Here is a 451,003-nt window from a genome sequence, read left to right as displayed (position 1 = left end):
TGTGGGAGCGCATGCGCCGGTTCCCCGTCGGAGCGACCGGTCGGGCCGCGAGCCTGGCCGCCGAGGCGGACCTGCAGGCGCTCTTCTCCGCGATGCTCGACGGTCGCGTCGCCGACGTCCTCCCGGGCCTGGAGGCCATCCACCATCAGGCGGCCGACAGCCCCGACGCGATCAACCGGGGGCTGACCGGCCTGGGTCTCGGGCGGTGCCTGATCCTCGCCGGCCGACCCGAGCAGGCCCGCGCCGTGCTGCTCGACGCAGTCGCCGACTTCGGCGAGGTCGACCTGGCCGACTCGCTCACCTGGGCACAGGTGCTCCTGAGCCAGACCGCCTCGCTCAGCGGCCGGCCCGACAAGGCACGCCAGTGGCTCGACCGGGCCCAGGCGTCGCGCCAGGGCGCGGGGGTCACCCGGCTGACCGTCGACATCGTCTGCGCGCAGGCCTGGCTCACCGCGGCCGACAGGGGCGCCTCCGCCGCCGTGGCCGTGGCCCTGGAGGGCGCCGGTCGGCACCCCGAGCTGGAGCTCGACCGCGCCTGGCTGCTGCACCTGGCCTGTCGCCTGGGGGACCGGAGCAAGGACGTGACCACCTCCCTTCGCCAGATCGCCGCCGGGGCCGAGTGCGAGTACCCGACCCTGCTCGCCGACCACGCCGAGGCCCTGCGCGGCAACGACGGGCCGGCGCTCGAGGACGTCGCCGAGCGCTTCGCGGAGCGCGGGCTGGTCCCGCTGGCGATCGAGGCGGCGCGCGCCTCGGCGCAGGCCCACCGTGACGCGGGCTCGGCCGAGGGCGCCCGCCGGCTGTCGGCCCGCACGGACGGCCTGGCGCTACGGGTCGACGCGGCGCTGCGGCCAGCGGTGATGGTCGACGACCACGGCGTCCGGCTCAGCCGGCGGGAGGAGGAGGTGGCGACCCTGGCCGCGGCCGGCCTGAGCAATGCCGCCATCGCCGACCGGCTGGTGCTGTCCGTACGCACCGTCGAGTCGCACCTCTACCAGGCCTTCGCCAAGCTGGGCATCACCTCCAGGAGCGACCTCGCGCGGTACCTGCCGCGGTCGACGCCCGGACACTCCCGCTCGCGAGCCCAGTAGCCCGCCACTGAGGGACGGCGGTCGCTCGGTACCTACCGTGGGGTCATGAGAGGCGACGAGTGGGACCGGCGGGTCGACGAGATGTCGCCCGCCAACGGGGTCGCGCTGCGTCTGGAGCGCGCCGGCTACGACGATCTCGTGATCGCGGCGGCCCTCGGGGTGCCGCTCGAGTCGGTCCCTGCGCTGCTGGAGGTGGCGCGGGCCAAGCTCGCCTGGGAGGCCGCGACCCCGCCGACCGAGGCCGCGACCCCGCCGACCGAGGCCGCTGTCCCGCCTGCCACCCAGTAGGCCGCGTGCGTAGACCAGTAGCCGACCACTGGGGTGGGACCGGCGCGCAGCGCCTAGCGTCAGCCTCGGTCGCCACACCACACTCCGGGGGGAGAGGGACCGGGGCCTCGTCGAGTCGACGAGGCCCCGTCGCTTGCCCATTGTGGGCACCACGGTGGGACCGGGGTACTGGGCGTCCCGCGCGGGTTGAGACGATCGACCCATGACGCTCCACGAGTCCCTCGACCTCACCCACGGCCCGACCTGGGCCAACCGTCTCGCCCTGGCACCGCTCACCAACACGCAGAGCCACGCTGACGGGACCCTCTCCGACGACGAGTACGACTGGCTCGTCGCCCGGGCCGAGGGCGGCTTCGGTCTGACGATGACCTGCGCGACCTACGTGGCCCGCGAGGGGCAGGCCTGGGCGGGCCAGCTCGGCATCAGCGACGACCGGCACCTGCCGGGGCTGACCCGGCTGGCCGACGGCATCCGCGCCGCCGGCAGCGTCTCGTCGGTGCAGCTGCACCACGCTGGTCGGCGCTCCGACCCGAGCGTGACGGGCGTGCCCAATGTCGCTCCCTTCGACGACCCGGACAACGACGCCCGTGCCCTCACCACGGCCGAGGTGCAGCAGGTCGTGGAGGACTTCGTCCTCGGGGCGCAGCGCGCCGAGCGGGCCGGCTTCGACGGCGTCGAGATCCACGGCGCGCACGGCTACCTGCTCTGCCAGTTCCTCGACGGCCGGCACAACCACCGCACCGACGGCTACGGAGGCTCGCTCGAGGACCGGGCCCGGATCACCTTCGAGGTGCTGCGCGGCATCCGCGAGAGCACCGGCGCCGACTTCCAGGTCGGCATCCGCCTGACGCCGCAGGGCAACGGCATCGTCCTCGACGAGGGCGTCACCGTCGCGGGGTGGGTCCTCGAGTCCGGGCTCGCCGACTACGTCGACATGTCGCTCTGGGACGCCTTCATGACCGTCGACGAGGAGGGCGACCTGCTCATCGACGCCTTCACCTCGCTGCCGCGCGGCCTGACGCGGCTCGGCGTCGCGGGCAAGATCCGCTCGGCGCAGCAGGCGCGGTGGTGCCTGTCGAAGGGAGCGGACTTCGTCGACCTCGGACGCGCGGCGATCGTGCACCACGACTTCCCCCGGCAGGCCGAGAGCGACCATGCCTTCGCGATGGCGCCGCTGCCGGTGAGCCGCGAGCACCTGCACGCCGAGCGGGTCAGCGAGACCTTCGTGGAGTACCTCGACGCCGGGTGGCCGGACTTCGTCGGCGCGTCGGCCGGGGCCTGACTGGTAGGCGGGAGCGGTGAGGCTCGCGGGCTCCTGCCTGTCGTGACGATCCGGTCAGTGCGGTCGCTGCTTGACCCGGGTGTCGGTCATGAAGGTCTCCTCGACCCAGGCCATGACAAAGGGGAGCGAGGCGACCGAGACCATCCCGGCCACCGTGAGGATGGCACCAGTGAGGTTCATGTCTCCACGGTGGCACCGAGCTCGCGGCCGTGCTGCCTGAACCGCGACCGTTCGCAGGTTGTCATCGGATGGTGACCTCTGAGGTGTCGATCCGACGACGCGGGGCTGCAGCGCTTGCGTCGGTCCTGCGGATCGGGTGTGCTTGAGACAGGTCGTGGCAGGGGGTCACGGCACAAGGGGGTAGGCATGCGACGCAGCATCATCTCGTGGATGGCCGTCCCGGTCCTGGCTGTCGGCGTGTCCGCCTGCAGTGCGGACGGGGCAGAGGACGCGAGCGTGACGGTGACGACGACCCAGTCGTCGCAGACCACGTCGAGCAGCGAGGTCACGGTGACCACGTCACCGTCCTCCACGTCGTCGTCCACGACCACCACGTCGTCCTCGACCCGGCCGACCACGTCCACCCGCACAGCGGCATCGAGCACCACGAGCGCGCCGAGCAGCACGCCGAGCGGCACCGGTTCCTCCACCGCGGGGAGCGGTGGCCCCGCGACGGCGCCGACGACGATCGCGAAGTTGTGGATCGACGACACCTGGAGCGTCGAGCAGGTCGCCGAGGACGTGTGCGCGCCGGGCGGGCTCACGACGACGGCCTACTCCTACCAGGTCGAGCTCTTCACCTGCGGGCCCACCGCCGCGGGCATCAAGGCGTGCACCTTCGCTGACGGCGGCGTGACGACGTGCATCACGGACCCGCTGGGGCACAAGGCGGTCCGCTTCACCTCACCGACCGTGGACAACTGGGACGGGGAGATGTACCCGCGCGACGCCGGCCCGATCCCGATGTACGTCGACCTCAAGGACGGCACCCGCTGCTCAGTCGTCTCGCACGACCACGATCAGCACTGGGGTGGGAAGTTCAGCTGGTACAGCTGCTCAGACGGCTCCGAGTTGCTGACCGACCAGTCGATCGCGGGCACCTTCGCCAACCGCACCCAGGCGTGGACCGTGCAGCGCTCCGTCAACAAGGGCGCGCCCACCACGACCTGGGTCAAGACGGCGGTGTTTGCCGGGACGAGGTGACCCGCCTGGCTCAGTGCCCGACGCCGAACCGCTGTCGCGGGTGCTTGCGCTGCTCGATCTCGTCGACGTAGGCCTTGGCGAAGTCGGTGCCGGAGATCTCCGAGTTGCCGTCCTCCTTGACGATCAGCTCGTCGTCGCTGACGCGGTAGGCGCCGGTGGTCTCGCCCGGTGCCCACGCGCCGAAGAGTGCGGCGGGGGAGACGTAGAACCAGTCGAGGTCCTGCGTGCCGGAGCGCAAGGCGTCCAGCACCTTGGCGTGGGAGAGGGCCTCGGGCTTCCACTCGTCGTTGAACTCGGGGGTGTCGACGAGGCGGGGACCCCCCTTCGCCACGTCGAGCGTGCCGGCGCCACCGACGAAGGACAGGCGAGCGCCGTGCTCGATCGCGGCCGAGGTGAGCCGGGCGACGTGGTCGACGAGCGGCGAGCCGCCGACGTCCGCGCCGTGGGTGGCGACGACGAGGTCGTCGGCCTCCGTCGCGGCCTGCGCGAGCACGGCGTCGTCGGTGAGCGAGCCGGTGCGGTACTCGACGCCCTCGGCGGTCTCGGTGGGAGCGGTGCGGCTGTAGGAGATGACCTGGTGGCCGCGGGTGACCGCCTCGCGCGCGATGTTGCCGCCGGCGTAGCCGGTTCCGCCGAAGATGACGATGGTGCTCATGTGGGTTCCTTTGTGTGGGGTGGGGGATCAGGCAGGAAGGGGGGCGACGGGACCGTCGCTGTTGCGGCGCCACCCGAGGGCGGGGGCGACGTGCTGGGCGAAGCTGTCGAGGATGTGCAGGTTGTAGTCGACGCCGAGCTGGCTGGGGATGGTGAGCATGACCGTGTCGGCGGCCGCGATGGCCGGGTCGGCCAGCAGCTGCTCGACGAGCACGTCGGGCTCGGCGGCGTAGGTCTTGCCGAAGGTCGAGCGGAGGCCGTCGATGACGCCGACCTGGTCGCTGCTGCCCTGGCCCTGCAGCCCGAAGAAGTGGCGGTCGAGGTCGCTGACGATCGGGAAGATGCTGCGGGAGACCGACACCCGTGGCGCCCAGTCGTGCCCGGCCTCGCGCCAGGTCGCCCGGTAGCGCTCGATCTGCTCGGCTTGCAGCTCGCCGAAGGAGGCCCCGGTGGCCTCGGTGAGCAGGGTCGAGCTCATCAGGTTGACCCCCTGCCGGGCGGTCCACTCCGCGGTCTCGCGGGAGCCGGCGCCCCACCAGATGCGGCGGTCGAGACCGGGGGAGTGCGGCTCCAGGCGCAGCCGCCCGGCCGGTCCGCTCGTGGGGTCGGCGTCGACGACCTGCTCCCCGCGGATCGCGGACATGAAGGAGTCGAAGTGCTCGTAGGCGAGGTCGACGCCACGGGGGTCGCTGGACCCGGTGTGACCGAAGGCCTCCCACCCACGCTTCGCCGGCTCCGGTGACCCGCGGCTGACCCCGAGGGCGACGCGGCCGTCGGAGATCAGGTCGAGTGCGGCGGCCTCCTCGGCGAGCTGCAGGGGCGTCTCGTAGCGCATGTCGATGACGCCGGTGCCGACCTCGATGTGCCGGGTCCGGGCGGCGATGGCCGCGAGCACCGGCATCGGTGCGGCGCCCTGCCGCGCGAAGTGGTGGACGCGGAAGTAGGCGCCGTTGACCCCGATCTGGTCCGCGCCGACACCGATCTCGACGGCGTCGTGCAGCGCCTGGCGGGCGTCGGGGTCACCCGGACCGCTGCCGTGGCCGTAGTGCCCGAAGCTCAAGAATCCGAAAGCCTGCATGGTGCGTCCAACAGGTTGTCGCGGCAATCAATTCCCGTGGTGCCGGACGAGGGGGGCCTCAGGAGCAGCCGTCGCACTGCCCCGATGACGGCAGCGCGATGAAGCAGGTCGGGCACAGGACCGGCTCCGGCGGAGGAGTCGCCCGGCTGCGGATGCGCTCGCGGCGCTGGGCCAGTTGCGGGGACAGGGCAGGGGTGCCGCCGCCGGCCGGCAGGTCGGCGGCCTCGAAGTGCCGGTGGCAGGCCAGTCGCTCGGCGGCGGCGTGGTCGTCGAGGTCCGCGGGCTCCTCCCCGCCGCTGGTGCGGACGGCTGCCGCGTAGCCGGCGCCGACGCTCCCGGAGCTGTTGACGACGAGGGAGCTCAGGTTGGGCTCCTCCTGGTCGTGGCAGTCGATGGCGATCCGCTCGAGGACCTTGCCGATCCAGTGCTGCAGTCCCTGCTTGGTGCGGATGCCGGTCTGTCGCTGGATCTCGGCCGACAGCTCGCTGTAGGTGATGACCGCCTGGTACCGGCGGGCGATGTCGAGCAGCACGGGGCGCGCGGCGGCGCTCCACGCCTCGCGGGCCGCGTCGGAGCCCATGTCCGAGACGTCGCGCCAGGCGCCGGTGGCGGGGACGACCTCGGGTGAGGAGGCAGCGGGCTCGGTGACGTCGAAGCCCAGGTCCCGCAGCACCTTGGCCGCCCCGAACCTGCCGCCGCTGAACTCGCTGCTGGTGGCGAGGGTCCCGCTCGCGTACCGGTGGGCCACCCCGAGCACGGCCTTGGAGTCGTAGGCCTTGCCGTCGAGCAGCAGCTCGTACCCGCGGCTGCGGCCGAAGCCGTGCCCGCTCAGGAACTCGTCCTGACCGAGACGGTCGTACTCGGAGACCGCCTCCTGGACGTCCTGGGGGGTGACCTGCGCGAAGTTGACCATGTGGCGACCATAAGCCCGTTGGCCAGCCCCGGACGACCACCCCGACCCAGACCCCTGCCGAAGGGGGCCGCAGGCACCGCGGTCACCTTGACTCCCCGGCGGGCCGGGTGTCATCTGGAGAGGACAGGAGAAGGGAGAGTCCGATGCAGGACTTCGAGATCACCCCGCAGGGCGATGGGGAGTACGTGGTGCGGGTGGCCACCGACGAGGGCACCACGACGATGCGGCTCTCGCTCGTCGAGGCCGAGTCGAGCAGCGACGGCAGGCTCGGTGACGACGAGGCCACCGCCCGGGCGACGATCACCTACCTCCTGGAGCACCAGGGAGCCGAGGACCTGCCGCAGCTCGTCGACATCGAGGAGGTCGTCGCCGCCTATCCCGCTGCGGTCGAGCGCATCTTGTCCCTGAGCGCCTGACGGAACGACGACGACGACCGTGAAGCTTGCGTGGTTGGATGTGGCGATCGACGCGGCGACAGCTGCGCCCGGCGGATGAAGGCGTGGTTCACATGTCGGATGGCACCAACCAGTCGGCCGTCACCCGGATCGCGCGGCGACGCGCACGGCCCGGGCACGCGGCGCAGTACGAGGAGCTGGTCCGGGAGATGTTCGGCCTGATGCGAGCGCATCACGGATTCCTCGGGGCCGAGCTGATCCCGCCCGAGGCCGAGGGCGGTCAGCACCAGGTCGTGGTCAACTTCGCCTCGCAGGACGACCTCGCGCGGTGGGACGGGTCGGCGCAGCGCCGGGAGATCTTCGCCCGGATGCGTCCGCACGCCGAGGGCGAGCCGGAGCACCGGCGGCTGAGCGCGATCGACGAGTGGTTCCTCGGTCCGGACGTGCCGCGCGGCGTCGTGGTCCCGCGGTGGAAGACGGCGGTCGTCACGTGGATGGGCATCTGGCCCCTCGCCTCGCTCGTGCTGTGGCTCGTCGCGCCGGTGTGGAAGGACCTGGGTCTGCCCTTCCTGCTGTCGACGGCGATCAATGTCGTCCTCATCGTCGCCGGGATGGTCTTCCTCGTCTCACCCGTGCTGACCAAGGCCATGCGCTGGTTCCTCGTGCCGAGGGGGCGGTGAGCATGCCGGCCATAGGTTCCTCCGTGGTTCCCGCCCGGGTGCTGCCCGCTGGGCTGAGCGCCTTCCCCCTGACCCCGCTCGTGGACGACGTCGTGGACGAGCGGGCCTTCGCCGGGCTCGTCGAGCGCCTCGCCGGGGCAGGGGTGGACTCGATCACCGCACTCGGCTCGACCGGCTCCTACGCCTACCTCACCGCGGGGGAGCGGGCCCGGGTCGCCCGGCTCGCCGTCGAGCACGCCGGGTCCACTCCCGTCATCGTCGGGGTCGGGGCGCTGCGCACCTCGCACGTGCTCGAGCACGTCGCCGGTGCCGAGGAGGCGGGGGCGAAGGGAGTGCTGCTCGCCCCGATGACCTACCAGCCGCTCACCGACGACGACGTCCACGCGCTCTTCCGCACCGTCACCGAGAGCACCGACCTGCCGGTCGTCGTCTACGACAACCCGGGGACGACGCACTTCCGCTTCTCCACCGAGCTCTACGGCCGCATCGCCGAGCTGCCCGGCATCGCGTCGATCAAGATCCCGGGGGTGCCCGCCGACCCGGCGGCGGCCCGTGAGCACGTCGCGGCGATCCGGGCCGTGGTCCCCGAGCACGTGACCATCGGGGTCTCGGGCGACGGTATGGCCGCGGCCGGCCTCGCCGCGGGCTGCGAGGCCTGGTACTCCGTCATCGGCGGCACCCTCCCGCAGCCGGCTCTCGAGATCACCCGTGCCGTGGGCGAAGGGAGGATCGCCGACGCCCTCGCAGCGTCGGACCGGTTGACGCCGTTGTGGGATCTCTTCGCCGAGTACGGAGGGAGCCTGCGCGTCGTCGCGGCCATCGCCGAGCACCTCGGCCTGGTGGCGCCGCACTGCCTGCCGCTGCCGATCCAGGGGCTTGCCGACGACCAACGCGCGCGGGTCGTCGAGGTGGTGGCTCGGCTCGGTCTGGTGGGCTGAGCGTTCGACCGTCAACTCAGCCCCGGGATGACGACCTCGACCAGATAGGAGCGGAGGGCGGGGACGTCCCGGGTCAGCGTGGTCCACACCCGTCTGGGGTCAAGGTCGTCGTACTGGTGAGCTGCGAAGTTGCGCATCGCCACCATCTTGCGCCAGGGCTGATCCGGGAACCGGAGCAGCACGTCAGCCGGGATGCGATTGATCCCTTCGCCGATGCGGATGAGGCCCATCTCCACGGCCCACTGGGTGCGCTGGTCGGCGGCGAAGATGTCGAAGTCCGAACCGACCATGTCCGCCAGGGCGTCGCAGACGGAGACGACCCCTCTGGCAGCGTCCACTGCCTTCGTGTCCGGTCCTTTCACAGCGGTATCGCCTCGTGGAGGATCCGGTCGCGCACGTCGCCGCGCAGTGAGTCCGACCCGACCACGTCGACCTCGACCTCGAGGAGATCGCGCAGCGCGAGCCGCAGACCGACCTCGTCGAGGAGCGAGGCCTCGTCGGTGAAGTCGACGAGGAGATCCACGTCGGATCCGACGCCGGCATCTCCGCGTGCGATCGACCCGAAGAGGCGCGGGTGCATGGCGTGGTGCTCGGTGACGGCGGCGACTATGGCGTCCCGGTGAGTATCGAGACGGACTGCGAGAGGCACGTCAAGAGCGGTCGCGATGCGCTCGAGCACTTCCGCGGTAGGCCTGCGGCGCCCATTTTCGTAGGCGGAGATGTTGGGCTGTGGCACTCGGGCCGCGCGCGCGAGCGCGGCTTGGCTCATGCCAGCCGCTTGCCGACGTGCTCGGATGTCCATGGACTTAGCGTAGCCCGCCAATATCGACATCGATATACATCGCCGGCCGTGCATGAGCGTTGTGGCAAAGCAGGTGGCTCTTGCGGTCAGCAGGCGATCGGCTTCCACCAGTAGACGCCGTTGATCTTGCCGCCGGGGTAGCCCTGGCGGCAGCCGGTGTAGCCAGGCGTCAGGGCGTCGGTGGTCCATCCAGGGCCGGGTGACACGACGGCCGGAGGTGCCGGCGGGGCAGGCGGAGCGGGCGGGGCCGGCTTGGGGACGGGCTTGGGTTGAGGCGCCGGCTCGGGTGCGGGTGCAGGTGCCGGGGCAGGCGCGGGCGCCGGAGTGGTCGGCGGCGCGGACGTCGGTGCCGGTGCGGTGGACGGAGCGCTCGAGGGCTGCTGCTGCGTGCACTGGCCCCAGACCCCGAGGTCGGACGAGCGAGCCTGTCGCTCGGCCGCGCGGTAGGCAGCCTGGCGCTGGTACGGCGCGGCGTAGGTGTACTCCCGCGCATGACCCTTCTGCAGCATGATCTTGCCGAAGTCACCCTTGTCCGGGATCTCGACGTACGCCAGCAGTCGGTCGTACCGGTCACGGCGGGCCTGGGTGGGGTCGAAGACGAGAGCGACCCGCTTGCCGCTCAGCATCGCGCGTGCCGCCTCGGAGGCCGCGGGGCCTCCGCACTCCACGGGCTTGTCGGGGTGGACGCTCTCGGGTGCGTCGATGCCGATGATCCGGACCGCCTCGCCGCCGTTGAGGTCGACGCGGACGGTGTCCCCGTCGACGACCCGCGTGACGCGGTAGAGGCGACGGGTCGACGCCTGCCCCGATCCTGCGGCAGCGGCCTTTGTCGCTGAACTCTTCGACGAGCTCTTCGACGCGGAGGGGGACTGCTTCGACGTGCTGTCAGCGGTGGGTGTCGCGGTCTCGGCGGCGGCGAGGTCGGACCCGGCCTCGGCCGCGTCGCTGGCGGACGCGGAAGGATCCGAGTCCCCGCCTGACGCGTCCCCGGGGGTGCACCCCGTCAGCACGAGAGCAAGGATGCCGGCGGCCATCACCGTGGCGCGTGGCCCCCTTCGCCCCTGCATCGACCCCGCACGTGTTGACCTGATCATGACTTCCCCTCGCTTGCTGTCCTGGTGAGCCAGAGACTAGGCCGAAGGGAGGGAGCGCCGACTCATCCGATCGGATGGTGTCGGCGCTCCCTTCGGACGAGGCGGTGACCGGACGCGCCCCGCTACTCGACGCAGCTGTAGCTGTCCGACCGGGTCGGGTCGCTGCCGGTGAGCTGGGGGTGGGTCGGGTAGGCGCACACCGGCTTGCTGACCAGAGCGGCGAAGGGAGCCGCCGGGTCGTTGGCGGTCGAGGTAACCGAGGCCGTCATGGGAAGTTGTTGTGGAGGCTGTGGATCAGTCGAGTCGAGTCTGGCGCGGTGCCCGAGCCTTGCGACGCAGAGCGGGCGCGGGGTCCGGCGTCTCCAGGGACTCGACGAGGGCATCGAAGAGGGCCAGGTCCATCAGCGTTACGTCGCCGCGAGCTACCTGCTCGTCGGTCTCGGACGAGACGCGGGTCTCCCATCGGCGGGGCTTGGTGGCCATCTCATCAGCGTACGGCGCATGTAGGTGTGATCGGTGTGTGCCGACCCTGTTCGAGCTCAGCCGAGAGCCGGGATCACGACGTCGACGAGATAGGAGCGAAGGGAGGGGACGTCTCGGGTGAGTGTGGTCCAGACACGGTTTGCTCGTGCACACGACCGAGAACGGGGAAGGGGATCCGGCTGATGCCCTCACCGACTGGCTCAGCCGCTGAGGGCGAACGCCGCCAGGGAGGGATGGAAGGGGATTCACGGCAGGTTGGCGTAGGAGCAGCAGTGCGCGATGTGCGCGACGTGGACGCTGCCGGTCGGTCCGTAGCGGTGCTTGACGACGTGGATGATCGCCTGTGGTGGGTCGGCCTGCTCGAGCATCAGCACCGCGTCGACGAGGTCGACGACGGCGTCGTAATCGCGCAGTTCGGTCAGTTGGGGCGGGCCCCCCTCGCCAGTGGTCGGTTGCAGAGCTCCGGTGACAAGCACGAGCGCGAGATGGTGCTCGCGCGCCCACGCGGCCATGGACGCGACGTCCTCGCGGGCGGATGCACCGATGGTCGCGATGCTGTCGACAATGACGACCCTGACATCGTCCTCGTGCATCACGGCGACGACGGAGTCGACGAGGGTGCCTGCCGGGGGCTTGGCGGCCCTGACGGACAGATGCTTCGAGGTGATGCGCTCCTCCCACTCGCGCAGGCGCTGGGCCTCGCTGTCGTCGAAGTCACCTCTACGCAGCCGCTGTAGCGGGATGTGGGTCTCTGCCGAGATCAGCCGCATGACGACCTCCGACTCGGGGGCGCCGGGCGCGATGACCACCGTCGGTAGTTGGTGGTGGAGGGCCGCCGAGCGTGCGACGCCAAGGGCGAAGGTGGACGCGCCATCCCCGCTGCGGGCAGCGACCACGGTGGTCTGCCCGGTGCGCAGACCCCCGGCGAGTAGCGAGTCGAGGTCATGCAGGCTGGTGGGGATGACCATGTTCCGATCGACCGGCGCGTTGGTCTTGCCGAGCAGGCGTGAGACGACGCGGCCTATGGCTTCAACTCCGAGCTCCATGGCGTCACGATATGAAAGCCCACCGACAAGGTTCGCCCGGTCAGGCCAAGGGGCTCTTTCCCCTGCTGGTCCAGGCGAGGATGTCGAGGAGCCGCAGGTCCGTCAGTTGGGTGGAACCTTGAACGGCGTTCCTCAGGGTGATGATCTCGTCCTGCTGTCTCGTCAGGTCGCTCTTCATGGCCCGCGTGATGAGCACCATGTACTGGTCTGCCGCGTCGATTTCGGACAGTGGAATTGATTGATTCCTATGCTGCCGTGACCGACTGGGTGTAACTGTAGTGCACGTCATTCGGGCACCGGTAATCCAGCGATGAATGCCGCCTGCGGGCGTTGTAGAAGCCCTCGATGTAGGAGATGACATCCCGTCGCGCCTGCTTCTTGGTGGCGTAGACGGTCCGGTAGACACGTTCGTTCTTCAACGCCGCGAAGAACGATTCTGCCATTGCGTTATCCCAACAAATACCGGTTCTACCCATCGACGAGCGCATGCCCAAAGACGTCACGAGCTTGCGGTAATCGGCCGAGGTGTAGACGCTGCCGCGGTCGGAATGAAAGATCGCCTTGGGCTCGATGAATGTCGTTGCAGCCGCATTCTTCAACGCGTCTTCGACGAGCTCGGTGCGCATGTGGTCAGCGATCGACCAGCCCACCACTTTCTTGGAGTAGCAGTCGATGACCGTCGCCAGGTAGACAAAGCCGGCCCACGTGTGGATGTAGGTGATGTCACCGACGAACTTCATCCCGGGACGCTCGGCGGTGAAGTCTCGCTCGAGCAGGTCAGGCATGCTCGCCGCGGCGTGGGCGTCGGCTTCGGTGGTGACCCGGAACGGACGGGGCTGGCAGGCGACCAGGCCTTCGTCGCGCATGATCTGACGCACCAGCTCAGGCGAGCACTCGGTGTGCTCGTCAGCCAGGTCGGCATGGATGCGGCGGTACCCGTAGGTCCCATCCGATGCGGCGAAGAAGTGCTGCACGCGGGCGGTCAGCGCCGCGCGACGGGACGCGGTGGCCGAGGTCGGACGGCTCAACCAGTGGTAGAAGCCTGATGTCGAGACCGCCAGCCACGCGCACATCTTGTAGACGGGGTTGTTCTGGTCGGGGTCATTCTTGCAGGAGTCGATGTACTCGTACTTGCTCACTATCGCTGCTCCCTCGCGAAGTAAGCCGTTGCTTTTTTCAGGAATGCAGTCTCCGCCTTGAGCTCGGAGTTCTCGCGTTCCAGCTCTTTGAGGCGTGCTCGTTCGGAAACTGTCAACTCAGTCTCTGCATCACCGTGCGCGTCCCGATACTTGTTCAGCCAGTTCCGCAGCGTCTCGGGACCGACGCCATAGGAGGTCGCTACCTCCTTGATCGACTTGGAAGTCGCGATGACTTCTTGGCACAACTCGTCCTTGAATTCTTGGCTAAACCGTCTGCGTGAAGCAGTCATGTCCACGATCTCACTTTCCGGTAGAACCCTCATCTTAAGAGGGCCCACTGTCCGACATCACCGAAGCAGTCCATACTCAGCCCACGGGCGAGTCTTGTCAGTAGGAACACCATCGCTTCCGAGGTAGCAGCGCCGGACCCACTTGTCATGGAGCGGGAGTGACTTCGGGTGCTTGCGGTGGAGGATCTTGGACAGGACCGTGCCACTTTGCCCTCGTGCGCCGTGCTTGCTCCGGTCGTCATCGAGTACTTGGTACAACGAGTGGACCTTGGCGGTCAAAATTTCATCGTCGAGAGTGACCAGCGGCGCATCAATATAGGTGCTGAGCACCCCCTGCAATGAGTTCCTCATGGCCTGAAATCGGAGAAGGCACTTACCGACGGAGGGGCGTTGAGCAGGATGGGAGCGAGCAAATCACCATCGTTGAGCTCACTATTACCGCTCCCGGTGTCGAGCGTGTCGTATCCCGGGTAGGCGTATGGCTTCTTGCTCGCCAACTTCTCAGGGGCGGTGTAATCGTGAATCCATTGCTTCGCAACCTCGGTGGAAATGGTGATCTGGCCCACTGCGATGGCTTCCATGGCGTCACGCTAGCGGTTTCGGACTTGAATCAGTTCCCCGAGACGAACTCGATACCGGCCCGCTCGTATTTCTCGTGGCCCCACAGGCCGGACTTCTCCGCCGACATCAGACGGTAGTTCTCGGCGGCGGTCACGCACACAACTTCACGAAGCCTGTCCAGTTCGACGATCCACTGCTCTGGGCTCACGAACTGTTGCAAGGTCTCGGTGTTGATCTCGTGGCAGTGGTCCGCATGCAGGGCGTCAGGAGACCCGTTCTTGGGCGGGCTCTCACCTCGCGACGCATAGTCGTCGATGACTTGTTGGGCGGCCTTGGATCGTCGTTCGATGCGGAGCTTGCTGTTGGTGTTCCTGCGGCGCAACTCGTGGCGCAGCACTCGCAGGGCATCGGCGGCTGCGACGTCTCCGTCGCGGACGCCCTTCGCCAAGTGCGAGGCCAGAGCCGCAGCGCGACGATCACGGTCGGAAACGTCGGGAGTGTTCGACATGAATCCTCTTCTAAGTTGCGCTAGGACCTGTCTGGGGTGGCCGAGCGTTCATGACTCTGGCCCGGGACGGCCAGTTATGCCGACTCGCCTTCTTCGTCGGGTTCGTCAAACCACGACAGCGGTGGTTTGCCGAAGGCCTTGTTTGCTGCGGAGATTACGCCTTGAGACGTGGCTCCATTAGCGGCTGCACCGATGGCTGCGCCGATCCCAAAGGGTGCAACACGGCCGAGCACGATGATGCCCTGTCGTCTGCCATAGAGGGTGACAAAGTTTCGGCCGAGGACTTTGTTGATCTGCTGTAGTTGGCCGCGTGGGACCTGCTTGACGAGGTACTTGCCCCAGTGCTTTCCAGTTCTCTCTGCGACTCGGGGCAATCCGCGGGTCGCGGCGTCCCCGAGCATCACTGCCATCACGAGCGTCCGGCGTCGTTCGACGTCGGCGATGGGGAGTCCCTGCACGTGAGCTCGCGCAAGAACGTAGAGGGCGCTGGCCTGCATGAAGCTGATCGCTTCCAGGCCGGAGATACCGAGGGCAGCAGCGGTGCCGACTCCCGGAGCGGCAGCGGCCGCACCCACACCTGCGCCAGCAGAGACCGTGGCAGCTCGAAACTCTCCATTGAGCCTTTTCACGACGTGCGCGGGCGTTGCGTCGGGGCGGTTCTTGCGAATGCGCTCGATGTGTCGATCGACCAAGGGCGCGCTTGCTTCGAGTGCGCGGTCCAGCATTTTCAGGGGCACCGCGGGTTCAACGGCTGCATCGCTTTCGGCCATGTCTGGAGAATAGGACAGCGATGTGACATCGAGTCCGATTCTCGCGTCATGACTCACCGCTGCCCTCATGAACGGGGCAGACTGCCGCTCGTGGACACCTACAAGCGCACTCCTCTTGAGCTGCTCACCCTGCCGCAGCACTTCGTGATCCCGCTCTTCCAGCGGTCCTACGTCTGGAAGCAAGACGAGCAGTGGGAGCCCCTGTGGAAGGACATCCAGCGCGTCACTGAGCTGCGGATCGCCCAGCCACACCTCGCGCCTCAACACTTCCTCGGTGCAGTGGTTATGCAGGGCCAGCCTCCGCGAGGCAACCGCGTGACAACGTGGACCGTGGTGGACGGACAGCAGCGCCTGACCACGCTGCAGCTGCTCATGGATGCTACGCACTCGCTGATGGCCCAGGCGGGACTCACGCGGCTGGCCAACCAGCTCCAGTCGCTGACGCACAACTCGGCCGACTTCATGCCCGAGGGCTCGAGCCTGCTCAAGCTTCGTCACCTCAACGACGACTGCCCGGCCTTCGACGAAGTGATGACCGCTGAGGCACCCATTGACCACCCCTCGCTCGACCACGCAGAGAGCCGGGTCGCTCAAGCCCACCACTACTTCATCTCGGTGGTCGAGCAGTGGCTCGGCGATGTCGGCACCGAAGACTTCGAGCAGCGGGCCGAGGCCCTTACCCAGGTCCTCATGGATGGCCTGACCTTGGTGACGATCGAGCTGCTCGCGTCAGAGGACTCGCAGGAGATCTTCGAGACGCTCAACGCGCGCGGGACTCCGTTGACGGCCGCCGACCTGGTCCGCAACTTTGTCTTCCAGCGGGTCGAGGCCGAAGGGGGCGACGCCCAGCGGGTCTACAAGGAGGACTGGCCCTTCGAGAAGAAATTCTGGACCAAGGAGGTCAGCGTCGGGCGTTACCTCGTCAGTCGTAGCTCCCTCTTCCTCAACCAGTGGCTCACGGCGCAGGCCGGTGAGGAGATCAGTCCGCAGTCGACGTTCACGAGGTTCAAGTCCTTCGTGGAGCAGTCCTCGGATCAAAATATGGCCGATCTGTTGCCCCTCCTCAAGCAGCAGGCCGACCAATACCAGGCATGGACGGAGGCGGCGGCCAGGCCGAGCGGCTCCCTGAGCGTTGTTGAGTTGTCGATGTATCGCATGCAGGCTGGCGGCATCGAGCTGCTCAAACCGTTGTTGATCTGGTTGCACGCACCCGCGCGCAAGGTGCCTCAGGACGTCATCGACCAGGTGGTCTCGGCTGCGGAGAGCTGGATCGTGCGGCGCCAGTTCCTCCGTATGACGAGCTCCGATCTGGGCCGCATCATCGCGGACATCATCCAGGCCAACGACAGCGCGCCGTCCAATGAGTTGGCGACGCGGGTGATCTCGCACCTCGCCCGCCTCAACGTGTCGAGTACGTACTGGCCCGGAGACGATGAGATCCGACAGGCGCTGTCGACAGAGCCGGCCTACCGGCGTTTCCCGCGAGCACGCCTGCGCACCTTCCTCGAGGCCGTCGAGAACGAATACCGCGCCGAGACCGGGCAGCCGCAGGTCGAGCGAATCGCCTATCCGATCGAGCACGTTCTGCCCCAGAAGTGGCAGGACTCGTGGCCCGTTGGCAGCCCCGAGCAGGAGATGGAACGTCAGGAGCGTGTGCATCGTCTCGGCAACCTGACGCTGCTCACCACGGCATTGAACTCGAAGGTCTCCAATGGCCCATGGGGGAGTAAGCGGACGGCGCTGCTGAAGCACAACACGATGAAGATCACCGCCCGCCTCGTCGATCGTGCCGAGCACTCCGACTGGGACGAGTCGAGCATCGACGCGCGGACGGGTGAGCTGATCGACGTCCTGCTGAGGGTGTGGTCGGTACCCGATGGCCACGTCGGCAAGGTGGTGGATCCGCAAGTGAAGGCGGGCGACTGGGTCCAGCTCAAGCACCTGGTCGAAGGGGGCTTGCTCCACGTCGGCGATACGCTCACCGCGACTCATCGAGACTTCGTCGGCCGGGAAGCCACGTTGGGCGAGGACCGGCGGATCCACCTTGACGGCAAAACCTTCGACAGCCCCTCCGGGGCCGCCAAGCACCTGCGCGGACGAACAACGAACGGTTGGTACTTCTGGTCCATCGCTGACGGCCGCCGCCTACGGGACGTTCGTCAGGAGTTCTTGGGCGGCACGAAGCGCGGAGACAGCGATTCCAAGGCTGCGCTGTACCGCGGGTTCTGGGAGCTGGCCCTGGAGCGGATGCGCTCAGAGCATCCGACCTGGACCCGTGGCACCACGTCGAGCGGCGCGTGGATCGACACGTCGCTGGGTATCCCCGGTGTGGTCGTCTCCACGTGTTGGTACCGAGCGGGCCTAGCGGTCCAGCTGTATTTCAACTCTCCGGAGGCGTCCGAGAACACCGAGCGTTACGAGGCGTTGCTCGCCCGAAGAGAGACCGTCGAGACTGAATTGGACTCAGTGCCAGCGTGGGATCCGATGGACGGGCACAAGGCAGCGAGGGTCGTGTTGACATCGGACTTCGCTTCCGTCGATGACCGAAGCCGATGGGAGGAGGCGGTGGACTGGCTTGTCGCCGCGCAAGCCCAGCTTCGACAGGCATACGCGACGACGGTGGGCTCGGAGTAGGCACTGCGTGCTCGGGCGCTCGATTGGTGCAACGCGTCACGGGCTGGGTGGGCCTTTCGGTGCGGCCGGCCGACCCCCGGAAGCAGTGGACCTCATGACCTCGCGAGCCCGCATGACTGAGAGCTCTTGCTCGTATCGGTAGACCGACTGGCTGGAGAGCTATGCCTCGTCCTTGGGCCGCTCCCGCTGTTGAAGATCGCAGCGATGGCGTTGCGAGCGTCTCGGCATCTCGCTCGATGTCGGCTCGGACTGCCTCGCCCTTCTTGAGCCGGTTGGGATCGCTCTTGGACTTCGCGATCCAGTACTCGATGGCCAGACGGATCTCCTTCGTTGTGCAGCTGAGCGCGCAGATCGTCGCTGATCCTGACGGCCAGAGTCCTGAGGTGCTGGCCGCCGGTGGTGCCCGTGGCTGAGGGTGGCCAGTCATGGCCTACCTCCTCGGTGTGGTGCAGCCGGCCACCGGAATGGTGATCTGTGAGCCGCATGCCATCGACAAGGAGTGAATCCAACTGGGGAGTGAGGCATCAAGCTGTTGATTTCGCCCATCGTTGATGACGGTTGATGAGGAGACTCAACAGCAATCCTGATTTGAGGGGAACGAGCGAATTGAAAGGGCGCATGTAACCGAGGTGAGGTCAATCGATTTAGGATCGTGTGAAATTGACACGCGCACGCGTCGACCGCTGCGACCCATTGGTCGCCTGGCCACTGGACACAGGCGAGGGGCTGGGGCCAGTCCCACTGCCTGTCGGTGTCGACTGACAGGATGAGCCCAGCGCGTCCCGGTGGTTGCGTCGGAGTCAATCGACTGCCTGGTCGCGGACTTGATTTATCGTACACATGTTCGAGACTCTGTTAGAATGAGGGGCAGAATGACCTACAGCCACCACCGACCGATGCAGCGCGACGTTCTCACCGGAGGCTTGGCCTGATGGCGGACCGAGCCCAGGAGGCTCAGCGCGCTGAGCTTCACAAGACGATTTGGCGGATCGCCAATGATCTGCGGGGCAGCGTCGATGGTTGGGACTTCAAGTCTTACGTGCTCGGGATGCTGTTCTACCGCTTCATCTCCGAGAACCTAACTGTGTACCTCAACGGTCTCGAGCGAGCTGCGGGCGACGCTGACTTTGACTACGCCAGGCTGTCCGACTCCGACGCTGAGTTCGGCCGCAAGGACACCGTGGCGGAGAAGGGCTTCTTCATCCTGCCGTCCGAGTTGTTCGAGAACGTGCGCAACCGCGCTGCCAACGACCCCAACCTCAACGAGACTCTTGAGGGCATCTTCAAGGACATCGAGGGGTCGGCCGTTGGCTCCGACAGCGAGGACGACCTGAAGGGCCTCTTCGATGACCTCGATGTGAACAGTTCGAAGCTCGGCAACACCGTGGCCAAGCGCAACGTGAAGCTGGTCAAGCTGCTGGAAGCCATCGGCGACTTGCCGCTGGGCAATTTCGGGGATAGCTCGATCGACCTGTTCGGCGATGCCTACGAGTACCTCATGCAGATGTACGCGTCCCAGGCTGGCAAGTCTGGCGGCGAGTACTACACGCCGCAGGAAGTCTCCGAGCTGCTCGCCCGGATCACCTTGGTGGGCAAGACGCAGGTCAACAAGGTCTATGACCCGGCTGCCGGATCTGGGTCCCTGCTGTTGAAGTTCGCGAAGGTGCTCGGCAAGGAGAACGTCCGTCAGGGCTTCTTCGGTCAGGAGATCAACCTGACCACGTACAACCTCGCGCGGATCAACATGTTCCTGCACGACATCAACTACGAAAAGTTTGACCTCGCCCACGGGGACACGCTCACTGACCCGGCGCACTGGGACGACGAGCCGTTTGAAGCGATCGTCTCCAACCCCCCGTACTCGATCAAGTGGGACGGTGACGCCAACCCGCTACTGATCAACGACCCACGCTTCGCTCCGGCTGGAGTGCTGGCACCGAAGTCGAAGGCCGACCTGGCGTTCACGATGCACATGCTCCACTGGCTCGCGGTCGATGGCACCGCAGCGATCGTCGAGTTCCCTGGGGTGCTGTATCGCGGGGGAGCAGAGCAGAAGATCCGCAAGTACCTGATCGATAACAATTACGTCGACGCCGTCATCCAGCTCCCTCCGGATCTGTTTTTCGGTACCACCATTGGCACCTGCATAATTGTCTTGAAGAAATCCAAGAGTGATAACTCGGTGCTGTTCATCGACGCCTCGGCAAGGTTTAAGCGCGCCGGTAACAAGAATAAGATGCTGCCCGAACATCAAGACGCGATCCTCGACGCGTTCACCCTGCGCGAAGATACGGATCACGTCACCAGACTGGTACCGGCCGAGGATATCGCCAACAACGATTACAACATCGCCGTCTCGTCCTACGTCGAGCTTGAAGACACCCGTGAAGTTGTCGACATCACTGAACTCAACGCGGAGATCGCGAGAATCGTCGCGCAACAATCGGAGCTGCGGACGTCCATTGACTCAATTGTCGCCGATCTGGAGGCTTCGAAGTGAGCAAGTTGGAGGCGTTGCTCGCCAAACCGTCCCCAGGTCGAGTTCCGTTCAGAACCCTTGGCGAAGTTGGCGAGTTCATCCGGGGTAATGGTCTTCAGAAGAAGGACCTCGTAGGTGAGGGTGTCCCGGCTGTCCACTACGGTCAGATCCACACCCACTATGGTGTTTGGGCGACGGAGACGAAATCATTCACGTCTGAGAGCGTCGCAGCCAAGTTGAGATATGCAAAGCCCGGCGATCTTCTCATTGCTACGACGAGCGAAGATGACGAGGCAGTCGCTAAGGCGACCGCGTGGGTGGGTGAGTCGAGCGTCGTGCTGAGCGGTGATGCCTACATATATCGTCACACTTTCGAACCAAAGTATGTTGCGTACTTCTTCCAAAGCGAGCAGTTCCAAAGTCAGAAGCGTCGCTACGTGTCGGGAACCAAGGTTCGGCGCGTATCAGGTGCAAACCTTGCGAAGATCCAAATCCCCGTCCCGCCTCTCGAAGTGCAGCGAGAAATCGTGAGAGTTTTGGATCGGTTCACCCAGCTGGAGGCGGAGCTGGAGGCGGAGCTGGAGGCTCGTCGACGCCAGTACGAGCACTATCGGACCAAGATCCTCTCGGATGCGGCCAGTGGTGCCGCGCAGGTAACACTTGCTGACCTTGGTCGAATCGTGACCGGTAGGACTCCCAAGTCGTCTGACTCCTCTGCCTGGGGTACCGAGTTGGACTTCGTAACGCCTTCAGACATCAAGAATGGTATGAAGCACGTCTCTGGTACGGCGCGCCAGCTGTCGGCGGCGGGCTTCGCCGCAATGGCGAAGGCGCGCGTCCCAGCGGGTTCCTTGCTGGTGACTTGTATTGGCGCCGACATGGGAAAGACGGTGATCAATGCGAACGACTGCATCACGAACCAGCAGATCAACGCCATCATTCCCACCATCGACTTCCATGTCGGCTACATGTTCCATGTCCTGACGGAGATGCGTCAGGCGCTCAGGACGCAGGGGGAGCAAGGCGGCGGGACGATGCCGCTAATCAACAAGACGTCCTTTTCTAGGATCGAGGTGCCCCTTCCGAGTCTCGACCTTCAGCAAGAGGCTGCCGGGGTGCTCGACAACTTCGACATGCTGGTCAACGATCTCAGTGTCGGACTCCCGGCCGAACTGTCCGCTCGCCGTAGGCAGTACGAGCATTACCGTGACCGTCTCCTGACGTTCGAGGAGGCTAAATAGACAATGGAGCATCACGAGACAATCGACAGCCTGTGTGATTACCTGTCGACGGGCGCATCCGGTTCTCTTAGCACTCTAATCTATGCGCCAAACACGATTGGTAAGACGCGGTTGGCTCAACAGATGAAAGACCGTGATCCCGACGGGGTGGTCCTCTACAACTCGTATGTCGAGGATGTTTTCAGCTGGGACAACGAGCGAGTAGTGCTCAAGATGAATCTCGAAGCAGAACTACTGAAGACTATCGAGACCCAGGGTCTCGATGGGGCGATAATCCACAACTTCAAAGGTTTCACCGATGGCAAGATCGAGCCTCTGATCGACTTCGCTCGCGGCGAAGTTGTCTTTGGTGTTTATGCCGGGGATGACAGCACGACCGACGGCATCAAAATATCGCGGGCAGAGGAAAGCATATTTGTATGGTGTGTTTACTACTCCGTGCTGAGCGAGGCGATAGAAACCCTTGCTGATAACGAAGATCTGCGCTCAACGACGGATTACGATGGGCTAACACTCGCCGTGATTGATGATCCAGTGTCGTCCATGGATGACGTGCGTATCGTTTCTGTTGCGCTCGCCTTGGCTGGTCTTATCAAGCGTGCCGCAGATCTAGACCTGAGATTCCTGGTCACGACCCATCACGCACTCTTCTTCAACGTTCTGTTCAATTCCCTCCGTCGGAAAAATGACCACGCGTATGTTCTTGCGCGAGAACCAGTCGCCGGATGGACACTCCGTAAACAGTCGAAGGACACGCCTTTCAGTTATCACCTTGGGGTCATTAACGATATCCAGCAGGCGATTTTGGAGAACTCGGTTCAACGGGGGCACTTCAATCAGTTCCGAGCTCTTCTTGAGAAGACGGCCAACTTTCTCGGGCATACGGGAGGTTGGGGTGATCTGCTAACCGGTCCTGACGCGGCTCTGTTGACGAAGGTTCTCAACCTCTACAGCCATGATCGGTTCGCGGATCTGGATTCTTCCGAGGTGGCAGTGGAATACAAGGATGCTTTGAGGGGTGAGTTTCAGGAGTTCCTGAAGACGTTCAGATGGGCGGTCACGGCATGAGCGACGGCCCTCCAAGCAAGTACGATCCGATCGCCGTCTCGGCCGACAGCACCGTTGTAGCTGAGCACACGCCCGATCCGAATCAGTCGGCCTCGTACCAGTCGGAGGCCGACCTCGAGCGCGAGATGATTCGCCTCCTGGAGTCGCAGGCGTACGAGTACCTCCCGATCACCTCCGAAGGTCAGATCGCTGCCAACCTGCGCACCCAGTTGGAGGCGCTCAACGACATCACGTTCAGTGACGCCGAATGGAAGCAATTCTTCAATGAGAAAATCGCCGGCAAGAGCGACGGCATCGTCGAGAAGACCGTTCGCATCCAGGAAGACCACATCCAGTTGTTGACCCGCGACGACGGGTCGACCAAAAACGTCCGGCTGCTCGACAAGGTCAACATCCACAACAACCGGCTCCAGGTCATCAACCAATACGAGGTCGGTCAGGGCGAGGGTGGCGCGAACTACGCCAACCGCTACGACGTCACCGTGCTGGTCAACGGCCTCCCGATGGTGCACATCGAGCTCAAGCGTCGAGGTGTCGACCTGCGCGAGGCGTTCAACCAGATCAGCCGGTACCAGCGAGACAGCTTCTGGGCCGGCTCGGGCCTCTTCGAATACGTCCAGCTCTTCGTCATCAGCAACGGCACGCTAACCAAGTACTACTCCAACAGCACGCGGAGCGCCGTCGTCAAGGAGAGCAGCGTACGAGGAAGCAAGCGAGGCCGCCAGACCTCGAACAGCTTCGAGTTCACCTCGTGGTGGGCGGACGCGCAGAACAAGCCAATCACCGACCTGACAGCGTTCGTCAAGACCTTCTTCGCCAAGCACTCGTTCCTCAATGTCCTGACCAAGTACTGCGTGCTGACGGCTGACCGGCTACTGCTGGTGATGCGGCCGTACCAGATCGTCGCGACTGAGCGGATCCTGCAGAAGATCGACATCGCCACCAACTACAAGACCCTCGGCTCGGTGGAGGCTGGCGGCCACGTCTGGCACACCACGGGCTCGGGTAAGACACTGACCTCGTTCAAGACGGCCCAGCTGGCGTCGAAGTTGGCGTCGGTCGACAAGGTGCTCTTCGTGGTCGACCGCAAGGATCTGGACTACCAGACCATGCGCGAGTACGACCGCTTCGAGAAGGGGGCAGCCAACTCCAACGCCTCAACTTCGGTGCTCAAGCGCCAGCTCGAAGACCCGAATGCGCGGATCATCATCACCACGATCCAGAAACTCTCGACCTTCACCAAGGCCAACAAGGGCCACGAGGTCTTCTCCGGCCACGCCGTGATCATCTTCGACGAGTGCCACCGCTCGCAGTTCGGGGATATGCACACCGACATCACCCGGGCGTTCAAGCGCTACAACCTGTTCGGGTTCACCGGGACCCCGATCTTCTCGGCCAACGCCAGCAGCGGCGGCAACCCGAAGCTCAAGACCACTGAGCAAGCCTTCGGGGACAAGCTGCACACCTACACGATCGTCGACGCCATCACCGACAAGAACGTCCTACCGTTCCGGATCGACTACATCAACACCGTCAAGGTTGGCGCCCCGGACGACAAGCAGGTCTCGGCCATCGATTCCGAGAAGGCACTGCTTGACCAGCGGCGACTCGCAGAGATCGTCAAGTACATCCTGGAGCACTTCGACCAGAAGACCCGCCGATCATCGAGCTACTCCCACGCCGTGGTCACCAACGTCGGCGATGTCGTCAAGAGCCGACGCAAGGCCGAAGAGCTGAGAGAGCGGCGACGCGTACGCGGCTTCAACGCACTGTTCGCCACTGCCTCCATCGACGCCGCCCAGCGCTACTACCTGGAGTTCAAGAAGCAACAGACCGGACTACCTTCTGACCGCCGCCTCAAGATCGGCATCATCTTCTCCTACGGTGCCAACGAAGCCTCCGACGACGGCATCCTCGACGACGAAGCCTTCGACACCGAGGGCCTCGGAGGCGATGCTCGCTCGTTCCTCGAAGAGGCGATCAAGGACTACAACGGGTACTTCGGCACCAGCTACGACACCAGTGCCGACAAGTTCCAGAACTACTACAAGGACTTGTCCCAGCGGATGAAGAACCGCGAGATCGACATGGTGATCGTAGTCAACATGTTCCTGACCGGCTTCGACGCCACAACCATGAACACCCTGTTCGTGGACAAGAACCTTCGCGCCCACGGCCTGATCCAGGCCTACTCGCGTACGAACCGCATCCTGAACTCGGTCAAGACCTACGGCAACATCGTCTCCTTCCGTGACCTGGAGGAGGAGACCAACGACGCAATGGCGCTGTTCGGCAACAAGGACGCCAAGGGCGTTGTCATCCTCAAGCCATACGGTGACTACTACGCCGAGTACTCGGATCGTGCGAACGAGTTGCTCGTCAAGTTCCCGCTCGGCGAGCCGATCGTGGGGGAGGCCGCGCAGAAGGAGTTCATCGCTCTGTTCGGCGCGATCCTGCGATTACAGAACATCCTCGTCTCCTTCGACGAGTTCGCAGGCAACGAGATCCTCACCGAACGACAGAGTCAAGACTACCGGTCGGTCTACCTCAACCTCTTCGCCGAGTTCCGCAAGGACGACGCCGCCGAGAAGGAGTCGATCAACGATGACGTCGTCTTCGAGATCGAGCTGATCAAGCAGGTCGAGATCAACGTCGACTACATCCTGATGCTGGTCGAGAAGTGGCGAAAAGCCTGGGGCGACGGTTCGGACAAGGAGGTGGACGCTGTCCAAGAGATCCAACGGGCTGTCGACTCGAGCCCGTCACTGCGGAGCAAGAAGGACCTCATCATGGACTTCGTCGATCGGGTCACCTTGAACGGAGAAATCGACGACGAGTGGAGTGCCTACGTCGACGCCCAGCGGGAGGCTGAGCTTGAGGCGATCATCACCGACCAGAAACTCAAGCCCGAGCAGACCCGAGCCTTCATCGACGAGGCCTTCCGCGACGGCCAGCTGCGTACGGGCGGTACTGCGATCACCAAGATTCTGCCGCCGACATCACGGTTCTCAGCTGAAGGCGGGCATGGCGACAAGAAGCAGACGGTGGTTGAGGCGTTGACCACGTTTTTCGAGCGATTCTTCGGGCTGAGCGCCGGGAGCAAGTAATGACGCTGAACGACGACCTGGCGGCTTGGATCTCCGGTCGACCAGACTGGCAGAAGGACGCTGCCGCGAAATTCTGTCGGGGCGAATTGATGTCACCCGAGGAAATCTCGGCCATCGCGGACAAGCTGATTTCAGGTAGTTACCCGGCCACGGTCGACGTTGCTGCCGCCGACATCCCCGGCTCCACCGCGACAGGCGATCCCGTTCGGCTTTTCCAGGTATCCGAAGTCGCAGGCGTTAACGCGCTTCTCTCCGGCCAAACCCTCGGTTTCGACGGCGAAGGTCTCACGATCATCTTCGGCAACAACGCGAGCGGGAAGTCCGGGTACGCCCGGCTCATTCGCGAGGCCGTTACTGCTCGCGTCAAGTCAGACCGGCTTCTTGGAAACGTCTTCGCTGACGGCGACACGCCACAAGCAGCCAAGCTGGACTACGTGGTCGGAGCCACTGAGGTCACCTGGCGCCTCGGAGAGTATCAATGTCATGACTTGTCGCGGATCAGGTTCTACGACGAAGACTGTGGGGATGCCTACGTAACGACGGCGTCAGAGGTCAACTACCGACCCTCGGCGTTGACTATTCTCGACGAACTTTCTGATGCCTGCGAGGCGGTCTCTGCCGAGCTCACCCGCCGAATTGGGTCGAATCAGGCAGCGCGTCCACAACTGCCAGTCCTTCATCAGGGCACTGCCGCCGAGGTGTTTCTATCCGGCCTCTCGGTGACAACGACGCAGGCATCGATCGACGCAGCAACCGCGCTGACCAACGACCACGACGCGAAGTTGGCCGCTGAGCTTGCCGAGAAGAACCGACTCGAAGGCAGCGACCCGAACAGGGAGAAGGCGCGACTCTCTTCGCTCGCCCGCGACTGGAAAGTTGTCCAGCAGCATGCTTACGTGCTTGTCGCCGCACTTGGTGCTGAACCTCTCCAGAAGCTCAAGGAGCAGCGCCAGAAGGCTGCCGAACTGCGAGAGGCCGCCCGGATTGCATCGGCGACAACCTTCGATGCCGAACCGCTGACCAGCGTCGGATCTGAGACTTGGCGCGCGCTCTGGGAGGCCGCCTGCGAATACTCCGTAACCGAGGCGTTTCACGACCACAACTACCCGTACGTCGGCACCTCGGCCGTTTGCGTCCTCTGTCAGCAGCCGCTGGACGATAACGCAGTCGATCGCCTGACTAGGTTCCTGAGCTTCGTCACCGACACGACTTCGCGCGACGCAGATACAGCGGCTTCGCTCCTCGCGGGGAACCGAGACGAGCTCGCCAAGCTGCAGACTCTGCCGATTGCAGTCTCGGCCGCCGCCACCCGCCTGCAAGAGGGCGACGAGCAGGTGCACGCGACTGTCGAATGGCTGAACGCGGCCTCCCAGGCGGCCGCAGATGCCGTCGCTTGGCTCGACGGAGACAACGAGCAGGCGCCGGACATTGTCAAGGACGAAGCCAGCGAACCGGCTGCGAACCGAGTTCAAGCGCTGACAGATCAGGCCGCGACTATCGACGCGTCGACGTTTGCCGGAAAACTCGCTGGCGTCAGCAAGTTGGTTCTGGAACTCCAGGACGCAAAGGCGTTGTCCGAAGCTCGGTCAGCGATCGAAACGGAAGTCGCGCGTCTCGCACAACGCAGGCAGATCGAGGAAGTTCGACGGCTCACCGCCACCAACGCCGTAACGACAAAGAGAGGTGAGCTTACCGAGATGTACGTGACGCAGGAAGTGCGTGACCGTTTCACTCGCGAGACCGAGCGGCTTCAGCTGCGCGGTGTCACGCTCAACAGGACGGGTCGCGGGCGCGATTCGGCACTCGAGCACCAGCCTTCACTGCTAGGTACCCGTCGAGATGCAGACATCGACGAAGTATTGAGCGAGGGCGAGCAAACGGCCCTCGGCCTTGCGGGATTCCTGACTGAAGTTGAACTGGACGAATCGCTTTCAGGCGTGGTCTTCGACGACCCGGTGTCGTCCCTTGACGCCACACGCCGGTCGCATGTCGCGCAGCGGCTGGTCGAGCTGGCAGAGCAACGGCAAGTTGTCGTCTTCACGCACGAGATCACCTTCGTGCACGCCCTCAACAAGGAAGCGAAAAGGAAGTCGATCGGGGTGGCCACTAGGTCAATCCAGCGCATGGGAGGAACTCAGCCGGGCCTAGTGGCTGACGAACTTCCTTGGCAGGTGAAGGACATCCCGCAGCGGATCGCGGGGCTCGAACAGGACTTGGCCCGTATCAACAAGGAGCGCGCCGAACTCACCGATGACCAGTACGCCGAGCGGATTGGCGGCGTTGCCGGACGGCTCTCAGAGACCCTCGAGCGAGCCGTCAATCTTCATATCGTGAACGAGTTGGTCGATCGAGGCACCAACCAAGTGGCCCCGACGATGCTCAAGATCTTGCCGAAGTTTTCGCAGGCAGACCACGACGAGTACCAAGCGGCCTACGCCAAGACCTCAAGCTGGGCTGCTCGCCATGACAATGCCCCGGAGGAGAATTACGTTCCGCCGACAGTCGATGAGGTCCAGGCCGAAGTGACGTGGCTACGTGGATGGCACGATCGCATCAAGCGATATCGGAACTGAGCGAGGTAAGGCATGAACGACGGGTTGCGAACGACGCTGGGTGCGATCGGTGCGGGCTGCCTGGTCGCGGCCGTCGTCGGCGGCGACGTCAAGGTCGCCGGATCTGAACTTCCAGTCATCAACGATCTTTGGATCCGGCTGCTCCTCGCAGGGCTCGGCCTCGTGCTCCTCTGGATGGCTATGAGCCGCTCGAGGCGCCCGAGGATGAGGACGTGGTTGTTGACTGCTCCGACCACCACGATTGCGGCGCCGGGGCAGAAGGCGAAGTCGTTCGGCGGTGGAATCACCGAGATCGAGGCCGCGTCCTACCGGAAGAGCGATGACGGGAGGACCTACCTCTTCTTCGATCGCGATGGTGCGCCAACCAGGCAGATCCCTGCTCATTCGGTGCGCGAGGTGCAGCGAAAACATGGGTAATTTTGGTTCAATCAAAGTGTGTACAATGCACGTATTGGCATCGCGCGGGTCCCGTGCGTGCCATCGAGCAGGGGCGCGTCGTTTGTACCGAGGGTACGGAGCAGGTCGCCCCCGACGCGCTCGTCGCGCACTGCGCCGCCTCCGGGCTGCGGTACCCGCCGCTGGTCCCGATCTGGCAGTCGGAAGTCAGCACCCTGCAACCGATCCGGACCGGCTTCCCGTGCTTCGGCGCGGCGCTGGCGGGATATGCCGAGGCGACGATCTCCAGCGATGCGGAGAAGAACCGGCTGTGCCCCCCTTCGCCCTAATCCGACACCCCGACCGGCTGGCTCGCGATGCAGGTGATCGGCGCTCGCGCTGGCGCTGCCTTCGCCAGAGACCCTGACCTCAAGGCGTGGGCCGACACGGTGCCGCTCAACCCAGCCCGCACACCGCCGGAGCTGGCCCAGTCCGCGGCCATGCAGCAGGTGCTGGGCAGGCTACGGACGAGTGCCGGGCCGGCGCTGACCCGCATGGCACAGCTCGCCGGCATCTCCTGACCTGCGTGTCGTGCACCTAACGGAGCAGAGGATCGTTGTCGGTGCTCCCACCTAGCCTTGCTCAAGGGTCGAGAGAGGGGAGCTGGGCATGTTCGACGAGCAGGTCGAGGCGGCGTGGAGGGACTTCCACGAGCGTCTGGTCGCGGTCATCGAGGAGTGGGAAGGTGACAACATCTTCCGCATCTCGCTCGACGGGACGAGCGAGGACGTCGAGGGGGACACACCCTTCGTCGAGCTGAACTTCGTGCGCCCTCAGGTGCTCGTCGAGGTCGCGAGCAACATGACCCTCGCGCGCGAGTGGCGGATGAACCGCACGCAGCAGGCGGCCATCCGGCGATGGGGGATGGTGTGCCCCACGCGGCAGGAGCCGACCTACGGGAAGTACTACGACGAGTGCCGTCCCGATGAGCCGGCGACGGTGGTCATCGGGGTGCTGCGCGACGTCTTCGGCATCGTCCACCCGGCACTGCTGACGAGCCTGTCCGATGAGTTCACGCCGCCGTCCGTCGAGCCTTGGCAGGCCAGCCCCGTCCACGCCGACGGAGCCCGACCCACCAGCAGGGCGGAAGTCAACGAGCTCGTCCGTATCGCCCTGCGTCCCATGCTTGCGGAGATCGACCGGACCGAGGATGGAGACGTCTACGTCGAGTACCTCGACACCTTCGTGTGGGTCCGGTCATCCTGCAGCGTGCCGCGCATCCGCATCTGCTGTGCCCTCGATCATCACGCCGCAGACCGCGACGACGCGACACGGATGGCCGATCGACTCAACGGCTCCGTCCACGGTGTGAAGTTCACCGTCCTCACGACGAGAGCCTCCTGGCGATGATCGACATGCTGGCCACACCCTTCGTGCCTGAGCATCTGCGCGAGCACGTCCACCTGCTCTTCCAACTCATCGCCGACTGGGACGACGAGATCCTCCCCGAAGCGCGCGACCGACAGGAGACCCCATCAGGTCACCCATCGACGACCAGTCGTCACGAGTCCCCGCGAACAAAAATGTCTAGCCGGGATAGACATTGACTGTCTAGAGGGGGTAACGCATTATGGTGAGACCGATGAGGGATCGCCGAGTGGTGAAGGCGCTCAAGGCCAATGGATGTACTTCCACGAAGGGTGGAATGCCTGCCGAAGGGGTGGCTGCAGTGAAGTACACCGTGACAGCGAAGCGTTGGCGCAAGGGCTGGGAGCTCCACATCGACGGGGTCGGCGTCACCCAGGTGCGCGTGTTGGGCGATGCCGCGCAGCAGGCCGCTGACTACATCGAGACGCTCAAAGACACCGTCGTGGCACCCGAGGACATCGAGATCACGCCTCAGCTCGAGGATGCGGAACTGCTCGAAGACGCTGCGGCCGCTCGCGCGGAAGTGCGCGCTGCTGAGGCCGCCCAGCGCGAGGCCGCTCGGCATCAGCGGGAAGTCGCTCGCCGACTCCGCGACGTGGAGCGTCTCTCGGTGAGCGACACGGCAACCGTCATGAAGGTGACCCGAGGGCGTGTCTCGCAGCTGACGAAGATCTGACGACTCTGCGGCGCCCTTTCGCCTCCGACCAGCCGGGGGCGTGTGCCATGTTGGTCGCATGACCGTCCTGCCGATGTTTCCGCTCGGGTCAGCCCTGCTCCCCGGTAGTCCACTGCCGCTGCAGATCTTCGAACCGCGCTATCTGGCGATGTTGCGCGACATCGCCAGCGGTGACGGACGCTTTGGTGTGGTGCTCATCGAGCGGGGCGTCGAGGTCGGTGGGGGAGACCAACGGTTCGCGATCGGCACCGTGGCCGGGGTCGAGCAGGTCAGCCCGACGGCGGACGGCCGCGTCCGTCTGCTGGCACGCGGCCAGGAGCGCTTCGAGGTCGTGCGGTGGCTGGCCGACGACCCCTACCCGCGTGCCGAGGTCGAGCTCCTGCCCGTTCTGGAGTGGAGCGACGAGCGCACCCCGGACCTGGCGGGCACCGAGCACACGGTCCGGCGAGCCCTGACAGTGATGAGCGAGTACCGCACCCACCTATGGCCGGCGGACGTCGAGCTGTCCGACGACCCCGTCACCAGGAGCTGGCAGCTGGCCGGGATCGCCCCACTGGGCGAACTCGACCAGCTGGCCCTCCTGCGGTCTGCCTCCGTCAGTGAGTTGCTGGAGAGCACCGCGCGGCTGACCACCGAGGCACTGGACCTGCTGCCGATGCAGTTCCCCGACGACCCGGCCTGACCTGAGCGCAGACGACAACCCGCGTCGGGCATCGGGGACACAGTCCGGCGCTTACCTGCCGGCGGCCGCGGTGATGGCAGCGGCCTTGCGAGCAGCGCCGTTCACGACGAAAAGGGCATTGGAGCCATCCTTGAAGGAGACCACGAGGCGCCGTCGCAGACCGCCGCCGAAGAATTGGCTCAGGTCGATCCCCGTGACAACCGCGCGGTCGATGCTCCCCAGCGGTGCCGCCCACGGCTGGCCGGCGAGAGCAGCATCGATCGAGTTCGGCTCGAAGAGCAGCCGGTGGCTGGTGAGGAAGAGGCGCCCACCGACCGCACGTTGGGCGTGCTGGGTGTGGTTGGCAAACCAGGTGTCCTGGACCACCTCGCCGGGCAGGAGTAGGTGCTTCGGAGATTTCATCGCACGAGACCCTACGCGTCGGTGAAGAGCGGTCGCGACACCGTCCCGGAGCCCAGGAGGTCACCCATCGTCATGGCTGTGCTCTGCGAGGCCGCCTCGTCGAAGAGCACGGGGTCGAGCAGGTGACCGGCCGCGAGCCGGCCACCGGCGAACTCGAGCAGCACGTGGTCCGGCAGCGCGTAGTACGGGGCGAAGATCGGGTCGCAGGCCTGCAGCTCGCCCGCGTCGATGTTGAGGATCGCGCGCTCCTCGCCGGTCTGCGCGACCGGCGAGGTGATGAACCAGCCCGAGCGGACCGTGCCGTCCGCGAGCCGCTCCTCACCGTCCGCCGACGGGATGCGCTCCATCAGGCAGAGGACGGGCGTCCCCATCACGAGTGCCTCCATCGCCGCCCGCTGGATCGCGATGGTCGCGCCGGCGCGCGTGCGCTGCGGCTCCAGCTCGGCCTGACGGACCATTGTGGTCTGCGCCGCGTGGGTCCACAGGGCGGCGGTCAGGTCATCGGTCGTCGCATTGCGATAGCTCTCCGGGGAGGAGAAGTCGGGCGTCGTGATCAGGAGGGTCCCCCCTTCGCCCAGCTCGAGCGTGAAGGTCGCGTACGAGGAGGGGATCTGCGCGCCGGCCCGCAGCGGACCCGCTGCGCCCGCGGCGAAGGCAGCGACGATCCCTCCGGCGAGCGGTGCGATCGCGGGATCGATCCTGGCCTGCAGCGTCACCCCGTCCACCGTCTCCGTGACCCGGCGAGCACCGTGCCACACTCGCGACATGACGACGCGCGAAGACCTCGACGACCTCATGACAGCGGTCCGCCAGGGCCGCCTCCGGGTCGGTCCCCGCACACGTGCGATCGCGCTGATCCTGCACGGCGGGCGCTCGGTGACCCCACAGCCGCGCCGCCACCGCGATGTCTCCTACCTGCGGATGCTCCCCTTCGCCCCCGCCGTGGCGCGGGTCTCCCGAGGGAGCATCGCGCCCGTCCTCGTGCACAACCGGCACGGGGGCTGGATCGCCTCGTCGGGCACCGGTCTGGTGCAGACCCGTGAGATCGTGCGACGTCTGGCGGCCGAGCACGACCTGCCCGTCGTGCTGCTCGGTCACTCCAGCGGCGGCTGGGCGGCGCTGCGCGGCGGGGGTCAGGACGAGGTCATCGGCAGCGTCGCTCTCGCCCCGTGGGTGGGGGAGCACGACCCGGTGGATCACTTGCGCGACAAGGTCGTCCGCGTCATCCACGGCGTGGACGACACCGTGTGCAGCCCGACGCGCTCACGTGACCTCGTCGACCGGCTGCGCGCCGTCGGAGGCGACGCCACCCACCAGGAGGTGAGCGGTGGCCACGCCCTGCTCGACCACCCGGGTCGCTGGCACCGGCTCGCGGCCAGCGCGGCGGTCGAGGTGCTGGAGCGGGGCACGAGCCGCTAGCTCGCGGGTCGGCGCTGCGCGCTCCTCGCGACGCCCACGGACCGGGCGAGCGCGGTCACCGCGGCCAGCGCAGCGAGCACGAGCAGCGGGGTCGACGAGCCGATGCTGTCCACGTAGGTGTTGAGCACGAAGCCCAGCGCGAAGCCCGAGTACGACACGACGTAGAAGAGGCCGGTCACCAGTCCGCGCGCGTGCCGCGGCGCGAGCCGCTCGACGTCCTGCAGACCCTGGCCGAGGCACAGCCCGTAGGCGGAGCCGAGGACGAGCGCGCACAGGACGAAGGTCGCCAACCCCATCTGCGCACCGGCCACGGCCGCGATGGCGAACCCGGCAGTCGCGAGCCCCGCACCGATGACGCCGAGGGGGCGCCAGCCGACCACGGTGCGCGTCGAGATCTGGGCGACCATCCCGGTGCCCAGCGACAGGGCGCAGGCCACCGCGATGAGCATCGGCCCGCTGAACCGGTCCCCGATGCGCTCGGTAAGCACGATGACCGCGACGACGACGCACGAGAAGACCCACAACCCCATGGGCAGGGCCGCAGCGAGGGCCGGGCCGATGCGCCGCTCGTCGACGAAGGGAGCGGGCCGTGCGTTGTCGTCCCGGCGGGCCGCCGTGCCGGTGCTCTCGGCGGTGGCGTGCGGCCGCATGATGAGCAGCGCTGCCACGCCGGTGAGCACAACCGGCACCGCGTAGGCCAGCACGATGCCCGGTCGACCCGGTGCGGACACCGCCAGGAGGGCGGAGGCCACGGGGCCGATCGCGAAGCCGCTGGTGAGGACGACGCCGGCGCGGGCGGCTCCCTTCGCCGCGTCCTGGTCGGCTGCCCACGCGGTCCCGGCGCTCGCCACCATGCCCACGCCCAGACCGACGACGAGCCGGCCGAGCACCACCCCGGTGAGCGTCGGCCAGAGGAGCATCACGAGGTTGCCGGTGGCCGCGAGGACGAGCCCGGTGAGGACGACCGGTCTCCGGCCCCGGCGGTCGGAGATGCCGCCGCCGAGCATCAGGCTGGGCAGCAGGCCGAGCGCGTAGAGGCCGAAGGCCGCGTCCAGGCCCGGCTTGGAGATGTGCGAGACGTCCGCGAGGGCGGGCAGGAGCGCGGCGAAATGGTTCGTCGCCCACCCCGCCGACAGCAGGGCGAACAGCGTGATCCAGGCCGTCCGGCGGTGCGCGGACGGCGACTCGACGGGTCGCGTCACGAGTAGCGCCACACCCCGTCGACCTCGCTCTGCCGCACCCGCTGCTGCGCGGCGAGCACCTGCAGGTGCGCGAGCGTCTCGGTGGTGGCGAGCATCTGGTTGAAGGGGTCGAGCTCGTCCAGGTGCCGCTCGTGACGGGTCCAGCGCAGCGCGCGGGCCGCGTCGAACCCGGTGGACGCGCCCGCTCGCACCACCGCCTCGGTCTGCGCCAACCGACGCTCGTGGTGGGCGAGCAGCTCCTCGACCCGCCGGTGCAAGCTACCGCCGGCCGCTCCGTGGGCCGGCAGCAGCACGCGGTCGCGCTCGGTCAGCATCGCGGCCAGCGAGTCGAGGTAGTCCGCGAGCGGGGTCGGCTCCGGCTTGGCCTGGAAGCCGATCGACGGCGTGATGTGCGGCAGGACATGGTCGCCGGCGAAGACGAGGTCGGCGTCGTCGTCGAAGAAGACGACGTGCCCGCTCGTGTGCCCCGGCGTCGCCTTGACCCGCAGCGAGCGGTGCCCCGCCGTCACCGACTCGTCGTCGACGAGCCAGCGGTCGGGGTCGGCCCACAGCGACCGGTCCTGCTCCTCGTGGGGGAGCCGGGACAGGTCCTCGATCACCGAGGTGGCGCCCGCGGCGACCAGCAGGGTGTGGGACCCCTCCAGCCCGTGGGTGCTGCGGATCGCCTCCAGCTGCGGGGCCTCCCCTTCGCCCAGTCCGACGATCAGACCGGCGCGCTGCCGCAGACCCATCGCCATCGTGAAGTGGTCACGGTGGTGGTGCGTGACGAGGCACTGCTCGAAGTCCTGCGTCACCAGCCCGAGCTCGCCCAGCGCGTCGTCGAGCGCCCGCTGCGCAACCTCGATCTCCCAGCCGCCGTCGATGAGGGTGTGCCGCTCCTCGCCGAGGACGGCGTAGACGTTGACCGCCTTGAGCCCGTCCATCGGCAGGGGAAGGGGGATGCGGTGCACCCCGGGAGCGACCTCTTCGGGTCCCGGGGCGGTCCAGTCGGCAGTGGCGCTCGCTGTCATGTGCCTGAGTCAAGCACTGACGAAGGGAGTGGAGGTCACCCCACGCCGACCTGAGCCCGGATTCACCTATGGTGGGCACATGATCAATGTCATCGCCACCATCAGCGTCAAGCCCGAGTGCACCGACGACTTCGAGGCGGCCGTCGCGACAGCTCGCGCAGCCTTCCTCGCCGACGAAGGGTGCCTGCGCTACGACCTGCAGCGGGTCGCCAAGAGCGAGGGCGACTACGTCTTCATCGAGGCCTACGACTCCAAGGACGCGCTGCGCCGGCACGGCTCGATGGACGTGTTCGCAGCCATGGGGGAGGCGACCAAGACCTTCGTGACGGGCCCGCCCCAGGTCACCGTGATGTCGCCTGTCGGAGACCAGGTGGACCTGGCCGGCTGAGCGCGGCTGGGCTCAGCCCCGGCTCAGCTCAGTCCGTGCCGCGCAGCGTCGCGTCGATCGCCCCGATGAGCGAGACCGGCGCCTCGAACATCGCGTAGTGCCCGGCGTTGGGGACGACCGTCAGCTCGCACCCGGCGAGCTGCTCCATCCACGTGGCGCGCATTGTCGCCTCGCCCAGCGCCGGGTCGTGTTCGCCGACGATCGCGTGGATCGGCACATGCACCCCCGGCAGGTCGGCGACGAAGTCCGCGCCCGTCCACGCCACCAGGTAGCCGGCCACGGCCTCTGGTCGCGAGTGCTCGCCGGAGTAGGCGACCATCGCATCGAGCCAGCCGGCTGGCTGTCGGTTGCCCGTGGTGAAGTCGATGATCGCGCGGCGGTTGCCGTGGTCCTGTGCCGCGCCGTCGAAGAGCGCCTGGGAGTCCGGGTCGAGGGGGACGCCAGAGGCCGGGACCGGGCTGATCCCGACGACGGCGGTGATCCGCTCCGGGTCGTCGCTGAAGGTGCGCAGCACCATCGCCCCACCCATCGAGTGACCGAGCAGGGCGAACTCCTTCCAACCCAGCTCGTCGGCCAGGGCGAAGACATCGGTCGCGACCTCGTCGAGCGTGTAGTCGCCCTCGACGTCGATCCGGCGCCCGTACCCGCGCAGGTCGAAGAAGGCGACGGTGTACGCCTCGGTGTCGATGAGCTCGGGGAGCAGGCCCCAGCCGTCCTCCCCGCCGAACCAGCCGTGCACGGTGATCACCTTGGTCGGGCCCGAGCCCACCAGCGTGTGGTCGATCGTCATTGATCTCATCCCTCCACCTGTCGTGCAGCGGGCGAGGTGCACTGCTGCATCCTTGCGCGCCGAGTCTAGGGGGGACGCGTCGCGCCGGACAGGGGCCGCTCGGCGTCAGCTGCCGTGCTGGAGGAAGCGCGGGATGCCGCCGTACTGCTCCCACACGTGGGCGGGCACGGAGCGCAGGGGTTCGACCATCGTCTCGACCTCTTCGATGGCCTTGTCCTCGCCGCCGTAGAAGCTGAAGGGGACCACCCGGGTGACCCAGCCGGGCTGGAAGACCCATGCGTGATCGTCCTCGTCGATGACGGCGCGGACCTGCGGGGTGAGGATCGCGCGGCCGAAGTCGGCGTCGCCGAGCGTCTGCCAGCGGCGGTCGAAGCGCTCGTCGCCGGTGTCGAAGTCGCTCGCACCCGCATGCTGCTGGTCGCTCCTCAGCTGGGTGCCGCGGATCACCGACAGGTGGGGATAGGTGACGTCCGTGCGCAGCGCGACGATGTTGTAGCGGTCGAAGGCATCGGCTCCGTCGTCTCCCGGGCTGCGGTGCTCGCGCTGGCTCCAGCGAAGCGTCATCAGCTGCGCGCCGCGGTGCTCACCGAGGACGATGTCCGTGGCCTTGCCGGCCTCGATGGCGTCCAGGAAGGGCCAGCCGTCCCAGCCCGCCGTGACCTCGGTGCCATCGGGTAGTCGCTGCCACCCCTGCTCCTCGATCGTGGCGGAGCCGGCCCGGTAGCGCCGGACGGACGACCAGATGATCGCGATGGCCCCAATGACCAGGAGGAGGCAGACGGCCCCGAAGACCGCGAGGATGACCCGTTCGCTCATCTGGCGAGGGTAGGTCAGCACAGGACGACGGCCACGACCAGAGCGCGAAGGGGGTGGGGCGAGGCCAGGGGTTGTCAGTGTCCGTACCTATCGTCGAAGCAGTCGTCCCGCTCAAGGAGGTCACGGTGAGGATCCGACCGATGGAGCCAGGAGCGGGTGCGTTGGCCGCCGATCAAGAAGGCGAAGATTGATGGACCGTCGAGAAGAAGGCATGCATCCGGTCGACATCGTGTCCTTCGCGTCTGCCATCGACCGATCCGCGTTCTCTTGCGGTAAGCCAGAGCTGGATGACTGGCTGAAGCACCATGCTGGCCAGCAGGAGAGGTCGGGGAACACGCGGACCTTCCTGGCCATCGATCACGTCCAAGACGGTGTCGCGGGCTATTACGCAACCACCACCTACCGGCTCGAGCTCGGGGACGCAGCAAGGCTGCACGGATCGCAGAAGCGGCGCTACCCGATCTCTGCGGTCCTCTTGGCGAGGCTGGCGGTGGACGAGAAGTGCGCTCGTCGTGGCATCGGCCGCCAACTCCTGCTCCACGCGCTGATGGGGTTCGCTCAAGCGAGTCAACACCTCGGGTTCGAGATGGTTGTCGTCCACGCCTTCGACGTCGACGCGGTCACCTTCTACACCACACACGGCTTCACTCCCTTCGCGGACAACCCCATGCATCTGTACCTGACGACGAAGCAGCTACGCGCGACCATCAACGTGGATATGCCTTGATATGTGCGTACGTCGTGCGTACGCTAGGTGATCTCAAGGAGGCATCATGACGACCAAGACCGGGCGCATCAACGTGCGCTGCAGCGAGGATTCACTCGTACTTCTGCGGGAGGCTGCAGAGCTTCAGGGCCAAGATCTCACCTCCTTCATCATGGGGGCGTCCTTGGAGCGTGCGCGTGCCGTCCTGGCCGAGGAACGTGTGCTGCGGCTCTCGCCAGCAGAGCTGGTGCAGGTCGAAGAGGCGCTGGATGCCGAGGCCGCGGTCAATCCGCAGCTCGCCGCGCTCGTGCATGCTGTCAACGGCGCAAAGCGCGCGACGAGGTAGGTATTGGAGGTGGCGTGGTCATGGATATGAACATCAACAACGAGCGTGTTCCCGCCATGGCACATGAGGCTTCTCGCAGGACCGGGTCGGAGACCAGGTTGCTCAGGGCTCACGAGATCATCGATCAGATGCGTGCCACCATGACCGACGCTGACCGGGCGGCGATGCGTACCGACCTGGCGGAGATGTACGACGAGTACGGCCTGCCAGCATGATCCGTCGGGTGAGTCACGACCGGAGGGTCGTGACTCACCCAAGTGCACAGCCCCGTGGGAGGACCTGCCGCGTCAGCTCGTCCGCAGGAAGTGCAGCACCTGGTCGGTGAACTCCTGGGCGTGCTCGGTCTGCAGCCAGTGGCCGCAGCCGTTGATGAGGTAGAGGCGCGAGTTGGGCACGAGCGAGGTCAGGCGCAGCGAGTGCTCGAAGTGCACGACGCGGTCGTCGCGCCCGTGGAAGAGCAAGGTCGGCACGGCGATCTCGCGCAGGCGGGCGTGGTCGAGCTCGACGACGGGCTTCTTGCCAGTGCCGTCGATGAAGTTCTGCGCGTGCTCGGGGTGGGCGAGCACGGTGTCGGCGCGGCCCTGGATGAGCTCGTCGGTCGCGTTGGCCGAGTCGAAGGTCATGACCTGCACGAGCTCCTTCATCGTCTCGAAGGAGGGCTGGCGGTAGCCCTTCTGCAGGACCTTCAGCCCCTCGGTCAGGCCGGCGGGGCCCATGAGGGTCGGGCCACCCGACGACGAGCCCATCGTGATCAGGCGATGCACCCGCTCGGGGTGCTCGTAGCCGAAGCGCAGCGTCGTGCCGCCGCCCATCGAGTTGCCGATGATGGTGGCCTTGTCGATCTCGAGGGCGTCCATCAGGTCGAGCAGGGCGGTCGAGTGGTCGCGCTCCTGCCAGGTGACGGGGTCGGACTCGCCCCACCCGGGCATGTCGACGGCGATCACGCGGTAGTGCTCGGCGAGGGCGGGGATGTTCTGGGAGAAGTTGCTCCAGCCGGTCGCGCCCGGGCCCGAGCCGTGCAGCAGGATGATCGTCTCGTCGTGACCGACGCCGGCCTCGTTGACGTGGATCGCCCAACGACGGGTCACGACCATGCGGCTCGTGGACTCGTAGGTCAGCTCGGTGCTGTCAGTGGTCGTGGTGCTCATGCGTGCGTCTCCTTGGTGCGTGCGGTCATGACACCGAAGCCGGCGATGAACTCGCGGATCGGTCGGTAGTACTCGTGCTCGACGGCGTAGTCGCCGACGGCGGCCATCGCCGAGAAGGCGGTGACCCAGCTGCGGACCTCGTGCGAGGAGTTGCCCGCGGTGGCAGCCATCTCCTCGGTGACGTAGTCGTCGAAGGCGGCGGTCCTCCCTTCGCGGCAGACGCTCATGAACTGCGCGTCCCACTCCGGGTTGAGGTCCTGGATGGTGGCGGTGCCGGCGGCGAAGTCGCGGGCGGTGTCGACGACGCGCTGCTCGCGGGCGGCGCGCGCCTGCGGCGTCGGGTTGCGCCCGTCGAGCAGGCCGGCGCGCACCTCGGGCGTCGCGGTGGCCCACTGTGGCACGGGCGGGTCATGGCTGAGCCCGCCGGAGGCGATGACGAGGATGCGCTCGGGGCGCCCCGCGGCCCAGCGGCCGATCGACTCGCCGAGCGCGCGGATCCGACGCATCGGGACGAAGGGAGCGGCCACACCGTTGACGAAGAGCGGGATCGTGGGCACCGTGTCGAGACCGCCGAAGATCACCTCGAGCGGCTGCACCGCCCCGTGGTCGACGCCCATCGCGCGGGAGATCGTCAGGTCGATGTCCTCGCCCTGCACGTGGCGCGCGAGGTCCTCGGCGATGCCAGCGGGCACGTCGAGCGCGCCGGTCGCGGTGCCGTAGTCACCCAGGCCGTAGGCGCCCAGCCCGAGGCAGAAGGGCGGCATCGTGTCGTAGAAGAAGCCGTTGTAGTGGTCCGGCCCGATGGTGATGACCAGCTCGGGATCGACCTCGCGCACGAAGGCGCGGACCGCCTCGAAGGCGCCGTCGACCTCGGCCCGCACCTGCGGGTCCACCTCCACCCGGTGCAGCAGCGGGGTGTGCGACATGGCGACGAGCGAGAGGCTCATGCCGACACCCCCTCGAACGCTGGCTGAGGTGCGAGGCCGTCCGCGGCTGAGCCTCGAAGCCCGACCTCGGTCGCGCCCATCGCCACCCGCAGCGCAGCGAGCGCCTTGCCGGACTCCTGCGCCAGGCAGGCCGCGCCGACGAAGCGGTCGGGCCGCAGGAAGACGACACCCATGGCGTGCTTGTCGAACCAACCCTTGATCGACCCGTCGACGTCGCCGACGACAAGCGTCCCGGACCCGGCGTACTCGGCCTGCGCCCACGGACGCTGCGACTCGGACATGAAGGAGACGAAGCGAGCACCCATGTGCTGCAGCTGCGCTCGCTCGTCCTCGGTGAAGAGTCGCGCCGGGTCGTTGCCCCAGGCCGCGACGGTCCACCACTCGCCGGTGACGTCGTCGAGGCGCGCCCCGGTGACGTCGACGGTGTTGACCCGCGGCTGGGGGAACTGGACGCCGACGGGCGTCTTCTTGTCCACGGCGTTCTTGATGGTCATGAAGGAGGAGGTGCGCGTGCGCGGCTGCTCACCGGGCGTCAGCGAGTCCGGGGCGACGACCACTCCCTTCGCGTAGAAGGGCATCGGCTTGAAGCGCATGTCGGTGAAGTAGCTCTTGACCCGCGGGCTGAGGTTGAGCGCTCGGGAGGCGAGGTCGCGCGCACCGCAGACCACGCGGTTGGTCGGCTTGATGACATTGCCGAGGGTCATCGACAGGTCGATCATCGCCTTGGCGTGCTCGTGCCGCTCGGCCTCGAAGCTGTCGAGGATCGAGTCGTCGGCCTGGCCGGCGAGGACGCTGGCGAGCTTCCACGACAGGTTGGTGGCGTCGCGCATGCCGGAGTTCCACCCCTGGCCCATCCAGACGGGCATGAGGTGCGCGGCGTCGCCGGCGATGAGCACGCGGCCCTGGCGGAAGCTGCTCGCGATCCGCCCGTGGTGGGTGAAGACGCGACAGCGGATGACGTCGAGCGTCGACGAGTCGGGCACGTGCTCCTTGAGCAGGGCCGCGACGAAGGTGGGGTCCTCCACCTGCTCGCTCGGCTCGTCGTCGAAGAGCATGAACTCCCAGCGGCGGATGCCGTGCGGCAGGCCGATGGACACGTAGGGACGGGCGGGGTCGGCGCCGAGGTAGACATTGGGCAGACCCAGCGGGTCGTTGTTGACGTCGATGACGACCCAGCGCGTGGAGGGGGAGTGCCCGACGAAGTCGACGCCCATCCGCTTGCGCGTGGGGGAGGACCCCCCTTCGCACCCGACGACGTACTGCGCGGTGATGGTCTCCTCGCGCGTGCTCCCGTCGGCGCCGGTGACGGTCGCGGTGACGGCGACGTGGTCGCCCAGGTCGTCGGCGGCGGTGACCGTGTGGCCGAAGCGCACGTCGATGTCGTCGAAGCGGTGCAGGCCCTCGTAGAGCTGGCGGTCGACGAGCGGCTGGATGAAGCCGAACTTGCGCGGCCAGCCGAGCGGTTCGCCGGTGGGCGCGTTGGTCATCATCGTCTCGCCCTTGCCGTTGACCAGGCGCATGACGTGGTGGGGGATGGTGAAGGGGGTGACCTCCTCGACCAGGTCCATCGTCTGGATCGAGCGCATCGACTCGTCGTCGAGACCGACCCCTCGCGGGTAGTCGATGAGGTCGCTGCGGGACTCGAGCACGATCGCGCTCCGCCCGTAACGGCCCAGCAGGTTGGCCAGGGCCAGGCCGGTCGGGCCGGCTCCGACGATCACAACTTCGGTCTGCATGTCACCACTCCTTCGGGGTTCTGTGCGCTCACCGTCGCAGCGCCCCGCCGCCGGGCCCATCGCCCGTGCCGCGCAGTGGCACGCCCTTCGAGACGCTTGCTAAGCAAGCTCCTCAGGGAGCGGGGCCCTGAGGAGGCCGCCCGCGGCCGTGGCCCGCCGGTCCCTGAGGAGGCCGCCCGCGGCCGTCTCGAAGGGACCCTCAGTCGCGCATCGCCGCACTCGCGCGGGCACACACGTCGAGCAGCAGCTGCTCGTACCCGGCCCTCGCGACGGTGGTGGGGCCGGTGAGGGCGAGCGAGGCGACCGGCCGGCCGGCGGCGTCCATGACGACCCCGGCGACGCTGCTCACCCCTTCGACGTACTCGTTGTCGTCCACGCCGATCCGGGTCCGCGCGACCTTGGCCAGCTCCACCCGCAGAGCCTCGCCGTCGGTGATGGTCCGGTCGGTGAAGGCCACGAGCTCGGAGGCACAGACCCGATCGGCGCTCTCCCGGTCGAAGGCCATCAGCACCTTGCCCAGCGAGGTCGCGTGCGCGGGCGCGCGACCGCCGATGCGTGAGGGGGAGTGCGCCCGGTGCACGCCGTGCAGCTTGTTGAGGAAGAGCAGCTCCCCGTCGCGCAGCACCCCGAGCTGGGAGGTCTCGCGCGTCTGCTCGTAGAGGACGGAGAGGAAGGGGGTCAGTCGCGTCTGCACCTTGGCGACGAGCGGGTCGTCGGGCAGGGCCAGGTGGGTGCCGAAGAGCGGGCCGGTCCGGTAGTGCTCGCCGCGCCGCTCGACGGCGCCGCTGTTCTCGAGGGTGTGCAGCAGGCGGAAGACCGTGGACTTGGGGATGTCCGTGCGCCGAGCCAGCTCGCTGACGCCGAGACCGTCACCGCCGAACTGGTCGACCATCGCGAGCAGCTGGACCGCGCGCTCCACCGAGCTGACCTGGCTTGGGCATGGGACTCCCTTCGAGACGGTTGCTGCGCAACCTCCTCAGGGAGCGTACGTGCCACCACGTGGCACGGGGGCGTGCGACGTGGCGCCGCGACCCCGCCAATGAACCCAGTACCCCTGACCTGGAGGCCCCATGATCAACGACGATCTGACACCCGCTGCGACCCCCGCGGCCATCGTGACGACGACCCGGGCGGAGCGTCGGCGTGCGCAGTCCTCGAGCTTCATCGGCTCGGCCGTCGAGTACTACGACTTCCTGCTGTACGCGGCGGCCGCCGGCCTGGTCTTCCCCGACCTCTTCTTCTCCGGGGTGGACCACAGCACCGGCGTGCTGCTCAGCTACCTCACCCTCTTCACCGGGTACGTCTCCCGGCCCATCGGTGGGCTGCTCTTCGGGCACTTCGGCGACAAGATCGGCCGCAAGAAGATGCTGGTCATCACGCTGCTCGTCATGGGCATCGTGTCCATGGTCATCGGCCTGATGCCGACCGCCGCCTCGATCGGCCTGGCCGCTCCGATCCTGCTCGCCGTGCTGCGCCTCGTGCAGGGCCTGGCCGTCGGTGGCGAGTGGGCCGGCGCGATGCTCATGTCCGGCGAGCACTCCTCGTCCGGGACCAAGGGCTTCGGTGCCTCGCTCGCGATGGCCGGTGCCCCCTTCGGCGCGGTCATGGCCACGCTCGTCCTCGCGGTGACCTCCGGCCTGGCCGGTCCGGCCTTCGTCGAGTGGGCCTGGCGCATCCCCTTCCTGCTGTCGGCCGTCGTCGTCGCCGTGGGTCTGTACATGCGCACCCGCGTCTCGGAGAGCCCCGAGTTCGAGGCCGCCCGCAAGCGCGGCGAGGTCCACACCGGCCTGCCGGTCGCCGTCCTCTTCACCCAGTACCGCTCGACGATCGTGCTCGGCAGCCTCGCGGTCATGGCGCCGCTCTTCATCCAGGGCCTGCTCGCGGTCTTCATGGTCCCGTACGTCGTGGACTCCGGCGCCGTCTCGCGTGAGACAGCGCTGTACATGCTGACGCTGAGCAACTTCGTGCACATCTTCACCATCCCGGCCTTCGCCGCGCTGAGCGACCGCGAAGGGCGCAAGCAGGTGATGGTCGGCGGCGCCGTCTTCTCCGCGATCGCGGTGTGGCCGATGTTCATGCTCTTCGACAGCGGCAACGCCACGCTCATCACGATCGCCTTCCTCGTCGGCAACCCGCTCATCCAGGCGTCGATGTACGGCCCGGTCGGTGCCTACCTGTCCGAGCTCTTCGAGCCGACGGCGCGCTACTCCGGCGTCTCGCTGACCTACCAGCTCGGCTCGCTGCTCGGCGCCGGCCTGGCTCCGCTCGTCGCGCAGAGGCTCGTCAGCGACTCCGCCGGCACGAGCCACCTCGCGTGGTACATCGGCGCGGCCTATGTCATCAGCGCGGTCGCGGTCGTCCTGTCCCGCTCGGCGGCTCGACGCACTGCGCGAAGGGTGGAGGTCGCCGAGAGCGTGCCCGCCACCTGACCTGTGTCGCGCCTCCGGCCGTGACTCGTGAGGTGAACCTGATTCACCTCACGAGTCACGGCCGGAGCCGTGCCGGCACCTCCGCGCCCCGCCGGCGCTGCGCTCGTCACGCCAGTGTCATGACGAGCGCGAGCGAGGTCCCGCCGGCCACGAGCGTCGAGACGGTCGCCAGGGTGAGCGCCTGGACGGGCAGCGGCCACAGGTCACGGGCGCGGATGCCCATCCCCAGCCCGTACATCCCGGCCGCCAGGAGCAGCGTGGTCGCGAGGTTGGTCCCCTCGAGCACGGGGGCCGGCAGCAGGCCGGTGGAGCGCACCGCGACCGCGGCGGCGAAGGCGACGATGAACCACGGGACGAGGGGCGCGGTCGTCCCCTTCGCGCCCTTGGCCAGGAGCGCGGAGATCGGGGCGAGCAGCGCCACCCTGCCGAGCTTGACGGTCATCGCGAGGGCCACGGCCGGTGCGCCGATCAGTGAGCCCGCGGCGGCCACCTGGGCGACCTCGTGGATGCTCGCGCCCGCCCAGATCGCGGCCTGGTGATCGGTCAGGCCGATGACCCCGGCCAGCCACGGGACGAGGACGATCATCGCGGAGCCGAAGATCGTCACCATGGCGACGGCGAGCGCGACGAACTTCTCCTTCGCCCGCACCGAGTCCTGGACACCGGCGATGGCGGCCGCTCCGCAGATCGAGAAGCCGGCCGACAGCAGCACGACGAAGCCCTCGTCCAGGCCCAGCCGGCGGCCGACGGCGAGGGTCGTGCGGAAGGTCACCGCCACCGTCGTCACGATGACCACCAGCCCGACCGGGCCGATCCCGACGATGTCGCCGAAGGGCAGCTGCAGCCCGAGGGCAGCGACGCCGAGCCGCAGGAGCAGCCGGGTCGCCGGGCCGTGGTCGACCACGGCCCGCACGCCCATCAGCGGTGAGTTGGCCACGACCGCTCCGACGACCAGCGCCAGGAGGAGCGGGCTGAGCAGCGGCACGACGGGGGCGAGCGCCATCGCCACACCGGCGGCGGCCAGCGGGGGGACGAAGGGAGTGACGCGCGCGACCACGCCAGCGCGCGGTGGCGCGGTGGCGGCGGTGGACTGCGCGGGAAGCGTGGGGGTGTTCACGTGGTCCACCGTGCCGGGGTTCGGGTCGTTGCGGTAGACCCCGATCCAGCGACACGTCATAGTCTGTCGCTATGGCTGATGCTCCCGACCTCGACATCGAGACGCTGCGACTCGTCGTGGCCGTGGACGACACCGGGAGCCTGAGCGCGGCCGCTCGTGAGCGTGGGCTGAGCCAGCCGTCGGCGAGCGCGCGGGTGCGGGCCTTCGAGGCACGGTGGCAGCTGACGCTGCTCGAGCGGACCCCACGCGGCTCGACCATCACCACCGACGGTCGCGCCGTGATCGCCTGGGCGCGGCAGGTGCTGCGCGAGGCCGACACGATGCGCGCGGGGCTGGCGTCCCTCACCGGCAGCCGTCGCGGCGAGGTGCGGATCGCAGCCAGCCTGACGATCGCCGAGCACATCCTGCCGCGGTGGCTCGGCGCACTGCGCGACCAGATGGAGGTCCACCCTCAGCTGCACGTCGTCAACAGCGACCGGGTCGCCGACATGGTCCGCTCGCAGCTCGCGGACATCGGGTTCATCGAGACCGCCGCGCGGGCGCCGGGGCTGGACCACCGGGTCGTCGGCACCGACCGGCTCGTCGTCGTGGTCCACCCCGACCACGAGTGGGCCCGGCGGCGGACCCCCCTTCGTCCTGAGGTGCTGGCGCGGGCGGAGTGGGTGCTGCGCGAGGAGGGGAGCGGCACCCGCAGCACCTTCGAGCGGGCACTCGGTGAGGTGCCGACGATCGCCCTGCAGGCCGGCTCGACAGCGGCGCTCATGGGAGCGGTGCGCGCGGCACTCGGCCCGGCCGTCGTCTCGGAGCGGGCCGTCGCAACCGAGGTGGAGGCCGGGCACCTGGTCATCGCCCCGACGACCCTCGACCTCGACCGGCCGCTGACAGCGGTGTGGCGCAAGGGTGCCCGGATGAGCGCCGCGACCTCGGCCCTGCTCGCCGTCGCCGCTGGCGGCTGACCCTCGCTGCCGGCCGACCCTCCCGGGTGGAGGTATACCCGCGGACGATTCACCCGCGAGTCGGCATCCATCCGACGAAGGGGGGTTCCTGGGTGGACGTGGGCTCGCCGATGATTCGTCGGCGGGTTTACCTCCACCCGGCTGCCGGAGAAGGGGGTGCCTCCCTTCGCGGATGCGCGCTAGGCTGCACCTAATCAACAAGTTGACCAATGAAGTCGGTGACCATGTCCATGCCCTACCCGCACCTGCTAGAGCCGATCACGGTCGGCACCACCACCCTGCGCAACCGCGTCATCATGGGGTCGATGCACGTCGGCCTCGAGGAGGCGCCGGACGGCTTCGCCCGGATGGCCGCCTTCTACGCCGAGCGGGCCGCCGGGGGAGCCGGCCTCATCGTCACCGGCGGGATCGCGCCCAACCTCGAGGCCCGCCCGGCCGAGGGCGGCGCCACGATGACGACCCAGGCCGACGTCGACAACCACCGGGTCGTCACCACGGCCGTGCACGAGGCAGGCGGCCTGATCGCCATGCAGATCCTGCACTTCGGTCGATATGCGACCCACCCGGACCTCGTCGCGCCGTCGCCCGTCCAGGCCCCGATCAACCCCTTCGTGCCCCGCGAGCTCACCGACGCCGAGGTCGAGCAGACCGTCGAGGACTACGTCCGCTGCGCGCTCCTGGCCCAGCAGGCCGGGTACGACGGCGTCGAGATCATGGGCTCCGAGGGCTACCTCATCAACGAGTTCATCGTCACCCGCACCAACCAGCGCACCGACCGCTGGGGCGGCTCCTACGAGGGCCGGATCCGCTTCCCCCTCGAGATCGTGCGCCGGGTCCGCGAGGCGGTCGGCGACGACTTCGTCCTCGTCTACCGGCTGTCGATGCTCGACCTCGTCCCCGAGGGCTCGACGCTCGAGGAGGTCGTCCAGCTCGCCAAGGCCGTCGAGGCCGCAGGCGCCGACATCATCAACACCGGCATCGGCTGGCACGAGGCGCGCGTCCCCACGATCGCCACGCAGGTGCCGCGCGCCGCATGGGCGGGAGTGACCAAGCGGGTGATGGGCGAGGTCTCGATCCCGCTCGTCGCGACCAACCGGATCAACACCCCCGAGGTCGGTGAGCAGCTCCTCGCCGACGGCTACGCCGACATGATCTCGATGGCCCGGCCCTTCCTCGCCGACCCGCAGCTCGTGGCCAAGGCGGCGAAGGGGGAGCCGGAGACGATCAATACCTGCATCGGGTGCAACCAGGCCTGCCTCGACCACACCTTCAGCGGCAGGATCACCTCCTGCCTGGTCAACCCCCGCGCCTGCCACGAGACCGAGCTGGTCATCGGCCCGACCCGGCTGGCCAAGCGTCTCGCGGTCGTCGGCGCCGGCCCCGCGGGCCTGGCCTTCGCGACGACGGCCGCCGAGCGCGGCCACCACGTGACCCTCTTCGACGGAGCCGACGACATCGGCGGCCAGCTCGACGTGGCCCGTCGGGTGCCGGGCAAGGAGGAGTTCGACGAGACGCTGCGCTACTTCCGCCACAAGCTCGCCGACACCGGCGTCGACGTCAAGCTCGGTGCCCGCGTCGAGGCGGACGACCTCACCGGCTATGACGAGGTCGCCATCGCCACCGGCGTCACCCCGCGCGTCCCCGACCTGCCGGGCACCGACCACCCCACCGTCGTCACCTACCTCGACGTGCTGCGTGGGGGAGTCGAGGTGGGCCGGCGCGTGGCGATCCTCGGCGCCGGCGGCATCGGCTTCGACGTCGCGGCCTTCATCACCGACCCGGGTGACGAGGCGAGCCTGGACATCGCGGCCTTCCAGCGGACCTGGGGCATCGATGGTGACCACACGACACGAGGTGGGCTGGTGCCCCCTTCGCACCGGTCGGCGCCGCGCGAGGTGACCCTGCTGCAGCGCAAGACGACCAAGGTCGGCAAGGGCCTGGGCAAGACCACCGGCTGGATCCACCGCGGCGAGCTCGCGGCCCGCGGCGTGACGATGGTGCCCGGCGTGACCTACGAGCGGATCGATGACGACGGCCTGCACGTCACCATCGACGGGCAGCAGCAGGTCCTCGCCGTCGACACGATCGTGCTGTGCACCGGCCAGGAGCCCAGCCGCGGCCTGCACGACGAGCTCCGCGCGAAGGGAGCGACCGTCCACCTGATCGGTGGGGCCGACGTCGCCGCCGAGCTCGACGCCAAGCGGGCCATCGACCAGGGCACCCGGATCGCGGCGCAGGTCTGATGGCGCTGCGCTACGTGGCCATCGGGGACAGCCTCTCCGAGGGCGTTGGCGACGACCCGTGGCCCGACGGCACTCCCCGTGGGTGGGCGGACCGGCTCGCCGAGCTACTCGCCGCCCACCACGGCGAGGTCGACTACGCCAACCTCGCCGTGCGTGGCATGCGGTCCCGGCAGGTCCTCGACACCCAGGTCGAGGCGGCCCTGGCCCTGGAGCCGGACGTGCTGACCTTCACCGCGGGGATGAACGACCTGCTGCGGCCACGGTTGGACGTCGCGGTCCTGCGCGAGACCCTCGTGCAGGTCGTGGCGCCCTTCACCGCGAAGGGGGTCCGGGTCACCGTCGTGCCGATCCCGGACATCCGTGCGGTCAGTCCCGCCGGGCGGCTGATCGCCCGGCGACGGTTGGGGCTCAACGGCATCTACCAGCACCTGGCCGACGAGCACGGCATGCTGCCACCGGCGCCCACCACAGGGACGATCTTCGAGGACGCGCGCGCGTGGGCCGACGACCGGCTGCACCTGTCACCGCTCGGCCACGAGCGGCTCGCGCTGGGCAGCGCCGCGGCGCTGGGTGTGCCCGTGGCGCAGGGGTGGGATGCCGTGCCCACCGGAGCGGCGCCCCGGCGCAGCGTGCGCACCGAGGTCGAGTGGACCCGCCGGCACGTCGGTCCGTGGCTCGGGCGGCGCCTGACGGGCCGGTCCTCCGGTGACGGGCGCGTGGCCAAGCGGCCGACGCTCAGCCCCTTCGAGACGGTCGCTGAGCGACCTCCTCAGGGAGCGGGGTAGTCCGCCGCTGCCTGCTGGATCTGGGGGAAGCGCTCGGCCATCCGGGCCGCCAGCGCCTGGCTCGCCCTGAGCGGTCGGGTCATCACCATGAAGTCGACGATCTTGCCGTCCTCGTCGAGGGTCAGCAGGTCGACCCCGGTGAGCTCGAGGCCGTCGACCGTCGCCTCGAAGACGTAGGCCTCCTCCCGTCCGTCCTGCAGCTGGCGCACGTAGCGGAAGTCCTCGAAGACCTCGGTCACCGCGCGCAGAATCGCGTTGGTGATCGGCTTGCCCGGGTAGGGCGTGTAGGCGACGGGGCTGTGGAAGACGACGTCGTCGGCGAGCATCGCCTCGACAGCGTCCATGTCATGGCGTTCGATGGCTTCACGGAACATCCGCCCAACCTACTCAACAATGTGACTAGGTGCTAGAGGTAACATCGCGGCATGGCACTCCAGGACGCGATCCTCACCGCTCTCGCCCATGACGAGTCGTCGGGCTACGACCTGGCCAAGGCCTTCGACGTCTCGGTGGCCAACTACTGGACTGCCAGCCCCCAGCAGCTCTACCGCGAGCTGGACAAGCTCGAGGAGGCGGGGCTGGTCACGGCGCGCACGGTGGCCCAGTCCAAGCGCCCGGACAAGCGGGTCTTCCGTCTCACCGCGGCCGGGCGCAAGGCGCTGCGGGCGCACACGCTGCGCTCGCCCAAGCCGCTCGCGGTGCGCGACGAGCTGCTCGTCCAGGTGGCGGCGCTCGAGTCCGGGGACCCCGAGGCGATCCGCGAGCACGTCGTCGAGCGCCTCGAGGCCTTCGAGGCCAAGCTCGCCGTCTACCGGCTCGTGCAGGAGCGCGCCCTCGCCGGGCGTCCCGAGGACGAGTACCTCGTGTCGGAGCCACGCGTCGGGCAGTACCTCACGCTGCTGCGGGGGATCGCCTTCGAGGAGGAAAACATCCGATGGGCCCAGCGGGTCCTCGCGGTGCTCGATGCCCGGGCGGCCGCCGCGGGGTGACCCACGCGGGACGAGGTGACCCACGCGGGACGGCGGGGGACGAGACGACGAAGGGGGACCCTCCCGTGATCGGAAGTGTCCCCCTTCGGCCGTGGCCAAGTGCTCTGCGGGTCAGCCCTGCGTCTGCTCCCGCAGCGCGCGGGCAGCGCGCTCTGCGACCTGGTCGATGTCCCCGGCGGACTGGGCCACCTGACGGGAGCCGCGACGGGGACCGGAGCCACCGGACTGCAGCTGCGGCAGCAGCTGAGCCATGAGCAGCGTCGACAGAGCGGAGCTGTCGCTCGCGCCGGCATCGGTGTGCACGATGACCGGTCGCGGGGCGTCCTCGGCGAGGGTCGCGCCCACGTCGAGACGACGACGGGCGAGCTCGTAGCCGAGCACCGCACGGTTGTCGCGGTAGGCCGTGGCCAGCTGCTCCTGGGCCTTGGCCTCACCCTGGGCCGCGACCAGGTTGGTGCGGGCCCGGGTCTCGATCTCGTAGCGGATCTTCTGCGCCTCGGTCTCGCGCTCCTCGAGCATCTGCGCGACATCCTTGCGGGCCTTGTTGAGCGAGGCCTGGACCTCGACGACCTTGGCGTCACGCACCTTCTTGGACCGCTCGATCTCGAGCAGGAGGGTGTCGATGCGGCGCTTGCGCGTCAGCTCCCACTCCTTCTCGTAGGCCACGAGCTCCTTGGCGACCCGCTCGCGCGTGGCCAGGTGCTCGCGGTACTGGTCGGGCAGCTGCACGTCGGGGATGTTGCAGCCCATGATCTGCACGCCGTAGCGGGTCAGCTGACGGTTGAGGACGTCCTGCATGTCCTTGACGTCGCTGCCGCGCAGGTCGTAGGCCTGCTCGGTGCGCACCTGGCGACTGCGCTGACGGATCGCGTCCTGCACCGAGTTGGACAGCACGAGGTCGAAGTTGCCCGCGCCGATCGTCTGGACGAAGCGGATCGCGTCGATGATGCGGAACCGCAGGAAGAACTCGATCGACTTCAGCGGCACGTTCTCGTGCGTCGGCGAGCTGAGCACCGGTGCGGTGTAAGGGATCTCGGTCGTCACGTCGACGACGTAGGCGACGCGCGCCCAGGGGTGCCACAGGTAGTGGCGACCGGGCGAGAGACCGGGACCGGAGATGGCGCCGAACTTCGTCAGCACACCGACCGTGCCCTCCTCGATCTCGACGATCGAGGAGCGCCACCACCACAGGGCCGACAGCAGGAAGGAGATGATCGCGACGAAGATCGCCAGACCACCCATCGCCCCGTGGTCGGTCGCCGCGAGGAAGACCCCGCTGAAGAGGGCCCACAGGCCGAACCAGATGAGCGAGGCCCACTTCAGGCCGCGCTTGTCCTTGGGGATGACCACCGGGACGAGCGAGCCGGAGTCGCCGCCGCGCAGGTAGCGCGCGACATCGCTCCACCCGGAGACGACCTCCTTGATCGAGCTCATGCCCTGGCCGCGCACCGCGCGGACCGCCTGCTCCATCATCTGATCACTCATTGCGCTCACCCTCGCTCGGGTCGGTCTGGCTCATCGGCTCGGTCATCGGCGGCGGTGGTGGCAGGTCGACCGGAGGTGCTGGCGGCTCCGGTGCTGCTGGGACCTCCGGTGCCTCGGGTGCCTCGGGTGCCTCAGGTGACATTGCCGGCGGCGGCGGGGTGCTCGTGCCGCGGACCTCGCCGAGGGCCTCGGCGACGCTCTCGTCGGTCACGGACTGACGGATCTCGTCGAGGCGCTGCTCGCCCTCGAGGTCCGTCTCCGGCTCGGTGACCGGCAGGATCTCGACATCCGTCTCCTCGGGTGCCTGCAGCAGGTCGACGATGTCGGCCTCGCGGGCCGAGATGCGCTCGGCGATGTCGCCCTGACGCGAGCGGATCGCCTCCATGTCCTCTGCCGTGAAGAGCTTGGCGTCCTGGCCGCCGACGAGCTGGCGGGCGATCTGCAGGTAGTCCACGCCCTCGGACTCCTCGCCGATCCGCACGATCTGCGGGAGGGAGCCGGACACGCCCTGCATCTTGTCCAGCATGTCCTGCTGGTAGCGGTAGTCGAGGATCTCGGGAGCCAGGGCCGCGCTCAGCGCGCGGATGTCCAGGGCCTGGGCCTCGAGGAGGGCCGCGTTGGCGTTGGCGTCCGACTCGGACTCGACGAAGCGCTGACGGGCCACGGCCTCGGCGCGGTTGGTCTCCCGCTCCAGCGCGGTGTCCATCTGCGCCTGGTAGCGCGCGATGTCGGCCTGGATGCCGGAGAGGTTCTCGTTGAGCGAGGCGAGGTCCTTGTTGAGGTCACCCTCGTTCTGCTCCTTCTTCAGCCCCAGCTCGTAGTCGTAGGTATAGGCCTCCTTGGCCACCCGGATCATCTCGGGTGCCGCGAGGTCCATCCGGTACTCCTGCGCCGACGGCTCGGCGTGCGTGATGTTGGCCGTCGTGAGCTCGACCGCGGGCGCGAACTGCGCGTTGAGCTGGTCGAGCAGCCGGGCGGTGCTCTCACCGACGAGGTCGTAGATGCCGGAGGCCTCCTGCTCGTAGATGAGCGAGCGGGTGGTCTCGGAGATCGCGTTGTTGAGCTTGTCCTGGAAGCCCTGCACGGCGCCGAGCACGAAGACGAACTCGCGGGCGCTGACGATGCGGAACTGCAGGAAGAGGTCGACCGACGCCTGGACGCCAGACTTGGTCGGTGCCGAGCGGATCGGTGCGTTGAAGGGGTACTCGCGCGTGGTGTTGACGATGTAGGAGACCCGCTTCCACGGGTTCCACAGGGTGACGCGACCGGGGCCGACCTCGGCCTCGACCTTGCCGAATCGGCTGATCAGCGCGGTGCAGCCCTCGGGCACCATGACCATGCCTTGGCGCCACCACATGAAGGCGGCGACGGCGAGGACGAGGATCCAGTAGTGCGGGCCGAAGACGGCCAGGCTGGTGCCGAAGGGGAGGAGGAAGAGCGACCCGACGAAGCCGATGATGACCAGGAGGATGACCGGCAGCATCGCCTTGAGTCGGCGCCCCTTGGGCATGATCATCGGGGTGATCACGTGGACCGGGCCGTTTTGCCCCATCTCGTAGCGGCTGCGGCTGAGCGCCTCGGCCGCGTCGTCGAGGGAGACGTGCTCGGTGTTGATCCGGGTGCCGGCGGTCCCCCCTTCGCCCCGGGCGGCGGGGAAGTCCCGCGCGTTGAGGTCGAAGCCGGCGCCCTGCGCCTGCCCCATCACCTGGTCGACTGCCTGACCCATGCCGGCCGCTCCCGCGACCTGCCGGGCAGCATTCATGAACTGCTGTGCCCCTGTACTCAAGACCGAATCCCCTTCGTGGTGCTGACGTGGCCCGATCTTCCCATGTCAGCACCCGCGGGCGAAGGGGGAGGACTCCCCAGTTGTCACGCTGGCTGAGGAGGTCGCTCAGCTCCGCGACCACGCTGGCTGAGGAGGTCGCTCAGCGACCGTCCCCCGCTGGCTGAGGAGGTCGCTCAGCGACCGTCCCCCGCTGGCTGAGGAGGTCGCTCAGCGACCGTCTCGAAGCCTCCGACGCACGAGTGCCAGCGGCAGTGTCAGCATCGCGAAGACCGCCGTCACGGCCAGCGCCTTGGGGAAGCCGTGACCGGCGGCGATCGCGCCCACCACGACGGACCCGAGACCGGACCCGAGGTCGAAGCCGACATTCCAGATCGAGCTGGCCAGCCCGATGTGCCGACGCGACACGGAGGCGAAGGAGATGACGAGCGTGAGGTTTTGCAGGCCTCCGTAGGCGCTGCCGAGCAGGACGGCGCCGAGCAGCAGCACGGCGACGGACTGCTCGTGCACGGCCCAGGCCATCCCGCCGACGCCGAGCACGGTCAGCACGACGAAGGGAGCGAGGAAGCGCTCTGCTCCGTGCCGGTCCGCGACGCCGCCGATCCACCAGCGGAAGAGGGCTGCCATCAGCTCCATGAGGGCCAGAGCGGGGATGACGATCGCCGGGTTGCGGACCATCTGCGGTCCGAAGGTGAGCACGGCTCCGCCGGCGATGGTCACGCCGATGAGCAGGATCATCGGGCGCAGCAGGGTGAGGGCGGCGCGCGGGGTGCTGGCGCCGTGGCTGGTCTCCGTGCTCGGGTCGTGCGCGGGGAAGGCGTCGATGACCCTCCCGAGTGCCAGCGCCGCTGGCACGCCGAGAAGGGGGAGTGCGCCGACGACGAAGACGACGCTGAAGTTGACCGTCTCGGCGACCCAGGAGCCGAGGGGGAGCAGCACGACCTGGGGGCCGGCGATCGCCAGCCCGTACGCCCCGACTGCCTTGCCGCGCGTCCTGGGGTCGGACAGCTCCGCGACCGCTGCGCTGCCGGTGACGGTGAGGATGCCGAAGCCGACTCCTCGGACCGCGGACAGCGCGAGGACAGTGACGAGCGAGTCGCTCGCGATGAAGCCGAGCGACGGGGCCCCGAGGAGGAGCAGGCCCACGGCGAGGGTGGGCCCCCAGCCGAAGCGGCGGAGCATGGCCGGGACGGTGAACTGGGTGAGGACCGTGACGATCAGCAGCACGCCGTTGACGAGGCCGGCGCCACCTTCGTCCGCTCCGCCGTGAACCGCCCACAGGGGAGCGACGGGCATGAGGACCGCGAAGCCGCTGAACCCCAGGAAGGTCGCCCACAAGAGCGCAGGCATGCCTCGCGCCGTCCACACACTGCTCACTGGGTGAAGTCTCCCATGTCATGCCGGGCGGCCTCACCCCATGACGAAGAGCGGGGCTCCCGTGGTCGGGAGCCCCGCCCTTCGCCACGGTCCCTGAGGGGTCGTCCCGCGGCCCTCTCGAAGGGACCCCTCGTCAGCGGTCGACGATGGGCAGGACGAGCCGGCTGGGTGATCGGGGCCGTGCAGGACCCTGTTCGTCGCGACCACTGCGTCGTCGATGGATCCGCGAGCGATGAATCCTCCGGTGTTGGTGTTGCGGTCATACCGAGGGAAGTTGCTGCTGGAGACGCCGAGTCGGGGTGTCCTGCGCTCCAAGGCCTGACGGCCGCCCGATGCTCAATGGCTGGCGATCATGCTCCCTGTCTCGAGGAAACGCTGGTGCCAGCTGAGCGCCTCGCCGAGCAGGTGCGGCGTGTGCACGGCGTCGGGTCGTGCGGCCTGTGCCCGCTCGAAGTAGTCCCGTAGCGCCGGTCGGAAGGCAGGATCGGCGCAGTTGTCGATGATCCGCAGCGCGCGGGCACGCGGCGACAGGCCGCGCAGGTCGGCCAGCCCGTGCTCGCTGACGATGATCTGCACGTCGTGCTCGGTGTGGTCGATGTGGCTGGCCATCGGGACGATGGCCGAGACCTTGCCCCCCTTCGCTGTGGAGGGGGTGAGGAAGAAGTTGAGGAAGGCATTGCGGGTGAAGTCACCGCTCCCGCCGATGCCGTTCATGATCGCGCTGCCGGCGATGTGGGTGGAGTTGACGTTGCCGTAGATGTCGGCCTCGATCATGCCGTTCATCGCGATGACGCCGAGTCGCCGCACGAGCTCGGGGTGGTTGGAGATCTCCTCGCTGCGCAGCAGGATCCGGCCCTTGTAGCTGCTGATGTTGTCGATGAAGTGCTCGACGCCGACGTCGGAGAGCCCGAAGGAGGTCGCGGACGCGGCGCGGATCGTGCCGCTGTCGAGCAGGTCGAGCAGCCCGTCCTGGATCACCTCGGTGAAGGCGACGAGGTCGGTGAACTCGCTGTCGTCCAGGCCGGCGAGGACGGCATTGGCGACATTGCCGACGCCTGACTGGAGCGGCAGGAGCGAAGGGGGGATCCGCCCGGCCTCGACCTCGGCACGCAGGAAGTCCACGACGTGGTCGGCGATGGCTCTGGAGGTGTCGTCCGGAGGGCTGAAGGGGGAGTTGCGGTCGGGCCGGTTGGTCTCGACGACGGCGACGACCTTGGCGGGGTCGACCCGCAGGTAGGGGTCGCCGATGCGCTGCATCGGGTCGGTCAGCTGGATCGGCCGCCGGTCGGGCGGGAGCGCAGCGCCGTAGTAGAGGTCGTGGAAGCCTTCGAGCTCTCGAGGCTGCCAGTGGTTGACCTCGAGGATCACACGGTCTGCCTGCTCGAGCCAGGTCTTGTTGTTGCCCACGGAGCTGCTCGGGACGAGCAGGCCGCCCGGCAGGACGGCGGTGACCTCGACGACGGCGACGTCGAGATTGCCGTAGAAGCCGAACCACATGTGTTGCGCGGAGTGACTCAGGTGGGCGTCGACGTAGTCGACCTCGCCGGTGTTGATGAGACGACGCATCGTCGGGTCGGAGTTGTACGGCAGTCGGCTGGACACGCCGTGGGCCCGCGCGAGCACACCATCCGCGTCGGGTGCCGTCGATGCGCCGGTCCACAGACCGACGCGGAAGTCCTCGCCTCGCGCGTGGGCCGCGACCATCAGGTCGTGCAGGGCCGTGGGGATGGCCTTGGGGTAGCCAGCACCGGTGAAGCCACTCATCCCGACGTTGTCCCCGGGGCGGATGTGTGCGACCGCGCTCTCGGCGGTTGTGACACGTGTACTCAGGGTCGGGCAGGTGATGCGGCTCATCCGACCACCCTTGCAGGCAACCGCGTGCGGCTCACGATCCCTTGGGCCAGTTGTCGGCAACCGGCACGCCACCCTCGACGACCGGTTCGTCGGCCGGCGCCTTGTCGCTCCACGAGTCCTGCGGTCGGTAACCGAGGTCGAGCATGGTGTTGGTCATCGCCCAGCGACGGTTGGGGTTGTCGGAGATCGCGTAGTAGATGCCGAAGTCGACCTCTGCCTCGATCGCGCACCGCACGATCTGGGCGAGGTCGGGCTCGCTGAGCCACATGGCGTGCAGGACGTCGACGGGGGTGGAGCCGGGATCCTGGGTCACCCAGCCGATCCGCAGCGCGATGAAGGACAGGTCGTACTCGTCGTAGTAGTAGCGACCGATGGTCTCGCCGAAGATCTTGGACACCCCGTAGAGGGAGTCGGCTCGTGGCAGCGTGCTGGGGTAGACGGGCCAGTCCTCGAGCCGGTCGTACATGCCCATCGCGTGGTTGGAGGAGGCGTAGACGACCCGCCGAACGCCGGCGTCACGTGCGGCCTCGAGGACATTGCGGGTACCGACGATGTTCGCATTGAGCACGGCATCCCAGGATGCCTCGGGCGACGCGGCCCCGGCGAGGTGGACCACCGTGTCGATGCCGTCCATGACCCCGCGGACGGCGTCGTAGTCGGTGAGGTCGGCCCCGAGGATCACCGGGTCCGCGTCGGGCTGGGGCTTCAGGTCGTGGCCCGTGATGTCGTACTCGTCCTTGAGGCATCGGGTGAGGATCGTCCCCACCCCGCCTGCCGCGCCGGTGATCAGGATGCGTCGATTGCTCATGTCCCCACTCTGCACCGCGAGGCTGGGGATTGTCAGGTGCGGCGGGGCGGGCGACCCAGCTGCCGACCTCGAGCAGGCGCTCCCGTTCTGCTCCTCCTGGTGGGTCATGACCCATCAGGAGGAGCAGAACGGGAGGCGCGTGAGCGACCCCCCTGTGGGTCCCGAATCGCCCGCGGGCGCGGGAGACGACGCCGACCAGGTGCACGATCGCCTCTGCAGGGTCGGTCCAGGCAGACCGGTGCCGGATCAGGGCCATACTCACGTCATGAGCAGAAGCGAAGGCCGTCCCACCCTCGTCCGGGCCACCGATGCGGCAGCCGGGCTCAAGTCCGGCACGTGGGAGAGCGTCCATGCCCTGGCCGTCCTGGCGATGGTCAGCCGCGATTCCTCGGTACTGGAGCGGGCCCACACCACTGCCGCGGGCCTCAAGCCCGGCACGTGGGAGAGCGTCGTGGCGCTCGCCCGTCTGGCAGAGGCCGAGCAGGACCTCGGCTCCATCGCCTGATCACACCGGGCCGGGCTGGTGCGGTACCCGCCGACGACGAAGGGCGGAACCCCCGTGATCGGGAGTTCCGCCCTTCGTGTCGGCCTCGAGTCGGTCGCTGCGCGACCTCCTCGGCCAGCGTCGACTCAGATGTCGAAATACATCTCGAACTCGTGCGGGTGCGGGCGCACCTGCAGGGGGAGCACCTCGTTCTCGTACTTCCAGGTGATCCAGGTGTCGATCAGGTCCTGGGTGAAGACGTCGCCCTCGAGCAGGAACTCGTGGTCGGCCTCGAGGGCCTTGAGGACCTCGGGCAGCGAGGTCGGGACCTGCTCGATGGCGTCGTGCTCCTCCGGGGGGAGCTCGTAGAGGTCCTTGTCGACCGGCTCCGGGGGCTCGATGCGGTTCTTGATGCCGTCGAGACCAGCCATCAGCTGCGCAGCGAAGCACAGGTACGGGTTGCTCGACGGGTCCGGGATGCGGAACTCGACGCGCTTGGCCTTGGGGGAGTTGCCCGCGATCGGGATGCGGATGCAGGCGGAGCGGTTGCGCGCGGAGTACACGAGGTTGATCGGGGCCTCGTAGCCCGGGACCAGCCGGTGGTAGCTGTTGGCCGTCGGGTTGGTGAAGGCGAGCAGCGCCGGAGCGTGCTTGAGCAGGCCACCGATGTACCAGCGGGCGATGTCGGACAGGCCGCCGTAACCCTGCTCGTCGTAGAAGAGGGGCTCGCCGTCCTTCCACAGGCTCTGGTGGGTGTGCATGCCGGAGCCGTTGTCACCGAAGACGGGCTTGGGCATGAAGGTCGCGGTGCGACCGGCGGCCCAGGCGGCGCTCTTGACGACGTACTTGAACTTCATCAGGTCGTCGCCCGAGGCGAGCAGCGTGTTGAAGCGGTAGTTGATCTCCTGCTGACCGGCGGAGCCGACCTCGTGGTGGCTGCGCTCGACGTTGAGACCGACCTCCTTCATCTTCAGGCAGATCTGGTCACGCAGGTCGGTGAAGTGGTCGACCGGCGGCACGGGGAAGTAGCCGCCCTTCATGACCGTCTTGTAGCCCTGGTTGCCGCCCTCCTCCTTGCGACCTGTGTTCCACGAGGCCTCGACCGAGTCGATGAAGTAGTACGAGCCCTGCGGCTGGCTGTCGAAGCGGATGTCGTCGAAGATGTGGAACTCGGCCTCGGCGCCGAAGTACGCGGTGTCGGCGATGCCGGTCGACTTCAGGTAGGCCTCGGCCTTGGCCGCGACATTGCGCGGGTCACGGCTGTACTGCTCACCCGTGAAGGGGTCGACGATCGAGAAGTTGACGATGAGGGTCTTCTCGACGCGGAAGGGGTCGATGTACGCGGAGTCGATGTCCGGCACGAGCTTCATGTCGGACTCGTGGATGGCCTGGAAGCCGCGGATCGAGGACCCGTCGAACATCTGGCCCTCGGTGAAGAAGTCCTCGTCGATCGACTCGGCGGGCACGTTGAAGTGCTGCATGACGCCGGGCAGGTCGCAAAAGCGAATGTCGACGAACTTGACGTCTTCGGCCTTGATGTACTCAAGAACCTCGTCAGGGGAGCTGAACAAACCATCCTCCTGGGGTGGGGCGGCGGGCCACTGTGACCTCCCGCTTCAACTGTTGGTGGTGACGCTAGACAGGGACGGTTTCTTGACCATGACTCGCATGTTTCACCCGTGTTACATGGGACCGGGGCCCATTTGCTTCACGGCGATCCTACTCAGCGGGGGGCCCGGGCGGTGGGAAGGTCCGTGACGTGGCGACGTAGGCTTCCGCGCGTGAGCAGCGCAGCCGGTCGACCCGTCCCCACCCCGCACGAAGGGGGGACCCGCGCTCCCTTCGGCCGTCGCGTCATCGCCCTCGTCATCGACTGGGCCGCATGCCTGCTCATCGTCCAAGGGCTCATCGGTTCGGTCGTGGAGCTCAGCCCGTCGGCCTTCTCCTTCGCCCCGCTCGGGCTGCTCTTCCTGCTCAACGTCGTCGGGGTGACCCTCGGGGGCGCCACCTTCGGCCACCGACTCATGGGTCTTCAGGTCGTGCCGTTGCACGGGGAGTGGGTCACCCCCCTTCGCGCTGCTGCCCGCGCCGCTCTGCTGTGCCTCTTCATCCCCGCACTGGTCGTCCTGGGTGACGACGGCCGCGGCCTGCACGACCGCGCGGCCGGCACCCGCATCACGCGACGCTGACTCAGCCGCGGAAGAAGCGCTCCGCCACCCGCGTCAGATCGTAGAGGTCGCTCGTCCCGGCCAGCTCGCGAGCCGAGTGCATCGACAGGATCGGGATGCCCACGTCGACGGTGCGGATGCCCAGACGGGTCGCGGTGATCGGCCCGATCGTCGAGCCGCACGGCACCGTGTTGTTGGACACGAACTCCTGACTCGTCACGCCCGCGGCCTCGCACCAGCCGTGCCACGCAGCGGCCCCGACCCCGTCGGTCGAGTAGCGCTGGTTGGCGTTGATCTTCAGGATCGGGCCGGACCCGAGCACCGGGCGCACCTGCGGGTCGTGCTTGCCGGGGTAGTTGGGGTGCACGGAGTGGCCGACATCGCTCGAGACGCACCACGAGGACGCCAGCGCGCGCATCCGCTCGCCCCGGTCGGCGCCCAGCGCCAGCCCGATGCGCTCGAGCACGTCCTCGAGGAAGGGACCGGCCGCGCCGGAGCGCGTCGCCGACCCGATCTCCTCGTGGTCGAAGACGGCGAGCACCGGGATGTGGTCGGAGTCGAGGTCACTGCCGAGCGCAGACATGGCGACGGTGCCGGCGTGGACGGAGGCGAGGTCGTCCAGACGGCCCGCGGCGAAGAAGGCGTCCTCGCGACCGAAGACAGCGCCCCGCGCGGAGTCGGCGGTGACGAGGTCGTAGCCGCGGATGCGGGCGGCGTCCACACCCGCGGAGCCGGCGAGCTCACCCAGGAGGTCGGCCGACTCGGGGGCGCCGAGGCCCCACACGGGCTGGGTGTGCGCCTGCTTGTCGAGGGCGAAGCGCTCGTTGGCCTCGCGGTCGAGGTGGATCGCCAGCTGCGGCAGTCGAAGCAGTGGGCCGGAGTCGGCGAGCACCTCGGTGCCGTCGTCGAGGACCAACCGGCCGGCCAGCCGCAGCTCGCGGTCGAGCCAGGAGTTCAGCAGCGGGCCGCCGTAGACCTCGACGCCCGCCTGCAGCCAGCCCAGGCGCCCGGTCGTCGGCTGCGGCTTGAGCTTGAAGCCGGGGGAGTCGGTGTGGGCGCCGAAGACCCGCACGGGCGTCGTCGTCGTCGCCGCGCTCGGGACGACCCACGCGATGAGGGCGCCGTCGCGCACGACCAGGTAGCGGCCCGGCTCGTGCGGCCAGGCCTGCGTCTCGTCGAGGGCGACGAAGCCGGCGTCCTGCAGGCGGCGAGCCACCTCGGTCGCAGCGTGGTAGCTCGAGGGAGAGGCGTCGACGAAGGCGGCGAGGTCCTCGGCGTGGGCGATCGGTGCAGCAGGCAGGGCGGCTCTCCTCGACGAGATGTGGCAGGTGGAGCGGGTGCGCTCAGCGGCCCCGCTGCGCGGCGCGGCTGGAGCGGGCGCGATTGGGGTCGACCCCGGCGGGGACGCCCTGGCGCAGACCGGGCAGGGACTTCAGCCGCTTGTTGACGACCGACATCTCCTCCTTGGTCAGCTCCGGCTTGAGCTTGGTCAGCGTCATCCGGATCTTGCGCGGAGCCAGCTCGCCGTCGCCGTTGCCGACGAGGTAGGTGTGCACCGGTACGCCGGGGGCGACCCGGTTGACCTTCTTGGTCTCCTTGGCGAAGAGCTTGTCGACGCGGTGCTTGGGGCCCTCGCCGAGCAGGACGATGCCGGGGCGGCCGAGGGCGCGGAAGACGACGGCCGCGGTGTTGATCTCGCTCGGCTTGGTCGCGTCGGCGGCGATCGGCTCCTGGTCGTAGAACCAACCGCGGCGCAGGGCCGACAGACCACCGATGGAGGCGCCACGCTGGCCCTCCATCTGCTTGAAGGCAGCCGCCTCACCACGACGCGAGAGCACGATCATCGCGGCGAGCGCGGCGAAGGGGATCGAGACGAGCAGCGAGGCGATGACGTGCCCGAAGATCAGCCCGATCACCGTGCCGACGAGCAGCACGACCACGAAGGCGAGCAACATCCACAGGGTCACCTGCGGGTCGATCGCCTTGATCGTCTTGTAGACGCTCGCGATCCGCTTGAAGGGGTTCTCGCGCTTGGGCTTGACGGGCTTGTCGCTCTTGCTGGCCATGAGGGGTGAGTCTAGTTCCTTCTGCGGTGGGGGAGCGTCAGCCGTCGGTGCCGGTGGCCGGCTGGTCGAGCAGTGCCTGCGCGTGGGCCTTGGCGACCAGGGAGGAGGCCTCCTGGCGGGCGGGCTCGTCGATGGCCGCCTCGAGGTGGGAGAGGTGCTCGGGGATCGGGCGACCCCACTTGCGCATCGCGGTCGCGTAGAGGCGACCGGCGCGGTAGCTCGAGCGCACGAGCGGGCCGGACATGACGCCCTTGAAGCCGATGTCCTCGGCGAGGTCGCTCCAGTGGACGAACTCCTCGGGCTTGACCCACCGGTCGATCGGGTGGTGCAGCTTGGAGGGGCGCAGGTACTGGGTGATCGTGAGGATGTCGCAGCCGGCCTCGTGGAGGTCGCGGATGGCCTCCTCGATCTCGTGGTCCTCCTCGCCCATCCCGAGGATGAGGTTGGACTTGGTGACCAGCTCGGCCTCGCGGGCCATGGACAGGACCTTCAGCGACTTCTCGTAGGTGAAGGCGGGACGGATCTTGCGGAAGATCCGCGGGACCGTCTCGAGGTTGTGGGCGAAGACCTCGGGCCGGGCGTCGAAGACCTGACCGACGAGCTCGGGCTTGGCGCCGAAGTCGGGCGGGAGGATCTCGACGCCGGTGTTGGGGTTCAGCGCGTGGATCTGACGGATCGTCTCGGCGTAGAGGCCGGCGGCGCCGTCGGGCTGGTCGTCGCGGGCGACCCCGGTGACGGTGGAGTAGCGCAAGCACATCTCCTGGACCGACTCGGCCACGCGGCGCGGCTCGTCGAGGTCGAGGAAGGTCGGGCGGCCGGTGGCGATGTCGCAGAAGTCGCAGCGACGGGTGCACACGTCACCACCGATGAGGAAGGTCGCCTCGCGGTCCTCCCAGCACTCGAAGATGTTGGGGCAACCGGCCTCCTGGCACACCGTGTGCAGGCCGGCGCCACTGACGCGGCCGCGCATCTGGTTGTACTCGGGGCCCATCTTGGCCGTGGTCCGGATCCACTCCGGCTTGCGCTCGATCGGGGTCTCGGCATTGCGTGCCTCGACACGCAACATGCGACGTCCTTCAGGTGCGACGGTCACGCAACTCTCCTGGCAACTCTCGGTGATCCGGTGGTGTCCGGAATCACTCAAGCGTACGCCGCTCCCCGCGGGGGACGAAGGGGGGCGACGGGCACCCCCTTCGTCACTACAGTCGAGGGACGGACCACCGGGTCCGAATCGGGTCACAGGAGGTCGGGATGTCGCAATCACCAGTCCACGAGCTGAGCCGGGACGAGTGCTGGGAGCTCTTGCGCAGCAACGAGTTCGGCCGCCTCGCCTTCCATCTCATGGGGGAGGTGCACATCGTGCCGATCAACTACGCGAGCGACCACGAGGTCCTGCTGTTTCGCACCTCGCAGGGCAACAAACTGCTGGGGGTCGTCATGCAGTCGGACGTGGCCTTCGAGATCGACGGGTACGTCGAGGACGAGGCGTGGTCGGTGATCGTGCGTGGGGACGCGCGGGTGCTGGAGAAGAGGGACGACCGCGAGCGCGCCGAAAATTCTCGACTGCGCTCCTGGATCCCGACCGACAAGGAGGTCTTCGTCGAGATCGTCCCGGAGGAGATCACCGGTCGGCGCTTCGACCTGGACAAGCCGTGGGAGCACGCCATCCCGGTGCGCTGACCCGCTGGTCAGGCAGTCGCCGCGGCGCCCTTGGTGAGCGGCAGGTCCTCCGTCATGACCTCGAGCAGGTGCGCCTTGGCCGAAGGGAGGATGTCGGCCACGGTGAGGTCGCGCCCGGTCTCGAGGGCCAGGGTCGACACGTCCGCGTCGGGGATGCCGCACGGGACGATCGTCTGCGTCCACGACAGGTCGCAGTTCACGTTGAGGCTGAAGCCGTGCATCGCCACGTCCCGGGAGACGCGGATGCCGATCTGCCCGAGCTTGCGGTCACGCTGCCCGTCGGTGCCGGGCACCCAGATGCCGGATCGGCCGGGGACCCGGGTCGCGGTGACGCCCACGTCGGCGGCGACGCGGATCATCATCTCCTCGAGGCGGCGCACGTGCGCGATGACGTCGCGCCGACCCGGCAGGTGGGCGATCGGGTAGCCGACGAGCTGGCCCGGGCCGTGCCAGGTGATCTTGCCGCCGCGGTCGACGTCGATGACCGGCGTGCCGTCGAAGGGCCGCTCGTGCGGCTCGGTGCGCTTGCCCGCGGTGTAGACCGCGGTGTGCTCCAGCAGGAGCGTGGTGTCCTCGAGCTCGCCCGCGACGACGGCGGCGTGCACCTGCTTCTGGTGCTCCCAGGCGGTCAGGTAGTCGACGGTGTCGGGGGCGAAGCCGAGCTCCTCAAAACGCATGTCGGCAGCCTACGCCGGGCCCCCCTTCGCCCGGGTGGAGGTATACGCGCGGACGAAAGGTCGGCGAGTTCACCTCCACCCAGCAACCCCCCTTCCTCAGTGGACGTCAACGCGCGGATGATTCTCCCGCGCGTATACCTCCACTGACGAAGGGGGGACGAAGGGTGAGCGGGCGTCTCAGCGGGGGAGCCGGCGGGTGTCGAGGGGGGTCTCGACGACCTGGCCGTCAGCCCCCTTCGTCACGATGTAGGCGCTCTTGCCGTCGACCTCGGTGACGGCTTCGACGAGCTCGGTGCCCCGGTAGACCAGGCCGACTCCGTCGTCGGTGCAGTGCGTCTCGCCGAGCGTGCCGTCCGCGACCATGCGGTGCACGGTCGGTCGGCGACGGGCCTCGCTGTCGTAGTGCACGCCGTTGTCGAAGGGGAGCAGCGCGAGGCCGTTGTCCACGGCCTGAAGCTCCGGGCCGAAGGAGTCGGTCGTCCCGCCGCGGTACCAGCAGATCGATCCGGCGCTCACGCCGGCGAGGACGACGCCGGCCTCCCACACCCTGCGGAAGATGGCGTCGAGACCGTGCACCCGCCACACCGCCAGCAGGTTGGCGACGGACCCGCCGTTGACCCAGACGACGTCCTGGGCGAGGAGGTGCGCCTCGAGGTCCTCGACGCTGGGCATCGGGAAGAGGTTGAGGTGGGTGATCTCGTACCCCGCGACCGCGCCGGCCTCGGAGAAGGCGGCGTTGAAGGGCCGCGGGTCGCCCATGGCCGTGCCGAGCTGGCAGATCGTGGGCCGGCTGGACGTGCCCGACAGGTCGACGGCGTGGTGGACGAGCCCGGCGAAGGCGAGGTCCCCCCGCTCGGGCCGGACGTAACCACCCGAGGTGGCGAGGATCGTGGGCTGGTCAGCGGTCATGTGCGCAGGTTAACCACCAACGGACGAAGGGGGCGCTGTGGAAAACTCGACGGCCCTCGCCCGCAGATCCGCCATCGTGGGTCCATGGACGAGATCCCTCCGTCAGTCCCCGGCTACCGGTTGACACGGCTGCTCGGCGCCGGCTCGACGGCGACCGTGTGGCGGGCCCGGAGTGACCTGGACGACGAGCTGGTGGCGGTCAAGCTCGTCGCCGCCCGCGCCGACGACGAAGCGGTCCGGGAGTACGCGATGCTCCAGGCCACGGCCGACGAGCACGTCGTGACCCTGCACGAGACGATCGAGGTCGACACCGACGACGGACCGGCCCTGGCCCTGGTGCTCGAGTACCTCGCAGGTGGGAGCCTCGAGCGCGTCGTCGCGGAGCGGGGGCACCTCACACCGGGGGAGACCGCCACGGTGATCGCCCCCGTCGCGCAGGCGGTGACGGCGCTGCACGACCTCGGGATCGTCCACGGTGACCTCAGCCCGGGCAATGTGCTGCTCGACTCGACCGGACGCCCGGTGCTCGCCGACCTCGGGTACTCGCGCCTGACCGGTGAGGCGCCCGGGGACGTCTACGGGACCGAGGGGCACGTGGCGCCCGAGGTGCTCGAGGGCAGCGACCCGTCGCGGGAGAGCGACGTGCACGCTCTCGGCGCGCTCGCGTGGTTGTGCCTGGTGGGGGCGGCTCCCGGGCACATCGCCGAGCGCCCCGATCTGCGCGACCTCGTGCCCGACGAGCCGGCGCTGACCGAGGTCGTGGAGGCCTGCCTGTCACCCGACCCGGACGAGCGGCCGGAGGCGGACGAGGTGGCGCGGCGGGTCTTCGACGCCGTGACCGCCCAGCCCCTGCGTATGACCGCGCCCGGTGATGTGGGGAGCAGCCTGACCCGCCGGATCCGTGAGGCCGCGAGCGAGGACGGCATCCGCGTGCCCGAGTGGCAGGAGGAGCTGGCTCGCACCCTGCCCGACGAGGTCGCGGGCCGGTGGTGGCGCCGGCGTGCGGGTCGGGTGCCGGTGGAGCGCCAGCCGATGACGAAGGGGGGTCGTCACGCAGCCCCGCGACGCGGCCGTGACGAGCCGATCGACCTGACCCGCGACGTCGACCCGGACCTGGGCGAGGAGAGCGTGCCGCGGGCGATCGCCCGCTCGGCGCTGGCGCCTGCTGCGAGTGGCCGTCGCGTCGGGGTACTTGTCACCGTCGCGCTCGCGATGCTCCTCGCGGTCCTCGTGCCGTGGCAGCAGCTGGCGAGCGCAGGTGGTGCAGACGAGGGCGAGGCCGCACCGGTCAGCACTGCGCGGGAGCTGTCCGAGCCGGCGGCGACGGGGCAGTCTGCGTCGTCGGCGGGAGACGTGCTGCACGAGCGGTCCGCGCCACGGCGCTCGCCGAGGCGGCTGGCACAGGAGCTGACCTCCCTTCGCCAGCAGGTGGTGGTCGACCTGGACCGTGACGCGCTCGCTCGTCTGGACCTGCCCGGATCGTCGGCGGCGACACGTGACCGGGAACTGGTCGACGGGTTGCGGGGGAGCGGTGAGCGTTTCGCAGGGTTCACGATGACCGTGCGGTCGGCTCGGCTCGAGCGCACCCACGGGTCGACCGCGGTGCTGCGGACAGTGGTCGACGAGAGCGCCTACGACGTCGTCGCCGCGGACGGTGGGCGCCGTGCCCGGCCCGCCCGACGGGGTCAGCAGGTCGATCTCGTCCTGACGTGGAACGACGGCGCGTGGCGGGTCCGTGACGTCACCGCCCCCACCCCCTGATCGAACCGCATCTCCTTAAGGTCGTGCGCACCTGGGGCCGCATCTCCTTAAGGTCGTGCGCACCTGGGGTCGCATCTCCTTAAGGTCGTGCGCACCTGGGGCCGCATCTCCTTAAGGTCGTGCGCACCTGGGGCCGCATCTCCTTAAGGTCGTGCGAGGAGGTGGGCGAGCGCGTCGTCGAGACGGGGGTGGGCATGCTCGAAGCCCTCGTCGAGCAACCGCTGGGGGAGCACCCGGGCCGAGGCGAGCGCCTCATCGGCGAACTCCCCGAGCACCAGACGCATCGCCGCTCGCGGAGCGGGGAGGACCGCGGGGCGGTGCAGCGCACGGCCCAGGCCGCGGGCGAGGTCGCACTGGCGCACCGGCTGGGGCGCGGTGAGGTTGACCGGCCCGGTGATCGAGGCGTCCTCGACGAGCCGGGTGTAGGCGGCGATGGTGTCGGCGAGCGTGATCCACGGCATCCACTGCCGCCCGCTCCCCAGTGGTCCGCCGAGGCCGAGTCGGCCCAGCCGAAGCATCGGGGTGAGGGCGCCGCCCTTCGTCGACAGCACGATCCCGGTGCGGGCATGGGCGACGGGGACACCGGCGTCCTTGGCCGGGGTGGTCGCCGCCTCCCAGTCGCGTACGACATTGGCCAGGAAGGTGACGGCCTCAGCGGAGGCCTCGGTGAGCACCTCGTCGCCGCGGTCGCCGTAGATCCCGATCGCGGACGCGCTGACCAGTCGCGTGGGCCCCGCCCCGTCGGCGATCGCGCGGGCGACGAGGTCGGTGCCGTCGACGCGCGAGGAGTGGATGAGCGCCTTGTACTCGGGTGTCCAGCGCTGGTCACCGACCCCGGCGCCGGCCAGGTGCACCACCGTGTCGACGTCCGCGAGAACCTCTGGGCGCAGGCTGCCGCCGCTCGGGTCCCACTGCCGCTCGTGCTCCGCGCTGGGCTCACGGCGCACGAGGTGGACGACGTCGTGGCCGCCCTCGCGCAGGGACGACGACAGCGCGCCGCCGATCAGTCCGGAGGCTCCGGTGATGGCGACGCGCTGTCGGTGTGCGGTCATGTCAGGCCTCGAAGCGGCCTTCCTCGAGGCGAGCCTTGATGGTCCCGAGGAACCGGGCCGCATCGGCGCCGTCGACGACACGGTGGTCGTACGACAGGGCCAGGTACATCATCGACCGGATCGCCAGGGTCTCCCCACCGTCGTCGGTCGTGATGACCACGGGGCGGCGCACGATGGCACCCGTCCCGAGCATCGCGACCTGCGGCTGGTTGAGGATCGGGGTGTCGAAGAGCGCACCCCGGCTGCCGGTGTTGGTGATGGTGAAGGTCCCACCGGACAGGTCGTCCGGAGTGATCTTGTTGTTGCGGGTGCGGTCGGCGACGTCCGCGATGGCGCGGGCGAGGCCGGCGACGTTGAGGTCACCGGCGTTCTTGACCACCGGGGTGAAGAGGCCCTTCTCCGTGTCCACGGCGATGGAGAGGTTTTCCTGACCGTGGTAGACGATCTCCTCACCCTCGACGCTGGCGTTGACGCCCGGGTGCTCCTTGAGCGCCTCGGCCGTGGCCAGGGCGATGAAGGGGAGGAAGGACAGCTTGGTCCCCTCGCGGCTGACGAACTCGGCCTTGGCAGCGTCGCGCACGCGCGCCACCTTGGTCATGTCGACCTCGACGACCGTGGTCAGCTGGGCGCTGACCTGCAGCGACTCGACCATGCGCTGGGCGATGACCTTGCGCAGGCGAGACATCTTCTCGCGGGTGCCACGCTTGGACTTCGGGACATTGGACTCGAAGCCTGCGGGGACGGCCGACGGAGCAGCAGCGGCAGCCGGGGCAGCGGCGGGAGCGGCCGCCGGGGCGGACTCCTGCGGCTGGTTCTTCGCCTTGGCCGCCTCGAGCACGTCCTGCTTGCGGATGCGGCCACCGATGCCGGTGCCCGTGATCTGCGAGAGGTCGATGTCGTTGTCCGAGGCGAGCTTGCGCACGAGCGGCGTCACGTAGGCAGCAGCGTCGCCACCGGAAGCGGCGGGAGCCTCAGCCTTCGGGGCTTCGGCCTTGGGCGCCTCGGCCTTCGGCTCCTGCTTGGGAGCCTCCTGCTTGGGGGCTTCCTGCTTGGGCGCCTCGGCCCTGGGTGCCTCGTCTGCAGGCTCCTCCTGAGCGGCCTCGGGCTCCTGAGCAGCAGCCTCCTGGGCGTCATTGCCTGCGGTCTTGGGGTCCGACTCGTCGGCCTGCGGGACGGGGGACTCCTCGGCGTCCTCGGTGGAGGACTCACCGCCACCCGAGCCACCGATGATGGCCAGGTCGGCGCCGACCTCGACGGTCTCGTCCTCCTGGACGAGGATCTTGGTCAGCGTGCCCGCGACGGGGGAGGGGATCTCGGTGTCGACCTTGTCGGTGGACACCTCGAGGAGGGGCTCGTCGACCTCGACGGTGTCGCCCTCGGCCTTGAGCCAGCGGGAGACGGTGCCCTCGGTGACGGACTCGCCCAGAGCCGGCATGGCGACCTTGGTGCCGTCGCCGCCGCCGGAAGCCGGCTTCGCCTCGGCAGCGGGTGCCTCCTCGGCCTTGGGCTCCTCCTTGGGAGCCTCCTCGGCGGGAGCCTCCTCAGCGGGCGCCTCCTCCTCAGCCGGAGCAGCCTCCTCAGCAGGAGCAGCCTGCTCGTCGTCACCGGAGTCGGAGGACGCCGGGGCGTCTCCGTCACCGATCACGGCGAGGTCGGCTCCGACCTCGACGGTCTCGTCCTCCTCGACGAGGATCTCCTGGATCGTGCCCGCGACTGGCGAAGGGATCTCGGTGTCGACCTTGTCGGTCGAGACCTCGAGCAGCGGCTCGTCGACCTCAACCGTGTCGCCAACATTCTTCAGCCATCGCGTCACGGTGCCCTCGGTCACCGACTCGCCCAGGGCCGGCATTGTCACCCGCTCAGACATGCGCCTCTGCTCCTTCTATCAAGATGGTTTACGTCACAGACTCTCACGAGTCGGTGTGGTCATGTCCACGGGGCCCACGTCCGCTTCGGACTCGGATCGGCATCTGCCGCGACCCCGTGGTGTGGTCGTCACGCGTGGGCGTGCAGCGGCCGTCCGGCAGCAAGCATGGCCGCCTCGCCGAAGGCCTCGCCCTGGCTCGGGTGCGCGTGCACCAGAGGCGCGATGTCCTCGGGATGCGCCTCCCAGCCGACGGCCAGCTGGGCCTCGCTGATCAGCTCGCTGACACCGAGCCCGACCATGTGCACGCCGAGGACGGGGCCGTCCTTCTCCCGGATGAGGGTGACGGATCCCGTGGTGCCCCGGATGATGCTGCGGCCGTTGCCGCCCAAGGGATAGACGACGGTCTCGACGTCCTTGCCGGCTCCCTTCGCCGCCTCGCTCGTCAGTCCGACAGAGGCGATCTCGGGGTCGCAGTAGGTCACCTTGGGGATGATCACGTCGTCGATCGGCGTCGGGTCGAGACCGGCGATGTCCTCGGCGACGAAGATGCCGTGGGCGAAGCCGCGGTGGGCCAGCTGCAGCCCGGGCACGAGGTCGCCGACGGCGCGCACGCCCTCGACGTTGGTGCGCAGGCGGTCGTCGGTCGGGACGAAGCCACGATCGACGGTGACACCCGCGTCCTCGAGACCGAGCCCCTCGCTGCGGGGGCCACGACCTACGGCGACGAGCACGAGGTCGACCTCGAGGGGGTCGCCGCTCTCGAGGTGGACGACGGCACGCTGGTCGTCGGCCTCGACGGATGCGACGCGGGTGGAGGTGAGCGCGGTGATCTTGCGCTTCTTGAACTCACGGGTGAGGTGCTTGGAGATCGACGGCTCCTCGGCCGCGACGATCCGGTCGAGCGCCTCGACGATCGTCACCTCGGCGCCGAAGCTGCGCAGCATCGAGGCGAACTCCACGCCGATGACGCCACCACCCAGCACGGCGACGCGCTGCGGGATCTGGGCGAGGTCCATCGCCTGGTCGCTCGTCATGACCCGCGGTCCGAGCTCGACGCCCGGGATGGTCTTGGCGTACGAACCGGTCGCCAGGACAACGGTCTTCGCGCTCAGGCGAGTGGTCCCCCCTTCGCCGTCGACCTCGACGGTGCTCGCGTCCACGAGTCGGCCACGGCCGGTGACGACCTCGATACCGGCCTGCCCGATGAGCCCGGTGAGCCCCTTGTAGAGCTGCGAGATCACCTTGTCCTTGCGCGCGTGGAGCGCGACGGTGTCGATCCCCTCGAAGGTCGTGAGGATCCCGTGGGAGGCCCCCGCCCTGGCTCCGTCGGCCAGCTCGGCCGCGTGCAGCAGCGCCTTGGTCGGGATGCACCCACGGTGCAGGCAGGTCCCCCCGATCTTGTCCTCCTCGACGAGCGCGACCGTGAGGCCCAGCTGCGAGGCGCGCAGGGCGCAGGCGTACCCGCCGCTGCCGGCTCCCAGGATGACGAGGTCGAAGGGGGACGAGGTCGAGTTCGCGGGGTCGGCCACGAGATGCTCCTTTGCGCAGTGATGTGTCCGGGGTCACGGACCGGCCCCAGCGTAGGGCCTGCGGAGGCAGGGGTCACGACGAGCCCTGGTCCCGCCGGAGGGGGCAACGCGCGAGACCCCCGGGCACCGGAGTGCGCGGGGGTCTCGTGCTCTTGCCGAAGACGGATCAGGCCAGCGACGCGATGTGCTCCAGCATGGTGCCGACGGCGACACCGGTGCCGCCCTTGGGCACGTGACCCCAGGCGCCGCCCTCGTTGAAGGAGGGGCCGGCGATGTCCAGGTGCGCCCACGGGATGGGCTCGCCCTTGGCGTCCTTGGCGAACTCCTGCAGGAAGAGCCCAGCGGTCAGCGCGCCGCCCCAGCGGTCGCCCTTGTGCGCGAGGTCCGCGACGAAGGAGTCGAGACCGGACCGCAGGTCGACGGGCAGCGGCAGGGGCCAGCTGGGCTCGTCGGCACGGTCGGACGCCTCGGTGATCGCGGTGCGCAGCTCGTCGTCGTTGCCCATGACGCCGAAGATCTTCGGGCCGAGCGCGACGACGCAGGCGCCGGTCAGGGTGGCGACGTCGAGGATCTGGTCGGGGCCGGACTCTGCGGCCAGCGCCATGCCGTCGGCGAGGACCATGCGACCCTCGGCGTCGGTGTCGATGATCTCGACGGTCGTCCCGTTGCGCATGGTGACGACGTCACCGGGGCGCTGGGCGTTGTCACCGGGCATGTTCTCCGCGAGGCAGAGGTAGCCGGTGACCGCGACGGGCAGACCGAGCTCGGCGGCGGCGACGACCGTCGCGGCGACCGCGGCGGCGCCCGCCATGTCGGACTTCATCGTCAGCATGCCCGCGGACGGCTTGATGCACACGCCACCGGAGTCGAAGGTGATGCCCTTGCCGACGAGCGCGATGTGCGGGGCCTTCTTGCTGCGCGGCGCGTAGGAGAGGGTGACGATGCGCGGCGGCCGGCTGCTGCCCTGGCCGACGCCGACGATGCCGCCGAAGCCACCCTCGAGCAGCGCCTTGTCGTCGAGGACCTTGACCGTCAGCTTGCCGGCGGACGCCTTGGCCACCTGCTGCACCTGCTCGGCGAAGGACTGCGGGAAGAGCAGGTTGGGCGCGGTGTTGACCAGGTCGCGGGCCCACGCGACATTGCGCGCGACGGTCTCGGCGGTGGCGAGCACGTCCTTGGGGGAGTCCTTGCCCTCGAGCGAGGAGAAGACCGTGATCTCGCGGTCCTCGACCGTGTCCCGCGCCGACTTGTGCGCGCTGAAGGTGTAGTCACCCGACGCAGCGCCCTCGGCGATCGCGGCGAGCTCGGTGGCGTCAGCGTGCGGCAGGGCGATCGCGACCGAGCCCTTGCCCGCGGCGCGGACTGCGGCACCGGCGGCCCGACGCAGGGCGTCGGTCCCCCCTTCGCCCGTGGTGCCCAGCCCGACGAGCACGACCTTGTCCGCCTTCAGACCCGGCACTGCGGGAAGGGTGGTGGTCGCGCCGACCTTGGCGCTCACGTCCAGGACGGGCAGGGCCTGGTCGAGGTGCTTGGCGGTGGGCTTGGGCAGCTCTTCGCCCGCGGTGACGGTGACCGGGTCGGAGCCGGAGACCCCGATGACGAGGGTGCGGCCGGACCATGCGGCGAGGGAGCGGGAACCGAGGATCAACGAGGGCACGTGCGTGGCGCCTTTCGATCGGGAGATGGTGGGTGTACCTCCGGCAGGCTATCCCGGATGGCGAGACGGTAGCGTCTGTCGCATGACCGACAGTGACGACCTGCGCACCTCTCCGATCCATGACCGCCATGTCGCGCTCAACGCCAAGATGGCCGACTTCGGTGGCTGGGAGATGCCCATCGAGTACCCCGGCGGCGGCGTCGTCGCCGAGCACACCGCCGTGCGTGAGCGAGTGGGCCTCTTCGACGTGAGCCACCTGGGCAAGGCGCGTGTCGCCGGCCCCGGCGCCGTCGACCTGGTCAACTCCACGCTGACCAACGACCTCGGTCGCATCGGCACCGGCAAGGCGCAGTACACGTTGTGCTGCAACGAGTCCGGTGGCGTGGTCGATGACCTCATCGCCTACCTGCGCAGCGATGAGGACGTCTTCCTCATCCCCAACGCCGCCAACACCGCGACGGTCGTCACGATGCTGCAGGAGGCCGCCCCCGAGGGCGTCGAGGTGACCGACCTGCACGAGGACTACGTCGTGCTCGCCGTCCAGGGCCCCAAGAGCGACGAGGTCCTGACCGCGCTCGGCCTGCCGGTCGACCACGACTACATGTCCTTCGACGAGGCGCAGTGGCAGGGCCACGACCTCACCGTCTGCCGCACCGGCTACACGGGGGAGCGCGGCTACGAGCTCGTCGCCCCGGCCGCGGCCGGACTGGAGCTGTGGGACGCGATCGTCGAGGCGATGGCCCCCTTCGACGGGCTGCCCTGCGGTCTCGGTGCCCGCGACACCCTGCGCACCGAGATGGGCTACCCGCTGCACGGCAACGACCTCTCGCCGGAGATCACGCCCGTCATGGCGCGCTCCGCCTGGGCGGTCGGCTGGGACAAGGAGACCTTCTGGGGCAAGGACGCGCTCGTCGCCCAGCGCGTCGCCAAGTCCTCGCGCCTGCTGCGCGGCCTGCTCGTCACCGGCCGCGGCATCCCGCGCAGCCACTGCGCGGTGCTCGTCGACGGGGCCGAGGTCGGCGAGGTCACCTCCGGTACCTTCAGCCCGACCCTCAAGCAGGGCATCGCGCTGGCGCTGCTCGACCGGTCCGTCGCCGAGGGCGACGAGGTCGTCATCGACGTGCGTGGTCGTGAGGTCGCCGCCACGGTGACCAAGCCCCCCTTCGTCCAGGTGCAGGTGCGTCAGGCATGAACGAGAGCTACCGCTGGCGTCTCGAGGACTCCTCGGGCGCACCCCTGCCGAGCGGGCACTCGGTGCCCTTCCCGACCCAGGCCGAGGCCGAGGCGTGGTTCGCCGAGTCGTGGGAGGACCTCGCCGGCGCGGGCGTCGCCCAGGTGAGCCTGCTGCGTGAGTCCGAGGTCGTCTACGGTCCGATGTCGTTGTCGGCCGGCTGAGCAGGACCCGTACGAAGGGGGCGCCCCCACCGATCGGTGGAGGCGCCCCCTTCGTGCGTTGCGGGTGGTCAGTCGGGGCTGTCGCCGCGCCCCACCATCGGCTTGGGCATGCGGCTGCGGCGGATCTGGAAGGCGCGCATCACGAGGTACATCGCCAGGCCGCGGGTCTCGGTGTCGGCGCCGAATCGGTCGAGGATCTTGGCCTTGGTGCGGCGCCACAGCAGGTAGGCGTCGAGGATCGCGATGATGATGAGGATGTAGACGCCGAGGAAGACATAGGTCGCCCAGGCGCCGGCGAAGAGGCTCAGCACGAGCACGGCGAGCATGAGCGGCAGCAGCCACTCGCCGAGGTTGAAGCGCGCGTCGACCGTGTCGCGGATGTAGCGGCGGACCGGGCCCTTGTCGCGGGCGGGCAGGTGCTTCTCGTCACCGGTCACCATCGCCTCGCGCATCTTCTGCGCATTCTCGCGGCGGGCGGCGCGGTCGGCGGCCTTCGCCGACTTGCGGTCGGCCTGCACAAGAGGGCGCTTGCGGGCGGCCTCCTGCTCGCGCCGCTTGGGCGTGGGCCGGTTCTTGGCGCCATCACGTGCAGGGCGCTCCGACACGGCGGAGCCCTGGGCGGTGGCTTGGTCATCCTTCTTGCGTCCGAACACGAGGTGCACTCTAGGCGTAGCGCCGGAGGTGCTGGCCGCCGGTCGGTCGCGATAGCGTCGGGCCCGTGACCGACACCACTCTCACCGCAGACCAGATCGAGACCCTGCGCGCCCGCGTGCGCGAGCTGATGCCGCAGGTGCGCACCGACCTCGAGGACCTCACCCGGATCCCGAGCGTCAGCCTCGACTCCTTCGACCAGGCCCACGTCCAGGCCTCCGCCGAGCGCACGGCTGAGTTGTTGCGCGCGGAGGGCCTTGACGTCGAGATCGTGGAGGAACGGGGGCGACCCGCCGTCATCGGTCACATCGACGGACCCGAGGGGGCGCCGACCGTCCTGCTCTACGCGCACCACGACGTGCAGCCTCCCGGCAACCTCGAGGACTGGGACACCGACCCCTTCGAGCCGACCGAGGTCGACGGTCGTCTCTACGGTCGCGGCGCGGCTGACGACAAGGCGGGGGTCATGGCGCACGTCGCCGCCCTGCGCGCACACTCCGGCAACCTGCCGGTCGGCGTGACGATCTTCGTCGAGGGCGAGGAGGAGATCGCCAGCGAGTCGCTGCCGCGCTTGCTGGAGCGCCACGGTGACCGCCTGACGTCCGACGCGATCGTCCTCGCGGACTCGCTCAACTGGGCCATCGGCACCCCCGCACTCACGACGACGCTGCGAGGCTCGATCCGCGCCGTCGTCACCGTGCGCACCCTCGATCACGGGGTGCACTCCGGCATGTTCGGCGGCGCCTGCCCCGACGCGATCACGACCATGTGCCGCCTGCTGGCCACGCTCCACGATGACCAGGGCGATGTCGCGATCGAGGGACTGCTGCACGCCGACGCCCCCGAGATCGACTACGACGAGGCGCGGCTGCGCGAGGAGTCCGGCCTCCTCGAGGGCACCGAGCTCATCGGTACCGGCTCGATCCCGTCGCGGCTGTGGACCAAGCCGGCAGCGATCGTCATCGGCATCGACGCCCCGAGCGTCGACGAGGCCGGCAATGTCCTCAACGCATCGGCGAGCGCCAAGATCAACCTGCGGCTGAACCCGACGCAGGACCCCCAGGAGGCGTGGGAGGCGCTGCAGAAGCACCTGCAGGAGTACGCCCCGTGGGGCGCCAGCGTAGAGGTCGAGCTCGACGAGCAGGGCTGGGGCTTCGCTGCCGACGCGCAGGGGCCGGTCTACGACCAGGCCCGCGCCGCCTTCGCCGACGCGTGGGGCAATGACCCGGTCGACGTCGGGATCGGTGGGTCGATTCCCTTCGTCCAGGCCTTCGCCGAGAAGTTCCCCGACGCAGCCATCCTCGTCACCGGCGTCGAGGACCCCGACACCCGCGCGCACGGCGCCAACGAGTCGCTGCACCTGGGCGAGTTCGAGAAGGTCTGCATCGCCGAGGCGCTGCTCCTCGCCCGACTCGGCGCGATGCCTCGGGGCTGAGCGATGCCGCAGAGCGCAGAGGAGATCCACGCGCTGGCTCAGGCCCGGACGGATCCGCCCGACCTGCGTTTTGTCGAGTGGCCGGCCTTCCCCTGGGTGGCCGATGGCGGACGGATCGTGGCCAAGGAGCTCGACCCGCCCAGCGACGTCGACCGCGTCCGTGATGGCGAAGGGGGCGTGGGCTGCTGGCGGTGCGAGCACCCCGACGAGGGGGTGGTCTGGCGCAACGAGCGCTGGGTCCTCTCGACGAACCGCGAGGGCCGCGGTGGACTCCTGACGCTGTGGCTGCAGACGCGTGAGCACATGGACTTCGGTGACATGGGCGAGGGGCTGGCCGCGGAGTTCGGCCGGCTGACCCTGCGTCTGCACAACGCGATGTTGGCCCTGCCCAACGCCGGGCGGGTGCACCTGGGCAAGTGGGGCGACGGCAGCGCCCACCTGCACGTCCTGGCGATGGTGCGACCCGCGCGCCTGCCGCAGGTCATCGGGTCCTTCGCCGTCGAGTGGGACGACCTCCTGCCGCCCGTGCCCGAGGAGGTCTGGCAGCGAGAGGTCGACGCGGTCGCCGCCACGATGGCCGCGCACGACGGGACCTGAGCCCGGCTCGGTCCAGTCGATGAGTCAGTCGGCGACGGGCAGGCGCACGACGACGCCGCCCACCTTGCGTCCGGTGTCGACGTAGGCGTGGGCGGCGCGGATGTCGGCAAGGTCGTACGTGCGGTCGACCACGGGTCGGTAGGCGCCGCGCGCCATGAGGTCGACGAGGTGCGTCGCGAGGTCGGCGTCGCCCCGGGGGAGTGGGAAGAGCGCGTGACGGCGACGCAGGGCGCGGGCGAGGGGCCCGACCAGCGACAGGGCGATGTTCTGGCCGCCCCGCCCGAGGTCCGAGGAGACGTAGGCACCGCCGGGGCGCAGCAGCCGACGTGCCGTGGCGAAGGGGAGGTGCCCCGTCGCATCGACGACGACGTCGAACCCGTCACCGGCGCGGTCCAGCCGGTCGCCGTTGCCGAGATCGACCACGGTCGTCGCGCCCAGCTCGGTCAGCAGGGACCCACGCCCCGGCGGGAGGCGGTCGCACACCGCGGTGACCGCGACGCCCTCGGCGTGCAGCAGCTGCACGAGGGTGCTCCCGATGGCCCCGGTGGCGCCGTGCACGAGTGCCCGGTCGCCGCGGCCCACGCCCGTGACCCGCAGGCACGCGTGGGCGTAGTGCCCGGCCTCCATCGCCGGAGCCGCGTCCTCGAAGGAGACACCGTCCGGGATGTGCGCGACGAGCCCGTCGACGGGCACCGTCACGAGCTCGGCATGGGCACCGGGTCGGCCGTCGACGAAGCCGACCACCCGGTCCCCTGCGGCGTACCCGTCGACGCCCCGGCCCAGCCCGACGACGACGCCGGCGAGCTCGGAGCCGAGGACGCGTTGTCGCGGGCGCGGCCACCCGTGCACGACGCGGTTGATCCAGGGAGACCCGGAGCGAGCGGCCGTGTCGGAGCGGTTGACCGTCGTGGCCCGGACCCGCACGAGCAGCTCGCCCGGGCCCGGCGTCGGGTCGGGCAGGTCGACGAGCTGGATGACGTCCGGGTCCCCGTAACGGTCCCTCGTGGCTGCGCGCATGCCGCCATCCTTCCCGGGGGAGGTCGGGCCCACCATGGGGTCAACCCCACGTCCCACCCCTTCGGGCCGGGGTCGGTTGTCGAAGGGGTGGATTAAAGTTCAAGGTTCAACTAAAGTGGCGGGCATGACACAGGGCAGCTACGTCGAGAAGGAATTCACCCGCGACACGACCTACATCGAGGACCGGATCACCTCGGACGGGTCGAGCGAGTGGCTGGTCGAGCCGGGGCGATATCGCCTCGTCGTCTCCCGCGCCTGCCCCTGGGCCAACCGCACGATCATCGTGCGCCGCCTGCTCGGCCTCGAGGACGTCATCTCGATGGGCGTCACCGGACCGACGCACGACGCGGACTCGTGGACCTTCGACCTCGACGAGGGGCACCTGGACCCGGTGCTGCAGATCCCGCGCATCAAGGACGCCTACCTCGCGCGTTTCCCCGACTACCCCAAGGGCATCACCGTCCCCGCGATGGTCGACATCCCCAGCGGCCAGGTCGTGACCAACAACTTCCCGCAGATCACGCAGGACTTCTCCACGCAGTGGCGCGAGTTCCACCGCGATGGCGCCCCCGACCTGTGGCCCGAGGAGCTCCTCGAGGAGATGGAGGTCGTCAACAAACGGATCTACACCGAGATCAACAACGGCGTCTACCGCTGCGGCTTCTCCGGCGACCAGGCAGCCTACGAGGCCGCCTACGACCGGCTGTGGACCGCGATGGACTGGCTCGAGGAGCGCCTCGCCACCCGCCGCTACCTGATGGGCGACCACATCACCGAGGCCGACGTCCGGCTCTTCACGACCCTGGCCCGCTTCGACCCCGTCTACCACGGGCACTTCAAGGCCAACCGGTCCAAGCTCTCCGAGATGCCGGTGCTGTGGGCCTACGCCCGGGACCTCTTCACCACGCCGGGCTTCGGTGACACGACGGACTTCGTGCACATCAAGAGCCACTACTACGAGGTGCACACGGACATCAACCCGACCGGCATCGTCCCCGTCGGACCGGACTACTCCAACTGGCTGGAGCCGCACGGCCGCGAGGCCCTCGGCGGATCTCCCTTCGGCAACGGCACCGCACCCGGCGCGCCGAGCGAGGCCGAGCGGGTCCCGGTGGCGCACAACCCGTTGCTCGACGAGACCGGGATGGTCCGCTCCGCCTGAGGCCAGCCTCGTCGCCGGGGCACGTCGTCGGGCTCGGGTGAGCAGTCATTCCACCGGCCTCGGGGCGAGTCAGTCCGCTGGCCTCGGGAGGGCGAGTCATTCCGCCGGAGTTGGGTGGGTGTTCACCGGCGCGGGCCGGGATCGACACCGGCCCGCGGCACCGTGGCGATCACCCGACCCAGGAGATCGCCACCATGACCCGTCATGTCCATCACCGTCCACTCGCCACTGCCGCCGTCGCTGCCGTCGCGCTGATCATGCCCGTCGGTGCGGCCAGCGCCGCACCCGTCGAGCTGGGCACGCCCCTGCCTGCGGCCCATGCCCACAACGACTACGAGCACGACCGGCCGCTGCTCGACGCGCTGGAGCAGGGCTTCACGTCGGTCGAGGCAGATGTGTGGCTCGTCGACGGCGAGCTGCGCGTCGCCCATGACGAGTGGGAGGTCGCCGACGCGCCCACCCTCGAGGAGGCCTATCTCGACCCGCTCTCCGAGATCGCCACCCGCGGGGGGCAGCAGATATATCCCGGGTACACCGGTGACTTCCAGCTGCTCATCGACATCAAGAGCGACGGGCCGACCACGTGGCAGGCCATCGAGGACGAGCTCGAGGAGCACGAGCAGGTCTTCACGCGCGTCCACAAGGGCAAGGTCAAGGACCGCGCGGTCGAGGCGGTCATCAGCGGCAACCGGCCTCGCGCGCAGATGGAGGCGGCGACGACCCGCTACTCCTTCTACGACGGACGCTCGAGCGACCTCGGCTCCGGGACCGACGCTGACCTGATGCCCCTCGTCAGCGAGAACTGGACGAAGCTCTTCACCTGGCAGGGCGTCGGCGAGATGCCCGCGGCGGAGCGGCAGAAGCTGCACTCCTACGTCGAGCAGGCCCACGCGGACGGGTACCGAGTGAGGTTCTGGGCGACCAACGACGTCGCCGGTCCCGCGCGCGAGAACCTCTGGCGCGAGCTGCGCGACGCCGGCGTCGACCACATCAACACCGACGACCTCGCCGGGCTCCAGGAGTTCCTCACCGAGGAGTGAGGGCGGCGCCCGACCCTCCAGCACGACCCTCCCGCGCGACCCTCCCGCCACCGGGTGGAGGTCAACACGCTGACGAATCGTCGGCGGGTTGGCTTCCACCCGGCGGGGTCGGCCCGGCAGGCTGGCGTCATGGACGACGCACGGCTCATCGCCCGGACGGCTGCCAACCGACGACTCTTCGCCGACGTCCTCGACGACCTCGGTGAGGCCCACGCCCACGACGCCACCCTGTGCTCGGACTGGGACGTGCGCACCCTCGCCGGTCACCAGCTGCAGCCGGTCCACGTACCGTCGTGGCGCTTCCTGCTCACGGCCGCCCGGCAACGATCGATGGCTCGCGCGTGCGACGTGCATGCGGTCCGGCTGGGAGACCGGCCGCTCGCCGAGATCGCAGCCGAGCTGCGGCACCGCGCGACGGACGGGTCGAAGCCCTGGTTCATCGGCCGCGCCGGGCCCTTCACCGACTCGTGCATCCACCTGCGTGACCTCGCCGAACCGCAGGGCCTCGACGTTACGGTCCCGCTCGAGGACTGGCGCGCGGCCCTGGACATCATCGTCTCGCCGCGTGGCCGGGAGTCCTTCCTCCCGGCGAAGGGCCTGCTCGACGGCTTGCGCTGGGAGGCCACGGACGTGGCGTGGGCCCATGGCGAAGGGAGCCCCGTCACCGGCAGCGCCGAGGCCCTCGCCATGGTGATGTCGGGCCGCTCCGTCCACCTCGACCGCGTCAGCGGGGAGGGTGTCGCGGCACTTCGTGCCCGGCTGACCTGAGCCACCACCCGGCCGGGTGGAGGTATGCGCGCGGACGAATCGTCGGCGGGTCGGCATCCACCCGCGGCCCGCCTGCGGTCAGGGTCACCCGGCGAGGCGCAGGCTGGACAGACGGGTGTGGGCGGCCACGACCTGGCCCATGAACTGTTCCTCGGCGATGCGCAGCCCGAGCGCGTCGATGCGCAGGACGGTGTCGCCGTGGAGGGCCACGGAGTTCTGCCGGAGGTTGTCGTCCGTGACGGCGAGACCCCACCGGTGGCCGGCGCCGTCGATCTCGACGACGAGCCCGCAGTCCCACCTCACGTCGAGGTACACGCGTCCGCGCGGGCCGTTGCGCACGACCTGACGGGCTGGCTCCGGGAGTCGGTAGCGACGGCACAGCCCGGCGAAGTCCAGCTCGCCCAACGCCTGGACGCCGAGGGCGACGTCGCAGGCCACACCAGCGATCAGTGCTCGACGGGTCCGGCCCCGCACGAGGCGGGTGGCCTCGAGGACCTGCGCGCCGGAGCACAGCCCCTGCTGCACCGGCATGATGAGGACGAGCGCCGCTTGTCGGTCGGAGACGGCCCAGTGGGCCGCACGCACGGCAGCCGGTGCAGGTCTGACGACCGGGAGCTCGCCGGGAGCCAGGAGTGATGACGGGCGAGAGCGCACCTTGTGCACGACGACGCCGTCGACCGGGGTGATGCTGGCGGTGTGGAGGACGGAGACGTGCACCACGTCGTCGCTCCACCGCTCGAGACCGGCATGCTGCAGGGCAGTGGGGCCATCCACTGCCGCGATGCCCGAGCCGACCTCCCACACCGCACGCCATCGCCGGGCCAGATCGCCCAGGTCACCGGTGTGCGTCGCGATGGTCCACCGACCGTGCGCGACCCACCTGCGCTGACGCAGCTGGAGGCGCACCTCGTCACGGTCGATGCCGAGCGCGCGCAGGCGTGCGCGGCTGATGACGCCACCGTACGGTGCGGCGGCCGTCGTTGCTGTGTCGTGGATCCCGAGGATGCGCGCGTCCATGACCCCATCCCAAGGGGGTGGCGCACCGGCAGCGAAGTGCACCTGCCGCCTGTGGATGCATCGGCCGCACGTGTGGGGGGTGGGGATGAACTCTCCAGGGCGACCGGGGGAGGAGCCGCGGGGATCCCCCCTTCGCCCCGGGGTGGATGTCGACTCGCCGACGATTCGCCCGCGTGTTTACCTCCACCCGGGAGTCGGTCGCTGGGGGTGGATGCCGACTCGCCGACGAATCGCCCGCGCGTTTACCTCCACCCGGGTCTGGGGGGCTGGGGATCCCCCCTTCGCCCCGGGGTGGATGTCGACTCGCCGACGAATCGCCCGCGTGTTTACCTCCACCCGGGAGTCGGTCGCTGGGGGTGGATGCCGGCTCGCGGATCTTTCATCCGCGTGTTTACCTCCACTCGGGTCTCGGGCGACCCACCCGGGAGCCGGTCGCCGGGGGTGGATGTCGACTCGCGGGTCATTCCTCCGCGGGTTTACCTCCACCCGGGAGTCGGCCGCCGGGAGTGGATGCCGACTCGCGGATCATTCATCCGCGTGTTTACCTCCACTCGGGCCTCAGGCGACCCACCCAGGCCTCAGGCGACCCAGCCCTGGCCTCCTCAGGCGACCGAGCGAGTCAGCCTCAGTCCTTCGACGTCTCACCCGGCAGCGCGAGCATCTGGTCGAGCGCGACCTTGGCCCAGTGCGCGACCTCGGGGTCGACGACGATCGGGTTGACCACGCGGCCCTCGACGAGCGACTCGAGCGCCCAGACGAGGTGGGGCAGGTCGATGCGGTTCATCGTCGAGCAGTAGCAGACATTCTTCTCCAGGAAGCTGATCTCCTGCTCGGGGAACATCTGCCCGAGGCGCTGCACGAGGTTGAGCTCGGTGCCGACGACCCACTTCGTGCCGGGGGGAGCGGCGGCGACGGTCTTGATGATCTTCTCGGTCGAGCCGACCTCGTCGGCGATCGAGACGACCTCGTTGCGGCACTCCGGGTGCACGATGACGCGCACGCCCGGGATCTCGCGTCGCGCCGTCTCCACTGCGTCGACCGAGAAGCGGCCGTGCACCGAGCAGTGCCCGCGCCACAGGATCATCCGGGCATCACGGATCTGCTGAGGCGTGAGCCCGCCCATCGGCTGGTGCGGGTCCCAGACCACGCAGTCGTCGAGGTCGCGGCCGAGGTCGCGCGCCCAGGTGTTGCGGCCGAGGTGCTGGTCGGGGAGGAAGAGGACCTTGCCCTCGGACTCGACCCCGCCCTTCTCGTCGAAGGCCCAGGTCAGCGCCGTCCTGGCATTGGACGAGGTGCAGATCGTCCCGCCGTGGCGACCGGTGAAGGCCTTGATCGCGGCCGAGGAGTTCATGTAGGTGACGGGCACCGTCACGTCGGCGACGCCTGCCTCGACGAGGTCGTCCCAGCAGTCCTCGACCTGGTGCAGCGCGGCCATGTCGGCCATCGAGCAGCCGGCCGCGAGATCGGGCAGGACGACGGTCTGCTCGTCGTTGGTCAGGATGTCGGCCGACTCGGCCATGAAGTGCACGCCGCAGAAGACGATCCAGGGCGCGTCCGGACGGGCCGCGGCCTCCTTGGCCAGCTTGAAGGAGTCACCGGTGACGTCGGCGAACTCGATGACCTCGTTGCGCTGGTAGTGGTGCCCCAGGACGAAGACCTTGTCCCCGAGGGCTTCCTTGGCGGCGCGCGCCCGCGCGACGAGACCGGGGTCGGACGGTGCCGGCAGGTCGCCGGGACACTCCACCCCGCGTTCGGAGTGGGGGTCGTTGCCCTGTCCGAGGACGAGCAGGGAGAGGGGCTTCGGCGAGGACTGCGTCGTGGCGCTCACGGAAGGCATGTTCCCACAGACCCCCGGAGAGTCTCGGTAGAGTCCACGGGTGCACGTGATCATTGCCCCGGACTGCTTCACCGGCACCCTCACCGCGACGCAGGCCGCTGAGGCGATCGCCGAAGGGTGGCGCCGCAAGGCCCCGGACGACCTGCTGAGCGTCGTCCCGCTCTCCGACGGCGGGCCCGGCTTCCTCGACGTCCTCACCACGAGCGTGCCCGGCGACTCCTCGGTCGTCACCGTCGCCGGCCCGCGTGGCGCGGCCGTCCCGGCGGCCCTGCACATCACTGCTGACGAAGGGGGCCGACGCACCGCCTGGGTGGAGTCGGCCCAGGCCATCGGCCTGCACCTGCTCGAGGTCCCCGAGCGCGACCCCGGCCTGACGAGCACGTGGGGCCTGGGCGAGCTGCTCGAAGCCGCCCTCGCCCTCGACGTCGACCGCATCGTCGTGGGACTCGGCGGGTCCTCCACCAACGACGCGGGCGCGGGGATGCTCGCCGCCCTCGGTGCCGGCCCGCGTGACGTGCTGGCCGGCGGGGGCGCGGGCCTGATCGCCACCCGTGAGGGTGACCTGGCGGGCCTGGCCGCCGCGCGCGAGCGCTTCGCCGGGGTCGAGCTGGTGGCCGCCACCGATGTCGCGTCCCCGTTGCTCGGTCTGCAGGGCGCCAGCGCCATCTTCTCCGAGCAGAAGGGGGCGACCCCCGAGCAGTCGCAGGTCCTCGAGGGGGCGCTCGGGCACTTCGCCGACCAGGTGCGACGGGTCCTGCCGCCCGGGACGGACCTGCTGAGCGGTCGCGAGCGCCGTCTCGACAAGGAGCCGGGCGCCGGCGCCGCCGGCGGGGTCGGCTTCGGCCTGATGCTCCTGGGGGCCCGTCGGGCGAGCGGCGTCGAGATCGTCCTCGAGGCCGTGGGCATGTCGCGTCTCGTCGCCGCCGCGGACCTGGTCATCACGGGCGAGGGCTCGTTGGACTGGCAGAGCCTGCAGGGCAAGGTCGTCGCGGGAGTCGCCGAGCTCGCGGCAGCCCATGCGACCCCGGCGGTCGCGCTGGCCGGTCAGGTCCTCATCGGTCGCCGCGAGTCCATGGCGCTCGGGCTGAGCGGGGCCTATGCGGTGGCTGACCGCGAGGAGGACGTCGAGGCCGCGATGGCCGACCCCGTGGGGACCCTGCGGGCCCGCGCCGAGAGGGTGGCCGTGACGTGGTCACCCCGTCGCTGAGGCTGGCCTGCCTGCCGTATGGTGGATGGACGGGAACAACCCGCGCACCGCGCATGTTGACCCCGTCGTGGCGGGCTCCGTCACGGACTACAACCCCGAGTCGTGAGGACATCGCATGAGCGTCCAGGACACCCAGGCCACCACCACCGACGGCGCTGCAGAGACGGCCACCGAGACCCACGGCATCGTCCTCACCGACGTCGCCGCGGGCAAGGTCAAGTCGCTGCTCGAGCAGGAGGGTCGCGATGACCTGCGCCTGCGCATCGGCGTCCAGCCGGGCGGTTGCTCCGGCCTGATCTACCAGCTGTACTTCGACGAGCGCTCGCTCGACGGTGACCTCGTGCGCGAGTTCAACGGTGTCGAGGTCGTCGTCGACCGCATGAGCGCCCCGTACCTCAGCGAGGCCACGATCGACTTCGCCGACACCATCGAGAAGCAGGGCTTCACCATCGACAACCCCAACGCGGGCAGCTCCTGCGCCTGCGGCGACAGCTTCAGCTGATCGGTCGCACCAGCAAGGCCCCATCCACCCGTGCGGTGGATGGGGCCTTCGTGCGTCGACGGGCGGGCCACCGGCCCGTCGCGGGTGAGCGGCCGGCGCCACGTCGTATGTAGGGTGACCCGGTGCCCATCGCCATCGCCGGATCCATCGCCACCGACCACCTGATGACCTTCTCGGGTCGCTTCGCCGACTCGCTCGTCGTCGATCAGCTCGACAAGATCTCCGTGAGCTTCCTGGCCCACAAGCTCGAGATCCGCCGGGGAGGGGTCGCCGCCAACATCTGCTTCGGCATGGCCAACCTCGGCCAGCGCCCGGTCCTCGTCGGCTCGGTCGGTGAGGACTTCGCCGACTACCGCAGCTGGCTCGAGCGCCACGGCGTCGACTGCGAGTCGGTGCGGGTCTCCGAGACGCAGCACACCGCCCGGTTCGTCTGCACCACCGATGACGACATGGCCCAGATCGCGACTTTCTACGCCGGCGCGATGACCGAGGCCCGCGAGATCGAGCTGGCCCCCATCGCCGCCCGCGTCGGTGGCCTCGACCTCGTGCTCGTCGGCCCCGACGACCCGGAGGCCATGCGCCGCCACACCCGCGAGTGCCGCACCCGGGGCATCCCCTTCGTCGCCGACCCCAGCCAGCAGCTGGCCTTCGGCGACGGCGAGCTGATCCGTGACCTCGTCGACGGCGCCGAGTACCTGATCACCAACGAGTACGAGTCGCACCTGACCGAGCAGAAGACCGGCTGGAGCCAGGACGAGATCAACTCACGGGTGACCCATCGCGTCACCACCCTGGGCAAGGACGGCGTGCGGATCACCGGCAAGGGCCTCGACGAGCCGGTCGTCGTCGGCGTCGCGCGCGAGGTCACCAAGGCCGACCCCACGGGCGTCGGAGACGCCTTCCGCGCCGGGTTCCTCACCGGGGTCACCGAGGGGCTCCCGCTGCGCGAGTCGGCCGAGCTCGGCTCGATGCTCGCGACCTATGTCATCGAGACGGTCGGCACCCAGGAGTACGAGCTGGGCACCGCCCGCTTCTTCGAGCGCCTCGCCGAGGCCTACGGCCAGGAGAGCGCCGACCTGATCGCCGGGCACGTCACCTGCCCGCGACCCTGAGCCAACCCCACGGCTGACGTGAGCCACCCTCCCTTCCCGCCGGTCGAGCCCCCGGGCGCCTCGCCGCTCTGGGCCGGCTACCTGCGGGCCGGTCTCGAGTCGGCCGAGGGCGCACCCCGTGAGGTCGGCGAGGTCGTCGGGGTCGGTGGCCGGCTCGACCCTTCCTCGGTCCTCACCGCCTACCGCCTCGGCGTCTTCCCCATGGGACTGGGCGAAGGGGGGTCCCCACCGATGGGGTGGTGGAGCCCGACCTGGCGTGGGGTGCTGCGGCCGGGCCACGTGCACGTCAGCCGGTCGCTGCGGCGCTCGCTGCCCCGGTTCACCGTGACCGTCGACCAGGACTTCGCGGCGGTCGTCGCCGCGTGCGCCGACCCGCGCCGCGAGGGCTACTGGATCACCGACGACGTCGCCGACGCCTACGGCCAGCTGCACGACCTGGGCTGGGCGCACAGCATCGAGGTGCGCGACGACGCGGGCACGCTCGTCGGGGGCCTCTACGGTCTCGCCGTGGGCGGCCTCTTCGCCGGCGAGTCGATGTTCCACCACGCCACCGACGCCTCCAAGGCGGCGCTGGTCGCCCTCGACCGGCTCGTCGGCGCCGACGGTGACCCGCGCAGGATCATCGACGTCCAGTGGCGCACCCCGCACCTGGAGACGCTCGGCATCGAGGAGATCCACCGGCGGGAGTACCTCGCGCGGCTGGCCGGGGCGCTCCAGGCCCCCGAGCTGGACCTCGGGACCGGGCTCAGGGACCTGCGAGCAGCCGGGCTCGGCACTCCCTGACCACCTCGTCGAGCTGCCCGCACAGGCGCTCGACGGCGTCGGCGCGGTCGGGCGCGACCGCCCGCAGGGGGAGGGTGACGCGCACATTGCCCTGCGTCAGGGCGCCCATCGCAGCCAGCACGTGGCTCGGCTCGAGGGTGTCGGCCGTGCAGGCCGACCCGGAGGCCACCGCCAGGCCCCGGCGCGCCAGCTCGTCGACGATCGTCTCGCCGTCGACGTAGAGCACCGAGAAGGTGCACACGTGCGGCAGCCGGTCCTGCGGGTCGCCGACGACGTCGACCTCGTCGATCGCGACGGCTGCCGCCCGGATGCGGTCGACGAGCGCCCGGGCGTCGCTCCCTTCGTCCTGCTGCTGCGCGGCGGTCTGCTGCCACGCCTCCGCCGCGGCGAGGGCGGTCGGCACGTCGACGGGGTCGAGGGCGTAGCCGCCCTCGTGCGGGCTCGGCGGGTGGTGCGGCGAGACCCGGGTGCCGGTGCGCACGACGAGCACCCCGAGCCGGGGGCCACCCCACGAGGTCGCGTCACCGACCAGCACGTCGAAGTCCGTCGGGACGGCGTCGCGGCCCAGCCCGGCGCGGGCATCGACGAGCAACGGGACCCCGTGCTCGCGCGTCGCCGCTCGCGCCGCCGCCAGGGGCTGCCGGGTCCCGACCTCCTGGTTGGCCGACTGCAGCGCAGCGAAGGGTGTCTGCGCTCCGATCGCGTCCCGCCACGCTGCGAGGTCGACGGCGCCCGTGGGGGAGACCGCCACCAGCGAAGGGGGGACCTCCCCGGCCCGCAACCACCGCAGGAGCGCGGAGTGCTCGACGGCCGACGCCACGACCGGACCCGGCCGGCGACGCCGCCCTCGGGAGAGCAGCGCCATCGCGGATCGTGCCGCCTGGTCCCCGCTGGCGTGGAAGGTGACCTCGTCCGGTCGCACGCCCAGCCCCTGCGCCAGGAACTCGCGAGCCCGGTCGAGCAGCGCCCGGCTGCGACGCCCTGCGGCGTGCCGTGCCGAGGGGTCCGCCCACGCGGTCTCGTGGGCGCCGACGAGGGTGTCGAGGGCCTGGGGGAGCACCGGCCCGGGTGAGGCGTCGAGGAGGCCGGAGGAGCCACCCCCACCCGGCTGCGCAGAGGGTGGGGCCGGGCTGGCTTCGGAAGACGAATCGCACTGTCGCGGCACGACTCGAGGCTAACGCCACCCTTCGTCGGAAGTCCGCTCGTCCTGCGGTAACGTGACCCACGTCTTCTGAAAACTTCGGACCAGTAGTAGGTGCCCCTTGACTGTGTCTTCGAGCCCATCCTCCCGGCGTACGCGTCGTCGAGCTGGTGCCATCGGACTGTCCATCGCCGTCGTGGCTCTCTCGGCCTGCAGCGCGGTCGGTGTCAACACCGACCCCAAGAACGGGTACCTCCCCGAGGGGGTCACGGAAGAGTCCCAGATCGTCGAGAACCTCTGGATCTGGGCCTGGGTCGCGGCACTCGCCGTCGGCGTCCTCGTCTGGGGCCTGATCCTGTGGTGCATGGCCGCCTACCGTCGCCGCAAGGACGACGACGGCTCGCTGCCGGTCCAGCTGCAGTACAACGTCCCGCTGGAGATCCTCTACACCGTGGTCCCCATGCTGATGGTGGGTGCGCTCTTCTACTACACCCAGGACGCCACGACCAAGCTGCAGGACGTCTCCCAGGAGCCGGACCAGACGATCAACATCGTCGGCAAGCAGTGGAGCTGGGACTTCAACTACGTCGACGAGGGCGTCTACGAGGCCGGCCAGATGGCCGACCTCGACGGCAAGGAGGGCGCCGAGAAGGACCTCCCGACGCTCTACCTGCCGAAGGGGGAGCGCGTCGAGTTCGTCCTCACCTCCCGTGACGTCATCCACTCCTTCTGGGTTCCGGCCTTCCTCGAGAAGATGGACGTCAACCCGGGCATCGTCAACCGCTTCCAGGTGACGCCCAACCAGACCGGAACCTTCCAGGGCAAGTGCGCCGAGCTGTGCGGCGCCTACCACTCGCAGATGCTCTTCAACGTCAAGGTCGTCGAGCCGGCTGAGTTCGACAAGCACATGGCCGACCTGAAGGCCAAGGGCCAGACCGGCCTGCTCGACAACGGGCTCAACCGCGAGAAGATCAACCCGCGCGACCAGGATCTCCTGGGCGAGGACGACTCCGCGCGCACCTCCGAGGAGAACTGATGTCGACCGCATCCGGCGCACTCGCCAGGAACACGAACGAGGCCGACGTCTCGGAACGCACGATCGCGAGGCGTGAGAAGGCAGGCTCGCAGTTCTTCCGCTACATCACGACGACCGACCACAAGGTCATCGGCAACCTCTACATGGTCACCAGCTTCGTGTGGTTCCTCCTCGGAGGACTCATGGCCCTGGTCATCCGGCTCGAGCTGTGGGCCCCGGGCCTGCAGGTGGTGGACAACCCCGAGCAGTTCAACGAGATGTTCACGATGCACGGCACGATCATGCTGCTGCTCTTCGCGACGCCGGCCTTCGCGGCCTTCGCCAACGCGTTCATGCCGCTGCAGATCGGTGCCCCGGACGTCGCCTTCCCGCGGCTGAACATGTTCGCCTACTGGCTCTACCTCTTCGGCGGCATCATCGCTGCCGGTGGTCTGCTCACCCCCGGTGGCGCGGCCTCCTTCGGCTGGACCGCCTACACGCCGCTGTCCGACCCGACCTACAGCCCCGGGATCGGTGGTGACTTGTGGGTCTGGGGCCTGGCGCTCAGCGGGTTCGGCACGATCCTCGGTGCCGTCAACTTCATCACCACGATCATCTGCATGCGCGCGCCCGGCATGACGATGTTCCGGATGCCCATCTTCACCTGGGGCATCCTGATCACGTCGGTCCTGGTCCTCATGGCCTTCCCGATCCTGGCCGCCGCGCTCATCGGCCTCGGCGTCGACCGTCGCTTCGGTGGGCAGATCTTCGCTGCGGAGAGCGGTGGAGCACTGCTCTGGCAGCACCTCTTCTGGTTCTTCGGGCACCCAGAGGTCTACATCCTCGCCCTGCCGTTCTTCGGAGTGATCTCCGAGATCCTCCCGGTCTTCTCCCGCAAGCCGATCTTCGGCTACAAGACGCTGGTCTTCGCGACCATCGCCATCGCGGCGCTGTCCGTCTCCGTGTGGGCGCACCACATGTACGGCACGGGTCAGGTCTTCCTGCCCTTCTTCGCGATCATGACGATGGCGATCTCGGTACCGACGGGGGTGAAGTTCTTCAACTGGATCGGCACGATGTGGGGCGGCAAGCTCGTCTTCGCCACCCCGCTGATCTGGGCGATCGGCTTCCTCGTGACCTTCCTCTTCGGTGGTCTGACCGGTGTCATCATGGCCAGCCCCGCGCTGGACTTCCACATCACCGACACCTACTTCATCGTCGCGCACTTCCACTACGTGCTCTTCGGCACGATCGTCTTCTCCTTCTTCGGCGGGCTGTACTTCTGGTGGCCCAAGCTCACCGGCAAGATGCTCGACGAGGGCCTGGGCAAGCTGCACTTCTGGCTGCTGTTCATCGGCTTCCACATGACCTTCCTCATCCAGCACTGGCTGGGCGTCGAGGGCATGCCGCGCCGCTACGCGGACTACATGCCGGAGGACGGCTTCCAGCTCGCCAACCAGATCTCCACGGTCGGCTCGCTCATCCTGGCGGTCAGCTTCCTGCCCTTCTTCTACAACGTGTGGAAGACGGCCGTGAGCGCACCCAAGGTCGAGGTCGACGACCCGTGGGGCTATGGAGGCAGCCTGGAGTGGGCGACCTCCTGCCCGCCGCCACGGCACAACTTCACGTCGATCCCGCCGATCCGCTCCGAGCGTCCGGTCTTCGACATGAACCACCCCGAGTACGCACCGGCCGCGATCCGTTCCCGCTTCGTGCAGGAGCCGGTCGCCGTCACGGCCACGACCGATGGTGAGGGCACCCGATGAAGACCGAGATCAAGTTCTTCGGCATCATCGGCGTCTTCTTCGCCTGCGTCGCCCTGCTCTACGGCTTCTGGACCGGCTGGGTCGAGCCCGTCGGCTGGGTCGCGCTCTCGCTCTGCGCGGGTCTGGGCTTCATGATCGCCTTCTTCCTGTGGAACGTCGGCCGCAAGCTGCCGCTGCGCCCGGACGATGACGAGGACGGCGAGATCGACCAGATCGCCGGCGCCTACGGTGCCTTCTCGCCCTTCTCGTGGTGGCCGCTGTGGCTCGCCCTGTCGGGCGCGCTGATCTTCCTCGGTGTCGCCGCGGGCATGTGGATCTCGGCCTTCGGCCTGATCCTGGGAGTCTGGGCCCTCTGCGGGTGGGTCTTCGAGTACTACTCGGGGGAGCACGCCCACTGATCGGGCGCGTACACTCCTTCTGGAGGGGCCACGGACCACGGTCCGGGCCCCTCCAGTGCGTCCACGGCGGTGACTCTGCCGGGAGCCTCGTCTCGATCTTCTTGGGGGATGTCCCGTGATTGCCGCCCTGCGCAGAGTGCGTTTCCTCGCACTGGCCGTTGTCCTCGCCTTCGTCGTGGCCGCGTGCGGCAGCGGCGACCCCGGGTCCACGACCAGCTCGTCCGCCCAGGTCTCGGCCACCGATCCCCCCACGACGTCGGACCAGCCCGCGGCTGAGATCAAGGTCAGCCCGGCCGCGGACACCACCGACGTGATGCCGGACGCCGTCGTCAACGTGCAGGTCATGCGCGGCGACCTGAGCAAGGTCTCGGTGACCTCGGCGGCAGGCGACGAGCTCGCCGGTGCGGTCTCCGGCCAGGCGTGGTCCTCGACCGCCAGGATGAAGCCGGACACGAGCTACACCGTGGCCGTCACCGCAGCGGGCCCTCAGGGTGGTGTGAGCACGCAGACGTCGACCTTCAGCACGCACAAGCCGGCGATCACTGCGACCTACGGCATCGTCTACAACCAGCAGACCGTGGGTGTGGCCATGCCGGCCAGCATCCAGTTCGACTCCGTCGTGACGGATGCGGCCTACCGCAAGAAGATCGAGCAGGCCGTCTCGGTCACGACCAGCCCCAAGGTCGAGGGCTCGTGGTGCTGGCTCGACAACCGACAGCTGATGTGGCGCCCCAAGGAGTTCTGGTCGCCCGGGACGACGGTGACGATCAAGGCACCGCTGACCGGCTTCCAGACCGGTGAGGACAAGTGGGTGGCCGAGGACCTCTCCGGCTCCATGACCATCGGCCGCCAGCAGCTCAGCCGTGTCGACATCGACAAGCATCAGATGACCGTCACGCGGGACGGTGCCACGGTCAAGACCTTCCCGGTGAGCAGCGGCAAGCCCGGCGAGGAGACCGAGACCCGCTCGGGGATGAAGGTCGTCATCGGCAAGCAGCGAGACATGATCATGGACTCCGCGACCGTCGGCATCGACAAGGGCGAGCCGGGGTACTACAAGGTCGACACCAACTTCAACGTCCGCGTGACCTGGACCGGCGAGTTCGTCCACTCCGCACCGTGGTCGGTCGGCGCGCAGGGCAGCACCAATGTCTCGCACGGCTGCGTCAACATGGCACCGTCCGCGGCGGAGTGGTTCTTCGACAACTCCATCCCGGGTGACCCGGTCGACTTCGAGGGCTCTTCGCGTGAGTTCAAGCCGAGCGAGGGCATCGGCGTGTGGCAGTACGGCTACGCGCAGTGGCAGCAGCAGAGCGCTCTGGTCTGACGCTCGCTGCCGACCGCGCGGCTGAGACGGCGCTGCGACGACGATTCGTGGCCAGGGCCAGGCCCCGGTCGGGTCAACCCCAGCCGAGCTCGTGGAGACGCTCCTCGTCGATCCCGACGTGGTGACCGGCCTCGTGCACGATCGTGATCGCGATCTCCTCCCGCAGCTCCTCGAGGTCCTGGCACATCCTGCTCAGGGGCCCTCTGAAGAGCACGATGCGGTCAGGGAGCGCGCCCGGCCACATGCCGTCGCGCTCGGTCAGTGGGATCCCGAGGTAGATCCCGAGCAGCTCGCTGTTGTCCTCGGGGGACAGGTGCGGGTCGGCGTGCTCGTGGCCGGGCTCGTCCTCGACGAAGAAGGCGACGTTGTCGAGCATCGCGAGCAGCTCCTGGGGGACCTGGTCCAGGGCGTCGCTCACCACCAGCTCGAAGTCCTCCCGGCTGATCTCGACCACGTCAGGTCACCTCCGGGACGAGTGGTTGGACGGGGACCGTGCGCGGGGGTCGCGCGGACCGGCGGTACAGGTGGAACAAGGCGATGCCGAGGGCCAGCAGCCCGAGGCTCGTCGCGGCCAGCCCGGCCAGTGAGGTCGCGGCGATGGGCACGACGACGGCCGTGAGGGTCGCATTGAGCAGCAGCATGACGAAGGTCGACACCGAGGCAGCCGTGCCCCGCGCGTGCGGGACGGCATCGAGCAGGGCGAGCTGGTAGACGGGAAGGGAGATCCCCGTCCCGAAGGCGATGGCGGTGGGACCCACGACGGCCCAGGGCAGCTCCGCTGTGGCCGGCAGGAGGGCCAGCCCCAGCCCCACGATGGCCCCGGTGAGGGCGACGGCCTGACCGCTGACGATCAGACGGTCCCCGGAGACCCTCCCGGCGAGGCGGCTGTTGGTGAAGGAGCCCAGGATCATCCCGCTGACCATGGGGACGAAGAAGACCCAGAAGTCCTGGGCCCCCTTGCCCAGCAGGGAGACGACGAAGATCGGCGCGGCGCCGATGTACAGGAACTGCCCCGCGAAGGAGAAGGCGGACGCGGCCGAGAGCACCTGGAAGCGTCGCATCCGCGCCACCGCCATGACTCCGCCGAGGATGGAGCGGACGTCCACGGGAGTGCGTCGCTCCGGGGGGTGGCTCTCCGGGAGCAGGACGAGCACCGCGATGGCGATGAAGGCGCCGAAGCCGCAGAGGAACCAGAAGACCAGGGGCCAGGGGCCCGACAGGAGCAGCCACCCTCCGATGATCGGCGCGAGTGCGGGGGAGATGCCGAAGATCATCGCGATGGTCGCCATGAGGCGCTGGGCGCGGGCTCCCTCGAAGAGGTCGCGCACGACCGTGCGCGAGACGATCGTCCCCGCGCCGGCCGACATGCCCTGCAGCACTCGGAAGGCGAGGAGCACCGGCAGCGAAGGAGAGAGCGCGCACCCGATCGACGCCAGGGCGTAGACGGCGGCGCCAGTGACCATGACCGGCTTGCGTCCGACGGCGTCGCTGAGGGGCCCGTGGAAGAGGCTCATCACCGCGAAGGCGCCGAGGTAGGCACTGACCACCAGCTGCATCGATGCCTCGGATGCAGCGAAGTCCTCGCCCATCTCCTGGAAGGCCGGGAAGGCAGCGTCGATCGAGAAGGGGCCGAACATGCCGAGCAGCGCGAGCAGGACCGTGGTGAGGGCCAAGGGCGCGGTGACAGGGGTGGCCCGTGGGGGGCGGCGGGTGATCATCGTCGGGGACATCCTCGCACCGGGTGGCACCTCCCTTCGCCTCGGTCCACGACAAGGAAACACGCGTGACGACGACGGGCCCCGGAGGATGTCCTCCGGGGCCCGTCGTCGTGCTGTCTGACCCAGGTCAGTGGGTGGAGACCTTGTCCGCGGACTCGATGGCCTCGTGACCGTGCTCGTGGTGCGCCGCCTCGAGCTCGGCCGGAGTGACCGGCTCGACCGCACCGTCGAAGTAGAAGGAGTGCAGCTTCGCCCGCAGCTTGTTCTTGCGAGCGCCCTTCTTGTTGTCGACGCCGTTGGCGTCCACGGTCGAGGTGAGCTCCAGCGGGGGAGTGTCCTCGTGCTGGACCAAGGTCCACCGGGTGCGCTCGTCGATGGGCTCGTGGACCTCGTGGAAGTCGCCGGCCGCGCCGCGCTCGAGGCGCCCGGTCTCGCGACCGTGGAGCACGAGGTCGCGGTCGTGACGCTGCAGGCTCAGGCAGATCCGCTTGGTCGCCCAGAAGGCGATCACCGGTCCGGCGAAGGTCAGCACCCGCAGCATCCAGGTGATGTCGTTGATCGACATCCCGAACTTGATCGCGATGATGTCGTTGCTCGCGGCGAACATCAGCACGCCGTAGAGCGTCAGGGCAGCCATGCCCAGGGCCGTGCGCGTCGGGGCATTGCGCGGGCGATCGAGCAGGTGGTGCTCGCGCTTGTCACCGGTGACCCAGGCCTCGATGAAGGGATAGGCGATCATCCCGCCGTAGAACGCCGGGATTACCAGGAGGGCGCCGATGATGACCGGGAACGCCCAGGTGAAGCCGAAGGTCTCGAACTCCAGGAAGCCGGGGAGCAGACGCAGCGCGCCGTCCGGGAAGCCCATGTACCAGTCGGGCTGTGCGCCCGCCGTGGTCGCGTTGGGCTCGTAGGGACCGTGCAGCCACACCGCGTTGATCTGCACCAGCGCGGCGATGAGGGCGATGCCACCGAAGACGATGAAGAAGAAGCCACCGGCTTTGGCTGCGTAGACGGGCATCACGGCGAAGCCGACGACGTTGTCGTTGGTCTTGCCCGGGCCGGGGTACTGGGTGTGCTTCTGCAGCGCGACCAGCACGATGTGCACCGTGAAGAGCGCGATGAGCAGGGCGGGCAGCAGCAGGATGTGCACCGAGTACAGGCGCGGGATGATGTCGTCGCCGGGGAAGGTGCCACCGAAGAGGCCATAGCTGAGGTAGCTGCCGATGACCGGAGCCGCGACCATGAAGCCCTGCGCGGCGCGCAGACCCGTACCGGACAGCAGGTCGTCCGGGAGGGAGTAGCCGGCGAAGCCCTCGACGAGCGCCAGGAGCGACAGGACGCAGCCGATGACCCAGTTGAGCTCACGCGGCTTGCGGAAGGCGCCGGTGAAGAACACACGGAGCATGTGCACCGACAGGGCGACGATGAAGAGCAGCGCCGACCAGTGGTGGATCTGCCGGATGAGCAGGCCACCCTTGACGTCGAAGGAGATGTCGAGCGTCGACGCGTAGGCCCGGGACATCTGCACACCCTGCAGGGGTGCGTAGCTGCCCTCGTAGGTGGTGTGGGCCATCGACGGGTCGAACCAGAAGGTCAGGAAGACCCCGGTGAGCATGCACACGATCATCGAGTACATCGCGATCTCACCGAGCATGAAGGACCAGTGGTCGGGGAAGACCTTCTTCATGAGGTATCCGACGCCCTTGGCGGCGCCGGTCCGGTCGTCGATCCAGCCGGCGACGCCGCCGACCTTCTTCAGGCCGGGGGAGACGGGGGCCGCGGCCGGTGCGTCGTCTGCACGCAGGGCGTCAGCTGGACGGGTGTTGGCGGTCACGATCAACCACGCTCCCAGAAGCTCGGGCCGACAGGTTCCTGGAAGGGCTGCTCGGCGATGAGGTAACCCTCGCTGTCGACGGCGATCTTCAGCTGCGGCAGGGGGTGCCCGGCAGGACCGAAGACGACCTCGCAGTCGTTGGTCACGTCGAAGGTGGACTGGTGACAGGGGCAGAGCAGGTGGTGCGTGGTCTGCTCGTAGAGGCCGACGGGGCAGCCGACGTGGGTGCACACCTTGGAGTAGGCGACGATGCCCTGGTAGCCCCACTCGCGAGCCTTGCGGCCCTTGTCGGTCTCCTGGAAGTCCGTCGGGTCCAGACGCATGAGCAGGACGGAGGCCTTGCTCATCTCGTTGAGCAGGTCGTCGCTCAGCTCGAGGAGGCCCTCGGGCTGGATGTGGTAGACGGAGCCGATGGTGACATCGCTGGGCTTGATCGGCGTGTCCTCGGGGTCACGGTGCAGGCGCAGCTTCTTGGGGTGGTACTTGCCGTCCTTGCCCTTCTCGCCGTTCCAGAAGGTCACGGAGAGGTCGTTGCGCGGCAGGGGACCGAGCGAGCCACCGAGCTGGATGAGCAGCGGCAGCGCGAAGAGACCCATCGCGGCCCCGAAGGTCGCCTTGAGCAAGGGGCGTCGCGTCAGCTGCGAGCTCTCGCCGCCGTCGAGCATGGTGTCGACGAAGCCCTGACGGTCCGCGTCGCTCGAGCGCAGCGGGTGACGCATCTCGACGATCTCGGTGTCGGGCATGAGCGTCTTGGCCCAGTGCACGGCACCCAGGCCGATGCCCAGCAGGCTGAAGGCCAGACCCAGCCCGAGGAGCAGGTTGGACAGGCTCATCTCGTTGGTGAAGGGCACCCAGACCTGGGTCTGCACGTCGACCATGAAGTAGGCAACGAGGAAGAGGACGGTGCCGAGGATCGACAGGAGGAAGAGGATCGCCACCTGACGCTCGGCGCGCTTGGCCGCCTTCTCGTCGAGGTCGGCGTTGCGCAGCACGTGGGGGGGCAGCCCGGGGTTGGCGAACCGCTCCGGGATACCGCCGGAGCCCTGCACGTGGCCCTGGTCGAGGCGTACCGGCTCGGAGCCCGTGGGCTCCTGCGGCTGTGCCCCCGTCGGGGTGTGCTCACTCATCTGTCGTCGGTCCTGTCTGTGTGGCGATGGTCAGTGTGGATCAGGCGGACTTCTGGCCGAGCCAGACGGCGATGCCCACGAGGAGGCCCAGGCCGATCGTCCAGATGAAGAGTCCCTCGGGCACCGGGCCGAGGCTGCCGAGCGGGTTGCCGCCGGGGTTGCCGGCCTCGGCCTGGGCGTCGAGATAGGCGATCACGTCGCGCTTGCCCTCGGGGGAGATGTTGGCGTCGTTGAAGACCGGCATGCTCTGCGGGCCCGTCTCCATTGCCTCGTAGATGTACTTGCCCGTCACGCCCTGGACGGACGGGGCGTCCTTGCCACGAGTCAGGGCGCCACCGGCACCGGCGCTGTTGTGGCACATGGCGCAGTTGACGCGGAAGATCTGGCCACCCTTGCCCGGGTCGCCCTTGGATGCGTCGGTGTACTCGGAGTCGGGCACGGCGGGACCGGGGCCGAGCGAGGCGACGTAGGCGGCGATGTCGGAGATCTCGTCCTGCGAGAACTTGACCTGGCCGCCGGCCTTGGCCTGCACGCCGGGCTCGGTCATCGGCATCCTGCCGGTGCCCATCTGGAAGTCGACGGATGCGGCACCCACACCGGCCAGACTGGGCCCGGTCTTGTCGATGCCCAGGCCGTTGGCGCCGTGGCAGGTCGCGCAGTTGGCAATGAAGAGCTTCTTGCCGTTGGCCGCGCTGTTGGCAGCGGTCACCGACGCCTCGGCCTGCTTGGGCGCCATCGCGGCATAGGCAGTGCCGGTCACGAAGAGGCCGAGCATGAGCAGCAGCGCAATCGCCGCAGGGTGACGGCGAGAGAGGGTGGGCATAGCGAGTCCTGTCCTCTTGGGGCGGGGGGAGCGGGGCGAGGGGCGACGCATCAGGATCATCCCAGGAGGTAGATCGCCGCGAAGAGCGCGATCCACACGACGTCGACGAAGTGCCAGTAGTACGAGGTGACGACGGCACCGGTCTGCTGGGCGTGGCTGTAGTCACGGGTGGTGTAGGTACGGCCGATGATCAGCAGGAAGGCGATCAGCCCGCCCGTGACGTGGATGCCGTGCAGTCCCGTGGTCAGGTAGAAGATCGAGGACCAGGAGTCCGTCGAGATCGTCACGCCCTCGCTGACGAGCGTGGCGTACTCGAGGACCTGACCCGAGACGAAGATCGCGCCGAAGATGTAGGTGAGGACGTACCACTCACGCATGCCCCAGCCGGCGACGTTGAGCAGGGAGCCCGTACGCGACTTCTGCCCGTGCTCGGCCTTGAGGACGCCCAGCTGGCACCACACCGACGAGACCACGAGGATCAGGGTGTTGGCGGCCGCGAAGGGCACGTTGAGCATCTCGATGTTGTGCTCCCACAGGTCGGGTCGCATCGACCGGACCGTGAAGAAGATCGCGAAGAGCCCGGCGAAGAACATCAGCTCGCTGGACAGCCAGACGATGGTGCCGACAGACACCATGTTGGGTCGGCTGACCGGACCCATGGAGGGGTCTACGACAGAGTGCCCGGACACGTTTGAAGGCAGGGAGGTTGCAGTGGCCACGGGCCCATTATGTCCATAAGGCGACGCGGTTGTGCGCCACCCCCCTCCGCGAGTCTCGTGAGCCCCCTCACCGCTACGATCTTGGCCATGACCGGTACCCCCCAGCAGACTCCCTCCGCCCCTGCGTCCAACGCGCTCGTCGGGGCCGGGGCACGCGACGTCGTGTCGGTGCAGATCCTCCTGCACAGCGACAACATCACCACGCGGGACGTCGTGCGTGCGGCCATCGGCCGTCGCCCTGCCAAGGACGTCGAGATCGCGGGGTGGCGTGAGTGTGCGACGGCCGACGCGGTCATCGAGGCGGTCGAGGCCGGCGGGATCGACCTCCTGGTGCTCGACGGTGAGGCTGCCAAGCTCGGCGGCATGGGGCTGTGCCGTCAGCTGAAGTCCGAGATCCACGAGTGCCCGCCGGTGCTCGTCCTCACCGGTCGCCCGCAGGACGGCTGGCTGGCGACCTGGTCGATGGCCGACGCCGCGGTCCCGCACCCCCTCGACCCGATCGCCCTCGCTGACGCGGTGGCCGACCTCGCCCGAGGCGTGTCCCACCGATGACCGCGACGGGCACGCACACCTGGCCCGCCGTCCTCACCACGCTCCTCGCCGGCCGCGACCTCTCGTCGGACGAGACGTCGTGGGCCATGCGCGAGATGATGTCCGGCGACGCCGCTCCTGCGCAGATCGCCGGGTTCCTCGTGGCCCTGCGGGCGAAGGGGGAGACCGTCACCGAGCTGAGGGCCCTGGCCGACGTCATGCTCGAGCACGCGCTCCCGATCGAGGTGGCCGGGCCGACCCTGGACATCGTCGGCACCGGCGGCGACATGGCCGGCACGGTCAACATCTCGACGATGGCCTCGATCTGCATCGCTGCGACCGGCGTCAGGGTCGTCAAGCACGGCAACCGCGCCTCGTCGTCGAAGTCCGGCTCCGCTGACGTCCTCGAGGCGCTCGGGGTCGACCTCTCCCTTCCTCCCGAGGCGGTCACGAGCGTCGCCGAGCTCGCGGGCATCACCTTCTGCTTCGCCCAGACCTTCCACCCCTCCTTCCGCCACACGGCGGCGCCCCGGCGCGACCTCGGGGTCGGGACGGCGCTCAACGTCCTGGGACCGATGACCAACCCGAGCCGCCCGACCTACTCGGTCGTGGGGGTCGCCGACGAGCGCGTGGCGCCCCTCATGGCCGGGGTCTTCGCCGACCGGCGGACGGATGCCCTGGTCTTCCGCGGGGACGACGGCCTCGACGAGCTGACGGTCGCGGACTCCTCGCACGTGTGGTGGGTTGCCGGTGGCCGGGTCAGCGAGCTCGACCTGTCGCCGGAGGAGGTGGGTCTGCAGCGCAGCCCGCTGGACTCCCTTCGCGGTGGGGACGCAGCGGTCAACGCCGAGGTCGCCCGGCGGCTGTTCGCCGGTGACACCGGTCCCGTGCGGGACGCCGTGGTGCTCAACGCGGGTGCGGCGGTCGCCCTGGCGCAGTCCGGTGCGCGGCTGCCCGCCGACCCTGTCGCGGCGATCCGCGCCGGGATGGACACGGTCGAGGCGGTCTTGGACTCGGGCCAGGCCGCCCAGCAGCTCGAGCGCTGGGTGCACGCCACCCGGGACGCCACCCCTGCCTGAGGGGCACACGCAGCAAGAGCGCATCTCCCCAAGGTCGCGCGCAGGGGAGAGCGCATTTCCTTAAGGTCGTGCGCACGGGAGAGCGCATTTCCTTAAGGTCGTGCGCAGGGGAGAGCGCATCTCCTTAAGGTCGTGCGCAGGGAGAGCGCATCTCCTTAAGGTCGTGCGCAGGGGAGAGCGCATCTCCTTAAGGTCGTGCGCAGGGGAGAGCGCATCTCCTTAAGGTCGTGCGCAGGTTGAGCGCATCTCCCTGAGGTCGTGCGCTCTACTCCAGGCCGATGCTGAAGGCCGCGTCGAGGTCGTGCTTGCTGTAGGCGCGGAAGGCGATCTGGGTCGAGGTGTCGACGATGCCGTCGACCTTGTTGAGCCGACCGGCGATGACGTCGTCGAGGTCCTCGTGCTGGTGCACGCGCACCATCGCGATCAGGTCGGCGTCCCCGGCGACGGAGTAGACCTCGCTGACGCCGTCGATGCCGGCGACGGTCTCGGCCACCTCGGGGATGCGTGCGGTCTCGGCGTGGATGAGGACGATGGCAGTGATCACGAGGCCCAGCCTAGAGCAGGCGCCAGCTCTTGGTGGGCGGCTGCTGCGCCGCCGACGGGACAGGTCCACTCGCCCTCGATGTCGACGAGCCGGGTCCCCTCGGCCTCGAGCCAGCGCAGGACGAGCTCGGTCTCCTCGGGCAGGGCGCTGGTGCCCGGTCCGGTCGGTGGAGCGACGACCTCGGCGCAGGCGCGCAGCGCGGCCACATAGGGCATCGGGTCGGCGCCGACGGGGGAGTGCGAGCTGCCGGCGAGGCGTCCGTGGCGCACGCAGACCAGGTCCCAGCCCCCTCGCGGCGTACGGCGGGCGGCGATGATCTCGCTCGCCTCGCGCACCGGAGTCGCCCGCTGGCTGCGCGACGTGGCCCGTACGAGGGAGCCGAGCCGGTCACGCAGGGCAGCTGCCTCCTCGTAGCGCTCGCCCTCGGAGAGCGCGTGCAGGCGCTCCCGCACGGCGGCCACGGCCGGACGTGAGTCGCCGACGAGGACGCGCACGGCGTCGGCCACGGTCACGGCGTAGTCCTCGACGGCCACGGCTCCCGTGCACGGAGCCGCGCAGCGGCCCATGTCGGCGAGGGCGCACGCCGAGGTCGGGCGGGTGGGGGACAGGCGGGTGAGGCACTGCCGCAGCGGGACCGCGTCGTACAACGCGGCCGCGGCGTCCTCGGCCGATCGACGGGTGCCGAAGGGGCCCGCGTAGGCCAGGTCGTCGGGGCCGAGGGAGCGGACGATCGACAGCCGGGGGAAGACCTCGTCGGTGAGCTTGAGCCACCACACCTTGTCGGGGTGGCGCGAGCGACGGTTGTAGCGCGGCTGGTGCTGGGCGATCAGCCGCAGCTCGCGCACCTGGGCCTCGAGGGTCGTCGCGCACACGATCGGTGTGATCTCGGTGGCCAGACGCACCATCTCGCCCATGCGGCGGCGTTGCTCGGAGGCCGTGAAGTAGTTGCGGGCCCGCGCGCGGATGTCGACCGAGGTGCCGACGTAGAGCGCCTCGCCGCGCTCGTCCTTGAAGACGTAGACCCCGGGCGCAGACGGCAGACCGTCGGCCAGGTGGCGCTTGCGGCGCAGCTCGTCACTGACCCGCGAGCTGTAGGAGCTCAGCTCCTCGAGCGTGTCGACGCCGACCGAGCCGAGCCGGCCGATCAGGCCGTGCAGGACGTCGACGGTCGCCCGGGCATCGTGCAGGGCCCGGTGATCGGGCGTCGTCGCCGCGCCGAAGTGGCGGGCGAGGGTCCCCAGCTTGTGGTTGGCGACCTCGTCGCGAGAGACGACCTGGCGCGCCAGCCGCACGGTGTCGAGCACGGCGGGACCGGGCCAGCGCAGGTCGTGGGCTGCGCAGGCCGCCTTGAGGAAGCCGATGTCGAAGCCTGCGTTGTGCGCGACGAGGACCGCGCCCTTGGCGAACTCGAGGAAGCTGGCCACCGCCTCGGCGGTGCGAGGCGCGTCGCGGACCATCGAGTCGGTGATGCCGGTGAGCGACTGGATGAAGGCGGGGATCGGCTCGCCCGGGTTGACGAAGGTCTGCAGCTCGCCGAGCTCGACACCCCCGCGCACCTTGACCGCGCCGATCTCGGTGATGCCGCAGTCGCGAGGGGAGCCACCCGTGGTCTCGAGGTCGACCACGACGAAGGTGACCTCGGCCAGTGGTGTGCCGAGATCACCGAGTCTGTCCTGGACGATCTCCATGTCGACGACCGTAGGCGGGGCCACCGACAACGACCGGGAGGCGCGGCGTGGCAGCCTGAGCCCATGCGATCGATGGACGACCTGGCCGACGTGCGCGACTTCTACCGTGACTTCGCCGACCGCGAGGCGAAGGGGGAGTCCCTCACCTTCGAGAGGTGGGCGGCCGGAGTGGCGCAGGACCCGGAGGTCCTGGCGCTCCTGTCCGGGTTGCCGGTGCCCAAGCGCCAGCCCAACCTTGTCTTCGCCGCCGCGCGATGGCACGGGGCGGCGACGCCCTCGGACCCCGACTACGCCGACCTGCGCACCGTCCTGCTCGAGGACTGGCCGGCCGTCCGCGAGACGATCCTCGAGCGCTCCACCCAGACCAACGAGGTCGGACGATGCGCCACGCTGCTCCCGGTGCTGGCCGGCCTCGAGGGCCCGCTCGCGCTCATCGAGGTCGGCGCCAGCGCCGGGCTGTGCCTGCACCCCGACCGCTGGTCCTACCGCTACCTCGACGAGTCGGGCGCCCAGATCTCCCGTCTCGACCCGGCGGCCGGGGCCTCCCGGGTCGTGCTCGACTGCAGCGTGCGAGGACCGGCCCCGCTGCCCACGGCGCTGCCCGAGGTCGTCCACCGCGGCGGGGTGGACCTCAACCCGCTCGACCTGTCGGTCGGTGACACCGCCGACTGGTTGCAGACGCTCGTGTGGCCCGAGCACGAGGACCGTCGGGCGCGTCTGGCGGCCGCCTGCGAGGTCGTTGCCGACGAGCCCGTGGACATCATCCGAGGGGACCTGCTCACCGGCCTCGACGAGGCCGTGGCGCGAGCCCGTGAGGCAGCGCCCGGGGCGACGGTCGTCATCTTCCACTCGGCCGTCATCGCCTACCTGGACGAAGGGGGCCGCGACCGCTGGCCCGGCATCGTCGGGGCAGTGGTGGACCGGGTCCGCGACGACGGTGGCCGGGCCCACTGGATCAGCAACGAGGGCGCCGGGGTCCTGCCGGGCGTGAGCGCGAGCGCCGGGTGCGAGCAGACCGGGTCGGACTTCTGCCTCGCCCTGGACGGTCAGGCACTGGGGTGGACCCACGGGCACGGGCGGCACCTCGGCTGTTGCTGAGCTGCGAGGCGCGAGATCCGCAGGCGTGACCACCCCGGTGCCTGCGGCCGGGTGGGCTGTCGGGGGTGGCTCCTAGCGTTGTGGGTGCCGGGACGGACCCGGCGACGACGAGGAGGTGACGGACATGGCCCGTCGACCCGGAGCACCACTGACGATCGACTGCGGCACCTGCCCGGTCCAGCACGTCGGCTGCGCCGACTGCATGGTGACCGCGCTCGGATCGCAGTCGGCCCTTCCTGACCCGGGGCTGGCGACGCAGCTGCCCCTGGACCGTCGCGAGCGCGAGGTCGTCTCGCGCCTGATCACCGCCGGTCTGGTGAGTGCCGAGACGGCGAACGAGGCCCGTGCGGTGCACGAGCCTCGTTCGGGGTACGACGAGCTGAGGAGGTTCGCGGGCTGAGCCCGCACCCGATCAGCTGCCGTAGAGGGCCTCGACCTCGTCCTCGAAGTCGCGCATGATGATGTTGCGCTTGAGCTTCAGCGAGGGGGTGAGCGTCCCGTTGTCCTCGGTGAAGTCCTCACCCAGGATCGCGAACTTGCGGATCGACTCCGCCTTCGACACGGCCTTGTTGGCGTCGTCGACAGCGCCCTGGACCTCCGCGAGGACGGCCTCGTGGGTGCGAGCCTGCTCGACGGTCAGGGAGCCGAGGCCGTTGTTGGCGGCCCAGCCCGGCAGCATCTCCTCGTCGAGCGTGACGAGCGCCGCGATGAAGGGCTTGCCGTCACCGACGACGAGGCACTGGCTGATGATCGGGTGGGCGCGCAGGCGGTCCTCGAGGACGCCCGGGGCGACGTTCTTTCCGCCCGCGGTCACGAGGATCTCCTTCTTGCGGCCGGTGATCTTCAGGTAGCCGTCCCGGTCGAGCTCACCGAGGTCGCCGGTGCGGAACCAGCCGTCCTGCAGCGCATCGAGGGTGGCCTGCTCGTTGTCGTGGTAGCCCTTGAGGATGTTGACACCCTGGATGAGGATCTCGCCGTCGTCGGCGATCCGGATGGAGACGCCGGGCAGCGGGGGACCGACGGTGCCGATCTTGACCTTCTCCGGGATGTTGACGGTCGCCGGCGCGGTGGTCTCGGTGAGGCCGTAGCCCTCGAGGATCGTGACGCCGATCCCGCGGAAGAAGTGGCCCAGGCGGGTGCCGAGCGGGGCACCGCCGGAGACGGCGTACTCGACCTTGTTGCCCATCTTGGCCCGCAGCGTGCTGTAGACGAGCTTGTCGAAGACGGCGTGCTGGACCTTGAGCTTCAGCGGGAGCTTACCGGTGTCCTGCGCCTCGGACCAGGCGATGGCGACGTCGGAGGCGCGAGCGAAGATCTTGCCCTTGCCGCCGGCGGTGGCGGTCTCGTTGGCCTTGTTGTAGATCTTCTCGAAGACCCGGGGCACCGCGAGGATGAAGGTCGGCTGGAAGGCCTGGAAGTCGTCGAGGATGTTGGCGATGTCCGCGCTGTGGCCCATCCGGCGGTTGGCCGTGATGGCCAGGACCTGGATGAAGCGGGCGAAGACGTGCGCCAGCGGCAGGAAGAGGAGGGTCGAGGCGTCGTCCTTGTTGAGCACGTCGCCGAGCTTGGCGATGGTGTTCTCCGACAGGCCGAGGAAGTTCTCGTGCGTCAGCTCGCAGCCCTTGGGGCGACCCGTGGTGCCGGAGGTGTAGATGATCGTGGCGACCGAGTCGCGGTTCTGGGCGTCGATGCGCTCCTGCAGCTGCTCGTCGGTGACGGCGGCACCGGCGGCAGTGAGCGTGTCGAGGTCACCGTTGTCGATGACGAAGACCTTCTCGAGTGTGCTGACGCTGGCGTTGGCCTCCTCGGCGACGGAGGCGTGCTTGGTGGTCTCGACGACGAGGATGCTGGTCCCGGAGTCCTTGACGATCCACTCGACCTGCTCGGCGGAGCTCGTCTCGTAGATCGGCACCGGGACACCACCGGCGGTCCACGTGGCGAAGTCGAGGACGGTCCACTCGTAGCGGGTGCGGGCCATGATCGCCAGCCGGTCGCCGACCCCCAGACCCTGGGCGATCAGTCCCTTGGCGAGGGCGCGGACGTCCTCGTCGAACTGGGCAGCGGTGATGTCACGCCAGGCGCCCTGCTCCTTCACGGTGAAGGCCACCCGCTGGGGGTCCTTGCCCGCATTACGACCCGGCAGGTCCGCCAGGGAGTCGTTGGGGTCGCCCTCGATGAGTCTGGGCATCACGCTGTCGTTCACGGGATCTCCTTCGTTCGCCGTCCGCTCAGCCTCGGCCGGAGGCTGGCTCGCGCACGAGACTACCTGTGGCCCTTGACGGCTGGCCCCGTCGAGGTCGTGACGGTGACCATAGTCTTGATCGACGTCCCCATCGCCCTCGAGAGGTTCTCGTGCTCCGTCATCGCAGGCCCGTCGTCGACATCGTCGACGAGACCTTCCTTCGCGCCGACCCGCAGACCGTGCGCGCCGAGCTCGACGCCCCCGGGCTGCTCGACCGGCTGTGGCCGGGCCTGCAGCGGGAGCTCGTGCAGGACCGAGGGGCGAAGGGGGTGCGCTGGCGGTGCTCGGGCGACGTCGAGGGCCGCCTGGAGGTCTGGTTGGAGGCGTCGGGCGGGGGGACGATCGTCCACCACTTCGTCCACGGTCACGGTCAGGGCTCGCCGTCCCGGTGGACCAGAGCCCATCGCCGCGCGTGGAAGCAGGGGCTCAACGAGATCAAGGATCGTCTCGAGGGTCGTTCGCGATAGTGTCGCCCGCATGGCCGACAGCACCCGCTCCAGCATCGTCGTCGACGCCTCGCCCGGCGAGGTCCTCGACATCATCGCCGACCTCGAGGCCTACCCGGACTGGGCCAAGGAGATCAAGAAGGTCGAGATCCTCTCCGAGGACGGTGACGGGTGGCCCGACCAAGCGGTCTTCACCCTCGACGCCGGGGCCATCAAGGACACCTACACGCTCGACTACGCGTGGGACGTCGAGGAGGACGGGGTCGGCGTCGCGTCGTGGACCCTCGTCTCCGCGACGATGCTCAAGGCGATGGACGGCTCGTACACCCTGGTGGCGAAGGGGGACGGTACCGAGGTGACCTACGAGCTCACCGTGGACGTCAAGGTCCCGATGCTCGGCATGCTCAAGCGCAAGGCCGAGAAGGTCATCGTCGACACGGCGCTTCGCGACCTCAAGAAGCACGCCGAAGCCTGAGGACCGTGCGAGCCCACCTCGTCGTCGGAGGAGGCGACCAGAGCAGCGCCGTGACCGCCGAGCTCGCGGCCGCGCTGCGGCCCCGTCACCCGATCGCGCGTCCCTCCCTCCTCGACTTCCCCGTCGACCCCGTCGTCCTCGCGATCGAGACCCACCTGGACCGGGTGCTGGCTGCCCTCGACCTGCCTGCTCCGGTGGTGGCCGACCTCATCGCCACCATCCTGCCGAGGGACCTGCCACAGCTGCTGCGCCTGGCGCGCGAGATCGACCAGGTCCACCGGTCCGGTCACGAGCTGGTCGTCGACGTCGACGTCGAGGTCGCTCGGCTGCTCGACGTCCCGCAGCGCGTCGCTCGCGCCTTCGCCGCCTTCGTCCCCGTCGTCGGCCGGTGGGAGGTCCTCGTCGCCCCGGAGGGCATCGGCGCGCTGCCCATGCCCGACCTGCCGCTCCTCGACGCCCTGCGTGAGGGGGCCGAGCTGCTCGAGGGACTCGACCGTGCCCTGGCCGACCCGATGACGACCAGCCTCCACCTGGCCGCCCCCGACGGGCCCGTCGGGGCCGCCCGACGCGCCGACGCCGAGGTGCTGCTGGCCCTCATGGGCCGCACGCTCACCGCGGTCCACCCCCTGGGCGGCGCCGGCGTCGAGTACCTGCCGACGCCCGCACCCGACGCCGGCCCCCGGGTCGAGCGTGAGGAGGGTCGCTGGCTCCTGCGGATCGATGTCCCCGGCGTGCGCGCCCCGGATCTGGAGCTCGTCCGCCACGAGGACGAGCTCGTCCTCGGCTGCGCCGGCCGCACGCGGCGGGTGCTGCTCCCTTCGGCCCTGCGACGCTGCGAGATCGAGCGTGCCGGGGTCGCCGACGGGGTGCTGACCCTGACGATGACGCCCGACCCGGCGGTGTGGCCCCGTGGCTGACCACAGCGAGCCGCCCGGGGGCCCCGAGGAGATCGTCGTCCAGCTGCTGCGGGTGCTCTCCGAGGTCGACCTCGAGTCACTCGGCGACGACCTGCGCGGCCTGGACACGGCCACGACCCAGCGGGCCATGACCGGTGCCAGCCTCCTCGCCGAGGCGCTGACCCGCGCCACCCTGGGGTCGCAGGGCGTGGCCGGCGCCCTCGGGAGCGAGTTCGGCGGACCGCCCAGCCACGTGCCGCTCCGCGAGCGCGGGCAGCGGATCACGATCCACGACGACGAGGTCGCGTCGGCGACCACCGACGCGAGCGAGGCCTGATGGACGAGTACGACGACACCCCCACTGCCATCGGCATCGACATCGGCGGGACCAAGATCGCCGGCGCCCTCGTCGACGGGGCCGGGCGGATCACCCACCGTGAGCAGGTGGCGACCCCGGCGGACGACACCACGGCCATCATCGAGGCCACGGCCACCCTCGTCACCACCCTGACGGAGGCGGCCGAGGGGCCGGTCGAGGGGATCGGCATCGCCTGTGCGGCCTTCGTCGACGCCCGCGCGGGCCATGTCTGGTTCGCACCCAACCTGCCGTGGCGCGACCTCGACCTCGCTGCCGAGGTCGCCTCCCGCGTGGACCGCGAGGTCGTCGTCGAGAACGACGCCAATGCGGCCGCCTGGGGTGAGTACCGGTTCGGCGCCGGCAGCGACTGCGACGACATGCTCCTGGTGACGGTCGGGACCGGCGTCGGCGGCGGCTGCATCAACGACGACCGCCTCGTGCGGGGGGCCTTCGGCATCGGTGGCGAGGTCGGGCACATCGTCCTCGACCCGAGCGGCCCCCGGTGCGGGTGCGGCAACGCCGGCTGCCTCGAGGTCTTCGCCTCCGGGACGGCGCTCGTGCGCAACGCCCGCGAGCTCGTCACCTCGCCCTCGCCCCTCGGTGAGGCCCTGCGCGCACGCTGCGGCGGGGACCCTGACGCCCTGACCGGTCACGACATCACCGAGCTCGCCCGCGAGGGTGACGGCGCCAGCATCGAGCTGCTCGACGAGCTGGGTACCCGTCTCGGACAAGGGATCGCGTCCATCTGCGCCGTGCTCGACCCGGGCCGCATCGCCATCGGCGGCGGGGTCGCCGACGCCGGCGACCTGCTCATCGGTCCGACCCGGACCGCCTTCGCCAAGCACCTCATCGGCCGGGGCCACCGCCCTTCGCCCGAGATCGTCCCCGCCACCCTCGGCAACGACGCAGGCATCGTCGGTGCCGCCACGATCGCCCGGGAGGGCCGCGCATGAGCACGAGCATCGGTATCGACATCGGCGGGACCAAGGTCTCCGGCGGCGTCCTCGACGAGGACGGCCGCATCCTCGTGCGCACGCGCCGCGACACCCCGGACCGGTCCAACGCCCCCCGGGTCGTCGAGGACACCATCGTCGAGGTCATCGAGGAGCTGCTCGTCCAGGCCGACGTCGAGGGCGTCGAGCGTCCGGCGACGGTGGGTGTCGGCGCGGCCGGCTTCGTCGCGGCGGACCGCTCGACCGTCGTCTTCGCCCCGCACCTCTCGTGGCGCAACGAGCCGCTGCGCGAGGCGCTCGGCAAGCGCCTCGACCTGCCGATCTCCATCGACAACGACGCCAATGCGGCACTGTGGGCCGAGCACCGCTTCGGTGCGGCACGCGGCGCCAGCCATGCCGTGATGATCACGCTCGGGACGGGTATCGGGGGAGCGATCCTCGTCGGCGGCCACCTGGTGCGCGGTCGCTACGGCATCGCCGGCGAGTTCGGCCACATGCAGGTCGTGCCCGGCGGCCAGCGCTGCGAGTGCGGCAACCGCGGCTGCTGGGAGCAGTACTCCTCGGGCAATGCCCTCGTGCGCGAGGCCCGCGGCCTGGCCATGGCCAACTCGCCGATGGCGACCGACCTGCTCGCCCACGTCGGTGGCGACCCGGCCTCGCTCACCGGCCCGATGATCACCGAGGCCGCGCGCCACGGTGACGCCACCGCCACCGAGCTGCTCGCCGAGATCGGTCACTGGCTCGGGGTGGGCATCGCCAACCTCGCGGCCGCCATCGACCCCGAGGTCTTCGTCATCGGCGGTGGCGTGAGCGCGGCCGGGGACCTGCTCCTCGGACCGGCCCGCGACACCTTCGCCCGACAGCTGCCCGGTCGTGGCTACCGGCCGGCCGCCACGATCGTCGCGGCGCGCTTCGGCCCGGACGCGGGGCTCATCGGAGCGGCCGCGCTGGGGGCCGAGGAGCAGATGTGACCCTGCGCGTCGCCTCGTACAACCTGCGCGCGCTCCAGGACGACGTCGCGGCGCTGGCGCGGACGGTCCGCGTCATCGACCCCGACGTGCTGTGCCTGCAGGAGGTGCCGTGGATCGGGCCGACCAACCACCGCATCGCCGACTTCGCCCAGCGGTGCGGCCTGGTGTGGTCCGGCCGCAGCCAGCGCGCCGGCCAGACGAGCGTCCTGACCAACCAGCGCACCAATGTCCTGTCGGTGACCCACCACCGGCTGCCCACCCGGTCCTGGCGCGACCGGCGAGGCTTCGCGGTCACCCGGGTCGCTCCCTTCGGCCGTACGTCCGTCTCGATCGCGAGCGTGCACCTGAGTCTCGACGCCGACGAGCGGCTCGCCCACGCCCGGCAGATCATGGAGCGGCTCGCGGCCGTCCCGGGGCCGGCGCTGCTCGCCGGTGACCTCAACGAGCAGTCCGACGGCGCTGCCTGGCAGCTCTTCGGCTCGTCGATGCGGCCGATCAGCCCACTGGTCCCGACCTACCCGTCCGCGTCGCCCGACCGGGTGCTCGACGTCGTCTTCGCCACGCCGGACGTGACGGTGCTGCCGCACCGGGAGGTGCCGTGGGTGTGGGAGGACCTCAAGGCCGCCACCGACCACCGGCCGGTGTGGGTCGACATCGAGACCTCCCCCCTGCCCGACCCGTCGGTGCCGCGCTCCGGGGAGTGAGCGACGGACTCAGACGCGCGCGCCGTTGGTGGGGTCGTCGTCGCGGTCCTGCGGCTGGCGGATGACCAGGCAGACGAAGCCGCCGATGATCGACGCGACGACGAGGAAGGTCACCCAGCTGCCGACATAGGGGCGGGCGATGGCCAGCCAGAGCAGGCCGAGGATCCCCAGACCCAGGCCCAGGAGCGCACCCCAGAAGAGCCGGTCCGTCGAGGGCGGCAGGGGAGCAGGCGGAGGCGGCTGGAAGCCCTCGTCGTCATCGGCCGAGCCGGGGTCGTCGTCGGAGCCCATCAGGGCATCGGCGACCGAGTTGGTCGGGTCCACCCGCCACGGGACGTCGTTGCGCTGCCGGTCGACCGGCCGAGGGGGAGGGAAGGCGCCGTGCACCCCTGCGGTGGTCTGACGAGGTCGACGCGGTGGGGTGTCGAGGGGGGCGGGCAGCCGGTCGTGGTCGGGCAGGTCCTCGTCGGGCGTCGGCTCGTCCCAGTGCGCGACCATGGCCTCGAAGGCCGCGTCGACGTCGCGGTCGTCGGGGTGCTGCCGCTCGGTCATCTGCTCATCCATCCATCCGAGGCCGTCATCGCCTGGTGGACATCCTCGCACGTACCGTGGGCGTCGGCCTTACCGTAGAGTTCGCTGCGATCTGGAGGTGAGGCAAAGGTGCTGTACTGGTTTCTCAAGATGGTCCTCGTCGGGCCACTGCTCAAGGTGCTCTTCCGACCCAAGGTCGAGGGTGTCGAGCACATTCCTGCGGAGGGTGGGGCGATCCTCGCCAGCAACCACCTGTCCTTCTCGGACTCGATCTTCCTGCCGCTGGTGATGGAGCGTCGACTCACCTTCCTGGCCAAGTCCGACTACTTCACCGGGACGGGCGTCAAGGGATGGCTCACGGCCACCTTCTTCCGCGGGGTCGGCCAGCTGCCGATCGACCGCAGCGGCGGCAAGGCGAGCGAGGCGGCCCTGAAGACCGGGCTCAGCGTGCTCGACCGAGGTGAGCTGCTCGGCCTCTACCCCGAGGGCACCCGCTCGCCCGACTCGCGCCTCTACCGGGGTCGCACCGGGGTCGCCCGGATGGCCCTGACCGCGGGCGTCCCGGTCATCCCGGTCGCCATGATCGACACCGACAAGGCACAGCCGACCGGGCAGCTGATCCCCAACATCCGTCGCATCGGCGTCAAGATCGGCAAGCCACTGGACTTCTCCCGGTACGAGGGCATGGAGGGCGATCGCTTCGTCCTGCGCTCGATCACCGACGAGATCATGTACGAGCTGATGCAGCTGTCCGACCAGGAGTACGTCGACATGTACGCCACGTCGATGAAGGAAAAGCTGCTCACCAAGGCCAAGCGTCGGGCTCGCGAGCTGCAGGAGGCCGCGCGTCCGGGCCGGGCGGTCCCCGAGCTCGAGGACATCATCGAGCAGGGTGACAAGCCCCAGGGCAGCCCGTGGTCCGAGGACAAGGACGGGCTCTAGTCGCATGGAGGTCGACCCGGGGGAGAGCTCGCTGCGTCGGCACTACAACCCCTCGCCGCTCATCGACAGTGCCGGCGGCCGTGGGTTGGCCCTCTACCGCTTCCTCTCCCTCGGCTACGCCGCGATCCTCGTCGGCGCCCACCGTGAGCAGGTCGTGCTCTGGTGGCCGATCGTGGTCTTCGGGGTCGTCGTGCTCGCCTGGTCGATCGCCGCGCCCCTGCTGCCCCGCCCGACCAAGACGGCCGTCGCCGTCGAGCTGGTCATCGCCTGCAGCGGCATCCTCCTCACCAGCGTCGTCTACTCGGACGCCGCGGTCAGCGACGGCATCTCGACCCTGCCCGGTGTCTGGTCCGCCGCACCCGTCATGGCGGCCGCGCTGCTCTGCGAGATCCCCGGTGGGGTCGTCGCGGCCACCGTCGTCGCGGCGGCCAACCTGGTCCAGGCCGAGGAGGCCAGCCAGCTGACCTGGCACAACATCTTCCTGCTCTTCCTCCTCGGCATCCTCGTCGGCCTCGCGGTCCAGCTGGCCCGGGAGAGCCAGAAGCGGCTCGAGCGGGCCCTCGCCGTCAGCGAGCGCCTCGCCGAGCGCGAGCGCATCGGCCGCGAGGTGCACGACGGGGTCCTCCAGGCGCTGGCGATGATCAACCGCCGCGGTCGCGAGCTCGGGGGCGAAGGGAGGGTCCTGGCCGACCTCGCTGCCGACCAGGAGCGCTCCCTGCGCACCCTCATCACGCGCTTCGAGCCGGCCGCGAGTCAACCCTCCGCCTCCGGCCGCGACGAGGTCCGCGACCTCACGGCCGGGCTGGCCTCCCTTCGCTCGTCGTCGGTCGAGGTGGTCCTGCCCGCCGGGCCGGTGCGTCTGCCCGACCATGCCGCCCGGGAGGTGGAGGCGGCCGTCGCGGCCGCCCTCGACAACGTCGCCCAGCATGCCGGGCCTGACGCCAGGGCCTGGGTGCTCCTCGACGCCGACGACCGCGGGATCGAGGTCGTCGTCCGCGACAACGGCGTCGGCATCGAGTCCGACCGCCTCGTGCGCGCGGTCGAGGAGGGCCGGCTCGGCGCCAGCAGCTCGATCCGCGGTCGGATGCTCGACCTCGGAGGCGAGGCGAGCTGGCGCTCACCGTCGGGCGGGGGCACGACGGTCACGCTCAGCCTCCCGTCGTCGGACGTGGCAGGCTCCACCCCATGAGCGAGCCCACGATGCCCCTGACGGTCCTCGTCGCCGACGACCACCCGCTGTGGCGGGACGCGCTGGTACGCGATCTCGAGGAGTCCGGATTCGACATCGTCGGCACCGCGGCGGACGGGCCGTCGACCGTGCGTCGCACCAAGGCGACCGTGCCGGACGTCCTCGTCCTCGACCTCAACCTGCCGCACATGCGCGGCGACGAGGTCTGCACCGCGATCAGCGACCTGTCGACCAAGGTGCTCATCCTCTCCGCCAGCGGCGAGGAGACCGACGTGCTCGCCGCCGTCAAGGCCGGAGCGAGCGGCTACCTCGTCAAGTCGGCCTCGCCCGCCGAGATCCGCGACGCGGTGACCGCGACCGGTGCCGGGGAGGCCGTCTTCACCCCCGGGCTGGCCGGTCTGGTGCTCGGGGAGTTCCGCGAGATGAGCACCCGGGCGCGTGCCGAGCCCGAGCCGGAGGCCCAGACGCCACAGGTGCCGGAGCTGACCGAGCGCGAGACCGAGATCCTGCGCTACGTCGCGATGGGGATGACGGCCAAGGAGATCGCGGCCGACCTGGTCATCTCGCACCGGACGGTGCAGAACCACGTGCAGAACATCCTCGGCAAGCTCCACCTGCACAACCGGGTGGAGCTGACCCGCTTCGCCATCAGCCGGGGACTCGACCAGCCGGAGTGATCTCCCTTCGTCCTGTGTAGTGATCTCCCTTCGTCCTGTGAGTGGACGGGTGCAAGGGCGGTCGGGGGCGCGGCCTATCCTTGGCGGGTGACCACCGCAGTGCCCTCCTCCATGTCCCCAGCCACGATCACCAGCGACCTGCCTGCCGCGCAGCAGCCCAACTGGCCCGACCGTGCTGTCCTCGACGACGCCGTCGCGCAGCTGGCGACCTATCCACCGCTCGTCTTCGCGGGGGAGTGCGACAACCTGCGCGACCGGATGGCCGCGGCCTCCATCGGTGAGGCCTTCGTGCTCCAGGGCGGCGACTGCGCCGAGACCTTCGTCCACGCCACCGCCGACAACATCCGCGACCGGATCAAGACCGTGCTGCAGATGGCCGCCGTGCTCACCTACGGCGCGGGCATGCCCGTGATCAAGATGGGCCGGATGGCGGGCCAGTTCGCCAAGCCCCGCAGCAAGGACACCGAGACCCGCGACGGTGTGACCCTGCCGGCCTACCGCGGCGACATGGTCAACGACTTCGCCTTCACCCCCGAGTCGCGCAACCCCGACCCGGGCCGACTGCTGCGCGGATACCACACGAGCGCCGCGACGCTGAACCTCGTGCGCGCCTTCACCCAGGGCGGCTTCGCCGACCTGCGCGGGGTGCACGACTGGAATGTCGGCTTCGTCTCCAACTCCGCCAACCGTCGCTACGAGGGCCTGGCCCACGAGATCGACAAGGCGATGCGCTTCATGGCGGCCTGCGGGGTCGACTTCGAGGCGATGCGCGCGACCGAGTTCTGGTCCGCGCACGAGGCCCTGCTCCTGGACTACGAGCGGCCGATGACGCGGGTCGACTCGCGCACCGGCGACCTCTACGACACCTCGGGCCACTTCCTGTGGATCGGTGAGCGCACCCGCCAGATCGACCACGCGCACCTCGACTTCGTCAGCCGGATCCGCAACCCCATCGGGATGAAGGTCTCGGACAAGGCCGACCCCGACGAGCTGCTGCGGATCATCGACCTGCTCGACCCGCACCGCGAGCCGGGCCGCCTGACCTTCATCACCCGCATGGGCTCGGGCAAGATCCGCGACGCGATGCCCTCCATCGTGGAGAAGGTGCGTGACTCCGGCGCCATCGTCACGTGGATCTGCGACCCGATGCACGGCAACACCTTCGAGTCCGCGTCCGGCTTCAAGACGCGTGACTTCGACGACGTCGTCGACGAGGTGCGCGGCTTCTTCGAGGTGCACCGTTCGCTCGGCACCGTCCCCGGTGGTCTGCACATCGAGCTCACCGGCAACGACGTCACGGAGTGCCTCGGTGGCGCCGAGCGGATCCTCGACGCCGACCTCAACAAGCGCTACGAGAGCGTCTGCGACCCGCGTCTGAACCACCAGCAGAGCCTCGAGCTGGCCTTCCTCACCGCGGAGATGCTCAGCCAGCGCGCGTAGATCGCCGTGGTCAGACGACGAGGATCGTGACCGTCGATCCCTTGGCGGCTGTGCCGCCGCTCGGGCGGGAGGCGCGGACCTCGTCGAGGACACCACCGAGGAAGGTCTGCACCGAGACCTTGAAGCCGGCGTCCTGCAGCTTCTTGGTCGCGGCGTCGCGGCTGAGGCCGTCGACGTCGGGGACCGCGATCATCTCCGGGCCCTTGGAGAGGGTGATCGTCACCGTCTCGCCGGGCAGGAGGGTCCCGGTGGACGGGGTCTGGCTGATGACCGATCCCTTGGGCACGGTCGTCGAGTAGGCATCCTCGGCCATGGTGACCTTGAGTCCGGCGTCCTCGATGGTGCTCGTCGCGGTGTCGGCGGTCTTGCCGGTGACGCTCGGGACGGTGATCGGCTCGGGGCCCTTGGAGATGACCAGGCTGACCGTGGCGTCGCGCTTGAGCTCGGTGCCGGTCGTGGGGGTGGTGGAGATGACCTCGCCCTTGGGGACCTCGTCGTCGTAGGCCTCGGTCGTCGTGCCGACGACCAGATGCTCGGCCTTGAGGGCGGAGGTTGCCTCCGCGGTGGTCTTGCCGTCGAGGTCGGGGACCTCGTAGCGCTCCGGGCCCTTGGAGATGATGATCGTGACCTCGCTGCCCTTGGACAGCTCGGTGCCGGTCGGTGGGTTGGAGGTGATCGCCTGCCCCTTGGGTACCTCCTCGTCGAAGGCGAGCTGCTCGGTGAGCGACAGGTCGTTCTGAGCGAGGGTGGCCTCGGCGTCCTGCTGGGACTGCCCGGCCACGTCGGGGACGAGGACCTTGCTGCCCGGGCCCTCCTGGGTCCACCACCAGCCTCCGCCGGCGGCGACGATCGCGGCGAGCAGCAGTGCCACGAGGACACCTCGGCCACGACGGCGACGGGGCGAAGGGGGAGCCGCGGCCGACGTGGCGATGGCCGTCGTCGTCCGGGGGCGAGGGTGGGCGACCGTCGCCGTCCCGGCGGAGGCGGTGTCGGCGGAGGTGGTGCGACGGTTGGCGACGGGGCGCCGGTCCAGCTGGTCGGTGCTCAGACCCGCTCGGACCCGCTGGAGCTGCGCGAGGTAGTCGCCCGCATCGCGTGGGCGCCCGTCGGGGTCCCGGTGCGTGGCCAGGGCGACGAGGTCGTCGAGCTGCGACGGGAGCCCGTCGACGATGTCTGAGGGGGCCGCCAGGGACCCGTGCACGTGCTGGAAGGCGACGTGGATCGGGGAGTCGCCCTCGACCGCACGTTGACCGGTGAGCAGCTCGAAGAGGATGAGTCCGGCGGCGTAGACGTCGCTGCGGGCATCGGCGATGCCGCGCTCGACCTGCTCGGGGGAGAGGTAGGCCACGGTGCCGAAGAGCACGCCGTCATCAGCAGTGGCGGTCTGGGAGGTGACGGCCCGGGCCAGCCCGAAGTCGGCGACCTTGATCTGGCCACGGTCGGCGATGAGGATGTTTTCGGGCTTGACGTCGCGGTGGATGTAGCCGGCCTCGTGGGCGGCGGCGAGGCCGGTGAGGACGGGCTCGAGGATGTCCAGGGCGGCGCGCGGGGTGAGGGCGCCCTCGGCGTCCATCACGGCCCGCGCGGTGCGCCCCTCGATGTACTCCATCGCGAGGAAGACCTGCCCGTCGTCCTCGCCCTGGTCGAAGACGGGCACCACATTAGGGTGGCTCAGCCGAGCGGCCGATCGTGCCTCGCGACGGAAGCGCGAGACGAAGGTCTCGTCAGCCGCGAGGTCGGGGCGCATGACCTTCAGGGCCACCTCCCGGTCCAGCCGGGTGTCGGTGGCGAGCAGGACCGTGGCCATCCCGCCGTCGGCGAGATGACGCAGCACCCTGTACCGACCGTCGACGAGGTCGCCGACGAGCGGGTGCGTGGATGCGGTGGTCACGCCCAAAGTCTAGGTTCGCCCCCTTCGTCCGTCCGTCACATCCGGCGACGGAGCGCCTTGACGTTCTGCACGTACTGCTTGGTGTCGCCGTACATGCCGTTGGACTCGACGGACGCCAGGCCCTGGTAGTAGCCCGCGATGGCCTCGGAGGTGCTGTCGGCCTGCTCGGTGAGGACCTTGAGCAGCAGGACACCGGCCGTGATGTTGTCGTCGGTGTCGAGCAGGTCGAGCTGGCGACCGGCGAGCTGGGAGGTCCACTCGCCGGTGCTCGGGATGACCTGCATGGCGCCGACGGCGTTGGCGACGGACACCTGGCGCTGGTCCCAGCCGGACTCCTGGTAGGAGATGGCCAGGGCGATCGACGGGTCGAGGCCGTGCTGGCGGGAGATGCGGGTGATCTTGGCCTTGGTCTCCGCGCGGCTCGGGACGGCCCGGCCGGCGAGCGTGCTGCGGTTGCGGTGCGCGGCATCGACGATCGCGTCCGAGTAGGTGCGCCCGGCGAAGGTGTTGTTCTTCTTCTTCGTCGCGGTCGTCTTCTTCTTGGCGTGGGTGGCGGGGGAGGTGCTCGTGGTCGAGCCGGTGACCTTCAGGGTCGTGCCGGCGTGGATGAACTCCTTGCTGGAGATCCCGTTGAGCTTGGCCAGGCGCGCGAGACTCATGTGGTGGCGGGCGGCGATGCCGGTGAGGGTCTCCCCGTCACGCACCGTGTAGCGGGATGTGGTCGCCCGGCTGCTGGAGGTGGCGCGCTTGGCGGGCTTGGCAGTGGTGCCGCTGACGCGCAGCTTCTCGCCGGGGCGGATGAACCTGTCGCTGAGGTCGTTGAGCGAGCGCAGCCGCTCGACGCTCATGCGGTGGCGGGCGGCGATGCCGGTGAGGGTGTCACCGCTGCGCACGACGTACGAGCGGGTGGAGCCGGAGCGCGCCGGCTTCGACGTGGTCTGCGAGGGGGAGGTCGACGCCGTGCGGCCGGGAACCCGCAGCTTCTGCCCCGGCTGGATGAAGGCCTGGGCCGAGAGGTGGTTGCGCGACAGCAGGGCCGCCGGGCTCACGTGGTAGCGGGCGGCGATGTCGTAGATCGTCTCGCCGGCGCGGACGGTGTGGTTGGGCGTGCCTTGGGACGCGTGGGCCGTGGTCTCGGCGGTCTGGTCGATCTCTGCGACCACGGGCATGGCCGGGGCAGTGACAAGAAGCGGAAGGACCATGTGGGGGACTCCGATGTCAGGGGCGCAGGGGAACGCCCGGGGGTGGGAGACGTGGCGCCTGTGGCGCCTGTTGCTGAAGTGACGTATGTGGTTCCTGCGTCGACGGTACCGAAGATGCTCCTGTTTCGCGCGTTGTCCGACGCGTGGCGCGACTCGGGGTGCTGCGCTGGACACGCGCTCTGACACACTGGCGGGCGTGAACAACACCCCTGATCTCGATGTCTGGCTGCCCCTCCCCGACGTGGCCGAGCGCCTCGGCGTGCGCCTGTCCGACGTGCGCCGGATGCTCGACGAGCGTCAGCTCCTCGCCTCGCGCCGCGGTGAGCGCAACACGCTCTGCGTGCCCGCGGCCTTCCTCGGCGAGGACGGCCCGCTGCCCGAGCTGGCCGGGACCTTCACGGTCCTGGGCGATGCCGCCTTCTCCGACGAGGAGATCATCGAGTGGATGTTTGCCCGCGACGAGACGTGGCCCGGAGGGTCGAGCGCGATCGAGGCCGTGCTCGCGGGATTCAAGACCGAGGTGCGCCGCCGGGCGATGGAAGAGGCATAGAGCCGGGCCCTGTTCGGCGCTCCCGTTCTGCTCCTCCTGGTGGGTCAGCGGGTGGCCCGAGTCCGGTGGGCGTGTCCGTGCTGTGTGCTCGCGGGCATGGAGCACGAGATGACCGCGGGGTGACCCACCACGAGGAGCAGGACGGGAGGGGGGCGAGGCCCGCTCGCCCCCCTTCGTCAGGTGGAGCGCCCCCTTCGTCAGGTGGAGCGCCCCTTCGTCAGGTGGAGCGCCCCCTTCGTCAGGTGGAGCGCGCGGTGGTGACGTCGACGAGGTCGGCGAGGACCGAGCGGGCGGGGTCGGCGACCCCGGTCGCCTCGGCGAGGGCGGCGCGGGCCGCCTCGGCGCCATCGGCGATGTCGCACTCGACACCGTCGAGGGCCCCGGTGTCGACGATCAGCTCGCGGAAGGCCTCGACCTCGTCGACGCCCAGGTCGGGCGCCCCGAGCCACTGGTCGATCCTGGTCGTCGTGATGTCGTCGGCGCCGGCGAGTGCCCGGGCGATGAGCACGGTGCGCTTGCCCTCACGCAGGTCGTCCCCAGCGGGCTTGCCGGTGACCTTCGGGTCCCCGAAGACACCGAGCACGTCGTCGCGCAGCTGGAAGGCCTCGCCCAGCGCCAGCCCGTAGCGGGACAGGGCCGCGAGGTCGCTCTCGGACGCGCCACCGGCGGTCGCCCCGATGAGCAGCGGGTGCTCGATCGAGTACTTGGCGCTCTTGTAGCGGATGACGTGCCGTGAGCGCTCGATCCGCTCGGCGTCGTCGAGCCGGTGCCACGGGCGCATCGAGGTGACGATGTCGAGGAACTGGCCGGCCATGAGCTGACCGCGCATCCGCTCGAAGGCCGGTCGGGCCGCGGTGAGCGCCTGCGGGGGCAGGCCCGAGTCGGCGTAGAGGTCGTCGCACCAGCCCAGGCAGAGGTTGCCGGCGAGGATCGCCCCGGCGACACCGAAGCGGTCGGGGTCGCCGTGCCAGAGCCGCTCGCCATGGGCCCGGGCGAGGGCCCGATGCATGGCCGGCTTGCCGCGGCGGGTCTCGCTGTCGTCCATGACGTCGTCGTGGATGAGCGCGGCGGCCTGGAAGAGCTCCATCGAGGCGGCGAGGGAGATCGCACCCTCGTCGTCGTCGCGCCCGGCGGCACGCCAGCCCCAGTAGGCGAACCCGGCCCGCAGTCGCTTGCCGCCCTGCAGGAGGGTGCGCACGGGGCCGGTCAGGTCGGCGACATCGGGCCCGATCTCGGCGAGCTCGACCTCCCAGCGGTCCAGCTCGGTGTCGATGCGGTCCTGGACCCGCGAGCGCAGGTCGGCCAGGTCCAGCGGGTGCGGCACGTGGGCTCCAGTGGCGAGGGTGTCGGTGGTCCGTGGTCGGATCCTTGGGTCGCGACCAGCCTACGTCGAGCGGGGTTGACTCGCTGTCGGCCCCCCGGTCTACTGTTGATCGAACAGGTGTTCGATCAAAGGAGTGGTCATGGTCAGGCTCGTCGAGGAATCCATCGAGGTGCGGGTGGGGGAGGCACGACCGGAGCAGTTCCTCTGGCGAGGGCGGCTCTACCGGGTCACCGAGGTGGTCGACCACTGGCAGGAGAGGCGCGACTGGTGGCGTGCGACAGGCGGGCAGTCGCTCTCGCAGGTCCCGCTCGCTCGGGACGTGTGGCGGGTGTCGGCGAGCCGAGGACTCAGCAGCGCGCCGGGGGTCTACGACCTGGGCGTGGACGGCGATCCGTCGAGCGCGTCCGACTGGCTGCTCCTGCGGACCCAGGACTGAGGGGGCGGTGATGGTTGCCGTTGCCGTCCTCCATCCCGATCGCCTCGACGGGGCGATGGACCTGCTCCTCAGCGCGGGGGAGAGCCTCGCCGGCGCGCACATGGCTCGCAGCGTGCCCGACCGCAGTGCCGCGACCCGGCTCGCCGTCCTGCGGGCCGCTGCCGCCGTGCTGTGCGTGCGTGGTCGTCCGACCTTCCCCGAGGCGCGACGAAGCAGCCTCGAAGGGTCCGGTCCCGTCGACGTGTGGCGACTGCTGCCCCGGGTGGCGCCCGAGCTGACCGAGTGGGCGGACTTCTTCGAGGTCGTCCTGCCCGAAGGGGGGACCCGCCCCGGTCATGGAGCGGCCGGACCGATGAGCGTGCGCGAGGTCGACGACCTGCTGCGCCAGGGGGAGGACTTCGTGCGGATCGTCGCCGGGCTCCTCGGCCTGTCGCCGGTGCCGGTACCCGGTGACCTCGTCGCGATCACCCCGGCGCACGACCCCAAGGAGGTGCGCCCGGTGGCGCACGACCTCAAGGAGATGCGCGCGGGCGGTGGTGCCGGGTGAGCTTTGCCCATCTGCACGTGGCGTCGGGGTTCTCCCTTCGCCATGGCACGACGACACCGGAGGACCTCGTGGCCCGGGCCGCGGAGCTCGGGCAGCCGGCGCTCGCGCTCACCGACCGCGACGGGCTCTACGGAGCGGTGCGCTTCGTCCGGGCAGCGACGGCGGCCGGGATCGTGCCGGTCCTCGGGGTGGACCTGGCCATCGACGGTGGGTCCCGGGCCCCCTCGCGTCGACGCACGCCGGTGCGCGGTGGCGCCGAGGTCGACCCTCGTCACCCACGGGTGACCGTCCTGGCCCGCGGCGTCGGCGCCGGGGTGCCCCACGGGGTCGGCTGGGCCCGGCTGTGCCGGCTCGTCAGCGAGGTGCACCTGACGGGGGAGCGTGGCGAGGCCGTGGCGACGGCGGCGATGGTCGCCCGGCACGCGGCCGCGCCCGACCCGGACGAACCGGGACCGCTGCTCGTCCTGCTCGGCCCGGCCTCCGACGTCGGCGTCGCGCTGCTCACCCGCCGACCCGACCTCGCCCGGCAGCGGCTGCAGGCCTGGCAGCAGGTGCTGCCCACAGGTGCGCTCGCGATCGAGGTCGTCGACCACGGCGGGCCGCCGGGCACGCCGGCCTCGACCGGTCACGCCGCACACCTGCTCGGTCTCGCCGACTCCTGCGGTGTGCCCGCGGTGCTCACCGCCGCCGTGCGCCACCTGCACCCGCAGGACGCGAGCACCGCAGACGTCCTGGACGCGACCCGACGACTCGTCGCCCTCGACACCCGTCACCTCGACCGGGTGACGACCGCCGGGCACCTCGCCGACGACGCGACGATGGCCGCGAGCGCGCACCGGGTGACGACCGCGCTCGGCGGCGGAGCCGGCGGCTGGTCCTGCGCGAGCCCGGCGCAGCGTGCGCGGGCGCTGCTCGACGAGACCGTGCGCACGGCGATGGGGTGCGCGCTGGACGACCGCAAGGACCTGGGTATCGGCCGGGTGCACCTGCCCGAGGCGCACGTGCTCGGGCTGCGGCCCGACGAGGACCCGCAGGCAGTGCTCGCGCAGCGATGCCGGGCGGCGATCGGCGCGCGCTACCCCGACGCGGCACCGTCCGTGCTGCGGCAGGTCGAGGAGCGTCTGGCCGACGAGCTCGACGTCGTCGAGGCGCTCGGGTACCCGACCTACTTCCTCACCGTGGCCGAGGTCGTCGACCTCATCACCGGCGCCGGGGTGCGCGTCGCCGCTCGTGGCTCCGGTGCCGGCAGCCTCGTCAACCACCTGCTCGGCATCAGCGCCATCGACCCGATCCGGCACGACCTGCTCATGGAGCGCTTCTGCTCGCCGCTGCGGGCCGAGCTGCCCGACATCGACATCGACGTGGAGTCGGCCCGCCGGACCGAGATGTACGAGCTGGTCCTGGAGCGCTTCGGCCGGGACCGGGTGACGTGCGTGTCGATGATGGACACCTACAAGGCGCGGCACGCGATCCGTGACGTCGGCGCGGCGCTGGGGGTCCCCCCTTCGGAGGTCGACGAGATCGCCAAGGCCTTCCCGCACATCCGCGCCAAGGACGTGCGCTCGGCGATGGCCGAGCTGCCCGAGCTGCGCACCCGCAGCCTCGACGGACCCCGGCTGGGGGTGCTCTTCGACCTCGTCGAACGGCTCGACGGACTCCCTCGGCACATCGCCCTGCACCCCTGCGGTGTCGTCCTGTCCGACGGCGGGCTGCTCGATCGCACCCCGGTCGAGTCGAGCTGGCTGGGCTTCCCGATGAGCCAGTTCGACAAGGACGACGTCGAGGCGCTCGGGCTGCTCAAGCTCGACATCCTCGGCATCCGGATGCAGTCGGCGATGGCGCACGCGGTCGGCGAGGTCGAGCGGACCGAAGGGGGGCGCATCGACCTCGACGACCGGGCCGACGTCCCGCTCGACGACCCGGCGACCTTCGCGATGATCCGTACGACCCGCACGCTCGGGTGCTTCCAGATCGAGAGCCCGGGGCAGCGTGAGCTCATCGGCAAGCTCGCCCCGACCGTCTTCGACGACCTGATCATCGACATCTCGCTCTTCCGCCCCGGTCCGGTGAAGTCCGACATGATCCGACCCTTCCTCGAGGCCCGGCACGGCTGGTCGCGGCCGCAGTTCCTCCACGACCGGCTCGTCCCGGCGCTCGCCGAGACCGAGGGGGTCGTCGTCTTCCACGAGCAGATGCTGCGGATCATCTCCGAGACGAGCGGCGCGACCCTCGCACAGGCCGACGAGGTGCGGCGCACGATGGGCAGTCCCGACGGGCAGGCGCGCATCGAGGCGTGGTGGCGGCCCGCCGCGGCAGCCCGCGGCTACCCGCAGGCCGACGTCGACCGGATCTGGTCGGTGCTGGCGGCCTTCGCCTCCTTCGGCTTCTGCAAGGCGCACGCTGCGGCCTTCGCGATGCCGACCTACCAGTCCGCGTGGCTCAAGGCCCATCACCCGGCGGCCTTCCTCGCCGGTGTGCTCACCCACGACCCGGGGATGTACCCCAAGCGGTTGCTCCTCGAGGAGGCCCGCTCGCTCGGCATCACGATCCTCGGGGTCGACGTCAATGCGAGCACGGGGGAGTACCGCGTCGAGCGGGCGCCCGTGACGGGGCACCCACCGGACGACCCGGACCTGCCCGACGGGTCCGGATGGGGGATCCGCCTCTCGCTCGCCGACGTCAAGGGCATGAGCGCCGGTGAGATCGCCCGCGTCGTCGCCGGAGCGCCCTACGACTCGCTCGCCGACTTCTGGCAGCGGGCCGCGGTGAGCCGGCCGGTCGTCGAGCGGCTGGTCCTCGTCGGGGCCTTCGACTCGGTGCACGGCACGGGGGCCGGACGGGCGGGACCGGGGCTGGGCAGCCGCGGGCGACTGACCCGTCGCGACCTGCTGCTGCACGTCGCCGAGCTCGACCGCTGGTCGCGAGCCGCGTCGGGGCGCTCCCGGGGGAGGACGCGACGGGCCGACGCGCCGGCCTGGGCCGCGGGCAAGCCGGGTGCGCAGCAGGTGCGCACGAGTGCCGTCACCCCCGTCGCCAGCCAGCTGACCCTCGACCTCGGCGACTCCCCGGAGCTCGGCGACGGCGTCGGCCTGCCCGAGATGAGCGTCCCCGACCAGGTGAGCGCCGAGCTGGAGATCCTCGGCCTGGACGCCTCACGACATGTCATGGACTTCTACGCGCCGATGCTCCAGGCGCTCGGGGTGACCCGCAGCGCCGACCTGCTCTCGGTGCGCAGCGGTGCCCGGATCCTCGCTGCCGGGGTCAAGGTCGCGACCCAGACGCCACCGATCCGCTCCGGGCGTCGGGTCGTCTTCCTCACCGTCGACGACTCGACCGGACCGGTCGACGCGACCTTCTTCGAGGACGTGCAGGGGCCCTATGCCGCGACGATCTTCCACTCCTGGCTGATGCTCGTGCGCGGCACGATCCGGCGGGCCGGGCCGCGCGGGGTCTCGGTGCTCGCCTCCGGGGCCTGGGAGCTGTCGACGCTGTGGGAGGCCTGGGAGCGCGGCGGGATCGACGCCGTGCACGCCGCGCTCGACGAGGCCGACGACCTCGCCCGGGCCCGTGATGCCGCGCACCAGCAGCCCGAGGGGCACCGGGTGCTCGTGCATGCCTCGGGCTTCCGCCAGTCGCCCTGGGCCGACACCCGCCCGGCCGGCACGGGCGTCGAGCCCCCGCGCAAGCTGTGGCACTCCTCCCCGGGCAGCTCGGGGCACTGAGGTTCGCCCCCTCCAGAGGGGGCGAACCTCCCTTCGCGTCGGTCGCCTTGTGTCTGGATCTCTTGGTCCCCGCTGGTGGGGACCAACCGTGCTCGAATGGGCGCATGGACGAGTCAGCGATCACCACGGTCATCGAGCTCGAGCGCCAGCTGCAGTCGCCAGCGGTTCGGGCTGACTCCGACGGACTGCTCGAGCTGCTCGCTCCCGACTTCATCGAGGTGGGAGCCTCGGGACGGCGGTGGGATCGTGACTCGATCCTCGAGCTGCTGGACCAGGAGTCCGACGATGACGACGCCGTCCCCATCGAGATCCACGACCTGCGAGGCCGGGTCATCGCGCCCGGAGTCATCCAAGTCTCGTGGGACTCGGACCAAGGTGGACGACGCGCTCGCCGCACGTCGCTCTGGTGTCAGCGCGGGCGCGGCTGGCAGCAGATCCACCATCAGGGGACCCTGCTTCCGTGAAGCCTCGTCGACTCGCGACTGGGTCGAGGCGCCAGGGACCGGGTAGTCGGACCCGGTACCTGACACTTCTGTGCCTGGATCTCTTGGTCCCCGCTGGTGGGGACCAGCTGTGATGTCGGCAGTTCCGGGCGCTGAGCCTTCGCCCCCTTCACAGGGGGCATACCCCTTCGCCCCCTGTGAAGGGGGCGAACACCCGGCGCGCGAAGGGGGTGTCACCTGCGCCGACTAGGGTTGGAGCCATGACTGATGAGCGAGCGTGGCGCCGTGGAAGCAGCGGTGTCGAGGGCAATGTCCGGACCGCAGCGATCTGGTCGCAGGTGCGTGCGCTCAGCGAGTCCCGCCAGAGCGAGCTCTCCCGGCCACTGCGCGTCCTCGACCTCGGGGGAGGCACCGGCGGGCTGGCCGTCGCGCTCGCCGAGCAGGGCCACACCGTCACCGTCGTCGACCCAAGCCCCGACGCGCTCGCCTCGATGAGCCGTCGGGTCGCCGAGTCCGACGCCGCCGACCGGATCAGCGCCGTCCAGGGGGACGCCGACACCCTGGCCACCATCGCAGCGCCCGGCAGCATCGACCTGCTGTGCTGCCACGGCACCCTCGAGTACGTCGAGGACCCCGAGGCCACCCTCGCTCGCATCGCGGAGGTCCTCGCGCCCGGCGGGCACCTGTCCCTCGTCACCGCTCAGCGGGTCGCCGCGGTCATCGCCCGTGCCCTCGCCGGCCGATTCGACCAGGCCCGGACGGCGCTCACCGCTCCCGACGGACGGTGGGGCGAGGAGGACCCGGTGCCGCGCCGCTTCGACCGCGCGACCCTCGCCGAGATGCTCAACCGCGCCGGCTTCACCACCCTCGAGACCAAGGGGGTGCGGATCTTCAGCGATGTCGTGCCCAGCACCTTCGTCGACACCGAGGCCGACCGTCAGGCCCTTCTCGAGCTCGAGGAGCTGGCCTCCGCCGACGCCGGCCGCATCGGGCTCTCGGCTCTGGGTGGCGCCGTCCACCTCATCGCCCGCCGCGACTGATCGACGATGAGCCGGCGCCAGTACCGGCCCCCACCGCGGGTCGGCCAAGGGCCCCCGGATGACACCGGGTGCACGATCCTGCACGTCGACATGGACGCCTTCTTCGCCTCGGCGTCCCTCATCGCCCACCCCGAGCTCGTCGGGACACCCGTCATCGTCGGCGGCGGCACCCGCGGGGTCGTCCTGTCGGCCACCTACGAGGCGCGGGCCTTCGGCGTCGCCTCGGCCATGCCGATGGGGCGCGCCCGGCGGCTGTGCCCGCAGGCGACGATCCTGGCGCCCGAGCACGAGCTCTACTCGCGCATCTCCGCCGCCGTCATGGCGACCTTCGCCGACATCACGCCCTACGTCGAGCCGCTGAGCAGCGACGAGGCCTTCCTCGACGTCGCCGGCGCGGTGCGCCTCATGGGCTCGCCCGCGACGATCGCCCAGCGGATCCGCGACACCATCGCCGACGAGCAGGGCATCACCTGCTCCGTCGGCGTCGCGAGTAGCAAGTTCGTCGCCAAGATGGCCTCCGGCCTGGCCAAGCCCGACGGGTTGCTCGTCATCCCCGCCGACGAGGTCGTCACCTTCGTCCAGCAGCTGCCCGTCGGTGCGCTGTGGGGCGTGGGGGACAAGACCGAGGAGGCCCTCGCCCGGCTGGGCCTGAAGACCGTGGCCGACATCGCCCACACACCCCGGGCCACCCTCGTGCGCGGGCTCGGTGAGGCCACCGGCAACCACCTGCACGAGCTCTCCTGGGGGCGCGACCCCCGATCCGTGGAGCCGATCCGCCGTGAGCGCAGCATCGGCAACGAGCGCACCTTCGACCACGACGTCGACGACCCCGACATCGTCCACCGCACCCTGCTGGGACTGAGCGACAAGACCGCCTCCCGGCTACGGGCCGCGGGCCTCGTCGGGCGGACCGTGAGCATCAAGGTGCGCTTCGCCGACTTCACGACGATCACCCGCTCCCGCTCCCTTCGCGATGCCACCGACGTCTCGCGGGACATCGCGGCACTGGCCCGAGAGCTCTACGACGCCCTCGGGCTGCAGCGCGCCCGCGTCCGGCTCGTCGGGGTCCGGGTCGAGCAGCTGTCCGAGGCCGCGTCGACACCCGTCCAGGTGGCCCTCGACGAGCCCGAGCACGGCTGGCGCGAGGCCGACCGGGCCATCGACAGGGCGAGCGCACGATTCGGCGCCGGCAGTGTGCGGCCGGCCAGCCTCTTCGCCGACCGTCCCAGGACGGGCCCACCTACCGCAGGCCGCGGACGCGACCTAGACTGAGAGGACCACGGCGGTGCACCCGCCGTGGGGACCCGCGGGCTCGGCCCGCACGAGATCCGGCTGGTAGGGAGGTCACCGTGGCGCTGTCAGAGCGTGAGCGGCAGATGCTCGAGGAGATGGAAGAGGCCATCCGGGCCGAGGACCCCCGTTTTGCCTCGCAGATGAACGGCTCGGACGCACGGCATCCCGACCGCCGTCGAGTGATCTTCGGGGTCATCGGAGCACTCGCCGGGCTGGGACTCGTCCTGCTGGGCATCAACACCAACCTGTGGGTCGGCGTCGCCGGCTTCGCCCTCATCGTCGCGTCCATCGCCCTGGCGATCACGCCGGGCGGTGTCACCCGGCCCCACGGTCTCGGACTCGTCGGTGACGACGGATCGATCCGTCGCCCGCACACGGCTCACAAGCGGAGCCGGGCGAAGAAGCCCGGCAAGGCACCCAAGCAGGGCACCTTCATGCAGCGCATGGAGCAGCGATGGGAAGAGCGTCGCCAGCAGGGTCAGGGCTGGTAGACCCCGGCTGGCAGATCCCGGCGGTACCCGCCGGGCAGACGGACTCAGTGCGCGAGGATGCCGACGGTCCAGGTGATCGCGATGAGCAGCGCCGCGCCGAGCTCGATGCCCATGCTGTGCAGCACCCCGCGCAGCGCTGACTTGGTCGCCTGCCAGGCCCGGTCGAGGTCGTGGAAGCGGACGTACTCTGCGGCGAAGACTCCGAGCACGAAGCCGATCGGCAGACCGACCAGGGGGATGACGAAGAAGCCGATGATGGCTCCGACGACACCCAGCGTCAGGGTCAGGCCGCCGACGCCCTCGCGCTTCATCCGCCGCCCGGGCAGGAGGAACTGCAGGGTCAGGCAGATGGCGTAGATCACCACGACGATGCCGAGGGTGATCCACGCGATCGTGCCGCCGGTCTCGGCCGCCCACAGCAGTACTGCGGCGACGCACAGCAGCAGTCCCGGCAGGACCGGGATGACGATGCCGAGCACGCCGACGACATAGATCGCGACGGCGAACCACAACACTGCGGTGGTCGGGTCGTGGGCGGCCTCGGTGGCCAGGCTCAGCACGGCCGGCGGCCGGTCAGCGCTCGTCGATCGGTGCCGAGGGGGTGGTGCTCTCGTCGAGCCGTGCCGAGTCGTCGTCGATCTCGGCGAGATCCTTCAGTGCCGGGAGGTGCTCACGCCCGTGGTGGGCGCAGAAGAGCAGCTCGCCGCCCGCGTGGAGGCGGGCACGCACGTAGGCCTTGGCTCCGCAGCGGTCGCAGCGATCGGCTGCGGTCAAGGGGCTGACCAGGGTCGCGTTCACGTGTTGCCTCATTTCCTGCGTATTTCGTGGACGTCCGGGTCAACAGTCAAACATGCGAAAGGCTTCCCGAGTAGCACCCCTGTCTCGTGGCGTGACGTAGGGCACGGCCCGACGAGGTGCGTGCGACACCACGACCGATGGCCTCCACGGCGTTGTGGGTGCTGCCGACTAGTCTCGAGAAGTCCACCCACGACCGACGACAGGACAGGCCCCCTTCGTGCCTCCGGCAGCCAGCACCGCCCAGAAGACCGCCAGCAGCAAGACCGCGCAGGACTACACCGCGCACCACCTGCAGGTGCTCGAGGGGCTCGAGGCCGTCCGCAAGCGCCCGGGCATGTACATCGGGTCCACCGACCAGCGCGGCCTCATGCACTGCATGTGGGAGATCATCGACAACGCGGTCGACGAGGCCCTCGGCGGCCACGGCGACCACATCGCCGTCGTCCTGCACGCCGACGGCTCGGTCGAGGTGCACGACAACGGCCGCGGCATCCCCGTCGACATCGAGCCGCGCACGGGGCTGACCGGCGTCGAGGTCGTCTACACCAAGCTGCACGCCGGCGGGAAGTTCGGCGGCGGCTCCTACACCGCCTCCGGTGGCCTGCACGGTGTCGGCGCCTCCGTCGTCAACGCGCTCTCCTCCCGGCTGGACGTCGAGGTCGACCGCGGCGGCAAGACCTACGCGATGAGCTTCCGCCGTGGCGAGCCCGGCACCTTCTCGGACATCGCCGGGGCGAAGGGGGAGAAGTCTCCCGACAACGACTTCAGCCCCTACAGCAAGGGCAGCGAGCTGGCGATCGTCGGCAAGACCAAGCGTGGCGTGACCGGCACCCGGGTGCGCTACTGGGCGGACCCGCAGATCTTCCTCAAGGGCGCCGAGCTCGACCGTGAGGCCCTGGCCGCCCGCGCTCGCCAGACCTCCTTCCTCGTGCCCGGCCTGACCCTCGTCGTGCGTGACGAGCGTGGCGACGAGGTCGTTGAGGAGACCTTCCACCACGACGGCGGCATCAGCGAGTTCGTCGAGTTCCTCTCGCCGGACGCGGCCGTCACCGACGTGTGGCGGCTCGAGGGCACCGGCACCTTCACCGAGACCGTGCCCGTGCTCGACGCCAAGGGCCACATGACCCCGACCGAGGTCGAGCGCGAGTGCGGCGTGGACATCGCCCTGCGGTGGGGGACCGGCTACGACGTCAAGCTGTCCTCCTTCGTCAACATCATCGCCACACCCAAGGGCGGTACCCACGTGGCCGGCTTCGAGCAGTCGCTGCTCAAGGTCTTCCGCAAGCAGCTCGAGACCAACGCCCGCAAGCTCAAGGTGGGCAACGACAAGGTGGAGAAGGACGACGTCCTCGCGGGCATGACCGCCGTCGTCACCGTCCGTCTGGCCGAGCCGCAGTTCGAGGGGCAGACCAAGGAGGTGCTCGGTACCAATGCCGTCCGCTCCATCGTGAGCAAGGTCGTCGAGACCGAGCTGACCTCGCTGCTCACCTCGACCAAGCGCGGCGACAAGCAGATGGCCGGCCAGCTGCTGGAGAAGGTCGTCGCCGAGATGAAGTCGCGCATCTCCGCGCGGCTGCACAAGGAGACCCAGCGCCGCAAGAACGCCCTGGAGACCTCGTCCCTCCCGCCCAAGCTGCGTGACTGCCGCAGCACCGACGTCGAGGCCACCGAGCTCTTCATCGTCGAGGGTGACTCCGCGATGGGGACGGCCAAGGAGGCCCGCAACAGCGAGTTCCAGGCGCTCCTGCCCATCCGCGGCAAGATCCTCAACGTGCAGAAGGCCGCTGTGGGCGACATGCTCAAGAACGCCGAGTGCGCCTCGATCATCCAGGTCATCGGCGCCGGCTCCGGTCGCAGCTTCGACGTCGACGCCGCCCGCTACGGCAAGGTCATCATCATGACCGACGCCGATGTCGACGGCGCCCACATCCGCACCCTGCTGCTCACCCTCTTCTTCCGCACCATGCGCCCGCTCGTCGAGGCCGGCAAGGTCTACGCGGCAGTCCCGCCGCTGCACCGGATCGAGGTCATCAACCCCGGGTCGAAGAAGAACGAGCTGATCTACACCTACTCCGAGGCCGAGATGCGCAAGAAGCTCGCCTCGCTCAGCTCCCGTGGCAAGAACATCAAGCAGCCGATCCAGCGCTACAAGGGTCTGGGTGAGATGGACGCCGACCAGCTGGCCGAGACGACGATGGACCCGCGCCACCGGATGCTGCGGCGCGTCACCACCGCCGACCTCGAGGCCGCAGAGGGGGTCTTCGAGCTGCTCATGGGCAAGGACGTGGACCCGCGACGCGAGTTCATCGTCTCCTCCGCGGACCAGCTCGACCGCGAACGGATCGATGCCTGAGGCCCCACTGGGGTCACGAATCAGGAAGAATTTCGGCGAGTCGCGACCGATGTGGTTGCACCAGGTCGTGACGTGAGTCACGGTGAACGGATCGGTGCGCGTCCGTGCACCCGGATTCAGGGAGGTCTCATGTCCGACGTCGCCACCTCGGGCCAAGCCGCAGGTGAGGACTCGACAGAGCTCAAGAGGGTCATGGGACCCAAGCTCCTTCTCCTCTTCATCGTCGGCGACATCCTCGGCACCGGCGTGTACGCCCTCACCGGCGATGTCGCAGCGGAAGTCGGCGGGGCCGCCTGGGCTCCCTTCATCGCCGCCTTCGTCGTGGCCACGATCACTGCCCTGTCCTATCTGGAGCTGGTCACCAAGTACCCGCAGGCCGGTGGCGCTGCCACCTTCGTGCACAAGGCCTTCGGCGTGCACTTCGTGACCTTCATCGTCGCCTTTGCCGTCATGTGCTCCGGCATCACGTCGGCCTCCACCGCCTCCAATGCCTTCGCCGGCTTCTTGCGCGACGGTCTGGGTGCGGACTGGGAGGCAGGGTCGACACCGCTGCTCCTCATCGCGTTGGGCTTCATGACCCTCGTGGCCCTGATCAACTTCCGCGGCGTCGGGGAGAGCGTCAAGGCCAATGTCTTGCTCACCTGTGTCGAGCTCTCGGGTCTGCTGCTCATCATCTTCGTCGGCATCTACGCCGTCACCCAGGGCAAGGCCGACTTCTCCCGGACCGTCGTCTTCGAGAGTGCGAGCGACAAGAGCGTCTTCATCTCCATCTCGATGGCGACCGCACTGGCCTTCTTCGCAATGGTCGGCTTCGAGGACTCGGTCAACATGGCCGAGGAGACCAAGGAGCCGTCGAAGATCTTCCCCAAGGTCATGCTCACCGGCTTGGGGATCACCGGCGTCATCTATGTCCTCGTCTCGATCACCGCGGTCGCGCTGGTGCCCGTGGATCAGCTCGTCGGCGGTGAGAAGTCGGCCCTGACCCAGGTGGTCGCCACCGGCGCTCCCGGTCTGCCTTTTGACAAGATCTTCCCCTTCATCGGGATGTTCGCCGTCGCCAACTCGGCTCTGATCAACATGCTCATGGCCTCGCGCCTCGTCTACGGGATGGCGCGCCAGGAGGTCCTGCCCCCGGGGATGGGCAAGGTGCACAAGACCCGCCAGACGCCGTGGGTCGCGATCATCTTCACGACGGTCGTTGCCTACGGCCTGATCACCTACGTGGTACTCGGAAGCGACAGCCCGGTCGTCTCCCTCCTCGGCGGCACCACGGCACTCCTCCTGCTGGCGGTCTTCACCATCGTCAACATCGCGGTCTTGGTGCTGCGTCGCGACCCGGTGGGTCGGGAGCACTTCCGTACCCCGACCGTCATGCCGATCCTCGGTGCAATCACCTGCGCCTTCCTCGTCGGCCCGTGGGCTCGCAGCGAGGAGCAGCAGGAGCAGTACGTCATCGCCGGCGGCATGCTCGTCCTCGGTGTGATCCTCTGGGCAGTCACGTGGTTCCTCAACCGCGCGCTCTACGCCAAGAAGACGTACATCCGCGACCCGGAGCACATCGACCACGAGTGACCCGGCAGGACGAAGGGGGCGGGACCGGCGATCAGCCGGCCCCGCCCCCTTCGTCGCGAAACCGCACGACCTTAAGGAAATGCGAACCTCGGGCGCACGACCTCAAGGAGATGTGTCCGTCGGGCGCACGACCTTAAGGAGATGCGCACCTCGGGCGCACGACCTTAAGGAAATGCGGAGGCGGGGAGGGTCAGAGGGAGCCGATGCCCCCGATGACGGCGCTGGCGGGGGTGCCGGAGCCGTCGCGGCGGCCGTCGGCCTCCGGGAGGGTGATCGCGACGCCGTTGGGCTGGGAGGCGCGCGCGCCGGCGCGGCCGACCCAGGCCAGGAGCAGCCCGTCCTCACCCTTGAGGAAGCGGTGCGCCCGCACGCCTGCCGTCGCGCGGCCCTTGCCCGGGTACTCGTCGAAGGGGGTGACCTTCCAGGCGCCGGTGTCCGTGCCGGGCAGCGCGTCGGAGGAGCCCGAGACGGTCACGACGATGTTGTCGGCGGCTGTGTCGACGGCACCGAAGAAGACGACCTTGGCCCCGTCGGTCAGGCGGATGCCGGCGATCCCACCGCCGGTGCGTCCCTGCAGCCGCACGTCGCCGGCGGAGAAGTGCAGCAGGCTCGCGTGGTCGGTGACGAAGACGAGCTCCTCCTCGCCGGTGGCCAGCTCGACGGCGCCGACGACGCGGTCGCCGTCCTTGAGCGAGATGGCCTCCCACGAGCTGCCCTTGGGGTAGTCGGTCGTCACGCGCTTGACGATCCCGTGGGCGGTGCCGAGGGCCAGGCCGGGGGAGTCGGTCGCGAGCCCCATCAGGGTCAGGGGGGTCTCGCCGCCCGGCAGGTCGACATAGGCCGCCAGTGGTGCGCCGCCGGAGAGGTTGGGTGCGCCGTTGGACGGCGGCAGCGTGGGCAGCTCGAGGGCGCCGACGCGCACCATGCGACCGGCGGAGGTGACGACAGCGACCTCACCGCGGGCGGTCGTGCGCACGGCGGCGACGATGGCGTCGTGCTTGGCCCGGCCCCCTTCGGTGCTCAGCGGCTCGGCGTCGCTGGTGCGGGCCAGCAGGCCGGTGCTCGACAGGAGCACCCAGCACGGGTCGTCGGCGACCTCGAGCGGCGTGCTCGAGGCGGCCGGCTGCCCTGCTGACTCGAGCAGCACGGTCCGTCGAGGATCGCCGTGCTTCTTGGCGACCTCGGCCAGCTCGCTGGAGATCAGCCGGGTGAGGACCTTTTCGTCGCCGAGGATCTCCTCGAGGGCGGCGATCTGCTCGAGCAGCTCGCTCTGCTCCTTCTCGAGCTCGATCCGGGAGAACTTGGTCAGCCGGCGCAGCTGCAGGTCGAGGATGTAGGTGGCCTGCGGCTCGGAGAGGTCGAAGACCTCGCGCAGGCGTTCGCGGGCGATGGTGGCGTCGTCACTGGTGCGGATGACCTGGATGACCTCGTCGATGTCGACGATCGCGATGAGCAGCCCCTCGACGAGGTGCAGCCGCTCGCGCCGCTTGGCCAGCCGGTACTCGCTGCGCCGCCGCACGACATCGCGCCGGAAGTCGACGTAGACGGTGAGCAGCTCCTTGAGCCCCATCGTGCGCGGCTGGCCCTCGACCAGCGCGACGTTGTTGATGGAGAACGAGTCCTCCATCGGGGTGAGCTTGTACAGCTTCTCGAGGACCGCCTCGGGGTTGAAGCCGTTCTTGATCTCGATGACCAGCTGCAGGCCCGACTGGCGGTCGGTGAGGTCCTTGACGTCGGCGATGCCCTGCAGTCGCTTGGACTGCACCGCGTCCTTGATCTTCTCGATGACCTTCTCCGGGCCCACGAGGTAGGGCAGCTCCGTGACGATGATGCCCTGACGGCGGGGAGAGACCTTGTCGATGCGGGTCGTCGCCCGGGTGCGGAAGCTGCCCCGCCCGTTGAGGTAGGCGTCGCGGATCCCCTCGAGACCGACGATCCGACCGCCACCGGGCAGGTCGGGCCCGGGGATGAACTTCATCAGGTCGTCCAGGCTGGCGTCTGGGTGGGTCAGCAGGTGCCGGGCCGCACCGACGACCTCGACGAGGTTGTGCGGTGGCATGTTGGTCGCCATGCCGACGGCGATCCCGGTCGTGCCGTTGACGAGCAGGTTGGGATAGGCCGAAGGGAGGACCTCCGGCTGGAGGAGCTGGTCGTCGTAGTTGGGCACGAAGGGGACGGTGTCCTCGTCGAGACCGGTCACCATGAGCAGCGCGGCCGGTGCCATGCGCGCCTCGGTGTAGCGGCTCGCGGCCGGCCCGTCGTCGAGCGAGCCGAAGTTGCCGTGCCCGTCGACCAACGGCAGCCGCATCGAGAAGGGCTGGGCCAGGCGCACCAGGGCGTCGTAGATCGCCGTGTCGCCGTGCGGGTGGTACTTGCCCATGACCTCACCGACGACACGGGAGGACTTGACGTGGCCGCGCTCCGGCCGCAGGCCCATCTCGCTCATCGAGTAGAGGATCCGCCGGTGGACCGGCTTGAGCCCGTCGCGGGCGTCGGGCAGGGCGCGCGCGTGGATCACCGAGTAGCTGTACTCGAGGAAGGCGTTGCGCATCTCGTCCGCGACATCGATGTCGACGATCCGCTCCGGGGCGTCGGGAGGGGGAGAGGCTGCGGTGCGGCGGGCCATGCTGGGTGTGGACTCCTCGTGGGGGCGATGCTCGAGCCCACCCATCCTCACCCCTACGCCCCGCCGACGCCGGTACCGACACACGTGGTGTCCCTCGGCGTGCAGGTGCGAGGGGGCGTGGCAGGATTGAGGACATGACGGACCTCCCACCGGGCTACCCGGTGCTGGCAGAGGCCGATGTCGTCCTGCGGGACGGCTCGGTCTGCCGACTGCGGCCGATCAAGCCCTCGGACGCCGACGGGGTCCGCAGGTTCCACGCCGGCCAGTCCGACGAGTCGATCTACCTGCGCTTCTTCGCCCCGATGCGCACGCTCAGCGACCGTGACATCAAGCGCTTCACCGAGGTCGACTACCACGACCGGATGGCCCTCGTGGCCACGATCGGCGACGACATCATCGGCATCGGCCGGTACGACCGGGTCAGCGAGCACAGCGCCGAGGTCGCCTTCAACATCTCCGACCACTACCACGGCAAGGGCATCGGGTCGGTGCTGCTCGAGCACCTCGCCGCCATCGCCAAGTCGCACGACCTCGCCGAGTTCGAGGCCGAGGTCCTGCCGCACAACCGCAAGATGCTCTCGGTCTTCTCCGATGCCGGCTACCAGGTCAGCCGTCGCATGGAGGACGGCGTCGTGACGCTGCACTTCGCGATCGAGCCCACCGCGGAGTCGCAGTCGGTGCGCTTCGCCCGGGAGCACCGGGCCGAGTCGCAGAGCGTGCGAGCGCTCCTCCACCCGAGCTCGGTCGCCGTGGTCGGCGCCAGCCGGCGTGAGCGGGCCATCGGCCACCAGGTGCTCAAGCACATCGTCGAGGGCGGCTTCACCGGCAGGGTGCATGCGGTCAACCCCGGTGCGGACGAGATCCTGGGCGTGCCCGCGGTCGCCTCGATCGGCGAGATCGACGGCAGCGTGGAGCTGGCCATCATCGCGGTGCCGGCGGACCGGGTCACCGAGGTCGTCCGCGAGTGCGCCGCTGCGGGGGTGCGGACACTGCTGATCATCTCCTCGGGGTTCGCCGAGATGGACGAGGAGGGCGCTCGGCGCCAGCAGGAGGTCCTCCGGCTGGCCCGCGACCACGGGATGCGGGTCCTCGGGCCCAACTCCTTCGGGCTGATCAACACCGACCCGGCAGTCAGCCTCAACGCGACCCTGACGGCGGGCATCCCCAAGCCGGGGTTCTTCGGGCTCTTCTCCCAGAGTGGCGCCCTGGCGATCGCCAACCTCGACTCGGCGGCCCGGCGCAACCTCGGGATCTCGGTCTTCGCCTCCGCCGGCAACCGTGTCGACGTCTCCGGCAACGACCTCATGCAGTACTGGGTCGAGGACGAGCGCACCCGTGCCGTCGGGCTCTACCTCGAGTCCATGGGCAACCCACGCAAGTTCTCCCGGGTGGCGCGCCACCTCGCCTCGACCAAGCCGGTCATCGTCGTCAAGCCGGCATCGGCGAGCTATGGAGCGCCCCCCGGGCACAAGGTGCGCAAGCCCAAGGTCAAGCCGCACGCCTTCACCGCGATGCTGGAGCAGGCCGGGGTGATTCACTGCGAGAACGTCCACCAGATGTTCGACGTCGCCCAGCTGCTCGTCCACCAACCGTTGCCCGCGGGCCGCCGGGTCGCCATCGTCGGCAACTCCAGCCAGCTCGCAGCCCTGTGCGCCGACAACGCCAACGAGCGCGGCCTCGAGGTGGTCCACGGCCCGGTGGCCGTGCGCACCGAGGCCAGCGCGATCGAGTTCCAGACCGCGGTGGACGCCGCCTTCGCCGATGACGAGGTCGACTCGGTCATCGTCTGCTTCATCCCACCCGTCGGCGCCCTCGACCAGGAGGTCGTCGAGGCCCTGCGGCACGCGGCCTCCCGCTCCGACAAGCCCTGCGTCGCCACCCTGCTCGGCATGCGGGGTGTCGACGACGCCGGCGACCCCACCTTCCTCCACGAGACGGGCGAGGTCGGCGGCGACACACCCCGGCAGGCGGTCCCGCTGTACCCCATGCCCGAGGAGGCCATCCGGGCGCTCGCGGCAGCGACGGACTACGGGCAGTGGCGGGACAAGGACAAGGGCGAGACCGTCCTGCGCGAGGGGATCGACCGGTGGGCGGTGCGGGCCCTGCTCGACCGGATCCTCGAGGAGGACCCGGAGGGACGGGCCCTCACCAGCGACGAGGCCCGCGAGCTGCTCGATGCCTACGGGATCGACGTCTGGCCACGCCACGAGGCGGCCACGGCCGACGAGGCCGTCGCGGCAGCCGACGCGGTCGGCTACCCCGTCGTCGTGAAGTCCCTCTCGCCGCTCGTGCGGGGCCAGGCGATGCTCGAGGGCATCCGGGTGGACCTGCACGACGCCCAGTCGGTGCGGGCGGCCTTCGAGGCACTCGATCGCCGGCTGGCCCCCATGGACGCCAACTACTTCGTCGTCCAGCGGATGGCCGGACCCGGTGTCTCCACGGTGCTCTCCACGATCGAGGACCCGCTCTTCGGACCCGTGGTCTCCTTCAGCATCGCGGGCGCGCCGACCAAGCTGCTCGACGACATCGCGTACCGGATCCCGCCCCTCACCGACGTCGACGTGCGTGAGCTCGTCGACGGGATCAAGCTGTCGCCGCTGCTCACGGGGCACGACGGTGCCGCACCGGTCGATCGGGCGGCGCTCGAGGACGTGCTCGGGCGGCTGTCGATCATGTCCGACGACTTCCTCGAGCTGTCCTCGGTGGAGCTCAACCCGGTGATCGCCCACACGAGCGGCGTCACGGTCCTCGGGGCCGACGTGATGATCACTCCCGCGACCCGTCGGATCGACACCGCAGCGCGGAGCCTGACCTGAGGCTGGGGCACAATGGCGGGATGCCCGCACCTGCTGATCTCACGGCGATCACCCTGCCGCCAGCCCTCACCGAAGACATCGAGAGGGCCGGCTACTACCCGGCGCTGGTCGCCGATGTCATCAAAGCCGCGGTCGGCGCCGAGGACGTGCACGGGCACCTGGTGCACCAGGAGACGACCTTCGACCAGGACACCGTGCGTCGACACATCACCGTCTTCGCCCGCACCACCACGCGCCTCGTCGTCGCCCATGCCGACGACTACCCGGACCACTTCTCGGGTGCCCAGGAGATCGCCACGGCCACGACCGAGTGCATCCCGCTGTCCAACGTGCGCGGCGTCATGCTCACCCACGTCGTCGGCGACCCCTCGACCTACGTGCCCGGGTCCCTGGGGCGCGAGCTGACCCTCACGGTCGGCTGGGGTGCGGTCAGCCGGGTCGACCTGCTGCCCGCCCAGTGCAACGATCCCGAGTGCGACGGGGGCGACCACGGCTACGAGGGCACTGTCACCAGTGACGACATCGCCCTGCGCATCAGCGCCGAGGCCGAGGGCCGCACTGCGCTGGACCGCGCCATCGAGTTCGCCCGGGACCTCTCGGCGAGCATCGGGCACTGACCTGCTGATGGCGCACCACGGCAACCAGCCCGCCACCCTGCTCCCGGCGACCCCGCGGCTCGACCGGCTGCTCCCGACGGTGGCCACCAGCCTGGGCGTCCCCGGTCTGACGCGCGGGACGGACCGCGCCCTGGGTCCGGCGCGCCGCACCGTCGTCGTCCTCGTGGACGGCCTCGGAGCCCAGCTGCTGGCGCGTCGCAGCGGGCACGCCCCCTTCCTGCGGAGCCTGCTGCAGGACCCCGAGGCCGCTGCGACGATCGACTGCGGGTTCCCCTCGACCACCGCGACCTCCATGGGCAGCTTCGGCACCGGGTCCCTCGCCGGCTCCCACGGGCTCGTCGGCTACGAGGCCTACGACCCCGGTACGGACACCGTCTTCAACGAGCTGTCCTGGGAGGACGGTCCCGCGCCGCGGCTGTGGCAGCCGGCCCCCACCGTCTTCGAGGCGGCAGGGGAGCACGGCGTGGCGGTCACCCGGATCGGTCCCGGCTTCTTCGACGGCTCCGGCCTGACCGAGGCGGCGCTGCGTGGTGGGCGGTTCATCGCCGCCAAGAGCCTGGCCGCGCGGGTCGACGCGACGGTCACCGCCGTGCGGGCACAACCACGCTCGCTGGTCTACCTCTACTGGGGGGACGTCGACAAGATCGGGCACGTCCACGGCTGCGACTCCCACGAGTGGGTGGCCGAGCTCGAGGAGGTCGACGCCCAGCTGGCCAGGCTGGCCAACCTGCTGCCGCCGGACACCTCGCTGCACATCACGGCCGACCACGGCATGGTCGACGTCTCGCTCGACGCCCGGCCGGACATCGCCGAGGACGCCGAGCTCGACGCCGGGGTCCGCCATGTCTCGGGCGAGCCTCGGTGCGTCCAGCTGCACGTGCAGCCGGGTGCGCTCGACGACGTCCTGGCGACCTGGCGAGCCCGGCTGGGGGAGGACGCCGTGGTCCTCACCCGCGAGGAGGCGGTCTCCGCCGGCTGGTTCGGTGCGGTCAGCGACACCGTGAGGCCCCGCATCGGCGACGTCATCGCCGTCATGACCGGGCCGATCGCCGTCCAGGACTCCCGCCGGCACCGACCCGAGCTGCGGGCACTCATCGGGGTGCACGGCTCGATCACCGCCGACGAGGTGGCGATCCCGTGGCTGACCCTGTCCGCGCGGGAGCAGTGACGTGGCCGAGCTGAGCTTCTTCGCCGGGACGATGGACTGCGGCAAGTCCACGCTCGCCCTGCAGATGGACCACAACCACCGGGCCCGAGGGCAGGTGGGCATCATCTTCACCCGTCTCGACCGCTCCGGTGAAGCCGTGCTCTCCTCCCGCCTCGGCCTGGAGACGCCCGCGGTCGAGGTCTCCGCGGACCTGGACCTCTGGGAGACGGTCGTCGCCCAGCTGACCGCCGGCGGTCGGGTCGACTACCTCATCTGCGACGAGGCGCAGTTCTACAGCCCCGAGCAGATCGAGCAGCTCGCGCGCATCGTCGACGAGCTGGACATCGAGGTCTTCGCCTTCGGGATCACCAGCGACTTCCGCACCGAGCTCTTCCCGGGCAGCCAGCGTCTCATCGAGCTCGCCGATCGCACCCAGGTCCTCCAGGTCTCCGCCCTGTGCTGGTGCGGTCGCCGGGCCACGCACAATGCCCGCGTGGTCGACGGGGTCATGGTCGTCGAGGGTGAGCAGGTCGTCGTCGGTGACACCGCCGACCCCACGCACGAGGCCGAGGTCGAGTACGAGGTGCTCTGCCGTCGGCACCACATGCGGCGGATGAACTCCCGGGCCGCCCAGGCAGCTGCCCTGTCGGCCGATGTCCTGCCCTTCGACCTCGACGCCTGCCCGGTGCCTCCACCGGCCTGACCGGCACGGGGGCAGCCCGGTCCCGGTCAGACGACGAAGGGAGATCAGTCCCGCGTCGTCCCGAACATCACGTCGTCCCAGCTGGGCACCTTGGCCCGGCCCTTGCGGCCAGCGCGGCCCTTGGCGCCGGCGTCCGGGTCTGCGCCCGTCTCCTCGGTCTCGGTCTCGGTCTCGGTCGCGCTGCCGGCCCGGTCGGGGACCGCCGCGTCGGCAGCGTCAGCAGCAGGCACGTCCGTCCCGGACTCGGACCCGGTCGACGGCGACCTCGCCTCGGCCTGCTGGCTGTCGGACTGCTGGCTCCCTGACTGCGGGGAGCCAGCCTGCTCGGCTGCGGCCTGATCTGCATCCTGGCCCGGGCTCGCGGGCTCGTCCTGCGTGTCGACCGGGTCGGCGTCGGGCTCGTGCTCGGCCTTCATCTCCGCGGCGGGGGCGGCCGCGGGTCCAGGCCGAGTGGTGCGCACGTCGGCGTCACCCGTCGAGGGCGCAGACGTGGAGGACGTCGTGGGAGCAGGCTCGGGAGCCGCGGCAGCGGCCTTGGGAGTTGACGCCTTGGACGGCGCGGTCTTGGCGGTCTCGCTCTTGGCGCTCTCGGAGCGTGACGTCTCGTCCGGCTGCTCGTCGCGGGGGTGCGCACCGCCGGCGGGCGGCGGGAGCTCGTCGAGGGGCAGCTCGTCCTCGGTCACCGGCGGCGTCGGGTCGGAGCCACGGCTCTTGCGACGGCCGCCGCGCCGCCGGTTCTTGGCGCCGGAGTGCTCGCGCATGGAGTTGATGAGGTCGTCGGTGTTGGCCCGCGTCGCCCGCTCGACCTTGGTCTCCTCGACCTCGACGTCGAAGACGGCCGTGGGGCGGTGCACGCTGACCGGCACCGGCCCGGCCGGGGCGTCGGCCTCGGAGAGCCACTTGGCCTCGTCGTTCTTGGCGACGACGCTCATCCCGGCCATGTCGAACCACCACGTGGCTGTCCGCTCGCGGCCACCGGCGGCGAAGATCGACGAGACGGTCCACTGGCCCTCGGGGTCGCGGTAGGCGTCCCACACGACGGAGGAGGGCTCGACGCCACGGCCGACGAGTCGGGTCGCGGCGCGTTGCGCCAGGGTCTCGGGGGAGCCGGCCTGGTTGGTGCCGCGCATGCGCACGGACTGGGCCCGGCTCGCGACGTGCTCGCGCTCGGCGATCACCGGCCCCTCGAAGCGAGCGATCTTGTCCAGGTCCCACCCGGTGCGGGCAGCGACCTCCTCGGCGCTGGCGCCGGCGCGGATCATGGCCTGCACCTCGCGCGGGCGCACGTCGTTGTCGATGGCGATCTGGAGCTGACCGAGCCGGGGCCGGTCCCGTCGGGCCGCGGCCCGCAAGGGCTCGTCGATCCGCAGGCGGTACTCCTCGCCGGCGTCGTCGGTGACAACGAGGTGCTCGCCGTCGTCGTGCACACCGATGAGTCGCAGGTCGCGCATCAACAATCCCTCTCGTCCAGCATGGCTCCCGTCAGACTCTGCCATCTGCTTGCCCCGATCCGGGGACGTACACGCCGCGGCGATATCTTGTCTTCATGTCGGATCAGGCCCCAGAGCATCCCCTTCGCCCCTACGAGGCCGTGCTGGTCCAGTCCTTCGGGGGCCCCGAGGGTCCCGACGAGGTGCTGCCCTTCCTGCGGCGGGTGACGGCCGGGCGGGGTGTCCCCGACGAGCGGCTCGCCGAGGTCGGCGCCCACTACGACCACGTCGCCGGGGTCAGCCCCCTGCCGGCCCTCAACCGCCGCCTCGTCGCCGAGCTCGTCGCGGAGCTCGCGGCCAGGGAGTGCCCCCTCCCGGTGGCGCTCGGCAACCGCAACTCCACCCCCTTCGTCCCGGAGGCGCTCGACGAGCTCACCGCCGACGGTGCCCGGAGGATCCTCGTGGTCCCGACGAGCGCGTGGCGCAGCTATTCCTCCTGCCGGCAGTACCGCGAGGGCCTGGCGGATGCCGCCGAAGGGAGGGAGGGCCTCGTGCTGGACAAGGTGCGGCCCTTCGGCGAGCACCCCGGCTTCGCGGCCACGTTGGCCCGCGACACGCTCGCGGCGGCGCGCGCGGCCGTCGCAGCGGTCGGGGCCGACCACGTCGCCCTCCTCTACGTCACCCACTCCATCCCCGACGCGATGGACGAGACCTCCGGACCGGGCGACGGTGACGGGCGCGCCTACTCGGGCGACCAAGCCGAGGTGGCCGCGGCGATCACGGCGGAGGTGGACACCGTCCTCGGGACGGACCTGCCGGCCGGGCTGTCCTTCTGCTCGCGGTCGGGCTCCCCTCGCGCCCCGTGGCTCGAGCCCGATGTCAACGACCGGCTGCGCGAGCTGGCGGCGGACGGGGTCGAGCACGTCGTCGTGGTGCCGATCGGCTTCATCTCGGACCACATGGAGGTCTACTACGACCTGGACGTCGAGGCCGCCGCGACGGCCGACGAGATCGGTCTGGCCATGACCCGGGTCCCGACCCCGGGGGCCGACCACGCCTTCGTCGCCGGTCTCGTGGACGTCATGCTCGAGCGTGCCGCCCAGGCACGCGGCGAGCAGCCGGTCCGGGCCACGTGGCGCGACCTGGACTCCCACCCGGCGGTCTGCCCGACGGGGTGCTGCCCCAACCTGCGCGAGGCCCGCCCGGCACTCTGCGGATCGGACTGACATGCACCAGCTGCCCCCCGAGACCCACACCGACATCGACGTGGACCCCGCCGAGCTGGCCCGGATCGCCCTGACCGTCGCCGTCGAGGCCGGGCGCCTCGTCGTCGACGAGCGGCCCGTCGGGCTCGGGGTCGCCGAGACCAAGAGCTCGGCGACCGACGTCGTCACCGTCATGGACCAGCGCAGCCAGGACCACCTGCTCGCGCGGCTGGGGGAGCTGCGTCCGCGGGACGGCTTCGCCGGTGAGGAGCGAGGCGCCCGCGCCAGCGACTCGGGCATCACCTGGGTCGTCGACCCGATCGACGGCACCGTCAACTACCTCTACGAGATCCCCGCCTACGCGGTCTCGGTGGCGGCGGCGGTGGGGGACCCGGGCGTCGACGGCGCGTGGCAGCCCGTGGCCGGCGCGGTCGTCAACCCGGTGACGGGGGAGCGGTACACGGCGTGGGCTGGCGGTGGTGCGTGGCGGTCGATCGGCGACGCGCAGCCGCGTCGGCTGCAGGTCCAGGAGACCTCCTTGGGTCAGGCTCTCTGCGGCACGGGCTTCGGCTACGACGCGGACCGCAGGGCGTGGCAGGCGGCCGTCCTGAGCCACGTGCTGCCGCAGGTGCGCGACATCCGACGGCTCGGCAGCGCCGCGCTGGACCTGTGCCGGGTGGCCGAGGGCAGTCTCGACGTCTACTACGAGCGGGGCCTCAACCCGTGGGACATGGCGGCCGGGTGGCTCGTCGCGACGGAGGCCGGGGCGTTGGTCTCCGACCTGCACGGACGGGCGCCCAGGGCCGAGCTCACGCTCGCCGGCGCACCGGTGCTGCACAGTCGCCTGGCGGCCGTCCTGGAGGGCGCCATCGAGCAGGTCGGGCCCGAGATCGTTCGCTGATCAGGAACGGGGTGGCGTGATCCCGTCGGATGGGGCACAATCCGGCGCGCCGGGCACAAATCCAGCACCTGCTGCGTTGACGACGGCAACAGAGCTTCACAAGCCCCTCTAGCACCCAAGGAAACAGGAGAGATGGCGACCGATTACGACGCTCCTCGCAAGACCGACGACGACTTGTCCGAGGACTCCATCGAAGAGCTCAAGTCCCGTCGCGGCGACGCGACCTCCTCCAACGTCGACGTCGATGAGACCGAGATGGCCGAAGGCTTCGAGCTGCCCGGCGCTGACCTCTCCGGTGAGGAGATGTCGGTGCGGGTCGTTCCCCGCCAGGCCGACGAGTTCACGTGCACGAGCTGCTTCCTCGTCCACCACCGCAGCCAGCTCGCCAGCGAGGGCAAGAACGGCCCGATCTGCACCGAGTGCGCTGCCTGACACGTGACTGACGGACACCGTCAGATCACGCTCCCGGTGCAGCTGCTGCACCGGGAGGCGGTCCTGCCCTCGTATGCCAAGCCCGGCGACGCGGGCGCGGACCTCACGTCCGTCGCGGAGCTGACGCTCGCGCCGGGCGAGCGTGCCCTCGTTCCCACGGGGGTGGCCCTTGCCCTGCCCCGTGGCTGGGTCGGCCTCGTCCACCCGCGCTCGGGCCTCGCGGCCCGCCACGGCATCTCGGTCGTCAACGCGCCCGGGACGATCGACTCGGGGTACCGGGGCGAGATCCTCGTCAACCTCGTCAACCTCGACCGGGCCGAGCCCTTCACGGTGCACGTCGGGGATCGGATCGCCCAGCTCGTGCTCCAGGAGGTGGGCGAAGGGGAGTTCCTCCCCGTCGATTCGCTTCCACCCAGCCAGCGGGGTGAGACTGGACATGGATCCAGCGGGGGCTTCGGCCCACAGTCGACGACAGGACGTGAATGATGTTCGGGCGCAAGAAGAAGAACGCAGCTGACCAGGCGACCGAGCCCGACACGACAGCCGACGGGGTCGACGCGGCCGACGCGGCCGCGGACCGGTCGGCAGCCGACCAGGACTCGCCGGCCCAGGGCCCCAGGGACATCGCCGACGTCACCGACACCGACTCCCTCGTCGACCTCGGATCCATCCTGCTCGCACCCGCCCAGGGCACCGAGCTGCGGCTCGAGGTGGACCAGGGCACCAACGAGGTCACCGCCGTGCAGATCGCCGACGACGACGGCGCCGTCCAGGTGCAGGCCTTCGCGGCGCCCCGGTCCTCGGGCATCTGGGACGACATCCGCGAGGAGATCGCCGTGCAGATCACCGGCAACGGCGGCACCGTCGAGGAGGCCAAGGGGCCCTTCGGCACCGAGCTGCTCACCCGCCTGGCGCAGCCGGGCCCCCAGGGTCGCACGGTCTTCGCGCCCGCCATCTTCTCCGGGGCCGAGGGGCCCCGGTGGTTCCTGCGCGCGGTCTACTCCGGTGCGGCCGCGATCGACGCGAGCGCGCGCGCACGCTTCGACGAGGTCATGCGCTCGATCGTCGTCTCGCGCGGCGAGGAGCCGCGCGCCCCGCGCGAGATGCTCCCGCTCCAGATGCCCACCGCTCCCAGCGCGCAGGACCCTGCGGACGAGGACGCCGACGGCCGGGTCGATGACCTCAAGCCCTTCGAGCGTGGACCCGAGATCACCGAGGTCCGCTGATGTCCACCCTGCTGCGTCGGCTCGTCGACCTCGCTCGCACTGACGACGATGTCGCGGCAGGGGAGCTGCGTGAGGCGGCGAGCGCCCACGGGTGCGCTCCGATCACGGACGACGTCGACCGGCAGTCCGTGACGATCGCGGGAACCCTCACGGCCGTGACCCTGCGTCCGCGGGCGACCGTCCCCGCGCTCGTGGCCGAGGTCTTCGACGGGTCCGCCACGGTGCAGCTGGTCTGGCTGGGCCGGCGCAGCATCCACGGCATCGAGCCCGGTACCTATCTCAAGGCCACCGGGCTGCTGTGCCGTCCCCATGGGGTGGCCACGATCTTCAACCCGGCCTACGAGCTCCTGCCGCACCATGGCTGAGCAGGCCCACGGCATCGCCGAGCCCATGCACCCCACGGTCGAGGCCCTCATCCGGCACCGCCTGGGTGAGGCCTTCGGCGGGCTGCGTGGCTCGCTCGAGGCCGCCATGCCGATGCTCGTCTTCGTCATCGCCTGGTCGACGACCAAGGACCGCACCATCTCGCTGGGTGCCGCCGCCGCACTGACTGTGGTCCTGGGCCTCGTCCGGCTGGTCCAGCGACAGACCCTCCAGTTCGTGCTCGGGTCGGTCATCGCGACCGGTCTGGCAGCCTTCTTCGCCCTGCGCTCGGGCGATGCCCAGGACGCCTTCCTGCCGGGGATCCTCACGTCCTGCGCCTACCTCGTGGGGTCGGTGCTGTCCGTCGCGCTGCGCTGGCCCATCGTCGGGATCATGGTCGGCTTCGCCGACCAGGCCGCCGTCGCCGCGGGTGACCCCTTCCGCTGGCGCCGCAACGCGGCCGCGGTCAAGGTGTGCAGCCGGCTGACCCTCGTGCTCGTCGCGGTCTACGCGATCCGCGTCGGCATCATGGGGCCGCTCTACCTCGCGGACAACGTCGCCGGGCTCACCATCTCCAAGGTCGTCCTCGGCTGGCCACTGTGGGCCGGGGCGGTGGCGATCATGGGCGCGATGCTCCTGAAGGGCAACACCCCGATCGACCCGGACGACGACCTCGTCCAGCCGGTCGACGTCTGGTCGCGCTGACCCCCTTCGTCCGTACCCTCCCGAGCCGGCCGTCTGACCGCTCGTCTGCATTGCCCTAGGGCAATGCGGACCCACAAAAAACCGCACGACCTTAAGGTCGTGCGGTTTTTTTGCGTGGTCCTTGTTACGACCTCAAGGTCGTGCGGGTGGCGCCTCAGGACGACGGCGTGGGGCGACGGCGGGCCTTGCCGCCGGGACGCATCATCGCCTCGAGCTCCGGCTCCGCCTCGGTGGTGGTGAGCAGGAGCAGCTCGTCCTGCGCCTCGAGGGAGTCGTCCGCGGTCGGCCCGATGGGGCGTCCGTCGCGGATGATGCCGACGAGCAGCGTGTCGACCGGGAAGGTGATGTCGCCGACCCGACGGCCGACGTTGGGGTTGTCCGCCGGCAGGGTGATCTCGGCCATCGCCGCGTTGCCCTGCTGGAAGTCGAAGATGCGCACGAGGTCACCGACGCTCACGGCCTCCTCGACGAGCGCGGTCATCAGGCGCGGGGTCGACACGGCGACGTCCACGCCCCACGACTCGTCGAACATCCACTCGTTCTTTGGGTTGTTGACCCGCGCGACGGTGCGGGGGACCCCGAACTCGGTCTTGGCCAGCAGCGACACCACGAGGTTGGCCTTGTCGTCACCGGTCGCGCAGACGACGACGTCGCAGGTCTGGATCTCGGCCTCCTGCAGCGTGGACAGCTCGCAGGCGTCGCCGGAGAGCCAGTTGGCCTCGGCGAGCTTGGCCACCCGGACCTCGTTGGCGTCCTTGTCGATGAGCAGGACCGTGTGGTCGTTCTGCAGGAGCTCCTGGGCGATGGACCGGCCCACCGAGCCGGCTCCGATGATGGCGACGCGCATGCCTCAGTCCTCCTTCGGGGGCTGGCCGTCGAGGATCCGCTCGACGTCGTGGACGTTTTCCCGGCGGATGACCAGGTGCACGAGGTCGTCCTCCTGGTAGACCATGTCCGCGCTCGGTAGCTCGCCCTCGCCCAGACGGGTGACGTAGGCGACCCGGGCCCCGGTCGCCTCCTCGATGGTGGTCAGGCGACGGCCGACCCACGCGGACGAGATCTGGATCTCGGCGACGACCAGCCGGCCCGACGCGTCGGTCATCTCGGAGGCCTGACCCTGGGGGAGCATGCGGCGCAGCACCTGGTCGGCGGTCCAGCGGACCGTGGCGACCGTGGGGATCCCCAGACGCTGGTAGACCTGCGCCCGGTCCGGGTCGTAGATCCGGGCGACGACGTGCTCGACGCCGAAGGTCTCGCGCGCCACCCGGGCGGCGAGGATGTTGGAGTTGTCGCCGCTGGAGACGGCGGCGAAGGCGTAGGCCTGGGTGATCCCGGCCTGCTCGAGGGTGTCGCGGTCGAAGCCGACCCCGGCGATGCGGCGGCCGTTGAACTCGCTGCCGAGGCGGCGGAAGGCGACCGGGTCCTGATCGACGACCGCGACGTCGTGGCCGAGGCGTTCGAGGGAGCGGGCGAGCGAGGCGCCGACGCGGCCGCAGCCCATGATGACGAAGTGCACGGGTTGACGGTACCCCTCCTCGGACGGGCCTACACTCACACGGTGTCTTCCGGACGACTGATCAAGCGCGTCCTCGTCGGGCGTGCCATGCGCAGCGATCGCCTCGGCGAGACCCTCCTTCCCAAACGCCTCGCCCTACCCGTCTTCGCCAGCGATGCCCTCAGCTCGGTCGCCTACGCGCCCGACGAGATCCTGCTGACCCTCGGGCTGGCCGGCGGTGCGCTCGCGATGACCCGCTCGTGGCCCGTCGCGCTCGCCGTCGTGGCGGTGATGGTGGTCGTCGTCGCGAGCTATCGGCAGAACGTGCACGCCTACCCCTCGGGCGGCGGCGACTACGAGATCGCCAGCACCAACCTCGGCCCCAAGGCCGGTCTGACGGTCGCGAGCGCGCTGCTCGTCGACTACGTCCTGACCGTCGCCGTGTCGATCTCCTCCGGAGTGCAGAACGCCGCGGCCGCCTTCTCGTGGCTGCGCGGCCACGAGGTGCTGGCCGCGGTGGCGCTGATCGCGGCGCTGACCGCCATGAACCTTCGTGGGGTGCGCGAGTCCGGCAAGGCCTTCGCCATCCCGACCTACCTCTTCATGTTCGCCGTCCTGGCGATGGCCCTCGTGGGCGTCGTCCGCCGCACGGCCGGGACCCTCCCTTCGGCCGAGAGCGCCAGCTTCACCCTGGCCCCCGAGCCGGGGATGGAGCAGCTGGGCACCCTGGCGATGGCCTTCCTCCTGCTGCGGGCCTTCAGCTCCGGTGCCGCAGCCCTCACCGGCGTCGAGGCGATCAGCAACGGCGTGCCGGCCTTCCGCAAGCCCAAGAGCAAGAACGCCGCGTCGACCCTGCTCCTGATGGGGACGGTCTCGGTGACGATGCTGCTGTCGATGATCGCCCTGGCGACGTGGACCGGGGTCCAGGTGGCCGACGACCCGGCCACCCAGCTGCTGCGGGACGGTGTCCCCGTCGGCGACGGCTACGAGCAGCACACGGTCATGGCCCAGGTCGCGACGGCGGTCTTCGACGGCTTCCCCGCAGGCGTCGTCATCGTCTCGATCGTCACCGGGTTGATCCTCGTGCTCGCTGCCAACACCGCCTTCAACGGGTTCCCCGTGCTCGGGTCGATCCTGGCGCGCGACGGGTTCCTGCCGCGTCAGCTGCACACCCGGGGTGACCGGCTGGCCTTCTCCAACGGCATCATCCTGCTGGCCGGCGCGGCGGGACTGCTCGTGATCATCTTCGATGCCAGCGTCACCAGACTCATCCAGCTCTACATCGTGGGGGTCTTCGTCTCCTTCACCCTCAGCCAGATCGGGATGGTGCGGCACTGGAACCGTCACCTGGCCGTCGAGAGCGACCGCTCCGAGCAACGGTCCATGAAGCGCCGGCGTGCCATCAACGCCGTGGGGGCCGCGATGTCCGGCACCGTCCTCCTCGTCGTCGTCCTCACGAAGTTCACCCACGGGGCCGGTTTCGCCATGGCCGCGATGGCCTTCCTCTTCCTGCTCATGGGGTCGATCAGCCGCCATTACCGGCACGTCAGCGAGGAGCTCTCTGTGCCGGAGGGGGACACCAAGCACCAGCTCCTCCCTTCGCGCGTGCACGCCATCGTCCTGGTGAGCAAGGTCCACCGCCCCGCGCTGCGGGCCCTGGCCTATGCCTCGGCGACCCGCCCCTCACGGCTCGAAGCCGTCACGGTCGATGTCGACCCGGAGGAGACGAGGGCGCTGCAGGACGAGTGGGACCGTCGGGGCATCCCGGTGGCGCTGAAGGCCCTCGACTCGCCCTATCGCGAGATCACCCGCCCGGTCGTCGACTACGTGAAGTCGATCCGCTCGGGCAACCCCCGCGACCTCGTCGTGGTCTACATCCCGCAGTACGTGCTCGGCCACTGGTGGGAACAGGCCCTGCACAACCAGTCGGCGCTGCGCCTGCGCAGTCGCCTGCTCTTCACCCCGGGTGTCATGGTGTCCTCGGTGCCCTGGCAGCTCGCGAGCTCGGCCGGTGCAGAAGAACGCATGGACGGCCCCGTGGCGGGCGACGTACGACGAGGTGGAGCATGAGCGAACCAGCAGCAGACGACCTGACCGTGGGCGACGAGATCGACGTCGAGGTGGGACCCGTCGCGCACGGGGGCCACTGCGTCGCCCGGCACGAGGGGCGGGTCCTCTTCGTCAGGCACACGCTGCCGGGGGAGCGGGTGCGGGTCAGGATCACCGAAGGGGGTCCCGGTGACCGCTTCCTGCGCGCGGACGCCGTCACCGTCACCGAGGCCTCGGAGCACCGGGTGGACGTGCGCTGCCCGGTCGCCGGTCCCGGTGGGTGCGGCGGCTGCGACTTCCAGCACGTGGCCACCGGTCACCAGCGTGACCTCAAGGCCGGGGTCGTCGCCGAGCAGCTGCAGCGGCTGGCCGGGCTCGAGCGCCAGGTCGTCGTCGAGCCGCTGGACGACGCCGACGGGCTGCGCTACCGCACCCGGGTGGAGTTCGCCGTCGCCGACGGGAAGGTCGGGCTGCGTCGTCACCGCAGCCACGACATCGTCCCGCTCACCGGGTGCCCCATCGCGGTGCCCGGCATCGACGAGGCGCTGACCGAGACGCTCGCCGAGACCGCGCAGGCGAAGGGAGCGCTCGCGGGCATCGCGGCCCTCGACGTCGTCGTCCCCTCGGCCGAGGAGGACACTGTCGTCGTCGAGGTCCCGGCCGACGCGCCCACCCCACCCATCACCGTCACCGAGCGCGTCGCGACGCCGGCGGGGGAGCGGGTCATGGGCGTCGACGCCCGCGGCTTCTGGCAGGTGCACCGTGATGCCCCCCGCGCCTTCGTCGAGGCGGTCCTCGTCGCTGCCGACGTGCAGGAGGGCGAGCGGGTGCTCGACCTGTACTGCGGTGTCGGCCTCTTCTCCGGCCCGCTCGCCGAGGCGGTCGGGCCGGACGGGCAGCTCGTCGCCGTGGAGTCCGACCGTCGCGCCGTCGACCACCTGCGCGACAACCTCGGGGCGACGCCGCAGGCGCTCGTCGTCCCCGGTCGCGTCGACGACCTCTTCGGCATCGCCCGCAAGGGGCCCAAGGGATCGAAGGGAGGCCGCAACGGTCGCGGTCGCAGCCGAGGTCGGACGGCACGCTCGGACCTGCTGCCGCCCAGCGCGGACGTCGTCGTCATCGACCCGCCCCGCACCGGCGCCGGCCGCGAGATCGTCACGGCGCTGACCTCCCTTCGTCCTCGTCGTCTCGTGTACGTCGCCTGCGACCCAGCGGCGCTGGCCCGGGACACTGCCTACCTGGCCGACCTCGGGTTCGAGATGACCGGCCTGCGGGCCTTCGACGCCTTCCCGATGACCCACCACGTCGAGTGCGTGGCGACCTTCGAGGCGAAGGGGGCCGCCCCCGCCCCGTGACGGCGGGGCGGTTTTGGGGAAGAGTGGTGGCGAGCGGGCCGACGGACCGGTGTCCACGGCCCTGTGATAGTTTTATCTTGACGTCAAGATAACTACGACAGAGGAGTCGACTGTGGCCAGTGCGAACACCTTCAACGCCAAGGACCAGCTCACCGTCGGTGACGAGTCCTACGAGATCTACCGCATCGACGCGGTCGAGGGCTCTGCGGACCTTCCCTACAGCCTCAAGGTCCTGCTGGAGAACCAGCTGCGGACCGAGGACGGCGAGAATGTCACCGCCGATCACATCAACGCCCTCGGGTCCTGGGACAAGGACGCCCAGCCGAGCACCGAGATCCAGTTCACGCCCGCGCGCGTGATCATGCAGGACTTCACCGGTGTGCCCTGCGTCGTCGACCTGGCCACCATGCGCGAGGCCGTCGCCGAGCTCGGTGGCGACCCCACCAAGATCAACCCGCTCGCGCCCGCCGAGCTCGTGATCGACCACTCCGTGCAGATCGACGAGTTCGGCACGGCACAGGCCTTCGCGCACAACGTCGACTTCGAGTACGAGCGCAACAACGAGCGCTACCAGTTCCTGCGCTGGGGCCAGACGGCCTTCGACGACTTCAAGGTCGTCCCCCCGGGCACCGGCATCGTCCACCAGGTCAACATCGAGCACCTGGCCCGCGTCACCATGACGCGTGACGGCGCCGCCTACCCCGACACCTGCGTCGGCACCGACTCGCACACGACGATGGAGAACGGCCTGGGCGTCCTGGGCTGGGGCGTCGGCGGCATCGAGGCCGAGGCCGCGATGCTCGGCCAGCCCGTGTCGATGCTCATCCCGCGCGTCGTCGGCTTCAAGCTCTCCGGCAACATCCCGGCCGGCGCCACCGCGACCGATGTCGTGCTGACGATCACCGAGATGCTGCGCGACCACGGTGTCGTCGGCAAGTTCGTCGAGTTCTACGGCGAGGGCGTCGCGGCCGTGCCGCTGGCCAACCGCGCCACCATCGGCAACATGAGCCCCGAGTTCGGCTCCACCGCTGCCATGTTCCCCATCGACGACGTCACCCTCGAGTACCTGCGCCTCACGGGCCGCCCCAAGCAGCAGGTCGCGCTCGTCGAGGCCTACGCCAAGGCGCAGGGCATGTGGCACGACCCCTCCGTCGAGCCGCGCTTCTCCGAGTACCTCGAGCTCGACCTGTCGACGGTCGTCCCGTCGATCGCCGGCCCGAAGCGCCCGCAGGACCGCATCGCGGTCACCGACGCCAAGCAGCAGTTCCGCGGCGACCTGAAGAACTACGTCGTCGACGGCAACGGCATCGAGAAGTCCTCGGTCGACACCGAGCTCGCCGGTACCTTCCCGGCCTCCGACGCCCCGAGCCACGACGCGCTCGAGGCGTCCGAGAGCGCTGGCAAGCCGTCGCACTCCGCCCCGCGGACCAACGGTGACCGTGCGACCAACCCGACCAAGGCGGTCATCGACGGCACCGAGGTCGAGATCGACCACGGTCACGTCGTCATCGCCTCGATCACCAGCTGCACCAACACCTCCAACCCGTCGGTGATGATGGCGGCCGCGATGCTCGCCAAGAACGCCGTCGAGCTCGGGCTGCAGGTCAAGCCGTGGGTCAAGACCTCGATGGCCCCCGGGTCCAAGGTCGTCACCTCGTACTACGAGAAGGCCGGCATGTGGCCCTACCTCGAGAAGCTGGGCTACCACCTCGTCGGCTACGGCTGCACCACCTGCATCGGCAACTCGGGCCCGATCATCGAGGAGGTCTCCGAGGCGGTCAACGCCAGTGACCTCGCGGTGACCTCGGTCCTGTCGGGCAACCGCAACTTCGAGGGGCGGATCAACCCGGACGTGAAGATGAACTACCTCGCGTCCCCGCCGCTCGTCATCGCCTACGCCCTCGCCGGCACGATGGACTTCGACTTCGAGTCCGAGCCGCTGGGCCAGGACCAGGACGGCAAGGACGTCTTCCTCAAGGACATCTGGCCCGAGCCGGCCGACGTCCAGGGCGTCATCGACCACGCGGTCAACCAGGAGATGTTCGTCGACAAGTACGCCGACGTCTTCGCCGGTGACGAGCGCTGGACCTCGCTCGAGACCCCCGAGGGCAACACCTTCGAGTGGGCGCAGGACTCGACCTACGTGCGCAAGCCCCCATACTTCGACGGCATGACGCAGGAGATCGACGAGGTCCAGGACATCTCCGGTGCGCGCGTCCTCGCGCTGCTCGGCGACTCGGTCACCACCGACCACATCAGCCCGGCCGGCGCGATCAAGGTCGACAGCCCGGCGGGTGTCTACCTCGCCGAGCACGGTGTGGAGCGCAAGGACTTCAACTCCTACGGCTCGCGCCGTGGCAACCACGAGGTCATGATCCGTGGCACCTTCGCCAACATCCGGCTGAAGAACCTGCTGCTCGACGGCGTCGAGGGTGGCTTCACCCGCGACTTCCAGAACGGTGGCGAGCAGACCACGATCTTCGAGGCCTCGGAGAAGTACATCGAGGCGGGCATCCCGCTCGTCGTCATCGCGGGCAAGGAGTACGGCTCCGGCTCCTCGCGTGACTGGGCGGCCAAGGGCACCAGCCTGCTCGGTGTCCGGGCGGTCATCGCGCAGTCCTACGAGCGCATCCACCGCTCCAACCTCATCGGCATGGGCGTCATCCCGCTCCAGTTCCCGGAGGGTGAGAGCGCGGAGACGCTCGGCCTGGACGGGACGGAGACCTTCGACTTCACCGGCATCACGGAGCTGAACAACGGCTCCACGCCGAAGACGGTCAAGGTCACGGCGAAGAAGGAGTCCGGCGAGAGCGTGGAGTTCGACGCGGTCGTGCGCATCGACACCCCCGGCGAGGCGGACTACTACCGCAACGGCGGCATCCTGCAGTACGTGCTGCGCTCGCTCGTCAGCTGACGTCCGGACCCTTCGAGACGCTTGCTGCGCAAGCTCCTCAGGGAACGGGGGAGGGGGTCGCCCGGTTGGGCGGCCCCCTTCGTCATGTCGCCGGAAGGTCGTACACTCGAACACATGTTCGATCATGCGGCGGCTCCTCCGGTGCGGACGGCGCTGCCCGGATCGCCCGGGGCGCGTACCGCGGCCGCGAGGGCGACGGGAGGGCCTCCCGGGTGGCCGGACAGGGTGCCGCCGCCCGGCGTGCGCGGCTGGCAGACGGCGGCCGTCTCGTGGCTGCTCGACCTGTGCCCGCCCGACTACCGCGGGCACGCCGTGCTGCGCCGCCACCCGGCAGCGTTGGCCTGGCTGGCCGAGCGCCATGTCACCGCACAGGTCGAGGCGATGCGGCAGGCCTACCGCACGGTGCGGGTCGACCTGTCGGAGTCACTGCCGGAGGGGACCATCGATGCGCTGCTCGTCTGCCTCGAGCACGAGGGGTTGCGGTTGCGGGCCGCCCAGCGTGCCATCGTGCTCATCCGCGAGGCGATGGACGGGAGCATCTTCGTCGAGCGGTTGTGACGGGTGGCGAGAGCAGGCAGGGTCACAGCCACTTCCCAGTGCGTGAGACGTAGACTCGTGCGGTCCCCGACCCCCGGAAGGAACGCCAGCGTGGCAGTCCTCGAGACGATCACCTCTCCCGCCGATCTCAAGCGGCTCCCTGCGGAGCAGCTCGCGACCCTGGCGCAGGAGATCCGAGCATTCCTCGTCGCCGAGGTCTCGCGCAGCGGGGGGCACCTCGGGCCCAACCTCGGGGTGGTCGAGCTGACCATCGCGATCCACCGGGTCTTCGACTCGCCGAGCGACACCGTCGTCTTCGACACCGGCCACCAGTCCTACGTGCACAAGCTGCTGACGGGCCGCCAGGACTTCAGCGGGCTGCGCACCCGCGGAGGGCTGTCCGGCTACCCGAGCCGCGCCGAGTCCCCGCACGACGTCGTGGAGAACAGCCACGCCTCGACCTCGCTGTCGTGGGCGGAGGGCATCGCCACCGGCTATCGCCTGCGCGGTGAGGAGCGCCATGCCGTCGCGGTCATCGGCGACGGCGCCCTGACCGGCGGCATGGCCTGGGAGGCGCTGAACAACATCGCCGCCGACAAGGACCTCCCGCTCGTCGTGGTGGTCAACGACAACGAGCGCTCCTACGCCCCGACGATCGGCGGGCTCGCCGACCACCTCGCGATGCTGCGCACCAACCGTCAGTACGAGCAGGTCCTCGACTGGGGCAAGGACAAGCTCCACCGCACGCCCGTCATCGGGCGCGCGGCCTACCAGGCATTCCACTCGATGAAGAAGGGCGCCAAGGACTTCTGGGCGCCGCAGGGGATGTTCGAGGACCTGGGCATCAAGTACCTCGGTCCGGTCGACGGGCACGACGAGGCGAGCGTCGAGCAGGCGCTGCGCCGCGCCCGGGCCTTCGGCGGGCCGGTCCTGGTGCACGTCATCACGCAGAAGGGGCGCGGCTACGAGCACGCCTCCAACGACGTGGCCGACCAGTTCCACGCCGTCGGCAAGATCAACCCCGAGACCGGTCTGCCCCTGGAGATCTCCGGACGCTCGTGGACCGACGAGTTCGGCGACGAGATGCTCCAGCTGGCTGCGCAACGCCCCGACATCGTCGCGATCACGGCGGCGATGATGATGCCGGTCGGCCTGCAGCCCTTCGCCGACGTCCACCCCGACCGGATCTTCGACGTCGGCATCGCCGAGCAGCACGCGACGACGATGGCTGCCGGCTTGGCCTTCGCCGGCATGCACCCGGTCGTCGCGATCTACGCGACCTTCCTCAACCGCGCCTTCGACCAGCTGCTCATGGACTGCGCCATGCACAAGGCCGGGGTCACCTTCGTCCTCGACCGCTCCGGCGTCACCGGTCCCGACGGCGCCAGCCACCACGGCATGTGGGACATGTCCCTCGTCTCCCTGGTCCCGGGCCTGCGGCTGGCCGCACCCCGTGACGGCCAGCAGATCCGCCTCGCCCTGCGTGAGGCGGTCGACGTCGAGGACGCGCCCACCGTCATCCGCTTCCCCAAGGGGAGCGTCGGTGACCCCATCGAGGCGACCGCGACCATCGACGGTCTCGACGTCCTCGCCGGCGAGCCGGACGTCGACCCCGAGGTCCTCCTCGTCGCCATCGGCTCCATGGCCGGGACCGCGACGACCGTCGCCGAGAAGCTTGCGGCAGATGGCCACTCGGCCCTGGTCGTCGACCCTCGGTGGGTGCTGCCCGTGCCGGTCGCGCTCGTCGACCTCGCCCGCCGCGCCGGTCGGGTCGCCGTGATCGAGGACAACAACGTCGCCGGCGGGGTGGGCGCAGAGGTCGCGCGCGCCCTCGACGAGGCCGGGCTGTCCGTGCCCGTGCACCGCTTCGGCCTGCCCAAGGAGTTCATCGACCACGCCTCCCGGGCCCAGGTGCTCGAGACGGTGGGCCTGACACCCGACCCGATCGTGGAGCGGTTGCGCGCCCACCTCTGAGGTGCGCTGTCCTCCCCAGGTGGCACGGGGCCGGGTCCTGTCCGGCGCTCCCGTTCTGCTCCTGCTGGTGGGTCAGCGAGTGGCCTGGGTCTGGCGGGGGTGTCAGCCTTCGTCGGCGGTGAGGCGGGTCTTGGTGCCGACGATGGTGAGGGTGTCAACGGGCTCGTCCTGGAGGTCGGCGGTGGTGGCGATGTCTTGCCACTCGCCGCCGTTGACGCGGTATTGGCCAGTCAGGCGGGCGTCGACCTTGATGTCGACATCGCCGGTCTTGGTGTACTTGTGGGTGATGTCGCCGTCCAGGTGGGTGCCGCCGGTGCTGGTGGTCCACTCGGAGTGGGTGCCGTCGCCGTAGTCGTAGCGGTAGTCCTGCGCGTCGACCCTGAAGTCGATGGTCCAGGACAGCAGGGTGACGGGCTTGCTGGTCTCTCCGGGTTGCAGGCCGGTGTCGTCGGGCCAGGTCGCGGCGTAGTAGGTGGTGAAGTTGGTCAGGGTCTTCATGCCCTTGGGTTCGACCGCGATGGTTGGTTTGCTGAAGGGGAGCTCCTTGAACGCGGTCTGAATCTGCGCGAAGGTCGGGACCGGTGGGGCTTGGACGGGGATGACCAAGGGCGGCCGTCCGGGGCCCTGGTCGATGGTCACGGAGTCGGCGACACCGCAGCTGATGCGGGAGTTCTGCCACGGGCCGTCGTTGACGGAGACGTAGGTGATGGTGGGCGGTTGGAAGTAGTTGGGGTCGCCTGACTCGGTGATGCATCCGGCGCGGGTGCCGGTGCAGTCCGTGTTGGAGTTGTCGCAGGTCTCGTACTTGACCTTGACGTCATCCTTGGGCTGGGCGCCCTTGATGTCCGTCGCGACGATGTTGGCCGACAGGGCCGTCCCCGAAGGGAGAGCTGGCGCGCCTCCTGTGTCTGCTCCCTTGGCGAGGCCGGGTGGGATGACGAGGTGTCGCTCAATGGAGGTTTGGGCAGCCGTGTCGGTGAGTTGCACTTCAGGTTCGCCTTCAGCGTTAGCTGGCTGTGGCACCAGCGCGATGACTGTCGCCAAGCAGACGAGTGCGAGGCTCCGTCTTGCCTCGATCATGTCGCGATCCAGTCCAGGATCTGCCACTTGCCACCCACCCAGACGACATGCTCGGTCAGGGTGTAACGAGTGGCTTTGATGTTCCCATTCGACTGACCCTTTGAATCGAGTCGCTTGTGCGCTGCCACCTTGACCTGCATTGACACCTTGAAACCTTCGTCCGGCCGTTTCGTGGCCTGAACGTCGGTCACGCTGTAGGGATTCTTGCTTCGGGTCCAGCCCTTCTGCGTGTCTTCGTTGATGTTTTCAACGCCATCGCGACATACCAGGCAGTCTGCGGAATCGAGCATCTCGATCGTGCTCGTGTCGCCCGTGCGAGTCGCTTCGCCGAATTGGATGAAGTAGTACTTCCCGAAGGCCGCAGCGCCTTCCTTCGTCTCCTCGCGGGCGGCCTCAGGCAGATCGCTGGGCATCTCGGGCCCATCGCTGGTAGCGCTGTTGCTGGAACTGCCCGACGAAGACCCGGAGCCGGAGGCCGTCGAGGAGGGCGACGTGGTGGAGTCACCCGGCAGGGGGGAGACGGTGGTCGAGGAGGTTGGCTCGACGGGCTCGTCCTCACCGCACGCGGCCAGGCCTGTGGTCAGGAGGGCGGCTGCGGCCAGGACTGCTGCTCCACGCGTGAACTGCACGATCTTCGCTTTCGTCGACGACGGGTGCGAGCCGTCTGGCCACCCCCGAGAACCCCGTCAACGCTAGCGAATTCCGGCGAGATCGCATCTCGACGATCCACAGGCACGGCGTGACCCACCACGAGGAGCAGGAAGGGAGGGGCTGGGACCCCCCCTTCGCCTCAGGTCAGGGGGCCTCGAGGAGGCGCCGCATGCGCAGGGCCAGCTGGATCTCCAGCGCTCGGTCGGGGTGCTGCCAGTCCTCCCCGAGGAGGGCAGCGATGCGGCCCAGCCGCTGAGAGACCGTGTTCACGTGCACGTGGAGGGAGCCGGCGGCGTGCCTCGGGCTCGAGCCCGCCGCGAAGTAGGCGACGAGCGTGCCCGCAAGGTCGCTGCCACGCTCGTCGTCGTACTCCAGGACAGGCCCGAGGACCGAGCGGACGTAGTCGTGGACATCGGGGTCGGCGCCGACGATGAGCCCGGCAAAGCCGAGCTCGGTGGTGGCGGCACCCGTCCCCGCCCGGCCGAGCGCCACGAGCGCCCGCACCGTGCGGGACCCTTCCTCGAGCGAGCCCGGCAGGTCGTCGACGTCGGCGACCGGACCACAACCGCCAACGGTGATCCGCGGACCTCGGGTCACGCGCTCGGCCAACGACCTGGCCAGCGCGTCAGGGTCCTCGCCCCGGACGATCGCCACGATTGCGTCCGCGTGCGTCCCCACGAGCGCCCCGTCGCCGAGGACGGTGCTCACGGTGAGGGCCAGGGCCCGCTGCTGGGTGGGGTCGCCACCTCGCGCGACGAGCAGGCACCACGGCCCCCGCGGCTCGACGGACGCCGAGCGCAGGTACCCCGTTCGGTCGTCGTGGCTCCCGCGCGCGGTCAGGAGATCGGCGAGGACGCGGTTGCGCTCGCTCTGCCGCGCGTCATCGGCCTGACGCTCGAAGAGCAGGACGAGCGCCGTCACCACGGCAGCCCGCTCGACGGTGCGTTGGTCGGCGTCCTCCAGGGCATCCGGCGCACCGACGACGAGGGTCCCCAGCTGCTCGTGGGCGGCGATGACACCGATGGCGTGGATGCCGTCGTCCTCGACCAGTCGACCGACGTCGTGACGTGCCCGGTCCACGACCGGATGCGCGAGGAGGGGGTCCGGGCCAGCAGCCTCGGGCGCGGCTCCCGCGACGCTGCGCCGCTCGCCGGCACCGTCGAAGAGGACGGCCCACCCGCCGAGCAGGTCGACCAGGGCCTGGGTGACGTCACTGACCCCGCCGCCCCCAAGGACGACCGACGCGAAGCGGTCATGGGCCGCGGCAGCCCGCTCCACACCGACGGCCTGCTGCCGCACGATGTCGTGGGCCTCTGACAGCGCCGCCAGCGCGCGCTCGGCGTCAGAGAGTGCCCGCGTCTGGACGATGGCGATCGCGGCGAGCGCTGCCAGGTTGCCCAGGAGCCCGATCTCGGTGTGGGAGAAGGGGCGCGGCGTGCGGTTGGCCGCGAAGAGCACCCCGACGAAGGTCGACTCCACGATCAGCGGCGTGCCGCAGATCGCGATGATGCCCTCGTCACCCACACCGTGGTCGATCGCGGACGTGTGGCTGAAGCGTTGGTCCGACGAGTAGTCCGCCGTCCAGTACGGCTTGTGGGTCGAGGCCACGAGCCCACCCAGACCGTCACCGAGCGACAGCCGCAGCGACTGGAAGTCAGCGGACACCGACCCGTCCGTCACCCGCATGAAGGTGTCGCCGGCCTCGGGGTCGTACAGGGTCAGGTAGGCCAGGTCCGTGCCGAGCAGGGTCCGGGCCCGGCGCACGATCGCCTCGAGGACGATGGACGGGCTCGACTCGGAGGCGAGCTCACGCGCGGTGTCGAGGAGCGCGGCCTGGGCCGACTCCCTTCGTCGGTGGGTCACGCGCAGCGCCCCGATCCGCAGGGCGAGGTCCTTGGCCGGCTCCGGTGCGGGAGCCTCGGCCAGCTGCGCGATCGGCACATCGGACACCAGGAGCTCGAGCAGGCGGGTGACCTGCGTCAGGGGCTCGTCGCTGGGCATGGCCTGCATCCTAGGCACCGCGCTCAGTGCGCGGTCCAGCCGCCGTCCACCGGGAGCGAGGAGCCGGTGATGCTCGTGGCCGCGGGGGAGCAGAGGAAGAGCGCCAGGCCCGCGACCTCGTCGACCTCGACCAGACGCTTCACGGCGACCGGGGCGAGCATGATCTGCTCGAGCACCTCGTCCTCGGGGATGCCGTGCGTGCGGGCCTGGTCGGCGATCTGCTTCTCCACCAGGGGGGTGCGCACATAGGCCGGGTTGAGGCAGTTGCTCGTCACTCCGTGCTCGGCTCCCTCCAGCGCCACGACCTTGCTCAGGCCCTCGAGCCCGTGCTTCGCCGAGACGTAGGCGGCCTTGAAGGCGCTGGCCCGTAGCCCGTGGACGCTGGAGACGTTGACGACCCGCCCCCAGCCCTGCGCGTACATGTGGGGCAGGTTGGCCCGGATGAGTCTGAAGGGCGACTGCAGCATCAACCTCTGGATGAGGTCGAACTTCTCGACGGGGAACTCGTGCACCGGGCTGACGTGCTGGACCCCGGCATTGTTGACGAGCACGTCCACCTCACCGGGGAGCTCGGCCAGCCCGTCGAGGTCGGCCAGGTCCGCGGGGCAGGGGGTCACCGTCAGGTCGGACAGCTCCTCGCACAGGCGGTCCAGACCGGCTGCGTCGAGGTCGACGGCGGTGACACGGGCGCCGGCGGCGGCGAAGGTCGCCACACAGGCGGCCCCGATGCCGCTCGCGGCGCCGGTCACCATCACGTGGCGGCCGGTCAGGTCCGGAGCGAGGGTGATGTGGGAGTGGCTCATGACGAGCAACGTATGAGTCGACCCTCGACCTGCGCATGGACCGGCAGCACATGATTTGCCGCAGAAGGTGTGGCGGCACACCCGCAGTTCGCGGATCGAGGGTGCCACCATCGATCACGCCACAGCGACGTCGCCTGCTCGACGTCGCGTCCTGAACTCGACTGTAGGAGACACCGATGTCCCTCGGACTCATCGGCATCATCCTGTCGCTCGGCCTGCTCATGTACCTGGCCTACCGCGGCATCAACGTGCTGATCCTCGCCCCACTGCTCGCCCTCCTGGCGACCCTCATGGCAGGCGGCCCGATGCTGGCCACCTACACCCAGGTCTTCATGCCGGCCCTGGGCAAGTACGCCATGACGTACTTCCCGCTCTTCCTCCTGGGCGCCATCTTCGGCAAGGTGATGGATGTCAGCGGCTCGGCCAAGGCGATCGCCGACTTCATCGTCGACAAGATCGGCGCGCAGCGTGCCATCCTCGCGATCGTCCTCGCCTGCGGCATCCTCACCTACGGCGGCGTCTCGCTCTTCGTCGTGGCCTTCGCCGTCTTCCCGATCGCGGCCGCCCTCTTCAAGGAGTCGGGCATCCCCAAGCGGCTCATCCCGGCGACGATCGCCCTGGGCTCCTTCACCTTCACCATGACGGCGCTGCCCGGCACGCCTGCGATCCAGAACGCGATCCCCTCGCCCTACTTCGGCACCAACGCCTTCGCCGCGCCCGGCCTGGGCCTGATCGCCGGCCTGATCATGTTCGGCGGTGGGGTCGCCTACCTCAACCGCCGCTCGAGCACGCTCGTCGCGGCCGGGGAGGTCTACGAGCCTCCGGTGATGAAGGGCGGCGGCTTCTTCGGCCGCGGCAAGAAGGACAAGGACCTGGAGGCCAAGGACCGCGAGGCCACGGACGAGGCACCGGTCGCAGCGACCATCGAGTCCTCCGCGGCCGACGAGCACATCATGGAGCGACCCACGGTCCCGTGGGCCCTGGCCTTCCTCCCGATCGTCGTCGTCATCGCGCTCAACTACGCGCTGGTCAACTGGATCTTCCCCAGCATGGACTTCGACTACCTCAAGCAGGACGCCTACGGCTCGGTCGGTATCGACGACGTCGCCGGCATCTGGGGCATCATCGTCGCGCTGGTGGCCTCGATCGCCATCGTCCTGGCGGCCAACTGGACTCGCATCGGCGACGTCAAGGGCGCCGTCAACGAGGGCACCATGGGCTCGCTCCTGCCGATCTTCAACACCGCCTCCGAGGTCGGGTACGGCGCGGTCATCGCCTCGCTGGCAGCCTTCACGACGATCAAGGACGCGGTCCTGGGCGTCTCGGGCAACCCGCTCGTCTCACTGGCCCTGTCGGTCAACGTCCTCGCGGGCATCACCGGCTCGGCGTCCGGCGGCATGAGCATCGCGCTCGAGGCGCTCGGCACCCAGTTCAAGGAGATGGCGATGTCCCAGGGCATCTCCCTCGAGCTGGTCCACCGCGTCACGGCGATCTCCTCGGGTGGCTTCGACGCCCTGCCGCACAACGGCGCCGTCATCACCCTGCTCGCCATCTGCGGCCTGAGCCACCGGCAGTCCTACAAGGACATCGCGGTCGTCGCGATCCTCGTCCCGGTCCTGTCGCTGGTCGCCATCATCGTGCTCGGATCGATCTTCGGCAGCTTCTGACCGAGCGCCCCGCGCGCGGTCTCGCCCATGACGAAGGAGGCCCCCACCGGTGATCCGGTGGGGGCCTCCCGCGGTCGTGCGTGGTGCCGGGTCAGCCGATGTCGCGGAAGGGCTGCACGCTGGCACCCAGCGCGTTGAGACGCTCGGCGAGGTCCTCGTAGCCGCGGTGGATGACGTAGACATTGCGCAGGTAGGACGTGCCCGGCGCGGCGAGCATCGCCAGCAGGACGACCACGCCGGGGCGCAGCGCCGGCGGGCAGGTGACCTCGTTGGCGCGCCACCGGTTGGGGCCCTCGACGAGGACCCGGTGCGGGTCCATGAGCGTCACCTTGCCGCCGATCTTGTTCAGCTCGGTGAGGTAGATCGCCCGGTTGTCGTAGACCCAGTCGTGGATCGTCGTGGTGCCCTCTGCACACGCGGCGATGAGCGCGAAGAAGGGCAGGTTGTCGATGTTGAGGCCCGGGAAGGGCATCGGGTGGATCTTGTCGATCGGCGCCTTGAGCGGCCCCGGGTGCGTGGTGATGTCGACGAGCCGGGTGCGGCCGTTGTCGGCGAGGTACTCCGCGGACAACGAGTACTGCATGCCCATGCCCGACAGGGTGGCGAGCTCGATCTCGAGGAACTCGATGGGCGAACGCCGGATGGTGATCTCGGACTTGGTGACCACCGCGGCGGCGATGAGGCTCATCGCCTCGATCGGGTCCTCGCTGGGGGAGTACTCGACGTCGACGTCGATGTCCTTCTTGCCCGTGATGACGAGGGTGGTCGTCCCGATGCCCTCGACGCTCACGCCGAGCTTCTCGAGGAAGAAGCACAGGTCCTGGACCATGTAGTTGGGCGAGGCGTTGCGGATGGTCGTGCGGCCCGGGTGGCGGGCAGCGGCCATCAGTGCATTCTCGGTGACGGTGTCGCCGCGCTCGGTCAGGATGATGGCCTTGTCCGAGTCGACCACGCCGCTGGCGGTGGCCGCGTAGGAGCCCTGGGTGGCCTCGACGTCGAGCCCGAAGTGGGTCAGTGAGGTCATGTGCGGCTCGACCGTCCGCGTGCCGAGGTCGCAACCGCCGGCGTACGGCAGGCTGAAGTTGTCGAACTCGTGCAGCAGCGGGCCGAGGAACATGATGACCGTGCGGGTGCGGCGGGCAGCCTCCTCGTCCATCGTGTCCAGGCTCAGCCGCGCCGGCGGCGTGATCTCCAGGTCGGAGCTGCCAGGCAGCCAGCGGGTCTGCACGCCGATGGAGTTGAGCACCTCGAGGATGCGGTTGACCTCCTCGATGCGAGCGAGGCTGCGCAGCGTCGTCGTGCCCTTGTTGAGCAGCGAGGCGCAGAGCAGGGCGACGGCGGCGTTCTTGCTCGTCTTGACGTCGATGGCGCCGGACAGCTGCCGGCCACCCTCGATCTTGAGGTGGACGGCGCCGCTGCTGGGGGTCCGGGTGAGGGCCACGAGCTCGGTGTCCAGGGCTTCGCTGATCCGGGCGAGGTTGTCGAGGGTCAGGTTCTGCCCTCCGGCCTCGATCCGGGCGACAGCGCTCTGGCTGGTCTCGAGCTTGGTGGCGAGATCGGACTGGGACAGGCCGGCGCGGTTGCGCGCTTCCTTGATCGTGGTGCCGATCCGGGCGAGATAGTCATCAGACATGTCACCCAAGGTAACCCATATATGAGATAAATGCAGATCGTCTGGGGTCCGCGTGTCGAGGGGCATGCTGCGTCCCTCAGTCGTCGGGGTGCGCCGCGAAGGCCTCGGCGATCAGCGGCGCGACGATCTCACGCTGCCACGGGCGCACCCCGAGCTGCGCCAAGGACTCGGCGAAGGCCTCGGGGGAGCGCTCGGCCGGCGGCGTCCAGATCACCCGCCGAAGGGGGTCTGGCGAGCAGACGTTCTCGATCGGGATGGTGTGCTCCTCGGCAAAGACCGCGAGGCGCTCCCGGGTGTCGGTGAGGCGCTCGGCGGCGACCGGGTCGCGGTTGGCCCAGGACCGCTGCGGGGGCGGGCCGTCGGACTTGACCGACGCAGGCGGCAGGTCGTCGTCGGGCAGGGCGCGAGCCCGCGCGACGGCCTCGAGCCAGGCGCGCTGGCTGCGCTGGATGGCGCGGTGCCCACGGGGCAGGTCGCCGGGTGCCTCCGGGTTGGCGAGGGCGATCTCGACGAGGGCGGTGTCGGGGATGACCCGCCCCGGCGAGGTGTCGCGGTCGCGGGCGATGTGGTCGCGCTCGTACCAGAGCTCACGGACCGTCGCGAGGACCCGGGGCTGGCGGATCTTGTGCAGGCCCGAGGTGCGCCGCCAGGGGTCCTCCTTGACCGCAGGACGCCAGGAGAGGAGGGCCTCGAACTCCTGCCGGGCCCACTCGCTCTTGCCCTGCTCGGCCAGGTCGATGCCCATGAGGTTGCGCACCTCGGTGAGCACCTCGACGTCGAGGGCGGCGTAGCGCAGCCACGGCTCGGGCAGCGGACGCGTTGACCAGTCGACGGCCGAGTGCTCCTTGGCCAGGCTGATGCCGAGGTAGCGCTCGATGACCGCGGCGAGTCCGACGCGGGGGAGACCGATGAGCCGGGCGGCGAGCTCGGTGTCGAAGATCTGACGGGGCCGCAGACCGACGTCAGCCAGGCAGGTCAGGTCCTGCGTCGCGGCGTGCAGGATCCACTCGCCGGTGCCGATGGCGCGGTCCAGCGGCGTCAGGTCCGGCAGGTAGACCGGGTCGATGAGCCAGGTGCCCGAGCCCTCGCGGCGGACCTGGACGAGATAGGCCGCCTGCCCGTAGCGGTAGCCGGACGCGCGCTCGGCGTCCAGTGCGACCGGGCCGTAGCCGTCCGCGATCGCGGCGGCGCAGTCGTCGAGCTCGGACTCACGGGTGATGACGGGCGGGACGCCCTCGGCCGGCTCGGTGAGGACAGGCAGAGGTGCGGGCTCGCTCCCTTCGCTCTCGTGGTCGTCGCTCACCGGCGCCGTCCCGGCAGGGCCACGACGCCCGAGGGCAGCGGCGGCAGACCGCCGACCGTGCCGAGCATGTCGACCCACGCCTCGAGGTGGTGGCCGACCGACGAGTCGGTGGGGCTCCACGAGGCGCGGATCTCCATCTCGACGTCGGGCTCGCGCGCCTCGAGGTCGGCGAAGGACTCGGAGACGACGTGGGTCACGGTGCCGGCGAGGTTGACCGGGGTGATGTCGTGGGCCTCGAGGGCATCGGTCAGCCAGGACCAGCCGACGGCACCGAGCATCGGGTCGCCAGCGACCTCCGCCTCGAGCTCTGCCCGGGAGAAGGTGACCACGCGCCACGCGCTGCCCCACGGCTCCGGCTCGTCCGGGTCGTGCAGCAGGACGAAGCGTCCGGTCGCGATGTCCTCGTCGTCGGAGGGGTCGACGATGTCGGCGGTCATCGCCACGGCGTGGGGGGCCAGGCGCGTCGGAGCAGGGACCTCGGTCAGTCGGACCTCGGGTCGCAGGCGGGCCGCGTGCAGGGCGCGCAGGGCGTGCTCGAAGTCCGTGGACTGCACGTCGGAGATCTGTCGGGTTGCCACTCCGTGAGACTAGGTCTCGGGGGGCCGCAGACGCGGGAAGGCACGCCGTGGAGGGGGCAGACACCGGGGGCGTCGTCGGGGGCCCGCATGGGAGGATGCGGGCGTGACGAACTCAGCCGATCCTTCCGACAGCCCCCTGGTCCGCGCGGCCCGCGGGGAGTCCGTCCCGCACACCCCGGTGTGGTTCATGCGCCAGGCCGGGCGCTCGCTGCCCGAGTACCGCGAGCTGCGCCGCGGGACCGACATGCTGCAGGCCTGCCGCACACCGGACCTGGTCACCGAGATCACCCTCCAGCCGGTGCGCCGCCACCGGGTCGACGCGGCGATCTTCTTCTCCGACATCGTCGTCCCGCTCGAGGCCACCGGGATCGAGATCGACATCGAGCCCGGCGTCGGTCCGGTCCTGGACGACCCCTTCGAGTCCCGCGCCGACCTCGACCGGATCCCCGAGCTGACGCCCGAGATGATCCCGGACATCACCGAGTCGGTCCGCCGCACGGTGCTGGAGCTGGGCGCGACGCCGCTCATCGGCTTCGCCGGCGCTCCCTTCACCCTGGCCTCGTACCTGATCGAGGGCGGGCCGAGCAAGAACCACGAGCTGACCAAGTCCCTCATGCACGGCGACCCGCAGCTGTGGAACGACCTGTGCGAGCGCCTCACGCAGATCTCCGCGGCCTTCCTCAAGGTCCAGGTCGCGGCCGGCGCCAGCGCCGTCCAGCTCTTCGACTCCTGGGCCGGCTTCCTCTCCCGCGCCGACTACCGCGAGTACGTCCTCCCGCACAGCCGCGCGACGCTGGCGGCGCTCGCCGACTCCGGTGTCCCACGCATCCACTTCGGCGTCGGGACCGGAGAGCTGCTCGCCGACATGGCCGGTGCCGGGACCGAGGTCATCGGTGTCGACTACCGGGTCAACCTGGCCGACGCCATCGAGCGCGTCGGCGGCACCCACCCGGTCCAGGGCAACCTCGACCCGGCGCTGCTCTTCGCCCCGTGGGAGGTCATCGAGCGCGAGGTCCGTCGCATCCTCGCGGAGGGCCGCTCGGCGCCCGGCCACATCTTCAACCTCGGTCACGGGGTCCTGCCCGACACCGACCCCGTCGTCCTCACCCGCGTCGTCGAGCTGGTCCACGAGGTCAGCGCGCGCTGACGCTCACTCGTCGGGGGCCGCGACCACCGGTGCGGGGCGCGCGGTGCGACGACGCAGCCACCACAGGACCGGGGCCAGCAGCACCGCTCCCGTGAGGGCGAAGGGGGTGATCGCCCCGAGCGCGGTCAGCCCGACAGCCAGCGCGGCGGTGAAGGCACCCCAGCCCTCGCTGAGCCCGGCGACGAACCCGGTCGCGTCCTCCTCGGTGGCATCGGCCTCGATCCCGTCGGTCGAGAGGCTGACGCTGACCGGTGCGGTGGCGGTGCGCTGCTCCAGCGACTTCTGCTGACTCGTCATCGACTCCAGGTCCGCCTCACGGGTGGACAGCTCACGCTCGAGGGTGACGATCTGGTCGAGGTCGTCGGTGGAGTCGATGAGGGTGCGCAGGCGCTCGACCGACTTGGTCTTCGTACGCACCCGGGCGGTGGTGTCCGTGTACTGCGAGGTGAGGTCCTCGGCGCTGGTCGTGCGCTTGGTGACCTCGCCGAGCTCCGCGAGGTCCGTCGTCGTCGCGTCGAGCTTGTCGACGGGGACGGTGACGGTGATCTCTGCCCAGGAGCGGCCCCCTTCGTCCGTGGCGGCGCGGGAGTCCTCGTCGGACACGTAGCCACCGGCGGTGCGGGCCGTGGAGCGCACCTTGGCCGCCGCCTGCTCGAGGTCCTTGACGGTGAGTGACAGGCTGGCCGTGCGCGCGATGCGCGCATCGATGGGGGCCTTGTAGCCACTCGAGGCGTTGCTGCCCGCCGAGCCGTCGGACGAGCCCTGGCCCCGGTCCGCGGACCCGGAGGTGGCAGCCGACTCCGGCTGCGCGTCGCTGTCTCTCGCCTGCGACTGGTGGGAGACCGCGTCGCCGCCCTCGGAGCTGCCGCCCGAGTCGCTGCCGACGGCGCACCCGGTGAGCGCCAGCCCGCCGGCCGCGACCAGCGCCGCCCATCGCCCGTGTGTCGTCCTGGTCATGTCGAACCCCCTGCTCGGTGGTCGGGTGCTCCCGGCCGTCTGATGGTGGTGTGACGGGGTGAGGTGGTGGATCGGTTCCATCGACGTGGTGGGAGAGTTGGGGCATGGGTCCGCGCGTCGTCGTCATCGGTGGGGGACTGGCGGGTCTGGCCACCGCCCACCACCTGCTGCGGGCTCGCCCCGACCTCGAGCTGACCCTCCTCGACGGCGCCGCCCGCCCGGGTGGCAAGGTCCGCCAGCAGACGGTCGGCGGCGTGCGCGTGGACGTCGGAGCCGAGTCGGTCGTCGCGAGCAGCGTCGCGGCACGAGAGCTCTTCGCCGAGCTAGGGCTGGCCGAGCAGGTCGTGCACCCCGAGCCCGTCCCGGCGTCCTTCTGGTCCCGAGGCGGGCGTCATGCCATCCCCGGCCGGACCTTCATGGGCGTGCCCGGTCCGCAGACCGACCTCACCGGTCTCCTCGACGAAGGGGAGGTCGCTCGCGCCGCGCAGCCGGCCCCCTTCGCCCTCGAGAGCGAGGACGTGACGATCGCCGACGCGGTGGGCACCGTCTACGGCAGGGCGGTCGTCGACCGAGTGGTCGAGCCCCTCCTCGGTGGGGTCTACGCCGGTCGCGTCGACCACCTGTCGTTGCGCTCGACGATGCCTGCGCTGTGGGCGGCGATGGCTGGTGGGCGGTCCATGCCCACGGCCGTCGAGTCGCTGCTCCCACCACCGCATGCGACCCCACGCCCACGGGTGATGGGGCTGGCTGGTGGCATCGGTGTCCTCGTCGAGGCCCTGCACCGCAGCGTGGTCGACGCCGGGGGACGGATCGAGACCGGCGCCCTCGTCCGGCGTCTGGAGCGCACCCCGACGGGGTGGCGGGTGGTCTCGGGCGCGACCAACGCGGAGGTCGCTCGCGAGGCCGATGTCATCGTCGTCGCGACCCCTGCGGCCGCGACCTCACGGCTCCTTGCGGACCACGCAGCGGCCGCAGCCAGCGCACTCGCAGGCATCGAGTACGCGTCGATGGCGGTCATCACCATCGCGCTGCCCACCGTCACTGCCCCGCCCCTGCCCGGCAGCGGCTTCCTCGTCCCGGCCGTCGACGGCCGCCCGATCAAGGCGAGCACCTTCTCCGCCTCCAAGTGGGCCTGGGTGCGTGAGGCCGCCGACGACGTGGTGCTGCTGCGGGCCTCCGCCGGCCGCGCCGGCGAGGTCGTCACCCTCCAGCGCGACGACACCGAGCTCATCGCAGACGCGCTCGCCGAGATCGGCCGTGCTCTCGGCGTCGACCTGCCGCGGCCCGTCGATGCCCACGTCCAGCGCTGGGGCGGCGGTCTGCCGCAGTACGACCTCGGGCACACTGGACGGGTCGCCGCGGTGCGCTCCGCGGTGGCCGGCGTCCCCGGTCTCGAGGTGACCGGTGCCGCCTACGACGGAGTGGGCATCGGCGCGGTCCTGACCGATGCCGCCGCGACTGCCACGACGATCCTCGACACGCTTCCCCCTTCGTCCACCACCCGACAGGAGCCCAGATGACCACGAGGCCCAGCCCCGCCAAGCCCACCCGCGAGCAGCTCGAGGCGATCAACAGCAGCGTGCACTACGCGATGTTCTCCGCCTTCGCGCTCGTCAACCCGATCGGCGACGACGACCGTGAGGCGATCACCGACGAGGTCGAGGCGCTCTTCGCCGAGCTCACCGAGGCCGGCGTGCGCATCCGCGGCGTCTACGACGTCGCCGGCCTGCGCGCTGACGCGGATGTCCTCATCTGGTGGCACGCGGACGAGATCGAGATGCTCCAGGACGCCTACAAGCGGCTGCTGCGCACAGAGCTCGGCGGGCACCTCGACCCGGTGTGGTCCAACGCTGCCGTGCACCGTCAGGCGGAGTTCAACCGCAGCCACGTCCCGGCCTTCCTCGCTGGTGATGAGCCGCGCGACTACGTGTGCGTCTACCCCTTCGTGCGGTCCTACGACTGGTACGTCCTGGACGAGAAGGACCGTCGCTCCATGCTCGCCGAGCACGGCGGCATGGCCCGCGACTTCCCGGACGTGCGCGCCAACACCATCCCGGCCTTCGCGCTGGGTGACTACGAGTGGATCCTCGCCTTCGAGGCCGACGAGCTGCACCGCATCGTCGACCTCATGCGTGAGCTGCGCGCCTCCAAGGCCCGGCTGCACGTGCGCGAAGAGGTCCCCTTCTTCACCGGCCCGCGGGTGAGTGTCGAGGCTCTGGTGGCTGGGCTGCGCTGAGGGCCTGACCCTCTGGCCCCAGGATTCTCGGGTCACCCGAGAATCCTCGCCTGAGCAGGAGTTTGAAACTCTTGCTCAGGCGAGGTTTCTCCTGTTGAGCGGCCTCCGTCCACATCCACCAGCGGCGAAGGGGGTCGGTCCCCACCTGCGTCGACGTCCAGTCGGCCTCTGCGCAGGCGACCGAGCATGGCGGCATGATCACCGTTGATCGCAACATCTTCACCAGCTTGCTCGCGATGCCGGACAGGATCTTCGTCCGGCAGGAGGCGCTGCGTGTGGGCGTGCGTGACGAGGCCCTGATCGCCGGCGTGCGACGCGGGAGCATCGCACGACTGTGCCGAGGCGCCTACACGGCACCGGGACCCTGGACCACGGAGCAGCATCGACGACTCCTCGCCCGAGCCGGTCTGAGGTTGTATCCGGATGCGGCGCTGATGGGTGGTACAGCCGTCGCGGCTCACGGCATCCCGTTGTTCGAGGTGCCATCGGCGCCAGCCGACCTGGCCCGTCCGATCGCGCGGGAGGCCAAGGCGAAGGGGCTGCGCTTCCGCCCCCTTCGCCACGCGATCGTCACGACCCAGTGGGGGCCCGCGACGGACCTGGCAACCTCTCTCGTCCAGCTGACGATGGACCACGGCGTGCTCCCGGGAGTGGCCTCGATCGATGCAGCACTGCACAGCCGTGCCGTGGAACGCGATGCCTTGGAGTCGGCCTTCGACCGGGTCGAAGGCTGGCCCGCCAGTCACCGTGCGCGGTGCGCCCTCGCGTGGTGCGACCCGAGGGCCGAGTCCCTCGGTGAGAGCGTCACCCGTGCGATCCTGCTCGCCGCTGGCTACCACGTGGAGTCTCAGGTGCCCATCGCGGACAGGGACGGTGTCGTTTTTGCGAGGGTGGACCTGGGCATCGAGGGCACCCATGTGCTCATCGAGTTCGACGGCAAGGTGAAGTACACCGACGGTGGCCCTGACGCGCTCTTCCGGGAGAAGAAGCGCGAGGACCGCATCCGGTCCTCCGGGTACGTCGTGATCCGGGTGACCTGGGCGGACCTCTTCCACCCGGAGCGGATCGTCGAAGCGGTTCGAGACGCCCTGGCCCAAGCTGCCTGACCGCTCGACAAGAGAAACCTCGCCTCGGCAAGAGTTTGCAACTCATGCGAAGGCGAGGTTTATCGGGTGACCCGAGAATCCTGGGGCGGGTGAGGCGGAGCTCAGCCCTCGGCGGGCCGCAGCGTCATCGAGATCGAGTTGATGCAGTAGCGCTGGTCGGTGGGGGTCTCGTAGCCCTCGCCCTCGAAGACGTGGCCCATGTGGCTCCCACAGTTGGCGCAGCGCACCTCGACGCGCGGGCGGCCCGGCAGCGAGTCGTCCTTGATGTACTCGACGCGGTCCTCGGCGAGCGGGCTGTAGAAGCTCGGCCAGCCGCAGTGGCTCTCGAACTTCGTGCCCGAGGTGAAGAGCTCGGTGCCGCAGGCGCGGCAGGCGTAGACGCCTTCGGTGGCGGTGTCGGTGTACTCACCGACGAAGGGACGCTCGGTGCCCGCAGCCCGGAGCACGGAGTACTCGTCGGGCGTGAGCTCGGCGCGCCACTCCTCGTCGCTCTTGGTGACGGCATAGTCGCGGCCGGTGGGGTCCATCATGATCTGCTCCTCGCACTTGGTCTGTCCATCATGCAACGCCGCAGCCCCCGGACTTTCATCCGGGGGCCGCGGCGGTGGTGCATCAGGCGCACCAGCGACGAAGGGGGGAGGAGCCCCCTTCGCCTCCGGTCACTTCTTGAGGTCCAGGCGGACGACCTGCGGGTCGTGGTCGCTGTCCTGGTCGGCGAAGGGGGAGTTGGTGCGGACGATGTCGTAGGAGAAGGCCGGGCGCTGGCCCTGCCCCTTGCCCTGGGCGCCGCGCCACGGACCGCCCACCGTCCCGTCGAGCGTCGCGAGAGACGGCGAGACGAAGATGTGGTCGAGGACCTGGCTGTTGCCCTCGTAGACGTAGGTCCAACGGTCCGACTGCGGCAGCGTGCGCGGCAGGTCGGTCATCGCCGTGCTGCCCGAACCCTCGACGACGTCCGCGAGGATGTCAGCCGTCTGGCTGAACTCGAAGTCGTTGACGTCGCCGGCGACGACGAACTTCGCCTCCGGGTCGGCCGCGAGCAGGTCGTCGGCGATGGAGCGCACCTCACGAGCCTGTGCGTGGCGCGCGTCCTCGCTCGAGCGGACCGGCTGCTGCCAGCGGCCGAAGAGCGGGTCGTCGCCTCCCTTGGAGCTGAAGTGCACGGCCGCGACGAAGACGCGCTCGCCGCGGTACCGGTACTCGCCGATGAGCGGCTTGCGGGAGTTGTCGAAGGCCGGTGAGGAGGGAGCGATGCGGCCGGGGGACTCGGTGAGCAGGGCACCCTTGCGGTCCGTGGTCACGCTCGTCGCCTGGTCGGCCGCGCCCGAGCTGCGCTCGGTGAAGGTGATGTCACGGTCGGTGCGGTGCAGCAGGACGTTGCGGATGTTGCCACCCGGCTGACCGCCGTCGGCCTTGTCCTGCGGGTTGACCCAGTTGGCCTCGTACGTCGGGCCGCCCTGTGCCTCGATCGCGGCGATCAGCCTGTCGGTCGTTGCCGTCGAGTCGACGGTGCCGTCGTCGGTCGGGCCACTCGCGTCCTGGACCTCCTCGACCGCGATGATGTCGGGGCTGCGCAGGTTGGTGACGATCTGGCCGGCGAGGCGGTCGAACTTGCTCTGCGGGTTGCTCGGGGCGAGGTTCTCGACGTTGAAGGCCGCGACGGACAGCTCGCGGTCGCGCTGCGGCTGGATGACCTCGCGCTCGAGGCCACCGTCCTGCACCGTGGGTACCTGCGTGGCGAGCAGCTTGAAGTTGCTGAAGGAGTAGTCGAGCGGACCGGCGACGAGGCCCGGCAGCGTGTCCTTGATGTCCGCGTCGGGCAGCGAGCCGCTGGGCAGCAGGACGTCGTCGACGAGCACCCGCATCGCGTTGGGGCGGTCGTAGCCCGAGTAGACGACTCCACCTGCGGAGGAGCGGGTGGCGTCGACGCCGCTGCCGGGCACGACCGGGATCTCATAGCCGGTCGGGCCGACGACCTGCGCGTCACGGACGCCGACCTGCATGCCCTCGAGGGACTCGTAGAAGTCGATGGCGTCGCGCTCGGGGAGGAAGGCCGCGTCGGCGTACTCGACGCTCTTGGGGTCGTCGGCGTCGATCGTCTGCTGCGGAGCGGTGCGGTCCTCACCGAGCACGACCGGCGCGGGCACCTCGGCGGTACCGGTCACCCGGACGACGGGGGAGGTGAGCTCGGTCGTCGTCAGGTTGTCCCAGCCAGCGGAGCCGCCCGGGCGGAACTCCTCGACGTACCCGTCGACGCTCACCGTGTCACCGACCGCGGCGGTCGGCGCCGTACGGGTGTAGACGTACAGCCCCTCGGACGTGGCGGCGTCGTCGTCGGCAGTGGTGCTCTGGAACCAGAACCCGTTGCGCGAGACCGCGGTCACGACACCCTCGACCTCGGCGACCTGCGTCCCGTCGAAGGGGGAGAGGTGCGCCGTTCCCTGGATCTGCGGGATCGTCCGGCTCGGCACGACCGGAGGCTCGCCGGTGCCCGGCTCGCAGACCACGGTCTCGGTGGTGGAGTTCTGCGGGGTGGGCGCACCGACGGCGAAGTCGGCTGAGTTGTTGTCGGTGTCGGTGCAGATGTCGCGGCGGGCCACCGAGGTGGTGTTGTCCGTGCCGTCCGCTGCGACGCCCTCGGCAGGCGCGGCGCCACCCCAGCCGAGCCGGTCGACGACCGCGCCGTCGGGGTTGACGACGTCGACGCGGGCACCCGACCCGGACATCGGCACCCTGCCGGTCGCGTCAGGGGTGGGCAGTGCCTCGGCAGCGTCGTTGGCGCCATCGGCCTGCTGGACGAGGTAGCGGCCGCCGGCCTTGATGCTGCCGCGGAGGGCGGTCGTCTGCGGCGTGGTGCCGGTCTTGGAGTAGTAGCGCAGGGTCCAGCCGGTGAGGTCGACCTCGGTCGTGGCGCGGTTGGCCAGCTCGACGAAGTCGCTGCGCAGGGTGGCCTTGGAGTTGCCGCCACCCCCGTAGGCCTCGGAGACGACGACGTCCGCAGAGGCGGCGGTGGCGCTCGGGGCGGCGACGGCGAGGCCGGCGAGGGTCAGCGGTGCGGCAGTGAGCGCCGCGAGGACGCGGCGACGACGAGCTGGCATGTGGTGGCTCCTGTGGGTGGCGAGGGGTGTGGCCTCCCGCACCATAGGACCGACGGAGGTGTCCCGCAGTGCGAGCAGGTGAACGCCGGGCGTCCATCTCACGGCGCCGTGGTGCCGGCCCGTCGCGAGCACGGCGCGCCGGGTGCGCCATGAGGACTCCGCGGGCTGCGAGGAGGTCACCGACGAGGGAGAATGCGTCCGTGACCGACCTGCCCCGCCGCCGCGCCCGCTCCCTGACCGGGGCCGCCGTGGTGCTCGCCCTCCTCCTCGCCATGGGTGGCTGGTGGTGGACCCAGCGCGACGACGACACCGACGCGGCCCGGGCACTGGGGGCGCAGATCGCCGCTGACCTGGCCGAGGGGACGGTGCCCGCGGGGCTGCAGGTCGCGGACCGGCCGGCCGCGCAGGAGGACCTCGACACCGTCCTGGCCGGCATGGGTCGCCTGCGACCGTCCGTGACGGTCGGTGCGGTCGAGGTCCCAGAGGGCGGCGACACGGGCACGGTGCAGCTCGACCTGGCGTGGACCGTCCACGAGGGCAAGGAGCCCTGGCGCTACTCGTCCACCGTCCCGGTCCGCAGGAGCGGTGAGTCGTGGACCGGCGACTGGGCTCCCACGGTGCTCGTCCCCGAGCTCGCCGAGGGCGAGGTCCTGCGCGCCACCCGGACCACCCCGGAGCGCGGCGAGGTGCTGGGTGACGACGGCGAGACGATCGTGACCAGGCGGCCGGTCGTGCGCGTCGGCATCGACCGTGGGCAGGTGCCCGCAGCCCAGGCGGGCAGGTCCGCCCGTCGGCTGGCCGAGGCCGTGGACGTGACGGTCGCTCCCTTCGTCACTGCGGTGGAGTCGGCGGGGGACAAGGCCTTCGTCGAGGCGATCGTCCTGCGGGCCGACGCGAAGGAGCTGGAGCAGGTACGCCGGGCCGTCCCCGGCATCGCGGGCGCCCGCCTCGTCGACGGGAGCATGGACCTGCCACCGTCCTCCGGCTTCGCCGCGGCCGTCCTGGGGCGGGTGGGCCCGGCGACGGCCGAGATCATCGCCGCCGACCCGCAGGTGCGCGAGGGTGACGTCGTCGGTCTGAGTGGCCTGCAGGCGAAGCATGACAAGCAGCTGCGGGGGATCTCCGGCTTCGTCGTCGAGGCCGTGGCCGAGGACGGCACCGCACGGGACCTGCACCGTCTCGACGCGGTCGACGGCAAACCGCTGCGCACCACCTTGAGCAGCAACCACCAGACCGCCGCCGAGGACGTCCTCGCCGACGTGCCCAAGGCCGGGGCGGTCGTCGCCATCCGCCCCTCCGACGGTCACGTGCTCGCACTCGCCAGCGCGAAGGGAGGATCCGGCCAGTCGACCGCCACGCTGGGTCAGTACGCCCCCGGGTCGACCTTCAAGCCCGTCACGGCGCTCGCCCAGCTGCGCGCGGGAGCCACGCCCCAGACCACGCTGCAGTGCCCGCCCACGATCACCGTCGACGGGCGCGAGTTCAAGAACTACGACGACTTCCCGTCCGGCCGCACCGGCGCCATGACCCTGAAGGATGCGATCGCCACCTCGTGCAACACCGCCTTCATCGGCGCCCGCGATCGGCTCCCTGCTGACGGGATCAGCTCTGCCGCAGCGGCGCTCGGCATGACCCAGACGCCCACGCTCGGCGTGCCCGCGGCGATGGGCCAGGTGCCGGCACGACCGACGGGCACCGACCTGGCAGCCACGAGCATCGGTCAGGGCAAGGTCGTCGCGACGCCCCTGTCGATGGCAACCGTCATGGCGAGCATCGTCGCGGGCGAGCGGGTCACGCCGGTCCTGCTGCCGGACGCCACCCAGGCACCGGCGAAGGGCGGCACGCCGATCACCGCCGGTGAGGCCGGCCAGCTGCGCGAGATGATGCGGGCTGTCGTCACCGACGGCTCGGCCACCTTCCTGGGCGACAACCCGGGCGGCCCCGTCATCGCCAAGACCGGCACCGCCGAGTACGGCTCCGCCACGCCCCCGCGCACGCACGCCTGGATGTTCGTCGCCCAGGACGACCTCGCCGTCGCCGTCTTCGTGGAGGACGGGTCCGGAGGTGCCAAGGTCGCCGGGCCGATCGCCGACCGGTACCTGGGGCTCGTGCGCCGCTAGGACGAAGGGGGCGCGGCTGCCCCCCTTCGTCCGGCAGAGCCCATACGCTGACGGCATGGCCAAGACCCCCGCTGCGATGGTGACCGTCGGCGAGCGGGAGGTGCGCGTCTCCAGCCCCGACCGGGTGATCTACGAGGCGACGGCACGGACCCCGGCGATCAGCAAGCTCGAGGTGTGCCAGTACGTCGCCGACGTCGGCGAGACGATGATGCGCACCATCGGTGACCGGCCGACGGCCATGGAGCGCTGGCCCGACGGCTGGCGCGAGGGGATGCGCCTGGCGGTCGGCCCGCGGGACAAGGACGCGGACGGCTTCTACCAGAAGCGGCTGCCGCGGGGAGCGCCCGACTACATCGAGACCGTCGAGATCACCTTCCCCAGCGGCCGCACCGCGCAGGAGCTGTGCCCGAGCGAGCCGGCGGCGCTCGTCTGGGCGGCGCACATGGGGACGCTGACCTTCCACCCGTGGCCGGTACGTCGCCCTGACGTCGACCACCCCGACGAGCTGCGCATCGACCTCGACCCGCAGCCCGGGACGACCTTCGCCGACGTGCAGCGGGTGGCGGACGTGGCCCGCGAGCTGCTCGAGGAGCTCGGGATGCGCGGGTTCGCCAAGACGAGCGGCAACCGGGGCATCCACATCTACGTGCGCATCGAGCCGCGCTGGTCCTTCGAGGAGCTGCGGCACGCGGCGATCGGCTTCGGCCGTGAGCTGGAGCGGCGCGACGGCGGCGTGACGACTGCCTGGTGGAAGGAGGAGCGGGGGGAGCGGATCTTCGTCGACTTCAACCAGAACAACCGCGACCGCACGATCGCCGGCGCCTGGAGCCTGCGGGCCCGCCCCGGTGCACCGGTGAGCACCCCCATGACGTGGGAGCAGATCGCGGCCGTCACCGACCCCGCGGAGTACAACCTGACGACCGTGCTCGACCACCTGGCCGAGGGCGATCCGTGGGCCGAGATCGACTCCAGCGCAGCGTCGCTCGACCCGCTCCTCGAGCTGTGGCAGACCCTGCCCGGTGGCGAGCTGAACTTCCCGCCCGACTACCCCAAGATGCCCGGTGAGCCCCCACGCGTGCAGCCGAGCAAGAAGGTGGCCGAGCACTGGGACGCGGAGGGCAACCGGGTCGAGGGCTAGTCGAGCACCGCACCCAAGTCGTACGCCGCGGCCCGGTCGATCTGGTCGAGCGTGCACGACTCGGGGTCGCGGTCGGGGCGCCACCGCAGGAACTGCACGGTGTGCCGGAAGCGCCAGCCCTCGAGCTGGTCGAAGGCCACCTCGACGACCCGCTCGGGTCGCAGCGGGACGAAGCTGACGTCCTTGGCGGACGAAAAACGTGAGCGGTCGGTCTCGGCATGCTCGACCTGGCCGTCGGCGTCACGCCGCACGAGCGGCTCGAGCTCCTCGACCAGCTCCAGCCGGCGCGCGGCGGTGAAGGCCGCGATCCCGCCGACGTTGAACAGCTGCCCCTCGTGGAAGAGCCCGAGGAGCAGCGACCCGACGCCCTGGCCGGACTTGTGCACCCGATAGCCGGTGACGACGGCCTCCGCCGTGCGCTTGTGCTTGATCTTGAGCATCGTGCGCTTGCCGGGGGAGTAGGGCGACGCGAGCGCCTTGGCGACCACCCCGTCGAGCCCGGCCCCCTCGAAGCGGGTGAACCAGTCGGTCGCCTCGTCGGCGTCCCGGGTCACCCTCGTCAGGTGCAGCGGCGCCCCCTTCGAGATCGTGGCGAAGAGCGCCTCGAGCCGCTCCCGACGTCGGGCGAAGGGGGAGCCCGTCACGTCCTCGTCGCCGACGGCCAGCAGGTCGAAGGCGATCAGCTCGGCCGGCGTTTCGACCGAGAGCTTGGTGATCCGCGACTCCGCGGGGTGGATGCGCTGCCCGAGGGCCTCCCAGTCCAGGCGCTGGGCGCCCGGCTCGCCGCTGCGCACGACGATCTCGCCGTCGACGACGGCGCTGCCGGGCAGGTGGTCGCGGATCGCCTCGACGAGCTCGGGGAAGTACCGGGTGAGCGGCTTCTTGCCGCGGCTGATCAGCTCGACGTCGTCGCCGTCCTTGCGCACGATGCAGCGGAAGCCGTCCCACTTGGGCTCGTAGGAGTAGCCGCCCTCCACGGCGTCGGCCGCGGGCACCGCCTTGACGGCCTTGGCGAGCATGGGGTCGAGCACGAGGTCAGCGGGCAGCGGTGTCACTCGTCACATTCTGCCCGTACGGCAAGAGTTTTGAGACCATGTGCAGGTGGCAAAGACGACGGGGGCCCAGAAGGCGCTGACCTACGGCTCGGTGGCCGTGGGCTCGGCGCTCGCCGGCGCGGGCTCGGTGTGGATGGGTGGGGCGACCTACTTCGCCCGCAAGGTGCTCACGCCCGACCTCGTCCGCCCCGACGACACCCAGATCCACGTCATCCACTCCGACAGCCTGACCCTCTCGGGTCCGCCCGACCTGCTGGTCCCCGGACGCTACGGTCTGTGGCTCGACGGCGGTCGGGGTCATGCCCGGATCGGCGCGATGCTCGAGGTCGACCACCGCCGCCAGACCGTGCGCCGTGAGCTGCTGGGTGTCGACAGCGGTGTCCTGCAGACCGGTTCGGCCCGGTTCAACGGCTACTACTACGGCGGCGACCCCCGGTCCGACCTGGGGCTCGAGCACGAGGACATCGCCGTACCCACCGAGCTGGGTCCGATGCCGGCCTGGGTGGTGCCGAGCGAGCACGGTGACGGCTCCCGCTGGGCGGTGCTCGTCCACGGGCGGGGCGCGCGTCGGCACGAGGCCCTGCGGGCGATCCCGGCCATGCATGCCGCTGGTCTGACCTGCCTGGTCCCGAGCTACCGCAACGACGGTGATGCGCCGGAGGGGCCCGATGGCCGCTACAACCTCGGGCTGTCCGAGTGGCGCGACATCGAGGACGCGATCAAGCTCGCGCTCGCCCGAGGCGCCCACGAGATCGTGCTCGTCGGCTGGTCGATGGGCGGCGCGATCGTCCTGCAGTTCCTCGACCGCTCCCCGCTGTCGTCCGTCGTCTCCCGCGCGGTGCTCGACGGGCCCGTCGTCGACTGGGGGGACGTCCTGCGCCACCATGCGGCGCTGCACCGGGTGCCGGCGCCGATCGGGATCCTGGCCAGCGCCCTCATGGGCCAGCACTGGGCCAAGCGCCTCGTGGGCGTCTCCGAGAGCGTCGACGTCGCCCGGACCAACTGGGTCAAGCGCGCCGACGAGCTGTCCCACAGGATGCTGCTCATCCACTCACGCGACGACGAGTTCGTGCCCGTCGGACCCAGCGAGGCGCTCGCCTCCGCCCGGCCGGACCTGATCACCTTCGAGCCGTGGTCGCTGGCCCGGCACTGCAAGGAGTGGAATGTCGACCCCCGGCGCTGGGAGTCCGTCGTGACCGAGTTCGTGCGCTAGCGGGTCACTCGCCAGAGCCCGAGCAGGGTGCCGTCCTCCTCGAGCAGGTGCCGGCAGGTGAGGTCCACGTCGACGTCCGTGCCGTCCAGGATGCGTGGATGGGTGCTTCGGGCGCCGCCGACCAGGTGGGGCGTCCACGACAGGCCCAGCTCGTCGACCAGCCCGGCGGCGACCAGCTCGGCAGCGAGGGTGGGGCCCCCTTCGCACAGCACGTGGGGGCCGAAGGCCTCTCTCGCCCGCTCGATCACGCGCGCCACGTCGACACGGTCCTCGCCGCAGATCCACACCCGGTCGCTCTCGACCGCGCCCGAGGACTCGGTGGTCGCGAGCACGACATTCGCGCCCTGCGCGGACTGCGGCAGTGTGGGCTTGCTCGAGACGACGACGAGGGGAGTCTTCGCCGGGCCGTACTCCTCCGCGCGCACGGTGCCGGCCCCCACGAGCAGGACATCGGCCGCGCGCCGCATGGCCGCGAAGCCCTGGTGGTCGGCCCCGGAGTTGATCGACCCGGACACGCCGTCAGGGCCGTTGGCCGCGCCGTCGAGCGTCGCGACGAAGTTGAGGCGCAGCAGCGGACCGGTGCTCGCGTAGAGGGCGTCGATCTCGGCGTCACCGACGGTGGCGCCGGGCTGGACGTCGAAGGGAGCGTCGTCGGCGATGAGAACCCGCATGCGTCGAAGTCTGCCCCACACCGGGTCCGGCTGACATGATGCCGGGATGGCCAAGGACAAGAAGTCAGGCAAGAAGTCGTCCTCTCCCACCCCCTTCAGCGAGGCATTGCGTGCCGACCCGGGCACGGACCTCGCCTCGATCGATCCGCGGAGCACCCCGGGCTTCGACGGTGACAAGGACGCGGGCAAGGTGGCGCTGGACGCGCTCACCGAGCCCGTCTCCGAGCTGCAGGAGCGACTCTTCGCCGAGTCCCGCGCGGGGGGTACCCGCAGCATCCTGCTCGTCGTGCAGGGCATGGACACCTCGGGCAAGGGCGGGATCATGCGCCACGCCGTCGGCGCCGTCGACCCGCAGGGCGTGCAGATCACGAGCTTCAAGGCGCCGAGCACGGAGGAGCAGAAGCACCCCTTCCTCTGGCGCATCCGCAATGCCCTGCCGACACCGGGGATGATTGGTGTCTTCGACCGCAGCCACTACGAGGACGTGCTGATCGTGCGGGTCCACGACCTGGTGCCCAAGGCCCAGTGGTCGCGCCGTTACGGGCAGATCAACACCTTCGAGCAGGGCGTCGTCGACCAGGACACGACGATCATCAAGGTGATGCTCCACATCAGCAAGGACGAGCAGAAGGCGCGCCTGGCCGAGCGCCTGGACCGTCCCGACAAGTACTGGAAGTTCAACCCCGGCGACATCGACGAGCGCGAGCGCTGGGACGACTACCAGCAGGCCTACCAGGCCATCATCGACAAGTGCTCGACCGACGCCGCGCCCTGGTACGTCGTGCCCGCCGACCGCAAGTGGTTCGCCCGCCTCGCGGTGATGAACCTGCTGCACGAGCACCTCCAGCAGCTCGACCCGCAGTGGCCCGAGGCGGACTTCGACGTCGCGGAGCAGCAGGCGCGGCTCGAGAAGAGCTGATGGGAGTGCGCATTTCCTTAAGGTCGTACGCACCCAGAGGGGTACGACCTTAAGGAAATGCGGGGTCAGGGGGCTGCGGGGTCAGGAGCTGCGGGGTCAGGGGGCTGTGGACCCGACGCTGGCGCGGTCGATGGCGGTGGCGCCGGCGAGGGTCACCAGCCCGGCGTCGAGGGTGCCGAAGCTCGCGCCGCTCGCCCCGCCCAGCCGCGACGCGACGAAGGCCTCGGCCATCTCGCCGGGGGAGTGCAGCACCATCAGGCTCGCCTGGAGGGTGAGGGCCAGCCGCTCGACGAGCCTGCGTGCACCCGTCGCCACCTCTGCGCCGTCGAGCGCCGCGAGACCCGCGCAGTCGCGCTCCAGCTCGTCGAGGGCGGCGTCGAGCACCGGCAGGTGGCCACGGGCCGTCGAGGCCTCCTTGAGCAGCGCCATGAGCGACGCGGGCTCGCGGGAGATCGCCCGGAGCACGTCGAGCGCGTTGACATTGCCCGAGCCCTCCCAGATCGAGTTGAGCGGCGCCTGGCGGTAGAGCCGGGCCAGGCCGTGCTCCTCGACGTAGCCGTTGCCGCCCAGGCACTCCATCGCCTCCGCGGCGAAGGGTGAGGTGCGCTTGCACACCCAGTACTTGCCGACCGCCACCCCCAGGCGGGTCAGCTCGGTGTCACCCTCGTCGAGGGCGTGCGCCATGCGCAGCCCGAGCAGCGTGGCCGCCTCGGATTCCAGCGCCAGGTCGGTCAGGACATTGCGCATCAGCGGCTGGTCGACGAGCGTCGCGCCGAAGGCACGGCGGTGGCTCGTGTGGTGCACCGCCCGCGTGAGCGCGGCGCGCATCGTCGCCGCGGAGCCGAGGACGCAGTCCAGCCGGGTCGCCGAGACCATCTCGATGATCGTGCGGACCCCCCTTCCCTCCTCGCCGACCAGCGCACCCCAGGTGCCGTCGAGCTCGATCTCGGAGGAGGCGTTGGAGCGGTCGCCGAGCTTGTCCTTCAGCCGCTGCAGGGCGAAGGGGTTGCGGCTCCCGTCCTCGAGGACCCGGGGGACGAGGAAGCAGCTCGGTGGCGCGTCCTCGCTCGTCTTGGCCAGGACGAGGAAGACGTCACTCATCGGGGCGGAGCAGAACCACTTGTGGCCGGTCAGCCGGTAGGTGTCACCGGTGAGCGGGCCGCCGGGGGTGCGCACCGCGAGCGTCGAGTTGGCGCGCACGTCCGAGCCGCCCTGCTTCTCGGTCATGCCCATCCCGGCGATCGCGCCCGCCTTGGTCTGCACCTCGCGCAGGCCGAAGTCGTACTCCCGGGAGGCGAGCCTGCCCTCCCACCGGGCAGCGAGCTCGGGGGAGTGGCGAAGGGCGGGGACCGCCGCGTTGGTCATGGTGATGGGACAGATGTGGCCCGGCTCGACCTGGCTCCACGTGACGAAGCCGGCGGCTCGCCGCACGTGCGCGCCACTGGACTGCGGCTGCGTCCACGGCGCCGCGGTCAGGCCAGCGCCCGCGGCGACACCCATCAGCTCGTGCCACGCCGGGTCGAACTCGACCTCGTCGACCCGGTGGCCCCACCTGTCGTGGGTGACCAGACGCGGGGTGTTGCGCTGGGCGAGGTCGGCCCACCGCTCGGCACGCTCCGAGCCGGCCAGCTCGCCGAGGGAGGTCAGCTCGGTGACGGCCTGCTCCCGGCGCTGCTCGGGGACCCAGCGGGCCACCCCTTCGCACAGGACCGGATCGCTGCCGAAGACGTCGTGACCGCCGTAGGGCGGGACCTGGTTGGTGACCTCGTGGGTGGACATGACCGCACGATACGGGCCGGGCCCGGGCGCCCGGGAGGCGGTCGTCGCGCCCGGTTTGGAATCTGTGCACGCTCTGGGCTAATCTCACCCAGCGCAGGCACGCAGTGATGTGGGCCTTCAGCGCGGATGTAGCTCAGTTGGTAGAGCGCAACCTTGCCAAGGTTGAGGTCGCCGGTTCGAACCCGGTCATCCGCTCGGACGGAACCTTCCTCTCGCAGGGGGTGCCGGGTACACCCCGGGCGATTGGCGCAGCGGTAGCGCGCTTCCCTGACACGGAAGAGGTCACTGGTTCGATCCCAGTATCGCCCACCAGCACGACCATGGCTCCGAGCTCGCGACAGCGGCCCGGGGCCTTTGTCGTACCCGGCGCCACGCCGGGCGTGCCCGGTTGGGAGAGTCGCCTGTCGATGGGTTAATGTTTCTCAGCGTGCCCCGGTTGCTCCCAGCGACGTGGGGTCACGCGGATGTAGCTCAGTTGGTAGAGCGCAACCTTGCCAAGGTTGAGGTCGCCGGTTCGAACCCGGTCATCCGCTCGCAAGGTGAGACCACCTTTGGTGGTGGAGTGGCCGAGAGGCGAGGCAACGGCCTGCAAAGCCGTCTACACGGGTTCAAATCCCGTCTCCACCTCGACCATGCAGATCGTGTGCATGACCCGGGCGATTGGCGCAGCGGTAGCGCGCTTCCCTGACACGGAAGAGGTCACTGGTTCGATCCCAGTATCGCCCACCATCTCGACGGCCCCCGGCCCGCATCAGCGGCCCGGGGGCCGTCGTCGTTGCCGGGGAGCAGCAGCCCGTGTTTGACCGTGGATGTGTCAGCGACGGCGCCCGGGGTAGGGCGGGGGGCATGCACAAGAACATCTTCGTCCTGGGTCTCACGCCCCTCCATCGCGAGGAGCTGCGGACCATCCGTCACGCAGACGACTACGAGTTCCACGACCTGCTCGACCACGAGTCGCTCGTCGAGGACACCAGGTACGACTTCGACGCCCTGCTCGAGCGGGCCCGCCGTGAGCTCGACGGCTTCGACGGCAGCATCGACGCGATCGTCAGCCAGTGGGACTTCCCCACATCCCTCCTCGGCCCGCTGCTCGCGGCCGAGCGGGGACTGCCGGCCCCCTCGCTGCGCAGCCTGCTGATGTGCGAGCACAAGTACTGGAGCCGGCTCGAGCAGCGACGCGCCGTGCCCGGCGTCGTGCCGGGCTTCGCGGCCTTCGACCCCTTCGCCGACGACGTCGCCGCCCAGATCGACTTGGACTTCCCCTACTGGGTCAAGCCGATCAAGGCGCACTCCTCCAACCTGGGCTTCCGCATCGACGGCCCGGAGGACCTCGAGGAGGCCGTGCGGCAGTTCCGCGCAGAGATCACCGATGTCGGTGACGCCTTCGACCAGGCCCTCGCGCGGGTCGACGTCCCCGACGAGGTGGCCGCCGTGGGTGGGGGGTCCACCTGCCTGGCAGAAGCCATCATCGAGGGCATCCAGTTCGCCCCGGAGGGCAGCGTGTCGGGCGGCGAGTTCTCCGTCCACGGCACGGTCGACATGCACAAGGACGAGTCCGGCCTGAGCATTGAGCGCCTGGACTACCCGGCCCGGACGGTGCCGCAGCACGTGCAGGAGCAGGCGATCGCCACGACCGAGACCCTGCTGCACCACATCGGCTTCGACGACGGGTGCTTCAACGCCGAGTACATGTGGGACGAGCAGCGCGAGGTGCTGCGCCTCATCGAGGTCAACACGCGCATCTCCCAGTCCCACAGCGTGCTCTTCGCTCTCGTCGACGGCCGCTCCAACCACCAGGTCGCCGTCGACGTCGCCCTCGGTCGCCGTCCCTCCATGCCCGAGGACCGCGGTGACCTCGACGTCGCCGCCTGGTACCGGATCACCCACGACGACGACGCCGTGGTGCGCTCGGTGCCCGACGCCGGTGACATCGAGGGGGTGGAGCAGCGGTGGCCGGGGACCCGCATCGCACTCAAGGTGGAGCCGGGGGACCGGCTCTCGCGGCTGCTCCACCAGGACTCCTACCGGTACCTCCTCGCAGACGTCTACGTCGGGGCCCCCGACGTGGACGCCCTCGCGAAGCGCATCGAGGACATCGAGCGGCGGCTGCCCTTCGACCTCGAGCCGGTCGACGACGAGAGGAGCGCATGAGCCAGATGGTGTCGAGCACGGACGAATCGGTCCACGAGGTCGAGGTGGTGGACAACGTCTTCATCCCCCTTCGTGACGGGCAGCGCGTCGCCGCCAGGGTGTGGCGCCCCGTCGGGGACGTCGGACCCCTCCCGGCGATCATGGAGTACATCCCCTACCGCAAGCGCGACCTCACCCGCGGCCGGGACGCGGTCAACCACCCGTGGATCGCCGCCCGCGGCTATGTCTGCGTCCGCGTGGACCTGCGCGGCAGCGGCGACTCCGACGGGGTCCTCGTCGACGAGTACCGCGAGCAGGAGCTGCAGGACGCGGAGGACGTCATCGCCTGGCTGGCGGAGCAGGACTGGTGCGACGGCAACGTCGGGATGATGGGCATCTCGTGGGGCGGATTCAACAGCCTGCAGGTCGCCGCGCGCCAGCCTCCCGCGCTCAAGGCGATCGTCAGCGCGTCCGCGACCGAGGACCTCTACGTCGACAACATGCACTACATGGGCGGCTGCCTGCTCGGGGACAACCTGTCCGAGGCGACGGTCATGCTCGCCTTCAACAGCCTCCCGCCCGACCCGCAGGTCGTCGGTGACAGGTGGCGCGACATGTGGGTGGAGCGGTTGCAGGGCAGCGGCCTGTGGCTCGACACCTGGTTGAGCCACCAGCGCCGCGACGACTACTGGCGCCCGGCCTCCGTGAGCGAGGACTACACCGCGATCCAGTGCCCCGTCATGGCGGTCGGGGGTTGGGCGGACGGCTACACCAACGCCATCTTCCGCCTCCTCGAGCACCTCGAGGTGCCCTGCCACGGGCTCATCGGGCCGTGGGGCCACAAGTACCCGCACCTCGGGGTCCCCGGACCGGCCATCGGCTTCCTCCAGGAGCTCGTGCGGTGGTGGGACCACTGGCTCAAGGGGCGTGACACCGGTCTGGACGATGAGCCGGTGCTGCGGGCGTGGATGCAGGACAGCGTCCCTCCGCGCGCCTGCTACGAGGAGCGGCCGGGACGGTGGGTGGGCGAGGACGCGTGGCCATCGCCCCACATCGGTGAGCGGGCCTTCCGCCTCACCCGGGCCAGCCTCGCCGAGGGGGAGCAGGGCGAAGGGAGCAGCGACCCGTTGTCGCTCCGCTCACCGCTCAGCGTCGGGATGTTCGCCGGCAAGTGGGCCTCGTACGCCGCAGTACCCGATCTGCCCTACGACCAGCGGGAGGAGGACGGCGGAGCCCTCGTGTGGGAGAGCGAACCCCTGACGGAGCCCACCGAGATCTTCGGTCTGCCCCGCCTCGACGTCGCCGTGTCGGCCGACCAGCCGGTGGCCCAGATCGCGGTGCGTCTCTCCGACGTCGGGCCGTCGGGGGAGGCGACCCGGATCACCTACGGCGTCCTGAACCTGACGCACCGCGACTCGAGCACCGAGCCCGAGCCGCTGGTGCCAGGCCAGCGGTACGACGTGCAGGTACCGCTCAACGGCGTGGCGCACTCCTTCCCCGTCGGACACCGTCTGCGGCTGTCCGTGTCGACGTCCTACTGGCCGCTCGTGTGGCCGGCGCCGAAGGCGGCCGAGCTGACGATCCACCCGGCGGACAGCGTGCTGCGGGTGCCCGTCCGTCCGCCGCGGCCGCAGGACGACGAGAGGATCGCTCCCTTCGCGGAGCCCGACATGGCCCCCGATCTCGAGACGACGACGCTCGAGCCGAGCGAGCACGACTGGCGGGTCACCCGTGACCTGGCCACCGATGTCTCCACGCTGGAGATCGTCAACGACCAGGGCGCCTTCCGCATCGAGGAGACCGGCATCGTCATCCGACGCTCGACCACGGAGTGGTACTCCTTCCGCTGGGACGACGTGACGTCCGTGCGTGGGGAGACGCGCACCGTGCGGCGGATCGAGCGGGACGACTGGCGCACCGAGGTCGTCACCAGCACGGTGCTCACCTGCACCGAGGACGACTTCATCATCCGCGCCGACCTCGACGCCTACGAGCTGGACGACGTACGAGGACACCGACGCGTGCATGCCGAGAGCTGGGACCGGACCATCCCCCGGGACCTCGTCTGACCGAAGGAGACACCATGACCTCGCTCTGGCGCGCACCGCGCGCGCCCATGACCTCGGACGACCCGGTGGAGCGGTGCGACGACGTCGTCGTCGGCGCGGGCATCACCGGCCTCGTCACGGCGCTCCTCCTCGCTCGCGCCGGCCGCGAGGTCGTGGTGCTCGAGGCGCGCGACGTCGGTGCGGTGACGACCGGGCACAGCACGGCCAAGGTCTCGCTGCTGCAGGGCACGCGGTACTCGCAGCTGCTGCGCCGGCAGTCTGAGGAGGTGGTCGCCGGGTACGTCGCGGGCAACCGCGAAGGGCGGGACTGGCTGCTGCGCTACTGCGAGGAGCACGACGTGCCCCACCAGGTGCGGCCGGCCGTGACCTACGCAGCGGATCCCGGTCGCGGCCTCGACCTGGCCCGGGCCGAGCTCGAGGCGGCGTCGCGGCTCGGGCTGCCCGTGCGCTGGACCGAGGACCTTCCCGTGCCCTTCGAGCACGTCGGTGGGGTGGTGCTCGACGACCAGGCACAGCTGGACCCGATGGACCTCCTGGACGCGCTCGTCGAGGACCTGCGCGCCCACGGGGGCCGGGTGGTGACCGGGGCCCGGGTCACCGGCATGGGCCAGTCCCTGCGACCGGTCGTGCGGCACACCCGCGGCGCGACCCGCTGCGACCAGGTCGTCCTCGCCACGGGCACACCGGTGCTCGACCGGGGCGGGTACTTCGCCAAGCTGAGCGCCTCGCGCTCCTATGCCCTCGCCTTCGACCACCCGACCCCGCCGGAGCTGATGCTGATCTCGGCCGGTGGCCCGACCCGGTCGGTGCGTGACGCGCCCGGGCCACGACTGCTCGTGGGCGGAGAGAGCCACCCCGTCGGGCGCACCCGGTCCGAGCGTGGGCACGTCGACCGGCTGAGGGAGTGGACCGCCACGCACTTCCCCGACGCCGTGGAGACGCACGCGTGGTCCGCCCAGGACTACCGCTCGCACGACGGCTTCCCCTTCGTCGGCGCCATGCCACGGGGGCTGGGGCACGTGCACGTCGCCACCGGCTTCGACAAGTGGGGCATGACCAACGGCGTCGCAGCGGCCCTCGACATCAGTGCCAGCATCCTCGGCGGACAGATGCCCTGGTCGCGACCGATCCACCGTCGCATCAGCCGTCCGCAGGCCGTGGCCGCCCTGGTGGGCATCAACGCCCGCGTCGCGATGGGCATCGTCACCGGGGCGGCTGAGGTGGTGCTGCACCCCCTTCGTCCCGGCAGCCCAGCGGAGGGTGCCGGAGAGGTCGGTCGTGCCGGGGCCGTCCCCGTGGCCCGGTCCACCGTCGACGGACGCAGCTGCGCGGTCTCCGCGCTGTGCACCCACCTGGGCGGCGTCGTGGAGTGGAACGACGCCGAGAGCACCTGGGACTGCCCCCTGCACGGATCTCGATTCACGGCCACCGGCGAGGTGCTCGAGGGCCCCGCGGCGCGTGACCTGCCGCCACGGCCCGTCAGACGGACACGCGACGTGGGCCCGTGATGTCGTCAACCACATCGCTGATGTGGAGCGTGGAGTCGATGAGGGACCCGTACGCGAGCCAGTGGTCCCGGGACAGGTCCGTTGATGACAGGTCGGACACGAGCGACTCGAGCTCCGGACGTTGGCTCGGTGCCTGCTCTCGTGGGTGGTCGAGCTGGTCGCCGAGCGCCGCGAGGGCGTGCAACCACCGCCGGCTGAACTGCTCGCTCCACCCGGTGTGCTCCCCGTCGGCCTGGTGGATCGTGCGGGCGATGGCACGAGTCTGCGCGATCCCCTCCTCGAGACGCAGGAGCAGGGCCTCGTAGTCGGAGGGGCCCAGGTCCTCAGGCATCCTGCGGGGATTGGCAAACCTGGCCTCGCGGGTGTGGCGCACGAGCTCCCAGGCCCGGCCGAGAGCGGCATCCGTCTCGCGTGACTGCTGGATCCAGCCCTGCGCGTCCACGTCCTCGCGGGCGGGCAGCTCGTCGGCCATCTTCGTGATGAGTGTGCCGAGGCGCCGGCACACCGAGTCGATCTGCCGGCGGGCGCTGAGGTCGTTCAGGGGCGCGAGGAGCAGGGCGTTGACCACCAGTCCCGCTGCCACGCCGATACCCGTCGCGGAGAGCCGGTCGACCAGCATGGGCGCCTGCTCCGCCTGCCCGGCGGTGATGACGAAGAGCGCCGTGGTCGCCACGGTGCTGCCCTCGTTGCGGATCGGCCGGAGCAGGCCGGCGAGCATGCCCACGAGCATGGCGACGCCGAGGGCGAGGGCGCTGTAACCCGCCAGCTCGACGACGAGGTAGGAGACGAGGACCCCGAGCACCGTGGCGCCCACGACCTGGGAGCCGCGGGTCAACGAGCGGTACACCGTCGCGTGGACCGTGAGCAGCGCCGTCCACGGCGCGAGGAAGGCCGACTCGAGCCCCAGCAGGTCGCCAGCGACGAGCCAGGCGAGGACGCCGGCCACGACCGCCTTGACGATCTGCATGAGCTCGCCCCGGGTCCCGTGCGAGCCCAGCGGCGGGATCACGGCGCTGGCACGCGCCCACGCCCGATCTCTCCAGTGGGGCGGACGCGACGGCCGTCCGCGGGCGGTGTCGTGCGCCGGTCCTCGCGGATCTGTCGTCACGCCGTGTCCCCTCTCGACCCCGCAGGACTCTCCTCCGGGTGAGTCCCGGATACCCGCGAGGTCGAGGCAGCATGCGCCTGGGCCGGCAGCAGCGAGTGGTTTTGCGGCGGGTCCAGGGGGTAGGACGCGAGGATGAAGGCACTCATCCTGAACTGCACGCTCAAGCCATCGCCCGAGCCGTCCAACACCAGGGCTCTGGCCGACGAGGTCATCGCGGCACTGATCGACCACGGCGTCGATGTCGATGTCCAGCGCGTCGTCGACCTGCGCATCCCCTTCGGGGTCCAGAGCGACATGGGGACGGGCGACGAGTGGCCGGCTGTCCGCGCCCAGATCGTCGCGAGCGACATCCTCGTCATCGCGACGCCCACGTGGCTGGGCCAGCCGGCGAGCGTGGCCAAGGTGGTCCTGGAGCGTCTCGACGCGATGATCAGCGAGACGGATGACGCCGGTGTCCCGCTCGCCTACAACAAGGTCGCCGGGGTCGTCGTCACGGGCAACGAGGACGGTGCCCACCACGTCATCGCCGAGATCAGTGGAGCACTGGGGGACATCGGCTTCACCATCCCGGGACAGGCCTGGACCTACTGGAACATGGGTCCGGGGCCCGGACCCACGTACACCGAGACCGACCACGGACACGACTGGTCACGCTCGACGGGTCGCACGATGGCAGCCAATCTCGTGGCCGTGGCCACCGCCCTGCAGCACCACCCGATCCCGGCGCCGCCCTCGGACGGGTGAGCGCGGGGTGGGCGCAGGGCTCGACGCAGGGCACCCGCCGGCACCCCCATCCCGCCCCGGCGCCCTCAGCTGGCGGCCAGGACGTCTCCGCCGTCGAGGACGGTCTGTGCGACCTCGTAGAGCTTGGTGTTGGTCTCGTTGGAGCGTCGGCGCAGGACCTCGAAGGCGCGGTTGAGGCTGAGGCCGTAGCGCTCCATCAGGATGCCTTGAGCGGCACCGATCACCAGTCGGTTCTGCAGGGCGCTGCGCAGCCCGGTGATCTCCCGTGCGAGGCCCAGCGACACCGATGCCAGGCGGGCGTACACCAGGGCGCGGTCGATGGCGTCCTGGTCGAAGCCGTCGACGGAGTCCGAGTACATGTTCAGGCTGGCCAGCCGGGGGGCGGAGTAGTCCAGGCGCACGCTCAGGGATGAGCGCAGACCGAGCTCGCTCGCCGAGCCGGCCCACAGCGGCCAACGCGGCTCGTTCTGCGTGTCGCGCACGAGGGCGATCTCCTGCTCGCTCAGGACGGACAGGCACGGACCTTGGTCCATCTCGAACTGCAGCTCGTCGACGCGCTTGGCCGTGGGGTCGGTGCTCGCAGCGATCTCGACGGAGGAGCCCTGGCGGAGGAAGACGCTGCACATGGTGCAGCCGGGGATGTTCTTCACCGCCTCGGTCACGACCTGCTGCAGGGTGTAGTCCTCCTCGGGCTCCTGGGAGAGGGCCTCGACGATTCGGGCCAGCTGATCGTTGTGCATGAGTCACCTATCAATGGGTCGACGCGTCGTCCTGGTCAGAGCATGGCCGATGGGAGGTCACAGGTCACGCCCGGGGTCCGTCCAGAACTCACCAAGCCATCGACCAGTAGCGCCGCCAGCTCATCTCCTGGCTCGACACCAGGTGGGTGGCGACCCTGGCCACCGGCGCAGATCGCAGCACGTCGGCGCTGATCGGGACGACGAGGTCGACTTCGTCGTCCAGCACCAGCTGGAGTGGAAGTGGCCGGTGACGAGGGACGGCGCCCTTCAGGCGTACGACCAACCACTGGGGGCTCCGCGACTCCGCGTCGGAGAGCACGTCGCTGACGCGGCCGAGGAGGACGCCCTTGCGCGTGCGCACCGCCCTGCCCAGGTACCTGCCCGCAGTGGCGAGTGGATCCGGCACAACATGACTCCCTGACCGACGATTCAATTCACACAGAGGTGGCTACCCGAGGGCAGGACATACATGCACCGTAGACGTGATCAATCGGGTGTTCCCGTTGCCTGCACCGAGAACCTGTGCTTTGCTTTGAGGACAAATTCCGGCTCGTGACCGTGGCTGGGCGTGGTTCCTTTTTTGGAAGGCCCCCCATGTCAACGATGTCGCATTCCGTCCACGAGAGCCGTGACCAGGAAGCGGCCGAGCTGCTCACGCGGGCCTACGAGCAGAGCGATGCCGCTGAAGCCAGCCGTCTGCGGGAGCAGGTCGTCGTCCGCAACCGCGGACTCGCCCTCGCTCTGGCTCGCCGATTCGAGGGCCGAGGGATCGAGAGCGAGGACCTGGAGCAGGTGGCCATGCTCGGTCTCGTCCTCGCCGCCCGACGTTACCGGCCGGATCGCGGCCACGGCTTCACCGCCTTCGCGGTGCCGACGATCAACGGAGAGCTGAAGCGGTACTTCCGCGACCACGGCTGGGCCGTGCGCCCGCCGCGGGGTCTGCAGGAGCTGCACCACGACGTGCGCGACGCCATCGGCCACCTACGCCAGGAGAAGCAGCGCGAGGTCGACGACGTCGAGGTGGCCGAGGAGCTCGGCGTCGACGTGGAGGCGGTGCGCGACGCCCGTGCCGCGGGGGAGCGCTACCGGTCCTCATCGCTCGACGTACCCGTCGGGGCGGAGTCCTCCATGCCGCTGGCCGACACCCTCTCGTCGGACGAGGATCCCTACACCAGGTCGGTGACCCTGATCTCGCTCCGGGCGGCGATGAAGGATCTCGACGCGAGGGAGCGGCGGATCATCAGCCTGAGGTTCGGCGCGGACCTCACCCAGAAGGAGATCGGGGAGCGGATCGGCGTCAGCCAGATGCAGGTCTCGCGGATCCTCACGAGCATCTGCACGCGTCTGCGCACCCGGATCGAGGCCTGAGGCGGGAGGTCGGTCCCGGCTGTCACCAGATCCAGGCGAAGCCGAAGGCGCCGGGACCGGCGTCCTCCATGACGAGGGAGGCGCGGTTGGCCTCGTCGAGCTGCACTGCGTCGTGGAAGAGGAAGTCCTGACCCGGGGGCCGCTCGATGCGGGTCACCTGGGCGGGCGCTGTCGCGAACTCCACGGAGACGACGAGCGAGCGGGCCGTGTGCGGTGGTCCCCAGACGAATCCGTCGGAGTCGGCGCGGTGCGCCGTACGGTCGCTGTTGTCGTCGACCTGGTAGGCGTAGGCGTGCGTCTCGCCCTTGGCCAGGGAGCGGGGGAGTGCCACCTCGAAGACGACGACATTGCTCTCGGGGAAGTCACGCCGACTGCGCAGGCGGCACCCGAGCAGCGGGGTGAAGTCGAGGTCCGCGGCCGATGTCCCCTCGTCGCCGCTCTGCACGTTGAAGACCCGGTCCATCCCGTCCTCGACGGCGACGATGGCCGAGTGGCACCAGGTGTGGGCCAGTCGCCGATCCGTGGACACCCGGGTGCGCCACACCTGGCTGATGACGCGATAGCTGCCGAGCGTGCCGCGGGTGAGCGCATCGATGTGCTCGATCTCGCTCAGGTGCGGGTCGACGAGCAGCTGGTCGAAGCCCGCTTGCGGCGGCGTGGCCCAGGCGTGCATGAACTCCGCCTGCGTCTCGGGCGACAGGCCCAGGGTGAGGACGATCTGCTGCAGCGTCGCGATCTGCGGGGTGAGGATCTCGCCGCGCTCGATCCCGCGGATCGTGCGCACGCTGACCCCGGACAGGCGACTCAGGTCGCTCTGGGTGAACCCGCTCTCACGCCGTAGCCGGTGCAACCACGTGCCCCCCGGAGACCGCCTCATGCCCACACCCTGCCTGAAACCCGCCGGCCCCGTCGCGAATATCCCGGGCTGCACATCGAGGACGGGGCCGTCCTCGATGAGGACGGCCCCGTGTCCCTCACTCCCCGGAGCTCTCGCGGGTCAAAATACGACGGTCAGGCCGCCGAGAGCCAGCGACGACGTCAACTTGCCGCCCACTTGCCGCTGGGCGTCGGCCGGCGGACCCTGTCCGCCTATCCTCATCGCGTGGAGTTCGCGCGATTCGGCACGACGACGTGGCTCGACCCGATCGAGGTCAGTCACGACCCGGCCGATCTCGAGTCCGGGGGCTGGGCCGTCGTGCTCGACTTCGAGGGCGCCCTCACGGCCGTCCGTTTCGCGCGCCGGGTCGAAGGGGGATCCCCTCCCGGCGACCACACGCGCTGGCCCGCGGTCACCGGTTGGAGCTCCTCGCTCGGACGCTCGACCTATGTCGCAGGAGTGCAGGAGATCCGCTCCCGTATCGCGGCCGGGAGCGTCTACCAGGTCAACCTCACGACGATGCTGCAGGCGCCGTTGCCCGACGACGCCTCGCTACCCGATCTGGCGGCGGTTCTCGCTCGAGGCAACCCAGCCCCCTTCGCCGGGGTCGTGCACGTCCCCTCGGCCGGCTTGGACGTCGTGACCGCCTCGCCCGAGCGCTATGTCACCCGGGCCGGGGACCTGCTGTGCTCCAGCCCGATCAAGGGCACGGCCCCGACCCTCGGTCAGATGTTGGCCAAGGACGTGGCGGAGAACGTCATGATCGTCGACCTCGTGCGCAACGACCTGCAGCAGGTCTGCGAGCCGGGCAGCGTTGTCGTGCAACGGCTCTGCGCTCCCGAGGAGCATCCCGGCCTGGTCCATCTCGTGAGCGACGTCGCGGGGACGCTGCGGGTCGGGACGACGTGGTCCGACGTGCTCGCCGCGAGCTTCCCTCCCGGGTCGGTCAGCGGTGCGCCCAAGTCCAGCGCACTCTCCACCATCAGCGCCCTCGAGCCGGTGCCCCGGGGTCCCTACTGCGGGGCCGTCGGCTGGGTCGACGCCGAGCATCCCGACGGGCCGAGCGGGGAACTCGCCGTGGGTATCCGCACGTTCTACGCGACGGTGGACCCCGACGGGGTGCGCCGGCTGCGCTTCGGCACCGGGGCGGGCATCACCTGGGCATCCGACCCCGAAGGGGAGTGGGCTGAGTGCGAGCTCAAGGCCCAGACCCTCATCGGGTTGGCATCTGGAAGAGTGGGGACATGAGCAACGAGGTCAGGATCTGGGTCAACGGATCGCTCGTGGGGGAGGACCAGCCGGCACTCGCGGCACTCGACCACGGCATCACCGTCGGTGACGGTGCCTTCGAGACGTGCAAGATCGTCGACGGCGAGGTCTTCGCGGCCGACCGTCATCTCGCGCGGATGGATCGCACCCTCGCCGGTCTCGGGCTGCCGTCCGTGGACCGCGAGCGGCTGCAGCAGGGCATCGACGCCGTTCTGGCCGCGGGGGAGCAGATCACCTTCGGCCGGCTGCGCTACACGATCACCGGCGGTCCGGGCCCGCTCGGCTCCGACCGAGGTGACCAGGGACAGACCTACATCGTGACGGCGACGGAGGTCACCCCCTTCGCCGACACCACCGCGGTGGCCACCGTCCCGTGGACCCGCAACTCGCGGGCGGCGACCGCTGGGCTGAAGACCACGTCCTACGCCGACAACGTCATCGCCCTGGCGCACGCCAAGTCGCAGGGCGGCAGCGAGGCGATCTTCGCCAACGACCGTGACGAGCTGTGCGAGGGCACGGGCAGCAACATCTTCGTCGTCGTCGACGGCGTGCTGCGGACCCCGCCGCTCGAGAGCGCCTGCCTGGCGGGCATCACCCGTGAGCTGGCCATCGAGTACGCCCGCGAGGTGGGCATCGACGTCGTCGAGGAGACGATGCCCTTCACCGTGCTCGAGTCGGCCGAGGAGGCCTTCCTCACCAGCAGCACGCGTGACGTCCAGCCGATCCACGCCATCGACGGCCGCTCGCTGGCCGCGCCGGGCCCGATCACGACCCGTATGCGGGAGGCCTTCGCCAAGGCCTCCGCGTCGGACCTCAACCCCTGAGCCCGGTGCCGACCACCATGGGGGACGTGGACGTGGACACGACGGCCGAGCACGCGGGCCAGGGCAAGGACGGGCAGGGGCAGCGGCGCTCCTACCGGGACATCCGTCGGGAGCAGCACGCGATCGTGCGGCAGGAGCTGCTCGACCGCTTCGGTGAGGACGGTCGGATCGACGCGCACGAGGACCCGATCAGGTGGCGTCGCGCGGTGCGCACCAACGCCGTCACCGGCCCGCTGTACCGCGTCGTGGTCGCCGTCCTGGGTCTCGCGCTCATCATCGCGGGCATCCCGATGGTGCCGCTGATCGGTCCCGGGTGGGCCGTGATCTTCATCGGGCTCTTCCTGTGGAGCACGGAGTTCCTGTGGGCGCGTCGGGTCACGCAGTTCGTCAAGGCCGAGGTCAAGGCCTTCGACCAGTACGTGCGGGCGCTGCCGTGGAAGGCGAAGATCCCGATGCTCCTGCTGTCAGCGGCCTTCGGCTGGTTCTGCTTCTGGGTCGCGCTGCTCATCACCGGGGTGCCCGGCTGGGCGCCGGACCAGGTGGAGGAGCTGCTGCTCCAGGTGCCCGGGTTGAGACGAGCCTGAAGGCGTCGCCCAGGCGGCAGCAAGGACGCTCCCTGGGGAGGTCGCCCAGCCGGCAGCAAGGACGCTCCCTGAGGAGGTTGCGCAGCAACCGTCTCGAAGGGGGCGGAGGCGATTGGCACCAACGAGGGGCAGCCGGGTACTCTGCTCAGGTTGCCCGGCCGGGACGCTGGCCCGGGGAGCACCATGGACGTATAGCTCAGTTGGTTAGAGCGTTCGCTTCACACGCGAAAGGTCAGGGGTTCGAGTCCCTTTACGTCCACCAGCACGAAGGCCCCAGACCCTGCGGAAACGTCAGAGTCTGGGGCCTTCGTCGTCCCTGGTTCGGTTGATGCTCCTATTGATTGTCAAGCGGCGGTGAGCCAGGCGCGGTAGGCGTTGGCGAGGTCGTCGTCTCGTCTGGTGCCTCGTTCGAGGGTGGAGATGCGTGCGGGCCAGACGCCGAAGTGTTGGGCGGCGCTGGTCAAGGTGATGTTCTTGGCCTGTCTCATCGGTCGTAGGTCGTCGATGGCGGGCACGGTGATGGTCCGGGTGAGGTATTTGAAGATCTCGCGGGCGATGGCTCGCTTGAGGCGGCGCAGGATCTCCTTGCTGGAGCGGCCTTTGTCGCGTTGTCGCTGGACGTAGCCGCGGGTCTGGGCGTGGCTGACCATGCGCACCAGAGCGATGCGGTGTAGTGCGCTGTTGGCCGCGCGGTCTCCTCCTCGCGACAGCCGGTAGCGGTTGGTTTTGCCCGAGGATGCGGGTACGGGCGCAGTCCCACACAGCGCGGCGAACGACGCCTCGTGGCTGAGGCGTTCGGGGTTGCCCCCGGCGGTGATCAGCAGTTGTGCTGCGGTGTCCGGGCCGACGCCGTGGGCGCCGAGCAGGCCGGGGTTGAGCGTGCGGACGATGGCCGTGATGTCGGCTTCGAGGTCGCTGGCCTGCTCGTCCAAGAAGGCGTGGCGGGCGGCGAGGTCTTTCATCGCTCGCAGCACGGCGCCACCGACCAGGTCATCCCGGTTGGGGCGACAGCGAGCGAGTGTCTCGACCAGTCGAGCGTTGTTCAGGTCGCGGTACTTCTCCCGGATGCCGTCGGGGGCGGTGATCAGGAGTTGTTGGATCTGGTGGATCGTCGCGGTGCGGGCCTTGACGGCTGAGCGTCGCGCGGTGTGCAGGGCGCGCAGACCGAGGATCTTCTCGTCCTTGGGCGCCGAGGTCGATCGCCCCGACAGCACGGCGCGGGCTGCGTGGTAGGCGTCGATGGGGTCGGACTTGCCTTGTTTGCGGCGCACGGTCTTGTCGGGTCGCAGGACTTCCCGCACGTCCATACCGGCCGCGGCGCAGGCCCGGGCGATGCCTGCCCCGTAGGAGCTGGTGCCCTCGATCCCGACACGCTCGATCACGCCATGGGCCTGAAGGAAGTCGGTCGCTGCGCGGTACCCGGCGAGCGTGGTGAGGAATTCTTCGTCGGCGACATCGCGCCCTACAACGGTCACCACGGCCACGTGGATGGTGTCGGCGTGGGTGTCGATGCCGCCGACGACCTCCTCCACGGCTTCGTGGTCTGGGTATGTCGGTGCTGCTGCTGTCATGCTGGAAGCGCCCTTCTCGGCTGTCGTCGACTGGGTGACGTCGGCCGTGGGCGGTCAGACAGGACACTGGTGAGGAACTGCCAAGCTCTTATCAGGTCATGACCGCCCCGGCCGGCGGCGAGCCCGAGGGGCCGGACAGATCAACTGGAAGGCAACCCAACAGGGCGCCAGTCGGAGGGTGAGTCACGACCCCTCGGACCCTGATTCCATCATCAGTGTCGGGGGTCGGTGGCACCGTGGTGTCGACAGCGAAGCGCCGGGCGGGGCGGGGCGGAAAGGTTGTCCCCAACCCTCTTGAATTGGTCGAACATATGTTCGATAATGGTGGGAGCGAAGGGAGGGCGCGATGACCGAGCAGACGGATGGCAGTGGGGTTGAGATCTCGTTGCCCGGTGTCTTGGCCGCGTCACTCTCGATGTTGTCTGCCGCGCGCCCGGAGGGCTTGAGCGAGGCGGAGTTGTTAGAGGTCGTGTCCTTGTTGGAGGCGACGAAGGGGGCGGCTGCCGCGTTGCAGGCTCGCGCGACGGCGATGTTTGTCGAGGACCGTGACGAGCGGATCGCTCGTGATCGTGCGGATGGGGTGGTCTCGGCGCGGGAGGCGTCGTGTCGTCGGCGTGCGGCGCGGGCGGAGCTGGCTCTTGCTCGGCGGTGTGCGCCGGGGCAGGCCGATCGGCACGTGGGCCTGGCCAAGGCGCTCGTGCACGACCTGCCGTACACGATGGCGGCGTTGACGGCCGGTGAGCTGAGTGAGTGGCGGGCGACCATCGTGGCCCGTGAGACCGCGTGCCTGTCCCACGAGGACCGGGTCGAGGCCGACCGGCGTCTGGCGGGGTGCTTGAGGTCGGTGGGGGACCGCGAGCTCGCTGCGGCAGCGCACCGGGCGAGCGCGGACCTGGACGCGGAGGCGTTCGTGCGGCGGCGCCGCAAGGCGGCGGCCTCGAGGAATGTGAGTGTGCGTCCGGCGGCGGATGGGATGGCGTGGTTGAGCATCCTGGGTCCGCTCGCGGATGTGGTCGGGGCGTTTGCTGCGTTGAAGAAGGCCGAGCAGTCCCGGTACGTCGCGACCGGTGACCCGGCCGTGGACGCGGCACGAGCAAGCGATGAGCGGGGTCGTGGCGCGTGGATGGCTGACACGGCCCTGGAGCTGCTGTCTGGCCGGACTGAGGGTCAGGTGCAGCCGGTCGAGGTGGGTCTGGTGATGCGTGAGGAAGCGATCGTGCGCACCGGCGAAGGCTCTGATGGTTCGGTCTTCTTCCGCAGCGGCAATGGCCGTGACTTCACCGGTGCTGGTGGTCGGGATGAGGTCGAGGTCCCGGGGTGGGGTGCGATGCCCGGTGAGATGGCCCGGGAGCACTTGCTGCGTCTGTGTGACGCGGGGACCGCGACCTGGTTGCGCCGGTTGTGGACCGCACCAGGTGGGACCAACCTGGTCGCGATGGACTCCAAGCGGAGACTGTTCAGCGGGGTGCTGCGTCAGCTGATCGAGTTGCGGGATGCCACCTGCCGGGTGCCCTTCTGCGGGGCGCCGATCCGCGACATCGACCACGTCCGTCCTCATGCCCGTGGTGGTGAGACGTCGGCGGCGAACGCGATGAGTGACTGCCAGGGCCACAACCTGGTCAAGGAGGCTCCCGGTTGGCGGGCGGAAGTCACCTCCACTGGTCTGGATCCCGGCGGCGGCCCCCACGAAGTCACCCTCACCACCCCGACGGGCAGCGAGTACATCTGCACGGCGCCGCCTCTACTCGGCCACGGGCGACCACACCCGCCACCTCCGCGATCGGCGCCGGCTCTGGTTCCCGATCTGATGTGGTCTCCCGTGGAGACCCACCTCGCGAGCATGTTCGCCGCCTAGGGCGATGGCGGCCCGGCGGGACCCGGCCGACACCGTGAGATCGGTACCACCTCGTCACGAGACCAGTGCTCCGCGAGCGGCCCGACCGGCACGCCGGACGACGCCCACCGCGTCAGCAGCGTGTCCAAGGCGGCATCGGTGCGTCGCCACGACCCCGGCGAGGCGTACCGGTCGGTGTCGTGCAGGAGCACGGTGCCTCCGGGCCGCAGGGTCAGCTCCACCCGCCGGGTGATGCCGGCTGGCCCGACCCACCGCGACCAGTCGCGACCCCAGGCGGTCCACAGCACGGGAGTGAGCCCGGTGTCGCGGGCTGCGTCACGGCTGGCGAGCGTCGTGATGCCGAAGGGCGGTCGGTGCCACCGCGGCCGGGTGCCGGTGATCTGCGTGATCGCGGCGCAGGTCCGCTCCAGGTCGTCGCGCAGCCGCTGCCTCGACAGTCCGACCACGCTGCGGTGCGTCCATCCGTGGACCGCCAGCTCATGACCCTCCGCGTGCATCTGCTCGACGAGAGCCCGATTGTCGGCGATGTGCTCGCCCACGAGGAAGTACGTCGCCCGCACCTCGTGCCTGGCCAGGGTCCGCAGGACCAGCGGTGTCGACAGCGGGTCGGGTCCGTCGTCGAGGGTGAGGGCCACGTGGTGCCGGTCGGACCGCCCCGCAAGTCGCGGCGTCGTCCACCGCAGTGGCGCACCGTAGAGCGCGCCGGGAGTCCAGCGACGCAGTGCCGACCCAAGTCCCGACCCCAGTGCCGTGGCCATCAGCTCGCCAGCCCGAAGGCACGTCCGGGATCGAGGACGTCGACGAGCGAGATGCGCTGCGCCCACTGTCGACCGATGCCCTCGGCCGCCACAGGGGTCCCGGCGAGGATCGCCGCACCGAGCTCGGGCACCGACCGGGGCCACGGCGCGAGGCCTTCGCGCAGCAGGGCGCTCGAGCTGGTCTCACCGTGCCCCGGCAGCGGCCGGTACGTGATCAGCGGGGTGCCCAGGGAGAGCGCCTCCAGCGTGGTGAACCCGCCGGAGTTCTGGATCAGGCAGTCCGCGCCGCGGATGACGTCGGTCAGCCCGTCGACCCAGCCGAGCGCCACGACGCCGGGCTCGGCCTCGAGCGAGCTGCGCAACCGCTCGTTGTGACCGCACAGGACGACCGGGACCGCGGTGCCGGTGGCCCGAACATCCAGGGCGCTCGTGCGCACGTCGCCCGCACCCTCGGATCCGCTCGAGATCAGCGCCAGCGTGGTGTCGGGTGCCAGGCCGAGGGCAGCGCGCAGGCGGCTCCCTTCGCCTCCGTCACGGGGCGCGACGCGTGGCGTGAGTGGCGCGATCAGTCGCACGTCGCGGGCACCGAGGGCGCGCGCCTGCTCCGCGGCCGTGCCGTGCAGCGCGAGGTGCTGGTCGACTCCGGAGCTGATCCACAGCGGGTGGACCGACGGGTCGGTCAGGTAGGTGATGGCCGGGACCGCGAGGCGGCCACTGCGACGCAGCAGGCCCAGCGCCTGGCTGGCGAAGGGGTGGGTCGAGATGACGAAGCCCGTCTCGGGCCCCACGGCCGCCGCGACCCGTCCTGCGGGGAGTCGTCCGCTCATCCCGCACGCGGCCCGTCCGGCGGCGGAGGGGCGCCCGCTGCGGGCGTCGAGGGCGCGCAGCAGCAGTGACCAGGTGCGAGGAGCACTCTCGAGCTGGCGGAAGTAGGCCCGCCGCATCAGGTGCCCCAAGCCCCACGGGTAGAGATCGGCGATGTCGATGGTCTCCGATCGCCAGCCCGCCTCGTCCAGTCGCTGCCCGATCTCGTGAGCGGCCGAGTCGTGCCCGGCGCCGTAGCTACCGGTCACCACCAGAGCGTGTTGTCTCGGGCCCCGGGCCTTGTCGTTGTCCATGCGACCGAGCGTGCACCGGGCCACCTGCAAGCAACCTGACGACGTCGACCGGACCTACCCGCGGTGCGGCGGCAGCGGTCCGCCGGGGAAGCTCACCGCGAAGGTGGCCCCACCGTCGTCGTTGGTCGCCGCGACCAGCGAGACGTCGCCGCCCCCGCTGCGGGCCACCCGGCGCGCGAGGGCCAGGCCGAGCCCGGAGCCACCGTCGCCGCTCCAGCCGGGCTCGAAGAGCGAGCCCTCGGCGGCATCGCCCACCCCGGGACCGGTGTCGGCGACGTGCAGCTCGACCTGCTGGTCGACCCGGCGCGCGGTGACCCGCACGCGGTCGCACCGGTGCAGGGCATTGGTCAGCACGGGGGAGAGGGCGCGCAGGGCGAGGGCCTGGGGGACGTCGATCACGAGGGACGAAGGGAGGTCCAGCTCGAGTCGTCCTTCGGGCAGGGGGAGCCCGCGGATCGCCGGCTCGAGCGCCGACAGGGTCGTCGACTCGGTGCGCAGCTGGTCGTCGTCGCGCCGGGCCAGGTCGAGCAGGACCGTGATGGTGGTGGCCATCGTGGTGGTGGCGTCGGTGATGAGCGCGACGTCCGCGCGCGCCTCATCGTCGAGGTCGGTGCGCATCGCCAGGAGGTCCGCGACCCCATGGATCGTCGTGAGCGGAGTCCGCAGCTCGTGCGCGAGCTCGGCCGTCAGGCGCTGCTCGGCGCGGATGACCGACGCGACCTTGTCGAGCAGACCGTCGAGCGTGGTGCCCAGGGCCCTGATCTCGTTGGTCGGGGGCCCGAGGGCGAACCGCCGGCCGAGGTCGTGCTCGCTCCACTCGTCGGCGGTCCTGGCCATGTGCTCGACGGGGCTCAGCGCCCGGCGGCTCACGATGGCGGCGGACCCCGCGGCGACGAGCACCAGGAGCAGCCCGGCGACGGCCGAGACGATGATCGCCAGGTCCTCGGTGTGCTCGTAGGGGGCGAAGGGCTCGGCAGCGATGATCACCCCTCGCTGGCCGGACGCGGTCGTGAAGGGGCGAGCCAGGACGGCATAGGTGTCGTCGTTGACCTCGATCACGCGTTCCTCTGCGGTCGTCGACAGCTCGGTGTACCGGGACTGCATGGACGCCGGCACCTCACCCGCGACCTGGGCGCCGGCCCGGTCGTAGACGGCCACGCCCGGGTCGAGCTCGGTCTGCGGGACCGTCAGCCGGGTGCCGGGCTCCTTCCCGATGCTCGTCACGACCGCCGCGGCGCGGTCACGCAGGACCTGGCGTGAGGCGTCCTTCGACGCGCCGGCAAGGGCGACCTGGACACCCAGGACCAGCCCGATCGCGACCAGGAGCGCGATGCCCGAGGTGAGCAGGACCAGCTGGCGGTGCAGGCTCTGCCGACCCCACCAGCGGCTCACCGGCCGCGGCAGACCCACCCGTCGACGACCGGCAACCACTCAGGCCTCCACCGGGGTCATCGTGAAGCCGACCCCGCGCACGGTCTCGATCTCCGTGGGCGAGTCGATCGACTCCAGCTTGCTGCGCAGGCGACGGATGAAGGAGTCGACCGTGTTGTCGGTGACGATCGCACCGTCGGGCCACGCGGCCGCGACCACGCTGCGCCGGCGCACGACCTCGCCGGGGTGGCTGGTGATCGCGGCGAGCATGCGGAACTCGGTGGGGCTCAGGCGCACGTCGCCCCCCTTCGCCCGCACGGAGTGGGTCACGGGGTCGAGCTCGAGCCCGGTACCGGACGCGAGGTTGACCGGACCGCGGCGGGTCAGGACCGCGACGCGGGCCAGCAGGACCTTCAGGTCGAAGGGCTTGGCGACGTAGTCGTCCGCCCCGACGGCGAACCCGGCCAGGTGGTCGTGGGGCGTCCCGAGCGCGGTCAGGAAGAGCACGGGAGCCTGCTGACCGGCCGACTTGAGCGCCTGGACGACATCGCGACCGTCGGCGTCGGGCAGCCCGATGTCCATGATGATGACGCTGATGTCCTGGTCCGGGGCAAACCGTCGCAGGGCCTCGCCGCCGTCGTGGGCGAGGGTGACCTCGTACCCCGCGTGCCGCAGCCCGCGCGCGAGGATCGTGCGGATCGACTCCTGGTCCTCGCACACACCGATCGTCAGCATGGCGCCTCCGTCCTGACGTGTGCCGGCCACACGTGTCCCAGCATCCTGCCCCCTGCAACCTGCAGGCAACCTGTATGCCCCCGCCCGCTCCCTTCGTCGCGCAGTCAGGTGGGTGGCAGGAACCCACGTCCAGCATCATCAGCATGACCTCCACCCTGACCTCAGTCCTCACCGATCTCGGGCCGCTCGCCGTGCTCGTGCTCGCGGCGGTGATCTTCGCCGAGACCGGACTGCTCATCGGCTTCTTCCTGCCGGGCGACTCCCTCCTCTTCACCGCAGGGGTGCTCGTCGCCTCGCACGTCCTGCCGGTCCCGCTGGTCGTGGTCGTCCTCGCCAGCTGGGTGGCCGCAGCCCTCGGCGACCAGCTCGCCTATCGCATCGGCGCCGGGTTGGGCGGTCGGCTCTACGCGAAGGGAGGTTCCCGCTGGATGCCCCTGCGGCACGTCGAGGCGGCGCGGGACTTCTTCGACCGTCACGGCCACAAGGCCGTCGTGCTCGCGAGGTTCGTCCCGCTCGTGCGCACCTTCACCCCCGTCGTGGCCGGCGCGGCGCAGATGCCCCGCCGACGCTTCACGGCCTACAACGTCGCGGGCGGGCTGCTCTGGACGGCCAGCATGCTGGTCGGTGGCTACTTCCTCGGTGGGATCCCCTTCATCGCGGCCCACGTCGAGATGGTGACCCTCGCGATCGTCGGCCTGTCCCTGGTGCCCGCAGGCATCGCGCTGCTGCGGGCTCGTCGCTCGGGTGGTCGGCCCGCCGGCCCGACGGCGACGTCGGAGCCGACATCCGATCAGGTGGATGGCGGGCTCGCCGAGGAATCCTCCCGGGCATGAGAACTGACACAGCACCCTCGATACCCGACGTCCGGACCCGAGCAATGCTCAACAAGGTCCCCGAGATCACCATCTGGTTCTGGATCATCAAGATCCTGTGCACGACGGTGGGCGAGAGCTTCGCGGACTGGATCAACATGACGCTCGGGGTGGGGTTGGTCAACACCTCCCTGATCTTCACCGTCGTCCTGGTCGTCGTGCTCGGTGTCCAGCTGCGACTGCGGCGCTATGTGCCTGCTGCCTATTGGCTCACCGTCGTCGTCGTCAGCATCACGGGCACCCTCTACACCGACATCCTCACCGACAGTCGCGGCGTGCCGCTCGTGGTGAGCACCACGGTCTTCTCGGCCGTGCTCGCGGTGGTCTTCGGGGTCTGGTTCATGCGGGAGCGGACCCTGTCGATCCACAGCATCACCTCGACACCCCGTGAGGCCTTCTACTGGCTGGCGGTCCTCGTGACCTTCGCCCTGGGTACGGCCGCCGGTGACTGGACGCTCGACCTGACCGGCTGGGGACCCGGCATGTCGGTCCTCCTGCCCACCGCCCTCATCGCGATCACCGTCGTGGGGTGGCGACTGGGTGGGCAGCCCGTCCTCGCCTTCTGGCTGGCCTACATCCTCACCCGTCCGCTGGGCGCCAACATCGGCGACTGGCTGGCCACCCCCCGCTCGGAGCAGGGTCTGGGTCTGGGGACCGCGCTGACGAGCATCATCTTCCTCGTGGCCATCGCGGCGACCGTGGTCTGGCTCAGCTGGTCGCACGCCGACGTGACGCCGGCGTCCGAGCCGGCAGGGGTCGGCGTGCACGGTCGCAGCCGCACCCGGGAGCGGTTGGTCCTGGCCGGGTACGCGGTGGCGGCGCTCGCCGCGGCGCTCCTGCTCCACCACACCTCGCAGCAGCCGCACGCCGCCGCGGCGGCAGAGGGCGAGAGCAGCTCCGCGGCCGCAGCGAGCATCCACCTCACCCCGGCCCAGACCGTCAAGCACTTCCCGAAGGGAGACATCGGCCGGCTCGAGCGCGTGGTCACGACGACCCGCTCGGCAGTGGCCGCGGGCGATCACAAGGCGGCAACTACGTCGGCCAAGACCCTCGAGACGACGTGGGACGCCGACCAGCCCCGACTGCAGCCCAAGGACGGCCAGGCCTGGACCCTCCTCGACGGCCAGATCGACGGCGTCCTGCAGAGCGTGCGGGCGCCGTCACCCGACACGGCGGCCGAGACAGCCGCGCTGGACACCCTGCTGACCTCGCTCCGGGGCTGAGCCACCACGGTGCTGGCCCCGGGCTCCCGGGGCCAGCACCTAGACTCGCGTGACCATGGACAACATCAGCTGGGTCGAGGACGGGGCCGATCGGCTGACCGGGTGGCACTCCGAGAGCGGCGCCCCCGCCCCGACCAAGGTCGTCGTCGCGCAGGACGCCCTGACGGCGGACACGGCGATGCGCATGGTGCGCGCCGGGACCGCGATCCTCTGGCGCGGCGACTACCACAACGCCCGACAGCTGCTCAAGGCCCTGGATCGTCGCGTGCAGCGGCGCACGGCTCGCCGTGAGCGCGGCGGGGTGACCTTCGCCGACCACCGCGCCGTGCGCACCGAGCGCGCCACCCTCCTGGGCCGGCTGCTCGTCGAGCTCGAGGCGGACCACTCGCTCGACCTGCGCCGCGCCCCTGACGTGCGTGCCGCGTCCACCGCCGCCTACGGCGAGCCGAGCGGCAAGGTCATCGCCCTCACCGAGCTCCTCGGGGTCATCGGTGCCCACCAGTGGCAGGCGAAGGGGGTGCACGTCCCGGGGCTGGGGGAGAGCGTCCACCCCGGCTACGGCGTCTTCTCGCCCGTGCGGGGCGAGTACGTCGACCTCGTCGTCAACGCGCCCCTGGGCGACCCGCTCCCGCAGACCGCCTTCGACCTCGGCACGGGCACCGGTGTCCTGGCGGTCGTCCTGGCTCGGCGAGGCATCGCCCGGGTCGTGGCCACCGACATCAACCCGAGGGCCGTCACGAGCGCGAGCGACAACATCGCCAGGCTCGGCGCCTCGGAGCAGGTGACCGCGGTCGAGGCGGACCTCTTCCCCGAGGGCCGCGCCGACCTCGTCGTGTGCAACCCGCCGTGGCTGCCGGGCGAGCCGACCTCCGCCCTCGAGGCGGGCATCTACGACCCGGGGTCCGACATGCTCCGGCGCTATCTCAGCGGTCTCGCCGACCACCTCGAGCCGGGCGGCGAGGGCTGGCTGGTCCTCTCCGACCTCGCCGAGCGACTCGGGCTGCGCACGCGTGAGGAGCTGCTCGGCTGGGTCGCCGATGCCGGGCTGGAGGTCGTCGACCGCCTCGAGACCGTGCCGCGCCACGGGCGGGCGAGCGATGCCAAGGACGCGCTCCACGAGGCCCGCCGTGGGGAGATCACCTCGCTGTGGCGGCTGGCCGCAGTCACGGGCTGAGTCACCCGGTCGGTGCGTCGTCACCCCGGATCGCCTCGATGATCCTCGACGCCGCGTGCTCGATCTCGTCGCGCGTCGTGGACCTGCCCAGGCTCAGCCGCAGCGCACCGAGCGCGACGTCGTGGTCGATCCCCATCGCCAGCAGGGCGGCTGACGGCGTGTGGGTCCCGGCATGGCACGCGCTGCCGGTGGAGGCCGACAGGCCGCTCATCGACTCGAGCAGCTGAGCGCCGACCTGACCGGGCACCGCCACCATGAGGGTGTTGGGCAGGCAGCGCTCCACGGGTGAGACCCGGACGAGGCCCGGGACGGCAGCGCCCAGCCGGTCCCACAGCAGGTCTCGCAGGGCGCTCTGCCGCACCGCCTCCGTCGGCAGGAGCTGCGCTGCGAGGTCGGCGGCAGTGCCGAGCCCGACGATGCTGGCGACGTCCTCGGTGCCGGGGCGGATTCCCCCTTCCTGCCCGCCGCCACGGATCACCGGCGCGAGCGGCGTGCCACGACGCACGTAGAGGGCACCGACCCCCTTCGGTCCGTAGAGCTTGTGCCCGGCGATGGACAGCAGGTCCACGCCGAGGTCGTCGACCGCGACCGGGACCTTGCCGATGCTCTGGGCCGCGTCCGCATGCACCACGCCACCGGCCGCGTGGATGCGCTCGGCGAACTCGGCCATCGGCTGGAGAGCGCCGGTCTCGTTGTGCGCCAGGATCAGCGTGCCCAACCCGACCGGGCCAGAGGGGATCTCGTCACTGCGGACCCGGCACTCGACGTCCACCGGGAGCTCCTGGACGACCCATCCGTGCTGGGCGGCGAGGTGGGCCAACGGCTCCGCCGTCGCTGGGTGCTCGATCGCAGAGGTCACCGCCACGTGGGTCGCGGCGACGGCAGCGCTGCCCCGGATGGCCAGGTTGTTGGACTCGGTGCCTCCGGAGGTGAAGACGACCTCGTCGGGGTGCGCCCCGATCACGGCAGCGACCTGCTCGCGGGCCCGGTCGACGGCGGCGCGGGCCGTGCGGCCCTGTGGCGACGCGCTCGACGGGTTGCCGAAGTGCTGCGTGAGGTAGGGCCACATCGCGTCCGCGACCTCTCTCGCGATCGGGGTCGTGGCGTTGTGGTCGAGGTACACGGCGGCGTGGTCGCTCATGTCTCCATCCTGCCTGCGCGATGATGACGGCATGCCCCGCACCCGCCCCTTCGCCCAGGTCGACGTCTTCGGCTCGCAGCCCTACCGCGGCAACCCGCTCGCGGTCATCGTCGACGCGGACGGTCTGAACGACGAGCAGATGCAACGCGTCGCACTGTGGACCAACCTCTCCGAGACCTCCTTCGTCCTGCCGCCCACGACCAGCGCCGCGGACTACCGGGTGAGCATCTTCACCCCCTCCCGGGAGCTCCCCTTCGCCGGGCACCCGACGCTCGGCACGGCTCATGCCTGGCTCGAGCACGGTGGTGTCCCTCGTGCGGAGGGCCGCGTGGTGCAGGAGTGCGCTGCGGGCCTGATCGACGTGCGAAGGGGGGAGGTCGGCCTGGCCTTCGCTGCGCCCCCGATCGTGCGTGAGGGGCCCGTCGGCGAGGCCGACCTCCAGATCATCTGCGAGGGGCTGGGGATCGGACGTGAGGCCGTCGTGTCGCACCAGTGGGTCGACAACGGACCCGGCTGGCTGGCGATCCGGCTCGCGAGCGCCGATGACGTGCTGGCTCTCGAGCCGGACTGGTCACGGCTGCGGGGGTACAAGCTGGGGTTGGTCGGGTTCCACCCCACTGGGGGCGAGGCGCTCTACGAGACCCGCGCTCTGGTCGGCGACCTGGCCGTCGAGGACCCGGTCACGGGCAGCCTCAACGCGAGCATCGCCCAGTGGCTGATCGGCACGGGAGAGGCCCCGCAGCGCTACACCGCGACCCAGGGGAGCAGGGTCGGCCGCGAGGGTGTCGTCACCATCGACGGCGACGACGACGGGGCGGTCTGGGTCGGCGGGGCGACCACCACCCTGGTCCGGGGAACCATCAGCCTGTGACCGTAGGCTGGCGGTATGCCTCGCATCGTGACTGACCAGAAGACGCGCGTCGTCAGCGCTCCCGTGGCGATCATCGTCGCCATCCTCACCGCCGGCTACATGCTGCCGTGGGCCATCGCCGCCGTGCGCGGCACCCACAACGCGTGGTCGGTCTTCTGGATCAACCTGCTCCTGGGCTGGACCGTCGTCGGCTGGATCATCGCCCTGGTCATGTCGATCAAGGAGCACCGCATCCTCGCCGTGCGCTGACCCGCATCTCCTTGAGGTCGTGCGCCCGCGGGTGCGCATCTCCTTGAGGTCGTGCGGCCCTGAGTGCGCATCTCCTTAAGGTCGTGCGGCCCTGAGTGCGCATCTCCTTGAGGTCGTGCGCCCGCGGGTGCGCATCTCCTTAAGGTCGTGCGCCCGCGGGTGCGCATCTCCTTAAGGTCGTGCGCCCGCGGATGCGCATCTCCTTGAGGTCGTGCGCCCGCGGATGCGCATCTCCTTGAGGTCGTGCGGTTAACCCGTTGGTGAGGACGTCGCGATGGGGGATGATCTCCCTTCGTGGGACATGTCGACGTGGCCGGTGTCAGGTACGAGCTCTCCGACGGGCGGGTGCTGCTCGACGAGGTCTCCTTCCGCGTCGGCGAGGGCGCCAAGGTCGCGCTCGTGGGGGCCAACGGCGCGGGCAAGACGACCCTGATGCGGATCATCACCGGTGAGCTGACACCGCACGCCGGGGCGGTCGCCCGCACCGGTGGGCTCGGCATCATGCGGCAGCACGTCGGGGCCGGGCTGGGGGAGGCGCCCACCGTCGCCGACCTGCTGATGTCGGTCTCTCCCAAGGCGGTCCGCGACGCCGCCGCCGAGGTCGACCGGCTCGAGCTGCGCCTGATGGAGACCGAGGACGAGCGCACCCAGATGCAGTACGCGACCGCGCTGTCCGACTACGGCGATGCCGGCGGCTACGACCAGGAGGTCGTCTGGGACGTGTGCACCATCGCCGCGCTCGCCGTCCCCTTCGAGCGGTGCAAGTACCGGGAGCTGTCCACGCTCTCCGGTGGTGAGCAGAAGCGGCTCGTGCTCGAGTACCTCCTGCGCGGGCCCGACGAGGTGCTCCTGCTCGACGAGCCGGACAACTACCTCGACGTCCCCGGCAAGATCTGGATGGAGGAGCAGATCCGCGCCTGCGACAAGACGATCCTCTACATCAGCCACGACCGTGAGCTGCTCGCCAACACCGCGACCCGCGTCGTCACGGTCGAGCTCGGCAGCGCCGGCAACCGCGTCTGGACGCACCCGGGCGACTTCGGCAGCTACCACGAGGCCCGTCAGGAGCGTTTCGCCCGCTTCGAGGAGCTGCGCAAGCGCTGGGACGAGGAGCGCGCCAAGCTCAAGGCGCTGGTGCTCATGTACAAGCAGAAGGCCAAGTACAACTCCGACATGGCCACGCGCTACCAGTCCGCGCAGACCCGACTGGCCCGATTCGAGGCCGAGGGGCCGCCGTCCGAGCAGCCGCGCGAGCAGAAGGTGACGATGCGCCTGCACGGCGGCCGCACCGGCAAGCGCGCCGTCGTCTGCGAGCGACTCGAGCTGACCGATCTCATGCAGGCCTTCGACCTGGAGGTCTGGTACGGCGAGCGAGTGGCCGTGCTCGGGTCCAACGGATCGGGCAAGTCGCACTTCCTGCGGCTGCTCGCCGCCGGTGGCACCGACCCCGAGATCGACAACCTCCCGGTCGGGGAGGCGCACATCGCTCCCGTCGCGCACACGGGCCTGGCCCGGCTCGGCGCGCGGGTGCGCCCGGGCTGGTTCGTGCAAACGCACGAGCACCCGGAGCTGGTCGGTCGCACGCTGCTGGCGATCCTGCACCGTGGCGACGACCACCGCTCGGGTCTGGGGCGCGAGGCCGCCAGCCGGGTCCTCGACCGCTACGAGCTGGCCCACCAGGGCGAGCAGGTCTTCGAGTCGCTGTCCGGCGGTCAGCAGGCGCGCTTCCAGATCCTGCTGCTCGAGCTGTCCGGCGCCACGCTGCTCCTCCTCGACGAGCCGACCGACAACCTCGACGTCGAGTCAGCCGAGGCGCTCGAGGAGGGCCTGGACGCCTTCGAGGGGACGGTCCTGGCCGTCACGCACGACCGCTGGTTCGCCCGCGGGTTCGACCGCTACCTCGTCTACGGGGCGGACGGTCGGGTGCGCGAGACCGACGGCCCCGTGTGGGACGAAGGCCGGGTCGTCCGCGCGCGGTGAGGTCGCTCCCTTCGGGGAGGTCTGCTCAGACTCGGCGCCCTCAGAACGTGGCGAGGTCCGCCATCATCTCGGTCGTCAGCCAGGCGTCGGGAATGCCGAAGCCGGCGACGAGCGTCGCGGCGTGGGGCCGCAGCTGACCGCACAGCTCGTTGACCCGGGCCACGACTCCCTTCGACTGGCTGGAGCTGAGCCGGCCGTGCTCGATGAACCACGCCCGGTTGGCCTCGACGGTGCTGAAGACGAAAAGGTCGCACACCTGGTCGAGCAGGTCACGACCCGGTCCCTGCGGTGCCTCGTCGATGGCGCTGACGAAGGCCTCGAGCGTGACCCGGTCGACGTGGGCGCGGGCCGCCTCGAGCAGGTGGTCCTGGGCGTCGTTGAAGACCGCGAAGGAGTCGGCGTCGTCGTCGCCCGCCCGGCGCAGCCGCATGGCGAGCGTCTCGGTGAGGTGCGACTCGCGGTCCTCGAAGACGGCCAGCTGCCCACCACGGTCGAGCAGCGCGTCGTCGCCGTCCTTGCCCGGGGCCCCGGAGATCAGACGCTGGATGAGCGAGCCGCCGATGGTGCGCTCGATGACCGACGTGGTCACCTGGCGGGCCCCGAAGAGGATCGCGCCGCGGGTGTCGAGCTCCTGGAAGTCGCTCTTGTACTCGGTGAGCATGCCCTTGGCCACGAGCTGCAGCAGGACCGTGTTGTCGCCCTCGAAGGTGGTGAAGACGTCGGTGTCGGCCTTGAGGTCGGCGAACCGGTTGAGCGTCATGTAGCCGGCTCCGCCGCAGGCCTCGCGGCAGGCCTGGATGGTGTCCGTGGCGTGCTCGGTGATGATCGCCTTGAGCCCGGCCGCGCGGGCCTCGAGCTCGCGCTGGGAGGGCTCGTCGGTGATCTCACCCGAGTTGATGGCGGCCAGCTTCTCCACCAGGGCGTTCTGCGCGAGGGCCAGCGCATAGGACTTCGCCAGGCGAGGGAGCAGCTTGCGCTGGTGGGCGCGGTAGTCCATGACGACCACCTCGTGCTCCCCGTCGGGGTAGTGGAACTGGGTGCGCTGCAGGCCGTAGCGGACGGCGATCGTCAGGGCGCTGCGGGCGGCGGCCCCCGCACCGGCGCCGACGGTGACCCGACCGCGCACGAGGGTGCCGAGCATGGTGAAGAAGCGGCGGTTGACGCTCTCGATGGGGGAGGAGTAGCGACCCTGCTCGTCGATGTCGCCGTACCTGCCCAGCAGGTTCTCGCGCGGTACCCGGACCTGGTCGAAGAGGAGCCGGCCGTTGTCCACCCCGAGCAGCCCCATCTTGGAGCCGCAGTCGCCGATCGTCACACCGCGAAGGGGGGAGCCCGCCTCGTCGCGGACTGGGACGAGGACGCAGTGCACGCCGTGGTTCTCCCCACCGACGACGAGCTGGGCGAAGACCGCGGCGAGCCGGGCGTCGCGGGCGGCTCCGCCGATGTAGTCCTTGCGGGCGGCGGGCGAAGGGGAGTGGATCACCAGCTCGTCGGTCTCCGGGTCGTGCGTCGCGGTCGTGAGGATCGACTGCACGTCGGAGCCGTGGCCGGTCTCGGTCATCGCGAAGCAGCCCGGCAGCGACAGGTCTGCCATACCCGGCAGGTAGCGCTCGTGGTGACGGTCGGTGCCGAGGTTGGCGATCGCCCCGCCGAAGAGGCCGAACTGCACGCCCGCCTTGACGAAGACCGACAGGTCGCCGTGCCCGATCATCTCCAGACCGGTGACCGAGGCGCCGACGTCGCCGGTGCCCCCGAGGGACTCCGGGAGGGTGGCTCGCACCAGCTCGGTCGCACTCAGGCCGGTGACGAGGTCCAGGGTGCGTTGGCGGTGCTCGTCCAGCCCCAGTCGCAGGTCGGGCTGCGCGACGGGGAAGCGCTCATCGGCACGCAGCTGCTGCCTGATGGACTCCCACCGGCCGTCGAGGACGGCCCGGATCTGCTCGGCGACAGGGTCCTTGGTCTGCTCGGCGCTCATACCTCGCATCGTCGCAGATCGCGTCTGGGCATGGGTCCTAGGAGCACCCGAGCCCCTCGTCACCGCGGGACGACGACCTCTCCCGGCGGCAGGTCGGGCTGGCGGCCGAGCTCCGCTCGGGCCAGCGAGCGCAGGTGCACCTCGTCGGGTCCGTCGAAGAGGCGCATCGCCCGGTGCCAGGCGTACATGCTGGCCAGCGGCGTGACATCGGTGATGCCTGCACCGCCGTGCACCTGGATCGCGCGGTCGATGACTCGAGTGGCGGCGCGCGGCACGGCGATCTTGGCCATGGCGACGAGGTGACGCGCCTCCCGATTGCCCTCGGTGTCGATCACCTGGCACGCCTGGTGGCAGATGAGACGGGCCTGGGTGATCTCCAACCGGCACTCGGCGATCTGCTGCTGGACGACACCCTGGTCGCTCAGCGGACCGCCGAAGGCCATGCGGCTCTGCGAGCGGGCGACCATCAGCGCCAGTGCGCGCTCGGCCGCGCCGAGGGCCCGCATGCAGTGGTGGATGCGACCGGGTCCGAGCCGCAGCTGCGCGGCGGCGAAGCCACCCCCTTCGTCCCCGAGGAGGTTGGTGACGGGTACGCGCACATCGGTGAGCTCGACGATCGCGTGACCGTGCTGGTCGTGGTGGCCGAAGACGGGCAGGTCCCGCACGACCCGCACGCCGGGGGTGTCCATGGGGACGACGATCATCGACTGCTGCCGGTGGGTCTGCGCGTCGGGGTTGGTGCGCCCCATGACGATGAGGACCCGGCACCGTGGGTCCATCGCGCCGCTCGTCCACCACTTGCGGCCGTTGATCACATAGGTGTCGCCATCGCGCACCATGATCGTGCGGATGTTGGTCGCGTCGCTGCTCGCGACCTCGGGCTCGGTCATCGCGAAGGCCGACCGGATCCGCCCGTCGAGGAGCGGCTCGAGCCACTCCTTCTGCTGCTCCGGGGTGCCGACGAGGTGGAGCAGCTCCATGTTGCCCGTGTCGGGTGCCGCGCCGTTGATCGCCTCCGGTCCGAGCTCGAGGCTCCATCCGGCCAGCTCCGCGATCGGGGCGTACTCGAGCTGGGTCAGACCGGACTCGGCGGGGAGGAAGGAGTTCCACAGGCCGAGCACCTTGGCTCGTGCCTTGAGGTCCTCGAGGACGGCTGGAGGGTCGTGCAGGTCGCCCGCTGCGCGCTGACGGGCGTAGGTGGCTTCCGCCGGGAGCACCTCGTCACGCATGAAGTCCTGCATCGTGCGGCGCAGCTCCTCGGCGCGCGTGGAGGGCGGGGGCAGCGGGAGGGGCGCGTTGTTGCTCATCGTCGTCCTCGGGTGTGGAGGCCGGCTGTCCCGGCCGTTGCGGAGTCGAGCAGGTGGGGCACGAGTGGGCCGAGGCGGTCGAAGCCATCGCCGACGGTATGCCCGGCGTCGTGCCGGTGGCGGATGCCCTCGAAGATCGCGGCGATCTTGTAGGAGGCGAAGTCGAGGTACCAGTCGAGCCGACTCAGGTCGAGGTCGGACATCTCGGCATAGGCACTGACGAGGACCTCGCGCGCCGGATAGCCCGGGACGTCGCCGGGGTGAGTGGCGACGGGGGAGTCGAGATCGCGCATGCCGTCCCACCACACGAGGGTGTTGGCGACGTCGGCGAGGGGATCCCCGCGGGTGGCCATCTCCCAGTCGAGGACCGCGTTGATGCCTCCGTCCGCGTCGACGACGACGTTGTCGAGTCGGTAGTCGCCGTGCACCAGGCTCGTACGCTGCGTCTGCGGGAGGGCCCCGCGCAACGCGTCGGCGATCGCCTCGAAGCGTGGCAGGAGGGGCGAGCTGATGGACGCGACCTGACGCAGCCACCGATCGAGCTGCCGCTCGAGGTACCCGTCGGGTCGGCCGAGATCGCCCAGGCCGACCTCGTCGGGGACCACGTCGTGGAGGGACGCGAGCGTCCGCATGAGCTGCCTCGCGAGGTCCGCGGGCTGCGCCACGGAGAGGAGCTGGTCGCGCTCCCTCAGGATGCTCCCTTCGGCGAAGCCCATGATGTAGAAGGGCGCTCCCAGGACGCTCTCACCCTCCCTGCCGGCCAGGTGCACGGGCCGTGGGACCGGGACGCCGGTGGGGTGGAGGGCGTCGATCATCCGGAACTCGCGGCCCATGTCGTGAGCGGTCTCCAGGACCGCCCCGAGCGGCGGCCGGCGCAGCACCCAGCGGGACCGCCCGTCCGTGAGCAGATAGGTGAGGTTGGAGCGCCCTCCCGAGATCAGCGATGCGCGCAGGCGAGGGTCGCTGATCTCGGGCACCTGCTCGCGCAGGTAGGGGCGGAGGCGACGAAGGGGGAGACCCGGCAGGTCCTCGTCGCCGAGCGTGGTCGACAGGTCACCCACGAAGCTGCCTGCGCAGGATCTTGCCGGTGACGGTCTTGGGCAGATCCTCGATGACCTCGACCTGGCGGGGGTACTTGTACGCCGCCATGCGCTCCTTGCAGAAGGCGATGATCTCCTCCGGATCGGCGTGCTGACCGGTGCGGAGGCTGACGAAGGCCTTGACCGTCTCACCTCGCTTGTCGTCAGGGACACCGACGACGGCCGCCTCCCGGATCGCTGGGTGCTCGGCCAGGACGTCCTCGACCTCGCGCGGCCAGACCTTGTAGCCAGAAGCGTTGATCATGTCCTTCTTGCGGTCGACGATGAAGATCCAGCCGTCCTGGTTCATGAACCCCACGTCGCCGCTGTGCAGCGCGCCTCCGGGCATGGAGGCGGCCGTCTCGTCGGGCTTGTCCCAGTAGCCGGCGACGACCTGGGGTCCCTCCGCGACGATCTCGCCGACCTCGCCGAGCGGGAGGTCCCGCCCGTCGTCGTCCTGGATGCGCACGATCGTCGAGGGGACGGGAACGCCGACGGACAGCGCTCCCGAGGTCGGGTCTACCGGCGATGCCGCTCCGAAGGGGGTGAGCGTCATGGGACTCGTCGTCTCGGTGAGTCCGTAGGCGTTGTGGACCTGCCGGTCGGTGGCCTCCAGGAAGCGCCGCTCGGCGGTCGGCGAGATCGCCGCGCCCCCCGAGTAGACCGTCTGCAGCGACGAGAAGTGGTCCTTGGTGAAGTCGGGGTGGTCGAGCAACGCGTTGAAGGCGGTGATCGCCCCGATCGTGCATGTGGGCCGGTGCCGCACGAGGGTGTCGAGCATGACCGCGGGATCGAATCGGTAGGCCAGCACGAGCGGCATCGGGGCGAGCATGCTGATCGCGATGTGCCCGATGAGCCCGGTGATGTGGAAGAGCGGGGCGATCGCGAGCACCGACCCGCCGGGGGCGAACATCGCGCAGTCGCGGTAGACCATCGCGGTGAAGACGACATTGCCGTGGGTGTTCATCGCTCCCTTCGGCTGGCCGGTCGTGCCCGAGGTGTAGGTGAGGAAGGCGACGTCCTGCGCGGTCGGCTGCACGGCCGGCGGTGTCTCGCCCCGGTGACGCTCGATCAGCGCCGCAAGGTCGGTCGTCCCCTCGTGCCGCCCGCGGGTGGTGCCCGCGAAGAGCCGCTCGTCCGCCTCGGTCTGGTGCTCGAGCTCGCTGGTGGTCAGGACCAGACGTACCGGGGACTCAGGGACGACCTCCCGGGCGATCTCGTCGTACAGCCCCTCCTGGGCGAGCAGGACGCTCGCGCCGGAGTCCGCGAGCAGGTAGCGCAGCTCGCGCTGCCTGCTCATCGGGTTGATCGACACGAGCATCCCGCCGGCCTTCCACGCAGCCACCATCGCGATGACGAACTGCGGGATGTTCTGCAGGTAGACCGCCAGACGATCGCCGGGGGCGAAGCCCTCGGCCAGCAAGCCGCAGGCCAGAGCATCACTCATCTCGTCGAGCTGCCGGCGGCTGATGACCCCGTCGAAGTACCGGATGGCATCTCCATCCGGATCGCTCGCCACGCCTGCCCGGAACATCGCCAGTGCGGAGTCGTGCTCGGGCTCGAGCGTGGCAGGTTGGTCCCCGTAGAGACCAAGCCAGGGCTGGTCGTCGTATGCGGTCATCCTCGCCTCACTTGATGACGATGGGGTTCACGGGGGCCCCGCTGCCGCGGTGGACCTTGAGGGGGGCGGCGGCGTAGAAGAACTCGTAGACCCCGTCGTCGGCACAGTCGGCCGCGAGCTGCTCGAGATCGACGATCTCGGTGAAGGCGATGCCGAGGTTGCGCATGAGCGCGTTGTGGAGGGTGAGCGCGACGCCGGTGTCGGGGTCGGTCGTGACCTCGTTGGCGATCGTGTCGGTGACGAGGTTGGGGATCTCCATGTCGGCGAACCACTGCACCAGCTCGGGGCTGTACTGCAGGCCCGGCTCGCAGAAGTCGTCGTAGAAGGCGTCACCGAGCTCGAAGAAGAGCGCCAGGTAGTTGGTGCGGATGACGATGATGTCGCGCTTGCGCAGCTCGACGCCCTGCTGCGCCGCGCATGCGATCAGGTCCTCGTGCGTGTAGGTCTCGGCCGAGCCCAAGGCGTCCTTGTCGCGGTAGCGGGCCATGTCGAGCAGAACCGCCCGGCCCACGACGCCGCGGTCGGCGATCGGCCGCACGCTCGCCTTGTCCATGCCGCCGACGGTGGTCCGTGCGTCGTAGCCGTTCCACAGCTTGCCGCCGTACCAGACGTGCCCGAGGGCGTCGTACTGCGTCGACCCCTGCAGGAAGGCCTCGATCTTGTCGTCCGCGTAGTGCAGGCCGCCGGGGAAGGCTGGGGCGTCGTCGCTGTCCCAGGTCGACTCGTCGAGGAGCTGGGTGCGCACGGCCGGCTTGCGACTGGGCCAGACCGGATCACCCTTGGGGTCACCGATGAGACGCTGGATGGGGAAGACCTTGCCGGTGCGGATGAGGCCGGCGGCCGCGATCACCTGCTCCGGTCCGAGGTAGTTGAGGCTGCCCACCTCGTCCTCGGGCCCCCACTTCCCCCAGTTCGACGGGGCGTCCTTGAGCAGGTCGGTCAGGTCGGGTGCGGGGTTGGTCATGGCTCCTCCTTGAGCACGGACTTCCAGAACAATCACTTGGTCCATCACGGGACATCACTACCGTGGCTTCGGGCAGTAGCGTTGTCAACGACAACTCTGTTCAGCGGATCTGAACACCGTGGACACCATCTCGGGCGGAAGGGAGGGGCAGATGCAGCAGAGCGCGGAGCCCTCGCTGCACCGCAGGGCGCTCGGGCGGGCCGTGCGCGAGCTGCGGCGACAGCGTGGCCTGACGGTCCGGCAGCTGGCCCACCAGATCGGCGTCAGCATCGGCACCGTCAGCGCGATCGAGAACGGCCGCGTCGGCATCTCGTCGGAGCGGGTCGTGGTCCTCGCCGACGCTCTGGGTGTGCGGGCCGATCGGCTTCTCGTCGGCATCGCGGAGCCGATCAGAGACGAGCGCTGGGGCACCACGCCCGCCGGGCCGGGCCCTGCGGGCCACGGCGACTGGCACCACTACGAACCCCTGGAGCTCGACCCGGCACTGCGGGGAGCCCTCGCGAGTTTCCTCGAGGTCGGCTACCACGGGTCGACGATGCGCGGGGTCGCGGAGCGTGCAGGTCTGTCGGTCGCCGGTCTGTACCACTACTACTCCGGCAAGCAGCAGCTCCTCGTGGCCATCCTCGACCGGACGATGGAGGAGCTGCAGCGGCGGACCACGGCGGCGAGCGACGCGGCTCACGACCCATGGACCCGGTTCGCGCTTCTCGTCGAGTGCCAGGCGCTGTTCCACAGCCACCGCCGCGAGCTGGGCTTCATCGGTGCTACGGAGATGCGCAGCTTGGCGGGCCCGGCGCGTGAGCGCATCGCCAGAGTTCGCCGCGAGGAGCAGGCCAAGATCGACGCGGAGGTCATCGCCGCCTCGCTCGCCGGGGCCTTCGGCACGCCCCGCCCACGGGAGGCAGCTCGTGCCGTCGTGACCATGTGCACCGCCATCCCGCAGTGGTACCGGCACGGCGGTGGCATGTCTCCCGAGCAGGTGGCCGACTCCTACGTCGACTTCGCGCTCGACCTCGTGCAGTGCGAGCCGGCGCTGCGGCCCCAGCCGAGCGAAGCGTCCGGCTAGACCCGCGCAGCCTCGGTGTCTGCCACCGGCAGTCGGGAGAGGGCGAGTGCGGCCAGCAGCGCCGACCCGGCACAGATGCCCCACACGACCAGGTACCCCGACAGCGGCGCGTGCCCGGCGGCCGGGTCGGAGATGCTGCCGGTGGAGGACAGCGCGACGGCGAAGAGCGCGGAGGCCACGCAGCCACCGACCGTCTTGGTGGCATTGGTCAGGCCGGCGGCCTCGGCGGTGCCTCCATGGGTGGCGACCGCCGCCGCTGCTGCCGGGAGCGAGGCGACGAGGGCGCCGGAGCCCACACCCGCGATGCCCATGGCGAGCATCGCGTGGACGAGCGCGCCGTGCAGCGGGATGAAGGTCGCGTAGCCGATGGCCACGAGGACCGCGGACGAGACGAGCATCCACCTGACCCCGAGTCGACGGGCGGCGAAGGGGGAGAGCAGCGCGCCGATCGCCATGCAGACGACGTAGAGCCCGATGAGGTTGGCGATCGACGCGGCGTCCACCCCGAGCCCGTAGCCGACCTCGGCCGGGTCGGTCCGGGCGAAGGTCGACAAGGGGATCTGGGCCCCGAGCACGCTCATGCCGAAGAGCGCCGCGGCGAGCTGGACCGGCCACATGCCCGGTGCGGCCAGGGCCCGCACGTCGATGAGCGGCGACGCGCTGGCGCGCTCCACGCGCACGAAGACGTGGAGGACCACGCAGCCGGCCACGACGAGTGCCCACGCGAGGAGGCTTGCGAGCCCTTGCAGCCGGACGACCACCAGGCCACCGAGCACGAGCAGCAGACCGAGGCTGAGCAGCCCGGTGCCCGGCAGGTCGAGCCGCCCGGTCGCCGGCGCGGACTCGTCCCGCACGCCGAGGACGATGGCCACGAGCGCGACGGTCGTCGCTGCCGCGGGGACCGCCAGCAGGCCGGTCATGCCCAGGGCCGGTTGCAGCGCACCGGCGCCCAGCGCGCCCGCGATGACACCGACCTCGAGGGCCAGCACGAGCAGGGCGGCGCCCCGGCGAACGAGCGCAGGTCGGTCCGGGGCATCCCGGGAGCGCTCGTGGAGGATCGCGATCTCCATCGGCAGCCACACGGTGTACGCCCCCTGCAGGGCCCAGCCGATGAGGAAGGTCCAGAAGCCCGGTGCGAAGGCCACCAGCCAGCCTCCCGCCGCAGTGATCAGCGTCGCGATGATCAGGACGCGGCGGTGCCCGTGCAGGTCACCCAGCCGTGAGAGGACCGGCACCGCGAGTGCCGCCACGATCAGCTGTGCGGCCTCGAACCAGTTGACGTCGCCGTCGGCGATGTGGAGGTGGTCGGCGATGTCGCTGTAGATCGGTGTGTAGTAGCCCTGCAGGATGCCGGAGGCGATCTCCACCGCGGCCAGGAACCCGACGATCCGCCAGATCGTGGGACTCATGCGGTGGCGCCGGAATGGTCGGTCGTGCCACCGGCCAGGGAGTCGAGCAAGGTGCGGTACCAACGGATCCCGTCGAGGAAGTCGTCGACGCCGATGCGCTCGTCATGGCTGTGGATCGACTCGCGCTGCTCGGGGCTCATCCGGAAGGGAGCGAAGCGGTAGACGCGTGGGCAGATGCGGGTGAAGTGCCGTGAGTCGGTCGCTGCGTACATCACGTAGGGGACCGGCACCGCCTCCGGGAAGACTGCGGTGATCGTGCGCTCGAGGAGCGCGAAGGCCGCGTCGTCGACCGGCGACACCGGGCTCGGGTCGTGCTCCTCGGCCACCTCGACCTCGATGTCCTTGCCCACGATGCGCCGGATGCGCTCGGTCGCGGCCGTGGTCGTCTCGCCGACGGCGATGCGCAGGTTGAGCCCGGCCCGCACGGACGTCGGTGTGACATTGATGGCGGGCGAGCCCGACAGGGTGGTCACCGCGATCGTCGTCCGGGCGAGTGCGGCGGCCTCGGGACCGGCCGCGACCATCAAGCGCGCCAGCGCGGTGGGGAAGCGCCCCGCTCGCTCGGCGACCGGACGGACGGGTGCGGGCAGGTGGGGCGCGAGGCGTCGCAGCATCTCCACGGTCGCGGGGGAGAGGTGGGGCGGGAAGGGGCGGCGCTCCAGCCGGGTGATGGCGGCGGCCATTCGGGCGGCGGGACCCCCCTTCGCCGGTCTGGAGGCGTGCCCGCCGCGACCGCTGGCGGTGAGGCGAAGGGAGAGGACGCCCTTCTCCGAGACCCCCACGACCCCGAGCGGGCGGGTGACGCCCGGGAAGGCGCCGGAGGCGACGGCACCCCCTTCGTCCAGCACGAACCACGGTGCCACGCCGCGCGATCGCAGGATCTCGACGGCACTGCCGGCGCAGCTGCCCATGACCTCCTCGTCGCTGCCGAAGGAGAGCCAGACCTCGCGTGCTGGGCGTTGCCCGTCCGCCAGCAGGGACTCCACCGCGGCGATGACCGCCACGAGCTGGCCCTTGTCGTCGAGGGTCCCGCGACCCCAGACCGCACCGTCGACGACCTCGGCAGCGAGTGGCGGATGCGCCCAGCGGCTCTCGTCCCCCAGGGGAACCACGTCCATGTGGGCCATCAGCACCACAGGGTCGGCAGCGGCCGTGGGCGAGTCGGCGTCGGCCGCAACCCGGATCAGCAGACCGTGCGGCGGAACGTCGACGACCTCGCCCATCTCGTGCGTCAGGGGGAAGTGCTCGCGCAGCAGTCGGCGCAGCTCGACGAAGGGAGCAGGATCGGTCAGCGCGGGGTCATCGGACGCGACGGTGTGCAGGCGCAGCAGGTCACGCAGCGCGGCGACGCCGGGGTGGTCGGTCGTGGACATGACCAGACACTACTCGTGAGTACTGTGCCGCCACGCGATCTTGATGCCCGACCAGGCGAGGTCGGTCAGCTGGTCGGTGAGCTCCTCGCGGGCGAGGTCCCCCGCGAGGCCGGCGAGCCAGGCATCGGCGCCGGCCCGGACCAGCCCGACGAGGGAGTGGCCCCACAGGCGGGCCGGAGCCGGGTCGTTGCCGCGGTCGACGAGTGCGGCCGAGATGAGGTCGCTGATCTGCCCGGCCATCTTGCCGGTGGCACTGGCGACGGCCTGGGCAGCGTTGCCGGACTTCTCGGCGCCGACGATGGGGGCCGAGACGATGAACCGGTAGAGCTCGGGGTCGCGCTCGACGAGCTGCAGGTAGGCGTCGATCGCGGCGCGGATGACCGACCGTGGGTCCAGGTCGAGGGCGCTGAGCCCGGCACCCTTGGCCGTCTCGCCCAGCACCGTCCCGATGTCGCGCAGGATCAGCTCGTCGACACGGTCGGCGACGGCCTGGTACAGGCCGTGCCGGTCGGTGAAGTGGCGGTAGAAGACCGTCTTGGAGGTCCCGGCCTCGGCAGCGATGTCGTCCATGCCCACAGAAGCGCCCCGCGTGCGGATGGTGCGGATCGCCGACTCGACGAGCGTCTTGCGTCGCTCCTGACGATGCGCCTCCCAGCGGGCGCTGCGGCCGTCGGTGGTGGTGCTCACAATGCTGGACGGTAGCAGGTACTAGCGGTACCTGCTACCGTCCGTATCGTATAAGTGCATGTCTGGGACCAAGGGCACACGCCCTGGTCCAAAACCAACTCCAACTCATGACCAGGAGACCCGTGGTGACCAACAACCTGCCGCGTCGTGCTGCCGTCCTCGGTGGCAACCGCATCCCCTTCGCCCGCCAGTTCGGGCCCTACGCCGAGGCGTCCAACCAGGACATGTTCACTGCTGCCCTGGACGGCCTCGTCGCCCGCTACAACCTCGGTGGCAAGCACCTCGACGAGGTCGTCGGCGGTGCGGTCATCAAGCACTCCCGCGACTTCAACCTCACCCGTGAGTCCGTGCTCGGCTCCGCCCTCGCGCCGACCACCAGCGCCTACGACCTCCAGCAGGCCTGCGGCACCGGGCTCGAGGCCGCCATCCTGGTCTCCAACAAGATCAAGCTCGGCCAGATCGACGCCGGTGTCGCCGGCGGCGTCGACACCGCCTCCGACGCGCCGATCATGGTGAGCGAGTCCCTGCGCAAGAAGCTGCTCAAGGTCAACCGCGTCAAGGGAGCCAAGGCGCAGGCCCTCGCCCTCGCCAAGATCCGCCCGACCGATATCGGCATCTCCACGCCGGCCAATGTCGAGCCGCGCACCGGCCTGTCGATGGGCGACCACATGGCCATCACGGCCAAGAAGTGGGGCGTCACCCGCGAGGCGCAGGACGAGCTGGCCATGAAGAGCCACCACAACCTGGCGCGGTCCTACGACGAGGGCTTCCAGGACGACCTCATGACGAGCTTCATGGGTGTCTCCCGGGACCAGAACCTGCGCGCCGACTCCTCGATGGAGAAGCTCGCCAAGCTCAAGCCGGTCTTCGGCAAGGGCGATGACGCGACGATGACCGCAGGCAACTCGACCCCGCTGACCGACGGTGCGTCCGTCGTGCTGCTGGGCTCCGACGAGTGGGCCGCCGAGCAGGGCCTGACCCCGCTCGCCTACTTCGTCGACGGCCAGGCCGCCGCGGTGGACTACGTCCACGGCGCGGAGGGCCTGCTCATGGCTCCCGCCTACGCCATCCCGCGGATGCTCGAGCGTCAGGGCCTGACCCTCCAGGACTTCGACTACTACGAGATCCACGAGGCCTTCGCCGCGACGGTCCTGTCCACGCTCAAGGCCTGGGAGAGCGACGAGTGGTGCCGCGAGAAGCTCGGCCGTGACGGCGCGCTCGGCTCCATCGACCGCGACAAGCTCAACGTCAACGGCTCCTCGCTGGCTGCTGGTCACCCCTTCGCCGCCACCGGCGGTCGGATCGTGGCCTCGCTCTCGAAGATGCTGCACGCCAAGGGTCCGGGCAGCCGCGGCCTGATCTCCATCTGCGCCGCAGGTGGACAGGGCGTCGTGGCCATCCTCGAAGGCGCCTGAGCCTTCCCCGAACGCACTCAAGGAGACAACCCACATGGGATTCGAGTACGGCAAGTTCGTCAGCTCTGGTCTGGGCAAGCAGATCGCCAACACCCTCGGCCTGCCCCGGCCGACCACCCTGCGTCGCCACAAGGTGGGCGCACCGCTCATCAACGGCGCGGTGCTCCTCGCCGGCCACGGTGACGCGCCCGTCGCCGCTGCGCTGACCGAGGTCCTGTCCGCCGACGGCGTGCAGATCGCCACCTCCCCGTCGACCTCGGTCGCCGGTGTCATCGTCGACATGACCCAGGCCAGGACCCCGGCCGACCTAGAGACCCTCCGGGGGATCCTCGCCCCGGCACTGAAGACGCTCGCGCCCACGGGACGGGTCATCGTCATCGGCCGTACGGTCGCAGACACCGACGACGTCGCCGAGGCCGCGGCCCGCCGTGCCCTCGAGGGCATCGTGCGCTCCGTCGGCAAGGAGATGCGCGCCGGCGGCACGGCCAACATGGTCTACGTCGCCGAGGGCGCGGACGCCAACGCCGAGGCCGCGGTGCGCTTCTTCCTCTCCGGACGCTCCGCCTACGTCTCGGCGCAGGTCGTGCACGTCGGTGACGCCGTCGCCGACATCGACCTGCCGCAGAGCTGGGACGCCCCGCTCGAGGGCAAGGTCGCCGTCGTCACCGGCGCGGCCCGCGGCATCGGCGCGGCCATCGCCGAGGTCCTCGCCCGCGACGGTGCGACCGTCGTGTGCGTCGACATCCCGGCCGCTGGCGGCCCGCTCGCCGACGTCGCCAACAAGATCGGTGGCAGTGCGCTGCAGGTCGACGTGACGGCCGAGGACGCAGGCACCAAGATCGTCGAGCACGCCGCGCAGCTGCACGGTGGCTTCGACATCGTCGTGCACAACGCCGGCATCACCCGGGACAAGCTCCTGGTCAACACCGACGCCGACCGCTGGGGCTCGGTCCTCAACGTCAACCTGCTGTCGATCCTGAAGATGAACGAGGCGCTCGTCCCGGCCATCAACGAGGGTGGGCACATCGTCAACGTCTCGTCCATCGCCGGCATCGCGGGCAACCGCGGTCAGGCCAACTACGGTGCGAGCAAGGCCGGCGTCATCGGCATGACCTCGAGCCTGGCCAAGGACCCGCAGGTCCTCGCCAAGGGAGTCACCGTCAACGCGGTCGCGCCCGGCTTCATCGAGACCGAGATGACCGCCAAGATCCCGCTCGCCACCCGCGAGATCGGCCGCCTGACCAACTCCCTCTCCCAGGGTGGTCAGCCGGTCGACGTCGCCGAGACGATCGGCTGGTTCGCGTGGGACAGCAACCGCGCGATCACGGGTGACACCGTGCGCGTGTGCGGTCAAATGATCCTGGGCGCCTGATGGCCGTCACGACCGTCAAGAGCATCCCGGCACTGGGTCCGATCTACGCCAAGGCCGCACTTCCCGGCAAGACCACGGGCAAGACGCTGCCGGACACGCAGCTGCGACTGGTCGGCCACTCGGTCGACCGGGGCGACCTGCTCCAGTACGAGCGGATCTGCGGCTTCAACAACAGCGACGTGCTGCCGCACACCTACCCGCACGTCGTGGGATTCCCTCTGCAGATGCAGCTCATGGCGGGCAAGGGGTTCCCCCTGCCCCTCATGGGTCTGGTCCACGTCGAGAACGTCATCACGGTCCACCGTGAGATCCGCTTCGACGAGGCTCTCGACATCACCGTGTCGGCGGACAACCTGCGCGCCCACCCCAAGGGCAAGGTCGTCGACCTCGTCACCGAGGTGGACGTCGACGGGGAGCGGGTCTGGGAGGGTCGCGCGACCTATCTCGCGCGCGGTCGCGGCGATGCCGAGGCCGAGCGCGGCGAGCAGCCGCCGGCGATCCCGACCGGGCAGGCAGCCGCGAAGTGGAGCCTGCCGGGCGGCCTCGGTCGCACCTACGGCCTGGCCTCGGGTGACATCAACCCGATCCACATGAGCGCGGTGACGGCCAAGGCGATGGGCTTCCCCCAGGCCATCGCGCACGGCATGTGGACCTATGCCCGGGTCCTTGGTGCGATCGGTCCCGTCACGAGCGGTCCGAGCACCAGCCACGTGTGGTTCAAGAAGCCGGTCCTGCTCCCGGGCAAGGTCGACTTCGTGATCGACAAGGGAGGAGACCAGGTGGTGGCCGGCCTGCGCAGCACGCGCAAGCCGGAGACCGAGCATCTGGTGCTCACCCTGAGCTGATCCCGGCTCGACGAAGGCCCGTACCGCATGGGGGTACGGGCCTTCGTCGTGCCCGGAGGGTGGCGGCTGTCACACCCCGGTGCCATGCTCGAGGACATGGCACACGGAGACATCACACACATCGACATCCCGGTCGCCGACACCCAGGCGGCCACGACCTTCTACAGCGGGCTCTTCGGCTGGCAGATCGCGGAGATCCCCGGCTACGAGGGCTATCCCATGTGGCAGGCGCCCAACAAGATCAGCGGCGGCGGGCTGGCACCGCGAGGCGACGGCTTCGAGCACCCACGCTCCTATGTCGAGGTCGACTCGATCGAGGACACGCTGGCCAAGGCCACAGCGGCCGGTGGCTCGGTCGTCATGGACAAGTCACAGATCTCGGAGACCAGCTGGTTCGCCGTCCTCGCCGACCCCGATGGCAACCACATCGGGCTCTACGAGGGCACCACCGACGCGAGCTGACCCTCGCTCCATCCGCCGCCCGTGACGGCAACCCGATCCCCGGTCAGGACCGTGCCCGGGACGAGCACGTCCGCGTCCACGCCGAAGGGGAGCAGCCCGACCGGGCGCGGCCGGCCCGCCAGGGTGGCCAGGTGTGTCCGGTCGAGTCGTCCGGTCGTCGGGTCGAGGTCGATGACTCGGCACCGGGGGATGGCGGCGCGTACGCGCACCACGGCTCCACCGACCGCGAGCACCGTGCCCGGGTCGGGGTCGCGCTCTGCGTCGATGGTCACGGTGGCGCGGAACCGCGCGGACTCCTGCTCGGACAAGGACGCGAGGGCGCCCGTCGTGACGATCGAGACCGGCGCGCCGTAGACGACCTCGCCGCGGCGGCTCGTGCGGGCCAGACGCACCTCGCGCCCCAGGTGCCGTCCCAAGAGCTGCGCATGGCGTGAGGTCATGATCTCGAGCCGGGCATCACGACCCCAGTAGTCGCACACGAGCTCCTCACCCGTGGCGCCGGGGACCTCTGAGACGACCCCCTGCCCGGGCGCGCCGACCGTGAGGGTCGACCCGTCCCACGCCGCGTCGACGAGCAGCATCCGCGGGTTGTCGACCGTCCGCAGGACGTGGGGCCGGTCGGCCTCGACGAGGCAGAAGACCCGGTCACCCTCAGGGCCGGAGGGACCCAGGGCGACCCGCTCGAGCGTGGCGTGCCGAGCGCCCTTGAGCGGGGTGAGGCCGATCCGGGTGACGTGCATCCGGTCAGTCAACCAGTCGGTGCTCCTCGGCCGACGGTGGTCGGCCCGCCCGGGCCGCACGTAGGCTGCGGGCATGAGCGAGATCACCGCGCCCGAGCAGGAAGTCGTGCGCATCTGCCGCGACCTGCTGCGCATCGACACGAGCAACTACGGACCCGGCCACGACGGTCCGGGGGAGCGGGAGGCGGCCGACTACGTCGTCGCCCAGCTGCGTGAGGTGGGCCTGGAGCCGCAGGTCTTCGAGTCCGACCCCGGCCGCACCACGGTCGCGGTGCGCATCCCCGGCGCCGACCGCGAGCGGGGTGCGCTGTGCATCCACGGGCACCTCGACGTCGTGCCGGCCAATGCCGAGGACTGGAGCGTTCCCCCCTTCGACGGGGTGGAGCGCGACGGGTGCCTCTGGGGGCGCGGCGCGGTCGACATGAAGGACATGGTCGCGATGATGCTCGCGTGCGTGCGGCAGCTGGCGCGCACCGACACGGTGCCGCCGCGGGACCTGCTCTTCGTCTTCTTTGCCGACGAGGAGGCCGGGGGAGTCCTGGGCAGCCAGTTCATGGTCAAGGAGCACCCCGAGGTCTTCGAGGGCGTCACCGAGGCGATCAGCGAGGTCGGCGGCTACAGCGTCACCGTCGAGGACGCGCAGGGTGAGCCGCGTCGGGCCTACCTGCTGCAGACCGCGGAGAAGGGGATCGCCTGGCTGCACCTCGAGGCCAAGGGCACCGCGGGGCACGGGTCCGTCCCGACCTCGGACAACCCGATCGTCCACCTGGCGGAGGCGATCTCGCGGATCGATGCCCACAAGTGGCCGCGCGAGTTCATCGTGTCCGTCCGCGGGCTGCTCGACGGGCTCTCCGAGCTCACCGGCGTCGGCTACAGCGACGAGGACGCCGAGGCGCTCCTGGAGCGCATCGGCCCGGCCGCCGGTTTTGTGCGAGGGGCGCTGCAGGACACGGCAAACGTGACGATGCTCGACGCCGGCTACAAGCACAACGTCATCCCGCAGACCGCCTCCGCCGCCCTGGACTGCCGCTTCCTCCCCGGTCACGAGGAGGACCTCATGGCGACCATCCGCGAGCTGGCCGGCGAGCACGTCGAGGTCGTCGTCGACCACAAGGACATCTCGCTGGACTCCCCCTTCGAGGGGGACCTCGTCGACCGGATGCGGTCGGCACTCCTGGCGGAGGACCCGGACGCGGCGATCCTGCCGTACTGCCTCTCCGGTGGGACGGACAACAAGGCGCTGTCCACGCTCGGCGTCACCGGCTACGGATTTGCGCCGCTGCGCCTCCCGGCGGACCTCGACTTCGCACCGATGTTCCACGGCATCGACGAGCGCGTGCCCCTGGAGTCGCTGGAGTTCGGCGCCAAGGTGCTGTGGCGTCTCGTCGAGGACTGCTGAGCCCGGATCCACCGATGAAGTGTCGGTGACGTAGGGAATCGTGCGGGTCGGAACAGGCGAATGCCCCTCCGTGCGAGGAGAATTGGGACTGTCAAAGGTTCCAGTTCACCGAGCAAAAAAGGGGCATCCGGTAGATGCGATCCTCTCACAACCTGTCCGCGGTTTTCGATGACCCCAACTTGGTCTCGTGCGCCGGGCTGGCACCGACCATGGCGCTGGCGCAGCGCGCCGGCCTGGCGGCACTGGTCACCGAGCACCTGAGTTTGAGCAAGCCCGGTAGCGCCAACGCGCACCTGAAGGTCCCGGCACTGGTGGCCGGGATGGTCGCCGGCGCCGACTCCATCGATGACATGGACCTGCTGCGCCACGGCGGGATGGGCCGGCTGTTCACCGGGATACGGGCTCCCTCGACGCTGGGGACCTTCTTGCGGACCTTCTCCTTCGGGCACGTGCGGCAGCTGGACGCGATCGCTTCCCGGTTCCTGAGCGGCCTGACCCGGCACGCGCCGGTCCTGGCCGGCGCCGACCAGATCGCCTACCTCGATGTCGACGACACGATCAAGGCCACCCACGGCTACGCCAAGCAAGGCGTCGGGTACGGCTACAACAAGGTCAAGGGCCTGAACGCGTTGATCGCCACGCTCTCCACCCCGCTGGCCGCACCGATGATCGTGGGCACCCGGCTGCGGCGGGGCAACACCAACTCCGCCCGCGGCGCGGCCAAGTTCGTCGCCGACGCGCTGGCCACCAGCCGCGCCGCCGGGGCCACCGGGCTGCTGGTCGTGCGCGCCGACAGCGCCTACTACGGCCACGACGTGGCCGCCGCAGCCCACCGGGCCGGCGCCCGGTTCTCCGTCACCGCCCGCAACAACACCGCGGTGACCGCGGCGATCTCGAGCATTCCCGAGTCGGCGTGGACCCCGATCCACTACCCGAACGCGATCTGGGACGAGGAGGAACAACGCCTGGTCTCCGACGCCGAGGTCGCCGAGATTCCCTTCACCGCGTTCACCTCCCGCCGCAAGAGCGAGCACATCACCGCCCGGCTGATCGTGCGCCGGGTCAAGCGGCTCAACCCCAAGACCGTGCCCGCCGGGCAGGGCGAACTGTTCGCCACCTATCGCCACCACGGCGTGTTCACCGATACCCCACTGGGAATGCTCGAAGCGGAGGCCGCCCACCGCGCTCACGCCATCATCGAGCAGGTCCACGCCGACCTACGATCTGGCCCGCTGGCCCACGCGCCCTCCGGGTCGTTCGCGGCCAACAGTGCCTGGCTGGTGCTGGCCGCGATCGCTTTCAACCTCACGCGCGCCGCCGGAGCCTTGGCCTCGCTCTTCCACGCCAAGGCCACCACCGCCACCATCCGCAACCACCTGATCGCCGTCCCGGCCCGGCTGGCCCGCTCCGCCCGACGCCTACGCATGCACCTACCCCAAGGCTGGCCCTGGCAGGACGCCTGGGAAGCGCTGTTCACCACCGCCTGCGGGCCACCAAGCCCAGCGATGACCTGACCACCCAGCCCCCACCGGGGCGCGACCAAGGACCCGCAGTGGAAGAACCGGACAGCCCGGTGGCCCCCTCACGCCCTCATCCAGGACCACACGAAAATCCCGCCCTCATGCCGCCAAGAGAACCCGGACGGTGGATCCGGGCTGAGGCGGGTCGACCGATCGACTCAGCGCGAGGGGAAGGCCGGCGGACGCGGGACCCGGATGATCTTGCGTCGCAGCCAAGCCTTCTGCATGCCGCTGAGGTAGACGACCGTGCGGTGCAGCTCCCAGTGGCCGTACTCGGCGTGGTCGGTCAGCTCTTGGCGGATGGCAGCGCGTCCAGCGCCCCGGGGGAACTGGATGGTGCGGAACTCGTACTCGGGCATCAGTGCCATTGTGGCCCAAGGGCTGTAGCGTCAGGCCCATGAGCGACCCGCGCCCCGCACTCAACCAGCTGATCGCCGCCCTCGAGCGCCACCTCGAGGCATCTTCCCAGCGTCGGGGCGAGGACGACCCGACCGTTGTCGCCGCCTACGAGGACCTGGCAGATGCCTTCGAGGCCTACGACGACGCCCTCCATGACGCGACCGGCGAGATGACGCCTCTCGTCGTCGTCGACGAGCAGTTCATGGTCGACGACGACGATGATGACGACGACTCGGACGATGACGATTCGGACGACGACTACGACGACGACGAGGGCGACCAGTCCTACTCGGGTCTCGACGGCGAGGACTACGACTCGGACGAGTCCAAGCGCTGAGTCACCTCGTCGAGGGCCGCTGGTCCGGCGTCGGCGTCACAGCCAACCGGAGCGCTTGAAGAGCCGGTAGAGGACGAAGCACAGCGACCCCATGGCCAGCAGGGCCAGCGGGTAGCCGTAGTAGAGCTCGCCGTCGCCGACGTGCACGCTCAGGGACAGCTCGGGCATGCCCTCGAAGTTCATCCCGTAGACGCCGGCGACCATCGTCGCCAGGGCGGCCATCGCGGCCCACGCCGAGATCTTGCGCATGTCCTGGTTCTGCTGGACCCCGACCTGGGCGAGGTGGGCGCTCAGCACGTCGGAGAGCAGCCGGTCCTGCGACTCGGTGTTGTCGTTGACCAGCGACAGGTGGTCGAAGACGTCACGGAAGAGCAGCCGCAGCTCCTCGCCGGGCACCGGGGTCGTCGGCCCGACAAGCTGTGACAACGGTCGGGCGAGCGGCAGTGCGGCCCGCTTGAACTCCAGGACCTCGCGCTTGAGCGCGTAGATCTCACCGGTGTCGACGGTGCGGCCGGAGGAGAAGACACTCGACTCGATGTCGTCGAGGTCGCTCTGCAGCTCGTCCTCGATCTCGAGGTACTGGTCGACGACGAAGTCGATGATCGCGTGGAAGACGCCCCACGGACCATGCCGCAGCGAGCCGTGGCCGTGGCCCTCGAGCCGGCTGCGCAGCCCGGCGAGTGGGCTGGCCTCGCCACGCCGGACCGTCACGATGTAGTCGGGACCGACGAAGACCATGATCTCCCCGGACTCCACGTCGGAGGTGGCCTCGACATACCGCAGCGGCCTCAGGACGACGAAGTGCACATCGCCGTAGCGCTCGATCTTGGGCCGCTGGTCGCCCTTGACCGAGTCCTCGACGGCGAGCCGGTGCAGGCCCAGTGCGCCGGAGACCTGGTCGAAGGTCTCGGCGGAGGGGTCGCGCATGCCGATCCACAGGAAGTCCTGCGAACCGCTCGCCCGGATCTCCTCGAGTGCCTGCCCGATGTCCTCGCAGGGTTGGCGGTGTCCTGCGCTGTAGCGAGCCTGGTCGACGATCATCCCGGCATCGTCTCAGGCGTCCTCGGCTCGGGCGCCTAAGGTGGATGGCGTGGCGTACTGCATCCTCATCCGGCACGGGCGGTCGACCGCCAACACCCAAGGGGTCCTGGCGGGCTGGACGGAGGGTGTAGCCCTCGACGAGACGGGCATCGCCCAGGCGGCGGCCCTCGTCGACCGGCTCGACGGCACCCCCCTGGTGCACCTCGCGTCCTCTCCGCTCCAGCGGTGCCGTGAGACGGCCGAGCCCCTGCTCGGCGCCCACGGACTCGAGGCCCAGGTCCACGAAGGCCTGGGGGAGTGCCGCTACGGGGCGTGGACGGGACGCTCGCTCAAGGACCTGGTCAAGGAGCCGCTGTGGCGCACCGTCCAGGACACCCCGAGCGAGGCCGTCTTCCCTGACGGCGAGACCTATCCCGGGGAGGGGATCGCGGTGATGGCCCAGCGGGCGGTCGCGGCGATCCGGGAGATCGATGCCGCCGTCAGCGAGGAGCACGGCGCGCACGCGGTCTGGGCCGCGGTCAGCCACGGCGACATCATCAAGGCGATCATCGCCGACGCTGTGGGCACGCCCCTCGACGACTTCCAGCGCGTCCACGTCGACCCGGCCTCCATCTCCGTCGTGCACTACACCGACTCGCGCCCGATGCTGCTGCGCAGCAACGACACCGGGAGCTCCTCCCTTCGTCCGCCAGCCCCCAAGGCCGAGTCCACGAAGGGTGGGGACGCGGCGGTCGGCGGGGGCGCGGGACTAGGGTCGGGGTCATGACCGTCGTCGAGTTCGATCCTCCGGAGCGCTTCGTGCTGGGCACGGTGGGGCCTGCCGGGCAGCGCACCTTCTTCCTCCAGGCCAGCGACGGTACCCGCCGCGTGCAGATCGCCCTCGAAAAGCTGCATGCGCAGGTGCTCGCCGAGCGGATCGGGGAGCTCCTCGACCAGGTGGCAGGACGCGAGGCCACGATCGCGGCCGCGGCGGCGGCTGCCGACAACGCGCCGCTCGACACGCCCATCTCCGAGGACTTCCGGGTCAGCGCCCTCGCGCTGTCGTGGGACGACGACCGGCACGTCGTCGTCATCGAGGCGCACGACCACGACCCCGACGAGATCGACGAGCTCGACGTGACGCAGGAGCGCAGCACGCTGCGGGTCTGGCTGCCGCCGGCCCAGGCGCGCGCCTTCGCCCGGCGGTGCGAGACCGTCGTGCGCGCCGGACGACCGCCCTGCCCCTTCTGCGGCGGCCCGGTCGACGAGGGTGGGCACATCTGTCCCCGAGCCAACGGCTACAAGCGCTGAGCCGTGGGCACACCCCCTTCGCTCACCGACGGTGAGCTCATCGTCCTCGGCCGTCATCCGCTCGCGAGCAATGTCGTCCTCGTCGGTGAGGTGCGCTGCGCCGGCGCGCCCGCGGTGACGGTCGCCTACAAGCCGGTCGACGGCGAGCGTCCCCTGTGGGACTTCCCCGACGGCACCCTCGCCGCGCGCGAGGTGGCGGCATCGCGCATCGACGCGCTCGGCGGCTTCGACCTCGTGCCCGAGACGGTGTGGCGCGACGGCCCGGCCGGTCCGGGGGCGGTGCAGCGATGGATCGGTGACGTCACCAGCCTGTGCCCGACCCCCGTCGCGGTGACGCCACCCGGCACCGTCCCGGACGGCAACCTCGTGGTCCTGGAGGGCGAGGACGAAGGGGGGTCCCCCCTCCTCCTGTCGCACCCCGACGATCCCCGCCTGCGGTCGATGGCCGTCCTGGACGCCGCCCTCAACAACTCCGACCGCAAGGGCGGGCACCTCCTGCTCCACGACGGCCGGCTGTGGGGCATCGACCACGGGGTGGGCCTGAGCGCCGACCCCAAGCTGCGCACGGTCCTGTGGGGCTGGGCGGGCGAGGCGATCCCCGCCGAGGACCTGGATCGGCTCACCCACCTGGCGGGAGCGCTGGAGCGCGACGAGGTCGTCGCCGAGCTCGCCGGGCTGCTCACCCACCTCGAGGTGGAGGCACTGGGCGCGCGGGTGGAGTCGCTGCTGGTCACGGGGACCCACCCGGAGCCCTCTGGGGAGTGGCCGGCCATCCCGTGGCCACCGTTGTGATCGGGACCTCGTAGGCTGTCCCGCGTGAGAGCCTGGCCGACCCCCCACCTGCCCGTCGTCCCCGGAGAGCCCATCTCCCTTCGCCTGCATGACGTGGCGCGCGATGAGGTGGCGCCGGTCGAGGCGAGCGACCCTGCGCGTCTCTACGTCTGCGGGGTGACGCCCTACGACACCACCCACATGGGCCACGCCGCGACGTACGTGACCTTCGACCTGGTCAACCGCGCGCTGCGCGACGGCGGCCGAGCGGTCAGCTACGTGCAGAACGTCACCGATGTCGACGACCCGCTCTTCGAGCGGGCCGCCCGTGACGGCGTCGACTGGCGCGACCTGGGGCAGGACCAGATCGCCCTCTTCCTCGAGGACATGACCGCACTGGGCGTGATCCCTCCGGAGCACTTCATGGGCGTCATGGAGTCGATGCCCGTGATCATCGAGGCCGTGCAGGCACTCGTGGACCGTGGCGTCACCTACGAGGTCGTCGAGGCCGGCGTCCGGGACACCTACCTCGACCTCACCGCCGCCGGGGGGCTCGGGGAGCTGAGCCACCTCAGCCGCGAGACCATGCTCGAGTTCTCTGCGGAGCGAGGCGGTGACCCGCAGCGCCCCGGCAAGCGCGACCCTCTCGACCCGATGCTGTGGCGCGGTGAGCGTGACGGCGAGCCGGCCTGGGACGCAGGCGCGCTCGGCCGTGGCCGACCCGGCTGGCACATCGAGTGCACGGCCATCGCGATGGAGCACCTCGGTGAGCGCATCGACGTGCAGGGCGGGGGCACCGACCTCGTCTTCCCCCACCACGAGATGTCGGTCGTGCAGGCCGAGGCGCTCACGGGCGAGCGGCCCTTCGCAGCGCACACCACGCACCAGGCGATGGTCGCCTACGACGGCGAGAAGATGAGCAAGTCCAAGGGCAACCTCGTGCGCGTCTCGACGCTGCGTGGCGAGGGCGTGGACCCGATGGCGATCCGGCTCGTGCTGCTGGCGCACCACTACCGCGGTGAGTGGGAGTGGACCGATGCCGACCTGACGACGGCGCAGGAGCGGCTGGCGCGCTGGCGCTCCGGGCTGTCGACCGACGGTGGGCCCGACGCCAGCGAGACGATCGCCGCGGTCCGTGCGGCGCTGGCCGACGACCTCGACACCCCGGCCGCGCTGGCCGCCGTCGACGCGTGGGCTGACCTGTCGCTCAGCGCTGGTGGCGACGTGCAGTCAGCCCCCGGGGAGCTCGCCCGGGCCATCGACGGACTGCTGGGCATCCGCCTCTGACGGGAGGGGGCTCAGGCCGGGCCGGCGGTGTCGTCGCCCCGGCGGCGCAGGTACCTCTCGAACTCCTTGGCGATCGCATCGCCGCTGGCCTCCGGCAGCTCTGAGGTGTCCTGCGCGCTCTCCAGCGCGGAGACGTACTCGGCGACGTCCTCGTCGGTGTTGGCGAGCTCGTCGACCCCGCGCTCCCAGGCGCGGGTCTCGTCCTCGAGCTCACCGTGGTCGATGACGGAGTCGAGGAGGTCCTCGAGCTGGACGAGCAGGGCGAGCGACGCCTTGGGGCAGGGGACCTGCGACGCGTAGTGGGGGACGGCCGCCCACGCGGAGATCGAGATCATCTCGGCCTGGTGGGCGCCGTCGGCGACGACCCCAGTGATGCCGGTGGGCCCCTCGTAGCGCGCTGGCTCGAGCTCGTGTCGGTAGGCCACGCCCTCGTCCTCGCTGGAGCAGGTGACCGGGATCGGTCGCGTGTGGGCCACGTCGGCGAGCAGGGCACCCAGGGTGATGACGGTGGTGACCCCGTGCGAGGCGGCGAGGTCGAGGATCTCGGTGGTGAAGGCGCGCCACCGGAAGGAGGGCTCGATCCCGGTGACGAGGAGGACGTCGCGGCCGAGGCTGTCGGGGGAGGCCAGCAGGACGCGGGTGGTGTTCCAGTGGATGCCGCGCCCCTGCCCCTGGTTGATGACCCGGGGCCGGGTGACCTGGAAGTCGTAGTAGTCCTCGGGGTCGATGGCCGCGACGGCCTCGGCGTCCCAGAGGTCGCCCAGGTGCTCGATGACGCGTGAGGCTGCTTCGCCCGCGTCGTTCCAACCCTCGAAGGCACAGATCATGACGGGGTCGTGCAGCTCGGGCAGGTCCTCGATCTCGATCACGTCCACCAGCCTACGTCGGGCTACCGTGTGCTCTCGTGAGCACTGTGATCCCCGCGCCGAGCGCGCGTCGTGACGTCCCGGCCGCCGTCCTGTGGGACATGGACGGCACCCTCGTCGACACCGAGCCCTACTGGATGACGGCCGAGCACGAGCTCGTCGAGGAGTTCGGCGGCACCTGGAGCCATGAGCTCGCCGTCCAGCTCGTCGGCAACCCCCTGCTCGTCTCCGCGCAGTTCATCCTCGACAACTCCCCGGTCGACCTGACGCCGGAGGAGGTCGTCCACCGGCTGCAGTCGCGGGTGATCGAGCAGATCGCCGACGAGGTGCCGTGGCGACCCGGGGCCCGCGAGCTGCTGGCCGCCTGCCGCGAGGCGGACATCCCCTCGGCCCTGGTGACGATGTCGTGGACCGAGCTGGCGCAGGCCGTCGTCGACGCGACGGAGCCCGGGTCCTTCGGCATCGTGGTCTCGGGTGACCTCGTGACCCACGGCAAGCCGCACCCCGAGCCCTACCTGACCGCTGCGGAGCAGCTGGGCGTCGATCCCGTGGCCTGTGTCGCCATCGAGGACTCGCCGACGGGTGTTCGCTCTGCCGTCGCCGCAGGCGTGCCGACCCTGGCCGTCCCGCACGTCGTCGAGGTCCCGGCCATCGACGGAGCGGTGCCGCTCACCACGTTGGTGGGCGTCACCCCCTTCGACCTCATGCCCCTCGCGCTCGGCTCGGCACTCGCCGACCCGGCCACCGCATCTCCTTAAGGAAAATGCGCACCCCCCAGACCGCATCTCCTTAAGGAAATGCGCACCCGGCCGCACGACCTTAAGGAGATGCGCACCCCAGGCCGCATCTCCTTAAGGAGATGCGCACCCACTGCACACGACCTTAAGGAGATGCGGACTCAGGGCCAGGCGGGCGAAGGGGGTGCGCTGGCTTCGGCGGTCAGCGCGGCCTCGGGGGTGGTGATCTCGATCGTCTCCGGCAGCGCCGGGGGAGTGCCGCCGAAGGCGGGGCAGAGCGGCTTGAAGTCGCACCACCCGCACAGCTTCGTCGGGTTGGGGCGGAAGTCGCGGGCGGCCACGGCCTGCTCGATCGCCGTCCACACCGCTCGGACATTGCGCTCGAGGGACAGCAGGTCGGCCTCGTCGGGGACGTAGCGGATCACCGTGCCGTCCTTGAGGTAGACCAGCTGCAGCAGGTCGGGGATCCGGCCCGTGCGGCGCCAGATGACCAAGCCGTAGAACTTCATCTGGAAGAGGGCCTTGCCCTCGAAGCCCGCCGCAGGCGTGCGCCCCGTCTTGTAGTCGACGACCCGCACCTCACCGGTGGGGGCGATGTCCAGCCGGTCGATGATGCCGCGCAGCACCAAGCCGTCGACCTCGGTCTCGACCTTGACCTCACGGTGAGAGGGCTCGAGTCTCGACGGATCCTCGAGGGTGAACCACCGGTCCACCAGCTTCTCGGCAGCGGCAAACCACGACTCCTCGCTGAGTGACGCCTCGTCCGCCAGCATCTCGGCGAGCTCGGGTCGGTCGGCGACCATCGCGGCCCACCGACCCGGCACCAGCGCCCGCGCGGCCTCGGGGGTGCGCTCGACAGCGGGCAGTTCGAAGATCTCCTCGAGCACGGCGTGCACGAGCGTGCCTCGCGCCGCCGCCGGCGAGGGTGCCTCCTCGAGGCCGTCGATCGTGCGGAACCGGAACTTCAGGGGGCACTGCTTGAAGTCAGCAGCCCGCGAAGGGGAGAGCGCGGCCCTCACTCGGTGGCGTAGCCGAGGTTGGGCCCGAGCCAGCGCTCGGCCTCCCGCATCGTCCAGCCCTTGCGCGCCGCGTAGTCCTCGACCTGGTCCTTGTCGAGGCGACCGACGACGAAGTACTGGCTGTCCGGGTGCCCGAGGTACCAGCCCGAGACGGCCGCACCGGGCCACATCGCCATGCCCTCGGTGAGCTCGATCCCGATCTCGTCGACGTCGAGCAGCGACCAGAGCGTCTTCTTCTCCGTGTGGTCGGGGCACGCCGGGTAGCCCGGGGCCGGGCGGATGCCGTCGTAGGCCTCCTTGATGAGCTCCTTGTTGTCGAGCGACTCGTCTGGCGCGTAGCCCCAGAACTCGGTGCGCACCCGCTCGTGGAGCCGCTCGGCGAATGCCTCGGCGAAACGGTCGGCCAGCGCCTCGAGCAGGATCGCGTTGTAGTCGTCGTTGTCGGCCTTGAACTCGGCGATCTTGTCCGACGCACCGATGCCACCGGTCACGGCGAAGGCCCCGATCCAGTCCTTGACCCCGGTGTCCTTCGGCGCGATGAAGTCCGCGAGGCTGCGGTTGGGGATGCCCGCACGGTGCTTGCCCTGCTGGCGCAGCATGTGCAGCGTGTGCGCGACCTCGGCCCGCGACTCGTCGGTGTAGATCTCGATGTCGTCGCCCACGGCGTTGGCGGGGAAGAGGCCGATGACCCCCTTCGCCGTCAGCCACTTGTGCTCGATGATCTGGTCGAGCATCTCCTGGGCCTCGTCGTAGAGCTTGCGGGCCACCTCACCCGTGGCCGGGTTGTTGAGGATGTCCGGGAAGGAGCCCTTGAGCTCCCACGCGTTGAAGAAGGGCTGCCAGTCGAAGTACTCGCGCAGCTCGGCCAGGTCGTAGTCCTCGAAGACCTCTCGCATCGGGGTGACCCCGGTCAGGTGCGGGTGCTCGGCGCCCCAGTCGATCGGCGTGCGGGCCGCCTTGGCGTCCTCGTAGGTCAGTTTGGGGCGGTCGTTGTTCTTGGCCGCGTGCCGCGTGCGCAGCGCCTCGTAGTCGGCCGCCGTCGTCTCGAGCAGCGGGGCCTTGCCCGTCGCGCTGAGCAGCTGGCTGACGACCGGGACCGAGCGCGAGGCGTCCTTGACCCAGATGACCGGACCGTCGTACTGCTGGTCGACCTTGACCGCGGTGTGGGCGCGGGAGGTCGTGGCACCGCCGATGAGCAGCGGGATGTCGAAGCCCTGGCGCTGCATCTCGGACGCCACCCCCACCATCTCGTCGAGCGAGGGCGTGATGAGCCCGGACAGCCCGATGACGTCCGCGTCGTGCTCGCGGGCGGTCTCGAGGATCTTTTGCGTCGGGACCATGACGCCCAGGTCGATGACGTCGTAGTTGTTGCACTGGAGGACGACGCCGACGATGTTCTTGCCGATGTCGTGCACGTCGCCCTTGACCGTCGCCATGATGATCAGGCCCTTGGAGCGGCTGGCGTCACCCGGCTTCTTGGCGGCCTCGATGTAGGGGATGAGGTGCGCGACGGCCTTCTTCATCACCCGGGCGGACTTCACGACCTGGGGGAGGAACATCTTGCCCTCGCCGAAGAGGTCACCGACAACGCCCATGCCGTCCATGAGCGGACCCTCGATGACCTCCAGCGGCTGGCCGCCGGCAGCGTCGATCTCGAGGCGCAGCGCCTCGGTGTCCTCGACGACCCACGTGTCGATCCCCTTGACCAGGGAGTGCGTGATCCGCTCGCGAAGGGGGAGCTCGCGCCACTCCTGCGTGGCCTCCTCCTCCTTGGCTCCCGAACCGCGGTGCTTCTCCGCGACCTCGAGCAGCCGCTCGGTGGAGTCCTCCCGACGGTTGAGGACGACGTCCTCGATCCGCTCGCGCAGGTCGGGGTCGATCGTGTCGTAGGGGACGAGGGCGCCGGCGTTGACGATCCCCATGTCCATGCCGGCGTTGATCGCGTGGTAGAGGAAGACGGAGTGGATCGCCTCGCGCACCGGGTTGTTGCCGCGGAAGCTGAAGGAGACGTTGGAGACGCCACCGGAGACGAGCACGCCCGGCAGGTTGGCCTTGATCCAGCGCACCCCCTCGATGTAGTCGGTGCCGTACTCGGCGTGCTCCTCGATACCGGTCGCGAGCGCGAAGATGTTGGGGTCGAAGACGATGTCCTCGGCGGGGAACCCGACCTCCTGCGTGAGGATCGTGTAGGCCCGCTGGGCGATGTCCTTGCGCCGCTGCAGGTTGTCGGCCTGACCGTCCTCGTCGAAGCCCATGACGACAATCGCCGCCCCGTACTTGCGGCAGAGGCGGGCCTGCTCGACGAAGGGCTCGACGCCCTCCTTCATGGAGATCGAGTTGACGATCGCCTTGCCCTGGGTGCGCTGCAGGCCGGTCTCGATGACCTCCCACTTGGAGGAGTCGATCATCAGCGGGACGCGGGAGATGTCCGGCTCGGAGCCGACGAGGTTGACGAAGGTGCCCATGGCGGCGACGCCGTCGAGCATGCCCTCGTCCATGTTGATGTCGATGACCTGGGCGCCGCTCTCGACCTGCTGGGCGGCGACGGCCAGGGCCGCCGGGTAGTCGTTGGCCTCGATGAGCTTGCGGAACTTCGCCGAGCCGGTGACATTGGTCCGCTCGCCGACGTTGACGAAGAGCGAGTCCGCGGTGACGTTGAAGGGCTCCAGCCCCGAGAGGCGTAGTGCCGGCTCGACCTCGACCGGGACGTGCGGGGCGGCGGAGCCCACCCCCTTCGCGATCTCGGCGATGTGCTCGGGGGTGGTGCCGCAGCAGCCGCCGACGAGGTTGACCAGCCCGGAGGTGGCGAACTCGGACACGAGGCTGGCCATGTAGGCCGGGTCCTGGTCGTACTCGCCGAAGGCATTGGGCAGACCGGCGTTGGGGTAGGCGGAGATGAAGGTGTCGGCGACTCGGCCCAGCTCGACGATGTACTGGCGCAGCTCCTCGGCACCGAGCGCGCAGTTGAGGCCCACGGCCAGGGGCTGGGCGTGCCGGATGGAGTTCCAGAAGGCCTCGGTCGTCTGGCCGGTCAGGGTGCGACCGGAGGCATCGGTGATCGTGCCCGAGATGATGACCGGCCAGCGGCGGCCGTGCTGCTCGAAGAGTGTCTCGAGGGCGAAGATCGCGGCCTTGGCGTTGAGCGTGTCGAAGATCGTCTCGACGAGCAGGATGTCGACGCCGCCCTCGACGAGGCCGCTGGCCTGCTCGAGGTAGGCCTCGACGAGCTGGTCGAAGGTGATGTTGCGGATCGCCGGGTCGTTGACATCGGGGGAGATCGACGCCGTGCGCACCGTCGGGCCCAGCGCGCCCATGACCCACCGGGGGCGCTGCGGGTCGCGGGCGGTGAACTCGTCGGCGGCCTGGCGGGCCAGCCGCGCGGCGGCGACGTTGATCTCACGCGCCAGGTCCTGCATGCCGTAGTCGGCCATGGAGATGCGCTGCGCGTTGAAGGTGTTGGTCTCGATCAGGTCGGCGCCGGCCTCGAGGTACTGCCGGTGCAGGTCCACGATGATCTCGGGCTGGGTGAGGCACAGCAGGTCGTTGTTGCCCTGCAGGTCACTGGACCAGTCGGCGAAGCGCTCCCCACGGAAGTCGGCCTCCGACAGCCCTCGACCCTGGATCATGGTCCCCATGCCGCCGTCCATGAGCAGGATGCGCTGGCTCAGCGTCTCCCGCAGCTGGTCGGTGGCGTCGGAGCGCAGATCGGTGTCAGTCACCGTGAAGATCCTCTTCGAAGGGGGCGGAGTGCGTCCTCATTATCCCTTTGTGACGTCAACGAACCTCATTCGACCCGTGTGATCCTCATTCCGGCCTCTCGCCTAGGGTCAGGGCATGGCAGCGCCCCCGGACGACCACCCTCCTCGCGGCATCCGTCTGGCCACGATCGGCTCCGTGCCCGTCTACCTCGGCTGGTCGTGGTTGCTCATGGGCGGCCTCATCGTCTTCCTCGTCGGACCGTCGACAGCGCAGGTCCACGGCACGACCGTCGGCTACTCGGTCGCGGTCATCTACGCGCTCGCGCTGCTGCTGAGCGTCCTCGCGCACGAGGCGGCCCACGCCATCACGGCCCGGTCCTTCGGTCACACCGTCCACCGCGTCGTCGCCGACCTGTGGGGCGGCCACACCGCCTTCGAGGCCTCGCGCGCCACGCCGATGACCTCGGCCGCGATCGCGGTCGTCGGTCCGCTCACCAACGCGGTGATCGCCATCGTCTGCCTCGTGACCTCCACGGTGCTCGGCGTGGGGATCCCGGCGATGGTCCTCGGCGGCATCGCCTTCGTCAACGGTGCCCTCGCGGTGCTCAACCTGCTCCCCGGGCTGCCGCTGGACGGTGGCCAGATCGTCGAGGCGGTCGTGTGGGGCATCACCAAGGACCAGGGGCGGGCGCGCGTGGTCGCCGGGTACCTCGGCCGTGGTCTGGTCATCGTCGTCGTCGTGGCCGTCGTGGGTGTCCCGCTGCTGCAGGGCCGGTCGCCGAGCATGTCGACCGTGCTGTGGACCGTGCTCGTCGCCTCCTTCCTCTGGTCCGGCGCCACGCAGGCGATCCGGAACGGCCGGGCGCTCGGCACCCTCTCGGGGCTGGACGTGCCGTCCCTGCTCGAGCCGGCCGCGGGCATCGCCCACGACCGCCCGGTCAGCGAGCTGACCTCCCTTCGTGCCCTGCCGGTCGTCGTCGACGCGGCCGGGGTGCCGCTCGGCCTGATCGACCACGACGCCCTGCGCAGCGTCCCGGTGCAGGCCGTGGGGTCCACCCCGGTCTCCGCCGTCCTGGCCAATGCACCCGAGGGGTGGGCCGTCGACCTCACCCCGGGCCGTGAGGCCATCGAGCTGGTCAACGCCTTCCAGTCCTCGCGCTCCCGGATCGTCGCCGTGAGCGAAGGGGGAGTCCTGCGCGGCATCGTGCGGGTCGAGCGGGTCAACGCCGCCCTCGCGCGCAACTAGACTCAGCCCCCATGAGCGCCACCGGATCTGCCTACCGTCGCGGCCCCTTCCGTGAGGGGGACCGCGTCCAACTGACCGACCCCAAGGGTCGGCTGCACACCATCTCCCTGACGCCGGGCAAGGAGTTCCACACCCACCGGGGCCACATCAAGCACGACGACCTCATCGGAGCACCCGACGGGTCCACGATCACCCACACGTCGGGGAGCGAGTACCTCGCGCTGCGTCCGCTGCTGTCCGACTACGTCATGTCGATGCCGCGCGGCGCCGCTGTCGTCTACCCCAAGGACGCCGGCCAGATCGTCACCATGGCCGATGTCTTCCCCGGCGCGAGCGTCGTCGAGGCCGGGGTGGGCTCCGGCGCGTTGTCCATGTCGCTGCTGCGGGCCGTGGGGGACACCGGCTCGGTGCACTCCTTCGAGCGGCGCGCCGACTTCGCGGAGATCGCCAAGGCCAACGCGCAGGCCTTCTTCGGTGAGGACCACCCGGCGTGGACCGTCACCGTGGGGGATCTCGTCGAGTCGCTCCCGTCCGCCGTCGAGCCCGGCACGGTCGATCGGGTCGTCCTCGACATGCTCGCCCCCTGGGAGTGCCTCGAGGTCGTCGCGGACGCGCTCGTGCCCGGCGGGGTCCTCATCTGCTACGTCGCCACGGCCACCCAGCTGAGCAAGGTCGCCGAGGCGATGCGCGACTTCGGGACCTTCACCGAGCCCGAGGCCTTCGAGACCCTCCTGCGCGGCTGGCACCTCGAGGGTCTGGCCGTTCGCCCGCAGCACCGCATGCACGGTCACACCGGCTTCCTCATCACCACCCGCCGCCTGGCGCCCGACACCACCCCGCCGGTGCGCAAGCGTCGGCCGGGCAAGGGGTACGCGGCACAGGAGGAGGGCACCGAGACCGAGGCCCCCCAGGTCGAGCCGGCACCGGGTGCCGACGACGCCGAGTGGACCCCCGAGGCGCTGGGCGAGCGGACCGCCTCGGAGAAGAAGATGCGCAAGCTGACTCGCGGAGTGGTCCCCCCGACCCCACGCTGAGCAGACGCGAGAGACTGGCAGGGAACGCCGTCACCACGGCGGGAAGGGAGCACAAGTCCATGACCACCGAGCCCAGCCCCCAGGACGTGCGGGCACTGCAGGACAAGCTGGCCCACCAGCAGTCGCAGATGTCGACCGTCGCCTCCCAGAACGAGCGTCTCGTGCGCACGCTCAAGGACGCCCGCCAGCAGATCGTCTCGCTCCGTGAGGAGATCGAGCGTCTGGCCCAGCCCCCTTCGTCCTATGCCGTGATCGTCGACGTCCACGACGCCGACAACACGGTCGACGTGCTCTCGGGCGGACGCAAGATGCACGTGGCCGTCTCCCCGGCTGTCGAGTCGAGCGAGCTCGGCGTCGGCCGCGAGGTGCGGCTCAACGAGGCGATGAATGTCGTCTCGGTCCACGCCGAGGACGTCGCCGGCGAGGTCGTCGTCGTCAAGGAGGTCCTCGACGAGGACCGGCTGCTCGTGCTCATGCGCCAGGACGAGGAGCGGGTCGTGCGCCGCGGCACCCGGGTCACCGGCAAGCAGGTGCGGGTCGGCGATGCCGTGCTCGTCGACCAGCGCAGCAACATCGCGGTCGAGCGGATCCCGCGGGCGGAGGTCGCCGACCTCGTCCTCGAGGAGGTGCCCGACCTCGGCTATGACGACATCGGCGGGCTCAGCGCGCAGATCGAGGCGATCCGCGACAGCGTCGAGCTGCCCTACCTGCACGCCGACCTCTACGAGCGCCACAAGCTCAAGGCGCCGAAGGGGGTCCTGCTCTACGGTCCTCCCGGCAACGGCAAGACGATGATCGCCAAGGCGGTCGCGGCGTCGTTGGCGCGCAAGGTCGCCGAGCGCACGGGGCAGGAGAGCGCCACGGCCTACTTCCTCAACATCAAGGGCCCGGAGCTGCTCAACAAGTATGTCGGCGAGACCGAGCGGCACATCCGGCTGATCTTCCACCGCGCCCGCGAGAAGTCGAGCGACGGCACGCCCGTGGTCGTCTTCTTCGACGAGATGGACAGCCTCTTCCGCACCCGCGGCTCCGGCGTCTCCTCCGACGTCGAGACGACGATCGTCCCGCAGCTGCTCGCCGAGATCGACGGCGTCGAGGGCCTCGACAATGTCATCGTCATCGGTGCGACCAACCGTGAGGACATGATCGACCCCGCGATCCTGCGCCCCGGCCGGCTCGACGTGAAGATCAAGATCGAGCGGCCCGACGCCGAGGGCGCCCGCGACATCTTCAGCAAGTACCTGACCGCAGACCTGCCGCTGCACCCCGAGGACCTCGAGGAGCACGACGGCGACCGTCAGGCGACGGTCGCCGGGATGATCGACGCGGCCGTGGAGCACATGTACGCGGAGTCCGACGCCAACCAGTTCCTGGAGGTCACCTACCAGGGCGGCGACAAGGAGATCCTGTACTTCAAGGACTTCAACTCCGGCGCGATGATCCAGAACATCGTCGACCGGTCCAAGAAGGCCGCGATCAAGGACTTCCTCACCACCGGCACCGAGGGGATACGGGTGGGCCACGTGCTGGACGCGTGCATCGCGGAGTTCAAGGAGAACGAGGACCTGCCCAACACGACCAACCCCGACGACTGGGCGAAGATCTCGGGCAAGAAGGGCGAGCGGATCGTCTACATCCGCACGCTCATCGGCGGCAAGACGGGTGGCGCGGAGCCGGGGCGGTCCATCGACACGGGTTCACGGACGGGGCAGTACCTCTGAGGGAGCCGTCAGCGTAGGCCGAGGAGGACGGCACCGACGCCGAGGGTCAGCAGCACGCCGACGACCGTCGCCAGAGTGCCGAGGGCCAGAGCACTGAGCCGTCGCCCCCAGGCGGTGGACCCGACCGCGGCCACGACGCCCAGCCCGCCCAGGAGCGTCCCGAGGGCGATCGGCGTGCCCAGGAGGGCAGCGAAGCCGACCATGTCCCTCGGCGTGAGCGTGCACCCGAACCCCAGCCCCTCGCACTGGCCCCCAGCGTTGTAGTCCGGAGCCACCACCCAGGCGAACGCGACGACGGCTACGACGGCGAGGAGCCAACCCACGACGACGAGCGCGGCCCGGCCTCGCTGGTGCCTTGGTGTCTGCGGGGTGGCCATGGTCCCCATGGTCCGCACGCCGGTCGACCGGGTCGTGAGCAAGGGTGCTCATCCTGCGGGTGGGCGGAGGCGGCTCAGGAGTCCTCGGGGGAGCGCGGCTGCCGGATGCCCAGCTCGCCGGCGATCCGCTCCCGGTCGGCGGGGGGCACCACGCCCCGTCCGGGCGTGGCCTCGCGAGGGCCGCTGAGCTCCTCCAGCCCTAGGGGGTCGCCCACCTCGGTGTGCTGCATCGGCGGGTGCACGCGCCCGCGTCCTGTGCCGCTCGGACGGGCCGGCTCCGGACGACGACGGTCCACGGCCCACACCAGGAGCCGCCACCCCACGAGTGTCACGCCGAGGAAGATCGTCGCGACGACGACGAAGGGGAGCGCCGTCCCCTGGCCGACCATGTCGCGCAGCGCCATGCCGCCGAAGACCGTGGCGATCCACACGGTCACCCCGTGCCACAAACGCGTCGGCCATGCCCGGCTCGACAGGGCGACGACCGACCACCCGATCGCGAGCCCCGCGAGGAAGGGCCAGGCCGTGTCCCACCACCCCGCCGGGTCCAGCGGCTCCGCGTGGGTCCGGCGGCCGATGAGGGTGAAGACGGCGACGACGAGCACGTCGAGGCCCGCGGCCAGGGCCGTGCGCCGGCCGGGCGAGCCCAGGCGCTCGTCCCGCTCACGCACCGGGGGTGCTCCCGATCAGGTGGCGACGGATCTCGGTGACGAGCTCGGCACGGTGCTGGGCACCGGAGCGCGCCACGCCGGGGAAGCTGGCGAAGCCGTGCGGCAGGCCGACGTAGTTGGTGGCACGCACCTCGACGCCCGCCGCCCGCAGTGCCTCGGCGTAGCGCAGCCCGTCGTCGCGGATCGGGTCGAGGTCGGCTGTCTGGACGAGCGCCGGGGCCACTCCGGTGACGTCGCCGAAGAGCGGGGAGACGATCGGGTCGTCGGTCCGGACCGCGTCCGGCTGCTCGCCGAGGTAGTGGGCACGGAAGGCGAGGACCTTCGCCTTGGAGAGGATCGCGCCCTCGGCGTGCTCGTCGAGCGAGGGTGAGGCCAGCGTGAGGTCGGTCGCGGGGTAGATCAGTGCCTGGTGGCGGATGACCGGCTCGCCGTCGTCGGTGCGCAAGTCCCGCAGCTGCTGCGCGACGACCGCCGAGAGGTTGCCACCGGCCGAGTCGCCGCAGAGCGCGATCCGGGTGGGGTCGGCGCCCCGCTGAGGCTCCTCGTGCAGCCACCGGGTGACGTCGATGGCGTCGTGGGCCGCGACGGGTGCCCGGTGCTCCGGTGCCATCCGGTAGTCCACGCTCACGACGAGTGCGTCGAGCTCGGCCGCGAGGTGGGTGCACAGCGGGTCGTACATCGGGGTGTTGCCCTGCACCCACCCGCCGCCGTGGAGGTAGACGACGACCGGACGTCCCGCCCTTCGCGTCACCGGCGTGTACCAGCGAAGGGGGATGCTCGCCCCGTCACGTGCCGGCGCGCTCCCTTCGTCGATCGTCACCCGCGGCGAGACGCGACCGGTGATCCAGGAGAAGGGGGGCGAGGTCGGGAAGACCTTGGCCCGCGCGGCGAGGATGTCCTCGTGCGCCGCGTCGAGGATCGAACCGCGACCGCCGTTGTCGAGGAAGGTGGTCAGCGCGCCGAGGAGCGGCGACAGGCCGGGGTAGGGACGCTTCATCGGGACTCCTGGTGCAGGTGGTGGGTGACCTCGACGACGAGCTCGTCGAGTGCCGCGTGGGCTGCCGGGGCGAACCCCGGGAAGGTGATGAAGCCGTGGGGCGCACCGCGATAGGTCGTCGCGCGCACCTCGACGCCCGCGGCCTCCAGTGCGGTTGCGTAGGCCAACCCGTCAGGCCGAAGGGGGTCGTGCTCGGCGGTCTGGACGAGCGCCGGCGGGAGTCCGGTGAGGTCGCCGAGCGCGGGGGAGAGGAGAGGGTCGCTCGCGTCGCCGTCGTCGCCGAGGTAGAGGCTGCGGAAGGAGCGCATCATGTCGGGCGTCAGCAGCACGAAGCGCCGGTCCGCCTCCTGCAGCGCCTCCACCTCACGCTCGGTGAGGTCCGGCGCCGGGTAGACCAGGGCCTGGTGGCGCAGCCCGGCAAAGCCCTCATCGCGCAGCTGCTGGGCCACCGCTGCCGCGAGGTTGCCGCCGGCCGAGTCCCCGGTGACCCCGACGGAGTCGGACCGGGCGCCGAGCTCGGCCGCGTGCTCGATGGCCCATCGGGTCGCGTCGAGGCAGTCGTCGACGGCCAGGGGAGCGCGGTGCTCGGGGGCCATCCGGTAGGCGACCGTGACCACGACGACCTGGGCCCGCGCCGCGACCGCCGTGCACCACGGGTCGTAGACGCCGATGTTGCCGATGACGAAGCCGCCCCCGTGGAAGTGCACGAGCAGCGGGAGGGGGCCGCTCTCGCCGTCGGGTCGGTGGACCCGGACCTTGAGCTCGTACCCGTCGCGCGCGGTGATCCGCCGGGAGGTCGACGTGACGTCGCGGGTGGGCGTGCCGAGGACCCAGGTGTAGGGCCGGCGCATGGGCACATTGCCACGCATCCGGGACAGCTCAGCGGGCGTCATCTCCTCCGCGATCGCCGCCGACCGGGTGAGTCGGTCGAGCAGGCGCGTGCGCCATGGCATCCAAGGTCTCGTCACGGCCCCATTCCAGCATGTCGCACCCACCTCCGGGTGGAGGTGTACGCGCCGATGAATGGCCCGCGCGTCCACCTCCACCGCGCGTCCTAGGGTGAGGGCATGAGCGTTCGGCGGGTCATGGGCATCGAGACGGAGTACGGGATCGCGGTGCCGGGGCAACCCTGGGCCAACCCGATGGCGGCGTCGGGGGAGGTCGTGACGACCTACGCCCGCGCCCACGGGCTGCGGGCCGGCCACGGCGCCTGGGACTACAGCGACGAGCACCCCCTGGTGGACGCGCGCGGGTTCGAGATGCCCCGGGCCCGTGCCGACATCTCCCAGCTGACCGATGCCGAGGACCCGTCCTTGGCCAATGTCGTCCTGGCCAACGGCGCCCGCCTCTACGTCGACCACGCGCACCCGGAGTACTCGTCGCCGGAGGTGACCTCTCCGCGCGACGCGGTCGTGTGGGACCGCGCCGGCGAGCTCGTCATGCGCGAGATCGTCGAGCGACTCGCCCGGCGCGAGCCGGGGATCAACCTCTACAAGAACAACACCGACGGCAAGGGCGCGTCCTACGGCACCCACGAGAACTACCTCGTGACCCGGGCGACCCCCTTCGACCGGATCGTCTCGGGGCTCACCCCCTTCTTCGTCGCGCGCCAGGTGATGTGCGGCGCCGGTCGTGTCGGGATCGGTCAGGAGAGCGAGCGGGCGGGATACCAGATCGCTTCCCGCAGCGACTTCTTCGAGGCGAGTGTGGGCCTGGAGACGACCTTCAAGAGACCGATCATCAACACCCGCGACGAGCCGCACGCCGACCCCGACCAGTGGCGACGGCTGCACGTGATCATCGGTGACGCCAACCAGGCCGACGTCGCCAACCTCGTCAAGCTCGGCTCGACCTCGCTCGTGCTGCGCCTCGTCGAGGCGGGAGCGATCGACCGCGACCTCGAGGTCCTCCACCCCGTCGAGTCGCTCAAGGTGGTCTCGCACGACCCCACCTGCCGGGCCACGGTGCGGCTGCGTGACGGCCGCGACCTCACCGCCGTGCAGATCCTCACCGAGTACCTCGAGATGGCGACCACCTTCGTCCAGCGCGAAGGGAGCGACCCCGCCACCGACGAGGTCCTCTACCACTGGGAGCGGCTCGTCGGACTCCTCGCCGGCGACCCGATGGACGCGGCGGCGGACATCGACTGGGTCGCCAAGCTCGCACTGCTGCAGCGCTACCGGGACCGCGACGGCCTGGCGTGGGACGACCACCGGCTCCGCGCCATCGACATCCAGTGGTCCGACGTCCGCCCGGACAAGGGCATCTTCCACAAGCTCGAGGCCGGTGGGCGGATCACCCGCCTCACCTCCGACGAGGACGTGTCGGCGGCCGTGGCCTCACCGCCGGCCGACACCCGGGCCTGGTTGCGCGGCCGGATCGTCGAGGCCTTCGGGCCCCAGGTCATCTCCGCCTCGTGGGACTCCGTCGTGCTGCGTCTGCCTCGAGCCGGTCGCGTCGCCCGGCTGTCCATGCTCGACCCGCTGGCCTTCGGCCGCGAGGCGACCGAGGCGCTGGTGTCGGCAGGCGACATCGACGACCTCGTGGCGACCCTCGGGGCATAGGCTCGGGCGCAGACACCCAACGGATAGGAGCAGCGATGGCGCAGGAGCAGATCCGACCCCAGTCCAGCGGTGGCGGTGACGACGCCCAGCCCGACGACGGCTTCGGGCAGGTGGGCGCGAGCAATGCCGCCCGTGACGAGGACCTCGACTCGGTGCTCGACGAGATCGACGGGGTCCTGGAGTCCAATGCCGAGGAGTTCGTCAAGGGCTTCGTGCAAAAGGGCGGTCAGTGAGCCGTGACCCCGAGCGAGGACGACTGCCGGCGGCCTTCCTCGCCACCGGCGGCTCGTCCTTCACGGAGTTCGTGAGCCAGCACGACCCGCACCTGCTGCCCGGAGGCCGGACGGTCCCGCTCACGCCGATGGTCGACGCGCCGCACGGCACGACGATCGTCACGCTGACCTGCTCCGGTGGGCTGGTCATGGCGGGGGACCGACGGGCGACGATGGGCAGCCTCATCGCCAACCGCGACATGCGCAAGGTCTTCGCGGCCGACGACCACAGTCTGGTCGGCATCGCCGGCGCCGCCGGCCCGGCCATCGAGATGGTCCGCCTCTTCCAGGTCGAGCTCGAGCACTACGACAAGGTCGAGGGCACCGTGATGTCCCTCGAGGGCAAGTCCAACCGGCTGGCCGCCATGCTCCGCGGCAACCTGGGCCTGGCCCTGCAGGGACTCTCGGTCCTGCCCGTCCTCGGCGGCTACGACGCCGGGCGGGCGCAGGGGCGGATCTTCTCCTACGACGTGACCGGTGGCTGCTACGAGGAGCAGGAGCACCACAGCATCGGGTCGGGCTCGCTCTTCGCCCGCGGTGCGCTCAAGAAGCTCTGGCAGCCCGACCTCGACCGGGCCAGCGCGATCCGGGTGGCTCTCGAGGCCCTCTACGACGCCGCCGACGACGACTCGGCCACCGGTGGCCCAGACGTGCACCGCCGCATCTGGCCGATGGTGGGCGTCGTCGACGCGTCCGGCGTGACCTTCGTCGACGAGGCCGAGTGCGAGAGCATCGTCGCCACGATCCTCGCCGACCGGCGCGACGGCAGGAGCCCGCGGTGACCCAACCTCCCTTCTACGTCTCGCCCGAGCAGGTCATGGCCGACCGGGCCGACTTCGCGCGGGCCGGCATCGCCCGTGGTCGCTCCGTCGTCGTCCTCGGCTACGACGAGGGCATCCTGCTCGTCGCCGACAACCCGAGCAGCCGCTCGCTGAACAAGATCGGTGAGATCTACGACCGGATCGCCTTCGCCGGGGTCGGCAAGTACAACGAGTTCGAGAACCTGCGGGTCGCGGGGATCCGCTACGCCGACCTGCGCGGCTACTCCTACGACCGCTCCGACGTGACCGCCCGCGGGTTGGCCAATGCCTATGCGCAGACCCTCGGCACGGTCTTCACCGAGGACCAGAAGCCCTACGAGGTCGAGATCGTCGTCGCCGAGGTGGGCCAGGTCATCGCGGACGACCGCATCTACCGGCTGACCTACGACGGGTCGGTCGCCGACGAGCACGGCTGGGTGGCCGTCGGCGGCGACAGCGCGCGGCTCAACGAGGCACTCGGTGAGCGATGGCGCCCCGGCATGAACCTGCAGGACGCCTTCGCCCTCGCGGTGGACGTGCTCTCCCTCCCCGCCGAAGGGAGCGACCCGGCCGAGCGCATCGCCGACGAGTCCCTCGAGATGGCCGTGCTGGAGCGCCGCAGGTCACGACGCTGCTTCCGACGGATCAGCGCCCCCCTTCGCGACGCCGGATAGCCTGCTGACGTGGAACGACGCATCTTCGGGATCGAGACCGAGTTCGGCATCACCGCCGTCACCGACGGGCAGCGACGGCTGACGCCGGACGAGGTGGCGCGCTACCTCTTCCGCAAGGTCGTGACGTGGGGCCGCTCGAGCAATGTCTTCCTGCCGAACGGATCCCGTCTCTACCTCGACGTCGGCAGCCACCCCGAGTACGCCACCGCAGAGTGCGACGACCTCCTGACCCTCATCGCGCACGACCGGGCGGGCGAGCTGATCGTCCAGGACCTCGTCGACGACGCTCAGGCACGCCTCACGGAGGACGGGGTCGCCGGCGAGATCTACGTCTTCAAGAACAACGTCGACTCCGCGGGCAACTCCTACGGCTGCCACGAGAACTTCCTCGTGGCACGCACCTCCAACTTCGGTGAGGTGACCGAGCGCCTCCTGCCCTTCCTCATCACCCGACAGCTGATTGCGGGCACCGGCAAGCTCATGGCGAGCGGTCGCGGAGCGCAGTTCTCCGTCAGCCAACGAGCCGACCACATCTGGGAGGGCGTCTCGTCGGCGACGACCCGCTCGCGCCCGATCATCAACACCCGCGACGAGCCGCACGCCGACGCCGAGCACTACCGCCGCATGCACGTCATCGTCGGCGACTCGACGATGACCGAGACCACCACGCTGCTCAAGGTGGGCTCGGCCCACCTCGTGCTGCGCATGCTCGAGGACGGCGTGGCCCTGCCCGACATGGCCCTGGACAACCCGATCCGAGCGATCCGTGACATCAGCCTCGACCGGACCGGACGCACCCAGGTCAAGCTCGCCGACGGGCGGCGGATGAGCGGCCTCGAGATCCAGGGCGAGTACCTGTCCCGGGCCAAGGACTACGCGGCCCGCGAGGGCATCGACGACCCCGTCAGCGTCCGGGTCCTCGACCTGTGGGAGCGCACCCTCGACGCGATCGCCACCGACGACCTGGCGGCGGTGGGCACCGAGATCGACTGGATCATCAAGTACCGCCTCCTCGACGCCTACGCCGCCAAGCACGGCCTCGACATCGCCGACCCGCGCCTGGCGCAGCTCGATCTGGCATACCACGACATCGACCGCCGTCGCGGTGTCCACCACCTGCTGCAGCGAGCCGGCAAGGTCGCTCGCGTGGTGACCGACGAGGACATCGCCGCAGGCGTCGACACCCCGCCTCAGACGACCCGGGCGCGCCTGCGCGGCGAGTTCGTCCGCACCGCCCGCGAGCACGGGCGTGATGTCACGGTCGACTGGGTCCACCTGAAGATCAACGACGAGGCGCAGCGCACCGTCCTGTGCAAGGACCCCTTCGCTGCCGTGGACGAGCGGGTCGACCGGCTGCTGGAGGTCCTGTCCTCCCGTCGGGCGCCCACGGGACCCTGAGTCAGCCGACGCCCAGACTCCGTGGTTAGGCTGATGCGGCAACCGTGTCCCCGAACCATCGAGGTTGATCGTGCCCCAGAAGGCAACCCGTCTGACCGCTGCCGCCGCGGCGTCCGTCGCCGCGCTGCTCGCGCTGAGTGCGTGTGGCGGCGACTCCGGCTCCGACGCCACCAGTGACGCCAAGAGCAAGGCGTCGGCGTCACCGTCCGAGCCGTCGCCGATGACCCTCGCCGACCCCAAGCCGGCGGACGCCAAGAAGGTCGACAGCATCAAGATCACGGAGGGCAAGGGCAAGAAGGCCCCCTCGATCACGCTCAAGGACAAGCCGCTGTCGGTGTCGCAGACGACCCGCACGGTCCTGGACAAGGGCACGGGCAAGACGCTGCCGGACGACGCCTATGTCGAGGTCGACCTGGCGATGTTCTCCGGCAAGGACGGCAAGCTGATCCAGGGCTCGGAGACCTACTCGACCGCACCGATCGTCCTCACCCTGGGCAACGAGGGCTCGCTGCCCGGCCTGGTGAAGTCGCTCAAGGGCCAGAAGATCGGCGCACACGGTGTCGCCGTCATGCCTCCGGAGGACCTCTTCGGCGAGCAGGGCGCCCCCCAGTTCGGCGTCGACGGCAAGGACAACCTCGTGCTCGTCTACGACGTGCGCGGGGTCCTGCCCGACAAGGCCGAGGGGACCGCGGTGCCGCCCAAGAAGGGCATGCCGAAGGTGAAGTTCCGCGCCGACGCCCCGGCGGAGATCAGCACCGAGGGCGTCACGAAGCCCAAGAAGCTCGTGACCGAGAAGCTCATCGAGGGCAAGGGCGAGGAGATCAAGAAGGGCGATCAGGTCTACGCCAGCTACACGGGCGTGCGCCTGAAGGACGGCACGATGTTCGACTCGTCCTTCAAGAAGGGCGGCCAGCCCTACCCCTTCGTCGTGGGCCAGCCGGGCACCATCGAGGCCTGGCAGAAGGCCGTCAAGGGCGCCCACGTCGGTGACCGCCTGGTCTTCGTCGCTCCCTCCAAGGACGGCTACGGCAAGCAGGGTTCGCCCGACGGGAGCATCAAGCCCAACACGGACCTGGTCTTCGTCATGGACATCCTCGCCGCCAACTGACAATCTCGACGGTCCCTGAGGAGCTTGCTCTGCAAGCGTCACGAAGGACCATCCCAACCACAGGAGAGACGCATGCCTTTTGACCCCAGCACCACCAAGCCCGAGATCGACTTCCCGGAGGGTGACGCTCCGACCGAGCTCGTCGTCGAGGACATCACCGTCGGTGACGGCGCCGAGGTGACCCCCGGGTCGCCCATCCAGGCCCACTACGTCGGTGTCGCGCACTCGACCGGCGAGGAGTTCGACGCCTCGTGGAACCGCGGCGCCCCGCTCGGCTTCACCGCCGGCATCGGCCAGGTCATCAAGGGCTGGGACGACGGCCTGCTCGGCATGAAGGAGGGTGGTCGTCGCAAGATCACCATCCCGCCGCACCTGGGCTACGGCGACGCCGGTGCGGGCGCAGCCATCAAGGGCGGCGAGACGCTGATCTTCGTCGTCGACCTCGTGCAGGTCGGCTGAGACCTCGCATCTCCTTGAGGTCGTGCGCCCTGGGTGCGCATCTCCTTAAGGTCGTGCACCCGGGGTGCGCATCTCCTTGAGGTCGTGCGCCCGGGGTGCGCATCTCCTTGAGGTCGTGCGCGTTGAGTGCGCATCTCCTTGAGGTCGTGCGCAATCAGGTCAGCAGGGAGGCCGCGTGGCGGCCGGCCAGGGCCGCGGTGAGGAAGGGCGTCATGTCCTCCGCCGCGGCCCTGCCCATGCTCACGAGCGGGACCGGGCTGCTCGACAGCGCCTCGGTCAGCCCGACAGCGGGCAGGGTCACCAGCCGGGGGAACCCGGCAGCCGATGCCACCGCGGCCGCGACCTCGTCACGCACCCGGGGCCACGGCTCGACGTCACCGTCGGGAACGACGACGTCCGCGGCTCCGAGCAGCGTGCGCGAGAGCACCGTGGCGGTGTGGTGCGACAGGCCGTGGTGGCGGGGGCGGGGGTCGCTGCCCGACACACGCGGGACCGCCACGCCGTGGCCCCGCAGCACGTGGACGGCGTTGAGCGCGTCGCCGGTCGACAGTCCCGACCAGCCCCACGTCGTCGACGAGCCCGCGTTGCCCGGTCCCTGGGCCACGACCGCGAGGTCGCACCCCAGGACGTGCCGGGCGGCGAGCAGCGCCGAGTGGACGGTGATCGCCTCGTGCTCCCCGCCGAAGGCCTGCCCGGCCGTGATCGTCGTGGCCAGCCACCCTGCGGCGACGAGCTGGGCGGCGCTGTCCGACAGGGCGAAGGGGAGGGCGGCCGAGTCCGTCATCACGTAGGCCACGCGGGCCCCTGGTGCGATCGAGCGGATCCCGGCAAGCACAGCGGGAAGGGATGAGTGCAGCTCCGCGACGACGACCGGCATCCCGTGGAGGTCACCTGCGGCGATGTCGGGGTGGTCACGCATCGCCTCGTGGTGCGGCGACTCCTGCTCCTCGAGGGCCAGGACCATCTCCTGCAGCGGCGTGTAGCGCGCCTTGACGATGTGGCCGGGGGAGTCGGGCGGGTCGGCCGGCAGCTGCGAGGGGTTGCCCACGACGAGCGCGTGGCCACCGGTGCCGAGTCGCCGGCGCAGGGCCGAGATGTTGAGCAGGACGGTGTCGCCGACCTGCGGTGAGCCCACCAGACCGGTGAGCGCGAGAGCGGGCGTGTCGCTCCCTTCGACCTCGACGCGCAGGCGCAGGGCCCCCGGGCGGGAGCCGGTGATCTCGCGGACCGTGCCGCTGCGCCAGTGGATCATGTCCGGCAGGTTAGCCTCAGCGTGACGAAGGGAGCGATGTGGCTGCACCCAACACGCCCGCCGCGAAGACAGAGCGACTGCTCAACCTGACGATGAGCCTGCTCTCGTCGCGGATCCCGGTACCCAAGCAGCGGATCCGACGCATGGTCGAGGCCTACCAGCTCGTCGAGTCGGACGAGGCCTTCGACCGGATGTTCGAGCGCGACAAGGAGGACCTGCGCGCGATGGGCATCCCGCTGGTCACCGAGGACATCGGGGTCTTCGAGGACGAGCAGGGCTATCGCATCGACCAGCGCGAGTACGCTCTGCCGCCCGTCGAGCTCGCCGCCGACGAGCGAGCCGTCGTCGGGCTCGCCAGCCGTGCGTGGGCGCACGCGACGATGGCCGGCACGGCAGCGACTGCGTGGCGCAAGGTGGCTGCGAGCGACGAGGTGGGGGAGGACCCCTTCGCCGGTCTCGAGCCGCAGCTCGGTGGCGCGGAGCCGGCCTTCGAGCCGCTCAAGGACGCCGTCCTCACCGCGACCTCGGTCCGCTTCGACTACGCGCGCCCCGGCACCGACGGCGCCGCGCCGCGCCGGGTCGAGCCCTGGTACCTCACGGCCTGGCACGGTCGCTGGTACCTCGTCGGCCACGACCTCGACCGCGAGGCCACCCGCGTCTTCCGGCTCTCGCGCATCACCTCGGCCGTGACGCTGACCCGCGACCCGACCACGGTCCCGATCCCGGACGACATCGACCCCGTGCGGATGATCGCCGCGGTCGACGGCCGCGAGCCCACACAGACACCGGCCGTGCTGCGTGTGCGCACCGACGCGGGCCACTGGTTGCGTCGGCGCGCCGACCGGGTCGAGCCGGTCGACGAGCAGTGGGACCGGGTGCACCTCCACCACCCCGGCCTGCGCGGCTTCGCCAGCGAGATCGCCAGCCACGGGCCCGACGTGGTCGTCGAGGAGCCCACCGAGCTGCGGGACGCGGTCATCGACCACCTGCGGGCCGTCGTCGACGTGCACGAAGGGAGCATCCGATGAGTCGTCCGAGCGTGGAGTCCGCGACGAGCCGCGTCCAGCGCCTGCTGACGATGGTCCCGTGGCTCGTCAGCCGCCAGGGGATCGAGATCGAGGAGGCCGCGGCCGGCCTGGGGATCAGCGAGCAGCAGCTCGTCGCCGACCTCGACCTGCTCTTCATGTGCGGCTACGGGCAGCTGCCCGACGAGATGATCGAGGCCAGCTACGAGGGCGGACGCATCTTCGTCACCAACGCCGACGCGATCGCCCGCCCGCTGCGCCTGAGCGTCGACGAGGCGATCTCGCTCATCGTCGGCCTGCGCTCGCTCGCCGCGAGCGGGGCAGGGGAGAGCAGCGCCGTCGAGCGGGCCCTGACCAAGCTCGAGGAGGCCACCGGGGCCATCCCGGGGGTCGACCGCGTGGTCGTCGTCGAGGACGACACGCAGGTGGGGCAGACCACGGCGGTGCTGCGTGACGCACTGGCGGCCGCCCGCCGCGTGCACCTGACCTATGTCGTCCCGAGCCGTGACGAGCGCACCGAGCGCGACGTCGACCCGATGCGGCTGGCCCACGTCGAGGGCCACTGGTACCTCGAGGGCTGGTGCCACCGGGCGCAGGACGTGCGGCTCTTCCGCGTGGACCGGATCGAGCAGGTCGAGGTCCTCGACGAGGCGTCGACGCCTCCGCAGGGCGTGGCCCGCCGTGACCTCAGCGCCGGGGCCTACCAGCAGGGCGCGGCCGACGTGCCTGTCACGCTGCGGCTGAGCCCGGCTGCCCACTGGGTCGCCGAGTACTACCCGGTGACATCTCGGGAAACATCCGGCGAAGACCTCGTCGTCACCCTGCCCACGAGCAACGAGGGCTTCCTACGCCGCCTGGTGCTGCGTCTTGGTGGTTCCGTCGAGGTCTCGGGCCCCCCGTCCCTGCGTGAGGCCATGGCTGTCCACGCGAGCGAGGCACTGTCGATGTACGGCAGGCCCTGAGCGCTGTCCCTGCCGCTCAGGGACGAGGCATAGACTGAGTTCGTTCTTCATCCTACGAAAGGCTTTGCCGTGCTTTCTGGAATTGGCGCACCCGAGATCATCATCGTCGCGCTCATCATCCTGCTGCTCTTCGGCTTCAAGAAGCTCCCGGACGCGGCGCGCAGCATCGGCAAGTCCGCTCGCGTCTTCAAGTCCGAGGTCAACGAGATGAAGGAAGAGGACCGGCAGCGCGAGGAGGCCAAGAAGTCTCGCGAGACGAGCACCAACCCGACGAGCACCACGACCACCGACGGCAACGCCATCGACGAGGCCAAGCCCCGCACGGACGACCAGTCCGGCCCGGTTGCCTGAGTCACCTCCCTTCGCCTCCACACGCATGACCAGACGCGAGCGCACGCCCCGGGACCCCGAAGGGCGGATGCCGCTCAAGGCCCACCTGCTCGAGTTCCGCAACCGGCTGATCAAGGCCGCCCTCGCGATCGTCATCGGCGCGATCGTCGGCTGGATCATCTACAACCCCGTGCACATCGGGTCGTGGACCTACGCCGGGGTGTACGACCAGCTGACGTACCCCTTCGACGAGTACAAGGCCACCAACCCGAACAGCGTCGTCACGCTGAACTTCGGCAATGCGACGTCGGCCTTCACCACCCAGCTCGGTCTGTCCATCTTCACCGGCGTGATCATCTCCAGCCCGATCTGGGTCTGGCAGATCTGGGCCTTCATCCTGCCGGGCCTGACCAGACGTGAGAAGCGCATGTCCCTGGGCGTCTTCGGCACGGCACTGCCGCTCTTCCTCGCCGGGTGCTTCTTCGCCTACCAGACCCTGCCCAAGGCCCTGCTCATCCTCTTCGGGTTCACCCCTGACGACGACAAGTCGAGCAACATCCAGCAGGCGAGTGACTACTTCACCTTCATCACCCGCTTCATCCTCGCCTTCGGCCTGGCCTGGCTCCTGCCCGTCTTCCTCGTCGGGTTGTGCGCCATCGGTGTGCTCTCGGGCAAGACGCTCAAGAAGTCCTGGCGGATGGCGATCCTGCTGATCTTCATCGCCTCCGCCGTCATCACGCCGACTCCGGACCCCTTCACGATGTTCCTGCTGGCCGGTCCGCTGTGCGCGCTGTACTTCATCGCGCTGGCGATCTGCCTGGTCATCGACAGGCGACGCGTCGAGTCGGGCGCCGAGCCCGACTGGTCGGACCTGTCCGACGACGAGGCCTCACCTCTCAACTAGTGTCGGGCCCATGACCCGTGTGACGGCCGAGCGCATCGGCCTGCTCATCAACCCCACCGCGGGCAAGCACCGTGGCGAGCAGGTCGGGACCCGGGTGGCCGATCTCCTCGAGGCCGCCGGACGCCAGGTCGTCGACCTCACCGGCCTGGACGCGTCGCGAGCGGAGGGCAAGGCACGTGCCGCCGTCGCGAGCGGCGACATCGACCTGCTCGTCGTCGCCGGAGGTGATGGTGTGGCCGGTCTGGGCGCCAACATCTGCGCCGACACCGATGTGCCACTGGGCATCGTGGCCGTGGGCACCGGCAATGACAACGCCCGCGAGCTGGGCCTTCCCGTCCAGGACGTCGACGCCGCTGTGCGACGGATCCTCGCCGGCGGAGTCCGGCGCATGGACCTCGGACGAGTGCTCACCGACGACGGGGAGCGGGTGCGTGACTATCTCGGCGTCCTCTCCTGCGGATTCGACGCCGTGGTCAACGAACGCGCCAACACCATGCTCTGGCCGCGCGGTCCGCAGCGGTACAACCTCGCCATCCTGCGTGAGCTGCCGGTCTTCGGGCCGATCCACTACGAGCTGACCATCGACGGGGTCGAGCGCGAGATCGACGGCATGCTCGTGTGCGTCGCCAACGGTCGAGCCTTCGGCGGCGGGATGAAGGTCGCCCCCGCGGCCGATGTCGAGGACGGTCTGCTCGATGTCGTCATCGTGCACGACATCCCGATGGCCACCTTCCTCTCGGTCTTCCCCAAGGTCTTCAAGGGCACCCACACCTCGCACCCGGCCGTCGAGATCGTCCGAGGGGCGTCGATCCGGATCGCCACCGAGCGGATCGTCAGCTATGCCGACGGCGAGCGGGTCGCGCCCCTGCCGCTCACCGTCGAGGCCGCACCCGGCGCGCTGTCGATCGTGCGCTGACGCGCTGGCATAGCGTGGGGACATGTCCTCGCCCGCTGACCGATACGCCGCCTCCCGCCGACGCAGCGGCGCGGAGCTGACCGCCTTCGCCGCGTCCGTCGGCTTCGAGCTCGACCCCTTCCAGATCGAGGCCTGCGAGGCCGTCGAGGCCGGTCACGGGGTCCTCGTCGCGGCGCCCACCGGTGCCGGCAAGACGATCGTCGGTGAGTTCGCTGTGCACATGGCGCTGGCCCGCGGGCAGAAGGCCTTCTACACCACGCCGATCAAGGCCCTGAGCAACCAGAAGTACCACGAGCTCGCCGAGCGGCACGGCCATGACAACGTCGGCCTGCTGACCGGCGACACCTCCGTCAACGGCGAGGCGCCGATCGTCGTCATGACGACCGAGGTCCTGCGCAACATGATCTACGCCGGGTCCACGACGCTCGACACGCTCGCCTTCGTCGTCATGGACGAGGTGCACTACCTCGCCGACCGCTTCCGTGGGGCCGTCTGGGAGGAGGTGATCATCCACCTGCCCCGGTCGGTCCAGGTGATCTCGCTGTCGGCGACGGTGAGCAATGCCGAGGAGTTCGGCGACTGGCTCGCCGAGGTCCGTGGCGGCACCGAGGTGGTCGTCTCCGAGGTGCGTCCGGTCCCGCTGTGGCAGCACATGCAGGTCGGTCGCGACGTGCACGACCTCTTCGTCGACGAGGAGGGTGCGGCGCAGGGCTCACCGGCCAAGGTCAACCCGGAGCTGCTCGACGCGATCCGTGACCGGGTGCGCTCCGGTGGCGGTGACGGGCCACCGCACGGGGGTCGAGGTGGCCCCTCCGGCCGGGGCGGGCACGCAGGTCGCGGGGGACGTGACCGCCGCGGCGGGCGTGACGGCCGGGACTCACAGGGCCGTGGAGGACACGGTGCGCCTGGCCCGCGCGGGGGAGGCGGCCGCTTCGGTGGGGCCGCCTCGCGCACCGAGGTCATCCGCGAGCTGGACCGCGACGGGCTGCTGCCCGCCATCACCTTCATCTTCAGCCGAGCCGGCTGCGACGCAGCGGTCGGCCAGCTCCTCGGCAACGACGTCCGGCTGGTCTCCGAGCGCGAGGGGGAGCGCAACCGTCGCACGGTCGAGGAGCGCACCGCGGCGCTCGAGGGCGAGGACCTCGACGTCCTGGGCTACCACCAGTTCGTCGAGGGCATCTCGCGCGGCTTCGCCGCCCACCACGCCGGGATGCTCCCGCTCTTCCGCGAGGTCGTCGAGGAGCTCTTCACCGCCGGCCGCGTCCGAGCCGTCTTCGCGACCGAGACCCTCGCCCTGGGCATCAACATGCCCGCCCGCACCGTGGTGCTGGAGAAGCTGGTGAAGTTCAACGGCGAGTCGCACGTCGAGATCACCCCGGCGGAGTACACCCAGCTCACCGGCCGCGCCGGGCGCCGGGGGATCGACGTCGAGGGGCACGCCCTGGTCGTGTGGTCGCGGGGGATGGACCCCATGGCGGTGGCCGGTCTCGCGCAGACCCGGACCTACCCCCTTCGCTCCAGCTTCAAGCCGACGTACAACATGGCCGTCAACCTCGTCGCGCAGGTGGGCCGGCAGACGGCCAAGGAGGTGCTGGAGACCTCCTTCGCGCAGTTCCAGGCCGACCGGTCCGTCGTGGGCATCGCGACCCAGGTGCGTGACCAGCAGGAGTCCCTGCAGGCCTACGCCGACGCCATGCACTGCCATGTCGGCGACTTCCGCGAGTACGCGGCGCTGCGCCGCCGGATCACCGACCTGGAGAAGGAGGGCTCGCGCAAGCGCAATGCCAACCGCCGGGCCGAGATCGCCATCTCGCTCGAGGCGCTGCGCGTCGGTGACATCGTGCGCCTGGGTGGCCGGCGGGCCGGGGTGGCCCTCGTCATCGCGCCGCCCCGCTCCTACAAGGGGGAGTCGTCCGCTCCGACGGTCCTCACCGAGGACAAGCAGGTCCGCCGCCTGACGGCCACGGACCTCGATGGGCCACTCACTCCCTTCGGCCGGTTGGCGGTGCCCAAGGGGTTCAACCCCAAGTCGGTCAGGCAGCGCTCCGACCTCGCCGCGACGCTGCGGGTCAAGGCACCCCACGAGGACGCCCCGAGCGTGCGGCGGCACGCCAAGGAGAGCGCGAAGGGGGATGACGAGCGCCTCGAGCAGCTGCGGCGGGAGCTGAAGTCGCACCCCTGCCACCAGTGCCCGGAGCGGGAGGACCACGCCCGGTGGGCCGACCGCTGGTGGAAGCTCAAGCGTGACAACTCAGCCCTGCAGCGCAAGGTGGAGATGCGGACCAACTCGGTGGCGCAGACCTTCGACCGGATCTGCACCGTGCTCGTCCAGATGGGGTATCTCGGCGAGGACGGCGAGAGCGTGACCGAGCTCGGGGGACGGCTGCGCCGCCTCTACACGGAGAAGGACCTGCTCGCGGCCGAGTGCCTGCGCGGAGGAGCGTGGAAGCGGCTCGACCCGGCCGAGCTGGCGGCCGTCGTGTCGATGCTCGTCCACGAGCCGCGGCGTGACGAGCACGAGGCCTTCCCCCGGATGCCCACCGAGGGGGTCTCCGACGCCTGGCTGGACATGGTCCGGCGCTGGAGCGAGCTGGAGGACCTGGAGGGCGTGCACGCCCTGCAGCAGACGGGTGAGCCCGACGGGGGACTGGCCTGGGCGGTCCACCGGTGGGCCAGCGGACGGCGCCTGGACGAGGTGCTGTCCGGGTCGGACCTCACCGCCGGTGACTTCGTGCGCCGCTGCAAGCAGGTCGTCGACCTGCTCGACCAGGTCGGCGACGCGGCCCCCGAGCCGCACCTGCGCGGCGTGGCCCGTGCGGCCGTCGACAAGGTGAGGCGCGGGGTCGTCGCCGCCGACCGGCTGGACTGACCTCCCTTCGCACGACCTTGAGGAAATGCGCACCAGAGCGCACGACCTTAAGGAAATGCGCACCTGAGAGCGCACGACCTTAAGGAAATGCGCACCTGAGAGCGCACGACCTTAAGGAAATGCGGACCTGGGGGACGGGGTCAGGAGCGCAGGGCGGTGGCGACCCGGTCGAAGGCTGAGGTCAGGCCGTGCTCCACGGCCAGCCGGCTCATCGCTGCCGGGTCGACGATGTCCGAAGGGAGTCGGATGTCGCCGTTACCGACCGGCACGTCGTGGGCGACCCGCACGACGAGCGGAGCGACGTCGAGGTAGTCGCTGGCTTCCTCGAGCCGCAGGCGGCGCGCTCCCTTGATCGTCGGGTCGCCGGCGGCGAGGGCCGCGCGCACACCCGCCAGCGAGCCGAAGTCCCGGATGAGGGTCGCGGCCGTCTTGTCGCCGATCCCCTTGACTCCCGGCAACCCGTCGCTGGTGTCCCCGCGCATCGCGGCCATGTCGGCATAGGCATCGCCGGTGGTCACCCCGTACTTGCTCTCGAGGAAGGCCTGGGTGACGACGTCGGGGTCGCGCACCCCGCCGCGGGCCGTGTAGAGCACGCGGGTGGCCGAGGCGTCGTCGACGAGCTGGAAGAGGTCGCGGTCGCCGGTGACGATGTCGACCGGCATCACGTCGCGGTAGCGCATGGCATAGGTGCCGATGACGTCATCGGCCTCGTAGTGGGCCGCCCCGACGCGCGCGATGCCGATCGCCTCGAGCGCGTCGACGATGACCGGCACCTGCGGGGACAGCTCGTCGGGGACCTCCTCACCGTCGGCGGTGTCCTCGGCGACCCGGTGGGCCTTGTAGGTGGGGATGGCGTCGACGCGCCACTGCGGCCGCCAGTCGTCGTCCCAGCAGGCCACGACGTGCGTGGGCCGGTATCGCGTGACGAGGGTGGCGAGCATGTCGAGGAAGCCGGCAACGGCGTTGGTCGGCAGACCGGAGGGCACCGGCGCCCGCTCAGGTACCCCGTAGAAGGCACGGAAGTACAGCGAGGCGGAGTCGAGCAGGAGCAGGCGGTCGCGTGCCAAGTCGGACATGGGCCCGACCTTACGGGTCCGTCGCCTATGGTTCACCCATGGAAGCGGCAGATCGACGCATCATCGACCTCCTGCGCGACGACGGGCGGATGAGCTACACCGACTTGGGCAAGGCGATCGGATTGTCCACCTCTGCAGTGCACCAGCGGGTGCGGCGCCTGGAGGAGCGCGGAGCGATCACGAGCTACACCGCGGTCGTGGATCCCGCCTCGATGGGCACGCCCCTCACCGCCTTCATCGCGGTCGCGCCGCTCGATCCCAGCGCCCCCGACGACGTGCCGGACCGCCTGCAGGGCATCGAGGAGATCGATGCCTGCTACTCCGTCGCCGGTGACGCCAACTACCTGCTCCGCGTGCGGGTGAGCACTCCCCAGGCCCTCGAGGAGCTGCTGGGCCGGGTCCGCAACCGCGGCGGGGTCTCAACCCGCACCACCGTCGTGCTGAGCACCGCATGGGAGTGATCGAGCGGCTGCCCGCACGGCTGCTGCTGGCCCTGGCCGGCGGCCTGTGCCTGTGGCTGTCCTTCCCCGACAACAACCTCGCCTACCTCGCGATCGTCGGCGTCGCCCTCGTGGGCATCTCGATGTGGGACGTGTCGCCGCGCACGGGCGCCCTGCTGGGACTGGTCGCCGGCGTCGCCTGCTTCCTTCCGACCCTCAGCTGGTCGGGCATCTTCGTCGGCAAGTTCCCCTGGTTCGCCCTGGCCCTCACCGAGGGTCTCTACCTGGCCGCGATGGGCGCGGTGCTGGCGGTGGTGCAGCGTCCCCTCCTGCGAGCGGGTCGGCTGCTTCCGGCTGCACTGCTCATCCCCGTGCTGTGGGTGCTTCAGGAGTGGATCCGGGGGAGCCTGCCCTACGGCGGCTTCCCCTGGGCGCGGATCGCCTTCTCCCAGGCCGACACCCCCTTCGCCCAATGGGCCGCGATCGGGGGAGCACCGCTCATCACCTTCGTCGTGGCCCTGATCGCCGTACCGCTCGTCCTGCTCGCGGTGACCCGACGCCTGCCCGTCGTCGCCGTCGTGGTGGCCCTCGTGTCGGGTCTGGGTGCCTTCGCCGTTCCCGTGCCCACCAGCGGTGAGTCCACGGCCAGGATCGGCCTCGTGCAGGGCAACGTGCCCCGTGCCGGGCTGGACTTCAACGCGGAGCGGCGCAAGGTCCTGGACAACCATGTCGCCGGCACCGAGGCCTTGGCAGAGCGGTACGACGACCTCGACCTGGTCATCTGGCCGGAGAACTCCTCCGACATCGACCCGCTGCGCAATGATGATGCCAAGGAGCAGGTCCAGCGCGCTCTGGCCGCGGTCGACATACCCATCATCATCGGCGCGATACTCGACGAGCCGGCGCCAGCGGTGTCCAATGCCTCACTGCTGTACGAGCCGGGTGGGGGAGAGCCGCAGCGCTACGTCAAGCAGCACCCCGTCCCCTTCGCCGAGTACGTACCCAACCGTGAGTTCTACCGGCTCTTCAGCTCCAAGGTGGACCTGGTGCGGGTCGGGTTCGCCAAGGGCGACCGCAACGTCGCCTTCCCGGTGCAGGGCCGAGAGGGTGACTTCACCGCAGTACCGACGATCTGCTTCGAGGTGGCCTACGACGGCCTGATGCGCTCGGCGGTCAAGGACGCCGAGGCGAAGGGAGTGCCCAGCCTCCTCGTCGTGCAGACCAACAACGCGACCTTCGGGTACTCCGCCGAGTCGACGCAGCAGTACGCCATCTCGCGGATCCGGGCCATCGAGCACGGTCGCAGCGTGGCGCACGTCTCCACCGTCGGGGTCTCGGGGTTCATCAACCCTGACGGGTCGAGCACTCCGACCACCGAGCTCTTCACCGCTGCCCAACCAGTCGACAACGTCGTGCTGCGCAGCGGCCTGACGATCTCGGACCGTCTCGGACCGTGGGTCGAGTGGGGCAGCGCGCTTCTGCTGCTGATCGCCGTGGCGTGGCGGCTGCGTCGATCCCGGACGGGTAGGGTCGAGTCCCGGTCGACCGACGACCGCTCCACCGCCCAGATCGAGGAAGCCTCCACCGGTGCCTGACTCCACCCAGCCGCGTCCGCTGATCGAGCGGGTCGCCGTGCTCATCCCGACCTACAACGAGCGTGACAACCTGCCGCTGGTCGTCGAGCGGGTGCGGGCCGCGGTGCCCAGCGCCGACGTCGTGGTCCTCGACGACAACTCGCCCGACGGCACCGGTGACATCGCCGACGAGCTGGCAGCCAGCGATGATCACGTCCAGGTCCTGCACCGGCAGGGCAAGGAGGGCTTGGGCGCCGCCTACCTCGCCGGCTTCACGTGGGCCCTCGAGCGGGGATACGACGCCGTCGTCGAGATGGACGCTGACGGGTCGCACCGCCCGGAGCACCTGCCCAGCATGCTCGAGGTCGCGGCAGACGCCGACCTGGTCATCGGCTCGCGCTACGTGCGCGGGGGCAAGATCGTCAACTGGCCGCTGGATCGCAAGGCGATCAGCATGGCCGGCAACCTCTACATCAAGGTCATCCTCGGGATGTCGGTCAACGACGCGACGGCCGGATACCGCGTCTACCGCGCCGAGACGCTGCGCACGATCGGTCTGGACAAGGTCGAGAGCGCGGGCTATGTCTTCCAGACCGACCTGACGGTGCGGACCGTGCGCGCTGGACTCACGGTCGTCGAGGTGCCGATCACCTTCGTCGAGCGTGAGATCGGCGACTCCAAGATGGACGGCGACGTCGTCCGCGAGTCGATGTCGCGCATCACGCGCTGGGGTCTGGCGCACCGCCGAGGACAGCTGCAGCGACTCCTCGACCGAGAGCCGACCTGGCACCGACTGTGATCCACGGACCTGCCCCACGACGGCGCCGCCGCAGGCTGGCGCTGGTGCCCCTTGCCCTGGTGCTGTGGGTGGTCCTCGAGGTGGCCGTCCTCATCGCGGTCGGCCGCTGGATCGGCTTCTGGCCGACGCTCCTGCTCGTGATCGCGCTCTCCGCGCTCGGCGCGTGGTTGCTGCGCCGTGAGGGCCGACGGACCTGGCAGGCGCTGCGCACCGCCCTGCGCAGCGGTCAGATGCCCAGCCGGGAGATCGCCGACGCCGTGCTCGTCTTCGTCGGCGGCGTCCTGCTCACCCTGCCCGGGTTCGTCTCGGCCGTCGTGGGCCTCGTCTTCGTGCTGCCCCTCACCCGGCCGGTGGCGCGGATCGGTCTCGAGGCGCTCGTGGCCCGGCGTCTGCTCGCCGCCGGCATGTCCGTGGCCCCGGGGGAGGCGCGGGTGCGTCGCACCCGTGACCGCCCCGGCAACGACGGCGATGTCGTCGAGGGTGAGATCGTCGACGACTGACGAAGGGGGCGCCCCCACCGGTGATCAGTGGGGGCGCCCCCTTCGTGCGTCGGCCGTGTCTCAGGCGCTGCGCTTGCGGGGCTTCTCGCCACGCTTGGCGCGCAGGAGCGCGAGGCGCTCCTCGAGGAGCTCCTCGAGCTCGGGGATGGAGCGACGCTCGAGCAGCATGTCCCAGTGGGTACGCACGTGCTTGACGGGCTTGAGCTCGGGCTCGGGTCCGTCGACGAGCTTGCCGAGCTTGCCGCAGCGGCACTCCCAGGTGCTGGGGATGTCTGCCTCGACGGAGAAGGGCAGCTCGGTCTTGTGGCCGTCCTCACAGGCGTAGGCCGTGATCTGACGGTCGCTGGGGACGACGTTGTCCGTCGTCTCCATGCTGAAGCTGACCATGCGCGTCCCGCGCAGCGTGCGCTCTGCCATGTTGCGTATCTCCTGATTGCTCTCGCGATGCCTGCGCCCCTGCGCGCAGACGTCTCATGTGCCATAACGCCGTAGGTGCGTCGGATGTTCCTGCTGCTCGCGTCATTGCGGTGCAGCGGCCCCCGCCAGACCTCCGCGTGAGCGGCTCTGTCCGCGATGCTCACGGGTCAACGGCTGGGGCGACCCCACAGGATAGCGCGTCGAGGCCGTGTCGCGCACCTCGACCCGAGGACGGGGCGATAGCCTCACCACGTGACCGACGTGACGAGGCCTGCGGAGCCGACCACCGCCCTGCGTGCCGAGGGCCAGGGGGGCCTCAGCCGGATCCTCGGCTGGGCCATGTGGGACTGGGGTTCCCAACCCTTCAACACGGTCATCACGACCTTCGTCTTCGCGGTGTACCTGACGAGCGAGAGCTTCGGCTCCACCAACACGACCTCCACGGCACTGGCGATCTCCACCGCGGTTTCCGGCCTGCTCGTGGCGCTGCTGGCGCCGGTGCTGGGGCAGAACTCCGACCGGTCCGGCCGGGGCGTGCGCAACCTGCGCATCCAGACCTGGATCCTCGCCGCCATCTCGGCCGCGCTGTTCTTCGTCCGGCCCGAGCCGGCATTCCTCGTCGTGGGGCTGGTCCTGCTCGGCGCCGGGTCGATCATCTCCGAGATCGCCAGCGTCAACTACAACGCCTCGATCGAGCAGGTGGCCTCCCCGCGCAACGTGGGTCGGGTCTCCGGCTTCGGCTGGGGGATGGGCTACCTCGGCGGCATCCTCGTCCTGCTGCTCATCTACTTCCTCTTCATCCAGCCCGACGTGGGCCTCTTCGGCGTGACCGGTGACGCGGGCCTGGACATCCGGGTCTCGATGATCGTCTGCGGCGTGTGGATCCTGCTGTTCACCCTGCCCGCCTTCTTCGTGCTGAAGGACACCCCCAAGGAGGCCGTGCCGCGGATCGGCGTCGTCGACTCCTACAAGCTCGTGTGGGACTCGCTGCGTCGCCTGTGGGGCCAGTCGCGGCACACCGTCTTCTTCCTCGGTGCCTCTGCGCTCTTCCGTGACGGGCTTGCCGGGGTCTTCGCCTTCGGCGCGATCCTGGCGGCCGGCACCTTCGGCCTGTCCGCCGGGGAGGTCATCATCTTCGGCGCCGTGGCCAACATCGTGGCCGGCATCGCGACGATGCTCTTCGGCCTGCTCGACGACGTGCTGGGCCCCAAGCGGGTCATCCTCATCTCGCTCGTCGCACTGACCGCGCTCGGGCTGGGGATCTTCGTCCTCCACGACGGCGGCAAGACGGTCTTCTGGACCCTGGGTCTGGCGATGACCGCCTTCGTCGGACCGGCGCAGGCGTCCTCGCGCAGCTTCCTCGCCCGGGTCATCCCCGAGGGGCAGGGCGGCGAGATCTTCGGTCTCTACGCGACCACCGGCCGGGTCGTGTCCTTCCTGGCGCCCGCTGCCTTCGGCCTCTTCATCTGGATCGGCTCAGTGGTGACCGGCGAGACCAACACCCAGTACTGGGGCATCCTCGGGATCGCGCTCGTCCTCGTCGCCGGGCTGGCCGTGCTCATCCCGGTCAAGACCCCCGAGCAGCAGGTGGGCAGCCAGGCCGGCTGACCCGGCTCGCGGGGGGCGGATCAGCCCGAGTACTCCCAGTGCCACGGCTCGGGGAGCGAGCCACCGGCCGCCGCCCACGAGGGGTGGAACCAGCCGTACAGCGGTGCGTTCTGCTGCATCCACGCGTGTGCCGGGTGACCGAAGTTGTTGACGCCCCCGCACAGGTCGAGCGCCTTGCCCAGACCGTGGTTGCTCGAGCCCGGTGCCGCCGCCCAGCTGCCTCTGTTCTGCTTGGTGATGACCTGCTCGGCGTAGGAGCGGTAGCTGTCGGTGACGCACAGCAGGTTGCCGGTGTCGCGCTGGTAGGCCTTGCTCATCGAGTTGAACGCGGCGGCAGCCTTGGGCCGCAGGGACTCGCCGGGGGCACCGATCAGCGGGCACAGGCTCCCCGGTGGGATCTGGCCGTTGGGGTAGGTGCCGGTCTCGGTGGAGCACGGCTTGGCGTCCTCGAACTGGGTGACGTCCTGACCGAGATCCTTCAGGGCAGAGGTCAGGCGGTCGCCGGCGCCCTGGGCCTTGTCGTCAGGGAGCCCGATGAGCGCGTTGATCACCGGGCCGGCCTTGGCCAGCTCCTCGGAGTGCTTGCGTCGCAGGTCCTCCAGCGCTGTCTTGCGCTCCTTGAGCACCGTGTCCGCGCGCGACTTGGCGAGGTCGGCCTTCTTCTTGGCCTTCTTCGCCTTGGCCAGCGCGGTGCTCTTCTTCTTGGTCAGCGACGACTGGGTGACGGTGTCCTGCCGCACGACGTCGACGGTGCGGATGCGCTCGTCGGTGAGGTAGGAGAGGTCCCCGGCGGAGTTGCCCGAGGTCTTCGACTGATCGGTGATGGTCCCGAGCATCGTGACCGTGTCGGAGTACCCGCCCTGGGTGTAGGTGTTGAAGGCCCAGCTGCGCAGGTCCTGGCGCCCCTTGGACAGTCGGCTCTTGTACGTGTCGAGGGCCTTCTGCGCGGTGTCCGCCTCGTCCTTGGCGGTGTTGTACTCGTCGCGCGCGGTCGCCTTCTTCTGCAGGAGCTTGTTGGCCTTCTTGGAGTAGGACTTGAGCGACTTGACCGCAGCCGCGATGTCCTTGTTGTCCTTGACCAGGTCGGCTGCGAGACGGTCGGCCTCGGCGATCTGGGAGTCCAGGTCGGTGCCGCTCAGGGGGGTGTCGCTGCCACCGACGGGTGACGTGCCGTCGGGCGTCCACGCGAGGCTGGGGCTGCCGCTGGTCGAGGTGCCGGTGGGCGCAGGGGTGGTCGACTGCGTGGTGGCCGAGGAGGGCGGGTCGGTGGGCTCCGCGATGGCGGAGGGTGCCGATGCGATTGCGCCGACGAGGCAGAGGGCGAGGACAGCCCGAACGGTGCCGTGCGGACGGCGGGTACCACGAAACATCAATTTTCTCCTGAAGCAGACCGAGGACATCTTAGGCCTGTCCGGGGCCTGCGTACATGGCCCTGTGCACAGGGCCACTCCACGCGTGATCTGACGAAGGGGGTCAGCTGCCCCTCGTGGCCTTCGTCGCCTTCGTGGTCGTGGTCGCCTTGGGCGTGGTCCTGGTGCTCTTGGTCGTGGGTGAGGAGGCCGCTCTCGCAGCGCTCTTGCGGGCCTTGGTCCGCAGGCGCACCTGTCGTTGCGATCCCTCGGCGCGGGTCTCCAGGTAGGGCTGCTCCTCGACGAGGGTGGACAGCTTCTGGTGACCGAAGGCACGTGGGTCGAAGTCCGCCTGGGCTCGGCTCAGGTGCTGGCCGACGGTCCCGAGGGTGCTCCACCCGTCGTCCCCGGAGGTGGCATTGACCGCCTTGGTCAGGGCGGACTGCAGGTTGATCGTCGTGTCGGGGGAGTCGGCCTGCTCGGTCGGGCGGCTCCCTTCGTCGGTGACGTCGTCCTCGTCACGAGCCTGCTCCTGCAGCAGCTCGAGGAAGATGAACTGGTCGACCGCACGACGCAGCGACTCCGGCGTCTTGCGCAGACCCAGGCCGTAGACGCGCTTGCCCGACTCCCGCAGCCGCGTGGCCAGCCGGGTGAAGTCCGAGTCCGAGGAGACGAGGGCGAAGGCCTCGACATTGCCCTGCCAGAGCAGGTCCATCGCGTCGATGATCAGCGCCGAGTCGGTGGAGTTCTTGCCGACCGTGTAGGCGAACTGCTGCACGGGCTGGATGGCGTTGCGGTGCAGCTCGGGCTTCCAGCCGCCCAGCTGCGTGGTCGTCCAGTCGCCGTAGGCGCGCTTGACCGTCGGGGTGCCGTACTTCGCCAGCTCCTCCAGGACGGCGGCCGTGTGCTTGGCCGAGACGTTGTCGCAGTCGATGAGCACGGCGATGCGGGTGGAGGTGCTGGTGTCTGCGTCCATGGTCCGGAACCTACCGCTCGACGGCCTGCTCAGGCCCGCTGCGTCTCCAACCACTGTGCGTAGCCGATCGCCCCGATCCTGCTGTCCGGCCGGGCGAGCAGGAGGTCTCCTCGCAGCCCGCGACCGAAGGTGCCGGGCATCGGGAACTCGACGACGCGCACGCGCTCACCCTGCGCAGAGAGCACCCGGCGCGACATCTCGGCGACCGAGAGCACGTCGGGCCCGGCGATCGAGGGGCCGTCTGCGAGTGGTCGTCCCTCGGCCACGTCGACGAGCAGGTCGGCGACCTCGCTCGTGGCGACGGGCTGCGAGCGGATCCGCGGGACCAGGGCGAGCGGGCCGAAGCGGGTGCGCTCGAGGGTCTGCAGGCCGAACTCGTGGAACTGGGCGGCGCGCACGACCGTGCCCGTGGGGTCGGCCAGGACCGCTCGCTCCTGGGCCCGCTTGCCGGCGTAGTACCCGGAGTCGATCTCGCGGGCTCCGAGGATCGACAGGGCGACGTGGTGGCCCACACCCGCCGCGTGGCCCTCGCGCAGGAGGTTGCCCGTGACCCGCTCGAAGAAGGCAACTGACCTCGGTCCCGAGACGGTCAGGACCGAGGTGACGTCGATGACCGCGTCGACCCCGGCCAGGTGTCGCGCCAGGCCGGACGACGAGGTGAGGTCCACCCCCTTCGCCCGGGAGAGGACGACGACCTCGTGGCCGCGCAGCTCTGCCGCGGCGACCACGGGTCGACCGACGACGCCGGTACCACCGGCGACTGCGAAACGCATGTCAGGACTTCTTCTTGGGCCGCCGTGCGCGGGGCGCCGGTCGCACGACGAGGACCGGGCACGGGGCCGTCGCCTGCACGCGCTGCGCGGTGCTCCCGATGAGGACCGTGTCGGTCAGCCCCCGGCTGCCGCTGGCGAGGACGATCAGCTCGATGCTGGACACCTTGGCCGCCCGGTTGATCTCGGCGGACGGGGTCCCGCTGCGCACCCGGGTCCGGACCTTGGTGTCCTGCCAGTCGTCGAACTCCGCGGCGATGACGCCGACGGCGGCCTCGGCCTCTGCCTTGAAGGAGCTGCTGAGCAGCGGCTTGGGTGCCTTGGCGTCCGCGGAGATCTCGTCGACGAAGGAGACGCTCGCCAGGGGGCGGGTCACGGCGAGCACGATGATCTCGGAGACCTTGGCCGGGTCGGCGAAGGACTTGAAGTGGCGAGCCGCTCGCAGGGACTGTCGCGAGCCGTCGGTGGCGATGAGCACGTGCATGGGTCAGCTCTCCAGGTCGGTCGTGGGGCGGCCACCGCCGAGGAGTCGCTCGGCGATGAAGAGGACCACGCCGACGGCCAGGAGCGCGGCGCAGTACAGGAGTGAGCCGGGGTCGTCCCAGATGACGTACCCGAGGATCAGGAAGTTGGCGACGACACCGATGGCCAGGAGGGCGCGCGGTGCCCTGAAGGCTTCCTCGGTGCGGTCGAGCTTGTCGAGCTTCACCGCGGAGATGATGACGAGCGCGTAGATGAGCAGCGTGAAGACCACGGTGACATTGGCCAGCTGGGCGAGGTCGGCGCCCGAGAAGAGCAGGCCGGCGATCACGAGGACCGAGAAGAGGATGGCCAGCCAGGGCACCTGACGGCTGCTCACCTTGGCGAAGGGAGCGGGGACGACGTCCTCGCGCGCCATGCCGTAGAGGATCCGCGACTCGGTCACGAGGCAGACCAGGCACGTGTTGGTGATGGCGACCATGGCGATGATCGCGAAGACGATCGTCAGGACCGCCACGGACAGGGGCAGGATGCCGGCCTTGACGACCTCGAGCAGCGCGGCGTCGGACTGGGCCAGCTGCTCGATGGGCACGGTGATCGCGGCAGTGACCGCGATGAGGACGTACAGCACGCCGGCGGTCGCCATGCCCCCGATGAGCGCGCGCGGGAAGTCGCGGCGGGGGTTCTGCGTCTCCTCGGCGACGTTGGCGGCGTTCTCGAAGCCGGTCATCGCGAAGAACGCCAGGGCCACACCGGCGAGGAGCCCGAGGGCCGGGTTGCTCTCGGTGGAGAACTCGGTGACCCGGGAGAAGTCGACCTTGCCCTGGAAGGTGGCGACGACTCCGATGATGAGCACGATGATCAGGCCGGCGATCTCGATGAACGTCATGATCATGTTGGCCACGACCGACTCGGTGATGCCGACGAAGTTGATGATCGCCAGGCCGACGATGAAGGCCAGGGCCACGACGAGGGCCGGGGCTGCCGCCCAGACCTCACCGAAGTACTGCGCGAAGCCCGTGGCGAGCGAACCGGCTGCGGCGTAGCTCGCGGAGAGCATGCAGAAGGTGATGAAGAAGGTCAGCGTCTTGTTCTTGAAGGCCTTGTTGACGTAGAGCGCGGCACCCGCGGCCTGCGGGTACTTGGTCACGAGCTCGGCGTAGGCCAGACCGGTGATCGTGGCGACCGTGACACCGACGGCGAAGGCGGCCCAGAAGGCGCCTCCCACGGCGCCGGCCACCAAGCCGATGAGGACGTAGATCCCGGACCCGAGGACGTCACCCAGGACGTAGAAGTAGAGCAGTCGTCCGGTGACGCCCTGCTTGAGCTCGGAGTCCTCGTTGACCCGCGAGGGACCCCCGGGGCTGTCGATGTCGACGGACATGAGCGGGCCTTCCTCCCGGGTGCGCCACCGATGTGGCGCCGTGGGTCCCGTGATCCAGACCACAACGGATGGGGGTCCCTGTCAACTGGAAGCGGTCCGACGCCGCGTCGACGGGATGGTCAGCGGCTGGCTAGGCGTCGTCGGAGGGCCGTGCCCTGCGCCGCTTGACCTGACCGCGTTGCGACTTCGCCTCGAGCCGGCGGCGCTGTGACCCCCGGGTGCGCTTGGTGGGTCGGCGTGGCGGGGGAGGGGGCGAGAGTGCTTCGCGCAGAAGGGAGGCGACCCGCTCGCGGGCGGCGCTGCGGTTGTGTCGTTGTGACCGGTGCTCGGAGGCGTCGATGGTCAGGACCGTGCCGACGAGTCGCCCGGCGAGGCGCTCGAGGACTCGCTCGCGCTGCCGGTCGGTGAGCGCCGTGGTCGTCGCGATGTCGAGGGAGAGCTGCACGCGCGAGTCGGTCGTGTTGACGCCCTGCCCGCCGGGGCCGCTGGAGCGGCTGAACTGCTCCGTGAGCTCCGACTCCGGGACCTCGAGGCCTTGGGGGACACCGGGGCCCGGCGGCACGCGCAGAGCGGTCACCGGCTGAGGACCCAGGCCATCGTCTGGTTGTACGGCGTCGGGATCCCGTGCTGCTCACCGAGCGCGACGACCCGACCGGCGAAGAGGTCGACCTCCGTCGGCCGCCCGGCCAGGACGTCCTGCAGCATCGAGGTCTGCCCTGTGCCCGGCAGGCCACGCAGCACCTCGTCCCAGCGGTCGGCGTCGGACGCGTCGAGGGGGACTCCGGCGGGGGAAGGAGAGCGCGATGACCTCGTCGCGCAGGGCGATCATCAAGGAGCGTGCGGGGCCGGGCTCGGTGAAGTCCGCGTAGGGCGCTCGCAGGACGGCCGAGGCCTGGTTGATGCAGGTGTTGACCATGAACTTCCACCACATCTCGTGCTGCATGTCCTCTGGCGCCTCCCACGCCAGGCCGGCACGGTCGAGTGCCGCGCCGACGGTGGCGATGCGCGAGGGGTCGGCCAGCCCGGCACTGGTCCCGATGACGAGTCGGCCGGGGGAGAGGTAGGTGACCTCGTTGCCCTCCCGGCCTGCAGCCATGCCGAGTGCGATGCACAGCAGCACCCTGTCGGCCCCGAACCGCTCGGCGATGGTCTCTTCGCTGTCCAGCCCGTTGAGCACCGAGACGTAGGTCGTGCTCGGCCCGACGAAGGGAGCGAGGTCGTCGAGTGCAGCCGCGAGGTCGTGGTGCTTGACGGCCACGATGGCCAGGTCGACGGGCGGCAGCTCGTCACCGGCAGGGTCGGCGACGTCGGCCGCCAAGGGGCGGCCGTTGACCGTCAGGCCCTCGGTGCGCAACCGCTGCGCCCGTTCACCCGAGGCGACGAGGACGGTGCGTAGACCCCCTTCGACCAGGTGTGCCGCATACATGGCACCCATCGCGCCGGCTCCGACGACGGCCACGGACTCGATCTGTGGAGGCATGTCGGCAGGCTATCGCCGGGGGAGCGGTCGGGGCGTGAGTGGGGCCATAGTGGGTAGTGCAGTGAGACGCACCTGACGACGGGAGAGAATCATGCCCATGACCAAGGGCGACAAGGTCATCACCGACGAGCTGCCCGAGACATTGCAACGCTCCGGCAAGGCGGCCCAGGAGACCTTCGCGAAGGCCCACGACTCCGCGGTCGAGGAGTACGGCGAGGGGCGCCGGGCCCATCAGACGGCCTTCGCCGCGCTGAAGCACACCCACGAGAAGGTCGGCGACCACTGGGAGCCCAAGGACCACACGGGACCCTCCGACGACCGGGCGGCCGGCGGTCGTGACACCGACGAGGAGACGGCCGAGGGCGTCGACGCCAAGGCGTCGAAGAAGCATCTCTACGAGATCGCGCAACGCCTCGACGTCCCGGGCCGCTCCACCATGGACAAGGACGAGCTCGTCGACGCCATCAAGAAGGCGAACCGGAGGGAGACCGCGCGCTCGAGGACGTGACCGCGTCGCTGCCGCGTCTGCGCCTACGGTGGCTCCATGCGACTGACCGCCGCCGTGCGCGCCTCCAAGCGAGACCCCTTGCTGCAGATGGTCAAGACGGCCCTCGCGACGATGCTCGCCTGGGTCGTCTGCGATCTGCTCATCACCGACGGTCCACCTCCGGTCTTCGCTGCCATCGCCGCGATGCTCGTCGTGCAGCCGAGCCTCAACCAGTCCCTGGCGAAGGGGGTGGAGCGCAGCGCCGGTGTGGTCGCCGGCGTCCTGCTGGCGACCGGTCTCGGGATGGCCTTCGGCGGCGCCTCGTGGGTGGTCCTCATCGCGGTCTCGGCGGCTCTGGCGATGTCGTGGGCGCTACGTCTGACGAGCGGGTCGGCCAACCAGATCGCGATCAGCGCGCTCCTCGTGCTCGCCATCGGGGCGTCGACCCCGGACTACGCCTTCGTGCGCGTCGTCGAGACGATCATCGGTGCACTGATCGGCATCGTGATCCACCTGGTGCTCGTGCCACCTGTCGCGCTGGAGCCGGCGCGTCGAGCACTGGAGGACCTGGGGGAGGAGACGGCCCAGGCCCTCGAGCGGCTGGCGGACGCGCTCGTGACGCGCAAGACACGTCCCGGGAGACTGCTGCTGCTCGTCGACGCGCGGCGCCTGCACCCGCTGCGGGACGAGGCGCTCGAGGCTCTCGAGGCCGCGGAAGACTCCTTGCACCTCAACCCGCGTGCTCGTCGATACCGCGACGACGTGGGCGCCGTGCGTGACGCGCTCGAGGTGATCACCAAGGTCGGCACCCAGACACGCGGTATGACCCGCGCCTATGTCGACCACTACGACGACGGCGTGCGGGGCGAGCCGGTGGTGGTGGGCATCGCGGAGGAACTGGTCAGGGCAGCGCACGACATGCGGCGGCTGCTGCGGTTGACGACGCCCGACCCGGTGGGGGAGGACCTCGACGAGACGGCGCCCGCGCTCACCGCGCCGCTCGACGTCAGCGCGCCGCAGGGGATGCGCTGGATCCTCATCGGCTCGCTCATGGAGGACCTGCGACGGATCCGGCACGAGCTCGGGGCGAAGAGTGGCTGACAGGGGACCGCGACCGGCGGACCGGCACCTTGATGTTTGACTGGCACACTGCCGAGCCATGACCTCCGAGACGTCGAGCGCCGAGCAACAACCGGACCACTACGACACCTTCGCTGACGCGTACGCGAGGGCGAATGACAACGGGCTGTTCAACAGGTGGTACGCCAGGCCTGCGGTGCTGGAGCTGCTCGGTGACGTCGCCGGGCGTCGGATCTTGGACGCTGGCTGTGGCTCCGGACCGCTCCTCGCCGACCTGGAGGAGCTGGGCGCGAGCGTGACTGGATTCGACGCGAGCCCCGCGATGATTCGGCTCGCCCGCACGAGGCTCGGAGACGAGGCCGATCTGCAGGTGGCCGACCTGACTCAGCCGCTTCCGTACGAGGACGAGGCCTTCGATGACGCGCTGGCCGTGCTCGTGCTGCACTACCTCGAGGACTGGTCGCGGCCGCTGGCGGAGCTGCGCCGAGTGCTGAAGCCCGGCGGCCGGCTGGTCGTGGTCGTCAACCACCCGGTCATCCCGCCCGTGATGTACCCAGAGGTGGACTACTTCGCGACCGTGCCGCACGAGGAGGAATACGACTTCGACGGCGTCTCCGCCACGCTGACCATCTGGTACCGATCGCTGAGCGCGATGTCAGAGTCGTTCACCGCTGCGGGCTTGAGGATCTTGGCGATCAGCGAGCCCCCGGTGTCGCCCGATACGCCGCCCGAACTCCTGCCGTCGAGCACGTCCGACCCCACTCGATTCCTCGGGTTCATCTTCTTTGTGCTGGAGGCCATCTCTTAGGTTCGCTCCCACTCACAATGGCGCGCCAGGACCCTGTCGACGAGGTGCGCGCCCCTGCTACTCGGTCCGCTGGGGTGTCGGCAGACCAGTGGGGAAGCCGTCGATGCTGTGACGGTTGCGCTCCTGCTGGTACGTCTCCAGCCCGGCCGCTCCCTTGTTGGCAGCCCATTGGTCCATCAGCGTCCGTTCTTCGCGGAAGTCCAAGAGCGGCACCCCGAAGCCGCACGAGGTCTGGACGAGGTCGATCTGGACGTCGAAGATGTTCCGCGCGCCGAGCATCGGGGGGAAGTGCTGGACGAGTTCCTCCCAGGCTTGCGTGTCGTCCTGGTGGATCAGTTGAGCAGTGCCGTACAGGCGCAGGATGAGCGGCTGGCCGTCGAAGGCGCAGAACATCAGGGTCATCCTGTGTGAGTCGAGGACATGTGCCGCCGTCTCGTTCCCGCTCCCTGTCCCGTTGAGCCACACCACTCGGTTGGGCGTGAGGATGCGAAGGGAGTCAAGCCCCTTGGGGGAGACGTTGACTCGTCCATCGCTCGCGGCAGTGGCCACGAAGTAGACCTGTTGATCGGAAATGAATGAGGCGAGAGGCTCGGTGATGCTCTCGTATTGGGTGGCCATGGGAGGCAGTCTCTCAAAGGCCGTACTGCGGCCGGACGCCAGCGTTGGGGTCTAGCCGGCTCCAGCCGTCGTGGACAGCTCGCGGATCACGTCCCGGCGTATTCGGCCGTGATTGCACCCTTGAGCGAATGGCGCGGAGATGAGGCCGGACGATGGCGAGGACCCGGTCATGCGTTTCTTGATCAGCCGAGATGATCAGTCCGTGATCTGTATGCAGTGGATTTCCGTCCAGGTCGCTCATCACGCAACCAGATGCCTGACAGAGTGCGATGCCGGCGGCGAAATGCAGGTTGTCTCGGAACTGACCGTCGGAGATGTATGCCGCTCGACGACCGGCCGCGACCCAGGCGACGCCGAGCGTGGATGAAATGACTCGTGGGCCGTACGTTTCGCGCAGGCGAGGGTCACAGACGAGTTGGCCGCCAACGAACGGCTGTTCCAATGGTCCGTCGCAGTTGATGTCAATGAGGCCAGAGCGCGACGTTGGGGTGAGCGCATGGTCCTGGTCCCTCCGGCGACAGTAGGCACCTGTGCCGTCTGTCCAAAAGAGTTCTTGAGCGATCGGGTCGGCGGCCACGGCAGCGAGGTGGGTATCGCCAGCCATGAGGGCGACATTCACCACGACGAGCGGTGTGCCGGCGGCGAAGTTCAAAGTCCCGCAGAGGGGGTCCACGAACCATCGACGTTCGGCGCGATCGTTCCCAGCCCTGCCGAGTTCCTCTCCGATTCGAGTGTCGTCCGGGCGGTGCTCGGCAAGGACGTCGATGATGGCTGTCTCGGCGTCGATATCGGCCTGGGTCGCGAAGTCGGTTGATGATTTCGAGAACAGTGTGTGGTTGTCACCGTAGGTGCGAGCTACCACGTCGGCACCTGCTCGGGCGGCGGCAATGGCAACGTCGACGTCGCTCAATTTCATGCACCAACAGTAGTGGCGGGGGCTCAGAGCAGCTGAAGGGGAAGACCTCCCACTCCTCGCTCAGGGACTCCGTCACCTCATGGTGCGGACGTGGCGAGAGGTGCTCTTGCCCGGTGCATGGTGGCGCGGCTTGTAGGGCTGGAACCCCGGGGGAGTGGGGAGCCCAGAGCACGGAATCGAATAGTGAAGGTGGGCAAGGCCAGCGTCGACATGCCTCCCTGCGGGATTTCCGCTAGGCAGCAATACGGCTAGTTTTGACGCATGAGTGCAACAGCCAACCACCAGTATCGCGGTGTCCAACGCCGAGGCACGATCACTCTGCCCGCGGACGTTCGGCGTCGGCTGCATCTGGACGAGCCGGGCGCACAGGTCGAGATGACCGAACGCGCCGATGGCGTGGTCGAGCTTCGTGCTGCGCTTCCGATTCCGGCAGACCAGAAGTGGTTTTGGACCGAGCGTTGGCAAGAGCGCGAGCGCGAGGTGGACGAGCACCTCGCAGCGGATCGGGTGATGATTCACGAGTCCACAGATGCCTTCCTGAGTCACCTCGACGACCTCGGACGCGAGTGAAAGTTCGAGACGACGCCGGCGTTCGACAACGACTTTCAAGGATTGAAGCGTGAGCACGCGGAAGCCTGCAAGAAGGTCGTCCGGGACAAGTTCGCTCCCGCCTGTCAGGCCTGGGACAAGGATCCAGCGACTCCGTGGCCCGCATCGTTGCGAGTGAAGTCCGTGAGATCGGCCCCGGGTGTACTGGAGATGACGTGGTCAATCTCCAGTCCCGACCGGCGAGCGACCTGTGAATTGATCACCGTCGATGGCGAGGTGCGGTGTCGATGGCGTCGCGTCGGCGACCACGACCTCTTCAAGAGGCCGTAACCGGGTGGACGCAGCTCGTAGGGGATGGTTTGTCGCATCCGTTGCAGGTTGCGTGTGCCGTCTGGGGAGGGCCCACCCAAAACAAAGATGACATAATGTGGATTATCGGCGATGTGAGGAAATGTGCGTCTGGCGCGCTTCTTGGGCCCTGCGGCCGCACTCATGGTTGCCTCTGAGAGCCGTTGCCGACGATTGCACTCCACGCGCAGGCCGCTGGTGAATGACGCGCATCAGCGACGCAGGTGTGTCCGGGCAGGATGGTGCCGCCCGTCCCGCGACCTGGACCTGGCGTCGCCTCCCTGTTCAGGTCTCTTGTGCTTCCACTAGACGGACGAGCACACAACCTGACATAACGCACGAGCGCAGTTGCCGCGACGAGCAGGGCTGAGCATGCTGACCGCATGGCTCACACCGTCGACTTCAAGGATGTCTCCACCTCAGGCCTCGAGAGCTCGCCGGTGGCTGACGCGCTCGCTGGTCTGCGCGCCAACGAGGCTCGCTACTTCAAGAACAAGTACGACCACGCCTTCACGGTCGAGTCCGCAGCACAGGCCACGGAGATCGTCGAATGGGTGACCCGGATCCTGCGCGAGGAGCGTGACATCGTCATCTCCTCCCCCGCCCTCGAGGCCAGCCTGGCCGAGGTCGACAGGATCCGGTGGGCGCACGTCTTCTACGAGTCCGGCCTGGCGGTCAATGTCCTCTACACGCTCGCCGAGGGCGGCAAGCGTGCTGTCGGCTTCAAGCTCTCGGAGGGCATGGACGCGCCCGAGGAGCTCGCGGCCTTCAAGTGGGCCCGCCAGAAGTCGAAGCTGGCCGGCACGATCCGCGGCACCTATTTCGTCATCAAGGGCGACCACTGGCCGTGAGCCGCTTCAGTCGACGAGCGGGTCGACGGGCTGGGCGGCGCACCGTCCTAGATCGAAGCGCCGCTCCATGGTCCAGTCGCCCGACGGTCGCTCGGCCAGCAGCGAGATCGACGTGGTGACCACGCAGATCGGCAGCCGTGGGCCCACCTCGGCCGCTGCGAAGCGCATGGCATCGAGTGGTGCGTGGTCCGCGATCGTCAGGTGCGGCACGACCTCTGCGTGCTCACCACCGTAGGGCTGACACGCGGGGAACTCGACAACGACGAGGTCGGTGAGGCCGCGCAGCTGCACGTCCGCATCGGAGGCGAGCCACAGGACGTCGTCGCCAAACCATCGGGTCCCGACAAAGCAGTGCTCGAAGGGTGCTGCCTGCCGGAAGACTGACTCGAGCCGGGCCACGATCGTGGTATCGAGCTCGTCGAGCGGGACGAAGGGAAAGAGCACCGTCACGTGGGGCGGCACTCCCCTGCCCGCCATCGGGTCCAGATCGCGTCGGATGTCGCCCACGGCCGGCTCGACCTCGGGCACCTCCACGACGAGCGCTGTCCGCAGACCACTCCCCTGTCGAGTCATCCGCCCATCATGGTCCTTCGCTCAGGCCGGCGGCGCGAAGAGCTCCAGGGCGATGTTGTCCGGGTCACGGAAGGAGATGCCCGACCCGTAGGACGCGTCCCTGACCCCGCTGTGGGCGATGCCCAGGCGGTCGAGCGTGGACACCCAGGTCTCGAGCTCGCTGCGCTCGATCGCGAAGGCGATGTGGTCCAGCCCGGTCTGCTTCTCGTCGAAAGAGCCCGTGGCGGTAGAACCAGTGTGGGTGTGGATCCCGAAGAGAGTGCCGCCACCAAGAGCGAAGACCGCATGGTGGAAGGCGCCCGACTCCTCGTCCTCGTCGAGGACGGGATCGGCGCCGAAGAGCTGGCTGTACCAGCTGGTGCTGGCCTCCAGGTCCGTGACGGTGATGGCGACGTGGGTCAGGGCAGGGAACGGCATGGCGACCTCCGTGAGCACCAGGTCGGGTCCGTGATGCGAGGGGATCGGGCAGGCGGACGCCGGCGACGACTGGTGGGCCAAGCATTCTCCTCGGGCCCAGCGGACGCAAGGGCCTGCGGACAACGCGCGTGCTCACGACACACGCGCAGAACGGACGGCCTCAGAACCCGTCAGGGCAGAAGTCGACCTGCGTCGGCGGGGCCAGGGCCTCCTTGGAGACGACGCGCCGGGCCGAGACGTAGAGCCCCATGACGGCACTGCTGTCCGGGGCATCCCCTCGGGTCGCAGCGGTGAGGATCTCGGCTGCCTCGGCCTCCATCGTGCGGCCATGGCTGGTCGCGAGCTCCGTCAGCCGGGTCTCGACACCGGAGTCGAGGTTGCGGATGGTGAATGTCATCTGGATCACACCCCTTCGCCACCCAAGGTACTCGAGCCGGTGGGCGGTGTCTCTACGCGCGCCGCAGGTCGTCGACGGTTGCCCACGCCTCGAAGCCGGCAGCCACATAGGTGGCCACCGCCGCCGTGTTGGTCGATGGCGTCCCGACCCGCGCGCTGGAGCACCCCATTTCCCGGAGGGCAGCAGCACCGGCCAGGGTGATGGCGACTCCGTGGCCGTGCCCGCGCTGTGCCGGGTTCACGCCCATCGGCTCGATGATCCCCGGGCGCCCCTCTCCCGCCGACCAGACCGTGATCGCGGCGGCCGGCACTTCCCCGACGAGTCCGACGAGTCCGACGAGACACCGCGCGCTGCGGTAGGCGGGTGTGGCGGCGACGGAACGCCACCGCTCGTCGGTGAAGGCCTCGCTGACGAAGGCTGCGCGATGGACGTCCGTGCGGAGGTGCGCATTTCGCGCGTCGACGGCCTCGATCCGCAGGTCGGTGGGCACGGTGATCGGCCTCGAGAGATCCCGACGAAGGTGGGTCCACTCGTCACCCGATGTCCAGCCGCGGGTGACAAGTGCATCCCGGAGGGTGGCACCGGACGGAGCCTCCACATCGGCCTCGCCGGCGGGTAGTGCCCGACCGTCCTCATGGACGATGTCACTCGCCACGGCGTCGGCCACGTACGGGTCCGTCATGGCAGCCGGCGCCACGGCCAGCCGGAGCAACCCCGGTCCGTCGAGCAGCCCAGCTGCGACCAGCCGCCCGTCACGCCACCAGGTCCGCAGGGCCGCGGCGGTCACCTCGTCCCCACGCCAACCGAACCACCCGATGTCGCCGGGGTGCAGCTGGAAGGGGGTTGAGTCGGTGTGCCATTCCCCCACCTCTTCGGTGATCGCGGCGAGCTCGCCGGCCGAGGGGGTGCGCAGGAGGATGCTCATGCAGCGAGTCCAGCAGTGGCGCGTGATCGTCGCCACCCATTTTCGAGAGGGTCGGTCAGGTGACGTCGAAGACGGACCAGCAGATGTCGTTGCGTCGGCGCTGGTCCTCGAGGACCAAGTCTCGCACGGCCTCGGGCAGCTTGGCCCGCTGCCAGGCGTTCTCGTCGCGGCGGACGGACTCCCCTGCGCCGTGCGGGGCGGCTGCGACGGCGGCCTTGATGGCATACGCGGCAGCGCCGAGATCGTGCTCGGCGACGTGGCCGACGCAGGCTGCCTGACCGGCTGCGTAGGCAGCGAAGCGTGCTGGCCCGGTCAGGTCCCGGGCGGCTCCCATGGCGTGCCCACCAACGGCCCGCGCCTGCATCATCGGCAGCCCACCTGCGGCCCATGCTCGCGTGGCGGCAACGGCCTCCCGAGGGCGAGCGTCGTCCGGTCGGTCCTGCTCGAAGAGCGCGAGCACGTGCTCGGCGCAGTCGGCGGCCCACCGCGCCAGCAGCTGGTGGTCGGTGTCGGTGAGCGTCCCGCCGCGCCGGATGGTGACGAGCCGTGTGTCCCGGAGCGTGGGCAGGATCATGCTCGCCACACTAGGTTCACCGGCAACTGCTGCGGAAGCACGAGCCCCGCGTTTTGGGTTCGTGGTGGGGGGTAGGCACAGCAGATGACGCCCGAGATCTCGTGGCAGCTGCTCACCCGTGGGTACTTGACCGAACCCCTCATGGCTGAGAGCTCCGAACGTCCTGCGGCGCGCAGGGTGCGGGTCCTCGGTCGTCCCGCGCTGCTCGTGGCCGGGGACGAGGGTGCACGGTTGTTCTACGACACGGAGCTCATGAGCAGGCAGGGAGCTGTCCCTGCGCCGTTGTCGGACGAGATCTTCGGCGTCGGCACCATCCACGGCCTGGACGGTTCGGCCCACCGGCACCGCAAGGCGATCCACCTGCAGTCGCTGGACGATGCCGGTGTGGTGGCGGTCCGGGAGCAGGTCGTCCGGTCGTGGCGGGAGCGGATAGACCGGGACGGCGAGCAGGTTCCGGAGCAACTCTTCGGCAGCTTGTCCGAGGTGCTCGGCGTGGCGGCTCTGCGATGGGCTGGTCTGGGTGATGTCGACGCCATCCGTCGCAGCCGTGACCTGACGGCCATCGTGGAAGGGCTGGGCAGCCCGGCTCGGTACCTGAGGGGCCGGCTGGCCCGTCGACGGTGCGAGGCGTGGGCGGCGGACGCGGTGCGAGCCGCGCGTCGCGGAGTCGATGGCTCGGCTCCGGTGAACGTCGTCGCCTCGGCCGTCGATGATCAGGGTTGCCTCCTGCCGGTCGAGGTGGCGGCCGTCGAGCTGCTCAACCTGATCCGACCGCAGGTTGCGGTGGCGTACTTCGGTGCCTTCGTGCCCTTGGCCCTGCGGACACGTCCCGACTGGGTGGAGCGTGTGGGGTCGGGCGGGGACGCGCTGTCGTGCCGCGCCTTCGGCCACGAGATCCGTCGCCACTACCCCTTTGTCCCGATGCTTGCCGCCCGGGCTCGCGAGGACCTCTCCTGGCACGGCCACCACGTCCGCAGGGGCCAGCGGGTGCTCCTGCACGTCGTGGCGACCAACCATGACCCCGCCCGGTGGGACCACCCGTGGTCGTTCCGACCCGAGCGGTTCCTTGGCTATGAGCCGGCACCCTACGAGTTCGTGCCACAGGGTGGCGGCAACGTCGAGCGCGGTCACCGGTGCCCCGGCGAGCCGGCCGTCGTGGAGGTCCTTCACGTCCTCGTGCGAGAACTGGCCGATCTACCGCACCGCAGAGGTCCACTGCGCTTCGATGCCTCCCGCATCCCGGCGCGTCCGTCGGCCTGAGCGTTGGAGGCTGCGTCACCGCCGAACTGCACAAGTCGGGCATCCATCGACCTGATGGCGGTCGGCGCTGGCGGCTGTGCAGAAGCAGCGGCGACACTCCCTTCGACCCGGACTCGCATGCCACGAGAGGCGGAGTCAGCTCTTGGCTAGGCCCAACGCGCGCTCGGCAGGCCGCAGCGCGCCCACGAGCGCCTGGACAGACGGGCTGGCCGAAGAGCTGACGCGCCACGCGGCACGGATCTCACGGGTCGGGGGTGCGATGACCTCGCGGACGACGACGTCGTCGGGAAGGACCGGACGCGCCAGTCGCGGCACGAGGGCGATGACTCCTTCCGCAGCCACCAGAGCCAACTGGGTGGCGAAGTCGTCTGCGACGTGCCACACGGTCGGTTCGTGGTCGATACGCGCGAACACTCGCCGGAACCACTGATGGCACACGGTCCCGTGAGGGCTCGTCACCCACGCGTGGTCGACGAGCATCCCAGGGCTGATGGGTGCGCGGATACCGGCGAGAGGATGACTTCTGTGGACCGCCACGTCACCGATGTCGACATGGACGACGTGCTGCCGCACAGACGCCGGAGCCGAGGTGGGGACGCCGTCGGCGTCATGGGTCAAGGCCACGTCAGCGGTCCCGGTATCCAGTGCCGCGAGCGCCTGAGGTGGATCAAGCTCGCTGATCCGCAGGCTCAGCCCGGGGTGAGCTGCCCTGAGCGACGGGATCAGGGGTGCGATGAGCCCGCGGATCGCGGTGGAGAAGGCCACGACTCGCAGGACGCCGCTCGGCACTCCCTCGGCGACGGAGCGCGCCGACGTCTGTGCCGCCTCCACTGCGGCGAAGACTCCGCCGGAAGCCTCGACAAGTGCGCGGCCGGCGGGAGTGAGGATCACGCCCCTGCCGGCGGGTGCGAGAAGGGGTGCACCCACTTGCCGCTCGAGCCGCTTGATCTGCTGCGACACCGCTGACGCTGTGTAGCCCAGCTCACCGGCGGCCCTGGCAAGGGTTCCGGTCGTCGCCACCAGCTGGAGGGAGCGCAGGGCTGACAGATCGATCATGCAGAGATGCTACTGAGTCCACTCCACAAAGGATCGCTGGACCGATGTGGTCGCGTGCCCCACCGTTGACCCATGACCTCACCCACGAACGACGCCGCCCACTCACTGGGGACTCACCTCGCCGCAATGGTCACTCCGATGACCTCAGCAGGTGACGTGAGCTGGCAGGACGTCAGCCGGCTCGTCGATCACCTCGTCGATGGCGGATGCGACGGCATCGTGGTCGCTGGAACGACCGGTGAGGCGCCCACGCTGACCCTGGCTGAGACAGTGGAGCTGGTACGCCACGTCAAGGCACGGACGATGGGAGCCGCTCGCGTCATCGCGGGAGTCGGCACGAACGTGACTTCCACGTCCGTCATCGCTGCCGCAGAGGTGGAGGACGCCGGCGCGGACGGGCTGCTCGTCGTCACCCCGTACTACTCCAGGCCATCACAGGAGGGGATCATCGCTCACTGTCGGGCGATCACAGATGCAACCGACCTGCCCGTCATGCTGTACGACGTGCCCTCGCGCACCGGCACCGCGATGACCGTCAGCACACTCACTCGACTCAGTTCGCACCCGCAGATCCTCGCGGTCAAGGATGCGAAGGGCGATCTGTGGGAGGCCATGGAGGTCATGGGTTCAACGGGGCTGGCGTACTACTGCGGCATCGACCAACTCAACCTGCCCTATCTCGCGTCGGGCGCGATCGGCCTGGTGAGCGTGACCGCCAACGTCGATCCCGGCGGGACGTCGGCACTCATCCAGGCAGTCGCTGCAGGCCACCTCGACGAGGCGAGAGGCATCGCCCATGCCCTTGCGCCCCTCACCCATGCCTTGATGCAGCCCGGCCCGGCCGCGTGCACGGCCAAGGCTGCCCTCGTCTCGGCGGGAGTGATCGAGCACCCAGCGGTGCGGCTCCCGCTCATGGAGTCCGGTGCCCTGTGTGTCGAGGCGCTCACGCGCCAGCGTCCTGGATCCGTCGACGCCATCGGTGCCGGTGGCCCCTGATCATCGACGGTCCCGCACCAGCCGCGCGACCTCGACCTCGTAGCGGCTGGCGGCCCCACCGGGCGTGCGGAAGAAGCGGCGACGCAGGCTCCCTTCGACCCGCACCCGCGTGCCGTCGACCAGGCGGAGCGCGGCGCGCCGTGCACCGGCGCTCCAGCAGGCGCAGTCGATGGTGTCGACCGGCTGCCCCTCTCCCCTGCTCACGACCACGCGCAGCGTCACCAGCTCGTCGCCGCTGGGCATCTCGCGCACGGTCGGGTCGCCGCTCACCCGCCCGGTGATCTCGACCTGGTTGGTCTCGTGCACCCGCTCATCCGTGGTCGTGTCAGCCACGTCGTCCCCCTTCGTCGTCGTGGTCCCAGACTGTCCGCGACAAGGAGGCCGGGCAGGGTGCGGCTCCGGTCTGTGGGTGGCGGGCGGCAGCGTCCCGAGGGTGTGGACACGAAGGGAGGCCACGACTGGATCACGGTCCCAACCATGTGCAGCCTGCAGACGTCTGCCTCCACATGGACATCTCCCGCCGAACCGTCATCGGCGCAGGGGCAGCGCTGCCCCTGGCCGCCGCCAGCAGTGCCTTCGCCGCACCCACGGTCACCGGCCCCAGCCCCGGGGACTGGGCCGACCTCGACCGCACCCTCGCCGGAAGCGCGTCGCTCCCGGGATCGACGCGGTACGAGAGCCGGGTCCCGCTCTTCGACCCGAGATGGGACTCCCGCCGGCCCGCAGCGCTGGCCCGGATCCTCTCCCGGCAGGACATCTCCACCTGCGTCACCTTCGCCCGAGACCACGGCCTGACGATCACCGGCCGCTCCGGCGGCCACTCGTACGTCGGGGCGTCGAGGCTAACGGGCACGCTGGTCATCGACACCCGGTCCTACGCGAAGGTCTACTTCCCGACCGACCGCTACCAGGTGACGGTGCAGGCCGGAGCAAATCTGTACTCGGTGCACGACACCATCTCCCAGTACGGGCGGTCCATCCCGACGGGGACCTGCCCGACCGTGGGCTCGTCCGGACTGACCCTGGTCGGAGGACTGGGAGTCGACAGCCGTCGGTACGGCCTGACCATCGACCGACTGGTGTCCGCCACCGTCGTCGACGGGCGCGGCGTCATCCGCAAGGTCGACGCCAGCCACGACCCCGACCTCTTCTGGGCGCTGCGTGGCGGCGGGTCCGGAGCCGCGATGGTCACCGACTTCACCTACCGCACCATCCCCGCCACCTCGATGGGCTTCTTCAACGTCTCCTTCCCGGCCAGCTCCACCGCGACGGTCCTGCGCCAGTGGGCCGCCTGGATGGCCGACCAGCCGCGGGACACCTGGGCCAACGCGCACGTCGACACCGCTGGGTCGTCGATCTCGGTGCGCGTCTTCGGCGTCACCCCCGTCGGGCTCGAGGCGGCCCGCGCGGCCTCCCTGCGTCGAGCCGTCGGCGTCACCCCGCTGAGCACGAGCACGACCACACGGACGCACATGGCCGGCATCAGGTACCTGGGGGGCGGGTCGACCACACCGCGCACGCGGTTCTCCGCGGGGTCGGACATCGTGCGCACCATGACCTCGGATGCTGCGCAGGCCGTGGAGGGCGCGGTGCGATCGGCAGCATCACGGGGGCTGGCCGCATCGGCGATCCTCGACCCCCTCGACGGTGCCATGGCCTCACCGGCGATGGCCGCCACCGCCTTCCCGTGGCGCAACCACGTCGCGAGTGTCCAGTGGTACGTGGGCGTCGCATCGTCCAGCGGGTATGCCCCCGCCGAGGAGTGGATCTCCCACGCGCACGACCTCGTCAGCAGTCACAGCAGGGGCGGGTACTACGGCTACGTCGAGTCGGGCCAGTCGCTCAGGCGGTACTTCGCCGGCAACTACGACCAGCTCGCCGCAGCTCGTCGTCGCTACGACCCGGACTCGATCCTCCACTGACCGGGGTCTGCGCCAGACTGGGCGGATGCAGCGGTCGGCCCCCAGCGACATCTCCGTCATCCGGGCTGCCAGCCTGCGAGGGTTCGGGCCCTTGGTCCGTGACCTGGGCGGTGACCCCGACACGCTCCTGCGACGGTTCGGGCTCGACCCACGCGTCCTGCACGACGATGACGGGCTCATCCCCATCACGGCCCACGACCTCATGCTCGACGCCGCGGGAAGGGAGCTGGGCTGCACCGACTTCGGGTTACGGCTCTCCCGGGCGCAGGACCTGAGCATCCTCGGCCCGCTGGCGCTCGCCATCGAGTCCTCCCCCACCGTCAGCGCCGCCCTGGAGTGCGCCAGCCGCTTCCTCTTCGTGCACAGCCCGGCCCTGCGGATCGCAGTCGAGGACGACCCGAGCGGCGTCCGGGGCGTCGTCGCGATCACCTACCGCAAGGAGCTGCAGGAGTCGCCCTACTCCCCGCAGGCGATGGAGCTCGGGATGGGACTGCTCTTCCGCATCGCCACGGCTCTCGTCGGCACGGACATCGGCATGAGGTCGATCGACCTGCCGCACGCGCCGATGTCGCCCATCGACAGGTACAGCGAGGTCTTCGGCACGGCCGTGCGGTTCCACACCCCGGTCGCCGCACTACGCATGGACCGGCACGCGATGGACCTGCGCTTCGAGGGGTCCGACAGCGCCATTCGCGGGCTGGCCATCGCCCACCTCGCCCGCCACCACAGCGACCCGGCCGAGCTGGTCTCCGTCCGGGTGCGACGCCTCCTGGCCGAGCTCGTCGGGACCACGGGCCATGCCCTGCACGACGTCGCTCGTCTCATGGACACCCACCCGCGGACCCTGCAACGAGCACTTGCTGCGGAGGGGACCACGTACGAGCTCGTGCTCGACGACGTGCGGCGCGTCACCGCCCTTCGTCTCATCACCACGACCGACCTGCGACTGACGCAGATCGCGACCGTGGTCGGCTTCTCCGCCCAGAGCACCCTGAGCCGGGCGGTCCGGCGCTGGACCGGCCAAGCACCTCGCGAGCTGCGAGCCACCGATGAGATCCCCGCCACGATGTCGCGCTGAGTCAAGTTGCCGGGGCGGTCAGCAAGGGATGCTGGACCCAGTTAAACCCATTCACCGAGATCAAGGAGGCTCAACGTGACGACGACCAGCACGAGCACCACGCCCGTCGAGACGATCGGCGCCCGCACCATCCCCGAGTTCGACGGGGTGCACGACGTCTGGCCGCGCGGAGACCGGCTCGCTGCTGTGCGTGAGGCGGCGCTCGCCTACAAGGCGCGGTTCAAGGCCGAGGGCCAGGTCAAGGCCGTGAAGTCGGTCGACATCGCCTCGGCCCCCTACCCGGTCAAGTACGGCTTCAACACCGCGGTCATCGGGCCGCACATGCCGCTCATCCCGATCATCAACCGCATGGTGGTCGTCCAGTACGACGACTGGGACGGGAACGCCCGCACGCTCGTCTTCGAGCCGACCGTGCCCGAGGGCTCGGCGCAGGCTCCCTTCTTCAGCAAGCTGCAGAAGCTGACCAACAAGATCCCCGGCGCCAACCGGGCCGAGAAGTTCATCGTCAACTACTACAACGAGCCCGACGACGTGCTGCGCCAGCTCGGGTTGACGGCGCAGGACATCGACTACTGCGCCTTCGACCACCTGCACGTGCAGGACCCGCGGATGATCCTGGGGTCCTCCGCGACCATCCCCGGCGAGCGCGCTCCGCGCCAGCCGATCTTCGGCGACGCCAAGATGCTGGTGAACTCCCGCGAGCTCGCCACCCTGGAGTCGCTGCACCCGATGCAGTGGGCCTGGTACGTCGAGGGCAGCCTCGAGGGCGTCGACCGCTCGAAGTTCGCGACCTTCGAGGGCGACATCGAGCTGGGTCCCGGCGTCGCGCTGCTGTGGACGCCCGGACACACCGACGGCAACCACTCGCTCGTCGTCAACACCCCTGACGGCGTGTGGGTCTCCTCCGAGAACGGCATCGCCCTGGACAACTGGCAGCCGGAGCTGTCCAAGATCCCGGGCGTGAAGCTCTATCACCAGCAGTACGGCCGCGAGATCTGCCCCAACGGCAATACCCTTGAGGACTCGCTCGACCAGTACGACTCGATGATCAAGGAGAAGACCTTGGCCGACCCGTGCAAGGACGACCCCCGCTGGCTGCAGATCCTCCCCTCCAGCGAGCTCGCCCCCTGGAAGCGCTTCTGGCCCGTCGTGCCCACCTACAACCACGGCGGCATCGACTACGGCACGATCACAGGCGGCCGTCGATGAGCGCGCCGGAGCACCGTTGGCCTGCGGGCGCCGTCGTCACCGGGGCAGGTCGTGGCCTCGGCCGGCAGATCGCCGAGCTGCTCGTGAAGCGCCAGTACCAGGTCCTGGTCACCGACGTCGACGGGGACGCCGCCGAGATGGCAGCCGCCGAGCTCGGCGAGCGCGCGCAGGCCATGGTGGTCGACGTCCGTGACGAGGCCGCCGTGCTCGCCGCCCGGGACCGCGTCGTGGAGTGGGCCGGTCGCCTCGACGTCTGGGTCAACAACGCCGGTGTCCTCTTCACCGGACCCGTCTGGGAGCACGACGAGCAGCAGCGACGACTGACCCTCGAGGTCAACGCGCTCGGCACCATGAACGGCACGCTCGCAGCCGTGGACGCCATGCGATCCTCCGGTGGCGGCCACATCGTCAACATCGCCTCGCTCGCCGGCCTCTCGGCGGTGCCGGGCGAGAGTGCGTACGCGGCCTCCAAGCACGCCGTCATGGGGTTCAGCCTGAGCGCCGTCGCTGACTTGCGGGCGGCCAAGGTCAAGGACATCGACATCTCCTGCATCTGCCCCGACGGGATCTGGACGCCGATGTTGCACGACAAGCTCGACGACCCCGGGGCCGCCCTGTCCTTCTCCGGCAAGCTGCTGCAGCCGGAGGACGTCGTGGGGGCCGTCGCCAAGGTGCTCGACAACCCGCGTCTGGTCACCGCTGTCCCCGGCTGGCGTGGCGCGGTCTGCCGGCTGGGTGACGCCTTCCCGTCCGTGAGCATGGCCGCGCTCCCTCTCGTGACCGCCCAGGGCCGGAGGACGCAGAAGAAGATGCTCAAGAAGCGAGCTGTCAGCCCCCGACGTAGTCGGCGAGGTGCTGGGCGGTGAGGGTGGCTCCCTTGGTCACGAGGTCGGCGGGCGTGCCCTCGAAGACCACCTCGCCGCCCTCGTAGCCCGCCCCGGGCCCGAGATCGATGATCCAGTCGGCGTGGGCCATGACGGCCTGGTGGTGCTCGATGACGATGACTGACTTGCCGGAGTCGACGAGACGGTCGAGGAGGCCGAGCAGGTTGTCGACATCGGCCAGGTGCAGACCGGTGGTCGGCTCGTCGAGGACGTAGACCTCTCCCTTGTCCCCCATGTGCACGGCGAGCTTGAGGCGCTGGCGCTCACCGCCGGACAGTGCCGTGAGCGGCTGCCCGAGCGTGAGGTAGCCCAGACCGACGTCGACGAGGCGGTCCAGGATCTTGTGCGCGGCGGGCAGTGGTGCCGGGCCGTCCTTGGCGAAGAAGTCCCGTGCATCGGTCATCGACATCTCGAGGACGTCGGCGATGTTGTTGCCGGCGAGCTCGTACTCGAGGACCGCGTCCTGGAAGCGGCGGCCCTCGCAGTCCTCGCAGGGCGACTCGACCGTCGCCATGACCCCGAGCTCGGTGAAGATCACCCCCGCACCGTTGCACGTCGGGCAGGCGCCCTCGGAGTTCGAGCTGAAGAGCGCGGGCTTGACGCCGTTGGCCTTCGCGAAGGCCTTGCGGACCGGCTCGAGCAGACCGGTGTAGGTCGCGGGGTTGCTGCGACGGGAGCCCTTGATCGCCGCCTGGTCGACGACCACGACCTCGTCGCGGTGGTCGAGGCCCCCGTGGACGAGCGAGCTCTTGCCGGAGCCGGCCACACCCGTCACGACCGCGAGCACGCCGAGCGGGATGTCGACGTCGACGTCCTTGAGGTTGTGGATGTCGGCGCCGCGGATCTCGAGCGCGCCAGTCGCAGTGCGGACCTCGTCCTTGAGTGCCGCCCGGTGGTCGAGGTGGCGACCCGTGAGTGTGTCGCTCGCACGCAGCTCCTCGACGGTGCCCTCGAAGACGATCTCGCCCCCCTTCGACCCCGCCAGCGGACCGAGGTCGACGGCATGATCGGCGATGGCGATGGTCTCCGGCTTGTGCTCGACCACGAGGACGGTGTTGCCCTTGTCGCGCAGCCGCAGGAGCAGGTCGTTCATCCGGGCGATGTCGTGCGGGTGCAGCCCGATCGTCGGCTCGTCGAAGACATAGGTGACATCGGTGAGCGAGGACCCGAGGTGGCGGATCATCTTGGCCCGCTGCGCCTCTCCCCCGGACAGGGTCCCTGCCGGCCGGTCCAGCGAGAGGTAGCCCAGACCGATCTCGGTGAAGGAGTCGAGCAGGTGCTGCAGCCCCTTCAGTAGCGGCTCGAAGCCGGGCTCGTCGAGCGTGCGCACCCACGCGGCGAGGTCGTTGATCTGCATGCCGCACAGGTCCGCGATGCTCTTGCCCCGGATCTTCGACGAGCGGGCCTCGGGCGTCAGTCGCGTGCCCTCGCACTCGGGGCAGATCTGGAAGGTCACGGCCCGCTCGACGAAGCGGCGCACGTGCGGCTGCATCGCCTCGGGGTCCTTGGAGAGCATCGACTTCTGGATCTTGGGGATGATCCCCTCGAAGGTGAGGTTGACACCCTCGACCTTGATCCGCGTCGGCTCGCTGTAGAGCATCGTCTCGCGCTGCTTGTCGGTGAACTTCGCGATCGGCTTGTCCATCGGCAGGCCCATGCCCTCGAAGAGGCGTCCGTACCAGCCGTCCATCGAGTATCCGGGGACGGTGAGTGCGCCATCGCGCAGCGACTTCGTCTCGTCGTAGAGCGCGGTGAGATCGATGTCGCTGACCTGCCCCATGCCCTCGCAGCGCGGGCACATGCCGCCGAGGTAGACCTGCTGCTTGACGGTCTTGCGCTCCGTGTGGGTGCCCTTGTCGGTCGTCATCGATCCGCTGGCCTTGCGGGTGGGGACGTTGAAGGAGTAGACGGTCGGTGGTCCGACGTGCGGCTGGCCGAGGCGGGAGAAGAGGATGCGCAGCATCGCGTTGGCGTCGGTCGCGGTGCCGACCGTCGAGCGCGGGTTGGCTCCCATGCGCTCCTGGTCGACGATGATCGCCGTGGTCAGGCCCTCGAGGTGGTCGACCTCCGGCCGGGCGAGCGAGGGCATGAAGCCCTGCAGGAAGGCGCTGTACGTCTCGTCGATGAGCCGGCGTGACTCCGCGGCGATCGTGCCGAAGACGAGCGAGCTCTTGCCCGACCCGGACACCCCGGTGAAGACCGTCAGGCGCCGCTTGGGCAGGTCGACGCTGATGTCCTTGAGGTTGTTCTCCCTCGCTCCCTGCACGCGGATGAGGTCGTGGCTGTCGGCATCGTGCGGCATCGGCGCTCCTGTGGGGTGGTCGGGAGGGACCTGACGATCCAAGCAGATACTGGTGACATGTCCCACCACTCCGGGCCCGACCTCCTCGTCCCCCACACGCTGCGCGTGCTCGGTCACGCGAGCACCGGTCAGGTCTCGAGCCTGAGGTCCCTGCCCGCGGAGGTCGTCGAGGAGGCCCTCGAGGACGCGCGAGCGCTGGGGCAGGTGGGCCGGTCCGCCTTCGGCGGGAGCACGACATGGCACCTCACTGAGCTCGGCCGGGCGAAGGGAGAGTCCGCCCTCTCCCTCGAGCTGGACTCTGTCGGTGGTCGGGCCGTCGTCGAAGAAGCGCACGCCGCCTTCCTCCCGCTCAACCGCAGGATCGGCACGGTCATGACGCAGTGGCAGCTGCGGCCCACGGCGACGGACCCGCTCGCACCCAACGACCACCGCGACGCGGCACACGACGACGCAGTGATGCGCCGCCTCGGTGGGTTGGTCGAGGACCTGCGACCCGTCCTCGACCGACTGACCAGGGTCCTGCAGCGCTTCGACCTGCACCAGCCCCGCCTCGACAGGGCACTGCACAAGGCCGAGCGCGGATCGAACTCCTGGGTCGACTCCCCCGACGTGCCGTCGCTCAACATCTGCTGGATCCAGCTGCACGAGGACCTGCTGGCGACACTCGGTATCGAGCGCGGGAGCGACGACCCGACCGGGTGAGCCCGAGATCGGCGACCAACAATTCACTGGTCATCGCCCAGGCGATGCTGGTCTGCTGGAGGCATGACGAGCAGCGACGTGTGGACGACCGAGCAGACCGCGCGATACGACGGCGAGGAGGGAGTCTTCGCCCCGGAGGTCGTCGGCCCCACCGTCGAGATGTTGGCCCGGCTGGCCGACGGTGGGGCGGCGCTGGAGCTGGCGATCGGGACCGGCCGGATCGGTGTCCCGCTCAGGGCGAAGGGGGTCCCCGTGACCGGGATCGAGCTGTCCGCTCCGATGGTCGACCAGCTGCTTCGATGGTCGACCAGCTGCGCACGCAGGAGGAGCAGGTCGAGTGCTTCCGCAATGCCGCGCGACACCTGGCCCCGAGAGGGCGCTCCGTCATCGAGGTGGGCGTCCCTCCCCTTCGTCGGTTGGTGCCCGGTCAGGTGGCAGTTCCCTTTGACGTCACTGACGAGCACCCAGCCCCAGCAACGATCCGGGCGAGCATCGGGTGGACGAGGGCCGAGGTGTCGGCTCCCTCCGTCCGTGACTCACGGGACGAATCTGATTCACCTCATGAGTCACGGACGGAGCAAGCAGACAGACCCCCTGCGCTGCCCAGACAGTCGGCAAAATGACGCCCCGGGGCAGCACATCCACACCACACCGCCGGTCAGCCGCCTGGCACAGCTCGACCGCACCGAGCGCGACGCAGGACGCCTCACGCGTGGCATCGTGGAGTCCACGCAACGAGTCGCTCCCCAGGAGGAACCGAATGACCGCAGCCGTGCTCCCTTCGTACACGTCAGGCGTCTCCGACACGCCCCTGCTCGGCGACACGATCGGCGCCAACCTCGAGCGGACCGTGGCCGTCCACGGTGCCCGCGAGGCCCTCGTGGACGTCCCGAGCGGACGCCGGTGGACCTACACGGAGCTGCTCGCCGACGTGGACGCCGTGGCCAAGGCGCTGATGGCGAAGGGAGTGGCCGCCGGCGACCGCATCGGCATCTGGGCGCCCAACTGCGCCGAGTGGACGATCCTGCAGTACGCTACCGCGCGGATGGGCGCGATCCTCGTCAACGTCAACCCGGCCTACCGCACCCACGAGCTGACCTACGTCGTCAACCAGTCGGGCATGCGCATGCTCGTGAGCGCGCTGTCGCACAAGACGTCGGACTACCGGGGCATGGTCGACGAGGCGCGCCCGGAGCTGCCCGGCCTGAGCGAGGTCGTCTACATCGGTGACGCGTCCTGGGACGAGCTCGCCACGGGTGGCTCCTCCATCACCGACGAGCAGCTGGCCGAGCGTGGGGCCTCCCTGACGCCCGACGACCCGATCAACATCCAGTACACGTCCGGCACGACCGGGTTCCCCAAGGGCGCCACGCTCAGCCACCACAACATCCTCAACAACGGCTACTTCGTCGGTGAGCTGATCGACTACACCGAGGCCGACCGGATCTGCATCCCCGTGCCCTTCTACCACTGCTTCGGCATGGTCATGGGCAACCTCGCAGCCACCTCGCACGGAGCCTGCATGGTGATCCCGGCGCCCTCCTTCGACCCCGAGGCCACGCTGCGCGCGGTCGCCCAGGAGCGCTGCACCTCGCTCTACGGCGTGCCGACGATGTTCATCGCCGAGCTCGACCTGCCCGACTTCGCCGACCACGACCTGAGCACGCTGCGGACCGGCATCATGGCCGGCTCCATCTGCCCGGTCGAGGTGATGAAGCGCGTGGTGGCGCAGATGAACATGACCGAGGTCGCCATCAGCTACGGCATGACGGAGACCTCCCCGGTGTCGACGATGACCCGCACGGACGACAACCTCGCCCGACGCACCGAGACCGTCGGTCGCTCGATGCCGCACATCGAGTCCAAGGTGGTCGACGCGATCTCGGGCGTCCCGCTCCCCCGTGGCGAGACCGGCGAGCTGTGCACCCGCGGCTACAGCGTGATGCTCGGCTACTGGGAGCAGCCGGACAAGACCGCGGAGGCGATCGACGCAGCACGCTGGATGCACACGGGCGACCTCGCCACGATGGACGAGGACGGGTACGTCAACATCGTCGGTCGGATCAAGGACCTCGTCATCCGCGGTGGGGAAAACATCTACCCGCGCGAGGTCGAGGAGTTCCTGTACACCCACCCCGACATCGCGGACGTCCAGGTCATCGGCGTACCGGACGACAAGTACGGCGAGGAGCTCATGGCCTGGGTGGTGCTGCGGGAGGGCGCTGCGACGCTCACCGCCGACGGCGTGCGCGAGTTCGCGAGCGGCAAGCTCGCGCACTACAAGATCCCCCGCTACGTGCACGTCACCGACGCCTTCCCGATGACGGTGACGGGCAAGGTGCGCAAGATCGAGATGCGCGAGCAGGCTCAGCAGCTCCTTGACAACTGACCGCATGACGAAGGGTGGTACCCCCGATCACGGGAGTACCACCCTTCGTCATGTGGTCCAGCGGCTGGTCAGAGCTGCTGGGTGTCACCCTGCTGCGGAGCCTGCGTGGGCTGCGCCTCGGCCTTGGCCGAGAGGCGGTCCAGCTGACGGGCGGCCGCGTCGCGACCACCCAGGCCGAAGGCGAGGGCGGCTGCTGCCGCGCCACCGACGACGAGGGCACCGAAGCCGAGCTCGATGATCGAGTCGGCGATGCCCATGTACTTCAGGCCCATCGCGACGAAGAGCACGATCGTCGCGTACTTGACGATCGTCGCACCGACACCGGAGAGCATCTTCGCCAGCAGGTTCGCGACGAAGAAGCCCGCAGCGATGATCGCTGCGCCGAAGATGACCTTGCCACCGAGGCTCAGCACCTCGCTGAGGAACCTCGTGATCTGCGGGAAGTTCAGCAGCTGCGCCGCCATGACCGCGAAGAAGAGCACGATCGCGATCTGCGCCACCTTGGCGATGACCGGGACGACCTTGGTGCCAGCAGGCAGGACGTCGAGCTGGGCGAGCTGGCGGTCGACGCCCACACCGTCGAGGACCTGCTCGATGATGTCGCCGGCGAACTTGGCGATGAAGATGCCCAGGGCGAGCATCACGCCAGCCGCGATGATCAGCGGGATCGCGTCGAAGATCGACTGGAGCATCTGCTCCGCCGGCCGGGAGATCGACTCGATGCCCAGGATCTGCAGGGCCGCGATGGTCACGACGATCATGATCAGCGCGTAGACGACCGTGGCGACGGTCTTGGGGATCGACGTGCTGGCGCCCTGGCCACCGGAAGGTGTGCCACCGTAGCCGGCGGGCGGCTGCGGCTGGCCCTGGTGCTGCGCCTGCGGCGCGGTGGGCTGGCCGGGGGGCGGCGGGGGCGGTCCGGCAGACGCGGTCGCCGGTGCACCGGGCAGGGACCCGGCCTTGGACCCGGCGCTCTTGAGCCACTTGTCGAAGGGCAGGGCAGCCAACGCCGTCTGGACGAGCTGACGCACCACCTTGGCGAGCAGGGCACCGACGAAGAAGACGATGCCTGCGCCGATGAGGTTCGGCAGGAAGCCGAGGACCCCGTCGACCATGCCCTGGATCGGCGCGAGGACCTGGTTGAGACCCAGGACCTGGAGGATGGCCACGAGTCCGAGCATCCAGATGATCAGTGACGCGATCGATCCCAGGGTCGCGCCGACGCTGGACCCGTCCGCGCCGGCACGCTGGAGCGCGGGCACCTTGGTGGAGAGCTTGGCGATCAGCGACTTGACGATCATGGCCACCAGCCAGGTGACGACGAGGATGGCCAGGGCCGACACTGCCTTGCCCAGCAACCCTGCCCAGTCGATGTCGTTGAGGAAGTTCTGCGCTTGCATGATGTCCTCCCGGTTGACGTTCTGAGGTACTTCTTACCCTGCGACCGTAACCATCTTCGGCGCCCGCCGCGCAGTGAACGGACCGCCGTTTCCTGATGGTTAGGGTGATCCCATGCACTGGGACGCAGGCGAATGGCATGGCTGAGCGGTGAACTGCTCCCACTTCGACGCCGGCGAATGCCGCTCGTGCACGCTCATGGGCGTCCCCTACGCCAGCCAGGTCATCGACCTCGGCCGCGAGGTCGGGGACGTGCTCCGGCGACACGTCGCGGACCAGCTGTGGTCGCCCCCCTTCGTCGGTGAGGAGGCCGGGTTCCGCAACAAGGCCAAGCTCGTGGTCGGGGGGACGAAGGGCGCACCCACCTTCGGCATCCTCGACGCCGAGCAGCGCGGGGTCGCCCTCCCCGAGTGCGGGTTGTACGAGCCGGCGCTCGACGAGGGGCTCGGACGGCTGCTGCCGGTCGTCGCCGATCTGGGGCTCGTGCCGTACGACGTCCCGGCGCGACAGGGCGAGCTGAAGCACCTGATCGTCACCGGGTCCCCCGACGGGGAGCTCATGGTCCGCTTCGTCCTGCGCTCCCCCGGCCAGCTGCCGCGGATCCGAAGGGGGTTGGACGAGCTGCGCGCCGCCGTCCCCGGGCTGAGGGTGGTCTCGGCCAACATCCAGCCGGAGCACAAGGCGGTCCTCGAGGGCGAGGACGAGATCGTGCTGGGCGAGCACGAGACACTGCCGATGCGCGTGGACGACATCACCTTCCACCTGCGCCCACGCAGCTTCTTCCAGACCAACACGATCGTGGCCGCGGGCCTCTACCGGCAGGCCAGCGCGTGGATCAGCGAGATCGACCCCGAGAGCGTGCTCGACCTCTACTGCGGCGTCGGCGGGTTCGCCCTCAACGCGGCTCTCGCTCCGGGTCGGGCCCGACGGGTCGACGGGGTCGAGGTCGCCCCCGAGGCCGTCGCGAGCGCGCGACGCTCAGCGCTCGAGCTCGGCGTGGACGTGGGCTTCGAGGTCGGTGACGCGAGGGTGCTCACCCGGGTCGACCACGAGCTGGTGGTCGTCAACCCGCCGCGACGTGGGATCGGGGCGGACCTGTGCGCGGCCATCGAGTCGGCCGCGCCGGACCACGTCGTCTACTCCAGCTGCAACGCGGCCAGCCTGGCCCGCGACCTGGATGCGCTCCCCGGATACCGCGTGACCCGGGCCCGGCTCTTCGACATGTTTCCCCAGACACGCCACCACGAGGTCATCGTGCTGCTGGAGCGAGGCTGACCGGCCTCAGTAGGTCGACGACGACGTGGCGGCGAACGCCAGGATCATGACGCCGAAGTAGCAGCAGACGAGCAGGATCAACCCGATGAAGTAGACCGTGCCCACGATCCCCAGGATCTTGCCGACCTTGGCGTGCTCGCGGTTGGTGTAGCCAGCCAGGGGGTTGGCATCGATCTCCTGGAGGGCCTTGGCCCCGAGGACCCACGCGACGATGCCCAGGCCCGGGACGAGGGTCAGGCCCACGATCCCGAGGACGAGCGCAGCAGTGGCGCCCCCGTGGCTGAGCTGGGTCGGGAAGGGCGACGGCGGCGGCAGCTGAGGTGGGTGCGTCATGGTGCGGCCAGCGTAGTGACGCGCCACGCGGCGAACCACGGGGAGGACTCCCCCTTCGCGCTACTGTCGTGACCGCGGTCACCCCCGCAGACCCGACAGGAGAACTATGCGCGCACTGGTCAAACCCCGACCGGGACCCGGCCTCGAGCTGGTCGACGTCCCCGAGCCCCACGCCGGCGACGGCGAGGTGAGGATCCGGGTGCTACGAACCGGCCTCTGCGGCACCGACCTGCACCTGCACGGCTGGGACGAGTGGGCCGCCGCTGCGGTGCCCAGCACTCCCCAGATCATCGGCCACGAGTTCTACGGCGAGATCGACGAGGTCGGCGCCGGCGTGACGGGCATCGTCGTCGGCGACCGGGTCTCCGGTGAGGGCCACCTCGTGTGCGGGACCTGCCGCAACTGCCGCGCCGGGCGCCGCCACCTGTGCATCAACACGGTCGGTGTGGGGGTCAACCGCGACGGCGCCTTCGCCGACCACGTCGTCATCCCCGCCGACAACGCGTGGGTGCACCGTGACGACATCGACCCCGACCTCGGAGCCGTCTTCGACCCGCTGGGCAATGCCGTGCACACGACGCTGTCCTTCCCCCTGGTGGGCGAGGACGTGGTCATCACCGGCGCTGGACCGATCGGAGTCATGGCCGCGGCCGTCGCCCGGCACGTCGGCGCCCGGTACATCGCCGTCACCGACCTGTCGGACACCCGCCTGGAGCTGGCCAAGGGAGCCGGCGCCGACCTGCTCGTCAACGCCGGCCGGTCCGACCTCGGCGAGGCGATGCGTGAGCTGGGGATGAAGGAGGGCTTCGACGTCGGGCTCGAGATGTCGGGTGCGCCACCGGCCGTGGCCGACATGATCGACCACCTCAACCACGGTGGTCGGATCGCGATGCTCGGCCTGCCCAAGGACGCCTACCCCGTCGACTGGGGCAAGGTGATCACCCACATGATCACCATCAAGGGGATCTACGGGCGGGAGATGTACGACACCTGGTACACGATGAGCGCGATGCTCTCGACCTCGCCGGTGCTGCGCGAGGCGATCTCGTCGGTCATCACCCACCGCTTCCCCGCTGAGCAATGGCAGGACGCCTTCGCCACCGCCGCCTCGGGAGAGTGCGGCAAGGTCATCATGGACTGGAGCTGACGCATGTACACGATCAAGGACGACCTCTCGGCCACCTTGCAGGAGATCCGCGACGCGGGCCTGTGGAAGGCCGAGCGCGAGCTGACCAGCCCGCAGCAGGCGCACATCACGACCACCAAGGCGCAGGCGATCAACTTCTGCGCCAACAACTACCTCGGTCTTGCCGACCACCCCGAGGTGCTGGCGGCGGCGTCGGCGGCCTTGCAGGAGTGGGGCTTCGGCATGGCGAGCGTGCGCTTCATCTGCGGCACGCAGGAGCTGCACACCCGGCTCGAGGCGAGCATCTCCGACTTCCTGCAGATGGAGGAGACGATCCTCTACTCGAGCTGCTTCGACGCCAACGGCGGCGTCTTCGAGGTGCTCTTCGGTGAGGGCGACGCGATCATCTCCGACGCGCTCAACCACGCCTCGCTCATCGACGGCATCCGTCTGAGCAAGGCGGCCCGGTACCGCTACGCCAACGCCGACATGGACGACCTGCGGGCCCAGCTCGAGTCGGCGAAGGGAGCCCGCCGCACCGTCGTCGTCACCGACGGCGTCTTCTCCATGGACGGCTACCTGGCTCCGCTGGAGCAGATCTGCGACCTCGCCGAGGAGTACGGCGCCATGGTGCTCGTGGACGACTCGCACGCCGTGGGCTTCGTCGGCGACGGCGGGCGGGGCACCCCCGAGGCCTGTGGGGTGATGGACCGGGTCGACCTCGTGACGGGGACCCTCGGCAAGGCCCTGGGAGGAGCCAGTGGCGGCTACGTCAGCGGCCCCGCAGAGGTCGTCGCCCTGCTGCGGCAGCGCTCCCGTCCCTACCTCTTCTCCAATGCCGTCGCGCCGGTCGTGGCCGCAGGGTCGCTCAAGGCGATCGAGATCGCGCGTGCTGCGGACGACGGGCGAGCGGCCTTGCGGCGCAACACCTTGATGTTCCGCGAGCTGATGACCGAGGCCGGCTTCGACCTGCTGCCCGGCACCCACCCGATCACTCCGGTGATGTTCCCGGGTGACGACGGCGCACGCCAGGCGGCCCAGATCGCCGACACGATGCTCGAGCACGGCGTCTACGTCATCGCCTTCAGCTATCCCGTCGTCCCGCAGGGCCAAGCCCGCATCCGGGTCCAGCTCTCCGCCGCACACACCGAGGCGGACGTGCGCGCCTGCGTGGCCGCCTTCGTCGCGGCCCGGGACGAGGTGACCGGTGGGGAGTGACCCCCTTCGCCCTCCTGCACTCTTGCGTTATATAACCAGTTACTGAAATACTGTCGCGCATGCACGCACTCGACGTCCTCGGCGACCCCGTCCGGCGACGCATCCTTGAGCTGCTCGCCGACGGCGAGTCGAGCGCTGGCGAGGTGTCCGACGTCATCCGCCAGGAGTTCGGCATCACCCAGCCCGGTGTCAGCAGGCACCTGCGGGTGCTGCGCGAGCACGGCTTCGCGGTGGTTCGGCCCGAGGGCACCCGGCGCCTCTACTCGGTGGACCCGAGCGGCCCCCGGGAGGCACACGAGTGGCTCTCGGCCTTCGACCGGTTCTGGCTCCCCCGGATGGCCGCTCTCGACACCGAGCTCGCCCGAGGCAGACGTGCCCGACGTCGGTCCACCGGGACCGACCCGACGAAGGAGACCTGATGGTGGACACGACGACCCAGATCGGCGCGGTCACGCGCACCCTGCGACTCACCGAGGTGGACGGGCAGCCCGCTCGCGCGCAGTCGCTGACCCAGACCTACCCCTCCCCTGTCGACGATGTCTGGGAGGCGCTGACCACCTCCGAGCGGATCGCCCGGTGGTTCCTGCCCATCGCGGGCGACCTGCGCCCCGGGGGGCGCTACCAGCTCGAGGGCAACGCCGGCGGCGAGGTGCTCGAGTGCGAGCCGCCCTCCGACGGTGCCGCGAGGTACCGCGTCACCTGGGAGATGATGGGCGCCGTCTCCTGGCTCGAGGTCTCGCTCACCGCCGACGGCGACCGCACCCGGGTGCGGATGGAGCACCTCGCCCGCGTGGGCGATGTCCCGGACGGCATGTGGGAGACCTATGGTCCGGGCGCCACCGGCGTCGGCTGGGACGGAGGGCTGCTCGGGCTGTCCTTGCACCTCGGAGCCGTCGACGGCTCGCTCGCTCCGCAGGAGGCGCAGGCCTGGGCGGCGACTGACGAGGGCCACGCCTTCTACCGCGCCGCCGCGGACGCTTGGGGCCGGGCGCACGAAGCCTCCGGCGTCGACAGGGCGACCGCGCAGGCAGCTGCTGACGAGACCTACCGCTTCTACACCGGCACCGCCTGACGACTCACTCGAAGGGTGTGGGGTCGCCTGCACCGCGACGGGCGATGACCGCCTCGTCGCCGGACAGGTCGACGACCGTCGTCGGCTCGGTGCCGACGTCGCCGGCGTCGATGACGATGTCCACCACGTGGTCCAGCGCCTCCTTGACGTCCCACCCGAAGGTGGGCGTCTGCTCCTCGCCCGGCAGCAGCAGCGTCGAGATGAGCATCGGATCACCGAGACCGGCGAGCAATGCCATCGACAGCGGGTGGCTGGGGATGCGCACGCCCACCGTCTTCTTCTTGGCGTGCAGCAGGCGCTTGGGCACCTCCTTGGTCGCCGGCAGGATGAAGGTGTACGGACCCGGAGTGGCGGCCTTGATCGCCCGGAAGACGCTGTTGTCGATGTGCACGAGCTGACCCAGCTGGGCGAAGTCCGCGCACAGCAGCGTGTAGTGGTGCCGGTCGTCCAGGCGGCGGATGTCGCGGATGCGGTCCTTGATCTCCTGGTCGTCCAGCCGACCGCCCAGCGCATAGCCGGAGTCGGTGGGGAAGGCGACGAGCGCGCCCTGCCGGATCCGATCGACGATCTGGGCCACGGAGCGCGGCTGAGGATTGTCGGGGTGTACTTCCACGAAGGTAGCCATGGACCCACCATAGGATCGCTCGTGACAGCATGAGACATCTGTTGAACCTTCATCGACCCGACCAGGGATCGACCGACCACCGGGGGAACCACCATGACCGAGCTCGACCTCGATGGGACGTGGGTCATCGACCCCGGCCACTCACGCTTCGGCTTCTCGGCCAAGCACGCCATGATCACCACGGTCAGGGGTTCCTTCAACGACGTCGCCGGTGAGTTCACCGCTGATCTCGAGGACCTGTCCGCCTCGACGGTCCAGATCACCCTGCAGACGGCGAGCGTCGACACCCGCAACGGCCAGCGTGACGATCACCTGCGCAGCGCCGACTTCTTCGACGTGGAGAGGTTTCCGACGATCACCTTCGTCGGGACCAATGTCGAGGAGATCCACGAGGGTGCCTACATCGTCACCGGCGACCTGACGATCCGCGACGTCACGCAGTCGATCACCGTGCCCCTCGAGATGACCGGCGTCATGGTCGATGCCTTCGGTGTTCTGCGCGCAGGCTTCGAGGGGTCACGCCGGGTGCGACGCCGCGACTTCGGCCTCGAGTGGAACATGCCGATGGACAAGGGCGGCGTCCTCGTCAGCGAGAAGATCGACCTCGAGTTCGAGATCTCGGCGATGAAGAAGGACGCTCAGGCGGGCTGACTCGACCCGCGGTCGGCCGCGATGGCTGCCGCAAGGGCTTTGGCGGTGCGCCCGACCCCGATCAGCGTCGCCGACGCCGGACCCGTCCAGTCGCCGTACCCGACGAAGGAGACCCGCGGGTCCTTCACCGACCGGTTGTCGACGACCTCCGGGTAGCCGTCGGAGGTGCGCAACCTCAGCGAGCGCAGGTGGCGCAGGGCCGGGCGGAACCCGGTGCACCAGAGGATCGCGTCGAGATCGAGCCGGTCGCGGCCGATCACGGCACCCTCCGGCACGATCCGGTCGAACATCGCCCGGAGACGAAGGGCGCCCTGGGCCCGTGCCTCGCGGACCCGGGGCAACGCGACGATGTTGCCGACGAACTCCGCCTCCAGGTCGCGGGGATCGGGCGTTCGCTGCCGGGCGGTCGCCCGGTCGAAGAGGTGCCTCCCGTCGACGTCGTCGGGGAGGAAGCGCAGCCGTCGGGCCGACACGAGGGAGACGCGCTCGGTGACCCCCACGAGGTCGGCCACGATCTGCACGCCCGAGTTGCCGCCACCCACCACGGCGACCCGCTGCCCGGCGAAGTCGGCGGGCCCGCGGTAGTGGGCGCTGTGCAGCTGGCGGCCGGCGAAGCTGGCCTGTCCCTCCACGAGGGGCACGAAGGGAGCCGACCACGTGCCGGTCGTGTTGACGACATGGCGGGCGCGCAGGTCGCCACGGTCGGTGACCACCGTGAGCGCGTCGGGCGCCGAGCGCACCTCGCGGACGGTGACGGGGCGCTCGACCGCCAGTCCGTAGTGCTCCTCGTAGGCGCGCAGGTAGGCGATCACGTGGTCGACGGGCGGGAAGATGTCGGGGTGAGGTGGCATGGGCCGCCCGTGGAGGGAGGAGTACGCCGCCGGCGAGAAGAGGCGAAGTGAGGGCCAGGTGGCCTGCCAGGCCCCTCCCGGCTCCCGCTGCTCGTCGAGGACGACGTGCTCGATGCCGAGCCTGCGCAGGTGGTAGGCGGTCACGAGCCCCGCCTGACCACCCCCGACGACCGCGACGTCGACGTCATGGCGCATGCAGGCTCAGGCGTCCTCTGCCGACATCTCGACCGGGGTGCCGATCTGGACGGTCCGCGAGACCGTGCACAGGCGGTCGCGGGACTGGGCGACCGACCGGGGGAAGGCTGCTCGCGCGGCGTCGCCCCCTTCGCCCTCGGGGAAGCCGATGCGGAAGGTCAGCTCGAGGTCGGTCATGTGGTTGCCGTCCTGCGGCGTCGACGCCTTTTCCCCCTGGGCGACGACGACGAAGGAGTCCGGCTCGGCCCGACGTGAGGTGATGTGGTCCACGTCGACCGAGCTGCATCCGGCCAGCGCGGCGAGAAGGAGCTCGACCGGGGTGAAGTCGTCGGTCGAGCCGTCGCCGATGGTGATCGTGCCGCCACGCGCGTTGTGCAACTCGTAGCGCCCGAGGGCCAGGCGCGTCAGCTCCACGCTGCGGTGCCCGGGGCCGCTTCCGCCGGTCGTCTCGTCACTCGTCATGCCTACCTCCGCGTCGGGGTGTGCGGATCCTCAGCGGACCCTCGGGCCGATCCTCGCAGACCCTGCCGCACTAGTCTCAACTCATGCCTGACATCCCCGCCGGACGACTCATCCTCCTTCGACACGGTGAGACTCAGTGGAGCCGCGATGGGCGCCACACGGGCACCACGGACCTGCCGCTCACCGAGCGTGGCCGGGCCCAGGCGACCGAGGCCGCAGACCGGCTCGCCGCGCTGGACCTCGACATCGTGCTCGTCCTGACCTCTGGTCTCGAGCGGGCCAGGGTCACCGCCGAGCTGGCTGGTCTCGCAGCACAGGTCGACGAGGACCTGCGGGAGTGGGACTACGGCGGGTACGAAGGCAGATCGACCGCCGACATCCGGGCCGAGACCGGCACCGACTGGGACGTCTTCCGCGACGGTGTGATCCCCGGGAAGACACCCGGCGAGAGCGTCGAGGAGGTGGCGGCGAGGGCCTCCCGCGTCATCGCACGGGTGCAGCCGCATCTGGCCCGGGGTGACGTCGTCCTTGTCGGGCACGGGCACACCTCACGCATCCTGGGCTCGGTGTGGTTGCGCACCGAACCCAGGTTTGGCGCCCAGCTGACGCTGGACGCGTCGCGGCTCGCGGTCCTGGGCCACCATCGCGAGGACCCGTGCATCATCAGCTGGAACTGCTGACCCGCCTCAGGGCAGCGGCCACGTGTGCACGGGGTCGTTGCGGTGCATGTGCTCGGAGTACAGCCGCGTCATCTGCGCCAACGCCGCTGCCCGGTCGAGACCACCGTCCTCGAGTCGACGCACGCACTCCGTCTGCCACACGGCGCCGTTGACACCCGTGGTGCAGCGGCCCTCGATGACGTCGAGGTAGCGGGTGATGACGGCGTCGGAGACACCCCAGTCCTCCAGTCCGCGTCTGGCCATCGGGAGCAGGTGCCGCACGGTCAGCTCGTCGGCACCGAGCTCCCCCAGGCCGGGCCAGTAGAGGCGGGCGTTGATCCCGTCGCGGGCCGCCGCCTCGAAGTTCGCCTGTGCAGCGGGGAAGGACATCTGGGTCCAGATGGGTCGGTCCTCGTTGGCGAGCATGCGCACCGTGCCGTAGTAGAAGGCGGCATTGGCGAGCGTGTCGATGATCGTCGGTCCGGCCGGCAGGACGCGGTTCTCGACGCGGACGTGGGGACGGCCGTCACCGGGGTCGTAGATCGGACGGTTCCACCGGTAGACCGTGCCGTTGTGCAGGTTGAGCTCCCCCAGCTCGGGCGTCCCACCGGCGTCGAGCACCGCGACGGGGTCCTCCTCGGTGGCCTCTGCGAGGAGCGCCGGGAAGTAGCGCACGTTTTCCTCGAAGAGGTCGAAGATCGAGGTGATCCAGCGCTCGCCGAAGAAGACCCGCGGCCGCACGCCCTGGTTCTTCAACTCGATCGGGCGGGTGTCCGTGGCCTGGCTGAAGAGCGCGATCCGGGTCTCGGCGTGCAGGCGGCGACCGAAGAAGAAGGGTGAGTTGGCGGCGAGCGCGATCTGGGGCGCCGAGATCACCTGGGCGGCGTTCCAGTGGTCGGCGAACTGCCCCGGTCCGACCTGGAGGTGCAGCTGGACCGAGGTGCAGGCCGACTCGGGGGCGATCGAGTCGGCGAAGGTGTGCAGCCGCTCCCCCGTCGGACCCTCGATGTCGATGACGATGTCCTCGCCGCGGGCGACGAAGATCGAGTCGTTGAGGGCGGTGTACCGGTTGTTGGCACTGATCCACTCACCCTGGAAGTGCTCGGGCCGGATCGTCGGCAGGATCCCGACCTGCAGGATGCTCGCGCCCGCCTCCTGCGCCTTGCCCTCGGCGCGGTTGAGCGAGGTGCGCAGGCTCTCCTCGAGCTGGAGCGCGGAGTCACCGGGCAGCGGACGCGGTGCGACGTTGAGCTCGATGTTGAACTGCGCGAGCTCGGTCTGGTAGTCGGGGTCGGCGATGGCCTCCAGCACCTCGTCGTTGACGAAGGCGGGCTGCTGGTCCTCGTCGACGAGGTTGAGCTCGATCTCGATGCCGGTGAGCGGCACCTCGTCGTCGAAGGCGCGCTCGGTGAGCATCCGCTCGAAGACGTCGAGGTTCTGCCGGACCTTCTCGCGATAGCGCTGGCGCTCCTCGCGCGAGTAGCTCTGCGCGGTGACTTCCTTGCCCATGACTCCACCTCTTGCCGAGCGACTGGTGACGATGAATCTACCCACGGGTCGGGTCCGTGGCGAGGATCAGACCGTGGTCGGATGCGCGGCCCCCTTCGTCATGCCTACGCTCGCCGGGTGATGCCTGCCCCTGCGCCCTCGTCCCCGGCTCCCTTCGCCCGGGTGCAGGACTGGTTCCGGGCGCACCGAGGGCTTGTCGACGCGTTCCTGGCGCTCGGGCTCTGGGTGCTCTTCGGCTTCGTCACGGCAGTGTCGTCGATGGACGGCCGTGAGGCCTTCTGGATGGTCACGGTGACCACGGTCCAGCTGCTGCCGCTGGCGTGGCGCCGAACTCGTCCCGAGATCTCCTTCGGCATCATCGCGGCGGGCCACCTCCTGCAGCTCCTCGTCGCCAGCGATCCCCTGCCCTCGAACGTCTCGGCCCTGATGTCCGCGTACGCCGTGGCCGCCTACTCCCGGCACCGGCGCGTGCGGCAGGTCGCCCTGGTTGCCGCCACGGTGGCGGGCCCACTCGCCATCATCGACTGGGACGGCTACGAGGACACTCCCCTGACGGCGTTGGTCTTCTCCGCGCTCATGTACAGCGGGCTGGCGCTCGTGTGCTGGCTGTGGGGCGACCTCACCCGCAAGCGCCGGGAGCTGGTCTCCCGTCTGCAGGAGCAGAACGACGCCCTGCGCCGAGACCGCGACCAGCGAGCCCGCCTCGCGGCCCAGGACGAGCGCACCCGCATCGCCCGCGAGATGCACGACATCGTCGCGCACTCCCTCAGCGTCGTCGTCGTCCAGTCGGATGGCGCCGCGTACTCCGCGACCCACTCCCCCGACTTCGACCGGGAGCAGGCCCGGGCAGCGCTCACCACCATCGGGACGACCGCGCGCGAGGCACTGGCCGAGACGCGTCGGCTGGTGGGGGTGCTGCGCACCGAGGGCGAGGGAGGCGACCCCGGCCTCGACTACGCCCCGACCGAGGGACTGGCCGAGCTGCCCCACCTCGTGGAGCGGGTGGCCGCGACCGGTATCGACGTCCGGCTCGAAGGGAGCCCCGACCCGGCGACCGTGCCCCGCGAGGTCGGCCTGGCGGCCTACCGGATCGTCCAGGAGTCGCTGACCAATGTCATCAAGCACGCCGGTCCCGGTGCCCGGGTGCGGGTCCTCCTCGAGGTCGCCCGCGGGCTGCAGGTACAGGTGCGCGATGACGGGCGAGGCGCCGCGGCGAGCGACGACGGCAACGGGCACGGCCTGATCGGGATGCGCGAGCGTGCCGTCAGCGTCGGTGGGACGATGACGGCCGGCCCGGCCAGCGGTGGCGGCTACCTCGTCACCGCTGCTCTTCCCTTCGACCACGAGGTGCCCCGATGAGTGAGCCCATCCGCCTGGTCCTCGTCGACGACCAGGCCCTCGTGCGCGCCGGCTTCCGCATGGTGCTCGACGCGCAGACCGACATGAGCGTCGTCGGCGAGGCGGGCGACGGCGTCGCTGCTCTCGATCTGTTGAGCACGACACCGGCTGATGTCGTACTGATGGACATCCGCATGCCGCGCATGGATGGCGTGGCTGCGACCGAGGCGCTGTGCGCCCGCCCTGAGTCACCCCGGGTCATCGTCCTGACGACCTTCGACCTCGACGAGTACGCGCACGCGGCACTGCGGGCCGGCGCCTCCGGGTTCATGCTCAAGGACGCGGGGCCGGAGGAGCTGCTCGCCGCGATCCGGGCGGTCCACGCCGGAGACTCGGTGATCGCCCCGAGCACGACCCGTCGGCTCATCGAGCACTTCACGCATGGCCCGGGGACCTCGCCTTCGTCCGCGCCGTCCAGGGCGGTCAACGACGCGCACCCCCGCCTGGCCGACCTCACCGCTCGCGAGGTCGAGGTGCTCACCGCGGTGGCCAGGGGCCTGACCAACGGGGAGATCGCTGCCGAGCTCTTCCTCGCCGAGGCGACCGTCAAGACCCACATCGGACGCATCCTGTCCAAGGCCCAGCTGCGTGACCGGGTCCAGATGGTGCTGCTGGCCTACGAGAGCGGTCTCGTGGACGTACGACCCAGGTCGTAGTCGCCTCTCTCGCAAGGCTTCAGGACCAGACCGGGGACCGATGTGCGCGCACCCCTCCGCGGCGAAGGTGGTGGGCATGACGACAACCACCCAGCACGCACCGCACCCGACCACGCCACCACCGACCATCGCTGCCCGCGCCATCGCCCTGACCAAGACATTCGGGGCGAAGGGAGCCGGCGTCACCGCTCTGGATGCGGTCGACGTGAGCATCGAGGCCGGTCGCTTCACCGCGATCATGGGCCCGTCCGGGTCCGGCAAGTCGACCCTCATGCACTGCCTGGCCGGCCTCGAGACACCCACGAGCGGCCAGGTCCTCGTCGGCGACACCGACCTGACCCGGCTCTCCGACAAGGCGCTGACACTCCTGCGACGCGAGCGCATCGGCTTCGTCTTCCAGTCCTTCAACCTGCTGCCGATGCTCACCGCGCGGCAGAACATCGTGCTGCCCCTCACCCTCGCCGGTCGCTCCGTCGATGCCGAGCGCCTTGCCCACATCACCGGGATCCTCGGGATCGACGACCGGCTGAGTCACCGCCCGAGTGAGCTCTCCGGTGGCCAGCAACAACGAGTCGCCATGGCTCGGGCGTTGATCACCGCACCGGACGTCCTCTTCGCCGACGAGCCCACGGGTGCGCTGGACTCCCGCTCCTCCACGCAGATGCTGTCCTTCCTGCGCACCAGCGTCCGTGAGCTCGGTCAGACGATCGTCATGGTGACCCACGACCCGCGGGCGGCGTCCTACGCCGACCGGATCCTGCTGCTGGCCGATGGACAGCTGGCCGGCGAGCTGCTCGACCCGACCGAGGACTCCGTCCTGGCAGCCATGAAGGGTTTGGGTGACTGACGATGCTCTCCCTCTCCCTCGCCTCGCTGCGCCACCAGTCGCGCCAGTACCTCGCGCCCGGTCTCGCGGTCGTGCTCGGCATCGCCTTCATGGCTGCCACGCTCGTGCTCACCGGCACGATGAGCTCCTCGATCCGGCAGTCCGTGGCCGGCCAGTACGAGCCCTATGCCTCCGTGGTCGTCGCCCGAGGAGCCGACACCATCCCCGCCGCCGTCGCCCATCAGGTCGAGGAGGTGGCCGGCGTCCGAGCGGTCGACCCGGTACGGACCGGCTCCGGCCTGCTGCGCACCTCCACCGGTGAGTCCTACGCGATGGTCACCACCGAGTCGACCACCTCGCCACACCCCGTGCTCGAGGGACGGGCTCCGCGCGCAGCCACCGAGGTGGCCCTGTCCGCGACAGTGGCGGCCGGCAGCCAGCTCGAGGTGGGCGACACCGTGCCCGTCACGGCCGCGTCCGGCGGGTCCGCCGGACCGGTGCGGGCCACGGTCGTCGGGATTCTCGACGTCGCTGGCGACCCACGCTACGGCGGCGGCACGCCAGCCGTCTTCGCGACGCCCGACGGGGTCACCCGCCTGACCGGGGCGAAGGGGTGGGCGGAGATCGACGTCGTCTCCGCCACTGACGAGGAGGCCAGCACCGCCGCCATCCGCACCGCCCTCGAGGCGAAGGGGGTCGACGTCACCGTCGTCACCGCCACCCAGCACGCGGACGACAAGGTCACCGAGTTCACCGGAGGCACCGACTTCCTCGCGGTCTTCTTCCTCGCCTTCGCGGTCATCGCGCTCTTCGTCTCCGCGATCGTCATCGCCAACACCTTCTCGATCCTGCTGGCCCGCCGGGCCAGGGAGACCGCGATGCTGCGGGCCGTGGGCGCCACCCGAGGTCAGGTCATCCGGTCCGCTCTCGCCGAGTCGCTCGTCGTCGGCGTCCTCTTCTCGGTGGTGGGGGTCATCACGGGCATCGCGATGGCCTGGGGACTCACGCGGGCCGGAGGCGCGCTGGCCGGCGACGCACTGCCCGACCTGGTCTTCACCGTGCCGGTGCGAGCCGTCGCAGTGCCTGTCGTCGTCGGAGTGCTCGTCGTGCTCGTCGCCGCGCTGCCGCCGGTTGTCCGGTCATCCCGGGTGGCTCCGCTCGCGGCACTGCGGCCGGACGCCGCGATCACCGCGACCAGTCGTGGCGGCCGGGTGCGCATCGCGCTCGGGCTCGTCCTCGTCGCCGCCGGTGCCGCTGCGCTCGTGGTGGCCGGCTCCCTTCCGTCCGTCCTCGTCGGGGTGGTCGGTGGACTCGTGTCCTTCACCGGCGTGATCATGGCCGGCAGCGTCCTCGTGCCCTGGGCCGCCCGTGCCATCGGCCTGGTGGCCGCACGACCCTTCGGCCCAGCAGGCCGGTTGGCCATCGACAACGCGGTGCGCAACCCGGCGCGGGCCGCGGCCACCGCCTCTGCCCTGCTCGTCGGGGTCACTCTCGTGACGATGACGGCGGTCGGCGCCGCGACGACGCGCACCGCGGTCACGGACTTCGTCAACGCGCGGTACCCGGTCGACGTCGTGGTGCAGGGCAGCGCCATCCCCGGTGCGACGGCCTCGGCCATCCGGTCCACGGACGGCGTCGCCGCCACCGCCACGCTGAGCGGGACGACCGTGGACGCCAGCTGGGGCTCTTCCTCGGCCCGGCCGATGCTCTCGGCGGTGCCCGAGGGGCTGCGTGACGTCGTCCGTGACCCCACCGCCGTGCCCACGGTCACCGACGGGAGCGTCGTCGTCTCCGAGGAGGCTGCTGGCTCCAGCGGGATCCGCCCGGGTGACGAGGTCATCCTGCAAGGACCCGACGGGCGCACCCGGGCCCGGGTGACTGTGGCTGGAGACTTCGACGTGGCCTGGCTCGTGACTCCCGCGACCCTCGCGGAGGTCGAGCACCAGCCGGCGACGACGGCACTCCTGGCGAGGTTCACCGACGGGGCAGACGCCACCGCGACCCTCGACGGGGTCAAGGAGCTGGCCGGGAGCATCGACGAGGGCCAGGTCAGCGGTGCGGCACCCGTGCGGGCCGCCAACATGCAGGCACTCGACATCGCGCTCGCGGTCGTCCTCGCGCTGCTGGCCATATCGGTCGTCATCGCCGTCGTCGGTATCGCCAACACCCTCTCGCTGAGCGTCATCGAGCGCACCCGCGAGTCGGCGCTCCTGCGTGCGCTGGGACTCACCCGCGGGCAGCTGCGGGCGATGCTCGCCATCGAGGCGGTCCTGCTGTCCCTCGTCGGCGTCGTGCTCGGGACCGCACTCGGGGTCGCCTACGGCGTGGCCGGCGTGCGCAGCCTCTTCGGCGAGTTCATGGCCGTCTCACCGACGCTGCCGTGGGGACAGCTGGCCGCCGTGGCGCTCGTGGCGGTCCTCGCCGGGCTCCTTGCCTCGGTCCTGCCTGCGCACCGGGCCACCAAGGTCGCGCCGGCGCAGGCCCTCGCCGTCGAGTAGGCGGCCACCGATCCGGGGGGTGGGACGGCGCAGGGGGCCGTCCCACCCCCTTCGTCGGGCGAAGGGGGTGTCGCACCGGCTCGTTGTCGGTGCCCCCTCATAGCGTGGGGGCATGAAGCTGATCCACACCTCCGACTGGCACCTGGGCCGCTCCTTCCACGGGGTGGGTCTGCTCGGTGCCCAGGCGGAGTACGTGGACCACCTCGTGGAGACCGTGCGCAGCGAGGGGGTCGATGCGGTCCTCGTGTCCGGTGACGTCTACGACCGTGCCCTGCCCGCACCGGACGCGGTCCGGCTGCTCTCCGAGGCCGCGACGCGACTCATCGACGCCGGCGCCCGGGTCATCCTCTCCAGCGGCAACCACGACTCCGCGATCCGGCTGGGGTTCGCCGCCGACCTGCTCTCCCGCGCCGGGCTGCACATCCGCTCCGATGCCCGCAGCATCGGCCAGCCGGTGCTCGTCGACGACGCCGCGATCTACCCGATCCCCTATCTCGAGCCGGCCGCGAGCTCGGTCACCGATGCGCTGGGCGCCACCGAGCGCTCGCACTCGGGCGTCCTCGCCGCCGCCATGGACCGGGTGCGAGCAGATGCCGCTGGACGCGGTCCGCGCACCGTCGCCATGGCCCACTGCTTCGCCAGCGGGGGCGCCGCCAGCGACTCCGAGCGCGACATCACCGCCGGTGGGGTCGCCATGGTCCCGGCGAGCACCTTCGACGGGGTCGCCTACGGGGCGCTCGGCCACCTGCACCGGCCCCAGCAGGTGAGCGAGACCGTGCGCTACAGCGGCTCCCCCGTCGCGATGTCCTTCAGCGAGGTGGGCCACACCAAGGGCTCCGTCCTGCTCACGCTCGACCCCGACGGCAAGGCCCGCACCGAGCAGGTCGCCGCTCCCGTCCACCGCGAGCTGGCCGTCCTGAGGGGCGACCTCGACGACATCCTCGACAGCCGTGAGCACGACGGCGCAGAGACGAGCTGGGTCCAGGTCACCCTGACCGACCCGGTCCGGCCCGTCGGCGCGCTCGAGCGGCTGCACCAGCGCTTCCCCCACCTGCTCCAGCTGCGCTTCGACCCGACCGGCCGGGTGCAGGCGGTGCGCAGCTATGCCTCGCGCATCGATCGTCGCGAGCCGTTGGAGGTCTGCTGCGACTTCGTCACCGACGTGCGTCACGGTGCCGCGGCCGACGAGGCCGAGCGCGACCTGCTGCAGAGCGCGCTCGAGGCCGGGCGGCGTCGTCAGGACCGAGCCGAGGACGCGGGGCGCAGCAGGCGTCGGGGCGCAGCATGAGGCTGCACCGTCTGACGGCCACGGCCTTCGGTCCCTTCGCCGGGACCATCGACCTCGACCTCGAGCAGATCAGCTCCTCGGGTCTCTTCCTCATCCACGGCGCCACGGGCGCCGGCAAGACGAGCCTCCTCGACGCGATCTGCTTCGCGCTGTACGCCAACGTCCCCGGGGACCGCCTCTCGACGAGCCTGCGCAGCCAGCACGCCGAGGAGGCCACGCCGACCCGCGTCGAGCTCGAGCTGACCCTGGCCGGCCGTCGACTGCGCATCCGTCGTCACCCCGCGCACGAGCGTCCCAAGAAGCGCGGCACCGGCACCACCACCGAGCCCGCCGGCGTCCTGCTCGAGGAGCTCACCGGGCACTCGTGGACCACCCTGAGCACCCGCATCGACGAGAGCGCGCGGCTGCTCGACGACCAGCTCGGGATGGGGCTGGACCAGTTCCGGCGGGTCGTGATGCTCCCCCAAGGCGACTTCTCCGCCTTCCTGCGGGCCAGCGACGAGGAGCGGCGTGAGGTCCTCGAGCGACTCTTCGACATCACGGAGTACACCGGCATCGAGAGCCACCTGGTCGAGCGCAGGCAGCAGGTCGAGGCCGCGCTCAAGGAGTCGCGGACCCGTCTGGGCAGTCACGTGGCCCACCTCGTCGAGCTGCTCTCCTCGGTCGACGTCGACCTGCCCGAGCCGGACCTCCCGTGGTCGCAGCTCTCCCCCGCACCCCTCACGCTCGCCCTGGACGCGGTCGCGGCGGTGCTCGACACCCATGCGGCCGAGGTGATGGCCCGGGTCGACGAGGCCCAGCAGGCCGACGCCCGGGCAGCCGCCGCACTGACGCAGGCCCGTCGGGCCGTCGAGCTGCGCGCTCGGGGGGGCGCGGCCCGGCGCGCGCTGGTCCTGCTCGAGGAGGAGGCGCCCCAGCACGCGTCGAGCCGGGCGACCCTGCAGGGCGCCCATGCCGCTGCACAGGTCCTCCCCCTGGTGGACGCGCACACCCGGTCCTCGACCGCGCGGGCTGCTGCCGTCGCCGAGCGAGCACGCGTCGTCGGCTCGCTCCCCGAGCCGCTGCGCGAGATCGAGCCCGAGGCGTGGGTGGCCGCGGCCCACGAGCACGACGTGCTGATCAGCCGGGCCCAGCACGATGCCGAGGCACTGACCCGACTGGCAGCCGAGTCGCCGCGAGTCACCCGGCAGATCGCCGAGCAGACCGAGCTCCTCGAGAGCGCACGCGACGCCGTCCTCTCGGCAGGTGAGCAGGCCGACGACGCAGCACTGCAGCAGCTCGAGATCGACCGCGCCCGAGCTCGGACGGACGAGCTGGCCCCCCAGCTGCGCACGCTCACCCGGGTCATCGAGACCCGCGCCCGTCTGCGGCAGGCGGCCGCCGAGGTGCGCGAGGCCACCGATGCCGCCCAGTCGCTGCGTGAGCACGTCCAGGACCTGCGCGCGGCCGTGCAGGACCTCGTGACCGCGCGTCTGGACAACATGGCCGGCGAGCTGGCCGCACAGCTGCACGACGGCGACGCCTGCTCGGTGTGCGGGTCCACGACGCACCCGCAGCCGGCGCAGGCCGCCCGGGTGGTCACCCCCGAGGAGATCAGGACCGCGGAGCAGTCGGTCGCGACAGCCGCGCAGGACCACGAGCGGGCCGCGCAGGTGCGTGCCGCGGCCACCTCCCGCCTCGACGTCCTGCGAGCCGAGATCGCCCAGCTGCTCGACGAGGGCACGGGCGAGGAGCTCGAGGGGACGACCGCCGACGGCTCTGCCTCGGTGGCCGACGACGAGACCGTGTCGGGAGACGAGAGCGCCCGTCACGCAGCGCTGACCCAGCAGCACGACGATCTCTCGCGGGTGACGGCACGAGCCGACGAGGTCGCTCGTCTCGTGATCACGCGGACTGCTGCCGTTGCGCAGGCCGAGCAGGCGGTCCACACCATCGAGGCGGGTCTCACCGCCCTGAGCGCCCGTCACGAGCAGATCGCCGAGCACCGGGCCAGCACGCTGCAACGACTGCGCGGACTGCTGGACGAGCACACGGCCACCTGTCCCTGCACCGATGTCGGGTCCAGCCGAGCGACGCACCAGGCTCTGCCCAGCGACCTCGACGATGGCGACGGTGTCGACCCAGCCCGTGAGCTGACGGCCACCGTGCGTCACCACCACGAGAGCATCGCGCTCGTCGAGGAGCTCGTCGGGGCGACGAGCACGCTGGCCCGCGCGACCGTGACACACGACGAGGCGTCGTCCCTGCTCGACGCGGCGCTCGACAGGCACGACTTCGACGATGTCGCGTCCGTCATGGCCGCGACCCGCGAGCGACACGAGATGACTGCCCTGCAGACCGAGGTCGAGGACCACCAACGCCGGTTGAGCGCCGCCACCGCCGTCCTCGAGGAGGCCGACGTCGTGGCGGCCCTGGCCACCGACGCACCTGATGTCGAGTCCCTGACAGCGGCGGCGCGGTCAGCGCGGATCCGGGCCGACGAGGCCGGGCAACATCAGGCGACAGCCCAGGCGACCCAGCGGCAGCTCGATCGGATCGCCGGTCACATCCGGGCCGAGTGCGTCACCCTCGGACCGGCGGCCGAGGAGGCTGCCGTCGTCCGGCGGATGGCCGACCTGGTCACGGGCACCAGCAGCGACAACGACAAGCGGATGCGGCTGTCGACCTACGTCCTCGCCGCTCGCCTCGAGCGGATCGTCGAGCTCGCCAACCACCGGCTGGGTGTCATGGCCGACGGACGGTTCGAGCTGGCGCACGACGACGCGTCGGCGCGGGGTCAGCGACGAGGAGGCCTCGGACTGCTGGTCCGCGACCTGTGGACCGGGCGGGAGCGCCCCACCAACACCCTGTCGGGTGGCGAGTCCTTCACCACCTCGCTCGCGTTGGCCCTCGGGCTCGCCGACGCCATCCGCGAGGAGTCCGGTGGCCAGGAGTTCGGGACCCTCTTCGTCGACGAGGGCTTCGGCAGCCTCGACCAGGACAGCCTCGAGCAGGTGCTCGACGTCCTGGACCGGTTGCGTGACGGCGGGCGGACCGTGGGCGTCGTCAGCCACGTGGCCGAGATGCGCACCCGCATCACCACGAGGGTGCGGGTCGACAAGAGCCAGCATGGTTCGACCATCCACGTCGAGGGCGCCGGCGACGACGCCACCGACGCAGCCTGACCACTCCCCCCTTCACCCGGCAACGACCACCGCCCCCGTCCACGAGCAGACGCTCGTGGACGGGGGCGGTGTGCCTGCCTGCCACCCGGGACCGGCTGGCAGGCAGGTATGACGATCAGTCCTCGAAGGCCTCTGGCGAGGGGCAGGAGCACACGAGGTTGCGGTCGCCGTAGGCGCCGTCGATACGGGCGACCGGGGGCCAGTACTTGTCGGCGGCGTCGACCCCGACCGGGAAGACGGCCGTCGCGCGGTCGTAGGCGTGCTCCCACTCCCCCGCCAGCGCGGCGGCGGTGTGCGGCGCGTGGCGCAGGACCGACGACTCGACGTCGCCGCTGGCCGTGACCTCGTCGATCTCGCGGCGGATGGCGATCATCGCGTCGCAGAAGCGGTCGATCTCGCCCTTGTCCTCGGACTCGGTGGGCTCGACCATGAAGGTGCCCGCCACGGGGAAGCTCATCGTCGGGGCGTGGAAGCCGTAGTCGATCAGGCGCTTGGCGACGTCGTCGACGGTCACGCCCGAGTCCCTGGTCAGGCCCCGCAGGTCGATGATGCACTCGTGGGCGACGATGCCGCCCGGGCCCGCGTAGAGCACTGGGAAGTGATCGCCCAGCCGGTGCGCGATGTAGTTGGCGTTGAGCACCGCGATCTGGGTGGCGCGCGAGAGCCCGGCGCCTCCCATGAGCCGGACGTAGGCCCATGAGATCGGCAGGATCCCCGCCGACCCGTAGGGCGCGGCGCTGATCGGTCCGACCCCGGTCGCCGGGCCCGCGGCCGGGGCCAGCGGGTGGTTGGGCAGGTAGGGGGCAAGGTGCTCACGCACGGCGACCGGGCCGACACCCGGTCCGCCCCCACCGTGCGGGATGCAGAAGGTCTTGTGCAGGTTGAGGTGGCTGACGTCCGCGCCGAACTTGCCCGGCTGGGCCAGACCGACCAACGCGTTGAGGTTGGCCCCGTCGACGTAGACCTGGCCGCCGGCGTCGTGCACGAGAGCACACAGGTCGCTGATCGTGTCCTCGAAGACGCCGTGCGTGCTCGGGTAGGTGACCATGATCGCCGCCAGATCGTCCTTGTGCTGCTCGACCTTGGCGCGCAGGTCGTCCATGTCGACGTCGCCGCCCTCCGCGGTCTTGACGACGACCACCTTCATCCCGGCCATGACCGCAGACGCGGCATTGGTGCCGTGGGCACTCGCGGGGATGAGGCAGATGCGGCGCTGGCTCTGCCCCTGCGCGGCGTGGTGGGCACGGATCGCCAGGAGCCCGGCGAGCTCGCCCTGCGAGCCGGCGTTGGGCTGCAGGGAGACGGAGTGGTACCCCGTGATCTCGCTCAGCCAGGTACTCAGCTGGCCCACGAGCTCGCGGATGCCCACAGTCTGGTCGTCCGGTGCGAAGGGGTGCAGCCCGGCAAACTCCGGCCACGTGATCGCGGCCATCTCGGTGGTGGCGTTGAGCTTCATCGTGCACGAGCCCAGCGGGATCATGCCGCGGTCGAGCGCGAAGTCCCGGTCCGACAGGCGGCGCAGGTACCTCAGCATCGCGGTCTCGCTGCGGTGTGCGTGGAAGACGGGGTGCGTGAGGTACTCGCTGGTGCGCAGCAGCGCACTCGGCCAGGTCGGGGTGACCCGATCGGCAGTCGCGCCGACCTCCGGCGCGGACGACTCGCTGCTTGCCGCTCCCAGTGCCCGGGCGACGGCCTCGACCTCGCTGGTGTCCGTCGTCTCGTCGACCGACACCAGGACCGTGTCCTCGTCGGCCTTCCAGATGTTGACGCCCGCGCTGACAGCAGCAGCCACAGCAGCATCAGCGCCACCAGGTGGAGCGACGCGCAGCGTGTCGAACCACGGTCCGTCAGCGACCTCGACGCCCGCCGCGCGCAGTCGCTCGGCGAGGCTCACTGCGGTGCCGTGCACGCGCTCGGCGATGGCCTTCAGGCCCTGGGGTCCGTGGTAGACCGCGTACATCGAGGCCATGACCGCCAGGAGGACCTGGGCCGTGCAGATGTTGGAGGTCGCCTTGTCGCGGCGGATGTGCTGCTCGCGGGTCTGCAGTGCCAGACGGTAGGCCGGGCGACCAGCGGCATCGACCGACACACCGACCAGGCGGCCCGGCAGGGTCCGCTCGAGTCCGGCGCGCACCGACATGTACCCGGCATGGGGACCACCGAAGGCCATCGGCACACCGAAGCGCTGCGTGGTGCCGATCGCGACGTCGGCGCCCCACTCCCCCGGGGAGGTGAGCAGCGTCAGGGCCAGCAGGTCGGCGGCCGCGGTGACGAGGGCTCCGACCTCGTGGGCGGCCTCGGTGAGCGCCCGCCAGTCGGCGATGGTCCCGTCGGCGCCCGGGTACTGGACGAGCACCCCGAAGACATCGCGATCGCCGGCCGCGGAGCGCAGCTCGTCGACCGTGGTGACGGCAGTGAGGTCGGCGACGACCACATCGAGGCCCAGCGGCACCGACCGGGTCTCGACCACGGCCCGGGTCTGCGGGAAGATGTTGGCGTCGAGGAGCAGGACGGCGTCCTTGGCGGCCTTGCTCGAGCGGCGCATCACCGTCATGGCCTCGGCGGCGGCCGTGCCCTCGTCCAGGAGGGACGAGCCGGAGGTCTGCAGGCCGGTGAGGTCGGCGACCATCGTCTGGAAGTTCAGCAGGGCCTCCAGCCGACCTTGGCTGATCTCCGGCTGGTAGGGCGTGTAGGCCGTGTACCAGGCCGGGTTCTCCAGCACATTGCGCTGGATGACCGCCGGGGTGATCGTGCCGTAGTACCCCAGGCCGATCATCGAGGTCAGGACGGTGTTCCTGGCAGCCAGTCCCCGCATCTCCTCCAGGACCGCCAGCTCGCTCGGCGAGGCCTCGATGTCAAGGGCCTGGGTCTGGCGGATGGCTCCCGGGACGGCTGCGTCGCACAGCGCATCGAGATCGGTCTGACCGATCGCGGCCAGCATCTGCTCCACATCGTCCTCGCGGGGACCGATGTGGCGACCGACGAAATCGGACAGGGGGGACGAGGCGCTCATGAGGCTCCCTTGGGCGTGGGTGGACACACGGTCAGCCTCCCCTTCTGTCACGGTCAACGCTTCAGAAGTGCCTGATCCACGAGGTCCTGGCGCCTGAGAGGTTCCGGGGAGATTTGCCCCTTCGGCGCCTCGCGCAGTACGCGAGGACTCTCCCCCGTGGGGTGAGCAGCGGGCTCAAGGCTATCAGCGCCTAGCGCGGCGCAGAGCGTCAGGCGAGGCGGGCGCGGCGGCGGGCCGACAGCTCGTCGCCGGGCAGCTCGGTGGGAGCCGAGTCCTCAGGGGCCATCCGCTCGCTCGGGATCTCGAGCAGGGAGCCCTCGACCTCGCGCCAGACCCGGCCGACCGCGATGCCGAAGACACCTTGGCCGCCCTGGACGAGGTCGATGACCTCGTCGGCGGACGTGCACTCGTAGACGCTGGCGCCGTCACTCATCAGGGTGATCTGGGCCAGGTCCTCGACGCCACGCTCGCGGAGGTGGTTGATGGCGACGCGGATCTGCTGCAGGGAGACCCCCGTGTCGAGGAGCCGCTTGACCACCTTGAGCACGAGGATGTCGCGGAAGCCGTAGAGGCGCTGGCTGCCGGAACCCGCAGCGCCGCGCACGGACGGTTGGACGAGCCCGGTGCGGGCCCAGTAGTCGAGCTGTCGGTAGGTGATGCCGGCCGCGCTGCAGGCAGCCGGCCCCCGGTAGCCGATGTCGTCGGAGAGCTCGGGCAGATCGTCGTCGAACAGCACGCCCTGGGTGCGGACCGGAGTCCTGCCCTCGTCGTTGGTGGCGTCCACTGCGCCCTCCCCACTTCACCGTCGGTCCCAGCCCGGTCGGATGGGAATCACACCGGTGTCGTACCGGTGTGTCTTCGACGCTACGGCGCGCCGAGGGGGGCGTCAAACATCCTCGCCGAGCGGTCACGAAGATGTCGGTAACGATCGGGTCGCGGTGGGCCCTCAGCTGGCCGGCGGATCCTCGTCCGGCGCGTCGAAGTCCTCGGGCGAGACCTCGTCGAGAAACTCCTTGAACTTGGCCACCTCGTCCTCCTCCTCGTCGGAGGACTCGATGCCAACCTCGTCGAGGACCTCGTCCGTGGCCACGATCTCGGCGCCGGTGCGCAGCGCCAGCGCGACACCGTCGGAGGTGCGGGCCGAGATCTCGGTGTCGTCGTCGAGCACGAGCGTGGCGTGGAAGACGCCCTCGAGCACGGCGTCGATGCGCACGGTCACGAGCTCACGACCGACCGCGGCGATGACGTCGACGAGCAGGTCGTGGGTCAGCGGACGGGGTGGGACGACGCCCTCCTGCGCGTAGGCGATGGCCGTCGCCTCCGCCGCGCCGATCCAGATCGGGACATGCCGACCTCCGTCGCGCTCCCGCAGGAGCACGATCGGCTGGGAGGTGGGCATCTCCACGCGGACACCAAGGACGTCGAGCGGCTTCACACTCCTACCGTATCCCGCGCTCACCCCGCCGAGCCCAGCACACGGCGCACGAGAGCGATGTGCAGGTCGAGACAACCCTCGAGCACCATCCGTCGGACCGACTCGTCGTCGACGCCTCCAGCGTCGGCGCCCCGGCCACGCAGGCCCTGCTGGCCCAGCACGTGATCGGCCAGGGACAGCTCGCGCTCGGCGGCGCTCTTGAAGGGACGCAGGTGCCGCACGTCGATACCGGCGGCGACGAGGGAGCCGCAGATGCGGGCGACGTCGAGGTCGTCGGCATCGAAGTGCTCGCGGTCCTTCGGCAGCAGGCCGTAGGAGATCAGCTCACGGAAGGTGCTCGTGTCGATGTCGGCAGCATGCTGCAGCTCGATCGCGGTCAGCCGTAGGGGCCGGTCGGCACGTGCCGAGAGCCGTCCCGAGTCGTCGACGGGCGCCGGTGGTGGCACGACCTCACCGTCATCGGCCACGGCCAGACCGCGGTCCATCGCGTCGAGTCGCTCACGGATCACCTTCAGCGGCCAGAAGCGGTCCCGCTGGGCGGTCAGCACGAAGCGCAGCCGCTCGACGTCGCCGTCGGAGTACTTGCGGTACCCCGACGGCGTCCGTGCCGGCTCGACCAGCCCCTCGCTCTCGAGGAAGCGGATCTTGCTGATCGTGACGTCCGGGAAGTCGCCCTCGAGCTGCCGGATGAGGGCGCCGATACCGATGCGGTCGTCAGCCAAGGTCAGCTGGCAGAGGAGCTGGCGTAGTAGACGAGGCGGAACTTGCCGATCTGGACCTCGTCACCGGTGCGCAGCGGCGACTGGTCGATGCGCTCCTTGTTGACATAGGTGCCGTTGAGCGAGCCCACGTCGCGCACCCCGAAACCCTGGTCCTCGCGGGAGAAGACCGCGTGCTTGCGGGAGACGGTGACGTCGTCGAGGAAGATGTCGCTGTCGGGCCCACGGCCCGTGGTCACCTCGGCGTCGTCGAGCAGGAAGCGGGCGCCGGTGTTGGGGCCCCTCAGCACGATGAGCAGCGCCGTCGACGGCTGCAACGCATCGACCGTCGCCTGCTCCTCGCGGGTCAGGTGATAGTCCGAGTCCGGCAGGTCGGCAGGCTGGCTGCTCTCGATCCCCGTGAACTGCTGTGTCGCCGGGTCCTGTCGTGCAGGTCGATTGGTCTCGTTGCCGCTCATCCAGCGCTCCCTCCTCGTGTCTGTGGTCAAGCCTACGTGACCGGCCCGACAGCGGGCCGGCCGTGGTGCGGTCCGGCCCTCAGCCGATCTCGGTCTGGTAGGCCGCCGCATCGAGCAAGGACGACGTGTCGGCCCCGTCAGCCAGCTGCAGCTCGTACATCCAGCCCTGCTCGTAGGGGTCGGAGTTGACCAGCTCCGGGGTTCCCTCGAGCGCGTCGTTGACAGCCGTGATGGTGCCGCCGAGCGGTGCGTAGAGGTCACTGACCGACTTCGTCGACTCGACCTCGCCGCAGGAGTCCCCGGGCTCGACGGTGTCACCGACGGCGGGCAGGCTCACGTAGACGACGTCACCGAGGGCCTCCTGGGCGTAGTGGGTGATGCCGACGCGGACGATGCCCTCGCCTGCCTCGCTGACCCACTCGTGATCGCTGGTGTACCGAAGGTTCTCGGGGTAGGTCGCGTCGCTCATCTGTCTCCTCAACGATCCATTCACTTCGAGCCGTCGGTCGGCTCCGGGACGGGCCGAGCGTAACGAGGCGATGAATCGGTGTGCAACGCCTCCACGTTGATCGACGCGAACTCGGTGATCTCCACCTTGCCACCCTTGCTCCGAACCGACTCCGACACGCCGCCGGGGATCTCCATCGCAGAGCTCATGGTCTGGGGATCGCCGATGACGATGAGCTCGTACGGCGCGGTGAGCCGGGTCCCGTCGACCTCGATCGCACCGCCGTCCGCGTCGCGGAACCAGGTGCTCGCCACGACCCGTACCGTGCCGATCTGCATGGCCTCGGCCCCTGCGTCACGCAGCTCCTGCACCGCGTCGAGCAGGGCGGGCGCACCGACCTGACCGCCGCTGTCGGAGATCCTCAGCCGGATCCCCGGACCGGTGGCCCGTTTTGTGCCGGCCAGGATGCCGAGGGTGTCGGCCCTCTCCTGCGCTGCCGCGATGGCCTCGGGCGAGCTGGCATCGCTGTTGGCCAGGCCGTCCTTGGTGGACTGCAGTTCGGTGATCTCGTCGTCGAGCCGCGCGCCGTTCTGGGTCACGTCGTCGAGGATGCGCACCAGCTCGTCCTGACGCAGGTCCTCCAGACCCTGTGACTGGGTCTGGCGCACCTGCGTCGCGATGGCGAAGCCGAGGAGGGCGGCCAGCAGCAGCGCGAAGGCGTTGGCGCGCGTCACCCGTGGGCGCGCCATCAGGTAGACCCTGCGCCACGGGCTCGGTCCCTGCCGCTGGGTCGCGGGCTCGGGTGCGTCCGAGGTGCCCGCAGTGGCCGCCTCGAGGTCCTCGGGCCGGTCCGGGTCGCGTGCGTCCGTCATGCCTTGAAGAGGTGTCGACGGATCGAGGCGACGTTGGAGAAGATGCGGACGCCGAGGACGACCACGACGCCCGTCGAGAGCTGCGAGCCGACGCCGAGCTGGTCGCCCAGGAAGACGATGAAGGCGGCCACGACCACGTTGGACAGGAAGCTGACGACGAAGACCTTGTCGTCGAAGATCCCGTCGAGAGTGGCCCGCACCGCGCCGAAGACGGCGTCGAGGGCGGCGATCACCGCGATCGGCAGGTACGGCTGCAGCCACACCGGTACGTCCGGCTGCAGGACGAGACCGAGCACGATGCCGGCCACGAGTCCCAGGGCGGGGATCACGAGGTCTCCTTCTTCAGTGGCTTCACGAGGGGTGGCTCGGTGCCGTCCGGGACGACCGTGGCCTCCCTCGTGCTGACGTTGACGGCACTGGGGAGCGTGAGCTCGTCCTGCACGGTCAACGAGGTCTGGATGCCGTAGTTCAGGCGCAGGCTGGTGAGGTACGAGCCGCCCTGCCCCTCGGCGAAGCTGGTCTGCAACGCGCTGGGGTCGCCGATCGCCTCGATGGTGTACGGCCGGGTGAGCGGGCGGAAGTTGACCAGGATGGCCTCACCGGCGAACCGGATCGCGGTGCGCGAGGTCAGCCGCTGCCCGTTGATCGTGATGGCTTCGGCACCGGCCTGCCACAGGGCGTTGGTGACGACCTGCATGTCACTGGACCTGACCCGCCCCTCGTCGGAGACGCCGGTGCGGGGGTCACCGTCGGCGCTGTTGCTGCTCCCCTGGGCATCGTCCAGGGTCAGCCGCACCCCCGGTCCCTGCACGGCCGCCAGGCCACTGGTCACGCGCCGGTCCTCGAGGTCCTTGCGCTGCGTGCCGACGAGGTCCGGGTCCAGCTGGCCGGTGGCGACGTCGATCTCGGTCTGCAGCGTCCGGACCTTGACGCCTCGCTCGTCGACGACGCCCTGCCGGTCCTCGATCTGGCGGATCAGGTCGGCGCGCGCGGCCGCGCGGGACCCGTCACGATCGCGCAGCTGGGCCGTGCACACACCGATCATCAGCCCGATCAGGAGCAGCCACACGAGCAGCCGCAGCCTCCCGGTGCCGGTGCTGGGCGGCTTGCCCTGCGCCATGCGGGCCTCTGCGGCGGCCTGGTACCCGGGGTCGAGGGGACGCTCGAGCATCGAGGTCAGCAAGGTCATCGAGGCATCCGGCCGAGGAGCCGGACGGGCCGCGCCGTGGGCCTGTGCGTAGCCCTGCTCGCCCTCGCCGAGCTCCGTGGCGGAGGGCGCGTCCGAAGGCTTGGCGTCCTCGGGCAGATCGGACCGCACGCGCCACTCCTTCGGGCTCGACAGCATCGTGACCTCGTGGCCACCAGCCCACCCTAAGTCTTCCGCCGCCTGCCAGAGTGGAGGCATGGAACGACGCGTCCTCGCCCTCGACGAGACGGCTCTGCGCCGCCGCACCAGCATCAAGTGGCGGCTCCACGACCCCGACGTGCTGCCCCTGTGGATCGCGGAGATGGACGTCGCGCCAGCGCCCGCCGTGGCCGACGAGCTGGCCCGGATCGCCCGGGACGGCGACCTCGGGTACCCGGTGACCGGTCCGTACACCGAAGCGGTGGCCGCCCTCTACGCCGAGTGGGGTGCCCCGGTCGAGATCTCTCTCGCCCGACCGGTGGCCGACGTCATGGCGGGGGTCCGCGCCGGGCTCGCGGCGCTGACCGGGCAGGACGACCCCGTCTACATCACCGTCCCCGTGTACCCGCCCTTCCACGGGGCCGTCCACGAGATCGGTCGTCGGCTCGTCCCGGTCCCCCTGGGACCGACCGGCCGGTTGGACGCCGACGCGCTCGACCTCGCCTTCGCCGAGCACGGCCGGGGAGCGCTCCTGCTGTCCAACCCGCACAACCCCACCGGGACGGTCCCGACGCGCACGGAGCTCACGCAGGTCGCAGTCGCGGCCGCACGTCATGGCGTGAGGATCGTCAGCGACGAGATCCACGCACCGCTCGTCCTGCCCGGGGCGAGCTTCACCCCCCTTCTCTCCCTGCCGGAGGCACAGTCGGGCCTGGCGGTCTTCTCCCCCGCGAAGGGATGGAACCTCGCCGCGGCCAAGTCCGCAGTCCTCCTCGGCGGGTCGCAGGCGGCCGACGCCGTGCGGGCGCTGCCACCGGGCCTGGAGTTCACGACCAGCCATCTCGGGGTGCGGCTGCACACGGCTGCGCTGCTGGGTGGCCGCGACTGGCTTGCGGACCTCGTGGCCGACCTGGACGCGAACCGCACGCTCCTCGCCCAGCTGTTGGCGCAGCACCTCCCGGAGGTCTCCTGGCAGCCGGTGGAGGCCACCTACCTCGCCTGGCTCGACTGCCGACGGCTCGGCCTGGGTGAGGACCCCTCGGCGCACTTCCGTGACGTCGCGCGGGTGGCGCTCACACCGGGATCCCCCTTCGGCGCGGGCGCTGGGTTTGCCCGTCTGAACTTCGCCACGTCCCCCGCGATCCTCACCGAGGCGATCGAGCGGATGGCGGCGTCGCTACCGGCTCGAAGGGAGTGACCTGCGCCTCTTCCGTCGGTTGCGGACCAAAGGTGTCCCGGATCACGAATGCGCCAGAACCGTTGCGGCACAACAATTTTTGTCGATCTCGAGCCCTGCGGATTTGATCTCTGCGCTCGCCACGTTAGGTTGAAACAGGTGACCAACGACGACGAGACACCCCGCCAGAGCTCCCCGTCGACCCCGTTCATCCTGCGTCAGCCGTCCATCGAGGACGGCGGCGAGATGTGGCGCGTGGCCAGGGACTCGCAGACACTCGACCTCAATTCTTCCTATGCCTACCTGCTGTGGGCACGTGACTTCGCCGCGACGAGCGTCGTCGCAGAGCGTGCGGGGAAGGTCGTCGGATTCGTCAGCGGCTACGTCCGTCCGGCGGCCCCCCGCACCCTGATGGTGTGGCAGGTCGCGGTCGACGCGGACCAGCGTGGGCACGGCCTCGCCGGTCGCATGCTCGACCACCTCGCCGCCCACGTCCCCGGGGTCGACGTCCTGGAGACGACGATCACCGACGACAACGCCGCCTCGCGGGCACTCTTCGCCGGCTTCGCGCGCAGCCACGACGCACAGCACGAGGAGATCGACCTCTTCGTGACGGCCCACTTCCCAGACGAAGGCCATGACCCGGAGGTGCTGCACCGCATCGGACCGTTCTGATCCCTGCCGCACCGACCGACACAACCTGCCGATCCCTCCACGGAAGGACCACCCCCATGAGCAACCCCGCCACAGCCATCTTCGCCGAGCGCGAGTCCGAGGTGCGCAGTTACTGCCGCAACTGGCCCGTCGTCTTCGACACCTCCAAGGGCCCGTACCAGACGACCGAGGACGGCGAGCGCTACACGGACTTCTTCTCCGGCGCGGGTGCCCTCAACTACGGGCACAACAACGACATCCTCAAGGAGGCGCTCATCGAGTACGTCTCCCGCGATGGCGTCACCCACTCGATGGACATGCACACCAAGGCCAAGCGTGAGTTCCTCGAGGCCTTCACCGAGCTGATCCTCGAGCCGCGCGGGATGACCCACAAGATCCAGTTCCCCGGCCCCACCGGGACCAACGCCGTCGAGACCGCGCTCAAGACCGCCCGCAAGGCGACCGGTCGCGAGGACGTCGTGCACTTCACCAACGCCTTCCACGGGATGACCCTCGGGTCGCTGGCCGTCACCGGCAACGCCTTCAAGCGCGCCGGCGCCGGGACCCCGCTCTACCACGCGACCGCAGCTCCCTACGACGACTACATCGTCGGCGAGACCTCTGACTTCGCCTGGCTCAAGCGCATCTGGGCCGACAGCGGCTCGGGCACGAGCCTGCCCGCCGCGGTGATCGTCGAGACGGTCCAGGGCGAGGGCGGCCTCAAGGCCGCTCGTGGCGAGTGGCTCAAGGAGCTGCAGGACCTGTGCCGCGAGTACGGCGTCCTGATGATCGTCGACGACGTGCAGGCCGGCTGTGGCCGCACCGGGACCTTCTTCTCCTTCGAGGACTTCGGTCTGGACCCGGACATCATCACGCTCAGCAAGTCCATCTCCGGCTACGGCCTGCCGATGGCGCTGACCCTGATGAAGCCCGAGATCGACGACTGGGAGCCCGGCGAGCACAACGGCACCTTCCGCGGCCACAACCCCGCCTTCGTCACCGGGGCCAAGGCCCTGCGCACCTACTGGGCCGACGACACCCTGGAGAAGAACATCGCGGCTCGCGCCCAGGAGCTCACCGAGCGCCTGGAGGTCCTCGCCGGCCTCGCCGAGGGCAGCGAGCTGCGCGGTCGCGGGCTCCTCTCCGGTGTCGCCTTCGCCGACCTCGAGGTGGCGGAGAAGATCGCCAAGGCGGCCTTCGCCCGCAAGCTGCTCGTCGAGACCTCGGGCCCGTCGAGCGAGGTCGTCAAGATCATGCCGCCGCTGACCATCACCAAGGACGAGCTGGCTGCCGGCCTGGACCAGCTCGAGGACGCCACTCGCGAGGTCCTCGGCGCGCCCGCCCGCGCGACTGCCTGAGCTCCCCCTTTCGCGCAACCCACTCCCCCGACAGACCACGACCAGGAGATCAACATGAAGGTCCTCAACGTCAACGACCTCGACGGCACCGAGTACGACGTCACCCACGGCAACTGGCAGAGCCGCCGGATGGTCCTCGCCAAGGACAAGGTCGGCTTCAGCTTCCACATCACGATCCTCAAGGCCGGGACCTCTTCGGAGTTCTGGTACGCCAACCACGTCGAGGCGGTCTACGTCTACCAGGGCAAGGGCACGCTCCTCGACCGCGACACCGGCGAGGAGTTCGTCCTCGAGCCGGGCGTCATGTACATGCTCGACGACGCGGACAAGCACACCGTGACCGTCGAGGAGGACATCCACTGCGCGTGCGTCTTCAACCCGCCGGTCACCGGCCGTGAGGTCCACGACGAGAACGGCGTCTACCCGGTCCTCACCGAGGACTGAGCCACGACGCGGCGAGGGGGACGGACCGGGTCCGTCCCCCTTCGTCATGCCGCCGCGCTCTCCCCGTGGCGTGGCATGACTACGGCGCAACGGGGTACGAAGGGGGCATGTCCACCTCGTCGTCCCCCACACACGCGCCGTGGCGCGCGCCGCTGGACCGTACCGCCCTCGTCGTCGTCGACCTGCAGGAGGCCTTCCTCGAGCAGGCCAGCCTCGCCGCGCACCGGGACGAGCTCGTGGCCCGTGTGCGCCAGGTGCTCCGGTGGGCAGAGCGGGAGGAGCTGCCGATCATCAACGTGCGCACCATCCACCAGCGCGACCGCTCGACGTGGACGATCACGATGCTCGAGGACGACCAGGGTTTCCTCTTCGAGGGGGACGACCACACCGCCGCCCTGTCCGAGCTCGACCTGTCGGCCGCGACCGAGGTCGTCAAGACGCGCGACGACGCCTTCGTCGGCACCGACCTGGACTCCGTCCTGACCGACCTGGGCGTCGAGGCGGTGGTGATCATCGGCGTCTCCACCCACACCTGCGTCCTGCTCACCGCAGCGCATGCCTTCGCCCTCGATCGCGAGGTCGTGCTGGTGCGCGACGCCATCGCCTCCCACCGTCCCGAGCTGCACGAGCTGACGCTCGACACGCTCCGGGACGAGTACCGCTTCCCCGTCCCGAGCGCCGACGCCCTGTGCCGAGTCGGCGCCCGGGTCAGCGAGCATGCGTGAGAACCGGTCGACGGTGCCGCGCTCGCACCCTCGGCCTCACCCGTCGGCCAGCAGGTCGAGCAGGGCCGCGTTGAAGGCCGGCAGGTCATCGGGCTTGCGGCTGGTCACGAGCCGGCCGTCGCGCACGACCTCCTCGTCGACCCAGGTGCCGCCGGCGTTGCGCACATCCGTCTGCAGGCTCGGCCACGAGGTGACCCGGCGTCCCCTCAGGACGTCGGCCTCGACGAGCATCCAGATGGCGTGGCAGATCGCGGCCACCGGACGGTCGGCAGCGACCGCCTCACGCACGAAGCCCACCGCCGCGGCGTCGAGCCGCAGCGCGTCGGGGTTTGCCACACCGCCCGGGAGCACCAGTCCCGCGAAGTCCTCCGGCGAGGCGTCGGCGATCGTCGTGTCGACGGGGAAGGTGTCCGCGGCGTCGAGGTGGTCGAAGGCCTGCACCTCCCCGGTCTCCGGCGCCACGAGGACCGGCTCCCAGCCGGCCTCCTCCAGCGCCTTCCACGGACCGGTCAGCTCCACCTGCTCGATGCCCTCCATCGCCACGAGGACCGCGACCCGGCGGGTTCCTGACTGCTCCTGGATGCTCATGCTGTGCTCCCTTCGTCGAGGTGTCGTGCTCGCCAGCCCTACCCGTCAGGCGGCCCGGCATGCGCAGCGCCCACGGGCGGGCACGATGGACCCATGAGCAACCGCGACGGCGAGGACGAGGGTGCAACGGGTCGGCGCGAGACCGCCGACGAGCGGGCCGACCGCAACTGGAACGACCTGCTCCAGGAGTTCCGGGTGCTGCAGACCGGTGTCCAGATCCTGGCCGGCTTCCTCCTCACGCTGCCCTTCCAGGCCGCCTTCGCCGACCTCGACGGCACCCAGCGGGTCCTCTACGTCGTCCTCGTCCTGCTGGCCTTCGTGACGACGACCCTGCTGGTCCTGCCCATCGCGGTCCACCGCCGACTCTTCCGGCTCCAGCGCAAGGACCAGCTGGTCAGGGTGGGGCACGTCGTGGCGCGGTGCGTGCTCGTCGCGGTCAGCCTGCTCATCGTCGGACTCGCGACCTTCGTCGTGGACATCGTCCTCGGCCGTACCGCCGCCGTGGTGGTCTGCCTCGGCATGGCGCTCGCCGTCATCGCCGCCACGATCGTCGTCCCGGCGCTCGTGGGGAGGCGAGTCTCCTCACACTGAAGAACTCCCCCGACCGCGCGTTTCGGCATGCACCGGGCCTCCCTTCTCCGTACCTTGGATCGGGTGCAAAGCCGCCCTCGGGTGGAAAAGATCAACCCCAAGGAGATCCATGAGCACGTCCGCCACCTCTGGTGAGCCCGTCGCCGAGTCCGGGGCGGGCGGCACGGCCTTCGAGGACCTGCCGCCCCGCAAGACCATCCGCAAGGCCGTCGCCGCGTCGGCCATGGGCAACGCGACCGAGTGGTACGACTACGGCGCGTATGCCGTCGTCGCGACCTACATCGGCCACCACTTCTTCCCCGGCGAGCACGAGACGCTCCTGACCCTGGCGACCCTCGCGGTCTCCTTCATCGCCCGCCCCTTCGGCGGCTTCTTCTGGGGCCCTCTCGGCGACCGGTTGGGCCGCAAGGGTGTCCTGGCGATGACGATCATCATGATGTCCGCCGCGACCTTCAGCATCGGCCTGCTGCCCACCGCCGAGACCATCGGGATCGGCGCGCCGATCCTGCTGATCATCCTGCGCCTCATCCAGGGGTTCTCGACCGGCGGTGAGTACGGCGGTGCCGCGACCTTCATGGCCGAGTACGCGCCGGACAAGCGCAGAGGCCTGTACGGCAGCTTCCTCGAGTTCGGCACGCTGGGTGGGTTCGCGCTGGGTGCCGGCGTCGTGCTGGTCCTGCAGATCGTCCTCGGTGAGAGTGCGATGAACGACTGGGGCTGGCGCCTGCCCTTCTTCATCGCCGGGCCCTTGGGCGGGATCGGCCTCTACCTGCGCTCCAAGCTCGACGAGACGCCCGTCTACAACGACCTCGAGGACGCGGGCGAGAGCGAGGAGTCGGCCACCCACGGCCTGCGCGACCTGATGGTCGAGTACTGGAAGCCGATGCTGACGATGGCCGGTCTGGTCATCCCCCTCAACGTCGTCAACTACACCCTGCTGACGTACATGCCGACCTACCTGCAGACCAAGATCGGCATCGGGGAGAACGAGTCGCTCGTCGTCATCATCGTCGGTGAGCTGATCATGATGGCCCTGCTGCCCTTCGCCGGGCACTACTCCGACATCATCGGTCGGCGGCCGATGTGGTGGTTCTCGCTCATCGGCCTCTTCGTCTTCGCCCTGCCGATGTACTTCCTCATGGGCACCGGCTTCGTGGGCGCCATGGTGGGCTTCGCGGTGCTCGGCCTGCTCTACATCCCGCAGCTGTCGACGATCTCGGCCACCTTCCCGGCGATGTTCCCCGCCCACGTGCGCTTCGCCGGCTTCGCGGTGACCTACAACGTCTTCACGGCGGCCTTCGGCGGGACCGCGGCCTCGGTCAACGAGGCCGCGGTGGAGGGCACGGGCTTCCTGGAGTTCCCCGCTGCCTACATGATGGGCGCCTGCGTCATCGGGATGATCGCGATGCTCTTCGTCAAGGAGACGGCCGGTGCATCGCTGCACGGGAAGCACATCCCCGAGTCCGAGCCGGAGGACTACGGCAGCGAGGCAATCGCCGAGGAGGCCGAGGCGATGGAGGCCGCGGGTCGCTGACCCCACCGACCACGACGCGAAGGGGGGTGCACCGCGACGCCGCGGGGCGCCCCCTTCGCCATGCCTCCAACACCCTAGACTCGGCCTGTGACCGGACCCGTACCACCCACCGAGGCGTGCCCCCGCCTGCTGACGCAGGACGCGGGCACGCGTGCGCTGACCCAGATCGTGCGGCACGCAGGGACCAACGGGTGGATCAGCACCTGGGGCACCAATGCCCACGGGGAGATCGCTGGGTGTCCCCCGGCGAGCGGCTGAGGCGCCCACGTCGGCGCTGATCGCCAGCACCTCTCTCCAGACAAGGTTCCCCACACATGTCCCAGCCCTCGACCCCGAGCCGCCTGGCTCCCCACCAGCTGTGGCGCGGTGCCCACGCAACCGCCCAGAGCGACGCCTTTGGTGGTGCGCTCCTCCTGGGCGCCACCGTCATCGCTCTTCTGCTCGCCAACTCCCCCGCCGCGGACGCCTACTCAGGCCTGCGCGACTTCACGATCGGTCCGCAGGCCCTGGACCTCAACCTGAGCCTCGGCGCCTGGGCTGCTGACGGCCTCCTCGCGATCTTCTTCTTCGTCGTCGGTCTGGAGCTGAAGGAGGAGTTCGTCGCCGGCAAGTTGCGAGACCCCCGGACAGCAGCTCTGCCGATCGCCGCCGCAGCGGGCGGAGTCGCCGTCCCGGCTCTCATCTTCGCCGCCATCGCCATGTCGTCCGACTCGGCGGAGGCCATGCGTGGCTGGGCGATTCCCACGGCCACGGACATCGCCTTCGCCGTGGCGGTACTCGCGGTCGTGGGTCGCTTCCTGCCGCCCGCGCTGCGCGTCTTCCTGCTGACTCTGGCGATCGTCGATGACCTCATCGCGATCACCATCATCGCGATCGTCTACACCGAGGGCCTGCAGCTGCAGTGGCTGCTCCTGGCCATCGTGCCGCTGGCCCTCTTCGCCCTCGCCACCCAACGCGGCATCATCTCGTGGTGGGTGCTCGTGCCCTTGGGCGTGCTCACCTGGGGACTCGTCCATGCGTCGGGCATCCACGCGACCGTCGCCGGTGTGCTCCTGGGCTTCACGGTCCCGGTGATCGCCACCCAGCGCGCCAGGGTGCAGTCCTCGACCGATCCTGACGGCACTCCGGTCCACGACGGTGTGGCGCCCTACCTGGCCGACCAGTGGGGCGTCTTCACCACGCTCGTCGCCGTGCCCGTCTTCGCCTTCTTCTCCGCAGGTGTGGCCGTCGGCGGCATGGACGGGATGCGCACCGCGATGCAGGACCCGATCACCCTCGGGATCATCGCCGGCCTCTTCCTCGGCAAGCCCATCGGGATCACGCTGACGACCTTCCTGCTCAGTCGCCTGCCCGCCTTCCAGCTGGACGAGTCGCTGCGCTGGCCGGACATCATCGGCATGGGCTTCGTCGCCGGTGTCGGCTTCACCGTCTCGCTGCTCGTCGGCGAGCTGGCCTACGGCGCGGCGAGCGTCGCCGACGAGCACGTCAAGATCGGTGTCCTCCTCGGGTCCCTCGCCTCGGCACTCGTCGGCGGAGCCTTCCTGGCCGTGCGCAGCCGAGCCGCGCAGCGCGCGGGTGCGCAGCCCGGCTGACCGCGTCAGAAGACGGGCTTGCCGCCGGTCACCCCGACCACGGTGGCCGAGACATAGCTCGCCTCCTCGGGGGCAGCGAGGAAGACGAAGGCGCCGGCCAGCTCACCGGGCTGGCCGGCACGACCGAGGGGCGTGTCGGCACCGAAGGCCTCGATCTTCTCCTCCTCCTGGGTCGCCGGCTGCAGCGGCGTCCAGATGGGTCCCGGGGCCACGGCATTGACCCGGATCCCCCGCGGCCCGAGCTCGGCGGCGAGGTTGACGGTGAAGTTGTTGATCGCCGCCTTGGTCGACGCGTAGTCGAGCAAGGAGGTCGACGGCTCGTACGCCTGGATCGAGCTGACGTTGATGATGCTGGCACCGCGGCCCAGGTGCGGGAGCGCAGCCCGCGTCAGCCAGAAGAGGGCGTGCAGGTTGGTGCGCAGCACCCGCTCGATGCGCTCGTCGCTCATCGCCTCCAGCCCGCCGTCCCGGGCCATCTGGACGCCCGCGTTGTTGACCAGGACGTCGAGCCCGCCCAAGCCGTCGACGGCGGCCTCGACGACCTCGTCGCACGTACTGCGCTCGGTGATGTCCCCGGGGCAGAGGACTGCGGTGCGGCCGGCGTCCCTGATCCACCCCGCGGTCGTCTCGGCGTCCTCGCGCTCCTCGGGCAGGAAGGAGATGGCCACGTCTGCGCCCTCACGGGCATAGGCGATCGCGACGGCACGGCCGATGCCCGAGTCACCACCGGTGATGAGGGCCCGCAGGCCCTCCAGGCGACCTGAACCCACCCAGGTGTCCTCACCGTGGTCGGGGACGGGGGTCATCGCGACCGTGGAGCCGGGGAGCGTCTGCTGCTGTGCGGGGAACCCGCCATCAGCCCCCATGGTCATGCCTGCCGCCCGTCGGCCGATCCCTGACTCGATCATGTGCACTCCTTCGTCGTGGTGACGCGGCTGCACTACCCGAGCGGGTGGCCGGGAAACTTCGGCTACGCGGACATCGCGGCCAGCAGCTGGGTCTCGGCGCGCTCGAGGTAGGCGAGCAGCGCCCGCTCGGCCTCATCATGCTCCCCCGCTGCCAGGAGCGCGACCAGCTCGCGGTTGCCCTCGAGGTAGGGCTCGTGGAAGGTCCGCGGGTCGGCCATCGTGCTGAAGACCAGCCGCATCTCGGCGAGGACCTGCTGCATCGCCTCGTCGGCCCGACGGCTCCCGGCGAGAGCGGTCAGCTCCTTGTGGAAGTGCATGTTGGCCGACCCCAGGAGGCGCCAGTCCCGGGCACCGGCGGCGGCACTCCCTTCGTCCACGGCCGCGTGCAGCCCTGCGAGGTCGGGACGGGTCGCCGTCGCGCGGACCGCTGCCACCTCGAGGATCCGACGGAATCGGTAGAGGTCGCGGACGTCGTCCTGGTCGAGCTCGCGGACGAAGACCCCGCGGTTGAACTCCCGCACCACCAGACGCTCGTGGGCCAGGAGCTGGAAGGCCTCGCGCAAGGTGTTGCGGGAGACCCCCAGTGCTGCGCCGATCCGCTCCTCGGACAGCCGCGTCCGGGGGCGCAGCTCGCCCTCGATGATCCGGGTGCGCAGGGCGTCGGCCACCTTCTCGCTGGCGCTCGCTCGCCCCATCGCCGCCCGCTCGGACTCCAGTGCCGAGATCCAGTCGTCCACCATGCCGCCCACCCCTTCGTCGCCGTCTGCCCGAGAGTAGCCGAAGGGGGTATTGCGGGATTGTTCAACAATCGCTAGTTTACGTGATCGGGAGCACAATGAGGTGGTCCCGTGAGCGACGAGGAGAACCACCATGACCCAGGCTCCAGCCCCCGGTGCGTCACCGCAGCCGTCCAAGATGCCCCCGCCGGGCACGGCAGCCACAGCGACGAAGGGAGCCCTCCTCGGGGCGATGTTCCTCATGGCGACGAGCGCCATCGGTCCCGGATTCATCACCCAGACAACGGTCTTCACCGCACAGCTGGGCGCGGCCTTCGCCTTCGCGATCGTCATCTCGATCATCGTCGACATCGCGGTCCAGCTGAATGTCTGGCGCGTCATCGGCGTCTCCGGGATGCGCGCCCAGGACCTGGCCAACCAGGTCATCCCCGGCTTCGGCTACGTCCTGGCCGCCCTCGTCGTCTTCGGCGGGCTGGTGTTCAACATCGGCAACATCGGCGGCACCGGCCTGGGGGCCAACGCGATGTTCGGCGTCGACGCCAAGATCGGGGGCGCGGTGTCCGCGCTCATCGCCATCGCGATCTTCGTCAGCAAGAAGGCGGGCGTCGCGATGGACCGCATCGTCGTCGTCCTCGGGGTCCTGATGATCGCCATGGTCGCCTACGCGGCGGTCGCCACGCAGCCGCCCTACGGTGAGGCACTCAAGCAGACCGTCCTGCCGGACAAGGTCGACTTCCTCATCATCACCACCCTGATCGGTGGCACCGTCGGTGGCTACATCACCTACGCCGGTGCCCACCGGATCGTCGACAGCGGCATCACGGGTCCCGAGCGGATCGCCGAGATCAGCAGGGGCTCCATCACCGGCATCCTCGTCACCGGCGTTATGCGCGGCCTGCTCTTCCTGGCCATCCTCGGCGTCGTCGTCGGCGGAGTGGAGCTCGCCGGGGTCGACAACCCGCCGGCCGTCGCCTTCGAGGCGGCGCTGGGTCGGGTCGGGCTGCACATCTTCGGCGTCATCCTCTGGGCGGCGAGCATCACGAGCGTCATCGGGGCCTCGTACACCTCGGTCAGCTTCCTCACGACCTTCAACGCCGCGATCAAGAAGCACAGCCAGTGGGTCGTCGTCGGCTTCATCGTCATCTCGGCCGCGATCTACATCTCCCTCGGTCAGTCCCCGGCGACGCTGCTCATCCTCGCCGGCGCGCTCAACGGCCTGATCCTGCCCTTCGGCTTCGGGATCCTCGTCTGGGTCGCGCTGCGTCGACAGGACCTGCTGGGTGGGTACGTCTACCCCAAGTGGCTGGCCTACCTCGGTCTGCTGATCTGGCTGCTCACGATCTACCTCGGCTACGAGTCCTTCAGCGGGATCGTGAAGCTCTGGAGCTCATGACCCACGCACTCCCCCGACCAGCAGCACGCATGACCGACAGGAGCACGCACGATGCAGATCGACCTCAATGCAGACCTCGGCGAAAGCTTCGGCAGCTGGACCCTGGGTGACGACGACGCGATGCTCGAGGTGGTGACGAGTGCCAATGTCGCCTGCGGGTTCCACGCGGGCGATCCGTCCGTCCTGCGGCACAGCTGTGACCGTGCTGCCGAGCGGGGAGTGGCCATCGGCGCACAGGTCGGCTACCGCGACCTCCCCGGCTTCGGCCGACGCTTCATCGACATGGTGCCGGCCGAGCTCACCGACGACGTGCTCTACCAGATCGGTGCGCTCGAGGCCTTCGCCAAGGTGGCCGGCACCCGCGTGCGCTACGTCAAGCCCCACGGGGCGCTCTACAACGCGATCGTCCACCACGAGGCGCAGGCGGCCGCAGTCGTCGAGGCCGTCGTCTCCTACGACCGCACCCTGCCGGTCCTCGGGCTGCCCGGCTCGGCGTGGTTGCGGCTGGCCGAGGAGGCCGGGCTGACCACGGTCGGTGAGGCCTTCGCCGACCGGGCCTACACGCCGGAGGGCACCCTGGTCTCCCGACGGGAGGCCGGGGCGGTGCTCCACGACCCCGGCGAGATCGCCGAGCGGTGCGTACGCATCGCGACGAAGGGCGAGGTCGTCGCCACGGACGGCAGCATCGTGGCCGCCCCTGCGGGCTCGCTGTGCGTGCACGGCGACAGCCCCGGTGCCGTGGAGATCGCGCGGCACGTGCGGGCCGGTCTGGAGCAGGCCGGGGTGTCGCTCACTCCCTTCGTCGGGGAGGTCAGATGAGGCTCATGCCCTGCGCCGACTCCGGGCTGCTCGTGGAGATGTCGGACATGGACGAGGTGCTGGCCCTCTACTCCCACCTCGACGAGGATCTCCCGGACGGCGTCATCGACATGGTGCCGGCGGCGACGACGCTCCTGCTCACCATCGACCGGGCCGTGACGGACGTGGAGCGACTGGCGCGAGCGGTGTCGGGCATCTCGGTGGGGACCCACCACCGGGCAACCGCCGGCGAGGTGGAGATCCCCGTCGTCTACGACGGAGCGGACCTCTCGGAGGTCGCGCGCCTCACCGGGCTCGCCGAGCGCGAGGTCATCGAGGCGCACACCGGGACCCCGTGGACGGTGGCCTTCTGCGGCTTCGCCCCCGGCTTCGGCTACATGGTCGGTGGCGACGAGCGCCTGCAGGTGCCTCGCCGTGACAACCCGCGCACCAAGGTGCCGCCGGGGTCCGTCGCGCTCGCCGGTGAGTTCGCGAGCGTCTACCCGCGGGAGTCACCCGGCGGCTGGCAGCTCATCGGACGGACTGCGCTCCAGGTCTGGGACATCCAGCGCGAACCGCCGGCGCTGCTGGTCCCCGGGACCGTGGTGCGCTACGTGGAGACGGCCGCGTGAGTGCCTTCCGCGCGCTCGAGATCATCGCGACCGGGCCGCAGACCACCATCCAGGACCTCGGTCGCGAGGGTCTGGCCGGTCTGGGCGTCGGCCGGTCGGGCGCTGCCGACCTCGGCTCGCTCCGACTGGCCAACCGGCTCCTCGGCAACAGCGAGGGAGCCGCTGCCCTCGAGGTGACCCTCGGCGGGCTCGAGGTGCGCTCCCGCGGTGGCGCGTGGGTCGTCGTGACCGGGGCGACGACCCCCGCGACCGGAGACGGGCGGCCCGTGGGCCACGCGGCGGTGACCTGGCTACCGGACGGGTCCTCCCTTCGCCTGGGGGCGGCGACGGCTGGGCTGCGCAGCTATGTCGCCGTCCGGGGCGGCATCGACGTCCCGCCGGTCCTGCACTCCCGCTCGACGGACACGATGGCCGGTCTCGGCCCGCCGGTCCCCCGCCCCGGGGACCTGCTGCCCGTGGGTCCGACCCCGAGTGCCCCTCCCCTCGTCGACGTCGCGCCGGTCGCCGCCCCCACGACCGGTGAGGTGCTGCTGCGCGTCGTCCCGGGCCCGCGCGACGACTGGTTCGTGCCGGACGTCATCTCCACCCTGGTGGGGGGCACCTACGAGGTCACCGCCGAGAGCAACCGCGTGGGGATGCGCCTGTCCGGGCCGGTGCTGGAGCGCGCCCGTGAGGGTGAGCTCCAGAGCGAAGGGATGGTCCCCGGCGCCCTGCAGGTGCCACCCACCGGTCAGCCGACCCTCTTCCTCGCCGACCATCCCGTGACCGGTGGCTACCCCGTCGTCGCCGTCGTCGTCAGCGATGACATCGGCCTGGCCGCCCAGGCCCAGCCCGGTCAGCACATCCGCTTCGTCCTCGGAGGTTCCCGTGCCTGAGACCGTCGCGTCCCTGTCCCCCGACCTGGCCCGGGCCCGCTTCCGCGAAGGCCTGCGCGTGCCCACCTCGGGGTGGAGCGCTGGCTGGACCCAGGCCAACCTCATCGCCGTCCCCCGCGAGCAGGCCTACGACGTCCTGCTCTTCGCCCAGCGCAACCCGAAGTCCTGCCCCGTCCTCGACGTCACCGAGCCCGGCGAGGTGGGGTGCGGGATCTTCGACGGCGACCTGCGCACCGACATCCCGGGATACCGGGTCTACGAGGACGGCGAGCTCGTGGCCGAGGTGTCGGACGTCCGCGACCTGTGGCGCAAGGACCTGGTGGCCTTCCTGATCGGGTGCAGCTTCACCTTCGAGGCCGCGCTGCTCGAGGCCGGTGTGCCCGTCCGCCACGTCGAGGTCGGCAGCAATGTCCCGATGTACCGGACCAACCGGCCATGCCGGTCCGCGGGGTCGATCGGTGGCCCCCTCGTCGTCTCGATGCGGCCGATGCCGGCGGACCAGGTCGCCACGGCCGTGCGGGTCACCTCGCGCTACCCGGCCGTCCACGGGGCGCCGGTGCACATCGGGGACCCGGAGGCACTCGGCATCACGGACCTCGCCTCGCCCGACTTCGGTGAGGCCGTCCCGATCGGTGACGGGGAGATCCCGGTCTTCTGGGCGTGCGGAGTCACTCCCCAGGCCGCAGTGATGCAGTCTCGACCTCCCTTCGCCATCGGCCACGCGCCCGGGATGATGGCCATCACCGATGCCCGGGACAGCGACTACCTCGTGCCGTAGGGCCGGGTCAGGTGCCGAACCAGAAGCCCCGGCCGCCGAACCAGTCGCCGTAGTCGCCTGATGCTCCCCCGGCCGGGCCGCGCGACCCGAGGTAGGAACCCACGACCGCGGCGCCGAGGTCGTCCAGCTCCGGGGCGACGACCCGGCCACCGGCGCGTCGCGCCAGCGTCTCGACGAACCGCGCGAGACCGGGGTCCTCCCCGAGGCGGAAGAAGGTCGTCTGCGCCCCGAGCCGCGAGGCGTTGTCGAGCTCGCGCACCGTGACGGCGATCGTCAGCGGGTGCGGCGGGTAGTCGAAGAAGGCCTGACCACCGGGCTCGAGGTGCGCGGTGGGCTCGCCGTCGGTGACGATCAGCAGCACGGGCTGGGCGTTGGGGTGCCGGCGGAAGTGCCGGTTGGCCAGGAGGAGCGCGTGGTGGAGGTTGGTCCCCTTGTCCCAGTAGGCGTCGAGGCCGGTCAGCTCCTCGACCTCCATGACCGCGGCATGCCGACCGAAGCCGATCAGCTGGAGGTGGTCGCCGCGGAACCGGGTGCGGATGAGGGTGTGCAGGGCCAACGCTGTCCGCTTCATCGGGACCCAGCGCCCGTCCATGGCCATCGAGAAGGAGGTGTCGACGAGCAACGCGACAGCGGCCTGGGTGCGGGCCTCGGTCTCGGCGACCTCGATGTCGTCGGCGACGATCCTGCGGCCGCCCCCGTCGGCGGCCCGTCGCCGCACGCCGTTGAGGATGGTGCGGGGGATGTCCCACGGCTCGGTGTCGCCGAACTCCCATGCACGTGAGGCCCCCGACCGCTCGCCGGCCGCTCCGGCCTGGCGCAGGTCGCGTTGCCCCTGACGTCCTGACATGCGCTGGGCGATGTCGCGCAGCAGCGCCTTGCCCAGCTGACGCATGGCCTTGGGGGTGAGGCGCAGCTGTCCGTCGGAGTCACGGCGCACCGAGCCGCTGCTGCGCAGGGCCTGCTCGAGGTCGCGCAGGGCGCGAGCGTCGACAGCCGCCTGCTCCCCGAGAGCCCTGGCCAGCTCGTCGAGGTCGATGTCGTCCAGGCCGGCGCCGGCGTGCGACTGGGAGAGCTGCTCGCCCAGCGCGTCGAGCCGCGCGATGTCCTGCAGCATGCCGGTGCCGTCACCGAGGCCGAGGCCCTGCTCGCCGCCGAGCTGCTCGGACCCGCTCCAGTCCTCGCCGGGACGCAGCGCCTGCAGGGTGCCGTCGAGCCGGGTCAGGGCCTCCATCAGCCCGGGTGAGCCGAAGGCCTGGGCGGACAGCTGCATGAGCTCCTCGCGCTGCTCGGGGGTCATCGAGTTGAGCAGCCGCTGTGCCGCAGCGGCCCGCTGGGCCAGCGCGTCGACGAGCTCGTCGACGTCCTGCGGCCCCTCGGGGAAGAAGTCGCCGTGGCGGTCCATGAAGTCGGCGAAGTCCTGCGGGGTGTCCTCGCCACGCTCGTGCTTCTCAAGCAGCTCGTTGAGGTCGCGCAGCATCGCCTCGACCGCTGCCCGGTCCTCGTCGGTCGCGCCCTCGAGCGCCTGCTTCATCCCCGCGAAGCGCTGGTCGAGCACCTCACGCCCGAGCAGGTCCTTGATCTGCTCGTAGTCGGCGCGGGCCTGCGAGGACTGCCAGGGGTAGTCCTGCAGCTCGCTCACGGCGGCCGCGGTCGACGGCGAGAGGTTGTCCAGGCGCATCTGCGCGAAGTCACGCTCCAGGTCGTCGAGGTGGACGTCCCGGGCCAGCTGTTTGCGCTCCTCGAGCACCGCGCGGTCCAACAGCTCGCGGACCTCGCGGAAGGTGCCGTCGAGACCGTGCTGCTGGAGCAGCTCACGCCGCAGCTCGTTGACCTGGCGGGCGAGGTCGTCCAGGCCCGTCTGACCACGGCCGCCGCGCCGGAGGAACTCGCGCAGCGCGTGCTCCGGTGAGGCGCCACCCATGACCTGCTCGCCGATCGTGTCGAGGGCCTCGGCGATGTCGGCGGGCGGCGCGAGCGGGTCCCCGCCGTCGTAGCGGTGGAAGCGACTGCGGCTAGTGGCCATACACGGTCGCCCCGCCGGAGGAGTCCTTGCCGATCTTGCGGGCGAGGTACAGGCCCTCGAGCACGAGCTCGAGGGCAGCTGCTCGCTCGCCGTCGGAGCGGGCGTCGAAGCGCTCGTAGACCTCGTCGTAGACGGTGGCCTCGCCCAGCGCCGGGAGTCCCTCGAGGAAGTCGTGCGCGGTGACCTGCTCACCGGTCGCGATCTCGGCCCCCTCCTCGACCGTCCGCACGAGCGGACCGAAGTCGATCCCGAGCACGAGGTGCCGGACGGTGTCGGCGACGGCGGTGCGCAGCAGGTGGGTGAGGATCTCGAGCTCGCGCCCCTCCTCACCGCTCTCGAACTCGATCTTGCCGCCGAGGACCCCGACGGCGGTCTCGAGGTCGACGACCCGGGCCACCGGGTCGTCCTCGCCCTCGGTCGCGGCGCGGTGGAGTGCCGACGCGGCGATCGTCTCGGCACCGGCGATGGCAAACCGGGCGCTCACCCCGCTGCGCTGGTCGACCGCCGAGGACTCGCGCAGGTTGCGGGTGAACCGTGCGAGCACCTCCAGGAGGTGGTCGGGTACCTCGGCGACGAGGTGCGCCTCCTGCCGGGTCACGGCGATCTCTGCCTCGAGCTCTCTGGGGTAGTGCGTGCGGATCTCGGCACCGAAGCGGTCCTTGAGCGGCGTGATGATGCGACCACGGTTGGTGTAGTCCTCGGGGTTGGCGCTGGCGAGCACGAGGACGTCGAGGGGCAGACGCAGGACATAGCCACGGACCTGGATGTCCCGCTCCTCCATGACGTTGAGCATCGCCACCTGGATCCGCTCGGCCAAGTCCGGCAGCTCGTTGATCGTCACGATCCCGCGGTGGCTGCGTGGGATGAGCCCGAAATGGATCGTCTCGGGGTCGCCCAGGGCACGGCCCTCGGCGACCTTCATCGGGTCGACGTCACCGATGAGGTCGGCGACGGAGGTGTCCGGTGTCGCCAGCTTTTCGACATAGCGCTCGTCGCGGTGCCGCCAGGTGATGGGAAGGGCGTCGCCCAGCTCTGCGGCGAGGCGACGGGATGCGTGGGTGATCGGCTCGAAGGGGTGCTCGGCCAGGTCGGAGCCGGCGATCACCGGGGTCCACTCGTCGAGCAGGCCCGCGATGGTGCGCAGGAGGCGGGTCTTGCCCTGACCGCGCTCGCCGAGGAGCACGATGTCGTGGCCGGCGAGCAGCGCTCGCTCGACCTGCGGGATCACCGTGTCCTCGTAGCCGTGCAGTCCGGGCCACGGGTCCTCACCCTCGCGCAGGCGGGCGAGGAGGTTGTCCCGCAGCTCCTCCCGAAGGGGCTTGGCGACGTACCCGGCGGCACGCAGCTCGCCGACGGTCGAGAGGGTCGGGGCGGCAGTGGAGTTGCTCACCCTCCCGAGGTTAGCCCCCTCTGCTGCCAGCGGATCCGCCAGGAGCAGAAGGGTGCAGGTCCTCCCCCTTCGGCGGAGCAGGGTTGGAGCCATGGCTGACACACCGACCCCACGACTCTTCGACGACCGGACCAGACGAGAGCTCCTCCAGGAGCGCGTCCTCGTCCTCGACGGCGCCGCGGCGGACCCGGCTGCCGACGTCGCGCTGTGGATCCACTCCCCCGGCGGCTCCGTCCCCGCGATGCTCGCGATCCGTGACGTCATGCGGCTGGTGCCCAACGACGTGAGCACGCTCGCGCTCGGGATCGCCTGCAGCGCAGGGCAGTTCCTGCTCTCCTCCGGGACGCCGGGCAAGCGCCGCGCGTTGCCGCACTCCCGCGTCCTCATGCACCAGGGCTCGGCCGGCATCGGCGGTACGGCCGTGGACGTCGAGCTGCAGGCCGACGACCTGCGGCACACCCGCGACACCGTCCTCGGGCTGATCGCGCAGGACACCGGGCAACCGCTGGAGCGGGTCTTCGAGGACTCGCTGCGAGACCGGTGGTACTCGGCGCAGGAGGCGGTCGACTACGGCTTCGTCGACGCGATCGTGGCGTCCTTCGACGAGGTCTCCCCGAAGTCCAGGGAACGCACCGGATTTGCCGGCTCCCTTGCGGGGAGCGCGCGATGAGCACCTACTCGATCCCCAGCGTCATCGCCCAGCACCCGCGCGGCGAGCGGATCATGGACGTCTACTCGCACCTGCTCACCGAGCGCATCATCTACCTCGGCACGGGCATCGACGCCGGTGTCGCCAACGCCCTGATCGCCCAGCTGATCCACCTCGAGTCGGTCGCACCGGACCGGGACATCCAGCTCTACATCAACTGCGAAGGGGGTGACCCCAGCGCGATGCTCGCGGTCCTGGACACCATGCGCTACATCCGACCCGATGTCGCGACGACCTGCGTCGGCCAGGCGGTGGCCGTCGGCGCCGTGCTGCTTGCTGCCGGCACCCCGGGCAAGCGCGCTGCGCTCTCGCACGCCCGGGTCGTCCTGCACCAACCGTCGCTGCAGGGCCGCGGACCGATCCCCGACCTGATCCTGCAGGCCGACGAGCTCGTGAGGGTGCGCTCGGACATCGAGGAGGTCCTGGCCTCGGCCACCGGTCGGCCCGTCGCGGAGCTGCGTGCGGACACCGATCGGGATCGGGTCTTCACCGCGGCGGCGGCGCGGGACTACGGGCTCATCGACGAGGTGATGGAGACGCGCTGAGGGTCAGGCGGCGAGGGCGAGGACGGACGCCGTGGTGCGAGAGCGCTGCGGCGTCCGGACCGCCTCGGCGACGGCCAGGGTGAGGTCGACGAGCGTGACGTCCAGGGCTCCTCCCACCGCGGCGATCATCTCGCTCGAGGGTTCCTTGCGGCCGCGCTCGATCTCGGAGAGGTACTGCGGCGAGATGCCCGCTCGGTCCGCCGTCTCCCCCAGGGTGCGGCCCTGCTCGTGCCGCAGCCGGCGCAGCTCTTCGCCGAGGAGGTCACGCCAGAGGGGATCGCTCGGCCGCTGTCGGGCGAGGAGCTTGCGCTCGAAGGGGGTCGCCTCACGGCCTCGGGTCAGCGTCGAGTCGCTCATGCCTCAGCGTAGATCCGCCGGGTCTGGCCTGAGGGAGATTCTGCTCTGGGCAGAACCCTCGTGCATGGCCCCGCCCGCCGCGGGTAGGGCCACAGGGACATGTCCGCCCCACGACGAGAGGACACAGATGACCGAGTACTCGACCGAGGAGATGGACGCGGCTCGCGAGGCCGCGCAGAAGGCGGTCGACACCGCCACCTCGTGGGACTACAGCGCTGGCCAGACCAAGATCGCGGACAAGCTGCGCGAAGGGCTCGACGCCGCAGGCGTCACGGTCGACGACGAGGAGTTCGCGCGTCTGGTCACCGAGATCGACGCCGTCGCCGCCGATGAATCAGTCGGCGCGCCCACGGTGACGTCGGCCTCTCCACGCTGACGCGCTGCATCCGCTGCGATCTGCAGCGCGTCCGCTCGTGAGTCGTCGTTCGAAGAAGCACCGCGACCCAGGAGTCGCGGTTGTTCTTCGAACGAGCAGTTTTGGCCCGCAGAACGCAATAGCCGGACCTACATTTCTGTAGGTCCGGCTATGCCGATGTCCTGAGACATCACGACGTCGGGCTGACAGGATTTGAACCTGCGACCCCTTGACCCCCAGTCAGGTGCGCTACCAAGCTGCGCCACAGCCCGTGGCATCATTATTCGGTTGTTCGGGCCGACCAGAGCGGGGTAAACCCCTTACCCCCCAGGTGCCAGGAGTAGTCCTCCAAGGCCGCATAGCCTAGGGTTCTGCCTTCCCAGAGAGAGCTTCGCACGTCACGCTTTGCATGGTTTTCAGGTCGTTGGTCACCTAATTGGTCCACTCCACCGCTGGGGCCAAAGCGCGTCCCGGCGCTCCCCGAAAACTTGAAGCGGGGCGGTCGATGGCTCTGCCGCCCGCTTCACCATGGCAGTCGGTTGAACTCCTCGTCCTCGTCTTCAGCGAAAAGCTCATCAAACGTGGACGCAGATGACACCGGAAGAGAAACGACCTGTTTGCCAACTTGCTCGTTCAGGTTGTCCACTGCGAACTTGGTCTTGTACAAAGCGTGTCCACTCAAATTCCGCGCACCTCGGAGCAGCCAATCCCACGAGTGCACTGCGATTCTGGCGGCCTCCTCAGACCGTGCCCGAGAGGCCTGCCGCTCGGCTGCAGGATCGTCGCGGCCGATGATGACAAGGCCGGGAGCGCGGGTAGTAAGCCCGTGATAGCCCTGCTCCATCTGCGCATAGCTCACGTTGCGAGTGAGCCACTCCCGCCAGTCCTCAACCTGCTCTATTGCGTGTCGCGTCTGTTGTGCGAGCTTGCCCTTGTTCGTCAGAATCTTGTGCCGCGCGCCCTCGATCTCGATCGTCACCCATTGAGGGCCGACGCTATTGATGCCTAGGACGAGGAAGTCGGGCACATACTCGGAGCCAAGTCGCGGCTTCGGAATCACGAAGGTCTTCCAGCCTCCGACGACGGTTGATGCCAGCAGTTCGGGATACTGGGTTAGCACCTTTTGCAGCGGCTCTTCGCGTTTCTCCCCTGATTCGAGCAACTCTTCGAGCGCTCGAATCGCCTCCGGTGCCGGTACGTGACTCTTGAGTTCGTACTTCGCCAGAGGAGCGAAATTATCTAGGTTCGTGGAGGCTGAGACGGTCGCGTTCAGCACAGACTCACCGACGCTCTTTACCGCAGCCGCATACCCCGGAGATCCGACGCGCTCGACCGTTTCGAGATTGTTCGGCCATGCGCTCCGAACCGGCTTTAGCTTCATGAAGATACGGCCACTGTCCTGGATGGTGGAAATCACCCTGCGTTCACCGGCCTTCCAACCAGCACTCGAAACAACATCGCCGACCTGGGGTCGCAGGGCACGCAAGCCACGAATCGTCTTCAGGATGTAGCGCGACTCAAACCAGGCCGTCACCTCCTCGTGCGTACCCGTAATGAGGGACTCGGTACGGGTGACGCCTAATTCGTCCTCGATGTCCCCGAGTACTTCGGGGACATCGTCAACCGCTCGGAACCCGATTCTCAGCTCGGCGCTCAGATGGTGACGTATCACCACCGCTGCGACTGGCGCCGGTAACGAACCGGAAAGCGGCACTCCGAGGCTCTTCGCGACGACCAACTGCTCGGCTGAGGGCCCGGTTACTAGCGTATCGAGGCGGTCGGCAACCAACTGCCACCGAGGAAACGTTGTCAAGGACCCGGCCTGTCCGTCGCTGTTCAACATATCGTGCGTCCTCATTCCGCTCTCGTTGTTCCGATGGTCAATCCGAAGTCGTGACGCCGGCTGACCGTGCTGCGCGAGGACGTGCTATCCGGTGGTTCGTGGTCGATAACTTACGTCTCCGGCCCGCAACTACACCTCTTCTTCGGCTTCGACAAACAAGGGAGCATCGAACGCCGGGCGTGCATGATGGTTCGCGAGTAGCGCCAAGAGTCCCCGGGCGGCGTTATCTGCGATTCGCGCGTATCGCTCTAGGCCAAACTCGATCGTCTCTTTGGCCGGGTCAATCTTGGCTGTCAGTCCGAGTTTGTGCTTGGGCTTTGTACTCAGCAACGCGGCTACCAGATGCCTGGTGACTGCTCGACCTTCTGCTTCTTTGCCCTCGACGACCGAGGTACCCTGCTCCAAGGTCTTGTATTCCTTGAGCAGGTCTGCGCACTCGGCTTTCATCCGCTCGAATCTGCGGAGCCACGAGCTGGGGAGAGACTTGGAGGCTGACGCGTCTGTCTTGATGATCGACTTCCCGGAGCCACTGGTGATGCAGGCATCCAGCGCCAGTGTCGGCACATGAATTTGTCGAGCGAACTGGATTCGCCACAGTTCCTTTTCGCTAGGAATGAGGATTCCTACGTCTGCCTGGTTGTCTTTGAGGTCTCTATACGTGTCCGTGTCTGGGACTTTGACCGCTCGACGGATCTCGGTCAGAACCAGGGAGTTGAGTTCGTTGCCGCGTTTGCCGTCTGCTCGGACGCTGAGGTCACAAGCCTGCGCGAGAAGAATGTAGTACCTGTCGGCACCTCGTGACTTTCCGTTCGCGAGCAAGTCGTGTACGCGGAATATGTCGCCTATCTCCAGTGGAAGTGCCAGGCCGGAGAGAGTGGTTGCGTCATCGAACCGTTCATCCCACTCGATTTTGGAGATCTCGGACGGCTTCTCGGCCGCTTCGAAGTACAGTTCAATACCCGCCGCGTTGCGTAGTTGTTCTAGGGCGCCTTCGATGAAGGCGCCATCTCTCAGCTCTTTGGCTAGATGCTTGCGAGACACGGCAGCGGGCATTCGCATAGCTAGGTCGGTTTCGAAGACTCCTTCCGACCTGGCTGCTTCGAATGATGCGAGCAAGGCGTACCTGGTCACGTCACGCATGAAGTTGATACCTTGAGCGCCCGCGATCTCGAGACTCCGTATCGCGTGCGCTCTGAACTCTTCAAGTTCTCTCGAGAACAGCAGGACCCTCAGGGCTTCGGGAAACGAGTCCGTCTGGAGGCGCCGTTTCGCCACGACGATGACCGGCCGGGGCGGCGTGACGCCCGCGCTGATCTCGCGTGCGATCTCGTCTTCGCGCCCTTCGTCGGATGCTGTGTGGGTGAGCAAACCTACGTAAACGTGGTCGCGATCGTCTCGCCCTAGGACTCCCCGCACCAGGTCGTCTCCGGCGGTCGCGGACTGTCCCTCATTCTCGAAACTGCGATCGAACAGGAGAAGAGTCGGCCTCACATCGACGAGGAGCTGCTGTCCAGTGGCTCGCCATTCCACGAGCCCCATTCTGACTAGTTCAATGTCATCGCCGAGCAGATCAGGTAGCGCAAGCAGGGCAGCGTTGTTGCTGACGACCGCCTCCGGTTGCCTTTCAAGAGGTCCTTCGCCTACCGCGCGGGACGCAGCAAAACTCAGTTCGACTCGGTTGTCGTCGCTGAGTTCTTCCCAGCGCTCTTCTACTAGCGTGATGGCCTCGTCCAAGTCGAGAGCATCGGCGGACCCGTCCTTCTCGTCTGGGAGAATGAACCGTGCGACCAGGACTGTGTCTAGGGTGCCTGCACGTAGCGCACCGATGACCGACTCCTTGCTTTGAATCTGACCTTGGGCATGGTCGTCATCCACGTTGATCACCCGGGTGATACCGAGAGCGTCCAACAGCTGTCGAGTCAGTCTCTTCGTTGGCGCAACATCCTCAGGCCCGTCGGACTGTTCGCTCAGTTCTTCGTCTGTCATGTCAGTTCTCAGGCATCTCTTGTCGACGATAGGGCTCGTGCGAAGCTCAATCGAAGGCGGCTTCGCCTTCCCTGTGCGTTTCGATCGGGCGCCAAGGTGATTGATGCGTCCATCGAGTCGAGGATTTGTCGAACGACGAACAGGCCCAGTCCGCGTCCCTGTTGCGCGGGTTTCATGGTGATAAATGGCTCGAATGCAAGCTCCTCGATCGACTCATCGAACCCAATGCCGTTGTCCTCGATAGTGATGTGGGGCTCATCAACAGTCACCGTGATGACGCCCTCGTCGATCGTTTTCGTTGCTAGGCCCTGGAGAAGCCAGTATTCGCTGTTCAGAACCAAGTTATCGAGGACCTGCGTGAGCTTTCCCGAGTTGGCGCGAATGGAGAAGTCGTTGACGATGTTCGTTTCCATTCGCAATCGGTTCGCGCCCCACCGTTCGAGGTAGTACCTGCGAAGAGTCTCGATCTCATCCGACATTGCTATGTCATCGCGGCGCTCGCGCATGTATCGCAGCGATGGCGTGAGACGCGAGACTTGTTTACTCAGCGCTCCGGAGGACGATCTCACGTGCTCAACGAATGTCCACACCCGCTGATCCTTGTGGTTGATGCTGTTGAGATACGTCGTGATCTGCGCGCTTCGAGCTCGAAGCCCGTCACTGATGTGCTGCACCTCGTGCGCGAGCGTTTCCGCACTGAGGCCGAGGGCTACTGATTCCCATGCATCGCTAATCTGCTCCTGCGCCAGATCGAGCTGTTGGGCGAGGAGTTCAACGCCTTGCTTCAGCGACTCTTGCTCGTTCAAGAGGCTGTCAAGGTTACGGATGAGGTCTTCGGCCTCAGAAGCAGCGAGACGAACCCGGGAGATCGTTTGATCCAAGGCGTTCGTCAGTGCCGGGTCCTGGAAGACCGTGGACTCGCTCACTTCCTTCTGTCGTTCGAGTTCCTCGGTCGCTTTCTGAATCTGCTGGATCGAAGAACTGGCGTTCGCCGTTTGACGCGCGAGACGGCTGGTTTCGTCGATCTGACTGGTTGCCTTGCGGATGAGGTCCTCGGGCGTCGCTCGCGGCTCGATGTTCGCCGCTTGTCCGAGTCGTTCTGCGCGGTACTCGTTGTAGCTTCTCCGCAGATACTCCTGGACCCGTCCTGTGTAGTCTGCCCAGGCGGTCAAGAGTCTGTAGAAGTTCCGGTACGCAGGAGTGTCCCTGAATGCTTCCCTGTTAGTTGTCTCTTCGAGGGCAGCATTTTCCTTCGCGCTGATGCTGACGTAGCCCGTGACGTTGCCGGGGCGGAGGCTGTAGTAGGAGGCGCCGGATGTCCACTTGGCGCCGAGGCCCAGCCAGTCGTCATCGACCCGAACGCCGAATCCGTCGCGGTAGACCTTGATCCCAACGAGTGCCTTGACGAACTCTCGGTAGTCGGATGCCTTGTCAAAGACGCTAGTGGTGTCCCTGGTCAGTGGGATTCCGCTCACCTCGCCGTGGAACGCGCCGGGATTCACCGGAGCGTCACCGACCATCTCCACCTTGCTCAGTTCCTCTAGCTTCTGGCTGAAGGTACTCGTGAGGAAGTGCTTGTCGTCGCCTAGCTGGACGCCGAGAGCCTTTCCGTTCTTTGCTTTCTCGTTCAGCAGCCACTCGGTGAAGGCGTAGCCGTTGTCGAAACCGATCAATTCGTCAAAGGTGGCGATGTCGGTCCGACCTTGCGGTGGACGGAGAACCTCCGCGGTGAATCGGCCTTCTATGGACAATTCTCTGCCGTCAAAATTGAAGCTGTAGGAGATCGGTGCGGCAGCCAGGATGCTCTGTGCAGTCTCGCGGAGGTTGATCGATTTATCATCGATTGCGAGAGTCATCCGGAATCCGGCGACTCCCTCATATGGCGAGATCATCGCTGCCAACTCGCGTTGGAGGTCGTTGGTTTCGTTCTGTTTCCAGAATTCTGGGTCGCGCAGGCCGCGGATCTCCAGCGTCGTCCCCGGCTTCAACGATCCGGGCGGCAGCCGGTGTACCTCAATCGGAACGGCGTTGAGGCTATCGGCAGCGGCGAATCGGCTCCAGATCATCGACACCTTCAACGGCGGGGATTCTTCTGCTAGGTTCCGCGTGCGGGTGGTGAGTGTGAGCACGTCCCCAAGCCGTTGGGCGCCGAGGCGACCTAGCCCTTTGTCTCCGAGCGGAGTCCGCTTCTTGGCCGTAGTCTCGCCGCGCGCCTTCATTTCCTGCTTGTGGCTAAGCGACACGGTCAGCCACCCGCGACGAATTGCCTCAAGGTCCATGCCGATGCCGTCATCATCAATCGTGATCGAGCCACGAAGTGTCGCACGGGGCGTCTCGTCCGATTGCTCGCGAGAGTCTTCCGAGATGACTTCACCGGTTACCGCGTCGGTAAGGACGTTCGTATCGATGACGACCCGGACTCTGGTTCCGTCAGCATCGTATGAGTTCTTGACCAACTCGCTGAGAGCTTGCATGTCGTCGGTGATCAGGTCGGCACCCAGTTTGAAGACGACGGAAGGGTGAACCTCCAGCCGCAACGTGTCGACAATCGTTTCGTCTACGGAGTCAGCCATGGTCACTCTTTCGCCATGCTCGTGTGACCAGAATCCACTCGCGCGCCATGGTCGCACCTTCGCTGTTCTTCGCGGCCATGCGTTTGCGCGATCCCGGCAGCGTGCGCTCGATGATGGTGACTATCTCGTGATTCTCAGCTTCCAGAAGCTCCCGTGTGATGTCCACGAGTGGGAAGGTTCGTTTCCCTACACGTCGCTCTCCAAGAGTGAAGAAGCAAAAGGCGCCGTCCTTGAGTCTTGCGCTGACGGCGCTGAGCGCATCACGGTAGTCACGAGTAAACGACAAGACTTTGCGTCGCAGGGGCGGGGCGCTGTCAATCTCCAGGATGAATCGCTCTAAGGATTTCGAGACGCCTGCTAGCTCATCCCGGGCATCATCAGCGTGCTTGAGTGAACCACCCAAACTAAGTGAGTCGATCCGAGAGGTTGAGTTCAGAAGAGCTGGGTCAAAACCGCCGGGGATATCGCTTGTATCTATCCAACGAAGCGGAAGATAACTGTGCTGTCCGTACGGGACTGTTGTCTTGTTGTCTCCGTATGGAGGCGAGGTCATGAGCACGTCCGCCTTCCGGGGTGCTACCCAGCGATCGGTAACTGAACCGGGCAGCAGCGTCGCCGTCGGAAGATGATCGTCACCAACGGCCGACATTTTCGTCCAGTGCAGTTTCAGACGCACGGCGTTGCGCCCTGCGACCGCGCGGAAGACCTTGATCGCGTCGGTCTCACGTCGGTCGATCTCATCTTGGGTGTAGGTGTGAAGTTTGAAGGTTGAGATGCGCGAGTTTGAGACTAAGCGGATGGTTTCGGCGAAGCAGATCCACATGAAGCGCCGGGTGACTAGATTGCTACGGTGCTTGATTGCTTCCCGAAGGCTGGCGAGCCCTGCTTTGATTTCTGGTTTGAACCACTTGTCGACGCCTGGAAAATCGGGAGCCTGAGCGTCGCTATACGTCGTTAATGCCTCGCTGATCGTCCGTCGTATTGCGAGCTGGGCGGCACCTAAAGTCGGCGGCGTGGCTTTGACCTGGCAGAGCAAGATAGCAAGTGGGTTGATGTCGCTTCCGTGGAAGTCGAGCCCTCGATACAAGCTCTCCAGCATGACTGTCCCTGACCCCGAAAAGGGGTCGTACACGAGCGAAGTATCTGGTTCGATCGCGAGCAGGTCGTCTAGCAGTGCGCCTTGAAGTTCTGGGACCATCATCGCCGGATACTGGAAGAGCGCGTGGTTGCCTGACCGACTCCGTAGCGCGTTGAATGACCAGAACTCCGGGTCGTCCTGGATCCGTTGCGCAAGCAGGTCTCGCAGCAGGTCGGACGGGCTGGCCGTCTGCTCCACGCGGGGCTGGATTGGGAGGCTCAAGCGGAAGTCCTCACGCGTGCAAACCTGGTGATGTCGTCGACCGTATCCAGTGTCATCGAGGCAATCGACCCCCCGTCGGGCTGACGGCGCCCAAGCATCGAATCCGTCCGGTGCAGCCGCAGAGCCTGCACGAATCGGTGTTCAATGCTGGAGCCTGTGTAGAGACCTCGCTGGGGCCCAACATATTGCCGCCACCGGGACGGGTGGCGAGCCTTTTCATCCATCATCAAGACGTGTTGGTGACCGTGTTCGATCGCTCGCGCCACCGTCCATGTGATCTGCTCACGTTTCCAGGTGTTCGCAATCCCGCGTAGGCGTGAGTCACCCCATCCGAATAAGAGGTGGTCCGACTTTCGAATTGTATCTTCGATCCCAGGCCGTGCTGCCTGCCAGGCATCAGGAGTGGTCGCCAGCTCGGCTAGATCACGAGAGTTGCGAGTTTGTAGTCCGACAAGGTTCACGATCGACACTCGGCAGAAGCCCAAAGCTTCTGCGGCCACACGGAGATTCCCGTGGCTGACAGAGTGAGGCCCTGAGAACGATGGGTTGAGCAGAACGGCGCACAGAGCGGGACCATCAGCGTTTCCGACCGAGCGAGCCATCGGGGCGGTCTCAATCTGCACAGTCACTGCTCCTCACGCGCCTTAGTGTCCTTGTCTCCTCTGACATAGGCGAGGACGTCGCTCTTCAGGAATCGCCAAGCTCGCCCTACCTTTTCCCCGGGGAGCGCTCCGTTGCGCGCAAGGGACAGAAGAGTCTTGCTACTGACGCGGAGCAAAGCTGCGGCTTCCTCCGCTGTCAGGACTTCGTGCTCTTCTGCCATCTTCCCGTAATCTCCTCTGGCGGGTCGTAAGTTCACGCTACCAGGGCGAGGGCTCAGTCTGGCGAAGCACGCTGAGATGAGGTCAAATTGAGCCGCGAGACGCAGTCTCCGTAGTCGCGGTCGGTCCAGCGTCAGGTAACGACACTGACCCATCCGACGTGTCGAGCTGCTCGACCTCAGCCCGGATCCACCGATGAGGTGTCGATGACGTAGGCAGTTGTGCGGGTCGGAACATGCGAATGCCCCTGCGAGCGAGGAGAATTGGGACTTACGACAGTTCCAGTTCACCAAGCAAAGAAGGGGCATCCGGTAGATGCAATCCTCTCACAACCTCACCGCCGTTTTCGATGACCCGAACCTGGTCTCCTGCGCCGGGCTGGCCCCGACCATGGCGCTGGCCCAGCGCGCCGGCCTGGCCCGGCTGGTCACCAAGCACCTGACACTCGAGGGGGACGGCAGCGCCAACGCGCACCTGAAGATCCCCGCCCTGGTCGCGGGGATGGTCGCCGGCGCGGACTCCATCGATGACATGGACCTGCTGCGCCACGGCGGGATGGACCGCCTGTTCACCGGGGTACGCGCTCCCTCCACGCTGGGCACGTTCTTGCGCACCTTCACCTTCGGGCACGTGCGGCAGCTGGACGCGATCGCCTCCCGGTTCCTGACCGGCCTGACCAAACAGTCTCCGGTCCTGCCCGGCGCGCACCGAATCGCCTACCTGGACGTCGACGACACGATCAAGGCCACCCACGGCTACGCCAAGCAAGGCGTCGGCTACGGCTACAACCACGTCAAGGGCGTCAACGCGTTGATCGCCACCCTGTCCACCCCGCTGGCCGCGCCGGTCATCGTGGGCACCCGACTGCGCAAGGGCAACACCAACTCCGCCCGCGGCGCGGGCAAGTTCGTCGCCGACGCACTGGCCACCAGCCGCGCCGCCGGCGCGACCGGCGAGCTGATCGTGCGCGCCGACTCCGCCTATTACGGCCACGACGTGGCCGCCGCCGCCCACCGGTCCGGTGCCAGGTTCTCCGTCACCGCCCGGATGAACACAGCTGTCACAGCGGCGATCTCGACCATCAGCGAGGAATCGTGGGTCCCGATCCGCTACCCCAACGCGATCTGGGACGAGGACGAACAGCGTCTGGTTTCTGACGCCGAGGTCGCCGAGATTCCCTTCACCGCGTTCACCTCCCGCCGCAAGAGTGAGCACATCACCGCCCGGCTGATCGTGCGCCGCGTCAAGCGCCTCAACCCCACCAGCGTGCCCGCCGGGCAAGGCGAGCTGTTCCCCACCTACCGCCACCACGGCGTGTTCACCGACACCCCGCTGCCCATGCTCGACGCGGAGGTCGCGCACCGCGCCCACGCCATCATCGAGCAGGTCCACGCCGACCTGCGCTCCGGTCCCCTGGCCCACGCACCCTCTGGCTCGTTCGCGGCGAACAGTGCCTGGCTGGTGCTGGCCGCGATCGCGTTCAACCTCACCCGCGCCGCCGGGGCCCTGGCCTCCCTCTTCCACGCCAAGGCCACCACCGCCACCATCCGCGACCAACTGATCAGCGTCCCGGCCCGGCTGGCCCGCTCCGCCCGCCGCCTGCGCCTGCATCTGCCCGAGGGCTGGCCCTGGCAGTACGCCTGGGAAGTCCTGTTCGCCGCCACCTGCGCACCACCAGGCACCGCGAGGAACTGACCACCAGCCCCGCCGGGGCACGACCAAGGACCTGCAGTGGAAGAGCCGGACAGACCGGCGACTACCTCACGCCCTCACACGCGACCACCCGAAAATCGTGAATCACGCCGTCACGAGAACCCGGACGGTGGATCCGGGCTCAGGCAGCCGGCTGTGGTTTTCGCGTCGCTTCACGATCCGAACTCTGAGGAGTTCGAAGACCGACACCGGCCCGATCCAGGCCATCTTGAGCGCGTTCCAGATGAACAGAAGCACCAAGAGGTGCAGCCACCCGGGACCGCCGTTCTCTGCGAGCTGCGCGCAGATGCTCGCGGCGTACAGGTACGGGATCGCCAGCGCCATCGCTGGGACTCCCCATCGCAGGCCGCGCCTATTGCGGATTGCGTCGAGCAGGATGTTGGTGGGCATGTAGCGGCGCAGGAAGTACCGGGTGCGGACGCTGAGGGCCCAGATGAGTCGGAACATGGACAGTCCTCTCCAGGGGTTCGGCGACAAGAACCTGAAAGGACCGCCCGTTGCCGGGGAAGTCATACTGTCGCGACCAGCGACAGCGCCAATATAGAGGCCGCCTCGTCATCCACGATACGACCTCGCGGCGACACAGGGAAGGGCCACCGATCATAACCAGCGGCCCAGCGGCTCCCGTCCACGTGGCGGCCCCGGCGCCTCTTCCGTGGCGACCGTGACACTACGCGCCCCGTCGAGCGCCGCCTTCGCACGGGCGGCATCGATCTTCTGCGCGGTCGCCACCGGGGTGGGGCCGAGAGGAGTGTCGTCGGTGATGCCATATCGGTCGCGGTAGGCGGCCACGATGCGGGCATTCCTGAGCCAGGCGTGTCGCTTCGCCTGCGGGCGAGGTGGCGAGCCGAGAGCTTTCGTCCATGCGGCTCCCTCGCTGAGGGCGCTGTCGAGCACGGCATCGGCTCGTTTTTCGATCAGGTCGCGTCGTTCGTCGAGTGCTTGACGCATGTCGTCGGCCATGGGACCGCTCGCAGCGGGGACAAGTCCTGCGATTAGCCGCAGTACCTCGCGTACGCGGCCGGAGCGTGCCGGGCGTGCGGTTGCCCGCGCTGCCCGGTGGTGGAGGACCGAGCTGATGTCGTCGGCGTCACTGAATCCCCGCGCGGCCACGAGACGCGGGAGCAAGCGGTCGAGGTCGTGATGGTTTGCCTCGGCCCGACGTAGCTCGGCAGTCAGAGCCCCGAACGCATCGGAGTCGACAGCGGCGCTTGCCTGATCTTCGGTAAGACCAGAGTCGCGGATGAGAGCCGCCCAGCGGTCGCGCTGAGCGGCCGCCGCGATGGTCTCGTACTCCGCGGCAAGCTGGGCGACCGAGCCCCACTGTTCGTGTTCGTTGGTGATGGTCTCGTTCGCGGACAGCTCGGCACCGACGTGTTGCAGGACGCCGTAGAGGACGGAATGTGCTGTGGCGTCGGGGTTGTCGCCCGGGTGCGGGGCGGCGTGGTCGTCGTCGGCTCTGTCGAGGACCACGTAGGCGTGGTTGGAGCGCCTACCGCGGGTCATCGAGACGTAGAAGTTCTCCCTCGTCGTGGTCGGCTCCACCAGGACGTGTGCGGTATCGGTGGTGATGCCCTGTGCACGATGGGCCGTGACGGCGTAGCCGAGGTCAACGTGCTCGGCCACGTACGCAGCCGGAAGGACGATCGCCCCGCCGAAGCGGCGTCCAGTTCGGCGGATGGTGACCGAGCCGTCGTCGCGGACGTCCTTGATGGCCCAGGCGTCGCCGTTACGGACCCAGTCCTTGCCGTTGCGGAGTCGACGGTTGTTTCGGCGGGTGATGATCGTGTCCCCCGCGCCGGCCATCGTCCCGTCAGCGAGTTCGACTTCTGCGCCTGGCATCAAGGTGCCGTCGAGAACGAGGTCTGCGCGGACGCGGGTATTGAGCGCGGTCGCCTGGTCGCGGGTCTCCGCGACCAGCACCGATGCAAGTCCTAAATCTCTGTCAGCTCGCCATGCCGAGTAAGCGGCATCGGTCATCAGATCGGCCTCACCGCCTCGGATGCGGTCGTGGTCGAGGTAGGTGCCGATCACTGCCGTGCGTCCGTGCCGTAATGCGAGTGATGCTGTCTTCTCCCACGCGTTCGTGAAGCGGTGGACGTCAACCAGCTCCGGCGCATCGTTCCGGTCGGCTACCAGGAGATTGAACGCGCCGCCTGCGTCTACGGACTGGAGCTGGGCGAAATCGCCGACCAGCAGCACCTTTGCTCCGGCCCGCTCCGCCAGGCGCGTGATTCGATCTAAAGACAGGGTGCCGGCCAGCGACGCCTCGTCGATGACGACGAGCTGGCCTGCGTCGAACGAGGTCCCGTGCACGAGGTGGTTGTGCCACCATTTCGCCGTGTTCTCGGTCTGGATGCCGAGATCGTCGGCCAGCACTTGCGCGGCCACCGCGGACGGCGCGAGTCCGACCACGGACCCTCTCCCGTGCTCGACTTCCCACGCGCGGCGCAGGGCATTCATGGCGGTCGTCTTGCCCGCGCCGGCGGGGCCGACCAGTACGTCGAGCACCCGGCCAGAGACGGCAATCTTCATGAGCGCGTCGGCCTGGTCCTCACTCAGCATCCGATCCTCGGCGTCGGGCCGGGAGGTGACTTTCTCGACGGAGCCCACCGAGACCGTGGGTGCCGTCAGCGTGCGAGAGCGGTCGAGCAGTCGGTCTTCGGCGGCAAGTAATAGCTCGGAGGAGAACACGGTCGAGTGCTTGGGCCGGAACACGCTGGTTCCGTCGACACGACGCAATGCCGCCGGACTGGTGGCAAGGTCCGGTGGGGTCAGCCGCAGCGACGCCTGTTCGGCAGCGTCAGCAATCATCCCGACGATCGCTTCTCGATCCCGCATGGATACGAAACGCCAGTGCATCGTCTGCCGCGAGGCCTCAGCCATCAGATTCCATCGCCGCCAGGTCGACCGCTTTTCGCCGACAATCTCAACCACCGCAGTACCGAGTCCTTCGATGATCTCCAGCGGCACATCGTCGGCGCGCAGCAGGAGCGAGCCGTTGTTGTTCGTGAGGTTGCGTGCCCAGGTGGTGGCGTCCCGACCGAGAACGTCGGTGGCGCGCGATCGCCATTCGGTAGCGAGGTCAGCCAACGATCGGACCTCCTTGTCGGGCCGCGTGGAAAGGGTTGCTTGGGCGCGCAGCTTCAGGATCGTCGCCGGGGGTGGCCGGCGACCGTGTTTGCTCACGTAGTCGGCGATGAGGCGGTCGGTCTCGGAATCAATGTGCCGGGCACGAGTCGAGAACTCGGCCACCAACTCTTCCGGCACGCCACTGATCGCCCACGCGGGACTGCGGTCACGACCCCTGTCACGGGCTTCCCACTCGACACCGAAAGTGCGGGTCATGTGGTCGGCGAAAACGGCCTCGTGCAACTCGGATAGCGCGACGACGGCGGCGTGCATCGGCCGCCCATCCAAGCTCCGCCACTTCCCATCGAGAGCGGTCTGGACCTTGTTAGAGATGACGACGTGAGTGTGCAGGTGGGGATCACCAGCACGGGAGTCGAAGTGGTCGAAGGCCGTCGCGATCAGGCCTGTGACATCGACTTGCGCAACGGCTCCGTCGCCGGCGGTTGCGCCAGTGCGAGTGGCTGCAACCTCGCGTTCCATGAATGCAACTACCTCCGCAACTGCCCCATGGTGCGCCTCCCCTATCAACGCCTGCGTCCCTGCATCTGCGACCGCCCACAACACGGATGCAGATTTCGGAATCGAGAAGGTGAAGTCGAACCCGGCCACCGCCCGTCGCGTCCCGCGCTCGGTCTCCTCGGCCTGGATTTGCGCGACCGCATCTCCCATCGCACCGGGAGACATTGTTGGGTCGAGGTCTGCGATCCGTGCCTCGATCCGCTCTGAGGCGGATTTGTAGGCCGGGAACGCTAACCCGAGTGGATCTCCGGTGATCGGGTCACGGCCCATCCCCATGAGGAGCTGGAGCTGCGCCTCGGACACTCGACCACCCACCGCGAGCTGGCCGCTCCCGAGGGACGCGACACCCGACCCGAGCCATTGGCCTGGCGGGGTTCCCGCCTCGGCGTAGTAGCGAGTCAAGGGCGTCGAGAACGACCTGTCGCCGTCTGCGGCGGCTACCGTACGCAGCAGGTACTTGTAGCCGTCACCTGCGGATATCACTCGCATCGAGACCGTCACATGCAGCAGGTGCGCCTCCCCGCGCTTGGCGCTGTCGGTCGCCTCAGGCGGGCAATCTTTTGCAGGCGAACTCCCCGATCTGGTCCTCGATGAGGAACTCGTCGCCAACCATGTCCGCGTACATGGCCGCGATGCCTTCCGGTTCGCCCGCGGCTCGGAAGCGGATGCGGTCAGAGTCCGTATGGATGAGATAGGCGCTGCACTCGCACGAAGTCATGAATGCGTAGAACCGCCCCTGGTGCGCTTCTTGCAATAGCGCCGCGGGGTAGTAGATGTCGTGCTTGCGGCACAGCGCGGGGACTTTGATTGCACCGTTCTCGAAGGCGCTCTGCGGGAGGTGAGCTGCGTGGGACCAGGGTTGCAGTCGCACCTCCCCACCCGTTGCGCGCAACGTCCCCCCATCCGCGAGAGCGAGCAGAGACTTCTCCGTGCACGTCTGCCCCGCTGGCCACATCACTGACGTTTCCGATGGCCACAACGGTGGCATCCCCAGCTCCGTCGTCGTGTCCGCCTGAAGACCTGGGGTGGTGAACCGCACGCCGTGCAGGAGGAGCGCTCCAAGGACGATCGTCATCGCGTAGCCCTGAGGCAGCGGCGGCTCGGGAAAGTCTGGGATGCGAACCGTCAGCGGCGTGACGCGTACAGCCGAGAATCCCTTGACTCCCTCGAATCGGCCGACCCAGAACTGGCTGAAATCCAGCGGTTGCACCAGCTCGCGGCGCTCGTAGAGCGCTCTGTACTCCGACGGGGCGAGCCCGTAGCCGTTCTCCCGCTGCTCCTTGCTTGAAAGGAGCATCGCTGTCAGCGCGGTCTTCTGCACCCACGTTGCGATCGCCGCTTGATCTTCCAGCGCGATCGTCCCGGGCTCGTCAAGGATCAACGGGGTCAAGACTCGCTGCGCGACCGCTTCGAGGTTGCTCATCCACCCGTTGTTACACGAGGCGCAGAAGCTCTTCACCGTTTGCCGGAATGGGGGCTGCTCCCCCATGTCGCGCGGCAGAGCATTCAACGGGCCCGCGTGATGACGCATTGGAGCGAGATCCAAGACAGTCCTGCTCACCCACTGACCGAAAACGTGCTCGCGGGTCAGGGGCCCCACCGACCCGCAGAAAGCACAAGATTCAGGCATGCACCCATTCTCCGGCACGGGTGCCGCTCCTCGACCTGCAAGAGGCGTGGCAGCTCTGGGCGCGAAGCCGCTTCAGACAGCGAGACCGGCTGCCCGAGACCGCGGGTGCTTCGGCGCGAGCGGAACGGCCCTGGCGAGAGTTCAGCCTTGTCCTGTACAGTGGACAGATGCATTTGTACTTCCTGTGACGGCTGAGTAGGCCCACCGCGCTCGTTGAGTAACTCCGAGCCCGCGGCGGCCGTTCGTTCTGACCCTTCCTAGGGTCGCCGTCATTTGCGTACCCGTTTGCCTCTCGGCTTCGGGTGCGTCGTATCGAAGGATTCGAATGCTCACCCCTACCAACCGTCATCCGGCGCGCCATCGCGCGCAGCTCACTGCCTCCGACGTCTCTGTGATGAGGGGCACGATGTCTGTGCTCAATTACGTCAACCTCGTCGTCACGCCCTCATCCCGAGTCGCGATCGTGGGAGAGAACGGGCGCGGAAAGTCCACCCTCCTGCACGTCCTGGCCGGCACCTTGCCGCCCGATAGCGGAACTGTGCAACGCATTGGCACTCTTGGTCTCGCCGAACAGGAGATGACAGCTGCCGACGAGAGAACCGTTGGCCAGGCTGTGGCGGACTCAATCGCCGAACCGCTCGCGGCGTTGGCAACATTCGATGCAGCCGCTCGCGCGCTTGCCAACGGAATAGATGGAGCCGCAGAGGATTACGCCGCCTCGTTGGAACTCGCCGAGGCGCTCGATGCCTGGGATGCCGAGCGGCGCGTGCAGATAGCGCTCGAAGCCCTCGATGCGGAGACCGACAAGACTAGGTTGCTCGCTGATCTATCTGTGGGGCAGAGGTATCGGGTCCGCTTGGCTTGCCTCTTAGGCGCGGACCATGACTTCCTCCTACTCGACGAGCCCACCAACCACATTGATCGCAGCGGACTCGATTTCTTGACGGCGCAGCTCCGAAGTCGCAGGGGCGGTGTGGTCGTTGTCAGCCACGATCGAGCCCTACTGTCCGATATTGCGGACACCGTTGTCGATCTTGACCCGACACTGGATGATCGCCCGCGCATCTACGGCAGCGGTTACTCCGGATACAGGGAGGGGCGCCAAGCCGAACGCGTCCGGTGGGAGCAGGATTACGAGCGCCAGCAAGCCGAGCACGCCCGTCTACAGGAGAGCCTCAGCGCCGCACAGAACAGGCTCGTGTCGGGATGGCGTCCGGAAAAGGGCACCAACAAGCACGGCCGCGCAACCCGCGCCGGCGGGCTCGTGCAGAACGTGCACCGGCGCCAGGAAGTCCTCGAAGCTCACGCCGTCACGGTCCCCGAACCACCGCAGCTCTTCCGGTTCCCCGACCTTCCGACAAGGACCGGGGCCGTCCTCATTGATGTCGACAACGTCAGTGTCGCAGGGCGGTTGACCGAGCCGGTTTCGTTCTCGCTCTCACACCGGGGCCGCCTCGTGGTGACCGGACCGAACGGTGCCGGTAAGTCGACGCTGCTCAGCATCGCCGCTGGCGATCTGAGTCCGGACACCGGGACTGCCCGGCGTCCTCGTGGAACGCGGCTGGGCAATCTCCGCCAGGAAACCGCCCTGCCAGAGGACCGTAGGGTCAGCGAGCTATACGCCGCGCACGTCGGCGAACTCATCGCCGCAGGCGTCATGGAATCCTCGGAAGCCATCGGCCTCTCACAACTCGGTCTCCTGCGGCCGCGTGAGGCGGGCAAGCGCGTGGGAGAGCTGTCGATGGGGCAACAGCGCCGACTTGATCTGGCCCTCGTGCTCGCGACGCGACCCCACGTGCTGCTGTTGGATGAACCCACCAATCACCTCTCCATTGCGCTCGTTGATGAACTCACCGAGGCTCTCGGCGCAACTCAGGCGGCCGTCGTTCTCTCGACGCATGATCGGCAGCTTCTCCGTGACGTGGAGGATTGGCCGAGTCTTCAACTGACGGCATCGGTCGATCGCGAGGCACTCGTATGAGCGAGAAGAAGTTCGACCGAATGCGCGCCTTGCGGCCTCTGGCGACTCGGGACTACCGCCTTCTGTTCGCTGCGGTGGGCATCGAGGTTTTCGGAACGGGTATGTGGACGATCGTCATGGTCTTTCAAGTGCTCGCGCTTGATGACAGTCCTCTTGCGCTCTCCGCGGTCGCAACAGGCATGAGTCTCGGCCTGTTCGCATTCTCGATTCTCGGCGGCGTGGTCGCGGATAGATTCTCTAAACGCCGAATCATCATCACCGTTCAGGGCAGCACCGCCGTCGTTATGGGTATGGTGGCCGTTCTATCGCTCTCCGGAACGATCGAGCTGTGGCACGTCGGCGTTGCCTCGTTCGCGATGGGCGCCGGAAGCGCGTTTTTCTACCCGGCGTACAGCGCGTACTTGCCAGAGGTACTTCCGGCAGAACAACTCCTTGCTGCGAATGGACTCGAGGGCGCACTACGCCCATCGATGGGTCAAGGGCTCGGCCCCGCTCTCGGTGGAATCGTCGTCGGTCTTTTCTTCCCTGCCATCGGGGCGGCAATCGTCGCGGGCTCGTACTTGGTTGCATTCGTCATCACTCTGTTCCTCAGCCACCGCGACGAACCAGTTCGCGGCACATCGCCCGAGGAGCGTGCGAGCATCTGGGGAGACCTCCGTGCGGGAGTAAGTTACGTGTCGCGCACGCGCTGGCTGCTCTGGACGCTGATTTTCGGTTCCTCACTCGCGCTCATCATCCAGGGTCCGATCGAGGTGCTCCTGCCCTTCCTTACCCGCGACCGATTCGAGGACGCCGAAGCGACTTTCGGATTCCTCCTCGCTGCATACGGGATCGGCGGGGCGGTCGGCTCGCTCGTCGTGTCGTCGCTGAAACTCCCGCGTCGCTACCTCACGTTCATGATCGTCTGCTGGGGCGGGGGCACGCTTCCTCTCGTGGTTATCGGCGTCGCCAACAACCTGATCCTGATGCTCGGAGCGCTGTTCATCGTCGGCGCAACGACGGGAGCCGGGGTCGTTGTCTGGGGGACGCTGCTTCAGCGACTCGTGCCGCTCGACATGATCGGCCGAGTCGCGAGCCTCGACTTCTTCGTCTCGATCGCGTTCATGCCGGTCTCGATCGCTATAGCCGGCCCCCTTTCGCTCCTCGTACCCATCCCCACGATCTTCGTGATCGCAGGAGTCATCCCACCAGTTCTGGCACTCATCGCGCTGATGGCTGGGCGCATGCGAGAAAGCGAGGTACGGCACCCCCTGGACGCTCACTGAACAGCGACCGGTGTCTCACGAAACGACTCGGGAGGTCGGCTTCGAGCCGTTAATGGCTCGAAGCCGAACGATCCATGCCTCCATCGCGCCCGTCGCCTACGACTGCGTGAAGTTGATCTTTGTTCGCGATGGCTCCGCGATTCTGTTCAGTGAATTCGGCGAGAAACCAGTCAAGGTGGGCGATGTCGTGGCCCTCGCGGCAAATACTCTGTGCGGAAGCGACCCTGAGGGGTCGATCACCGTCACCACCCTGTACCTAGATCGCGACTACATCGTCGACCAAGTGTTCTGGCAACACGCCGCGCTGCTTGCGGACCGGCTCGACGCGCAGGATCTCACTGACGAGCTGTACTCCGAGCCCGCCCAGATTTTGCACCTTGGCGAGAACCGCGCAGGGATGCTCATGCCGTTGTTGGACGAGTTGGTGGCGCTCAGCATCGGCGGTGCATCATCGGATCGGTTCTTCCGGATGCAAGCCCTGCTTTTCGCGGTGCTCGACGTGACCATTCCGTATGTGAAAACCACCTCGGTGCGCCGCACGCCGAGCCAGCGGAAGACCTGTCGCCGGCCCGGTCCCCCGTCGCTTCGTCAGTTCGCGCCGTTGCGCGCTGAAGCTCGGCAGGCGCTGGAATTGCTTCGCGACCGGCACGACGAGCGGTGGACTCTTCAAGACCTCGCATCTGCCGTGCACTTGTCGCCGTCGCAACTCGGACGTGTCTTCGTGGATGCCTACGGCAAGACGCCAATGACCTACCTATCGACAGTGCGCGCCGAGAACCTGGCGCGACTGCTACGGGAGACCGCCGTACCTGTCGAAGCCGCGATGCGTGAGGTCGGCTGGCTAAGCCGAGGCCATGCCTCCCGAATCTTCCGCGAGGCCGTCGGAGTAACACCGGTTCGATACCGGCAGCTCAGTCGGGAAAAATTCAGAGAGTGAGCAGTGATACACATCTGCGCATGTGAGGTACGAGTATCCGCATCTCGCCCGCGCCTCCGCCCGGAGGTAGCCGCTCGACTGGTAGTCCAGATAAGACTCGTTGGGTTCACCGCCGCGCCCGACGGTCACATCGCTTGTTTCGCTGTCCGTCTCTCATTGCTGGTGGTCCCGGCGTACCTGATCGTCACCGAGCCCGATCGGCCCGGTGCTCAGGGTATCGGGAGGAGACCAGGCCATGGCCAGAACGCGGGAGCAATCTCAGGAGGGGCGAGAGGCGAAGCTCGACGAGCTGCATGAGCGCCTGACCGGTGCTGTGGAACAGCTCGTCGCCGGTGATGACTGGGCGCGGGCGCTCGCGTTCGCGGCACGATTTCGGGCGCGATCCTTTTCTAACACGCTGCTGATCTGGGCACAGCATGAGGCCGCGTATGAGGCGGGCCGGGTGCCCGACCCGATGCCGTCGTACGTGGCGGGGTATCGACAGTGGCAGGGTTTGGGCCGTCAGGTGGAGAAGGGCCAGTCGGGATACATGATCTTCGCCCCGGTAACGGGACGCTTCGCCTCGTCAAATCCTGCTGCCTCCGATTCATGGCGTCGGCTTGAGAAGGGCGAGAGGCCGAGGCCGGGCGAGGTCGTGCGGTCGAAGATGATCGCCGCGCGCCCTGCCTACGTGTGGGATGTCGCGCAGACGGCTGGGGACCCAATTCCGGAACCGCCCTCACCACGGCTTCTAGAAGGCGAGGCACCCGCCGGTCTATGGGGCGGACTGGCAGCCCTGGTCGAGGAGCGCGGGTTTGAGGTGCTTCGGGTCCCACACGAGGGGATGATCCAAGGCGCCAACGGGGTGACGGACTACACCGCGAAGACGGTGGCGGTGCGAGAAAACATGGACCCGGCCGCGCAGGTGAAGACTCTCGCTCACGAACTCGGTCATGTGCTCATGCACGGCTCTGATGCCGAGAACGCTCGCCAGCACCGTGGCATCGGAGAGGTCGAGGCAGAGTCGGTCGCGCTGATGATCGGCGCCGCCCACGGCATGGACACTTCTGGTTACACGATTCCGTACGTGTCGACCTGGGCGGCCAGGGTCGACGGCAAGGAGCCGGTCGAGATCGTCAAGACCACCGGTGAGCGGGTTCGCAAGACCGCGATGGGAATCCTCGACCAGCTCGATACCGCCCAGCTCGGCGACGGCACCCCGCCGGGCTTGGAACGTGAGACACCGCAACGAAACCAGTCCGATACCGAACGGTTAGCGCCCGAACGCGCAGCGTTGCTACTTGACGCTGGCGCGCGGGTCACGACCGTAGCGACCGCAACGGCGCGAGAGAGAGGCCTGTGATGGTCTTCCCAGACGTGTTCGCCCGTGCGCTGACGCGAGCATCCGGCCCGCAGTCGTTGCCTGCTGCCGCCGAAGAGCTGGCCCGCGTGGGAGTACCGGTGTTCCCGTGCATACCGGGCGGGAAACGACCGCTGACCGAGCACGGCTTCCACGACGCCACGACCGACGCCGACCGAGTCGCCGCATGGTGGACCCGGTCTCCTGGGGCGAACATCGGCGTCCCGACCGGTGCACCCTCGGGCATGGTCGTGGTGGATGTCGATGTCCATGGCCCTGTCGATGGGTTCCGTGGTTTCTCGCGCGCCCATCGAGCGGATCTGCTGGACGGGTGGCAGCTCCTGGTATCCACGCCGTCGGGTGGGATGCACGCCTACTACCGATCAACGCCTGGTCAGGTGCAACGGTCCTGGCAGGCGGCGCGCGCGGGGATCGACTTCCGTGGCGACGGCGGATACATCGTCGTCCCACCCTCACGGATGTCCATCGCCGGCAACGTTGTCGGTTATCGGGCGCGGCGGGTCGAGGCCGGAACGTCCTCGGTGCTCGACTCGGATCGGTTGCGAGATTTCCTCGACCCGCGCCCCACAGTTCGCGAGCCGATGAATACAGCTCAGCGGCAAGGTGCGGATGTGTCACGGTTGGCGAGATGGGTCGCTGGACGCGCGGAGGGTGAGCGGAACCGCAGCCTGTTCTGGGCCGCGTGCCGGCTTGCGGAGAACGGCCTACCAACCTCCGATGCCCTCGACGTACTGGGCGCCGCTGCTTCGGATGCGGGTTTGGGTGAACAGGAGATCATCGCGACCATCCGTTCTGCCTACCGTGCCGCTCACCCCGACAGGGACGCGTCCGCGTCCTCCGTGCAAGCGTCGGCACCGCCAGAGGCAGGCACCTGGTTTGTCAGGGACCCTGCTGCTTCGGGCCCGTCGAATACGCGGGTCCTGTGATGGCCACCTCCATTCTCGCCGAGCAGGCGGGCCGCCGTTGGGCGGTAGTGACGGCTGTGGCCGGGACGGTGTTCATCGCTGCGGGGGCGTTCTGGCTCAGCTTCACGGCGTTGGCGGACCTTGCCGCCCGGTCCGGGATTGGCGAAGAACAAGCATGGGCTTGGCCGCTGATCGTGGACGGGATGATCGTGGTCGCCACGGTCGCCGTCGTCGCTCTGGCCGGACGGCGGTCGGCCTGGTACTCGTGGGCACTGCTGATAGGCGGGGCCGTCGTGTCTGTGACCGCGAACGCGATCCACGCCGTCGTCGCCGCCGACGCCGATGTCCCAGGTGTGTTGGCCGCGAGTGTGGCGGCAGTCCCGCCGGTTGTGCTGCTGGCGATCACCCATCTGACCGTCATCCTCACCCGCCCCCTCCCCACCGCTGGGGAGCCGTCAACCGCTGAGGAGACGCCGGACGTCTCAGGCACCACGAACGCGCAACGAAACCTCGCCGCACCGCCGCCGCGCATTGGGAGCACGCTCTTGAGACGAATCCTCGCTGTTGAGGAAGCACCGCTACGCGCGGCTGCTGCCGCGGGCGCGGATCGGCGCGACCACGCCCGGGAGCTACATGGCCGGGGGTGGTCTAACAAGAAGATCGCCCGCGAGCTCCAGGTACATCCCTCGACCGTGGGCCGGTGGTTCGCCAGCGCGCACCTTCCCGACGACACCGAAGATGCCAACGTCGAGGAGGCAGAGAACTCATGATCAGCCATCCCGCCCAGCCACACGAACGCCATCAACACGCGCCCGAACCGGATACGACGCCCGCCTCATCGGAGCGTGCCGATAGGACAGAAACCCCGGAGGCTGTGCAGGCCGCAAGAGTGAGCCGTCCGGACAGCGACACATCGCCGGCAGGAGCGTCCGTCAGCCGTGTGCGGGGTGTGGAGTGGGTGCGGCCTACCGACTTGATGGCCCGGCACAGTGCCGCGTTGGCGGGTCGGGGTGTCGATTTCGAGGTCGAGCTGGCCCGCCGCACCCGTAGCCTCCCGGGTCAGGCCGTCCGTGCGGGCAGACGCGGGATAGACACCGCACAAACCGTCGAGGCCGAGCGGGCACGGCGTTTACCGCCGGTGTCGGACTTCGGGCGTTCGGGCGGGTCACAGTCGTGGGTGACGCGTTCGGGGATCGGGCTGAGGTGAGCTGACAATGCGCGCCCCCAGCACCGACATGTCGCCGATGACGTCTGCTGGGGGCGCGTGCGCACCTATGTGTCAGGAGGTGCCCTGACCATGACCGAGAACACGCACACCACGACCGAGCGCCCCACCGAGAGCGTCGAGGACTACACAACCAGCGAAGGCCTACGGGTCCTGCTGCGCCGACTCCACGAATCGGAGCCGGGCGGATGGCAACGCGACCCAACGGCAGCGGAGCTGATGGTGTTCGTAGCCGAGAAGTACGCGCCCTTAGCGCGCAAGCACGGGTTGGACCCGTGGGAAGCCGCGTCCGCGGCGTTCGATGTGATGCGCACTCAGGCCGCCCGGACCGCGGTCGACCCGTGGGCGGTAATCACTCATGCGGTGCGGATCACCTGCATCTTCGAGGAACGCGCCCAAGGCTTGCTGTGCTCGGTCCATCAGGCACGACGCCCGCACGTGTCGGCATTCCACGACCCGGAACGCTTCAGCGACCGCGACAATCCCCTGATCGACTACGACCCCGCGTTCCACGTCACCGATCCCACGCCAACAGGCGACGGCAAGAGCCAAGATGACGACGAGCCCTCGGCGGAGGTGTCCACCTCGGCCTCCGCTGCGGCAGAGGATGCCATCGCGTTCTTCACCCTGCTGGACTGGCCGCCGACGACCGCGCGAGCCGGGATCGAACACGTCTGCGGGGCACTGACCAGGGCTGGCACCCGACAAGCCACCTACGAGGCCCTGCGACGCGACAAGCACGCCCGCGCCCTGCTCGACATCCCTCGCACATCCTGGACTGCCCTATTGAAAGCTGTACTGGGCAATCCCCACCCTGCCTACGCCGCGACTGCTGCCGGGCGGGGCGTGCTGCTACGGCTGCTGATCGGCGAGCCCGTCGCGGTGCTGCTGCGTGATGACGACCTCGTCCTCACTGTCTCTCTCGCCGCACCTCGCCAACCTGGCGGAGGTGGGTCGCGGTGAGTGCGCCATCGGGATTCATCGAGCTGGAGCGGACGGTCGCCTCGATCCGGGTCGGACGCCGGCACCGCACCGAGCTGGGCGACATTGACGAACTCGCTGCGTCCATTGAGCGCGACGGGCTCCTGCAACCCATCACGATCACGCCCGACGGGGTGCTGGTGTGCGGTGCACGCCGGCTGGCGGCGATCACACGTCTCGGGTGTAAGAAAGTCAACGTGTGGGTCCGCTCAGGGATCTCCGATCGCCTCGGATATCTCCTGGCCGAGCAGGACGACAACGCGCTGCACAAGCCACTGACGCAGACCGAGGCCGCCGCCCTCTACCGCGAGCTGAAAACCCTGATGGCCGAAGACGCCGAACGGCGACAAGCAGCAACGATGTTCAGCAGCGACCACCAGCCGGGAGCTGGCGGTGGTGGAAATTTTCCACCACCGTCACCCCGCTCGCGCGGGAAGACCCGCGAGCAGGCCGCGGCGATGATCCCGGGCGGCGCCTCCTACAAGACCCTCGACAAGATCGGCTATCTGGAACAGATCGCCGCCGACCCCGCCCAACCGACCGAACTCCGCGCGCACGTCACCGCTGAGTTGGCACGCATCGATGCCGGCGCGCCGGTCCATCCCATTTACGAATCGGTCCGCGCCACCGCGACCACCGCTCAAGATCAGCGTGAGACTGACCTGCACCAGCTCGCCTCCGACGCGCTCACCCGGGCTAAGAACAGCAAGACGAAGAAACGCACAACCCGCCCCATCCCGTCCTCCGATGCAGGTGGTGAGCCAGTGCGGTATCCGGTGCGGGCGTTCATGCTCACCTGGGGCGAACTGGTCGACTGGTGGACCCACTACGACGCCGATCAACTCGCCGCCGAACTCAGCGACGAACAGATTGAGTCCTTCCTGGCCACCGTCGCCGGGACTGGCCGGTTCGCGGACGAGCTACGTGCCGCCCACGACCGATAGACCAGCAGCGACCTCGCGCCCGTCCGCGGTCACCTGCGCGCCCTCTGACTACTCCGCGCCAATGGGTCCGGTAGTGCACCTAAGCGGCATGAAGACACCCGACCTCACTGACCCCCGTATCCGTCACCGGTGGATCGCCGTCCTCGCCGCAATCGCGGCGGTTCTCGTGCTGGCCGGCGTCGGCGTCTACGGCCTCATCACCGGACCACCCACAGCAGCCGGCACCGACAGCGGCGCGACCGGTCCTGGGCCAGTCGCCACGACACCTACCGTCCCGGCGCCGACTGCGACACCGCGCCCGCCCGTCGTAGCCGGGTCGGATGATCCGGAGACCTTCGCCCGCAACGTTGCGACCACCCTGTTTGCCTGGGACACCGCGTCCGGATTCATGCCCCTGGACTACACCTCGGTACTTCTTGCTGTCGGCGACCCCACTGGCGCCGAGCAAGCCGGTCTTGTCTCCGACATCGCCACCTACCTGCCCACCCGGGAAGCGTGGGTCGAACTGCGCCAGTACGCCACGACCCAGCACCTCACCATCGATACCCAGTTCGTCCCCAAGGCCTGGGATACCGCCGTCGCACAGGCTCAACCGGGACAGCTACCTGCCGGAACGACCGCCTACACGATCGAGGGCACCCGCCACCGCACCGGCCTCTGGAACAACGAACCCGTCGCCTCCGAACATCCGGTGACGTTCACGGTGTTCATCGTCTGCGGCCCGACCTACGACACCTGCTATCTGCTGCGGCTGTCCCAGCTCGACAACCCTCTCCGATAAGCCCAGGAGGTCGTTGTCGTGAAGAAGCTCGCCGCTGCCGCTCTCGCCCTGGTGCTGCTCGGACCGTCGTTCGCTCTGGTCGGGATCGGGGTGCTGATGAACCCTGCCTCCACCGCCGCATGCACCGTCGCCGGGAACGGCATCACGATCGGCGAGGTCCCCGAGTCGTTGACCGTGACCACCGCGAACGGTGAGACCTTCACTCTCAACAACCGCCAGCTCTCCCACGCCGCGACGATCATCGAGACCGGCGCGAGCATCGAAGGGGTTACCCGGGACGCGCTCCAGATCGCGCTGATGGCCGCGCTCACCGAATCCACCCTGCGCATGCTCGCCAACACGGGCACCTACCCCGAGTCCGGGACCTACCCCAACGACGGCAACGGCTCCGACCACGACTCGCTGGGTCTGTTTCAGATGCGACCTCAGTCCGGGTGGGGCACGGTCGCCGACCTCATGGACTCCGTCTATCAGGCGCGGGCGTTCTTCGGAGGACCAGACGGCCCGAACTACCCCAGTCCCCGAGGGCTGCTGGACATCCCCGGCTGGCAGTCGATGGACAAGGGCGAAGCCGCCCAGGCCGTCGAGGTATCTGCTTACCCCGACCGGTACCGCAACTACGAGCCTGTCGCCGAGACCATCCTGACCACCCTCACCACCGCGACCACTGCGGGCGCTTCGAGCGGCGGCACAGTTGCGCCAATAGTGATGATCGCGGCGGAGTCGTCGCGCGTGGTGTTTCCGCTGCCGGAGGGCACCTGGGTTCCCTCCTCCGACTACGGACCCCGGGTCCACCCGATCACCGGGGAGAACTCGTTCCACACCGGGGCTGACTTCGCCGCCCCCGACGGCACCCCTATCCTCGCCGCGGCAGACGGAACCGTGACCGTTGCGGAGTTCTCCGGCGGCTACGGCGGACTCGTCGTCATCGAACATCACATCGACGGAGCAGTCGTGGCGACGGCGTATGCGCACATGTGGGAGACCGGCATCCGCGTCACCGCGGGCGACACCGTGACCGCCGGACAGCACATCGGCAACGTCGGCTCCGCTGGCAACTCCACCGGCCCGCACCTGCACTTCGAGGTCCGTAACGGCGACACCAACGGCCAGCACACCGACCCCGCCTCCTGGCTCAACGCCCACAGCGCCGCCGACCTGCCCGAGCCTGCCACCGGCGCACCCGCTGGCTGCGACCCCGACCCCGGAACGCCCGGCCGCGACCCGAGCCCGGTCGACGGCGACCCGGACCGAATGGTCGACGACCCCACCAGCGGCGGCCAGATCACCGCACGCCTGCTGAATCTCCACGCCCAGGCAACCGCAGCGTTCCCGGAGACCTCATGGTCTTGCTACTCGCCACGTCCTGGAACCGTCTCCGAACACCCCCTGGGCCGGGCGTGCGATCTGACGTTCGGAAACACCATCGGCACCCCACCCACTCCCCCGCAGCTCGGGGCCGGATGGCAGGTCACCAACTGGATGAAGGACAACGCCGAAACCCTCGGCGTCGAGTATCTGATCTGGCAGGACAAGATCTGGTCCTTGGCCCGAGACGCCGAAGGATGGCGCGACTACGCGCACGGCGCCGATATCACCACCCGGCACATCGACCACCTCCACGTCACTGTCCGGGCCGGAAGCTGACGGCCATGGACGTGTTCCCCGACTTCGAGGGCCTGAGCGGCATCGGCGACCTGCGCGAAGTGGTCGGCGCGCTCCTGACGTTCGTGCTCATCACCGCCGTGCTGATGCTGATCGTCTCCGCCATCATCTGGGCCATCGCTACCGCCAACGGCAACCACACCGCCGTGTCCAAGGCACGCATCGGCGCGTGGACCGCCCTCGGGACCACGGTCGTGGCCGGGGGCGGGGTCGCGTGGATGAACTGGCTCATCACCCTCGGCCAGCAGCTCTGACGCCGCCCTGCCGCCCACGTCCGGACCTGTCATGTTCGCGGCGTCATGGGTTGGGCCGCGCACCTGACCGACGAACCCATCCATGTTCTCCGCACTACGGGCGGAGAACGTTCGTCAGGAGGCCCACCTTGTTCGATCTCATCACCGCCCTGTCCGCGCTCATGCCCATGGACATCAACATCGATCCCAACAGCGACGGCCTGCCCGGTATCGCACAGCTCCGCACCATCGTCGGCGCCGTGATGACTGTCGGACTGATCTTGTCGGTGCTGGCGCTGATCATCTCGGCGATCGTGTGGGGCTTCGGCGCAAACTCCTCCAACCCGCATCTCGCCGGACGGGGAAAGGTTGGCGTCCTCGTCTCCTGCGGTGCGGCAGTGATCTGCGGAGCGTCGGTGACGCTGATCAACTTCTTCTGGAACGTCGGCCAGCAGGTCTGACCCACCCACCCGACTCGACCCCTATGTGTGAGGAGTGATTGCGGTGGGTGTGTGCGATGTCCCCATCATCTCGTCCGTCTGCGACACAGCCGGCGAAGCCGCCGCGTCCCTCGTGGCGGCACCATTCGACTGGCTTGCCTCCGCGATGGGCGCCGCCGCGGGCTGGCTGTTCGAGGCCGTCTGGACCGTGTTCGACACCACCACCCTGGTCGACGTAACCCGGCCGGAGTATGTGGCGGTCTACAACATCTTGTTCGGCATCGCTGTGTTCGTGATGCTGATCTTCTTCTGCCTCCAGCTCATCACCGGTCTCATCCGCCGTGACCCGACCGCCCTGTCTCGGGCGGCTCTGGGCTTGGCAAAATCCGTCCTCGGATCGTTCGTCGTCATCACCCTGACCGCGTTGCTATTGGAGATCGTTGATCAGCTCTGCATCGGCATCGTCCAAGCCGCCGGCGAGACCACCGAGTCGATGGGCGACAAGATCACGCTGCTGGCCGCGGGCCTTGTCGGGATCAACATTGCCGCCCCTGGGGTCGGGGCGATCATCACGATCTTCCTCGCTGGCCTCGCTATCGCTGCCGCCGCCATCGTGTGGTTGAGCTTGCTGGTCCGCAAGGCCCTCCTGCTGGTCGCGATCGTTCTCGCGCCGCTGGCGTTTTCCGGTGCGTCGTGGGATGCCACCAAGGGGTGGATCAGCAAGTGGGCGATGTTCGTCATCGCCCTGATCGTCTCCAAGCTCGTCCTGGTCGTGATGTTCCTCGTCGCCATCACCCAAGTTTCCGCGCCGATCGACGAGGATCTGTCCTCCGTCGCCGATCCGATCGCCGGGATCGTGCTGATGGCGATGGCCGCTTTCGCTCCGTACCTGACGTACAAGTTCCTGTCCTTTGTGGGCTTCGACATGTACCACGCGATCGGGTCCGAGCAGGACGCGAAGAACGCCCTCAACCGGCCCATCCCCACACCATCGAAGCCGCAGGGCGGCGAACCGAAGAAGGTTCTCGACGGCGGCAACAACTCCGGAGGGGGCGGGGGTGGGAAGACCCCGCCCCCACCGACGAACGCGGCATCCCAGGGCCCTGGTGGCGTTGCCGGAGCCGGAGGAGGGAAGGCCGCCGCCGCGGGCGGCAGCTCCGCCGGTGCCGGTGCGGCGGCAGCAGGCCCGACCGCAGCGGCAGTAATCGCAGCGAAGGTCGCCAAAGATGCAGCTACTGCCGGGCCCAAAGCCGGCGCAGCGTTCGGTGGGCACGGTGAGACCGCCGCTGACTCGGCCTCCCAGGCAGGCAGCACACCCCCACCGTCACAGACACCACCGCCGCCCATCCCGGCGCCCAAGACACCGACTGCACCGAAACAGACCCCACCTCCGGCCCCGAAGCCGACCGGGAAGGAATGAGAACCATGACGACCAAGAACGAGCGCGCCATGGCTTCGGAACTGGTGCCAGTCAAGTTCTCCCGCCTCACCCGCCGGGGAGTGCTGCTGGGCCTCTCTCTGACCCAGCTCATCACCTTGGCCACCGGCATCCTGAGCATCGTCGGCGCGCTTTACGCCGGCGGCGGCATCCTGCTCGCCTACACCGCGCCCGTCTGGGTACTCGCCGCCGCCCTGACCTGGACACCCATCGCCGGACGACCGGCTATCGAATGGTTACCCGTCGCGTCCTGGTGGCTCTGGCGTTCCACCGGCGGGCAACTTCTCTACCGCAGGCGGGTAGTCACCCCACGCCCCGTTGGCACGCTCGCGCTGCCCGGCGACGCAGCGCGGCTCGCGAATACACCGACCCCGACACGAACGCTGGGATGATCCACGACCCCCACCAGCGGACCCTTACTGTTGTGTGCGAGATCAGCCATCCCGCGTTCGTGCTCCTCGACCCCGGTGAGCAGGAGCGTCGCGTCACCTCCTGGGGCCGCGTGTTGGCCACCGTGTGCCGATCCGGCCGGATCGCCAGTCTCCAAGTGTTGGAGCGCACCCTGCCGGACTCCGGCACCGGGTTGGCCGAATGGTGGGCCTCCCACGGGATATCCGACGACTCCTGGGCCGCGACCACCTACGCCGAACTCATTGACCGCGCCGGGCCCGCCGGAGAACGACACGCCACCACCCTGTCTCTCTCGCTGGACATGAATGCCGCCGCCCGGCAGATCAGGACCGCCGGCGGCGGCATCCGCGGCGGCGCAGCCGTACTCCGCCAGGAGATGTCCACCCTCGTTGCAGCTCTGCGCTCCGCCGACCTCACACCCTCCAGATGGCTCACCCCCGGACAAATCGCCGTCATCCTCCGCGGTGCCTACGACCCGGCGATCGCCGCCACCCTCGAACGTCACGGCGAGCTGGGACAGAACCTCGCCACCGCCGGCCCCGTCGCAGTCAACGAGTCCTGGACACGCTTGCGCACCGACTCCGCCCACCACACGACACTGTGGATCAGTGAGTGGCCCCGCTCGATGGTCTATCCCGGATTCCTGTCGCCGGTACTGCTGTCCACCGGCATCCAACGCAGCTTCTCACTGATCTGCACTCCGATGCGCTCGGACCAAGCCGCCCGGGACATCCGCAAGAAGAAGGTCGAGCACATCAGCGACGCCGCTCAGCGGGCAAAGATCGGCCAGATCGAGGACGCCGCCCTCACTGCCGAATACCAGGACGTTCTCCAGCAGGAAGCCGACCTCACCGCGGGCCACGGGGTACTGCGCTACACCGGTCTCATCAGCGTCTCCGCCCCCACCGTCGACGAGCTGGAAGCGGCGGTCGCGGCTATCGAACAGGCGGCGATCCAAGCCTCCTGCGAGACCAGACAGCTTGTTGGTCAGCAGGCGTCCGCATTCACGGCTGCCGCATTGCCGCTGTGCCGGACTGTCTGAGGTCAGGCAGGTTCGGTGGGCTTGACGAGGATGGTAGTTGTCGGGTCTACATCAGGCGCCCACGCCAGCGTGGGCAGATCGGCACTGTCCAGTCCGTCGAGTTCGAGACGGACCTGTCCGGCGAGGTGGGCGGAGTTGACCGACTGCCCGTTGGCGATAGCGGCGTAGAACTGGGCTGCGTAGTTGATCGCGTCGGCATCGTCGATGCTGTCGGCCATGCCGATCGCGAACGGCACGATCTGGTCCACCAGATCATCGATCTGGGCTGCGGACTTGCAGGAGTTCAACAGCACCAGCAGCGGCGGATCATCGGTGGCCCGCATGGCGTTGGCAAACGCGCGGGCTGTGACGATCCTGCCCGGATGCGGTGCGTCCTGCTCATCCTCGAACACGATGAGATCCTCGTTGCTATGTCCTGAGAAGTGCACCACGTGGGGGCGGAACTTGGTAATTCCGTCGAGGAGGTCATGGGTGGTCGCCGCTGGACGGACGTCAAGTTCGATCTGATCTCGATGCAAAGCGGATTCGACGGCTGCCCGGATGCGCTTCTGTTCCCTTCCCACTCGGAGGTCTCCTTCCGAAGATGCCCCGAGAATCAGGACCCGAAGCTTCTCCGGCTTTGGGGCAGGAAGCTGGCGGAGAACGTGGTCGACGGCTGATTCGGTTCCGCTGATCCGTGACTCCAGAGTCGCCCGATCAGCGGCAGTCCGCCGGTCCGCCTGCTGCTGTTCGCGTTTACGGCGGCGCTCCGCGGCATCTGCCTCAGACTGCTCGGCTCGCGTCAGTTTTGTGAGCAACGCTGACTCCTCTTTCGAGTACCCAGCGGCTTTCGACTGCAACCGGCCGGCTTCTTTGCCAGCAGTTTCGGCTTCCTTGTCTTTGCGATCAGCTTCGCGAAGCTTGCTCTTCGCAGTCGTCTCACTCTTGGTCTTTGAAGCGGACTGTCGGGCCTTGGACGCCTCGGCACGTTTCTTGGACTCCTTCGTCCGATACTCACCGGCCTTCTTCTCGACCTCGATCCGTTGCTTGCGTTTCCGTTCAAGCTGACCCCGGTACTGACTCGCGCTCATCTGACTACCCCTCGTTCCATTGCGTCCACTCGTAATCACGCTACGCCCGACCACGGACACCCTTGGCTCGTCGCGGCGCACCTGCTTGACACGCCACGTGCCAAGGAGACTCGCAATGCCGACATTCAACGATCCACTCCCCGATGCCGCCGATGCATCAGCAGCGCTGCGCGGCCTCGCCCACGCCAGCCGGACCTTCGACAACCCCGCCGACACGTACGCCGTTCTCGGTGATGTGATCTCCGGAGTGCGGTCGCTGCGACAGGTCCTCGATCAGCTCGCGGACGCTCATCTGACCCACCGCGAGCGCGCCCACGACGACTCCGGCAATCACGTTGCCGGAGCGGATAGTGCCCTGACCGCTGCGGATGAGCTGCACCAGGCGGGCACTCTGCTGGATCAGGTGCACGATCGGCTCGATACAGCGTTCGGTCACTCGGGAAAGATCGCCTGGCACCCCGCACCCGCAATCGAACAAGCGCCGCTGAGCGAGCCCGCCGCGCGGCGGTGGGTCTCTGTCGTGTTCCTCCAAGGCGAGGACGCCGATGAGGTGCTCGACCTGATCGACCAGGACGGCACGGACGCGGCGATCGAACACTTGAAGAGATTCGACTACGGCGACGAGACCACCTCAGCCGCGATGGAGAACGGGTACGTCTACGACGAGCCCCCGGCGGGGCCGCTGGACCGCGTGGTTGCCGATGGCGACTACATCCTCACGTCGAACGCGGCGATGGGGCACGTAAGCCTGCTGCGCGCACACCCGGTTCCGCTTGATTCGCCTCTGGCTGGATCGGGTGCCAGGCCCAGTCGCGAGGCGATGCGGACGTCGCCTGTGGCGGATAGGGACTGGTTCGCCGGTCCTGCCGGCGGGACCGCCTCTGTTGCGAGGGGGCTGTCGCTGTGAATGAACGCGAGCAGTTGCACACCTCCGTACTCGTCACGCCTGCCTTCGAGCGCCGCCGACTCCGCAAGCAGCGACGGCAGGCCGCCGCCCACCTCCAGGCTGACCATCGCCGCACCGAGATCGCCGAAGGGAGGGCGAAAGCGGAGGCCGAGCGAGCCGAACGACGAGCCACCGCCTACCTGCCTGCCGCGGGTGAGCCCGGCCCGGCAGCGCTGCGCTCCCCTGGCAGGTTCCGTCTGCCTCGGCATCAGGACACCTCTGCGACGTTGGCCGGGGCGTATCCGTTCGTCGCGGAAGGTGGGCTCGGCGCCGACGGGGTGTTCGTCGGTCAAGATCTCTACTCGGGAGGGTCGTTCGTGTACGACCCCTGGGTGCTCTACGCCCGAGGCATCATCACGGCACCGAACGTGGTGCTCGCGGGGATCGTCGGCTCTGGCAAATCCAGCCTCGCGAAGTCTCTCTACACGAGGAGCATTCCGTTCGGCCGCCGCGTGTATGTTCCGGGCGATCCGAAGGGCGAGCACACCGCGGTCGCGAAGGCTGTTGGTGGGCGGGCGATCGTCCTGGGCCACGGACTCAACACCCGCCTGAACCCGCTCGACGAGGGCCACCGCCCCTCCGGTCTGTCCAATGAGCAGTGGGCGATCACCGTTGCCTCCCGCCGCCGCGACTTGATCGGGTCACTGGCTGAGACGGTCCTGGCCCGCGGGTTGACGCCGTTGGAGCACACCGCGATCGACTTGGCACTCACGCAGACGGTGCGGGAGAACACCGTGCCGATCCTGCCGATGGTCGTTGACCGCATCCTCCGCCCCACCGCCGATGCCGACGACCGGTTGGCCGACGACGGACGGCTCGTCGGCCACGCCCTCCGCCGCTTGGTCGCCGGTGACCTCGCTGGCTTGTTCGATGGCCCGTCCACAGTGACATTCGACCCGACCCTGCCGATGATCAGCCTGGACCTGTCCCGGGTCACCGAGAACAGCACCCTGATCTCCGTGTTGATGACGTGCTCGTCGGCTTGGATGGAATCAGCCTTGCTGGACCCCAACGGCGGGCAACGCTGGGTCATCTACGACGAGGCGTGGCGGCTCATGTCCCATCCGGCACTGCTGCGCAGGATGGACGCGCACTGGCGGCTGGCTAGGCACTACGGGATCGCGAACATGCTGATCTTCCACAAGCTGAGCGACCTCGACAACGTCGGCGATGCCGGCTCCGCGATGCGGTCCTTGGCGAACTCGCTGCTAGCCAACGCCGAGACCAGGATCGTCTACCGGCAGGAATCCGACCAGCTCGGCCCCACGGCACAGGCCCTCGGGCTCACTGGCACCGAGCAGAAGCTTCTCCCCTCGTTAGGTGTCGGGCAAGGACTGTGGCGGATCAAGGACAGGGCCTTCGTGACCCAACATCAATTGCATCCCGCCGAGCTGGAGTTGTTCGACACCAGCTCCCGGCTCACGCAAGGGGTGAAGTGATGCACCGCAAGCCCCTCCGCCGTTCGACCTGGCAGGAACCTGAGCAGACCCCCATCGTGCTTCCGCACGCGGTCATCACCGTCACTGACGACGGCGAACTGGATGTCACTGTCGACGGAACCGCGTTCCCGCCGCCGACCGAAGGGCAGGCGTGGACGCGGGGCGATTTCGGAGCCCTGCTCGATGCCATCGCCGAGGACCGGGCGACCGCAGTACGCATCGAAGTCCGCGAGACCGACGGGAGCGTGTTCACCGACATCATCCGCGCCCGCCGGCGCATCACGCCCGGCCCAGCAGCACCCGAGCCGGGGAAACAGGAAGGCAAGCACGCCACGAGGACGCGAACGCCCGAACTGATCGAGGTGACAGCGGACGGGTTCGTGCCGGGTGAGGACGTTGCCGTCGCCGTCATCGTTTCCCACACCGATGCCATCGGAACCGGCCGCGCCCGCACCCTCCTCGACAAGACTCACCTGTCCTCTCTGCTGCGAGACCGGACCGGCGAGGTCGTGCTCCTCGGGCGAATCTCCGGCACCGTTCACGTTCGGCGGCTGCCATGAACGCATCCCAGCAGCGTCAGGGTGGGTCGGTCGGCGATGAGCTGACCAACGCCGCACTCATCGGACTGGTCGGGATCTTCGGCGTCGCGCTCATTCTGCGTGCCGCCGGAAGCGTGGCAGCGTTCCTCTCCGGCACACCACAACCCGCATCGGGGCCAGCATCCGGAATGGCGGTGCTCGTCACCCCGGGTGACCCCGCCACCGCGCTGGGCGCCCATGGCCTCAGCCCGATCATGTACTGGAGCACCACCGCAATCCTTCTCGCGACCCTCGCCACCGCAGGGACCTGGGTGTGGGTCCGGTTTCGACGGCACACCCGAAAGGTCGACGCCGACCCGCGGCGTCTGATCGGCACCGCCACCACCTACGACGTCACCCAGACCGCTTCAGCCAAGGCGCTTCTCCGCCGGGCATCTACGCTCCGCCCCTCCCTCGATAGACCCGCCCCAGGTGATGTGGGCTACCGGATCGGCACTTCCAAGGGGAGAGATGTCTGGGCCAGCGTCGAGGACTCAATCCTGCTGATCGGACCGCCCCGCTCCGGCAAAGGCCTCCACATCGTCATCAACGCCATCCTCTATGCGCCCGGCGCCGTCGTCACCACCAGTACACGCCCAGACAACCTCACCGCCACTCTCCGCGCGCGGCAACGTGACGGACGCCCGGTAGCCGTGTTCGACCCCCAGCACCTCGCCGAAGGCATCCCGGCAGGCATGCGCTGGTCACCGATCCGCGGCTGCGAAGACCCGCTGACCGCGATGATCCGCGCCAGCGGCCTCGCCGCCGCCACTGGACTCTCGTCCGGCGGCGTCGAATCTGGCGGATTCTGGGAAGGCAAAACCCGCACCGCGCTCCAAGCGCTCCTCCACGCCGCTGCCCTCGACCAGCGGCCACCATCAGAGCTGTTCCGGTGGACCCTCGATCCCACGGCTGCCGCCGAAGCCGTCGCGATCCTCACGAGCAGTGCTCAAGCGGCGACAGGATGGGCGGACTCCCTCGGGGCGATGGTCGACTCCGACCCCAAGACCCGCGATTCGATCTGGCAGGGCGTCGCACTCGCCCTCGGTGCCCTCGCTGACCCCCGTGTCCTCGACGCCGTCTCACCCGGACCCGGCGAAGGCTTCGAGCCCGAGACCTTCATCCGAGAACGCGGCACTCTCTACCTCCTCGCCACCGGCGCCGGAGCCGGCGCATCCGCCGCACTCGTGGCAGCGCTCGTTGAAGACCTCATCGAGACCGCTCGCCGCATCGCCGCGCGGTCACCCGGCGCACGCCTCGACCCGCCCCTGCTGCTCGCACTCGATGAGATCGGCAACCTCGCCCCGTTACCGTCCCTGCCCACGCTGATGGCGGAGGGCGGCGGCACCGGCATCACCACTATGCCCGTCCTTCAGTCACTGGCCCAGGCTCGGGACAAATGGTCGGACAACGCCGCCGGTGCGATCTGGGACGCGTCCATCGTGAAGATCATCCTTGGCGGCGCCTCCAACTCGCGTGACCTCCAAGACCTCTCCACGCTCATCGGCGAACGGGACGAGTACACCGACAGCGTGACCCTCGGCGACCACGGCAGCCGCTCGAACCAGCGCTCCATCCGCCGCGTGCCGATCCTTCCGCCGGACCGCATACGCACCATGCCGTTCGGCACCGGCGTCACCCTGCTCCGCTCCGCGCCACCAATCATCACCGACTTGCGGGCCTGGACCTCGCGCCCTGATAGCGCCCAACTCGAAGAGGAGCGGGCCGGGATCGAGGCGCGGCTGCGACGCCCAGCCGACTCCTGATGAAGGGGACCGTCAATCGAGGACTTGAGGTCCAGAATTCCGTTACCCTTTTCGTCCCAGCTCAGGCGCCTCTTGACCTGCGATGACAGCCTCCGATGGGCGCGCCTATCGATCTCGAGGACGCGGTTGAGCTGGGTGAGGAGGCGGTCGCGAGGTGGAAGTTGCCGTTGGCCCCCTGGACTGTGGCGGCAAGGGTGCCTAATGGGCGGGGCCAGAGTTGTCTGGGCGTGAATCCGATAGCTGTTAAGTAACGACGACTGTGAGCCCGACGACGACAGCGTCGACTACTTCATGAACGGCCGCCTATGAACGGGCCGGTTTGCGAGGCGCACTGCGATCGACGCGCCGACTTCGATGTGGACGGTCGGTTTCGGAGTTGGGAGATGTCGCCGGATTCCATCGCACCGAGTAGGGCGGGTCCCGAGCGTCGCAGGCGCGAGCGCGTCAGAACAGCCAATCCGGTTACTGCCCCTGCACTGACGACTACCCCGGCGATGGTGTTCACTACCCACAGCAGTTCCGCGCCGATGAGGTTGATCAGGAGCGCAGGCACCAGGGCGGCCGCGACGACAGCGGCGAAGGCTGTGTATTGCGCGCCGGCGGGGTTGCCGGTGCGGCTGGTTGAGGAGACGCGGTCGCGCGCGTCCGCCCCGATTGCGGGCATGAGCACGCCCAACAAGGGTGCACTTCCACACGCTGCACCGATTGCGGCGACGGTCATTCCGAACGCGATCGCTGACAGGGGCGACTGGCTAATGAGGCAGAGCGCGAGTGTCAGAGCGAGTGTGGGGATGCCGAACAGCAGCAGCCAGGCGAGCTGTCGGCCGCGCACGTCGGCGCTGATCGCGCCTGGCGTGGTGAGGAGTTGCCAGAGTGCGGTGCCGTCGAGGGCATAGGTGTTAACAGCGACCATCGCGCCGAGCACGGCGGCCATGATCCCGATGAAGGGAAGCGCCCACGACCAACTTGTCGGCGCGACGAGTGCGACCATGAACAGTGGCGTGATCCAGGCATGGATCATGCCCAGTCTGCGGTGCGGGTCCCGGAACCAGGTCTTGATCTCGCGGGTCATCACGGCCCGTGTCGGCCCGCCGGTTCGTGGTCTCCGTGAGGATGCGGTGGACCGTGCGATGACGTTGCTCTTCGTTCGGGCCGGGGGGTGGCGCAATACCCGAGCCGTCAGCCCGATCCAGAGACTACGGAGCACGAGCACGCCCACGAGGAGTCCCAGCAAGGGCATGGCCACGGTGATGAGCGGGGCGGAGCTGGTCGCGGCGAGCACCGCGGCGAGACCCCATCCGGTCGGCAAGGAGAGCAGCACGCGCTCGATCCCGATGGGGACCGCGCCCGCTATTGACGGGGTGATGAGTTCCGTTCCTCCCTCACCGAGGTTGGGCAGCACCACGGCTGCGATGGGGACCCAGCCGGCGAAGGAGATCGCGAGGAGTACTGACATCTGCACCGCCGCCATCCAGGTCCCGGCTGTCGAGCGGAGCAAGCCGGCGACCACAGCAGCAGCGCATCGTCCGAGCCATAGCAAGAAGACCAACTGCAATGCCACCGCCAGCGTCGCGACGATAACGGCCACCGGTCCGTGGAGGGCGGCGACAACAATGAAGCTGCTCAGCGCGACCGCAGTTATGACCGTTCCGACACTGATCGCCTCGCTCGGCGCAAGCTCACGCGCGATTCTGCGTGGTCGCCTGGGCAGTGTCCGGAACCACTGCGGGTCAAGGGTCGGTGACGATCCTGGAACAAGGATCGGGCCGAGAAGCCAAGTGACCCCGAAGAAGAAGATTCCGACGGTAAGCCAACTCGGATGCAGCGCACCGGAGAGTCCGAGGGCTGCGAGCACGATGACCCCAGATGCTGCGACGAGGCCGACGACGAGGCCGAAGCCACGCTCGTCGTGTGGGCCATGCCGGATGATCGTCCATCGCATCGACGCGAACGTTGCACTCATGCTCACGCGAGCCACCTGATCTCACGTTGCACGGGTGCGCCGACGAGATCGACGAACGTCTCGTTCAGGGTGCGGCCCGCTCTGACCTCGTCGACGGTGCCCTCGGTCAGGATGCGGCCGTTCTTGATCAGCGCCACGCGTTCGCAGGTGCGCTCCACGACATCCATGAGGTGGCTAGACAGCAGCACAGTGCCGCCTCCCGCGACGAATTGGTCGAGCAGGCCTTCGATGGCCCGTGCGGATACCGGGTCGATTGCCTCGAAGGGCTCATCGAGCACTAACACGCTGGGCCGGTGGAGCAGAGCCACAGCGAGCCCGATCTTCTTTCGCATCCCAGTCGAGTAGTCCACGATCAGAGTGGAGGGGGCTCGGTCGAGCTCTAAAATCTCCAGGAGATCGGTGGCGCGCTCCGGCCATCCCTCGCCGATCCTGCGCAGGCGGGCGGTGTAGTCGAGAAGTTCCGCGCCGGTCAGTCGCTCCGGGAGGGACAGGCCCTCCATCATGACCCCCAGCGCACCGAGGACCTGATCGCGATCTTTCGCAGCATCCATTCCCGCGACCGTAACGGAACCCGAGTCTGGGGCGAGCAGCCCGGCGATCATCAGAAGTGTCGTCGACTTGCCGGCACCGTTTGGGCCCACGATGCCGTAGAACGTGCCCGCGGGCACCGTCAGGTCGATCCCGTCGACGGCGACGTGGTCGCCGAAGCGCTTGGTGAGCCCGCGCAGTTGAACAGCCGGGGCGATTTCCGTAGTCATGCCTGGACTCCTTGGAGGAAGAAGGTCGTCAGTTCGCGGGCGTAGGCGTCGATGTCGAAATCGGGGTCGGCAACAATCTTCAACGCGGCACCGTCGATGCAGCGGCGCAACGTGTAGGCGGTCAGACGAGCATCGACCGTCCGGAATTCGCCCGTGCTCAACCCGTACTCGAAAAGCAGCGCGGTACCGGCGATGATCGGCTCCTCCGCATCGGGACTGGCGTGCAGAGCACCATCTTTGCCCCGCAAGTTCGGCATCACTTGCCCGAGAGCAGCCATCTCTCGGCGATGCGCGCCGATGAACCGAAGATTGCCCTCGATGTACGCCTGCAGCTTGGCGGCTGCGTTTGGCGCGTCGTCGATTCCCTGCTGCATCTCCGCGGAGCCATCCGCGAAGACCGTAGCCACCACGGTTTCAAGCACAGCCTCATACAAGTCATCGCGCCCGGCGAAGTGATACGAGATCAATCCGCGACTGATGCCAGCTTCCGAAGCAATCGTGGCCAGCGTGGTGCCGTGCCATCCATCGCGAGCGAGACAGTCGATCGCGGCCTCAATGATCCGGTGGCGGCGTACCTCTTGCGTAAGAGTCGCTCTGCGCGCGGTGTCCATGCAAGCCCCCTGACATCTAAGCCAATAGTTTGGCATCAATGCCAGCAATGACGCAACCTGTCCGAGGCTGCTTACGTCGGAACACAACGATTAGTGCGGAAGCCGGGCGTTTCGCACCGCACGTCTCCACGACGAGTGGACGCCGCTGTGCACCTGTCTCATACGAGCGACCCCGCGCCGGCGGTCGCCACGAACGCCAGGAGGAGAGCCCAATGGCTATCCGCACTCAGCAGTCCATCTCAGGTTTCATCGCGTCCGATCCGCAGCTCAACTACACCTCCAAGGGTGAAGCGCGGTTCTATGCGCGGATCGGGCAGGAACACTTCCGTCGGGAAGACGACGGGACATTCACCCGACTGGAGCCGACGTTCCACGACCTCGTCGCGTTCCGCGCCACCGCCGAGCGAGCCCATGAACGATTCGCCAAGGGCGACAGCTTCGTCGCCGAGGGATACATCCACCCCTACAAGAGCGAGCGCGACGGGCAGAGCACCGACGTTGAAGAGTTCGTCGCCAAGAAGATCGGTCACGACCTCGCTCGCACCACCTACGAAGTCGACCGCACACGACGTGCCCCGGACGCCGTCGAACAAGTCGCTCCGACCCGAGGGCCCGTCGACCGGTCCGCCCCTGAACATGCAGGCGCGCGACGGACATCCCCCGACAACGGGCCCGCGATTGGGTTGTGAGGAGTCCAGTCATGGAGGACATCGCTGAGGCTCCAGAGTTTGACGAACCAGAGCCGCGCCACCTCAATGAGGACGACTACGGCGAGCACCCGCTGGTCGACACCGGACTGATCGCCGAGCCGCCCCATCCGGTGAACTGGAACCTGCTCACCGCGGACGAAGCCGGCGCCGAATGGATCGAACTCGACCAATGGGTCCACTGGCTCCGTCGCACATACGGCCTCCCAACATCGGTGATCCCACCGTTCTGGTACCGACACCCTGAACTGCTGTGGGAACTGTCGGCACTGCATCTGCATTGGCTCTGCGCTTACGACCCCGACCAGAACGGGTCCGCACCTCTCGGGTGGCACCGGGACTTTGCTGACACACGGCAACGGCTTCGCGACTGGGTTGCCGCTTCCGGGACCCGCCTGGATCGTGATCGCCCCACCCGGCAGACCACCTGGCCTGGTGAGGAACCTGGACCCGCAATCGATGATGTCGTGCTCACAGACCGCTCGGCAGACTTCGAAGCGTTCGTGGCCACCGACGTCGCCAGACGGCAGGCGGCTGAGGATGAGTTCTACGCGAGTCTTGACGATGAACATCCAACCGAGGATTGACGACCGCATCGGCAACGTCGAAACGCTATGGTGTGCCAGGGACGTCGCCGAGTTCTTGAATGTCTCCCAAGCCACGCTCTCGCGTTGGCGCAGGGAGAAAGTTGGGCCACCGTTCCTCCAGATCGGCGGCATCTCCCGCTACAACCCGTCGTCGGTGCGTGCCTGGGTCGAAGCGAACGAGCAGACTCATGGCTGATCCACGCAACCGCCGTATGCCGCCGGTTGGAGTGAAACTCACCACTGACGTCGAGCGTCGCGTCGACGGGTATCGGGCTCGCGTGCGCTGGACCGACCCCTCAAGTCATAAGCGAGTCGGCCGTGTCAGCCATGTAAGAACTGCGGAGGAGGTTGAGGAGTTCTTCGAGCAGATGCGGGCGGCGACCGAAACCGGCAACGACACCACGGTAACGCTGGCCGACTACGTGGCCTCGATCGGCGAGAGGTGGCAGCGCGGCCTCGACCCCACCTCCACCGCCGAGCTGTACGACACCGGTCTCCGGCTTCGCGTCCTGCCAGCGCTCGGGCACATCCGAGTCGCGAAGATCACCGCCGGAATGATCGACCGCACCATCGACACCTGGGAGACCGAGCACTCCGCCTCGACGATCAAGAACTCCATCGCGCCACTCGTCCGGGTCCTGGACGAAGCCGTTCGCGACGACATCATCTCGATCAACCCCGCCAAGCACCGCGCCCGCCGGAACCTCGGCAAACACGTCACCCAGACCACCGGAGCGCTCCGACAGTACGCGCTCCCGGACCTCCCCACGTTGCAGAACCTCGCGGCCGCCTGTGGGGAAGTGCACCAGTCCTACTCCGATCACGTCATGCTGGCCGCCCTCCTGGCAGCCCGCGGCTCCGAAGTCGCAGGACTTCGGGCAGGTGACGTGGACTGGGACAACCACATCGTCTGGATCAGACGCCAGCACTACCCCGGCAGAGGCGGTCTCGTCATCAAACAGACCAAGGGTCGCCGAGACCGCCCGGTCCCGATGCTTGACGCTCTCGAACCCGTTCTCGAACGTCTAACCGCTGAGAAAGAGCCCGACGACCCGCTCCTGCGGGGGCCGCGCGGCGGCGTCCTCACTACAGCGACGGTCCGCGACGCCACCCACTGGGACGACCTCGTGGCAAAGCTCGGCTTCGACAACCTCACCCGCCACGGGCTCCGCCACACCGGAGCAACCTGGATGGCCGACGCCGGCATCGCGCTCCATGTGCTCCAAGAGATCCTCGGGCACCAGTCGATCGAGACCACCAAGGGCTACCTGCACCCCGACCACCGGCACCTCGCCGAAGCCGCCAGGCAGGCCAACCAGTTCCTCTCCGCAGCACCCACCAGAAGGGACCCAGCCCGCCGCGACGGACCCCACCTATGACCACCGCTGAACAGCCGCTCCGACCCTTCCAGAAGGGGCCGGAGCTTCGGCCTGCCCGGATTCTGGTCCACCTCATGGGCACCTATTGGTGCACCCCACGGGCGACGAGCCCGAACTGGATTGGTCCACTTAGTCAGCGGAAGGCTCGAACAGATCGAGCGAGTGGACCAGCCAGTGACCACATCCAGAAACGACGAAGCCCTGGTGAAAGTTGCCTCTCACCAGGGCTTTTTGTCGGGATGACAGGATTTGAACCTGCGACCCCTTGACCCCCAGTCAAGTGCGCTACCAAGCTGCGCCACATCCCGTTGTTTAGTTTTCGAGCCATCTTGCCGCTTCAACTCACCTGACCCCCAGTCAAGTGCGCTACCAAGCTGCGCCACAGCCCGTGGCTGCTCCCGCAGGAGCGATCGTCACTTTAACCCACGTCAGCGGCAGTCACCGAATCGACCCCACGACGTGGGCCTGTCGCCTGCCCTGACGTGGCGGGACACCCCCGCCGAGGACCAGCGCGGCGATCATCGGCGTGGTCGTCGGCCTCATCATCTGGTTGGTCGGGGCCGGCCTCGCCCACCTGGCCGCGCAGGTATTCATGGGTGAGGGTCCTGGTGGTGGTCCTGATCGAGGTCAGTCTCCTGATCACGTCCACGTGGTGGCTGTCCTCCGCCATGGAGAGCTCCACCCTCTGAGCAGCTCGCTCAGCGGCGGCCGCGCTTCTCCCGCACCCGCACGCTGATCTCGATCGGCGTCCCCTCGAAGCCGAACTCCTCACGCAGACGACGCTCCAGGAAGCGCCGGTAGCCGGCCTCGATGAAGCCGGAGGCGAAGATGACGAACCGCGGCGGGCGGGTCGAGGCCTGGGTCGCGAAGAGGATGCGGGGCTGCTTGCCACCGCGCACCGGGTGCGGGTGGGAGGACGCGATCTCACCGAGCACGGAGTTCAGACGCGAGGTCGGCACCCGGCTGTCCCACGAGTTCAAGGCGGTGTCGAGGGCCGGGGTGAGCCGGTCGACGTGCCGCCCGGTCAGTGCCGAGATGTTGACCCGCGGAGCCCAGGTGACCTGGACGAGGTCGCGTCCGATCTCACGCTCGAGGTAGAAGCGCCGCTCCTCGTCCAGCAGGTCCCACTTGTTGTAGGCGATGACCAGCGCTCGGCCGCTCTCGACGACCTGGGTGATGATCCGCAGGTCCTGCTCGGCGATCGGCTCGTGGGTGTCGATGAGGACGACGGCGACCTCGGCCTTCTCCAACGCGGCCTGGGTGCGCAGCGAGGCGTAGAAGTCGGCGCCCTTGGTCTGGTGCACCCGGCGACGGATGCCGGCGGTGTCGACGAAGCGCCACTGCCGGCCACCCAGCTCGATGATCTCGTCGACGGGGTCACGGGTGGTCCCGGCGACGTTGTCGACGACGACCCGCTCCTCACCGGCGAGCTGGTTGAGCATGCTGGACTTGCCGACATTGGGCCGGCCGATGAGCGCGACGCGACGGGGTCCCCCTTCGGCGACGGCGCCACCACTGGCCGAGACGGCAGGCATGACGTCGAGGACGGCGTCCAGGACGTCGCCACTCCCCCGGCCGTGCAGTGACGACACCGGGTAGGGCATCCCGAGCCCGAGGTTCCACAGCGCGGCCGCGTCGGGCTCGAAGCGCTGGTCGTCCACCTTGTTGGCCACGAGGATGACGGGCTTGCCCGACCGCCGCAGCAGCTTGACGACGGCCTCGTCGTCATCGGTGGCACCGACGATCGCGTCTACGACGAAGACGACGACGTCGGCCATGTCGATGGCGACCTCGGCCTGCTCGGCGACCCGCAGGTTGATGCCCTCGGCGCCGATCTCCCAGCCACCGGTGTCGAGCAGGGTGAAGCGCCGACCCGACCACTCGGCGTCGTAGGCCACCCGGTCGCGGGTCACGCCGGGCGTGTCCTCGACGACGGCCTCACGGCGCCGCAGCACGCGGTTGACGAAGGTCGACTTGCCGACATTGGGCCGGCCGACGATCGCCACGATCGGCAGCGGGCCGGTGACGACCTCGTCATCCTCCGGCTGGAAGCCGTCGATGAGCGCCCGGTCCTCGGGGGTCAGGTCGAAGTCCTCGAGCCCGGCACGCAGCACCCGCTCGACGCCCTCGGCCAGCGCCGGGTCATCCGTCCCGTTGGGCTCAGTGGGTTCAGGGGTGGTGTTCAACGGTGCTCCTGGTATGTCGGTGGTCATGGCCATTGTCGCAGCCATGGGCGGCCTCGGCCGCAGTGAGACGAAGGAGGCTCGGTCAGCGCGTGCGAGCGGCGTCGACGATCGCCATGACGGCCGCGACCGATCCCTCGAAGTCGAGGTCGGAGGTGTCGACGACGCTGACGCCCTCGGCAGCCTCGGTGAACTGCGAGACGGTGGAGTCGTCGCGGTCCCGACGCACGACCTGGTCGCGGGTGGCCTCGATGGCGGCCTGGTCGCTGGCACCGTGGACCTCGAGCGAGCGGCGCCGCAGGCGGGCCTCCTCGCTCGCGGTGAGGAGGATGCGCACGGGCGCGTCCGGAGCGATGACGGTCGTGACGTCACGCCCCTCGGCCACGCACGCACCGTGCCGGTCGGCGATGTCCTCGATGAGCGCGCGCTGGCGTCGCTGCATCTCCACCCGCACGTCGGGGACGGTCGCGATGGTCGACACGAGTGACGAGATCTCGCTGGTGCGGATGGCCTCGGCGACGTCGGTGCCGTCGACGAGGACCGTCGGGGCCTCGGGGTCGTCGCCGATGGTCAGCGGCAGCTCGAGTGCGGCTCGGGTGATCGCCGCGGCGTCACCGAGGTCGACCTCGGTGTGCCGGCACCACCACGTGAGCGCCCGGTACATCGCCCCGGTGTCGAGGTAGCCCGCGCCGAGGCGACTGGCCACGGCGCGCGAGACGCTCGACTTGCCGGACCCAGAGGGCCCGTCGATACCGATGACGAAGGGGGTGGGCTCGCTGGTCATGATGCAGCAGCCTAGTCGCCGCTCAGGAGTGGATCTGCCACCCACGGGCGCGCAGGGCCTCGCTCAGGGGTCCCGCCGCGGCCGGGAGAACCGACACCTCGGCGAGCCCGAAGGGTAGACCGAGGCCGTGGTCGAGGCGCAGCTCCTCGAGGTTGACGCCCTCCTCGCCGATCTCGACGAGCAGCCGCGCCAGCTCCCCGGGGCGGTCGTCGACGACGACCCGCACGACGGCGTAGGCGGCCGGCGGCGCGCCGTGCTTGCCCGGGATCCGGGCGTGCCCGGCGTTGCCGTCGGCGATGCGCCGCGCCAGGACCGCCCGTGCCCCCGGCGCATCGGCGACGTGCGCCTCCTGCGCCAGGGCGTCGAGCGCCTCCACGACCCCGACGAGGTCCACGGACATGGCGCGCAGCACGTCGGCGACCGCTCCGGCGTTGCCGGAGAGGATCTGGGTCCACAGACCGGGGTCGCTCGCAGCGATCCGCGTGACATCCCGCACTCCCTGGCCCGCCAGGCCGATGGCCTGGTCGCTCAGGTGCTCCAGGCGGGCGGCCACGAGGGAGGCGGCCAGCTGCGGGACGTGCGAGACGGCGGCGACGGCGGCGTCGTGGTCCGCGGCGGTCAGCGTCGTGACGGCCGCACCGGTGGCCTGCGCCAGGGTCGTGACGAGTCGCGTGGCCGCGGGGTCGCTCCCTTCGTGCGGGCAGAGCACCCAGGCCCGTCCCTCGAAGAGGTCGGCCCGGGCACTGATCGCGCCGGAGCGCTCCCGCCCGGCCATCGGGTGGCTGCCCACGTAGCGATCGAGCGGCACGCCGGCGCGCACGAGGTCGGCGAGGATGACCTGCTTGACGGAGGCGACCTCGGTGACCACCGCTTCTGGCCACCGCTCGAGGGCGGCGAGGACGAGGCGTGGCGCGACGTCGGGTGGCGCCGCGACGACGACGATCCCCGGCTCCACCGGGCCGGTGATCCGTCCGGCACCCAGGTCGCGGGCGAGGGCGACGGAGGTCTCCGACTGGTCCTCCAGCGTCACGTCGGCGCCGGCCCCCGTGAGGGCCAGACCGATGCTGGCCCCGATGAGCCCGGTCCCGATGACGTGCACGGGAGGAAGGGAGGCAGCCGCGCCCTCCGCCTCGACGGAGCTGGTCACAGCCCCGCGGCCTTGTACAGGTCGCTGATCTCCTGACGACTCAGGTTGCGCCACCGACCGGACTTGGTCGAGCCGAGCGTGATCGGGCCCACCTGGACACGCACCAGGGTCTGGACCGGGTGGCCGACGTGCTCGAGCATCCGACGCACGATGTGCTTGCGCCCCTCGTGGAGGATCACCTCGACCATCGCCTTGCCCGGACGCGAGTCGACGACCTTGAAGGAGTCGACCTTCACCGGGCCGTCCTCGAGCATGACGCCCTCACGCAGCTGCTTGCCCAGGTCCCGCGGCACCGGGCCCGGGATCTCGGCGATGTAGGTCTTGAGCACTCCGTGCGCGGGGTGCTGCAGCCGATGCGCGAGGTCACCGTCGTTGGTGAGGATGAGCAGGCCCTCGGTGTCGGCGTCGAGGCGACCCACGTGGAAGAGGCGCTCCGGGCGACCGGCGACGTAGTCGCCGATGCTCAGCCGACCCAGCTCGTCGGACATCGTCGTCACGACACCGGTGGGCTTGTTGAAGGCGAGGTAGACGCGGGACTCGTCGAGGTGGACGCGCTCGCCGTCGACGTGCACGGTCTGGCGGATGGGGTCCACCCGCACGCCGAGCTCGCGCACGACCTGACCGTCGACCTCGACCCGGCCCTCGCTGATGAGCAGCTCGCAGGCACGTCGGGAGCCGATGCCGGCCGCGGCCAGGACCTTCTGCAGGCGGGTGCCCTCGGGGTCGTGGATGTCGATCGGAGCGGCCTGCGGGGGCTGCGGAGCCAGGTCGGCCTGACCGCTGCGGCTACGGCCGGTGGTCCCCCGGTCCGGCTGGTTGCGGCGGCCGGGACGGGGCGGCTTCTTGGGTCCCTTGCCCCGGCCTGCGCCCTGGGGGCCTCCGGGACGGCGGTTCTGGGGAGGGGTCATGGGCGGGCCTCATTCATGAGTTCGTCGAGCACTGTTGCATCGGGCAGGTAAGGGGCGATGGGCGGCAGGTCGTCGAGCGAGTTCAGGCCCATCCGCTCCAGGAAGTAGGGGGTGGTCCCGTAGAGGGTCGCGTTGGACTCCTCGTCCTTGGTGACCTCGACGATCAGGCCGCGGGTGAGCAGCGTGCGCACGACGCCGTCGACGCTCACCCCTCGGATGGCGCTGATCCGACCCCGGGCGATCGGCTGGCGGTAGGCGACCACGGCCAGCGTCTCCAGGGACGCGGTCGTCAACTTGGACTGCTGGCCGTCGATGACGAAGCGCTCGACGACCGGCGCGTAGGCGTGGTGGCTGTAGAAGCGCCAGCCGCCGCCGACGTTGCGCACGGTGAAGCCGTGCTGGCCGTCGGCGTAGTGGCTCTCCAGGGCGCCGAGGTGCTCGCGGATCTCCTCGACGGGCAGCTCGAGGGCGGACGCGAGTGCGTGGTCGGTGACCGGCTCCTCGACGATCATCAGCACGGCCTCGATGGCCGCACGGGCACCGCCGGGCAGCTCGCCGACGTCGAAGGCCACCTGGACGTCGTCGCCCTCGGTCTGCGGGTCGGCCGACGGGTCCAGCTCGGTCGGTGGGTCCGGCTCGGTCAGTGGCTCGGTGTGGGTCCTGGGCTCACTCATCGGACTTCTTCTCCTCGGACGAAGGGGGCGCGGGCTCCCCTTCGTCGAACTCGGCACCGACGTCCACGGTGCCCTCCTGGCTGCCGGTCCAGCTGACCTCGAGGTCCCCGAGGGCCTCCGGCTGGTCGAAGGTGACCTGCTTGTCGCGGAAGAGCTCGAGCAGGGCGAGGAAGCGGGCGACGACGACGAGGGTCGTGCCGGCGTCGCGCACCAACGACCGGAAGGACAGCGCGCCCTCGGCACGGAGCCGGTCGACGACGATGACGGCCTGCTCCCGCACACTGACGGCGGGGGCGTGCAGGTGGGTGAGCCCGACGGTCTCGGGCTCCTTGGGGGTGAGGGCGCGGGCGGCGATCATCGCCAGCTGCTCGGGGGTGATGCTCATGACGAGCTCGGGCAGGAGCGCGGCCAGGTGCGGCTCCAACCCGGCCTGCCGTGGCGTCATCCGTCCGGTGCTCGCGAGGGTCTCACCGAACTGGGCGGCGACGTCCTTGAAGGCGCGGTACTGCATGAGGCGGGCGAAGAGCAGGTCGCGGGCCTCGATCAGCTCGAGGTCCTCCTCGTCACCGTCGCCGGTGTTGGGCAGCAGCCTGGAGGCCTTGATGTCGAGCAGGGTCGCGGCGACGAGGAGGAACTCGCTCGTCTGGCCCAGGTCCCAGGAGGGCTCGCTGGCCTGCAGCGCCCGCAGGTGCACCATGAACTCGTCGGTGACCTTGGCCAGCGCGATCTCGGTGATGTCCAGCTGGTGCTTGCTGATCAGGCCGAGCAGCAGGTCGAAGGGCCCCTCGAAGTTGTCGAGGTGCACCGTGAAGGCCTGCTCGGCCCCGCGCTTGGTGATGACTCCACCGGGGACGGTGGCCTCGGTGGAGGGGGTGACGGGCGAAGGGGTGGGCGCAGTGGCCGCGGGGGCCTCCACGGTCGTCAGGGAGCGCCGCCGCGCGAGATCAGCTCACGGGCCAGCTGCCGGTAGGCGTTGGCCCCGGAGTGCCCGGTGGCGTAGGTGGTGATCGGCTCGGCAGCGAGGGTGGCGTCGGGGAACTTCACGGTGCGGGAGATGACGGTGTGGAAGACGCGGTCACCGAAGTGCTCGACGACGGACCCGACGACCTCGCGACTGTGCAGGGTGCGCCCGTCGTACATCGTGGCGAGGATGCCGTCAACGGTCAGGCCGGGGTTGAGCCGGTCGGTGATCTTGTCGATCGTCTCGACGAGCAGGGCGACACCACGCATGGCGAAGTACTCGGTCTCCAGCGGGATGATGACCCCGTGGGCGGCCGTCAACGCGTTGACCGTCAGCAGCCCCAGCGACGGCTGGCAGTCGATGAGGATGACGTCGTAGTCGTCCAGGACCGGCCGCAGGACACGCGAGAGGATCTGCTCGCGAGCGACCTCGCCGACGAGCTGCACCTCTGCCGCCGACAGGTCGATGTTGGCCGGAGCGACGTCGAGGCCGGCGACCGAGGTGTGCTGGATGATCTCGCCGATCTCGTGCCCGCGGGTGACGAGCAGGTCGTAGATCGTGAAGTCCAGCATGTGGGTCGGGACACCCAGGCCCACGGACAGTGCGCCCTGCGGGTCGAAGTCCACGAGCAGCACACGACGGCCGGCCTCGGCCAGAGCGGCACCCAGGTTGATGGTCGTCGTCGTCTTGCCGACCCCACCCTTCTGGTTGCACATGGCGATGATGCGCGCCGGTCCGTGCGAGTCCAGGGGGGCCGGCTCCGGGAAGGTGGGCAGGGGTCTGCCGGTCGGACCGTGCTGGGTCAGGTCGTGCTCGAAGTCGAGCGGCGGCGTCACCTCGGATGCCACAGTCGGATCACTCCATCGGGTCTGGCGGTCGGTCAGCCTCTCGCTGATCAGCGATGACACTATCAGCGGGCGCGGGGGTGGCTCTGCGCATAGACCTCGCGCAGCTGCTGCACGGTGACCATCGTGTAGATCTGCGTCGTGGTCACCGAGGCGTGGCCGAGGAGCTCCTGGACGACTCGCACGTCCGCACCGCCCTCCAGCAGGTGGGTGGCGAAGGAGTGGCGCAGTGTGTGCGGGGAGACGTGACCACTCAGGTCGGCTCTCTCTGCTGCGGCGGTGATGGCTGCCCAGGCGCTCTGTCGCGAGAGCCGCGCCCCTCGCCTGTTGAGGAAGAGCGCCGGACCCGCTCTGCCCGACGACGACAGGTCGGGCCGGCCGCGGACCAGCCAGGACTGCACTGCCTGCGTGGCATAGGACCCGACGGGGACGACCCGCTCCTTGTTGCCCTTGCCCAGGAGGCGGACCGCGCCGACCTCGAGGTCCAGGTCGTCGATGTCGAGACCGACGATCTCCGAGATGCGCGCCCCGGTCGCGTACAGCAGCTCCAGGAGCGCCCGGTCCCGCAGCGGGACCGGCCCGTCCCCCACCCCCGCGGCGTCGATGAGTCTGGTCACCTCGTCGAGTCGGATGGCCTTGGGCAGGCGCGAAGGGGGTGTCGGCGGGGCGACGTCCTCGGCCGGGTTGTGCTGGGTGATGCCCTCCAGCGCCAAGAACTTGTGGAGTCCGCGGACGGCGACGAGGGTCCGCGCGGCCGAGCTGGCGGCCAGCGGCGGGTGGGTGTCGTCCCCCGTGCGCAGGGCGGCGAGGAAGCCGGCGACGTGGGCCTCGGTGACGTCCAGCGGATCGGTGACGCCGTGGGCGGCGAGGTGCTCGAGGTAGCGGTCGGAGTCGCGCGTGTACGCGGAGAGGGTGTGGGCGGAGACTCCCCGCTCGACGTCCAGCTGGGTGAGCCAGGTGCGCACCGCCCGGTCCAAGGACGTCGTGGTCACCGGCGACACTCCTGGGGTCTGCGTCGTTGAAGCGGTCTGCGGCGTCGCAACCGTGGGTGTGGTTGAACCGTGGGCACTCCGTTGTGCCCACGGGTGGTCGCGACCACGCCGGGGAGTCTAATGGCCCCATGAAGATCTATGCGGACTTGCCCTCCCGTCGGATCGGTCAGATCGCCGCGGACCTGCTCATGCTCGGCTGGATCCTGCTCTGGGCGCGGGTCGGGAAGGCCGTCCACGACACGACCCTCTCGCTCGGCGAGCCGGGTCGTCGCCTCGAGAGTGCCGGTCGCGGCTTCCGCGACAAGCTGACGACGGCCGGTGACAACGTCGATGATCTGCCGCTCCTCGACGACAAGGTGGCCAAGCCCTTCCGCGATGCCGCAGGGGCAGGGTCCTCGATCGAGGACGCCGGGCGCGACCTGGTCTCCGCCGTCGACACCCTGGCGACGATCTTGGGATGGGTCACCGCGCTCACCCCGATCCTCATCGTCGGCGCCTTCTGGCTGGCGGCGCGGTGGCGCTTCGTGCGACGTGCCACGGCCGCCCAGTCGCTGGTCGACTCCGTCGACGACCTGGACCTCTTCGCGCTCCGCGCCATGGCCAACCAACCGCTCCAACGGCTCGCCCGGATCAGCGACGACCCGACGGGCGCCTGGCGGCGCGGGGACTCCCGGGTGATCCGCGAGCTCGCGCTGCTGGAGCTGGCCGACTGCGGGCTGCGTCCGCCCGGTCCCGAGATCGCCGGACCAGAGATCGCGGGTCTTTGAGCGGCCCGCCCACCACCGGAGGGCAGGAAACGGTGACGCAGAGGGTGTCTCCCGCGCCTCCCGTTCTGCTCCTCCTGGTGGGTCACGTCGGCCTCTGACCCACCAGGAGGAGCAGAACGGGAGCCATCGCAGACCCCCGAGGCAGCCACGGTTGCCCACACCCCTCCCCCGCCAGATCGAGTCATCCACACCCGACGCCGTGCCGGCCCGGGGCGCTGAACGCTGGGCCACGGTGGAGCATGGACGATCCCATCGCGTGCCCGATGCCCTGCGAGACCTGCCAGGAGCCGGGCGACTGCGAGGACTGCCTGGACTGCCTCCTGTGGCCCGCCAGCCCGGATGATGACGAGGGCCCTTCACGCGCCCCACGGGGATACGCCGTCCCGCTTCCCATCGAGGCCGTGGACGGCGCACGTGCCCGGCTGACGACAGGTGCGCGGGTGGGCCTGGTGCTGCGCCGCCACCGCCGTGAGCGGTCCATCAGCCAACGAGCCCTCGCGGAGGACCTCGGGTGGAGCAGATCCATGGTGGGACGCGCGGAGGTCGATGCGTCAGCGTTGTCCTTGGCAACGATCGAGCGTGCGCTCGCCCGCACGGGACACCGGATCGCCATCGTCCCCGACGGCCCCGGCTCCGCTGACGAGGTCACCGACGACAGGTGGGGAGTCCCCGAGATGGTGGCCCGCAACGGCGCCGGACGTCGCCTGCCTCCGTACGCGGACGCCATCTACCGGACGGAGGCCGAGCGCATCCAGGACGAGGGCCTCGTCGGCCATCGACAGCCCTGGGCCTGGCAGCATCCGCGAGCCTGACGGCTACTCCCCCAGCGCGATGACCTGGGGACGCAGGTCCTCCACGGGGCACTCCCAGGACGCAGCCTCCGCATCGACCTGATCGCCCGAGCGGATGTCCTTGACCTGGTCGCCACCGTCGTCCGACGCTCCCGGGAACCACACGTACGGGATGCCACGCCGCTCGGCGAAGCGGATCTGCTTGCCGAACTTCGCGGCCGCGGGAGCCACCTCGCACGGGATCCCCCGCGCCCGCAGCGAGGTGGCCACGGCGACGGAGGCCGGGCGACTCCCTTCGTCCGTCACGGCCACGAGCACCGCCGACGGCGACTTGCGGCTCGCCCCGACCAGTCCCTTGCCCAGGAGCAGACCGAGGAGCCGGGAGAGGCCGATCGAGATGCCGACGCCGGGGTAGGTGTTCTTGCCGTCGCTGGCCAGCTCGTCGTAGCGGCCGCCGGAGCAGAAGGAGCCCCACGACTCGTAGCCGATGAGCTGCGTCTCGTAGACGGTGCCGGTGTAGTAGTCCAGGCCGCGAGCGATCTTCAGGTCCGCGACCATCGCGCCCGGCGCCGCAGCGGCACCGGTCTCGATGACGGCCGACAGCGCGGCGAGCCCCTCGTCGAGCACGGGGTGCTCCACACCGAGAGCCCGGACCCTCTCGACGAAGGAGGTGTCCGGCGTCCGGATCGCCGCCAGGTCGAGGCAGGCCTGCGCCTGCTCCGCGGTGCGTCCGGCCTCGACGAGCAGCGCCGCCACCTTGTCCGGACCGATCTTGTCCAGCTTGTCGACGATGCGCAGGGTGCCGGCGACGTCCTCGATCCCCAGGCCCCGGTAGAAGCCCTCCGGGATCATCCGGTTGTTGACCTGGATGACCATCGGCGGGATCGGCAGCTTCGCGAAGATCTCCGCCATGACCAGCGGCATCTCGGCCTCGAAGTGCGGCGCCAGCTCCCCCGTGTCGACGACATCGATGTCGCACTGGGTGAACTCGCGGTAGCGCCCCTCCTGCGGGCGTTCACCGCGCCAGACCTTCTGGATCTGGTGACGGCGGAAGGGGAAGGTCAACCGGCCGGCGTTCTCCACGACATACCGGGCGAAGGGCACCGTGAGGTCGAAGTGCAGGCCGAGCTCGCTCTCGCGGCCACCGCCGGCGCTCCCCCCTTCGGCATCGGCGAGACGGTGGATCCCGTAGATCTCCTTGTCGGCGTCACCGCCCTTGCCGACCAGCCTCTCGACGGGCTCGACGGAGCGGGTCTCGATCGACGGGAAGCCGTGCAGCTCGAAGGTCGAGCGGATGACGTCGAGGAAGTGCTGCTCGACGACGCGCTGCTCGGGCAGGTACTCGGGGAACCCGGACAGCGGCGTGATCTTGGTGGCGCGGGGGGTGCTCATGACAGTCCTTGCAGGTACGGGTTGGTCGCCTTCTCACGGCCCAGCGTCGTCGCGGGGCCGTGACCGGGCAGGACGAGGCTGGAGTCGGCACGCGGATGGACAGCCCGACGAAGGGAGTCCTGCATGGCCTCGTGCGACCCTCCGGGCAGGTCGGTGCGCCCGATGGAGCCGGCGAAGAGCACATCACCCGTGAGGAGCGTGCGGTCCACCTCGGCATCGGCGGGCACGCCCTCGGGTACCTGCCCCATCGCAAACATGACGGACCCCTCGGTGTGCCCCGGCGCGTGGATCACCTCGAGGTCGATGCCGGCCACCGTCACCGTCTGGCTGTCGGTGACCTCGACGATGGTCTCCGGCTCGCGCCACGTGACCTTCTTGCCGAACTGCTGCTCGAGCATCCCGCTCAGCTGCGGCCCCAAGGACGACGAGCCCAGCGGGTCGACGAGGCGGTAGCGGTCGTCGGTGTGGATGTAGGCGGCCAGGTCCCCTCCGCAGACAGGGGTGACGGAGAAGATGTGGTCGACGTGGCCGTGGGTGAGGAGCACCGCGGCCGGCTTGAGCCGATGGGCCGTCAGCACCTCGCGCAGGGTCTCCTCGATCCCGATGCCCGGGTCGACGATGACGCACTCCTCGCCGGGGCCGTCAGCGATGACATAGCAGTTTGTCCCGAAGGCCTGCGCCGGGAAGGAGAGGGTCAGCACGGTCCAAGCCTACGTGCGGGCCACCTCGCGCCACGCCCTTGGGTAACCTCGGGCATGTGAGTGACGAGACCAACGCCCCGCGCCCTTCGGCGCCCTCGCCTGCGGCCCTGGCCCGCATGGCCCCCCGACCGACTGCCACCCCGAGCCCTGAGGTGCCTGCGATCACGACCGACCACTCGGCGTCGGCCGCCTTCGGCCGCGTCGACGAGGAGGGCAAGGTCTTCGTCCGTGCGGGCGAGGGCGAACGTGAGGTCGGCTCCTACCCCGACGCCACGCCCGAGGAGGCGCTGCAGTACTTCGCCCGCAAGTACGACGAGCTCTTCGCCTCCGCGAGCCTGCTGCGGCAACGCCTCGACGTCCCGGACGTCTCCGCGAAGGAGATCGGCGACGGCCTGAAGAGCCTGCGCGAGCACGCCGAGGAGCCCAACGTCGTCGGCGACCTGCCGGCCCTGGCCACCCTCATCACCGAGCTCGAGGAGGGCCTGGCCGCCAAGCGTCAGGCCGAGTCGGCCCAGCGCGCCGAGGCCAAGAAGGTCGCCACCGCAGAGCGCGAGGCCATCGTCGCGGAGGCCGAGACCATCGCCGCGCAGCCCATCGAGAAGGTCCAGTGGAAGCAGTCCACGGCCCGCATGCGCGCCCTGCTCGACGAGTGGAAGGGCCACCAGCGCGGCAAGGTCCGGCTGGACAAGGACGTCGAGAGCGCGCTCTGGCAGCGCTTCTCCAAGGCCCGCAACGGTTTTGACAAGGCGCGCCGCTCGCACTTCGCGCACCTCGAGGTCAGCCGGGGCGAGACCAAGGCCGTGAAGGAGGACCTCGTCGCGCAGGCGGAGCGCCTGTCGACGTCGACCGACTGGAACTCCACCGCCGGGGCATTCAGGCGCCTCATGGACGAGTGGCGCAGGGCCGGTCGCGCCGGGCGCAACGACGACGACAGGCTGTGGGAGCGCTTCCGCACCGCCCAGGACACCTTCTTCAACGCCAAGGACGCCGAGGCCGCGGCCGAGGACGAGGCCCACCGCGGCAACCTCGAGGCCAAGGAGGCCATCCTCGCCGAGGCCCAGGCTCTCCTGCCGATCAAGGACCTGGACAAGACCAAGGCCGCCCTCCGCGACATCCAGGACCGGTGGGAGGCCGCGGGCAAGGTGCCCCGTGGGGACATCGCCCGGATGGAGAAGGGGATGCAGAAGGTCGAGCAGGCCGTGCGCGACCTCGAGGACAAGAAGTGGTCCACCACCAACCCCGAGCTGTCGGCCCGCGCCTCGTCGATGGTCACCCAGCTGGAATCCAAGGTGTCGGAGCTGCGCGAGGACGTGGACAAGGCCGAGGCGAAGGGCGACACCTCCCGCGCCGCCAAGCTGCGCGAGCAGCTCGAGGCCCAGGAGACCTGGCTGGAGCAGGCCCGCAAGGGCCTCGACGAGTTCGGGGGCTGACGATCCTGGCCGCCTAACCCTTCGACGTGCCCCCGGTGATCCGGAAGCAGTCGAAGACGGACTCGATCCGCTTGACCTGCTCGATCACGTGACTGAGGTGGGCCACCTCGCCCATCTCGAAGGAGAAGCGCAGGATCGCCACCCGGTCGCGTGAGGTCTGCACCGCAGCCGAGAGGATGTTGACCCCCGACTCGGAGAGCACGCGGGTGACGTCGGAGAGCAGGCCGGCCCGGTCGAGTGCCTCGACCTGGACCTGGACGAGGAAGACGCTCGTGCTGCTCGGCGCCCACTCGACCTCGATGAGCCGCTCGGACTCCTTCTTCAGGGAGGTGGCATTGGGGCAGTTGACGCGGTGGACGGAGACTCCGTTGCCGCGGGTGATGAAGCCCATGATCTCGTCGCCGGGGACCGGGGTGCAGCACTTGGCGAGCTTGACCCACAGGTCGTCCATGCCCTTGACCACGACGCCGGGGTCGTTGGTGCTGCGGCTGCGACCGATGGGACCGGGCACCGTCGCCTCGGCGAGGTCCTCCGTGGCGCCGTCCTGCCCCCCGGCGGCCGCGATGAGCCGCGAGACGACGTGCTGCGCCGACACGTGCCCCTCGCCGACCGCGGCGTAGAGGCCGTCGACGTCCTGACGCCGCAGCTCACTCGCGACGGCGGTGAGCGACTCGACGGTGACCAGGCGATGCAGCGGCAGGTTCTGCTTGCGCACCACCTTGGCGATGGCCTCCTTGCCGGAGTCGACCATCTCCTCGCGGCGTTCCTTGGTGAACCACTGCTTGATCTTGTTGCGGGCCCGGGCGGAGCGCACGAAGTTGAGCCAGTCGCGCGAGGGACCGGCCCCCTCGGCCTTGGAGGTCAGCACCTCGACCGCGTCGCCGTTCTCCAGGGGTGAGTCCAGCGGCACGAGGCGGCCGTTGACCCGGGCACCGATGCAGCGGTGGCCGACCTCGGTGTGCACGGCGTAGGCGAAGTCGACGGTCGTCGACCCGGCGGGAAGGGCGATCACCTGCCCCTTGGGGGTGAAGGCGTAGACCTCTCGGGTGTTGATCTCGTAGCGCAGGGAGTCGAGGAACTCGCTGGGGTCCGCGGTCTCCTTCTGCCAGTCGAGCAGCTGGCGCAGCCACGCCATCTCCCCCGCCTGGCCGTCGTCGACCCGACCGCCGTCGGGGTTGCCACGGTCCTTGTACTTCCAGTGGGCCGCGACGCCGTACTCGGCCCGGCGGTGCATCTGGTGGGTTCGGATCTGGATCTCGACCGGCTTGCCCTGTGGTCCGATGACCGTCGTGTGCAGCGACTGGTACATGTTGAACTTCGGCAGCGAGATGTAGTCCTTGAACCGCCCGGGAAGGGGGTTCCACCGGGCGTGCAGGGCACCCAGCGCCGCGTAGCAGTCGCGCACGGTGTCGACGAGCACCCGCACGGCCACGAGGTCGTAGATCTCGCCGAACTCCCGGCCGCCGACGATCATCTTCTGGTAGACGGAGTAGTAGTGCTTGGGCCGCCCTGTGACGGTGGCCTTGATCCGGGCCTCGCGCAGGTCGGTCACGACCTGGCTCTTGACCGTCGTGAGGTACTCCTCGCGAGCAGGTGCTCGCTCGGCGACGAGCCGGACGATCTCCTCGTAGACCTTGGGGTAGAGCGTGGCGAAGGAGAGGTCCTCCAGCTCCCACTTGATGGTGTTCATCCCGAGGCGGTGGGCGAGCGGAGCGTAGATCTCCAAGGTCTCCTGGGCCTTGCGCTGCGCCGACGCCGCCGAGACATAACGCCAGGTCCGTGCGTTGTGCAGCCGGTCGGCCAGCTTGATGACGAGGACGCGGATGTCGCGGGCCATGGCCACGATCATCTTGCGCACGGTCTCGGCCTGCGCGTTGTCGCCGTAGGTGACCTTGTCGAGCTTGGTGACACCGTCGACGAGCTTGGCCACCTCGGCGCCGAACTCCTCCTCGAGCTCCTCGAGGGAGTAGTCCGTGTCCTCCACCGTGTCGTGGAGCAGTGCTGCCGCGAGGGTTACGGGCGTCATGCCGAGCTCGGCCAGGATCGTCGTGACCGCCAGCGGGTGGGTGATGTAGGGGTCGCCGCTCTTGCGTCGTTGGCCCTCGTGGGCGCGCTCGGCGACGTCGTAGGCGCGCTCGATGATCGACAGGTCGGCCTTGGGGTGGCTCTGCCGCACGATCTGCAGCAGGGGGTCCAGCACTCCGGGAGTCGCCGCACGACCACTGCCCAACCGGGCCAAGGATGCACGGGCGAGCGAGCGGGGGGAGAACCCGCTGCCGCTCCCGGTGTTGCGCTCGCTCATGCAGGGAGCCTAGACCGTGACCAGGCTCCGCACGGCACGACCTGCCAGAGCGTCTCGACCGCGCAGCGCCTCGATCTCCACGAGGATCTCGACACCGGGCACCACGGCCCCGCAGGACTCGAGCAAGGTGCAGGCCGCAGCGGCCGTCCCACCGGTCGCCAGGACGTCGTCCACGACGAGCACCCGGGAGCCTTGTGCCACCGCGTCCTCGTGGATCTCAATGCGTGCCGTGCCGTACTCGAGCGCGTAGTCGACACCCACCGTCGGGCCGGGCAGCTTGCCGCCCTTGCGCACCGGGATGAAGCCCAGCCCCAGGTGCACGGCGATGGCTGCGCCGAAGATGAATCCCCGCGCCTCCAGGCCGGCGACGGCGTCGACGCTCCCCTGCCACGGCTGCGCGTGGGCGCGCACGACCTCGGCGAAGAGCTCGGCATCCGCGATCAGCGGGGTGATGTCCTTGAAGGTGACACCGGGCTCGGGGAAGTCGGGGATGTCGCGCAGCGCGCCGAGAATCCGCTGCTCGAGCGAGGCTGCGCTCACTCCTTGCCCCGGCGGTTGCGCGGGGTCTTCTTGGGTTGGTTGCGCGGGCCACTGGACTGGGCGTACTTGTGGACCTTGCGTCCGGTGACGGTCTGCGCCTCCCCCGACGCGTCCGGAGCGTCATCGGACGGCGCGGACGACCCGGTCTCGCGTGCCTGCGGCGACGTCACCGGGCTGCTCACCGCTGCGGAGGCCGGGGCGCCCGCCGTGGCCAGTGCGGGCTCGCGCGACTGCCGTGCCTGGTACTTCTGCGCCTCCTTGGCCAGCTTGACGACCTCGGGGTCCTTGCGTCGCAGGTCCACCAGCAGTGGCGTCGCGATGAAGACGGACGAGAAGGCGCCGACCGTGGTACCGACGAAGAGCGCCAGCGAGAGGTCCAGGAGGGTCCCCGGGCCGAGCACGGCGAAGCCGATGATGATCACGGCGACGACCGGCAGGTTGGCGATCACCGTGGTGTTGATCGAGCGCACCAGGGTCTGGTTGACCGCCAGGTTGGCCGCGCGGTCGAAGCTCATCCGGCGGTTGGCGAAGGCGGCTCGGGTGTTTTCCTTGACGTGGTCGAAGACGACCACGGTGTCGTAGAGCGAGTAGCCCAGGACGGTGAGGAACCCGATCATCGTCGCCGGCGACACCTCGAAGCCGGTCCAGCTGTAGATGCCGACCGTGATGAGCATGTCGTGCGCCAACGCGATCATCGACGCCAGCGCCATCTTGAGGTTGCGGTAGTACAACGCCATCATCGCCGTCGTCAGGACGATGAAGACGACGAGCGCCCGCAGGGCCTGCTGGCTGACCGACTTGCCCCACGAGGGCCCGATGAAGTTGGAGCTGACCTTGTTGCCCTGCACGTCGAAGGCCTCGGACAGCGCCCCGGAGACCTCGCGCGCCTCGTCGGCGCTCAGCTCCTCGGTCTGCACCCGCACGGTGCTGCCACCGAGAGTGGAGACATTGGCCGACGAACCTGCTCCGGCGATGTCGCGCACCGCCCCGGTGGCAAGGTCCTCGTAGTTGGCCGGCGCCGACTGCGTGGCGACCCGGAACTCGGACCCGCCGGTGAACTCGAGGCTGAGGTTGATCGGTCGCACGACGAAGCCCAGCGCGGCGATCGCCATGATGACGGCCGAGTAGATGTACCACTTCTTCGACTTGCCGACGAAGTCGATCGACCGGCGTCCGGTGTAGAGGTCGTTGCCCCAGTCCGCCATGCGGCTCATCGTGCGCCTCCCTCTGCCGGCACCTGCGCCGGGTTGTCACGATCGGCCGGGCCGCCCTCGATGTCGAAGTTGCCCCGCCCCTTGTAGCGCACCTTGGCCTGGCGCAGCGTGTTGACGTCGAAGCCGGACCACGGGTGGCCGGAGGCGAAGAACTTGCCGCGGGCCAGGATGGTGAGCATCGGGTGGGTGAAGAGCCAGAAGATCGCGAGGTCGATCAGCGTCGTCAGGCCGAGCGTGAAGGCGAACCCTCGCACCCCGGAGCTGGCCAGGACGTAGAGGATGACCGCCGCGAGGAAGTTGACGCCGTCGGCGACGAGGATCGTGCCCTTGGCGCGGGCCCACCCGGCCTCGACCGCGGCGCGCAGGTTCCTCCCTTCGCGCAGCTCGTCCCTGACTCTCTCGAAGTAGACGATGAAGCTGTCGGCCGTCACGCCGATGGCGATGATCAGACCTGTCACCCCCGCCATGTCGAGCCGGTAGTTGTAGCCCCAGGCCAGCAACGCGATGGCCAGATAGGTGACCGCGAAGGCGATGAGCATCGAGCCCACGACGACGATCGACAGCGCGCGGTACTGGACCATGGCGTAGCCGAAGACGATGAGCAGCCCGATGATGCCGGCGATGATGCCGTAGCGCAGCTGCTCCGAGCCCAGGGTCGGGCTGATCTCCTGGCGGGTCTGCACGTCGAAGGACAGCGGCAGAGCACCGAACTTCAGGGACTTGGCCAGGCTGCGGGCCTCCTCGATGGTGAAGCCGGAGATGCTCGCCTGGCCACTGGGGATGGCCTCGTTGAAGCCGGGGTCGATGAGGACCTGCGAGTCGAGGACGGCAGCCAGCGCGTTGTAGGAGCCGGGCGGGTTGACCGGCGGCTGCAGGCTGGGCATCTGGACCATCTGCTTCGAGATGTCGCCGTACTCACCGCGGCCCTTGCTCGTCAGCGTGAGCGAGATCTCGGGCTCGTTGGTCTGCTGCCCCTGCGGACCGACGCGATAGCCGGCCTCGGCGTTGGCGATCTCGGTACCGGCCACGACGACCGGTCCGAGGACGTACTTGATCGAGCCGTCCTGCTTGCAGGCGACGATCGGCTCCTTCTCCTGCCCGGACGGCACCTGCTCGGGCGGCTTGGAGCAGTCGAGGTCCTGGAACTTCTTCCAGACCTCGGTGGAGATGTTGTTGGGGTCCATCGGACCGGTCGGCTCGGCCGAGGGCTTCCAGCTCTGCTGGGCCGGGTCGGCGGGTGCGCTCGTCGAGGGCTTCGCCGACGAGGTCGTGGACGCGCTGGCCTTGGGGGACGAGGTCTTGGCGCTGGTCGGCGAGCTCGTCGGCGCCGCCGTGCGGGCCTCGTCGCGGGAGGCCGGGGTCTCGCTACGGCTGGCGCTCGGCGTGGTCGTCTTCTTGTCGTCGGACGCGGAGCCCTTGGAGGTCGGGCTCGAGGAGCCGGACGAGCTGGTGTCCGAGGGCTGCGGCTCCAGCAGCGCCGGGTCGCCGACGGCGGTGGCCAGCACGGGACGGAACTGCATCTGCGAGGACGCCGCGATCGCGTCCTCCTGCTCCTTGGTCGGGGTGCCCGGCATCGCGACGACGATGTTGGAGTCGCCCTGCGTGGTCACCTCGGCACCGGTGGTGCCCTGCGAGTCGATGCGCTGGACGATGATGTCGCGCGCCTCGGCGAGCTGCTCCTGGGAGACGCTGCCGCCACCGGTCACCCGGGGGGCGAGCACGATCTGGGTGCCGCCGGCCAGGTCGAGACCCAGCCGTGGGGCCCACGTCGCGTCCTTCTGGACGACCCCGAAGCCCAACGCGCCGGTGAGGACGATGATCCCGGCGAAGAGCCACATCAGGGTGCGCTTGGCGTGGTCCTTGCGGGCGGTGTCCTTGCTGCGTCGACGCTCAGCCATCTCAGTCCTGTCCGCCCTGCTCGGTGGTGGATGCCGCAGCCGGGCCCTCGGCCTTCATGCCGATGGCTCGACGGTCGAAGGTCAGCACGGTGCCCGGAGCCACCTCCAGACGCGCTCGGTCATCGTCGAGCTCGATGATCCGTCCGAGGATGCCGGAGGTCGTGAAGACCTCGTCTCCGACCTGCAGGGAGGCCGAGAACTCGGCCATCGTGCGCTGCCGCCGACGTGCCGACCAGAGCATGAAGCCGATGAGCACGAGCGGGAGGAGCAGCAGGAGCAGGCTGGCGGTCTGCGAGCCTTGATTCATGAGGGGACTTCCTGAGTCGGGACTGGTCGGTCGGGGGACGTCGCAGAGGCTCGGGTGGACCCGAGCCAAGGGTCGAGTCTAGGTCAGACGTCACCGACGTCACCAACGGACACGACGGCCGAGAAGTTTCGGCTGTGCATCAGCCGAAACGGCCGCCGTCGGACGCCTCGGGCAGCTGAAGGGGCGGTTGGGCCCCCGGGGGCGGGGTGAGGCCGAGGTGCTGCCACGCCATGGGCGTGGCCAGCCGGCCACGCGGGCTGCGCACGATGTAGCCCTGCCGCACCAGGTAGGGCTCGGCGACCGTCTCGACGGTGTCGGTCTCCTCCCCGACGGCCACCGCCAGGGTCGACAGCCCCACCGGTCCCCCGCCGAACCTGCGGCACATGGCCTCGAGGACGGCGCGGTCCAGGCGGTCCAGCCCGACCTCGTCGACGTCGAAGAGGCTCAGCGCCGACTGGGCGGCCGTCAGGTCGACGTGGCCGGACCCGTGCACCTGCGCCCAGTCGCGCACCCGTCGCAGCAGTCGGTTGGCGACGCGTGGGGTGCCCCGTGAGCGCAGGGCGATCTCGGCCAGCGCGTCCGCGTCGGCCGGCACGGACAGCAGACGGGCGCTGCGCTGCAGGATCCGCTCCAGATCGGCGACCTCGTAGAAGTCGAGGTGCCCGGTGAAGCCGAAGCGGTCGCGCAGCGGCGCCGGCAGCAGGCCGGCCCGGGTGGTGGCGCCGACGACGGTGAAGGGGGGTAGCTCCAGCGGGATGGCGGTCGCACCCGGTCCCTTGCCCACGATGACGTCGACCCGGAAGTCCTCCATCGCGAGGTAGAGCATCTCCTCCGCCGGCCGGGACATGCGGTGGATCTCGTCGAGGAAGAGGACCTCGCCCTCGACGAGCGAGGACAGGACCGAGGCCAGGTCACCGGCATGCTGGATGGCCGGCCCGGAGGTCACCCGGATGGGCTGCTCGAGCTCGGCCGCGACGATCATCGCCAAGGTCGTCTTGCCCAGCCCGGGTGGGCCCGAGAGCAGGACGTGGTCGGGCGGTGAGCCACGGCGTCGGGCTGCCTCGAGGACCAGACCCAGCTGGTCGCGGACCTTGGGCTGGCCGGGGAACTCCGACAGGCGGCGCGGTCGCAGGGCCGCCTCGACGGTCCCGTCGTCGTCGGTGCCGCCGGCGTCGACGATGCGGGCCGTCGCGTCGAAGGACCCGTCGCCCTCGCGGGGGTCCTCGTCGGCAACGCGGATCTCGGAGCTGAAGCCGCTCACCGGGCCAGCACCTGCAGGGCGGCGCGCAGGGCGCTGGAGACATCCCCGCTGCCGTGCTCGTCGGCGACCTTGGCCACCGCGTCACTGGACTGCTTGGTGGAGTAGCCCAGACCGACCAGGGCATCGGTCACATGCTCCTGCCACGCGCCGGCCGTGACCGCGGTGCCGGTCGCCGTCGCGGCCCCGGGGACCCGGGGCAGCTTGTCCCGCAGCTCGAGCGCGATCCGCTCGGCGCCCTTCTTGCCGATGCCGGGGACCTTGGTGAGGGTGGCGATGTCCTCTGCGGCGACGGCTGCGGACAGCTCGTCCGGGCTGAGGACCGACAGGATGGCCAGCGCAACCCGAGGCCCGACCCCGCTGACGGTCTGGGCCAGCTCGAAGGTGTCCCGCTCCCCCGCCGTGGCGAAGCCGTAGATCGTCAGCGAGTCCTCGCGCACGACCATGCTCGTCGACAGGGCCACGGGTGAGCCGGTGCGGCAGCTGGCCGCCACCGACGGTGGTGTGTGCACGAGCAGCCCGATCCCGTGCACGTCGACGACGACGCGGTCGAGACCGACGTGCTGGGCGGTACCCGTGACGGACGCGATCATGCTCCGGCCACCGATCGCAGGCGGGCCCGCTCGCTCGCCGCGGCCAGGGCCCGACGGGTGTTGCCCGCGCCCCGCCACTGGTGGCAGATCGCCAGGGCCAGCGCGTCGGCGGCGTCGGCCGGCTTGGGGGCCTCGGTGAGGGAGAGGATGCGGGTGACCATGGTCGTGATCTGGGCCTTGTCTGCTCGGCCGGAGCCGGTGACGGCTGCCTTGACCTCGGTGGGGGTGTGCAGGACGACCGGCAGTCCGCGTCGGGCGCCGGCGAGGAGCACCAGCCCGCTGACCTGGGCGGTCGTCATGACGGTGGGGACGTGCTCGGCGGCGTAGACCCGCTCCAGGGCGATGACATCAGGGGTGAAGCGGTCGAGCCAGGCGTCGAGCTCGTCCTGCACGTAGGCGAGGCGATCGCCGGTGTCACGCTCCGCGGAGGTGCGTACGACGCCGACGGCCACCATGCGCAGGGCGCGGGCCTCCCCTTCGACGACGCCGAGTCCGCAGCGGGTCAGCCCGGGGTCCACGCCCAGCACTCGCACGTGCGTCCTCCCGCTCTCGACTCGAACACCTGTTCTGGTCGAGGTTACGTGTCGACGGCGCGCAGGGCGCCGCCGACACGCCGGGTCACTCGTCCTCGGCCTCGAGCTGGGCCATGACCTCGTCGGAGATGTCTCCGTTGGAGAAGACGTCCTGGACGTCGTCGCTGTCCTCGAGCGCGTCGACGACCCGCATGAGCTTCTTGGCGCCGTCTGCATCGAGGGGCACCTGCATGCTCGGCAGGAATGAGGCCTCGGCGGAGTCGTAGTCGACGCCGGCCTCCTGCAGCGCGGTCCGCACCGCGACGAAGTCGGTCGCCTCGGACACGATCTGCCAGGACTCGCCGAAGTCGTTGATCTCCTCGGCACCGGCCTCGAGCACGATCTCCAGCAGGTCGTCCTCGCTCTGCTCCGCCTTGGGCACCATGACGATGCCCTTGCGGTTGAAGAGGTAGGCGACCGAGTTGGGGTCGGCCAGGTTGCCGCCGTTGCGCGACAGCGCGGTACGCACCTCGGTGGCCGCGCGGTTCTTGTTGTCCGTGAGGCACTCGATGAGGATCGCCACGCCGCCGGGGGCGTAACCCTCGTAGGTGATGTTCTCCCAGTTGGAGCCGCCCGCCTCGGCACCGGAGCCCCGCTTGATGGCGCGGTCGATGTTGTCGTTGGGGACCGAGCTCTTCTTCGCCTTCTGCACGGCGTCGTAGAGCGTGGGGTTGCCGGAGAGGTCTCCGCCGCCCGTGCGGGCGGCCACCTCGATGTACTTGATGAGCTTGGCGAAGAGCTTGCCACGCTTGGCGTCGATCGCCGCCTTCTTGTGCTTCGTGGTTGCCCATTTGGAGTGGCCGGACACGTAGGTCTCCTCGGTGTGGCTGGCAGGTGGTCCGAAAAAGGATCTTACGCGGTCGTCCCTCGCACCATGTCGACGAAGAACCCGTGCACCCTGTGGTCCCCCGTCACCTCGGGGTGGAAGCTCGTCGCCAGCAGGCGCCCCTGGCGGACGACGACCGGTCGGGGCCCCCCTTCGGTCTCGACGCTCGCGAGGACCTCGACGTCGGGGCCGCAGGCCTCCACCCAGGGGGCGCGGATGAAGACGGCCCGCACCGGCCCCCCGGCCACGCCGGCCACCTCGAGGTCGGTCTCGTAGGAGTCGACCTGCCGGCCGAAGGCGTTGCGGCGCACCGTGATGTCGAGGCCACCGAGGGTCTGCTGGTCGCGGTGGCCGTCGAGGATCCGGTCGGCGAGCAGGATCATCCCGGCGCAGCTGCCGTAGACCGGCATGCCGTCGGCGATGCGGGAGCGAAGGGGGTCCCGCAGCCCGAAGATGCGCGTCAGCTTGTCGATGGTGGTCGACTCGCCTCCTGGAATGACGAGGGCCTCCACAGTGGCCAGCTCCTCCGGGCGACGCACGGCCACCGACGACGCGCCCGCGGACTCCAGGGCTGCCCGGTGCTCCCGGACGTCGCCCTGGACCGCGAGGACGCCGATGACGGGTGTCGTCACCAGCCGCGCTCGGCCAGCCGGTGCGGCTCGGGGATCTCGTCGACGTTGATGCCGACCATCGCCTCGCCGAGACCGCGGGAGATCTTGGCCAGGGCGTCCGGGTCGTCGAAGAAGGTGGTCGCCTTGACGATCGCCTCGGCGCGCTCTACGGGGTTGCCGGACTTGAAGATGCCGGAGCCGACGAAGACGCCCTCGGCGCCGAGCTGCATCATCATGGCGGCGTCCGCGGGGGTGGCGATGCCGCCAGCGGTGAAGAGCACGACGGGCAGCTTGCCGTTGGCAGCGACCTCCTTGACGAGCTCGTAGGGGGCCTGCAGCTCCTTGGCCGCGACATAGAGCTCGTCCTCGGCCATCGTGCTCAGGCGGGCGATCTGCTGACGGATCTGACGCATGTGCGTGGTCGCGTTGGAGACGTCACCGGTGCCGGCCTCCCCCTTGCTGCGGATCATGGCCGCGCCCTCGGTGATGCGGCGCAGCGCCTCGCCCAGGTTGGTCGCACCGCAGACGAAGGGGACCGTGTAGTTCCACTTGTCGATGTGGTTGGCGTAGTCGGCCGGCGTGAGGACCTCGGACTCGTCGATGTAGTCGACACCGAGTGCTTGCAGGATCTGCGCCTCGACGAAGTGGCCGATGCGCGCCTTGGCCATCACGGGGATCGAGACGGCCTCGATGATGCCGTCGATCATGTCGGGGTCGCTCATCCGGGAGACGCCACCCTGGGCCCGGATGTCGGCGGGGACGCGCTCGAGGGCCATGACGGCCACGGCACCGGCGTCCTCGGCGATCTTGGCCTGCTCCGGCGTGACGACGTCCATGATGACGCCGCCCTTGAGCATCTCGGCCATGCCGCGCTTGACCCGCGCGGTCCCGGTCGTCGTGTCGCTACCCATGGTCTTCTCCCTCGTCGGTGGCCTCGGCACCCGGGCCAATGTTTGATCTAGGCCAGAAACTAGCACGGCACAGATCAAAGGCGTCCCCACTGCTCGAGTGATGAGTGCCCCACCTAGACTCCGAGGCGTGACTACCGATGCAGCTGCGATCTCCGGCGGGACGGCCGCCGAGATCGCCGACAGCGTGCGCGGGCTCGTCGAGCGCGGCCACCTCTCCCCCGGTGACGCCCTCCCACCGGTCCGGGCGCTGGCCGAGCAGCTCGGGGTCAACCGCAACACGGCGGTCGCCGCGTATCGCGTACTGGCCCGCTCCGGAGTCGTCGTCTCGCAAGGGCGGGCCGGCACCCGGGTCGCTCGACGCTCACGGGTCCCGCAGGAAGGGTTCGCCGACGCCGGCTCGCTGCGTGACGTCGGCACGGGCAATCCCGACCCGCACCTGATCCCGGATCTGGGGCCCGCGCTGGCCGCCGCCGCGGGACGGCACGTGCTCTACGGCGAGCCGACGATCGACCGCGACCTGCTGGCTTGGGCGCGCGAGTGGATGGCGCCCGACGTGCCGGCCGACGCGGAGCAGCTGCGCCTCACCCTCACCAGCGGCGCCGTCGACGCCGTCGAGCGGCTCCTCGCGCAGGCCCTGCAGCGCGACGACACGGTCGCCCTCGAGGACCCGTGCTTCCTCGCGAGCATCCATCTCGCCCAGCTGGGCGGCTATCGCGCGGTGCCGGTCCCGGTCGACGCCGAGGGGATGACGGTCGACGGCCTGCGCGACGCCCTCGCCCAGGGAGTGCGCGCGGTGGTGTGCACCCCTCGCGCGCAGAACCCCACCGGCGCGTCACTGAGCGCCCGCCGAGCCGCGGCCCTGCGCGAGGTGATGTCAGCGCACCCCTACGTGCTCGTCGTCCAGGACGACTACTACTCGTACCTCTCGCGGCAGCCCTTCCACTCGATCGTCGGACCCGAGCACCAGCGCTGGGCACTCGTGCGCTCGGTCTCGAAGTTCGCCGGCCCCGACATGTGCCTCGCCGTGACGGCGTGCGACGCCGACACGGCCTCCCGGCTGGAGATGCGCCTGAGCCCCGGCACGACGTGGGTGAGCCACCTGCTGCAGCGGATCACGCACTCGGTCATGACCGACGAGGCCGCGCTGGGCCTGATCGACCAGGCGGGTGCGCACTATGCCAAGCGCAACGCCGGCTTCGCGGCGCTGCTCACCGAGCAGGGACTCCCCACGGTCGCCGGCGACGGGATGAGCCTGTGGGTCGGCCTGCCGGTGTCGGCCCGGGCGGTCGCCGAGCGGATGACGCGTCGGGGGTGGCTCGTGCGCACCGGTGACGACTTCCGGCTGGAGCAGACCGAGGAGCCCTCGCGCCACCTGAGGCTCACCGTGCACGACCTCGGTGACGAGGACGCGGCCACGCTGGTCGCGGACCTCGTCGAGGCCGTGCACGAGGCCGGCTGAGCCGGCGACCAGGCTCCTACGCGCGAGGGGGCGGCGGTCCGTCGCTCGCGGGCGGGTCGATCGGACCCTCGCCCGGAGGAGGTGGCGGTGCCGGGCGATCGGAGGAGGGCGCCTCGCCGGGGGACGAAGGGGGCGGCGGCGCCTGGTACCCACCGCCCGGTGGCGGAGGTGTCGGGTGGGAGGACTGCGATGAGTTGCCCACGACCGTGGACCGGATGTCGCCGAGTGCCGTGCGCGGGTCCTTGCCCTTCTGCCGGGCCCACACCAGGTAGGCGATCAGGCCGAGCGCGGCCAGGGGCAGCAGGCAGCAGAGCAGGACCAAGAACCCGATGCCACCGCCCCGGCGTCGCCGCCGACGTCTCATGGGCAGGGCTGCCAGTGCGCGCTCACCCCCCACGACAGCGAGCTGGGCCACGGCGAGCTGCTCCAGCCCCACCCGGGGCAGTCCGGTCAAGGTGAGCAGCTCGTTGAGCGGCGCCACGAGGGTCAGATCGGTCAGGCTCATGCCCAGATCATGCCCGGTCAGGCGGCTGCTTGGCGAGGGCTGGTCACCGGGCCGAGGTGGGTCCCTCAGCTGCCGATCTGCGCGTCGTCGAACTCGACGGTCTGCGGCAGGTCGGCGTAGCCGGCCAGGCGGAAGAGCCGCACCACGCGCTTGGCCCGCACCCGCTGGACCTCCTTGACGGCCTCGTTGTGGAAGCGACGGGCGAGCTGGACTCGTAGCCCGGCCTCGCGGACCCGCTCGAGCGCAGCCGCGCCCGGGCCTCCCTTCGTCTCGATGTCGCGGGAGACCTCCGGGGGCAGGGCCGCGTGGAGCGCCTCGGTCAGCTCGCTCTCGACTCCCTCCCGGCCGGCGAAGTGCTGCCCCTCCAGCAGGTCTGACTCGAAGGTGCGCTCGTTGACCCGCTCGAGGGACTCGCTCGCAGCCGCGGCGACGAGGAACCCGCTGGCCGGGTCGATGGCCCCGGAGTTGGCCAGCTCGAGGCTGGCCTCGGCCCGCCGCACGACGTGGGCATCGAGTGCGGAGAGCGCGCCCTCGACCTTGGCGTGCAGCCGGTCGAGCCGCGCTGCGCTGTACGAGAGGTACCACGCCATCACCAGCAGCAGGCAGATGACGACGACGATCCAGCTGATGGCGGTCATGCGGTCCCTCCGGCGCGACGCTCGATCCCGGGTCGCAGGTGGGTGACCGCGCGGTGGTGGGGTCCGGCGTCGGCGACCGTCTCGTAGACCGCGATGATCTCCTTGGCCACGACCTGCCAGTCGAAGGTCCGGGCACGCTGACGGCCGAGATCAGCGAGTACCTGCAGGCGGGCCGGGTCGCTCAGCAGCTCGACGGCACGGGCGGCGAGGTCCTCGGGGTGGCCGTTGGCGAAGAGCGCGCCGGCCATGCCGGTGCGCCCACCGTCGAGAACCCGCTGGAAGGCCGCGAGGTCACTGGCGAGGACCGGCGCACCGGCGGCCATCGCCTCGACCAGCACGATGCCGAAGCTCTCCCCTCCCGTGTGCGGCGCGACGTAGAGGTCGGCGGACGCCAACGTCGAGGCCTTGTCCTCGTCGGACAGCGCGCCGAGGAACTCGGTGGCGGCCCGCACCCGCTCGGGGAGCCTGGCCCGGGCCGCCTCCGTGCTGCCGGGTCCGACCACGAGCAGGCGGGCTCCCGGCACGGCGTCGAGGATGGCCGGCATGGCGGCGGCCAGCACCGGGAGGCCCTTGCGTGGCTCGTCGATGCGGCCGAGGAAGACGAGGGTGGGCCGGTCGGGACCGCCGACCCAGCGGGGGTCCCGGGCGGCGCGGGCGAAGGCCGCCGTGTCGACGCCGTTGGGGATGACGACCGCGTCGCCGCCGATGTGAGTCGTGACGGTGCGCCGCGCGTCCTCGGAGACGGCGATGCGACCACGGATCTTCTCCAGGGAGGGGCGCAGCAGCGGGTAGGTGGCCTGCATGACCCGGGAGCGGACGTTGGAGGTGTGGAAGGTCGTGACCACCGGGCTGGTCGCGGCCCACAGCGCGAGCAGCGACAGGCTGGGCGCCAGCGGCTCGTGGATGTGGACGACGTCGAAGTCGCCCTCCTCCAGCCATCGGCCGACCTTGGCCGCCGCCACCGGACCGAAGAGCAGGCGGGCGGTGGAGCCGTTGTAGCGGATCGGGACGGCCCGGCCGGCCGGCACGACGTAGGGCGGCAGCTCGGTGCCCTCGTCGGCAGGGGCGAGGACCGATGCCTCGTGGCCGTGGCTGATGAGGTACTCGGCGAGGTCCCGGATGTGGAACTGGACGCCGCCCGGCACGTCGAAGGAGTAGGGACTGACGAGGCCGATCCTCATGCTGCCTCCGCCTTGGCCGCCGCGTCGCGTGCCGGATCGAGGTCGTCGACGAAGACCCGCTGCATCATGTGCCAGTCCTGCGTGTGCGCGACGAGCGCCGAGCCGAAGGCATCGGCGCAGGCCTGCGTCGTGCGGGCCACCGCGTCCGGGCTGCCCGCGGGGGCGACGTCGACGGCGTCGTGGATGGTGACGACCATGCCCCAGGTGCGACCGACCCGCTCGTGGCGCAGGGTGACCGGGTAGAGCGGCAGACCGCTCTCGACGGCCAGGGCCGCCGGCCCCGCCGCCATCCGGGCGCGGTGACCGCACAGGTCCACCTCGACGCCGCTGGAGGAGAGGTCCCGGTCGGCGAGCAGCGGCATGACCACGGGCTCGCCCGTCGCGAGCTGCGCGCGCAGCTTGGCGAAGGTCCCGCGCTCGGCCGGGTGGATCACCATGCCCAGGCCCTCGCGGTAGTCGAGGAAGGCCTGGAACATCTCCTCCGGCTCGAGCCGCTCGGCGACGGTGACGACGGTGCCCAGGTGGCGGGCGCACCAGACGCCCGCGAGGTCCCAGTTGCCGGTGTGCCCCAAGAAGGCCAGGACCGGTCGCCCGGCCAGCAGGTGCGCCTTCATCTGCGGCATGGCCCCCTCGAAGCGGACCACGGAGTCGACGTGGTCACCCGCGATGGCGGGCAGGCGGAAGGCCTCGACGTAGTAGCGAAGGGCGGCACGCACCCCCTTCGCCGTGAGGTCCTCGAGTTCGTCGGGGGTCAGCTCGGGCCGGACCCGCGCGTAGTTGGCGCGCAGCCGCCGGACCGAGGAGCCGTTACCGGCGTGGGTCCGGTCGGCAGCGAGGTCGAAGAGGCGGTAGGCCAAGCCGGCCGGCAGCAGCCGCAGGACCCGCCAGGCCAGCAGGAAGGCCCAGACCGTGGCCCGGCGGCGCAGCCGGGTCACGGCGTGGGGGTCGCCGCGTCGGCGGCGAGGCACTGCTGCCGCACGAAGAAGACGCGCTGCAGAATCGTGACGGCGCTGGCGACGAGGAGCAGGGCGAGCACGACCTTGAGCACGACCTCGGGCAGGCCCAGGCCGACCAAGCCGGTCGTCACGAGGGCCACGACCAGGCGGTCGGCCCGCTCGGCGATGCCCACGCTGGCGGTCATGCCCAGGCCTTCGGCGCGGGCGCGGGCGTAGGAGACGACGCTGCCGAGGATCAGGCAGCCCATCGCCAGCCACGCCATCACCCGGTCGTCGCCGCCCTGGAAGAACCAGATGGCCAGACCGGAGAAGATCGCCGCGTCACCGATCCGGTCGAGGGTCGAGTCGAGGAAGGCGCCCCACTTGCTGGTGCGGCCGAGCAGTCGCGCCATGACGCCGTCGAGGGTGTCGGAGAAGACGAAGGCGGTGATGACGAGCACGCCGACCAGCAGCTCACCCCGCGGGAAGAAGACCCATGCCCCGAGGCACACGCCGATCGTGCCGAGGATCGTCACGGCGTCAGGGCTCAGGCCCAGACGGATCAGGAGTCTGGCCACGGGAGTCAGGATCCGGGTGGCCGCGGCGCGTGCGTATCGATTGAGCATCTCGCGACAAGGGTAACTGCGGCGCGCCCCTCCACCCGAACGGCTCGCGGTGATGTCCCGCTCAGTCACCCATCCGTCGGCCAGGCGGCCACGAGCGCTGCCCGGGCGTCCTCGAGGAGGATCGGCAGGGCCTTGGTCTGGGCGATGATCGGCAGGAAGTTCATGTCGCCACCCCAGCGAGGGATGACGTGCTGGTGCAGGTGTGCGGCCACCCCGGCGCCGGCCACTGCGCCCTGGTTCATGCCGAGGTTGAAGCCGTGCGGGTTGGAGGTCGCCTGCAGCACGCGGATCGCGGTCTTGGTGAGAGCGGTGAACTCCGCCGTCTCCTCGTCCGTCAGGTCGATGTACAGCGAGACGTGCCGGTAGGGGCAGACCAGCACGTGACCGGCGTTGTAGGGGAAGAGGTTCATGACGACGAAGCAGGTCTCGCCGCGGTGGACGACCAGCCCCTCGGCGTCGTCCTTGTCGGGCGCAGCGCAGAAGGGACACCCTTCTCCTGCCTCGTCGCTGGGCCGCTCGCCCGTCACGTAGGCCATCCGGTGGGGCGTCCACAAGCGGTCGAACCCGTCCGGGACACCGGCGAAGGATCGCTCGTCCTCGAGCGGGGGGTCGTGCGGCTCGGTCATGGGGCCGATCCTGTCACGGCCGATGACGAAGGGAGGGTCCTCCCCCCTTCGTCATGTCGCTGGTCCGCGAGTCAGGGGGCCTGCCCCGGCACCCACTCGCGCAGGCGGTCCATCGGGTCACCGAAGCCCATCGCGTCGAAGAGTGGCGCGCCGGCGTCGCTGGCGTTGAGTCGCAGCCACCGCACCCGCTCCGCGCTCGCCGCGTCCTGGGCAGCGTGGACGAGGCGACGGCCGATGCCCTCACGACGACGGTCGGTCGAGACGAAGACCTGCTGGACGTACCACCACTCCGGCCGCCCCGTGCGGGCGAGCGTGGGGAGCTTGCGTACCCGCAGCGCGAGCAGACATCCGACGGGACGGCCGTCGCCCTGCTCCGCAAGCCACCCGCGATAGGTGGCGAAGTCCTCGAGGAAGGCGTCGGCGTACTCCCCGACGAACCGATCGCGCGTCGCTCGGCCGAGCTCCTTGTCCTGCTGCAGGCGCAGGGCTGCCAAGGAGAAGGCGTCCTCGCGCTCGACGGGGCGCAGGTGCACGGGGCGCTGGTTCACGTCCATGACCGCAACCTAGCCGGGAAGTGCTCGGCCCGGGCCCATCCGCTGGTGCGGACGGACCCGGGCCGTGGCGAAGGGGGTGGGCTCAGATGGTGCCGGCAGGCGCCTTGTCCGGGCCCGGGTTGGCCAGGCTGGGGGCCGCCATGACCTGGTCCTTGGCCACGATCGCGGCGAGCACGCGCTCGATCGCGGTCTCGATCGGGATGCCGTTCTCCTGGGACCCGTCGCGGTAGCGGAAGGAGACCGCGTTGTTGCTGCGGTCCTCCTCGCCGGCGATGAGGGTGAAGGGCACCTTGGACTTGCTGGCATTGCGGATCTTCTTGGGGAAGCGGTCGTCGCTGTCATCGAGCTCGACGCGAATCCCCTTGGCGCGCATCTGCTTCAGGACATCCCAGAGGTAGTCGTTGTACTCCTCCGCGACCGGGACACCGAGGACCTGGACGGGGCTGAGCCAGACGGGGAAGGCACCCGCGTAGTGCTCGACGAGGACCCCGATGAAGCGCTCGATCGAGCCGAACTTCGCCGAGTGGATCATCACCGGCTGCTGGCGGGAGCCATCGGCGGCCTGGTACTCGAGCGCGAAGCGGTCGGGCGAGGGCTGGTTGAAGTCGTACTGGATGGTGCTCATCTGCCAGGTGCGACCGATGGCGTCGCGCGCCTGGATCGACACCTTGGGGCCGTAGTAGGCGGCGCCACCCGGGTCGGGGACCAGCTCGAGGCCGGTCTCCCGGCAGACGTCCTCGAGGACCTGGGTCGCCTCGGCCCAGTCCTCGTCGGAGCCGATGAACTTGTCGCTCTTGTCGCCGTCCTCGTCACGCGTGGACAGCTCGAGATAGAAGTCGTCGAGCCCGAAGTCGCGCAGCAGCGACAGCACGAAGTCGAGCAGGTGGCGGATCTCGTCCGGTGCCTGCTCCTTGGTCACATAGGAGTGGCTGTCGTCCTGGGCGAAGCCGCGCACCCGCGTCAGGCCGTGGATGACACCCGACTTCTCGTGGCGGTAGACGTGGCCGAACTCGAAGAGCCGCAGCGGCAGCTCACGGTAGGAGCGCTGCTTGCTGCGGTAGATGAGGTTGTGCATCGGGCAGTTCATCGCCTTGAGGCGGTAGTCCATGCCGTCCACGTCGAGGGGAGGGAACATCCCTTCGCCGTAGTAGGGCAGGTGGCCCGAGGTGTGGAAGAGGCCCTCCTTGGCGATGTGGGGGGTCCCGACGTAGTCGAAGCCCTCCTCGATGTGCCGGGCGCGGACGTAGTCCTCCATCTCGCGCTTGATGACACCGCCCTTGGGGTGGAAGACGGGCAGGCCCGAGCCGATCTCGTCCGGGAAGGAGTAGAGGTCCAGCTCGCGGCCGAGCTTGCGGTGGTCGCGCTTCTCGGCCTCGGCGAGACGGTCGAGATAGGCCTTCAGCTCGTCCTTGGTCGGCCATGCCGTGCCGTAGACGCGCTGGAGCTGCTTGTTCTTCTCGCTGCCGCGCCAGTAGGCCGCGGCGCTGCGCATCACCTTGTAGGCGTTGCCGATGACCTTGGTGCTCGGCACGTGCGGCCCCCGGCACAGGTCGCCCCAGGCACGGGTGCCGTCACGACGGACGTTGTCGTAGATCGTCAGCTGGGCACCACCGACCTCGACGGACGCGCCCTCGGCAGCGTCCTCGGAGGCGCCGCCCTTGAGGCCGATGAGCTCGCACTTGTACGGCTCGTCGCTGAGCTCGACGAGGGCGTCCTCGTCGCTGATCTCGCGCCGCTCGAAGGTCTGGCCCTCGTTGATGATCCGCTGCATCGCCTTGTCGAGGGCCTTGAGGTCCTCGGGGGTGAAGGGCTCCTCGACGTCGAAGTCGTAGTAGAAGCCGTCCCGGATCGGCGGGCCGATCCCGAGCTTGGCGGACGGGTTGATCTGCTGGACGGCCTGGGCGAGGACGTGGGCCGTGGAGTGGCGCAGGACGTCGAGGCCGTCCTGCTCGGCGGCGGTGACCGGCTCGACGACGTCGCCCGCGGCAACCTCGTGGGCAAGGTCGCGCAGCTCGCCGTTGACCCGAGCGACGAGCACCGCGCGGTCACCCTCGAAGAGGTCCGCGGCGGTAGTGCCCTGGTCCACCGATCGCTCGTCTCCGGCGACGTTGATGGTGATCTGGGCTGACACGGGGAACTCCTGTGGGACGGTTCGAGGTGCCCGGTCGGGCACCGTCGAACTCTATCCCCGCGAAGGGGGTCCACCAACGCTGGCCGAGGAGCCCGCGCAGCGGGCGTCTCGAGGCCACCGGTTTGAGTACGCCGGCTCAGGCGGTGGGCTCCACGGGATTCGTACGCTCGGGCCATGCTCTCCACCGACCGTCGCCTCCTGCCGCACAGCGCTGCCTGGTTCGGCGTCCTGTGCCTGCTGGCCGTGCTGTGCTTCCACTACCCCGAGATGCTGACCAGTCAGGAGTTCCGGAGCGTCTACACGTCCGGCTTCGCCCGCGGTCTGCTGCTCTTCGGGTTGGTCGCGACCTTCCTCGTGGGCACCGTCGCCATCCTGGCCGGTCAGCGCCGGCGGATCGCTCTCATCGGTCTCGTCGCCGCATCACTCGCCGTCTTCCTCGGCGGTGCCACCGTCCCCATGGACAAGGTGGCGGCGACCCCCTACTCGCTGGGCGTCGACTGGTTCATCCTGTCGCTGTTCTTCTCCGCCGTGGTCTTCATCCCCCTCGAGCACTACCTGGCCCACCGCCCGCACGCCATCCTGCGGCCCGGCTGGCGCACGGACGTCTGCTACTTCTTCCTCAGCCACGTCCTCGTGCAGTTCATCCTCATCGTCGTGACGACCACGACGACCACGGTGGCGGCGACCATCGCCATCGACCCGGTCAAGGAGGTCGTCATCGGGCTCCCCCTGTGGGCGCAGTTCCTCCTCGCGGTCTTCGCCGCGGACCTCGCACAGGCCACGCTGCACCGGGCCTACCACCGGGTCAAGACGCTGTGGCGCTTCCACGCGGTGCACCACTCCAGCCGCGACCTGGACTGGCTGGCCGGGTCACGCGTCCACCTCGTCGAGACCGTGCTGACCCGCAGCATCGTGCTCCTGCCGCTGATGGTGCTGGGCTTCTCCACCGCTGCCATCAACGCCTACGTCATCCTCGTCGGGCTGCAGGCGGTCGTGGCCCACGCCAACATCGGGGTGCGCTTCGGCTGGCTCGAGTACCTCGTGGTGCTCCCCCGCTACCACCACTGGCACCACGCCCGTCACGTCGACTACTGGGACCGCAACTACGCCATCCACCTGCCGATCGTGGACATGCTCATGGGCAGCTTCAAGCTCCCCCGTGACGGGAGCTGGCCGCAGGAGTACGGCGTGCTCAAGCTCGAGACCGTGCCCCGGGGACTCGTGGCCCAGACGCTGATGCCCTTCCGCGGGGACCGCGAGTACGAGGAGCACGTCGCGTAGCTGCCGCGTCGTCCACATCCTCCCCGGCCCGAAGGGTGCTCGTCCCCAGCCATAGTGGCTCGCGGAGCGTTGTCAGGGGTCGAAAATATGATCGAGGTATGTCAGAGGCGACGGTGCGGTTTCACGATCCGGGAGTTCTCCCGGGGTTGCGTGACGCGTTGCGTGGCCTGTTGATGAGTGACTCCTCCAGTGTGTGGCAGGCCCCCGACAGTGATGTCGGTGAGGCGCTGGCGTTGGTGGGTCGGTTGCGTCAGCTCACGCAGGCGGCGGAGGTCGCGCTGACGCGTGAGGGCATCTCCCGGGGTTTGCCTGGTGAGTCGTCGTGGTCGCCGGTGGACTGGGTGGGGGTCTGCGAAGGGCGCCGGGCGCCTCGTCCTGCGGTGAGGCACGCGGCGTCGGTGGTGCGGGTGGCCAAGGCCGGTCTGCGGGCTTCGGGGAGCTCGTTGAGCGATCCCGCGCCGACTGCCGCAGCAGCCACGGACACGTCCACGTCAGACGCGTCTGACGCGGCAGACGCCGGTGACGAGCGGGGGCCCACCGGGGTGCCAGCCGTCCTCGCTGCTTTCGCTGCTGGGGATCTGCCGTTGGGCAAGACCGATCAGCTGGTGCGGTTCGAGGAGTCGGTGCGCCGGGTCGCTGACCCGCAGCTGCTGGAGGAGGACCTGGGGATCCTGCTCGGCCACGCTCGTGACGAGGTCGTCGCCACCGGCCCGGACGCACGCTCGCGGACTCGGGTGTCGGGGTTGGACGAGAAGAAGCTGGCAGCGGCGATCACGATGACCGGGCGGATGTTGCGCCCGGACAAGGACCTGCGCGAGGAGGACGATGCCCTGAAGGCGTCCCGGTCACTGACCAAGTCCGCCGGTGCGTGCGGGATGACGCGCTACCGGGTGGACATGGACCCCGAGGGCGCCGCGATCATCGACGCCGCGCTGGCGGCGTTGTCCGCCCCGGTCAAGGGACCAGGCGGCGAGCTCGATGAGCGCACCCCGGCCCGCCGGCGAGCGGACGCGTTGCTGGCGATCATCGGGCGCGGCGTCTCGTCGCCGGGCGAGGCGCCCAAGAGCGACAAGGCCCAGGTCATCGTGACGATCAGCCTCCAGGCCCTGACCGCCGACCTGACGCACGGGCGCTGTGGTGCCTGCGGGCAAGACCTCCCCGTCAGCTCGCTCGGGCAGGCCCTCTCGCCCCACGGCCAGCAGGCGGCTACCTTCGACCGGTCGGACCTGTCGGGGCGACCGGGCGGGTGCGGCACACCGGCCACGGGCCACGCAGGTGGCGTCACCGCGACCGGTCAGGTCCTCTCACCGGCCTCGGTGCGCAAGCTGGCCTGCCAGGCCCAGATCGTGCCCGCGCTGCTGGGCACCGACACCGAGCCCCTGGAGCTGGGCCGCGCGGCCCGCTACTTCACACCAGGCCAAAAACGTGCCCTCTATCTGCGCGACGGAGGCTGCACCTATCCCGGGTGCACCATGCCCGCCCACTGGTCAGACGCGCACCACGTCGACTACTGGTCCCTGGGCGGCAGCACCGACATCGGACGCTCCGCGCTGCTGTGCGCGCGCCACCACACCAAGGTCCATGCCCTCGACCTGACCTGCACCATCACCCCCCGCGGCGTCACCTGGCACGTCTAGCGCACCCGCCCCGCAGCCGGCCCTCACGGACCGGCCCACAGGCATGCACGCACAAGGCAACAGGCCCCGCTCCACTGGAGCGGGGCCTGCATCTATCTGTGAGAGGTTCACGAAACGCCTGTGGAGCGGGCTGCAGCCCCCTCCCAGAAGAGGTGCCCCCACCACATTGGGTAAACCGCCCCCACCTCTCTAGCGTCAGCGATAGACAAGCGATGAAGCGAGTGAGGAAGCCCGGAATTTCGGAAGTCGGTGGCCATATTGGCCACCCGTGGTGGTCATCGCCGCCGTGTTCAGCGACGGCCACGACAGCAACGCAGCCCCTCTTGTCGCGGCACTGACCGTCATCGACGCGATTGGTATCGACCACCTCCCCCGCGTAGCCGCTGACGGACTTACGCCTGCCGGTGGTCACCACGCTCACGCACGCGAACACCTCCTGCAGTACCCCCGCGCGCGCCGCGGCCGCTGCCTGACCCGCACGACCCAAGCCCGCCCCCGGATGCCAGCTCAATGCTTACAGCCGGGGCAGGTCTCCCTTTGCTCTGCCCCACCGCCGGCGCCGCGTCTGGACGAAACGAACTTCCGCGCTCAGACCACCACTGACGTGTCCCGATGAGCCCAAAGTTCGCGTCAAAAGCCCTTGACCAGCCTCAGCGGCGGCACGTTATCCGCAGCAACAACGCGTCGTACCGCTGGCGCGCGGCCCAGCTCACGCGCCGGCATGCACTTTCGAACGGCCAGCGCGTTCTCGCGCGCCGCCGCCACCGCTTTACGTTCCCGGCGCATCCCCGTTAGCCCCGACTTCAGGAATGTCCGCAGACCCGGCTCTGCGTCGTCAGGGGACGGCACCAACGACACCAGCCGGTCGTACACCTCCTGTGACGCGTTCTGAAAACGGGTCAGCTCCTCCACCGTTGCACTCTCGCTGGCCGCGGTCGGCTCCCCACGGTCCGCTCGCACCGCCATGCTCAACTGCACGTGTTGCCCGATTGCCCGTAACAGGCACTGCTTCAACACCACCACGTTGCGCACGTACTGCGGCGTGATGGTCATCGACGCTCGCGCGGCGGCAACGTCGGGGAACTGCCGCAGCTCACGCGCCACCCGCTCCAGCTCACTCAGGACGACGCGATAGTTTCCTCGGAGCGGTACTTCTGCTGGCGATCAGCGTCGAGAGCTCCGCGAGCGGCAGCTCGGAGAGATCTGCGACATCGAGGCCCTCGAACGTCACGGACAGAGCCTCCGGCTTCAACCGCTTGCCATGGCAGGCGGGGCAGGGAGCGACCGTGAGGAACTGCGCCACGCGCCGCTTCATCGACCCGCTCTTGGTCTTCGCGAACGTGTCGAGCACGTACCGACGAAGGTGCCCGAGTAGGTCGGCTCGACGCCAGACGCGATCGCGAGTGCTCCTTCGCCCTCGTGGAGCAGTGGCGAGGACTGGCCACCCGCTACGAAATTTCTTTCTCCAGCTCAGGAATACGTGCGGCGTCATCGGTTGTCGCGTAGTAGGTGGACGGGGCGATCTGCGCGTCGGTGCCCTTCAGCACCGTGCAGATCGGCTTGACGCCGTGCCGATCCTTGTGCTCGTCGATGAAAGCGACTCAAGAGACATGTCCTGGAGGACGACGCCGACCCTCGTTCAGGACGGGATCAGCAGCTCCGTCCTGGATTGGCACGTGCGGTGAATCGGCACCCCGATGTCAATCGACGCTGATGCTCTAGGAGGTCTCGCCGGGCAGCTTGTACGCGATCACGTCGACGTTCTGGATGCTCGGTTCGGTGCTGAACAGATCTGCTCCCTGCGCAGCAAGTGCCTGACCGACACCACCCGAGAGGTGGGTCTGACGGGCCACGTCGTCGGGGAACACGTCGAAGATCCCGAAGGTCGATTCGTCGAACTGCAGAGCGAACCAGGCCCGCGTACCCTCCTCCTGCTCGACGATGGGACGGGCGCTGCGGAGAAAGTCCGCGACGTCCTCCTCCTTCCCGGGCTTGGCGTGCACGATGACCGACAATGCAAAGTTGATCATGGTTTCCTCACTTGTCCTGGCTGAACAGCTCGATGATCGCGGCGCAGAAGGCCGGGAGATCCTCGGGCGAGCGGCTGGTGATCAGGTTCCCGTCGCGTGCCACCTCTTCGTCGACGACGTTCGCTCCGGCATTGCGCAGGTCGGTGCGGATGCTCGGGTACGAGGTCAGCGTCCGACCCTCCACGACACCGGCCTCGATCAGCGTCCACGGTCCGTGGCAGATCGCGGCAACCGGCTTGCCGGCGACCGTGACATCGCGCACGAATCCGACTGCGTCGGTGTCCATCCGCAACTGGTCGGGGTTGACCGTCCCGCCGGGAAGCAGCAGGGCGTCGTAGTCGTCGGCCGAGGCGGACTTCACCAGGGCATCGACCGGAAAGGTTCCGGCCTCGTCCAGGTCGTTCTTGCGGGCCTTGATCTCGCCCTCGTGCAGCGACAGCAGCTCGGTCGTGGCCCTGCGTCGTGAAGAGCCTGTCTCGGCTGTTCGAGTTCCACGCGCTCGACACCGTCCGCGTCTCCATCTCGACCCAGTCCTCGCCGAGGCGCAGGCAGTCCTGGTGGCCGGCGGGGGCTCGTAGCGTCTCGGCCTGTCCGCTGCCGAGCCCCGTCACCGCGACGCCGCAGGCCTCTGCCCGGTCCGGCTGCGGTCGGGCAGTCGTTCATCGGACTGCGCCCGTGGGTCATGCGGAACCCGCGGAAGATGGTGAACGGCACGACCCTGCGGGTTCCCGTCGGACTCGCGCGTCATGACCCCGCGATCCCGCGCCCCGGCACGGCGCCGACCATGGGGCGAAACGTCCGGTCAGCGTCGTTCGAGGGTCGCCGGTTCACGACCTCATCCGCAGACGGCGCGGAGCGCCTGCTGACCGAGTTCCGCATGCACGCGGCGTGGATTCTCGATCGGGCGACGCAGGTTGCTCGTCCGATGCCCCCGTTGCGTGGGGTCATTGCCCTCATCGAAGCCTTCCGACTCTCACCCCAGGGAGGCAGTCTCCTGCAGCGCAACCTCGAGGTACGGTGCCGATGCACCGACTCCGGACGAGGCGACCTGCGCGGGTGTTCCTGAGGCGACCACCGTGCCGCCGTCGTCTCCCGCGCCGGGTCCGAGGTCGATGACGTGGTCGGCTGCGGCGACCACGCGCATGTCGAGCTCGACCGCAACGACGGTGTTGCCGGCGTCGACGAGGGACTGTAGGTGGGTCACGAGCCGGTCGGAGTCGGCGCAGTGCAACCCGGAGGTCGGCTCGTCCAGGACGTAGAGCGTGTCCCCGCGCTGGGATCGCTGGAGCTCGGTGGCGAGCTTGACGCGCTGCGCCTCACCGCCGGACAGCTCAGTCGCTGGCTGCCCGAGACGCAGGTACCCGAGACCCACGTCGATCAGCGCCGCGAGCGAGCGCATGATGTCGAACTCGCCGTGGAAGAAGTCGTGGGCCTCCTCGACGCTCATGGCGAGGATCTCGGCGATGTCGCGGCCGCGCCAGATGATCTCCAGCGTGCTGGACTGGTAGCGGGTGCCATGGCAGTCAGGGCACTTGGTGTAGACCGAGGGGAGGAAGAGTAGCTCCACCATGACTGATCCCTCGCCCTTGCAGGTAGGGCAGCGACCGCCGGTGACGTTGAAGGAGAATCTGCCCGGTTTGTACCCCCGAGCCCGGGCCTCGGGGGTCTCCGCGAACCTCCGCCTCACGTGGTCGAACAAACCGGTATAGGTCGCGACGTTCGAGCGCGGGGTGCGACCGATGGGCTTCTGGTCGATGCTCACGACGCGGCTCACCCCGGAGAGGTCTCCCCAGACCGCTCCCTCGAGCTCCTCGGGCTCGTCCGACAGCAGGAGCTCGTCCCCTTCGGGGGCGGCAGCGTCCTCCGCGTGGACAGCCCGTCCCCGCCGCTCGCCGAGCAGCGCAGGCAGTGCCTGGCTGACCAGGCTGGACTTGCCGGATCCCGAGACTCCGGTGACTGCGGTGAACACCCCGAGCGGAAAGGAGATCGACACGTCGCGCAGGTTGTTGCGGGTGACGTTCTCGAGCTGCAGCCATCCCTGCGGTTCGCGGGGCGTCCGCTGGGGCAGGCCGCTGCCCCCGAAGACATACCCGCGGGTGACGGACTCCTCCACCTCTACGAGCCCTTCGGTGGGCCCGCTGTAGATGACGCGTCCGCCGCGCTCGCCCGCGCCGGGGCCGATGTCAACCAGCCAGTCCGCGTGCCGCATCACGTCCACCGAATGCTCCACGACGAACAGGCTGTTGCCTCGGCGCTTGAGCCCGTCGAGGATACCGAGCAGGGCACTGACGTCCTGCGGATGAAGCCCTGCGGAAGGCTCATCGAGCACATAGACCACGCCGAACAGTTCGGAGGTCAGCTGGGTCGCGAGTCGCAGTCGTTGTAGCTCCCCGCCGGAGAGGGTGGGGGTGGTGCGGCCCAGGGAGAGATACCCCAGACCCAGATCGATGATCGGCCGCAGTCTATTGACGAGCTCTGCGCCCAGCCGCACCATCGCGGCCAGCTTCTCCACCGAGCGGTTCGGTGTCTTGCGCACGTCGGGGGCGGCCGCATGGGCTGATCCCCCAGCGTCGACGCGCTGCTGCACAGCGTCGCGTCGGGCTGCGTTGTCCAGTGCTTGCCCCGCCGTCTCGGTCCCGTCGAGATCGCCGGTGGCCCGCTCGACTGCCTCTTCGATCAGCGTCGAGAGCTCCGCGAGCGGCAGCTCGGAGAGATCTGCGACATCGAGGCCCTCGAACGTCACGGACAGAGCCTCCGGCTTCAACCGCTTGCCATGGCAGGCGGGGCAGGGAGCGACCGTGAGGAACTGCGCCACGCGCCGCTTCATCGACCCGCTCTTGGTCTTCGCGAACGTGTCGAGCACGTACCGACGCGCACCGACGAAGGTGCCCGAGTAGGTCGGCTCGACGCCCGCCGCGGTCGCGGCCCTGGCCTCGGCGAGAGTCAGCCGCGAGTGGACCGGGACGTACGGCGTCTCCTCGGTGTAGAGGATCCAGTCACGCTCCTCCTTCGGCAGGTCCCTCCAGGGTACGTCGACGTCGTAGCCGAGGGCGACGAGCACATCGCGCAGCTGGTGACCGTGCCAGGCCGTCGGCCATGACGCAATGGCTCGCTCGCGGATCGTCAGCGAAGGGTCGGGCACCATCTGGCCTTCGGTGACCTCGTACACCCGGCCGATACCGTGACACTCCCGGCACGCGCCCTGCACTGTGTTGGCGGAGAAGTCCTCGGCGTAGAGCATCGGCTGATCGTCGGGGTAGTGGCCGGCCCGGGAGTAGAGCATGCGCACCAGGGACGAGAGGGTGGTGATGCTGCCCACCGAAGAGCGGGCGCTACGGCCTCCACGCTGCTGCTGAAGAGCAACGGCCGGCGGCATACCCGTGATCGAGTCGACGTCCGGGACGCCGGCCTGGTCGATCAGGCGACGAGCGTAGGGAGCGACGGACTCGAGGTAACGGCGCTGGGACTCCGCGAACAGGGTTCCGAAAGCCAACGAGGACTTCCCCGAGCCAGAGACCCCGGTGAACACCACCAGCGCGTCGCGGGGCACCGTGAGGTCGATGTCCTGAAGGTTGTGCTCGCGAGCGCCGAGAACACGCACGTCAGGCTGGACGGGCGAGGACTCTGGCAACGCGGGCACGGGTGCTTCGACCATGCCAGGGAGATTAGCAAAGCGGTCCATCGGTCGCGCCGGATCAGGCACTTGTCCTTGATAGTTCATTTGTCCGTGGCACGCATTGTTAGTGCGGCGGCACGCACGGCGATGGAGGGTGAACTCCTTGCTGGCCCATGCTCGGCGATAGCCGAGGTCGCGGGTGACGGACTCCCGGATGACTGCGGCACCGCCGCGACCAGGCCATCCACCACTGGAGGAGATCGTTATGGCAAGCAGCAACCGCGCCGTCGTGTTCGAGAACGTCAGGGACATGCGCGTCGAGTCCCTGGACTTCCCGAAGCTCGAGATGCCGAATGGCAAGAGCGCCCCGCACGGAGTCATCCTCAAGATCGTCGCTACCAACATCTGCGGTTGCGACCTGCACATCTACCGCGGGTCCTTCCCTGTCCCCCAGGGCATGGTGATGGGGCACGAGATGACCGGAGAAGTCCTCGAGGTCGGCCCCGACGTCGAGTTCCTCTCCGAGGGCGACCTGGTCTCGGTCCCCTTCAACGTCGCCTGAGGCCGCTGCCGCAACTGTCGCGCCCGTCGAACCGAGGTGTGCGAGACCGTGAACCCCGACGCGGCCTGCGGCGCTTACGGGTTCAACCTGGGTAACTGGCAGGGCGGGCAGGCGGAGTACCTGTTCGTCCCCTACGCCGACTTCCAGCTGCTCCGCTTTCCCGATCGAGACCAGGCGATGGAGAAGATCCGTGACCTGGCACTCCTGTCGGACATCCTGCCCACCGCGTTCCACGGCCTCATGGAGGCCGGAACGAAGCCCGGCTCGACCGTCTAGATCGCCGGCGCCGGTCCCGTCGGACGCTGCGGCGCCGCGGCAGCCCGGCTCTTGGGCGCTTCCTGCATCATCGTCGGCGACTACTACCAGGACCGGCTGGACCTGATGAAGAATAACGGCTGCGAGACCATCGACCTCAGCGAGGACGTGCCGCTGACCGACCAGATCGAGGCCATCCTCGGCGAACCCATGGTGGACTGCGCCGTCGACTACGTCGGCTCAGAAGCCCACGGGATCGGCCGCGAGGCCGAGGACATGAACCCGGCCTACTCCATCAACCAGGTCATGGACGCCACCTGCGCAGGCGGTGCCACCGGCGTCATCGGCGTCTACGGCCCCGACCCGCTGGCCGCGTCCAAGGCTGAGCAGGAGGGAACCTTTTCCCTCGACTTCGGCAAGGTGTGGATCAAGTCCCCTCGGATCTCCGGCGGCCAGGCCCCGATCATGCACTACAACCGCGAACTGATGATGTCGATCCTGTGGGACCGCATGCCCTACCTCAGCGACATGCTCAATACCAAGGTCATCAGCCTCGACGAAGCCCCCGACGCCTACGCCACCTTTGATACCGGCGTCTCGGACAAGTTCGTCATCGACCCGCATGGCATGCTCCCCGCCTGATTTCGCGCCGTCGTCCCCGGCCCGCGACCATCGCCTCAGCGGCGGTCGCGGGCCGGCTCTCTGCACGGATCGGTTCTCGATGCCGATCCGGGCGAGGGCCGGCGTCGTACTCTGGTAGTCCAGACCGGTATGCAAGAGCACACCAGCACGGACCAGCGAGCAGGGGCGTGATCCTGGGACAGGAGAGCACCTCGCTGCCGCGCCTAACGTCCTTCTCGACTCGGAACGCCCCACGGGGCGACGAGGTCGACTACTGACGCCAGGTCCGCCGGGAAGCGCACGTCTCAGTTCGGACCGATCCCGTCGGTGTCGGATTCGGCGGGGAAATCCGACTGTGCCAGTACGCCGACTTCCGCCTGTCCACCAAACGGGCCAGGGCCGAGGAGGTCAGGCGCTCCCGCAGCGACATCGCCCAAGCCCACGATGAGCAGGACTACCTTTACTTCCTGTTCCAGACCCGCGGAACCCTGCTCGTCGAGCAGGCCGGGCGCGCAGCACTCGCGTCCCCGGGCTCGCTCGTGATCTACGACAGCGCAAGTCCCTTCGCTCTGCGAGCCAGGGACTACTACGAACAGGTAGTGCTCGAACTCCCCGCTGACGACGCATTCGCTCGCGTCGGCGCGAGCCGCAGCAACTACCTCCTGGTGAAGACCTTCGACTGTGATGGCGCGGTGGGCGCAGTCGCAGCCTTCTTCAAGAGCCTCGCGAGGTACTACCGGTGGCTCGCCGCGCCGGTCACTGCGTCCGAGCTGGTCTGGGCGCATCGCGCGAAAGCGTTGTTCGACGCCCACCGTGATGACCCCGCATTCGGGTACCGCTACCTCCATGAGGAGGCCGCCGATGCCGGGGTGGGCATGTCGGCCCGTACGGCGTGGCGGATCTGCTCAGCGAACGCGTGGTGGTCGATCTTCGGCAAGAAGCGTTCGGCTCGTCCGCGGTCCGGGCCGCCGGTGCACGATGACCGGCTCGCGGTCGAGGACGAGGCGGGTCGCGTCACGCATGACTTCACAACCGCGACGGCACCGAATCAGGTGTGGCTGACCGACATCACCGAGCACTGGACCGACGAGGGCAAGCTCTACCTGTGCGCGATCAAGGACGCCTGCTCCGGGCGGATCGTGGGCTACAGCATTGACTCACGGATGACGTCGAACCTCGCTGTCACGGCCCTGAACTCGGCCGTCGCCCGCCGCGGCGCTGACGGCGTCGGCGTGGCCGGGTGCATCGTGCACAGCGACCGAGGATCTCAATTTCGAAGCCGCAAATTCGTCCACCGCCTGGGCCGTCACCAGCTCGTCGGGTCCATGGGACGTGTCGGCGCCTGCGGTGACAACGCCGCGATGGAATCCTTCTTCGCGCTCCTGCAGAAGAACGTCCTCAACCAACGCCGATGGGACACCCGCGAACAGCTACGGATCGCGATCGTCACCTGGATCGAGAGGACCTACCACCGCCGACGACGACAGGACCGCCTCGGCCGATTGACGCCCATCGAATACGAGACCACCATGACCACACCAGCCGATCAGGCTGCGTGACTACCGACTGTCACCTATCCGTGCAGCAGTCCCGACAGAAGTGCTGCACTCAGACGATCACTATCCCCGACGAGGCCCTGGGCAAGCACCGCCAGAAACACACCTGGGGAACCCCGGCCTGGTTCGACGCCTACGCACGCCGGACAACGGTCGAGCGATCCTTCGGAGGCCTCAAGCGCGACGACGTGGGGATGCTCCAATCGGGATGGACGCGGCAGGTCGGACTGGTCAAGCTGAAGCGCCCCAGGTTTGATGCCGCTCCTGTTTGAGTCCAGGAGAATGAGCAGCATGCCGAAGAAGATCGATGAAGAGTTGAAGGCCAGAGCGGTGCGGCTGGTCAACGAACACCAGGGCGAGTACTCGTCGCTCACGGCCGCTGCGGCGGTCGTGGCCAAGCAGCTCGGTGTCGGCAAGGAGTCCGTGCGCCGCTGGGTGATCCAGTCCCAGGTCGACGGGGGCCAACGCCAAGGAGCCACCAGCGAGGAACTCGCTGAAATCAAGAGCCTGAAGGCCAAGGTCCGACGTCTGGAGGAGGACAACGCGATCTTGAAGTCCGCGACGGTTTTCTTCGCCGGGGAACTCGACCCCCGCAACCGCTGATCATGGGTTTCGTCGACACCATGAGAGCCGAGGGTCACGCGGTCGAGTCGATCTGTCGGGTCCTGCGTGAGCAGGGCTGCCAGATCGCCGCGCGGACCTACCGCAGTTGGAAACAGACCGGCCGTGTCGTGGCAGCGCGGACCATCACGGATGCCCAGGTCGTCGACGCCGTCCGGGACGGCGCGTGGGCCACCGACGCCAATGGGCGGCGCAAGCTGACCCCCGAGGGCCTCTACGGGCGCAGGAAGATGACCGCCTACCTGCGCCGCACCGTCATGCCGGAAGCCAGCGCTGGGTCGGTGGACCGTGCGATGCGCACCCTCGGGCTGGTCGGGGTTCGCCGCGACAAGGGCATCCGGACCACGATCCCGGCCAAGGACGGCATCCGGGCCGGTGACCTGCTGGATCGCAACTTCACCGCGGCCACACCCAATCTCGTCTGGGTCACCGACTTCACGTACGTGAAGACGTGGGCCGGGTTCGTCTACGTCGCGTTCATCCTCGACGTCTACGCCCAACGCATCGTGGCCTGGCACGCAGCCACGACCAAGCACACCGACCTCGTGATGACCCCCCTGCGGATGGCGCTGTGGCAGCGCGACCGCGAGGGTCACCCGACCGTCGCGGGCGAGCTGATCCACCACTCGGATGCCGGGTCTCAATATACGAGTCTGAGGCTGACCGAGCACCTCGCGCTGGAGGAGATCCGACCCTCCATCGGGTCGGTCGGCGACGCGTACGACAACGCTCTGATGGAGACGGTCAACGGGCTCTACAAGGCCGAGTGCATCCGCACTACTGTCTTCCACGACGGCCCCTACAAGACCATCGCCGACGTCGAGTACGCCACCGCCGGCTGGGTGGACTGGTACAACGCCCGCAGGCTTCATGGCTCTCTGGGAAACGTCCCACCCGTGGAGTACGAGCAAGCCCACTACGCTGCTCTCAACCGAGAGCCGCACCCCGCATAGGAACGGCAGAGAAGCTGGGGCGCTTCACCCGGAGCACCTACTACCCGCCTGACCTGCCCCAGACCATCTGGGGCCACCAACCGCACACAACCGAATCATTACCCCACCTCAGCCCGCAGGCCTCATGCCTGACGGGCCACAGCCCGTTCCCCAACACGCCACGACGAAGGCCCCGTCCACCCAGGACGGGGCCTTCGGGGTTCAACGAGCAACTCCTCAGCGCTCAGAAGCCCTGAACAGCACAAAACCTCGACCAGATCTTTGATCTGACCGAGGTTTCGTGAACCCGCGCTCACAGTTTCGTGAGCGACTCATCTGTGTCCGAGGGGGGACTTGAACCCCCATGCCCTAATACGGGCACTAGCACCTCAAGCTAGCGCGTCTGCCAATTCCGCCACCCGGACGAGTGGTGCTTCCGATGGTTTCGACACCATCGGGGCAACGACGTGAAACTTTACACGCGGATCTCGTGAGTGAGAAATCCGCGCGTCAGGGCGTCTCCGCAGCCGCCTCGGCAGCGCCGATATAGAGGCAGAAGGGGTGCCCCGACGGGTCGATGAGGACCCGCACCTCCTCCTGCGGCTGGTGCTCCGAGAGGCGCCCGCCCAACCGCAGCGCGGACTCGACGGCCACGTCGAGATCGCTGACCTCGATGTCCAGGTGCATCTGCATCTGCTGCTCGCCCTGCAGGGCAGGCCAGGCCGGCCTGACGTGCTCCCGCTCGAGCTGGAATCCCAGGTAGACGTGGGCGCGTTCGGGCGCGATGGTCGCCCAGTCCTCCTCGTCGATCTGGATCCGCCACCCGAGGACTTCCGCGTAGAAGCGCGCCAACCCCCTCGGATCGGGCGTGCCGATCACGGTGCCGAGGTAGTCGTGGGGCGGTCGTCGTCCATGGAGCATGACGTCCACCTTGCGCGAAAGCGGCCCGCCACGCCAACCGGGCCTACTCTGGCCCCGTGCTCGAGACCGTCACCGCGACCCGATTCGCGGTCCCCCTGCGCGAAGGGGGCTCCCTGCCCGGACTCGTGGACGCCGACGACCTCGGGATGTACGTCGTGAAGTTCCGCGGAGCCGGTCAGGGCCTGAAGGTCCTGGTCGCCGAGGTCATCGTCGGCGAGATCGCCCGGGCGCTGCAGATCCCGGTCCCCCGCCTCGCCGTCGTCGACCTGCCGCGCGACATCGCCCGCTACGAGGCCGACGAGGAGGTCCAGGACCTCCTCAGCGCGTCCGTGGGCACCAACCTCGGTCTCGACTACCTGCCCGGCTCCTTCGGCTACGACGGCAGCCGCCCGGCCAGCCCCGCACAGGCCGCACCCATCGTCTGGCTCGACGCCTTCACCGCCAACATCGACCGCACCTGGGCCAACCCCAACCTGCTCGTCTGGGGAGGCCAGCCCTGGGTCATCGACCATGGCGCCGCGCTGTACTTCCACCACGCGTGGGCCCGCAGGGCGCCCGACGCGGCCAAGTTCGTCGCCCAGCACTTCGACGCTTCCGACCACGTCCTCGGCGACCTCGTGGACGACCTGCGGCCCCACCACGCGGACCTGGCCTCCCGGCTCGGCGACGCCGAGCTCGCCCGGATCATCCAGCTCGTCCCCGACGAGTGGCTCGAGACCTCCGACCAGCTCCCCGACGCGGCGGCGGTCCGTGCCGCCTACCTGGAGCACCTGACGACCAGACGCGACCACCCGGACGCGTGGCTCCCCGGAGGTGCCCGATGACTCCCTTCCCCTACCAGTACGTCGTCCTGCGCTGCGTACCGAGGGCCGAGCGCGAGGAGTTCCTCAACGTCGGCGTCGTCCTGCGCAGTCAGGCCGCCGAGCACCTCGAGGCCGCCTTCGCGGTCGATCGGGAGCGGGTGCACGCCTTCGCCCCCGACCTGGACCTGGACGACCTCGATGCCGCGCTGCAGACCGTGTGCGATGTCGCCGCCGGACGCGAAGGGGGTGGCCTCCCCCGTCTCGGCGACGACGGTCGGCGGTTCGGCTGGTTGAGTGCACCGAGATCCACCGTCGTGCGTCCGGGTCCGGTGCACAGCGGGCTCACCGACGACCCCGCTGCCGAGGTCCAGCGGCTCCTCGACCGCCTCGTGCGCTGACCGACCGACTGGACGAGCGCTTGACGCCCGGTCCTCACGTCCTAGGGTCGAAGCCATGGATCTCACGCGACCGACCGCACCGGCTCCCTACGACCTGCTGCCCACCACGACCCCCTTCGAGGTGACGAGCGAGAGCTTCACCGACGGCGGCCCGCTCGCCGATGCGCAGGTCTTCGACGACTGGGGCTTCAGCGGTGGCAACCGCAGCCCGCAGCTCGCCTGGACCGGCGCCCCCGAAGGCACCCGCAGCTTCGCCGTCTCGTGCTTCGACGCCGACGCGCCCACCCCCGCTGGCTTCTGGCACTGGACCGTCGTGGGACTGCCCGCCAGCACGACCTCCCTGCCGGAGGGCGCGGGTGCCGAGGGCGGTGCGCAGCTGCCCGAGGGTGCCTTCATGACGGCGACCGACTTCGGCTCCAAGGCCTTCGGTGGGGCCGCTCCGCCGCAGGGTGACGTCGCGCACCGCTACGTCTTCGCCGTGCACGCCCTCGACACCGACGACCTCGGCATCGACGACTCGGTGACCTGCACCGTCGCTGCCTTCAACTACCTCCAGCACACGATCGGCCGCGCCGTCATCACCGGCACCTACCAGTCCTGACGGGTGACGGGCCCCTAGCGATCGCTGGAGAGTCAGCTCGTCAGACCCGCCTCGAGCTCGTCGAGGAAGTCGTCGACCTCGGCCATGTCGTAACCGATCTCCAGGCGGACCGGGCGGAAGACGGCTGTGGCGATGGGCGGCACGGGCTGCCCGGTCGAGATGGCGGTGAAGACCGCATCCAGGAAGTCATCGACGTCACCGACGGCATATCCCTCGCGGAACCGGGTCGTGGAGAACGTGGGGCGAGAGGCTCCTGTGCTGCTCATCGCACGATTGTCTCGTGCCGAAGGGGCTGCGGCCAGCCGGCGCGCTCAGCGCACCCGGAGCTCCCAGGCCGCCACGGCGCCGGCGGCGGCCACGTTGAGCGAGTCCACTCCCCCGGCCATGGGGATCGTCACCGTGACGTCGACGCGGCCGAGGGTGCGTCGGGCGAGCCCGTCGCCCTCGGTCCCGAGGACGAGCGCGAGCCGCTCGGGCGGGTCCGCGGCGAGCTCGTCGAGACTGACCGCGTCGTCGGTCAGGGCAAGAGCGGCGACGGTGAACCCCGCGGCGCGCAGGTCCTCGATCCCCGACGGCCACGGCTCGATCCGCGTCCACGGGACCTGGAAGACCGTCCCCATCGAGACCCGGATGGCCCTGCGGTACAACGGGTCTGCGCATCGGGGTGTCACGAGCACGGCATCGGTCCCGAGCGCAGCCGCCGAGCGGAAGATCGCGCCGACATTGGTGTGGTCGACCACGTCCTCGATGACGAGGACCCGCCTCGCCCCGTCGAGGACCTCGGCGAGAGGCCTGACGGCCGGTCGGTGCATCGAGGCCAGCGCGCCGCGATGCATGTTGAAGCCGGTGATCCCCTCGATGACCTCGGCCGAGGCGGTGTAGACGGGCACTCCGTCGGCCTCGGCGGCCGCGACCACGTCGGCCAGGTCGGTCAGCCACCGCTCGCCCATGAGCATCGCGCGCGGTCGATGACCGGCGGCCAGCGCACGTCGGATGACCTTCTCGCTCTCGGCGAGGTAGAGCCCGCCCTCGGGCTCGAGGACGCGGCGCATCTTGACATCGGTCAGTCCGACGAAGTCACGCAGCCGCTCGTCGGTGGGGTCGGTGATGAGGATCGGCACAGGCGAAGGCTAGAGCAGGAGCGTGCGACCGATGACGCCCACGCTCGCCACGACGCAGAAGACGAGCACGCCCCGACGCACTGCGGTCGCCGGCAGCCGACGTCGCACCGGTCCGGCCACGAGGTGTCCCAGGACGACGAAGGGAATCCACGTCGCCCCCGCGAGGAGCTGGTCCCACGTCGCGGCCCCGGCCAGGGCGAGGCCGCCGATCGCCATCGTCGATCCAGCGATGAAGAAGACGGCAAGGGTGGCCCGGAGCCGGTCGGGCGGTTCGTGCCGCAGGACGAGCGCGAAGAAGGGCCCGCCGATGGATGCCGCGGTTCCGGAGACCCCGCTGATCGCGCCGGCCCCCATCGCGCTGCCTCGGGTGAGCCTGATGTCGACGACCACGACGGAGGCGATGACGGTGACGAGGATGAGGATCCCCACCGCGAGGGCGATCGCGTCGGTGGAGGTCGACGCGACGAGCCACACGCCGAGCGGTGTCACGGCCAGCCGTGCGCCCACGGCCCAGCCGAGAGGTCGCCACAGGATCTCGCGCGGGCCGGAGGCCAGCTGCAGGACGGGCAGGACGAAGGCACACACGAGCATCGACGTCGGCATGAGGTCGGGTCGCAGGACCACGACGAAGGGAGCGGAGACCACCGCGATCCCGAAGCCGATCGAGGACTGGACGAAGGCGCCCACGGCCACGACGAGGCCCAAGCCGAGGATCACCGGGTCGACCCACTCGATCACGGGAAGAACACGAACTTCACGATGCCGACCACGCCGACGACGACGATGACCGCGCGGAGGGCGTTGGGCGGCAGACGCCGTCCGTACCGAGCCCCGAGCACGCCGCCCACGAGCGCGCCGACGCCGACGAGCCCGGCGATCCGCCAGTCGATCAGCTCGGGCGCGGTGATGATGAAGACCAAGGACCCGACCGCGTTGACGACGAGGCCCAGGACGTTCTTCAGCCCGTTGAGCGCCTGGAGCGGCTCGGTCGACAGGGCCGAGAGCAGGCCGATGAGGATGACTCCCTGAGCGGCACCGAAGTACCCGCCATAGACGCCTGCGACGAGCACCCCGGCCATGAGCGCGACCAGGTGCCCGGTCGGCATCGGCCCACCGTCCTCGTGGTGGCCCTTGGTCCAGGCCTGCAGCCGGGGACCGAAGATCACCAGGAGGATCCCGAGGCCGATGAGTACGGGGACGATCGCCTCGAAGGCCTCCGGTGGCAGCCACAGCAGGAGCAGTGCCCCCGTGACCGCGCCGAGGATCGACATCGGCGCCAGCTGCACGAGGCGGCGCCCCATGCCCTTCATCTCCGGTAGGTAGCCGAGGCTGCCGCTGATCCCTCCGGGGACCAGCCCGATGGAGTTGGAGACATTGGCCGTGACGGCGGGGACACCCAGCGCGAGGAGGACGGGGAAGGTCACGAGCGTGCCTGACCCGACGAGGGTGTTGATCCCCCCGGCCCAGACCCCTGCAAGGACCACTGCACCCATCTCGAGCCACGACACCCGGCCCACCCTAACTGGGGTGGACCGGGTGTCAGGTCAGCGGGGACGTGCCGGGCGGGACACGTCAGTGCGGCGCGTCCGGACCGTCCTGCACGGGCGGGGCCGGCGGCTGCTGGGGTGCCTGCTGGGGTGCCTGCTGGGGCGCCTGCTCCGGCGCCTCGGGCACCTGCGAGGGCTGCACCCGGGATGCGGGGGTGGCGTGCTCGCTGGCCTCGCGCGAGGCCTGGCCGGCCTGACCGCGCGCCTCGGCCAGCGCCTGGCCCGGGTCCTCCAGCGCCGTCTCGGCGAAGACATTGGACTCGTCCTCGGGACCCGGGTCGACGAAGTCCTCCGCGTCCACGCCGGAGCCTCCGGGCTGACCCCCACCGCCGAGCGCACCGCCGATGCCGCGCAGGGCATCGGTGAGCTCGCTCGGGATGATCCACATCTTGTTGGCGTCACCGGTCGCGATCTGCGGCAGGACCTGCAGGTACTGGTAGGCCAGCAACTTCTGCGTCGGCTTGCCGCGGTGGATCGCGTCGAAGACCTGCTTGATGGCCCGCGACTGACCCTGTGCCTCGAGGACTGCGGCCTGGGCCGATCCCTCGGCGCGCAGGATCGCGGACTGCTTCTCACCCTCTGCGGTGAGGATCGAGGACTGCTTGACGCCCTCGGCGTTGAGGATCGCCGCACGGCGGTCCCGCTCGGCCTTCATCTGCTTCTCCATCGACTCTTGGATGGACATCGGCGGGTCGATCGCCTTGAGCTCGACCCGGTTGACGCGGATGCCCCAGCGGCCGGTCGCCTCGTCGAGGGCGCCGCGGAGCTGGCCGTTGATCTGGTCGCGGCTGGTCAGTGTCTGCTCCAGGTCGAGCGAGCCGATGACATTGCGCAGGGTCGTGACCGTCAGCTGCTCGATGCCCTGGATGAAGTTGGCGATCTCGTACACGGCGCGCTTGGCGTCGATCACCGTGTAGTAGATGACCGTGTCGATGTTGACGACCAGGTTGTCGGAGGTGATGACCGGCTGCGGCGGGAAGCTCACGACCTGCTCGCGCAGGTCGACGTTGGCGCGCACCCTGTCGACGAAGGGGATGAGGATGTGGATCCCGCCCTCGAGGGTGCGGGAGTAGCGACCGAGTCGCTCGATGATCAGTGCGGTCTGCTGGGGCACGATCCGCACGGTCTTGAAGAGCATGACGAGCGCGAAGAGCAGTAGCGCTGCGAGGAAGATCAGGATGCCCATGGGTGTCCTTTCGGGTGTCGGACCGGCGGTGCTCCGGTCCTCCTTGGCGAGACGCCCGATGGACGTCCCTCGTGCGTGACGGTCGCGGCCGTCAGGTCAGTTCTGGTGGGTGACGATCGCCGTGGCGCCGTCGATGGCGAGGACCCGCACCTCGGTACCGGGCTCGCAGGCGGGGCTGCCGTCGGGGACCCGGGCGCTCCACGTCTCGCCGGCCAGCCGAACCCGGCCGTCGGTCTCCGTGACGGTCTCGAGCACCCGTGCGCTCCTGCCCGCCAGTGCGCCGGACCCGATGTCGGCCGAGGCTGCGGGGTTGCTGAACTGGCGCTTGATGATCGGCCGCACGACGGCGATGAGCAGCAGCGCCACGATGACGGCCGCCACGACCTGGAGGACGACCGGCGCGCCGAGCGCTGCCGCGAGCGCGCCCACGAGGGCACCGCCGAAGAGCATGACGAAGACGAAGTCCACGGTCATCGCCTCGATGGCGATGAGCACGAGGGCCAGCCCCATCCAGGCCAGCCAGAGGTTGTCAACCAACCAGTCCATGCTCATCCCCCTCGTGCTCGTGTGTGTCCATCATGCCCAACGCCCGTGAGGGTGTGGTCACCGCCACCCCGGATGTGACCACCCTGTGTCGAAGGGGGTCAGCTGCGGGCCCGTGCCGACCACCGGTCGCCGTGCTGCTCCAGCACCAGGTCGAGGCCGAAGGTCTGCGACAGGTTGGCCTCGGTGAGCGTGATCTCGATCGGTCCCTGCGCGACGACCTGGCCCTCGCGCAGGAGGAGCACGTCGGTGAAGTTGGGCGGGATCTCCTCGACGTGGTGGGTCACCATCACCAGGGCCGGAGCGGCCAGGTCGCCGGCGATGGCGCCCAGGCGCTGGACGAGGTCCTCGCGGCCGCCGAGGTCGAGACCGGCCGCCGGCTCGTCGAGGAGCATCAGCTCCGGGTCGGTCATGAGGGCTCGCGCGATCTGGACGCGCTTGCGCTCTCCCTCGGACAGGGTGCCGTAGGTGCGGTCGCTGAGGTGCCCTGCACCGAGCGCCTCGAGGAGCTCGTGCGCGCGGGCGTGGTCGAGGTCGTCGTAGCCCTCACGCCACCGACCCACGACGCCCCACGAGGCCGTGACGACTACGTCGGAGACGCTCTCGCTCTTGGGGATCCGGTCGGCCAGGGACGCCGAGGCCAGACCGATGCGCGGCCTCAGCTCGAAGACGTCGACGGCACCGAGGACCTCGCCGAGGATGCCGACGACACCCCGGGTGGGGTGCATGCGAGCCGAGGCGAGCTGCAGGAGGGTCGTCTTGCCGGCGCCGTTGGGCCCGAGGACGACCCACCGCTGGCCCTCCTCGACCTCCCAGTCGATCTCTGAGACGAGGGTCGACTCACCACGGACGACGGTGGCACCGGCCAGGGCAAGGACATCACTCATGGACCCGACCCTATCTACCGCGAACTACCATCGGTCAGATGCCCGAGCTGCCTGCTTCCGTCCGGGTCGCCCTGTGGGTCACGCATGCGTGGTCCGGCGGCACGACACTCACCCATGCGATCGAGCGCGCACTTCCCGATGTCGACCACACCGAGGGCCTCGTCGAGCAGGTCCGCGTGTGGCGGGACCTGGGTGAGGCGGCCCTCCTCGTGGCCCTGCCCGGCCCCGGGGACATCGGTGGGCTGCCGAGGTGCGGCCCCATCGCCACCGACGCCGCGGTCCACGCCGGCGAGGCCGTCTTCGTCGCCGGGCTGGGCGGGATGCTCGTGCCGTCGATCTCGACCTTCGGCTCGGAGGGTGCGCAGGGACTGCGCATCGACTGGGTGGAGCACGACGCCGACCCGGTGCCGCCCCACCGCATCGAGGCCCTGGAGCCCTCCCAGCTCGAGCGGCACCTGCGTCGTCAGCTGCTCGCCTCCGTCGAGGAGCTCGACCGCATCGGCGGCGCCCCCTGGGCCGATGACCTCTCCCGTGATCTCGTCGACGACCGTCTGGGCGCCGACTGGTCCCTGCCCGAGACCCTGCCCCAGCGCGCGCGCACGGTCATCGGCCTGGCCGGGACGGTCGCCGTGGCCGCCGAGATCGGCCTCGGCTCGTCCGGCGCGGTCACCGCTGCACACGACGCGACCCGCTCCGCTGCGTTGCGCCGGTTGGCGCGACTCTGCGAGCAGAGCCTCGCCGACGCCACCAACGCCGCCTGCGCCCAGATGGCCGGCTGGGTCCCCATCCGGTGACTGCCGTCCGGCCACTGCACACGGACCGGCTCCGGCTGCAGCCTGCGGGGCCGGGGGACCTCCCCTTCCTCGTGGAGCTCGACTCCGACCCGGAGGTGCTGCGCCACATCCTCGGACGTGGCCGCACGGCCCAGGAGGCGCGCGACTACTGGAGCCCGCAGCTGCCGGGGCCGATGTGGGTCGGGCACGTCGGCGAGCAACCGGTGGGCTGGTGGGCCGTGTGGCCGCGCGAAGGGGGTGTGGCCGAGCTCGGCTACCGGCTCGCCCGTCGCTGGTGGCGGCAGGGCCTGGCCGTCGAGGGGGCTCGGGCCGTGCTCGCCGAGGCCTTCGCCGACACGCAGCTCGACGTCGTGCGGGCGGAGACGATGGTCGTCAACGCCGGGTCGCGAGGCGTCATGCGCAGGCTCGGGATGCGCGAGGTACGCACCGAGGTACGCGAGTGGGACGAGCCGCTCCCGGGAGCGGAGCTCGGAGAGGTGATCAGCGAGATCACCCGTCAGGAGTGGCGCAGCACGCTCTCGTAGACCGCCATGGTCTGGTCGCCGATGCTCGTCCAGGAGAACTGCGAGATCGCGCGCTCGCGCCCGGCGATCCCACGCTCGTGTGCTCGCGCGGGATCGGACAAGGCATCGGTGAGCGCGGCCGCGAGGTCTGCCTCGAACCCGTCGGCGTCCACCGGCGCGCCCGTGCCGTCCTGGACCTGCTCGATCGGCACCAGCCACCCGGTCTCCCCGTCGACGACGACCTCGGGGATGCCCCCGGTGGCGGTGGCGACGACCGGCAGACCGCAGGCCATCGCCTCGAGGTTGACGATGCCCAGCGGCTCGTAGACCGACGGGCAGGCAAAGACGGTCGCGGCGGACAGCAGCGCGATCACCTCGGCGCGCGGCAGCATCTCGGGGATCCAGACGACACCGTCTCGCACGGACCGCAGCTGGGCGATCAGGTCCTCGACCTCAGCGAGGATCTCGGGGGTGTCCGGGGCACCGGCACAGAGCACGACCTGGACCTCTGGGGGCAGTGCGCGCGCGGCCCGCAGCAGGTGGGGTAGGCCCTTCTGC

At 69.5% G+C, this 451,003-nt stretch carries 434 protein-coding genes, 9 tRNA genes, 5 pseudogenes and 1 riboswitch (2 of these 449 running past the window's edge); of the genes and pseudogenes, 237 read left to right on the top strand and 211 right to left on the bottom strand.

All coding sequences use genetic code 11. The features are described 5' to 3' along the window. From EXU32_RS08450 to EXU32_RS08440, 3 genes are all read left to right on the top strand, one after another. Positions 1–1,091 carry the 3' end of a LuxR C-terminal-related transcriptional regulator gene (locus EXU32_RS08450; RefSeq protein ID WP_130629502.1) on the top strand. Its footprint begins 1,681 nt before the window's first position, so 1,091 of the gene's 2,772 nt are visible here — the last part of the coding sequence; its start codon lies beyond the left edge, outside the window; its stop codon occupies positions 1,089–1,091. A 45-nt stretch (positions 1,092–1,136) separates the two neighbouring features. Then, positions 1,137–1,379, top strand: coding sequence for a hypothetical protein (locus EXU32_RS08445; protein ID WP_130629501.1), 243 nt, complete (start codon positions 1,137–1,139; stop codon positions 1,377–1,379). 202 nt (positions 1,380–1,581) lie between these two features. Continuing rightward, complete coding sequence (locus EXU32_RS08440; RefSeq protein WP_130629500.1) at positions 1,582–2,661, top strand: NADH:flavin oxidoreductase; 1,080 nt, start codon at positions 1,582–1,584, stop codon at positions 2,659–2,661. 54 nt (positions 2,662–2,715) lie between these two features. Here EXU32_RS08440 and EXU32_RS17605 read toward each other — a convergent pair whose 3' ends face one another. Together EXU32_RS17605 and EXU32_RS08435 are read right to left on the bottom strand one after the other, a co-directional pair. Next, a complete protein-coding gene (locus EXU32_RS17605; RefSeq protein WP_278044460.1) occupies positions 2,716–2,841 on the bottom strand; it encodes a hypothetical protein in 126 nt (41 codons plus the stop codon). Next, the gene (locus tag EXU32_RS08435; protein WP_130629499.1) at positions 2,838–3,374 is read right to left on the bottom strand and encodes a hypothetical protein; all 537 of its coding nucleotides are present in this window, start codon (positions 3,372–3,374) and stop codon (positions 2,838–2,840) included. Before EXU32_RS08435 ends, EXU32_RS17605 begins: the two co-directional genes overlap by 4 nt. Between EXU32_RS08435 and EXU32_RS08430 the strand changes: the two genes are divergently transcribed. Beyond that, positions 3,358–3,864 (top strand): hypothetical protein, encoded by a 507-nt coding sequence (locus tag EXU32_RS08430; protein ID WP_130629498.1) that lies wholly within the window; start codon positions 3,358–3,360, stop codon positions 3,862–3,864. The genes EXU32_RS08435 and EXU32_RS08430 overlap by 17 nt on opposite strands. A 10-nt stretch (positions 3,865–3,874) precedes the next feature. On the opposite strand, the gene EXU32_RS08425 is transcribed toward EXU32_RS08430, so the two are convergent. From EXU32_RS08425 to EXU32_RS17325, 3 genes are read right to left on the bottom strand one after another with little or no spacing between them, the layout of a single operon-like run. Beyond that, positions 3,875–4,519: an NAD(P)-dependent oxidoreductase gene (locus EXU32_RS08425; protein ID WP_130629497.1), complete on the bottom strand. Its 645-nt coding sequence runs from the start codon at positions 4,517–4,519 to the stop codon at positions 3,875–3,877. A 27-nt stretch (positions 4,520–4,546) separates the two neighbouring features. Then, complete coding sequence (locus tag EXU32_RS08420) at positions 4,547–5,596, bottom strand: LLM class flavin-dependent oxidoreductase (RefSeq protein WP_130629496.1); 1,050 nt, start codon at positions 5,594–5,596, stop codon at positions 4,547–4,549. A gap of 58 nt (positions 5,597–5,654) precedes the next feature. Continuing rightward, positions 5,655–6,509 (bottom strand): hypothetical protein, encoded by an 855-nt coding sequence (locus tag EXU32_RS17325; protein WP_207233893.1) that lies wholly within the window; start codon positions 6,507–6,509, stop codon positions 5,655–5,657. A 143-nt stretch (positions 6,510–6,652) separates the two neighbouring features. Between EXU32_RS17325 and EXU32_RS08410 the strand changes: the two genes are divergently transcribed. The 3 genes from EXU32_RS08410 (at position 6,653) to EXU32_RS08400 (ending at position 8,522) form a co-directional block, all read left to right on the top strand. Then, positions 6,653–6,925, top strand: coding sequence for a hypothetical protein (locus tag EXU32_RS08410; RefSeq protein ID WP_130629495.1), 273 nt, complete (start codon positions 6,653–6,655; stop codon positions 6,923–6,925). Positions 6,926–7,017: 92 nt separating this feature from the next. After that, on the top strand, positions 7,018–7,584 hold the full coding sequence (locus EXU32_RS08405) for an antibiotic biosynthesis monooxygenase (protein ID WP_130629494.1): 567 nt from the start codon (positions 7,018–7,020) through the stop codon (positions 7,582–7,584). A 41-nt stretch (positions 7,585–7,625) separates the two neighbouring features. Continuing rightward, positions 7,626–8,522 carry a dihydrodipicolinate synthase family protein gene (locus EXU32_RS08400; protein ID WP_207233924.1) on the top strand — a complete coding sequence of 299 codons (897 nt, stop codon included), beginning with the start codon at positions 7,626–7,628 and terminating at the stop codon, positions 8,520–8,522. Between the two features lie 11 nt (positions 8,523–8,533). On the opposite strand, the gene EXU32_RS08395 is transcribed toward EXU32_RS08400, so the two are convergent. The 12 genes from EXU32_RS08395 to EXU32_RS08355 all read right to left on the bottom strand — a co-directional run bounded on the left by EXU32_RS08395 (position 8,534) and on the right by EXU32_RS08355 (position 15,215). Then, positions 8,534–8,860 (bottom strand): HepT-like ribonuclease domain-containing protein, encoded by a 327-nt coding sequence (locus EXU32_RS08395; RefSeq protein WP_130629493.1) that lies wholly within the window; start codon positions 8,858–8,860, stop codon positions 8,534–8,536. A 20-nt stretch (positions 8,861–8,880) separates the two neighbouring features. Beyond that, on the bottom strand, positions 8,881–9,291 hold the full coding sequence (locus EXU32_RS17145; RefSeq protein ID WP_165399625.1) for a helix-turn-helix domain-containing protein: 411 nt from the start codon (positions 9,289–9,291) through the stop codon (positions 8,881–8,883). A gap of 119 nt (positions 9,292–9,410) precedes the next feature. Next, positions 9,411–10,418, bottom strand: a complete 1,008-nt coding sequence (locus EXU32_RS08385) for a thermonuclease family protein (protein ID WP_165399624.1) — start codon at positions 10,416–10,418, stop codon at positions 9,411–9,413. Positions 10,419–10,540: 122 nt separating this feature from the next. Then, a complete protein-coding gene (locus tag EXU32_RS17140) occupies positions 10,541–10,687 on the bottom strand; it encodes a hypothetical protein (protein WP_165399623.1) in 147 nt (48 codons plus the stop codon). Positions 10,688–10,712: 25 nt separating this feature from the next. Beyond that, complete coding sequence (locus EXU32_RS08380; protein ID WP_130629491.1) at positions 10,713–10,901, bottom strand: hypothetical protein; 189 nt, start codon at positions 10,899–10,901, stop codon at positions 10,713–10,715. Between the two features lie 245 nt (positions 10,902–11,146). Further along, complete coding sequence (locus EXU32_RS08375) at positions 11,147–11,947, bottom strand: DnaB-like helicase C-terminal domain-containing protein (RefSeq protein ID WP_130629490.1); 801 nt, start codon at positions 11,945–11,947, stop codon at positions 11,147–11,149. Positions 11,948–11,987: 40 nt separating this feature from the next. After that, the gene (locus EXU32_RS17135; protein WP_165399622.1) at positions 11,988–12,125 is read right to left on the bottom strand and encodes a hypothetical protein; all 138 of its coding nucleotides are present in this window, start codon (positions 12,123–12,125) and stop codon (positions 11,988–11,990) included. Between the two features lie 67 nt (positions 12,126–12,192). Then, a protein-coding gene (locus EXU32_RS08370; RefSeq protein WP_130631115.1) for an IS3 family transposase occupies positions 12,193–13,376 on the bottom strand; the annotation gives its coding sequence in 2 pieces (ribosomal slippage) (positions 12,193–13,115 and positions 13,115–13,376; 1,185 coding nt in all). 57 nt (positions 13,377–13,433) lie between these two features. Beyond that, positions 13,434–13,727 (bottom strand): DUF6308 family protein, encoded by a 294-nt coding sequence (locus EXU32_RS17675; RefSeq protein ID WP_431603056.1) that lies wholly within the window; start codon positions 13,725–13,727, stop codon positions 13,434–13,436. Beyond that, positions 13,724–13,957, bottom strand: a complete 234-nt coding sequence (locus EXU32_RS08365; RefSeq protein WP_130629489.1) for a DUF6308 family protein — start codon at positions 13,955–13,957, stop codon at positions 13,724–13,726. The genes EXU32_RS17675 and EXU32_RS08365 overlap by 4 nt, the downstream gene beginning before the upstream one ends. A 29-nt stretch (positions 13,958–13,986) precedes the next feature. Further along, positions 13,987–14,445, bottom strand: a complete 459-nt coding sequence (locus EXU32_RS08360; protein ID WP_130629488.1) for a hypothetical protein — start codon at positions 14,443–14,445, stop codon at positions 13,987–13,989. Positions 14,446–14,519: 74 nt separating this feature from the next. Continuing rightward, positions 14,520–15,215, bottom strand: a complete 696-nt coding sequence (locus EXU32_RS08355) for a hypothetical protein (RefSeq protein ID WP_130629487.1) — start codon at positions 15,213–15,215, stop codon at positions 14,520–14,522. Positions 15,216–15,305: 90 nt separating this feature from the next. On the opposite strand from EXU32_RS08355, the gene EXU32_RS08350 reads away from it, so the two are divergent. The 14 genes from EXU32_RS08350 (at position 15,306) to EXU32_RS08290 (ending at position 31,478) form a co-directional block, all read left to right on the top strand. Further along, positions 15,306–17,849 (top strand): DUF4268 domain-containing protein, encoded by a 2,544-nt coding sequence (locus EXU32_RS08350; RefSeq protein WP_207233892.1) that lies wholly within the window; start codon positions 15,306–15,308, stop codon positions 17,847–17,849. A gap of 284 nt (positions 17,850–18,133) precedes the next feature. Next, positions 18,134–18,262, top strand: a complete 129-nt coding sequence (locus EXU32_RS17600) for a hypothetical protein (RefSeq protein WP_278044459.1) — start codon at positions 18,134–18,136, stop codon at positions 18,260–18,262. A 518-nt stretch (positions 18,263–18,780) separates the two neighbouring features. Continuing rightward, the gene (locus EXU32_RS08345; RefSeq protein WP_130629485.1) at positions 18,781–20,349 is read left to right on the top strand and encodes a type I restriction-modification system subunit M; all 1,569 of its coding nucleotides are present in this window, start codon (positions 18,781–18,783) and stop codon (positions 20,347–20,349) included. Next, on the top strand, positions 20,346–21,569 hold the full coding sequence (locus EXU32_RS08340) for a restriction endonuclease subunit S (protein WP_130629484.1): 1,224 nt from the start codon (positions 20,346–20,348) through the stop codon (positions 21,567–21,569). The genes EXU32_RS08345 and EXU32_RS08340 overlap by 4 nt, the downstream gene beginning before the upstream one ends. A gap of 3 nt (positions 21,570–21,572) precedes the next feature. Then, positions 21,573–22,637, top strand: coding sequence for a hypothetical protein (locus EXU32_RS08335; RefSeq protein ID WP_130629483.1), 1,065 nt, complete (start codon positions 21,573–21,575; stop codon positions 22,635–22,637). Beyond that, positions 22,634–25,744: a type I restriction endonuclease subunit R gene (locus EXU32_RS08330; RefSeq protein ID WP_130629482.1), complete on the top strand. Its 3,111-nt coding sequence runs from the start codon at positions 22,634–22,636 to the stop codon at positions 25,742–25,744. Before EXU32_RS08335 ends, EXU32_RS08330 begins: the two co-directional genes overlap by 4 nt. Beyond that, positions 25,744–28,317, top strand: a complete 2,574-nt coding sequence (locus tag EXU32_RS08325) for an AAA family ATPase (protein ID WP_130629481.1) — start codon at positions 25,744–25,746, stop codon at positions 28,315–28,317. Before EXU32_RS08330 ends, EXU32_RS08325 begins: the two co-directional genes overlap by 1 nt. Before the next feature lie 12 nt (positions 28,318–28,329). After that, a complete protein-coding gene (locus EXU32_RS08320) occupies positions 28,330–28,734 on the top strand; it encodes a hypothetical protein (protein ID WP_130629480.1) in 405 nt (134 codons plus the stop codon). A 53-nt stretch (positions 28,735–28,787) separates the two neighbouring features. Then, complete coding sequence (locus tag EXU32_RS08315; protein ID WP_130629479.1) at positions 28,788–29,042, top strand: hypothetical protein; 255 nt, start codon at positions 28,788–28,790, stop codon at positions 29,040–29,042. Between the two features lie 27 nt (positions 29,043–29,069). Further along, positions 29,070–29,273 carry a hypothetical protein gene (locus tag EXU32_RS08310; RefSeq protein ID WP_130629478.1) on the top strand — a complete coding sequence of 68 codons (204 nt, stop codon included), beginning with the start codon at positions 29,070–29,072 and terminating at the stop codon, positions 29,271–29,273. An 88-nt stretch (positions 29,274–29,361) separates the two neighbouring features. Next, entirely contained in the window at positions 29,362–30,102 is a 741-nt protein-coding gene (locus EXU32_RS08305; RefSeq protein ID WP_130629477.1) for a TY-Chap domain-containing protein, read from the top strand. Then, complete coding sequence (locus EXU32_RS08300; protein ID WP_130629476.1) at positions 30,099–30,299, top strand: hypothetical protein; 201 nt, start codon at positions 30,099–30,101, stop codon at positions 30,297–30,299. The genes EXU32_RS08305 and EXU32_RS08300 overlap by 4 nt, the downstream gene beginning before the upstream one ends. A 122-nt stretch (positions 30,300–30,421) precedes the next feature. After that, positions 30,422–30,796: an antitoxin HicB gene (locus EXU32_RS08295; RefSeq protein WP_207233891.1), complete on the top strand. Its 375-nt coding sequence runs from the start codon at positions 30,422–30,424 to the stop codon at positions 30,794–30,796. A 58-nt stretch (positions 30,797–30,854) separates the two neighbouring features. Beyond that, positions 30,855–31,478: an LON peptidase substrate-binding domain-containing protein gene (locus EXU32_RS08290; protein WP_130629475.1), complete on the top strand. Its 624-nt coding sequence runs from the start codon at positions 30,855–30,857 to the stop codon at positions 31,476–31,478. 51 nt (positions 31,479–31,529) lie between these two features. On the opposite strand, the gene EXU32_RS08285 is transcribed toward EXU32_RS08290, so the two are convergent. Next, a complete protein-coding gene (locus EXU32_RS08285) occupies positions 31,530–31,880 on the bottom strand; it encodes a hypothetical protein (RefSeq protein WP_130629474.1) in 351 nt (116 codons plus the stop codon). Positions 31,881–31,891: 11 nt separating this feature from the next. Beyond that, the gene (locus EXU32_RS08280) at positions 31,892–32,596 is read right to left on the bottom strand and encodes a hypothetical protein (protein ID WP_130629473.1); all 705 of its coding nucleotides are present in this window, start codon (positions 32,594–32,596) and stop codon (positions 31,892–31,894) included. 49 nt (positions 32,597–32,645) lie between these two features. Here EXU32_RS08280 and EXU32_RS08275 point away from each other — a divergent pair, with 49 nt between their 5' ends. After that, positions 32,646–33,299, top strand: a complete 654-nt coding sequence (locus EXU32_RS08275) for an alpha/beta hydrolase (protein ID WP_130629472.1) — start codon at positions 32,646–32,648, stop codon at positions 33,297–33,299. On the opposite strand, the gene EXU32_RS08270 is transcribed toward EXU32_RS08275, so the two are convergent. Together EXU32_RS08270 and EXU32_RS08265 are read right to left on the bottom strand one after the other, a co-directional pair. Further along, positions 33,296–34,501, bottom strand: coding sequence for an MFS transporter (locus EXU32_RS08270; RefSeq protein ID WP_165399621.1), 1,206 nt, complete (start codon positions 34,499–34,501; stop codon positions 33,296–33,298). The genes EXU32_RS08275 and EXU32_RS08270 overlap by 4 nt on opposite strands. After that, complete coding sequence (locus EXU32_RS08265) at positions 34,498–35,511, bottom strand: MBL fold metallo-hydrolase (protein ID WP_130629470.1); 1,014 nt, start codon at positions 35,509–35,511, stop codon at positions 34,498–34,500. Before EXU32_RS08265 ends, EXU32_RS08270 begins: the two co-directional genes overlap by 4 nt. Positions 35,512–35,590: 79 nt before the next feature. Between EXU32_RS08265 and EXU32_RS08260 the strand changes: the two genes are divergently transcribed. Further along, the gene (locus EXU32_RS08260; RefSeq protein ID WP_165399620.1) at positions 35,591–35,899 is read left to right on the top strand and encodes a putative quinol monooxygenase; all 309 of its coding nucleotides are present in this window, start codon (positions 35,591–35,593) and stop codon (positions 35,897–35,899) included. Positions 35,900–35,927: 28 nt separating this feature from the next. Here EXU32_RS08260 and EXU32_RS08255 read toward each other — a convergent pair whose 3' ends face one another. Both EXU32_RS08255 and EXU32_RS08250 read right to left on the bottom strand, forming a co-directional pair. After that, positions 35,928–36,689: an alpha/beta fold hydrolase gene (locus EXU32_RS08255; RefSeq protein WP_130629468.1), complete on the bottom strand. Its 762-nt coding sequence runs from the start codon at positions 36,687–36,689 to the stop codon at positions 35,928–35,930. Between the two features lie 105 nt (positions 36,690–36,794). Then, positions 36,795–37,505, bottom strand: coding sequence for a hypothetical protein (locus tag EXU32_RS08250; RefSeq protein WP_130629467.1), 711 nt, complete (start codon positions 37,503–37,505; stop codon positions 36,795–36,797). Between the two features lie 211 nt (positions 37,506–37,716). Between EXU32_RS08250 and EXU32_RS08245 the strand changes: the two genes are divergently transcribed. The 3 genes from EXU32_RS08245 to EXU32_RS08235 are packed head-to-tail and all read left to right on the top strand — an operon-like array spanning position 37,717 to position 38,772. After that, positions 37,717–38,232 (top strand): GNAT family N-acetyltransferase, encoded by a 516-nt coding sequence (locus EXU32_RS08245; RefSeq protein ID WP_165399619.1) that lies wholly within the window; start codon positions 37,717–37,719, stop codon positions 38,230–38,232. Between the two features lie 46 nt (positions 38,233–38,278). Then, a complete protein-coding gene (locus tag EXU32_RS08240; RefSeq protein ID WP_130629465.1) occupies positions 38,279–38,557 on the top strand; it encodes a DUF1778 domain-containing protein in 279 nt (92 codons plus the stop codon). 20 nt (positions 38,558–38,577) lie between these two features. Then, entirely contained in the window at positions 38,578–38,772 is a 195-nt protein-coding gene (locus tag EXU32_RS08235) for a hypothetical protein (RefSeq protein ID WP_130629464.1), read from the top strand. 72 nt (positions 38,773–38,844) lie between these two features. Here EXU32_RS08235 and EXU32_RS08230 read toward each other — a convergent pair whose 3' ends face one another. From EXU32_RS08230 to EXU32_RS08215, 4 genes are all read right to left on the bottom strand, one after another. Then, positions 38,845–39,705: an alpha/beta fold hydrolase gene (locus EXU32_RS08230; RefSeq protein ID WP_130629463.1), complete on the bottom strand. Its 861-nt coding sequence runs from the start codon at positions 39,703–39,705 to the stop codon at positions 38,845–38,847. Beyond that, positions 39,702–40,652 (bottom strand): 3-carboxyethylcatechol 2,3-dioxygenase, encoded by a 951-nt coding sequence (locus EXU32_RS08225; RefSeq protein ID WP_130629462.1) that lies wholly within the window; start codon positions 40,650–40,652, stop codon positions 39,702–39,704. Before EXU32_RS08225 ends, EXU32_RS08230 begins: the two co-directional genes overlap by 4 nt. Further along, positions 40,649–42,388, bottom strand: coding sequence for a bifunctional 3-(3-hydroxy-phenyl)propionate/3-hydroxycinnamic acid hydroxylase (locus EXU32_RS08220; protein WP_130629461.1), 1,740 nt, complete (start codon positions 42,386–42,388; stop codon positions 40,649–40,651). Before EXU32_RS08220 ends, EXU32_RS08225 begins: the two co-directional genes overlap by 4 nt. Positions 42,389–42,587: 199 nt before the next feature. After that, positions 42,588–43,307 (bottom strand): IclR family transcriptional regulator, encoded by a 720-nt coding sequence (locus EXU32_RS08215; protein ID WP_130629460.1) that lies wholly within the window; start codon positions 43,305–43,307, stop codon positions 42,588–42,590. 151 nt (positions 43,308–43,458) lie between these two features. Between EXU32_RS08215 and EXU32_RS08210 the strand changes: the two genes are divergently transcribed. Then, positions 43,459–44,817, top strand: a complete 1,359-nt coding sequence (locus EXU32_RS08210) for an MFS transporter (RefSeq protein ID WP_130629459.1) — start codon at positions 43,459–43,461, stop codon at positions 44,815–44,817. Between the two features lie 106 nt (positions 44,818–44,923). Here EXU32_RS08210 and EXU32_RS08205 read toward each other — a convergent pair whose 3' ends face one another. Then, complete coding sequence (locus EXU32_RS08205) at positions 44,924–45,934, bottom strand: YeiH family protein (RefSeq protein ID WP_165399618.1); 1,011 nt, start codon at positions 45,932–45,934, stop codon at positions 44,924–44,926. Between the two features lie 71 nt (positions 45,935–46,005). Here EXU32_RS08205 and EXU32_RS08200 point away from each other — a divergent pair, with 71 nt between their 5' ends. The 3 genes from EXU32_RS08200 to EXU32_RS08190 all read left to right on the top strand — a co-directional run bounded on the left by EXU32_RS08200 (position 46,006) and on the right by EXU32_RS08190 (position 49,918). Further along, entirely contained in the window at positions 46,006–46,890 is an 885-nt protein-coding gene (locus EXU32_RS08200; RefSeq protein ID WP_130629457.1) for a LysR family transcriptional regulator, read from the top strand. Between the two features lie 209 nt (positions 46,891–47,099). Next, complete coding sequence (locus EXU32_RS08195) at positions 47,100–49,133, top strand: NADPH-dependent 2,4-dienoyl-CoA reductase (protein ID WP_278044458.1); 2,034 nt, start codon at positions 47,100–47,102, stop codon at positions 49,131–49,133. Next, positions 49,133–49,918 carry an SGNH/GDSL hydrolase family protein gene (locus tag EXU32_RS08190; RefSeq protein WP_130629456.1) on the top strand — a complete coding sequence of 262 codons (786 nt, stop codon included), beginning with the start codon at positions 49,133–49,135 and terminating at the stop codon, positions 49,916–49,918. The genes EXU32_RS08195 and EXU32_RS08190 overlap by 1 nt, the downstream gene beginning before the upstream one ends. Here EXU32_RS08190 and EXU32_RS08185 read toward each other — a convergent pair. Beyond that, the gene (locus tag EXU32_RS08185) at positions 49,903–50,292 is read right to left on the bottom strand and encodes a nuclear transport factor 2 family protein (RefSeq protein WP_130629455.1); all 390 of its coding nucleotides are present in this window, start codon (positions 50,290–50,292) and stop codon (positions 49,903–49,905) included. The two genes, EXU32_RS08190 and EXU32_RS08185, sit on opposite strands and share 16 nt — an antisense overlap. Before the next feature lie 51 nt (positions 50,293–50,343). Between EXU32_RS08185 and EXU32_RS08180 the strand changes: the two genes are divergently transcribed. Further along, a complete protein-coding gene (locus tag EXU32_RS08180) occupies positions 50,344–50,907 on the top strand; it encodes a PadR family transcriptional regulator (RefSeq protein WP_130629454.1) in 564 nt (187 codons plus the stop codon). A gap of 111 nt (positions 50,908–51,018) precedes the next feature. Here the strand turns inward: EXU32_RS08180 and EXU32_RS08175 are convergent, their stop codons facing one another. From EXU32_RS08175 to EXU32_RS08155, 5 genes are all read right to left on the bottom strand, one after another. Next, complete coding sequence (locus EXU32_RS08175; protein WP_207233890.1) at positions 51,019–52,392, bottom strand: SPFH domain-containing protein; 1,374 nt, start codon at positions 52,390–52,392, stop codon at positions 51,019–51,021. After that, the gene (locus EXU32_RS08170; RefSeq protein ID WP_242612933.1) at positions 52,385–54,178 is read right to left on the bottom strand and encodes an SPFH domain-containing protein; all 1,794 of its coding nucleotides are present in this window, start codon (positions 54,176–54,178) and stop codon (positions 52,385–52,387) included. The genes EXU32_RS08175 and EXU32_RS08170 overlap by 8 nt, the downstream gene beginning before the upstream one ends. Positions 54,179–54,385: 207 nt before the next feature. Beyond that, a complete protein-coding gene (locus EXU32_RS08165; protein ID WP_130629453.1) occupies positions 54,386–55,525 on the bottom strand; it encodes an MFS transporter in 1,140 nt (379 codons plus the stop codon). 363 nt (positions 55,526–55,888) lie between these two features. Further along, complete coding sequence (locus tag EXU32_RS08160) at positions 55,889–57,406, bottom strand: acetyl-CoA hydrolase/transferase family protein (RefSeq protein WP_130629452.1); 1,518 nt, start codon at positions 57,404–57,406, stop codon at positions 55,889–55,891. A gap of 31 nt (positions 57,407–57,437) precedes the next feature. Next, positions 57,438–58,214 carry an NAD-dependent epimerase/dehydratase family protein gene (locus EXU32_RS08155; protein ID WP_130629451.1) on the bottom strand — a complete coding sequence of 259 codons (777 nt, stop codon included), beginning with the start codon at positions 58,212–58,214 and terminating at the stop codon, positions 57,438–57,440. A gap of 265 nt (positions 58,215–58,479) precedes the next feature. Here EXU32_RS08155 and EXU32_RS08150 point away from each other — a divergent pair, with 265 nt between their 5' ends. Then, the gene (locus tag EXU32_RS08150; protein WP_130629450.1) at positions 58,480–58,719 is read left to right on the top strand and encodes a hypothetical protein; all 240 of its coding nucleotides are present in this window, start codon (positions 58,480–58,482) and stop codon (positions 58,717–58,719) included. Positions 58,720–58,844: 125 nt separating this feature from the next. On the opposite strand, the gene glnA is transcribed toward EXU32_RS08150, so the two are convergent. Continuing rightward, complete coding sequence (glnA, locus tag EXU32_RS08145; RefSeq protein WP_130629449.1) at positions 58,845–60,269, bottom strand: type I glutamate--ammonia ligase; 1,425 nt, start codon at positions 60,267–60,269, stop codon at positions 58,845–58,847. 210 nt (positions 60,270–60,479) lie between these two features. Here glnA and EXU32_RS08140 point away from each other — a divergent pair, with 210 nt between their 5' ends. Then, complete coding sequence (locus EXU32_RS08140) at positions 60,480–60,887, top strand: RDD family protein (RefSeq protein WP_165399617.1); 408 nt, start codon at positions 60,480–60,482, stop codon at positions 60,885–60,887. Between the two features lies 1 nt (position 60,888). Here EXU32_RS08140 and EXU32_RS08135 read toward each other — a convergent pair whose 3' ends face one another. The 3 genes from EXU32_RS08135 to lipA are packed head-to-tail and all read right to left on the bottom strand — an operon-like array spanning position 60,889 to position 64,025. Then, complete coding sequence (locus tag EXU32_RS08135; RefSeq protein WP_130629447.1) at positions 60,889–62,166, bottom strand: M18 family aminopeptidase; 1,278 nt, start codon at positions 62,164–62,166, stop codon at positions 60,889–60,891. 43 nt (positions 62,167–62,209) lie between these two features. Further along, complete coding sequence (locus tag EXU32_RS08130) at positions 62,210–62,932, bottom strand: DUF4191 domain-containing protein (RefSeq protein WP_130629446.1); 723 nt, start codon at positions 62,930–62,932, stop codon at positions 62,210–62,212. Positions 62,933–62,969: 37 nt separating this feature from the next. Then, positions 62,970–64,025 carry a lipoyl synthase gene (lipA, locus tag EXU32_RS08125; RefSeq protein ID WP_130629445.1) on the bottom strand — a complete coding sequence of 352 codons (1,056 nt, stop codon included), beginning with the start codon at positions 64,023–64,025 and terminating at the stop codon, positions 62,970–62,972. Between the two features lie 158 nt (positions 64,026–64,183). Between lipA and EXU32_RS08120 the strand changes: the two genes are divergently transcribed. Continuing rightward, positions 64,184–64,612, top strand: a complete 429-nt coding sequence (locus tag EXU32_RS08120; protein ID WP_130629444.1) for a pyridoxamine 5'-phosphate oxidase family protein — start codon at positions 64,184–64,186, stop codon at positions 64,610–64,612. A gap of 8 nt (positions 64,613–64,620) precedes the next feature. Here the strand turns inward: EXU32_RS08120 and lipB are convergent, their stop codons facing one another. Both lipB and EXU32_RS08110 read right to left on the bottom strand, forming a co-directional pair. Beyond that, entirely contained in the window at positions 64,621–65,289 is a 669-nt protein-coding gene (gene lipB, locus EXU32_RS08115; protein WP_130629443.1) for a lipoyl(octanoyl) transferase LipB, read from the bottom strand. 177 nt (positions 65,290–65,466) lie between these two features. Further along, the gene (locus EXU32_RS08110; RefSeq protein WP_130629442.1) at positions 65,467–66,198 is read right to left on the bottom strand and encodes a peptidase E; all 732 of its coding nucleotides are present in this window, start codon (positions 66,196–66,198) and stop codon (positions 65,467–65,469) included. Positions 66,199–66,282: 84 nt separating this feature from the next. Between EXU32_RS08110 and EXU32_RS08105 the strand changes: the two genes are divergently transcribed. After that, positions 66,283–67,959, top strand: coding sequence for a serine/threonine-protein kinase (locus tag EXU32_RS08105; RefSeq protein ID WP_130629441.1), 1,677 nt, complete (start codon positions 66,283–66,285; stop codon positions 67,957–67,959). 143 nt (positions 67,960–68,102) lie between these two features. Here EXU32_RS08105 and EXU32_RS08100 read toward each other — a convergent pair whose 3' ends face one another. The 4 genes from EXU32_RS08100 to EXU32_RS08085 form a co-directional block, all read right to left on the bottom strand. Beyond that, positions 68,103–69,011, bottom strand: a complete 909-nt coding sequence (locus EXU32_RS08100) for a TIGR01777 family oxidoreductase (protein ID WP_130629440.1) — start codon at positions 69,009–69,011, stop codon at positions 68,103–68,105. Position 69,012: 1 nt separating this feature from the next. Continuing rightward, a complete protein-coding gene (sucB, locus tag EXU32_RS08095; protein WP_130629439.1) occupies positions 69,013–70,878 on the bottom strand; it encodes a 2-oxoglutarate dehydrogenase, E2 component, dihydrolipoamide succinyltransferase in 1,866 nt (621 codons plus the stop codon). 128 nt (positions 70,879–71,006) lie between these two features. Beyond that, positions 71,007–72,407 carry a dihydrolipoyl dehydrogenase gene (gene lpdA, locus EXU32_RS08090; RefSeq protein ID WP_130629438.1) on the bottom strand — a complete coding sequence of 467 codons (1,401 nt, stop codon included), beginning with the start codon at positions 72,405–72,407 and terminating at the stop codon, positions 71,007–71,009. Positions 72,408–72,573: 166 nt separating this feature from the next. Further along, the gene (locus tag EXU32_RS08085) at positions 72,574–74,064 is read right to left on the bottom strand and encodes a leucyl aminopeptidase (RefSeq protein ID WP_130629437.1); all 1,491 of its coding nucleotides are present in this window, start codon (positions 74,062–74,064) and stop codon (positions 72,574–72,576) included. 82 nt (positions 74,065–74,146) lie between these two features. On the opposite strand from EXU32_RS08085, the gene gcvT reads away from it, so the two are divergent. Together gcvT and EXU32_RS08075 are read left to right on the top strand one after the other, a co-directional pair. After that, positions 74,147–75,256 carry a glycine cleavage system aminomethyltransferase GcvT gene (gene gcvT / locus EXU32_RS08080; protein WP_130629436.1) on the top strand — a complete coding sequence of 370 codons (1,110 nt, stop codon included), beginning with the start codon at positions 74,147–74,149 and terminating at the stop codon, positions 75,254–75,256. Continuing rightward, positions 75,253–75,459 carry a hypothetical protein gene (locus EXU32_RS08075; protein ID WP_130629435.1) on the top strand — a complete coding sequence of 69 codons (207 nt, stop codon included), beginning with the start codon at positions 75,253–75,255 and terminating at the stop codon, positions 75,457–75,459. The genes gcvT and EXU32_RS08075 overlap by 4 nt, the downstream gene beginning before the upstream one ends. 68 nt (positions 75,460–75,527) lie before the next feature. Here EXU32_RS08075 and EXU32_RS08070 read toward each other — a convergent pair whose 3' ends face one another. Then, positions 75,528–76,112, bottom strand: a complete 585-nt coding sequence (locus tag EXU32_RS08070; RefSeq protein ID WP_165399616.1) for a DUF3043 domain-containing protein — start codon at positions 76,110–76,112, stop codon at positions 75,528–75,530. A 65-nt stretch (positions 76,113–76,177) separates the two neighbouring features. Here EXU32_RS08070 and EXU32_RS08065 point away from each other — a divergent pair, with 65 nt between their 5' ends. Continuing rightward, entirely contained in the window at positions 76,178–77,545 is a 1,368-nt protein-coding gene (locus EXU32_RS08065; RefSeq protein ID WP_130629434.1) for a dipeptidase, read from the top strand. A gap of 3 nt (positions 77,546–77,548) precedes the next feature. Continuing rightward, the gene (locus tag EXU32_RS08060; RefSeq protein ID WP_130629433.1) at positions 77,549–78,142 is read left to right on the top strand and encodes a hypothetical protein; all 594 of its coding nucleotides are present in this window, start codon (positions 77,549–77,551) and stop codon (positions 78,140–78,142) included. A gap of 24 nt (positions 78,143–78,166) precedes the next feature. Here the strand turns inward: EXU32_RS08060 and EXU32_RS08055 are convergent, their stop codons facing one another. Continuing rightward, positions 78,167–79,159, bottom strand: a complete 993-nt coding sequence (locus tag EXU32_RS08055; protein WP_165399615.1) for a quinone oxidoreductase family protein — start codon at positions 79,157–79,159, stop codon at positions 78,167–78,169. A 124-nt stretch (positions 79,160–79,283) separates the two neighbouring features. Between EXU32_RS08055 and EXU32_RS08050 the strand changes: the two genes are divergently transcribed. From EXU32_RS08050 to EXU32_RS08040, 3 genes are all read left to right on the top strand, one after another. Then, a complete protein-coding gene (locus tag EXU32_RS08050) occupies positions 79,284–80,321 on the top strand; it encodes a glutathione S-transferase family protein (protein WP_130629431.1) in 1,038 nt (345 codons plus the stop codon). A 194-nt stretch (positions 80,322–80,515) separates the two neighbouring features. Then, the gene (locus tag EXU32_RS08045; RefSeq protein WP_130629430.1) at positions 80,516–81,361 is read left to right on the top strand and encodes a phosphatidylinositol-specific phospholipase C/glycerophosphodiester phosphodiesterase family protein; all 846 of its coding nucleotides are present in this window, start codon (positions 80,516–80,518) and stop codon (positions 81,359–81,361) included. Positions 81,362–81,490: 129 nt separating this feature from the next. Next, positions 81,491–82,129 carry a maleylpyruvate isomerase family mycothiol-dependent enzyme gene (locus EXU32_RS08040; protein ID WP_130629429.1) on the top strand — a complete coding sequence of 213 codons (639 nt, stop codon included), beginning with the start codon at positions 81,491–81,493 and terminating at the stop codon, positions 82,127–82,129. Between the two features lie 84 nt (positions 82,130–82,213). Here the strand turns inward: EXU32_RS08040 and EXU32_RS08035 are convergent, their stop codons facing one another. Both EXU32_RS08035 and nadA read right to left on the bottom strand, forming a co-directional pair. Then, a complete protein-coding gene (locus EXU32_RS08035) occupies positions 82,214–83,146 on the bottom strand; it encodes a hypothetical protein (protein WP_130629428.1) in 933 nt (310 codons plus the stop codon). A 625-nt stretch (positions 83,147–83,771) separates the two neighbouring features. Further along, on the bottom strand, positions 83,772–84,983 hold the full coding sequence (nadA, locus tag EXU32_RS08030) for a quinolinate synthase NadA (RefSeq protein WP_130629427.1): 1,212 nt from the start codon (positions 84,981–84,983) through the stop codon (positions 83,772–83,774). Positions 84,984–85,023: 40 nt separating this feature from the next. Here nadA and EXU32_RS08025 point away from each other — a divergent pair, with 40 nt between their 5' ends. The 4 genes from EXU32_RS08025 to aat all read left to right on the top strand — a co-directional run bounded on the left by EXU32_RS08025 (position 85,024) and on the right by aat (position 88,587). Beyond that, positions 85,024–86,190, top strand: coding sequence for a glycerate kinase family protein (locus EXU32_RS08025; protein WP_130629426.1), 1,167 nt, complete (start codon positions 85,024–85,026; stop codon positions 86,188–86,190). A 115-nt stretch (positions 86,191–86,305) separates the two neighbouring features. After that, positions 86,306–86,692 (top strand): HesB/IscA family protein, encoded by a 387-nt coding sequence (locus EXU32_RS08020; protein WP_207233889.1) that lies wholly within the window; start codon positions 86,306–86,308, stop codon positions 86,690–86,692. A 122-nt stretch (positions 86,693–86,814) separates the two neighbouring features. Next, positions 86,815–87,804 (top strand): carbohydrate kinase family protein, encoded by a 990-nt coding sequence (locus EXU32_RS08015; protein ID WP_130629425.1) that lies wholly within the window; start codon positions 86,815–86,817, stop codon positions 87,802–87,804. 18 nt (positions 87,805–87,822) lie between these two features. Beyond that, the gene (aat, locus tag EXU32_RS08010; RefSeq protein ID WP_242612932.1) at positions 87,823–88,587 is read left to right on the top strand and encodes a leucyl/phenylalanyl-tRNA--protein transferase; all 765 of its coding nucleotides are present in this window, start codon (positions 87,823–87,825) and stop codon (positions 88,585–88,587) included. Here the strand turns inward: aat and EXU32_RS08005 are convergent. After that, positions 88,550–89,752 (bottom strand): cysteine desulfurase family protein, encoded by a 1,203-nt coding sequence (locus EXU32_RS08005; protein WP_130629424.1) that lies wholly within the window; start codon positions 89,750–89,752, stop codon positions 88,550–88,552. The two genes, aat and EXU32_RS08005, sit on opposite strands and share 38 nt — an antisense overlap. 172 nt (positions 89,753–89,924) lie before the next feature. On the opposite strand from EXU32_RS08005, the gene ctaC reads away from it, so the two are divergent. From ctaC to EXU32_RS07985, 4 genes are all read left to right on the top strand, one after another. Beyond that, positions 89,925–90,764 (top strand): aa3-type cytochrome oxidase subunit II, encoded by an 840-nt coding sequence (gene ctaC / locus EXU32_RS08000; protein WP_242612931.1) that lies wholly within the window; start codon positions 89,925–89,927, stop codon positions 90,762–90,764. After that, positions 90,764–92,509: an aa3-type cytochrome oxidase subunit I gene (ctaD, locus tag EXU32_RS07995; RefSeq protein WP_130629423.1), complete on the top strand. Its 1,746-nt coding sequence runs from the start codon at positions 90,764–90,766 to the stop codon at positions 92,507–92,509. Before ctaC ends, ctaD begins: the two co-directional genes overlap by 1 nt. After that, on the top strand, positions 92,506–92,907 hold the full coding sequence (locus EXU32_RS07990) for a cytochrome c oxidase subunit 4 (RefSeq protein ID WP_130629422.1): 402 nt from the start codon (positions 92,506–92,508) through the stop codon (positions 92,905–92,907). Before ctaD ends, EXU32_RS07990 begins: the two co-directional genes overlap by 4 nt. A 136-nt stretch (positions 92,908–93,043) precedes the next feature. Further along, positions 93,044–94,234 (top strand): L,D-transpeptidase, encoded by a 1,191-nt coding sequence (locus EXU32_RS07985; RefSeq protein ID WP_242612930.1) that lies wholly within the window; start codon positions 93,044–93,046, stop codon positions 94,232–94,234. A 73-nt stretch (positions 94,235–94,307) separates the two neighbouring features. Here the strand turns inward: EXU32_RS07985 and EXU32_RS07980 are convergent, their stop codons facing one another. From EXU32_RS07980 to ctaE, 6 genes are all read right to left on the bottom strand, one after another. Then, on the bottom strand, positions 94,308–94,688 hold the full coding sequence (locus EXU32_RS07980) for a metallopeptidase family protein (RefSeq protein WP_130629421.1): 381 nt from the start codon (positions 94,686–94,688) through the stop codon (positions 94,308–94,310). A 1-nt stretch (position 94,689) separates the two neighbouring features. Continuing rightward, positions 94,690–95,952, bottom strand: coding sequence for a multidrug effflux MFS transporter (locus tag EXU32_RS07975; RefSeq protein WP_130629420.1), 1,263 nt, complete (start codon positions 95,950–95,952; stop codon positions 94,690–94,692). Between the two features lie 127 nt (positions 95,953–96,079). Next, positions 96,080–97,786 (bottom strand): cytochrome bc1 complex cytochrome b subunit, encoded by a 1,707-nt coding sequence (gene qcrB, locus EXU32_RS07970; RefSeq protein WP_130629419.1) that lies wholly within the window; start codon positions 97,784–97,786, stop codon positions 96,080–96,082. A 2-nt stretch (positions 97,787–97,788) separates the two neighbouring features. Next, on the bottom strand, positions 97,789–98,913 hold the full coding sequence (gene qcrA, locus EXU32_RS07965) for a cytochrome bc1 complex Rieske iron-sulfur subunit (protein ID WP_130629418.1): 1,125 nt from the start codon (positions 98,911–98,913) through the stop codon (positions 97,789–97,791). A 40-nt stretch (positions 98,914–98,953) separates the two neighbouring features. Next, on the bottom strand, positions 98,954–99,736 hold the full coding sequence (gene qcrC, locus EXU32_RS07960; RefSeq protein WP_130629417.1) for a cytochrome bc1 complex diheme cytochrome c subunit: 783 nt from the start codon (positions 99,734–99,736) through the stop codon (positions 98,954–98,956). 56 nt (positions 99,737–99,792) lie between these two features. Then, positions 99,793–100,395, bottom strand: a complete 603-nt coding sequence (ctaE, locus tag EXU32_RS07955) for an aa3-type cytochrome oxidase subunit III (RefSeq protein WP_165399613.1) — start codon at positions 100,393–100,395, stop codon at positions 99,793–99,795. Positions 100,396–100,542: 147 nt separating this feature from the next. On the opposite strand from ctaE, the gene EXU32_RS07950 reads away from it, so the two are divergent. Together EXU32_RS07950 and trpD are read left to right on the top strand one after the other, a co-directional pair. After that, positions 100,543–101,007, top strand: a complete 465-nt coding sequence (locus EXU32_RS07950) for a response regulator transcription factor (RefSeq protein ID WP_130629415.1) — start codon at positions 100,543–100,545, stop codon at positions 101,005–101,007. After that, the gene (gene trpD / locus EXU32_RS07945) at positions 101,004–102,065 is read left to right on the top strand and encodes an anthranilate phosphoribosyltransferase (RefSeq protein ID WP_130629414.1); all 1,062 of its coding nucleotides are present in this window, start codon (positions 101,004–101,006) and stop codon (positions 102,063–102,065) included. The genes EXU32_RS07950 and trpD overlap by 4 nt, the downstream gene beginning before the upstream one ends. 265 nt (positions 102,066–102,330) lie before the next feature. Here trpD and EXU32_RS07940 read toward each other — a convergent pair whose 3' ends face one another. Together EXU32_RS07940 and EXU32_RS07935 are read right to left on the bottom strand one after the other, a co-directional pair. Beyond that, positions 102,331–102,609 carry an Lrp/AsnC family transcriptional regulator gene (locus EXU32_RS07940; protein ID WP_055995983.1) on the bottom strand — a complete coding sequence of 93 codons (279 nt, stop codon included), beginning with the start codon at positions 102,607–102,609 and terminating at the stop codon, positions 102,331–102,333. Then, positions 102,606–104,297, bottom strand: coding sequence for a DEDD exonuclease domain-containing protein (locus EXU32_RS07935; protein ID WP_130629413.1), 1,692 nt, complete (start codon positions 104,295–104,297; stop codon positions 102,606–102,608). Before EXU32_RS07935 ends, EXU32_RS07940 begins: the two co-directional genes overlap by 4 nt. 63 nt (positions 104,298–104,360) lie before the next feature. Here EXU32_RS07935 and EXU32_RS07930 point away from each other — a divergent pair, with 63 nt between their 5' ends. Both EXU32_RS07930 and EXU32_RS07925 read left to right on the top strand, forming a co-directional pair. Further along, the gene (locus EXU32_RS07930) at positions 104,361–105,395 is read left to right on the top strand and encodes a DUF2332 domain-containing protein (protein ID WP_242612929.1); all 1,035 of its coding nucleotides are present in this window, start codon (positions 104,361–104,363) and stop codon (positions 105,393–105,395) included. 124 nt (positions 105,396–105,519) lie between these two features. Next, positions 105,520–105,795, top strand: a complete 276-nt coding sequence (locus tag EXU32_RS07925) for a hypothetical protein (RefSeq protein ID WP_242612928.1) — start codon at positions 105,520–105,522, stop codon at positions 105,793–105,795. A 12-nt stretch (positions 105,796–105,807) separates the two neighbouring features. Here the strand turns inward: EXU32_RS07925 and EXU32_RS07920 are convergent, their stop codons facing one another. Then, complete coding sequence (locus tag EXU32_RS07920) at positions 105,808–107,598, bottom strand: AMP-dependent synthetase/ligase (RefSeq protein ID WP_130629411.1); 1,791 nt, start codon at positions 107,596–107,598, stop codon at positions 105,808–105,810. Between the two features lie 149 nt (positions 107,599–107,747). Here EXU32_RS07920 and EXU32_RS07915 point away from each other — a divergent pair, with 149 nt between their 5' ends. From EXU32_RS07915 to EXU32_RS07885, 7 genes are read left to right on the top strand one after another with little or no spacing between them, the layout of a single operon-like run. Then, on the top strand, positions 107,748–108,104 hold the full coding sequence (locus EXU32_RS07915) for a polyketide cyclase / dehydrase and lipid transport (RefSeq protein WP_130629410.1): 357 nt from the start codon (positions 107,748–107,750) through the stop codon (positions 108,102–108,104). Between the two features lie 10 nt (positions 108,105–108,114). Then, on the top strand, positions 108,115–108,558 hold the full coding sequence (locus EXU32_RS07910; protein ID WP_130629409.1) for an SRPBCC family protein: 444 nt from the start codon (positions 108,115–108,117) through the stop codon (positions 108,556–108,558). A 5-nt stretch (positions 108,559–108,563) separates the two neighbouring features. Next, complete coding sequence (locus tag EXU32_RS07905) at positions 108,564–109,475, top strand: ArsA family ATPase (RefSeq protein WP_130629408.1); 912 nt, start codon at positions 108,564–108,566, stop codon at positions 109,473–109,475. Beyond that, the gene (locus EXU32_RS07900; RefSeq protein ID WP_130629407.1) at positions 109,468–109,791 is read left to right on the top strand and encodes a hypothetical protein; all 324 of its coding nucleotides are present in this window, start codon (positions 109,468–109,470) and stop codon (positions 109,789–109,791) included. The genes EXU32_RS07905 and EXU32_RS07900 overlap by 8 nt, the downstream gene beginning before the upstream one ends. Next, positions 109,791–110,765, top strand: a complete 975-nt coding sequence (locus EXU32_RS07895) for an ROK family glucokinase (protein WP_130629406.1) — start codon at positions 109,791–109,793, stop codon at positions 110,763–110,765. The genes EXU32_RS07900 and EXU32_RS07895 overlap by 1 nt, the downstream gene beginning before the upstream one ends. Further along, on the top strand, positions 110,762–111,736 hold the full coding sequence (locus tag EXU32_RS07890; RefSeq protein ID WP_130629405.1) for an ROK family glucokinase: 975 nt from the start codon (positions 110,762–110,764) through the stop codon (positions 111,734–111,736). The genes EXU32_RS07895 and EXU32_RS07890 overlap by 4 nt, the downstream gene beginning before the upstream one ends. Continuing rightward, a complete protein-coding gene (locus EXU32_RS07885) occupies positions 111,733–112,440 on the top strand; it encodes an endonuclease/exonuclease/phosphatase family protein (RefSeq protein WP_130629404.1) in 708 nt (235 codons plus the stop codon). Before EXU32_RS07890 ends, EXU32_RS07885 begins: the two co-directional genes overlap by 4 nt. A 9-nt stretch (positions 112,441–112,449) precedes the next feature. Here EXU32_RS07885 and EXU32_RS07880 read toward each other — a convergent pair whose 3' ends face one another. Then, positions 112,450–113,004, bottom strand: coding sequence for a hypothetical protein (locus tag EXU32_RS07880; protein ID WP_130629403.1), 555 nt, complete (start codon positions 113,002–113,004; stop codon positions 112,450–112,452). Between the two features lie 96 nt (positions 113,005–113,100). On the opposite strand from EXU32_RS07880, the gene EXU32_RS07875 reads away from it, so the two are divergent. From EXU32_RS07875 to EXU32_RS07860, 4 genes are all read left to right on the top strand, one after another. Then, positions 113,101–113,913: a lysophospholipid acyltransferase family protein gene (locus EXU32_RS07875; protein WP_130629402.1), complete on the top strand. Its 813-nt coding sequence runs from the start codon at positions 113,101–113,103 to the stop codon at positions 113,911–113,913. Positions 113,914–113,917: 4 nt separating this feature from the next. Next, positions 113,918–115,102 carry a MacS family sensor histidine kinase gene (macS, locus tag EXU32_RS07870; RefSeq protein ID WP_130629401.1) on the top strand — a complete coding sequence of 395 codons (1,185 nt, stop codon included), beginning with the start codon at positions 113,918–113,920 and terminating at the stop codon, positions 115,100–115,102. Continuing rightward, positions 115,099–115,779: a response regulator gene (locus EXU32_RS07865; RefSeq protein WP_130629400.1), complete on the top strand. Its 681-nt coding sequence runs from the start codon at positions 115,099–115,101 to the stop codon at positions 115,777–115,779. The genes macS and EXU32_RS07865 overlap by 4 nt, the downstream gene beginning before the upstream one ends. Positions 115,780–115,890: 111 nt before the next feature. Beyond that, a complete protein-coding gene (locus EXU32_RS07860; RefSeq protein WP_130631104.1) occupies positions 115,891–117,219 on the top strand; it encodes a class II 3-deoxy-7-phosphoheptulonate synthase in 1,329 nt (442 codons plus the stop codon). 10 nt (positions 117,220–117,229) lie between these two features. Here EXU32_RS07860 and pknB read toward each other — a convergent pair whose 3' ends face one another. Together pknB and EXU32_RS07850 are read right to left on the bottom strand one after the other, a co-directional pair. Continuing rightward, positions 117,230–119,110 carry a Stk1 family PASTA domain-containing Ser/Thr kinase gene (gene pknB, locus EXU32_RS07855; protein ID WP_130629399.1) on the bottom strand — a complete coding sequence of 627 codons (1,881 nt, stop codon included), beginning with the start codon at positions 119,108–119,110 and terminating at the stop codon, positions 117,230–117,232. A 35-nt stretch (positions 119,111–119,145) separates the two neighbouring features. Next, positions 119,146–120,279, bottom strand: coding sequence for a LysM peptidoglycan-binding domain-containing protein (locus EXU32_RS07850; RefSeq protein ID WP_165399612.1), 1,134 nt, complete (start codon positions 120,277–120,279; stop codon positions 119,146–119,148). Between the two features lie 229 nt (positions 120,280–120,508). Here EXU32_RS07850 and EXU32_RS07845 point away from each other — a divergent pair, with 229 nt between their 5' ends. After that, entirely contained in the window at positions 120,509–120,862 is a 354-nt protein-coding gene (locus EXU32_RS07845) for an Rv2175c family DNA-binding protein (protein WP_130629397.1), read from the top strand. Between the two features lie 238 nt (positions 120,863–121,100). Here EXU32_RS07845 and EXU32_RS07840 read toward each other — a convergent pair whose 3' ends face one another. Beyond that, the gene (locus tag EXU32_RS07840) at positions 121,101–122,186 is read right to left on the bottom strand and encodes a polyprenyl synthetase family protein (RefSeq protein WP_130629396.1); all 1,086 of its coding nucleotides are present in this window, start codon (positions 122,184–122,186) and stop codon (positions 121,101–121,103) included. 139 nt (positions 122,187–122,325) lie between these two features. Here EXU32_RS07840 and EXU32_RS07835 point away from each other — a divergent pair, with 139 nt between their 5' ends. From EXU32_RS07835 to EXU32_RS07805, 7 genes are all read left to right on the top strand, one after another. Then, a complete protein-coding gene (locus tag EXU32_RS07835; protein ID WP_130629395.1) occupies positions 122,326–122,622 on the top strand; it encodes a DUF6504 family protein in 297 nt (98 codons plus the stop codon). A 10-nt stretch (positions 122,623–122,632) separates the two neighbouring features. Next, entirely contained in the window at positions 122,633–123,169 is a 537-nt protein-coding gene (locus EXU32_RS07830) for an SAV_6107 family HEPN domain-containing protein (RefSeq protein WP_130629394.1), read from the top strand. Then, on the top strand, positions 123,166–126,891 hold the full coding sequence (locus EXU32_RS07825) for a DNA polymerase III subunit alpha (protein WP_130629393.1): 3,726 nt from the start codon (positions 123,166–123,168) through the stop codon (positions 126,889–126,891). Before EXU32_RS07830 ends, EXU32_RS07825 begins: the two co-directional genes overlap by 4 nt. A gap of 104 nt (positions 126,892–126,995) precedes the next feature. Continuing rightward, complete coding sequence (locus EXU32_RS07820) at positions 126,996–127,355, top strand: DUF4440 domain-containing protein (protein ID WP_130629392.1); 360 nt, start codon at positions 126,996–126,998, stop codon at positions 127,353–127,355. A 239-nt stretch (positions 127,356–127,594) separates the two neighbouring features. Continuing rightward, positions 127,595–128,374 (top strand): class I SAM-dependent methyltransferase, encoded by a 780-nt coding sequence (locus EXU32_RS07815; RefSeq protein ID WP_130629391.1) that lies wholly within the window; start codon positions 127,595–127,597, stop codon positions 128,372–128,374. 6 nt (positions 128,375–128,380) lie between these two features. Next, on the top strand, positions 128,381–129,646 hold the full coding sequence (dinB, locus tag EXU32_RS07810; protein WP_130629390.1) for a DNA polymerase IV: 1,266 nt from the start codon (positions 128,381–128,383) through the stop codon (positions 129,644–129,646). 77 nt (positions 129,647–129,723) lie between these two features. After that, positions 129,724–130,158, top strand: a complete 435-nt coding sequence (locus tag EXU32_RS07805; RefSeq protein WP_130629389.1) for a DUF3040 domain-containing protein — start codon at positions 129,724–129,726, stop codon at positions 130,156–130,158. Positions 130,159–130,202: 44 nt separating this feature from the next. On the opposite strand, the gene EXU32_RS07800 is transcribed toward EXU32_RS07805, so the two are convergent. Together EXU32_RS07800 and EXU32_RS07795 are read right to left on the bottom strand one after the other, a co-directional pair. After that, on the bottom strand, positions 130,203–130,718 hold the full coding sequence (locus EXU32_RS07800) for a DUF456 domain-containing protein (protein ID WP_130629388.1): 516 nt from the start codon (positions 130,716–130,718) through the stop codon (positions 130,203–130,205). 13 nt (positions 130,719–130,731) lie between these two features. Next, positions 130,732–130,956 (bottom strand): DUF7455 domain-containing protein, encoded by a 225-nt coding sequence (locus EXU32_RS07795; protein ID WP_242612927.1) that lies wholly within the window; start codon positions 130,954–130,956, stop codon positions 130,732–130,734. A 217-nt stretch (positions 130,957–131,173) separates the two neighbouring features. Between EXU32_RS07795 and EXU32_RS07790 the strand changes: the two genes are divergently transcribed. Beyond that, entirely contained in the window at positions 131,174–133,309 is a 2,136-nt protein-coding gene (locus tag EXU32_RS07790) for a DNA gyrase/topoisomerase IV subunit B (RefSeq protein ID WP_130629386.1), read from the top strand. Between the two features lie 129 nt (positions 133,310–133,438). Next, positions 133,439–134,881, top strand: a complete 1,443-nt coding sequence (locus tag EXU32_RS07785) for an APC family permease (RefSeq protein WP_130629385.1) — start codon at positions 133,439–133,441, stop codon at positions 134,879–134,881. 190 nt (positions 134,882–135,071) lie between these two features. On the opposite strand, the gene EXU32_RS07780 is transcribed toward EXU32_RS07785, so the two are convergent. Then, positions 135,072–137,507 (bottom strand): DNA gyrase/topoisomerase IV subunit A, encoded by a 2,436-nt coding sequence (locus EXU32_RS07780; protein ID WP_130629384.1) that lies wholly within the window; start codon positions 137,505–137,507, stop codon positions 135,072–135,074. A 134-nt stretch (positions 137,508–137,641) separates the two neighbouring features. On the opposite strand from EXU32_RS07780, the gene EXU32_RS07775 reads away from it, so the two are divergent. The 4 genes from EXU32_RS07775 to EXU32_RS07760 are packed head-to-tail and all read left to right on the top strand — an operon-like array spanning position 137,642 to position 142,790. Beyond that, positions 137,642–140,323, top strand: a complete 2,682-nt coding sequence (locus EXU32_RS07775) for a GNAT family N-acetyltransferase (protein WP_130629383.1) — start codon at positions 137,642–137,644, stop codon at positions 140,321–140,323. 20 nt (positions 140,324–140,343) lie between these two features. Beyond that, positions 140,344–140,940 carry a DUF5998 family protein gene (locus EXU32_RS07770; RefSeq protein WP_130629382.1) on the top strand — a complete coding sequence of 199 codons (597 nt, stop codon included), beginning with the start codon at positions 140,344–140,346 and terminating at the stop codon, positions 140,938–140,940. A gap of 7 nt (positions 140,941–140,947) precedes the next feature. After that, entirely contained in the window at positions 140,948–142,108 is a 1,161-nt protein-coding gene (locus EXU32_RS07765; RefSeq protein WP_130629381.1) for an alkaline phosphatase family protein, read from the top strand. Position 142,109: 1 nt separating this feature from the next. Further along, the gene (locus tag EXU32_RS07760) at positions 142,110–142,790 is read left to right on the top strand and encodes a thymidine kinase (protein ID WP_130629380.1); all 681 of its coding nucleotides are present in this window, start codon (positions 142,110–142,112) and stop codon (positions 142,788–142,790) included. A 44-nt stretch (positions 142,791–142,834) separates the two neighbouring features. Here the strand turns inward: EXU32_RS07760 and sepH are convergent, their stop codons facing one another. Next, positions 142,835–144,241, bottom strand: coding sequence for a septation protein SepH (gene sepH, locus EXU32_RS07755; protein ID WP_165399610.1), 1,407 nt, complete (start codon positions 144,239–144,241; stop codon positions 142,835–142,837). 95 nt (positions 144,242–144,336) lie between these two features. On the opposite strand from sepH, the gene EXU32_RS07750 reads away from it, so the two are divergent. The 7 genes from EXU32_RS07750 (at position 144,337) to EXU32_RS07720 (ending at position 149,052) form a co-directional block, all read left to right on the top strand. Continuing rightward, positions 144,337–145,446, top strand: coding sequence for a ferrochelatase (locus EXU32_RS07750; protein WP_130629378.1), 1,110 nt, complete (start codon positions 144,337–144,339; stop codon positions 145,444–145,446). A gap of 1 nt (position 145,447) precedes the next feature. After that, complete coding sequence (locus EXU32_RS07745) at positions 145,448–146,326, top strand: inositol monophosphatase family protein (RefSeq protein WP_130629377.1); 879 nt, start codon at positions 145,448–145,450, stop codon at positions 146,324–146,326. 132 nt (positions 146,327–146,458) lie between these two features. Beyond that, a complete protein-coding gene (locus EXU32_RS07740) occupies positions 146,459–146,758 on the top strand; it encodes a DUF4193 domain-containing protein (protein ID WP_130629376.1) in 300 nt (99 codons plus the stop codon). Between the two features lie 3 nt (positions 146,759–146,761). Then, on the top strand, positions 146,762–147,244 hold the full coding sequence (gene dut / locus EXU32_RS07735; RefSeq protein ID WP_207233888.1) for a dUTP diphosphatase: 483 nt from the start codon (positions 146,762–146,764) through the stop codon (positions 147,242–147,244). Beyond that, the gene (locus tag EXU32_RS07730; RefSeq protein WP_130629375.1) at positions 147,241–147,984 is read left to right on the top strand and encodes a DUF3710 domain-containing protein; all 744 of its coding nucleotides are present in this window, start codon (positions 147,241–147,243) and stop codon (positions 147,982–147,984) included. Before dut ends, EXU32_RS07730 begins: the two co-directional genes overlap by 4 nt. Next, positions 147,984–148,349: an OB-fold nucleic acid binding domain-containing protein gene (locus EXU32_RS07725; protein WP_207233887.1), complete on the top strand. Its 366-nt coding sequence runs from the start codon at positions 147,984–147,986 to the stop codon at positions 148,347–148,349. Before EXU32_RS07730 ends, EXU32_RS07725 begins: the two co-directional genes overlap by 1 nt. Then, on the top strand, positions 148,342–149,052 hold the full coding sequence (locus tag EXU32_RS07720) for a DUF3159 domain-containing protein (RefSeq protein WP_130629374.1): 711 nt from the start codon (positions 148,342–148,344) through the stop codon (positions 149,050–149,052). The genes EXU32_RS07725 and EXU32_RS07720 overlap by 8 nt, the downstream gene beginning before the upstream one ends. A 154-nt stretch (positions 149,053–149,206) precedes the next feature. Here EXU32_RS07720 and EXU32_RS07715 read toward each other — a convergent pair whose 3' ends face one another. Next, positions 149,207–149,899 (bottom strand): potassium channel family protein, encoded by a 693-nt coding sequence (locus EXU32_RS07715; RefSeq protein ID WP_130629373.1) that lies wholly within the window; start codon positions 149,897–149,899, stop codon positions 149,207–149,209. A gap of 3 nt (positions 149,900–149,902) precedes the next feature. Then, complete coding sequence (locus EXU32_RS07710; RefSeq protein WP_130629372.1) at positions 149,903–150,568, bottom strand: potassium channel family protein; 666 nt, start codon at positions 150,566–150,568, stop codon at positions 149,903–149,905. A gap of 87 nt (positions 150,569–150,655) precedes the next feature. Here EXU32_RS07710 and EXU32_RS07705 point away from each other — a divergent pair, with 87 nt between their 5' ends. From EXU32_RS07705 to dxs, 5 genes are all read left to right on the top strand, one after another. Further along, the gene (locus EXU32_RS07705) at positions 150,656–152,617 is read left to right on the top strand and encodes an APC family permease (RefSeq protein WP_130631101.1); all 1,962 of its coding nucleotides are present in this window, start codon (positions 150,656–150,658) and stop codon (positions 152,615–152,617) included. Beyond that, positions 152,614–153,951: a class I SAM-dependent RNA methyltransferase gene (locus tag EXU32_RS07700; protein ID WP_130629371.1), complete on the top strand. Its 1,338-nt coding sequence runs from the start codon at positions 152,614–152,616 to the stop codon at positions 153,949–153,951. The genes EXU32_RS07705 and EXU32_RS07700 overlap by 4 nt, the downstream gene beginning before the upstream one ends. A 112-nt stretch (positions 153,952–154,063) precedes the next feature. Further along, positions 154,064–156,865: an aconitate hydratase gene (locus tag EXU32_RS07695; RefSeq protein WP_130629370.1), complete on the top strand. Its 2,802-nt coding sequence runs from the start codon at positions 154,064–154,066 to the stop codon at positions 156,863–156,865. A 114-nt stretch (positions 156,866–156,979) separates the two neighbouring features. Next, positions 156,980–157,423: a hypothetical protein gene (locus tag EXU32_RS07690; protein WP_242612926.1), complete on the top strand. Its 444-nt coding sequence runs from the start codon at positions 156,980–156,982 to the stop codon at positions 157,421–157,423. Positions 157,424–157,513: 90 nt separating this feature from the next. After that, positions 157,514–159,376, top strand: coding sequence for a 1-deoxy-D-xylulose-5-phosphate synthase (dxs, locus tag EXU32_RS07685; protein ID WP_130629369.1), 1,863 nt, complete (start codon positions 157,514–157,516; stop codon positions 159,374–159,376). Positions 159,377–159,478: 102 nt separating this feature from the next. Here the strand turns inward: dxs and EXU32_RS07680 are convergent, their stop codons facing one another. The 4 genes from EXU32_RS07680 to EXU32_RS07665 all read right to left on the bottom strand — a co-directional run bounded on the left by EXU32_RS07680 (position 159,479) and on the right by EXU32_RS07665 (position 163,911). Further along, positions 159,479–160,363: a hypothetical protein gene (locus tag EXU32_RS07680; protein WP_242612925.1), complete on the bottom strand. Its 885-nt coding sequence runs from the start codon at positions 160,361–160,363 to the stop codon at positions 159,479–159,481. Between the two features lie 89 nt (positions 160,364–160,452). Continuing rightward, positions 160,453–161,085 (bottom strand): DUF6318 family protein, encoded by a 633-nt coding sequence (locus EXU32_RS07675; protein ID WP_130629368.1) that lies wholly within the window; start codon positions 161,083–161,085, stop codon positions 160,453–160,455. 166 nt (positions 161,086–161,251) lie between these two features. Continuing rightward, positions 161,252–163,108 (bottom strand): helix-turn-helix domain-containing protein, encoded by a 1,857-nt coding sequence (locus tag EXU32_RS07670; protein WP_242612924.1) that lies wholly within the window; start codon positions 163,106–163,108, stop codon positions 161,252–161,254. Between the two features lie 23 nt (positions 163,109–163,131). Next, positions 163,132–163,911 carry a 3-hydroxybutyrate dehydrogenase gene (locus EXU32_RS07665; RefSeq protein WP_130629366.1) on the bottom strand — a complete coding sequence of 260 codons (780 nt, stop codon included), beginning with the start codon at positions 163,909–163,911 and terminating at the stop codon, positions 163,132–163,134. A 176-nt stretch (positions 163,912–164,087) separates the two neighbouring features. Here EXU32_RS07665 and EXU32_RS07660 point away from each other — a divergent pair, with 176 nt between their 5' ends. Then, positions 164,088–165,578, top strand: a complete 1,491-nt coding sequence (locus EXU32_RS07660) for a GntP family permease (protein WP_130629365.1) — start codon at positions 164,088–164,090, stop codon at positions 165,576–165,578. A gap of 91 nt (positions 165,579–165,669) precedes the next feature. Here EXU32_RS07660 and EXU32_RS07655 read toward each other — a convergent pair whose 3' ends face one another. From EXU32_RS07655 to EXU32_RS07645, 3 genes are all read right to left on the bottom strand, one after another. Beyond that, positions 165,670–167,211 carry a helix-turn-helix domain-containing protein gene (locus tag EXU32_RS07655; protein ID WP_130629364.1) on the bottom strand — a complete coding sequence of 514 codons (1,542 nt, stop codon included), beginning with the start codon at positions 167,209–167,211 and terminating at the stop codon, positions 165,670–165,672. A gap of 76 nt (positions 167,212–167,287) precedes the next feature. Further along, complete coding sequence (locus EXU32_RS07650) at positions 167,288–168,514, bottom strand: HRDC domain-containing protein (RefSeq protein WP_130629363.1); 1,227 nt, start codon at positions 168,512–168,514, stop codon at positions 167,288–167,290. After that, positions 168,511–169,092: a DUF3000 domain-containing protein gene (locus EXU32_RS07645; protein WP_130629362.1), complete on the bottom strand. Its 582-nt coding sequence runs from the start codon at positions 169,090–169,092 to the stop codon at positions 168,511–168,513. Before EXU32_RS07645 ends, EXU32_RS07650 begins: the two co-directional genes overlap by 4 nt. Before the next feature lie 103 nt (positions 169,093–169,195). Here EXU32_RS07645 and hemE point away from each other — a divergent pair, with 103 nt between their 5' ends. Next, entirely contained in the window at positions 169,196–170,239 is a 1,044-nt protein-coding gene (gene hemE / locus EXU32_RS07640; RefSeq protein ID WP_130629361.1) for a uroporphyrinogen decarboxylase, read from the top strand. Positions 170,240–170,242: 3 nt separating this feature from the next. Here the strand turns inward: hemE and EXU32_RS07635 are convergent, their stop codons facing one another. Beyond that, positions 170,243–171,196, bottom strand: coding sequence for a DUF4349 domain-containing protein (locus EXU32_RS07635; RefSeq protein WP_165399609.1), 954 nt, complete (start codon positions 171,194–171,196; stop codon positions 170,243–170,245). A gap of 104 nt (positions 171,197–171,300) precedes the next feature. Here EXU32_RS07635 and hemG point away from each other — a divergent pair, with 104 nt between their 5' ends. From hemG to EXU32_RS07620, 3 genes are all read left to right on the top strand, one after another. Then, a complete protein-coding gene (gene hemG, locus EXU32_RS07630; protein WP_130629359.1) occupies positions 171,301–172,716 on the top strand; it encodes a protoporphyrinogen oxidase in 1,416 nt (471 codons plus the stop codon). Next, positions 172,713–173,432 (top strand): hydrogen peroxide-dependent heme synthase, encoded by a 720-nt coding sequence (hemQ, locus tag EXU32_RS07625; protein ID WP_130629358.1) that lies wholly within the window; start codon positions 172,713–172,715, stop codon positions 173,430–173,432. Before hemG ends, hemQ begins: the two co-directional genes overlap by 4 nt. Before the next feature lie 194 nt (positions 173,433–173,626). Next, positions 173,627–174,538 carry a hypothetical protein gene (locus EXU32_RS07620; RefSeq protein ID WP_130629357.1) on the top strand — a complete coding sequence of 304 codons (912 nt, stop codon included), beginning with the start codon at positions 173,627–173,629 and terminating at the stop codon, positions 174,536–174,538. Positions 174,539–174,639: 101 nt separating this feature from the next. Here EXU32_RS07620 and msrB read toward each other — a convergent pair whose 3' ends face one another. Together msrB and EXU32_RS07610 are read right to left on the bottom strand one after the other, a co-directional pair. Next, entirely contained in the window at positions 174,640–175,068 is a 429-nt protein-coding gene (msrB, locus tag EXU32_RS07615; protein ID WP_130629356.1) for a peptide-methionine (R)-S-oxide reductase MsrB, read from the bottom strand. A gap of 129 nt (positions 175,069–175,197) precedes the next feature. Next, positions 175,198–177,636, bottom strand: a complete 2,439-nt coding sequence (locus EXU32_RS07610) for a lamin tail domain-containing protein (RefSeq protein ID WP_130629355.1) — start codon at positions 177,634–177,636, stop codon at positions 175,198–175,200. 200 nt (positions 177,637–177,836) lie between these two features. Between EXU32_RS07610 and EXU32_RS07605 the strand changes: the two genes are divergently transcribed. Beyond that, complete coding sequence (locus tag EXU32_RS07605; protein WP_165399608.1) at positions 177,837–179,756, top strand: penicillin-binding transpeptidase domain-containing protein; 1,920 nt, start codon at positions 177,837–177,839, stop codon at positions 179,754–179,756. Between the two features lie 55 nt (positions 179,757–179,811). After that, positions 179,812–180,894, top strand: a complete 1,083-nt coding sequence (locus EXU32_RS07600) for a DNA polymerase domain-containing protein (protein ID WP_130629353.1) — start codon at positions 179,812–179,814, stop codon at positions 180,892–180,894. Here the strand turns inward: EXU32_RS07600 and EXU32_RS07595 are convergent. Further along, the gene (locus EXU32_RS07595) at positions 180,891–181,913 is read right to left on the bottom strand and encodes an ATP-dependent DNA ligase (protein ID WP_242612965.1); all 1,023 of its coding nucleotides are present in this window, start codon (positions 181,911–181,913) and stop codon (positions 180,891–180,893) included. The two genes, EXU32_RS07600 and EXU32_RS07595, sit on opposite strands and share 4 nt — an antisense overlap. A gap of 82 nt (positions 181,914–181,995) precedes the next feature. Here EXU32_RS07595 and EXU32_RS07590 point away from each other — a divergent pair, with 82 nt between their 5' ends. Next, entirely contained in the window at positions 181,996–183,162 is a 1,167-nt protein-coding gene (locus EXU32_RS07590; RefSeq protein WP_130629352.1) for an alpha/beta hydrolase family protein, read from the top strand. Here the strand turns inward: EXU32_RS07590 and EXU32_RS07585 are convergent. Next, entirely contained in the window at positions 183,159–183,833 is a 675-nt protein-coding gene (locus EXU32_RS07585) for a dihydrofolate reductase family protein (RefSeq protein WP_130629351.1), read from the bottom strand. The two genes, EXU32_RS07590 and EXU32_RS07585, sit on opposite strands and share 4 nt — an antisense overlap. Positions 183,834–183,879: 46 nt before the next feature. On the opposite strand from EXU32_RS07585, the gene EXU32_RS07580 reads away from it, so the two are divergent. Next, entirely contained in the window at positions 183,880–184,752 is an 873-nt protein-coding gene (locus tag EXU32_RS07580) for a polyphosphate kinase 2 family protein (RefSeq protein WP_130629350.1), read from the top strand. 96 nt (positions 184,753–184,848) lie between these two features. Here EXU32_RS07580 and EXU32_RS07575 read toward each other — a convergent pair whose 3' ends face one another. Further along, positions 184,849–186,531: an acyl-CoA dehydrogenase family protein gene (locus tag EXU32_RS07575; RefSeq protein WP_130629349.1), complete on the bottom strand. Its 1,683-nt coding sequence runs from the start codon at positions 186,529–186,531 to the stop codon at positions 184,849–184,851. 122 nt (positions 186,532–186,653) lie between these two features. On the opposite strand from EXU32_RS07575, the gene EXU32_RS07570 reads away from it, so the two are divergent. From EXU32_RS07570 to EXU32_RS07535, 8 genes are all read left to right on the top strand, one after another. Continuing rightward, a tRNA-Gly gene (locus EXU32_RS07570) sits at positions 186,654–186,726 on the top strand. A gap of 42 nt (positions 186,727–186,768) precedes the next feature. After that, positions 186,769–186,843 (top strand) — tRNA-Val (locus EXU32_RS07565). Between the two features lie 148 nt (positions 186,844–186,991). Continuing rightward, a tRNA-Gly gene (locus tag EXU32_RS07560) sits at positions 186,992–187,064 on the top strand. A 23-nt stretch (positions 187,065–187,087) separates the two neighbouring features. Next, positions 187,088–187,158 (top strand) — tRNA-Cys (locus EXU32_RS07555). 27 nt (positions 187,159–187,185) lie between these two features. Continuing rightward, positions 187,186–187,260, top strand: a tRNA-Val gene (locus EXU32_RS07550). Between the two features lie 117 nt (positions 187,261–187,377). Beyond that, positions 187,378–188,682: an ATP-grasp domain-containing protein gene (locus EXU32_RS07545; RefSeq protein WP_130629348.1), complete on the top strand. Its 1,305-nt coding sequence runs from the start codon at positions 187,378–187,380 to the stop codon at positions 188,680–188,682. Further along, positions 188,679–190,730: a CocE/NonD family hydrolase gene (locus EXU32_RS07540; RefSeq protein WP_242612923.1), complete on the top strand. Its 2,052-nt coding sequence runs from the start codon at positions 188,679–188,681 to the stop codon at positions 190,728–190,730. The genes EXU32_RS07545 and EXU32_RS07540 overlap by 4 nt, the downstream gene beginning before the upstream one ends. A gap of 14 nt (positions 190,731–190,744) precedes the next feature. Continuing rightward, on the top strand, positions 190,745–192,238 hold the full coding sequence (locus EXU32_RS07535) for an FAD-dependent oxidoreductase (protein ID WP_130629347.1): 1,494 nt from the start codon (positions 190,745–190,747) through the stop codon (positions 192,236–192,238). Here the strand turns inward: EXU32_RS07535 and EXU32_RS07530 are convergent. Continuing rightward, positions 192,210–193,247, bottom strand: a complete 1,038-nt coding sequence (locus tag EXU32_RS07530) for an FUSC family protein (protein ID WP_130629346.1) — start codon at positions 193,245–193,247, stop codon at positions 192,210–192,212. The genes EXU32_RS07535 and EXU32_RS07530 overlap by 29 nt on opposite strands. Before the next feature lie 231 nt (positions 193,248–193,478). On the opposite strand from EXU32_RS07530, the gene EXU32_RS07525 reads away from it, so the two are divergent. Beyond that, the gene (locus EXU32_RS07525) at positions 193,479–194,090 is read left to right on the top strand and encodes a flavodoxin family protein (RefSeq protein WP_130629345.1); all 612 of its coding nucleotides are present in this window, start codon (positions 193,479–193,481) and stop codon (positions 194,088–194,090) included. 65 nt (positions 194,091–194,155) lie between these two features. Here the strand turns inward: EXU32_RS07525 and EXU32_RS07520 are convergent, their stop codons facing one another. Beyond that, positions 194,156–194,830 carry a GAF and ANTAR domain-containing protein gene (locus EXU32_RS07520; RefSeq protein ID WP_130629344.1) on the bottom strand — a complete coding sequence of 225 codons (675 nt, stop codon included), beginning with the start codon at positions 194,828–194,830 and terminating at the stop codon, positions 194,156–194,158. Positions 194,831–194,918: 88 nt separating this feature from the next. Continuing rightward, positions 194,919–195,236 (bottom strand): PRC-barrel domain-containing protein, encoded by a 318-nt coding sequence (locus tag EXU32_RS07515; RefSeq protein WP_165399607.1) that lies wholly within the window; start codon positions 195,234–195,236, stop codon positions 194,919–194,921. Between the two features lie 197 nt (positions 195,237–195,433). Between EXU32_RS07515 and EXU32_RS07510 the strand changes: the two genes are divergently transcribed. Continuing rightward, on the top strand, positions 195,434–196,198 hold the full coding sequence (locus EXU32_RS07510) for a sigma-70 family RNA polymerase sigma factor (protein ID WP_165399606.1): 765 nt from the start codon (positions 195,434–195,436) through the stop codon (positions 196,196–196,198). Between the two features lie 22 nt (positions 196,199–196,220). Here the strand turns inward: EXU32_RS07510 and EXU32_RS07505 are convergent, their stop codons facing one another. Next, positions 196,221–197,075 (bottom strand): helix-turn-helix domain-containing protein, encoded by an 855-nt coding sequence (locus EXU32_RS07505; protein ID WP_130629341.1) that lies wholly within the window; start codon positions 197,073–197,075, stop codon positions 196,221–196,223. A 225-nt stretch (positions 197,076–197,300) separates the two neighbouring features. Between EXU32_RS07505 and EXU32_RS07500 the strand changes: the two genes are divergently transcribed. The 4 genes from EXU32_RS07500 (at position 197,301) to EXU32_RS07485 (ending at position 200,014) form a co-directional block, all read left to right on the top strand. Next, entirely contained in the window at positions 197,301–198,323 is a 1,023-nt protein-coding gene (locus EXU32_RS07500; protein WP_130629340.1) for a chorismate-binding protein, read from the top strand. Beyond that, the gene (locus EXU32_RS07495) at positions 198,320–199,168 is read left to right on the top strand and encodes an aminotransferase class IV (protein ID WP_130629339.1); all 849 of its coding nucleotides are present in this window, start codon (positions 198,320–198,322) and stop codon (positions 199,166–199,168) included. The genes EXU32_RS07500 and EXU32_RS07495 overlap by 4 nt, the downstream gene beginning before the upstream one ends. Before the next feature lie 26 nt (positions 199,169–199,194). Then, entirely contained in the window at positions 199,195–199,752 is a 558-nt protein-coding gene (locus tag EXU32_RS07490) for a PGPGW domain-containing protein (RefSeq protein ID WP_130629338.1), read from the top strand. A 185-nt stretch (positions 199,753–199,937) separates the two neighbouring features. Beyond that, positions 199,938–200,014 (top strand) — tRNA-Val (locus tag EXU32_RS07485). Positions 200,015–200,096: 82 nt separating this feature from the next. Here the strand turns inward: EXU32_RS07485 and EXU32_RS07480 are convergent. Continuing rightward, positions 200,097–201,323, bottom strand: a complete 1,227-nt coding sequence (locus tag EXU32_RS07480; RefSeq protein ID WP_130628815.1) for an IS110 family transposase — start codon at positions 201,321–201,323, stop codon at positions 200,097–200,099. Positions 201,324–201,669: 346 nt separating this feature from the next. Between EXU32_RS07480 and EXU32_RS07475 the strand changes: the two genes are divergently transcribed. Further along, complete coding sequence (locus tag EXU32_RS07475; RefSeq protein WP_130629337.1) at positions 201,670–203,178, top strand: HNH endonuclease; 1,509 nt, start codon at positions 201,670–201,672, stop codon at positions 203,176–203,178. Here EXU32_RS07475 and EXU32_RS07470 read toward each other — a convergent pair. The 4 genes from EXU32_RS07470 to EXU32_RS07455 all read right to left on the bottom strand — a co-directional run bounded on the left by EXU32_RS07470 (position 203,175) and on the right by EXU32_RS07455 (position 207,160). After that, on the bottom strand, positions 203,175–203,936 hold the full coding sequence (locus EXU32_RS07470; protein ID WP_130629336.1) for a polysaccharide deacetylase family protein: 762 nt from the start codon (positions 203,934–203,936) through the stop codon (positions 203,175–203,177). The genes EXU32_RS07475 and EXU32_RS07470 overlap by 4 nt on opposite strands. Beyond that, on the bottom strand, positions 203,936–205,009 hold the full coding sequence (locus EXU32_RS07465) for an MGDG synthase family glycosyltransferase (protein ID WP_165399605.1): 1,074 nt from the start codon (positions 205,007–205,009) through the stop codon (positions 203,936–203,938). Before EXU32_RS07465 ends, EXU32_RS07470 begins: the two co-directional genes overlap by 1 nt. A 99-nt stretch (positions 205,010–205,108) precedes the next feature. Further along, positions 205,109–206,446 carry a sensor histidine kinase gene (locus EXU32_RS07460; protein ID WP_130629334.1) on the bottom strand — a complete coding sequence of 446 codons (1,338 nt, stop codon included), beginning with the start codon at positions 206,444–206,446 and terminating at the stop codon, positions 205,109–205,111. A gap of 39 nt (positions 206,447–206,485) precedes the next feature. Next, the gene (locus tag EXU32_RS07455) at positions 206,486–207,160 is read right to left on the bottom strand and encodes a response regulator transcription factor (protein ID WP_130629333.1); all 675 of its coding nucleotides are present in this window, start codon (positions 207,158–207,160) and stop codon (positions 206,486–206,488) included. A 143-nt stretch (positions 207,161–207,303) separates the two neighbouring features. On the opposite strand from EXU32_RS07455, the gene EXU32_RS07450 reads away from it, so the two are divergent. From EXU32_RS07450 to EXU32_RS07440, 3 genes are read left to right on the top strand one after another with little or no spacing between them, the layout of a single operon-like run. Next, a complete protein-coding gene (locus tag EXU32_RS07450) occupies positions 207,304–207,993 on the top strand; it encodes a DedA family protein (RefSeq protein WP_130629332.1) in 690 nt (229 codons plus the stop codon). Further along, positions 207,990–209,255 (top strand): COG4705 family protein, encoded by a 1,266-nt coding sequence (locus EXU32_RS07445; protein WP_242612922.1) that lies wholly within the window; start codon positions 207,990–207,992, stop codon positions 209,253–209,255. The genes EXU32_RS07450 and EXU32_RS07445 overlap by 4 nt, the downstream gene beginning before the upstream one ends. A 55-nt stretch (positions 209,256–209,310) precedes the next feature. After that, complete coding sequence (locus EXU32_RS07440) at positions 209,311–210,429, top strand: 50S ribosomal protein L11 methyltransferase (protein ID WP_130629331.1); 1,119 nt, start codon at positions 209,311–209,313, stop codon at positions 210,427–210,429. Position 210,430: 1 nt separating this feature from the next. Here EXU32_RS07440 and EXU32_RS07435 read toward each other — a convergent pair whose 3' ends face one another. Then, positions 210,431–211,570, bottom strand: coding sequence for a cysteine desulfurase family protein (locus EXU32_RS07435; protein WP_130629330.1), 1,140 nt, complete (start codon positions 211,568–211,570; stop codon positions 210,431–210,433). A gap of 31 nt (positions 211,571–211,601) precedes the next feature. Here EXU32_RS07435 and EXU32_RS07430 point away from each other — a divergent pair, with 31 nt between their 5' ends. From EXU32_RS07430 to EXU32_RS07420, 3 genes are all read left to right on the top strand, one after another. Further along, positions 211,602–212,441 (top strand): PhzF family phenazine biosynthesis protein, encoded by an 840-nt coding sequence (locus tag EXU32_RS07430; RefSeq protein WP_130629329.1) that lies wholly within the window; start codon positions 211,602–211,604, stop codon positions 212,439–212,441. A 27-nt stretch (positions 212,442–212,468) separates the two neighbouring features. Further along, positions 212,469–212,690: a superinfection immunity protein gene (locus EXU32_RS07425; protein ID WP_242612921.1), complete on the top strand. Its 222-nt coding sequence runs from the start codon at positions 212,469–212,471 to the stop codon at positions 212,688–212,690. 294 nt (positions 212,691–212,984) lie between these two features. Further along, positions 212,985–214,670, top strand: coding sequence for an ABC-F family ATP-binding cassette domain-containing protein (locus EXU32_RS07420; RefSeq protein WP_130629327.1), 1,686 nt, complete (start codon positions 212,985–212,987; stop codon positions 214,668–214,670). A 40-nt stretch (positions 214,671–214,710) separates the two neighbouring features. Here the strand turns inward: EXU32_RS07420 and EXU32_RS07415 are convergent, their stop codons facing one another. Genes EXU32_RS07415 through EXU32_RS07395 form a run of 5 tightly spaced genes read right to left on the bottom strand, consistent with a single transcriptional unit; the run spans position 214,711 to position 221,616 of the window. Then, positions 214,711–216,645 (bottom strand): acyl-CoA dehydrogenase, encoded by a 1,935-nt coding sequence (locus EXU32_RS07415; RefSeq protein WP_347400295.1) that lies wholly within the window; start codon positions 216,643–216,645, stop codon positions 214,711–214,713. 59 nt (positions 216,646–216,704) lie between these two features. Next, positions 216,705–217,952, bottom strand: a complete 1,248-nt coding sequence (locus tag EXU32_RS07410) for an acyl-CoA dehydrogenase family protein (RefSeq protein WP_130629325.1) — start codon at positions 217,950–217,952, stop codon at positions 216,705–216,707. After that, entirely contained in the window at positions 217,949–219,013 is a 1,065-nt protein-coding gene (locus EXU32_RS07405; protein ID WP_130629324.1) for a phosphotransferase family protein, read from the bottom strand. Before EXU32_RS07405 ends, EXU32_RS07410 begins: the two co-directional genes overlap by 4 nt. After that, positions 219,006–220,652, bottom strand: a complete 1,647-nt coding sequence (locus EXU32_RS07400) for a class I adenylate-forming enzyme family protein (RefSeq protein ID WP_130629323.1) — start codon at positions 220,650–220,652, stop codon at positions 219,006–219,008. The genes EXU32_RS07405 and EXU32_RS07400 overlap by 8 nt, the downstream gene beginning before the upstream one ends. Positions 220,653–220,659: 7 nt before the next feature. Further along, positions 220,660–221,616 carry a cyclase family protein gene (locus EXU32_RS07395; protein WP_130629322.1) on the bottom strand — a complete coding sequence of 319 codons (957 nt, stop codon included), beginning with the start codon at positions 221,614–221,616 and terminating at the stop codon, positions 220,660–220,662. A 151-nt stretch (positions 221,617–221,767) separates the two neighbouring features. Here EXU32_RS07395 and EXU32_RS07390 point away from each other — a divergent pair, with 151 nt between their 5' ends. After that, positions 221,768–222,682 (top strand): helix-turn-helix domain-containing protein, encoded by a 915-nt coding sequence (locus EXU32_RS07390; protein ID WP_130629321.1) that lies wholly within the window; start codon positions 221,768–221,770, stop codon positions 222,680–222,682. Here the strand turns inward: EXU32_RS07390 and EXU32_RS07385 are convergent. Genes EXU32_RS07385 through EXU32_RS07375 form a run of 3 tightly spaced genes read right to left on the bottom strand, consistent with a single transcriptional unit; the run spans position 222,679 to position 226,151 of the window. Next, complete coding sequence (locus tag EXU32_RS07385; protein ID WP_130629320.1) at positions 222,679–224,091, bottom strand: MFS transporter; 1,413 nt, start codon at positions 224,089–224,091, stop codon at positions 222,679–222,681. The two genes, EXU32_RS07390 and EXU32_RS07385, sit on opposite strands and share 4 nt — an antisense overlap. After that, positions 224,088–225,464: a M20/M25/M40 family metallo-hydrolase gene (locus EXU32_RS07380; protein ID WP_130629319.1), complete on the bottom strand. Its 1,377-nt coding sequence runs from the start codon at positions 225,462–225,464 to the stop codon at positions 224,088–224,090. Before EXU32_RS07380 ends, EXU32_RS07385 begins: the two co-directional genes overlap by 4 nt. 9 nt (positions 225,465–225,473) lie before the next feature. Beyond that, a complete protein-coding gene (locus EXU32_RS07375; RefSeq protein ID WP_242612920.1) occupies positions 225,474–226,151 on the bottom strand; it encodes a TetR/AcrR family transcriptional regulator in 678 nt (225 codons plus the stop codon). Positions 226,152–226,276: 125 nt separating this feature from the next. Here EXU32_RS07375 and EXU32_RS07370 point away from each other — a divergent pair, with 125 nt between their 5' ends. The 4 genes from EXU32_RS07370 to EXU32_RS07355 all read left to right on the top strand — a co-directional run bounded on the left by EXU32_RS07370 (position 226,277) and on the right by EXU32_RS07355 (position 230,245). Further along, positions 226,277–227,566: an acetyl-CoA C-acetyltransferase gene (locus tag EXU32_RS07370; RefSeq protein WP_130629317.1), complete on the top strand. Its 1,290-nt coding sequence runs from the start codon at positions 226,277–226,279 to the stop codon at positions 227,564–227,566. 34 nt (positions 227,567–227,600) lie between these two features. After that, on the top strand, positions 227,601–228,938 hold the full coding sequence (locus EXU32_RS07365; protein ID WP_130629316.1) for a 3-oxoacyl-ACP reductase: 1,338 nt from the start codon (positions 227,601–227,603) through the stop codon (positions 228,936–228,938). Next, entirely contained in the window at positions 228,938–229,783 is an 846-nt protein-coding gene (locus tag EXU32_RS07360; protein WP_130629315.1) for a MaoC/PaaZ C-terminal domain-containing protein, read from the top strand. The genes EXU32_RS07365 and EXU32_RS07360 overlap by 1 nt, the downstream gene beginning before the upstream one ends. Positions 229,784–229,879: 96 nt before the next feature. Further along, positions 229,880–230,245 carry a VOC family protein gene (locus EXU32_RS07355; protein ID WP_130629314.1) on the top strand — a complete coding sequence of 122 codons (366 nt, stop codon included), beginning with the start codon at positions 229,880–229,882 and terminating at the stop codon, positions 230,243–230,245. Here EXU32_RS07355 and EXU32_RS07350 read toward each other — a convergent pair. Beyond that, positions 230,218–231,060, bottom strand: a complete 843-nt coding sequence (locus tag EXU32_RS07350) for an MOSC N-terminal beta barrel domain-containing protein (protein ID WP_165399604.1) — start codon at positions 231,058–231,060, stop codon at positions 230,218–230,220. The two genes, EXU32_RS07355 and EXU32_RS07350, sit on opposite strands and share 28 nt — an antisense overlap. On the opposite strand from EXU32_RS07350, the gene EXU32_RS07345 reads away from it, so the two are divergent. Together EXU32_RS07345 and EXU32_RS07340 are read left to right on the top strand one after the other, a co-directional pair. After that, complete coding sequence (locus EXU32_RS07345; RefSeq protein ID WP_130629312.1) at positions 231,059–232,384, top strand: M20/M25/M40 family metallo-hydrolase; 1,326 nt, start codon at positions 231,059–231,061, stop codon at positions 232,382–232,384. The two genes, EXU32_RS07350 and EXU32_RS07345, sit on opposite strands and share 2 nt — an antisense overlap. 134 nt (positions 232,385–232,518) lie before the next feature. Then, positions 232,519–233,898, top strand: coding sequence for an IS1380 family transposase (locus EXU32_RS07340; RefSeq protein ID WP_130628214.1), 1,380 nt, complete (start codon positions 232,519–232,521; stop codon positions 233,896–233,898). 164 nt (positions 233,899–234,062) lie between these two features. Here EXU32_RS07340 and EXU32_RS07335 read toward each other — a convergent pair whose 3' ends face one another. After that, positions 234,063–234,263, bottom strand: coding sequence for a DUF5703 family protein (locus EXU32_RS07335; RefSeq protein WP_431603055.1), 201 nt, complete (start codon positions 234,261–234,263; stop codon positions 234,063–234,065). A 38-nt stretch (positions 234,264–234,301) separates the two neighbouring features. Between EXU32_RS07335 and EXU32_RS07330 the strand changes: the two genes are divergently transcribed. Beyond that, positions 234,302–234,640, top strand: a complete 339-nt coding sequence (locus EXU32_RS07330; protein WP_130629310.1) for a primosomal protein — start codon at positions 234,302–234,304, stop codon at positions 234,638–234,640. A 36-nt stretch (positions 234,641–234,676) separates the two neighbouring features. Here EXU32_RS07330 and EXU32_RS07325 read toward each other — a convergent pair whose 3' ends face one another. Next, positions 234,677–235,681, bottom strand: a complete 1,005-nt coding sequence (locus EXU32_RS07325; protein WP_130629309.1) for a magnesium and cobalt transport protein CorA — start codon at positions 235,679–235,681, stop codon at positions 234,677–234,679. Between the two features lie 49 nt (positions 235,682–235,730). Between EXU32_RS07325 and EXU32_RS07320 the strand changes: the two genes are divergently transcribed. The 4 genes from EXU32_RS07320 to mshC are packed head-to-tail and all read left to right on the top strand — an operon-like array spanning position 235,731 to position 239,029. Continuing rightward, on the top strand, positions 235,731–236,447 hold the full coding sequence (locus tag EXU32_RS07320) for an MSMEG_4193 family putative phosphomutase (protein ID WP_130629308.1): 717 nt from the start codon (positions 235,731–235,733) through the stop codon (positions 236,445–236,447). Next, positions 236,444–236,971, top strand: a complete 528-nt coding sequence (locus EXU32_RS07315; RefSeq protein ID WP_130629307.1) for a DUF3090 domain-containing protein — start codon at positions 236,444–236,446, stop codon at positions 236,969–236,971. Before EXU32_RS07320 ends, EXU32_RS07315 begins: the two co-directional genes overlap by 4 nt. Positions 236,972–236,974: 3 nt before the next feature. After that, positions 236,975–237,763 carry an SCO1664 family protein gene (locus tag EXU32_RS07310; RefSeq protein ID WP_130629306.1) on the top strand — a complete coding sequence of 263 codons (789 nt, stop codon included), beginning with the start codon at positions 236,975–236,977 and terminating at the stop codon, positions 237,761–237,763. 24 nt (positions 237,764–237,787) lie between these two features. Next, positions 237,788–239,029 carry a cysteine--1-D-myo-inosityl 2-amino-2-deoxy-alpha-D-glucopyranoside ligase gene (mshC, locus tag EXU32_RS07305; protein ID WP_130629305.1) on the top strand — a complete coding sequence of 414 codons (1,242 nt, stop codon included), beginning with the start codon at positions 237,788–237,790 and terminating at the stop codon, positions 239,027–239,029. Positions 239,030–239,040: 11 nt separating this feature from the next. Here mshC and EXU32_RS07300 read toward each other — a convergent pair whose 3' ends face one another. Further along, on the bottom strand, positions 239,041–239,898 hold the full coding sequence (locus EXU32_RS07300; protein ID WP_130629304.1) for a PAC2 family protein: 858 nt from the start codon (positions 239,896–239,898) through the stop codon (positions 239,041–239,043). Positions 239,899–239,996: 98 nt separating this feature from the next. Here EXU32_RS07300 and EXU32_RS07295 point away from each other — a divergent pair, with 98 nt between their 5' ends. Continuing rightward, entirely contained in the window at positions 239,997–240,653 is a 657-nt protein-coding gene (locus EXU32_RS07295) for an HAD family hydrolase (RefSeq protein WP_130631095.1), read from the top strand. Positions 240,654–240,793: 140 nt separating this feature from the next. Here the strand turns inward: EXU32_RS07295 and EXU32_RS07290 are convergent, their stop codons facing one another. Together EXU32_RS07290 and metH are read right to left on the bottom strand one after the other, a co-directional pair. Next, on the bottom strand, positions 240,794–241,651 hold the full coding sequence (locus tag EXU32_RS07290) for a RecB family exonuclease (protein ID WP_130629303.1): 858 nt from the start codon (positions 241,649–241,651) through the stop codon (positions 240,794–240,796). Then, a complete protein-coding gene (gene metH / locus EXU32_RS07285) occupies positions 241,648–245,370 on the bottom strand; it encodes a methionine synthase (RefSeq protein WP_207233886.1) in 3,723 nt (1,240 codons plus the stop codon). The genes EXU32_RS07290 and metH overlap by 4 nt, the downstream gene beginning before the upstream one ends. 115 nt (positions 245,371–245,485) lie before the next feature. On the opposite strand from metH, the gene EXU32_RS07280 reads away from it, so the two are divergent. From EXU32_RS07280 to arc, 3 genes are read left to right on the top strand one after another with little or no spacing between them, the layout of a single operon-like run. Further along, positions 245,486–246,595 (top strand): site-2 protease family protein, encoded by a 1,110-nt coding sequence (locus EXU32_RS07280; RefSeq protein WP_130629301.1) that lies wholly within the window; start codon positions 245,486–245,488, stop codon positions 246,593–246,595. Positions 246,596–246,606: 11 nt separating this feature from the next. Then, entirely contained in the window at positions 246,607–247,629 is a 1,023-nt protein-coding gene (locus EXU32_RS07275) for a tRNA (adenine-N1)-methyltransferase (protein ID WP_130629300.1), read from the top strand. Positions 247,630–247,688: 59 nt separating this feature from the next. Next, entirely contained in the window at positions 247,689–249,350 is a 1,662-nt protein-coding gene (arc, locus tag EXU32_RS07270; RefSeq protein WP_130629299.1) for a proteasome ATPase, read from the top strand. 8 nt (positions 249,351–249,358) lie between these two features. Here the strand turns inward: arc and EXU32_RS07265 are convergent, their stop codons facing one another. From EXU32_RS07265 to EXU32_RS07250, 4 genes are all read right to left on the bottom strand, one after another. Then, entirely contained in the window at positions 249,359–249,727 is a 369-nt protein-coding gene (locus EXU32_RS07265; RefSeq protein WP_130629298.1) for a hypothetical protein, read from the bottom strand. A gap of 74 nt (positions 249,728–249,801) precedes the next feature. Beyond that, on the bottom strand, positions 249,802–250,398 hold the full coding sequence (locus EXU32_RS07260; protein WP_242612919.1) for a DUF3054 domain-containing protein: 597 nt from the start codon (positions 250,396–250,398) through the stop codon (positions 249,802–249,804). Then, on the bottom strand, positions 250,391–251,395 hold the full coding sequence (locus EXU32_RS07255; RefSeq protein WP_130629297.1) for an alpha/beta hydrolase: 1,005 nt from the start codon (positions 251,393–251,395) through the stop codon (positions 250,391–250,393). The genes EXU32_RS07260 and EXU32_RS07255 overlap by 8 nt, the downstream gene beginning before the upstream one ends. Continuing rightward, positions 251,392–252,348 (bottom strand): alpha/beta hydrolase, encoded by a 957-nt coding sequence (locus tag EXU32_RS07250; RefSeq protein WP_130629296.1) that lies wholly within the window; start codon positions 252,346–252,348, stop codon positions 251,392–251,394. The genes EXU32_RS07255 and EXU32_RS07250 overlap by 4 nt, the downstream gene beginning before the upstream one ends. 114 nt (positions 252,349–252,462) lie before the next feature. Here EXU32_RS07250 and dop point away from each other — a divergent pair, with 114 nt between their 5' ends. The 7 genes from dop to EXU32_RS07215 all read left to right on the top strand — a co-directional run bounded on the left by dop (position 252,463) and on the right by EXU32_RS07215 (position 258,670). Next, positions 252,463–253,959, top strand: a complete 1,497-nt coding sequence (dop, locus tag EXU32_RS07245; RefSeq protein ID WP_130629295.1) for a depupylase/deamidase Dop — start codon at positions 252,463–252,465, stop codon at positions 253,957–253,959. Positions 253,960–253,994: 35 nt separating this feature from the next. Next, the gene (locus EXU32_RS07240) at positions 253,995–254,192 is read left to right on the top strand and encodes a ubiquitin-like protein Pup (protein ID WP_130629294.1); all 198 of its coding nucleotides are present in this window, start codon (positions 253,995–253,997) and stop codon (positions 254,190–254,192) included. Next, positions 254,189–255,013: a proteasome subunit beta gene (gene prcB, locus EXU32_RS07235; protein ID WP_130629293.1), complete on the top strand. Its 825-nt coding sequence runs from the start codon at positions 254,189–254,191 to the stop codon at positions 255,011–255,013. Before EXU32_RS07240 ends, prcB begins: the two co-directional genes overlap by 4 nt. Before the next feature lie 35 nt (positions 255,014–255,048). Next, positions 255,049–255,705 carry a proteasome subunit alpha gene (gene prcA, locus EXU32_RS07230; RefSeq protein WP_431603064.1) on the top strand — a complete coding sequence of 219 codons (657 nt, stop codon included), beginning with the start codon at positions 255,049–255,051 and terminating at the stop codon, positions 255,703–255,705. Between the two features lie 9 nt (positions 255,706–255,714). Continuing rightward, the gene (gene pafA, locus EXU32_RS07225) at positions 255,715–257,103 is read left to right on the top strand and encodes a Pup--protein ligase (protein ID WP_130629291.1); all 1,389 of its coding nucleotides are present in this window, start codon (positions 255,715–255,717) and stop codon (positions 257,101–257,103) included. A gap of 70 nt (positions 257,104–257,173) precedes the next feature. After that, on the top strand, positions 257,174–258,211 hold the full coding sequence (locus EXU32_RS07220) for an FKBP-type peptidyl-prolyl cis-trans isomerase (RefSeq protein ID WP_130629290.1): 1,038 nt from the start codon (positions 257,174–257,176) through the stop codon (positions 258,209–258,211). Between the two features lie 72 nt (positions 258,212–258,283). Next, positions 258,284–258,670 carry an FKBP-type peptidyl-prolyl cis-trans isomerase gene (locus EXU32_RS07215; RefSeq protein WP_055995141.1) on the top strand — a complete coding sequence of 129 codons (387 nt, stop codon included), beginning with the start codon at positions 258,284–258,286 and terminating at the stop codon, positions 258,668–258,670. A gap of 154 nt (positions 258,671–258,824) precedes the next feature. On the opposite strand, the gene EXU32_RS07210 is transcribed toward EXU32_RS07215, so the two are convergent. After that, positions 258,825–259,922, bottom strand: a complete 1,098-nt coding sequence (locus EXU32_RS07210) for a DUF3866 family protein (protein ID WP_130629289.1) — start codon at positions 259,920–259,922, stop codon at positions 258,825–258,827. 38 nt (positions 259,923–259,960) lie between these two features. Between EXU32_RS07210 and EXU32_RS07205 the strand changes: the two genes are divergently transcribed. From EXU32_RS07205 to EXU32_RS07180, 6 genes are all read left to right on the top strand, one after another. Beyond that, on the top strand, positions 259,961–260,950 hold the full coding sequence (locus EXU32_RS07205; protein ID WP_130629288.1) for a helix-turn-helix transcriptional regulator: 990 nt from the start codon (positions 259,961–259,963) through the stop codon (positions 260,948–260,950). After that, on the top strand, positions 260,947–261,909 hold the full coding sequence (locus tag EXU32_RS07200) for a helix-turn-helix transcriptional regulator (protein ID WP_130629287.1): 963 nt from the start codon (positions 260,947–260,949) through the stop codon (positions 261,907–261,909). The genes EXU32_RS07205 and EXU32_RS07200 overlap by 4 nt, the downstream gene beginning before the upstream one ends. 69 nt (positions 261,910–261,978) lie before the next feature. Continuing rightward, positions 261,979–262,260 (top strand): Sec-independent protein translocase subunit TatA, encoded by a 282-nt coding sequence (tatA, locus tag EXU32_RS07195; protein WP_130629286.1) that lies wholly within the window; start codon positions 261,979–261,981, stop codon positions 262,258–262,260. 25 nt (positions 262,261–262,285) lie between these two features. Beyond that, a complete protein-coding gene (tatC, locus tag EXU32_RS07190; protein WP_242612918.1) occupies positions 262,286–263,143 on the top strand; it encodes a twin-arginine translocase subunit TatC in 858 nt (285 codons plus the stop codon). Positions 263,144–263,153: 10 nt separating this feature from the next. Further along, on the top strand, positions 263,154–264,059 hold the full coding sequence (locus EXU32_RS07185) for a YegS/Rv2252/BmrU family lipid kinase (protein WP_130629285.1): 906 nt from the start codon (positions 263,154–263,156) through the stop codon (positions 264,057–264,059). A gap of 22 nt (positions 264,060–264,081) precedes the next feature. Further along, positions 264,082–266,928 (top strand): DEAD/DEAH box helicase, encoded by a 2,847-nt coding sequence (locus EXU32_RS07180; RefSeq protein WP_130629284.1) that lies wholly within the window; start codon positions 264,082–264,084, stop codon positions 266,926–266,928. Positions 266,929–267,068: 140 nt separating this feature from the next. Here the strand turns inward: EXU32_RS07180 and EXU32_RS07175 are convergent, their stop codons facing one another. Then, entirely contained in the window at positions 267,069–268,004 is a 936-nt protein-coding gene (locus EXU32_RS07175) for a 5'-3' exonuclease (RefSeq protein WP_130629283.1), read from the bottom strand. 38 nt (positions 268,005–268,042) lie between these two features. On the opposite strand from EXU32_RS07175, the gene EXU32_RS07170 reads away from it, so the two are divergent. Genes EXU32_RS07170 through EXU32_RS07155 form a run of 4 tightly spaced genes read left to right on the top strand, consistent with a single transcriptional unit; the run spans position 268,043 to position 271,317 of the window. Next, positions 268,043–268,465 (top strand): Lrp/AsnC family transcriptional regulator, encoded by a 423-nt coding sequence (locus EXU32_RS07170; RefSeq protein WP_130629282.1) that lies wholly within the window; start codon positions 268,043–268,045, stop codon positions 268,463–268,465. Beyond that, positions 268,456–270,039 carry an apolipoprotein N-acyltransferase gene (gene lnt, locus EXU32_RS07165; RefSeq protein ID WP_130629281.1) on the top strand — a complete coding sequence of 528 codons (1,584 nt, stop codon included), beginning with the start codon at positions 268,456–268,458 and terminating at the stop codon, positions 270,037–270,039. Before EXU32_RS07170 ends, lnt begins: the two co-directional genes overlap by 10 nt. Then, complete coding sequence (locus tag EXU32_RS07160) at positions 270,032–270,817, top strand: polyprenol monophosphomannose synthase (RefSeq protein WP_130629280.1); 786 nt, start codon at positions 270,032–270,034, stop codon at positions 270,815–270,817. The genes lnt and EXU32_RS07160 overlap by 8 nt, the downstream gene beginning before the upstream one ends. Before the next feature lie 44 nt (positions 270,818–270,861). Then, complete coding sequence (locus EXU32_RS07155; RefSeq protein WP_242612917.1) at positions 270,862–271,317, top strand: FxsA family protein; 456 nt, start codon at positions 270,862–270,864, stop codon at positions 271,315–271,317. Positions 271,318–271,377: 60 nt separating this feature from the next. Here EXU32_RS07155 and EXU32_RS07150 read toward each other — a convergent pair whose 3' ends face one another. Further along, complete coding sequence (locus EXU32_RS07150; RefSeq protein WP_130629278.1) at positions 271,378–271,734, bottom strand: RNA polymerase-binding protein RbpA; 357 nt, start codon at positions 271,732–271,734, stop codon at positions 271,378–271,380. Positions 271,735–271,986: 252 nt separating this feature from the next. Between EXU32_RS07150 and EXU32_RS07145 the strand changes: the two genes are divergently transcribed. Next, positions 271,987–273,342: an MFS transporter gene (locus EXU32_RS07145; protein ID WP_242612916.1), complete on the top strand. Its 1,356-nt coding sequence runs from the start codon at positions 271,987–271,989 to the stop codon at positions 273,340–273,342. 20 nt (positions 273,343–273,362) lie between these two features. Here EXU32_RS07145 and EXU32_RS07140 read toward each other — a convergent pair whose 3' ends face one another. From EXU32_RS07140 to EXU32_RS07105, 8 genes and pseudogenes are all read right to left on the bottom strand, one after another. After that, the gene (locus tag EXU32_RS07140) at positions 273,363–274,712 is read right to left on the bottom strand and encodes a M15 family metallopeptidase (RefSeq protein WP_130629277.1); all 1,350 of its coding nucleotides are present in this window, start codon (positions 274,710–274,712) and stop codon (positions 273,363–273,365) included. 103 nt (positions 274,713–274,815) lie between these two features. Then, on the bottom strand, positions 274,816–275,667 hold the full coding sequence (locus EXU32_RS07135) for an NYN domain-containing protein (protein ID WP_130629276.1): 852 nt from the start codon (positions 275,665–275,667) through the stop codon (positions 274,816–274,818). A gap of 29 nt (positions 275,668–275,696) precedes the next feature. Further along, complete coding sequence (locus EXU32_RS07130; RefSeq protein ID WP_130629275.1) at positions 275,697–276,440, bottom strand: SDR family oxidoreductase; 744 nt, start codon at positions 276,438–276,440, stop codon at positions 275,697–275,699. Between the two features lies 1 nt (position 276,441). Next, on the bottom strand, positions 276,442–276,921 hold the full coding sequence (locus tag EXU32_RS07125; RefSeq protein ID WP_130629274.1) for a universal stress protein: 480 nt from the start codon (positions 276,919–276,921) through the stop codon (positions 276,442–276,444). A gap of 3 nt (positions 276,922–276,924) precedes the next feature. Then, entirely contained in the window at positions 276,925–278,301 is a 1,377-nt protein-coding gene (locus EXU32_RS07120) for an APC family permease (RefSeq protein WP_130629273.1), read from the bottom strand. A 130-nt stretch (positions 278,302–278,431) separates the two neighbouring features. Beyond that, positions 278,432–278,878 carry an alternative ribosome rescue aminoacyl-tRNA hydrolase ArfB gene (gene arfB, locus EXU32_RS07115; protein ID WP_130629272.1) on the bottom strand — a complete coding sequence of 149 codons (447 nt, stop codon included), beginning with the start codon at positions 278,876–278,878 and terminating at the stop codon, positions 278,432–278,434. Beyond that, positions 278,875–279,042 (bottom strand): ketopantoate reductase C-terminal domain-containing protein, encoded by a 168-nt coding sequence (locus EXU32_RS17670; RefSeq protein WP_130629271.1) that lies wholly within the window; start codon positions 279,040–279,042, stop codon positions 278,875–278,877. Before EXU32_RS17670 ends, arfB begins: the two co-directional genes overlap by 4 nt. Positions 279,043–279,157: 115 nt before the next feature. Next, positions 279,158–279,727: pseudogene (locus EXU32_RS07105) on the bottom strand (ketopantoate reductase family protein); the annotation flags it as partial. A 145-nt stretch (positions 279,728–279,872) separates the two neighbouring features. Here EXU32_RS07105 and EXU32_RS07100 point away from each other — a divergent pair. Genes EXU32_RS07100 through EXU32_RS07090 form a run of 3 tightly spaced genes read left to right on the top strand, consistent with a single transcriptional unit; the run spans position 279,873 to position 282,156 of the window. Then, entirely contained in the window at positions 279,873–280,289 is a 417-nt protein-coding gene (locus tag EXU32_RS07100) for a ChaB family protein (RefSeq protein ID WP_207233885.1), read from the top strand. Between the two features lie 36 nt (positions 280,290–280,325). After that, the gene (locus EXU32_RS07095; protein ID WP_130629269.1) at positions 280,326–281,369 is read left to right on the top strand and encodes an FUSC family protein; all 1,044 of its coding nucleotides are present in this window, start codon (positions 280,326–280,328) and stop codon (positions 281,367–281,369) included. 58 nt (positions 281,370–281,427) lie between these two features. Next, entirely contained in the window at positions 281,428–282,156 is a 729-nt protein-coding gene (locus EXU32_RS07090) for a class I SAM-dependent methyltransferase (protein ID WP_130629268.1), read from the top strand. A 57-nt stretch (positions 282,157–282,213) separates the two neighbouring features. Here EXU32_RS07090 and EXU32_RS07085 read toward each other — a convergent pair whose 3' ends face one another. Further along, positions 282,214–282,774, bottom strand: a complete 561-nt coding sequence (locus EXU32_RS07085; RefSeq protein WP_130629267.1) for a pyridoxamine 5'-phosphate oxidase family protein — start codon at positions 282,772–282,774, stop codon at positions 282,214–282,216. A gap of 13 nt (positions 282,775–282,787) precedes the next feature. After that, on the bottom strand, positions 282,788–283,690 hold the full coding sequence (locus tag EXU32_RS07080) for an inositol monophosphatase family protein (protein ID WP_130629266.1): 903 nt from the start codon (positions 283,688–283,690) through the stop codon (positions 282,788–282,790). A 261-nt stretch (positions 283,691–283,951) separates the two neighbouring features. On the opposite strand from EXU32_RS07080, the gene EXU32_RS07075 reads away from it, so the two are divergent. Both EXU32_RS07075 and EXU32_RS07065 read left to right on the top strand, forming a co-directional pair. Beyond that, positions 283,952–284,260 (top strand): AbrB/MazE/SpoVT family DNA-binding domain-containing protein, encoded by a 309-nt coding sequence (locus EXU32_RS07075; protein ID WP_130629265.1) that lies wholly within the window; start codon positions 283,952–283,954, stop codon positions 284,258–284,260. 710 nt (positions 284,261–284,970) lie between these two features. Further along, positions 284,971–285,438 carry a phage tail protein gene (locus EXU32_RS07065; RefSeq protein WP_130629263.1) on the top strand — a complete coding sequence of 156 codons (468 nt, stop codon included), beginning with the start codon at positions 284,971–284,973 and terminating at the stop codon, positions 285,436–285,438. Between the two features lie 6 nt (positions 285,439–285,444). Here the strand turns inward: EXU32_RS07065 and EXU32_RS07060 are convergent, their stop codons facing one another. The 5 genes from EXU32_RS07060 to EXU32_RS07040 form a co-directional block, all read right to left on the bottom strand. After that, a complete protein-coding gene (locus tag EXU32_RS07060; protein WP_130629262.1) occupies positions 285,445–286,011 on the bottom strand; it encodes a 2'-5' RNA ligase family protein in 567 nt (188 codons plus the stop codon). A gap of 21 nt (positions 286,012–286,032) precedes the next feature. After that, positions 286,033–286,428: a VOC family protein gene (locus EXU32_RS07055; RefSeq protein WP_068258880.1), complete on the bottom strand. Its 396-nt coding sequence runs from the start codon at positions 286,426–286,428 to the stop codon at positions 286,033–286,035. A gap of 160 nt (positions 286,429–286,588) precedes the next feature. After that, positions 286,589–286,825 carry a FitA-like ribbon-helix-helix domain-containing protein gene (locus tag EXU32_RS07050; protein WP_130629261.1) on the bottom strand — a complete coding sequence of 79 codons (237 nt, stop codon included), beginning with the start codon at positions 286,823–286,825 and terminating at the stop codon, positions 286,589–286,591. Between the two features lie 52 nt (positions 286,826–286,877). Continuing rightward, positions 286,878–287,750, bottom strand: coding sequence for a GNAT family N-acetyltransferase (locus EXU32_RS07045; protein ID WP_130629260.1), 873 nt, complete (start codon positions 287,748–287,750; stop codon positions 286,878–286,880). Between the two features lie 55 nt (positions 287,751–287,805). Next, positions 287,806–288,324, bottom strand: coding sequence for a putative immunity protein (locus tag EXU32_RS07040; RefSeq protein WP_130629259.1), 519 nt, complete (start codon positions 288,322–288,324; stop codon positions 287,806–287,808). Between the two features lie 141 nt (positions 288,325–288,465). On the opposite strand from EXU32_RS07040, the gene EXU32_RS07035 reads away from it, so the two are divergent. Next, positions 288,466–289,584 carry a cytochrome P450 gene (locus EXU32_RS07035; protein ID WP_165399603.1) on the top strand — a complete coding sequence of 373 codons (1,119 nt, stop codon included), beginning with the start codon at positions 288,466–288,468 and terminating at the stop codon, positions 289,582–289,584. 135 nt (positions 289,585–289,719) lie between these two features. On the opposite strand, the gene EXU32_RS07030 is transcribed toward EXU32_RS07035, so the two are convergent. Next, positions 289,720–290,640, bottom strand: coding sequence for a LysR family transcriptional regulator (locus EXU32_RS07030; RefSeq protein ID WP_130629257.1), 921 nt, complete (start codon positions 290,638–290,640; stop codon positions 289,720–289,722). Positions 290,641–290,778: 138 nt separating this feature from the next. Here EXU32_RS07030 and dapA point away from each other — a divergent pair, with 138 nt between their 5' ends. Further along, entirely contained in the window at positions 290,779–291,636 is an 858-nt protein-coding gene (gene dapA, locus EXU32_RS07025; protein ID WP_242612915.1) for a 4-hydroxy-tetrahydrodipicolinate synthase, read from the top strand. On the opposite strand, the gene EXU32_RS07020 is transcribed toward dapA, so the two are convergent. Further along, complete coding sequence (locus EXU32_RS07020) at positions 291,637–291,969, bottom strand: single-stranded DNA-binding protein (RefSeq protein ID WP_130629255.1); 333 nt, start codon at positions 291,967–291,969, stop codon at positions 291,637–291,639. A 173-nt stretch (positions 291,970–292,142) separates the two neighbouring features. Here EXU32_RS07020 and EXU32_RS07015 point away from each other — a divergent pair, with 173 nt between their 5' ends. The 4 genes from EXU32_RS07015 (at position 292,143) to EXU32_RS07000 (ending at position 296,711) form a co-directional block, all read left to right on the top strand. Then, complete coding sequence (locus tag EXU32_RS07015; protein ID WP_165399602.1) at positions 292,143–293,558, top strand: FAD-binding oxidoreductase; 1,416 nt, start codon at positions 292,143–292,145, stop codon at positions 293,556–293,558. A gap of 25 nt (positions 293,559–293,583) precedes the next feature. Then, positions 293,584–294,636 (top strand): AraC family transcriptional regulator, encoded by a 1,053-nt coding sequence (locus EXU32_RS07010; protein WP_130629253.1) that lies wholly within the window; start codon positions 293,584–293,586, stop codon positions 294,634–294,636. Positions 294,637–294,711: 75 nt separating this feature from the next. After that, entirely contained in the window at positions 294,712–295,845 is a 1,134-nt protein-coding gene (locus EXU32_RS07005) for a hypothetical protein (protein WP_130629252.1), read from the top strand. Then, entirely contained in the window at positions 295,842–296,711 is an 870-nt protein-coding gene (locus EXU32_RS07000; RefSeq protein WP_130629251.1) for an SDR family oxidoreductase, read from the top strand. Before EXU32_RS07005 ends, EXU32_RS07000 begins: the two co-directional genes overlap by 4 nt. On the opposite strand, the gene EXU32_RS06995 is transcribed toward EXU32_RS07000, so the two are convergent. Next, the gene (locus tag EXU32_RS06995; RefSeq protein WP_130629250.1) at positions 296,674–299,031 is read right to left on the bottom strand and encodes an ATP-binding cassette domain-containing protein; all 2,358 of its coding nucleotides are present in this window, start codon (positions 299,029–299,031) and stop codon (positions 296,674–296,676) included. The two genes, EXU32_RS07000 and EXU32_RS06995, sit on opposite strands and share 38 nt — an antisense overlap. Before the next feature lie 57 nt (positions 299,032–299,088). On the opposite strand from EXU32_RS06995, the gene EXU32_RS06990 reads away from it, so the two are divergent. Then, positions 299,089–299,733: a transcriptional regulator gene (locus EXU32_RS06990; protein WP_130629249.1), complete on the top strand. Its 645-nt coding sequence runs from the start codon at positions 299,089–299,091 to the stop codon at positions 299,731–299,733. A gap of 23 nt (positions 299,734–299,756) precedes the next feature. Here EXU32_RS06990 and EXU32_RS17645 read toward each other — a convergent pair whose 3' ends face one another. Next, positions 299,757–300,095 (bottom strand): hypothetical protein, encoded by a 339-nt coding sequence (locus EXU32_RS17645; RefSeq protein ID WP_207233884.1) that lies wholly within the window; start codon positions 300,093–300,095, stop codon positions 299,757–299,759. 398 nt (positions 300,096–300,493) lie between these two features. Between EXU32_RS17645 and EXU32_RS06980 the strand changes: the two genes are divergently transcribed. After that, on the top strand, positions 300,494–302,122 hold the full coding sequence (locus tag EXU32_RS06980) for an AMP-binding protein (RefSeq protein WP_130629248.1): 1,629 nt from the start codon (positions 300,494–300,496) through the stop codon (positions 302,120–302,122). A 68-nt stretch (positions 302,123–302,190) separates the two neighbouring features. Here EXU32_RS06980 and EXU32_RS06975 read toward each other — a convergent pair whose 3' ends face one another. Further along, the gene (locus EXU32_RS06975; RefSeq protein WP_130629247.1) at positions 302,191–303,522 is read right to left on the bottom strand and encodes a mechanosensitive ion channel; all 1,332 of its coding nucleotides are present in this window, start codon (positions 303,520–303,522) and stop codon (positions 302,191–302,193) included. 148 nt (positions 303,523–303,670) lie between these two features. On the opposite strand from EXU32_RS06975, the gene EXU32_RS06970 reads away from it, so the two are divergent. After that, complete coding sequence (locus EXU32_RS06970; protein WP_130629246.1) at positions 303,671–304,795, top strand: methyltransferase domain-containing protein; 1,125 nt, start codon at positions 303,671–303,673, stop codon at positions 304,793–304,795. Between the two features lie 6 nt (positions 304,796–304,801). Here the strand turns inward: EXU32_RS06970 and EXU32_RS06965 are convergent, their stop codons facing one another. Next, entirely contained in the window at positions 304,802–305,128 is a 327-nt protein-coding gene (locus EXU32_RS06965) for a DUF4190 domain-containing protein (RefSeq protein WP_130629245.1), read from the bottom strand. Positions 305,129–305,234: 106 nt separating this feature from the next. Between EXU32_RS06965 and tdh the strand changes: the two genes are divergently transcribed. The 4 genes from tdh to EXU32_RS06945 are packed head-to-tail and all read left to right on the top strand — an operon-like array spanning position 305,235 to position 308,544. Beyond that, the gene (gene tdh, locus EXU32_RS06960) at positions 305,235–306,275 is read left to right on the top strand and encodes an L-threonine 3-dehydrogenase (RefSeq protein WP_130629244.1); all 1,041 of its coding nucleotides are present in this window, start codon (positions 305,235–305,237) and stop codon (positions 306,273–306,275) included. A 3-nt stretch (positions 306,276–306,278) separates the two neighbouring features. Then, entirely contained in the window at positions 306,279–307,472 is a 1,194-nt protein-coding gene (locus tag EXU32_RS06955) for a glycine C-acetyltransferase (RefSeq protein WP_130629243.1), read from the top strand. Positions 307,473–307,531: 59 nt separating this feature from the next. Then, positions 307,532–307,891 carry an ArsR/SmtB family transcription factor gene (locus EXU32_RS06950; protein ID WP_130629242.1) on the top strand — a complete coding sequence of 120 codons (360 nt, stop codon included), beginning with the start codon at positions 307,532–307,534 and terminating at the stop codon, positions 307,889–307,891. Next, positions 307,891–308,544: an SRPBCC domain-containing protein gene (locus EXU32_RS06945; RefSeq protein ID WP_130629241.1), complete on the top strand. Its 654-nt coding sequence runs from the start codon at positions 307,891–307,893 to the stop codon at positions 308,542–308,544. The genes EXU32_RS06950 and EXU32_RS06945 overlap by 1 nt, the downstream gene beginning before the upstream one ends. Positions 308,545–308,548: 4 nt before the next feature. Here the strand turns inward: EXU32_RS06945 and EXU32_RS06940 are convergent, their stop codons facing one another. Next, complete coding sequence (locus EXU32_RS06940) at positions 308,549–309,169, bottom strand: L-threonylcarbamoyladenylate synthase (RefSeq protein ID WP_130629240.1); 621 nt, start codon at positions 309,167–309,169, stop codon at positions 308,549–308,551. Between the two features lie 93 nt (positions 309,170–309,262). Here EXU32_RS06940 and EXU32_RS06935 point away from each other — a divergent pair, with 93 nt between their 5' ends. Then, on the top strand, positions 309,263–309,820 hold the full coding sequence (locus tag EXU32_RS06935; protein WP_130629239.1) for a YceI family protein: 558 nt from the start codon (positions 309,263–309,265) through the stop codon (positions 309,818–309,820). Here EXU32_RS06935 and EXU32_RS06930 read toward each other — a convergent pair. Both EXU32_RS06930 and EXU32_RS06925 read right to left on the bottom strand, forming a co-directional pair. Beyond that, positions 309,808–310,866, bottom strand: a complete 1,059-nt coding sequence (locus tag EXU32_RS06930) for an ArsO family NAD(P)H-dependent flavin-containing monooxygenase (RefSeq protein ID WP_130629238.1) — start codon at positions 310,864–310,866, stop codon at positions 309,808–309,810. The two genes, EXU32_RS06935 and EXU32_RS06930, sit on opposite strands and share 13 nt — an antisense overlap. A 6-nt stretch (positions 310,867–310,872) precedes the next feature. Continuing rightward, positions 310,873–311,328 (bottom strand): OsmC family protein, encoded by a 456-nt coding sequence (locus EXU32_RS06925; RefSeq protein WP_130629237.1) that lies wholly within the window; start codon positions 311,326–311,328, stop codon positions 310,873–310,875. A gap of 83 nt (positions 311,329–311,411) precedes the next feature. Between EXU32_RS06925 and EXU32_RS06920 the strand changes: the two genes are divergently transcribed. Continuing rightward, positions 311,412–312,008, top strand: a complete 597-nt coding sequence (locus tag EXU32_RS06920) for a histidine phosphatase family protein (protein ID WP_130629236.1) — start codon at positions 311,412–311,414, stop codon at positions 312,006–312,008. 6 nt (positions 312,009–312,014) lie between these two features. Here EXU32_RS06920 and EXU32_RS06915 read toward each other — a convergent pair whose 3' ends face one another. Beyond that, positions 312,015–313,496 carry a glutamate--cysteine ligase gene (locus EXU32_RS06915; RefSeq protein ID WP_130629235.1) on the bottom strand — a complete coding sequence of 494 codons (1,482 nt, stop codon included), beginning with the start codon at positions 313,494–313,496 and terminating at the stop codon, positions 312,015–312,017. A 120-nt stretch (positions 313,497–313,616) separates the two neighbouring features. Here EXU32_RS06915 and EXU32_RS06910 point away from each other — a divergent pair, with 120 nt between their 5' ends. The 6 genes from EXU32_RS06910 (at position 313,617) to EXU32_RS06885 (ending at position 323,326) form a co-directional block, all read left to right on the top strand. Then, positions 313,617–314,855 (top strand): sensor histidine kinase, encoded by a 1,239-nt coding sequence (locus EXU32_RS06910; protein WP_165399601.1) that lies wholly within the window; start codon positions 313,617–313,619, stop codon positions 314,853–314,855. Beyond that, positions 314,852–315,550, top strand: coding sequence for a response regulator transcription factor (locus EXU32_RS06905; protein WP_130629233.1), 699 nt, complete (start codon positions 314,852–314,854; stop codon positions 315,548–315,550). The genes EXU32_RS06910 and EXU32_RS06905 overlap by 4 nt, the downstream gene beginning before the upstream one ends. 76 nt (positions 315,551–315,626) lie before the next feature. After that, on the top strand, positions 315,627–316,397 hold the full coding sequence (locus tag EXU32_RS06900; protein WP_130629232.1) for an ABC transporter ATP-binding protein: 771 nt from the start codon (positions 315,627–315,629) through the stop codon (positions 316,395–316,397). A gap of 2 nt (positions 316,398–316,399) precedes the next feature. Beyond that, positions 316,400–318,874 (top strand): FtsX-like permease family protein, encoded by a 2,475-nt coding sequence (locus tag EXU32_RS06895; RefSeq protein ID WP_130629231.1) that lies wholly within the window; start codon positions 316,400–316,402, stop codon positions 318,872–318,874. Positions 318,875–318,986: 112 nt separating this feature from the next. Continuing rightward, positions 318,987–320,162, top strand: coding sequence for an exonuclease SbcCD subunit D (locus tag EXU32_RS06890; protein WP_130629230.1), 1,176 nt, complete (start codon positions 318,987–318,989; stop codon positions 320,160–320,162). Then, a complete protein-coding gene (locus tag EXU32_RS06885; RefSeq protein ID WP_130629229.1) occupies positions 320,159–323,326 on the top strand; it encodes an AAA family ATPase in 3,168 nt (1,055 codons plus the stop codon). The genes EXU32_RS06890 and EXU32_RS06885 overlap by 4 nt, the downstream gene beginning before the upstream one ends. Before the next feature lie 115 nt (positions 323,327–323,441). Here the strand turns inward: EXU32_RS06885 and gcvP are convergent, their stop codons facing one another. The 9 genes from gcvP to EXU32_RS06840 all read right to left on the bottom strand — a co-directional run bounded on the left by gcvP (position 323,442) and on the right by EXU32_RS06840 (position 331,589). Then, complete coding sequence (gcvP, locus tag EXU32_RS06880) at positions 323,442–326,339, bottom strand: aminomethyl-transferring glycine dehydrogenase (protein WP_130629228.1); 2,898 nt, start codon at positions 326,337–326,339, stop codon at positions 323,442–323,444. Between the two features lie 71 nt (positions 326,340–326,410). Then, positions 326,411–326,504: riboswitch (glycine riboswitch) on the bottom strand. Positions 326,505–326,547: 43 nt separating this feature from the next. After that, positions 326,548–327,123, bottom strand: a complete 576-nt coding sequence (locus EXU32_RS06875; protein WP_130629227.1) for a MerR family transcriptional regulator — start codon at positions 327,121–327,123, stop codon at positions 326,548–326,550. 162 nt (positions 327,124–327,285) lie between these two features. After that, complete coding sequence (locus EXU32_RS06870) at positions 327,286–327,774, bottom strand: bifunctional nuclease family protein (protein ID WP_130629226.1); 489 nt, start codon at positions 327,772–327,774, stop codon at positions 327,286–327,288. Between the two features lie 20 nt (positions 327,775–327,794). After that, on the bottom strand, positions 327,795–328,496 hold the full coding sequence (gene ftsR, locus EXU32_RS06865) for a transcriptional regulator FtsR (protein WP_242612914.1): 702 nt from the start codon (positions 328,494–328,496) through the stop codon (positions 327,795–327,797). Positions 328,497–328,498: 2 nt separating this feature from the next. After that, positions 328,499–328,951: an FHA domain-containing protein gene (locus EXU32_RS06860; RefSeq protein WP_130629224.1), complete on the bottom strand. Its 453-nt coding sequence runs from the start codon at positions 328,949–328,951 to the stop codon at positions 328,499–328,501. A gap of 79 nt (positions 328,952–329,030) precedes the next feature. Then, positions 329,031–329,420 (bottom strand): glycine cleavage system protein GcvH, encoded by a 390-nt coding sequence (gene gcvH, locus EXU32_RS06855; protein WP_130629223.1) that lies wholly within the window; start codon positions 329,418–329,420, stop codon positions 329,031–329,033. A gap of 20 nt (positions 329,421–329,440) precedes the next feature. After that, positions 329,441–330,271, bottom strand: coding sequence for a DUF881 domain-containing protein (locus EXU32_RS06850; protein ID WP_130629222.1), 831 nt, complete (start codon positions 330,269–330,271; stop codon positions 329,441–329,443). Then, on the bottom strand, positions 330,268–330,600 hold the full coding sequence (locus EXU32_RS06845) for a small basic family protein (RefSeq protein WP_130629221.1): 333 nt from the start codon (positions 330,598–330,600) through the stop codon (positions 330,268–330,270). The genes EXU32_RS06850 and EXU32_RS06845 overlap by 4 nt, the downstream gene beginning before the upstream one ends. Then, on the bottom strand, positions 330,597–331,589 hold the full coding sequence (locus tag EXU32_RS06840; protein WP_130629220.1) for a DUF881 domain-containing protein: 993 nt from the start codon (positions 331,587–331,589) through the stop codon (positions 330,597–330,599). Before EXU32_RS06840 ends, EXU32_RS06845 begins: the two co-directional genes overlap by 4 nt. 85 nt (positions 331,590–331,674) lie before the next feature. Here EXU32_RS06840 and EXU32_RS06835 point away from each other — a divergent pair, with 85 nt between their 5' ends. The 5 genes from EXU32_RS06835 (at position 331,675) to EXU32_RS06815 (ending at position 335,974) form a co-directional block, all read left to right on the top strand. After that, complete coding sequence (locus EXU32_RS06835) at positions 331,675–332,814, top strand: MalY/PatB family protein (RefSeq protein WP_130629219.1); 1,140 nt, start codon at positions 331,675–331,677, stop codon at positions 332,812–332,814. 138 nt (positions 332,815–332,952) lie between these two features. After that, positions 332,953–333,468, top strand: a complete 516-nt coding sequence (gene ectA / locus EXU32_RS06830) for a diaminobutyrate acetyltransferase (protein ID WP_242612913.1) — start codon at positions 332,953–332,955, stop codon at positions 333,466–333,468. A 56-nt stretch (positions 333,469–333,524) separates the two neighbouring features. Beyond that, on the top strand, positions 333,525–334,805 hold the full coding sequence (gene ectB / locus EXU32_RS06825; RefSeq protein ID WP_130629217.1) for a diaminobutyrate--2-oxoglutarate transaminase: 1,281 nt from the start codon (positions 333,525–333,527) through the stop codon (positions 334,803–334,805). Between the two features lie 54 nt (positions 334,806–334,859). Further along, positions 334,860–335,249: an ectoine synthase gene (locus EXU32_RS06820; protein ID WP_130629216.1), complete on the top strand. Its 390-nt coding sequence runs from the start codon at positions 334,860–334,862 to the stop codon at positions 335,247–335,249. 107 nt (positions 335,250–335,356) lie between these two features. Continuing rightward, positions 335,357–335,974 carry a cysteine hydrolase family protein gene (locus EXU32_RS06815; RefSeq protein ID WP_130629215.1) on the top strand — a complete coding sequence of 206 codons (618 nt, stop codon included), beginning with the start codon at positions 335,357–335,359 and terminating at the stop codon, positions 335,972–335,974. Between the two features lie 36 nt (positions 335,975–336,010). On the opposite strand, the gene EXU32_RS06810 is transcribed toward EXU32_RS06815, so the two are convergent. Next, positions 336,011–336,562 (bottom strand): type 1 glutamine amidotransferase domain-containing protein, encoded by a 552-nt coding sequence (locus EXU32_RS06810; protein WP_130629214.1) that lies wholly within the window; start codon positions 336,560–336,562, stop codon positions 336,011–336,013. A 93-nt stretch (positions 336,563–336,655) separates the two neighbouring features. Here EXU32_RS06810 and EXU32_RS06805 point away from each other — a divergent pair, with 93 nt between their 5' ends. The 4 genes from EXU32_RS06805 (at position 336,656) to nhaA (ending at position 340,279) form a co-directional block, all read left to right on the top strand. Continuing rightward, positions 336,656–337,153: a DUF6328 family protein gene (locus EXU32_RS06805; protein WP_130629213.1), complete on the top strand. Its 498-nt coding sequence runs from the start codon at positions 336,656–336,658 to the stop codon at positions 337,151–337,153. A gap of 109 nt (positions 337,154–337,262) precedes the next feature. Further along, positions 337,263–338,687, top strand: coding sequence for an MFS transporter (locus EXU32_RS06800; protein ID WP_130629212.1), 1,425 nt, complete (start codon positions 337,263–337,265; stop codon positions 338,685–338,687). Between the two features lie 87 nt (positions 338,688–338,774). Next, a complete protein-coding gene (locus tag EXU32_RS17130; RefSeq protein WP_165399600.1) occupies positions 338,775–338,945 on the top strand; it encodes a hypothetical protein in 171 nt (56 codons plus the stop codon). A 56-nt stretch (positions 338,946–339,001) separates the two neighbouring features. Beyond that, positions 339,002–340,279, top strand: coding sequence for a Na+/H+ antiporter NhaA (gene nhaA, locus EXU32_RS06795; protein WP_130629211.1), 1,278 nt, complete (start codon positions 339,002–339,004; stop codon positions 340,277–340,279). 5 nt (positions 340,280–340,284) lie between these two features. Here nhaA and EXU32_RS06790 read toward each other — a convergent pair whose 3' ends face one another. Together EXU32_RS06790 and EXU32_RS06785 are read right to left on the bottom strand one after the other, a co-directional pair. Further along, positions 340,285–341,187, bottom strand: coding sequence for an SDR family oxidoreductase (locus tag EXU32_RS06790; protein WP_130629210.1), 903 nt, complete (start codon positions 341,185–341,187; stop codon positions 340,285–340,287). A gap of 62 nt (positions 341,188–341,249) precedes the next feature. After that, the gene (locus EXU32_RS06785) at positions 341,250–341,927 is read right to left on the bottom strand and encodes a GntR family transcriptional regulator (RefSeq protein ID WP_130629209.1); all 678 of its coding nucleotides are present in this window, start codon (positions 341,925–341,927) and stop codon (positions 341,250–341,252) included. Positions 341,928–342,057: 130 nt separating this feature from the next. On the opposite strand from EXU32_RS06785, the gene EXU32_RS06780 reads away from it, so the two are divergent. The 5 genes from EXU32_RS06780 to EXU32_RS06760 are packed head-to-tail and all read left to right on the top strand — an operon-like array spanning position 342,058 to position 346,400. Next, entirely contained in the window at positions 342,058–343,317 is a 1,260-nt protein-coding gene (locus EXU32_RS06780; RefSeq protein ID WP_431603054.1) for an NRAMP family divalent metal transporter, read from the top strand. A gap of 51 nt (positions 343,318–343,368) precedes the next feature. Further along, complete coding sequence (locus tag EXU32_RS06775; RefSeq protein WP_130629208.1) at positions 343,369–344,136, top strand: LamB/YcsF family protein; 768 nt, start codon at positions 343,369–343,371, stop codon at positions 344,134–344,136. After that, a complete protein-coding gene (locus EXU32_RS06770; protein WP_130629207.1) occupies positions 344,133–344,747 on the top strand; it encodes a 5-oxoprolinase subunit B family protein in 615 nt (204 codons plus the stop codon). The genes EXU32_RS06775 and EXU32_RS06770 overlap by 4 nt, the downstream gene beginning before the upstream one ends. Then, on the top strand, positions 344,744–345,622 hold the full coding sequence (locus EXU32_RS06765) for a biotin-dependent carboxyltransferase family protein (RefSeq protein WP_130629206.1): 879 nt from the start codon (positions 344,744–344,746) through the stop codon (positions 345,620–345,622). The genes EXU32_RS06770 and EXU32_RS06765 overlap by 4 nt, the downstream gene beginning before the upstream one ends. Then, positions 345,615–346,400 (top strand): putative hydro-lyase, encoded by a 786-nt coding sequence (locus tag EXU32_RS06760; RefSeq protein ID WP_242612912.1) that lies wholly within the window; start codon positions 345,615–345,617, stop codon positions 346,398–346,400. The genes EXU32_RS06765 and EXU32_RS06760 overlap by 8 nt, the downstream gene beginning before the upstream one ends. Before the next feature lie 7 nt (positions 346,401–346,407). Here the strand turns inward: EXU32_RS06760 and EXU32_RS06755 are convergent, their stop codons facing one another. Together EXU32_RS06755 and EXU32_RS06750 are read right to left on the bottom strand one after the other, a co-directional pair. Then, positions 346,408–348,423: a vWA domain-containing protein gene (locus EXU32_RS06755; protein ID WP_130629204.1), complete on the bottom strand. Its 2,016-nt coding sequence runs from the start codon at positions 348,421–348,423 to the stop codon at positions 346,408–346,410. After that, positions 348,413–349,813, bottom strand: a complete 1,401-nt coding sequence (locus tag EXU32_RS06750) for a magnesium chelatase (protein WP_130629203.1) — start codon at positions 349,811–349,813, stop codon at positions 348,413–348,415. Before EXU32_RS06750 ends, EXU32_RS06755 begins: the two co-directional genes overlap by 11 nt. Before the next feature lie 91 nt (positions 349,814–349,904). Between EXU32_RS06750 and EXU32_RS06745 the strand changes: the two genes are divergently transcribed. Continuing rightward, positions 349,905–350,483 (top strand): ClpP family protease, encoded by a 579-nt coding sequence (locus EXU32_RS06745; RefSeq protein WP_130629202.1) that lies wholly within the window; start codon positions 349,905–349,907, stop codon positions 350,481–350,483. After that, entirely contained in the window at positions 350,480–351,067 is a 588-nt protein-coding gene (locus EXU32_RS06740; protein WP_130629201.1) for a ClpP family protease, read from the top strand. Before EXU32_RS06745 ends, EXU32_RS06740 begins: the two co-directional genes overlap by 4 nt. Before the next feature lie 3 nt (positions 351,068–351,070). Here EXU32_RS06740 and EXU32_RS06735 read toward each other — a convergent pair whose 3' ends face one another. After that, complete coding sequence (locus EXU32_RS06735) at positions 351,071–351,424, bottom strand: helix-turn-helix domain-containing protein (protein WP_130629200.1); 354 nt, start codon at positions 351,422–351,424, stop codon at positions 351,071–351,073. A gap of 127 nt (positions 351,425–351,551) precedes the next feature. On the opposite strand from EXU32_RS06735, the gene EXU32_RS06730 reads away from it, so the two are divergent. Next, entirely contained in the window at positions 351,552–351,800 is a 249-nt protein-coding gene (locus EXU32_RS06730; RefSeq protein WP_130629199.1) for a DUF3775 domain-containing protein, read from the top strand. A 177-nt stretch (positions 351,801–351,977) separates the two neighbouring features. On the opposite strand, the gene EXU32_RS06725 is transcribed toward EXU32_RS06730, so the two are convergent. From EXU32_RS06725 to EXU32_RS06695, 7 genes are all read right to left on the bottom strand, one after another. After that, positions 351,978–352,051, bottom strand: a tRNA-Pro gene (locus tag EXU32_RS06725). Positions 352,052–352,302: 251 nt separating this feature from the next. After that, on the bottom strand, positions 352,303–353,622 hold the full coding sequence (locus tag EXU32_RS06720; RefSeq protein ID WP_165399599.1) for a Shedu anti-phage system protein SduA domain-containing protein: 1,320 nt from the start codon (positions 353,620–353,622) through the stop codon (positions 352,303–352,305). Positions 353,623–353,751: 129 nt separating this feature from the next. Beyond that, positions 353,752–355,608, bottom strand: coding sequence for a hypothetical protein (locus EXU32_RS06715; protein WP_130629197.1), 1,857 nt, complete (start codon positions 355,606–355,608; stop codon positions 353,752–353,754). 8 nt (positions 355,609–355,616) lie between these two features. Continuing rightward, positions 355,617–358,181, bottom strand: a complete 2,565-nt coding sequence (locus EXU32_RS06710) for a sensor histidine kinase (RefSeq protein ID WP_130629196.1) — start codon at positions 358,179–358,181, stop codon at positions 355,617–355,619. Then, positions 358,174–359,517, bottom strand: coding sequence for a hypothetical protein (locus EXU32_RS06705; RefSeq protein WP_130629195.1), 1,344 nt, complete (start codon positions 359,515–359,517; stop codon positions 358,174–358,176). Before EXU32_RS06705 ends, EXU32_RS06710 begins: the two co-directional genes overlap by 8 nt. Positions 359,518–359,537: 20 nt before the next feature. Continuing rightward, positions 359,538–360,143 (bottom strand): DUF1643 domain-containing protein, encoded by a 606-nt coding sequence (locus EXU32_RS17665; protein ID WP_431603063.1) that lies wholly within the window; start codon positions 360,141–360,143, stop codon positions 359,538–359,540. Positions 360,144–360,166: 23 nt separating this feature from the next. Next, the gene (locus EXU32_RS06695; RefSeq protein ID WP_130629193.1) at positions 360,167–360,364 is read right to left on the bottom strand and encodes a helix-turn-helix domain-containing protein; all 198 of its coding nucleotides are present in this window, start codon (positions 360,362–360,364) and stop codon (positions 360,167–360,169) included. A 313-nt stretch (positions 360,365–360,677) separates the two neighbouring features. On the opposite strand from EXU32_RS06695, the gene EXU32_RS06690 reads away from it, so the two are divergent. After that, a complete protein-coding gene (locus EXU32_RS06690; RefSeq protein ID WP_130628322.1) occupies positions 360,678–362,057 on the top strand; it encodes an IS1380 family transposase in 1,380 nt (459 codons plus the stop codon). A 102-nt stretch (positions 362,058–362,159) separates the two neighbouring features. Here EXU32_RS06690 and EXU32_RS06685 read toward each other — a convergent pair whose 3' ends face one another. The 3 genes from EXU32_RS06685 to EXU32_RS06675 form a co-directional block, all read right to left on the bottom strand. Beyond that, a complete protein-coding gene (locus EXU32_RS06685; protein ID WP_130629192.1) occupies positions 362,160–362,522 on the bottom strand; it encodes a sulfate permease in 363 nt (120 codons plus the stop codon). A gap of 153 nt (positions 362,523–362,675) precedes the next feature. After that, positions 362,676–366,215 (bottom strand): MobF family relaxase, encoded by a 3,540-nt coding sequence (mobF, locus tag EXU32_RS06680; RefSeq protein ID WP_130631089.1) that lies wholly within the window; start codon positions 366,213–366,215, stop codon positions 362,676–362,678. 55 nt (positions 366,216–366,270) lie between these two features. Beyond that, positions 366,271–367,149, bottom strand: a complete 879-nt coding sequence (locus EXU32_RS06675; RefSeq protein WP_130629191.1) for a hypothetical protein — start codon at positions 367,147–367,149, stop codon at positions 366,271–366,273. Between the two features lie 532 nt (positions 367,150–367,681). On the opposite strand from EXU32_RS06675, the gene EXU32_RS06670 reads away from it, so the two are divergent. The 14 genes and pseudogenes from EXU32_RS06670 (at position 367,682) to EXU32_RS06600 (ending at position 382,964) form a co-directional block, all read left to right on the top strand. Beyond that, complete coding sequence (locus EXU32_RS06670) at positions 367,682–369,337, top strand: ABC-F family ATP-binding cassette domain-containing protein (RefSeq protein ID WP_130629190.1); 1,656 nt, start codon at positions 367,682–367,684, stop codon at positions 369,335–369,337. Then, positions 369,334–370,602, top strand: a complete 1,269-nt coding sequence (locus EXU32_RS06665; RefSeq protein ID WP_130629189.1) for an MFS transporter — start codon at positions 369,334–369,336, stop codon at positions 370,600–370,602. Before EXU32_RS06670 ends, EXU32_RS06665 begins: the two co-directional genes overlap by 4 nt. A gap of 52 nt (positions 370,603–370,654) precedes the next feature. Next, positions 370,655–371,539: a helix-turn-helix transcriptional regulator gene (locus EXU32_RS06660; RefSeq protein ID WP_165399734.1), complete on the top strand. Its 885-nt coding sequence runs from the start codon at positions 370,655–370,657 to the stop codon at positions 371,537–371,539. 235 nt (positions 371,540–371,774) lie between these two features. Next, on the top strand, positions 371,775–372,881 hold the full coding sequence (locus EXU32_RS06655) for an ArdC-like ssDNA-binding domain-containing protein (RefSeq protein WP_130629187.1): 1,107 nt from the start codon (positions 371,775–371,777) through the stop codon (positions 372,879–372,881). Next, entirely contained in the window at positions 372,881–373,825 is a 945-nt protein-coding gene (locus EXU32_RS06650; protein ID WP_130629186.1) for a bifunctional DNA primase/polymerase, read from the top strand. Before EXU32_RS06655 ends, EXU32_RS06650 begins: the two co-directional genes overlap by 1 nt. Then, positions 373,825–374,574, top strand: coding sequence for a DUF2637 domain-containing protein (locus EXU32_RS06645; protein ID WP_130629185.1), 750 nt, complete (start codon positions 373,825–373,827; stop codon positions 374,572–374,574). The genes EXU32_RS06650 and EXU32_RS06645 overlap by 1 nt, the downstream gene beginning before the upstream one ends. A 527-nt stretch (positions 374,575–375,101) precedes the next feature. Then, the gene (locus tag EXU32_RS06635; protein ID WP_130629183.1) at positions 375,102–375,992 is read left to right on the top strand and encodes a hypothetical protein; all 891 of its coding nucleotides are present in this window, start codon (positions 375,102–375,104) and stop codon (positions 375,990–375,992) included. Continuing rightward, entirely contained in the window at positions 375,989–376,954 is a 966-nt protein-coding gene (locus EXU32_RS06630) for a ParB N-terminal domain-containing protein (protein WP_130629182.1), read from the top strand. The genes EXU32_RS06635 and EXU32_RS06630 overlap by 4 nt, the downstream gene beginning before the upstream one ends. Before the next feature lie 88 nt (positions 376,955–377,042). Continuing rightward, on the top strand, positions 377,043–377,735 hold the full coding sequence (locus EXU32_RS06625) for a hypothetical protein (RefSeq protein WP_130629181.1): 693 nt from the start codon (positions 377,043–377,045) through the stop codon (positions 377,733–377,735). An 18-nt stretch (positions 377,736–377,753) separates the two neighbouring features. Further along, positions 377,754–379,382 (top strand): M23 family metallopeptidase, encoded by a 1,629-nt coding sequence (locus EXU32_RS06620; RefSeq protein ID WP_130629180.1) that lies wholly within the window; start codon positions 377,754–377,756, stop codon positions 379,380–379,382. Positions 379,383–379,387: 5 nt separating this feature from the next. Beyond that, complete coding sequence (locus EXU32_RS06615) at positions 379,388–379,654, top strand: DUF6112 family protein (RefSeq protein WP_130629179.1); 267 nt, start codon at positions 379,388–379,390, stop codon at positions 379,652–379,654. A gap of 128 nt (positions 379,655–379,782) precedes the next feature. After that, positions 379,783–380,094 carry a DUF6112 family protein gene (locus tag EXU32_RS06610; RefSeq protein ID WP_130629178.1) on the top strand — a complete coding sequence of 104 codons (312 nt, stop codon included), beginning with the start codon at positions 379,783–379,785 and terminating at the stop codon, positions 380,092–380,094. A 43-nt stretch (positions 380,095–380,137) separates the two neighbouring features. Next, positions 380,138–381,493, top strand: coding sequence for a conjugal transfer protein TrbL (locus tag EXU32_RS06605; protein ID WP_130629177.1), 1,356 nt, complete (start codon positions 380,138–380,140; stop codon positions 381,491–381,493). A 5-nt stretch (positions 381,494–381,498) separates the two neighbouring features. After that, a pseudogene (locus EXU32_RS06600) lies at positions 381,499–382,964 on the top strand (SCO6880 family protein). A 2-nt stretch (positions 382,965–382,966) separates the two neighbouring features. On the opposite strand, the gene EXU32_RS06595 reads toward EXU32_RS06600, so the two are convergent. Further along, on the bottom strand, positions 382,967–384,034 hold the full coding sequence (locus EXU32_RS06595; RefSeq protein WP_130629176.1) for a CHAT domain-containing protein: 1,068 nt from the start codon (positions 384,032–384,034) through the stop codon (positions 382,967–382,969). Between the two features lie 115 nt (positions 384,035–384,149). Between EXU32_RS06595 and EXU32_RS06590 the strand changes: the two genes are divergently transcribed. The 4 genes from EXU32_RS06590 to EXU32_RS06575 are packed head-to-tail and all read left to right on the top strand — an operon-like array spanning position 384,150 to position 388,763. Next, positions 384,150–384,941: a hypothetical protein gene (locus tag EXU32_RS06590; protein WP_130629175.1), complete on the top strand. Its 792-nt coding sequence runs from the start codon at positions 384,150–384,152 to the stop codon at positions 384,939–384,941. Continuing rightward, a complete protein-coding gene (locus tag EXU32_RS06585) occupies positions 384,938–386,419 on the top strand; it encodes an ATP-binding protein (RefSeq protein WP_130629174.1) in 1,482 nt (493 codons plus the stop codon). The genes EXU32_RS06590 and EXU32_RS06585 overlap by 4 nt, the downstream gene beginning before the upstream one ends. Beyond that, complete coding sequence (locus tag EXU32_RS06580; RefSeq protein ID WP_130629173.1) at positions 386,419–386,979, top strand: hypothetical protein; 561 nt, start codon at positions 386,419–386,421, stop codon at positions 386,977–386,979. Before EXU32_RS06585 ends, EXU32_RS06580 begins: the two co-directional genes overlap by 1 nt. Continuing rightward, the gene (locus EXU32_RS06575; RefSeq protein WP_130629172.1) at positions 386,976–388,763 is read left to right on the top strand and encodes a type IV secretory system conjugative DNA transfer family protein; all 1,788 of its coding nucleotides are present in this window, start codon (positions 386,976–386,978) and stop codon (positions 388,761–388,763) included. Before EXU32_RS06580 ends, EXU32_RS06575 begins: the two co-directional genes overlap by 4 nt. Positions 388,764–389,052: 289 nt before the next feature. On the opposite strand, the gene EXU32_RS06570 is transcribed toward EXU32_RS06575, so the two are convergent. The 3 genes from EXU32_RS06570 to EXU32_RS06560 are packed head-to-tail and all read right to left on the bottom strand — an operon-like array spanning position 389,053 to position 392,095. Beyond that, on the bottom strand, positions 389,053–390,732 hold the full coding sequence (locus EXU32_RS06570; protein WP_130629171.1) for a hypothetical protein: 1,680 nt from the start codon (positions 390,730–390,732) through the stop codon (positions 389,053–389,055). Then, on the bottom strand, positions 390,729–391,484 hold the full coding sequence (locus EXU32_RS06565; RefSeq protein WP_130629170.1) for an ABC transporter ATP-binding protein: 756 nt from the start codon (positions 391,482–391,484) through the stop codon (positions 390,729–390,731). Before EXU32_RS06565 ends, EXU32_RS06570 begins: the two co-directional genes overlap by 4 nt. Next, entirely contained in the window at positions 391,481–392,095 is a 615-nt protein-coding gene (locus EXU32_RS06560) for a TetR/AcrR family transcriptional regulator (RefSeq protein ID WP_165399598.1), read from the bottom strand. Before EXU32_RS06560 ends, EXU32_RS06565 begins: the two co-directional genes overlap by 4 nt. A gap of 212 nt (positions 392,096–392,307) precedes the next feature. Between EXU32_RS06560 and EXU32_RS06555 the strand changes: the two genes are divergently transcribed. The 4 genes from EXU32_RS06555 to EXU32_RS06540 are packed head-to-tail and all read left to right on the top strand — an operon-like array spanning position 392,308 to position 394,768. Beyond that, positions 392,308–392,784: a single-stranded DNA-binding protein gene (locus EXU32_RS06555; protein WP_130629168.1), complete on the top strand. Its 477-nt coding sequence runs from the start codon at positions 392,308–392,310 to the stop codon at positions 392,782–392,784. Positions 392,785–392,795: 11 nt separating this feature from the next. Further along, a complete protein-coding gene (locus EXU32_RS06550) occupies positions 392,796–393,389 on the top strand; it encodes a hypothetical protein (RefSeq protein ID WP_130629167.1) in 594 nt (197 codons plus the stop codon). Next, a complete protein-coding gene (locus EXU32_RS06545) occupies positions 393,367–393,585 on the top strand; it encodes a helix-turn-helix domain-containing protein (protein ID WP_130629166.1) in 219 nt (72 codons plus the stop codon). The genes EXU32_RS06550 and EXU32_RS06545 overlap by 23 nt, the downstream gene beginning before the upstream one ends. Beyond that, a complete protein-coding gene (locus EXU32_RS06540; RefSeq protein ID WP_165399597.1) occupies positions 393,578–394,768 on the top strand; it encodes a tyrosine-type recombinase/integrase in 1,191 nt (396 codons plus the stop codon). Before EXU32_RS06545 ends, EXU32_RS06540 begins: the two co-directional genes overlap by 8 nt. A 234-nt stretch (positions 394,769–395,002) precedes the next feature. Here the strand turns inward: EXU32_RS06540 and EXU32_RS06535 are convergent. From EXU32_RS06535 to EXU32_RS06495, 9 genes are all read right to left on the bottom strand, one after another. Next, positions 395,003–395,076 (bottom strand) — tRNA-Pro (locus EXU32_RS06535). Between the two features lie 390 nt (positions 395,077–395,466). Next, the gene (der, locus tag EXU32_RS06530) at positions 395,467–396,987 is read right to left on the bottom strand and encodes a ribosome biogenesis GTPase Der (protein WP_431603062.1); all 1,521 of its coding nucleotides are present in this window, start codon (positions 396,985–396,987) and stop codon (positions 395,467–395,469) included. Between the two features lie 49 nt (positions 396,988–397,036). Then, positions 397,037–397,735, bottom strand: coding sequence for a (d)CMP kinase (cmk, locus tag EXU32_RS06525; protein WP_130629164.1), 699 nt, complete (start codon positions 397,733–397,735; stop codon positions 397,037–397,039). Positions 397,736–397,757: 22 nt separating this feature from the next. Beyond that, positions 397,758–398,882 carry a prephenate dehydrogenase gene (locus EXU32_RS06520; protein ID WP_130629163.1) on the bottom strand — a complete coding sequence of 375 codons (1,125 nt, stop codon included), beginning with the start codon at positions 398,880–398,882 and terminating at the stop codon, positions 397,758–397,760. Further along, positions 398,879–399,790, bottom strand: coding sequence for a pseudouridine synthase (locus tag EXU32_RS06515; protein ID WP_130629162.1), 912 nt, complete (start codon positions 399,788–399,790; stop codon positions 398,879–398,881). Before EXU32_RS06515 ends, EXU32_RS06520 begins: the two co-directional genes overlap by 4 nt. Next, entirely contained in the window at positions 399,787–400,464 is a 678-nt protein-coding gene (gene scpB, locus EXU32_RS06510) for an SMC-Scp complex subunit ScpB (RefSeq protein WP_242612911.1), read from the bottom strand. Before scpB ends, EXU32_RS06515 begins: the two co-directional genes overlap by 4 nt. After that, positions 400,457–401,380, bottom strand: a complete 924-nt coding sequence (locus EXU32_RS06505) for a segregation and condensation protein A (RefSeq protein ID WP_431603052.1) — start codon at positions 401,378–401,380, stop codon at positions 400,457–400,459. The genes scpB and EXU32_RS06505 overlap by 8 nt, the downstream gene beginning before the upstream one ends. Positions 401,381–401,385: 5 nt before the next feature. Beyond that, positions 401,386–402,273 carry a ParA family protein gene (locus EXU32_RS06500; protein ID WP_242612910.1) on the bottom strand — a complete coding sequence of 296 codons (888 nt, stop codon included), beginning with the start codon at positions 402,271–402,273 and terminating at the stop codon, positions 401,386–401,388. Between the two features lie 62 nt (positions 402,274–402,335). Further along, positions 402,336–403,262, bottom strand: coding sequence for a site-specific tyrosine recombinase XerD (locus EXU32_RS06495; protein ID WP_242612909.1), 927 nt, complete (start codon positions 403,260–403,262; stop codon positions 402,336–402,338). Positions 403,263–403,390: 128 nt separating this feature from the next. On the opposite strand from EXU32_RS06495, the gene EXU32_RS06490 reads away from it, so the two are divergent. Together EXU32_RS06490 and EXU32_RS06485 are read left to right on the top strand one after the other, a co-directional pair. Further along, on the top strand, positions 403,391–404,029 hold the full coding sequence (locus tag EXU32_RS06490; protein WP_130629160.1) for a hypothetical protein: 639 nt from the start codon (positions 403,391–403,393) through the stop codon (positions 404,027–404,029). Positions 404,030–404,268: 239 nt separating this feature from the next. Then, a complete protein-coding gene (locus EXU32_RS06485) occupies positions 404,269–404,841 on the top strand; it encodes a helix-turn-helix domain-containing protein (protein ID WP_130629159.1) in 573 nt (190 codons plus the stop codon). Positions 404,842–404,844: 3 nt separating this feature from the next. Here EXU32_RS06485 and hisS read toward each other — a convergent pair whose 3' ends face one another. Further along, positions 404,845–406,212: a histidine--tRNA ligase gene (gene hisS, locus EXU32_RS06480; RefSeq protein ID WP_130629158.1), complete on the bottom strand. Its 1,368-nt coding sequence runs from the start codon at positions 406,210–406,212 to the stop codon at positions 404,845–404,847. Continuing rightward, a complete protein-coding gene (locus EXU32_RS06475) occupies positions 406,209–406,913 on the bottom strand; it encodes an MBL fold metallo-hydrolase (protein ID WP_130629157.1) in 705 nt (234 codons plus the stop codon). Before EXU32_RS06475 ends, hisS begins: the two co-directional genes overlap by 4 nt. A gap of 56 nt (positions 406,914–406,969) precedes the next feature. Between EXU32_RS06475 and EXU32_RS06470 the strand changes: the two genes are divergently transcribed. Then, entirely contained in the window at positions 406,970–408,343 is a 1,374-nt protein-coding gene (locus tag EXU32_RS06470) for a DUF349 domain-containing protein (RefSeq protein ID WP_242612908.1), read from the top strand. A gap of 13 nt (positions 408,344–408,356) precedes the next feature. Here the strand turns inward: EXU32_RS06470 and EXU32_RS06465 are convergent, their stop codons facing one another. The 11 genes from EXU32_RS06465 to pdxS form a co-directional block, all read right to left on the bottom strand. Then, positions 408,357–410,645, bottom strand: coding sequence for a RelA/SpoT family protein (locus EXU32_RS06465; protein ID WP_130629156.1), 2,289 nt, complete (start codon positions 410,643–410,645; stop codon positions 408,357–408,359). Positions 410,646–410,654: 9 nt separating this feature from the next. After that, positions 410,655–411,185 carry an adenine phosphoribosyltransferase gene (locus EXU32_RS06460; RefSeq protein ID WP_130629155.1) on the bottom strand — a complete coding sequence of 177 codons (531 nt, stop codon included), beginning with the start codon at positions 411,183–411,185 and terminating at the stop codon, positions 410,655–410,657. Beyond that, on the bottom strand, positions 411,182–412,390 hold the full coding sequence (gene secF / locus EXU32_RS06455) for a protein translocase subunit SecF (RefSeq protein WP_130631083.1): 1,209 nt from the start codon (positions 412,388–412,390) through the stop codon (positions 411,182–411,184). Before secF ends, EXU32_RS06460 begins: the two co-directional genes overlap by 4 nt. A gap of 5 nt (positions 412,391–412,395) precedes the next feature. Continuing rightward, positions 412,396–414,297: a protein translocase subunit SecD gene (secD, locus tag EXU32_RS06450; protein WP_242612907.1), complete on the bottom strand. Its 1,902-nt coding sequence runs from the start codon at positions 414,295–414,297 to the stop codon at positions 412,396–412,398. A 1-nt stretch (position 414,298) separates the two neighbouring features. Then, the gene (yajC, locus tag EXU32_RS06445) at positions 414,299–414,604 is read right to left on the bottom strand and encodes a preprotein translocase subunit YajC (protein WP_130629154.1); all 306 of its coding nucleotides are present in this window, start codon (positions 414,602–414,604) and stop codon (positions 414,299–414,301) included. Positions 414,605–414,743: 139 nt separating this feature from the next. Then, positions 414,744–415,865, bottom strand: a complete 1,122-nt coding sequence (gene ruvB / locus EXU32_RS06440; protein WP_242612906.1) for a Holliday junction branch migration DNA helicase RuvB — start codon at positions 415,863–415,865, stop codon at positions 414,744–414,746. Beyond that, on the bottom strand, positions 415,862–416,455 hold the full coding sequence (gene ruvA / locus EXU32_RS06435) for a Holliday junction branch migration protein RuvA (protein WP_130629153.1): 594 nt from the start codon (positions 416,453–416,455) through the stop codon (positions 415,862–415,864). The genes ruvB and ruvA overlap by 4 nt, the downstream gene beginning before the upstream one ends. Continuing rightward, positions 416,452–416,988, bottom strand: a complete 537-nt coding sequence (ruvC, locus tag EXU32_RS06430; RefSeq protein ID WP_130629152.1) for a crossover junction endodeoxyribonuclease RuvC — start codon at positions 416,986–416,988, stop codon at positions 416,452–416,454. The genes ruvA and ruvC overlap by 4 nt, the downstream gene beginning before the upstream one ends. Positions 416,989–417,073: 85 nt before the next feature. Beyond that, positions 417,074–417,835 (bottom strand): YebC/PmpR family DNA-binding transcriptional regulator, encoded by a 762-nt coding sequence (locus tag EXU32_RS06425; RefSeq protein WP_130629151.1) that lies wholly within the window; start codon positions 417,833–417,835, stop codon positions 417,074–417,076. A gap of 44 nt (positions 417,836–417,879) precedes the next feature. Further along, entirely contained in the window at positions 417,880–418,485 is a 606-nt protein-coding gene (gene pdxT, locus EXU32_RS06420; RefSeq protein ID WP_130629150.1) for a pyridoxal 5'-phosphate synthase glutaminase subunit PdxT, read from the bottom strand. Then, positions 418,482–419,375: a pyridoxal 5'-phosphate synthase lyase subunit PdxS gene (gene pdxS / locus EXU32_RS06415; RefSeq protein ID WP_130629149.1), complete on the bottom strand. Its 894-nt coding sequence runs from the start codon at positions 419,373–419,375 to the stop codon at positions 418,482–418,484. The genes pdxT and pdxS overlap by 4 nt, the downstream gene beginning before the upstream one ends. 127 nt (positions 419,376–419,502) lie before the next feature. On the opposite strand from pdxS, the gene EXU32_RS06410 reads away from it, so the two are divergent. Continuing rightward, positions 419,503–420,834: an aminotransferase class I/II-fold pyridoxal phosphate-dependent enzyme gene (locus EXU32_RS06410; protein ID WP_165399596.1), complete on the top strand. Its 1,332-nt coding sequence runs from the start codon at positions 419,503–419,505 to the stop codon at positions 420,832–420,834. Positions 420,835–420,850: 16 nt separating this feature from the next. Here EXU32_RS06410 and EXU32_RS06405 read toward each other — a convergent pair whose 3' ends face one another. The 8 genes from EXU32_RS06405 to thrS all read right to left on the bottom strand — a co-directional run bounded on the left by EXU32_RS06405 (position 420,851) and on the right by thrS (position 428,030). Further along, positions 420,851–421,339, bottom strand: coding sequence for a hypothetical protein (locus EXU32_RS06405; protein ID WP_130629147.1), 489 nt, complete (start codon positions 421,337–421,339; stop codon positions 420,851–420,853). Positions 421,340–421,404: 65 nt separating this feature from the next. After that, complete coding sequence (locus tag EXU32_RS06400; RefSeq protein WP_165399595.1) at positions 421,405–421,977, bottom strand: hypothetical protein; 573 nt, start codon at positions 421,975–421,977, stop codon at positions 421,405–421,407. Continuing rightward, entirely contained in the window at positions 421,974–423,158 is a 1,185-nt protein-coding gene (locus EXU32_RS06395) for a glycosyltransferase family 4 protein (protein ID WP_130629146.1), read from the bottom strand. Before EXU32_RS06395 ends, EXU32_RS06400 begins: the two co-directional genes overlap by 4 nt. Next, a complete protein-coding gene (locus EXU32_RS06390) occupies positions 423,155–424,093 on the bottom strand; it encodes a phosphatidylinositol mannoside acyltransferase (protein WP_130629145.1) in 939 nt (312 codons plus the stop codon). Before EXU32_RS06390 ends, EXU32_RS06395 begins: the two co-directional genes overlap by 4 nt. Beyond that, the gene (pgsA, locus tag EXU32_RS06385; RefSeq protein WP_130629144.1) at positions 424,090–424,719 is read right to left on the bottom strand and encodes a phosphatidylinositol phosphate synthase; all 630 of its coding nucleotides are present in this window, start codon (positions 424,717–424,719) and stop codon (positions 424,090–424,092) included. Before pgsA ends, EXU32_RS06390 begins: the two co-directional genes overlap by 4 nt. Positions 424,720–424,784: 65 nt before the next feature. After that, a complete protein-coding gene (locus EXU32_RS06380; protein ID WP_130629143.1) occupies positions 424,785–425,345 on the bottom strand; it encodes an HIT family protein in 561 nt (186 codons plus the stop codon). Between the two features lie 71 nt (positions 425,346–425,416). Beyond that, positions 425,417–425,899 (bottom strand): GNAT family N-acetyltransferase, encoded by a 483-nt coding sequence (locus EXU32_RS06375; RefSeq protein ID WP_130629142.1) that lies wholly within the window; start codon positions 425,897–425,899, stop codon positions 425,417–425,419. Positions 425,900–425,981: 82 nt separating this feature from the next. Next, positions 425,982–428,030 carry a threonine--tRNA ligase gene (gene thrS, locus EXU32_RS06370; protein ID WP_130629141.1) on the bottom strand — a complete coding sequence of 683 codons (2,049 nt, stop codon included), beginning with the start codon at positions 428,028–428,030 and terminating at the stop codon, positions 425,982–425,984. 174 nt (positions 428,031–428,204) lie between these two features. Here thrS and EXU32_RS06365 point away from each other — a divergent pair, with 174 nt between their 5' ends. Both EXU32_RS06365 and EXU32_RS06360 read left to right on the top strand, forming a co-directional pair. After that, a complete protein-coding gene (locus tag EXU32_RS06365; RefSeq protein ID WP_130629140.1) occupies positions 428,205–429,311 on the top strand; it encodes a sterol desaturase family protein in 1,107 nt (368 codons plus the stop codon). A 173-nt stretch (positions 429,312–429,484) separates the two neighbouring features. Then, entirely contained in the window at positions 429,485–430,948 is a 1,464-nt protein-coding gene (locus EXU32_RS06360; protein ID WP_165399594.1) for an HNH endonuclease signature motif containing protein, read from the top strand. A gap of 630 nt (positions 430,949–431,578) precedes the next feature. Here the strand turns inward: EXU32_RS06360 and EXU32_RS06355 are convergent. The 5 genes and pseudogenes from EXU32_RS06355 to EXU32_RS06335 all read right to left on the bottom strand — a co-directional run bounded on the left by EXU32_RS06355 (position 431,579) and on the right by EXU32_RS06335 (position 436,633). Next, on the bottom strand, positions 431,579–432,052 hold the full coding sequence (locus EXU32_RS06355) for a hypothetical protein (protein ID WP_130629138.1): 474 nt from the start codon (positions 432,050–432,052) through the stop codon (positions 431,579–431,581). A gap of 10 nt (positions 432,053–432,062) precedes the next feature. Then, positions 432,063–432,299 (bottom strand): hypothetical protein, encoded by a 237-nt coding sequence (locus tag EXU32_RS06350; protein ID WP_242612905.1) that lies wholly within the window; start codon positions 432,297–432,299, stop codon positions 432,063–432,065. Between the two features lie 367 nt (positions 432,300–432,666). Further along, positions 432,667–432,978, bottom strand: coding sequence for a putative quinol monooxygenase (locus EXU32_RS06345; protein ID WP_130629137.1), 312 nt, complete (start codon positions 432,976–432,978; stop codon positions 432,667–432,669). A 7-nt stretch (positions 432,979–432,985) separates the two neighbouring features. Then, positions 432,986–433,530, bottom strand: a pseudogene (locus EXU32_RS06340) (type 1 glutamine amidotransferase domain-containing protein). 421 nt (positions 433,531–433,951) lie between these two features. Further along, entirely contained in the window at positions 433,952–436,633 is a 2,682-nt protein-coding gene (locus EXU32_RS06335; RefSeq protein WP_130629136.1) for an excinuclease ABC subunit UvrA, read from the bottom strand. A 226-nt stretch (positions 436,634–436,859) separates the two neighbouring features. Between EXU32_RS06335 and EXU32_RS06330 the strand changes: the two are divergent. From EXU32_RS06330 to EXU32_RS06315, 5 genes and pseudogenes are all read left to right on the top strand, one after another. Continuing rightward, positions 436,860–438,053 (top strand): annotated as a pseudogene (locus EXU32_RS06330) (alcohol dehydrogenase catalytic domain-containing protein). Positions 438,054–438,379: 326 nt separating this feature from the next. Next, positions 438,380–438,709 (top strand): annotated as a pseudogene (locus tag EXU32_RS17435) (hypothetical protein); the annotation flags it as partial. After that, a complete protein-coding gene (locus EXU32_RS06325; RefSeq protein ID WP_431603061.1) occupies positions 438,698–439,591 on the top strand; it encodes an IS3 family transposase in 894 nt (297 codons plus the stop codon). The pseudogene EXU32_RS17435 and the gene EXU32_RS06325, both read left to right, overlap by 12 nt. Before the next feature lie 20 nt (positions 439,592–439,611). Next, positions 439,612–439,860, top strand: a complete 249-nt coding sequence (locus EXU32_RS06320; RefSeq protein ID WP_130629134.1) for a hypothetical protein — start codon at positions 439,612–439,614, stop codon at positions 439,858–439,860. Positions 439,861–439,879: 19 nt separating this feature from the next. Continuing rightward, positions 439,880–441,162, top strand: a protein-coding gene (locus EXU32_RS06315; protein WP_130629133.1) for an IS3 family transposase whose coding sequence is annotated in 2 segments (ribosomal slippage) — positions 439,880–440,153 and positions 440,153–441,162 — 1,284 coding nt in all. Because the reading frame shifts where the segments join, the coding sequence is not laid out codon by codon here. A 318-nt stretch (positions 441,163–441,480) separates the two neighbouring features. Here EXU32_RS06315 and EXU32_RS06310 read toward each other — a convergent pair. Together EXU32_RS06310 and EXU32_RS06305 are read right to left on the bottom strand one after the other, a co-directional pair. Further along, positions 441,481–441,566: transfer RNA gene (locus EXU32_RS06310), tRNA-Leu, on the bottom strand. Positions 441,567–441,651: 85 nt separating this feature from the next. Next, positions 441,652–442,062, bottom strand: a complete 411-nt coding sequence (locus EXU32_RS06305; RefSeq protein ID WP_130629132.1) for a VOC family protein — start codon at positions 442,060–442,062, stop codon at positions 441,652–441,654. A 56-nt stretch (positions 442,063–442,118) separates the two neighbouring features. Here EXU32_RS06305 and EXU32_RS06300 point away from each other — a divergent pair, with 56 nt between their 5' ends. From EXU32_RS06300 to EXU32_RS06290, 3 genes are read left to right on the top strand one after another with little or no spacing between them, the layout of a single operon-like run. Beyond that, on the top strand, positions 442,119–442,886 hold the full coding sequence (locus tag EXU32_RS06300) for a HipA family kinase (RefSeq protein WP_130629131.1): 768 nt from the start codon (positions 442,119–442,121) through the stop codon (positions 442,884–442,886). Continuing rightward, the gene (locus EXU32_RS06295; protein WP_130629130.1) at positions 442,883–443,263 is read left to right on the top strand and encodes a DUF3037 domain-containing protein; all 381 of its coding nucleotides are present in this window, start codon (positions 442,883–442,885) and stop codon (positions 443,261–443,263) included. Before EXU32_RS06300 ends, EXU32_RS06295 begins: the two co-directional genes overlap by 4 nt. A gap of 55 nt (positions 443,264–443,318) precedes the next feature. After that, positions 443,319–443,864 carry a YbhB/YbcL family Raf kinase inhibitor-like protein gene (locus tag EXU32_RS06290; RefSeq protein WP_130629129.1) on the top strand — a complete coding sequence of 182 codons (546 nt, stop codon included), beginning with the start codon at positions 443,319–443,321 and terminating at the stop codon, positions 443,862–443,864. A gap of 32 nt (positions 443,865–443,896) precedes the next feature. On the opposite strand, the gene EXU32_RS06285 is transcribed toward EXU32_RS06290, so the two are convergent. The 7 genes from EXU32_RS06285 to EXU32_RS06255 form a co-directional block, all read right to left on the bottom strand. Then, positions 443,897–444,130 (bottom strand): DivIVA domain-containing protein, encoded by a 234-nt coding sequence (locus tag EXU32_RS06285; protein ID WP_130629128.1) that lies wholly within the window; start codon positions 444,128–444,130, stop codon positions 443,897–443,899. Positions 444,131–444,175: 45 nt separating this feature from the next. Then, entirely contained in the window at positions 444,176–444,985 is an 810-nt protein-coding gene (locus EXU32_RS06280) for a TrmH family RNA methyltransferase (protein WP_130629127.1), read from the bottom strand. Between the two features lie 9 nt (positions 444,986–444,994). Further along, entirely contained in the window at positions 444,995–445,723 is a 729-nt protein-coding gene (locus EXU32_RS06275; protein ID WP_130629126.1) for a sulfite exporter TauE/SafE family protein, read from the bottom strand. Further along, complete coding sequence (locus EXU32_RS06270; RefSeq protein WP_242612904.1) at positions 445,720–446,493, bottom strand: sulfite exporter TauE/SafE family protein; 774 nt, start codon at positions 446,491–446,493, stop codon at positions 445,720–445,722. The genes EXU32_RS06275 and EXU32_RS06270 overlap by 4 nt, the downstream gene beginning before the upstream one ends. A 64-nt stretch (positions 446,494–446,557) precedes the next feature. Beyond that, positions 446,558–447,718, bottom strand: a complete 1,161-nt coding sequence (locus EXU32_RS06265) for an SPFH domain-containing protein (protein ID WP_130629125.1) — start codon at positions 447,716–447,718, stop codon at positions 446,558–446,560. Positions 447,719–447,814: 96 nt separating this feature from the next. Continuing rightward, the gene (locus EXU32_RS06260) at positions 447,815–448,264 is read right to left on the bottom strand and encodes an NfeD family protein (RefSeq protein WP_347400292.1); all 450 of its coding nucleotides are present in this window, start codon (positions 448,262–448,264) and stop codon (positions 447,815–447,817) included. A gap of 98 nt (positions 448,265–448,362) precedes the next feature. Beyond that, positions 448,363–449,148 carry an ABC transporter ATP-binding protein gene (locus EXU32_RS06255; protein WP_130629123.1) on the bottom strand — a complete coding sequence of 262 codons (786 nt, stop codon included), beginning with the start codon at positions 449,146–449,148 and terminating at the stop codon, positions 448,363–448,365. Between the two features lie 38 nt (positions 449,149–449,186). Here EXU32_RS06255 and EXU32_RS06250 point away from each other — a divergent pair, with 38 nt between their 5' ends. Then, the gene (locus tag EXU32_RS06250) at positions 449,187–449,942 is read left to right on the top strand and encodes a hypothetical protein (RefSeq protein ID WP_130629122.1); all 756 of its coding nucleotides are present in this window, start codon (positions 449,187–449,189) and stop codon (positions 449,940–449,942) included. Further along, a complete protein-coding gene (locus EXU32_RS06245; RefSeq protein ID WP_130629121.1) occupies positions 449,939–450,466 on the top strand; it encodes a GNAT family N-acetyltransferase in 528 nt (175 codons plus the stop codon). The genes EXU32_RS06250 and EXU32_RS06245 overlap by 4 nt, the downstream gene beginning before the upstream one ends. Here the strand turns inward: EXU32_RS06245 and glgA are convergent. After that, positions 450,439–451,003: the final stretch of a glycogen synthase gene (glgA, locus tag EXU32_RS06240; protein WP_130629120.1), read on the bottom strand. It continues 632 nt past the right edge of the window; only the last 565 of its 1,197 coding nucleotides appear in the window; the start codon falls outside the window, past its right edge; it ends in the stop codon at positions 450,439–450,441. The genes EXU32_RS06245 and glgA overlap by 28 nt on opposite strands.

This window comes from Janibacter limosus, assembly GCF_004295485.1.
GTDB classification, from domain to species: Bacteria; Actinomycetota; Actinomycetes; order Actinomycetales; family Dermatophilaceae; genus Janibacter; species Janibacter limosus_A.
Note: the sequence above shows the minus strand (reverse complement) of the source record. Positions and strands in the feature narration are given on the sequence as shown.

Bases quoted from the DNA above. Each gene is read 5' to 3' on its own strand.
- EXU32_RS08445 (WP_130629501.1), top strand. From the start codon at position 1,137: ATGAGAGGCGACGAGTGGGACCGGCGGGTCGACGAGATGTCGCCCGCC.
- EXU32_RS08440 (WP_130629500.1), top strand. From the start codon at position 1,582: ATGACGCTCCACGAGTCCCTCGACCTCACCCACGGCCCGACCTGGGCC.
- EXU32_RS17605 (WP_278044460.1), bottom strand. From the start codon at position 2,841: ATGAACCTCACTGGTGCCATCCTCACGGTGGCCGGGATGGTCTCGGTC.
- EXU32_RS08425 (WP_130629497.1), bottom strand. From the start codon at position 4,519: ATGAGCACCATCGTCATCTTCGGCGGAACCGGCTACGCCGGCGGCAAC.
- EXU32_RS08420 (WP_130629496.1), bottom strand. From the start codon at position 5,596: ATGCAGGCTTTCGGATTCTTGAGCTTCGGGCACTACGGCCACGGCAGC.
- EXU32_RS17325 (WP_207233893.1), bottom strand. From the start codon at position 6,509: ATGGTCAACTTCGCGCAGGTCACCCCCCAGGACGTCCAGGAGGCGGTC.
- EXU32_RS08410 (WP_130629495.1), top strand. From the start codon at position 6,653: ATGCAGGACTTCGAGATCACCCCGCAGGGCGATGGGGAGTACGTGGTG.
- EXU32_RS08405 (WP_130629494.1), top strand. From the start codon at position 7,018: ATGTCGGATGGCACCAACCAGTCGGCCGTCACCCGGATCGCGCGGCGA.
- EXU32_RS17145 (WP_165399625.1), bottom strand. From the start codon at position 9,291: ATGAGCCAAGCCGCGCTCGCGCGCGCGGCCCGAGTGCCACAGCCCAAC.
- EXU32_RS08385 (WP_165399624.1), bottom strand. From the start codon at position 10,418: ATGATCAGGTCAACACGTGCGGGGTCGATGCAGGGGCGAAGGGGGCCA.
- EXU32_RS17140 (WP_165399623.1), bottom strand. From the start codon at position 10,687: ATGACGGCCTCGGTTACCTCGACCGCCAACGACCCGGCGGCTCCCTTC.
- EXU32_RS08380 (WP_130629491.1), bottom strand. From the start codon at position 10,901: ATGGCCACCAAGCCCCGCCGATGGGAGACCCGCGTCTCGTCCGAGACC.
- EXU32_RS08375 (WP_130629490.1), bottom strand. From the start codon at position 11,947: ATGGAGCTCGGAGTTGAAGCCATAGGCCGCGTCGTCTCACGCCTGCTC.
- EXU32_RS17135 (WP_165399622.1), bottom strand. From the start codon at position 12,125: ATGAAGAGCGACCTGACGAGACAGCAGGACGAGATCATCACCCTGAGG.
- EXU32_RS17675 (WP_431603056.1), bottom strand. From the start codon at position 13,727: ATGAGGAACTCATTGCAGGGGGTGCTCAGCACCTATATTGATGCGCCG.
- EXU32_RS08365 (WP_130629489.1), bottom strand. From the start codon at position 13,957: ATGGAAGCCATCGCAGTGGGCCAGATCACCATTTCCACCGAGGTTGCG.
- EXU32_RS08360 (WP_130629488.1), bottom strand. From the start codon at position 14,445: ATGTCGAACACTCCCGACGTTTCCGACCGTGATCGTCGCGCTGCGGCT.
- EXU32_RS08355 (WP_130629487.1), bottom strand. From the start codon at position 15,215: ATGGCCGAAAGCGATGCAGCCGTTGAACCCGCGGTGCCCCTGAAAATG.
- EXU32_RS08345 (WP_130629485.1), top strand. From the start codon at position 18,781: ATGGCGGACCGAGCCCAGGAGGCTCAGCGCGCTGAGCTTCACAAGACG.
- EXU32_RS08335 (WP_130629483.1), top strand. From the start codon at position 21,573: ATGGAGCATCACGAGACAATCGACAGCCTGTGTGATTACCTGTCGACG.
- EXU32_RS08330 (WP_130629482.1), top strand. From the start codon at position 22,634: ATGAGCGACGGCCCTCCAAGCAAGTACGATCCGATCGCCGTCTCGGCC.
- EXU32_RS08325 (WP_130629481.1), top strand. From the start codon at position 25,744: ATGACGCTGAACGACGACCTGGCGGCTTGGATCTCCGGTCGACCAGAC.
- EXU32_RS08320 (WP_130629480.1), top strand. From the start codon at position 28,330: ATGAACGACGGGTTGCGAACGACGCTGGGTGCGATCGGTGCGGGCTGC.
- EXU32_RS08310 (WP_130629478.1), top strand. From the start codon at position 29,070: ATGCAGGTGATCGGCGCTCGCGCTGGCGCTGCCTTCGCCAGAGACCCT.
- EXU32_RS08305 (WP_130629477.1), top strand. From the start codon at position 29,362: ATGTTCGACGAGCAGGTCGAGGCGGCGTGGAGGGACTTCCACGAGCGT.
- EXU32_RS08300 (WP_130629476.1), top strand. From the start codon at position 30,099: ATGATCGACATGCTGGCCACACCCTTCGTGCCTGAGCATCTGCGCGAG.
- EXU32_RS08290 (WP_130629475.1), top strand. From the start codon at position 30,855: ATGACCGTCCTGCCGATGTTTCCGCTCGGGTCAGCCCTGCTCCCCGGT.
- EXU32_RS08285 (WP_130629474.1), bottom strand. From the start codon at position 31,880: ATGAAATCTCCGAAGCACCTACTCCTGCCCGGCGAGGTGGTCCAGGAC.
- EXU32_RS08275 (WP_130629472.1), top strand. From the start codon at position 32,646: ATGACGACGCGCGAAGACCTCGACGACCTCATGACAGCGGTCCGCCAG.
- EXU32_RS08265 (WP_130629470.1), bottom strand. From the start codon at position 35,511: ATGACAGCGAGCGCCACTGCCGACTGGACCGCCCCGGGACCCGAAGAG.
- EXU32_RS08260 (WP_165399620.1), top strand. From the start codon at position 35,591: ATGATCAATGTCATCGCCACCATCAGCGTCAAGCCCGAGTGCACCGAC.
- EXU32_RS08255 (WP_130629468.1), bottom strand. From the start codon at position 36,689: ATGACGATCGACCACACGCTGGTGGGCTCGGGCCCGACCAAGGTGATC.
- EXU32_RS08250 (WP_130629467.1), bottom strand. From the start codon at position 37,505: ATGAGCGAACGGGTCATCCTCGCGGTCTTCGGGGCCGTCTGCCTCCTC.
- EXU32_RS08245 (WP_165399619.1), top strand. From the start codon at position 37,717: ATGCATCCGGTCGACATCGTGTCCTTCGCGTCTGCCATCGACCGATCC.
- EXU32_RS08240 (WP_130629465.1), top strand. From the start codon at position 38,279: ATGACGACCAAGACCGGGCGCATCAACGTGCGCTGCAGCGAGGATTCA.
- EXU32_RS08235 (WP_130629464.1), top strand. From the start codon at position 38,578: ATGGATATGAACATCAACAACGAGCGTGTTCCCGCCATGGCACATGAG.
- EXU32_RS08230 (WP_130629463.1), bottom strand. From the start codon at position 39,705: ATGAGCACCACGACCACTGACAGCACCGAGCTGACCTACGAGTCCACG.
- EXU32_RS08225 (WP_130629462.1), bottom strand. From the start codon at position 40,652: ATGAGCCTCTCGCTCGTCGCCATGTCGCACACCCCGCTGCTGCACCGG.
- EXU32_RS08220 (WP_130629461.1), bottom strand. From the start codon at position 42,388: ATGCAGACCGAAGTTGTGATCGTCGGAGCCGGCCCGACCGGCCTGGCC.
- EXU32_RS08210 (WP_130629459.1), top strand. From the start codon at position 43,459: ATGATCAACGACGATCTGACACCCGCTGCGACCCCCGCGGCCATCGTG.
- EXU32_RS08200 (WP_130629457.1), top strand. From the start codon at position 46,006: ATGGCTGATGCTCCCGACCTCGACATCGAGACGCTGCGACTCGTCGTG.
- EXU32_RS08195 (WP_278044458.1), top strand. From the start codon at position 47,100: ATGAAGTCGGTGACCATGTCCATGCCCTACCCGCACCTGCTAGAGCCG.
- EXU32_RS08190 (WP_130629456.1), top strand. From the start codon at position 49,133: ATGGCGCTGCGCTACGTGGCCATCGGGGACAGCCTCTCCGAGGGCGTT.
- EXU32_RS08185 (WP_130629455.1), bottom strand. From the start codon at position 50,292: ATGTTCCGTGAAGCCATCGAACGCCATGACATGGACGCTGTCGAGGCG.
- EXU32_RS08180 (WP_130629454.1), top strand. From the start codon at position 50,344: ATGGCACTCCAGGACGCGATCCTCACCGCTCTCGCCCATGACGAGTCG.
- EXU32_RS08175 (WP_207233890.1), bottom strand. From the start codon at position 52,392: ATGAGTGATCAGATGATGGAGCAGGCGGTCCGCGCGGTGCGCGGCCAG.
- EXU32_RS08165 (WP_130629453.1), bottom strand. From the start codon at position 55,525: ATGCCTGCGCTCTTGTGGGCGACCTTCCTGGGGTTCAGCGGCTTCGCG.
- EXU32_RS08160 (WP_130629452.1), bottom strand. From the start codon at position 57,406: ATGAGCCGCATCACCTGCCCGACCCTGAGTACACGTGTCACAACCGCC.
- EXU32_RS08155 (WP_130629451.1), bottom strand. From the start codon at position 58,214: ATGAGCAATCGACGCATCCTGATCACCGGCGCGGCAGGCGGGGTGGGG.
- EXU32_RS08150 (WP_130629450.1), top strand. From the start codon at position 58,480: ATGAGCAGAAGCGAAGGCCGTCCCACCCTCGTCCGGGCCACCGATGCG.
- EXU32_RS08130 (WP_130629446.1), bottom strand. From the start codon at position 62,932: ATGGCCAGCAAGAGCGACAAGCCCGTCAAGCCCAAGCGCGAGAACCCC.
- EXU32_RS08120 (WP_130629444.1), top strand. From the start codon at position 64,184: ATGTCGCAATCACCAGTCCACGAGCTGAGCCGGGACGAGTGCTGGGAG.
- lipB (WP_130629443.1), bottom strand. From the start codon at position 65,289: ATGCGTTTTGAGGAGCTCGGCTTCGCCCCCGACACCGTCGACTACCTG.
- EXU32_RS08110 (WP_130629442.1), bottom strand. From the start codon at position 66,198: ATGACCGCTGACCAGCCCACGATCCTCGCCACCTCGGGTGGTTACGTC.
- EXU32_RS08105 (WP_130629441.1), top strand. From the start codon at position 66,283: ATGGACGAGATCCCTCCGTCAGTCCCCGGCTACCGGTTGACACGGCTG.
- EXU32_RS08100 (WP_130629440.1), bottom strand. From the start codon at position 69,011: ATGACCGCACACCGACAGCGCGTCGCCATCACCGGAGCCTCCGGACTG.
- sucB (WP_130629439.1), bottom strand. From the start codon at position 70,878: ATGTCTGAGCGGGTGACAATGCCGGCCCTGGGCGAGTCGGTGACCGAG.
- gcvT (WP_130629436.1), top strand. From the start codon at position 74,147: ATGACCGACAGTGACGACCTGCGCACCTCTCCGATCCATGACCGCCAT.
- EXU32_RS08075 (WP_130629435.1), top strand. From the start codon at position 75,253: ATGAACGAGAGCTACCGCTGGCGTCTCGAGGACTCCTCGGGCGCACCC.
- EXU32_RS08060 (WP_130629433.1), top strand. From the start codon at position 77,549: ATGCCGCAGAGCGCAGAGGAGATCCACGCGCTGGCTCAGGCCCGGACG.
- EXU32_RS08055 (WP_165399615.1), bottom strand. From the start codon at position 79,159: ATGCGCGCAGCCACGAGGGACCGTTACGGGGACCCGGACGTCATCCAG.
- EXU32_RS08050 (WP_130629431.1), top strand. From the start codon at position 79,284: ATGACACAGGGCAGCTACGTCGAGAAGGAATTCACCCGCGACACGACC.
- EXU32_RS08045 (WP_130629430.1), top strand. From the start codon at position 80,516: ATGACCCGTCATGTCCATCACCGTCCACTCGCCACTGCCGCCGTCGCT.
- EXU32_RS08040 (WP_130629429.1), top strand. From the start codon at position 81,491: ATGGACGACGCACGGCTCATCGCCCGGACGGCTGCCAACCGACGACTC.
- EXU32_RS08035 (WP_130629428.1), bottom strand. From the start codon at position 83,146: ATGGACGCGCGCATCCTCGGGATCCACGACACAGCAACGACGGCCGCC.
- nadA (WP_130629427.1), bottom strand. From the start codon at position 84,983: ATGCCTTCCGTGAGCGCCACGACGCAGTCCTCGCCGAAGCCCCTCTCC.
- EXU32_RS08020 (WP_207233889.1), top strand. From the start codon at position 86,306: ATGAGCGTCCAGGACACCCAGGCCACCACCACCGACGGCGCTGCAGAG.
- ctaD (WP_130629423.1), top strand. From the start codon at position 90,764: ATGTCGACCGCATCCGGCGCACTCGCCAGGAACACGAACGAGGCCGAC.
- EXU32_RS07990 (WP_130629422.1), top strand. From the start codon at position 92,506: ATGAAGACCGAGATCAAGTTCTTCGGCATCATCGGCGTCTTCTTCGCC.
- EXU32_RS07975 (WP_130629420.1), bottom strand. From the start codon at position 95,952: ATGATCACCCGCCGCCCCCCACGGGCCACCCCTGTCACCGCGCCCTTG.
- qcrA (WP_130629418.1), bottom strand. From the start codon at position 98,913: ATGAGTGAGCACACCCCGACGGGGGCACAGCCGCAGGAGCCCACGGGC.
- qcrC (WP_130629417.1), bottom strand. From the start codon at position 99,736: ATGCCCACCCTCTCTCGCCGTCACCCTGCGGCGATTGCGCTGCTGCTC.
- ctaE (WP_165399613.1), bottom strand. From the start codon at position 100,395: ATGGGTCCGGTCAGCCGACCCAACATGGTGTCTGTCGGCACCATCGTC.
- EXU32_RS07950 (WP_130629415.1), top strand. From the start codon at position 100,543: ATGACCGGTACCCCCCAGCAGACTCCCTCCGCCCCTGCGTCCAACGCG.
- trpD (WP_130629414.1), top strand. From the start codon at position 101,004: ATGACCGCGACGGGCACGCACACCTGGCCCGCCGTCCTCACCACGCTC.
- EXU32_RS07935 (WP_130629413.1), bottom strand. From the start codon at position 104,297: ATGGAGATCGTCCAGGACAGACTCGGTGATCTCGGCACACCACTGGCC.
- EXU32_RS07930 (WP_242612929.1), top strand. From the start codon at position 104,361: ATGCGATCGATGGACGACCTGGCCGACGTGCGCGACTTCTACCGTGAC.
- EXU32_RS07925 (WP_242612928.1), top strand. From the start codon at position 105,520: ATGGCCCGTCGACCCGGAGCACCACTGACGATCGACTGCGGCACCTGC.
- EXU32_RS07910 (WP_130629409.1), top strand. From the start codon at position 108,115: ATGGCCGACAGCACCCGCTCCAGCATCGTCGTCGACGCCTCGCCCGGC.
- EXU32_RS07895 (WP_130629406.1), top strand. From the start codon at position 109,791: ATGGACGAGTACGACGACACCCCCACTGCCATCGGCATCGACATCGGC.
- EXU32_RS07890 (WP_130629405.1), top strand. From the start codon at position 110,762: ATGAGCACGAGCATCGGTATCGACATCGGCGGGACCAAGGTCTCCGGC.
- EXU32_RS07880 (WP_130629403.1), bottom strand. From the start codon at position 113,004: ATGGATGAGCAGATGACCGAGCGGCAGCACCCCGACGACCGCGACGTC.
- macS (WP_130629401.1), top strand. From the start codon at position 113,918: ATGGAGGTCGACCCGGGGGAGAGCTCGCTGCGTCGGCACTACAACCCC.
- EXU32_RS07865 (WP_130629400.1), top strand. From the start codon at position 115,099: ATGAGCGAGCCCACGATGCCCCTGACGGTCCTCGTCGCCGACGACCAC.
- EXU32_RS07860 (WP_130631104.1), top strand. From the start codon at position 115,891: ATGTCCCCAGCCACGATCACCAGCGACCTGCCTGCCGCGCAGCAGCCC.
- EXU32_RS07850 (WP_165399612.1), bottom strand. From the start codon at position 120,279: ATGCCCGTGGTCGCAGAGATCGACCAGACCGCCGAGACCACGGCCCAC.
- EXU32_RS07835 (WP_130629395.1), top strand. From the start codon at position 122,326: ATGGTCAGGCTCGTCGAGGAATCCATCGAGGTGCGGGTGGGGGAGGCA.
- EXU32_RS07830 (WP_130629394.1), top strand. From the start codon at position 122,633: ATGGTTGCCGTTGCCGTCCTCCATCCCGATCGCCTCGACGGGGCGATG.
- EXU32_RS07820 (WP_130629392.1), top strand. From the start codon at position 126,996: ATGGACGAGTCAGCGATCACCACGGTCATCGAGCTCGAGCGCCAGCTG.
- EXU32_RS07815 (WP_130629391.1), top strand. From the start codon at position 127,595: ATGACTGATGAGCGAGCGTGGCGCCGTGGAAGCAGCGGTGTCGAGGGC.
- dinB (WP_130629390.1), top strand. From the start codon at position 128,381: ATGAGCCGGCGCCAGTACCGGCCCCCACCGCGGGTCGGCCAAGGGCCC.
- EXU32_RS07785 (WP_130629385.1), top strand. From the start codon at position 133,439: ATGTCCGACGTCGCCACCTCGGGCCAAGCCGCAGGTGAGGACTCGACA.
- EXU32_RS07780 (WP_130629384.1), bottom strand. From the start codon at position 137,507: ATGGCCCGCCGCACCGCAGCCTCTCCCCCTCCCGACGCCCCGGAGCGG.
- EXU32_RS07775 (WP_130629383.1), top strand. From the start codon at position 137,642: ATGACGGACCTCCCACCGGGCTACCCGGTGCTGGCAGAGGCCGATGTC.
- EXU32_RS07770 (WP_130629382.1), top strand. From the start codon at position 140,344: ATGCCCGCACCTGCTGATCTCACGGCGATCACCCTGCCGCCAGCCCTC.
- EXU32_RS07765 (WP_130629381.1), top strand. From the start codon at position 140,948: ATGGCGCACCACGGCAACCAGCCCGCCACCCTGCTCCCGGCGACCCCG.
- sepH (WP_165399610.1), bottom strand. From the start codon at position 144,241: ATGCGCGACCTGCGACTCATCGGTGTGCACGACGACGGCGAGCACCTC.
- EXU32_RS07750 (WP_130629378.1), top strand. From the start codon at position 144,337: ATGTCGGATCAGGCCCCAGAGCATCCCCTTCGCCCCTACGAGGCCGTG.
- EXU32_RS07745 (WP_130629377.1), top strand. From the start codon at position 145,448: ATGCACCAGCTGCCCCCCGAGACCCACACCGACATCGACGTGGACCCC.
- EXU32_RS07740 (WP_130629376.1), top strand. From the start codon at position 146,459: ATGGCGACCGATTACGACGCTCCTCGCAAGACCGACGACGACTTGTCC.
- EXU32_RS07730 (WP_130629375.1), top strand. From the start codon at position 147,241: ATGATGTTCGGGCGCAAGAAGAAGAACGCAGCTGACCAGGCGACCGAG.
- EXU32_RS07725 (WP_207233887.1), top strand. From the start codon at position 147,984: ATGTCCACCCTGCTGCGTCGGCTCGTCGACCTCGCTCGCACTGACGAC.
- EXU32_RS07720 (WP_130629374.1), top strand. From the start codon at position 148,342: ATGGCTGAGCAGGCCCACGGCATCGCCGAGCCCATGCACCCCACGGTC.
- EXU32_RS07715 (WP_130629373.1), bottom strand. From the start codon at position 149,899: ATGCGCGTCGCCATCATCGGAGCCGGCTCGGTGGGCCGGTCCATCGCC.
- EXU32_RS07705 (WP_130631101.1), top strand. From the start codon at position 150,656: ATGCGCAGCGATCGCCTCGGCGAGACCCTCCTTCCCAAACGCCTCGCC.
- EXU32_RS07700 (WP_130629371.1), top strand. From the start codon at position 152,614: ATGAGCGAACCAGCAGCAGACGACCTGACCGTGGGCGACGAGATCGAC.
- EXU32_RS07690 (WP_242612926.1), top strand. From the start codon at position 156,980: ATGTTCGATCATGCGGCGGCTCCTCCGGTGCGGACGGCGCTGCCCGGA.
- EXU32_RS07670 (WP_242612924.1), bottom strand. From the start codon at position 163,108: ATGCCCAGCGACGAGCCCCTGACGCAGGTCACCCGCCTGCTCGAGCTC.
- EXU32_RS07665 (WP_130629366.1), bottom strand. From the start codon at position 163,911: ATGAGCCACTCCCACATCACCCTCGCTCCGGACCTGACCGGCCGCCAC.
- EXU32_RS07660 (WP_130629365.1), top strand. From the start codon at position 164,088: ATGTCCCTCGGACTCATCGGCATCATCCTGTCGCTCGGCCTGCTCATG.
- EXU32_RS07655 (WP_130629364.1), bottom strand. From the start codon at position 167,211: ATGTCTGATGACTATCTCGCCCGGATCGGCACCACGATCAAGGAAGCG.
- EXU32_RS07635 (WP_165399609.1), bottom strand. From the start codon at position 171,196: ATGACCAGGACGACACACGGGCGATGGGCGGCGCTGGTCGCGGCCGGC.
- hemG (WP_130629359.1), top strand. From the start codon at position 171,301: ATGGGTCCGCGCGTCGTCGTCATCGGTGGGGGACTGGCGGGTCTGGCC.
- hemQ (WP_130629358.1), top strand. From the start codon at position 172,713: ATGACCACGAGGCCCAGCCCCGCCAAGCCCACCCGCGAGCAGCTCGAG.
- EXU32_RS07620 (WP_130629357.1), top strand. From the start codon at position 173,627: ATGATCACCGTTGATCGCAACATCTTCACCAGCTTGCTCGCGATGCCG.
- msrB (WP_130629356.1), bottom strand. From the start codon at position 175,068: ATGATGGACCCCACCGGCCGCGACTATGCCGTCACCAAGAGCGACGAG.
- EXU32_RS07610 (WP_130629355.1), bottom strand. From the start codon at position 177,636: ATGCCAGCTCGTCGTCGCCGCGTCCTCGCGGCGCTCACTGCCGCACCG.
- EXU32_RS07600 (WP_130629353.1), top strand. From the start codon at position 179,812: ATGGCCAAGACCCCCGCTGCGATGGTGACCGTCGGCGAGCGGGAGGTG.
- EXU32_RS07595 (WP_242612965.1), bottom strand. From the start codon at position 181,913: ATGCTCGCCAAGGCCGTCAAGGCGGTGCCCGCGGCCGACGCCGTGGAG.
- EXU32_RS07585 (WP_130629351.1), bottom strand. From the start codon at position 183,833: ATGCGGGTTCTCATCGCCGACGACGCTCCCTTCGACGTCCAGCCCGGC.
- EXU32_RS07580 (WP_130629350.1), top strand. From the start codon at position 183,880: ATGGCCAAGGACAAGAAGTCAGGCAAGAAGTCGTCCTCTCCCACCCCC.
- EXU32_RS07575 (WP_130629349.1), bottom strand. From the start codon at position 186,531: ATGTCCACCCACGAGGTCACCAACCAGGTCCCGCCCTACGGCGGTCAC.
- EXU32_RS07545 (WP_130629348.1), top strand. From the start codon at position 187,378: ATGCACAAGAACATCTTCGTCCTGGGTCTCACGCCCCTCCATCGCGAG.
- EXU32_RS07540 (WP_242612923.1), top strand. From the start codon at position 188,679: ATGAGCCAGATGGTGTCGAGCACGGACGAATCGGTCCACGAGGTCGAG.
- EXU32_RS07535 (WP_130629347.1), top strand. From the start codon at position 190,745: ATGACCTCGCTCTGGCGCGCACCGCGCGCGCCCATGACCTCGGACGAC.
- EXU32_RS07525 (WP_130629345.1), top strand. From the start codon at position 193,479: ATGAAGGCACTCATCCTGAACTGCACGCTCAAGCCATCGCCCGAGCCG.
- EXU32_RS07520 (WP_130629344.1), bottom strand. From the start codon at position 194,830: ATGCACAACGATCAGCTGGCCCGAATCGTCGAGGCCCTCTCCCAGGAG.
- EXU32_RS07510 (WP_165399606.1), top strand. From the start codon at position 195,434: ATGTCGCATTCCGTCCACGAGAGCCGTGACCAGGAAGCGGCCGAGCTG.
- EXU32_RS07505 (WP_130629341.1), bottom strand. From the start codon at position 197,075: ATGAGGCGGTCTCCGGGGGGCACGTGGTTGCACCGGCTACGGCGTGAG.
- EXU32_RS07495 (WP_130629339.1), top strand. From the start codon at position 198,320: ATGAGCAACGAGGTCAGGATCTGGGTCAACGGATCGCTCGTGGGGGAG.
- EXU32_RS07480 (WP_130628815.1), bottom strand. From the start codon at position 201,323: ATGACAGCAGCAGCACCGACATACCCAGACCACGAAGCCGTGGAGGAG.
- EXU32_RS07475 (WP_130629337.1), top strand. From the start codon at position 201,670: ATGACCGAGCAGACGGATGGCAGTGGGGTTGAGATCTCGTTGCCCGGT.
- EXU32_RS07470 (WP_130629336.1), bottom strand. From the start codon at position 203,936: ATGGCCACGGCACTGGGGTCGGGACTTGGGTCGGCACTGCGTCGCTGG.
- EXU32_RS07455 (WP_130629333.1), bottom strand. From the start codon at position 207,160: ATGCTGACGATCGGTGTGTGCGAGGACCAGGAGTCGATCCGCACGATC.
- EXU32_RS07450 (WP_130629332.1), top strand. From the start codon at position 207,304: ATGACCTCCACCCTGACCTCAGTCCTCACCGATCTCGGGCCGCTCGCC.
- EXU32_RS07445 (WP_242612922.1), top strand. From the start codon at position 207,990: ATGAGAACTGACACAGCACCCTCGATACCCGACGTCCGGACCCGAGCA.
- EXU32_RS07440 (WP_130629331.1), top strand. From the start codon at position 209,311: ATGGACAACATCAGCTGGGTCGAGGACGGGGCCGATCGGCTGACCGGG.
- EXU32_RS07435 (WP_130629330.1), bottom strand. From the start codon at position 211,570: ATGAGCGACCACGCCGCCGTGTACCTCGACCACAACGCCACGACCCCG.
- EXU32_RS07430 (WP_130629329.1), top strand. From the start codon at position 211,602: ATGCCCCGCACCCGCCCCTTCGCCCAGGTCGACGTCTTCGGCTCGCAG.
- EXU32_RS07415 (WP_347400295.1), bottom strand. From the start codon at position 216,645: ATGAGCGCCGAGCAGACCAAGGACCCTGTCGCCGAGCAGATCCGGGCC.
- EXU32_RS07410 (WP_130629325.1), bottom strand. From the start codon at position 217,952: ATGAGCAACAACGCGCCCCTCCCGCTGCCCCCGCCCTCCACGCGCGCC.
- EXU32_RS07400 (WP_130629323.1), bottom strand. From the start codon at position 220,652: ATGACCGCATACGACGACCAGCCCTGGCTTGGTCTCTACGGGGACCAA.
- EXU32_RS07395 (WP_130629322.1), bottom strand. From the start codon at position 221,616: ATGACCAACCCCGCACCCGACCTGACCGACCTGCTCAAGGACGCCCCG.
- EXU32_RS07390 (WP_130629321.1), top strand. From the start codon at position 221,768: ATGCAGCAGAGCGCGGAGCCCTCGCTGCACCGCAGGGCGCTCGGGCGG.
- EXU32_RS07385 (WP_130629320.1), bottom strand. From the start codon at position 224,091: ATGAGTCCCACGATCTGGCGGATCGTCGGGTTCCTGGCCGCGGTGGAG.
- EXU32_RS07380 (WP_130629319.1), bottom strand. From the start codon at position 225,464: ATGTCCACGACCGACCACCCCGGCGTCGCCGCGCTGCGTGACCTGCTG.
- EXU32_RS07365 (WP_130629316.1), top strand. From the start codon at position 227,601: ATGGGATTCGAGTACGGCAAGTTCGTCAGCTCTGGTCTGGGCAAGCAG.
- EXU32_RS07360 (WP_130629315.1), top strand. From the start codon at position 228,938: ATGGCCGTCACGACCGTCAAGAGCATCCCGGCACTGGGTCCGATCTAC.
- EXU32_RS07355 (WP_130629314.1), top strand. From the start codon at position 229,880: ATGGCACACGGAGACATCACACACATCGACATCCCGGTCGCCGACACC.
- EXU32_RS07345 (WP_130629312.1), top strand. From the start codon at position 231,059: ATGAGCGAGATCACCGCGCCCGAGCAGGAAGTCGTGCGCATCTGCCGC.
- EXU32_RS07350 (WP_165399604.1), bottom strand. From the start codon at position 231,060: ATGCCCGCAGCCTACGTGCGGCCCGGGCGGGCCGACCACCGTCGGCCG.
- EXU32_RS07340 (WP_130628214.1), top strand. From the start codon at position 232,519: ATGCGATCCTCTCACAACCTGTCCGCGGTTTTCGATGACCCCAACTTG.
- EXU32_RS07335 (WP_431603055.1), bottom strand. From the start codon at position 234,263: ATGCCCGAGTACGAGTTCCGCACCATCCAGTTCCCCCGGGGCGCTGGA.
- EXU32_RS07330 (WP_130629310.1), top strand. From the start codon at position 234,302: ATGAGCGACCCGCGCCCCGCACTCAACCAGCTGATCGCCGCCCTCGAG.
- EXU32_RS07325 (WP_130629309.1), bottom strand. From the start codon at position 235,681: ATGATCGTCGACCAGGCTCGCTACAGCGCAGGACACCGCCAACCCTGC.
- EXU32_RS07315 (WP_130629307.1), top strand. From the start codon at position 236,444: ATGACCGTCGTCGAGTTCGATCCTCCGGAGCGCTTCGTGCTGGGCACG.
- EXU32_RS07295 (WP_130631095.1), top strand. From the start codon at position 239,997: ATGGACGGCACCCTCGTCGACACCGAGCCCTACTGGATGACGGCCGAG.
- EXU32_RS07280 (WP_130629301.1), top strand. From the start codon at position 245,486: ATGGCAGCGCCCCCGGACGACCACCCTCCTCGCGGCATCCGTCTGGCC.
- EXU32_RS07275 (WP_130629300.1), top strand. From the start codon at position 246,607: ATGAGCGCCACCGGATCTGCCTACCGTCGCGGCCCCTTCCGTGAGGGG.
- arc (WP_130629299.1), top strand. From the start codon at position 247,689: ATGACCACCGAGCCCAGCCCCCAGGACGTGCGGGCACTGCAGGACAAG.
- EXU32_RS07265 (WP_130629298.1), bottom strand. From the start codon at position 249,727: ATGGCCACCCCGCAGACACCAAGGCACCAGCGAGGCCGGGCCGCGCTC.
- EXU32_RS07255 (WP_130629297.1), bottom strand. From the start codon at position 251,395: ATGAAGCGTCCCTACCCCGGCCTGTCGCCGCTCCTCGGCGCGCTGACC.
- EXU32_RS07250 (WP_130629296.1), bottom strand. From the start codon at position 252,348: ATGCCATGGCGCACGCGCCTGCTCGACCGACTCACCCGGTCGGCGGCG.
- dop (WP_130629295.1), top strand. From the start codon at position 252,463: ATGAGCGTTCGGCGGGTCATGGGCATCGAGACGGAGTACGGGATCGCG.
- EXU32_RS07240 (WP_130629294.1), top strand. From the start codon at position 253,995: ATGGCGCAGGAGCAGATCCGACCCCAGTCCAGCGGTGGCGGTGACGAC.
- prcA (WP_431603064.1), top strand. From the start codon at position 255,049: ATGGCCGACCGGGCCGACTTCGCGCGGGCCGGCATCGCCCGTGGTCGC.
- EXU32_RS07215 (WP_055995141.1), top strand. From the start codon at position 258,284: ATGCCTTTTGACCCCAGCACCACCAAGCCCGAGATCGACTTCCCGGAG.
- EXU32_RS07210 (WP_130629289.1), bottom strand. From the start codon at position 259,922: ATGATCCACTGGCGCAGCGGCACGGTCCGCGAGATCACCGGCTCCCGC.
- EXU32_RS07200 (WP_130629287.1), top strand. From the start codon at position 260,947: ATGAGTCGTCCGAGCGTGGAGTCCGCGACGAGCCGCGTCCAGCGCCTG.
- tatC (WP_242612918.1), top strand. From the start codon at position 262,286: ATGACCAGACGCGAGCGCACGCCCCGGGACCCCGAAGGGCGGATGCCG.
- EXU32_RS07185 (WP_130629285.1), top strand. From the start codon at position 263,154: ATGACCCGTGTGACGGCCGAGCGCATCGGCCTGCTCATCAACCCCACC.
- EXU32_RS07180 (WP_130629284.1), top strand. From the start codon at position 264,082: ATGTCCTCGCCCGCTGACCGATACGCCGCCTCCCGCCGACGCAGCGGC.
- EXU32_RS07175 (WP_130629283.1), bottom strand. From the start codon at position 268,004: ATGTCCGACTTGGCACGCGACCGCCTGCTCCTGCTCGACTCCGCCTCG.
- EXU32_RS07170 (WP_130629282.1), top strand. From the start codon at position 268,043: ATGGAAGCGGCAGATCGACGCATCATCGACCTCCTGCGCGACGACGGG.
- lnt (WP_130629281.1), top strand. From the start codon at position 268,456: ATGGGAGTGATCGAGCGGCTGCCCGCACGGCTGCTGCTGGCCCTGGCC.
- EXU32_RS07150 (WP_130629278.1), bottom strand. From the start codon at position 271,734: ATGGCAGAGCGCACGCTGCGCGGGACGCGCATGGTCAGCTTCAGCATG.
- EXU32_RS07140 (WP_130629277.1), bottom strand. From the start codon at position 274,712: ATGTTTCGTGGTACCCGCCGTCCGCACGGCACCGTTCGGGCTGTCCTC.
- EXU32_RS07135 (WP_130629276.1), bottom strand. From the start codon at position 275,667: ATGGACGCAGACACCAGCACCTCCACCCGCATCGCCGTGCTCATCGAC.
- EXU32_RS07130 (WP_130629275.1), bottom strand. From the start codon at position 276,440: ATGCGTTTCGCAGTCGCCGGTGGTACCGGCGTCGTCGGTCGACCCGTG.
- EXU32_RS07125 (WP_130629274.1), bottom strand. From the start codon at position 276,921: ATGCACGTGCTCATCGCCACCGACGGCTCGCGACAGTCCCTGCGAGCG.
- EXU32_RS07120 (WP_130629273.1), bottom strand. From the start codon at position 278,301: ATGTCCGTCGACATCGACAGCCCCGGGGGTCCCTCGCGGGTCAACGAG.
- EXU32_RS07100 (WP_207233885.1), top strand. From the start codon at position 279,873: ATGCCCATGACCAAGGGCGACAAGGTCATCACCGACGAGCTGCCCGAG.
- EXU32_RS07095 (WP_130629269.1), top strand. From the start codon at position 280,326: ATGCGACTGACCGCCGCCGTGCGCGCCTCCAAGCGAGACCCCTTGCTG.
- EXU32_RS07090 (WP_130629268.1), top strand. From the start codon at position 281,428: ATGACCTCCGAGACGTCGAGCGCCGAGCAACAACCGGACCACTACGAC.
- EXU32_RS07085 (WP_130629267.1), bottom strand. From the start codon at position 282,774: ATGGCCACCCAATACGAGAGCATCACCGAGCCTCTCGCCTCATTCATT.
- EXU32_RS07080 (WP_130629266.1), bottom strand. From the start codon at position 283,690: ATGAAATTGAGCGACGTCGACGTTGCCATTGCCGCCGCCCGAGCAGGT.
- EXU32_RS07075 (WP_130629265.1), top strand. From the start codon at position 283,952: ATGAGTGCAACAGCCAACCACCAGTATCGCGGTGTCCAACGCCGAGGC.
- EXU32_RS07065 (WP_130629263.1), top strand. From the start codon at position 284,971: ATGGCTCACACCGTCGACTTCAAGGATGTCTCCACCTCAGGCCTCGAG.
- EXU32_RS07060 (WP_130629262.1), bottom strand. From the start codon at position 286,011: ATGACTCGACAGGGGAGTGGTCTGCGGACAGCGCTCGTCGTGGAGGTG.
- EXU32_RS07055 (WP_068258880.1), bottom strand. From the start codon at position 286,428: ATGCCGTTCCCTGCCCTGACCCACGTCGCCATCACCGTCACGGACCTG.
- EXU32_RS07050 (WP_130629261.1), bottom strand. From the start codon at position 286,825: ATGACATTCACCATCCGCAACCTCGACTCCGGTGTCGAGACCCGGCTG.
- EXU32_RS07045 (WP_130629260.1), bottom strand. From the start codon at position 287,750: ATGAGCATCCTCCTGCGCACCCCCTCGGCCGGCGAGCTCGCCGCGATC.
- EXU32_RS07040 (WP_130629259.1), bottom strand. From the start codon at position 288,324: ATGATCCTGCCCACGCTCCGGGACACACGGCTCGTCACCATCCGGCGC.
- EXU32_RS07035 (WP_165399603.1), top strand. From the start codon at position 288,466: ATGGCTGAGAGCTCCGAACGTCCTGCGGCGCGCAGGGTGCGGGTCCTC.
- EXU32_RS07030 (WP_130629257.1), bottom strand. From the start codon at position 290,640: ATGATCGATCTGTCAGCCCTGCGCTCCCTCCAGCTGGTGGCGACGACC.
- dapA (WP_242612915.1), top strand. From the start codon at position 290,779: ATGACCTCAGCAGGTGACGTGAGCTGGCAGGACGTCAGCCGGCTCGTC.
- EXU32_RS07015 (WP_165399602.1), top strand. From the start codon at position 292,143: ATGGACATCTCCCGCCGAACCGTCATCGGCGCAGGGGCAGCGCTGCCC.
- EXU32_RS07010 (WP_130629253.1), top strand. From the start codon at position 293,584: ATGCAGCGGTCGGCCCCCAGCGACATCTCCGTCATCCGGGCTGCCAGC.
- EXU32_RS07000 (WP_130629251.1), top strand. From the start codon at position 295,842: ATGAGCGCGCCGGAGCACCGTTGGCCTGCGGGCGCCGTCGTCACCGGG.
- EXU32_RS06995 (WP_130629250.1), bottom strand. From the start codon at position 299,031: ATGCCGCACGATGCCGACAGCCACGACCTCATCCGCGTGCAGGGAGCG.
- EXU32_RS06990 (WP_130629249.1), top strand. From the start codon at position 299,089: ATGTCCCACCACTCCGGGCCCGACCTCCTCGTCCCCCACACGCTGCGC.
- EXU32_RS06980 (WP_130629248.1), top strand. From the start codon at position 300,494: ATGACCGCAGCCGTGCTCCCTTCGTACACGTCAGGCGTCTCCGACACG.
- EXU32_RS06975 (WP_130629247.1), bottom strand. From the start codon at position 303,522: ATGCAAGCGCAGAACTTCCTCAACGACATCGACTGGGCAGGGTTGCTG.
- EXU32_RS06965 (WP_130629245.1), bottom strand. From the start codon at position 305,128: ATGACGCACCCACCTCAGCTGCCGCCGCCGTCGCCCTTCCCGACCCAG.
- tdh (WP_130629244.1), top strand. From the start codon at position 305,235: ATGCGCGCACTGGTCAAACCCCGACCGGGACCCGGCCTCGAGCTGGTC.
- EXU32_RS06955 (WP_130629243.1), top strand. From the start codon at position 306,279: ATGTACACGATCAAGGACGACCTCTCGGCCACCTTGCAGGAGATCCGC.
- EXU32_RS06950 (WP_130629242.1), top strand. From the start codon at position 307,532: ATGCACGCACTCGACGTCCTCGGCGACCCCGTCCGGCGACGCATCCTT.
- EXU32_RS06945 (WP_130629241.1), top strand. From the start codon at position 307,891: ATGGTGGACACGACGACCCAGATCGGCGCGGTCACGCGCACCCTGCGA.
- EXU32_RS06940 (WP_130629240.1), bottom strand. From the start codon at position 309,169: ATGGCTACCTTCGTGGAAGTACACCCCGACAATCCTCAGCCGCGCTCC.
- EXU32_RS06935 (WP_130629239.1), top strand. From the start codon at position 309,263: ATGACCGAGCTCGACCTCGATGGGACGTGGGTCATCGACCCCGGCCAC.
- EXU32_RS06930 (WP_130629238.1), bottom strand. From the start codon at position 310,866: ATGCGCCATGACGTCGACGTCGCGGTCGTCGGGGGTGGTCAGGCGGGG.
- EXU32_RS06925 (WP_130629237.1), bottom strand. From the start codon at position 311,328: ATGACGAGTGACGAGACGACCGGCGGAAGCGGCCCCGGGCACCGCAGC.
- EXU32_RS06920 (WP_130629236.1), top strand. From the start codon at position 311,412: ATGCCTGACATCCCCGCCGGACGACTCATCCTCCTTCGACACGGTGAG.
- EXU32_RS06915 (WP_130629235.1), bottom strand. From the start codon at position 313,496: ATGGGCAAGGAAGTCACCGCGCAGAGCTACTCGCGCGAGGAGCGCCAG.
- EXU32_RS06910 (WP_165399601.1), top strand. From the start codon at position 313,617: ATGCCTGCCCCTGCGCCCTCGTCCCCGGCTCCCTTCGCCCGGGTGCAG.
- EXU32_RS06905 (WP_130629233.1), top strand. From the start codon at position 314,852: ATGAGTGAGCCCATCCGCCTGGTCCTCGTCGACGACCAGGCCCTCGTG.
- EXU32_RS06900 (WP_130629232.1), top strand. From the start codon at position 315,627: ATGACGACAACCACCCAGCACGCACCGCACCCGACCACGCCACCACCG.
- EXU32_RS06895 (WP_130629231.1), top strand. From the start codon at position 316,400: ATGCTCTCCCTCTCCCTCGCCTCGCTGCGCCACCAGTCGCGCCAGTAC.
- EXU32_RS06890 (WP_130629230.1), top strand. From the start codon at position 318,987: ATGAAGCTGATCCACACCTCCGACTGGCACCTGGGCCGCTCCTTCCAC.
- EXU32_RS06885 (WP_130629229.1), top strand. From the start codon at position 320,159: ATGAGGCTGCACCGTCTGACGGCCACGGCCTTCGGTCCCTTCGCCGGG.
- gcvP (WP_130629228.1), bottom strand. From the start codon at position 326,339: ATGAGCGCCTCGTCCCCCCTGTCCGATTTCGTCGGTCGCCACATCGGT.
- EXU32_RS06860 (WP_130629224.1), bottom strand. From the start codon at position 328,951: ATGAGCGGCAACGAGACCAATCGACCTGCACGACAGGACCCGGCGACA.
- gcvH (WP_130629223.1), bottom strand. From the start codon at position 329,420: ATGAGCGACGCGACCTACCCCGAGAACCTTCGGTACACCAGCGATCAC.
- EXU32_RS06850 (WP_130629222.1), bottom strand. From the start codon at position 330,271: ATGACGGACGCACGCGACCCGGACCGGCCCGAGGACCTCGAGGCGGCC.
- EXU32_RS06835 (WP_130629219.1), top strand. From the start codon at position 331,675: ATGGAACGACGCGTCCTCGCCCTCGACGAGACGGCTCTGCGCCGCCGC.
- ectB (WP_130629217.1), top strand. From the start codon at position 333,525: ATGAGCAACCCCGCCACAGCCATCTTCGCCGAGCGCGAGTCCGAGGTG.
- EXU32_RS06820 (WP_130629216.1), top strand. From the start codon at position 334,860: ATGAAGGTCCTCAACGTCAACGACCTCGACGGCACCGAGTACGACGTC.
- EXU32_RS06815 (WP_130629215.1), top strand. From the start codon at position 335,357: ATGTCCACCTCGTCGTCCCCCACACACGCGCCGTGGCGCGCGCCGCTG.
- EXU32_RS06810 (WP_130629214.1), bottom strand. From the start codon at position 336,562: ATGAGCATCCAGGAGCAGTCAGGAACCCGCCGGGTCGCGGTCCTCGTG.
- EXU32_RS06805 (WP_130629213.1), top strand. From the start codon at position 336,656: ATGAGCAACCGCGACGGCGAGGACGAGGGTGCAACGGGTCGGCGCGAG.
- EXU32_RS06800 (WP_130629212.1), top strand. From the start codon at position 337,263: ATGAGCACGTCCGCCACCTCTGGTGAGCCCGTCGCCGAGTCCGGGGCG.
- nhaA (WP_130629211.1), top strand. From the start codon at position 339,002: ATGTCCCAGCCCTCGACCCCGAGCCGCCTGGCTCCCCACCAGCTGTGG.
- EXU32_RS06790 (WP_130629210.1), bottom strand. From the start codon at position 341,187: ATGATCGAGTCAGGGATCGGCCGACGGGCGGCAGGCATGACCATGGGG.
- EXU32_RS06785 (WP_130629209.1), bottom strand. From the start codon at position 341,927: ATGGTGGACGACTGGATCTCGGCACTGGAGTCCGAGCGGGCGGCGATG.
- EXU32_RS06780 (WP_431603054.1), top strand. From the start codon at position 342,058: ATGACCCAGGCTCCAGCCCCCGGTGCGTCACCGCAGCCGTCCAAGATG.
- EXU32_RS06775 (WP_130629208.1), top strand. From the start codon at position 343,369: ATGCAGATCGACCTCAATGCAGACCTCGGCGAAAGCTTCGGCAGCTGG.
- EXU32_RS06770 (WP_130629207.1), top strand. From the start codon at position 344,133: ATGAGGCTCATGCCCTGCGCCGACTCCGGGCTGCTCGTGGAGATGTCG.
- EXU32_RS06755 (WP_130629204.1), bottom strand. From the start codon at position 348,423: ATGGCCACTAGCCGCAGTCGCTTCCACCGCTACGACGGCGGGGACCCG.
- EXU32_RS06745 (WP_130629202.1), top strand. From the start codon at position 349,905: ATGGCTGACACACCGACCCCACGACTCTTCGACGACCGGACCAGACGA.
- EXU32_RS06740 (WP_130629201.1), top strand. From the start codon at position 350,480: ATGAGCACCTACTCGATCCCCAGCGTCATCGCCCAGCACCCGCGCGGC.
- EXU32_RS06735 (WP_130629200.1), bottom strand. From the start codon at position 351,424: ATGAGCGACTCGACGCTGACCCGAGGCCGTGAGGCGACCCCCTTCGAG.
- EXU32_RS06730 (WP_130629199.1), top strand. From the start codon at position 351,552: ATGACCGAGTACTCGACCGAGGAGATGGACGCGGCTCGCGAGGCCGCG.
- EXU32_RS06720 (WP_165399599.1), bottom strand. From the start codon at position 353,622: ATGTTGAACAGCGACGGACAGGCCGGGTCCTTGACAACGTTTCCTCGG.
- EXU32_RS06715 (WP_130629197.1), bottom strand. From the start codon at position 355,608: ATGACAGACGAAGAACTGAGCGAACAGTCCGACGGGCCTGAGGATGTT.
- EXU32_RS06710 (WP_130629196.1), bottom strand. From the start codon at position 358,181: ATGGCTGACTCCGTAGACGAAACGATTGTCGACACGTTGCGGCTGGAG.
- EXU32_RS17665 (WP_431603063.1), bottom strand. From the start codon at position 360,143: ATGGCTCGCTCGGTCGGAAACGCTGATGGTCCCGCTCTGTGCGCCGTT.
- EXU32_RS06695 (WP_130629193.1), bottom strand. From the start codon at position 360,364: ATGGCAGAAGAGCACGAAGTCCTGACAGCGGAGGAAGCCGCAGCTTTG.
- EXU32_RS06690 (WP_130628322.1), top strand. From the start codon at position 360,678: ATGCAATCCTCTCACAACCTCACCGCCGTTTTCGATGACCCGAACCTG.
- EXU32_RS06685 (WP_130629192.1), bottom strand. From the start codon at position 362,522: ATGTTCCGACTCATCTGGGCCCTCAGCGTCCGCACCCGGTACTTCCTG.
- mobF (WP_130631089.1), bottom strand. From the start codon at position 366,215: ATGCGAGTGATATCCGCAGGTGACGGCTACAAGTACCTGCTGCGTACG.
- EXU32_RS06675 (WP_130629191.1), bottom strand. From the start codon at position 367,149: ATGAGCAACCTCGAAGCGGTCGCGCAGCGAGTCTTGACCCCGTTGATC.
- EXU32_RS06670 (WP_130629190.1), top strand. From the start codon at position 367,682: ATGCTCACCCCTACCAACCGTCATCCGGCGCGCCATCGCGCGCAGCTC.
- EXU32_RS06665 (WP_130629189.1), top strand. From the start codon at position 369,334: ATGAGCGAGAAGAAGTTCGACCGAATGCGCGCCTTGCGGCCTCTGGCG.
- EXU32_RS06660 (WP_165399734.1), top strand. From the start codon at position 370,655: ATGGCTCGAAGCCGAACGATCCATGCCTCCATCGCGCCCGTCGCCTAC.
- EXU32_RS06655 (WP_130629187.1), top strand. From the start codon at position 371,775: ATGGCCAGAACGCGGGAGCAATCTCAGGAGGGGCGAGAGGCGAAGCTC.
- EXU32_RS06650 (WP_130629186.1), top strand. From the start codon at position 372,881: ATGGTCTTCCCAGACGTGTTCGCCCGTGCGCTGACGCGAGCATCCGGC.
- EXU32_RS06645 (WP_130629185.1), top strand. From the start codon at position 373,825: ATGGCCACCTCCATTCTCGCCGAGCAGGCGGGCCGCCGTTGGGCGGTA.
- EXU32_RS06635 (WP_130629183.1), top strand. From the start codon at position 375,102: ATGACCGAGAACACGCACACCACGACCGAGCGCCCCACCGAGAGCGTC.
- EXU32_RS06625 (WP_130629181.1), top strand. From the start codon at position 377,043: ATGAAGACACCCGACCTCACTGACCCCCGTATCCGTCACCGGTGGATC.
- EXU32_RS06615 (WP_130629179.1), top strand. From the start codon at position 379,388: ATGGACGTGTTCCCCGACTTCGAGGGCCTGAGCGGCATCGGCGACCTG.
- EXU32_RS06595 (WP_130629176.1), bottom strand. From the start codon at position 384,034: ATGAGCGCGAGTCAGTACCGGGGTCAGCTTGAACGGAAACGCAAGCAA.
- EXU32_RS06590 (WP_130629175.1), top strand. From the start codon at position 384,150: ATGCCGACATTCAACGATCCACTCCCCGATGCCGCCGATGCATCAGCA.
- EXU32_RS06580 (WP_130629173.1), top strand. From the start codon at position 386,419: ATGCACCGCAAGCCCCTCCGCCGTTCGACCTGGCAGGAACCTGAGCAG.
- EXU32_RS06575 (WP_130629172.1), top strand. From the start codon at position 386,976: ATGAACGCATCCCAGCAGCGTCAGGGTGGGTCGGTCGGCGATGAGCTG.
- EXU32_RS06565 (WP_130629170.1), bottom strand. From the start codon at position 391,484: ATGACTACGGAAATCGCCCCGGCTGTTCAACTGCGCGGGCTCACCAAG.
- EXU32_RS06560 (WP_165399598.1), bottom strand. From the start codon at position 392,095: ATGGACACCGCGCGCAGAGCGACTCTTACGCAAGAGGTACGCCGCCAC.
- EXU32_RS06555 (WP_130629168.1), top strand. From the start codon at position 392,308: ATGGCTATCCGCACTCAGCAGTCCATCTCAGGTTTCATCGCGTCCGAT.
- EXU32_RS06550 (WP_130629167.1), top strand. From the start codon at position 392,796: ATGGAGGACATCGCTGAGGCTCCAGAGTTTGACGAACCAGAGCCGCGC.
- EXU32_RS06545 (WP_130629166.1), top strand. From the start codon at position 393,367: ATGAACATCCAACCGAGGATTGACGACCGCATCGGCAACGTCGAAACG.
- EXU32_RS06540 (WP_165399597.1), top strand. From the start codon at position 393,578: ATGGCTGATCCACGCAACCGCCGTATGCCGCCGGTTGGAGTGAAACTC.
- der (WP_431603062.1), bottom strand. From the start codon at position 396,987: ATGGCCATGACCACCGACATACCAGGAGCACCGTTGAACACCACCCCT.
- cmk (WP_130629164.1), bottom strand. From the start codon at position 397,735: ATGACCAGCGAGCCCACCCCCTTCGTCATCGGTATCGACGGGCCCTCT.
- EXU32_RS06515 (WP_130629162.1), bottom strand. From the start codon at position 399,790: ATGACCCCTCCCCAGAACCGCCGTCCCGGAGGCCCCCAGGGCGCAGGC.
- scpB (WP_242612911.1), bottom strand. From the start codon at position 400,464: ATGAGTGAGCCCAGGACCCACACCGAGCCACTGACCGAGCCGGACCCA.
- EXU32_RS06490 (WP_130629160.1), top strand. From the start codon at position 403,391: ATGAAGATCTATGCGGACTTGCCCTCCCGTCGGATCGGTCAGATCGCC.
- EXU32_RS06485 (WP_130629159.1), top strand. From the start codon at position 404,269: ATGGACGATCCCATCGCGTGCCCGATGCCCTGCGAGACCTGCCAGGAG.
- hisS (WP_130629158.1), bottom strand. From the start codon at position 406,212: ATGAGCACCCCCCGCGCCACCAAGATCACGCCGCTGTCCGGGTTCCCC.
- EXU32_RS06465 (WP_130629156.1), bottom strand. From the start codon at position 410,645: ATGAGCGAGCGCAACACCGGGAGCGGCAGCGGGTTCTCCCCCCGCTCG.
- secF (WP_130631083.1), bottom strand. From the start codon at position 412,390: ATGGCGGACTGGGGCAACGACCTCTACACCGGACGCCGGTCGATCGAC.
- secD (WP_242612907.1), bottom strand. From the start codon at position 414,297: ATGGCTGAGCGTCGACGCAGCAAGGACACCGCCCGCAAGGACCACGCC.
- yajC (WP_130629154.1), bottom strand. From the start codon at position 414,604: ATGAATCAAGGCTCGCAGACCGCCAGCCTGCTCCTGCTGCTCCTCCCG.
- ruvA (WP_130629153.1), bottom strand. From the start codon at position 416,455: ATGATCGCGTCCGTCACGGGTACCGCCCAGCACGTCGGTCTCGACCGC.
- pdxS (WP_130629149.1), bottom strand. From the start codon at position 419,375: ATGGGTAGCGACACGACGACCGGGACCGCGCGGGTCAAGCGCGGCATG.
- EXU32_RS06405 (WP_130629147.1), bottom strand. From the start codon at position 421,339: ATGAGCCTGACCGATCTGACCCTCGTGGCGCCGCTCAACGAGCTGCTC.
- EXU32_RS06400 (WP_165399595.1), bottom strand. From the start codon at position 421,977: ATGACCGCCATCAGCTGGATCGTCGTCGTCATCTGCCTGCTGCTGGTG.
- EXU32_RS06395 (WP_130629146.1), bottom strand. From the start codon at position 423,158: ATGAGGATCGGCCTCGTCAGTCCCTACTCCTTCGACGTGCCGGGCGGC.
- pgsA (WP_130629144.1), bottom strand. From the start codon at position 424,719: ATGCTCAATCGATACGCACGCGCCGCGGCCACCCGGATCCTGACTCCC.
- EXU32_RS06380 (WP_130629143.1), bottom strand. From the start codon at position 425,345: ATGACCGAGCCGCACGACCCCCCGCTCGAGGACGAGCGATCCTTCGCC.
- EXU32_RS06375 (WP_130629142.1), bottom strand. From the start codon at position 425,899: ATGGACGTGAACCAGCGCCCCGTGCACCTGCGCCCCGTCGAGCGCGAG.
- EXU32_RS06365 (WP_130629140.1), top strand. From the start codon at position 428,205: ATGCTCTCCACCGACCGTCGCCTCCTGCCGCACAGCGCTGCCTGGTTC.
- EXU32_RS06360 (WP_165399594.1), top strand. From the start codon at position 429,485: ATGAGTGACTCCTCCAGTGTGTGGCAGGCCCCCGACAGTGATGTCGGT.
- EXU32_RS06345 (WP_130629137.1), bottom strand. From the start codon at position 432,978: ATGATCAACTTTGCATTGTCGGTCATCGTGCACGCCAAGCCCGGGAAG.
- EXU32_RS06335 (WP_130629136.1), bottom strand. From the start codon at position 436,633: ATGGTCGAAGCACCCGTGCCCGCGTTGCCAGAGTCCTCGCCCGTCCAG.
- EXU32_RS06305 (WP_130629132.1), bottom strand. From the start codon at position 442,062: ATGCTCCATGGACGACGACCGCCCCACGACTACCTCGGCACCGTGATC.
- EXU32_RS06295 (WP_130629130.1), top strand. From the start codon at position 442,883: ATGACTCCCTTCCCCTACCAGTACGTCGTCCTGCGCTGCGTACCGAGG.
- EXU32_RS06290 (WP_130629129.1), top strand. From the start codon at position 443,319: ATGGATCTCACGCGACCGACCGCACCGGCTCCCTACGACCTGCTGCCC.
- EXU32_RS06285 (WP_130629128.1), bottom strand. From the start codon at position 444,130: ATGAGCAGCACAGGAGCCTCTCGCCCCACGTTCTCCACGACCCGGTTC.
- EXU32_RS06265 (WP_130629125.1), bottom strand. From the start codon at position 447,718: ATGGGCATCCTGATCTTCCTCGCAGCGCTACTGCTCTTCGCGCTCGTC.
- EXU32_RS06260 (WP_347400292.1), bottom strand. From the start codon at position 448,264: ATGGACTGGTTGGTTGACAACCTCTGGCTGGCCTGGATGGGGCTGGCC.
- EXU32_RS06255 (WP_130629123.1), bottom strand. From the start codon at position 449,148: ATGAGTGATGTCCTTGCCCTGGCCGGTGCCACCGTCGTCCGTGGTGAG.
- EXU32_RS06250 (WP_130629122.1), top strand. From the start codon at position 449,187: ATGCCCGAGCTGCCTGCTTCCGTCCGGGTCGCCCTGTGGGTCACGCAT.